Consider the following 461373-nt stretch of genomic DNA (forward strand, 5'->3'; position numbering starts at 1 on the left):
CAGGTCATGGAGGCGGTGCCGCAGGTCATCGCCAGCGGCCTGGGGCCTTACATCCTTGAATACATCGACAATCTGACGATGGCCGCGCTCGTGCACACCCAGCATCTGGAACTCGGTATCCCGGACAAGATCCGCGACAGCTGTCAGGCCTATCTTGTTGTGGGACTTGAGAATCGGACCGCAGACCGCCTCGACGAGGATGTCGAGCGGGCCGGTGAGCTGCTCGCCGAGCTCGGAGCCGTGGATGCCTATGTGTTGGAAGGCGGTTCGGCCCGCAAGCTGATCGAGGCGCGTGAGAACGCGTTCTGGACGCTGAAGGCGATCGGCGCCGACGACTTGATCGACACCGTCGTACCGCGCGGGGCCATGCCGAAGTTCCTCGAGGCCGTGCGCGGCCTGGCGACGGCGGCCGGCGGCGGCGCGGCGGGCTGTGGTCATGCCGGCGACGGCAACGTACACCTGGCGATCTTCTGCAACGACCCCGACACACGCAAGAAGCTGCTAACCGATATCTTCTCTCTCGCAATGGAATTGGGCGGCGCGATCTCTGGCGAGCACGGCCTGGGCCGCGCCAAGGCGCCGTACTGGCGCGAGCTCGAAGACCCGGTCAAGGTCGACCTACTGCACCGGATCAAGGAGTCCTTCGACCCCGCCGGCATCCTCAACCCCGATGTCGTCTTTGCCGCAGAACGCCAGTGACGCCGCATCACCGATTTCGAATTCATTCCCCAATCGCGATCACATGAGTAGTTCTGGTAGGGACGAGAACCCACTGCGTCACGACCCGGAGACGTTTTAACGAAATTGTTAAAAGGGCCACTATAGAGATCACGCGCGCCCGCACCGTGCCTTATCCTGCTTCGGACAACCGCATACGACAGGGCAAGGAGAAATGTTCTCACCGACACGACGCCGAACTGCGCTCGCCCTGTTGGCGACTGTCGGTCTGCTCGTGTATGGCGTGTTGTTGTTCACCAGAAGTGGCCCATCGGATCGAGCGCTCACCGGTCCGGTCGGACTCTGGATTCTGAGCGTGTTTTCGAACGGCTGCGCCGTCGTCGCCGCGCGGATCGGCCGCGGCCGCCAACGGCTCGCGTGGACCGTGCTGAGCATCGGCTTGGCCGCTTGGACAGCCGGCCAGGCAGTGTGGTGGTACGTCGCCCTGGGCGGCATTCCGCCGATGATGGGCATCTCGGCGGCCAACTTGGGGTTCGTCATCTTGCCCCTATGCGCGCTGGCCACCGCCACCACGATTCCCAGCCGCGACGACTCCCGATTCGGAATGGGACTGCTGCTCGACGGCATCCTCGTCGCCGCGTCGTTTCTGATCGTGTTGGCCATTCTGGTGCTGGGCCACTTCGGCCAACCCGAACAAATCGTCACCATGCCCTTGATGTTGTTGGCCGCAGCCACCGCGGTGTACGTCGGGCTTTTCGTCATGTCGACCATCACCGTGGGGAAAGCCGAGCCGGGCCGCAAACTCTCCCCGACATTTATGACCCTGGGCTGGGCGGCCATTGCGACGGCCGGAATCATCCACGTCTGGGACAATCATCCCGACCGAGTGCCAGATGACCTTGTCATCTTTGGCTGGGCGGTCGGAATGTATTTCATCGCCCTATCGGCAATTGCATCTCGGCCCGGGCCCGAGCTCGATCTCGGTTTTTCTCAGCAGCTGCCGAGAACGTCGCTGTGGTTGCCGTATGGGCCGGTGCTGTTGGCAATTGCCGTGGGTGCTGTGCACTTTTGGCCCACAACTCGGGCCGAGGCATTCATTTTCTCGGTCTGCGTGGTGCTATTCCTCACCACCGTCGCCCGCCATTTGTTATTGCTCGACCGCAAACAACATCTGGCCGCCGCACTGTCTGAAGCGGCCCTGCGGGACCCATTGACCGGGTTAGCCAATCAGCAACTATTCAATGATCGGCTCGCGCACGCGGCCCGCCTGCACATTCACCACGGCGTCCCGGTCAGCGTAATGGCGCTCAACGTCAGTGATTTCAAGATGGTGAATGACACGCTCGGTTATGCCGTCGGCGACGAGCTACTGCGCAGCGTCGGCGAGCGGCTCCAGGCCAACGTCCGCCCCGCCGACACAGTCGCCCGGATGAACGGCGACGACTTCGCCATCCTCGTCGAAGACCGCCCCGAGGTCGCGGCACAGGTCGCGAGGAAACTCGTCTACGCCTTCGCCGAGCCTCTCGAACTCGAGAACCACCGGCTGCACATACATCTCAACATTGGCGTCGCCTCGGTCGGAACCGAACCTGGCTCGGCGCTGATGCCGGGCGAGCTTCTCGAGCAGGCCAGCGCGGCTCGGAGGTGGGCTCAACAGGCCAGCTCGACCGATGTGCAGACCTTCACCCCCGGCATGACCGCCCAGCTCGGCAAACAACCGACACACGACGACAGCATGGCCCGTCTGCAACTGCTGGGCGAACTGCGACGGGCCATCGACGATCGCCTGCTGACGCTGCTTTACCAGCCGAAATTCGACATGGCGACCGGATCCGTCTGCGGCGCCGAAGCATTGGTGCGATGGGAGCACCCCGAACTCGGCACGCTGGAGCCCGGCGAATTCTTACCGTTGGTCCGCGACCACGGGCTCATGGACGCTGTGACGGACCTGGTGCTGTCCCGGGCGGTCGCAGACGCGTCAGATTGGTACGCGGCCGGCGCGGCTATCCCCGTCGCGATCAACCTGTGGGCGCCCTCGCTGGACGAAGACGCCCTGCCCGATCGCATCATGTCGGTGCTCGAGGCGCGCCGCATGTCCGCCAGCTCGCTCACGGTCGAGATCACCGAGGACCTGCTGGTGGCCGACCTCGCGAAGGCCCGCGCGGTACTCAATCGCTTGCGCGAGGCCGGTATCCGGGTGGCGATCGACGACTTCGGCAGCGGTTACGCCTCACTCACCTACCTGCGCGAATTGCCCATCGACGACGTCAAACTCGACCGCCTCTTCATCGCGCCGATCCTGCACGACGAACGCGCCGCCACGATCGCCCAGTCGGTGATCGAGTTGACGACGAAATTCGGCATCGCCACGATCGCCGAAGGTGTCGGAGACGCGGAAACAGCCCTGCGGCTTAAGGAATACGGTTGCGACGCGGTGCAGGGCAACTTCTTCTGTCCCCCGGTGCCTGCCTCCGAGATTCCGCATGTTCCTCAGAACGCCACGCTCGCGGCCCAGTAATCACGCCAAGGCATAGGGTTGCGCCGTGCACATTGACGTGATGACGGTTCCGCAACCGTTGACTCAGATCGGCGGCGTGGCCCAGCGCACTCAGGCTGCGGGCTTCTCCGGCATGCTGTTCACCGAGACCGGCCGCACCGCCTACCTCAACGCCGCGGTGGCCTCGCAGGCCGCTCCCGGACTCCAGTTGTCCACCGGTGTCGCGGTGGCCTTCCCGCGCAGCCCGTTCGTCACCGCCGCCGCGGCGTGGGAGCTCCAGGAGGCGACCGGCGGCAACTTCCGGCTTGGTCTGGGCACCCAGGTGCGCACGCATGTCGTGCGCCGTTACGGCGTCCCCTTCGAACGCCCCGGCCCGCGGCTGCGCGACTACGTGCTGGCAGTCAAGGCGTGCTTCTCCGCCTTCCGCACCGGCAAGCTGGATCACCATGGCGAGTTCTACGACCTCGACTTCATCACGCCGCAGTGGAGCGCCGGCCCGATCGACGAGCCCGATCCGAAAGTTGATGTCGCGGCGGTCAATCCGTGGATGCTGCGGATGGCCGGTGAAGTGGCCGACGGGGTGCACGTGCATCCACTCGGCGAGCTCGGTTATCTCAAGCGGCATGTGCTACCCAACATCGCCACCGGCGCGGAGAAGGCCGGGCGCTCACCGTCGGACATCGCGATCATCGTTCCGGCCATGACGATCGTCGGCGACAGCGACGAAGACCGCGCCTCGCAGCGCGAGACCGTGCGTACCAGCATGGCCTTCTACGGCAGCACCCCCAACTACGCGTTCATCTGGGACGAGGCTGGGTTCGAGGGCACCACGGCCCGCATCCGCGAGAAGCAGAAGGCCGGCGATTTCGCGGGCATGGCGGCCCAGATCAGCGACGAGCACATCGCGGCGTTCGCGACCGAGTCGACGTGGGATGGCCTGGCCGACGCGCTGACCCAGAAGTACGGCGGAATCGCCACGCGCGTAGCCCTTTACAATGCCCTGGGCGATCACGAGCGTTTCGAGCGGTATGGAGAGGTCGCCCGCCAGCTGCGTCAATGACCGGACCCCATGAACTGGTCCACGGCATGGTTGGGCCGGATAGTGTGAATCTTTCGATACCTCAATATGTTTGAGTTTCGATACATTGCCGGTAGTGCCCGGCCCCCGGGCTAGTTGTGTGTTGGTGGTGGTTGGGGTTGGAAGGGTTGGTACCACCACCACTGGGCGCGTTCGCCGGTGGGTCCCGGGCAGGGCGCGACCGCGGGTGGGGGTTGGGTTGGTGGGCGCGCCAGCGATCCTGCGCGTAGCCGTCGGCCGGTGTGGTCGGTGACGATCAGGGCGTCTGCGGTTCCGGCGATGGTGATAACGCCTCGATGGTGCAACCGATGGTGATACGGGCACACCAAGACCAGGTTAGTGGCAAGTCGGGAAACTACCCCCTCAGGAGCAGGGCGCGCACCAGTGGACGGGGGCCCACAGATCGGAGCAGTTCGCTGGCTGGGCGGGAGCGTACCCGTAGCGGCCACCAGAACCAGCGCCCCAACAGGGTAGCGGTGGATGGGATCATCAGCGAGCGCACGATCAGCGTGTCGATGAGCAGGCCCAGCCCGATGGTGGTGCCGCCCTGTTTGAGCGTGTACAGCTCGTTGACCGCCAAAGAGGCCATGGTGAAGGCGAACACCAAGCCGGCCGTGGTCACGACTCCGCCGGTGCCGCCTACGGACCGGATGATGCCGGTCTTCAGTCCTGCGCCGATTTCTTCCTTGAACCGCGAGACCAGCAACAGGTTGTAGTCAGATCCCACGGCCAGCAAAATGGTGACTGCGAAAGGCAAGGTGATCCAGTGCAGTTCCAAGCCATAGATGTGTTGCCAAAACAGCACCGACAGGCCGAAGCCGGTCGCTAGCGAGAGCACGACTGTGCCGACGATGACCATCGAGGCGACTAGCGCGCGGGTGATGACCAGCATGACGATGAAGATCAGGATGAGCGCGGCGATGGCCTCGGTCATGACGTCGTATTTGGTGGATTCTTGGATATCTCGGTAAGTAGCCGCCGTGCCACCCAGGTATAACTTCGCACTGGCCAAGGGGGTTTCTTTGACCGCCTCGCGTGCGGCCTTGAGTTCTGCGTCGACGTGGGAGATCGCCTCGGGGCTGGCGGGGTCGATGTTGTGGGTGATGATCATACGGGTGGATTTGCCGTCGGGGGAAACCAGCAGCCTGAGGCCGGTCTTAAAGTCAGGGCTGTCGAACACTTCTGGCGCGATGTAGAAGAGGCCGTCAATTTTTGCTTTGTCGAAGAATTCGCCCATGAGTGTGCTGGTGTCGGTCATGCGGTCCATTTGAGTGATCAGCCCCGAAAAACTGCTGTAGAGCGTGAAGAAGGTAGTCTGCATAGACTTTGCAACGTCGATGATCGGCGGTATCAACGTCACCATCTCTTGTGTTGCGTCAGCGCTTTGTTGGAGGTCCTTGGCCAGCTTGTGGAAATTCTCGGCGAGTTTGTCGAAGCCATCCAACGCGTCGAAGACGGAGCGCAGTGACCAACATATCGGAACGTCGAAGCAGTGCTTTTCCCAGTAGAAGTAACTGCGAAGTGGCCGCCAGAAATCGTCAAAATCTGCGAGATGGTCACGTATTCCATCCGTGATTGCAGCGGTGTCAGTTGTGACGCGAGCGCTGTCGCTAATCGACCCGGATAGTTCCTTTTCCACGGTGTACATGCGCTCTAACGTCGCGATCTGGACGCCGAGGTCATCTCGAGTCAGCCGCAGGATATCGGCCAAGCGGTCCTTCAGATACTGCAGGTTCTCCCGGATCGGGACGGGCTGCATGCCGATCGCGAACGGTATGGTGCCGTGCTCGATGTTGTATCCCAGCGGCCTGGTGATGCTTTGCACCCGCGCGATGCCCGGCACCCGGAAGATACTCGCCGCAATCCTATCCAGGTCGAGCATGTCCACCGGGTTACGCAGGTCGTGGTCGGCTTCGACCAGCAACAGGTCCGGATTCAGCCGGGCATGGGTGAAATGCTGGATGGCGGCACGGTCGCCGACGTTGGACGCTAGGCTCGCGGGAACGTAATAGCGGTCGTCGTAGTTTGTGTGATACCCCGGCAGGGTCAGCCCCCCGACTATTGAGACAACCACAGCGCTGGCAAGGATCGGGGCGGGCCAGCGCACCGTGGCCGTCGCTAGTCGCCGCCACCGGTAAATATTGGTCTTTCGCTTCGCGTCGAGTAAGCCGAACCGCGCGTCGATGGCCAGCAGAGCCGGCATCAACGTCAGCGAGGCCGCGATCACGATGACCAGTGCCACCGCGCACGGAATCGCCAACGTATTGAGGTAGGGCAGCCGGACCAACCGCAGACACAGCATCGCGCCGGCGATCGTTAGCCCGGAACCCAACACGACATGGGCAACTCCACGGTATGTCGTGTAGTAAGCGGTTTCACGGTCTTCGCCGCTTTGACGGGCTTCGTGATAGCGGCCGAGAAAAAAGATCGCGTAGTCCGTGCCGGCCGCGATGGCCAGCGCCATGAGCAGACTGACCGCGAACGTGGTGAAGCCGATCACGTGAAAGTTGCCGATGAATGCCACGATTCCCCGCGCGGTGGCCAGTTCGACAAAAATCACCACCAGCACGATCAGCAAGGTGGCTATCGACCGGTAAGCGATGAGCAACATCAGCGCGGCCACGGCGATCGTGATCGCCGTGCGCTTGGCCAGACCCCGGTCGCCGGCTTCAGTCAAGTCTGTGGTCAGCGGCGCCTGACCGGTCACATATGCTTTGATACCCGGCGGCGGATGAGAGTGCGCCACGATCTGCTCGACTGAGTGCACCGACTCATCCGCCCGCGAGGAGCCTTGGTCGCCGGCGAGGTTGAGCTGCACGTAAGCGGCCTTACTATCGGCGCTCTGCTCGCCGCCCGCCGTGACCAATTCCCCCCAATAGTTCTGCACTTTCTCGACATGCGCGGTGTCGCGCTCGAGCCGGCGCACCAGATCGTCGTAGAAGCGACGCGCCTCGTCGCCCAGCGGTTTGTCGCCCACCAGCACCACCATCGCGACGCTGTCGGAGTCGAACTCGTGAAAAACTTTGCCCATGCGCTTCATCGCGATCAGCGACGGAGCATCCTTAGGCAACAGGCCGACCGAGTTCTGCCGTTCCACCAGATCCAGTCGAGGCACGAAGACGCTGACGACGACGGCGAACACCAGCCAACCCAACACGATCGGCACCGCCAACCGCCGCAACATCCGCGCCGCAAGAGGCCGCTCGGCGTGGCCGCCGCTCATGCGGCTTTATCCAAGCAGAAAACCTGTGCGTCGAAACGGGCTACGGACTGCTGGTCGCGCACCACACCGTTGACCAGAATCCGGCAACCGAGCATGTTGCTGTCCCCTTGTGCCACCACGTTGGCGAACATTCCCGGCATGGTCGTGGTCACGGTGTATGACCACGGCAAGGTGGTGAAACTTGCGCGCTGAGGCTGAGCGTTCTCGTCCAGGTAATTGACCACACCCGCCGTGCCCGGGGGCCCGGTAACCTCGTAAACCACGCGCTTGACGTTGATCGGCACAATCTGCTCGACCGGGCCCACCTCCGCGACTCGGTGCGAGCCGAACACACCCTGCAATCGGTAAGCCACGAAGCCCCCGACGGCCGCAACCGCGACGATCACCAGCGGAATCCACGCCCGCTTGAGAATGCCCAGCAAAGTCGTTGTCCTTCCGGTTCGGGTTGCTGTCACTCCAGGCTGCTACGTTTGGGGCGTTGACCCGAGTACGTCGTCGGTGTGGTCGCGACCAGGCAACGAACCGACCCTTCGCCGTACCGCCGTATCCGCGCTGGGTAGCCCCGCCCATGCTCAGGCCCATCCTCCGCCCGTGTCGATATCAGCAAGCGGCCTAAAACCCTGTTCCCTTCGGCCAAGCGGTCGATTGATGCCACGAGTACATATGGTGGCGAGGAACCGCAGGTCGCGGAAGGGGGAGCTTAACCTAGGAATTTGACACCCAGGACGCCGCGCTGGCTAGCATCGCTTCGTGACCAAGACACTGGGAGAATTTCTTCGGGCGCGCCGCGAGGCGATCACACCCAACCAGCAGCGCCACGGCGATCTTGCGAGACGGCGGCGCACCCCTGGGCTGCGCCGCGAGGAGGTGGCCGTGCGGGCCGGCATCAGTGCCGACTACTACGCGCGGTTGGAACAAGGACGAGAAAACCACCCGTCCGCGCGGATATTGGACGCCTTGGTGATCGCGCTCGGCCTGTCTCCCAGTGAGGCGACCTATCTGTATGACCTCGCGACCCCGCGACACCGCTGGCGGCAGAAGGCCAGTTCGCAGCAAAACCCGGCTGAGTATTTGCTTCTCATCATGCAAGCCTGGACACTCGGTCCGGCCTACATAGTCAACCGCCGGTGCGATGTGCTGGCCGAAAACCCGCAAGCCTCAGAGCTCTTCTCCCAATTCACGATCACAGGGAACGTTTTGCGCTTACTGTTCCTGGATCCCGAGGCGAAAACCCTCTGGGTGAACTGGGAATCATACGTCAAAACCGCCATCGCCACCGTGCACCGCACCGCAGGTATCGATATTGATCAGCCAGATATCACCGATATCGTCCTCGAACTTTCCAAAAAGAGCAGCGACTTCGTCCAGATGTGGAACAGCCACGATGTCAATGTCTCCGACGGCAAGGTCAAGCAGCTCCGACATAGAGACTTCGGTGAGCTTGAGCTTGACTACGAGCTACTTTCAGTTGCGAGCGCGCCAGGACAATTTCTTGTAATCCACAGAAGCATTAAGAACGGCTCTTTCTTCTCGATGGCAGCGTCGCCGAATACGGTGGACAAATAGTCCTAGCGACAAAGGGGCTCATTGATGATGGCGGTCATCATGGTCTTGCCGCGCCGCCGGTCGGGGTGGCTGTAGGCCGCGATGATGCGCTGGTAGACGCCCCAGGTGAGCTGCACGGGGAGGTGGTTGTCGTCGGCGAACACCGCCTCCAGGCGGGTGCGTTGGCGGGCGGTGAGCAGCGGGAATCGGGTGCGCAGGGTGCGGCGCACGCCGTAGAGCGGATCCCTGGTGCGGCCGCGATGTCGCAGGTGGCCTGTTGGACGCGTTGACGGCTCTTCGCAGTTGAGGGTGTAGAGGTGGTCGGCGCGTCGCTGCCGGGATAGGGGTCGAGGTCTTCCGATGATGGGAGTTCTCACACCGCCCATCTGAAAGACCTCGACGTGCCTGACGCTACCTTCGCGTGCCCTGATCTGAGCACATTCTGCCGCCTTGACGAGCTCGGGTTGGAGGTGACCGGACAACGCCTGGAGCCGGACCGGGCGGTGTTGGCTTGCCGGATTATCGACGACGACTCGTGGTGTCGCCGCTGCGGCGAGCAGGGCGCGGTGCGTGACACCGTGACCCGGCAACTGGCTCATGAGCCGTTCGGGTGGCGGCCCACATGCTTGCTGGTCACGATCCGCCGGTATCGGTGCGCCGGCTGCGCTCATGTGTGGCGCCAAGACACCAGCAAGGCCGCCGAGCCGCGGGCCAAGCTGTCCCGCCGGGGCCTGCGGTGGGCACTGGAAGCCCTGGTCTGCCAACATCTGTCGGTGGCCCGAGTCGCCGAAGCGCTCGCGGTGTCGTGGAACACCGCTAACAACGCGGTGTTGGCCGAAGGCCGCCGGGTGCTCATCGCCGATGCGGCCCGCTTCGACGGGGTCGCGGTGATCGGCGTCGACGAGCATGTGTGGCGGCACACCCGTCGCGCCGACAAGTACGTCACCGTCATCATCGACTTGACCCCCGTGCGCGACAAGACCGGTCCGGCGCGGTTGCTCGACATGGTCGAAGGACGCTCCAAACGAGCATTCGCCGACTGGCTGGCCGACCGGCCACAGGACTGGCGCGATGGTGTGGACGTCGTTGCCATGGACGGATTCTCCGGATTCAAGACCGCCACCACCACCGAACTGCCCGAGGCGGCGGTGATGGATCCCTTTTATGACGACGTCTGGGTTCTGCCGACATGGTCGGTGTTGCGCCTGGTGGAGGCGGTGCCCGCAGCCGTGAGGTCGGCATAATCAGAGGGCTTGGAGGAAGGCAAGGAGAGTGTCGTCGGCTGTTTCGTATCGTCCGGCCCGGATTCCGGTGGGTGTCGTCCTCTCGAGCGCGGTCTGCTTGGTCGTCATGTCGGAAAAACGTATCCGCGCTTGACGGCACCAGTGACGACCCAGCATCCAAGCTGTCCCTTCAGAGACTCTTATAACGCATGAGGACGAGCCGACCGTAGTTTGACAGGCCAGTCCTGCAGGCCTTCAGGGGGCGGGGCGCTGCGCCCCGTGCGATGTCGATGAACCAGCCAAAGAAACCAGTCAGGCGTTCGCGCTGCAAAAGGGTCAGCCTGCCTAGGCGCGGCCGCATGTACCGAATCAGGATCGCTGACCAGGAAGCGGATGAGCGGGACGGCGTCGTTGGGGGCGGTGCCGTCCATCACCGTGGTGGCGTCGGGTGAGTTTTTGGCGATCTTCGACGGGGGATGGTCGGCTTCAGCACGGCTGAGCACAACGGGTCACCACCGTAACGGCCGTCCCGCTAGTCCTCGGGTGGGCGGGCAAAGCGCCCCTTCCACGAGTTGGCGCAGCATTGGGGTCATGGCCACCATCTCTGGGTAAGTCCGGACGTAGCCCGCGTATACCCCCACGCCGCAACCCACGACGAGCAGCGGTTCGACCATTGCCGATGCATCAATATCCGCAGCGAGTTCGCCGCGCTCAATCGCATCGTTGACGAAGCGTGTCAATACTTTCCGAATGATCCAAAGGGGATCGTTTTCGGTGCCAACCAATTCGGGATGGCGCTGCGATTCGAGTACGCCAGTGACCAAAAACGCAGACCCGGCGAAATTTTCCGAACCGGCTCTCATCGCGGAGATGAACGCCATCAGGCGAGCCACCAGCGAATTCTCGATGTCCGCATGTTTAACACCGGCTCCGATGACGCATTCGTTGGTCTCAACCAGCACTTCCTGATACAACGCTCGCTTGCTCGAGAAGTAGTGGTTGATCGCCGGCCGGCTCAGGTCGGCGCGCGCGGCGATGTCTTGGAGCGTCGCGCCGTCGTAGCCGCGTGCGCTAAACACCAAACGAGCAGCTCGGATAATTCGCTCGCGCGCGTCGCCGGCGGTCGCGGCAGGCGGGCGGCCCGGTCTGCGATTACCCTTTTGCGGCGCCACTACAGTGTGTCATTCGCTCCGGTGCGACATTTAGCGGTTTTGGCGGCATGATGCCAAGTGCGGGTCGTCGCCTCGATCATTCCATGCGAATGCTCATCGATTCCACGCGAGTGTTCAACAAAGGCCGCAGTGGAATTCCGGCTCGCGAATCGGCTGCGCCCCGCGAAGCCAATCACCACTGGCCGATATTGCTTGCGCCCTGGATGAGCCTGACTGGGATCTGCACCACGTGATGCTGCATCGCCGGGATCTGCTGGATGACCAGATCGGCGTCGGCGCGGGATTGCGTCGAGAGCTGTCCCGGATGCTGACTGGGCTCGCACACGAAAACCCTCCCACCACAAAAGATCATCGCCCACTCTATGCGGCAATGCCCATTTTTATGGGTTGATTGTGTTATCCCCTACCTGGCGGCCCCAGACGTATTCGATCGCATACGGCGATCCGGTGTCCAGGTGGTTGTACGGCGCAAGGCTGTTGCCGGAGTCCATCACCAACTCCGGTGCGGGCCACAAGTCGTGGGTGATCGGCTGCCAGCACCCCGGCGCACCGCCGGGCCCACCGCGGGCGTTCACCCGCGGCAAATTTTCGGGGTAGATGTAGGGGTTGGGCGCCCCACCGACCACCCCGGCGACACCGCCCACCAGCGAAGCGATGACGGGCGCCGCGGACACCGGGTTCGCGATCAGTCCCAGCCCGGAGAGCACCTCGGTGTCCATGTTCAACGAGTAGCCGTTGAATCCGCCCTCCGAGGCACCGGTGATGGGCACGATGTCGTGGTAGTTGCGCAGGGCGCAGAACAGTTCGGGGCTGTAGGTGTCCAGCAGCTGCGCCGAGGGCACCAGATCGGCGGCACCGCGCGCCAAATACGGCCCGCCCTTGTTGAACAACTCCGCACCGGTGTTGCCGAACCCGGCCGCCGCCAGCAACGCCTGATCCAAATCCTTCTGCTGGGCATTGATGGTGCGCGAGGTGATCACCGCGTCGTCCAAGAAATCCAACAAATCCGGCGACGCGTTCGCATAGGTATCCCCCAGCGCCGCCAACCGCGCAATATCCCTGCGCGCCTGCGGCATCTGCGGATTCACATCATCAAGCAACGCGTTGGCGTTGGTCACCGACTGACCGAACTTCTCCCCCAGCCCCGTCAACGACTGCGCCGCCGCGCTCAACGTCAAATTCAGCTTGACCGGATCCACCTTCTCCGCGATCGAGGTGATCGTCTGAAACAGCGTGTTGATCTCGGTGGTCACCGAGCGGGCATCGATCACCGTGTGCGTCGAGATCTTCTGCGGCGACGGATTGGCCGGCGTCGTCAACGCCACATACTTACCACCGAACACCGTCGTCGCCTTGATATCGGCGTTCACGTTCGATGGAATCAACGCCAAATACCGCGGATACACCTCCAAGGTGAACTTCGCGGCGGGCTTGCCGTCGCGAACGGTTTCCGAAATCGACCCCACCCGGCCGATCTGCACCCCGTTATAGGTCACCTTCGAACCCGGATCCATCAGCAGCCCGGCGCGGGCGGCGATCATGGTCAGCTGCGTCTTTTCGGTGAAGGCACCGCGGAATTGCCCGTACACCGAGGCTAAAATCACCGCGAGTACGAGCAGCGTCGCGACTGCAATCCACTTATACGGCGGCGTCCGCGGGGCGTTGGTCTGAGTCCTAACCAACAGCACGTAACGCCCTTGGCGCGCAGGTGGTTTGACGATCCCGATGCACCATCGTCGAAACCTTGTTAGTTTCATGAGCGGCGTAGGCGAAATGCCAGCCGGGAGGTTAGTCTGATCGGCTCCTCGCGCAAGTGGTCATACATTTCGCGGTTCATTAGGTCGTCGTCGAGGTATGAGCAGCAGCGAGGCGGGTAATGACGTGGACGCACGCGGCCTTGCTCGACCGGCGGCGGTCGGTGCACGCCACTGGTAATCGCGCGGCCGGTGCGCTTGAAAGCCCGAACCGCACGCGTCCACACGTGAGGCTTGGTTGGCGCAAGCAGCACACTCATCGCGGACCATCGCTCTTCGTCTGCGCGATTTCGCTCGCACAACTCGGAAAGTTCGTTCGACAGCCAGACGACATGGCATGTAGTGGCAGCATCGAGGAGCTTGTGAACCAGGGATCGTTCGGCCCGTTGCCTGACATGAATCCTCCCCCGGGCGCAAAGACGGATATGCATAAGTGGACTACTAGTAGCGCTACACTACTACTAGTAGCGCTACACCACTACCAGTAGTGTTAATTGCGTTGCGGACGGGTCAATCGCCCGATGCAGGCACGATTCGGTGCGGGCCAGGTACGGGCGGGGCTTACGGTGACTACATGGAGCGCGACGCCCTTGAATTCCCCGTCGACGACGATGACGACGTCGACCCACGCCGGCTACGCTCACGGACCCGGCTATTGGATGCGGCCACCGAACTCCTCAGCGCCGGCGGCATCGAAGCCGTCACCATCGACGCGGTCACCAAAGCCTCCAAAGTCGCGCGCACGACCCTGTATCGCCACTTCAGCAGCTCCACTCAACTGCTGGCCGCCACATTTGAACGGCTGCTGCCGCAAGTCCACCCTCCGCCGGGGACGGGACCGTTGCGCGACCAACTCATCGAACTGTTGAGCCGACAAGCCACGCTGTTCCAGGAGGCACCGCTGCACGTCACCACACTGGCCTGGGTCGCGCTTGGCCCAACACCGAACAGCACCCAGGAAACCTACGATCGGCACGCGCTGCGGACACGAATCGTCGACCAGTATCGCCAGCCGTTCGATCGCCTTTTGCAAAGCCCCAAAGCCCGCGCCGACCTCGATGAATTCGACCCGCAGCTGATCCTGTGTCAACTCGTGGGGCCACTCGCGTTCGCTCGACTCACCGGCCTGCGTGCCATCGATCGTCAAGACTGTGAGCGCATCGTCGATGACTTCCTTGCCGCGCACCGCCGCCATGCCGATGAGCCCGCAACGTAGGCCCCCCTCACCCTCCGCAAACCAGCTTCCCGCAGCAGCCGCTCCGGCTACCCGAGTATGGCCAATTCGCCGACCACGAGATCGGCAACGACAGATAGCCCCGGAGGAGACCTGGACGGGTGGCCGCCACGCACCTGCGTCCCGCCGCTGTGCGGAAACGCGTACTGAACCGCGGGCTGACCGCGAACCAATCCGGTAGCGACTGCCGTTTGCACCAGGCGCGCGGCGGTCGGGAATTGGGGCCATATCGGCGCCGATGCGGCCAGGATCAGCTGTACGCCGAGCCGCCCGACGCCGGCGATCTCGTCGAGACACTCGATCGCCGCAAGCGTCTGTCGGGCAGCCATGGTGTCGTCGACGATGATCTGGCCTGGCCCGCCGCCGGCCGCGCTCGCGTTGGTGTCGCCGCTGTGGCTGCCACGTCGATCAGGACGCTCAGTTGGTCGTCGATACGAGTGGTTAGGGTTCGATCCACGCGCTGAGGGTGTCAATCGGGTGAGCAAGCATCCGGCTCCGCTCCGCGTGGTGGTCATCGAAATCGGCCCGTCAAGCCTCGACCAAGGCGCCGTGTTCGACCCGCACCCGGCGGCGGGCCAGATCAGCGAGTTGTCCGGCGTCGCGCTCGCCAGCGATCAACACCTCAAGCATGTCGCGAACCGAGACGGTGTCTAGCTTCTACGCGCCACCGCCGACACTTTAAATCAACGCGTCCTCGAGCAGCTTCTCGAGCCGCTCCCAGTAGCGGGCGCGTTCGCCGGTCAGTCGACCCGTAGCCGGGTGTCATCGTGCAGCCGCCGCGCCGGTGCCGGCACGAACGATGGCCGCAGCACGCCCTTCTGTGAACGTGACCAGCCACACCGCGTCCACCGTGTCGTTGTTCACGTCGCGGACGTTGACCATTTCACTTCGCTTGTCCTCCCATCACATCGATATTTCATGGGGAGGTTGCTGGGGCCTCGGTCGAGGAACCGAAATTCTGACCGGCTGCTCGAAGCAACAGTGCGTGACCCTCCCAGGTCGGGCCCGGCGCCAGGCTAAACCACGGGCCCACAAACCAGAGTGAAAGTCGGCGTCGGTGGGCAACCCGACCACATTTTCACGCCTGCGAGGCGTCGCCGAAGACAACAGGGGCTAAACCGCCCTACCCGGTGGATCAGGTGAGGCTGGGGATGATGAAGTCAAGGACCAGGGCTTGCACGGTGCGACGGGTGGGGGGTCGGCTAGAGATGATGGACCGGAACATTAGGTAGCCGGGAAGTAGGTCCCAAAGTTCGTCGTCGATGGCGGCGCCCGCGATATCACCTCGGTCAACGGCCTGCTTCAGGATGTGCTGGATCAAGGCTTTCCACTGCTCGAGGAACTGATGCCGTATCGCCTCGTTGAGCGCGGCGTTACGCGACACCTCGACAAGCACCGCGCGGATGGTGCTGGCGTGCTGGCGGGCCTGTTGGCTCACCAACTCCCCAAGTTCCAGCAAATCTCCCCGCAGTGTGCCGGTATCGGGCGGGACCACGACCTGGCGGGTCCCCTCGATGAACGCGGCCAATACCAGTTCGGCTTTCGATGGCCATCGCCGGTACACCGTCGCCTTGCTGGCGCGGGCGGTGGCCGCCACCGCGTCCACCGTCAACCGGTCATACCCGTGTTGCTGCAGCAGCCATAATGTCACCGCAAGCAACTCGGCCTCCCGCGGCGACCACGGCGCGGACTCCGCGGGGTGATCGGCAATCCGAGACACAGCGCCCACGATAGAACCGTCGCCGTAGTACAGTCCAGTACCGTACCGTCTAGCGGCTAAAACGTGGTCAGCTGCAGCCTCGTGTGACCCATTCGATTCTCAATGGGTTTGTCAAGCCGCTGCGGCGGTTGGGATTTGGTAGGTGGTGTGGTCGCGCAGCATGGCCCACAGGACGTTGAGGCGTCGGCGGGCCAGGGCTAGGACGGCTTGTCGGTGGTGTTTGCCCTCAGCGCGTTTGCGTTCGTAGTAGGCGCGAGACGCCGGGTCGGTGCGGGCGGCGCTTTGGGCGGCCAGGTAGCAGGTGCGCAGGAGTCGTCGGTGGTAGCGGCGGGGGCGTTTGAGGTTGCCGCTGATGCGCCCGGAGTCGCGCGGTACCGGCGCCAGCCCGCAGATGCCGGCCAGACGATCGGCGGAGTCGAAAGCGCTCATGTCTCCCCTTGTTGCGGCGAGGAATTCGGCGCCGAGGATGACCCCGAAGCCGGGCATGCTCAGGATGATTTCGGCGTGGCGGTGGCGGCGAAATCGTTCCTCGAGCATCGTCTCGGTGTCGGCGATTTCGGTGTTGAGGGTGATCACCTCCTGGGCTAGCCGGGCCACCATGGCGGCGGCCAGGTCTTGTCCGGGCAGCACAGTGTGCTGAGCGTGGGCAGCTTCGAGTGCGGCGGCGGCGACCGCCTCGGCGGTGCGGGCCTTGCGTTTGCGCAGCCAGGCCACCAGCCGCGCGGCGCCCGCGCGACGCAGTGCCTCGGGGGTTTGGTAACCGGTGAGCAAGATCAGCGCAGCCTTGTGTTGACCGTAGTCAAACGCCCGCTCGAGGGCGGGAAAGTACTCCAGCAGCTGAGCGCGCAGCCGGTTTAGCGCTCGGGTGCGATCGGCGACCAGATCAGCGCGCCGAGCGGTCAGGATGCGCAGCTGCACGGTGATCTGATCACCGGAACGCAGCGGCTGTAGATCACGGCGCATCCGGGCTTGATCGGCGATGATCGCCGCGTCTTTGGCGTCGCTTTTCGCGTCGCCGCGATAGGCGCCCGATGCGTAATAGACACTGCGGCCCGGGATGTAGAGCAGCCGCTGGGAGGCGTCCAGCAGCAGCGTGATCAGCAACGCAGCACCACCACCGGCCAGGTCGATCGCCTAGGTGAGGTCGCCCCCATCAGCGAGCGTGGTGACCGCGTTGATCAACTCGTTTAGTGTCGCCATCGTTGGCTACCCGCCGCGAGAGCACCCTCCTGCCATCAACGTCGACGACGACGCAATGGTGCTCTGACTTGCCGGCATCCACACCCGCCCATAGTTGCTGTGGCACAACCACCTCCGTGTTCGTTGTCGGTCTTTGAACCCACCAGACGACCACGCCGACGTGTGAGCCGTCCCGGTGAGTCCGGAGACTGCATTCGTTGAATCACCCTGCCTTTGGTGGGGTGCGTTTGTGATCGTAGTAGAGCGTCTCGACGGCCTCGGGAGTGAAGTCGTCGAGGTACTCGTGGGGGCGTTCGGTGTTGAACCAGACCACCCATTCAGCGGTCGCCAGCTCGACCTGGTTGACGTCGCGCCACGGGCCTTGCCGGCGGATAAGTTCGTTCTTGAACGAGCCGACGGTGGTCTCGGCCAGCGCATTGTCCAGCGCATCGCCAACCGAGCCGACGGAGGGATCCACGCCCTCATCGATGAGCCGCTGGGTGAAGGCCACCGAGGTGTATTGACTGCCCGCGTCGCTGTGCGCAATCAGCCCGTGCAGACTGGTGGTGCCGTCCTGGGCGCGAGTGAAGAACGCATGCTCGATAGCGTCGAGGACCAGATCGGTGGTCATGGATCTGGCGGCCCGCCAGCCTAGGATCCGGCGGCTGTAGGCGTCGATGACGAATGCGACGTAGACGAATCCCATCCAGGTCGACACATACGTAAAGTCGGCCACCCACAACCGATTTGGCGCCGCGGCATAAAAGCGGCGGTCCACCAGATCCGGGTATCGCCGATGAGTGTCGTCGGCGATGGTGGTCTTGTGCTTGGATCCGTACCGCGCGCCCTCCCAACCGTTCTCGCGCATGATCCGCTCCACCGTGCACCGGGCGACATCGTGACCCTGGCTGCGTAGCCAGATCCACAACTTGCGTGACCCCAGCGTCTGGACGAACTTGCCCTTTTTCTTGTCTTCCCGCGCCGCGGTGATGATCTCGACCAGCTCGGCGTCATGGATCTGCCGTCGTGTCGGGGTCTTGTTGATCCACTCGTAGTAGGTCGACGGGCTGATCGGCACGCCATGCTCAGACAGCACCGCACACATGGGCTCGACACCCCAGCGCAGCCCGGCCCCGCCGTTGGGGCCGGCCACCTGGTGGTCCTTGTGTTCGGCGATGAACCGGATCACCGTCTCCCGGGCCGGTCGAGCTCGGCCCCGAAGAAAATCGCCGCTGCTTTCAAGATCTCGTTGGTTATCTGAGGCCGTGAGGAAGCTGTTCACCATGTAGACGACACGCGTTCGGAGATGCCGGGAAATGCGTTGTGGACCAGTTATCTTCGGTGTCTGTGACGAGTCCTGGGCTGCGGGTGCAGTCGGTGGTGATGCCGTTCGGCGACCGCGAATCGTGGACGCTGGTGGATCAGGATGCGGTGGTGGTGGAGCCGGTCGAGGCGTTCTTGTCGCATCTGCACGCGATCGAGCGCTCACCGAACACGGTCAAGGCCTATGCCCATGATCTGCGGGATTGGTTCGAGTTCCTCGATCGGGGCGGCCTGGTGTGGTCGCGGGTGCGACTGGAGGAGGTGGGCCGGTTCGTGGCGTGGCTGCGACTACCCGCGGCGGGGCGAGTGGGCAATGTGTCAGCGCTGCCGACGGCGGAGAGCATGTGCTCGGAGGCCACGGTGAACCGCAAGCTATCGGCAATCTCGGCGTTTTATGAATTCCATCAGCGCCACGGAGTGGACCTGGGTGATCTGTTGACGACCTGGCAGCGGCATAAGGGACATGGTGGATCGTGGCGACCACTGCTGGCGCACCTGGGATCTCGACCGGAGCGCAGCAGGCGGATCCGGTTACGGGCCCAGCGGCGCATCCCGGACACGCTGGACACGGAACTGGTCGCGGCGATCGTGGCGGCCTGTGATCGGCTGCGGGATCGGTTCCTGTTTTCTCTGCTGGCTGCATCCGGGCTGCGGGTTGGTGAGGCGTTGGGGTTGCGGCACAGCGACATCGATGCGGCTGCTCGGCTGGTGACGGTGGTGCCGAGGGTGAATACGAATCGTGCCCGAGCCAAGGGCGGGGGTCGCCAGGTGCCGGTGCCGGGCGCGGTGATCCGGCTGTATGCGGATTATCTGCATGGCGAGTACGGCGAGCTGGACAGCGATTACGTATTCGTCAACTTGTGGTCCGGTCCTATTGGGTATCCGTTGACGTATGCCAGCGTCTACGATTTGGTCTGCCGATTGCGGGAGCGGACCGGAATCATGTTCGGGCCGCATACTTTTCGCCACTCGTATGCGACAGAGTTGTTGCGCCGCCAGGTGCCGGTCGAGGTGGTGGCCCATCTGTTGGGGCACGCGTCGATCGCGACGACCAGTGACGCGTACGCGCATCTGAAGGTCGAGGACACCCGCCGCGCGTTGGTGGCCGCGGGGTGGCTGGCGGACCGGGATGGGTCGTGGTGAGCGTCGAGGTGCTGGCGCCGCCGATTGAGCCCGGCTGGGTTGCGCGTTTGGGCGCAGCGGTGCGTGCGGAGTTCCGGGTCGAGGTGCTGGTGCCCGCCGTCGCGGATCCGATTCTCGGGTCGCCGGCATGCGCGGTGCCCGGGTGTGTGCGTTCGAGTCGCTACGCCGGGCTCTGCCCGGCCCATCTGGGCCGGTGGAGAAAGGCGGGTCGCCCGGATGACCGACGGGCGTGGGCGGCGACCGCTGATCCAGAGGTGATGGGGTACCGGCCGCTGCAATCGTGCCTGGTGCCCGGTTGCGGCTTCGGGCAGCATCGGTATCGGTTGTGCTACACGCATTCCCACGCCTGGGACAAGGCCGGACGCCCAGTGGTGGATCGGTGGAAGCCGGACGTGGCCGGCACGCCGGCAGCGGTGTGCGCCATCCCGGGGTGCATGTTGTGGGCCGAACTGGACGCCGGGTGGTGTCATTCCCACCACCGGCGGTGGCGGCTGCGTGGTCGCCCGTCGGCGGCGGAGTTCATCGCCTACTGCGCCAGCTACGGCGAGGATCGCTTCGACTTGCGGCCGCTGCGGCCGCAGTTGCGGCTGGAGATCGGCTACGCGCTGCAATGCCGCGTCGACCTGAACCGAACCCGCACCACACCGCGATCGATCAAGCCGCTGCTGGACCACTTGTCGGCAACCGGGGCCGAGTCGCTGCTGGATCGTCCGCTGGCCGACTGGCTGGCCGGGCTGCCGGCCGCGGCGTCGGTCAACACCCCGCGCGCGTTCCTCGGTTACGCGATCGAGTGCGTGCTCGATTTGCGCGACGGGACCGGCTGGGACAGCGAATACCAGCGTGACGTGTGGCGGCTACGGCGGCTCGGTGTTTCCGGCCATGACGGGGCCAAACTGGATTTCACTGCGGTGCACCCAGTCTGGCTTCGAGAGCTGGCCAAACGATGGTGCCGGTGGCGCATGTCGTGCGGAGTCGGGCTGGGGCAGCTACGCAGTGATCGCCTCGCGCTCGTTCGTTTGTCGCAGTTCATGCCCGGACTAGCGAGCTCGTCGGGCCCGGGTGCGCTCGAGCGGGCAGCGCTGGAGGCCTACCTGGCTCGACTGGCCGTTGAGATCCCACAACCGAAGACCCGCAGCGCCGAGATCGGCTGTGTGACCGGGTTTCTGAATGCCGTTCGCCAGCACCGGTGGGCATCGCTGCCGGCCGAGGCGCAGCTGTATCCCAGCGACCAGCCCCGCCGTGACGAGACACCGGCACCGCGGGCGATTCCCGAGTTCGTCATGGGCCAGTTGGAAAGCCCGGCCAACCTCGACCGGATCAGCGACCCGCGGATCCGGCTGCTGGTGGAGGTCCTCATCCGCACCGGCCTGCGCATTGGCGACGCCACCCGGCTGGCGCTGGACTGTCTGGTTCGCGACCCGCAGGGCGCGGTCTATTTGCGCTACCGCAACCATAAGATGCGCCGCGACGCGGTGGTGCCCATCGACGACGAACTCACCGCCATGATCCAGACGCAGCAGGAGCGCACCCGGCAGCGGTTTCCAACCACCGCCGTGTTGCTGCCGCGCAGCAGCGCCAACCCCGACGGACGGCTGCCCATTCCCACCGTGACGTTCCACCTCCAGCTCGGGCAGTGGCTCGAAACATGTGGTGTCACAGATGAACTCGGTCAGCCAGCGCATATCACCGCTCATCAGTTCCGGCACACGGCGGCCACACGATGGATCAACCATGAGGTGCCGCAGGAAGTGGTCCGACGCCTGCTCGACCACACCAGCCACACCATGACCGCCGTGTATGCCCGATTGGCCGACACCACCATACGAGAGCAGTGGGAACGCGCCCAGAAGATCAACATCCACGGTGAGCCGGTCGACATCACCGTCGACGGGCCCCTCGCCGATGGCGAGTGGATGAAGCAGAACCTTGCACGCGCGAAAATAGCGCTGCCCAACGGCTATTGTGGTCTGCCACTACAGAAATCGTGCCCGCACGCCAACGCATGTTTGACTTGTCCGCTGTTCATCACGACCGCCGAATTCCTACCCCAACACCGCAAGCAGCTCGATGACACCCGCACGTTGATCTCGCGTGCTCAAACCGACGGCCACACCCGCCTGGCCGAGATGAACCACACCGTCGAAACCAACCTGCTTACCATCATCGCCACCCTCGAAACCGACCAACGCGACTGCCGGTGCGCTGCAGCGGGCAGCGAAACATGCTGCGGAAAGGAACCATCCGATGCGCCATGACAACAGCCACTACCTCCTCGCCGCTGCCCAACGCCGCCGCGCCGACACCCTCCAACGCGCCCGGCAAGCCCTGCAGGAACTCGGCGAAACCGGCCAGCGGCGCACTATCACACAGATCGCCGCCCTCGCCGGCGTCTCCCGCTCATGGCTGTATGCCCAGCCCGCACTGCGCGACCAACTCCGCCGACTGACCGCCATATCGGAGACGCCCGAGCCGGCACCACCTGCCCCAGTCGAGCGCGGCTCCGACGCCTCCCTGCGCCAACGCCTCACCCTCGCACACGAACGCATCCGCGAACTCGACAACGAAAACCGTCAACTACGAAACCAGATCGCACTCCTGCACGGACAGCTCCGCGCCAACCGCATCGCCGACACCCACATCACGGACACCGTCCACGACACAAACACCCAGATCACGCCCCCAAACAGTCGAGCCCGCCCAAGATAACATTGGCCCGGCGCAGCTCGGCAATCTCCTTGCGCAGCGCCTTGTTCTCCTCGGCCATCGCGGAGGTCACACCCGGCCGCTGGCCGGTATCGACCTCCGAGCGGCGGATCCAGGTCCGCAACGTCTCCGGTGTGCCGATCCCCAACATGCCCGTGACCGCCGTGATCGCCGCCCACTGCGACGGGTACTGCGGGCGCACCTCAGCGACCATGCGCACCGCACGTTCACGAAGCTCGTCGGGGTACTTGCTGACACGTCCCATAACCCAGATCCTCCCAAGATCGGGAGTCTCCGGAAACGCCGGGACGGCTCACAGAGCTTGAAGAATTGGCGTAGTGCGGCCCGACCGCTTCAACTGTCGTGTCAGGTCTCAGGACGTGCTTAACTCCTTTGTCGCAGGACATGGTTTACAGTCTCACGACATCCTTTACATGGGCGGATTTGGGCGCGGAGCGTGAATCTTGGCTTTCCAGCGGCGGATTGGGAGATCGGTGGTGCGCGGGTGGATGGACAGCTGGGCGCCGTCGCAGGTGACGCGAAAGTGGGTGTCCTCGACGTGGATGGTGACGATCTTGCCGGTGTAGGTGCGTCCGACGCGCAGGCGTTGGCGCGCGACCATGACGACGCCGTCTCGAGGGACCTTGCGTTGGACGCTGATCGGGCCGGGTGCGGGGGGCGGCGATTGACTGGCGGCGATCCGGGCGCCGCGGATTTTGGTGTACTGATCGGCCGGGATAGGTGAGGGCAGCGTCTTGGCGAGTAGGTCGTTGTAGACGACGTGGATGAGGTGTCCGTCGAGGCGAAGCGTGACTTTGCGTCGGGCGAGTTCGGCGCCGATTTTCAGGCGATGCTTGGCCAGCTCGGCGTTGCCGTTGATATCGACGAAGCGATCAACTTCGATCACGGTCGCCGCCGGGAGGCTGCCGGCGCGGGTCACCGATGCTGTGGCCGGCGGCGCTCCGGCCGGGCGCGCGCCGCGCATGCTCAGGATGCGGAGGTCTTCGGCGCTCAGGTTGGAGGGCACCGTCTTGACCAGCGCACCGTCGATGAGGACATGGACGGTGTACTCGTCGACCCAAACGTGCGCGCGTTGGCCAGCGCGGTTGGGGCCCAGGCTGATCCGCTGCACCGAGGGGATGACCGCCAGGAGGCCGCTGGCGGCGATGACGGTGTCGAACTCGACCGCACCGGCCGAGGGCAGCAACACCAGCCCGCTGTCGGCGCCTTCGGCGTCGGTCGTGGCGGTTGTCTCGACCGTGTCGGCTGCGTATTGACCGCCCGGGGCGTCTGGCCGTGCGGTGAGCACTAGGGGTTCGGGTTGGGCGTTGGGCCGAAACAGGCTCGCCGGGGTTGCCATGTCCAGCGATTGGTGGGGTCGGGCATGGTTGTAGGTGTGCACCCAGGCGCTGATCGCCGCCTGCGCAGACGGTAGGTCCACGAATGGTCCGGCCGGATCGAGGAGTTCGCGGCGCAGGGTCTGATGCCAGCGCTCGATCTTGCCGGTCGTGGTGGGTGAGTGGGGCTTGGTGAGTCGGGCGGTGATCCCGTTCTCGCGGCAGACCCGCTCGAACAGCACCTCCGCCGGCCTCGGTTTGGTGAACCGGCCGGTGAACTGCTTGCCGTTGTCGGTCAACACTTCTGAGGGCACACCGTAGACGCGCATCGCTTTGAGGAACGCATCAGCCACCGCCCGGCCCGAGGGTACGGCAAGCACGGCGGCGACCACGACGAACCGAGAGTGGTCGTCGATACCGGTGAGCATCTTGCATTCGCGCCCATCGGCCAAGAACAACCCGCCGACCAGATCCAACTGCCACAGGTGCATCGGCGCCTCACGCTGCCAGCGACGGTACTTGCGGCGGTGCTGTTGCGGCTGGGCACGCACCATCCCGTTGCGAACCAGGATCCGGTGCACCGTGGCCCGCGACGGCGGCGCAGGCACACCCGACTGCGCGAGTTCGAAAGTGATCCGCCGTGCGCCCCAGCGTGGATGAGCTCGCCGCATCTCACACACCAGCGCCTCCACCGCGGACTCCACCCGGGTCGGGCTGGTCCTGGGTCGGCGTGACGCCTCGCGCAGCGCCTCGATCCCGCCCGCCAAGTACTTGCCCTTCCAGGCGTGCACACTCTGCCGTGACACCCCGTACCGGACGGCCACCTCGCCGACCGGTGAGCCGTCCAACACCTCGAGCACCGCACGATATCGCTGCTCTACCAACCACTCTCGATCACCAGAGTCACCACCGACAGCCGCCACGGCGAGCAAGCTTCACAATTCGCCGATGCTATGTCAAGTAAGTCCCGAGGACGATGCGTAACTCATCTCCTGAGACTTCACATGACACTTCAACCGGCGGTTTCAGGTGCGTGCTTCCCGCTTCTTCAAGCATGCCAACGTCCCTACGGATGTTGATGCGACGTGCTGCGTAGGTCGCTGCAACGTCGGCTTCCTGTGTGGCCCACCATCGCGACCAGACCGGTGCCGATCGGTCATCCATCGGTGGCGCTCACTTCACCGAAAATAGATCGCCCTGCCGTGCTCAGGGAAGCCAGTGAGCAGATCGGCTCGGATGGCGGCGTCAGGGCCTCACACTCCAGTCCGACGGTGGTGCCCTCGGGTCGGCTGGGAGGTGACGAAAATTATTCGGCGCCTGGTGGCTGGTGGTAGGCATTGAGGTTGGGAACGTGATCCCGACAATTTCGGAACGCGCCAGTTAGGACCAAGGCCACGATCTGGTGCACGCCGGGGGCCCTAATTTGAGGTCAATCCCTACAACGAAAGTCTCTTTGAGCGCAGTTCCCGTGGATAAGAATCGTGCCCTCCGCCCCCCAAGCTAGTCTGCGGGCTCACATGGCAACATAGAGCGAACGGGTTCGACTGAAACACCCCATCAGCATCACCCCGACCACCGGCGGACACAACCGCCCAGCCACACACCTAACCAGTGCACCAGGGCAATTTCCGTTCACTGTCGGCGGAGCGCAGCGCTGCTGAGCAGCTAGCCTCGGTGTTGCATCAAGCGCGGTCTAGGTGCTTAGATTCGCGAAAGTGCCTGTCCGGCAGGGACATAATGGTAATTCTCTAGGTTCCCAAGATCGATATCGTGGACAGTGCTCAATCACTCGGCTACGACACGCCGGCACTCACGATCAGGTCCGGCTCGCACACCACCACTCCGCTGGACGCAACCAGCCCGGCTACCCTCACTCTCAGCAGCGTTACACCCAAGGGAATTACGTGACGGCCACCCCTGGGGGAAATTACGTGACCGCGAACGCCTGGCGCAGACATGCGCTCAGGCCGCAACATCCGAGCGCTCGTCCGATTCTGATGCAGCAGTTGAAACCGGGGCCGAGGCGACGCTGTAGAAAAACGCTCCAAGGTCTGGAATCTCCGGACTCGCTGGGGCGGCTCAGCGTTGTGAGATCCCAAACTCGCTCGGAGAGCGGCCAGTCCATCGCTTGAAGGCGTGTGAGAAGCTGGCGAGGTCATTGTATCCGAGCTTGGTGGCGATCTGGCTCGCCGACATCAATCGGGTGAGTAAAAGCATCATCGCGCTCTCGCGCAAACACGACTGGCGCAACGCGCGAAAGGTGGTCCCCTCTTGGGAGAGCCGCCGTTTAAGTGTGCTTGTGGATAACGAAAGTTCGTCTGCGACCCACTGGCTACTTCGATGTCCGGGATCCTTCTCCAACAGCTGTCTCACCTTCTCCGAAAAGGACGTGGCTCCGCTCCGCTGGTTGAGAGCCGAGTTCAGCTGGGCGACGGCGAGTCGATATGCGAGGGGATCGGAGAACCGGCACACCTCATCGAGCGTGTCGGCGGGAACGCGAAGGTAGGACATCGATGCGTCAAAGAACAGGCGCCCGGCTAGCACCACGTCTTCGTCGAGATCGTTCAGGGTGACGGGCGCTGGCCAACTCAGGTGGAGTGTGGCGCTCGGCGCGTCACCGACGAGCATGTCCAGCAGTCGCAACAACGCCGACCCGGCGTATGTGATGGCCAGGCAGTCCAGTGCCGGATCGCTTGTGTGTCCGCAGAGCACGACGGTGAGGCCGTGGTCATTTAGATGGAACTGTGGATTGACAGCCGTTGTGATCAACGGCAGATAGGTGAGCAACTCCACGACCTCGGCTACCGAGCCTGCGCTGACCAGCGGAACGCTCAACGGGCCGAAGGACGTCAACTGTGCCTGTCCAGCGAACGCGAAGCCGAGGAGGGTTGCCTGTTCGACGGCGAGTTCGGGGTAGACCTCGCGAAGCCATCGTAGCGGGGCTTGGACATCGCGCCGGATCAGCGTCGCCTCGTCGACTCCTTCGCGAGACATGATGTTGCGAAGTAGCACGACTGCGTCTGGGGCGAGTGCCTGGCTCTCGAGCAGTTGCGCGAACGCGAGTGGGGGCACGCCTGCGTTATTGAGGTCCACTGGCCAAGACCCCTTTGAGCTAAATTCACAAGTTCCTGGTCCGGGTAAACATAGCCTAAGCGCTCGTCCTCGACAACGCTGTTAACAACAGCATTCACGTTGAGGACAACGTATTAGGAGTTGGTTATGGCCGTTGTCACCTTCATCTCCCACGACGGCGAGAAGTACGAGGCGCCTCTTGAGGCAGGTCAGTCATTGATGCGGGTCGCGACCAACAACGCGGTGCCCGGCATCGACGGCGACTGCGGAGGCGAAGCCGCGTGCGGCACCTGCCATGTGATCGTCGATCCGCAATGGACCGATCAGGTCGGCCCCTCCGGGGCCGATGAAGAAGAGATGCTCGCGATGAACCCCGAGCGTCAGCCGACCTCCCGGCTGTCCTGCCAGATGCCGGTTTCTGAGGCGTGGGACGGCTTGACCGTCCACCTGCCAGAGTTTCAGATGTAACGACGAGAGGACACGAAGACGTGACGAATATTCTTGACGCAGTCACCGCCAAGGCCCAGGGAGCCATCCCTATGGTCCCACTGATCAAGGGCGCGCACCTCTACGACAAGACTCGGCGCTGGGTCACCGGCACCAATGGTCAGCAGATTTTTACCGAGCGACCGATCCCGCCCGCTGACGAGGTCAAACTGACCGACATCGACCTCAGCAATCCGTTCCTCTACCGGCAGGGGCGTTGGAAGTCCTACTACGAGCGCCTGCGCAACGAGGCTCCTGTGCACTATCAGGCCCACAGCGCATTCGGCCCGTTCTGGTCGGTGACGCGCCATGCCGACATCGTGGCCGTCGACAAGAACCACGAGGTCTTCTCCGCCGAGCCGTTCATCATCATCGGAACCCCGCCGCGTTTCCTCGACTTGGCGATGTTCATCGCGATGGATCCACCACGCCACGACGTGCAACGGCAGGCTGTCCAGGGCGTGGTGGCACCGAAGAACCTGCGTGAGATGGAAAGCGTCATCCGGGAGCGCGTCCGAGACGTGCTCGACGATCTCCCGCTTGGCGAACCGTTCAACTGGGTGCAACACGTCTCGATCGAGTTGACCGCGCGCATGCTGGCGACGCTGCTGGACTTCCCGTTCGAGCAACGGCGCAAGCTCGTCGAATGGTCCGATCTTGCCACCTCGATGGAGCAAGCCAACGGTGGACCCTCGGACAACGACGAGGTGTTTCGTGGCATGGTCGAAATGGCTCGAGGTCTCAGCGCTCACTGGCGGGACAAGGCAGCCCGGACAGCTGCCGGGGAGCAGCCCGGCTTCGATCTGATCACCATGTTGCAGAGCGACGAGAGCACCAAGGATCTGATCGACCGCCCGATGGAGTTCTTGGGCAACCTCGTGTTGCTGATCGTGGGCGGCAACGATACGACCAGAAACTCGATGAGCGGTGGTGTTCTAGCGCTGAATGAGTTCCCTGACCAGTTCGAGAAACTGAAGGCGAACGCCGACCTGATCCCCAACATGGTCTCGGAGATCATCCGGTGGCAAACACCGTTGGCCTATATGCGTCGGATCGCCAAGGCCGACACCGTGCTCAACGGGCAGTTCATCCGCAAGGGCGACAAGGTCGTGATGTGGTACGCCTCGGGCAACCGCGACGAGCGCGTGTTCGAGCGGCCCGATGAGCTGATCATCGATCGGGCCAACGCCCGCAACCACATCTCCTTCGGCTTCGGCGTCCACCGCTGCATGGGCAACCGGCTGGCCGAGATGCAGTTGCGGATCCTGTGGGAGGAGTTGCTTCCGCGGTTCGAGAACATCGAAGTCCTCGGTGAGCCCGAGTACGTGCAGTCCAACTTCGTGAGGGGTATCAGCAAGCTGATGGTCCGCCTCACCCCGAAAGTTGGCGCATGACCTTGCAGCGAGCGGTCATCGTGGGGGCCAGCCACGCGGGCGCCCAGCTCGCGGCCAGTCTTCGCCAAGAAGGGTGGGACGGTGAGATCGTCCTCGTCGGCGAGGAGTCGGCGTTGCCCTACCAGCGGCCCCCGCTGTCGAAGGCATACCTGGCCGGGAAGAGCACACTCGACGATCTCGCGATTCGTAGCTCGGGTTTCTACGCCAAGCAGCGAATACAACTCCTGGATGCGACGGTGGAGGCGATCGACCGCCCGGCTGGTCACGTCGTGCTGAATACCGGCGAAGTACTGCCTTACGACAAGCTCGCACTGTGCACTGGCGCCCGCCCTCGGCGTCTTTGCACACCGGGAGCCGACCTGGCCGGAGTTTTCTACCTACGCACCGCCGCAGACGTCGAGATGATCCGCAAGGGCACCACTGCCGGCGGTCGGGCCGTGATCGTCGGCGGCGGTTACATCGGACTGGAGACCGCCGCCTCGTTGCGTGGACTGGGTATGGAGGTCACCGTGCTCGAGGCGACCGAGCGCGTTCTCGAACGGGTCACCGCCCCCGAGGTATCGGCGTTCTTCGACCGGGTCCACCGGGAGGAGGGCGTCAACATCCGGACGGGCACGCTGGTCGATGCCCTGTCCGGCGACGGCATGGTCCGCGAAGTATTCCTGGCCAGTGGCGAATCAATTCCCGCCGACCTCGTCATTGTCGGCATCGGCGTTGAGCCGAACATCGAGCTTGCTACCGCCGCGGGCCTGGCCGTCGACAACGGCGTCGTGATTGACGACCAGGCCCGGACCAGCGACCCCGACATCGTGGCTGCCGGGGACTGCGCCAGCCACCACATGGCCCGTTACGGGCGTCGCATCCGCCTGGAATCCGTGCCGAGCGCAGGCGAACAGGCCAAAGTAGCTGCGGCGACCATGTGCGCTAAGTCAAAGAAAATCGTGGCGCTCCCATGGTTTTGGTCAGATCAGTACAACCTCAAGCTCCAGATCGCCGGCCTCAACACCGGATACGACGAAGTCGTCCTCAACGGCGACCCGACCCGGGACCGCCACTTCACCTGCTTCTACCTCCGTGCCGGCGGGTTCATTGCCGCCGACTGCATCAACCGCCCCCGCGACTTCATGTTCAGCAAGCGGGCCATTACCCACGAAGTCCCCGTCGACCGGGCCGAACTGGCGCTCGCCGGATCGGCCTGAGGTGACGGGCCCTCGGGGCGATGGGTACGACAACAGCGATTGCGGACCGCAGTTCGCAGAGCAACGTCAGTGGACAACCGTCATCCAGCTCCCGCTGGCAAAAGGGGCGCGAGCGGCTGCCGTCGGTCGTCTCTGGCGCCACTGCCACAGCGGGTCGACTCAACCGTACTGATCAAAATCACAAAGAAAGAAACGATCCTCTGCAGAAGCTGCTAGGTGAACGTCACGGCGAAGACTTCTGCGTTCTTTGGAGTTGAGATGTGCACCAATGCACCCCTGATGACGAGTTCAGCCGAGCGGCGAGCCCCCGGCGCCACGACGAAGCCGATCACCGCGCCTGTGAAGACGTCTTCGCGGGGATGGGTGGACGTGCGCCGGTCAGGCGTCAACGCCACCTACCCCGACTTTCTGTCGCCGTTGTTGGCCATGGGCGCTGGGCTGGGTCTGATCACCGCCCCAGCGACCACAGCCATCGTCGCAGCGACGCCGGTGGAGAAACACGGCGTAGCCGCCGCAGTCAATGACGCCATCTGCGAAATCGGAGCCGCCATCGGAGTAGCCGTCGCCGGCAGCGTTCTGACCGCCGGGTATGTCTATCGCATCCAACCCGTGCTGCCCACAGTTCCATCACCGGCGCACCAGCCCTTGTCGGACTCGTTGGCCGCCGCGCTACAGGTCGCCGAGCAGCCAGGTCCATGCGCTCAGCACCTCGCCGACATCGCACGCGAGGCGATCGCGCACGGCAAAAGCCAAGCCGCTCTGGCGCTCTCACCAATCACTGCCGTCAGCGCAGTCATCCTCGACACCTGGGCACGCGGCCGTCCGTCCACAACCGCTCGGCAACGCCTGGGGGTTGAGACGAACACCAGATCGCACATCGACACCTTTGCAGAATCGACGACGTCATGAGCGAGATAGTGCGCGTTGAGCCGGAGCAGTTACCACCGCACACCCCCACGTGCATGGGGTGCGGCCCCGACAACCCCAACGGCCTGCAGATGAAGGTGTTTCGATCCGGACAGCAGGTGTACACCGACGTGGTCTTCGACGAAAGGCACGCAGGCGCACCGGGCCTCGCGCACGGCGGCGCGATCGCCGCGGCCTGCGACGACCTGTTCGGCTTCACCCTCTGGATCGCCGGCGCACCGGCGGTCACCCGCAATCTGGCGGTCGATTACCTCCAACCAGTGCCGCTACGTCAACCGCACCGCATAACCGCACACGTTCACGCCCGCGAAGGTCGCTCCCTACACGTCAGTGCGACGGGAACCGGCGAGGCCGGCGTCGTGCGCTTCACCGCTACAGCGAGGTTCATCGCAGTGGACGTTGAGCACTTCGCCGCGCACGGTGACCTCGGCGCGTTCGGCGACATGCTCAAACGGTTCGCTGAGGAGGGCGGGGATTAACGCATGACGCGCAGGAGAATGACATGTGGTGGTACCTGTGAAGTTCGCGCACCTTTGATGAGCAGATCGGCGAACTCAGCGGGGGGACTGTCGACGTTTCTGGACTTTCGGCACACGAAACTCACTTCCGGTCGGCTGGTGGCAGAGATGGAAACGCGTGCCGAACCGCTAACACCGTTCGGCAACCTGCGCTACGGATGTCTGTCCGCGAGGGTCGACCATTGTCTCGGGATCGTGTTCTACCCAGTCATTCCGGCGCGATCGTGGGTCGCGACGACCACCGAGTTCAAGCTGAACCTGCAACCCGTGTCCAACCGGGCACCGCAGCGATCCCTAACGATCGCCTCGCACAAGGGCTACGGGCCAAAGGGCTGTCCCATGGGCGGTTCAGTGAAATCGTTCCCGTCGGTGACAACAAGCGTTGCGGGAACAGATGTCCCGCCTGGCAGCGTGGGACCAGCGGCTATTAGATCCACGCTTCACACACCGACCGAAATAGGGCCGCCGTGGTTTGCCGCAAAGACTCCATGGAATATCGGGCACACCCGCGTCATCAGCAGAATTATCCTTGACCCTTCCAGCTGTCGATGCCGGACATCACCCAGGGTGGGTGCCGGAAAAGTTGATGCGTAGTGTTGCGACCTTGGCCGTTGTCGCCGCGTGACCGGCGTGACTACTGTGACGGGTGTGACCAAAGGGTTTGGATGCAGGTTACGAAGCCAACCATCCGAACTCGAGGTCACACCCGCATGCCGATGCAAACCGGACGCGCCACGAACGACTGCGGGAAGCCCTTCAGAGGGTGCCCGACCCACGCGACCGGCGCGGGGTGCGCTACCCGCTGGTCGGAGTGCTCGCGCTGGCGGTCACAGCTACCTTGGCTGGGTGCCGGTCGTTCGCGGCGACGGGTCAGTAGGCCGCCGAGACCGCAATTGACAACCTGGCCTTGTTCGGGCCCCGGACGAATCGACGTTGCGCAAGCTGTTCGCGCGCATTGATGCCGACGCCCTCGACCGGGCGCTGGGCGAGTGGATATGGACGCCAACTTTCACCGGAATCTGCCCCGGCGAGCAGCGCCGCGTGATCGCCATCGACGGCAAGACGATCCGCGGTGCGCGCACTCACCCCGGCGGTAAGGCGCCGCACCTGATCGCCGCATTCGACCACGGTGTCGGAGCCGTGCTGGGACAGGTCGCCGTCAACGCCAAGAGCAACGAAATACGCGCCGCCCGAACACTGTTGGGACACCTCGATCTCGACAATGCGGTGGCGACCCTCGATGCGATACACACCCAGACCGCCACCACCATCAACGGCGCCGGTGGGGACTACGTGTTCACGGTCAAGGCGAACATGCCCACCCTGCACTTACAAGCTCAAGAAGCTGCCCTGCAAGGACATGCCCGCGCACACGACCCGTAACACTGAGCGTGGCCGGCGCATCACCCGAACGATCAAGGTCGCCGACGTTCCCGCCTGGATCGACTTCCCCGACGCAGCCCAAGTCTCCCAACTACGCCGCACCGTCACCGATAACGGAGCCATAACCGTCGAGGTCGACTACCTGATCACCTCAGCAAACCACACGACGGCGCCGCTGAAGCGACCCGCCGCCTGGGTACAAGGCCGCTGGAGCATAGAAAATCGCCTTCACTGGGTCCAAGACGTCACTTTCGCCGAGGACGGATCAGGGATACGTACCGGCCAAGCGCCACGAGTGATGGCCACCTGCCGCAACCTCGTTATCGGCATGCTCCGAACCACCGGATGGGACAACATCGCCGCCGGCCTACGCCACCACACCAGACACCCCGATCACGCCCTCAAATTGGTCCTAACCTCATGAGATGTGACTTTTCCGGGACCCTGGGTCGAGCGGGATGGCCACGTCGGGACTGTCCGAACAACGGTGGATCTGATCTTGGTCTGACACGCCGAGCGGTGCTTGGCGGGAAGGACTGACGATGTCAGAAACACTCGATCCTGTGGCGATGGAACTGGATCAACGGCAGCTGGCTGAGCAGCTGCTGGCGCAGGCGAAGGAACAAGGAGTCGAATTGGTCGGCCCCAACGGGCTGCTCAATCAGTTGACCAAGAACGTGCTTGAGACCGCGCTGGACGCGGAGATGGCCGAGCACCTGGGTTATGACAAGCATGACCCAGCGGGCCGTGGCAGCGGCAATTCCCGAAACGGCACCCGGGCCAAGACGGTGCTCACCGAGATCGGGCCCGTCGAGATCGAGGTGCCCCGTGACACCAACAGCAGCTTCGACCCGCAGATCGTCAAGAAACGACAGCGTCGCCTGACCGGTATTGATGAGATCGTATTGTCGTTGACGGCAAAAGGATTGACGACCGGCGAGGTCGCGGCACACTTCGCCGACGTCTACGGCGCCACCGTCAGCAAAGACACCATCAGCCGGATCACCGACAAGGTGGTCGGCGAGATGGCCGAATGGTGCAACCGGCCGCTGGAAGCGGTATATCCAGTGGTCTTCATCGACGCCATCTTCGTCAAGATCCGCGACGGGCAGGTCACCAACCGGCCCATCTACGTGGCCGTGGGGGTCACCTGCGCAGGCGAGCGCGACATCCTCGGGCTGTGGGCCGGCGAGGGCAGCGAAGGCGCCAAGTTCTGGCTGTCGGTGCTCACCGAGATCAAGAACCGCGGCACCGGCGATGTGTGCATCGTGGTCTGTGACGGATTGAAAGGATTGCCCGAGGCAGTCAACACCGTCTGGGACCGAGCGATCATCCAAACGTGCGTCATTCATCTGTTGCGCAACACCTTTCGCTACGCGTCCCGCAAGTACTGGGATCAGATCGCCCGCGACATTCGGCCGGTCTATACCGCGGCGACCGAGGCCGCGGCCAAGGAACGCTTCGTCGAATTCACCGCGAAATGGGGTCCCCAGTACCCGGCGATCATCCGGCTCTGGGAGAACGCCTGGAACGAGTTCATCCCGTTCCTGGACTACGACGTGGAGATCCGCCGGGTGATCTGCTCGACGGATGAAATCGTCAAGGTGAGCGGTGATTGGTGGCGGGTTTGCGGGGTTGCCAGTGGGCGACGAGGACTTCGTAGGCACGTTCGGCCTGTTCGACGACCGCGTTCTCTTCGTCGCGGCGGTGCTTGCTGTTATAGGCCGCGCCGGGCTGGCGGTAGTTGCCGCGGCGTGACGGCGCCCCGGCGGCCAGTTCGAGCTTTCGGCGCTTGTGGGTGACCAGCCCTGGTCGAGCGAAGGCGTAGTCCTGGTCCTTGGTCACCAAATGCCATGCGAGCACCGTCATCTTGCGGGCGGTGGCCACGATCGCGGTCTGAAATCCGCGTCGGGATTTGATGCGCTGATAGAACGCACGCAAGGGCCCTGGTGCGCGACTGGCCGACCAGGCCGCCTCCACCAGCACACCACGCACATGGGCGCGGCCGGCTTTGCTGATCCGACCGTGCACCGGCGCGGAATTCCCGGACTGGCGCACCTTCGGGTTGAGCCCGATATAGGCCACTAACTTGTCGGGATCGTCGAACCGAGAGAAGTCGCCGACCGCGGCCACAATGGAGATGCCGGCGATCGCATCGACACCAGGGATGGTCATCAACCGGGCCACCATCGGATCGGTGAGCGCTTCTTGGGCCAGCTCTCTATCGACCAAAGCGAGTTCATGGGCGTGAAAGTCCAACTGACGCAACAACGCCTGCACGCTGGCGCGTTCATCGGCAGGTAACGGCTGACGCGAGAGCCAGTGCCGACCGGTCTTGCCAAACAAATCCGACACCGGCGGCGTCGGTGCGAGGTTACGGGCCAGGATCGCGTGCACCTGATTCTTCAGCCGAGTCCGTTGACGCACCACGTGAGCACGACGCATCACCTGCCGGCGCAGACTGCGGGTCCGATCGTCGGGCAGCCACACCGGTGGCAGAAAATCCGCTGCCAGCAACTGCGCCAAGATCCGCGCATCGACCTTGTCGGTTTTCACCTTCGCCTCGGCGATCGCCCGCGTCTTCGACGGGTTCGACACCACCACACGGGCCACCAGCGGTGTGAGCAGAGTAGCGATCGCATCGCTGTTTCCGGTGGCCTCCAACGCCACCTCATCATCCGGGCGTAGTTCAGACGCCCACGCCCGCAATGCTTCTGGCGTCACTCCGATCTTGCCTTCGTCGCGGAGGATCCCGTCCTCGACCACCGCCAGCTGCGCGAACTCGCGGTGCACATCCATGCCGACATATCTGACCACCGCCTGGTTCTCCCTTCCGTGCTGATCACTTGGCCGGGGAACCGCTGGGACGGAACGACACCTACGGATACGCGCTCGCAGCGCAGCCGGACAAGTCGCAGGGGCGGCCAACTACTAACACGGGCTCGCAGCCCATCGAGCAAGAACGGCCTGCCCATACGTGTTCCCCGAAGGCCCCTGTTCCGGACGGTCGCACCGTATGCCTAGTACGTCTGACCAGGCAAGACAGAACCACGTGGGCCTCCACCCCATTTCATACCGGGTACCAACGCCGTGGAGTCGATCAACGCCCGCTACCGGCGCGCGATTCGCGCCCGCGGGCATTTCCCTACCGACCAAGCTGCCCTGAAATGCCTGTATCTCGTTACCCGATCACTAGATCCGACCGGGCGAGGTAGGGCACGATGGGCAATGAGGTGGAAGCCCGCACTCAACGCGTTCGCAATCACCTTCAACGGCCGGATCACCCCGACCGGCAACTAACAAATGCCAAGGTCGGATCCACCGTTAATCAGACAGCCCCGCCACGTCACACTTCGTGGTGTTGATGCGTGCGGGACTGTGGATTTAACGGTGTTTCCGGCCTAACACGCTGAGGGTTCCTCGGCGAGGAAGGTGCCGTGATGACGACACTGGATGATGTGACCAAGAAGAAGCAGGCTGAGCAATCGGCCGAGCAGCAGGCTGCGGCCGAGCTGGTCCGGTTGGCGCAGGAGCAGGGGCTGTCGCTGACCGGACCGGACGGGCTGCTCAAGCAGCTGACCAAGACGGTGATCGAGACCGCACTCAACGAGGAGATGACCGAGCACCTGGGTTATGAGAAACATGACCCGGCCGGAGTGGGCGCGGGCAACATCCGTAACGGCACCCGCGCCAAGACGGTGCTGACCGACACCACCGGCCCCGTTGAGCTCGATGTGCCACGAGATCGGGCCGCGACGTTCGAGCCCCAGATCGTCAAAAAGCGCCAACGACGGCTCTCAGGCGTCGATGAGGTGGTGTTGTCGCTGTACGCCAAAGGCTTGACCACCGGCGAGATTTCAGCGCATTTCGCCGAAATCTATGGCGCTTCGGTATCCAAGGAGACGATCAGCCGGATCACCGACAAAGTCATCGACGAGATGAATGACTGGGCGGTGCGGCCACTGGATGAGACCTACGCGGCGATCTTCATTGACGCGATCGTGGTGAAGGTCCGCGACGGTCAGGTCGCCAACCGACCGTTCTACGCTGCCATTGGCGTCACCCTGGCCGGCGAACGCGACATCCTGGGCCTATGGGCAGGCACTGGTGGTGAGGGCGCGAAGTTCTGGATGAGCGTGCTCACCGATCTGCGCAACCGTGGCATCAAGGACGTGTTCTTCGTCGTCTGCGACGGACTCAAAGGGCTGCCCGAAGTGGTCGGTAACGTCTGGCCGCAGGCGATCGTGCAGACCTGCATTATTCACCTGATACGCAACACGTTTCGGCTCACCTCCCGTAAATACTGGGACGAGATCAAACGTGATATCAAACCGATCTACACCGCGGTCAACGCCACCGCGGCCCGCACAGCCTTCGACGAGCTGGCCGAGAAGTGGGGACAGCGTTACCCAGCGGTGATCCGGCTCTGGGATAACGCCTGGAACGAGTTCATCCCGTTCCTGGACTACGACGTGGAGATCCGCCGGGTGATCTGCTCGACGGATGAAATCGTCAAGGTGAGCGGTGATTGGTGGCGGGTTTGCGGGGTTGCCAGTGGGCGACGAGGACTTCGTAGGCACGTTCGGCCTGTTCGACGACCGCGTTCTCTTCGTCGCGGCGGTGCTTGCTGTTATAGGCCGCGCCGGGCTGGCGGTAGTTGCCGCGGCGTGACGGCGCCCCGGCGGCCAGTTCGAGCTTTCGGCGCTTGTGGGTGACCAGCCCTGGTCGAGCGAAGGCGTAGTCCTGGTCCTTGGTCACCAAATGCCATGCGAGCACCGTCATCTTGCGGGCGGTGGCCACGATCGCGGTCTGAAATCCGCGTCGGGATTTGATGCGCTGATAGAACGCACGCAAGGGCCCTGGTGCGCGACTGGCCGACCAGGCCGCCTCCACCAGCACACCACGCACATGGGCGCGGCCGGCTTTGCTGATCCGACCGTGCACCGGCGCGGAATTCCCGGACTGGCGCACCTTCGGGTTGAGCCCGATATAGGCCACTAACTTGTCGGGATCGTCGAACCGAGAGAAGTCGCCGACCGCGGCCACAATGGAGATGCCGGCGATCGCATCGACACCAGGGATGGTCATCAACCGGGCCACCATCGGATCGGTGAGCGCTTCTTGGGCCAGCTCTCTATCGACCAAAGCGAGTTCATGGGCGTGAAAGTCCAACTGACGCAACAACGCCTGCACGCTGGCGCGTTCATCGGCAGGTAACGGCTGACGCGAGAGCCAGTGCCGACCGGTCTTGCCAAACAAATCCGACACCGGCGGCGTCGGTGCGAGGTTACGGGCCAGGATCGCGTGCACCTGATTCTTCAGCCGAGTCCGTTGACGCACCACGTGAGCACGACGCATCACCTGCCGGCGCAGACTGCGGGTCCGATCGTCGGGCAGCCACACCGGTGGCAGAAAATCCGCTGCCAGCAACTGCGCCAAGATCCGCGCATCGACCTTGTCGGTTTTCACCTTCGCCTCGGCGATCGCCCGCGTCTTCGACGGGTTCGACACCACCACACGGGCCACCAGCGGTGTGAGCAGAGTAGCGATCGCATCGCTGTTTCCGGTGGCCTCCAACGCCACCTCATCATCCGGGCGTAGTTCAGACGCCCACGCCCGCAATGCTTCTGGCGTCACTCCGATCTTGCCTTCGTCGCGGAGGATCCCGTCCTCGACCACCGCCAGCTGCGCGAACTCGCGGTGCACATCCATGCCGACATATCTGACCACCGCCTGGTTCTCCCTTCCGTGCTGATCACTTGGCCGGGGAACCGCTGGGACGGAACGACACCTACGGATACGCGCTCGCAGCGCAGCCGGACAAGTCGCAGGGGCGGCCAACTACTAACACGGGCTCGCAGCCCATCGAGCAAGAACGGCCTGCCCATACGTGTTCCCCGAAGGCCCCTGTTCCGGACGGTCGCACCGTATGCCTAGTACGTCTGACCAGGCAAGACAGAACCACGTGGGCCTCCACCCCATTTCATACCGGGTACCAACGCCATCGAGTCCCTCAACGCCCGCTACCGGCGAGCGATCAAGGCACGAGGGCATTTCCCGTCTGAGCAGGCCGCGTTGAAGTGCCTATATCTCGTGACCCGATCCCTGGACCCGACCGGTGTTGGCAGGGCACGATGGATGATGCGGTGGAAGCCAGCGCTGAATGCGTTTGCAATCACTTTCGGCGACCGATTCCCGGCAGCCGAAACCTACTGATGGAAACCGCCGGAAACACCGTTAGCGAGATAGTCCCGCGTGCTGGGCTGTCGACAGATCGGTGAGCGGCTAGGAAGTCGTCGGCGATGCGTGCGCAGTCGTCGGCGGTGGTGGCGCGCAGGCCGGTTATTCGCGCGAATGCCAGCGGGCCGATGAGTTGGCACAAAGCCAGTTGTGGGTCGAAGTCGTCGAGTTCGGCTCGTGCTGTGGCGTGTTGCAGAACGGCGTCGAAGGGCCAGCGGTACTGCTCGATGACGCGGGCGCGCAGGGCCGTGGAGGCGTGCTGTTCAGCTGGCGCGGCGGGGCCAAGCGCGAGCCAGGCCAGGACGGTGACGTGCAGCGGCGCCTCAGCGAAGACGCCGGCCTGGCGGGTCAGCAGCTCAATGAGTTGTTCGCGCAGCAAGCCTGGGGCGGGTAGCAGTGATTCGACTTGGGGAAGTAGCCGTTCGAAAGTGGCCGCGAGCAGGTGTGACGAGCTGTTGAATTGGCGGTAAAGGGTGGTTTTGGCGACTTTGGAGGCTTTGGTCACCGCGTCGACGGTGACGGCTTCGATGCCGCCGCTGGTGAGCAAGGCTGTTGCGGCGTCGAGAAGCCGGTTGCGGGATCGAGTTCGCCGCGGGTCGACATCGTCGACGCCGGCGCTGTGGGCTTGCGGCAGGCTGCTCATTCTTCCTCGCTTCGCGGTTGACCATGCTCCTGGCTGACGGTTCCATGTGGAGCCCGCTATAGTTCCGGCAGTATCGGAGCGAAACCGATGGTAGCGAAAGGCCGTTAGTTTGTCTGATCGCTTGGTCGACGAGGGTAGCGCGCCCGGCGACTTGCCGGTGTCGGTCCCGCAATTGCTGCCCTACCACACTTCGACATGTTTGGGTTGTGGGCCGCAGAATCCGCATGGCCTGCATTTGGTGGCACATCGCAGTGGCGATTCGGTATACGCCGATGTGACGTTCACCGACCGCCACGTCGGCGCTCCCGGGCTTGCCCACGGTGGTGCTGTTGCTGCGGCGTGCGACGACGTGCTGGGTTTTACGCCGTGGCTCATTGGAGCCCCGGCAGTCACTCGCCGCCTGACTGTCGAGTACTTGCTGCCGGTTCCACTGAACCAGCCTCATCGGATCACGGCCCACATTGAGATGCGACAGGGCCGCGCGTTGCACGTCAGAGCCGCTGGCGTCGGCGGCGATGGGATCATCCGCTTCACCGCCGATGCGGTGTTCGTGCTGGTCGACGCCGAACATTTCGCCGCTCACGGCGACGTGTCCGGTTTTGGCGGCCTGCTGGAGCAATTCGGTCGCGATGGGGTGTCCCGAAACGGCCTGGCTCGATGAGCTCACCGGACTTGCGCGCTCACCCAGCCACGAAGAAATTTGGCGCCAATGCGTCGCCTGCGCGCGGCGTGAGCGCCGCACCGCACCTGGCAGCGGAGCGATGGGAAGCGTTGCTGGATGAGGCGGTGAGATTGGCGTCGGTGGGCGGCTACGACGCCGTGCAAATGCGCGCAGTTGCCAAACATGCCGGCATGGCCGTGGGCACGTTGTATCGCTACGTTCCGTCGAAGAATTACCTGCTGGCGGTCGCGCTGACGCGTCAATTTCACCGTGTGGAGGCAGGCTGGCACTGGACGGCCGGCGCCGCTACGCCCGCGCAGCGACTGGGTGTACCTGGTCATAAGGTTGGTCGCAGTCTGCTGACGGGCGGTAGCCCGCCGAGTGCGCTGTGACGGCGTTCAGTGTTGTAGTGCTTGAGCCAGGGGGCAAGGGCTGCGGCACGCTGGGCGTTGGAGGTGAAGACCTGTCGGTAGGCCCATTCGGTTTGCAGGGTGCGGTTTAGGCGCTCGACCTTGCCATTCTGCCAAGGGCAGTGCGGCTTGATGAAGATCTGACTGGCGCCGATCTCGGCGCAGATCGCGCGCAGCGACCAGCGATAGGCCCAGGCGTTGTCGGTCATGACGCATTCGATGGCGGGGATGCCGTGATCGCGAAAGTACGCGGCTGCCCGCTGCAAAAAGGCGGCGCAAGTTGGGCCTTTCTCGTCGGGAAGAATCTCGCTGTAGGCCAGCCGGGAATAGTCGTCGACTAGAGAGTGGACGTAGTCAAAGCCGATGCCCGCCTTGTGGTCTCGCACCCTATTGGCACGGCCAAGAGCCCGCCAACCCCCGCCTTCGGGGACGCAGCCGAGCTTTTTGACGTCCATGTGGACCAGCTCGCCCGGTCGCAGCCGCTCATAGCGCACGGCCGTGGACTTCGAGGAACGTATCAGCTCGCCCGTCATCGGGTCGCAGTCCCGCAGATACGGCACCCCGCGTCGGCGGAGCACCCGTGACACAGTACGGGCGCTCACACCGAGCTTTTCTGCGATCTCATCCGGGCCGCACCGGTGGCGCTGGCGCGAGGCTACGATCCGGTTCTCCAGGCTTTGCGGGGTTCGTGTGGGCATCGTGTGAGGCCGCGAGGACCGGTCAAATAAACCCGCTTGTCCGTCAGCATCGAACCGGGTGATCCAGGTATGCACGCACTTGCGCGACAAGCCCATCGCCTCGGCGATACGAGCTTTGGCCCAACCCGCTCGATGCCGTTGCACGATCAGCAGCCGGCCGCGAAAGGTGGTACGGGCATTACGGTGAGACATGAGAACCTCCGGACGGTGATGGACCTCGACAAGCCACACCCCACCCGGGGGTTCTCCTCACATCAAGCCGACACGCCTGCTACCAACGTCATGACCGGGTACAACTAGGGCGTGTCTGACAAATGGGATAGCCAGAGGGTGATGGCGCGCAGGACCGCTGCGCCGCGGTAGACGAGGGCGAGTTTGTCGTAGCGAGTGGCCAGCCCGCGCCATTGCTTGACGTCATTGAAGTTTCGTTCAACGACGTTGCGGCCCTTGTAATCCTCGGCGTTAAAGGCTGGGGGCCGGCCGCCACGTGCACCTCGGCGCTTGCGGTGGGCGATCTGATCGGATGGTTCGGGAATGACCGCACCGATGCCGCGGCGGCGTAGCCGTGTTCGTGTTGCTCGGCTGGAGTAGGCCTTATCGCCGCGGAGGCGATCGGGGCGGGTCCGTGGTCGGCCGCCGCGGCGGCGGTCCACTTTCAAGTGTGCGAGCAAATGCTCCAACACCGGTCCGTCGTGGGCGTGGCCGGCGCCCACGAGCACCACCAAGGGTCGTCCGCGGCCGTCGACGAGATGATGAATTTTGCTGGTCAATCCGCCGCGGGAGCGGCCAATGCCGTGGTCAGGCGGCTCGATCGTCAGATTCGTGTAATTCGACCCAGCCCCCCGTGTCGCGGGTGATGTTCGTGGCGTGTTGGTGAGCACGAGCGATCGTGGAATCCACCGCCACAGCCCAGTCGATGATCCCGGCGTCGGCGGCGGCGGTCAGCAACCGGGCCAGCACGACATCCCAGGTGCCTTCGGCACTCATTCTTCGATGCCAGGTCCAGATCGACTGCCATGGCCCGAACACATCGGGCACGTCTCGCCAGGCAATGCCGTGTTGGCGTCGTCTGAAAACTGACCCCGTGTCCCCGCCGTTGACATGCCGCACCGGGTAACGGTAAATGATGCCCTCGACCATCGAGCGGGCATTCTGAAAGGGCCTGCCCCGCTTACCTGTCCGAGCCGGAAGCAGATCTTCGATCAAGGACCACTGAGCATCGGTGAGCAACTGAAACCGCGACATAGCTCAAGCCTCAGGCACAACACCCCAAATCTTTGTCAGACACGCCCTAGACCGGCTCAGCGCCTATCTGCACGACCGCTGGCAGCGCGATCCACTGCTTACCGAAGCCATGGTCAAGGCTTTCCGGGTCACTGACAGCACCGCGGCTGACGTGGTGAACGAGGCCGCCGGGGTCATCGAAGATCTCCTGGCGGCACCCTCGCCGGCGGCACGCCCAGCCTTCTCGATCGACGTGTCGCCGGGGTCATCGCCGACATCTGGCTGGCGAATTTGACCGCTTTCATCGGCCGACGGGCCTCGGCGTCACAGACCCGCGATCGCATCACTCGAGCCACCCGGCGGATATTGGCCAATCTGGCATTGTCATCAACGGCCCGACGACCGTGACCCAAGGCGACGGTATTGGGCATGCGCATCGTTGCGGCATCGCCGAGGGCCTTGTCGGTGGTGGCCGGAGTCTGTGGCAATGCGACAGAAGACTGATGATGTCGCATCCGAAAGCGGGAGGGCCGCCAATTCGCTTTCGTTACGTCGCTGGTCGGTTCGAGTCAGGTGCATCGTGGCGATGACATCATCGCGGCGGGGTCAGGCGCCTGCGGCCACCCGAGCGGTGGCCCCACGGATCGCCTGCTCGACGCCGCCGAAGACTGTTTGCGGGATAGGGGGCAGTCGGGCACCACCATGGAGGACATCGCGGGGCGTGCCGGGGTCTCGCGCGCCACGGTGTACCGCTACTTCTCCAATCGCGAGTCCGTCGTGTCCGGTTTCATCCTGCGGGCAACGGAGCGCTACCTGCGACGCATTGCTCCGCGCATCGCTGAACATGCCGATTTAGGTCCGGCGAGCGTCGATTTCGTCGAGGAGACGGTACGGGCGGCTCACCGCGAGCCGATCATCGGTGTGTTGTTCGGCAGCGCCAACGATTTAGCCGGTGTCGGGTTGGCCGAAGGCACGTCGGTGGCACTATTCGACCTCGTCGCCGAATTCCTACGACCGGTCTTCAAAGAGTGGTGGGGATCAATTAGGGTCGGGGGTGTCAGTTGACGACGCCGCCGAGTGGATTCTGCGCGTCATCCTCAGTCTGATCGCGGTGCGCGGCCCCCGCCAGCGCAGTCCCGACGGCGTGAACACCTTCCTGCGCCGTTTCCTGCTGCCGTCGTTGCTTTCCACCGCCGAGTCTGGCGGCATGCAACAAATCTTAAGTAGTGTCTTAAGTCATGACGATTGACTCCGACGCCGCTCGAGAGCGCTAACCGTGCAGTTTGCGCAGAACGCTTTGGCGGTCGCGGAAGAGGCTATCCGGTTATCTGGGTTTCGCCACACCGAGTTCAGCGCCGGGCGACTGGTGGTGGAGATGGATGCCCGCGCTGACCTGTTTGACTGCGTTCGGCGATCCGCTCGGCGGATGCCCGACCGCGATGGTCGACCACTGCCTGGGTGTGGTGTTCTATCCAGTCATCCCGGCCGGATCATGGGCCGCGATCACGGAGTTCAAGCTGAAACGGCTTGCGCCCGTGTCACACCGCGTGTGCGTCGCCGTGGTCGAGATCATCGCGCTGGAAAAGCGTAGCGGGGTCGGCAGAATCGACATCAGCAACGACGGGAGCGCAGTGCGCGCCGCCCAAGGAACCGTAACCGTGGTGCGCCCAACGACCGGGGTCGACGTGAGCGCGAAAGTCAGCATTCCCCTGACGGCTCTAGCTGCCCGATTCGCACGGCTGCGCCGATGACGCTCACGCACTTCAACGGCAACGACGGTGTTAGGCTTGCCGCGGATTGTTACCGGCATCCCGATTCCCCCGCTGTCGTCCTCCTGCTACACGGCGGAGGTCAAAACCGCCAGGCGTGGGCGGCCACCGCGCACCAGTTACACGAAGCTGGCTACACCGTCATCGCCTATGACGCCCGTGGTCACGGAGACAGCGCCTGGGATCCCACCGGACACTACGATCTCGACGTGCTGGCGTCGGATCTTCTGGCCGTACGTGCGCAAGCGTCAAGCGACCGCCCCGTAGCGGTGGTGGGTGCGTCTCTGGGCGGCATGACCGTTCTCGGGGCGCACCGACTCGCAGCCGCAGACCTGTGGGCCGCAGTAATCCTGGTCGACATCACCCCGCGCATCGAGTTCGACGGAGCACGCCGTGTCGTATCGTTCATGGCCGCCCACCCTGATGGATTCGGCAGCCTCGACGAGGCGGCCGAATCCATCGCCGAATACAACCCACACCGCGCACGGCCGCGCAGTCTGAACGGACTCCGCAAAGTGTTACGGCAGCGCGAGGACAATCGGTGGATCTGGCGATGGGACCCGGCTTTCGTGACCTCCAACTTCCACTTCTTGCGCGGCGATCCCGCGGCCGGTGCCGAGGAGTTCAACGCCATCACCGACCTGCTGGTCGACGGAGCCCGCCGCGTACGGGCGCCGACGCTGCTGGTGCGCGGTGTGCTCTCCGACGTCACATCGCAGCAATCGGTCGATGAATTCCTGCAGGTCGTACCGCATGCCCAGACAGTGGACGTCTCGGGCACAGCCCACATGGTCGCCGGCGACGACAACGACGCCTTCACCGCGGCAGTCGCGGACTTTCTGGACCGCACCATTGCGGCAAAGTCGTGACGCTGCCCGCTGAACCCATCCCTACTGCGAGTCGCCTGCCGCTGCGCCGCCGGCGCGACGGTGAGTGGCTGCCGGCGTGGTCTCACTGGTATTGAGTGACAGCACGTAGGCGCCGAGGCTTCCGAGGAAGCCTGCGCAGTGGGCCACGAGTTCGTCGGTGCGGAAGTCGAGTTCGTCGTCGAGCCAGCGGCGCAGCACCTCGAACAGCCCGCCCACCCCCAGGGTCGACGCCAGATGGGCGACGCTTACTGCGGAGTCTGGAATATCGAGGCGCACTCTAGCCTCGCGCAGCACGAGGTCGGCGAATCCAGCCATGAGTTGGCTGCGCAATTCACGTAGCAGCGGTTCGGTTGCCGATTCGACAAACAAAAGCCGGCCCAGCCGCCGGTCGCTTTCGATCATCGTGATCAGCGCGCGAATCGGAGCGTGTGCCAACACCTCGGGGGTCGCTCCCGCGTCGGGGATCGCTTGGACTATTACCTCCTGGAAGGTGGCGTAGAGCTGCTGGTAGACCGCCCGCAACAGCTCGTCCCGATCGGTGAAGTGTTGATAGAAGTACCGCGAGGTTACCCCCGAGGTTGCACACACCGCCGTCACCGTGGCCGCCGTCACGCCCCGGGTGCCGATCAACTCCACGGCAGCATTGATCAAGCGCTCGCGGCGGCGGCGATGACGCTGCTCGGCCGACATTCCGCTGTACACCCGGACCGAACGCACACGCATAGTCTTGCACCCACATCTGACTAGACGTAAAGTCAGATTTGTCCACTACGAACAAGGGGCAGCGTGATGAGCAACGAGTCGTCGATATCGTCGAGAACACGGGTGCTGCCCAAGGCCCGCCGGGTCCGTTTCGCATTGCCTTCGGGCACCACTCGCCAGCATTTCGTGGGCGGCGAGCTGGTGATGAGTCACTTTATTTCGACCTTGTCGGCAACGTTTCCCGAAGGCGAAGACTTTTTTATTCGGTCAGTGCGCCAGTACCGTGACCAGATCAGCGACCCTGACCTTCAGGAGGCGGTCACGGGATTCATCGCGCAGGAGGCCACCCACCGTTATCAGCATCGGCTGCTCAACGAGCGGTTGCAGGCGATGGGTTATCCGACCGACCGGATCGATCGGCACATCAAAAAATTGGTTGCCCGGTTGGAGCAGCGCTTCTCCCCGGTCCTGCGCCTGGCTGTCACCGCCGCTCTCGAGCACTACACGGCGACACTGGCCGAGATCATCTTGACCAGTGATGAAGCCCAGAAACTGATCGGCGACACCGAGGTCCGGCCGATCCTGCTGTGGCATGCGTTCGAGGAGTCCGAGCACAAGGCCGTTGCTTTTGATGTCTTACGGACGATCGGGGCCACCGAACGCACCCGCGTCTGGGGAATGCGCGTCGCTTCGCTGATCTTGTTCACCGAGTTGATCGCCCAAACGCTCCGGTCTATGGCGACTGACCGTGCTGCATATCATCCGAGACGAATGAGGGCCAGCCTGAGGGCATTTCGTCGTTCCCCCATGTTCAGTCCCGAGGCGGTGCAACGCTTCCGTTCTTACACTTGCCCCGGGTTTCACCCTGACGACTGGGACAGCGCCGACGTCCTGCGCCGCTGGGCAGCCGAGTTGTTCGACGCCGACGGCGCCCAGCGGATCGGGCAGCCGGCCGACGCGCCAAGGGCCTAGTCTCATCCAGAGACAAACACGCCGGTAACCGGATCCCCGACGTCGAAGCTGCCACCGCCGATACAGGGGTACAGTCAATCACGCCGTGCTGCAACCTATTTCGGCATGTTCTGACGTGAGCGACTTTCATTCCCGCTGCCAGGCGGCTGCCGCTTATCGGGCGAAGGTGTCGTGCTCGGTGGGGTGGGTGTGCATGAGCGGGCCGTAGCGCTGTCGGAGTTCGTTGATGATTTCGGTGAAGGGCAGGTCGTGGTACCAGCCGCGGTCGTGAAGGTATTCCATGTGGTGGTGGCCTTCGCTGTCGAAGGCGTGCAGGAGTGCGTCGTGTTCGCCGTCGAAGTCGATTGGGGGCACACCGAATCGGGCGCATAGTTCGGCGTTGAACGCCGGTGTCGCCTTGACCCAGCGGTTGTTGACGAAAAGTTCGCTGTAGCCGTGGTAGACGAACAGGTCGGTACCGCCCATGCGGGCCCGCAGCGTGTCGGTTTGTAGGTGGTTGCGCACATCGGCGAAACCCAGTCGGGCTGGTATACCCGCGGCGCGGGCCGCCGCGGTGAGCAGGACCGCCTTGGGGACGCAGTAGGCGCGGGTAGCGGTGGCGACGTAGCTGGCTCGGTAGTGACCGGGATCGTCATCGACGCTGTAGGGGTCGTACCAAATCGTGTCGCGGACAGCGGTGAAGATGCGTTGGGCTCGTGTCACCGGATCGTGGCTGTCGCCGATCGCCGCCCGGGTGAAGCGCTGAACATTGTCGTGGCGCCAGTCCAGGAACTCCGTCGTTGCCAGAAAACTCGGGTGCTGCCCGGTGGATGTGTCGGTCACTGAGCGCCTTTTGTCCTCGCCTCGATCGCGATATGGCCTGTCAGCGATCGCGCCGCGTGGTCCAAGGCCTCGGCAAGACACCGCTCGGCTTCGGGCAGTCCGGCGGCCAGATGGGCCGCCGCAGCACAGCGGTCCCGCACCGAAAGGCTGTTGTCCATGGCTTTCTCGGCGACAGCGGTCCACAGGTCGGCTGCTCCACGGGCCGCTGCTGCCGCGATGGCGACCGCGTCGTTGTCCAGCAACTCGGCGATGTGCTGGCAGCCGTGAGCTTGCAGGCGGCGGAACAGTCCGCCACCGGTACCGGCCTTTTCGATGAACGCGCCAAGCCCGAACAGTGCTTCTGCGAGCGCATCGTCGTCGAAATAGTCAGGCCAGCAGCGCACGTCGTCGGCGAAAACCCGCACACCAGGTAACCCGACCCCTGCCAGGTCGGCGTCGTTGAAATTTAGAAGCGGCGGCCCGTCGGCCTCGCCGCGCATCGACGCCGCGCTGGCTGCCAGCGCGGGCCCGCTGATCACGGCCAGTTCGGGAACGTGGCGTGGCCAGTCGATCAGATAGGTGGTGTGACGGGTCGGCACCGGGAACCCGGTCGAGCACCGGGCGCGTCGCAGGTTCTCATACGGAACGCTTTGGATGGTGTCCCGGTCGTTGTCGACAACATAGGCCAGTTGATGATCGTCGTCGTAGCCGACGATCACGACATCGTGGCGGCTCATGCTCAACCGCACCCGAAGATAGGGCAGCTCGGCGATGTCGGCCCACACCATCACCGGCCGGCCGGCGTCGATCTCGCCGGTCACCCATGCCCAGCCGACGTCGGCGTCATCAGTCGAGGCCACCCGCAGCCCGGCGCCGATACGGGTCAGGTAGTCCTCTTCCAGCCCGCCTCCACGCCCCACCAGATAGATCTGCGGCCGCAACCGGGCGCAGCGGATGTAGCTGAAGTCCACGGCACCACCGAGAGCGAACACCAGCCCCTCGGTTGGCGGCTCAGATCCCCAGCCGAGTTCGGCCCATTCGGTGAGGTCCCGCAGCGCCGACGACCCGCAGTGCCCACCCATTCGGTGCCGGTAGGCGATCTGTCCTGTGCCCAAAGCCTTTCGCGCCTTTCGCTCGTCAGAATCGGATGAGTCCGCGGATGTTGCGGCCTGATCTCATGTCGTCGTATCCCTCGTTGATCTGCTCGAGGGTGTATTCCCGGGTGATCAGCTCGTCGAGTTTGAGTTGCCCGGCGTTGTAGAGTTCGACCAGCCGCGGGATGTCGTGGACGGCGTTGGACGACCCGTACAGCGCGCCGCGGATCTGCTTCTCGTACAACGTCAATTCCAGCAGCGATCCCGACATCGAGGCGTCGTCGGGGTGCCCGATCGCGGTCACCACCACCCGGCCCCGCTTTCCCACCAATGACAGCGCCTCACCGATGTAGGACGCCTCGGCCACGTCGGTGGTCAACACGCACACGTCGGCGAGTTTGCCTCGGGTCAGATCGCTGACCAATGCCCACGCCTGATCGATCGTGGCAGCAGTGTGCGTCGCGCCGAAGCGGGCGGCCTGCTCGCGTTTGAACGCGACCGGGTCGACCGCGACGATCGTCAACGCTCCGGCGATGCGGGCGCCCTGGATGGCGTTCATGCCGATACCGCCCGCCCCCACCACGACCACGGTGTCCCCGGCGCGCACCTCCCCGGTGCGCACCGCCGACCCGTACCCGGTGGTGACACCGCACCCGATCAAGGCTGCTTTGTCCAGCGGGGTTGCGGCGTCGATTTTGACCAGTGAGGCTTGCGGCACCACGGTGTACTCGGAAAACGTTCCCAACAAACACATCTGACCGATGTCCTGGCCGCGGGCGTGGAAGCGGTAGGTGCCGTCGATCTGGGGTCCCATCATGATCGCCGCACCCATCTCGCACAGGTTGCCCATGCCGCGCGCACAATACGAGCAGCGTCCGCACGCGGGCAGGAACGTCAAAACGACCGAATCGCCCTCTGCGACGTCGTCGACGCCGGGCCCGACCGCGGCCACAGTGCCGGCACCTTCGTGTCCGCCCACCACCGGCAGCGGGATGGGCAGGTCGCCGGTGACCAGGTGTTCATCGGAGTGACACAACCCGGTCGCGGTCAACCGGACCAGCACCTCGTCGGGACCGGGGGGATCGAGCTCAACCTCCTCGACCTCCCATTTCTGGCCCAGATCCCACAGAATCGCTGCGCGTGTCTTCACCGTTTCACTCCTTGCACTGGATGTTCCTATTTATCGACGGGACAAGATCAACCGAGGGTCTCGATGACCAACGCGCCGTCGGCGTGCTGCCGGCGGAGTGTTTTTTTGTCGAACTTGCCGGTCGAAGTCAACGGGACCTCGGCGACGAACGTCCACCGCTCCGGCAGCCACCACTTGGCCACTCGGTCGCGCAGAAAGTCCGCCAGTTGCGCGGCGGTGACTGTGTGCCCGGCGTGTGGCACGATGACCGCCAGCGGCCGTTCCTGCCATTTGGGGTCGGGCACGGAGATGACCGCCGCGGTACGCACCCCGGGGTGCGCGGCCAATTCGTTTTCCAGTTCCACCGAGGAAATCCATTCACCGCCGGACTTGATCACGTCTTTGGCCCGGTCGGTCAACGTGATGAACGCATCCTCAGAGATCGTGCCGACATCACCGGTCGGCAGCCACCCGTCGGCAGTAACCGCTGCGGTGTCCTGGCCGTAGTAGCGTTCGGTGATCCACGGACCGCGCACCTGGATCTCCCCGACCGACTCGCCGTCCCAAGGCTGTTCGACGCCCGTGTCGTCGACGATGCGGGATTGCACGCCGGCCACCACCCGACCCTGCGTCGCCCGCAGTCGCTGCGCGGTATCGGCGGGGTCGGTGTGGCGCGGCAGGGCCACCGAGGCCAGCGGCGAGGTTTCTGTCATACCCCACGCCTGCACGATCCGGATGCCCAACTCGTCAAACGCGCTCATCAACGACCGCGGCACCGCAGATCCCCCGCACGCCACCAACTTCAACGAACTCAAGTCATGGCCGGGATTGTCGCCCAGGTAGTGCAAGATGTCGGTCCAAATCGTCGGCACCGCACCCGACATCGTCGTCCTCGTCGCCTCGATCATCTCCACCAGCGGCGCGGCCTGCAAGAACCGATCCGGCAACACCAGCTGCGCGCCGGCCATCATCGCCGCATAGGGCAGCCCCCAGGCGTTGGCGTGAAACATCGGCACAATGGCCAACACCGTGTCGTCATGACCGATGCCCAACGCGTTCGCCGTGCAGGCGGCCTGCGAATGCAGCCACGTCGAGCGATGGCTGTAAACCACTCCTTTCGGGTGACCGGTGGTGCCGCTCGTATAGCACATCGCCGCGGCGGCGCGCTCGTCAAGATCGGGCCAGTCGAAGGTCTCCGGCTGGCCCGCCACCAGCTCCTCGTAGCGCAGCACGGTTTTCCCGCAACCATCCAACAGCGCCAGATCACCCTCACCGGTGACCAGCACCGTATGAACCGACGCCATCGTCGGCAGCGCCGCCGCCAGCACGCCCAGCACCGTGTCATCGACGATGACCACCCGGTCATCGGCATCGTTGGCGATCCACGCCAACTGCTGCGGCGGCAACCGCAGATTCAACGTGTGCAGCACCGCGCCCATCGACGGCACCGCGGCGTAACTGTCCAGGTGCTCTTGATTGCTCCACTGCAACGTCGCGACCCGCTCATCACCGCGCACACCGACCTGACGCAACGCGTTGGCCAGCCGGGCCGCCCGAACCGCCAACTCCCGGTAAGTCACCCGAGAAATGTCGCCGGGACCGCGCGCGCTGAACACCTCCCGCTCGCCATGCACCGTCGCCGCATGCCCGACGATCCCGGCGACACCCAACTGAACGTCCTGCATCGTCGATTTCACCGCGGCACCACCGCGCTCAGCAAACCAGTCCAGGGCTGCGGCTCACGCATCGATGAGGTCCCGACGCTGCGCGGCCTCCAACATCAGCCGATACTCCGGAAACAAATTCTTGGCCTGCGGTATCAGCTTGATCAACTTGGCCACCGGACCCTTGGCCCGCACCGTGCCCGTGGCCATCGCGACCGTCAAGTTCACCTTCCCCAACCAGAACCTGTTTCCCATGTCCGCCGACATGAACAACTCCACATTGGGCACCGCCGCACTCGACGCACCGGTCTCGACGACCTTATTAGGCATATCCACCGTCACCACCGCATCCGGATCGGTGTAATGAACCCGCAACACCACCCCCGAACCCGCCAGCTTGTCAGCCAACCCCTCCTTATCCAGCCCACGTCGGAAAATCCCACCCAGATAGGCGTAAACCTCATCCTCATCAGCAAAAACAGCCATTTCAACCTCATCTCGTCGGAACAACTAATTGCACGGCCTTGTGAACCGCAGCTTGATTACGACATCCGGCGGACCGATAACACGACACCAGCAACGCCGGCGGCGCGGTGCCCGCTGGGCCGCACCCAGGCAGCAACACGCCGTTTCGTCAACAATCGGCTTGCGAACGTTGCTGACTGAGTGGTGCGGCCGCACGGGATTGCTCAGCCCGGGAGGGTCGCTGTCTAGCCCGACAGCTCAGGCTGAAGCGCCGGCCAGCGCTTTGCGGTCTTCATCGGCGAATTCGTCTTCGAGTTGCACCGGCGTGTAGTCGACGTCGATGTCGGCGACGGGGCGTCCTCGGGCACTCTCGATGGTCCCCAACCTGCGCATCCCTTTATCGGTCGCGTACTTGGCCAACTCGTCGACGGTCAGGCCGAACGGGATGTGCTCGCCGTAGGGGGCCAGGAGGTCTTCGATCATCTGCACGCCCAGCGGGATCAGCTCCTGCATTCGCGTTTCGAACACCGACCAGTTCGTGTCGTCGGCGGCGATGTGACGCCGGCAAGTGAACGTGCCCCACGCCATGTGGCGGCGCTCGTCGTCACCGATACGGCCAATGAACTCCTGCATACCGGGAAGAATGCCGCGGTCTACACAGATTTTATGCCAGGCGTAGTAGCCGGTCAGCGCCAGCATCCCCTCAACGATGTGGTTGTAAGTTGTGGCCGCACGGATTTGGGCAGCGGGTGACGGATCCGCGACCAAGGCGCCGAGTGATTCGGACAGCTCCTCGTTGAAGATCTTCCGGTAAATCGGGGAGTGATAGCCGTGCAGGTCGTCGGTAATCCCCATGGCATCAAGCCATAACCGAAATCCCTGCGTGTGCTTGGCCTCCTCGAACGCGAACTGGGTCAGATACATCTCGTCACCCAGCCGGCCCTCGGCCCGCATCGCAGCCATGAACGGCTGGATGTCCTGTGTGACCGCTTCTTCGCCGGCCAAAAAAGCCGCGCACAGCCGCACCGCCAAGTCCCGTTCGCTGTCTGACAATGTCTCCCAGTCCGCCCGGTCGCGGGAGAAGTCGATGGCCGCCGGGTCCCAAAATTTCGCGTTACCGCCGGCGAAAAGCTTGAGCGGCAGACTATCCCAGTTGAGCCCGCCCTCTGCGAGCGAACCATAATCGGACCTCGTCATGATTGTGACCTCCTTGTCATCGTAGGAAAATTAGTGCGTAGGACTTTTGCGGTACGTGGATTCGGGCCTCCTTCACATCATGTGCACGCTGCTGTCTGCCTGCGGGACAGCTCAGTCATGGCATCGCATGGACCGCTGCGTGGCGAGGATGACGGCGCGAACGCGGCCACCATGACTGACACCAGGCGGCGCACCGCCAGATGCGGCTGCTCCGGTGTGGGCTCATCAAGGCCGAGGACCGGATCCATCCCGCGGACGTGCGGCGCCAGCGCCAGATGCGGAAACAACAGCAGCAGCAAGGACAACAAGACGGCCGTATCAGCATCGGCGTTCAGGTCACCGCGCGTGTGCGCGTCACGCACCAAAGGGCGCAACACTTCGAGGTAGTGGCGGTGAACCACCGTCTGCACGCTGACGCGGGCCTCACTATCGACTTCCAAGCTCGCGGCAGCGTGCAAAGCACGTTCGCGAGGATGCTCGGCGAAATACGTGATCCAATCGTCGAGCAGGTCGGTGAGGAAGTCGAAGAACGGCCGGCTCGAATCGAGTTCGCGGATACGGACCTCCAGATACGACCGCACCCGCTGGCTAGCCACGTCGGCGACGAATGCGTACAAGTCGCGTTTGTCAGCGAAATACTGAAAGAGGCTCCCCTTGGCCACTAGCGCACGGCGTGCGATCACGTTCAGGCTGCCGCCTGAAAACCCATGCGCCGCGAACTCGGCTTCGGCCGCCTCTATCACGGCTGCGCGACGGGCTGGATCGACACGCGCCCACGTAACCGTCGGCATCCCACCTCCTTGTCGCGATCCGTCAAAAATAATGACCACTGGTCATTGTAGCATGATGCAGGTCACAGTCAATGCCGCGGGGGAGGCTTTCCGAGTCGAAATAGACTGTGCAAGAGGCACGTTCAGTTGCGAGCCGTCATCCGATGGGTGAAGTCTGGGCCGGTGTAGGTCAGCGATCATCCGCCCCCAGCGTTGAGGAAATCTCGTGACGTGAGCGCGGGTACCGCCACTGCGGGTCATGACCTTCTCAGCGCGACGCGGTGGTCGCTGAGAGGGTAGTCGGCATGGCGATTTGCGGGGGCGCAAGGTAGCTCAGGCTACAGGGATCGCGCGATGATCTCTTTCATGATTTCGTTAGTTCCGGCGTAGATTTTCTGGACTCTCTGGTCGACCCAGAGACGAGAAATCGGGTAGTCGTTCATGTATCCGTAGCCGCCATGCAGCTGCAAGCAATTATCGATGACGGTCATCGCGTGGTCTGTCGTCCACCACTTCGCCATCGCTACGGTTTGCACATCGAGCTTGCCGTCGAGATGCAAACAGATGCAGTGGTCGAGGAAGACACGCGCGATGCGGGTTTCGGTGGCGGCTTCAGCCAACGTGAACTTGGTATTCTGAAAGCTGAACAGATTGCGGCCGAACGCTTCTCGTTCGTGGGTGTAACGCAAGGTGTGCTGCAACGCCGTTTCCATGGCGGCGACGGCACCGACTGCGACGATCAACCGCTCCTGTGGCAGCTGAGTCATCAGCTGGATGAAACCCTGACCTTCGGTTTCGCCGAGCAGGTGGGACTTGGGCACGCGCACCGCGTCAAAAAACAGTTCGGAGGTGTCTTGGCCGTGCTGGCCGATCTTGTTCAAGACGTGCCCGCGGCGGAACCCGGGCCGGTCGGCCTCCACGACGATCAACGAGATGCCGCTGGCTCCGTGATTTGGATCAGTTTTGGCGACGACGATTACGAGGTCAGCTTGTTGACCGTTGGTGATAAAAGTTTTGGAGCCACTGATCACATAGTCGTCGCCCTCCGCTACTGCTCGCGTGGTGATATTCTGCAGATCGGAGCCGGTGCCGGGCTCGGTCATCGCGATCGCACCGATAAGTTCGCCGGAAGCCATTTTAGGCAGCCAGCGCTGCTTTAATTCTTCTTGGGCATACTGAAGGACGTAGTGCGCGACGATGCCGCTGTGCAGGCCCGCGCCCCACGAGCTGTCAGCGATGCGGGCTTGCTCTTCGAGTAACACTGCTTCGTGGGCGAAAGTTCCGCCGCCACCGCCGTATTCGACCGGTATCGACATACACAGCAGGCCGAGATCTCCGGCGCGCTGCCACAACGCCCGGTCAACGTGGTGCTGTTGGGCGAACCGCTCCCGGTGAGGTGCGAGTTCAGTGGCGCAGAACTTGGCAGCCAGCTCGCGGACTGCGTCGAGTTCTGAAGTGCGCCAGGGCGAGTTGAGGTTCATCAAGAAGCCTTTCTGCTGTCGAGCCTGTCGAGATTCGCTGTCAAAAATCAGTTCGGCGTCAGAATCGCCTGGCGGCTGTGCGGCTACGTTTGCTTGTACCGCAGCGGATTTCGCGCCGACGCCAGCCCGGGCAGAATCGTGTCGAAATGAGCTAGGGACAATATCGGCCCGCCAAGAGACAGTGCGGGCGTGGAACTGTCACCTGCGTGCTCATCGCCTGCGCAAGTCGACGGGAAGGCCGTCGACGGGGATGGGCAGCGAGGTGTTGTCCCACCTGGCGGTGTAGTCGGGCCGCACACTCCAGGTGTAGGTGCGCAGCATCTGGTGCAAGATGGCCTTGACTTCGAGCATGCCGAAATGCATCCCGATGCACTTGTGGGCGCCTCCGCCGAAGGGGATCCAGGCGAAACGGTGCGCGTTGTCCTCGCGCCGCTGTGAGTCGAAGCGCAGGGGATCGAAGCGGTCGGGCTCGGTCCAGACGTCGGTGACGTAGTGGTTGACCGCCGGAGTGATGGCCACCAGGGTGCCGGCCGGGATGTAGTAGCCGGCAATGGCGGTGTCTTCGACGGTTTTTCGCATCACCAGGGGCACCGGGGCGAGAAGGCGCAGCGACTCCTTGATGACGAGGTCGAGGTCGGTCAAGCCCTCCAAATCGTCGATATCGAGAACCTTGTCGCCGAAGACGTCGGATTGGGCGCGCACCCGGTCCTGCCAATCGGGATGTTTGGCCAAAAAGTAGGCGACGGCGGTGGTGGTGATGGTCGAGGTGTCGTGGGCAGCCATCATCAAAAAGATCATGTGGTTGATGACGTCGGCGTCGGTGAACTGTTCGCCGTCTTCTGTGCGGGCCTGACACAGCGCGGTGAACAAGTCGTCGCTGCCTCCGGAGCGAGCCTGCGGCAGGTGACGGGTGAAATAATCTTCCAGAACCCGTCGACCACGGATCCCGGCCCGATACCGGGTGCCGGGCAGCGGCGCGCGGACGATGGCGCTAGCAGCGCGGACGGTCGCGATGAAAGCCCGATTGACCGCATCGCTTTCGTCCTTGCCGCGGCCGCCCATGAACACATCGGTGGCGACGTCGAGTGTCAGGTTCTTCAGCAGGCGATACAGGCGAGTCGATGGCCCGGTCGGCCAGGCCGGAACGGTGGCGCGCACGCACGGGGCGACCTGTTTGACGTATCCGGCCAGCCGGGGCCGGGTGAACGCCTCCTGCATGATGCGCCGGTGCATCCGGTGTTCATCGAAGCTCATCAACATCAGTCCGCGATGAAAAAACGCATCGATGAGGAAGCTCCAGCCGTCTTGCGAGAACGCCTTTGCGTTACTGGTCAGCGCCTGTTGGGTGGCCTCCGGTCCGGCGATAACCACCATCTTGGTGCCGAAAGCTCCCATCCAGGTCACCGGCCCAAGCCGTGCATAGCGTTCGCGGCCGAGTTCGGAACCAAAGCGGATGTAGTCCAAGGTGTGCCCAACGAAAGGCAGCCCAGGGTCACCAGGAACCGGCTTGAGACCGCTGCCAGCCGGTGGAGCCGCCAAATCGCGCACCGGCCACCGCCGGCTCAGCTCTCGCCAGTCGTCCTCGACGCGGCGGGGGGCCGGAACCAAAATCACCGACGACAAGCGCTCGCGGGCCTTATCGACCGGAGCGTGCAACAACCCAGTCATGAGCATTCCTTCGCACTTCTCTGAACACACAGATCGCCATCGACCGCTGGCAGTTCTCGCGTGACTGCGCCTAACCGGCGATACCCCAAATCATTTACAGGGATCAGTTAAATGTCAAGCTTCAGACAGTTCGGCTCAATCTGTCACAGATGGGTGGTCCAGTCGCAGATACCGCAACGCGACCTGCGAAATACGCCCCGCTGTGGCTGCGGCGTCGTCAGTGGGCAATACCAGGTGGCTGACGGTCAGCCGGACCAAGGCGTCGACGACATCCCGTACATCCTGGGCGTCGAGCCCCGGGAAATGGCCGATGAACCACTTGATCATCGTTGCCGAGGACAACTCGAGCAGCGACGCCGATGTCGGCAGCAGCGGCAACACCCCGGTGTCGGGCGACCCGGGCCCGGCGTCGGTCCCCCGGTTGGAGGTCAGTACCGCTTTCAGCAACGGGCTGGACTCCGCCTCGTCCAGGGTGTAGCGGACGGCGGCCATGATGCCTGCACCGGCGTCGCGGGCATGCTCTTCGAGCACCGCGCGAACGCCATCCAAGAATTGCTCGCCTTCGCGGACGATCAGCGCGTCGCCGAGTCCTTTCTTGTCGGTGAACTCCTTGTACAGCGTCGGACGAGAGACACCCACCAGCTCGGCGACTTCACTCACCCGTACTCGCTCCCAGCCCTTCTCGATCGTCAGGGCCCGCGCAGCGTCCAACACTTGTTCGCGCATGTGCCGGCGAAACGACATTCGGAGGGACTCACTGGGCATAGTCGAAAGGATAATCGCGAAGCCTTTTGGCCAGGTACTTCGCCAGAAATACGGACCGATCCCGACGTGCCAGCCGCGCGATGGCCGATCGGTGAGATGAAGCGACACCTGAATCGCCGCGCGACCCCCCGCTGTGGTACTGATAGTAGCGTAGCGAGACTACTAGTCTCGCTTTCGGCTGGAGGTGTATGTGACCGTCGGTTCCACAGAAAGTGCGACTGCACTCCTTTCCCGACCCGCCCCACCGGCCGGTTTCGTGGGATCACGCGAATACAGCCTGCGGTTGGCGAGCCTGGCTGGATTCGCCGTCAGGCACAAGGCGCTGGTGATCGGATCCTGGGTGCTGGTCGCCGTGCTGCTGGCCGTGCTGTTTCCCCAGCTGGAGACGGTGGTGCGCAAGCAGTCGGTGAACCTTCTCCCGCGAGATGTTCCGTCGTTGCAAACAGTGGACCGGATGAGCGCGGCCTTCGGTGAACAGGGTTCCAAGACGGTGGTGTTCGTCGCGATGGAAGACCCCGCCGGGTTGACTGCCTCGGCGCGGCAGCGCTACGACCAGCTGCTGGCGCGGCTGCGCGCCGACACCGGCCATGTCTTGCTGGTGAAAGACTTGCTGGCCGATCCGGTCACCGCGTCCCAGGCAGTCAGCCGCGACGGCAAGGCGTGGTACCTGCCGGTGGGTGTGGCCGGCACGTTGGGCGATCCCACCGCGGCCGCATCGGTGCAGGCGGTGCGCGCCCTCGTCGCAGAGGTGTTCGCCGGCTCGTCGACCACCGCGTACGTGACGGGCCCGCCGACGACGTTCAGTGACATGATCGCCTCTGCCGAACACGATCTACTGCTGATCTCGATCGCAACGGCCGGGCTGATCGCGTTGATCCTGCTGATCGTCTACCGGTCGGTGTTCACCGCGCTGCTGCCGCTGTTGGTGATCGGGACAAGCCTGGCCGTGGGGCGCGGTGTACTGTCCGCGCTCGGCGAAATCGGCATGCCTGTCTCCCAGTTCACTGTGGCGTTTATGACCGCGATCCTGCTCGGCGCGGGCACCGACTACACGGTGTTTTTGATCAGCCGATACCACGAGCAGCGCCGCGCCCAGGTTCCCGCCGATCAAGCCGTCATCCACGCCACCGCCAGCATCGGCCGGGTGATCCTGGCCTCGGCGGCCACCGTGGCGTTCGCCTTCTTGACCATGGTGTTCGCCCGCCTGAGCGTGTTCGCCGCCCTCGGTCCGGCCTGCGCGGTCGCCGTGCTGGTCGGGTTCGCAGCCACCATCACGCTGCTGCCACCGGTGCTGTCACTGGCCGCTAAAAGAGGCATCGGCGAACCCAAATCTGACCGCACCCGGCGCTACTGGAACAGCGTCGCAGTCGCGGTGGTCCGCCGGCCGGTACCGCTGTTGATCACCAGCCTGGTCATCCTGCTGGCCCTGACCGCGGTCGCGGCGACCATGAAGATCAGCTACGACGACCGCAAAGGCCAGCCGGCCGGCACCGCCAGCAACCAGGGCTACCGCCTGCTGGACCGCCACTTCCGCAAAGACAGCATCGTCACCGAATTCCTGGTCGTGGAAAACCCGACCGACATGCGCACCGCAAAGGGGCTGGCCGACCTCGACGAAATGGCCTCCCGCATCGCGCAAATCCCCGGCGTCACCAAAGTATCCGGAGTCACCCGCCCCACCGGAACCCGCCTCGAACAAGCCCAACTCTCATGGCAAAACGCTCAGATCGGCGACAAGATGGCCCGCGCCGTCGCCGACGGCAACACCCGAAAAGACGACCTCACCAAACTCACCAACGGCGCCAGCCAACTCGCGGAGGGCCTGGCCCAACTCGACACCACCCTGCGCACCGCCCTGACTCCGCTAACCGGAATACTCACCCAGGCCCAGTCTGCCGCCACCCAGGCCCAGCAGTTGCGGCCTTTGCTGCAACAGCTTTCGGCCACCGCCCCCGCCGTCGATCAAGCCATCCAATCCGGCCCCGGGCTGCGCCCGTTGGCCGACCAAGCTCAAAACGCCATCGCCGTCCTCGACCCCCTCGCCGGCGCCCTCAACAGCTCCCCGTGGTGTGCCACCACACCGCAGTGCACCCAGATCCGTGACCAAGTCCAGATTCTGGTGAGCCTGCGTGACAATGGGTTCTTCACCGAGGTCGCCGACCTCGGCGACCGCTACAACCCCGCCACCAACGCCACCGTCACCGGCACCCTCACCAACGTCCAGTCCGCCGTCGGCGCACTGGACAAAGCCTTCGGAACCCTCGGGGACCCCGCCGACCTTGCCGGCAACATACGGCGCCTTTCAGACGGCGTCGGCCAGCTTGCCTCGGGCGCCCAAGCACTGGCGACCGGCGTGCACACCCTGGCCGACAGCAACATCGACATGCTCTACGGGATGAGCCAGATCGCCATCCAGCTGCAAAACTCTGCCCGGGCCAGCGCCCGCTCGGATTCCTCCAGCGGCTTCTACCTACCTGGCAACGTCTTCGAAAACCGCCAATTCGCCGACGTGGCAAAGCAATTTGTCTCCCCAGACGGTAAAACCGCGCGCTTTGCCATCGAATCCAATTTCGACCCCTACAGCGCCGAAGCAATCCACCTCGCCCACCAGATCACCGACATCGCCAACGCCGCCCGGCCCAACACCGCGTTAGCCCACGCCACCATGTCAGTGGCCGGATTCCCCGCCGTCAACTCCGACATCCAACGCCTGCTGCGCGCCGACTTCGCCCAACTGGCCATCGCTACCCTGCTCATCGTCGGGCTCATCCTGGTACTGCTGCTGCGCGCTGTGCTGGCCCCGCTCTACCTGCTGGGCACCGTGGTGCTCAACTACCTCGCCGCACTGGGCATCGGCGTGCTTCTATTCCAATGGGAGCTGGGCTATCCCATCGCCTGGCCGGTGCCCCTGGTGGCGTTCATCATCCTGGTCGCGGTCGGCGCCGACTACAACATGCTTCTCGTGTCGCGGCTGCGTGAAGAATCAGGACGCAATATCCGCGTCGGCGTACTACGTACCGTTGCCAACACCGGCTCGGTCATCACCTCAGCGGGACTCATCTTCGCCGCCAGCATGTTTGGCCTGATGGTCGGCTCGGTGGCCATCATGGTCCAAGCCGGATTCATCATCGGCTGCGGACTGCTGCTCGACACTTTCCTCGTGCGCACCCTCACCGTCCCCGCCATCGCCACACTCCTACGCCAAGCCAGCTGGTGGCCCAACACACCGCCCTCGACCACACCCCCGCACCCGCCCGGCCACCGCCCGCGGTGAACTGCATCGCCGCGCCGGGCCCGTCGGGTAACGCCCCCGCCAACAACATCGGCATCTGCCACAGCCGCAAACGGGGGACTGTCCGAACAACGGTGGATCTGATCTTGGTCTGACACGCCGAGCGGTGCTTGGCGGGAAGGACTGACGATGTCAGAAACACTCGATCCTGTGGCGATGGAACTGGATCAACGGCAGCTGGCTGAGCAGCTGCTGGCGCAGGCGAAGGAACAAGGAGTCGAATTGGTCGGCCCCAACGGGCTGCTCAATCAGTTGACCAAGAACGTGCTTGAGACCGCGCTGGACGCGGAGATGGCCGAGCACCTGGGTTATGACAAGCATGACCCAGCGGGCCGTGGCAGCGGCAATTCCCGAAACGGCACCCGGGCCAAGACGGTGCTCACCGAGATCGGGCCCGTCGAGATCGAGGTGCCCCGTGACACCAACAGCAGCTTCGACCCGCAGATCGTCAAGAAACGACAGCGTCGCCTGACCGGTATTGATGAGATCGTATTGTCGTTGACGGCAAAAGGATTGACGACCGGCGAGGTCGCGGCACACTTCGCCGACGTCTACGGCGCCACCGTCAGCAAAGACACCATCAGCCGGATCACCGACAAGGTGGTCGGCGAGATGGCCGAATGGTGCAACCGGCCGCTGGAAGCGGTATATCCAGTGGTCTTCATCGACGCCATCTTCGTCAAGATCCGCGACGGGCAGGTCACCAACCGGCCCATCTACGTGGCCGTGGGGGTCACCTGCGCAGGCGAGCGCGACATCCTCGGGCTGTGGGCCGGCGAGGGCAGCGAAGGCGCCAAGTTCTGGCTGTCGGTGCTCACCGAGATCAAGAACCGCGGCACCGGCGATGTGTGCATCGTGGTCTGTGACGGATTGAAAGGATTGCCCGAGGCAGTCAACACCGTCTGGGACCGAGCGATCATCCAAACGTGCGTCATTCATCTGTTGCGCAACACCTTTCGCTACGCGTCCCGCAAGTACTGGGATCAGATCGCCCGCGACATTCGGCCGGTCTATACCGCGGCGACCGAGGCCGCGGCCAAGGAACGCTTCGTCGAATTCACCGCGAAATGGGGTCCCCAGTACCCGGCGATCATCCGGCTCTGGGAGAACGCCTGGAGCGAGTTCGTGCCCTTCCTGGACTACGACGTCGAGATACGTCGGGTCATCTGCTCCACGGATGAAATCGTCAAGGTGAGCGGTGATTGGTGGCGGGTTTGCGGGGTTGCCAGTGGGCGACGAGGACTTCGTAGGCACGTTCGGCCTGTTCGACGACCGCGTTCTCTTCGTCGCGGCGGTGCTTGCTGTTATAGGCCGCGCCGGGCTGGCGGTAGTTGCCGCGGCGTGACGGCGCCCCGGCGGCCAGTTCGAGCTTTCGGCGCTTGTGGGTGACCAGCCCTGGTCGAGCGAAGGCGTAGTCCTGGTCCTTGGTCACCAAATGCCATGCGAGCACCGTCATCTTGCGGGCGGTGGCCACGATCGCGGTCTGAAATCCGCGTCGGGATTTGATGCGCTGATAGAACGCACGCAAGGGCCCTGGTGCGCGACTGGCCGACCAGGCCGCCTCCACCAGCACACCACGCACATGGGCGCGGCCGGCTTTGCTGATCCGACCGTGCACCGGCGCGGAATTCCCGGACTGGCGCACCTTCGGGTTGAGCCCGATATAGGCCACTAACTTGTCGGGATCGTCGAACCGAGAGAAGTCGCCGACCGCGGCCACAATGGAGATGCCGGCGATCGCATCGACACCAGGGATGGTCATCAACCGGGCCACCATCGGATCGGTGAGCGCTTCTTGGGCCAGCTCTCTATCGACCAAAGCGAGTTCATGGGCGTGAAAGTCCAACTGACGCAACAACGCCTGCACGCTGGCGCGTTCATCGGCAGGTAACGGCTGACGCGAGAGCCAGTGCCGACCGGTCTTGCCAAACAAATCCGACACCGGCGGCGTCGGTGCGAGGTTACGGGCCAGGATCGCGTGCACCTGATTCTTCAGCCGAGTCCGTTGACGCACCACGTGAGCACGACGCATCACCTGCCGGCGCAGACTGCGGGTCCGATCGTCGGGCAGCCACACCGGTGGCAGAAAATCCGCTGCCAGCAACTGCGCCAAGATCCGCGCATCGACCTTGTCGGTTTTCACCTTCGCCTCGGCGATCGCCCGCGTCTTCGACGGGTTCGACACCACCACACGGGCCACCAGCGGTGTGAGCAGAGTAGCGATCGCATCGCTGTTTCCGGTGGCCTCCAACGCCACCTCATCATCCGGGCGTAGTTCAGACGCCCACGCCCGCAATGCTTCTGGCGTCACTCCGATCTTGCCTTCGTCGCGGAGGATCCCGTCCTCGACCACCGCCAGCTGCGCGAACTCGCGGTGCACATCCATGCCGACATATCTGACCACCGCCTGGTTCTCCCTTCCGTGCTGATCACTTGGCCGGGGAACCGCTGGGACGGAACGACACCTACGGATACGCGCTCGCAGCGCAGCCGGACAAGTCGCAGGGGCGGCCAACTACTAACACGGGCTCGCAGCCCATCGAGCAAGAACGGCCTGCCCATACGTGTTCCCCGAAGGCCCCTGTTCCGGACGGTCGCACCGTATGCCTAGTACGTCTGACCAGGCAAGACAGAACCACGTGGGCCTCCACCCCATTTCATACCGGGTACCAACGCCGTGGAGTCGATCAACGCCCGCTACCGGCGCGCGATTCGCGCCCGCGGGCATTTCCCTACCGACCAAGCTGCCCTGAAATGCCTGTATCTCGTTACCCGATCACTAGATCCGACCGGGCGAGGTAGGGCACGATGGGCAATGAGGTGGAAGCCCGCACTCAACGCGTTCGCAATCACCTTCAACGGCCGGATCACCCCGACCGGCAACTAACAAATGCCAAGGTCGGATCCACCGTTAATCAGACAGCCCCGCAAACGGTCGGAGGGGTGCCTGCGGCCACGAAGGACGAGTCGAAAGCCGCCTGTGAAGCTCAGTTTTAGTCGTTGAGCCGGTAGACGGCGTGGGCGATGTAGGTGGTTTTGACGGCGCCGCCGGGGGTTGTTTCGATTTTCATGAGTGCGTGGATGCGGACGCGGTCGCCGACGGCCAGGCCCCGGGAGTTCCGTGAGGGGGCTGTTCGGATCGTGCGGGAGACGGGTAAGTCGATCGCCGCGGTGGCGCGGGACCTTGGGGTCCATGAGGGCACTCTGGGCAATTGGGTTGCCCGGGACCGTGAGGCCCGCGAGGGCCGCGGGGAGTTGACCCGCGACGACGTTGAGGAGCTCAAACGCCTGCGCAGCGAGAACGCTGAGCTGCGGATGGAGCGTGATGTCCTCAAGCGATCAGTGGTCCTGTGGGTGTTATCCCGACATCGGGATAACACCCACTATGCCGAGCACCGGATTATGCCGAGGACGCCGCTGAATCGTCTGCGCGGTAAGGGATCTGTGTCCATGCACTCGGCATAATCAAAGCGCCTCGAGGAACGCGAGCAGGGTGTCGGGGGGTCGGTATCGGCCCGGGGTCGCATGGACGGGGGTGGTGCGAGCGAGGGCGCGTTCTTTCAGGCGGAGATCTGCGTGCAGATAGATCTGGACCGTGTCTGTTTTCTCGTGGCCGAGCCAGAGCGCGATCACTGATGTGTCCACGCCTGCGCGCAATAGGGTCATGGCCGTCGAGTGGCGCAGGACGTGCGGGGTGATCGTTTTGGCATCGATGGAGGGGCAGCGCTGCCGCGCCGTGATCGCGTGGTTGGTGACGAGCAGCGCGACCGCGTCACGACTGAGCGGTCGACCGCGGCTGGTCGGGAACAACGGATCCTCGGGTCGGCCTCGTCGTTCGGCCAGCCAGCCCCGCAGCACCGCGACCGTCTCGGCAGTGAGCGGCGTGCAGCGCTGTTTACGTCCCTTGCCGACACAGCGCACGTGGGCCCCCGCTCCGAGATGGACGTCTCCGCAGCACAGCCCGGTCAACTCGGAGACCCGCAGCCCGGTCTGGACCGCGACCAGCAGCAGCGCGTGGTCGCGACGGCCTATCCACCGGCTGGTGTCCGGAGCGGCGAGTAGCGCGTCGATTTCCTGGTCGTTGAGGAAGGACACGACAGCACGGTTGCAGCGTTTGGGTGGGATGGCCAGCACCCGAGCGATGAGCGCGGCGTGCTCGGGGTGTTGCAGTGCGGCGAATCGGAATAGCGAGTGGATCGCGGCCAGGCGGGTGTTGCGGCTGCGCACGCTGTTGGCGCGCTGGTATTCGAGGTGGTCGAGGAACGCGCCGATCAGCGGGGCGTCGAGGTCCTCGATCTGCATTCGGGCCGGCGGTGTGCCGGTGCGCTCCGCGACGAAACCGAGCAGCAGCCGCAGTGTGTCGCGGTAGGAGGCGACGGTGTGTGGGCTGGCGTTCTTCTGCCGGGCGAGGCGTTCGGTGAAGAAGGCCTGCAGGGTCGGGGCGAGCGCGGTCATGAGGTCGCTCCGGCGTGGCGCTGCATCCGGTCGGCGGCGAGGGCGAGCAGTTCTGGCGCGGCCGAGAGGTACCAGTAGGTGTGCCGTGGGTCGGTGTGGCCGAGGTAGGTAGACAGCAGCGGCAGCCGTGCCTGCACGTCGGCATCATCGCGATACCAGTCGAGCAAAGTGTTTACCGCGAAGGTGTGCCGGGCGTCGTGAATGCGCGGGCGACATGCCGGGCAGTGTTGCCCGATCCCGTTCTCGCGCAACAGCGTTCGGAACGTCTGTGACACCGTGGTGGCCGCCAGTCGGGCACCGGTGGTGGACACCAACAACGCGCCCGTGCGCGGATGCGGACACAGCCGGTCCCGGCGCGCTGCGTAGGCGGTGAGCGCGGCCGTGGTGGAGGGGTGCAACGGCAGTTGTCGGGGCTTGTGGAATTTCGCCTCACGTATCGTCAACACGCCGGTGGCCGGGTCGAAATCGCCGCGGTCCAGACTCAGCGCCTCCCCGCGCCGCAGCCCCGTGGCGAACACCAGCCCGATGAATGTCTGCATCGTCGCGGCGGCCAGCGGTGAGCGCAGCCGCCCGGCCCCGGCCATCAAGGCGGCGACATCGGCGTCGGAATACAGATACGGCGTGGCGCGCCTGGTGCGGGTCGGCAGCACATCGACCGGCGGCACCTCGACGGCCGGATCGAAGGCCTGCACCCAGCGGGCGAAACAGCGCACCACGCTCAGCCGTTGCGCGTGCCAGGTTGAGGAGCTACCCGGCGGCATTGTGGCCCACTGCACCGCCAGCTCTGTCGTGATCGTGTCGGTATCGGCCGCATCGGCGAAGTCGACGAACTGCTCGAGCAGCAGCCCCGCGCCGGCGAGCTTGATAGCAGATGCTCCTATATTCAGGCAACGATTTTTGTTGCCTTTCTTGACGGCTGAATGGCGTGGAAGATTTCGCGGGCGAGGTAGCGCTTGAGACAGCGCATGACCTCGTTTTTGGTTTTGCCTTCGGCGAGGCGGCGCGCCATGTAGTCACGGGTGGGTTGGTGGCGGCGCAGCCGCACGACCAGGATGACATGCAGCGCCCGGTTGGCATCACGGTTGCCGCCGCGGTTGAGTCGGTGTCGGACGGTTTTGCCGCTGGAGGCCTGCAGCGGGCTGACTCCGCAGAGTTTAGCGAAGGCGCCATCGCCGTTGATCCGATCGTGGTTGTCGCCGATCGCTGCCAGCAGCGTGGCGGCGGTGTCGGGGCCAACACCGTAGACGGCGCGCAACTGCGGTGCGGCGGTGGCGGTGATGGTGTCGATGTGGTGTTTGAGCCGGGCGGCTTCGACGTCGAGTTGCTCGCAGCGCGCCGCCAGTGATTTGATCGCCATCGTGATGGCATCGGTTGGACTGCTTGGCGTTTCGGACTCAGACAACTGTTTGCAGGCCTGGATGAGACGCTTTTTGTAGAGGCCGGCCAGCTGTTCACGCAGCGCTGCGGGAGCGGTGACCAAAAGGTCCTGCAGGGCGGTGTAGGCCTTGGCGCGGGCGCGCACCGCACTGGTACGGGCCACCCGCAGCACCCGCACCATTTCGGCAGCACCGTCGGCGGACTTGGGGTCGCCGAGGGCTTCGCCGGCCAACACGATCGCGGCGGCTCCGGCCGCATCAGCATCGTCGGATTTGCCGTAGCGTGCCCGGCGCTGCCGTTTGGGGCGGCCGACCTCGGTGACCGGGATGCCCTCGGCGCGCAGATACCGGGCCAGGCCCGCGCCGTAGTGGCCGGGGCCTTCGATACCGACGATGACAAGCTGGCCCAGCCCGTGAGCCCAGGACACGAATTGGCGGTACCCGGCGGTGCTGGCTGCCATGCGGTGGCTGCCCAGCGGACGGCCCAGCTGATCGGCGGCGTGGGCGACGTGGAACTGCTTGTGCGTGTCGACACCGACGGTGACCTGTGGTTGGGTGGATGCGGCGATGGTGGATTGCATTGCGGCCTTCCTGTGACCGGGATTTCCTGGATGGGGTGAAAGGGCGAAGCCGTCGGGCGGGGACGATACTGCTACGGGATGCTTGGTCGCGCTCCTATCAGGTCATTCCGTCCGGCGGTTCCGCGCCGAACCAGGCACGGTCGACGGATCTGACGATTGCAGGCACGCCACACTGCTCGCGGCCGGTAAAGAAATGAGTCAGACCGCACCGGTTCGGACGCGGACCCTACCGACGCCCCGCTTCGCGAGGCCGCGGAAACGCCGGTAGTTCTTTAATAGCAGTAAAGAAAGTCCTCACGTGCGAGGTCAGGGCATGTGTCCCACGGTGGCCGGCGGTCTGGCCCGGCTCTGGTCGCCGCGCGAGAGGCGCAAACGCCGTTGGCCTGGCGGTGGCAGGCGCGAACACGGCCGGTGTTCTCACTGAGTGGTGGGCGCTGGTCTGGTGCTCGGCGGCGGACGCAGGGCGCAGTGGAGCGACCGGCGCGGACGGGAGCGCCAGCGGACGGAAGCGAAGGGAGCGCAGCGAAGCCCGGAAGGTAGCCGCCGAGCTGTCGCTTGTGCTCAACGTGTGGTGAGGAGTTCGATCAGGGTGTCGGCGTTGCGGCCGAGGTGGTCGAGGGCACTGCTGCCCTTGGCGGCGGTGGCCTGGGATGGTGAGCCGATGACGCCGGTGGGCGTGTAGGCGTGGATGCCGAGGCTGGTGAGGTAGCGGCGGTCGTTGGCTGTGTGGTCGCTGGTCTGCCAGCCGTCGCGCAGGTAGTCGGGATGGGTGGCGAGCAGGATGGAGGTCTCTAGTTCGCCGGCGTGCATGTCGTCGTGGTTGCTGCTGTGGATTCCTGCGGCGGTGCGGGCTTCGGTCCAGTCTTCGCGGCTGGGGTAGAGCCCAACCTTGACGGGGTTGTTGGGGTGGTTGGCTTGTTGGACGACGTTGGTGAGTACGGCGTTGCCGCCGTGGCCGTTGACGACGATCAGCCCGGCGATGTTCTGCTGTGCCAGCGATTCGATGATGTCAGCGACGATCGCGGCCAAGGTGGTGGCGCTGATGCTGATGGTGCCGGGGTAGGCGGCGTGTTCGTGGGAGCAGCTGAACGCGACCGGTGGTAGCTGAAATACGTTGTGGTGCTGATTGATTGCGGATGCGATGGCAGTGGCGATGAGGGTGTCGGTGCCCAGCGGAAGGTAGGGGCCGTGTTGTTCGAATGAGCCGACCGGCAGCACCGCGACCGTGTGGGTGGCCGCGGGGTCGGTGGTGGTGGTGGTGTCGGGGATGATTCGACGGCTCACGGGGTGACTCCTTGGGTGGCGTTTTTGATGCGGCCGGCGAGCTGTTGCAGGATCGGGTCTTTGTTTCGCCGTCGACGGTCTCGCACGATTGTGCCTGCCCTGGCCAGATGAATCCTGGCTCGCTGCGAGGGCGCGGCCAGGTAGCCCGGGATCGCTGCGGCGGTCAGTGCCAGTGCTTGCTGGTATTCGCCGGTGGCGATGTAGGCGTGCAGGAGTCGCATATCGGCCACGGTCTGATCGCGGTGCTGCTGTGATGTCCAGGCGTGATGGTGCCCGGCGAGCAGGGTTAGGGCTTTATCCGGGTCACCGATGCGCAGGTAGCCGGAGGCGATCTCGCTGGCGACGTAGGCGCCGTGGGCATAGATCGCATGATCATGCGGGTGGGGTTGCAGGTCACCGAGTTCGAGGGCTGCGGCGGCGTAGCGATGAAATCCCCGCTCATTGTGATTGGCCAGCTCGGCAAGGGCCTGTTGGCGGGCGATGCTGGCGGCCAGGCGACCCACGTCGTGGCCGTCGATGAGGTCGGCGGCATCGGTGGCCAAGGCGGTGGCCAGGTCGGGGTTGGTGCGGGTGAGAATGTTGGATTGGCGCATCAAGATTATGGCGTTGAATGGCGGGCCGGCCGTACGTAGGTGCAGGGCTGCGGTGTGGGTGAGCTTCTCCGCGGCGGCGTGATCTCCGAGGTCTTGGGCGATCCACCCGGCAACTTCGGCGATAGCCCCAGCGGCGCGCCGCATCTCTGCCTTGACCTGCGAGGGTGCGTGGGCAATCAGGGATTCGATGGTGACCAGATCGGATTCCACCAGGGGGCGGGCGTGTTGGGGGCCGAAGGTGTGCTCAGCTTGGATGTGGGCATGTTGCTGGGCCTCGATGACGGCGAGTACGTCACGGTCGACGGGTAGTTGTATCAGCAGCGGGTGCGGCAGCTCGGTGGCGATCGGCACGCTGAACATTTCGTCGGGTTCGACGCCGAACACCGCGGCCAGGTCTTCACGCCACAGCGGGCCGAGCATTCCGGTCCGCTCGATCTGGGCGATTTTTTGCCGCAGGGATTCCCGCGCGGGCAGGTCGGGGTCGCCGCGTAGCTTGCGCACGTTTTCGACCTCGATCGCCAACTCACGCAAGCTGTAGCCGTAGCGTTTGCGGGCTTGGCTGAGCCGCTGCGCATTGAGTGCCCGGATCGGGTCGACTGCGGCCATGGCTTCGATCATGCCGCATACATCAGCGCAGGTCAGCTACGTGTGCGCGTGTGCGGTCATCACCAGTATCACTGCCTGTCACTTCCGGGCGCATCCGGGATGGCGCTGTCCTTGAGTCGCGGCCGAACAGACCGCGCCAACACCGCAAGGAAGGACAGCAATCCATGAAGTTACGTATCGACACCACCGGGGTGACGTTCCTCTGTACTCGGATTCCCGAGCAGCGCACGAATTTCGACACCGGTGCACCGCGCGTGGACAAGGCCACCGGGCAGGCGTTGTGGCAGGTGCAGCTGATCGCCCTGGACGCCACCGGCGGTGAAGTGCTGGCGGTCACCGTGGTCGGGGAACCGAAAGTCGTTGTCGGCCAGCCGGTGTCTGTGACGGGTCTGGTGGCGTTGCCGTGGTCGCAAGACGGCCGCTCGGGCATCGCGTACCGCGCCGAAGCCATCACCGCCACCGACCTCGCCACCGTCAAGACGGGCCAGCAGGCCCGGTAACCGCAGGCCGGCCCGGCAGCCCCGCGACAGCGTGCGCCTATGGGCTGCCGGGCCGACGCTCCCGCCCCTTCTTTCCCCGTCGTAAGTGAAGGCAGACCGTCATGTCGAATAGTCCAAACCGTAAGAACCACAACAACAATCCATCACCCGATGATGACTGGATCGGCGAGCTGATCGTCGGACTACTCAAAGCCGCCGGGTATCTGCTGTGGTGGGCAATCCTGTTTCCCTCCCTGAGCATTCCCACCGTCGTCGCCATCTGGGTCGGTTTCAGTCACGGCGCCCGAGCCGGCGTTTTGACCGCCGTTGTGGAGGCCGTGGCATACCTCGGCTGGTGGGTGTGCCAGCCGGCCTCATTCACCCGGTGGGTCAGCGCTCCGCTGCGGCAGCGTTTCTGGGCGTGGTGGCGTTATCACCGCAACTGGGAATCGGTCTGCGCCCTGCACGGCCTGACCGCCAAACTGGGTGAACGCACGTTGGTGCCTGCCCTGCAATCGGTGCGGATCGGCCATCACGCCGACGTGCTGATCGTCAAGGTGGTGACCGGCCAGTCGATTGCCGACTGGCAGAAACGCGCCCTCGCACTGGCGGCGACCTGGGACGCGCAGCGGTTGACGATCCGCGCCACCACGCCGGGCCAGCTGCGGATCATCATCGGCCGCGGGGATGTGCTCGGCCAGCCGATCGCGGTGCCCATGCCAACCCCGGGTTCGGCGGTCGATCTGGGCGCGGTGCGGGTCGGGGTCACCGAATCGCGGCGCTGGTGGCACCTACCGGTGTTGGGCCAGCACATCCTGGCCGCCGGTGCCACCGGAGCCGGCAAAGGCTCGGTGTTGTGGTCGCTGATCGCCGGGCTGGCACCCCACGTTAAAACGGGGCGGGTGCGGTTGTGGGTGATCGACCCCAAAGGCGGCATGGAACTCGGTGCTGGCGCGCCGCTGTTCGCCCGGTTCTGCTACCACACCGGTCAGCCCACCGTGGAACTGCTGCGCGAGCTGGTGAAGCTGATGCAGACCCGCGCCACCCGGCTGCGCGGGCACACCCGCCTGCACACCCCCGCCCTCGCTGAGCCGTTGATCGTGCTGATCATTGATGAGATCGCCGCGCTGACCGCCTATGTCACCGACCGCAAACTCCGCGCCGAGACAGAACAACTCCTCGGCCTGCTGTTATCCCAAGGGCGTGCGGTCGGGATATCGGTGGTAGCCGCGGTGCAAGACCCGGCCAAAGACACCCTGCCGGTACGGCAGTTGTTCACCGTGCGGATCGGGCTGCGGATGACCGAGGCTACCCAAACCGCCATGGTCTTGGGCCAAGGAGCCCGCGATGCCGGCGCCGAATGCGACCTGATCGCTGATACCACCCCCGGCATCGGGTACGTGATGATCGATGGCACCGCCGACCCGATACGGGTCCGGGCCTTTCACGTCACCGATCGCGATATCACCTTGTTGGCCCGCACCTTTCGGGCACCGCGTTCAGGCGAACAGGGAAATCGGTGAAGACCGTAACGACGCAGAGCCCGGTGATCGTGCTGCCGGGCCTGCCGGCCACCATCGATGCCGATGCGGTGGTCACCCAGATGTGCCGGCGCGCCTCCTCACCCGGTTTCGGGTCGTGGTGGCGGCGAGTGGAATCGGTCGGTTACTGCGCCCACCCGATCCAGCTGCTCGGTGTCGACACCGCCGGGCGTCAGCACACGGTGTGGACGCGCTGCAACAACCGCCGTCACGCGGTGTGCCCGTCATGCTCAGACCTCTACGCCCGCGACACCTGGCAACTCGTGCACGCCGGAGCCGCCGGCGGCCACCACGACATACCCGTCGAGGTCGCCAACCGTCCGCAAGTGTTCACCACCTTGACCGCCCCCAGCTACGGGGCCGTGCACAACGCCACCGGAACTCCGTGTCACGCCATACCCAACAGGTCGGCGGGCCGCTGCCGGCACGGAAACTGCCTGCGCTGCACCATAATCCACAGTGTCGATGACCCTCTGGTGGGCCAACCATTGTGCGCGGACTGCTACGACTATCTGGGACATATCTTGTTCACCTGGCATCTGCCCGAGCTGTGGCGGCGGTTCACCATCGCACTACGGCGCGCCGTGGCGACGCACCTGAAAACAGTTGGCGTCAAGCCCGGCTCGGTGCGGGTCAGCTTCGTCAAAGTCGTTGAATTGCAAGCCCGCGCCATACCCCACATCCATGCCCTGATCCGCCTCGACCCGCCACCCGCCACCAACGACACCACGAAATCAGGTGACCACGATCGTCACGGCCCCGCCGCCCCGCGGGGTGGCAGGTTGTCTCGTCCGGTAGCCGAGCAGCATCCCGGCTGGTCGTCAGCGATCACCGCCGCCGAGCTGGCCGCCTTGATCCAACACGCTGCCAGTCGCGTCAGTATCGACGTGCCCGCCGGCGACGACGATTACGCCAACCCGGGCGGGGTGCGCACGGTGCGGTTCGGCACCCAAATTGATACCCAACCATTGACACCCGAACCAATAACCGCAAGCGATTCCGAAGTCGACGACACCGCAGTCGCTTCGGCCTCGCGGTTGTCGCCGCGCAGGGTTGCGGCATATCTGGCGAAATACGTCACCAAATCCCTGCACGACTTCGGCATCACCGCGCGCCGGCTGTCCGCAGAAGCGATCGGCGAACTCGACGTTACTGAACATGTGCGGGCCATCCTGTCCACCATCGCCGGACTCGCCGAACACCCAGCGTCCGCGGGTCCGTCGTTGGCGGGGATTGGGCGCTGGCTGCACACCCTGGGCTACCGCGGCCACATCACTACCAAATCGCGGCGCTATTCGACCACCATGGGTGCCCTGCGCGCCGCCCGCGCCACCTGGACCCGTAACCAGATAGCCAAACATTCAGGGCGACAGGACGATACGCAATCCGCCCATTTCGCTGACGACGTGACGGCGAGCACCGGCAGGCAGCAGCAACCGATCGACACCGATGAGATGCTGTGGGAGTTCGACCGCGCCGGACACGCCAGCGCCGGTGACCGCGTCCTGGTCATCTCCGCAGCCCTGCGCCACATCAGCGCCCGCATCACCGGTATCACCGAATCCCGGACTGTCTCCACCCGCATCTCGCCGCCACCACGCGGGGCAGGGTGATGGCCACGACGCCCGCGGGCGGCGCCGCCAACAACCACGATGCCGGCGCGGTCCCGCTGCACGAGCGCCCGGAGTTCATAGCCTGGCTGACCGCCTCATGTGAACGCCAAGCCCTATCCGTCACCGTCACCGACCCCACCACCCTGGCTGCCATCGCAACCCTCCTGCGCTGAGCACGCAAAGGCACCGTACCGTCACCGGCCAACCGGATAGACGACGAAAGTTATTTCAACACAACCCTTCCCGGCGATAAGAGCATTCCTGGTGTCTGGGCTGGTGGGCCGTCCAGGCTCGAAGCTGGCTTCGACCGCGTGCGGCTTTGGCCTTGACGGCCCACCAGCCCAGACACACACTCGGCACTCGCCAGGGAGCATCCGCGACGCCGAAAACCTAGATGCGCCAATGGGGTTGCACGCGGTTAATGTCGAGACTGCGGGAACCGGGGGTGCCCGGTGCGATCACCGCGTGATCCAGGATCGATTTGACGATGCTCCGCTGGCGTTCCACGTCGAGGTCCGGCCATTGGCCGCGCAACGCCCCGCCGGTGCCCGCCAACTCATAAACCTCACTGGTATCGGTGGCCTCAGCGATGTCACGCCTGGCCTGCTGGATGCGGCTGGTGATCGGGTCGCGGGCCGCGATCCACTCCCGCGCGCTGATCGCGCCGTCGGCATACAAACCGGCCAGCTCATCGAGGCGCGTTTGATCGGCCTCCACGGCCGCCGCCAACGCAGCCACATCATGATTAGGGCTGGCTTTGCCGGCCAACACCTTCGCCAGATCCCGAGAATCCAGGCGGGTCAACACCGCATCAGTCAACAAAGCCTCAACCGGTTCGGCGACCACCGTCAGCCGACCACAGCCGCCATGATCGGGTCCTTTCAGACAAACATAGCGGCGCACCCGATGATCGGGATTACTGTGCCGGGCTTGCGAATACAGCCGATTACCGCAACGCCCACACCGCAGCATCCCTGACAACACATATGTGCGCGCCGCCCGCGTCTTGGTCACCGACCGCGCCGCGATACGCGCCAAGATCCGGTCCCGCTCCGCCGGCGTAATGATCGCCGGCCATTTCGCAGGCCCGATCACCTCACCACGATGCTCCCGCAGCCCGGCGATACGGCCCGAGCACAGGATCTGGCGCACCGCCGAGGTCTGCCACGACTTGGCCACCGCCGGGGAAACGCCGGAGTCGTTGAGCCACACCGTCAACGACAACAACGACTGGCCCGCCAAGTAGCGGTCCACCATCTCACGCACCACCGCCGCCTCCGACGTCCGCAGCGTGATCTTGTCGTCCTCGTAGCCGAACGGGCGCACCGAGCCGTGCGGTAGTCCCTGTTCGGCGTTCTGCAACATCTTGCGGCGAATACGTGCGGACTTGCGCCCGGACTCCTTGGCGGCGAACGCGGCGAAAATCCGGGCCATGAACAACCCGTCATCGTTACCCAGGTCAATATCGGCGGTCACGGTAGCCACGTCTCGCACACCCACCGACTCACACAAAGCGACAAACTCTTCCAACTCCACCGGTCGGCGATGCAACCGGTCCAAGTTGTAGACGATCACCGCATCCCGCGCCCCTGATGCCAGATCGGCCAGCATCCGCGCATACTGCCGACGCGGCTTGCCCGAGAACGCCGACACATCGTTATCGACATACTCATCGCCAACCGGCCAACCGCGGTCAGCAGACAGCTTGCGGCAATCCTCCAACTGCCGCGCCACCCCCAACCCGGTGCCCTCCACATCAGCCGAGATACGCGCGTAAATCGCCGCCGACCGCACCCCAGCCCGCTGACCAGCGGATTTCATCTTCGCCATGGGGGTATATTAGCAGCATCTAACCTTGACCAACTCGGTGGGGCCGCCGTCTTCCCAGTGCCGGATGTGATGGGCGTGCAGACCACGCGTGGCGCCACAGCCAGGAACCGCGCACGTGGGATGGCGATACTCGAGCGCACGCCGAAGCCGCCGGTTGACCACCCGCGTCGATCGGCCGGCACCAATGACCTCGCCGTCACGTTCGAACCACACTTCACAGCTGGCATCACAGCTCAGGTAGCGGCGCTCGGCGTCGGACAGCAGCGGACCCAGATGCAGCGCCGCGGCGCGCTGCTCCACATCGACGTGCACCACCACGGTGGTGTGCTGCCCATGCGGGCGGCGGGCGGCCTCGGCGTCCCACCCCGTCTCGACCAGGCGCATCAACGCATCGGCGGTGCCCGGCACCGGCGGCCGCAGATCTGACGCGCCGTCACCCTTGCCGTGCGCAAGCTTCCACTCGGCGATCAGCGCCTCACGATGAGACGCCAAGGCGGCGTCGAACTTTGCGGCGTCGTGGTGTGGCAGTTTGATCCGCCAACACGTGAACTCCTCGTCGGAGGTTTTGGTAATCGAAGGTTGAGGTTGCGGCTGAGGCTCGGGTCGCGGTTCCAGCTTGACCGCGGTGCGCAACTGGCTGACCGTCGCCACCGCAGCCAGCGCCGCATAGTGCTCATCAGACCCCGCCCCGGCCCGCGCCGCGATCACCCCGACCTGATCGGCCGACAAACGCCCCTCCCGCATACCCTGAGCACAGCGCGGAAACTCCGCCAGCCGGCCCGCGATCGTGGCGATCGTGTGAGCATTTGCCGACGAGCAACCGAGCTTCCAGGCCACCAACGCCGCCACCGACCGCGCGCCCGTCACGCCACACAGCTCGTCGCGATCAATCTCGGCCACGATCTCCACGATGCGCCCATCAATCGCATTACGCTGACCCGTCAACTCCGCCAACTCCTCGAACAACACCTCCAGCCGCTCGCCAGAACCCACCACCACAGCGCCGGCGGATGCGGTCGAAGACATGACCTCATCATCGCAGCCACCACCGACAAATCCTGGCCGCTACATCCGCGCTTCTGAACTATTGCGCACACATCCCCGTCGGCTGCGCGCCTGATTCGTCACATACCAAAGTGCGTGCCATGCACGGCCGCAACGGCTTCCGGGGGGCCGCTGACCTCGACCTCCGCCGCGGCCTGGCGCCCGAATACGTAAAGCAGAAGCTCGCCCGGCGCACCGCTGAGCACAACCCTCGGCTCTCCTGCTACCGCCGTCACCCTCTCGCTGGTTCCGGCCCATCGCAACTCGAGCCCAACGCCCTGAAGACGTCTACTCAGATAGCGACCACCGCGGCGTACATTTCGCCACAACGCGGCATCCATTGCGGGCGTGAGGCTGCGAGCGCCTTGCCCATTCGCTCGGCGCAGGTCCTCGTGATGAACGAAGAATTCATTGAGATTCGCCATCGCGCGAACCCATCCGAGGCGGAAGAACCCGACGGGCGGTCCGGACCGAATTCGCGCGACGAGCCACGAGAAGTCCTCGCGGCGAGCCAATCTCGCTCTGCGCCGCTCGGCGAACCGGCCAAAAGGACCGGGTAACACGAGGCACGGCCCGGCAAGGAGGTCACGCTCCCGCAACACAAGATGCGCGGCGAGATCGCGGGCAGTCCAGCCTTCAAGAAGCGTCGGGACCGACGGGCCGAGCTCGTCGAACAGATCGCAGAGCTCTAGGCGCTCTTGCGTGTCCAGCCAAACATCGGCCATCGCGGTATTTCAACCCGAAGATCCACTGGTGAGCCGGTCGACGTCGATGACTTCACCGCGATTGATGCTGACCCAATCGCGACCGTCGAGGTACGGACGCAGACTCTTTCCGATCAGCTCGACGTCGGCGGCCGACTTGGGCCGTTGAAGCTCGTAGACATGCGGCAGCTCGGCCATCCCGGTCACGACATCCCACAGTTTCAGTGCCGCCGGGCCGGTGGGCGGATCCACTAATACCGGACCGAACAGGCACTGTTCGTCGATGAACAGCGTCGGGACACCGTAGCCACCGGCATCCACCACGCGCTGATGCTCGGCGCGAACCTCGTCGTGGGTGGTCGGGTCGTCAAGTGCCACATCGAGATTGACGTCGTCGACGCCGATGTCGTTCAACAACTTTCGCGCCACCGCGGGCTCGTGCGGCTTGCCGCCGAGGGTATGCAATTCGCGGCCGATCGCGGCGTACCACCGGTCCAGCAACGCCATGTCGGATCGGCGCAGCAGCGCGCCGATCCGCATCAGCGACCAGCCGTAGGACCAGTCGCGCTCCCAGGGATGCTTCTTGCCGTCGGCCCGATTGATCTCTTCCAGGCTGAAGAACCGCCAATTGACGGTGATGCCCAGTTGTTCACGCACGTCGCGGATCCACAGCGACGTCTGAAACGCGAAGGGGCACATCGGGTCGAAGTGGAAGTCCACGACGGTGTCCATCTGTTGACCCTACGACTCGGGGCGCACTCCCGCGGCGCGATACACGAATACCGGGTCAACCGGGAACCGCAGTGAGGTGGTCGGCACCCGATCCAGCACCTCGTCGGGCACGTGCCGCTTGTAATGCAGTTTCATCGAGCCGCTGAAGGCGCGATCCACACCGCGCAGGTCGATGTCGATCAGCAGACCCTTCTTGGTGATCGTCGCGGCAGCCGGACCCTTGTTGGTGTCCCACGGACAGTCGATGGACCGCAGATTGGCGTCCCCACGTGTCGGGAAAGTGGCGACGAGCCGCGCGGCACTGAAGGCGAACGCGCCCACATAGCGCGAGACACCCGAGGCCGAAAAGACGCCCGGGACATGCCCGCTGAAATGCCGCACGACGCCGACCCGGCTGGCCAGAAAGATAAGCCCCTCGGCCTCGAGCTCGTCGTGCAGCTCGGCGGGCAGATTGGTCAATTGCGACCACTTGCGAAGTAAGCCAAGCACAGCCAGACGGTAGCTGAGGCTGCGCTCGTCCGCAGTGTTTTACTGCACAGTCACGATCGCGGTGTACTGGCACACCGGCGCGTTGTTCTTGCCCACGAAGCTGGAGTAATAGGTGGAAATCGTCGTCGTCCCCGGCTTGAGCGCCGTGAACATCCAGACCTCGGTACCGGGCGCGCCCATCGCGTCGGTGCTCGGCTGCACGTACTGATGACTGGTTTGCTCGATGACCGAACCGTCGGCGATCTTCGTGTCAGCCTGCCACCGGAACGGAGTGCTGTAATTCGAGCCCAGCTGCAGTTTCAGCGTGTTGCCCACCGCCAACGTGACGTTCTGAGTGATGCTGTTCTGCTTCAGCACCTGATCCATCGGAACCACGAGGGCCTTGGCCGTCGGCGGGTTTCTGCTCTCGAAGTGGCAACCCACCAACATCGACGAGACGAGAATCGCGACGGTCACCAAAAGCCTGATCTTCACGAAAGTCATCGCCTCCATTATGGCGGGGCGCAGAATGTTCCCGTTCAGCGTCCCGGCCGAAGGATTGTGATGATCACCATGTTGGCAGCGCGACTTTCCCTCACCGCAATCTTTGCCGTAGCGGCGTTGGCGAAGCTGGCAGATCGCAGCGGCGCGCGACGAGCGGTCACCGCATTGGGCGTACCGCAGGCGGCTGCGGCCATCGTGGGGACCGCGCTGATCGCGACCGAGTTCGGCATCGCGACGCTCTTGATCGCCGGAACCCGAGCCGGCGCGGTCATGGCGTTCGCGATACTCGCGGGATTCGCGGCGGTGGTGCTGGTGAGTCTCGCGCGGGGCCGACGCCCGGAATGTCACTGCTTTGGACAGCTGTCCTCAGAACCGCTCGGCTGGCCGACGCTGGCCAGAAACGGGTGCTTCGCAGCGCTCGCGGCGTTCGTCGCATTGGACGGGCGATTCGGCTGGCCCTTAACCGCTTTCGGCGTCGTGATGCTCGCCCTATGGCTCGGCGCGGCGGTGCGGCGGCGCTGGACGGCACGCGCGGGTGCTGCCGACGGCCTGGCGCTGCCGGATCGAGCCGGCAACATCTGGACCCTGGACGCGCTACTGCAATCCCGTCGCCCGCTCGTGCTCGTCTTCAGCCAGCCCGGTTGCGGCGCATGCGATCTGTTGCTCCCCGAGGTGGCGCGATGGCAGGACGAACTGAGCGGGCACGTCAGTGTCGCCCTCGTCAACGGCGGCCCCGCGGGCCACCGCGTCCCGATCGAACTCGTCGACGAGTCGAGGGCCGCGTTTGCCGCTTTCGGCATCACCGCCACGCCCAGCGCGGTGCTGATCGACAAAGGCCGCAGGTCCGACATCGCGCGCGGTGCCCGAGCCATCCGGGATCTCGTCGACCGCGCCGTCCGGATCTCCGATCAGGCCGGGCTCAGCCGGCGGCGGTTGCTGCAGCGGGCCAGCGTCCTTCCCGTCGTCGCCGCCACCGCCGCCGCCTGCGATTCGGACACCAAGAGCGACGCCAAAGCCCTCCGGGTCGAAGACGTCTGGATGTGCGACCAAACCTTCGCGCTGTGCACCACCGCGCCGTGTGTGCCCTCGCCGACCGATCCGACCATCTCGGTGTGCGACTGCGTTGTCGTCAACGGCAACTCGATCGGATCCAAGAACTGCACCGACCGGGCTCAATCCGGTAACAAGATCCGCTCGGCCTTCTCGACGGTCAACATCAACGCGAACTTCGCCGTGCTGAGCTGCCCGTCCGGCGCGGCCTGGGCGAACTGCCTCGACGTGGAATGCGAGATCGATGCGGCCAACCCCGCCCGGGCCAAGTGCCAATGCGTGACGGTCAAAACGGGCCCGTCGATCACGTTCGGCGGCGGCTGCGACACCGCCACGTGCACCTCGACGACCTGGTCGGCCGCGACCCCCGAGATGTATCAGGCGGGCATGCGGCAGCTCCGGACCGCGATGGATCGGGTGGGTAAGCCGGTCACCTTCCCCAAGCCCTGCCCCGCGCCAAAGTAAGGCCGGCGTTTTCTGGCGCGCGTTTGCTGTGGGTCGGGTAGCTTCTGTGCATGTTCGGCATCATCCGGCCCTGCCGTCATCGACTCGGCAGTGAGCTCGCAGCGGCCTGGACCGCCCAATTGTGCGGACTGTGTCTGACACTGCGCGACGACTATGGGCAGTCCGCGCGGATCGCCACCAATTACGACGGCCTCGTGGTGTCGCTGCTGGTCGAGGCGCAGTCCCCGGAGCAGCCCACCCGCCGCAAGGCCGGGCCGTGCCCCGGGCGTGGTATGCGGCGGGCCGACGTGGCCACCGGCGACTGCGCACGACTGGCCGCCGTCGTGTCGCTGGCACTGGCCGCGGCGCGGGTCCGCGATCACGTCGACGATCACGACGGCATGGTCGGTGCCGCCGGGGTGCGACCGGCCGCGCGCCGCATCGCCGAGCGCTGGGTGCGCCAGGGCACCGACACCGGTCACACCCTGGGATTCGACACGGCCGTGCTGGTCGCGGCGATGGACCGCCAGGCCGAGCTCGAGGCGGCGGCCGGACCGGGCAGCTCGCTGCTGCTGGTGACCGAGCCCACCGAAACCGCGGTCGCCGAAGCGTTCGCCCACACCGCGGTGCTGGCCGGTCGCCCGGACAACGAGGCACCGCTGCGCGAGATCGGTCAGCTGTTCGGGCGGGTCGCGCACCTGCTCGACGCGGTCGAGGATTACGACGACGACCTCGCCCGTGGTAAGTGGAACCCGTTGGCCGCCACTGAAACTCCGATGGAGCAGGCCCGCGTCCTGTGCGACGACGCGGCGCTCGGCATCGAATTGGCCTTGGCCGAAGTCGAGTTCACCGACGGCCGCCTGGCGCAGCGGTTGCTGACCCGCGAGGTACGACGGGCGATCACGCGCACCTTCAGCCGGTCCGGTCATCCGACCTGCGGCACCCCGCACGGCCAGCAGGAAGGCATCAACTTCGGCAACCAGCCCGCCGGTGCCGGCTATCCGACCGGCGAGAACCCCGAGGGCGAGACGCCTAATCCCGGCAACAAGCGCAAGGGCGGGCGCGGTGACGGCACCTGCATCTGCTGCTGCGATGGCTGCGAGTGCTGCTGCGACTGTGGAGACTGCTGCGACTGCTCGTAAGGCAGCACGTCGAACCCGTTGCGCCATGACGTGTTTGTGACGTGTTTCGGCCCAGGTAACTAGACGCCGTCTAGTACGGCAGGATGGGCACGTGTTTGGGCTCGAAGTCATCGTTGCGCTCGTGTCGGCCGTCATCGTCGGAACGGTGCTGGGCCGCCGCTATCGGGTGGGCCCGCCGGTGTTGCTCATTTTTCTCGGCACGCTGCTGGGTCTGATCCCGGCCTTCGCGCATATTCACATCAACGGCGAGATCGTCCTGCTGCTGTTCTTGCCGGCGATCCTGTACTGGGAGGGCCTGGGCACCAGCATCCGGGAGCTGCGTGCGAACGCCCGGATCATCATTTTGTTAAGCGTCTTGCTGGTGATCGTGACCGCGGTCGGCGTGTCCTGGACGGCACGGGCCCTCGGCATGGAATCCCACGCGGCCGCGGTCCTGGGCGCCGTGCTCTCACCCACCGACGCCGCCGCCGTCGCGGGGCTGGCGAAAAAGTTGCCCCGCCGCACGCTCACCGTGCTGCGCGGCGAAAGCCTCATCAACGACGGAACGGCGCTGGTGCTGTTCTTTGTGACCGTCCACGTCGCGATCGGTGGCGCCGAGATCACCCCGCCCGACCTGGTCCTCCGCTTCGTCGTCTCCTACCTCGGCGGTATCGCGGCCGGGCTGCTGGTCGGCGGGTTGGTGACCCTGGCGCGCAAACGAATCGACGCGCCGCAAGAAGAAGGAGCCATGAGCCTGCTGACGCCGTTCGCGGCGTTCTTACTGGCCCAAGCGCTGGACTGCAGCGGCGTGGTCGCGGTCCTGGTATCCGCCCTGGTGCTCGCCTACTCAGGGCCGGTGGTGATCCGGGCCCGCTCCCGGCTGTTGTCCTACGGATTCTGGGACATGGCGACATTCCTGATCAACGGTTCGCTGTGGGTGTTCGTCGGGGTGCAGATCCCCGGCGCGGTGCGCGGCATCAACGGCGTCGACGGCGGAATCCGCCATGCACTGTTCATCGCGCTCGCCGTCACCGCTGTCGTGATCCTGTCCCGCATCTTCTGGGGCGAACTCACCACGCTGTTACTGCGACTGATCGACCGCCGGCAGGCACAACGGGAACGCCGTGTGCCGTTCCGCCAGCGCTTCGTCACCGCCTGGGCCGGATTCCGCGGCGCCGTGTCGCTTGCGGCTGCGCTCGCCGTCCCGACGGCCACGCTGAGCGGCGCGCCGTTCCCCGACCGCAGCCTGCTGATCTTCATCGTGGTCGTTGTCATCCTCACGACCGTCTTGGTCCAAGGCATCACGTTGCCCGCGATCGTTCGCTGGGCGCGCATGCCCGACGATGTCGAGTACGCCAACGAGCTGCAGCTGGCCCGCTGTCGCGGGACCCAAGCTGCCCTCGAGGCATTACCCGTGGTGGCCGCCGAGCTCGGAGCCAGCCCAAAGCTGTTGGCCCGCTTGCAAAAGGAATACGAAGAGCACGCCGCGCTGATCGCGGAGAACGGCGACGATTCGACCAACACCTTGACGGAGCGCAACGAGCTGGTTCGACGGGTGCGCCTTGGCGTGCTCGAGCACAAGCGCCGGGCCATCACCACGCTGCGCAATCAACGGGTCATCGACGACATCGTGCTGCGCGAATTGCAGTCCGAGATGGATCTCGAAGAGGTGCAACTGCTCGACACCGCCGACAGCTGACAACGCGTCAGAGGGTGACCGTACAGTCGGCGGCATGTTGCAGACGGTCGCGATCCGCGGGTATCGCTCGCTGCGCGAGGTCATCCTGCCGCTGGGGCGGCTGTCGCTCATTACCGGTGCCAACGGCGTCGGAAAGTCGTCGGTCTACCGCGCGCTGCGGCTGTTGGCGGACTGCGGTCGGGGCGAGGTCATCGGCTCACTGGCCCGCGAGGGTGGGTTGCAATCGGTGCTGTGGGCCGGGCCCGAGCAACTCAAGGGCGCGCGACGCTCCCAGAAGACCCAAGGCACCGTCCGCACCCGGCCCGTCTCGCTCGAAATGGGCTTCGCCGCAGATGATTTCGGCTACCTCGTAGATCTGGGCCTCCCCCAGTCGGCGGGCAAGTCCGTCTTTGCCCGCGATCCCGAGATCAAGCGGGAGATAATATTCGCCGGGCCGGTGCTGCGGCCCAGCGCGACGCTGGTAAGCCGATCCCGGGCTTTCGCCGAGGCCGTCAACGCCGACAACGGTTTCGACGAGCTGAGCCGATCGCTGCCCCTATACCGCAGCGTGCTTGCCGAGTACGCCAACCCGCACGCGCTTCCCGAACTCGCGGCGGTGCGGGAGCGACTGCGCGGGTGGCGGTTCTACGACGGGTTCCGCGTCGACGGCGGAGCATCCGCCCGGCATCCGCAGGTGGGCACTCGTACCCCGGTGCTGACTGACGACGGCAGCGACTTGGCCGCGGCGATTCAAACCATCCTCGAATCGGGATCCGACGAGTTAAGTCGGGTAATCGCAGACGCTTTCGACGGCGCCACGATCTCGGTCGCGATTCACGACGGGTTGTTCGACCTTCAGCTGCGCCAGCGCGGCATGCTGCGTCCGCTGCGCGCGGCCGAATTGTCCGATGGCACACTGCGATTCCTGCTGTGGACGGCCGCGCTGTTGAGCCCGGAAGTGCCGTCGCTGATGGTGCTCAACGAGCCGGAGACCTCGCTGCACCCCGACTTGGTACGACCGCTTGCCACGCTGATCCGCGCCGCGGCCGAGCAGGCTCAGGTTGTGGTCGTGACGCACTCGCGGTCGTTGCTGAAGTTTCTGGACGCGGTGCCGGTCGCCCAGAGCGATGGCAGCGAAGCCGTCGAGATCGAGCTCTACAAGGACTGGGGCGAAACCCGGATCACCGGCCAGAACCTGCTCAGCACACCGCGCTGGGACTGGGGAAAACGCTGAACTCACAGCCAATCTCCGTAACGCCGTTGAGCAGGGGAATTCATGGACTGTTAAGGCACACGTTAGTTCTGCATCGTTGAGTGCACACAAGCGCCGCGTGTCCTCTGCATATGCGCGTTGTACAGGTCGCCAACTTCTATGGCCCGCGGTCCGGCGGCCTTCGTACCGCGGTGGATCGGCTGGGCGCGGAATACAGCGCCAACGGCCACGAAGTGTTCTTGGTCGTTCCCGGCCCGCGCGCAGAACGTACCCTGCTTCCGACGGGTGTGGTGCGAATCACCATGCCCGCCTGGCTGATTCCCTTCACCGGCGGTTACCGCGCGGTGATGCCCGGTCCGGTCAAGGCGCTGCTGGAAGCGCTGCAACCCGACGCGTTGGAAGTTTCCGACCGGCTGACACTGAGGTCACTGGGCCGCTGGGGCCGCGAACACGGCGCCACAACCGTGATGATCTCGCATGAGCGGCTGGATCGCCTTGCCGGACAAGTACTTCCGAAGCGACCGGCCCGCAGCCTCGCCGACTTTGCCAATGGCCGCACGGCCGCCGACTACGACACCGTGGTCTGCACTACCGGTTTCGCGCGCGAAGAATTCGACCGGATCGGCGCCAAGAACGTCGTCACCGTGCCGCTGGGTGTGGACCTGAAGACTTTCCACCCGAGTCGGCACTCTCCCGTGGTCCGCCGGCAATGGGCCACCCCACAACAACTCCTGCTTGTGCACTGCGGCCGGCTGTCGGTGGAGAAGCGGGCCGACCGCAGCATCGACGCGCTGGCCGCGCTGTGCGACTTCGGCGTCGATGCCCGACTGGTCGTCATGGGTGAGGGACCGATGCGGGCCAAGCTGCAACGCCAGGCCACCGGGCTGCCGATCGACTTCACCGGGTTCGTCTCCAACCGGGACACCGTCGCCGGGCTGCTGGCCTCCGCAGACGTCACCCTGGCTCCGGGGCCGCACGAAACATTCGGGTTGGCCGCGCTGGAATCGCTGGCCTGCGGCACGCCGGCGGTGGTCTCTCGCACCTCGGCGCTCACCGAGATCATCACCCCGGACAGCGGCGCGTCGGCCGACAACCACCCGGAGGCCATCGCCAGGGCGGTCGGCACGGTCATCAGCCTGCCCGAATACCACCGCCGGACCTGCGCGCGGCGCCGGGCGGAGAACTTCACCTGGCAGCGCGCGGCCGCCGGCATGCTGGCGACGTTGGGGCCCGTCGACGGGCCGGACGACGACGCCGCCTAAAGTCGGACGCGCCCCACGAACCCGGTGGGTAGGGCGGCACGTGGCCGGCAAAAGCGCCGTCGGTGAGAGTGCACAGCGTGTCGGTGATGGTTCCCGCGTTCGCTATCACCGTCGCCGGGCTCCCGGGTGCGAGGCGGGCCACCACGGCTTGCCAGAAGTAGCCCGCGCCGCCGTGCTCGTACCAGAGGAACCAGTCGGCGTCCCGGTTGCCGGCGCGGATCAGGCGCCGAAACGGCAACGAGGGATCGTTGACGGAATCGGTCTTGTTGAACGGCGCGCCGACGTCGGCGATGGGCGGCAAGAGCTTCACGAGTACCGGCGGTAACTGCGACAGGCTGTGCACTTCGGTCACCGGTGTCGCCAGCGTGCACTGGGTATTGGGCATCGCATTGGCCGGAATCGCCGTCACGACAGCCAGCGCGATGGCCGCCGCGAGCGCTGCCCGATAGATGTTGCCCATATCGGCTCCCATCGACGGCCGGTGATGATCGCCGACCCTACGCCGTTGTTTGCTGAGACGGAGACGGTTTCGGTCCGAGGGCTAGTGTCGCTGGAGACGACGAGGAGGTGGACCGTGCAACCGCGCGACCGGGTGTTGATCACCGCCAAGGAGCTGGCCGACCTGATCGAGGCCGACCATCCGCTGACCATATTGGATGTCCGTTGGCGGCTCGACCAACCCGACGGGCGAGCGACCTATCTGGACGGCCACCTGCCGGGCGCGGTCTATGTGTCGCTCGACGACGAACTCAGCGATCACACCGTGTCCGGCCGCGGCCGTCACCCGCTGCCGTCGGGACGAAGCCTGCAGGCCGCCGCACGCCGCTGGGGTGTCCAGCAGGACTCGTTGGTCGTGGTCTATGACGACTGGAATCGCGCGGGTTCTGCGCGAGCATGGTGGGTGTTGACCGCGGCCGGGCTCGCGAACGTCCGCATTCTGGACGGCGGACTGGGCGCATGGCGGGCCGCCGGACTAAGCCTAGAGACGGGCGAGGTCACTCGGGAGGCGGGGAATGTGACTGTGCCCCACGAGGATTTGTACGCCGGAGCGCTGCCCACCCTGACGGCCGAACAAGCCGGCGCGGGCGCGGTGGCGCTGCTCGATGCGCGCGCACCGGATCGCTACCGCGGCGACTCCGAACCCGTCGACGCGGTCGCGGGTCACATCCCGGGGGCACGGAACCTGCCCAGCGGCTCGGTGCTGGCGGCCGACGGCACGTTTCTCGGTGACGATGCGCTCGCCCAGCAGTTGTCCGATCGTGGCATCGACGGCAGCGGCCCGTTGGGCGCCTATTGCGGCTCCGGGGTGACCGCCACCATCGCGGTCGCGGCGCTCGCCGCGACGGGTCGCGAGAGCGCGCTGTATCCGGGGTCGTGGTCCGAATGGTCGTCGGATCCGAGCCGCCCCGTCGCTCGCGGGCCCGAATAGATCAGGCACCCGGCCAGCGCCGCAGAAACGCCGCGGTCACTCGCGCGGCGTTGACCGCGGCGACCCGCTTGTAGACGAAGAACTGAAACGGAAAGCCCGGCAACCGAAGTGGATCGCCCGGTCCGTCCGACATGGCGCGGATCCCCAGGAACGGCACGCCACGCGCGTCCGCGACGGCCTGGGCCGCCGCGGTCTCACTGTCGGTGGCATCGAAGGCCGGATCCGCCGCCGAAACGACCTTCGCGTTGCTGATCAGGCCGTGCCTCAGCCACGGCCACGCGGCCTGAAAGAAATTGCCGGTGTGGAAGAACGAGCGATCTGGTGCCGTCCGCGGTTGGCAGCCGAACACCGTGCCACCGAGCGGGATACCCGGGAATGCCCGCCCATTGTTGTTGTCGTAGCTGCAGCCGTCACCACCGACCAGCAGCTGCGGCTCATGCCGCATCCGTTTTACGCTTTCCAGTGTGACGGACAGGGTCTCGGCAGCAGCCAACATGTCGGCGTCGACAGGACGAAAAGTCTTGCCGTTGTCCAGCGTCCAGCGCGCCGGTACGGCCACATCGGCAATGCCGGTCCGCCCGGCACCGCCCGCCACGCCCGAAAACACCACCGCGCCAACGATGCTGGAGAAGTAGGTCAACGCGGTATCGGTGGCCTCGGTAGCGTTGACCATGCCAATGCCGGTCATCGCCACGATGACCTTCTTGCCGTGGATCGAACCGAGATAGAAATGCCGACGGTCGGCGACCACTACGGGATCGAGGTCCAGTGTGGTGTGGGAGAGCACCTCATCTGCCTCGACAGGAAAGGCCGTCAAGACCAGCGTGCGTTGTTCGGACGAATCCACCGTCACGTGGGGCACTCCTCAGATTCGGCGGCACCCACCATTATCGTCTTTTTCCCTCGTTAAGGATGGCCAGACGCTAGTCTCAGGGCGCGACAAAGGAGTCTGCCCATGCTCGAGGTGATTGAAAAGGGTCCGGGCCGCGATTCTGCGAAACCGCCGGTGCTTTTTGTCCACGGCGCTTGGCATGGCGCTTGGTATTGGGACGAGCACTTCTTGGACTTCTTCGCGGAAAAGGGCTATCGATCGCTTGCGGTAAGCCTTCGCAGTCACGGAAAGAGCGCCGAGCCGAAGCGAAATCTCTTCTGTTCGATCGCCGACTACGTCGACGATGTCGCATCCGTTGCCAACGCCTTGCCTACTCCGCCGATAGTGGTCGGCCACTCGTTGGGCGGGTTCGTAGTCCAGAAGTACCTGGAGTCACACGAAGCGCCAGCCGCCGTGTTGCTCGCCTCCGCACCACCCAGCGGGGTCACCGGATTCATGTTGCGCCTCGGCAGGCGGCATCCGTGGCATACCGCGCGAACCCTGTTGACTACCAAGTCTTTACACGGTGTAGGCGGCACACCCAAATTGGCCCGCGAGCACTTTTATTCTCGATACACCCCAGAGGCCGACGTGGTGCGCTATACCGCACCGCTGGGCGAAGAATATGCGGGCAGATGGTTCCTCGATATGTTGCTCCTCAACCTGCCCAAACCTGATCAGGTCAACACTGCGGTATTGGTTTTGGGCGCCGAAGACGACGGGTGCTTCACCCCGCGGGAAGTGCATCAGACCGCGCGGGCCTATGGCACCACAGCGGAGATCTTTCCCAACATGGGCCACAACATGATGGTCGAGCCGGGATGGGCGTTGGTGGCCGCACGAATTCACGCGTGGCTGGCAGACGTACCCTCATTGCGCACTACACGGCAGACGCTTGATGCCGTGGAAGAACGACGAGCGTAACCGGTCGGGCGGCCCAGTGACCGTCAGGCCCGGCACATTTGGGTACAGCTCTTCGAGCATGACGCGCAATTCCAGGCGGGCGAGCTGAGCGCCGAGGCAGAAGTGCACTCCCCCGCCACCGAACGCGGCATGACCGGCGTCCGGGCGAGTGACGTCGAATTCGCCGGCCCGATCGAACACGTCCTCGTCGCGATTGGCCGACAGGTAATGCAGCAATACCCAATCGCCGGCGGGAATGTGCTGGCCCCGGATTTCGACGTCACGGGTCACGGTACGACGAAAAAGCATGACCGGTGAGGCCCAGCGCAGCAGTTCCTCCACGGCGGGCTTGACAGCCTCGCGGTCACGGGCCAGCAGGGCCTGCTGCTCCGGGTGCTCTGATAGCGCCAACACCCCGTGGCTCAGGGTATTGCGGGTGGTTTCGTTGCCGGCGATCGCCAGCAGCAGGAAGAACTCGTTCAGCTGGTCGCGGTTCAGCTTTTCGCCGTCGACCTCCGCGGCCAGCAGCGCCGACAAGATGTCGTCGGTGAGCCCGTACTTGCGTCGGTGGGCCACCAATTCGCCGCAGTAGGAAAACATTTCGGCAGCGGCCTGCCCAAGGGCTTCCGGAGTCGGGGCGTAGTCGGGGTCTTCGATGCCCAGGCTTCCGATGGCGTTACTCCACCGGAAGACCTCCATCCGGTCTTCGGCGGGCACCCCGAGCACGTCGGCGATCACCTGTAGCGACATCTCCGCGGAAATGTCTGTCACGGCATCGAATTCACCCTTGGCCGTGATGTCGGCGACGATGCCTTGGGCGACCTTACGCATGTGCGGTTCCAGCCGCTGCACATTTCGGACGGTAAAACCCTGGTTGATCAGCTTGCGGTACAGGACGTGCCGTGGCGGGTCGATGCCGGGCAGTAGCGCCGAGTTCGGCGCCGCCTCGACCTCCACGAGGGTGTTGCCCTTGCTGCTGGTGAAGGTATCGGTGTCCCGGCTGACCAGCCGCACATCGGCGTGCTTGGTGAGTAGCCACGCTTTGGGTAGTCCAGGTAACTGCACCGGGTGCACCGGTGAGCCGGCCCGTAACCGGGTCATCGCGTCGAACGGGGCGCCGCCGACGAAGGTGTCGGGATCGAGCACCGCCGCGGCATCGCGATCGTAAGCGGTCTGCTGGTTCTCGACGACCAGGGACCCCAACATATTCGGCTTGGGAATACTCATCGGAGCACCTAGGACGACGACTTGATTCCGGCGACGATCACATCCAGACCGGCGCGAAAGTGGGTGGCCAGCTGGCGTTTAACACGGGGTGTGGCGTCAGCAGAGCGTGTTTCCTCCAGAGCAATCGAGCCCAGCAGGTATGTGTACAAGACCGTATGAGCCGCGGCCGCAGTGGCTTTCGCGAGGCCCGCCTCGGCGAGCAGGCCGCGGCTGTGTCGATCGAGACGGCGGGCGGGCTCGTTCCCGACGCTGGTCTGCAGGATGCTCGCGACACCGGGGACTCCCAGGATTATTTCCCTGGCAGCGCAATAGAGCTCGACCAGTCTGGTGTCCCATCGTCCCGCGTCCGGGACGGGTATCTCGGCGAGTACGGACTCGGCAACGAGTTCCAGAGCGGTCTGCTTACTGGGGACGTGGTAGTACACCGAGGGCACGGCCGCGCCGAGCTCAGTGGCCAGTTCACGCATTGTCACGCGCTGCACACCGACCCGCTTCGCCAACTCACGCAACGCGACCACCACCTCGTCGCGATCGAGGCCGCCGTAGGCACGGCGCGCGCCGGCCGGCGCTGTGACCTGATTTCCGGTTGCCACCACTACGTCATTTCCCATCAGTTTCGAACGTCGTTAAAAAGAAATTCGAGCACCGCTCGAATCTACCCGGTATCGGGCCTCCGTAGCCAACGAATCGGCTATGTAATATTTGCGCAATGACGGGCCGGTTGGCGGGCAAGGTGGCGATCATCACCGGGGCAAGCACCGGCCTGGGACCAGTTCTGGGATCGGTGTTCGTCCGCGAAGGTGCGCGGGTACTGCTCGCCGCCCGGCGCGAGGAGCTGGTCCGCGAGGCCGCGGCGGCGGCAGGGCCTGGCGCGATCGCGATGCGGGCCGACGTCACCGACGAGGAGGACGTCGCGGCCATGGTGGCACGCGCGGTCGGCGAGTTCGGACACGTCGACATCCTCTGCAACAATGCCGCCGCACCCGGAAAAGACCACTGGATCTGGGAGCAGACGCTCGACAACTGGAATGCCACGATCGCCATCGATGTCACCGCGGCGATGCTGTGCACCCGCGAAGTGCTCAACCAGTCGATGCTGCAACGCCGCAGCGGAGTCATCCTGAATTTCTCCTCTACCGCGGGCTATCACGGCATCGTCCGCAAAACCCACTACGTGACCGCGAAGGCATCACTGCGTGCTTTCACCAAGACCGTTGCGCTCGAAGTCGGTCCGCACGGGATCCGCTGCAATTGCATCGTGCCGGGCGCGATCGATACGGACCTATATCGCAATTGGTTGCAGCGCACCGCCGACGAGCAGGGCGTCGAGGTCGAGGCCGTGCGTGCGAAATCTCTCAAAGATGTTGCTCTGCGCGATATTTCGTCGCCCGACGATGTGGCCAACCTCGCGTTGTTCTTGGCCAGTGACGAGAGCCGAACCATCACCGGACAATCGATCCCCGTCGACGCCGGAGGGTATATGCAGGGATGAGCACCTCATCGGTAAAGCTGTCGCTGTCCACACCGGTTGTGATCACGATGCCCGGCGCCAGTGCGGCCTGGGAGCAGGATGCTTCGATCGAGGAGCTGGCCCAGATCGCCGAAACCGCAGACCGGTTGGGCTATCACCACCTGACCTGCAGCGAGCACATCGCGTTGCCTGCGGTGGAAGGTCAACGCCGCGGTATGCGGTACTGGGATCCGCTGGCGACGTTGGGCTACCTGGCCGCGCGCACGCAGCGCATCCGGTTGGCCACCCACGTGTTAGTCCTCGGCTACCACCACCCGCTCGAAATCGCTAAGCGCTATGGCACGTTGGACAAACTCAGCAATGGCCGGCTCATCCTCGGCGTCGGCGTGGGCAGCCTCAAACAGGAATTCGACCTTCTCGGTGCCCCTTACGACGACCGCGGACCGCGCGGCGACGACGCGCTGCGAGCGCTACGCGCATCCCTGTCGGTCTCAGAACCCGCCTACCACGGCGAGTTTTATTCGTTCGACGGCCTGGTCGTCGACCCGTGCGCGGTTCAGGATCATGTTCCCATCTGGATTGGCGGACGCACGCTGCGATCACTGCGCCGCGCCGTCACCCTGGCCGACGGGTGGGCGCCTTTCAATGTGACGTTGCAGCAGACCCGAGAATGGCTGGGCCGCTTCGAAATTCCGGCCGGCTTCGAGGTGGTGTTACCGCCGCCGGCCCCCCTGGACCCGATCAACGATCCCGAACGCACCCGCGAGATACTCGCCGACAGCGGCGCGCACGGCGCGACCACCATTACCACCTGGTTCACCCATACCTCGGTGCAGCACTATCTGGAGAACCTGCACGCCCTGGCCGAACTCCATCCCCCAGGCGGTGCCGCATGAACCGGGTCAAGGCCGGCATTTTCAGCCTCACCGCACCGTCCGACGACGAAAACGGTTACCTGCGTTGGCACCTGCTTGATCACATGCCGGAGCAGTATCAACTCCCAGGCATCGTGCACGGATTGCGCTGGATCGCAGACGGCGATTACCTCAACCATCGCCTCGCGACGGGCGGACCACTGGGCGAGGTCGGCAACGTCGTGCACTATCTGGTCGGCGACCCCGCCGAAGAAACATTCGATGACTTCGTGGCGCTCGGCCGTGAACTGCGGGAGAACGGTCGCTTCCCGGTCGCCCGGCCGTTACTGCAAATCGCGGGACTGCGTCTGCTGCAGTGGCACTCCTCGCCGCAGGCTCTCGTGTCCGCCGAGGTCGTGCCGTTCCGGCCGCACCGCGGAATTCTGTTGATCGTCGAGGAGCCCACCGACGGCCGTTCGAACGAATGGCTGCAATGGCTGCACGCCGAACACTTTCCGGCCTTGCTCGCCACGCCGGGCACCGCGGGCGCCTGGATGTTCGGTTCGAGCACCGGATGGAGCCATTTACCGCGGGGGTGGCGAGCCGACCACCAATACATCACCGTCGTTTACCTCGACGGGGACCCGCTGAGCACAACACGGGCCCTCGCACCGCTCGTCGAGGAACGGTGGCGAACCCACGCGGTGCGCCCCGTATTCGCCGGTCCGCTGCGCACGATGATCCATTGGGAAGCCTGGCCGTAGCCCGATGGGGGCCGGCACGCGCTGAACAGCGCCTTCGCGGCTACGGTAGGCACGGCGCGGTGCGCGCCTTCGGAGAAAGACCTCTAGGAGGACTTGCGATGAAGAATCCGGACACTCGGCGGCGAATCAGCCGCGGTGTTACCGGGCTCGGCGCGGTCGTGTTGGCTGTCGTCCTGGCGGCGTGTTCCAACACCGGCAGCAAGCCCGCGTCGCCGACGAGCTCGAGTGCGCCACCGTCGAACACGATCTTGATGCTGGACCAGCACACCCACACGATCACTTCCAAAGTCAGCTGCACCAGCTCGGCCTCGGCACCGCACGCGACACCTCCGGAATCGGGTGATCTGACGACGCGAATCAGCGTCCACGACGATTCGGCATCGCTGTCCTTCGCGCTGTCGGACGAGAAGCCGCCCAGCGTTGACGGGTTTTCGATTTCGCTGAAAGTCGGAAACGGCGAGTACCAGCTGCCCTATCAACCGACCCAATCCGTGAACCAGGTGATGGTCACCAAAGACGGCCCGAAGTACACGATCACCGGCAACGGCCAGGGAACCATGCCCGGCCAAACCGGGATGCGTCAGATCACATTCGGGATACACCTGACTTGCCCGTGAACGCCTGATCCGCGAAACATCGGTTGTCTAACCACGATCGCCTCTGAGATGCTGGCATCTTGGACATCTTCACGGAGTGGCAAAAGGGCGGGACGGAACTTCGCTGGCGGTCGACTACCGCCGCCAACGACGGGCAGGAAGTGGGGGTGTTCAGCCGCCGCAGCGGCACGGCTGGGGCACCGCCGCTCGTGCTCGTTCATGGCTTTCCGACGTCGAGCATCGATTACTTCGAGTTGGCCCACGAGCTGAGCTCCGACTTCGACATCTACCTGTTGGACTTTCCGGGTTACGGATTGTCGGACAAACCGCCGGAGCCCTACGTCTATTCGTTGTACGACGATGCGCGTCTGCTCGTGCACGCGATCACCGACGTGTGGCGACTGACCGAATTTCGCATGCTCACCCATGATCGCGGCAGCAGCGTCGGCATGATCGCGCTGGGCATGTTGGCGGCGTTGGACCCGCCGGTGGCCCCTCTCGACCTCATCTTGACCAACGCCAACATCTACCTGCCGCTGGCGAATCTGACGCTGTTCCAAACCGCGCTGCTCGATCCCGAAACGGGGCGAGCCACCGCGGCCGCGACCACACCGGAGACGCTGGCGGCCGGCATGGGCGCCAGCACCTTCATGCCGAGAAGGAAATTGACCGACCCTGAAATCGACGCGCTGGCCAAGTGTTTTGCCTACAAGGACGGGATCCGGGTACTGCCGGACACCATCCAATATCTGAACGAGCGCGCCGCAGACGAAACCAGTTGGCTAGAAGCACTTTCCACCAGCCAGGTGAACACCACCGTGGTGTGGGGACTGCACGACAACGTCGCGCCGCTGCGCGTCCCCAACCACGTGTGGCAGACGTACCTCAAGGCCAAGCCCGGCCGAAATCGCTACTGGGTGGTGCCGGGCGCCGATCACTACGTGCAGTGCGACGCTGCCCGGCAATTGGCCCAGATTGTCCTGCTGACGGTCCAGGAAGAGGACATTCCGCTGCACACCCTCGGGAACCAGCCCGACGGCGCGGTGCTGGTGGATCAAAGCATTCTCTAACGTTGAATTCGTCGGTTTTGCCGAACCGTGGTTATCTCGCTGCTATGTCCGCGCAACCTGACGACCTCGGTGCTGCCCACGTTTCTGGCCCGAACGCTGGGGGCCGGCGCCGCAGCCCGGCGCGAGTGTGACGCCAGCCGCACGTTCGCGTTCGAGTGGGCGGTAGTCACCCCACCAAAACAGGCAAGCGCGCCCAGCCGCGCACGCTCGCAGTATGCGCCCGCTGGGCGTTCGGGTAGTCGACTTCCCAGTCGGGCCAGCGCTTGAGAACCTCTTCGAAGGCTACCCGCGCTTCCAACCTGGCCAGCGCGGAGCCCAAGCAGAAATGCAGGCCTTGCCCGAAGCTGAGATGACTGCCGCGGCGGTGGATGTCGTAACGATCCGGATCCGTGAAGTGGTTTTCGTCGCGGTTGGCGGACGCGTTCAGCAGCAGCATGAACGACCCCTCGGGTACCACGCGACCGTAGTGCTCGGCATCGCGTGCGACATAGCGGGCCTGCACCGGAGACGGCGGCTCGTAGCGCAGTGTCTCCTCGATCGCGCCGGGGATCAGTGACGGGTCCGCGACGAGCTCACGGCGTTGATCGGGGTGATCCGACAGCAACTGCCCCATGAAACCGATTAAGCGAGCGGTGGTTTCGTTACCGGCACCAGCGATCATCGCGGTATAAGCCAGCACCTCGGTCCGGGATAGGGGTCGACGCGTCCCGTCCGGTTCGTCGATCTCGGCGCCCAGTAGTTCGGTCATCAGGTCGTCGGAAGGATGACTGGCCCGCCATTCGATGTAGTCGGCGAACAACGCGATGGAATTCGCGAAGACGTTCGCATCGATCGCAGCGGGGTCACTGTCCTTGGACAATTCGATGTTGGCGACGCTGCGGTCGCGGATCTTCTCTTGATCCTCTTCGGGGATGCCCAAGAGATAGCCGATGGTTCGCATCGGCATCATCGCGCCTAGGTCTGCGATGAAATCGAACCCGCTCCCGCCGACCAGGGGGTCCAGCTCACGGATGCAGAATCCACGAACCATCGACTCGACGGCCAACATGCGCCTGGGGGTGAAAACCCGGGACAGCAGTTTGCGGTGCAGATCGTGCAGCGGAGGATCCTCGAACAGCAGAATGCCCGGTGGCACTTCGATATTCGCGAACAAGATATCGGCGGTGGTGCCCCGGCCGGAGCGGTAGGTCTCCCAGTTCGGCAGTTCGCGGACCACGTCGTCGTAGCGGCTCAGCGCGTAGAAGTTGTATTTCTCGTTGTAGTACAGCGGCGCTTCTTCGCGCATCCGCTTCCACACCGGATATGGGTTCGAGTCGATCTCGACGTCGAATGGGTCGTAATACAACTCAACGGCATTGGCGCTTGTCATAATCGGATCCCTAACTCAGACGTTGCGGTGCAAGAAGCCGTGCAAGAGCGCTTGAACGAGTTCCTCAACGATCACCTCCCGCGGCGGTGGCGTGTCCCCGAAGTAGGTCGAACGCAGCGCGGCCATGCCCGCGATCATCGAAACCGTTGAGTGCGCCGGCAAGTCGGGATGGTCCGACCGCAACCCGCGCAATTGCATTCCCTCGACGCTGATTTGGCCGAGCACCGTGACCGCCCGGCGGATCTCGGCGATGCCGGCGTCCGTCTTTTCCTCGTCGCTGAGATTTTCGGCCGCCATCAGTGTCAGCAGCAGGCCCTGGTGTTCGACGAACACGTCGTAGAGCCGCGACACGAAAAGCCGAGTCAGCTCCTCCTCGTCGGTCTCCTCGGGGACCACCGATTGCCAGGTCTTGCCGAATTCGTCGACGAAGCTCACGAAGGGCACCACGAGTGCCTCGCGGAACAGCGCCGCCTTCGAGCCGAAATTGCGGAACAGCAGGTGCTCGGTGACACCGGCGGCCTGAGCGATCTCCCGCGTTGTGGTGCTGCGGTAGTCCTGACCGGCGAAAAGCGCCCGGGCAGCGTCGAGCAGCAGCCTGCGCGGCTCTCCGCGGGGCCGACGCGCCACCGTCGCCGGTGTCGGCGGCTTAGTCGCTCGCTGGGGCACCGATGTCCACTCCTCCCAACCTCACGCCTCGGGGATAGTATCCACTATCTAGATAGGATAGTATCCACTACCTTAACGATGCGCATCATCGAAAGGGTGACACCATGGGCGCTGTCATCATGCTCGGCACGCTGTTCGGCCTGATCATCCTGATCTTCGGGCTGGTAGTCCGGTTCGATCCCGAAGCCCGGCGCACGCCGAGCGAAAAGGACCGCCGGTGAACACCGAAATGACGCCGGTGATGGCCGGGGCTCAGTACTTTTCCTACGTCGCCAGCATCACGTTCCTAGTGGTCGGCATCTATCTGAGCTACCGCCGCCGCCGCATCCATCCGCTGTTGCTACTTGGCGTTTCGGCAATCTCGTTCTCGTGGATCGAATCTCCCTACGACTGGGCGATGTACGCACAGTTTCCGCCGGCGCTGCCCCGCATGCCGTCCTGGTGGCCGCTGAACATGACGTGGGGCGGGTTGCCGTTGGCGGTGCCGATCGGCTACGTCTCCTACTTCATCATTCCCGCCGTCACCGCGTCGGCCCTGGGACGCCGGCTGAGCGCAAAGTTCAACTGGCGCAGGCCGATTACCCTTCTGGTGGTCGGCCTCATCGTCGGGTTCTGCTGGGCACTGTTTTTCAACGCCTTTACCGGAGCCCAGCTCGGCAACTTCTACTACGGCTACGTGATTCCCGGCCTGGCGATCTTCGAGGGGACCAAGCACCAATACCCGCTGTATGACTCGCTCGCGATGGGCATCCAGATGATGATCTTCACCTATCTGCTCGGCCGCACCGATGGACAAGGACGCAATGTCATCGATATGTGGGCCGACAAGAGATCGAAGAGCCGGGGGCAGTCCGCGGTGTTGTCCATCGTGGCGGTCATCGTCGTCGGACACGTGGTGTACGGCGCGGTCTTTGCGCCCCATCTCATTACGAAGCTGGGCGGCTATGTGACCGCGGGACCGACCGAGCAGCTGTATCCAGGCGTACCGAACCAACCCAAGTAAGCGCTCAGCCCAGCGCCGCGGGCAGCACCTCGTCGCCCACCCGTTTGAGATACCGCCACGCGATGTCCGGCGGCAGCCCGCCGCACAGCGGCGACAAATTGAGCATCTGGCCGGCGCGGACCCGCGAAATCGCTTCTGGCACCGAGATAATGATGTGCGACGTTGGCTTGGCGCGCAGTTCGTCGACGGTCTTCACGTGCGAGAAGCCCGCCGTAGTCTCGTCCCCGGGATTCCACGCCGCATAGGTTTGCACGTCGTGCAGCAGATGCTCCCCGATCTCCTTCCACGCCTGGTCCAGATCGTCGGCGACGAACACGACCGACGGCGTGTTGCGGTCAGGAAACATTGTCGGACCGGGCTGATGGCCGTGCTCACGACAGGCCTGCTCGTAGGCCTCTTGCATGCCGGGCTCGTTTGCATTCCCGAGCATGCCCAGCCCGTATCGGCCGGCACGACGGGCCGCGGCCACCGTGCCACCGCCCCACATCAATCCCGGCCCGCCGGCGGTCAGTGGGCGCGGCGTCACCGTGATCCGCCGTCCGTCTTCTTCGACGGTTTCGCCGGCAAGCAGTCGCCGTAACAGCGAAAGCTTCTCGTCGCAGACGCGGCCGCGCTTCTTGATCGGCACGCCGAAGTGCTCGAACTCCTCGGGCCGGTAACCCAGCGCCAGGATGTATGACGCCCGCCCATTGCTGATGATGTCGAGCACCGCCATGTCCTCGGCCAGGCGCACGGTTTCGTAGAACGGCAGGATCAGAATCATGCTCAGCGCCAGCCGCTGCGTTCGCGAGGCCACCGCCGACGCCAGCAAAAACGGGGACGGCAGGTAGCCGTCCTCCGAGCCGTGATGCTCGCAGATAACGGCGGCCAGACCACCGTGATCCTCTGCCCACGCACACATCTCGGGCGCCGCGGCGTACAGATCGGCGGGGGGCGCAGCCCACTCGGGGGCGCGCATGTCGAAGCGCAGTGTGTACACGGCAAACTCCTAGATGGCCTAATCGTTGTGATGCACGTTACACGTCTGATCGAAGGCGTAAAGCGGCAGCGTGGTCGCGGATGTCGAGTGTGAATCCTGCGACGCGACACGCCGCCGCAGCGTCGTCAGATTCACTCTCGTTGCCCGGTTGGTCCTGGCCGCGGCGGCCGCGGCGCGTTCGAGGTACGGCCACGCCACATCGGGTGCGACGCCGCGGGTCTCTGCCCACGCGCACATGTCGATGGCCGCCGCGTACAGATCGGCGGCCGGACCAGCCCATGCCGGGGCGCGCATGTCGAACCTCAGTGTGAACATCAGCGCGCCAGGTGATCCATTTCCCGCCGGTCGACCCTCAACCCGCACCTTAACCTAAGATTTGTTCTTTAGGATAGTACTTACTCTCTTAAACCCTTGACCGTGTTGGCTCGCGGCTGTTAGCTTCCGTTTCGAACGTTGGGTAACTGCCGGCGTAAGGGCAACGGCCGCCTCAGCTTTCATCACGCGTGCAACTGAGGAGGAACGACATGACGGCTCAGCGGGTAGTGGTATGGGCAACGGGCGGAATCGGTTCGATCGCCATCCGCGCGATCGATCGTCGCCCCAATCTGGAATTGGTCGGGGTGTGGGTGCACTCCCCGGAGAAGGACGGCAAGGATGCCGGCGAACTCGCCAGCGGTGAGCCGATCGGCCTGAAGGCCACCACCGACGCCGATGCGCTGATCGCGTGCAAGCCGGATTGCGTGATCTACGCGGCCAGCGGCCCCGAACGCGACGCCCTGGCCATTCCGGACTACGTCCGGCTGCTCGAGGCCGGCATCAACGTGGTCACGACGAGCACGACGCGCCTGGTGAATCCGCACGCCTACGAACCCGCCGAGTGGCGCGACCAGCTGGTGGCCGCGGCCAAGCAGGGCCAGGCGTCGCTCTACGCCTCGGGGATCGAGCCGGGCTTCGCCGCCGACTATCTGCCGTTGGTGTTGTCCACGCAGTCGTCGTCCATCGACCAGATTCACGCGTGGGAGATCGGCCTGTACGACGACTACGGCGTGCCCGACATCATGAGCGACGCGTTGGGCTTCGGCCGGCCGCTCGACTACCAACCGTGGATCGGCTTCCCGGGCGCGATCGCCGGCGAATGGCAGGGGCAGATCCGGTTGATCGCAGAAGCGCTGGGAGTCGAAGTCCAGGAGGTCCGTGAGTATTTCGACCGCGCGGTCACCGACCGGACGCTGGAGGTCGCGATGGGTACCGTCGAGGCGGGAACCTGCGGCGCGCTGCGCATGCGGGCCACCGGCATCGTCGACGGTCGTGAAGCCATCATCATCGAGCACGTCACGCGACTCGCGCACGACGTCGCCCCGGATTGGCCGGAAGGCATCGGGGACCTGTCCTACCGCGTCCAGATCAGTGGTGATCCCGATATCGACTGCACGCTCGCGGCAACGCTGAAGGACCCGCGAAAGGCCGGCGTCGGGGGCATGACGTCCGGGGCGGGCGCCATGGTTGCCACCGCCCTGCGCGTCGTCAATGCCGTGCCCTATGTCGTCGCCGCCGAGCCCGGACTGTTGAGTTCGGTCGACTTGCCGCTGACGATCCCCACGGGTGCGTTTGTGACCGGCTGAGCCGGCACGCGGCACCCGCGGCTTAGTCTGGCGGGAATGACGGTCAATCCCCTCGAGGAACTCACGCTGGGCCAACTGCAACTGCGCACCAGCATGAAGTGGCGCGCGCATCCAGCCGATGTCCTGCCGTTGTGGGTTGCCGAGATGGACGTCAAGCTGCCTCCCACGGTCGCCGACGCCCTGCGCGAGGCGATCGACATCGGCGATACCGGCTACCCGTCGGGCACCGCACTCGCCGAGGCCGTCGGTGAATTCGCCTCGCGGCGTTGGCAATGGGACGACCTCGAGGTCACCCGTACGACGATCGTCCCCGACGTCATGCTCGGAATCGTTGAGACGCTGCGGCTTATCACCGACCCCGGCGATGCGGTCGTCGTCAATTCTCCGGTGTACGCGCCGTTTTACGCTTTCGTGTCACACTCGGGTCGGCGGGTGATCGAGGCGCCGCTCGATCCCGACGGGCGAATTGCGTTGGATGCGTTGGAGGAAGCGTTCACCCGGGCACGGGCGTCGGGCCGAAAGGTCGCGTACTTGCTGTGCAATCCCCACAATCCGACGGGAACGGTACACACCGTCGACGAGTTGCGCGGGGTGGCCGACTGCGCGCGGCGGTCGCGTGTGCGGGTGGTCGCGGACGAGATTCACGCACCAGTGATCCTGGCCGGATCGCAATTCACGCCGTACCTGAGTGTGCCGGGTGCCGAGGACGCGTTCGCCCTGACCTCCGCCTCGAAGGCGTGGAACCTTTCCGGACTCAAGGCGGCCCTGGCCATCGCCGGGCCGGAGGCGGCGGCGGATCTGCAGCGGATGCCGGAAGAAGTCAGCCACGGACCGAGCCACCTGGGCGTCATCGCGCACGCGGAAGCGTTCCGGACCGGCGACGACTGGCTCGACGCGCTACTGCAGGGCCTGGACGCCAACCGGACGTTACTCAGCGACCTGGTCGCCCAACACCTTCCACAAGTGGAATATCAAGGCACACAGGGCACTTACCTGGCCTGGCTTGATTGCCGCCGGCTCGGCTTCACCGAGGATGCCGACGATGGCCTCGCGGTGGTGGCCGACCTGTCCGGGCCGGCTCGCTGGTTTCTCGACCACGCCCGTGTCGCGCTCAGCTCCGGCCATGTGTTCGGCACCGGCGGCGCCGGCCATGTGCGGCTGAATTTCGCTACCTCGCAAGCGATTCTCACCGAGGCGGTATCACGCATGGGCCGTGCACTCGTCGACGCCCAGTAATACTGCGCGACAACGTCTTTCATCTATAGGGAAATTTCCTCGGTGCCGCGGCCCAAATTGCGGAATCCCTCGGCCGGCTTCTCGAAGCCCAGGATGAAGGGCAACGAATTCAGCTCGAATTTCGCCTTGGCGCCGAGGCGTCCGGACAAGCTGCGTTTTGCCAACAGCGGTGGCACCTCGGAGACCGACAGATCGATGTAGTGTGTCGACGTTTCTCCGATCCCCTCGTGGGTCAACGGCCGGCAAAGCTTGCGGACCGAGTCGTCGAGACCTTGGACGACGGCGTCCGTCATCAGCACATGATGTCCGCGATCAGCAGCACGCCGCGCCGGATGGCCATAAATTCGCTAGTTTGGTGGCCTGCCAGGTTCTCCCCCAATGAAATTTCGTACTGGACGAAGCGGCGTAGCGGAGAGAGGCTAGCAGGGGTGCCCGTTCACCGGAGGAGCTGAATATGGATGTGCTGCGAACCCCGGACTCCCGATTCGAAAACTTGGAAGGCTATCCGTTCGTAGCGAACTACATTGAGGTGGCGGCAAGCGATTCCCCGCCGGTGCGCATGCACTTTCTCGACGAGGGGCCGGCCGACGGCCCGCCGATCGTGCTACTGCACGGCGAGCCCACCTGGAGCTATCTGTACCGCACGATGATTCCGCCGCTGGTTGATGCGGGAAACCGCGTGCTCGCGCCCGACCTGATCGGCTTTGGCCGCTCCGACAAGCCCAGCCGGATCGAGGATTACACCTACCTGCGCCATGTCGAGTGGGTGACGGCATGGTTCGAGCGGCTGCGCCTGAAGGAAGTCACGCTGTTCGTCCAGGACTGGGGATCGCTGATCGGTCTGCGCATCGCCGCCGAGCAGGGTGAACGGATCGCGCGCATCGTCGTGGCGAACGGCTTTCTGCCCGCGGTCCAGCGGAAGCCCTCTCCGGGGTTCCTGGCGTGGCGGGCCTTTGCGCGCTACTCCCCCGTGCTGCCCGCGGGTCGCATCGTGGCGGCGGGCACCGTCCGCAGGGTTCCGCCCAAGGTGCGCGCCGGCTATGACGCCCCCTTTCCGGACAAGACGTATCAAGCCGGGGCCCGGGCATTTCCGCAGCTGGTCCCGACTTCACCCGACGACCCGGCCGTTCCGGCCAATCGCGCCGCCTGGGACGCGCTGGGCCGATGGGAGAAACCCTTCCTCGCCATCTTCGGGGCTCGCGACCCGATTCTGGGGCAGGCCGACCGGCCCCTGATCAAGCACGTCCCGGGGGCGGCCGGCCAGCCTCATGCCCGCATCCGGGCTAGTCACTTCATCCAGGAAGACAGCGGGCCCGAACTGGCCGAACGGGTCCTCGCCTGGCAGAAGCCCTTGCTATGAAACGTCACCGGGCGTCGGCTAGTCGCGCGACACCGCGCATGACGACCCCGCTGACCGCGCGGCTGAACTGATCGCTCGTTGTCCCGCCGCCGGACAATTTTTCTGTTGTCGCCGGACCTCGAGTGCAACGATCAGCCAATGGACATGATGACGATGGGCCTGATGGGCACGGTGGTGGGTGCTTCGGCCATGGGCATCGCGGGCATCGCGAAGTCGACCGTCGACCACCTGCTCCCCGGGATGGCGCTAAACGGCAACAACAAGCATCAGATGCGGAGCCAAATACATTCGCAGCGATGCGATGCGATCCAACAATGGCGCAGCGGCCTGGCCGGGGCTCGTGATGCCTACCGGCAGTGGGCCTGCGGACCGCGCGTCGACGATCCGCCCAACGTCGTCGGCGACGAGTGGTTCGAGGGCTTGCGGCCCCACCTACCGACCACCGGCGAAGCGGCCAAGTTTCGCACCGCCCACGAAGTCCACTGCGATAACCCGACTCTGATGCAGCTTTCGCTGGAGATCGGACGGGTGGAAAAGGAGTGGACCGAAGAAGCGAAGGGCCGTCGACGCCGAAGGCGAAACCGCCAATAGCACGAATGGCCAGATTCATTTGACAACACTAGACTCTCTGTATGATCGCTGATCCCCGTGCCGGACTACGTTAGGACGGTCCGCAATGGGTCGAAAAGGTTGGGGCGGAGCGCCACCCGCTGATGATGAGGAAGCGCGCAAGCGCATCATCGATGCGGCCCTGCGCAGCATGGAGCGGCGGGGGCCAAAACACACCAGCCTGTCCGTGATCGCGGACGACCTCGGCGTCACGCGCCCCACCGTCTACCGCTACTTCGCCACTTTGGACGAGTTGGTAACGGCGGCAAGCGACGTCGCCCTGGGAGGCTGGACCGCGCGGATCGCCGATCTCACCGCAGGCAATGGTGAGCCGGTCGAGCTGTTGGTCGAGGCCGTCGCCTACCTCGTGGAGCAATTGCCCAATGAGCCGGTGCTGATGATGCTGCTGGAGACCGACCAGAGCCGGCTGATGAGTCGGCAGATGGTGTTGGGCGAATCCATCCGGCGATCACGCGTGATCCTCGAGCGCACCGAAATCGATTGGGCTGCATTGGGTTATCGTGGCAGAGATTTCGACGATCTGGTCGAGTACCTGCTGCGCATCATCCAGTCGATGGTTCTGGTCCCGTCGGACCCGCCACGGTCGGCGGGACAGTTACGCGCCGTGCTGCGGCATTGGATCGGGCCGGTGGTGAAGACTCCGCCGGCCCGCAAGAAGCGCTAGGACGGCTTGCGCGGCGCCTCGGAGATTGGGACGACCGCCGCGGCCGGTTGTTCGGGCAAGTCGTCGGCGTGGAACCAGCGAAACGACATCAACCCTTCCGGGTGATCCTTGGTCGAGATGGCGTTGGGGTGGTCGAGCTCTTCGCGGCTGATCACGATGGTGATACTGCCGTCCCGGTTAGGTACAGCGGTGCCGGAATTGATTCCGCCACGGCCGTATTCGAGGTCGGGTGCTGCCATGTACTGGTTCCACAGCGTGAGGTTCCAGAACCGGCACTTCGGGTGGTGCGACGTGATCACCAGCGCCTCGCCGGGCTCGAGAGCGTACGCGCCCAGGCTGTAGACCGCGTTTTGCATCGAGTAACCGTGCGTGGCGGCACCGGCCCGGTACGGCGGGGCAAGAACATTGTGCGAGAGGTTTTGCCCGTCGGCGAGTTCGGTCGGCTTGCGCTCTTGCAGCACCAGCGGCACGATCGCGAACATGTCCTGGGTGTAGCGCAGCGCCGAGCGCAACGACTGAGCCACTGCCGCATCGGTTTTCAGTGGCTGGACAGGCAAGTCGCCGTGGTAGATGACCTCGATCGACCAGTCGACGCGTCGGCTGTGAGCGGGGTCTTCGTGGTAGTCCCGGGTGAGCACCCCATGCGCGTCCTCGTCGAGAGCGATGAAGGGCCCGTCGTAGTCCCGCGGACGTTCGGGGCCCAGGATGCAGGAGAAGCGCCGGTCCTCATCTAGCGGCATGTCCTCGTCGTGGAGCACGCCGATGGTGCGGTTGGGCCATGCCCCGGGTTCGGGTTCGTTGTACACAGCGACCGAGTACATCACGCTCTCGTTCGGCGTTCCGCTGATGCGGTAGGTGCGCCGCGGGTCGATGACGACGTAGCTGTAATACGCGTCGGTGTTGTCCCCGCCCCAGCGGCGGTCACGGCGAAACGGCGTCAGCACATCGTGGAACCGAGGCGCCACCGGGTCCGCGAACAACGTCACGTCCAACGACAAGCCCAGCATTGTGGCGAGGAACTCGTAGCCCTCGGCGACGGCCAATTCTCCGCGCACCGCCTTGGGGCCTTCGAGGAACAGATTCTCGAAATCAGCGAAGGCGGTGAGCAGTTCGCGCCATGCGGCTGAGCTTTGTGGATTGGCCATGAGCAGCATCATAAGCGGGCCTCAAAATACAGCACAACGTCCCTTGTAAAATGTGTAACGACGTAGGTATGGTCCGGAGGTGAGCGACGCGATCCACATCACCGATCTCGCCAAGCCGACATTCACGCCCGAAGCCCAGGCAATCATCGACGGCATGGCCGCGATGGCCGACTATTGTCCGCTGAGCACCGATGCCCTGCACGAACAAGCCACGGCCCAGACGGGTTTGACCGACTTCGGCGAACAGGATTATCGGGAGCGGATGGCGGTCCTGCTCGAGGCGTTCCACGAATTGCCGCGGCTGACCCCGTTCGGCCGCACCTACGCGTTCTCGCTGATGCTGACGTTCCTCAAGGGCAGGCTGCGGGTCATCGACCATCTCAAGCGGCACCCCGAGATCTTCGACGTCCGCATCGAAGCGCCCATGGTGATCGCCGGGCTGCCGCGCACCGGCACCACTCATCTGCACAGCCTGTTGGCGGCCGATCCTGCGCTGCGCTCACTTCCGTACTGGGAAGCCCAGGAGCCACTGCCCGCGCCCGGCGAGGAAGGCACCATTGAGCCTCGTCGCCAGCGCACCGGCGACGCCCTCACCATCTCCAACACGCTGATGCCGTACTTCACGCTGATGCACGAGATGACGACCGACCATATCCACGAAGACATCGGGCTGATGGTGCAGGATTTTTCGAGCGGCTTCTTCACCACGCTCACCCATCTGCCGCGCTGGTCGGATTACCTGCGCGAGCACGACCAGACCCCGGCCTACCAGTTTCTGCGCATGATGCTGCAGGTGCTGCAGCATCAAGACGGCTACCAGCGCCGCTGGGTGCTCAAGTCGCCGCAGCATCTCGAGCAGTTCATCCCAATCCTCAACGTATTTCCCGACGCAACGTTCATCGTCACCCACCGCGACCCCGTCGATGTCGCGGTGTCGATGGCCACGATGATGACCTACACCATGCGTATGAGCGTCGACGAGGTTGACGTGCACACCGTGGCCGAATACTGGATCACCCGCATCGACGAGCTGCTCAGCGCGTGCATGCGTGACCATGATCGGCTGCCCGCCGACCGCACCATCGACGTCCGCTTCGACGAGTTCATGGCCGACGACCTGGCGATGGCACAACGGGTCTGGGACACGGCCGGCTACTCACCGTCCGAGGAGTCGAGAAAGGCTGTGGCACAGTACGTGGCCGGCCATGAGCGCGGTCGGCTGGGTCGCGTCGAGTACCATCCCGAAGACCTGGAGCTCGACAAGGACGAGCTGCGTCGGCGGTTCGCCCCGTACGTCGAGCGGTTCGTCAAACCGGCTGCCGCGAGCTCGGCGTAGCCGCCTGGCGCGACGCCGTTGCGGTCCCGGCGAGAACGACCTCCCTAGCTAACCGCGGTGTACCACCGAACGACGTCCCCGCCGTGCTTCCAACGCTCGAACCACTGATCGGCGAATTTCGGCAGCGGCTCGTGTTCCGGTTTGTGATAAGGAGTTTGGCTCATCAGCACACGTCCTGCCGCGACAAGTATCTGCTTGCGCGGCACGCTCGCGAAGGCCGACGGAACCGGTCGACTGCCCGACGCCAGCTTGCTCTTGAGGTTCTCCCAGGCCCCGTAGGCGGGAAGGAGCATTCGCGCGTCGACCTTGCGATCGCTTAGTGGCACGTGCACGTTGACACCGTCGACGATGACAGCCATGACCCGCAGCAGATGCTTGACCACTGCCGGCAAGACACGAATGCGATACCAGTTGTCGCCGACGACGGCGTCGTAAATCACCAGTGCCGAGCTGCGGTGCTCGACCTCTTCGACGAAGTGCCACAAGAACAATGACGCCACTCGGTCGTCGCCCGGACGGAACAGTGTCGCCTCGTTGTCGAGCATCAGCTTGAACGACGGCGTGAAGGTGGCCTCCAGATCGGCGATGTAGGCCAGTCGGAATTTGAGAGATTTCGTCGCGGTGAGCGTGTCGAAGCACGCCATCACATCGTCGAAGGTCTGCTGCAGGCCCGGATAGCGCTTGATCAGTGCGTTGACATGCTTGCGGTGCGAGCTGGAGTGTTGCGCCTCCTGGCGCAAGAACGCGGTCGCCTCCGTTACCACAGCGGCGTCGGTCATCCGTGGTTTGGCCTCCTGCACCGCGGCCACGATCATCTGCTCGAAGCAGATGGCGATGATCGACGTGGCGTTCATGAAGAAGGAAAAGGCGGGGTTCTCCGGATGCCAAGCCCATGGGACGTCGTCGGTGAAGTCGAACTTCGGACGTCGCACCTCGAGATCAGTCACTGGTCCATTCCCGCGAAACATCATTATACAGAGTTACGTCTGGTGTAAGATCTGATTGTTGCGGCCTCATGAGGATGAGTCAAGGCCTCATGAGGCGCATAATCAGCCCCAGGTGGAGATCACCAGGGGCTGAATCCGCGTGGCGGCGTTAGCCGGTGACGGCGAGGACCGCTTTCGCCAGCTCGGGGCGGCAGACCACCACGTCCGGCAACTTCGGATCGGCCTGGTTGTAGCGCAGCGCCGACCCGTCGATGCGGGAGGTGTGCAAGCCGGCCGCACGCGCCACCGCGACGGGAGCGGCCGAGTCCCACTCGAACTGTCCGCCGGCGTGAACGTAGACATCCGACCGACCCTGGATCACAGATGCGACTTTGGCTCCGGCAGAACCCATTTCGACCAGTGTGCCGCCCAACGCGTCGCGGACTTCCAGAGCGATCGCCGGTGGACGAGTTCGTGATACGACGATGCGCGGCTTGGCCGGCGCGGCGGGCGGCGCGGCAACGTCGGGCGTCGCCAACGTGACGCCCTGGGCCGGCAGCGCCACGGCGCCGGCGACTAGCTCACCGGCCTGCCAGAGCGCGACATGCACCGCCCAGTCGTCGCGTCCGAGCTCGGAGAATTCCCGCGTGCCGTCCAGCGGGTCAACGATCCATACCCGCTCCGAGCGCAGCCGCACCGGGTCGTCGGCGCCCTCTTCGGACAGGACGGCATCCTGGGGCCGCTCGGCGCCGAGTGCTTGCATCAGAAAGTCGTGGGATCGCTTGTCCCCCGCTGCTTTCCGTTCGCTCGCGTCGACCTCGGCGAATTCCTCGCGGACCCCGAGCAACAGCTGCCCCGCCTCGGTGGCCAAACGCGCGGCCAGTGCGTGGTCATTCATCGGTTACTCCTAATCCGTCGCGAGAGTGTCAATACTTCCCTATGTTGGTAGCGTTGACCAAATTTACCGTGCCAAGGTGCTTGACGCAGCCGGCACCCCGCCATCGGCATCTGACATAACCTGGAGAACGTGAGCGGCAACGTCTTTGAAACGGGCGGGTTGCGGCACATTCCGCGGGGGCGGCTGACGGCGATCGGCATCGTCGTGGCCCTTCTACTGGTGGGTGTGCTGATCTTCGCCGGCGTGAAACTGACCCAGGGCCAGCAGAGCACGACGGCCCAGTCCATCAGCCAACCACCCGCCCCGCCGGACAGCTACGCCATTCCGGGCTGCTACAACCCGTCGGTCCAGCCGAGCCCGCGTCCGAAGAAGCTCACTGTCCTGGGATGTGCGGGTGTTGCCGTTGCGCTGCAAGACATGTCGTGGAGTTCGTGGGGACCGCAGGGCGCCGACGGCACCGGAACCGCCGTTTTCAAGTTGTGCGATCCGAATTGCGCCACCGGCGCCCAACTCACGGAACCGGTTGTCGTTCATGCGTGGAATGCGCAGAAGCCACGTCCCGATGCTATTTGCGTGGCCGGCCTCAAGATTTTCAGCGACATGATCCTGGCCTTCCCCAAGGACGTCCCGCCCCCCAACGCCCAACAGATCAATACTCAGTACCACGGAATGCCCGCGGTGCACTTCGTCAACTACTCGCCCAGCGATACCCGCCAGACCGAGTTCATCGGCTACACGTTCTGCAACTGAAACGTCTCTGGTACCGCAGACGCGCCGAACGTGCTCGCACTGCGGAAAAATCGGCAAAATCCCGCCGTCAGAGCACGTTCGGCAGAGCGAGAACTCGCTTAGACCTCGACGACGACGGCACCGCCCTGGCCACCGCCCGCGCACATCGCGGCAACACCGATGCCGCCACCGCGGCGAGCCAGCTCGTAGACCAGCGTCGTGACCATGCGCGCGCCCGAGGCGGCGATGGGGTGGCCGAGGCTGCAGCCACTACCGGAGAAGTTGACCTTTTCCTCGTCCAGGCCGTACTCCCGGCAGGCCGCGATCGGCACCGAGGCGAACGCCTCGTTGATCTCCCACAGCGCCACATCCGACGGCGACAAGCCGGCCCGCTGCAGCACCTTGCCGATGACCTTCACCGCGCCCAGACCGCAGTCCCGCGCCGGCACACCCGCGGCAGCCCACGCCTTCACCGTGCCCATCACGTTGAGCTTGTTGGCTTTGGCGTAGTCGCTGTCCACAAGCGCGACGGCCGCAGCGGCGTCGTTGGTGCCGCTGCTGTTGCCCGCGGTGATCGAGAAGCCTTCGATCTCCGGGTGCAGCACCTTCAGGCCGGCGAGCTTCTCGATGGTGGTGTCACGACGCGGGTGCTCGTCCACGGCGAACTCGGTGACCGAGCCGTCGAACTGGGTGATCTTCAGCGGCAAGATCTCGTCGGCGAACTTGCCGGCGTCCTGGGCCGCGATGGCGCGCTGGTGCGAACGGGCCGCCCAGGCGTCCATCTCCTCGCGGGTGATCCCGACGCTCTGCGCGGTGTTCCAACCGACGGTGATCGACATGTCCTTGGCGGGCGCATCCGGCGTCTCGACATGCGTCGGCGGCATCCACCGCTCTTCGAACTTCAGCTCCGGTCCCGGGATGCGCCAGTTCGTCAGCGGCGTCATCGACAGCGACTGCACACCGCCGGCGATCAGCACCCGCTCCATACCCGAGCCGATCTGCGCCGAGGCGTTGCCGATGGCCGTCAGGCTGCCCGCGCAGTGCCGGTTGACCGACTGACCGGGAACGTGCTCGAGACCGGTAGCGGTGGCGGCGTAGCGCGCCAAATCCCCACCACCGTAATGTGATTCGGCGAAGATGATGTCGTCGATGTCGGATGGGTCGACGCCGGACCGGCGGACCGCCTCCGGGAGCACCGCGGTGATCAGGGTCTCCGGCGGTGTGTTGACCAGCGTCCCTTTGAACGAACGGCCAATGGCCGTCCGGACAGCTCCGACGATGACGGGTGTACCCATGTTCTTAACCTCGCTGCGGTGGGCGGTCAGACGACGCGAATCGTATCAAATACTGTATAGGCAATAGTAATGGTCTAAATTCGGTACGCCGGGGTCTGTGACGGCGCTAACAATTAAGCGTTTCGGGTAAAAGACGGAGGCCGACCGTTGAAGACCAAAGGTGCGCTGGTCTGGGAATTGAACCAGCCGTGGTCGATCGACGAGATCGAGATCGGCGATCCCCGCCGCGGTGAGGTGACCGTCCAGCTCGAGACGGCCGGCCTGTGTCACTCCGACCAACATTTGTTGACCGGCGACTTCCCCATCCCGAGCTTTCCGGTCCTGGGCGGTCATGAGGGCGCCGGCATCATCACCGAGATCGGGGAGGGCGTCGAGAATCTGGCCGTCGGCGACCACGTGGTGATGTCGTTCATCCCGTCGTGCGGAACGTGCCAGCCGTGCCAGACGGGGCTGCGCAACCTGTGCGACCTCGGTATGGGCCTGTTGTCCGGCCAATCAGTATCCGACGGGTCCTATCGGGTGACCGCGAAAGGCCAGAACGTCCTGCCTATGTCACTACTGGGGACCTTCTCGCCCTACGTGGTGGTGCATCACACCTCGGTGGTCAAGGTCGATCCGACGATCCCGTTCGAAGTCGCCTGCCTGGTGGGCTGCGGGGTGACTACCGGCTTTGGCTCGGCGGTGCGCAGCGCGGCGGTCAAACCCGGCGAGGACGTCGCGGTCATCGGCATCGGTGGTGTGGGTGTCGCCGCATTGCAAGGCGCCCGAATCGCGGGGGCCCGAAGGATATTCGCGGTCGATCCGTTCGACTGGAAGCGTGAGCAGGCGTTGAAGTTCGGCGCCACAGCGGCTTTCGCCGATGTCGCCAGCGCCTTCGCCCGCATCGCGGAGGCGACGCGCGGCTTCATGTGCCACAAGGTGATCGTCACCGTCGGCCGCACCGAGGGCAGCGAAGTCGAATCCTGGATGGGCCTGACCGCCAAGGGCGGGGTGTGTTGCCTCACCGCGATGGGGGGCGTGATGGACACCGACGTCACGCTGAATCTGGCCGGGCTGTCGCTGCTCCAGAAAAGCTTGCAGGGCAGCATCTTTGGCGGAGGCAACCCACAACACGACATCCCGGCGATTCTCCAGCTTTACCAACTGGGTCAGATCAACCTCGACGACATGGTGACCCGTGAATACCGCCTCGAGCAGGTCAACGATGGGTATCGCGACATGCTCGAGGGCCGCAACATTCGCGGCGTCATCCGTTTCACCGACGCCGACAGGGTTTGATCGCGCCGCTTTGCCGCGAGCGTAACGGCACGGTGAAAAATTCGGCGGAATCCCGACGTGGCGTTACGCTCGCGGGCCTGGCGTGAGCACAATGAGTCCATGACCACCCCCGTAGCCCAGCGTGAGGCCCAGACCGCCGCATACCGAATCGCAGCGATGTTGCTGGGTGTCGGCACCGTGCACTTCCTCGCCCCCAAACCGTTCGACACAATCGTCCCCGTCGAGCTGCCGGGAGATCCGCGCTTCTACACCTACGCATCGGGTGTCGCCGAGATTGCCACCGGCGCCTTGCTGGTGCCGCGACAGACTCGCCGGTTCGCCGCGCTGGCCGCCGTCCTACTGTTCATCGGGGTCTTCCCGGCCAATGTCAACATGTGCCGGTTGTGGTGGAACAAGCCGTGGCCGATGCGCATCGCCGCCTTCGCCCGGCTGCCGCTTCAGATTCCGATGATCACCACGGCGCTGAAAATCATGCGCAACAGCTAACCGGAGCATTCGATGAAAACCACCGGAATCGCGGTGCTACTCGCGTTGGCGGCCGCCTTGATGATCGGCATCGGAGACGTCCTAGAACAGCGATCCGCTAGGCAGGTCACCGATAAACCGGTCAGCACCCCGGCGCTATTCCATCGCCTGCTGCGCGATCGCCGTTGGTGGCTAGGCAGTCTCGTGGCCGCCGCCGGGTTCGGGCTGCAGGCCGCGGCGCTCGGCCTAGGTTCGGTGGTTCTCGTGCAGGCGCTGTCGGTGACTTCGCTGCTGTTCGCGCTGCTCATCAGCAGCACGGCGAATCACCGCAAAATATCACGCTGGCAAGCTATTTGGGCCGTACTGCTCGTTGCTGCCGTCGCAGTGGTGGTGACCGTCGGCAACCCGCAGGCCGGCACTCCCCGCGGGTCGATCAAGACATGGGTGATCGTGGCCTTGATCCTGGGCCCAGCCCTGATCGTGTGTGTGATCGGTGCTCGCTTGTCCTCGGGCTGGCTCAGCGCGTTGCTGCTGGGTCTCATGTCGGGCGCGCTGTGGGGCCTTTTTTCGGTGCTGACGAAGGGCGTGGTGGACCAACTCGGCCGCGGCATTCCGGAGCTGTTGCGAACGCCGGAGTTGTATGTGTGGGCGGTGCTGGGGATCGCCGCGACGGCCTGGGAGCAGTCGGCGTTTCGGGCCGGCCCGCTGACCGCGTCGCTGCCCGCGGTGACGGTCGCCGAGCCGCTCGTCGGCTCGGTGCTCGGCGTCACCGTGCTGGGCGAGACGTTGAGCACCAACCACGTCGGCATGGTTGTGCTCGGTATGTCGGTGGCGGTGATGATCGCCGCGGCAGTGGCGCTGGCGCGCAGCCAGGCCGCCGAAGTCCCGGCCACCGATGCTTCGACCGACGTCCGATCAACTTCTCGGCGAACCGATCCGGTGTAAGGTCCCGTCGGGATCGATGTAGGCGAATTCCCGTAAGCCATAAGGTGTATCGACCGGTTCCACCAGGCGGCCCTCGAGATCCTGCAGCGCCGCCCACTCCCCGTAAAGGGCGTCGGCGTCGCTGACATAGAAGTACACGCTGGATGCCGTGCGCAGCGGATCGTGTTCGGCCCACTCGCTGAGGTGCATCGACACCGAGCCGCGGTCGACGAAGCCGTAGCGCTCCGGACCTTCGTAGCTGTGGGCATCGAAACCGAGTCGCCGGTAACGGTCCAAGGCGATGTCGAGATCTCGAACGGGAATGATCGGGGCCACCGAGGCGAAATCGATTTCGGGCACAACTTGAGTCTGTCAGCTCGGTCGTGCCGATGGCGCCGGCGAACGCTGTCGTATGCTCCACCCGAGTCGACCGCAGCAGGAAGGCACTCAATGACGAGTCAGCTACCAGCCTTCGCCGCAGTCGCCGCCACCGTGATGCTGGCGGCGGCTTGCGACAGCAACGGGGGTGGCACCGGCACCCCCTCCTTATCGTCGCCCCCAACGAGCGCCTCGAAACAAGCGGTCGCGCCGGCGGCACTCGTGGACCTCTTGCTCACTCCCGCCGACGTCGACAGTGTTCTCGGAGTTACCGGCTCGAGGACCGACAAGGTGTCCGACTCGCTGCAAGAAGACCCAACCGCCGGGATGGGCCCGAAGGGCTTCAGGTTCCCGGAGGAATGCTTGTACATCACCGGACCTGCCCTCGCGCCGGTATACGCCAACAGCGGGAGCACATCGGTGCACGGCGAGAGAATCACCGAACCCACGGGCGGATCGGGTGAGTCGAGCCCTGATGCAAACCAGTATGTGGTGATGTTTCCGGCCGCCCAGCAGGCGAGCGCCTTCTTCAGCACCTCCGCCCAGCGCTGGCCCGCGTGTGCCAACCGCCAAGGCACCGTTCCCGACGGCGCGAATTCCCCGGGCTTCCAATGGACGGTGGGTCCGGTTTCCAATCAAAACGGAGTTCTGAGCACGACCGTGTCCGTAAACCTCATCAAGGATGGCGAGCACATCGTCAAGACGTGCCAAAGAGCGCTGACCGTACGCAACAACGTCGCGATCGACGTTGACGGCTGTCGCCAAAACCCCGGCAACGTGGGCGTCGACATCGCCAATCTAATCGCCGGCAAAGTCGACAAACAGTAGGCGCTGCGGCCTCGGCTTGAATTCAGTCCTGCGCCGCTGCCGTATGCTCCATCCGCAAACACCCTCTGAATAGCCACGCGCGTAGTGCGCGCAACGCTCGACCCCAGCCAGGAAGGCACCAACGATGCGTCCATTTGCAGTCGCCGCCGCCGTCGCGACTACCGGAATACTGGTCGCTGCCTGCGGCGGTAGCAACGGCGGTGGCAGCGCTTCGCCGTCGACCACCACCACGACCTCGTCGAAGCCTCCCCTGGCGCAGGCCGCGCTGGCGAGTCTCTTGCTCACTCCCGCCGAAGTCGACAGCGTGCTGGGTGTCACGGGTTCAAAGACCGACAAGACATTCGACACGCTCCAAGAGGACAAAAGCACTGAGGTGTTCCCCAAGGGATACAAGTTCCCCGCCGAGTGCCTCTACATCACCGGCGAGGGTTTGACGCCCGTTTACACCGGCAGCGGCAACACCGCGGTACACGGGGAGCGTGACATTGCGCCGATCCCCGCGGGGTCGAATGATCCCAACCCTGACATCAGCCAATTCGTGGTGCTGTTTCCGTCCGCCGACCAGGCAAATGCCTTCTTCAACACATCCGCCCAGCGTTGGCCCGCCTGCGCCAACCACCAGGAAACCGTCCCCGCCGGCGGGGATCCGGACGCCCCGGACATTCAGTGGAAGGTCGGACCGGTTTCCAACAGCAACGGAATCCTGAGCACCACGGTGAGCGTGAGTCTGAGCAAGGGCAGCGACACAATGGCTCAGAGCTGCCAACGTGCGCTGACGGTACGCAACAACGTCGTGATCGACACCGAAGCGTGCCGTAAGGATCCGGGTGACGCTGGCGTCAGCGTCGCCAAACAGATCGCGGCCAAAGTCGACAAGCAGTAGCCGTCGCGCGTCAGTTCCCCTGGCGTTCAGTCGATTCGAGCAAGCCCGACACGACAGCCGAGACTTTGGTAAGAATGGGTTGCTATGCCGCGCTCATTCGACGTCTCGACCGAATCGCCCGCCAGCGTTGAACAGATCTATTGGGCGTTCAGTCGCGAGGACTACTGGCTGGCCCGGATCGCCCTGGGGGACGCCGCGACCACCACACTGGACTCGCTGGATGTCGACCCCGCCGGCAGGGTGACGGTGCGGGTAACGCAGCACGTGGGACGCCAGCTACTGCCCGGCCCGGTCGCCAAATTCGCACCCGGCGAGCTGAAACTCGTCCATGAGGAGACGTGGAAACCCAACGGCGACGGCCAGGTGCTCGGGCAGGTCAACGTCTCGACTTCGCCCGGGGTAGGCGGGGCCCGCGCGGAAGCTTGGCTGGAGCCCATCGGCGACGGCACACAGTTGCGGTTCGCGGTCAAAGTGCACGTCAAAATCCCATTGGTGGGCGGCAAACTCGAGAAGACTCTCGGCGCAGGTTTGTCTGACAGCATCCCCGCGGTGCAGCGCTTCACCACCACCTGGATCGCCGACCACTCCTAGGGAGCCCGCTGCCCCGGCGCTTCGCCCCTTGCCATGCAAGTGCGTCGAGGTGTTAGCTCTGTACTCGTTAGCAACCAATGCTGTTTGGCTAGTGAGAGGCTTTGCCCGATGCTTCGTCAGATGTTCACCGTGGTAGCAATTGCGCTAGGGATAGCGGTGGCGCCCGCAGCTCACGCGGCCCCGTCCACCACTACAACGTCTCCTGCACCGACGACGGGTTCGAGCGTCTATTACCCGAACTGCAAGGCCGCCTGCGATGCCGGTGCGGCTCCGATTTATCGGGGGCAGCCGGGCTATCGGCCCCCTCTCGACCGTGACAGCGACGGCATTGCCTGCGAGATATGCCATTGACGAGATATGCCATTGAGAGGGCACCCATGTTCCGATTGATCGTGACCGGCGCGATGTGCTGTGTCGCCATAACGGCATGCGGCTCGCACCAGGCGTCCGGCCCGAGCACGTCCGGCTCCAGTTCGCCGAAAACGTTGGCGAGCAGCAGCATTACCGCTGCTCCCCCTGCCACTACGACCGGTGCGCCGGCGCCGACGAGCAGTGCACCGCCCGATTGTGTCGGATTGTCGATCTGCACACCGCCACCGCCGGACGCCGAGGGGAATCCCGCGTGTTACTACTCCGATGGTTGGCAATCGAATTCAGCCGGGGCGGGAATCGAAGTTTGGTACTTCCACGAACCGCAGAACATGTCGAAGCCGGACAAGGTCACGGCAATAGTGCGTAAGAAGGACGGCACCAACGAGTCTCAAGATGCAGCCATCGAGGCCGGCCAACAAACGCATCGCTTCGAATTCCCGACCATTGATAAGTCGACGGTTCAGGAGGTGCTGCTCGCGTCGACCAGTGGCCGCTGTTTCGTGATCGGCAACTAGGGCACGTACCCGGCTCTCCCCCTTGTGTTTTCGCATCCTTGAGAGGGGCCGGCTCCCTTCTGGAATGGTAAACCTTTTGACCGCAGGGTGTTTGGCCGTCGGTCAGTTAGTAGGCTGCGTCGTTAGTGCGGGAGACGGATAGCGGAACACCAGATGACCCGCATACGTTCCATGACGGAGGCAGTGTTGAGCTGCGCAACGCCGAGTTGCTGCGATGGTGTTCCGACCACGGCCCGCGCGTCGTCTACCTGCTGAACATGATGGCGCTGGGCGACTACCAGGAGCCGCGCGGTTCCTTCTTGGCGTCGATCGGCTACTAACGAGCGCTGTCGACCCGTGCCGAGACCGCGGACCAGGGATACTGGCACACCATGGACAACACGCATTGGTGGATACCCTGGCTGCCCCTGCTGGGGTCAATACTCGTCACCGCGACCGCATTCCTCGGCGTCATGATCAACAACAAAAACAGCCGCGCCGCCATCCGATCGGCGCGCATACTTGACCACCAGAAGTGGTTACGAGAAACGCTATTGCAGCTCGGATCGCACGCCGCTGGGCACGCATTCGAGATCGACCGCCTCTACAACGTGCGCTCCTTTGCCACCAACGACGAAGTGTTCACCCAGAACATGCTCACCCTGGCGGGTGAAATCCGGCGGCTGTCAGCCACCGCAGACAGCTTGAGCCTCATCGGATTTCCCGAACTGGCGGCCAGCTGCGCGGAGATCCGTCACGCGGCCGATCGAGTGGTCGAACCCGCCAACACCCACCGCGAAACCATCCGATCCTCAGCACCCGAGCAACACGTTCACCAGAGTCGCCTCGCCGTCGACAACCAACTGGCAGCACTAAGCGAGGCGCGAAAACGGTTCGTGGACCACGCCCAACAGACGTTGAAGGCCCACGCCCTGCTCCAGGTCGACGGCATCTGACGGCTAGCCCGAACGGCTGACCGTCATGCCGGCGGCCACCGAATCGAACACCTGCGGGCGTGAGCACCAGCGCATAGAGTGGGGTGCGTTGGCGTGCGGGGAAATCGTGTCACGACAGCCTATTTCGAAGCGGCGTGCCAGCGAATGCTCACGATGACCTCTTCCTCAGAAGGCAACGCGTGTTGTCGTTCGCCCGTCGAGTTTGATCGAGGCATTCACGACTAAATCGCGTGGTCGCGTTACATTGATTAATCGCCTACTAGGTTCAACGCGGAACGAGGCCATCATGGGATTCATCACGCCGGACCTCCCAGACGTCGACCACGACACCTGGCCCTCGCTGCCAAGGTCCACGCGGATGCAAGTAGTCACGAGGCATTGGGTGGAACACGGCTTCGGCACGCCGTCGGCGATCTATCTGCTGTATGTGCTGAAGATGGCCGCGTACGCGGGCGGGGCCGTGGCGGTCATCGCGTTGACCCCAGGCCTAGGCGGCCTCGATCGCCTCGCGCAGTGGTGGACCCAACCGATCGTGTACCAGAAGGTCGTGGTGTTCACGTTGCTATTCGAGGTCCTCGGCCTGGGCTGCGGATCCGGGCCGCTGACGGCACGGTTCTGGCCGCCCATCGGAGGTTTCTTGTTCTGGTTGCGACCCAACACGATTCGCCTACCACCCTGGCCGCGCGCGATTCCCTTCACCCGCGGAGATAGTCGTTCGATCGTCGACGTGGCGCTCTATGCGATCGTCCTGGCCTCCGGGACCTGGGCGCTACTCTCGCCCGGCCGTGGCGGCCCGGTTACCGCGGCCGGCGATGTCGGCCTGCTCGACCCGATGGTGGTGGTGCCGCTGATCGTCGCCCTGGCGTTACTGGGCCTGCGTGACAAGACGGTGTTTTTAGCGGCGCGCGGCGAGCACTACTGGCTGACACTGTTTGTCTTCTTTTTCCCCTTCACCGATCAGATCGCGGGTTTCAAGATCGTCATGCTCGCGCTGTGGTGGGGAGCGGCGACCTCCAAGCTCAACCACCACTTCCCGTACGTCGTGGCGGCGATGACCAGCAACCACCCGCTGTTGCGCAGCAAAATGTTCAACTGGGTCAAACGCCGGCTCTACCTGGACCCGGTCAATGACATACGTCCCTCCTGGGTACCGAAAATCATGGCCCATGTCGGCGGCACTACGGCCGAATTTCTGGTGCCCCTGGTCCTGGTCTTCTTCGCCGATGGCCATCGCTGGGCGTGGTTCCTGATCGCCTTCATGGTGATCTTCCACCTCAACATCATTTCCAACCTCCCGATGGGAGTTCCGTTGGAGTGGAATGTATTCCTGATCTTCTCGCTGTTCTATCTGTTCGGGCACTACAACGAAATTCACGCTACAGACCTGCAGTCGCCGCTGTTGCTGGCCATCCTCGTCGTCGCGCTGGCCGTTGTCCCAATTCTGGGAAACCTTTTCCCCCAGCAGTTTTCGTTCCTGCCCGCGATGCGCTACTACGCCGGCAACTGGGCGACCAGCGTTTGGTGCTTCCGCGCCGGAGCCGAGGAGAAGATCGAAGAGGGCGTCGTGAAAAGCTCAGCGCTGACTGCCAAGCAACTGGCCAGGCTGTACGACGAGGCGACCGCCGAGATCACCATCGACAAGGCCGGCGCCTTCCGATCCATGCACACCCATGGTCGCGCCCTCAACGGGTTGCTGCCTCGCGCCATCGACAACGAAGCCGACTACCGGATGCGCGAGGGTGAAGTCGTCGCCGGTCCCCTGGTCGGCTGGAACTTCGGCGAAGGCCACCTGCACAACGAGCAACTGCTGGAGGCCCTGCAGCGGCGCTGTCAGTTCGACGAGGGCGACGTGCGGGTGGTCATCCTGGAAGGCCAACCGATCCAGACTCAACGGCAGTGGTATCGCATCGCGGACGCCAAGGCCGGGGTGATCGAGGAAGGCTATGTCAACGTCGAAGACATGCTGGCGCGTCAGCCGTGGCCCGAGCCGGGTGACGAGTTCCCCGTGCACCTGACGCGCACGGAGAAACGGCTATCCACCGCCGACTAGCTGCACCGGGGCGCTGGTATTCGAAGTTTGCGTGGACGACGGCTCACGGGGGCGGTAAACCCGCCGGTGTCGTCGAAAAACGCCCAGGAACCGTTGTCGTCGACCTCCATGCGCCATCCCAGCTCAGACCTGCCGGCGAGGGTGTCCAGAAACCATGCGTGTGCCGCTTCTGCGCTGTCGAAATTCCTCGCTGCGACTATCTCGCCATGTGGGTCGATAGCTCGAAACGTGGGCATGCGATGTGATTATCCCCTTCGGTCAAGTTTCAATCGCACGCAATTTCGACCGACGGGGCGCGCTTTTCCTGCTTACAGCGTGCGAGTCAACTGATTCGCCAGTAACTCGGCGAATCTGGCCGGATCCTCGAGAGCGCCGCCCTCGGCCAATAGCGCGGTTCCGTACAACAATTCGGCGGTCTCGGCGACCGTCGGATCGTCGGCACGCTCTTGGTGAGCCTTGCGCAGCCCGGTGATCAGTGGATGGTCCGGATTGACTTCCAGGATCCGCTTTCCGATCGGGATGTTCTGCCCGGAGGCCTGGTAGATGCGCGCGAGCGCGGGACTTATCCCGAAGGCGTCGGTGATCAGGCACGCCGGCGATTCGGTCAGGCGAGTGGATAGCCTGACCTCCTTGACGTGGTCGGTCAAGGTCTCTTTCAACCAGGTCAGCAGGTCGGCGAATTCTTTCTCCCGCTCCTCACGTTCGGCGTCGCTGGACTCCTCGCCGGAATCCAGGTCCACCTCGCCCTTGGCCACCGACTGCAAGGGTTTGCCGTCGAATTCGGTCACGGTGCCCACCCAGACCTCGTCGACGGGGTCGGTGAGCACCAGGACCTCGTAGCCCTTGGCCTTGAATGCCTCCAGATGCGGAGACTTCAGGATTTGCTGCCGCGTCTCGCCGGTGGCGTAGAAGATCTGCTCCTGGCCATCCTTCATGCGCTCGACGTATTCGGCCAGCGTGGTTGCGTCCTCCTCGCTGTGCGTCGACGCGAACGAGGAGATTTGCAGCAAGGTTTCCTGGTTGTCGGCATCGGATAGCAACCCCTCTTTGAGAACCCGGCCGAACTGGGTCCAGAAGGTGCGATAGTCCTCGGGCCGCTCCGACTGCAGCTCTTTGATCGTGGACAGGACCTTCTTGGTCAGGCGGCGGCGAATCGCGTTGATCTGCCGATCCTGCTGCAGGATTTCGCGAGAAACGTTGAGCGACAAGTCTTGTGCGTCGACCACACCCTTGATGAACCGCAGGTACTCCGGCATGAGCTGGTCGCAGTCGCCCATGATGAACACCCGCTTGACGTACAGCTGCACGCCGATTTGGGCGTCCCGGTTGAACAGGTCGAACGGCGCGTGCGACGGAATGAAAAGCAGGGCCTGGTACTCGAAGGTGCCCTCGGCCTTCATCACGATGACCTCGAGCGGGTCGTCCCAGGCGTGCGCGATGTGCTTGTAGAACTCCTTGTATTCCTCGTCGGACACGTCGTCCTTAGGCCTGGCCCACAGTGCCTTCATGGAATTCAAGGTCTCGGTCTCGATGGTGACGACCTCTTCGCCGCCCTCCTCTTCGGGCGGAGTACGCCGCTCGACCTGCATTCGGATAGGCCACGCGATGAAGTCGGAGTACTGCTTCACGAGGCTCCGCAGCTTCCACTCCGAGGTGTAGTCGTGGAGCTCGTCTTCGGCGTCTTCGGGTTTGAGATGCAGGGTGACGGCAGTGCCCTGCGGGGCATCTGCGACGGATTCGATGGTGTAGGTGCCCTCGCCGGTCGACTCCCACCTGGTGGCGTCGCTTTCGCCGGCCTTGCGCGTCAGCAGCTCGACCTTGTCGGCCACCATGAATGACGAGTAGAAGCCGATACCGAACTGACCGATCAGCTCTTCCGATGCCGCCTCGTTCTTGGCCTCCCTGAGCTGCTGGCGCAGCTCGGCGGTGCCCGATTTGGCGAGGGTGCCGATCAGGCCGATGACCTCTTCGCGCGTCATGCCGATGCCGTTGTCGCGGATAGTCAGGGTGCGCGCGCCCTTGTCCACCTCGATCTCGATGTGGAGGTCAGACGTGTCGACGTCGAGGTCTTTGTTGCGGAACGCCTCCAGCCGAAGCTTGTCCAGCGCGTCCGAGGCGTTCGAGATCAGCTCCCGCAGAAACGAGTCCTTGTTGGAGTAGACCGAATGGACCATCAGGTCGAGAAGTTGGCGCGCCTCGGCCTGGAACTCTAACTGCTCAACACCGGCATTCATGGGTTCAAATTTACCGAGTTGGGAATCGTTAACGTCTAGGGGTCCGGCCTGCCTACCCTGAACAGGTCAGCCCACCCGGTGAAGGGAACTCAGGTGTCTGTTGCTCAACGCGAACGTGCCGCCCTCGTCGACACCATGCGCAGCGTCGGGCCGGATGCGCCCACCCTGTGCGACGGCTGGACCACGCGAGATCTGGCCGCCCACCTTGTGATTCGTGAATATCGTGCGGATGCCGCACCCGGCATCCTGATCCCGCGCTTCGCCGCCCACACCGCCAAAGTGCAAAACGAGGTGGCCGAGCGGACCGAGTGGGATGCGCTGCTGAGCAAAGTCGCGTCCGGTCCCCCGGTCTACTCGCCGCTGAAGCTGCTCGACCCGGTGGCCAACGTTGGCGAGATGTTCATCCACCACGAGGACGTGCGGCGCGCGCAGCCGAACTGGGCGCCGCGCGTCCTGGAACCGAAGCTGGCCAAAAGCCTGCGACGCACGCTGCCGTTGATGGCCCGGATGACGCTGGCGAAAGTTCCGGGCCGGGTCGCCTTGCGCACCCCAGAGGGCAAGACGGTGCTGATCGCGGGCAGTGGCCCGGCCGTCACGGTGACCGGTACGGCCGAAGAGCTGCTGCTGTTCTCCGTCGGGCGCGAAGCTCGCGTCGAGTTCGACGGCGATGCGTCCGCGGTGCAGACCGTCCGCGATGCGCCTAAGGGTTTGTAGGCTCGCGCCATGTTTCGCCGTGCCGCCGCAAGCCCTCGTCGCACAGTCACAGGCGCCACATCAGCACCGCGAAGGTCTGGACCGCATCTTCTACAATCGCGATAGCGTATCCGATATCGCGTGTTAAAACCGTTATAGTCCAATGTTTTTGGTACGGGTGCGTCCGATGTGATCGAGGATCCGATGGACTACGGGCGGCCGAACGCCTCGCGCAGATCCTTCTTGATGACTTTGCCGAACTGGTTGCGCGGCAGTGTGTCAACGATGACGAGGCGCTCGGGATGTTTGTAGCGGGCCAGACCCAGCGAATGACAGTGCTGCACCACGGATTCCAATGACACGCCGTCGGCCGACGCGGGCACCACGACGGCGCACACCCGCTCCCCTGAGCTGTAGTCCGGAACTCCGATGACTGCGACATCGGCAACCGCGGGATGGGTGGCTAGCACGTTTTCAATCTCGAGGGCCGAGATGTTCTCCGCATTGCGGATGATCGCGTCCTTGATTCGGCCGGTAACGCGGACGTTGCCGTCGGCGTCGATCAACCCGAGATCCCCGGTGCGCAACCAGCCGTCGCGGTCGAATGCGCCGGCGTCCAGTGCGGCGTCTGCGTAGCCGAGGAAGCATTGTGGTCCCTTGAGCCGCAGTTCCCCTTCTTGTCCGACGGGCAGCTCACTGTCCCAGTTGTCGACGACGCGCACGCTAACCCCGGGTACCGGTGCGCCGACGGTGTAGTCGAGCACCTCGGGCGCGGCGTCGAGCGGCGGTGACGTCGCCACGGGAAACTCGGTCATCCCCCAGGCATTGGCAATTCCGGCCACTCCGAAGGTCTCACGGACCTGTCGCCCCAGTTCGGCGGTGATGGGCGCACCCCCGGCTATGCAGCCCCGCAGTGCGCCGAAGAGGGGCTTATCGCCATGGGCCCGTTGTGCTTCCAGAAAAGCCACGAAAAACGGTGTGGCGGTGCCCAGGAATGTCGGGTTGTGGGCCGCGATGGCCAGCGGTGTCGCGGCCGGATCGAACACCTCGAAGAGCGCCAGGCGCATACCGGTCATCAGCGCGGCGGCCACCATCGCGGCCCCGCCGATATGGGCGATGGGGAAGGCGATCGGATCCACATCACCGGCGGTGATACCCATCGCGCTCACCATCCCTCGCGAGCCGGCGATCAGGGTGCTGTCGGTGTGACGAATTCCCTTGGGCGCCGCGGTGGTTCCCGACGAGTAGTAGATCCACTGGTTGTCGCCACTGGGCGCCGTCGCGGGTGCATCGGCGCCGCCACGCGGCAGCCGCAGCTCGTTGGCCTCGGGAGGTGTTGCCAGATCGACCGAGATGACCTCGAAGCCCTGAGTCGAGGCCAACGACCGGGCGAGCGCGCCGTGATCGAATCCGCGCCAAACTTCGGACACCACAAGGAATTCGGTCGACAGCTGTCCGGTGATGAAACCGACCTCACGCTCCCGCAGGATCGGGATGATCGGGTTCTGCACCGCGCCGAGCCGAGCCAGCGCCGCCATGACAACCACGGTCTCGAGCGTGGTTGGCAGCTGCCAGGACACCACGGTTCCCGCGCCGATCCCACGTTCGGCGAACGCGGCGGCCGTCGCGCATGCTGCATCGCGAAGCTCGAGTGCGGTCAGGTTCCGGCCATAGTCGTCGGCGAACAGCACCCGATCCGGCTGGCGCTGTGCCGCTTCGGCGATCAACGTCCAGAAGGTGACGTCCGTACCGGTCGCCATCAGACCGACGGCAGGTCCGAGGGTGGTCGAAATCCGGAGTGCGCGATGGACACCGACACCGCGCTGCCGATCGGACCGAGGCGGTCTAGAACAACGGCTGACCCGTTGGCCACGCCGTTGTCGCTGTAATGGGTCAGGGCGGCCAGCCCGATATGAGGTCCATCGGGCAGTCGGCTCAGGGTGAGCGTGTAGTCCACGTTGATGAACTCCAGCGCCTTCGTACCCCAGTTGGCGATCGCGGCGGTGACGTCGGCACACAGCGCCGCCCGAGTAAACGGTGTGAGCGGCTCGTCGTCGATCAACGGACGCGTTTCATGTAGCCACGTGTACTTCGGTCCGGTCATGTCCCACTCGGGATCGGGATTCTGGAGGTCTCCGCCCCAGCCATAGGTCCGTAGAAACAGCGTCGGCTTATCGCCGTCATGCTCGATGGGCAGCCGCGGCATCTGCACGGATTGTGACCACACCTTGCCTTCGGGCTGCGGGCCACGCCGCAGAAACAGCGCGCTCGCTCGCGCAACCGGTTCGCCACGCTGGATCAGAAGCGCCTCGACCAAGCGCAATCGCCGACGTTCGTGCTGGACCTTGGTGTGCACCTCGAACGGCTCCAGCGCAGCCGGCGCGGGCAAGTCGACGGTCAGCCGCGCAGGCTGCAACTCCGGGTCGTCGGCTGTACCCCCGAGGACCGCGGCCAGGATGCCACCGACCACATGCCCGCTCATTGTCGGGCCCCAGCCGCCGCGCGCTACCACCGTTGGCACGTAACGACTCTCGTCGCGCATGAAGTACGGCGTCGAATCGAGGTCATCCGGCCGGATATTCGGTTCGGTCACCACGTAACTCTCCGCACGAACCGGGCTTTCATCAAGTTTCCTCCTCTGAGGTGAGCAACAGTAGATGTTACAGTTCGTCTTCCTGGTCGCGCGATGCGCGTGCGCCTTTTGAGTCAAAATTCAACGCGCACAGCAGTATTGACTATCCGGCGCAAGCCGGTTGGCCGCTGGCCCATCCGCCGGGCGCCGAAGGCCGAGGATCAATTAAAGCCGTCGCAGGGGCAGGCCACAGCCGACTCATAGCCAGGCTATCTAGCGTCGAGTGAGGTGGGGGTCAGCATTCGATATATCCACCAATTAATGAGTGGGGGGAATAAGTATGAAATTCAAACAACTGATTGCGGCGGGCACGCTGGCCGGTGCCGTTAGCGCGGCAGCGCTGGGCGTGGGCGCCGGTTTGGCAAATGCCGCTCCTGGTTCACCACCCTCGGCTCCGGGAGGCCATGGCGCTCCCGGACCCGGCGGCGGCCATGCTCCGAACGGGCCAAACGATCCCGGTGGCCCTGGCGGCCCGGGTGGTCCGGGCCCCGGCGGCCCCGGTGGACCGGGTGGTCCGGGCCCCGGTGGTCCCGGCGGCCCCGGTGGACCGGGTGGTCCAGGCGAGCACGGCCCGGACGGACCCGGCGGTCCAAACGGTCCCGGTGGGCCTGGTGGCCCCGGTGGTCCAAACGGTCCCGGCGGGCCTGGTGGCCCAGGCGGGCCCGGACACCCAGGCGGCCCCGGCTTCAACGGACCGGGCGGGCCTGGTGGCCCCGGCAGCCCGTGGCACGGGGATCCCCATCGGGGTTACTTCAACAACGCGCCGTGGGGCGATGGGCCCGGCCCTTGGGGACCGGGTGAGCCGCCTCGACCAATGTGGGATCGACCGCTCCCGCCGCCCGGGGGTCCGTGGAACTACGGCCCGATCAACTACTGGGGCTACCAGGAAACCCCTGTATGGGATCCCGGCTTCAACGCATGGGGTTTCTGGTTCTTCGGAGTGTGGATTCCGCTGTAAATAGCTGACCAACGACCCATCACGACGCCCGTTTCGCCGATGGCGAGGCGGGCGTCGTGCTATCTGCAGTCTGGATCCCGCGGTGACAAACCGATGTTTGCCGGGCTCGCGCAGCGCGGGCGACCGGAACGCCTTACACTTCTCGCGTGAAAACTGCGGATGATCGCCAACGTCGGCGCGCGCGTGAAATCACGTTGACCATACGAAGTTTCGTTGCCATCGTCGTCGTTGCGATGCTGGCGACGAGCTGGGCGCCGGCGCGGGCCGCCGGTAATCGCACTATCACGTTGACGCTGGTGCGACATGCCCAGTCGGCGGCCAATGCCTCGGGATTAATCGACACCACGGTCCCGGGCCCTGAACTTTCGCCCCGAGGGTTCTGCCAGGCAGACGTGGCAGCTGGGCAATTGGCGCCCAACCATTACGACGGTATCTACGCCTCGACCATGATCCGCACCCAGGAGACGGCCACGCCGACCTCGCAATTGCTGGGCGAACAGATCACCGTGCTGCCCGGGCTGCGCGAGATCGAGGCCGGCAAGTTCGAGGGCACACCCGAGGCCGACATCCAGCAGACCTACTTCGCCGCTCCGGCGCGTTGGCTGCAGGGTGATCGCAGCGCGCGAATCCCCGGCTCGGTGGATGGCAACGAGTTCAACGGGCGGTTCACCGAAGCCGTTCAACGCATCTACGACAGCGGCGAGCAGAATCCGGTCGCGTTCTCACACAGCGCGGCGATCATGTTCTGGGTCCTGATGAACGCGCGCAATGCCGATCCGTCGTTGCTGAAGACCAAGTCGCTGACCAACGTCGGCCACGTGGTCCTTACCGGAAATCCGTCCGACGGCTGGACTATGACCGAATGGGATGCCGATCCCCCGCCGTGCTGATTTCCTGAACCGGCCTCAGCTCTTGAGGCCGACGGTTACCACGTCGGAAACGAACCGCAGCCAGAAGGGCCGCGGGACCCGGTGTTGATCGACGACGGTGAATCCGGCGCCCTCGAAGATCGACCGCACCTCGGGCGGCGAAGCGTTGTGCTGCGGTTTCCACCTATTCGTCGACATATGCAGCACCGTTTGTCGCGTACTCAGCGCGGAGACGACCGCTAGTCCGCCCGGAGCCAGTACGCGATGGAACTCCCGGAGCGCAGCCGGCTGGTCGAAGAAGTGGAAAGCCGACGTCGTCACGACCGCGTCGAGGGCGCCATCGTCAAAAGGCAGCTGCTCGGCTGGGCCGCGCAACCATTGCACCCGATCGGATCTGGCGCGGGCCTGGGCGAGCATGCCGTCCGACATGTCCACCCCGGAGATCGCCTCGGGGTGCAGTTCACGCTCGATACGATCACTGAGAATGCCCGTCCCACAGGCGATGTCAGCGATCCGGCGTGCTTGATGGTCACGCAGTCGCGCGATCACCTCGTCGTGTGGCGGGCGGTATACCCACTGCTGCAAAGTTGGATGGTCGTACGCGGGAGCCAGGAAACTCCACAGCCCGGTGATGGCGCTGTTGAACCCCCGGCGGCGCGGTGCGGTCATACAACATGTCTAGTGGTGACCCGGCGCTCCGGGTCCGCCGGGGCCCCCGGGCCCACCCGGTCCGCCGGGTCCACCAGGTCCGCCCGGGCCAGCCGGTCCGCCGGGACCGCCCGGCCCATTTGCGGCCGGAAGCACGAACACGCATTGGTTCAGTTCGACGCTCCAGGCCCACCCCGGCGCGCAATACGGGTCCGCCCGGCTGGTCCCGGGAGCAGCGATCCAGGCCATCGGCAGCCCGGCCAACACAAGCGCGAACACGCCTACCGCGCAACGCCGTAGCAGTCGCGGGCGGTTGGACGCTGTCAACGTCTTGGTCATATCGTTTCTCCTCCCCGAAAACATCCGGCCAGCGGCCGGAAACAACATTGTGCGCCAGCCGAGGCGTTTGCGGTCCGGATTCGCCGGCTGCATCGTGGCAGGCTTCGCCCGAAGGCGATGGCCGACGATGGCCGCTACGCTGCGGCCCATGGATGCGTCCAAGATCCAGCTCGGGGCAGTGTTCCGATTCCCGCACGATGAGCGGCCCAACCGAGTCCTGCTCCACGACGGCGATGTCGTGATGTACGACGTCTGGTGGCCACACCAGAACGGCTGGGGCCTGGCGGACCTCGCCGCGGTCAAGCGCAAGCGCATCACCTACTACGTCACCACCGTGGCCACCCTGGTAGAGAAGGCGACGCAGCTACGGTCCGATCCGCTCACCGACGACGAGCGGGCATTGCACCGGCCCGACCTCCCTTTCGCCGCACTGCAAGACGCCGCGATCACGTGGTCGTCGGATCCCGCCGGGCCACCGGTCATGGCTCGACCAGCGCTGAGCGTTGCCCATATCGCTTTGGCGCCCTTCGGACCCGGTGGCGGCACCAAACCAGGACGGCGAGTCGACGCCGACAACGGCTCCGCCTTTTCCGCCGACGAACTTTTTCGCAAGGCCCAAGCAGTCCAGGCCCCGCACCTCAGTGACGATTCGCCGGTCGTCGGCGTTGGAATCTACCGCTCGGGCTTGTTACGGGGACTACCCGAGTTCTATCTATGGGGATCCGTCAGTCGATTGCACTAAACGCTTGCAGCACATGGCAATCGCTAAGTTCAGACACAGGTAAGCGGATTAGCGTGGCGGTGTGACTGACCGCCGAGAACGCGCAATGTCCTTCGGATCGATCGCCGAAGACTACGACGGGCTGCGGCCCCAGGCCCCGCAGGAAGCGGTGGACTGGCTGGTGCCGCCCGGTTGCGGGGTTGCCGTCGACGTCGGGGCGGGTACCGGACTATTCAGCCGCACCCTGGTGGACAAGGCGGCAGACGTCATCGCGGTGGAGCCCGACGCGCGAATGCGCAAGGTGCTGACCGAGCGGTCTCCGGAAATCCGTGCGCTCGAGGGGCGCGGCGAATCGATCCCGCTTCCGGACGCCGCCGCGGACGCGGTGTTCGTTTCGTCGGCGTGGCACTGGATGGATCACGGACGGGCCCTGCCCGAGATTGGTCGGGTGCTGCGTGACGGCGGTCGCTTCGGCCTGATCTGGACCAGCCGCGACCGCGAGGTCGACTGGGTGCGTGACCTCGGCCGGCTGCCCGGCCAGGACCTCGAAGAAGTCCGATCGGTCGATCGCTTCCGGCAGCGTCTGCACTTCGAGCTTCCCGAGCCGCAGATCTTTCACAACATCGAGCGCGAAATCTTCCCGTTCGTGCGGACGATGACGCTCGAGGACGCCGTCGCGATGCTGGCGACTTACAGCCGCGCGATCATCGCCTCCCCGGAGGACCGCACCCAGACGCTCGACGCAGCGCGCTCGGCGATGCAGGCACGCTTTCCCGGTGCCGACGCGATCGATATCCCGATGCGCGCATGGTGTTGGCGCGCCGACCGCATTTCGCGCGGTACCGAGCAGTGAAGGTGCACCGCGATTCTTATACGTCACCACCGGGGTGTGGCCGTTCACCAACGCGATATCGCATGCGCTACCAAAACCTGCTCCAGTTTGCTAGCGGAGCACGTTACGCTGAGCCGGCACCACTCCACCGATGCCCCCTGAGGTCGGAATAGGCACCACAACTGAAGATCCGGGATCCGCAATGAAATTTGTGCTCGCAAGTTATGGAACTCGGGGGGATATCGAGCCGTCAGTCGCTGTCGGCCGCGAGCTGCTGCGCCGAGGGCACGACGTGCAGATGGCCGTCTCGCCGGATCTCGTTGACTTCGCCGAGGCCGCCGGGCTTTCCGCGGTCGGCTATGGGCTCGACACCCAGGAATGGCTGGATACCTACCGCGACTTCTGGGCGTCCGCCTTCCACAATGCATGGAAAGTCCCCGCTCTGATCGGGATGTGGCGCGAACTTCGCGATTCCGTCATCCGCAGCTGGGTGCAGATGAGCGAGACGCTGACACCGCTGGCCGACGGGGCCGACGTGCTGTTCACTGGCGAGAGCTTCATGGAAACCGCGGCCAACGTCGCGGAGTACTACGACCTGCCGCTGGCCACTCTGCACTACCTCCCGATCCGGTCCAACGGCCAGCTCGTCCCGATCGTGCCCCCGCCAGTGGCGCGCTCGGCCATGAGCGTGTCCAACTGGGTCACGTGGCGGATGACGAAACACCTCGAGGATGCGCAGCGCCGTGAATTGGGCCTGCCCAAGGCAACTCGTCCCGCCTCGCGACGCATCACCGACCGTGGATCGCTGGAAATCCAGGCCTACGACGACGCTTGTTTTCCGGGCCTGGAAGCCGAATGGGCGAAATGGAAGGGGCAGCGACCCTTCGTCGGCGCGCTGACATTGGAATTGATGACCGATGCCGACGAGGAAGTCGCGTCGTGGATCGCCGCCGGAACGTCGCCGATCTGCTTCGGCTTCGGCAGCATGCGCGTCGAATCTCCGGCCGAGACGGTCGAAATGATCAGCGCGGCATGCGCGGAACTCGGTGAGCGGGCGTTGATGTGCTCCGGGTGGAGCGACTTCGGCGACGTGCCGCATTTCGACAACGTCAAGGTGGTCGGCGAAGTCAACTATGCGGCAATCTTTCCCGCTTGCCGAGCGGTAGTGCACCACGGCGGCACGGGCACCACGGCCGCGGGTCTGCGCGCAGGAGTTCCCACGTTGGTCCTGTCGATGGACCTCGTTCAGACGATCTGGGGAACTCAGATCACCCGCCTGAAGGTCGGTGCCGCCCGGCGGTTTGCGAACACGACCCGCGAATCGTTGGTCGCCGATCTGCGCAAGATCCTCAGCCCGGAGTGCGTGACCCGAGCCCGCGAATTCGCGACTCGGATGAGCAAACCCGATGCGAGCGTTGCCACCGCGGCCGATCTCCTCGAGGGACTTGCCGGCCCGGAGCGGACCGCCGGGCGCGTGGTCAGCCCAGTTCTGCGCTCAGGTAGCTGATGGTGCGCCGAAACTCGGCCAGCAGTTCGTGATCCGGCAGCTCGAATCCGTTTTCGGCGTAAAGGTCTTCGGTGAGGTGCCGGGTGACACTCCAGCCGGTTCCCGCCAGGTGCTCGCCGGCTTGACGGCGCTCACCGACCCACACCAAATCGGCGACGTCGAAATCGAGTCCGTGCTTTTGCCAACCGCTGCGTAACGCCCGCGCACGCTCGTCGGTGAACACGCGCATGTCGGCGATGTTCTCGGTGGCCAGCCGGCTGCCGGGGGCGCTGAGTGCGGTGATGTTGTCCAGCAGCCGGTCCTGGGCATCCGGTGGCAGATAGGGCAGCAGGCCCTCAGCGATCCACGCTGTCGGGGCCGCGGTGTCAAAGAAGTTGTCGCGCAAGGCGCTAGGCCAGTCATCGCGCAGGTCGACGCCCACCGCTCGGCGCTCGGCGGTCGGTTCGGCGCCGATCTGAGCCAACGTGGTGCCCTTGAACAAAATCACCTCCGGCTGGTCCACCTCGAAGACCACCGTGCCCGCCGGCCACGGCAACCGGTAGGCCCGGGCGTCGAGCCCAGCCGCCAAGATGACGGCCTGACGGATCCCACTCGCGGCTGCTGCAAGAAAGAAGTTATCGAAAAACCTTGTGCGCACGGCCATCTGCTCGCAGCGCTGCTGTGCGGTCAGGGGCACGTCCTCGTCGTCCAGCGGAATATCGCCGTCGAGCATGCGGGTGAAGAACGGGTGCCCCACCGCCCGCACCAACGGCTCGGCGAACCGATCGTCGAGCAGCGGATCCGGTCCACGTGATGCCAGCGCGCGAGATGCGGCCACCATCGTCGCCGTCGCTCCCACACTGGACGCGAGATCCCAACTGTCCCCTTCGGTGCGCGCTGCGTGATCCGATGACACCGTTACCCCATCCTGAAACCGGCCCAGAGAGCAGAAGATCGATAGCAGCCACCATAACTCGGGCCGTGTCGCCATGATCCGTTGGTAGCGAACCGACAAGAAACGACAAAGATCGCCACACACGTCGCACGCGACACTAAAGTGCTCTGCGTGAGTAGGAACGTGTTAGCCATCGGCCGGAGCCGCTGGATGGCGATCGCGGCCTCGCTCGTCGTTTCTGCCGGCATGATTTACGCCCAGGGAACGAAGTCCCCGAGCTACGTCGAACCCCCGACCGCAACCCCGACGGTAACCGCCGCCCCGCCCCCGAAAGACCCGGCGACGGGACTCGGCCCGCACGTCGCCACTCCCGCGGAGGCCGAAGCACTGGCGGCCCTGGCCGTGACCGCGCCTACCGGGGCGCAGAGCTTCCAATTCCCGTTACCCGCCGGCGTCGCGTCCGAGGACCGGTTGCAGGTCAAGACAATCTGGGCGGCTCGCGTCATCAGCGTGTTGTTCCCGCAGATCAAGACCATCTACGGGTACCGGCAAGATCCGTTGCCGTGGCACCCCAACGGGTTGGCGATCGACGTGATGATCCCGGACCATGGCAGCCCCGAAGGCATCGAACTCGGCAATCAGATCGCCGGATATGCACTGGCGAATGCGAAGCGCTGGGGCATCAACCACGTGATCTGGCGGCAGAAGATCTACCCGGGCCCCAATTCAGGGGCCTGGACAGCCGACCTTGGTTCCGAAACCGCCAACCATTACGACCACGTCCATATCGCCACTGGCGGGGGCGGATATCCCAAGGGCAACGAGGTCTACTACATCGCGTCCATGACGCCTGCGCCGCAGGAGTAAAGGCATTAGCTAGCGCGCCGGGTTGAGACAGCCGCGAATTGGGTGCGGCACCTTTACTCGATCTTGACCAGGTATTGAATTCGGCCACCGACGATGGCTGACGTGAGTACCCTTTCTTCGGTGGAACTGGGGGTTTTGGGACCTCTCCAGGTCCGGCAGGACGGAACGCCCGTCGCTATTCCGGGCGCCAAGCCGCGCGCCATCCTGACGATGCTCGGACTGCACGACGGATCGGTTGTGCCCGCCGACGCATTGATCAAGTTGCTGTGGGGTGACGATCCACCGCGCACCGCCGCGAAGGCCCTGCAAACCCATATCTCCGCGCTGCGCCGCGCGCTTGGCGACGGCTTCGTGGTCACCGAGGGAGCGGGCTGGCGGCTCGACGGCGCCGACGTGGATGCGTCGCGCTACAAATCGGCGGCCAAGACGGGACGCGATGCCGCTGCCGTCGGCGACACCAGCCAAGCGGTGATGTGCTTGGAGGACGCGCTCGTCCTCTGGCGCGGAATCCCCGAACTGCCCGACGGCCAGCGGGGTGTCTCCGAGAAGACGCGCTGGATCGAAAGCCACGCCGCACTCGTCGAGGATCGGGCGGACGCGCTGCTGGCCGCCGGCCGCGCCGCGGAGGTCATCGGCGACCTCGAGGCGGCCGTCGCCGAGGCGCCACTGCGTGAAAGACGATGGGGCCAGCTGATGCTCGCCCTGTACCGGGCCGGCCGGCAAGGTGACGCCCTCGGGGCCTATCAACGGGTGCGGTCGCTGCTCGCCGACGAACTGGGCGTCGATCCCGGTCCGGAGCTTCGACGCCTCGAAACCGCGATCGTTGGTCAGGATTCGTCGCTGGACGTTGCTGTGACCCAGCATCTTCCGTCGGTGACCCGTGCTGTGACCTTCCTGCTCACCGATATCGAGGGATCGACCGCTGCCTGGGAGGCCGACGCCGACGCCATGGCGATCGCCCTCGCTCGTCACGACGAGCTGGTCGAGCAGGTCGTCACCTCACGCGGTGGTCGGCTGATCAAGACACGTGGCGAGGGCGACGCGACGTTCTCGGTGTTCGAGCGGCCGTCCGCAGCTGCCGCCGCGGCAATTGAGTTGCAAGACGCAATCACGTGCGAACCGTGGGCGTCTCGGGAGCCCATCCGCGTCCGGATGGCGCTACACACCGGTGAGGTCGAGCTTCGCGACGGCGACTACTTCGGCCGGGCGGTCAACCGGGTGGCGCGTTTGCGCTCGCTGGCCGAGGGAGGCCAGATCCTGTGCTCCGGTGCGACCGCCGAACTCGTCATCGACTCGCTGGCCGACGACGTCATGCTCAACGACCTCGGGACGCGTCAGCTGAAGAACCTCGCGCGCCCCGAGCATGTTTTCGAGCTGCGCCTCGAAACCGCCGCGGCCCGGCCCCAACCGCAGACAGCCGAACCGCCGATGGAGCGACCCGGCCTCCCCGCCGTCCTCGTCGGACCCGGGCCGTTCGTCGGACGGGGCCGCGAGCTCGAGCAGCTGCTGTCGGTGTGGCAGACCGCGCTCGCAGGTGGTGTGCCCACAGTGCTGATCGCCGGCGAACCGGGGGTCGGAAAGACACGACTGGCCGGTGAATGGTCGCAGCGGGCTTACGCGCAGGGAGCGATCGTGTTGTACGGCCGGTCTGACGAGGACCTCGGCGCGCCCTACCAGCCGTTCGCCGAAGCGCTGCGTTCGCTCGTGCCTTGCATGGGTGCTGACCGACTGCGGGGACTGCGCGGCGTCGAATCGCTGCTACCGCTGGCCCCCGGGCTGACCGATGTCCTGCCCGATCTGGTTTCCCGGCCTCACCCGGATCCCGACACCGAGCGCTACGCACTTTTCGATGCCGTGGTGGCGCTGCTGGAAATCGCATCCAAGAGTGCGCCGGTCCTGCTGATCCTCGACGACCTGCACTGGGCGGCCAAGCCGACGCTGCTGCTGCTACGGCATCTGCTGCGCTTCGGCGACCACGCGCGCATGCAGATCGTCGGCACCTACCGCAGCACCGACCTCGACCGTTCCCATCCGCTGGCCGCGATGCTTGCCGATCTGCACCGCGGTGCCCCGTCTGGCACCGCAAACCGCTTGAGCCTCAGCGGACTCGACGAGGACGATGTGACCGCATACGTCGTCGAGGCCGGCTACGACGACGAGGACCTCGCTCACGCATTGGCGTCGGTCACGGGCGGTAACCCCTTCTTCCTGATCGAGGCGTTGCGCCACGTCGACGAGAGTGGCGGCGTGTGGGATCAGAGCACCCTGCCGCAGGGCGTACGAGAAGCGATCAGCCGCAGACTTTCTCGGCTCCCGGTCGAGACCAACAAAGCTCTCGCCGCCGCCGCCGTGGTCGGCAGCAGGTTCGCCGTGGAACTGGTCGAGCAGGTCGTCGGAAACGACTTGATCGATGCGTTCGACGAGGCGTGCCAGGCCGGCATCGTCATCGAAGAGCCCGGCGGAAATTACCGGTTCAACCATGCGATCGTGCGCCAGTCGCTGTTGGCCGAATTGGCATCGGTGCGGCGCATGCGACTGCACCAGCGCATCGCCGCGACGCTGGAGACGCGGCCGGGCGCCGACGACGAACCGTTGGCCGAACTGGCTCACCACTACTTCGAATGTGCTTGGGCGGGAAACGCGGCCAAGGCCGTCTTCTACTGCCGGCGTGCCGCGGACCAGGCGATGGCGCGACTTGCCTACGAAGGTGCGGCCGACCTGTATCACCAGGCCCTGCACGCGCTGGAGGAAATTGACGACGAGTTGCCCGACCGCGACACCCAAGCGGCCGAGCTTCTGGTTGCGCGCTGCGAGGCCCTGCTCGCCGCGGGCGATGTGACGTCGGCGGCGGCCGCGGTCGCTCAATTGCAGCAAACGACAGTCGATTCGGCCCGGTTCGCGGCGTGGGCCGCATGCTTCGACGGCCAACTCTCGTTGTTGATTCACCCCGAGCGTTTGGACGAGGCCGAATCCGAGCTGAGCGCGGCCGCCGCCAAACTCGCCCAACTCGACGATGCCGCCGGAGAAGCCAAGGCACACACCGTCCGCGCGGGGTGCCTCGCCCGTCTGGGCCGAATGGCCGACTGCGAAATCGCTCTCGACGACGCGCTGACCGCGGCGCGCCGGGCGCGCGAACACCGCAGTGTGAACGCGGTGTTGGCGGGCGCACCACTCGCGGCGTTGTGGGGACCCAACCCCGTTCCGCGGGCGGGTGGACGGTGTCTCGACGTGGTCCGGCTGCTTCGCATCACGACCGACTCCCCCGCCGTCGAGGCCACCTCGACGCGGTGTCAAGCCGTGTTGGAGGCATTCCGGGGGCGCGCCGCCGCGGCCCGGCGGATGATCGACTCGGCCAGGCGCACCGTCACCGAGCTCGGCTTGCGCCACGCACGGCTCGAAGTTGAGCAGTTCGCCGGGATCGTCGAACTCATCGTCAATGACCCTGCAGCGGCGGAGCCGCATCTACGCAAGGCGTACAACGGCTTTCGTCGCATGGGTCTCGACGCCGACACTGCCGAGACCGCCGCGCTGCTGGGCCGGGCGTGCCTCGCGCTGGATCGTTTTGCAGAAGCTGACGAATTATGCACGGAGAGTGAACGTCTCGCCGGCCATGCGTTGAAGGCGTCGATGGGGTGGCGTACGCTTCGGGCGCACCTGCTGGCCCGCGGCGCCGACCACGTAGCGGCGCGGCGCGTCGCCGAGGCCGCGGTGGCGTTGGCCGAGCGGACCGATGCCCTGGTCGATCACGGTGACGCGTGCCTCACGCTCGCAACCGTTTTGGCCGCCGCCGGCAATACCGCCGGAGCGCGGGCCGCCGCCGAACAAGCGGTCGCCCTCTACGAACGCAAAGGTGCGGTGGCACTGACCGAGCTGGCGCGGGGTCTGCTCGGGGAGCCGGTCGTGCCGATCGCCGCTCCCCCGACCGAAGCACCCACCAGCGAGCTGGACAGCGAATGCGTGCGAGTGGGCGAACGCGTGATGGCCGCTATCCACCGTCAGGACTGGGACGAATTCGAGCGATTGTTCGCGCCGGATGCCGTGGTGGAAAGTCGCCGCAAGATCGTCGGCCTCACACTCCCATCGGCCGCGATACGCCGTGGGATAAGAAGCGAGATGGAGACGGGCGCGGTGCGGATCGACCATGTGATGGTAGCGGCGCGAGGCGATCGATTGGCTCTGTCTAAATTGATGACGACAACCGCCGACGCGAGCCCTGGAGCGCCGCAGGACGAACTTCTTCAGCTGTACGCCATCAACGAAAACGGTCAAGTGGCGCTGCAGATTTGGTTCGACGTCGACGACGTCGACGACGCGATGGCCGAACTCGATGCCACGCAGGCTCGGTTCGATGAAAAGGGCACAGCCAGGCTCGAGAACGCAGCAACGCGAATATTCCAACGGTTCTGGTCCTACTTCGCCGCCCGCGACTGGGATGCGCTGGCTGAAACCATGGGCCGCAACGTTTCCAGCATCGATCATCGGCGGGTCGTGAATGCTGGGGCCCAACACGGTCGAGATGCCGCGATCGACGGTCTGCGGGCGGCTGCCGATCTCGGCTTCACAATATCGATGGTGGACGTCGTGGCGATCCGCGGTGAGCGGCTGGCCCTCGCATGTGTGCGCGCCGCCGGCCGCGACCCTGAGACGATCCAGAACGATGCCCTCAACGTCGTCGAGGTCGACGCGGACGGGCTGATCGCGTCGGTCAATGTCTTCGATGTCGAAGAGTTCGCGACTGCCATTGCCGATCTCGAATCCCGCTACCTGGCAGGTGAAGCGGGTGCTTACGCACGCACGTGGTCGGTCATCGCCGACGCCTTTGCAACGCTCAACCGGCACGAAATCCCCCCGATGACGCGTGATTGGATAACAGTCGACCACCGGCCTGTCATCGCGATCGGTCCAGATGATCTGGAGACATATCTCCGTTCCTCGTGGGGTGCTCTCCCGGGGGTGAGCCTCTATGTGGAGGTGGTGCATGAGCTTTCCGACAGCGGGGCAGTTCTCACCCATGCTGCGCATGGAACCTCGCAAGAGGGCTTTGATGCCGAGTGGCGGATGATCGAACTGCTGACAGTCGAAAATGAAATGCTCAGTCGTGGAGAGATTTTCGACGAGGCGCACTTGGATGCCGCACTCGCGCGGTTCGAACAGCTCACCCGGCAATCGCCACGGCTGGAAAATCCGGCAACGCTCGCCTTCGGGCGCCTCCGGTCACAATTCGCCGCCCGCGACTGGAATGCCATGTCGGAAACCCTGGCTGAGAACGCTTTCCACGACGATCGTCGACTAGTGGTCGGTGTGGGGCTGCGAGAGGGCCGCGATGCCGTGATCGCCGAGATGTCGGCACTCGCCGAAATCGGGGTAAAGCGCCTCGATTCAGACATCATTGCAATCCGAGGCGGCCGTCTCCTCCTCAACCGTTCGCATGCTTCGGGCCACGACCAGAGACCCGATTCATTCCGCACCGATGTCCTCAATATCGTCGAAATCAACGCCGAGGGGCGGATCACGGCCCTCATCACATTCGACCCCGACGACTTCACGACGGCCGTCGCCGAACTCGAATCCCGTTACCTCGCCGGGGAAGGGCGCGTCCATGCACACACGTGGTCGGCTATTCTGTGCGCCTACGCCGCGGTTAATCGACACGAACTCCCATCGACGACGCCAGATTGGGTGAATATCGACCACCGGCAAGGAAGAGCTTTCGCGCCTGGCGAGTTGTTTAGATACACCCATGCGACCTGGGATATCACGCCAAAGTCCGAGATCTATGTCGAAGCCGTGCATCGGTTGTGTGATCGTGGAGTAGTCGTAACCAATGCGATGAATGGCAGCTCACGAGAGGGCTTCGACGCAGAGTGGCGGGAAGTCTTTCTACTAACGATAGAAGGTGAAATTCTGAACCGCTGCGAGCTTTTCGACGAGGCAGACTTGGACGCCGCACTCGCGAGGTTCGAACAACTAACCCGGCCTGCAGCGCGACCTGAAAACGCCGCAAGTCAAGTGGCAGAGCGCTTCCTGGCACGGTTCACCGCGCACGACTGGGACGCATTGGCGGAACTGCTGGCGGACGACTTTTCCACTGAGGATCGCCGTCGGTTGGTTGGCGTTGAAGCCCGACAGGGTCGAGAGGCAGAGATCGCGAGCATGCGCGTCGTCGCCGAACTCGGCGGGACGAACATGACGTCGACGGTCGTTGCGACGCGCGGCACACGGCTCATCCTCACCCGTTTGCGCTATGCGGATTGGGACCATGCTCGCGGCGCTTTCCATACCGATGTTCTTGACGTCATTGAAATCGACGCCGATGACCGGATCGTGAGGCGGATCGTGTTCGACCCTGACGATATCCAGGGCGCGCTCGCAGAGCTCGATGCACGATATGTCGTTGGCGAAGCCAGAGCCTGCGCGCGCGTATGGTCAGTCGTTGCGGCCAGCTACGCGGCACTGAACCGCCGTGAGCTGCCGCCGATGGCCCAAGACTGTGTGAGCATCGACCACCGACGGGAGACGGCTTTCGGCCCGGGCGACGTCGTCGCCTATATCAACGCAGGATGGGATTCCAAGCAAGACATCAACATCCATGTCGAGGAAGTGCATCGGCTGAGCAATATCGGATCGTTAATCACATACTCCGCAGAGGAAACTTCGCGCGACGGCTTCAATGCCGAGTGGCGTGGCATCGCCCTGCTGACGGTCGAGGGTGCAATGGTCAACCGCTGCGAGGTCTTCGACGAGGCAGACATTGACGCCGCGCTCGCGCGGTTTGAGGAACTGCGCCCACCAGCGCGACGGCTGGAAAACGCGGCAACCCGAGTGGACAAGCACTTCGTGGCAAATTTGGGGCAACGCAACTGGCCGGCGGTAGCCCATACCTTGGCCGCCGATACTTTGGTCGAGGATCGTCGGCACGTGGTGAATGCGGGGATTTGGCACGGTCGCGACGAAGTCGTCGAGAAAATGAAAGCCTTGGCGGTAGACGGCGGGGCGAATACGACATTGGCCGTTATCGCGACCCGCGGTGAGCGCCTCGCGCTCACCCGCTTCTACTCTTCCAACCGCGCACTGCGGCACGGCGAATTCGGTGTTGAGCTGCTCAGCATCACGGAGATCGACTCCGGCGAAAGGATATTGGCACGCGTCGCCTTCGACCCTGACGACATGGCTGCCGCCTTTGCCGAACTCGAAGCTCGTTACCTCGTCGGGGAAGCCGCGGCGCATCCACACACCTGGTCGACCATTACGGACGCGTATGGTGCGCTCAATCGGGGTGACATCCCGCCAACGACAGTGGATTTCGCGGATATCGATCACCGCAGTGGTGCGACGATGGCACCCGGCGACCTGATCGACTACCTCCGAGTCGCCTTCGACGAGACGGAGAACAACTCCCTCCGTATTGTCGCCGTTCACCGGCTGACTGACGACGCCGCGGTCGTCACCCATGTGGCGAAAGGGACGACACCAGAGGGTTTGGACGTCGAGTGGCGTGTAACCAACGTCATCACCGTCGACGGCAACTTGCTGAACCGCGTCGAGATGTTCGACGAGTCCGACCTCGACGCCGCCCTCGCCCGATTCGATGAGCTCGCCCGGTAAGCAACCAGGCCGAGCCCGAGTGACGATCGCCCTTGCCAATCAGCTGTGGCTGTTGATTTCGTCGAGACCCCGCGGTTCGCCGCCGGCGGCGTCGAAGACCGCGAACAGGTCGTCCGTACACCCCTGCATTGCGGGACGCTCGTCGATCGCCACCGCATCGGAGCTGCCTGCGCCCAGCAGATCAGTCAGGGTCAGTCGGCCGAACGACCTGGGCGTGGTCACGAACGGCAGGTCGTGCCCTGCGTCACGACGACCTGGTTCGCGAGGTTCACGTCGCCATCTCGCGCGTAGACGGCGGGTTGGCCGCCATGCAAGAGCATGACAGCAAACCACGTCGATCGCCTGATTTGCGTGCCGGATCCCCCATTTGGTCCGCGCAGCCTCGTGAACTGTGGGCTCGCCCAAACCTGTTTCAAAGGGCCCGAGCAACGCGAACAGCGGGCGCCACCAACGACCCGCGCCCCTGTTTGTTCAACGGAATTGCGGTCTGCGTTCACCTGCCGACCGGGGCCGATGAGCGCCGTGAATCGTATTGCCGCCATGCCTGATTCGGCGATAGGGTAAGGGTCATGATCAACAACAGCATCGAGACAATGTTCATCGGCTACGGCGGTGGCGCCGGCGGCGGCCGTGGTGGTGGCGCTGGTGGTGGCCGCGGCGGTGGCGCCGGCGGCGGCCGTGGTGGTGGCGCTGGTGGTGGCCGCGGCGGCGGCGCCGGCGGCGGCCGCTAAATCTCATACTTTTCCTCTGCGCCCCTTCAACTCTCACCCAGTGATCGGGGGGCGCTAGGAGTTGCACGACGTTCGTCCCGCCCAGGCGATTGAGCCGAGGCGGAGACCACCACCTTCGCAAGCACACTGCGACAAACTGTGATACGGCCGTCGGGTCCATGACCCGGCGGCCGTTTCCGCGATCGCAAGTCTTGTGTGCCGATGACGACGCAGCGGAATCTGGACCCGCGATTCGCGGGCAAACCGAGCGGCTGCAAGACTGCTGGCATGCAAGCGATCAGCGGCACTGTGCGTTCGGCTACGCCGCAGGACGCAGCCGCCTGCGTGGCGATCTACCGGCCGTACGTCGAGAACACGCTGATCAGTTGGGAACTCGAGGCACCGAGCCCAGACGAGATGGCGTCGCGTATCGCCAACGCCCAACGGGCGCACGAATGGCTCGTTCTCGAACATGACGATCAGGTCATCGGCTTCGCCTACGGCCACGCGCTGATCAGTCTGCCTTCCTTCAGCTGGTCCGCCGAGACCGGCATCTACATCAGCGGCGACCGTCACCGCGCGGGTTGGGGCCGCAGACTTTATGCCGAAGTGCTGCACCGCCTCGCTGAGCGCGGATACCGGCGAATCTTCGCCGGCATTACCCAACCCAACGAGGCCAGCAACGCATTTCACCGATCCTTCGGATTCGAAGATATCGGCGCCTGGCCGCGTGTCTATTTCAAGAACGACCGCTGGCACGACGTCGCGTGGATGCAACTCGATCTAGGCCCCGGCGAGCCGCTGGGACCGCCGCGGCCAATCGGCTGATTGGCGATTATGTTGCGGCGCAGCCGCATAACCGCTCTCACTTGCGCGTGCGCAACGCGACGTAGTACTCGTGTCGCCGGGTGTTGTCGACGGTGTAACTGACCGCCTTCGTTACGCCGTCATGGTCGACATCTACCCATCGCTCGGTGCGTTGCCGCTCAAATTCGCTCCAGGACGTCACGGTGAACCTCTCGAGGAACGAGTTGGGTTCCTCGACATTGTGATAGAGCCGCCAACTGTGCCCGCCCGTCCGCAGCCGTGACTGCCTGACCTCCCGCATCGCTTCGATGAATTCGTCGAGGTTCTCGGGCGGCACCTGGTAGCGGACGGCTACGAGCACCGGTCCATCCTGTGGGCACGGTTCGAACACGAGCGTCGGCGTCGGCCAGGCGCTGGAAACCTCGACACTCTCTGTCCCGGTGCACGGCCGCAGCGGCAGCACGGCAACACTGAGGGCAGCGACGCCCAGCACCACGGCCGACCACAGCATCGCGACGTCAAGTCCCCACCGGGTGGCAAGGAGACCCCACACATAGGCGCCGAGCGCCTGAGATCCGGTCGAGACCAACAGATACACCGACAGTCCACGGGCCCGAACCCATCGCGGCAGCGACAGTTGCGCTGCGGCGTTCAACGTCGTCAACGTGATCAGCCACGCCGTCCCCGACAGCACCAGAAACGGAATCGCGGCCCCGAATGGCAGCCAGACCACCGCTACCGGCGCGAGGCCGTACGCCGCGGCAGAGATCGCCAGCAGCCGGTTGTCCGATATTCGCGCATGCAACGGTTCGGCAGCTATCACAGCTAGTATCGCGCCCAAACCAATGGCTCCCAGCGCCACACCGTAGCCGCCGGCTCCCAGGCGCCACGTGTGCGCGGCGGCAACCGGCAGAAGTGCGAGTATTGCCGACGCTGGGAACAGGAAAAGGGCTGTGCGCAAGAGGATCCTGCGAAAAATTGGACTATTCTCGACGTATTGCAGCCCGGTCAGAATGGCCTGGCCGACGCGTTCTCGCTCGACCGGCACAATTTGCTTCGGCCGATTCCACGCCCGCAAAGCGAAGATGATCGCCGAGAACGACACCGCGTTGATCGCGAAGACCGCCGCTGGGCCGAGCCAAGCCACGACGATACCGCCGATCGCCGGCCCAATCGCTCGGGTGGAGTTCGCCGAGACGCTGCCCAAAACCGAAACCGCCGGTATCTGCTGGCGCGGAACAACCTCGGGCTGAATCGCCTGCCAGGCTGGCCCGGTCAACGCGGAAGCGAACCCGATGGCCAAGGTAAACATCAACAGGGCGGTCGGGGTGAGGCGACCCAGGTTCGTCAGCAGCGCCAGCGCAAGCGCCACCAGCACAGCATATGTTTGCAGAAATATCAGAAGGCGACGGCGGTCGAATAGATCGGCGAGCACGCCGGCGAATAACCCCAAAAGCAGCGTCGGCCCCAGACTTGCCGTCTGAACCAGCGCCACGATGACGTCCGGACTGTGGCTTTCCACCAGGAACCATTGCGCCGCCACCGCCTGCATCCACGTTCCGATATTGGAGATGAACTGGGCGACGAACAGGCCTCGGTACACGCGGTTGCGCAAGGGCGCCCACGTCGACGGTTTGCGCTCTTGGTCCTGAATCACCACATGATCGATGGTCGACAGCCCCTCTGTCCGGCCAGTGCCCAGCGACGAAGCTGACTGGCGCTATCTAACGTGCGGGCAAGGCGTCCCGCGTTCTATCAAGAATTAGAAGTTTATGACACGTACACCCAACCCTCGCATCATGGAGCCAACCCAGAACATGCCCGGGCACCCGACGGGAAGCCGATCACGGCCCGTATCGCCGAACACGGATCGACCTGCTCCGTATTCCCTGTGAGACAACGATTCTGGTAGTAACCGCACCACTTGGACACGCACATCAGCGTCGCCTGGGAACCGAGCCGCGCGCAGCAGCACTTCGCCGATAGGGTGACTGTCATGTCCGATGCCGATCGGAAACCACTGCAACCGCTGTATCTGCTCGCGGACAGTCAGCTCCTGTTCTGGAAGCACCGTGGCCGCCCGTTGCTCGAGGCGGCACTTGACGGATTGGCTCGCGACACACGCCTTAGCGCGGCGTACATCGGAGCCTCCAACGGCGACCGTCCGGAGTTCTACGACATCTTCGAGGCGGCGATGGATGCGATCGGAATCCCGGACCGCCGCATGATCGATTCGTCGTTCGGTCCAGCCGACCGCACCTTCCTGGAAGGCGCGCAGTTGATCGTCCTCGCGGGCGGTGATGTGCGCCTAGGTTGGATGACGTTCGAGGAAACCGGGATGAGAGACCTGGTGCTGGACCGGTATACCCGTGGTGCGATCCTGGTGGGCATATCAGCCGGCGCGGTCCAGCTCGGACGGTATGGAATAGTCGAGTCGCCGAAATCTGCTGCCACCGAATTGCTCGATGTGTTCAATCTCGTCCCCGCGGTCGTCGACACCCACGACGAGCAGGCTGACTGGGCGCGGCTGTCACGCGCGATCGCCTCGCTCGACGGCGCCGCCACCGGGCTGGGAATCCCGTCCGGGGGCGCAGTCGTCGTGCACACCGACAACACCATCGAGCCGCTGCGGCGCCCTGCACACGAATTCCGTTACGAGGGCGCACACGTCGCCCACTCACTGCTACCGGCCGAGGCTGGCGACTGACGCTGCTTTTCCCCTTGCCGCGGCGTTAGCGCCGTTCGGTCGATCGCGCATGCTGCCGCGAGAGGCTGCGAGCCGGTGCAAGGCGGCCTCGCCTCTCCGCTCGCCCGTCCGGGCCCGCTAGCCCCGGATGAGGAGGCCGTCTACCAGTTCGTCACCCGAGTGGCGAAGGCGTATGCCGACACTACCTAACGGGTATCTCGATCGATATAGCTTGTGCAACTGAGCAATCGAGAGGAACTGGTCCCTAACCGGCGTCGCCTGCCGATGCGGCTTCCAGGGTCGCAACCTTGTCCAGGCCGCTGATCGTGAGGACCCGAACCAGCAAGCGGTGGACGATGACGTGCAGCCCGTCGACCTTGTCGGCGTGGTCGAAAAGCGCGTTGATTCCTGCACTGTCGAGATACTTGACCGTCCTGAGATCGATGGTGATCGGACTTCGGGTCCCCGCGCTAGCGGTGTTGAGTGCCTCGACGAGCTGGGCGACGTTGCTGAGGTCAATCTCCCCCGTCGCGGTCACCCAGGGCGTTCCGTCAGGGCCTTGGTCGGTGTTCAGCGTGAGCTGTGCGGGCATTAGGCGATCCTCGCGTACAAGTGAACTGTGGTGCCGGCCTCGGTGGAGCGAATTGTGATGTCCTCCACCAGACCTCGCATCAGGGTGATGCCGCGGCCCCGGTTGGCTCCAGGGATGGTGCGCGGTGTCTTCCAGGTGCCGCCGTCGGTGACGGTCACGTGCAGTGCGTCGACGACCGCGGTCGCGCGCAACGAGACGGTGCCCTCGCGTTGATCGCGGTAGCCGTGTTCGATGGCGTTGGCGACAGCTTCACCGACGGCGGTGAGCAGGTATGCAATTTGATCGGGCTCTACGCCTGCCTGAATCAGCCAGCTGCGCAATGCATCACGGCTCGGCGCGAGGTGATCGACGTCGGCGGCGAATTTCATCGACAAGGGCGCGGGCTGCCGATAGAGCAACATGGCCACGTCGTCCGAATAGCCGCCGCCAGGTTCGAGCCCGACCATGAGATCGTCTGCCACCTCATCGAGCGACTGGGACCGACCGACCTGAATCAGATCCGTCGCACTGGCGATGCCTTCGTCGATCGAACGGCCGCGGCGTTCGACCAGGCCATCGGTGTAGAGCAACAACGTCGACCGGGGCCGCATTGTCACGCGGACTTCGGGCCGGGCCCAGTCCGGCCGGAGCGCCAGCGGAAGCCCATGTTCGCCATCCAACTGTTCGGTAGTTCCGTTGGCGTGCACCATGATCGGTGGCGGATGGCCGGCATTCGAGTACACCAGCTCACCTGTGTCGAGGGTGAGCACCGCGCAGAATGCGGTGGTACAGCGGGCTCCGGGCAGTCGCGCGGCGAAGCGGTCCAACCCAGCGAGCACTGCACTGGGACCGGCCTGGTCGAGCAGCAGGGCCCGGCACGCGCTGCGGAGCTGACCCATCACCGTCGCCGCGGCAAGGCCGTGACCGACGCAGTCGCCGACGATCAACGCAACCCGCCCGTCGTCGAGATCGACGACGTCATACCAGTCACCGCCGACCTGTAGCGGATGGCTGGCCGGGTGATACCGCACCGCAAAGCCGCCCGGCAGATTCGCCGGGCCGAGCATCGCGTGCTGCAGCGCCAGAGCGGTCTCGCGTTGCTCGTCCAACAGATAGACGCGGTGCAGACCTTGACTGAGCCGTCCACCCAGGACCTTCAGCAAGTTGTGATCCTCCGGGGTGAACGGGCGCTGCTCGGCCAACTCAATCCACACAACGAGGACTCCACGAGGATGCTGCAACGAGATGCCCGCGGTGCCAGGCTCGCCGGCGACCGTGGTCAGCAGATCGGAATCTCGCAGCGACCCGATCAGCAGCCGGTGACCCGGCGGCAGTTCGTCCCAATCACACGGCTCGCCGGCGCACACCAGTGCCGGGGTGTCGTCCTGGGCAGGGTCGCGGGCGAACGTTGCGGCCAGGACGCGGCGCGCATCCCACGTCTGTCGTAGTTCTCCGACCGCGCCGCGCAGCGTGTCATCAAGCGTATCCGCTTGTGCTAGTTGCTGATTCAGTGCAGCCAGGGCAAGCTGACTCTGCACAATGTAGTGCTCGGTCGTGATGTCACGCAGGGTGCCGACCATTATTCGGCGGCCGGTGTCTGGGTCGTCCACGTGGTTGAAGTTGGCCGCGACCCACAGGCGGTGCCCGTCCCGGTGGACCACCGGGGCAGTGAAAGCGCCCTGGGTTTCGTTCAGCAGCTGCTCGAAGACCCCCTCGACGTGACGGAGCGATTCCGGGTCGGTTTCGGCGCCCGGCCACCACGGGTGCGGCGGGGCATAGGGCAGCTGTTCGGGTCCGTAGCCCAAGATCTCGCCGAACGCGGCGTTGATCTCGATGACGGCACCGTTTTCGTCGCAGACGAAGAACCCTTCCTGCAGCGAATCAACCAGGGCGGCGCGCCACCGGTTGTGATGGCCGCGCAACCGCGACAGTTCGACATTGGCGCGCACCCGGGCCAGGAGCTCGGCGGCGGCAAATGGCTTGACGAGATAGTCGTCGGCACCGGCCAGCAAGCCTTCGATCGAGGCTTCTTGCCCGGCGCGAGCCGACAGCAACAGCACGGGTAAAGCCGCGGTGCGCGAGTCACCGCGCAGGGTCGCCAGCAGTTGTAGACCATCCAGCCCGGGCATCATCACGTCGCTGATGACAAGGTCGGGAACCTGCGCACGGATGGCGTCGAGCGCCTGCTGCCCATCGGTGACGGCAGTGACCTGGTAACCCGACGCCCGCAGCAGTCTAATCAGGTATTCACGCATATCGGCGTTGTCGTCGGCGACCAGCACGTGTGTCCGTTCGCCGTCTTTTCCGGCGGGGGCGACGGCGGTCATCATCGCGGTGCTGCTGGCGTCCGACGCTGCGGCGCCGGTGTCGCCGGGCAGCCAGCGCAAGGCTTCCTGTACAAACGGTTCGGCGATCACACCGGAGGTGGGACGTGTTGCCGGTGGCCCCGCGACTTCGTCGGTCGGCAGATGGGCCGAGCCGAATGCCAGCCGGATGGTGAAGGTGGTGCCGACGCCTTCCTGACTTTCGACCGAGATAGTGCCGCCGTGCAGTCCGACGAGTTCTTTGACCAGAGCCAACCCGATTCCGCTGCCCTCTGTGGAGCGCGCGCGTGCGCTTTCGATGCGGTGGAAACGCTCGAAAAGCCGGGGCATTTCGGCGGCGGGCACCCCGACCCCGGTGTCGGACACCGTGACGATGGCATCGGTGTCATCGCGGCTCACCGCGACCCGGATGGTGCCGTCGAAGGTGAACTTCAGCGCGTTCGAGAGCAGGTTGAGGATCACCTTTTCCCACATCTCGTGATCCAGATAGACCGGTTCGTCGAGCGGCGGACAGTCCACCGAGAACGTCACACCGGCCCGGTCGATCGCCGATCGGAACACACTCGCCAAATCGGCTGTGACGGTTGACAAGTCGACGGGCTCGAATCGGGCGCGCATCCGCCCCGCCTCGATGCGGGAAAAGTCCAGCAACGTGTTGACCAGCTTGGACAGCCGTAAACCGTTGCGGTGCACCAGTTCCAGCTCCTGGCGCGCCCGCTCGTCCAACCCGACTGGCCGGCCGCGCAACTCGTCGACCGGTCCGAGAATCAACGCGAGCGGGGTGCGGAATTCGTGGCTCACGTTCGAGAAGAACGCCGTTTTCGCTCGGTCAAGCTCGGCCAGCTCCTCGGCCCGCTGTTGCTGAGCCCGATAGCTGCGGGCGCTGCCAATGCCTGCCGCGACGTAGCCGGCCACCAGTTCGACGAAGCCGCGGTAGCCGTCGTCGAACTGGCGGTACCGATTGAGCCCGGCCACCAGGAAGCCGACGGGCTCCCCGCCCTGTTGCAGGAGCGGGACCACGAGCGCCTGAGTGGGCGGCTCGAGCCAGGCGCCGGTAGGCAGATCCTGTGCGTCGTTGTCGAGGTCGATCAGTTGGGTCATGCCCTGCGCCAACGTGGCGGTGGGCCAGTCGGAAAGGCCCCCGGCGGGAAGTACTTTCGGCGCCGCGGGATGCCCGGGCTCGATTCCGCTGACCCCGGCCAGCAGCGCCTCACCGTGCTCGCCGAACAGATAGATCGTCGTGAAGGGAAGGTCGTAGGGATTGTTCGCGAGTTGCCGGGCCGCGTGGTCCAGCATCTGACGTTCGGTTCGCACGACGCTCGGATCCGAACCCAGGTCGCGCAGCGTTGCCATCCGCCGCTGAGCGATCACCCGATCGGTGTCTTCCCGGACCACGCAGAGCATCCCCACGATGCTGGCGTCCTCGTCGCGCAGCGCGCTGTAGGAGAACGTGTGGTACGACTCCTCGGGGTATCCCGACCTTTCGATGATGAGCATCAAGCCCTCGTCCCAGGTGGGCTCCCCGGTCACCAACACGCTCGCGATCCGCGGACCGATGTCGTCCCAGATCTCGGCCCACACCTCGCTGGCCGGGCGGCCCAGCGCCCAGGGGTACTTGCGGCCCAGCGTGTCCCGGCGATAGGCGGCATTGCAGAAGAAGGTCAGCTCCGGACCCCACGCCATCCACATCGAGAACCGCGACGACAGCAGGATGTTGACGGCAGTGCGCAGGCTTTGCGGCCAATGTTCGACTGGCCCGAGCGGGGTGGCCGCCCAGTCAACGGCGGCCAGATCGAGACCGATCTCCTGGTCTGCCCGGAAAACCACTGACATCCCTTCCGAATGTGCTCAGACCCAGAGATGGTCGGTTACCGCTGCCCGTAGCGGCTCCCTCATAGCGAACCATCGACAAAGGTCTCGTCGCCAGTTTTTCGCTGGATAGTCCACAATTGTGACGTTTACGCGGGCGGGCGGGTTCGGTAAGTTCGACTATCCGGTTTGCACCCGCGACGCTACTGCGCGTGGGCGGCCAGATAGTCGGCGACGGGGATCGGTGACGACGCGGCGTAACCGATTGGCAGCAACACATCGCCGGCGGTCGTGACGTAGTAGACGTCCCAGCGGTAGAACGTTGCAAACGCCGCGGGATCAGCCCCGATCAACGCGGCGTAGTCGTCGACCGCCTGCACATACTGGTGCGCGTGGTTGTAGCTGTAGATGGCGCGATCGCGGTCGTCGGCAAATCCGTTGGCGTTGAGCATCCGGCCCGCCGCCATGATGCTGTCGTGGAGCGAGTTGACGTCGCCGCCCTGTCCGTAGGAGGCGAACGTCGAAGGCAAGAACTGCATGGGACCTTGGGCGCCGGCGGTGCTCACGCCGTTGATGCTGCCGAAACGGGTCTCGACCAGGTTGATCGCGGCCAGGTAGTTCCAGCCGACGCCGGACTCGGCTTCCGCCGCGTGGTAGTAACCCATCAACTCATCGGCCGGAGCCGGCGGGTCGATGCGCCAGGCCGGCACGGTGTCCCGAACTTGTGCCATCGCCTGGAGCTGTCGGCGGGCGTCGACATTGCGGTCGTAGACATCGATTATCGACGCCGGGACGAGCGGTCGGACGGTCGCATCCCATTCCGGGTGCCGCCCGATGGCCCGGTAAGCCGCTTGCTCTCGGTGCGCCGCCGCGGCCAGCGCTGCCTCCGGCGTCGACGGGTCACGCAGCGCGAGTTCGTCGGCGACGAGATCTTTGGCCAGCTGCGCGGGGTCGGATGCCAGCTGCGGCTGCACGCCGAGGCGCACCCCCGGCGCCTCGGCGACCATCGCCGGTGCCGCTGCCGACTGCCCACAGCCGACGGTTGCGACCACGATCATCGCGAAGGCAACCGGCGCGGCGCACACATGTCTACGGTTCATTGCGTCCACCACCAACGATTACGGGTAGTTCTGCGGCTGGTCGGCCCGTACCGAGTCTTTCGCATCCGACCGCGTGACTTCAATGGGCGGCCAAACCAGAGATTGAATGCGCAGGCAGCGCGCCTCCATCGACGTAATCTAAGTCGTCACTCGCGACTGCTGGCTGGGAGGTCGATCTGAGCGTGAAGGGCAGGCCCACCAAGGCCGACGTCGCGCGCATGGCGAACGTGTCGACCGCGACGGTCAGCTACGTGCTGAACAACTCCGTCGGGCGCACCATTTCGGCGCAGACCCGCGCCGCCGTCCACAGTGCCGCCGCGGAATTGGGGTACCGGCCCAACCTTGCCGCCCGCAACCTCGCCCGCGGGAAAAGCGGCGTGATCTTGTACATCGTGCCGCGGCTCGCCGGCGGTGAGATGCCCATGCAGGTGGGCACGTACATGACCACCGAGTTGACCCGCCGTGGCATCATGCAGGTTCAGCTGTTCGAGACCGAGCACGACGACGCGGTCGCCGACGCCATCAATCATCTCCAGCCGATCGCCGTGACGAGCCTTTTTCCGTTGGGCCGCAAGGCATCTGGCGCCGTGAAGGACGCAGCCATCCCTCACATCTGCGTGCATACCCTGTCGGGGCTCGGCGACCCGCAGTACTCGGTCGGACAGATGCGTGTCGACCACCTCGTCTCTCGGGGTCATCGCAACCTCGGATTTGCCTACTCCGGCGATCGTCGATGGCGCGCTGTTGGCGATTACTGGATCGACGGCGTCCGACGCGCGGCGCACCAGCACGGTCTGCCCGACGTCGTCGTGACCGCGTTAACGCCGGACGACAGCGCTACACCGGTCCGCGAATTGCACGACGCGGGCGTCACCGCGGTCTGCGCACAAAGCGACGAGGTGGCCTTCGTGGTGCTCGACGGCATTCGGCGCGCCGGACTTCGTTGCCCGGACGACCTCGCGGTCATCGGTGTCGACGCCACGGCCCTGTCCCCGTTCAGCGTCCCCGCGTTGACGACCGTGGTGTTCGACCGCACGGCAATCGCCGAGGTGGCACTGTCAGCGGTTTTGACCGAGCTGCGCTTACCCGACGAATCCCCTCCGGCCGGCCGGGACATCGCGTCGCTGGTCATCCGCGACTCCACCTGAGCCGTACTAGACACTCACTAGTTACGCGCGTAACCTCTGTCGAGCGACGACCCCACTCCGGCGGCTCGCCGAAAGGATGAAGGACATTGGCTGACGCCATCGCGGTCTACAACCCCTCCAACGAAGAGCTGATCACCGAGGTCCCCGACTCCGACCAAGCGGCCGTCGACGCGGCCGTGGCCCGCGCGCGCGAGACCTTCGAGTCGGGTGTGTGGCGCAAGGCGCCCGCGTCACACCGCGCGAACGTGCTCTTCCGCGCCGCTCGCATTATCGAGGCGCGCACCGACGAACTCGCCGCGCTCGAGGGCCAGGACAACGGCATGAACCTGACCGCCGCGCGTCACATCATCCCGGTGTCGGTCGACATGCTGAAGTACTACGCCGGCTGGGTCGGCAAGATCCACGGCGAGTCGGCGAACCTCGTGTCCGACGGCCTGCTCGGCACCTGGGAGACCTACCACACGTTCACCCAGCTCGAGCCGGTCGGCGTCGTCGGCCTGATCATTCCGTGGAACGGGCCCTTCTTCGTCGCGATGCTCAAGGTCGCGCCCGCCTTGGCGGCGGGTTGCAGCGCGGTCCTCAAGCCCGCCGAGGAGACGCCGCTCACCGCGTTGAAGCTCGAAGAGATCTTCCGCGAGGCAGGCCTGCCCGACGGCGTCCTCAATGTCATCACTGGCTACGGCGAGACCACGGGTGCGGCAATGACCGCGCACCCGGACATCGACAAGATCTCGTTCACGGGATCGACGGAGGTCGGACGGCTGATCGTCAAGGCGGCGGCGGGCAACCTCAAGCGCCTCACGCTCGAGCTCGGCGGCAAGTCGCCGCTGATCATGTTCGACGACGCCAATCTCGACAAGGCGATCATGGGGGCCGGCATGGGCCTGCTGGCCGGTTCGGGGCAGAACTGCTCGTGTACCTCGCGCATCTACGTGCAACGCGGCATCTACGACCAGGTGGTCCAAGGGCTCGCCGGCTTTGCTCAGATGCTGCCGATGGGTGGCAGCGACGATCCCGACTCCGTGCTCGGGCCGCTGATCAGTGACAAGCAGCGCAAGCGCGTGGAGGGCATCGTCAACGACGGCGTCGCCGGCGGCGCGCAGGTGATCACCGGCGGCAAACCAATGGACCGCAAGGGCTACTTCTACGAGGCGACGATCGTCACCAACACCACACCCGACATGCGGCTCATCAAGGAGGAGATCTTCGGTCCGGTCGGCTGCGTGATTCCGTTCGACGACGAGGACGAGGTGATCGCCGCCGCGAACGACACGCACTACGGGCTGGCCGGCTCGATTTGGACCGAGAACCTCAGCCGGGCCCATCGTGTCGTGAATGAGCTTCGCGCAGGCCAGATTTGGGTGAACTCCTCGCTCGCGGCCGACCCGTCGATGCCGATCAGTGGCCACAAGCAATCGGGTTGGGGCGGCGAGCGTGGCCGCAAGGGCATCGAGGCTTACTTCAACACCAAGGCTGTCTACATCGGGCTTTGATCGGGCCGCGAGCGTCGTCACGCCGAGAATCGGGCTGATTTTTCGGCCTGCGGTTACGCCCGCGCCGATCGGCCTAGGCGCCTAAGCGAGGCTCTTGGTGAAGCCGCTGAGATCGCGGATGCTGGCCACGAACACCTCGGGCATCGCGCCCGCGAATATCAGATCGCCCCCGTGACAGGTGCCCGCGACCAACCGGCCCACAGTGGGTACACCCGCGCGCACCAGACGGCGGTAGTAATCCAGTCCCTCGTCGCGCAACGGGTCGAGTTCGTTGACCGAGATCACATGTGGTGGAAGGCCATTCAGATCCTCGTCGGTCGCAACGCCGGCAAAACAGGTGGGGTCGTTCGAGTTCTCATCGTCGGGATCGTAAAGCGAACCCAGTAGCTCCAACTGTTGAAGACTGATGAAGTAGCCGTCGCATTCTCGCAGTGAAGGCAATTCATCGGGGACGTCATGCCATCGATTAGAGATGTACGGACATTGCGCGTAAAACCCCGCGATTTCGTGCAGCCACCCCTCGCGTTTCGCCTTATGCGCCACGGTCAGCGTGAGATTGCCGCCGCCGGACTCGCCTGCGACGACCAGGTGGGTAACGCCGAGTTCTGCACGACGCGATGCCACCCAACGAACAGCGGCCGCGCTGTCGTTCAGTCCGGCGGGAAAGGGGTGCGGGCCGAGTTTTCCGCCGGAATTGCGGAACTCGACGCCGACGACGACAAGTCCGGTGCCCGCGATGTACTCGCGCAGCCGCGTGTACGTTGCGTCGGCGGCGCTTGCGATGGCCATGCCGCCACCGTGCAGGTGCACCACGGCAGGCAATGGCCCATCCACATCGGGGCGGCTGACGTAGAGCGTTACGTCGTTGCCGTCTTCGCCGGTGATCGTCGTCGCCGTGGTGGTCACGCCATCCGCGTCCGGAACACCCGCCGCGAACGCACCGAGCACGGCGCCCATCCCTTCCTCGGCCATCGCGGCATAGGCCAGCAGTTCCTCGAGCGGCGCATCCCGTGTCAGTGCCACCGTCGGCGCATTGCCGTCAAGACCGAATGGTGCGAGAGCTTTGACCATTCGCGGGTCTGCGCGCGGGTCGGTTCGCAGGGAACAATCGGGATCGGCGAGACGACCGTTGGTCATTTTGCGACCTTACTGTCGCGGCCCGCGGCACCGCTAGACCGAAATGATCGGGCCGAGAAAAATACTGGGCTCCAGCACCTTGTGCTGGCATGGTAAGCCCTCATGCGGGTGTGGCTGAGCGGCTAGGCAGCGGCCTGCAAAGCCGTATACACGGGTTCGAGTCCCGTCACTCGCTCCAAGGAGTAAGGCCGCGCGATTCCGGTCAGCGGACGGCCGCCGCCTCAGCCCTGGGCGATGAGGTCGGCCACGATCGATACCGCCGTCTCCCGAGCGCCGGCGGCGTCAGTATGCCACCGGGCGCCCAACGGCGGTGTCCGCCGACTGTTAAATACTCGCTAATTGTGTTGTGGCGGAAGTTATTGCGTGAATGACCAGTGGTCATTCAGGGCGCCCTCGCGCGGCGTCGGACACCGTGGCGCGCCAAATTGCCCGAAACTCTCCCTAGATCGAGCCGGGTATCTAGAGTTGGGCCGCTCAGCGTGCTCAGCCAGAAGCCCCGGGGGGGTCGCATGGATCTCAACACCGTCGTCGACGTTGTCCGCCGACCGTCCGATCGCCCGGGTGCCGCCTGGCGCACCGGTGATGCGTGGCTGGCAGGCGGAACGTGGCTGTTCTCCCAGCCGCAGCCTGCCGTGAACCGACTGGTCGACCTCGCCGGGCTTGGCTGGCCCAGCCTGGTGTCCAACTCCGAAGGACTCGAGATCGCCGCGACGTGCACGGTCAGAGAGCTCTACGAATTTGTGCCGCCCGTCGACTGGCTCGCCGGGGGGCTGCTGCAGACCAGCTGCGAGATGTTCCTCGCGCCGCTCAAGGTGTGGAATGCCGCCACGGTGGGCGGCAACATCTGCATGTCCCTGCCCGCAGGACCAATGATCACCATGGCCGTAGCACTGCAGGCGACCTACCTACTGTGGGCTGCCGACGGGACAGAACGGACGGTTGCGGCAAAGGATTTCGTTATCGGCGACCACCAAAATGTGCTGGGGCCCGGGGAGATCTTGCGCAGCGTTCACGTCCCCGAACACAGCCTTGGCAGGCGCTATACCTATCGGCGCTTCACGCTCACTAAGCTCGGCCGCTCCACCGTATTCCTGGTGGCCACCCAAACGCCGGGCGCCGACGATCTGATGCTCACTATTACAGCGGCGACCACGCATCCGCTGGTGCTGGAATTCGGCACCGTGCCCGACGCCGACACGTTGCAACGACTCGTGGATGCGATCCCAACGGAGTTCTGGTTCGCCGACCCCAACGGGACGCCAGCGCACCGGCGACACCTGACCAAGCACTACGCCGAAGAAATCCGGGCCGAGCTCGGGGGTACGCGATGAGCTACACCGTCAACGGCACGACGTTCTCGCAGGAGCCACAGCCAGGCCAGTGCCTGCGGACCTTCCTGCGTCGCTTGGGCTGGTACGGGGTTAAAAAGGGTTGTGACGCAGGCGATTGCGGCGCATGCACAGTCTGGCTCGACGGCCGCGCGGTGCACAGCTGCATCACACCTGCTTTCCGCGCCGACGGGCATCAGGTGACCACGATCGAGGGGCTGGGTTCACCCGAAAACCTGCACCCGATGCAAAGGCAATTCCGCGACGCCCCCGGATTTCAATGCGGCTTTTGCACTCCCGGCATGATCATGACGGCAGCCGCCTTGACCGATGAACAAAAGAAGGACTTGCCGCATGCGTTGAAAGGCAACCTGTGCCGCTGTACCGGCTATCGGGCGATCGAAGATGCCGTCAACGGCGTGGCCGCGGTCGAAGAGGCAGCGCCCGGTGAGGCGATCGGCACGAGTGTGGGCGCACCCGCAGGCACCGACGTAGTGACCGGACGCGCCGAATACACCATGGACACCGAGATGGACGACATGCTCCATCTCAAGATCCTGCACTCACCGCACGCGCATGCGCGCATCGTCTCCATCGACAAGTCGGCAGCCCTGGCCGTGCCCGGGGTGCACCGCGTGTACACCTGGGAAGACGTGCCCCGCAAGCTATTCAGCACCGCGATCCACACGGATCATCTTGTCGACCCCGACGATACCTACCTACTGGACAACGTGGTGCGCTTCGTGGGCCAGCGGGTGGTCGCGGTGCTGGCCGATACCATCGGCGCCGCCGAAGAGGGCTGCCGCAAGGTCGTGGTCGAGTACGAACTGCTGCCCCCGGTGTTCGATCCCGACGAGGCGATGAAGCTCGGTGCGCCGCAGCTGCACGGTTCCGCCGACCCGTTCATTCAGGACCCCGTACATAACATCCTGGTCGAGCTGCACGGTGAGATCGGTGATGTGGCAAAGGGTTTCGCCGAAGCCGACGTCATTCATGAAGGCACGTACTTCACGCCGCGAGTGCAGCACGCACATTTGGAGACGCACGGGTCAATTGCCTGGACGGAAGATGGCCGGCTGCACGTACGGACCAGCTCGCAGTCCCCGTGGGTCTGCAAGGGCAAGCTGGAGCACCTGTTCAACTTGCGCCCGGATCAAGTCCGGGTCTTCTGCAAGCGCGTCGGTGGCGGTTTCGGCGGAAAGCAGGAAGTGATCAGCGAGGATTTGGTGGCGCTGGCCACGCTGGACACCGGCCGACCGACATCCTGGGAATACACCCGCGAAGAGGAATTCACCACAGCCTCGCCCCGGCACCCGATGAAGATCACCGTGAAGCTCGGTGCGCGCGCCGACGGCACGCTGACCGCCTTCCACTTCCGCAACGTGTCCAACACCGGCGCCTACGGCAATCACGGCGGGGAGACCGCGTTCGCCGGAGCCGCCGCGGTCGCGATCTACCGCTGTCCTAACAAGAAATTCGACGCCTACGCGGTGTACACCAATACCGTGCCCAGTGGCGCGTTGCGCGGTTACGGCATGACTCAACCCGCGTTTGCGGTGGAGTCGGCAATGGACGAGCTAGCCGTCGCGCTGGGCATCGATTCGCTGGAGTTGCGGCGGCGCAACATCGTTCGTCCCGGGGACCCGTTGCTGGCGATCCACGTAGAGGCGGACGACGTGGAGTTCACCGAGGACACACTGTCTACGTGTATCGATCGTGTCGACGCCGCGCTGCGTTCCCAGCCCAACGGGGAGGCGTTAGGTGAGGACTGGCTGATCGGCACCGGCGCAGCCGGTTCGATACACGAAACCGCGCCGCCCACCGAGCACATCTCTGTTGGGCTCGCCACCCTAGGCGAAGACGGGATATACGAGATCGCGATAGGCACTTGCGAATTCGGCGAAGGAACGTCGACCGCCCACGCCCAGATCGCCGCGGCCGCGCTGAGCACCACCGCAGAGCGGATCCGGCTGGTGCAGTCCGACACCGACCGCACCGGGTTCGATACCGGGGCATTCGCCAGCGCCGGACTGTTCGTCGCCGGCAACGCCGTGTTGCGGACGTCGATCGCGCTGCGCGACCGCATCTTGCGCTTCGCGTCCGCGCACACCGGCGTCGACCTGGCGTCGTGCACGATGGACGATGACGCGGTGCGCTGCGGCGAAGCCCGGGTGCTGCTGACGGAACTGGTGGCCGCCGCCGCGGGCCGCGGCGTGCTGTTGACCGAATCGCGCAAGGCATATGGTTCGCCGCGCAGTCTCGCCTGCAATGCGCACGGATTTCGTATCGCGGTGCACCGGATAACCGGGGAGATTCGCGTCCTCTACAGCGTGCACGCCACCGATGCCGGAGTGGTGATCAATCCGCAACAGGTTCGCGGACAGATCGAAGGCGGCGTGACCCAGGGCCTTGGCTTCGTGCTGACCGAGCACCACATGATCGACGAGGACGGCGTGATGATCAATCCGACGCTGCGCAACTACCGCATCCCGACCTATGCCGACGCGCCACGTACGGAGGTAATCCTGGTCGACTCCACCGACTCGGCGGGCCCCCTGAGGTCCAAGGGGATCGCCGAAATGTGCATCAACCCGGTCGCGCCCGCCATGGCCAACGCGGTGTACGACGCGACCGGTGTCCGATACCGTGAGCTGCCGTTAACCCCGGACCGGATCTTTGCGGCCCTGCAGTCACGCCAAATGATCCCGACCGTCTGAGCGCAACGGACATCTAATGACCTCCAAGGAAACTACCGACAACGTCGCCACAGTGATCATCGGCGAAACAGTCCGACCCGGTTGCGAAGAGGCGTTTCTCACCTGGCAGCAGCGGCTCAACATCGCGGCGTCGCACTACCCGGGATTCATTGCCGCGGAAATCAATCCGCCGACGCCATTGCAGCCGCAGTGGTCGCTGATCTACCGCTTTGATTCACTGCCGAATCTGCGGGCATGGATCAACAGCGCCACGCGTCAGGACGGGCTGACTGAAGGGCAGCGCTACCTCGAGTGCCCGTCCACCCAACAGGTCATCACAGGCGGTGCGACACCGCCCGACACTTTGGTCACAACGGTGGTGACCCATCGCGTCACACCCGAGCATGTCGACGAATTCCTGTCCTGGCAGGAGCGACTTCGATTGGCGGAGAGCAAATTTCCGGGCTTCCGTGGTTCTGAGATCTTTCGACCGATCGAGGGCGTGCAAGACGAATGGACAGCGCTCTACCGCTATGACAGCGCTGCTGACCTGGACAGGTGGCTGATGTCGGCGGAGCGTCAACAGCTTCTCGACGAGGGAAAGAAGTTCAGCGACTTTCGGTTACGCACGCTCGACAACTCCTTCGGCAGTTGGTTTACCTTCGACGAACCCGCCGGCCAGGCGCGTGGTCCATCGCAGGCGAAGACGGCGATTTCAGTGTGGGTCGGCTTGTATCCGACAGCGATGCTGCTCACTCTCGCGATGGCGCCGGCAAGGCTGCCACTTTGGCAGGGAATGCTGATCTCAAATCTAATCTCCAGCTGCATCATGACCTTTTTCACGATGCCGTTTTATGTGAACCGGTTGTTGAGACGGTGGCTGTACCCGACCGCCGACACACCGAAGTCGGCGATCAACGTTCGCGCAGCCTTGCTGATCACCACGTTGATAGGGTTTTGGGTAGTGCTGTTCTGGCTGGTGACCACGGTGTTCTGGACGCTGCCGTGAGAACCGCGCGCCGACACGGATCGAAAACAGATGACGTCTTTGCCTGCGGCATAGCCGAGAAAGGGAAGTGACCACCATGACCGAATCCAACGCCAGCACGGTGCCGGACTTCATGCGCCCAGTAGTCGCCGACGAGCCACCGGCGAGCGCGCGCGCCGTGGCCGAGCGCGCGGTCCTCGCCCTGAACGAGTCCATGTTGACCATCTACGACGCATCCCTGGAGATTTTCAAAAAGAACATGCGCGACCAGGTGCCCATCATCCTGGCGCTATTCACCGGGCAGGGCGGACAGATGATCCTGTACCCGCCGGGACAGCCGGCCGAAGTCGCGCCGTCGGTGCCGATCGTGTACCAACTGTTCAAGTCGGTCGGCCACAGCACCATGGCCATCTACGAGATCGTCTCGCCCTACGTGTCAAACGCCTACGAGAATCAGCTGTGGCGGCCCCCGCTAGAGATGTACCGGGCGCAAAACCGGACCGCTCTGGAAAGCCTTGACGCCCTAAATGTTTCCGACGATGAGCGCTCCCTGCTGCGCACGATTCTGCAGAACAACCTGGCCTTCATGGACGAGTGCGTCACCCGAGGGGGCTACAGCTACGACGACGTCGAGAACTACATCCGCGACACCACACCCCATTCGGCGAAGACGATCGGCGTCGCCTCGAGCGCCCAGGTAGGCCACTGGATGAGGGTCATCGAAGGATGGAAGACCAAGCTTGGCGACGACTGGGAGCGCACCTACGGGGTCAGCAACTCGCTCTACGTCGCGCGGCAGAACAACATCCTCTTCAGCGTCCTCGTCCAATTCATGGGCACCGAGACCATGGGTGACCGGCTATTGCTCATCGAGACACCGGAATTCGAGACCACCCCCGAGAAGATGCTCGACGTGCTTGGCCGCATCGTCGCCGACCGCTCACTGGGTCAGGTCTTCTTCCGTGATTACTTCCTCATGGACGTCGAGCTCCTCGGTGGTGGCGGCCGCGCCGCGATCGAACGTGAGATGGCCGACCGGGGCAAGGAGGCGTTACTGCCACCCCTGGTGCCGTTCCGCTCCAACGACTGGCCGTGGAAGACCGACCCGGCTAAAGGAATCGGCCCGTCGCGGCTGGAGGATGCGATAGCGTGCCCAGTACGCCCAAAGCCGCTCGGATGACGTCCGATTCGAGGACTCCCATGGATTTCGCACAGCGCGCCATTGACATCGCCCGCGCCAGTGTCGCCGAGGGTGGGCTGCCGTTCGGGACCGTCATCGTCAAGGACGGGGAAATCCTCGCCGAGGGCCGAAATCTCGTCCCTGAGACCCATGACCCGACCGACCATGCGGAGATTCGCGCCATCCGCGAAGCATGCCGGAAGCTGGGCACCGAATACCTGACCGGGTGTACGGTCTACGCCATCGCCCATCCGTGCCCGATGTGCCTGGGGGCGTTGTATTCCTGCGCGCCGGACGAAGTCGTCTTTACGGCCAGCCGCGAGGATACTGGGCCGTACCTGGCCGGCGGCTACAACAAGTACTTCGAACCCGACAGTTTCTACGGTGAGTACGCCAAGCCGTGGGACCAGCGTCGTCTGCCGATGCGTTATGAGCCCTACGACGACGCGCTCGACGTCTACAAGCTCTTTCACGAACGCACGAGCGGCGGTCAGTAGCCCCGACGGTCGCCGGGACCGGCGTTCGGCGTCACCAGGAACTTCTCGCCGGTCGCACGCTTGACGTATTCGTTGAATGCCTCGGGTTGCAGCATGCCGGCGAGCGACACCTCCCGGGTGTAGTTGCTCGCGAACGTCGTCGTGAGCTCCGCGGCCACCCGTGCGCGCAACCTGCCAAAGGTCTCGGCCCCTGCGCTTTGAATGAACGGCGTCAGCAGCCACCCTCCGACGCCCCACGCCATGCCGAAGTTCCTTTTCAGCACAGTCGGGCTGGGGTCGAGCGCACCGTAGATATACACCTGCTTGTGGACGCTCGATCCGTAGCGTGAGTATTCCGCCGCGGCCGCATTGGCTGCCTTCTCCATCGCGTTGAGGATCTGGCTGGCCAACGTGCCACCACCGGTCGCATCGAAAGCCAGCGTGGCGGAGGTCTCTGTGAGGGCTTCGACGAGGTCGTCCGTGAATGAGGGCGAGGACGAGTTGAGGACATGGGTTGCACCCAGTGCGCGCAGCAGCTCCTCTTGCTCGAGCTTGCGGACGATATTGACCAGTGGTATCCCGTCTTTGCGGCAGAGCTTGACCAGCATTTGTCCGAGGTTCGACGCCGCGGCGGTGTGTACGAGGGCCGAATGTCCTTCGCGGCGCATGGTTTCCGTCATTCCCAGTGCCGTCATGGGATTGACGAACGACGACGCACCGTCGCGCGCCGTGGCCCCGTCGGGCAGGACCAGACAGGCCGACGCGTCGACCGCTCGGTATTGCGAGTACATCGCGCCGCCCACGATCGCCACGGTCTTTCCGACGAGGGCCTGGGCCGCGTCCGACGACCCTGCCGCCACCACGGTGCCCGCGCCTTCATTGCCCACCGGAAGCGACTTGTCGAGTCGCGCCGACAGTGCGCCCAGGGCGGCCTCCCCGAGGGAGGCGGTGACGACGGGGCGTTCGGCGGTGCCCGCGACCGTCGCCTTGGTCATGTCGGCACTGGCGACCAGAAGACCCAGATCCGACGGGTTGATCGGCGACGCCTCCACTCGCACCAGCACCTCGTTGGCTCCGGGCGTTGGGACGGGAACTTCATGCAGCGAAAGTTCGAGCGTGCCATCGGAGGTCACCAGCGAACGCAGCTCCAGTGCTTCGCCAGGTAGATCTGCGGTCATAGTCGGTGCCTCGTTTCTGTCGTCGGTCTGCCTGAGCGTGAACGCCGAACCGGGTCAGGAATCTTCCGCTGCCCGGTCTCCAATGGCGTCGACATAAAACCATCGGCCGGCCCGGCGCTCGAAGCGACTGCGCTCATGCAGGCGCTCGGCGCAGCCCCCGGACTCGAACAAGGCGATGAACTCGACCTCACCGCGGTCGTCGTCGGGACCACCCGCGACGGTGTCGATCACCTCGAGACCCGTCCAGGTGATGCCGGGGTCGACGATCACCTCGGCCGGCCGGGTTCGCGGGTGCCAGGTGCGAAATAGATATGCCGCATCCCGGTAGGAGAATGCCGAATACCTCGAACGCATCAATTCCTCGGCCGATCGAGCCTGCGACTCGCCCGCGTGCAACGGCCCGCAACACGCGCGGTAGCCATCGCCTCTGCCACAAGGACACGGCGGCCCGAGGATTTCGTCCACGTCAACAGCCTGACAGACGCTTACGGTCCTGCGGCGCCCGCCGCGTCCTGCAGTACCTGCTGCAACTTGTCGAGCGGATCGCCGCCGGCCGGGTCGAGCCGACGTGGCGGAATCTCCCGGCCGTCGGGTGTGATGACGGCAAGCGGCGGCGGTGGGGGTGGCGCCGCCGGGGGCGGTGGTGGCGGAGGCGCTGGCGCCCCCGGGGGTGGGGCGGTGAGCTTGGCCGCCAATCGGTTCGCGGTGTCCTGCCGAATGGCCCGCCGCTGCGGGTCCGAGTCGTTGTTGCCCGAGAAGCATTCTGGCGCTGCGGCGTCGACGACGGTCAACGCGCTTCGATAGCGTTCGTCGGCACGGGCCCGGTCCCCCGCCGCCGCGGCCCGATCACCCTGAGATTCGCGGACCAGTTCGAGGTTGACCCGCACCGGGCAGGCATCAGCCGGATCGGTGCGCGCGAGCGCGGCCGAGAAGTGCGAGTCGGCGTCGTCGAGTCGGCCGTCGAAAACGGCGGCGACACCCGCGGCGAACGGAGCCTTCGCCGGTTCCACCACGTTGGCAACGCCGAGAACCTCCGCATCGGCTTGGACCGCACTTGCGTCGCCGCGGGCGAACGATGTCGCGGCCGAATTACCCGCCACCACCACCGAAATCAGCTTGACGATCACCAAAAATGCAACGGCGGTCAGCGGGGCCGAGTAGATCAGCAGCCGCCGACGCAGCCGCAGTCTTGCCGGTGTACGCGTCATGATGCCAAGTCTCGCCCCGCAATGCGGCCGCGCCGGAAATCGCGCACCGAGAGGTAGATCTCGGCGAGCAGCAAACCCGCCGCGACCAGCGCGGGTAACCAGTACAGCTGGATCCGTTCGGCCTCGATGTCAGTGCCGTGCCCGGTGTCGGGAAGCTCTACCCGGAAAGGCTGACCGGGATCCCGGTGTAGGTAGGGCATATTGAGGTGTCGAGCGATTTCCCGCAATTCGGGTTCGTCGATCGCATCAGCACGGCCGTAGGCCAGCACCGCTCCCGCGGCCGGCGGGCTGATGTCGAAATCGCCCTGCGGCGCGCGCGAACCGAAGTACAAGAGCACGTTTCGCGAGCCCGGATATTGCTGAGCGGCCTGCGGCAGTTGGTATCGCAACATGTTGGCCGCTGCCGCCGCATTCACCTCAACACTTTTCCGGTTGGCACTCAGGGCAGCGACGGTCGGCCGCAGACTCCAGCCATCGTCGGACAACGGCCAGTCCAGCGAGGCCTTCGAATCGAAGGCGATCAACGCATACCGCGCCGCCGGATACTGTTTGATCAATGCCGCGATGTCGTCGCGCATCCCGGCAATCCGCGGTTCACCGGTGCCGTAATCGTCGACATCCGAGTCCGCGGACCGATCGACGACGAGGAAGAAGTTCAGATTGGCGCCGGTCGCGGGCGTTGTCCCCCTCTGACTTTCGTCGCGTGCAAGTGCGGGTCTGGTGGTCGCCAAGATGAGCAGCGACACCGCCAAAGTGACCCCACCCCAACGCAGCACCGCGCTTTTGCGTCGTAGTCCCGCCGATACCAGCACCCGCCACAGTGCTACGCCGCGAGCCAGAGCAAGCGCGGTGGCGACAACCGCGAGGATTGGCCAGGGCAACACGGGTTGAAACGTCATCGGCGCAATACCAGTAGAGCTACCGAGAGCACGGCCGCCGACAACAAGGCGATCGCCAGCGGTAGCACCGGCGCATCATGGTGGTCCGCAGTGACGACGGTGCCGTCCGCGAGACGCGCCGCTGGGGTGTGCGCCCGAATCTCGCTGAGCGCCTTGGTGACTGAATTCGTCCCAGCATTGAAGTGCCGGCCACCGGTCTGCTGGGTGAGCGCGACCAACTCAGCGCTCGTCGAGGACGGTGACGTGTCGATCGCATTGACTTGAGCACCAGTGCGTTTGGCCAGTTCTCGCACAGAGTTGTCGCTAAACAGCGAGGCGCGCGACTCCCCGGCCGCGCGAAGCTCCGACGGCCCGAGATAGATCACCGAGCGCCGGTGCTTGTTTCGCTGCTCCGTGGCGGGAAACCCGGAGAGGCACAGCGCCAGTACATCATTCACGCTCGCGGCGTAGTCCGTGTAAGGCACCGGCAGAGCGAACGACGCCACCTGCGTCTCGCGTGCTACGGCGTAGTCGCCGAATCGTGATGCCGCGTATTGATGGTCACGCGTCAGCGGCACCAGACGGCGGTTCGCCGATGTCAGGCCGATGCGTTGGGTCTGCGGCGAGGCGGTGATCTGCCGAGCGAAATAGTCGAGCAGTTCAGCCGTCGACGCATCCGTCGCGGGCTGCGCGACGCACAGCATGATGTCCTCGGCGTGCACGACGTCGAAGTCGTCGCTAGCCTCGATGGGACGGGCCGCCGCCCAGGTGGCAGCGCCGAACATGGTCGTCAGCACCACCAGCGTCACGATCGTCGAAAGTGAACGCAGCCGTGCCACTTTCGCGTACTCGGGCAATCGGGTGAGGCGCGCGACGTTGGCCAACGGCCGCAGCCGCCGGCGGGCGGCGGTCATGGGTAGCAACGCCGCCAGCGCCACGACCGCAGCCAGGCAAGTCAATCCGATGGCCGCAACCGGCCACCACATCAGGTCCACGAGCGGATCAACTCCTGCGCCGAGGCGCTCACATCACCGATGTCGATCTGCGTCTCGGCGTTGAACTGCGCGTCACCCAGGCGAGTCAGCAAGGGCGCGGCCGCGGCGAGATCCCCGTCGGCCACCTCGCCCACGTGCAGGTACTGGGCGCGCTCGCCGGTCGCCTGGTGCAGGAAGCTGCGAAGCGTCCGGCTAATAGCCGCACACGCCTCCGTAGCCGAGGCCCGGCCCGCGTAGTACTCGCCGGCAATGCGCTGCGCACAACGGGCGTACCGGTTGCGGACGATCCGGGCATGCATGCGTCGCACCACGGGGATATGCCGCAACCGGTGCGATGGCAGGGTCCACACGAAAATTACTGAATACCAAGCGATAACGACGAGAACCAACAAGATGGCCCATACCAGCCACCACGCCGAGTATGGCTGCGGGCCGAACACGTGACGCAGCAGGTTATCCGGCACCAACAGACACCTCGGTGAGGCCGACGAGTTCGCGCCGGATGTCGCTGCTAGCACCAATGGTGGCGTGAGGAATCGCATGTCCGGTCAGAAACGCACCGAGACGAGCGCGGCGGGCCTGCTCGGCTCGGCGGTAGGCGGCCACGACTCGCGGGCCGAGGTCGGCTCCGTTCAGGACGAAGCGACCGGTGGCGACGTCGTACCCGTCGGTGTTGTCGGGTCCCACCGCGGGCATGTCCGACACCATTGCCCACATGATGTCGTGGCGGGCGCTCAGCCGGGTGAGCACCGTGCTGAGCCGGTCGTCGATGTCGGGTTCGTCGGACATTACGATGATCAGCATGGTGTGTCGGTAATGCGTTGCCACGTAATCGAGTTGGGCGGTGATATCACTGGAACCGGGGTCGGTCGTGGTGTGCTGGTACCACCGGTGCAGTAGTCCCTCGACGTGCGACTCACCGCGCTGCTGAGTGATGTTCACGCAGCCGCGGCGGTCGCCGTAGACCATGCCGATTTGATCCGAGCGCCGCAGGCCGATCAACCCCACCGCGCCCATGAGGTGCGCGGCTATGTCGCGCTTGCACTCGCCGCTCGGGGCGAGCGCCGACATATTGCGACCGGCGTCGGCGACGAGCAGGATCTTGTGATGCTTTTCGGAGACGAACCGTTTGATGAGCACACTGCCCGACCGCGCAGAAGCCTTCCAGTCGATATCGCGGACGTCGTCACCGGGAACATACGGGCGTAGGTCGTCGAATTCCATACTGCGCGTGTGCAACAACGCGTAACGTCCGCCTTCGAGCAGGCCACGCGTGTCGCCGCCAAAGTGGGCCTTTGCCCGGTTGAGGTGCTTACCCATGACGACTTCAGGGCACCTCAGGGGACCCTGACGGCCCGCAGCGCGGCGTCCACCACGACCTCGGGAGTGATACCGGCACTGGCCGCTTCGAATCCGAGGATGAGCCGGTGCCGCAGCACCCGGTGGGCAAGCTTCGCGATGTCCTCGGGCAGCACATACGCACGTCCGGACAGCACCGCCTGCGCCCGGGCCGCCCTGCAGAACGCGATCGTGGCGCGTGGGCTGGCACCGTACTCGACCAGCCGAGCGATCTGCTTGGGTAACGCCCGCGTGGGGTAGCGAGTCGCGTCGACCAGTTGGCTGGCATAAAGCATCAGCGCACGATCCATGTGGACGTGGCGCACCAGCTTCTGCAGGCCCAGCACGTCTTCGAGGCTGACCACCGGCGCGCTGGGATGCTCCTTGTCGTAGATGCCGGCGTCGATCCGTGCCATCACTTCCACCTCCTCCTCCGGGGAGGGGTAGCGCACGATCTCCTTGAGCAGGAAGCGGTCGGTCTGGGCCTCCGACAGCGGATACGTGCCTTCCTGGTCGACGGGGTTCTGGGTAGCCAGGACGAGGAACGGATCCGCAATCGGGTGTTCCTGTCCGGCGATCGTGGTCTGCCGCTCCTCCATCGCCTCGAGCATCGCGCTCTGGGTCTTGGCACTTGACCGGTTGATCTCGTCGAGCAGCACGATGTTGGCGTGCACCGGCCCCAGCCGAGTAACGAACGCGTTTGTCGCGGAGTCATAGATTTGCGTGCCAATGATGTCGCTGGGCAGCAGGTCGGGGGTGCATTGAATGCGGTGGAAGCGGCCATCGATCGACTCGGCGAGCACCTTGGCGGCGGTGGTCTTGGCCAGGCCAGGCACGCTTTCGAGCAAGATGTGACCGCCCGTCAACAGGCCAATCAGCAGCGACTCCCTGAGGTCGCGCTGGCCGACAATCTTGGCTGTGAATGCCGCCGAGATGGCGTCTACGATTTCCCGTACGCCGTCGAGTTCGCGCTGATCCGGTTGCGTCCGTGCTGTGCTCATACGCACGATGGGGTACCCGGACACCGAATTTCCACACCCCGCCGGGGTGTGCGACGTCCGACGGACCGCGGCGACCCGACCGCAATGCCGCCCTACCGGAGCCCGAGGCGCAGGTATACCGGTCCCCGTCCCGAGTCCCCGCTCAATCGGCGGCGGGCTGGGAAGCAGTGACCGCTCGCCTCGACTCCACCGCACCCTGGCGAAAATAGCTTCGCCTCCAGGGATCAACTCCCGGTCAGGATCCGATACTGGGCTGCCATCTCCTGTTGGACGTTGTCGAGTTGGCGGGCAACGGTTTTGATCGTGTAGCGGCCCGCAGCGGCCAGACACCAGTAGCGGGGCACCAGGCCGTTGGATCCGGCGACGCGGGTGCAGTGACTGTCCGGAAGACCGGGAACTGGTGAAGCCGCCTGTGCAGCAGGAGTTTTAGCGGCGAGATCGCTGTAGGCTTGGGCGAGAGTCTGCGCTGCCGTGGGGTCTTTGGTCTGGTAAACGGTGGTCAGGTTCACCGAAACGAAGTCCACACCCGCGGCGGAAAGCAGCGGCCCGGTTTGCACGGGGTCGTCTTCGAGGTGCAGCGCACCCGCGGGCGGATACGCGGCTCCGGACATCGAAGTGGTCTGGTCGGCTGGCGGCGCCAAGGTGCGAGCGACAAGGCCCGTGGGATCCAGTGCAAGGGTGGGGAACTCGACGGCTTCGGTTGGCACAAAGGTGTCGATGAGCGGAACCTGACGATCCAGTGTGCGCCCAGCGAGCTGGGCTTCACAGTCCGGGCCGGCCGCACACCGCACCACTTGAACGAGTACGTAGGGACCACGTGCGGTAAGCGCCGTCAGTTCCCGAACGGTTTGGGTGCCCTCCTGAAAAGTAAGCACCGTGCCATTGGCGTCGGGATGTCCTGGAATGGGCAGGGGGCTTTCCGGTTCTGTCACGATCGGAGTGGCGGTGGGATCTCGGGGCATATGCCTGGCCGCCGTGGTCATGTTCTGAGCCGCCTGCGAAGCCTCCGCGGGGCTGGCGAATCGCAGCACGGAATTGCGCAGCGCCAGCTGCGGATTGGGGCCCGGGCTTTGTCGCTCAGTCACGAATCCGACCACCAACGACAAGTTGTACGCGCCGCCGCCGATCGGCGCCCACACCGCTCGCGTCAGGCCCTTGGATTCGGCGATGACAGCCGGGCCGGACGAGCTCAGGCCGATCAGCGAGGGCTCAACTTCCCAGGGACCGACGACGTAGGCAGCCATCCGGTGGCCTTCGACGAGCCGCCCCGCGTGGTCGGAGCCGGCATTGCCCAGCGGCGGCTGCGGCATGACGGGATAGTTCCCAGGGTCGAGCGAGGAAGCGTTCACCGGTGCCGTGGCCGATGACCTCGACTCGGGCGCGCGGGTGGCTTCTCCGCCGGTGGTGTGGCTGCAGCCCACCAGCACCAGCGCCAGAAGCACGCTAAGAATCCTTGGGTTTAGTTGTGGCAGTGTAGTTTTCATATCGGCCCGGGGCTTGAGAGACTGGTCACGATGTCTTGCAGATCTTCCACCCGTCTTCGAGTTTCAACGGCAAGCTGACGGTGCGAGTACCCATGGTCTCGTTTTGCCCCTCGAACGTGGCATCGGCGGTGTCACCGGTGATCGCGATGTTGGTGATGTTCTTGATCGTGGTGACGCCGTTTTGGGCGCGGCTCTTCTTAACGTAATTGATTGCGGTGCCGCTGAATTGGCTCCTCATCGCGGTACACATCAATTGCAGGTAGGCGTCCCAATTTTGGGTGTTGTACGCATCCTGAAACGCCATCAGGGTCTCGCGGATCTGATCCTCGGCGGAAGGCGTGGCCGAGGGGGCCGGTGGTGCCGGGCGACCGGACGGGGCCGCGACGGTCGGTGAGGCCGAGACACCCGTCTTCTGGGGCAGCGCCGAGCCCCCGGTCACCGTCGTACACGAGGTCGCCAGCCCAGCGGCTATACCGATGGCCCCCAGCCGGGCAACGACCGGCACGAAAGTATTCATCGATCTCCCCCCTTGTCGCCCTATTGTCGAGGCACTTTGTTGGCGGTGGCGCTGACCAACGCGGCGATGTCGGCCCCTCCCGCCGCACTACATTGGCGAATATCGACTAAGACGTTGCCGCGCACCATCATTCCGTGATCACACGATCCGCCGCCGCGTAGGGTCGCCGCCAGGGTCAGCACGCCAGCGGTGGTCTGCGGCTGGCCGAAGTCCCAGGTTTTGGCGGGAGTGCCCGGTTCGGTCACGGTGATGGATTTTCCACCACACAAGGACCACTGCCCCTCCTGAGAAGTAAGGGCGGACACGGCGTTGTCTCTTTGGAAAGCGATAACCGCTTGGGTGACGCTGTCCTGCCAAGCCTGTTCGTTCATGCCGCGCAACGTTTGTACGGCCACACCCGTATACCCCTTTTGTCCGTCGACGTTCTGCTGCGCGGGTGCCCACGCGCCGAGGCATTGCTGGTTGTCGACCGCCGCGGAATCGTCGAGCAGGCTGGCGCTGTCTTGCTCCAGAACCAGCGGATCCCCATTGGCCGCGACCGGAAGCTGCGCCGCGGACAGCAAAATGGCGCGCAATTGAGCGGGCGCGACGTTGGTGGCCGGCGGCCCCTGAGGTGACGCCGGCGCACCCGGCGATCCAGAGCCCGGGCGGGAGCCAGCGCTTGGTCCCGCGGCGTCGGGCCAGACCAGCATGGCGACCGTGGCGCCCAACAGCACTACACCGGCCAGCGCGGCGGCGATCAGAGCGCGCCGACGCTTAGCCGGACCGGCCGGCGGGAACGGACCGGGTGTCGGGGAGCCCCGCCACGCGGACACCGTCGGCGGCTGCGAGGTATGCGGGTAGGAGCGGACGGCGCCACTGGGTATCGACGGCAGCGGCGCGTAGCGGTTGCGCTCGTGCAGCGCCGAAACCGCGGCGTCGGCGAGGGCGCTCGCCGTCGGGAACCGGGCGGCGGGATCTTTTGCCATCGCGACCGCGATCACGTGGTCGAGGGCGGGAGGAAGCGATGGCACCGCGTCGGTGACTCGCGGCGGCGGCTGGAACAAGTGGGCCATCATCACGGCCGCGGCCCCGTTGGTCGCCGCGAAAGGCGTGTTGCCGGTGAGCAACCGATACAGCGTGCAACCCAGTGAATAGATGTCGACCCGTCCGTCGATGCGTCCATTCGACAGCACCTCGGGTGCGGCGTAACCGATTGTAGCCACCACCGCCCCCGTGGCGGTCAGCCCAACGTCGTCCAGAGCGCGAGCAATCCCGAAGTCGCCCAGCAGAACTCGCTCGTTGGGGCCGACGGGGCCCGACAGCATGAAGTTGCCCGGTTTGACATCGCGGTGAATGACGTGGTTGGCGTGGGCGAAATCGAGCGCCCGAGCGACCTGGGTGATGATGTGTACCGCGCGCTGCGGGGTCATCGTTCCGTCGCACAGCGCGGCCTCGGCATCCGTGCCGTCGACGAACTGCATCGCGATCCACAGCTGGCCTTCGTCGGTTTGTCCGCGGGTGTAGACCGACACGATCTGGGGGTGCGCCAGGGCGGCCGCGGTGTCGGCTTCGCGGATGAAACGTGCTCGAAAATCCCGATCGCGCGACAGCTCGGCCGACAGCACTTTGAGCGCGACGTGGCGAGGCAATGCCGGGTCGGCGGCCAAGTACACAGTTCCCATGCCCCCACTGCCCAGCACCGCCTGGATGCGGTATCCGCAGACCAGGGACCCGTTTGCCAGCACGCATCAACCCTACGGTCCGGCGGCCCGCGCCCGGGTCAGAACCGATCGACAGTCACCGATGCCCTTGCTCATCGAGCAGAGGTGGTGCCGCGGCGTCGTGGGGCGCGGTGGGCGGCAAGCACGTCGGCGTTTGCCAGCGTTTGCGCATGCGCGGCCAGCGTCGATGCCCCGTTGGCATGCGCGATTGCCTCCGCCTCGTTGCTCGCTTCCTTGTCGCGTGCGGCCGCCAAGTGCCGTTTCGCCTCTTCGAATCGGCTCTGGGCCTCGGCTCCGATGCTCTCGCGGTGCTTGGCGACGTACTCGGAGACTTGGCGCAATCGAGCGTCCGCGATGGGCAATGCCTGCCCCAACGACTCGACGCGCTGCCCATCGCGGTGGTCGACCGGGCGCGCGGAGCGCCGGCGTCGGGCGCGATATAGCAGAACGACCACCACGACGATGACCACGACGACGATGCCGCCGATCGCGATCCACAGCCAGATCCGGTTCGACGGGCCGGGCGCATTATTCGGTGCCGGCGGTTTGGCCGCCGGTGCCGACTGGTCCAATCCGGCGGCCGCTGCGACGGCGGCACCGCTGAAGTCTTTAGCGCTCACCGCCGGTTCAATCTTGTTGCTGCGCAGACTGTTCAAGTCGGCAGCCGTGAGACCGGGGACCTTCCCCGGCACCGAGAACGCATACGCCTTGGTATTGGTGGCCACTGCCAGCAGCGCGTCATGATCGTCCATCCCGCTGGCGGTGCGGGTTTTGTCGGCCCAGTTCTCAGGTTTATACCTGGAGAAGTTGTCGACATAGACCACCCACAGTTGAACGTGCTGATCCTGATAGAGCCGGTCGATCGCCGAGCTGATCGTCGCCCGATCGGAATCGGTCAAAACCTGGGTGTTGTCGGTGATGTGATCGGTGAGCTTGGTCGGCGGTTGCGCGCCGGCGGGCGTTGCCGGCAGCAGGGCCGCCAGCAGGATCGTCAGGACTACACCGACCAGGCGAACGATTCGCATACGGGTAATCTAGCCCGCCGCCCACCGATGGCCGAGATCATGCGTCTCCGCGGTGCAGCAGGCGGGAGTGTGTTGCACCGCTACTGTCGGTGAGTTATCCCAATCACAATGGCCACCAACCGTTTACAGCTCATGACTTCCGGCAGCCGACCTTGCCGCCCGACACGCGGATGAGCGTCCCGTTGCAGGTGTTCTCCCGGGCAGGTTCCCCTTCCAGAATGTGCGCACCGACTGGAATGCCGCCCGCGGTCCCCGGCTGGCCGAGACTGCCGCGGTAGTAGTGGTGGCACATATCCATGTCCCAAACCACGTCGTCCCAAACCACGTCCGGCTGCGGCAGAGGACTGCCGGGACACCAAAGTCGGCTGCACATCGCCAGCCGGTTGCAGATGTGCGTTGACGGGTCGGCCTGCGCGCTGCCGGTGCCAAGCCCCAAACTGGTCAATGCCATGGCGCTCGAGAACAATGGTCCGACAATGCTTCGCTGCGTGATGTGTGGTCCTGATCGAAGTGTCACCGGTGTTGGCATCTTGGACATTGTTGGCTTTGTTCGCACTGGCATCCACGAAAAGCCCAGTATTGGGTTCCCGATCGTTTCACGAGTAGTGGACTACTCGACCTCGGCTCAATGGGCTGTGCCGCGCGTCTATACGGGCCTGACAATCGAAACCTCGCGACCGTGATGCAAGATGAGCAAATGCAGCACGATCTCCTGGCCAATATTTGCGCACGCCCGAAGTCGGCTTCACCGTGAACTCCCAGAGCCTGGTCCGGCATCGGCTCGACTACCTGCTGCTGCCAGCCTTCGTGCTCGGCATCATCAACGCCACCTTGTTGAGTCTGCCGGAGGCCCTTGGTGTTCCCGTCGCCTCCGACAGCCCGTGGCCACCTTTGCGTGCCCTACACACCTGGGCTGTCGAGCAAGAACCGCAACACCTCGTCATGCCGCCCGCTTTGCGGGCCTCGCTCCTGTACGACGGTTTCGTTCAACTTCCACTGCTCGTTTTGCTCACCATCGGCGTCTGGAAGCTCAAATCCTGGTCGTGGCTGAGCGCACTGGCAATGGCCTACGCCGTCAGCGCCGTGATGAATATGTACTTCTACTTCATGCAGACATTCCTCGGACCTGACAGCCCCTCACACCTGGGGACCTACCTGCCACTCAACCTCCCCTGGCTCATCGTGCCGATGCTGGTGGCGTACCGCTTCTGGCCGCGCACCGCCTGAGAAGCAAGCGTTACGCGTGATTCGCAAGGTCAAATGGCATGCCGTGAAACGCTTTACGCGATCAGCAAGGCGACACCGCTGTCAGTGACTTCGACACTGACGCAGGAGAGATCGGTGACGACGGCGTCGGCGTCGGCGAGTTCGGCCGCGCCGTGAGTCGTCGTGACGGCTAGCACTTGCGCCCCTGCGGCTCGGCCGGCACCGACGCCCGCGGGCGCATCCTCCACTACCAGACACTCGTGTGCCTCGAAGCCCAGCGCAGCGGCCGCCTTCAGGTAGCTCTCGGGGTCGGGCTTGCCGATTGACACGTCTTCCGCGCCGATCAGCAACATCGGCGCTGGGAGCCGCGCGGCCGCGAGTCGAGCCGCCATCAACGAACGGGGCCCGGAGGTCACCGCCGCCCAGTGACCATGCGGTAGGGCATCGAGCACGCGGTGGGCTCCCGGTAGCGCGACGACACCATCGAGATCCGCCGACGCTTGCAGCGCGAGCAGTCGCGCTGTCGCTGCGGATCGCTGCTGCGGTGCGACGAAGTGCGCGACAGTGTCTTCGGTTCGCCTGCCGTGACAGACCTTGAGAACCTCGTCATAGGCGACGCCGTATTCGTCGGCCCAGGTGCCCCAGGAGCGTTCGACTGTGGCGGTTGAATCAACCAAGGTGCCATCGATGTCGAACAGGACTCTCTTGCCGCGCAGAACCGCCATCGACTGCAACCCTAATGCGGTAGCGCCCGTGCAGCCGTCGGTGTGTCGTACGGAACAGGCGCGGTCAGCGGGTCTTTCACCCGTCGTCGGACCCGGCGACCAGAGGCTCGAGGGCGGATGCGGTCGGCCTGGGTTTGCCATCGACGATGGCGACGGGCGATGTCCAGGCCGGCATCAATCGACCGTTCTGCCCGATACCCGCACGTCAACCCGGTTCTTCGAGACGGCGTCGAGGCGAACGGGAGGCGCCATCCCGCGGGGTTGGTCAACGTTGCTAATACGCGAGTTACTCCCTTTTGTAAAGGTGCGTCAAAGGAAATTCCGCTACTTTTGTCCTAATACGTGCCATTCGCGTTGCCCTGATATCATACGTTCAATCAACCGCTTGGCCCTCTGCCTGCCGCTACCCAACGACGCAGCGTCAGGCATTTTCAGCGTGGGCGACGAAAGGATTTCTTGGTGCCAACAGCCACCAAACAAGCTCAATACGAGTTGATTCACGAGACTTTGCAGCACGGAACAGCAGCACTGGATTTCACCACGTCACTGTTCGAAAAAAGTTACAAATCTCACTTCCCGGACCACGTCAGCGAGGTGAGTGCCCTCCTGGAGAACGCGTGGAAGTATCTGCTGGGAGCAAGCGACGGACATGATTTATACCAGGTATGCGCAGAGGTGCATGAGCAGTTCTTCACACCCCAGGGATCCGGGTCATGGTTCAGCGAGGGCTACTCGAGGTACAAGTCACTACGCAAGCCGATACAGGATTTCAATCATCTCGCGGACGCCATCAAAGGCAGCACCGTGCTCGACTTTGGCTGTGGCCGAGGTCATTTAGCGGCACTGATCGCCCGTGCCGGCTTTGACTGCTACACGACCGACGTCATGGACTACCGCGGCGAGGAGGCTGGTGTCCTACCCTTCCGGCAGATGGCGTCACCTGTTGACGTCCCCTACCCGGACGACTCGTTCGACAGTGCGATTGTCAAAACGGTGCTCCATCACGTTGACGAGCCCGACCTGCTTCCGCTGCTGATGAATTTGCGGCGTGTTGCACGGCGGTTGATCATCGAGGAGGACACTTACGCCGTCCGCCCAGCGCGCCTCGGAGCTTTAAGAAAACAGGCTGAATTGGCTGAATTCAACAAACTGAATGACAGTGATCAATTCCGGGCGCTCATGCTGATTGATTTCTTCGGCAATGCCGTTGCCCAGGGCCTCGTCGATATGAATTTCGGCTTTCAGTTCAAGCGGGTCAGCGAATGGCATTCGATATTTAGTAGCCTTGGCTTCCGGACCGTAGACACCGAAATCGTGGGCTTCCGCCCCGGCAACATTCACAAATGCTGCCAGGTTCGCTTCGTCGTTGATCGCGAGGAAGTGTAAGGAACAGGCTATTTGGCCGGCCGCTCGAGCCCGAGATGATCGCGCAAGGTGGGCCCGGCGTACTCGGTGCGGAATCGGCCGCGCCGCTGCAGGATGGGCACCACATGCTCGACGAACGTGGTGAGCTCGTGCGGCAATGTCGATCCCATAATCGTGAAGCCGTCGACCGCGCCGGCGTCCTGCCACGCAATCACGTGATCGGCCAGCTGCTCGGGCGTGCCGATGAAATGCGTCTGCCCCGCCAGCCCGCCAGTAACCTCCTGGGCGATCTCCCGTAAGGAAGCCTGGGGCCGCGCACGCGAAGCCGCAAAGAGCTGCTCGGCCCGGCTTGATGGCGCCGACCGCTCCGTCCAAAGTTCGGCGGGCAGCGCCGCGTCGGGGTCGAAGCCGTCGGGGTCGAGCCCCGCCGTGTAAAGAGTGTTCTGCCAACGAAACTCAGGGTTCTCCAGGTCTTCGAGGCGCTGTGCCCGGGCCCGGGCTTCAGCCTCGGTGCCGCCGAGCGTGATCATCAACGCGGGCAACACCAGCACCTGATCGGGTTTTCGGCCGATGGCCGCGGCCTGCTCGTGAAGGTTGGCCCGGAAGGCCACTGCCGCCTCGAGCGAGGGAGGTCCGGAGAAAACCACCTCGGCGTATCGCGCGGCAAGCCCGACGCCCGCCACAGACTGTCCGGCTTGGACGAGCACTGGGTGCCCCTGTGGGCTACGCGGAAACGGCTGGACGCCTTCGACGTCGAAGTACTCGCCGTGGAAGCGCGGTGCGTGCAACTTCGCGCGGTCTGCCCACACGCCGCGTTCGCGGTCTCCGATGACCGCATCGTCCTCCCAGCTGTCCCATACCTGGGTGACGGCGTCGACGAATTCGTGGGCCTGCGCGTAGCGGTCGGCGTGCTCGGGGTGGAACCGCTCGCCGAACGCGGCCGCGGCCAGCGGCGTGACCGTGGTGACGATATTCCAGCCGGCGCGGCCGCCGCTGAGGTGATCCAGCGTCGCGAATCGTCGGGCCAGCTCCCACGGCTTGCTGTAGGTCGTCGAGCCCGTCCCGATCAGCCCGATGCGGTCGGTGACCGCCGCCTGCGCCGAGAGCACCGATATCGGGTCGAACTGCGTCTGGGGCAGGTACGTGGCGCGATATTCGGCGATGGCGAGGTTGTCGGCCAAAAAGATCGAGTCCATCAATCCGCGTTCAGCGATCCGCGCGATGTCCGTGTAATAGGACAGGCCCAGGACATTGCGCACATCGCCGTCGACGACGCGCCACGCGGCCTCGTGGTAGCCGTTCGGCCAGATGAAAGCGTTGAAGTGCAAAGGCCGCGTGTTCATAGGTTCGACTCCTCCGTGCGCGTGAATGCCGACGAGGGAGACGTCGTGGCAATGTCAGTTCATCCGGACATGGCGACAGCCCTCGGCATTCTGATGGGGGAACGTGGTCTGAGGTTGAAATAGTCCTTCGTCATCAACTTCCACACATTTCGAAGACGAATTCGTGCCCGCAGATGCAGATGCGATCACCATCGGCCAGCGTCGCGCTGGCGCGAACGCGCTGATCCGCGACGTCGATCCCGTTTGCTGACCGGAGATCGGTGATGACAAAGCTGTTGCCGGTGTCGACGATTACCGCGTGGTAGCGGCTGACGGTGTCATCGTCGATGACGATCTCGTTATCGGGCAGGCGGCCGATCCGGGTGACCGTTCCTCGCAGCGGATGACGATTTCCGCGGGCGTCGCGTAGGTGTGCGACGACCGACCCCTGCTCAACGTCGGTCAGCCGGCGCCGAGTCGCGGCAGCACGTTTGGCCGTTGCGCGCGCTGCCTGTTGAACGTCTAGCGGCTCTTGGCGAAGGATCCGCTGATGAAGGCGTTGCAATGCGGGGCCGGGGTCGATCCCCAAATCGTCGGCGAGCGCGGCCTTCAGCCGACCGTAGGCGCCGAGCGCATCGTATTGGCGTTCCGCCCGGTAGTAGGCGGTCATCAACTGTGCCCACAGCGGTTCTCGGTACGGATGCTCGGCCACCAGAGCTTCGAGTTCTCCGATTACGGAATACGTTCGTCCGCAGGCTATTTCGGATTCCGCCCGGGCGGTCAGTGCCACCAGCTTGTCCTCCGCCAGTGCCGCGGCGAAGGCCTCCACGAATTGAAAGTCGCGCAAATCCTCGAGCACGGGCCCGCGCCACTCGGCCAGGGCTGCCGACAAGTGGACGCTGGCCTGTTCGAACCGGCCGGCGGCCGCGTCCTCGATTCCTGCTTTTTGTTCGATGGCGAAACGTCCGAAATCGCAATCCTTTTCAGATACTTCCAACCGATACCCCGGCTGGGCACTGGTCAGGATCGCGGCGGGATCCACGCCGGCGCTGCCTATCAACCGGCGGATCCTGGAGACGTGTGCATGCAGGCTCGCTCGAGCCTCGGGCGGCGGGTCTTGTTGCCACGCAGCGTCGATCAACGAGTCAATCGCAACGGTGCGGTTTCGGTTGATCAGCAACACGGCCAACACCGCACGCTGTTTTGCCGGGCCCAGCGGCAGATCGGTACCGTCGGCGCCCACCTGCAACGGCCCCAAGAGCCCAAACCGGAGCGCACCGTGGTTCATCAGCACTCACCACAGGTACACACGCGCGCTGCTTCCGCCGATACAGGTGATCCAGCTGTCCCCCGGCTGTTGCTGGCAGTGCATCAGGAAGTTGGAGCCGTTGCACAGCGCGCCGGGGACGGACTTGCAGTCAACGGCACCGGGCGCCGACACGGCCCGTGGTAGCGGGCTGGCGTTGCCGTATTCAGCCCAGTAGGTGGTCAGCACGCTGTTGGCGAAAAGACATGAGGTCTCGGGTGTCCCACGGCCGGCTCGGCTGCCAAAGCCCGTGGCGTTCGGCAAGGAGAAGCCCTGATCGCAGGACTGATGCAGGGTGCTCAGGTCGGGACCGGTCACCAATGGGGGCTGCGCGGCACGTGCGGCCGGCGTGTCCCGCTGCGCGGCCGGCCCTCGCGCGAACAGGCCGATGTCCAAGGCGATGCCCCCGAGCACCAGAGCCGCCGTGGCCGCGATCACGGCGGGCAGCACCCACCGACGCTTGCCTGGATTCGGGTCGCGCGGCCCCACATGCATTGACGGGACGTCCGCGGCAATCGGCCGAGTGTCTTCTACCAATGCGCCGACCGCCGACGCCATGACGTCGGTCAGGTCGTCTCCACTTCCCAACGCGCGCTGCGCCGCCCGGGCCAGAGCGCCCGCCGTCCCGTAGCGGTCTTCGGGGTGTTTGGCCATCCCGCGGGCGATGACGTCGTCCAGCGCGACCGGAACCCGCGGATTCGCCGCGCTCGGCCGTGGCGGTGGCAAAGCAAGGTGGGCCGCCACCAGATGCTCAATGCTGTCACCGGCAAACGGGGCGTCGGCCGTGAGCGCCTCGTACAACACGCATGCCAATGAATAGACGTCGACCGCGGGCGTGGCTATCGCGTCGCGGAACCGTTCGGGCGCCATGTAATTCAAGGTGCCGATCTGCGTCCCGACCGTCGTCAACCGCGGATCGCCCCTGCCCTCGGCGATTCCGAAGTCGACGAGATACACGAAATCGGCGGGGGTGACGATGATGTTCTGCGGCTTGACGTCTCGATGGATCAATCCCTCGGCGTGGGCCGCATCCAGAGCGGCAGCGACCTGACTGATGATGGCCACCGCGCGTAAGGGAGCCAGCGGGCCGTTCGCGATCAAGTCGAGCAGCGTCTGTCCCTGTACCAAGCGCATCTCGATATAGAGACTGCCGTCGATCTCGCCCCAGTCGTGGATCGGAATGACGTGTGGTTCCTGCAGAATCGCCGCTGCCTGCGACTCTCGCTGAAATCGGGTGCGAAATGTGGGATTGGTCGAAAGCTCGTCGGCCAGGATCTTGACCGCGACCGTTCGCTGCTTGCCGGTGTCGAGGGCTTCGTAGACCGCCCCGCCCCCGCCCTTGCCGAGCAGGCGCGTGAGGTTGTATTTGCCGAACGTCATACCGACGCGCGAGTCCACGGCTATCCCCTTGATTCCTTCGGATACCGACGCAGTATCTCGCTCACGGCCCGCCAATGCACCCATTTGCTGCGCAAGCCTGGGCTGCGGGTCGACGCCCCGACACAAGCCCAACGCAAGAAACGCGCAAGGCATCCGGCGCAGCGTCTAGGTGACCGGGCACCGCAGCCCGCTGGCAAATAACCCGCCCACCGGAGCCCAGATCCGGCCACGATTTTAAGGACACCAATATGATCACGACATCGCATCACGCACACCCCGCGCCGCGAAACGGCGCCCCGCGTAACGCCCGTTCGCGCAGCGGGTTTAGGCGACGGATGGAGATGACGACGCTCGCGCTGACGGCAATGACGACGCTCGCGGCGGGGATCGCCCCGTCGCCGACCGCACATGCCGAGCCCGCGCCGGCAATGGCCGCCCACGGCATCGAGGCCCCTCTCGAGACCGTTCCCTGGTCGCAGGTGGGTCCGGGGTGGATGCTCGCGATGTGGAGCCCGGTTCCAGGCTTGCACCCCGGGGAAATGCCACCGCCCGGTTCACCGACCTGGCAGACGGCCAGCACGACGTTGTACCTGGTCGATCCCGCGGGTGGCCGCTACCCGATCACTACCTTCCCGCCGCCGGGTGAGGGTTCGAGCCCGAAGTTGGTCGACTGGTCGGGCGACGGCACCCGCGCCCTGTTCGTCACCGGCGAGAAAAGCCACCGGGCGATCACCGAAGTCGACCTGCGCACCGGCGCCAAGAAGACGTTCACCGTCGAAGGCAACAACGTCGCCGCGAGCTATACGCGCCCCGACGGCAAGGCAATCCTGCTGGACAGGTGGAACGCCTCGGAGCCCGAATCGCTCGAACGCGTCGACCTCGCGGGCAGCCACCAGCTGACATATCCGGTGGACCAACACGTCCAGGGTTTTCTGTCCACCCGGGACGGCACCCAGTTGGTGCTGGGCACGAAGTCCGGTCTCACCCTGATGAGCAACGACGGGACCCCCGGCAACGCTTTGCCGCTCGCCGGCCAGAAGGACTGCACACCGATGCGGTGGTGGGACCCGGACTCGAAGATCGCCCTCACCCGCTGCGGTAGTTCCAAGGGGTCACAGCTGTGGCTGGTCCCCATCGACGGCCAGACACCGACCGCGCTCACCGCGCCCAACGACGGCCACGGCCCTGACTACGGTGACTTGAACGCGTGGCAGCTTCCGGCAGGAACCTTCCTGCAGGCCGCCGGCGCGTGCGGCGTCGTGTACGTCGCCAAGCTCAACGACGACGGCACGACCTCACCGGTGGCGGTGCCTGACGTGAAAAGCGGCAGCGTCGTCGTCGTCGGCGTCAACGGCGGTGACCTCGATCTCCAAGCCCGAGCCGGCTGCGGGAGCGGCCAGTCACTGATCGACTACAACCCCACGGCCGGCACCTCGACGGTGCTGCTCGGGCCGACCGTCAACGGCGGCGGAGTCGTCAGCGCAGTGCCCTACCCGGGCCAGAGGTAGTGGACGGACACCGACATGACGAAAACTGTTCTCCACCAATGGTGGATCGTCTGGATCACCGCGGCGACGATCGCAGCCGTCGCCCTCCTCGCCGCATGCTCGACGAGCACTGCGCCGCAGTCGATTTCGAGTGCACCGACGACCGGTCAGCCCAGCAGTTGCGAGGTCAACCCGTCGTCGGTGCCGATGCCGAGCGCCGAACCCATGCGACCGGTGCCGGCGGTGGGCCGAATTTCCGTCGCACTGACCGGCATCACGTCGGGCATCGTCAAGCCGGGCGGCGTGCCGGCGGAGGTCGACGTGACACTGTGCAATAACTCGGCGGTCGACTACCCGAAGGTCGGCGTCGTGCTGGTGCTCGAGCGCTGCAGCTGCGCGACCAACCCGATGGGGCTCCCCGACGGCACCGTCGAGCGCTTTGACCCTGCGACTGGGGGCTGGATCGAGATGGACTATCCGGTCATCGGAACGGGCATGGATTACCTCGGCACCTTCGCGAATGTCCAGGCTTTACCGAAGGGCAAGGCCGTCACGCTGCGCTACCGCGTTGCCCTCGACCATTCGATGACCGCGGGCAAGGGCGGCGTGGAAGCAACGGTGGTCACGCCGGATCCCCTTGTCCAGATCGGTAAAGCGAGCCTGCCCTTCACCGTCTTGAAGGAGTCGACGACGCCGTCGAGTGCCCCCATACCGGCGGGCAGACAAACACTGCTGCCCTTCCCCGGTGTCACCTATCCGCGCGACATCGCGGTGGACGGGCAGGGCAACGTCTACGTCACCGACTCATGGAACGACCGCGTGCTGAAGTTAGCGGCTGGGGCGAGCGGACCGATGGTGTTGCCGTTCGCCGGTCTTGCGAAACCCGGCGGCGTGGCGGTGGACGGCGCCGGCGATGTGTTCGTCGCCGACGCGGCCAACAACCGGGTGCTGGAGCTGCTGGCCGGATCCAACCAACAGACGGTGCTGCCATTCACGGGGCTGGACAGTCCCGGCGATGTCGCGGTGGACGGCCACGGCAATGTCTACGTCACCGACAACAAGGTGCGAGTCATCAAGCTGGCGAGCGGATCCCACGAGCAGACCGTGCTGCCGTTCACGGGCCTGCGGTGGCCCGGCGGTTTGGCAGTGGACGGCGCGGGCAACGTTTTCGTCTTCGACCCCAGCAACAAGCGGATTCTCACGCTGGCGAGCGGCTCTGACGTCCAGACCGTGTTATCGGTCGGCAGTCATGGCGGCTCCATCGCGGTGGACCCCGCCGGCGCCGTGTACCTCTGCGACAGCGAGAACAAGCGAGTGCTGAAATTCCCGGCCGGCTCCAAGGACGGGACCGAGTTGCCGTTCACCGGTCTCAACGGGCCGACCGCGGTGGCGGTAGATGGTACCGGCAACGTGTACGTCCTCGACCGTAGCGGCTTTGGCCAGGTCGTGAAGTTGGCGGTGGGCTGATGCGTGGCCTTGTCGCCCTGACCATGACGGTCGGAATCGCCGCGGCGGCGTCGACGGTGGGGTGTTCCACCACCGGTCCCGGCGTGGCCGTGGACGCCACGGGCAGCGTGTACCTGAACGACGGCCTGCACTTCCGCATCCTCGAACTGCGATGATGGCGATGTCGTATCGGGGCGCGCTGAACGCGGTTGTGGCCGCGACCGTGATCGCGAGTGCGGCGGGGTGCGACACGTCCCATGGCCCGCAACAGACCACATCGACGGCATCGTCTGCGACGGCGACCACATCGGTTGTAGTGCAAGGGCAATCGGCGTGCTCAGAGTTGCACGGAACCATTGGTGCCGACCGGAGTTGCCATGTTCATGGTGCGACGTCGGACTACACGATCGAGATGAGTTTCCCTATCGACTACCCGGACATATCGCCGGTGACCGACTTCCTGAAGCGTAACCGCGATGAATTCCTCGACTGGGTTGCTAAATTCGGGCCCTCGGATAGGCGTGGCCGGCCGTACGAGTACCGCGTCACCGCCATGACATTCCGTTCCGGGCCGGCGGACTCAGGCACCCAAAGCCTGGTGCTCAAAATCGACAACGACACCGGTTTCGCCCATGAAGGCCACCCCAACACCACATTCCGATCGTTCAACTTCGACGTCGGCAGGCGCGTCCCGATCACCTTCGACACGCTGTTCAAGCCCGGGACGAAACCGCTGGAAGTGCTCAACCCGATCGTGGCGCGCCAATTCAATGCGCCGACAGCCGATCTCGACGACACGACGTACCAAAACTTCGCCATGACGAACGAAGCGGTGATCTTCTTCTTCGGCCAAGACCAAGTGGTGCAGGACAACGCCGGGCCGCACAAAATCACAGTGCCCCGGTCCGAACTGGCGCCGCTACTTGCCTAATCCAACGGGAAAGCAGTGCTTCGTCGGGGTCCGCCGGCTAGCTGGTGATGGTGGCGATCTGGGCGTCAGACAGCTTCACCACGGCTCCCGGCAGCGGCTGAGCGTAAAGGTGTGGCCTGCGCAGGTACCTTGGCGAGCTGCCTGCGGTGACCGCCCAGTGCAGGAAAGCCCGGATCGTCTGCGCGACGGCGGGATCCTTCTGCTTGCTGTAGACCACCGCGTATTCGTAACCGACGATCGGGTATCCGTCCGGAGCGGGTCCGTTGACCAGTGAGATCACCTCGTTGGCCGGTGTCTGCGAGACGAAGCCCGACGCTTCGGTGTCAACGCTCTGGGGGCTGGCCAGCACGAAATTGCCTGAGGCATTGCCCAACTGAGCGTCGCCGAGCCCCTTCTCCATGGCGTCGTCGTAGAACCGGGTGCCGATGTAGGCCACGCAGCCGGGAGACTTTACACAGTTACCCAACATGCCTGATTGGCCCGCGGCGCCTACCGCGTTCGACACCGTGGGAAAGTTGACGGTGGTGCCGAAGCCGGGCGACTTACCCCAGCCGTCGGGGTCTTGCCTAGCCAAGTACTGGGTGAAGAGGAAAGTGTCGCTGCTTTGACCGTCGGAGCGGTGGAGCGGGACTACCGGGATGGCCGGCAGTTTCACCTCGGGGTTGATCGCGGCAATCTGCGGGTCGTTCCAGGATTTGATTGTTCCCTGGTACATGGCTGCCAGTACTTTGCCGTTGAGCTTGAGGTGCTTGGTGACACCGGGCAGGTTGTAGTTCACGTGCACGGAGGAAACCGCCATCGCGATGTTCATCAGGCCCTGGTGCGCGGCGATGTCAGCATCGGACAAATAGGCGTCCGAGGCGCCGATGTTCACCGCGCCGGCAGCGGCTTGGGCGATCCCGACGCCGGATAGGGCGCTGTCGGTATTGATCGTGACGTTGGGGTATTTCGAGTGAAAGACCCCGGCCCACGAGCTCATCAGCGGGTACAGATTGTTGGAACCGGTCTCCGACAAGGTCACTTCGGACGTCGGGGGCGCGGTGCCGAGATTGCTGGAGGTGGCCCCGGTGCTGCCGCCTGTCGAATTCGAACCGCATGCCGCCGGGAGCAGCATCACCGCCGCCGCAATAAGCACACGAAACTTCATCCGGCCTCCCCTTTTGCTTCCCCGGTGTGCAACCGTCGCCGATCGCAACGAGCGTCGGAACACTATCGCGTGGTTCATGCTCGGGTAGCAGGAATGCGACAATTGGTCTCTTGACGTGTGATCTGGCGTGGGTCGGCGGGAGCCAATTTGTATGTGCGTCAACACTTCCACCAATACCGCCGCTGGTGGGGAGTGCGCGGGTGTTGACGCTAGGTGTGTGCCTTCCAGCCAGCCAGTGGGGTCGGTGCCGCCGGGGCGTTGGGATCGTTGAACTCGATATAAAAATCGCCTTGTTTCACGTTGCTGTCGTAGGCGATGAATCCGTGCGCGGTTTGGCCGTTGGCGACGGTGCCCGAGCGCAGCGGCGGCGTCTTGCCAATCGTCTGGTAATCGACCATGGATGAGCCGCCCTGGATATCCCGGTATGGGTCTTGCCGCCACGGAGTGGAGGCGGCTGTTATGGACCTCTCGCTATAGCTAAATGGCGTGTCGGACTTGCCGACGATGGTGAGCTCGATGACGTTGCAGCCGCCCCCACCGCCGCTGATGCAGCCCGACGAGACCCAGGTCGCGTTGTTCAGCGTGACGTCGGCGGTCGCGGTGCTGTACTCCGTGACATGGATGGTCGCGCCGGACTTCCCGGTGGGGAACGGCGACTGCTGGGTCGTCGGGTCGGCGTTGCCGGTGGGCGCTGTCGCGCACGCGGTTATCGCCAGCAATGTCGCAAGCGTTGCGCTTATGGGAGCAGATATGGGCACCTGCAGACGATAACGCGCTTTCGGGAAACGCTGCCGGCACGCTTTTCGAATCGCGAGCAAGCGCTGCGGACCCTACTATTCGGCTAGCGCGGTGCTGCAGATGTAGTCATCGCTGAGACCCGGGGCGGCAGTGCCGTCGTCTTCGACGAAAAGGAATCCAGCATGAAGACGTCACTATTGATGGCCACCCTCGGCGCCGCGTCGGCAGCCTTGACCGCCGGTGTTATGTGGACGGCAGCACCGGCCTCGGCCGGCACCCCGTATTGCGATTCTCTTCCCAAACCCCAGCAAGCCCATGAGTGCAACTGCGGCTTCGACTTCGCGCCGGCTAGTCCTGAGTTTCAGGATTGCATGCGTGGCGTTGCAGCTGCGCCTGCTGCCCCGAAGCCTTAGCCTTCCGGCCCACACCGCGCTGACGCCTTGGCCAGCGTCCAATCCGTTTGCCGCAGCCTCCATTGTTGCCGGTAATCGGCGGTTATGATCTCGCCATCGCGAGACGACAGGAGCCGCCCATGCCCGGGGATGATCATCAGCGTGTGGTCGATCTGCGCGCGCAGCAGGTTGTACCGGACGTCGGGCGAACGTTGTGGCTAGGCACTTTGCTGCAGTTTGGATTGCGCTCGGTGCTGATCGTCTTGGTCGTTGCGACGTTGTTGCTGGAGCCGCCGGACCATTACGAGTGGGTCTGTGTGACCATCCCGCTGGTATATGTGGTCGTCCTCGGATGCTGGACTGCGTGGACGCTGCGGCATCGGGCGCCGACGACGGCATCCACCCGGACGCTGGTACCGCTGCTGATGCTGACCGCCGACGTCACGATGGTTTCTGTCTTGTCGATACTCGCCGGCGTGACGTCCCCGCAGGACTGGACATCGGACGTGATGAGGAATGGCTTCTTCCTGATTCCGTTGATCGCGGCTGCGCAGCTGGATCCCAAGATCAGTGCGGCGGTGGCGATTCCGACTCTGTCCGTATTCGTTTTGACGTGCTGGATCACCAGGTCGGCCAACCAGGAGCCGTGGGCGTCGATCCTGCTGAGCTCGTTCGTCTTGGCCGCGCTGGCCGGCGGGTCGGTGGTCCTGTCGTTCATCCAGCGGTCCAGAGTAGACATGATCGCGGACTTGGCGCGGCAACGGCGCCAGCTGTTGGAAGAATTGCTGGAAGTGGAAAGGCATGAGCGGCAAGCAATTTCAGAACGTCTGCACGATGGCGCCCTGCAATACATCTTGGTTGCGCGCCAAGACATCGAGGATGTGCGAGAAGGCTCGGCCGATGCCGCGGACCGGGTGGCGTCCGCGCTCGCCGAGTGTTCGGGGCTGCTGCGCGACGTGGTCCGTGAACTGCATCCAGACGTGCTGGTGCGGATGGGATTGAAATCAGCGCTGTCCGCCCTCGCCGAAAGTCTTGGTTCCCGGGCCGGGCTCACCGTCGATTTCGACGCGGCCAGTTGGCCCGATGGCCTGCGCACCGACGCGGATGACGTGCCATACAACGCTGCGCGTGAGGCGTCGAACAATGTCATCAAACATGCACGGGCGCACAAGATTTGGATCGATTTACAACACAGCGACGGGTTGGCCTCGCTGCGTGTTGCCGATGACGGAGTGGGCATCTCGGAGGCGGCTATCGCGCGAAAGGCCGACGAGGGTCACATCGGAATGACATCGATGCGCGCGCGGGTGCTCGCCTCCGGCGGACAGTTCGACGTGCGCTCGACATCTCCCGGAACCGAACTCGCCATCTCCATACCGCTACGGCCGGCACGGCATCTCACCGCCGCCTGATCGTCCGATGGTTGATGGACCACGCCCGCTTGATGATTGCGTAGCGGGCAACTCTGCCCTTTGATAGTTCAACTGATGGCCCTGGTGTGCAGATACATTCGATTAACACACACTCAGGCCGTATCTCTTGTCGACGCGGGTGCTATTGCCTCCAGGATTGAGCTTGCACGTTGGTCGACGTACCGCGTAACTGCCTGCTGGGCGGCTCCGAACGCCACGGCGACAGCAGGAGTGCCGGCCATGTCTTCGGTACCACCGAGTGCTGCGTGTCAACACTGAGTATTGCGATGCCGATTACCGCAACGAGTTGGCCGAAAACGATTTTGAGCATTGCCTGCTGGTACGGCAAGTTGAATGCGCTGAAATCCGAGGGAATCTTGGCCATCGCCGGGATTGTCGTGAACAAAGCGCCCACACTGCCAAACATCATGACGGTGATGAGGAACGCCCAGGCCGGGCCGTGCCAGTCGGCAGGCGGGTATAGCAACCGGGCGTCGTCGCCGAGGCGCCACTGGACGACGACGAGTGTGACCGCGAACAACAGGCTGACGACTGAGGCGATTAGGAGCCGGTTCCGGAAGTAACGTGCCTCTTGGTTGGTACGGTCAGACGCGGCCTGCGTTGCGCGCATGACCTCTACGATGGCCGGGCGCAGTTGCTCTGGCTCTGCACCAGCCTGTACGCGCAGAGTCTCAAGATGTTGTAGCCGCTTGTCGCCATCCCGCAGATAGCGGCGTCCGCGTTCTGCGGCGAAGTTCGCACGAGCTAGGACGTCCCGATCGGGGAGGATTTCGATGAGTCGTTGTCCAACCTCATGGAGGTTCCTCCACGCTCGTTCGATCTCCGTGCCGAACCACCACTTCCGAAAATTTACTCTCGCCCTTGATGCGTGGCTGGCGTCTTCGAGGAGCGCGTAAAGAAGCACGCGCTCACGTTTGCGGTCTTCATTGGGTTCGAGGCGCAATAGATCGCCGAGGAGCATGATTCGCGTTCGTTGAACGTCTTGCCGCCAAGGTGCGCTCAGATGTGACCAGTTTTGGTGCAGGTACAGCCTGAACCCAATCCATTTAACAGGAGGGGTTGGCCCCCCAGGCTGGGCCGTAGAAGTGCCACTAAGTCGGTTCCATGCTCGCCGGAAGCAGCAGCTCTTAGCATGCTCATCCCCGTCAGGATCTGCTGGATCTGTTGCGACAGGGTCGAATTCGGTCAACGGTCTGGTTTCTACACCCGCGGACTCCGACTCTTCGGTCGCGACCGTTTCGGTCTGATCAGGATCGCCGTTGTCGGGGTGGCCATTACCTTGAACGCCGTGCTCACTACGCAGCGGATTTTCGGTGTCCGACTCGGCCATAGTCGCCTCCATTGGCGATGCCCCTTCCCGGGACCCTGTTCGAAATATGGATGAAAGTATATTGCGACAGATGCGGAGGTGAAAACATTTTGGTGAATAACGCCCAAAAGGTGAATCTTCAATGTCCGCCGTTCAAGAAGAGTGACCAAGACAGATACAAGGTCGGCCACTCTCCCCTAGCGAATAGCTGTTGCACCGCGAATGAGGCGGCTTCGCCAAACGGCTCGTCTCTTTGAGAGACCTCAGCAAGCCTTTTCGCAACCTTCGGCACGCCACGCGCCTGCCCAAGACTCATCGAACCAGCGGCGGCGTCACTTCATCGAACGGTCACGAGACCAGCTGTGCCCCAATGCAACAACGGCGTCATGGTCGATGCAGGCCCCTACCTCATCCTCCTGACACTCAATCTGGTTGAGGTCGTGGAGCTTACGACGGGATTCGGGCCTCCCTATAAGGGAGACGACTTCAAAGCATAGGACTGAACACGACCGCCACACAGATCGAAGCAGCGGCTAGGGTGGCCACCGAGGCTAAAACCTCGGCCTGGGTCAGCCTGCCCGGCGCGCGCCGCAGCCTTGACCACTGCGATATTGAACGCGAAGCTGGCAACTACCTGGGCGGCCGACATGAAATGTCGCCACCGACCTCGGCGTCAAGCTGCACACCGCCGACCACGCGTATGCGGGACACGACACTCAGTCGGCCGAGAACCTCGACAAGATCCTTCGCGGCTGACCATGTCGGGCCACCGCTTCGGGTCGCTGCGTCGACCCGGTATTGCGTCTAGATGGCTCGCAGCGCGATGGTTGACAACCCAGGGACGGCTACGTTGCCAGCTCTCGGCGCCCGATTACGTTTTCGGACATAGCTTTAGCGCTTTTTGACCAGTCCGCCCGGTGGGGTTTCGTCAACGTCGTTGAGGATCAGCGCGCGCACAACAGGACGCGGTCCGTACGGTCGCAGCATCGTGCTGGCCGGCCGTGGACGCACGTGCTGCGGCCACCAGAACCAGCGCCCGAGCAAGGTGGCCAGCGACGGTGTCATGAACGACCGCACGATCAAGGTGTCGAACAACAGACCCAGCGCGATCGTCGTACCCACCTGGGCCATGACCCGCAGCGGGCTGAAGGCGAACGTGGCCATGGTGGCGGCGAACACCAGACCGGCGGCGGTCACCACCGAGCCCGAACCGGCCATCGCGCGGATGGTCCCCGTCTTGAGCCCGGCGTGAATTTCCTCCTTGAACCGCGATATCAGCAGCAGGTTGTAGTCCGAGCCGACCGCGAGCAGCAAGATGACCGCCATCGCCAGCACCATCCAGTGCAACTTGATCCCCAGGACGTACTGCCATAGCAGCACGGAGAGCCCGAACGAGGCGCCCAGCGACAGCAACACCGTCCCCACGATCACGCAGGCCGCGACGACGCTTCGGGTGATCACCAACATGATGACGAAAATCAGTGTGGCCGCGGCAATTCCGGCGATCAACAGGTCGATGTTGGAGCCGTCGTGCATGTCCTTGTACGTCGCGGCGGTACCGCCGAGGTAGACGTTGGCACCCTCCCAGGGCGTGCCTTTGATCGCCTCGTGCACGGCCTGCTTGATCGGCTCGATGTGGCTGACGCCTTCGGGAGTCGCCGGGTCGCCTTCATGCGAGATGATCAATCGGACAGCATGCCCGTCGGGTGAGATGAACTGTTTGAGACCCCGCGCGAAATCCGGGCTCTTGAACGCCTCCGGCGGAAGGTAGAACGTGTCGTCGTTCTTCGCTTTGTCGAAGGCATCGCCCTGCGCGGTGGCGTTGTCGGCCTGCGCTTTCGCCTGGTCGTTAAGACCCTTGGTGATCGCGTAGTTCGACATGATGGTGTCGAGGTTGTGCTGCTGGCTCTCGATCTGCGGCGGTATCAGTGCCACCAGTTTCGGCTGGATCTGATCCAGCTTGTCGAGATTCGCGCTGAGATTCACGATGTTCTCGGCCACCTGGTCGATGCCGTCGAGCGCGTTGAAGACCGATCGGATCGCCCAGCAGGCCGGGATGTCGTAACAGTGCTTCTCCCAGTAGAAGTAGCTACGGATCGGCCGGAGGAAGTCGTCGAAGTTGGCGATGTCGTCGCGCAACTTCTCGGTGATCTCCACGGTTTGCTTGGTGAGCTTGGTGGTTTCGTGCGTGGTGTTGCTCAGATCCTGGGTGACCTGCATCTGCTCATGCAGCGTTGCCATAGTTTTCTTGAGCTCGTCCGCCTGGTTCAGCAGGTTTCTCGCTTGCTCTTCCTGATAGTGCTGCGTCTGGAGCCGCCCTGCGGCTTGTGCACCCATCTGAAAACCGAGGGTGCTGTGGTCCAGCGGCGTGCCCAACGGCCGGGTGATGGTCTGGACTCGGCCGATACCGGGGATATGGAAGATCGCCTTGGCGACCTTGTCCAAGACGATGAAGTCGGCCGGGTTACGCAGATCGTGATCGGTTTCGATCATCAACAGCTCGGGATTGAGGCGAGCCTGGTTGAAGTGCCGGTCGGCAGCCGCATAACCGACATTGGCCGGGGTGTCTGCCGGCAGGAAGTGGCGGGTGTCGTAGTCCGTCTTGTACCCGGGCAGAGTGAGCAGACCGACGAGTGCGGCGGCGATCGTCACCGCGAGAACCGGTGCGGGCCAGCGGACTACGGCGGTGCCGAGGCGTCGCCAGCCCCGGGTCTGCAGCTTTCGCTTCGGGTCCAGCAGCTTGAAGAACGTTGCCACGGTCAGGATCGCCGGTGCCAGCGTCAAGGCCGCGAGGACCGCAACCAGCATGCCGACGGCGCAGGGTATGCCGAGGGAGGAAAAATAGGGCAACCGGCAGAAGCTCAGGCAGTACATCGCGCCGGCGATGGTCAGCCCCGAACCCAGCACGACATGCGCCGTGCTGTGGAACATCGTGTAAAACGCTTTTACGCGGTCTTCGCCCTGACCGCGGGCCTCGTGGTAGCGGCCGACCACAAAGATCGCGTAGTCCGTTCCGGCCGCGATCGCCATCAGCACGAGCATGTTATTGGCGAACGTGGAAAGCCCCATGATGCCGTAGTTGCCCAGCGTCGCGACGACGCCGCGCGCGGCGGCCAATTCGATGAAGACCATGACCAGCATGATCAGCATGGTGATCACCGACCGATAGACCCACAGCAGCATCACAATGATCACCAGGAAGGTGATCATGGTGACCTTCGCGACGCCCTTCTCACCCGCGTGGGACTGATCGGCAAACAGCGGACCCGCCCCGGTGACATAGGCCTTGATTCCCGGCGGCGCCGGCACCGAGTTGACGATCTTGCGGACGGCTTCGGTGGATTCGCCGGACATGGCGCTCCCCATATTGCCGGCGAGGTAGACCTGGACGTACGCGGCCTTCTGGTCGTGGCTCTGGGAGCCCGCGGCGGTCAGCGGATCACTCCAGAAATCCTGGATGTGCTGAACGTGCTTCTTGTCCTGCTCGAGTCGCTTGACGATCTCGTCGTAGTAGCGGTGCGCCTCGGCCCCCAGCGGCTTGTCGCCCTCCAGCAGGATCATCGCGGAACTGTCGGTACTGAACTCTTTGAACGTCGATCCGACGTGCATCATCGACTGGAACGACACCGCGTCCGTGGGACTCTGCGACACCGATTGGCGCTTGGAGACGACCTCGAGCTGCGGGGAAATGGTGTTGGTGACGAAGACGATGCCCAACCACACCAGGACTATCGGCAGCGCAAGCCGATGAATCATCCGCGGCAGGAACGGCGGGATCAGCGGCTGATCGACGCGCGGCACAGGCTCAGTGGTCTCGCTCATGCGGACTTGTCCAGGCAGAAGACCATGGCATTGACGTTTTCGTTGGCGGGCGATTGATTAGCACCCTTGATCACCGCACCGCGCCCGTCGTGGTTGTCCACGACGAAATGGCAGGCGATCCAACTCCCGTCTCCTTGCGCTACCAGGTTTGCCGGAATGCCGGGCTTCGTTGAACTCAATACTGTGCTCCAGGGCAAGGGGACGTTGAGGGCCTGCTGCGGGTGGGAGTTCTCGTCGAGGTAGTTGATGGTCGCCGTGCTGCCCGGTGAGCCCCAGACCTCGAGTGTGATGGTCTTGGCGTTGAACTGGTCGAGGACTTCGCCCGACGTGCCGCCGCCGAACGAACCACTATGGACACCGAAGATTCCGTGCAGTCGGTAAACCATGAAACCCGATAGTGCGACGACGGCTGCGATGGTGAGGATGAGCCAGAACCGGCTGAACAGGCCCTTTTTCCGGCCGCCGCGCTGGGGCACGGGTTCTTCCTCGCGGGCTGGGGGAACCTGCGGATCTCGCGACTCTGTCCATGGCTTGGTGGTCGTCATGGGCGCTTTCCTAACCAGGGGCGAAGGCTACTCGATGAATTAGCTTAGACGGCAAGCTTAGACGCTCTAACCTACACCGCGATGATCCGGGCTTCACGTTTGTGATCGGAGCCAACCGCGAACTCACAAGCCAGTCGCTGATTTGCGCAACCGGCAGGCCGTGAGCAGGGGCCATCTTCCATACCGCCGCGGACGGCACCACATCTCGTCGCGGCATACTCAATCAGTAAGAACTTCGCGGTGTGGTACGGCACTTCGCAAGCAGCCCGGTTCGGCAGTCGCGGCGCACGCATCGACCTCGACGGGCACCATCGAAACCGGGATGGTGCCCGCGCAACGACAAAGCTCGCTACATCATCGGTGTCAGTATCGCCTGCGACGGCGAAGTTCTCGCAACGATCAAGCCTGAAAGACAAGCTGGCGGCGGCCAGCGCAACTTTAAGAAATTTAACCTTTAAGTAGCGTCGCTTAATCACAAAAGGTAAAAATACCGAGTGACCGCATGACTGAATGACGTGGACACCACCCTTGCCGTAGCCTGCCCCGTGGCCGAACCGATTTCCCTCACCCGTGGCTGCGTTAGCTACCCCTGCCGAGCCTGACAAGGAGCCGACAGTGACGGAAGGCGACGATCCCTCAGCGGGCGAATTGTCTGCCGACGGCACTGCTCTTCGCGCGGGCTGGTTTCGTTTCTACTTCGCCGACGAACGGTGGGAATGGTCCCCCGAAGTCGACCAGATCCATGGATACGAGCCGGGCTCGGTCACGGTGACCACCGACCTGGTAATGGCGCATAAGTACGCCGACGACAAGCCGAAAATGGCCGCACTGCTCGACCAAGTGCGGCAGACGCGCGCGCCGATCAGCTCCCGGCACCGCATCATCGACACCCAGGGCCGCACCCGCGACGTGGTCGTCGTCGGCGAGCAACTCCACGACGACCTCGGCGAAGTCGTCGGCACTCACGGTTACTACCTTGACGTGACGCCAACCTTGCAGGACGCAATCAGCGACGCGATCGCAGAAATCGCCACAAATCGTGGAGTGATCGAGCAAACCAAGGGAATGCTGATGCTGATCTACCGCCTCGACGCCAACAAGGCGTTCGACATCCTTAAATGGCGATCACAGGAAACCAACGTCAAACTTCGCCCTTTCGCCGAACAGCTCGCCGCTGACTTCCTCGAACTGGCCTACGACGAGATCCTGCCCGCCCGCGCCGCCTATGACCACCTGCTCCTCACCGCCCATCAACGGGTCACTGCCGCATAGCAAACCTTGCAATGGTCATTGGTGCCAGTCCGTGAAACAACTTAATAATTGCGGGACATGAGCCAAGCTGTATCTGCCTAGCTATATCTAGGTCTGGTGGGAGGCGGTGTCGCTGTGTTGATTATTCGCCGATTCCCACGGCACGCTGCGCTGGCGTGTGTGCTGTCGCTACTGGCGTGCTTGGGCGTTGTTTTGTGGCGCATTATTTTCGGCTGGGGTGGTGGTGCTGATTTTGGCGTCGACCCTGTCGGTTTTGGCGTGTTGGCGATGTATGCGTGCGTGTGTTCGCTGGTGGCGGTGCGGTCCACCCACGGTCGCGCGCGTACCGCGTGGACCATGATGTCGGTGGCACTGGCAGCGTTGGTGATGGCCGAGCTGATCTGGTCGTTCTATTCCCTTGTCCTGCATAGATTTTCATCGCCGTCACCGGCAGACGCACTATATATGGCCTTCTGCGTTCTTGCCGCCGTGGCGATCGCTCAGTTCCCGACCGAGCTGACGGCACCCGCCCGGATACGCCTGCTCTTGGATTGCCTGGTTAGGGCTGTCGCGCTAGTGCTGCTGTTGTGGGCCGCCCTTCCCGAAAGCGTGTACCGGGCGCATGGCGAGGGCGGGGCCGTGGTGGGGGTCTGTTCGGCGCTCGATCTTTTCGTGCTCATGGTCGCGGCGCGGTTCCTGGCGCGTCCCGGGGTCGGGCAGCGTGGTGTGCTTGGGTTGCTTGCCGCTGCCTTCGCGCTCAGGGAGCTCTGCGATCTCGCGGTCACATATGAGATGACGACCAGCCGCTACAACGTCGGGTCTGCGATCGGTATCGGCTGGGCGACGTCGCTGGTCGTTCTGGGTGCGGCAGCTTTGATGGCTCGGAGGTCGCAACCGATCGATCGGGTCCGCGTCATCGATCCATTGCTCTCGCAGAAATCGCCGTGGCTGCCCAACCTGCCGCTGCTGATCGCCGTCACCATCGGGTCGGCCTTTGTTCTCACCGGTCCGCTGCAGGTCGGGATTCCGACGCTCATCACGCTCGTTTTCATCCGGCAGTCCTTCGCCGCGCGGGAAAACCAGCAGCTGCTGCGCGCGGCAGCCGAGCAAGCATCGCATGATCCGTTGACCGGGCTGGCCAACCGGACTCTGTTTTACGACCAGTTGTCCCGCGTGATGGCACAGCGCCAGCGCGATGATCGTTCGGTAGCGGTGGTGGTGCTCGACATCGATGACTTCAAAATGGTCAACGACACCTTGGGGCATCCGGTGGCCGACAGCGTGCTGGCGGGTGTGGGCCAGCGGCTGGCTGGTTGCATACGACCTGGCGATTTGGTTGCGCGTCTGGGTGGAGACGAGTTCGCTGTTCTACTCGGGGGTGGGGCCGATAGTGGCCATCTGGTCGCCTCGAGGCTTGTCGAGGCGTTCGACGAGCCAATCATTGTCGACGGGCACGAGATATTGCTGTATCCCAGCGTCGGGATGGCGATCGCCTCGTCATCCGAACCGGACCTGAGCCCCGTCGCGCTGGTGCAACGCGCCGATATCGCGATGTATGCCGCCAAACGTTCGCGCAGCTCGCAGGTGCAGACTTTCAGCCCGGAGATGACGTTGATCGATCCCGATCTGGTGGCATTGGCGGACCGCACTGCTCGCCGGCCAACCCACGCTGCCGCGGCGCAGATTGGCCTGTTGCGGCAGTTGCGTTACGCCATCGAGCACGGCGAACTCACCGTGGTCTATCAGCCTGAAATAGAGCTGAGCACCCGCCGCATCGTGCGGGTGGAAGCACTGTTGCGGTGGCCGCATCCGCAGCGCGGTGAATTACGGCCGCAGGCATTCCTGTCGCTGGTGCGCCAGCACGGACTGATGCGGCCGGTGTCGGATCTGGTGCTGGACAAAGCCCTCGACGACGCGGCGCGGTGGGCGGTGCTGGGAGCGCCCACCTCGGTGGCGGTGAACCTTTTCGCGCCTCTGCTGTGCGAGTCCCACCGCCCCGACGCGCTCTTCGGTGCTCTTGACGCCCATCACCTTCCCCCAGAGGTGCTGACCATCGAGATCACCGAAGATGCGGTTCTCGCCGGGATGGGGCAGGTCACGGCGGTGCTGCGCCGGTTGCGTGAACACGGCATCCGCGTGGCCATCGATGACTTCGGCAGCGGCTATTCAGCGCTGAGTTATCTCCACGATCTCCCCAGCGACGACGTGAACTCGACCGCCACTTCATCGCGTCGGTGGCTAGCGACGAGCGGGCCGCCATCGTGGTACGCGCGATCATCGACCTCACCCACGAACTGGGCATCACCGTGGTAGCCGAGGGCATCGAGGACGCGGCAACCACAGCCTGGCTAGGTGAGCACGGTTGCGATATTGGACAGGGTTACTACCTCGGGATGCCTCTCTCCGCCGCAGACACCACGCAACTCCTCCTCACTGCCACCCACACATGACACCCCAATCAGCCACAAACGGATGCGCCACAACCGGAGTCGCAGACCATGACCAAGGCTTGGCGTGCGGCCATTATGCGATGGGATGGCGAACGTGCCAAGGCATGACTCGGTGGACTTGAGTGTGCAGTGCAGCTGCAGGGCCGGCGCACGGTTGCTGATCGCTGACTACGAGGTCGAGCTGCAACGTGGTGACCCCGCGATTCGCGACCGATGACCCCAAAAAAATTGGCGCGTGGCCGTGCCAGGGCCGTAGAGCTCCCAACGATCATCGCTGAACGCCGGCAGTGACGCCTCCCGTCGGTGTCAGGGAGCGGCAGCCTGGTGCGATCGAGCTTTCTTGTAACGTCTTGCGTCATAGGCCCGCACCTTAGAGCTGAACCGCGCCGCGTTGGCCCGGTGAACGTGCTTCGCCGACGTGCACAGCCGCCGTGGATAGTCACATACTGCGCTGCCACGACCGATACACGATCCGACCGACCGTCGCGGGATCGGGTTCAGGTGCAGTCATCGAGGCGTCGAGGCCCGAATGGTCTTCGAAGCCGAGAACTTCGCGGAGATGAAACGCCACGTCGCCCTCGGTGTCGCGATCGGGGTGCTTGAAGTACTGGGTGTGCGCCGCCCCTGGGCGAAGCCGTTCGGGCCGGTTACCGCTGACCGCGATCTCGCGGATGCCCGGTCCGAACAACGGGCGAAGCACGCCGCCGAACCAGTCACCGCGGACGCTACCTCGGCGCACCGGGAACCAGATGTTGGTCCAACGGGTCACCGCGAATGGGGACTGCGCTCCCAGCACACCCGGCGCACCGTAGCTCGCCGGCCCGTCTCCGACGGCATCGACCGGTAACCCTTCCGAACGAGGTGGGCAACTGACCACCACACCCCTGCGGGTCAGCCTGTCGAACAACTCGCGCCGCCGACCGTCGGAGGGGCTCAGACCGCCAAGAATCGGCGGGCGGGCTACGAACAGGTCGGCCAGCGCCATCGGTGTACCAACCGTCACGAAATCTGTTATTCGCCAAGGGTTTCCCTGCGCCCTAACGTCATGCCACAGGCCGAACTGCATTGCCTGGAAATCGTCGAGTGCACCCTGCGAGTCCGCATCGGCCGCCAGCCGGTCGGCAGCTTTCTCGAGGCCGTCCAACGACGTGAGGCCACCGGGACTCTCGGCCGGCGCTGCGCGGAGTTCGTGCATTTCATCCCACAACGTCGTCAGCGCGTCATAGGCGATATAGCCGCCGATGCCGTGTCCCACCAGGACGACGCGTGCGTAACGGCCTTGGTGCAGTGTGTACAACAGGTCGACGAGCCCACCCCGGATCGCCCGCCGGGCCGCATGGGACTCCGGCACGGGATCAAAGTAACGGGCGACGTTGACGAAGCCGGTCGTGAGAAAGCTGCGGGTCAACGCGCGCGGCGCGGCGCGAAGCAAGGCCAGCCCGATGGTCACCACCACCACGCTGGTGGCAAGCCCGATGATCCATCCGGCCACCCCGGTGTGCAGGAAGTAACCACCCACCACAAACAGCCCCACCAGCACGGTTAGCGGGACGAGCAGAGCCAACCAGACCAGGCGCCAGATGCCGAATAATTGGTCGGCCACGTGGCGGGGTCGGCGGAGGAAGACCCGTGCGAGCGCGGCCATGCATCCCGCATATCGGGCACTCGTCATCAGAAACGACCAGTCGTACTCGAAGAGTTCGACTCCGATCGACGGCGCTATATAGCGGCGCGCCTCGTAGGAGTCCGTGATCTCGATGGGCTGGGAGTAGTACTCCCAACCTTCGCCGCACGGGGGCAATACCGTCTTGGCGAAGTCGTCGAAGGTGTCCATGGGCCGGCGCTCGCGCAGACCGTGCACAAAGACCACGGCGGTACGTACGGCGGTGTCCGTGCTCATCGTCCTCCCGGGACCGTGCATCGAGCAGGTTAACAGTTTGCCCACCACTTAGTCGTGGGAGCACATCGGTGAGAACGAGCCGGACAGATATCGGGTGGGGCGGGCGGGGCTCGAACCCGCGACAACGGATTAGCGCGCCGCCGTCCGCGTTGCATGCCAACAAATCCTGTATTCTCCTGTCTACCAAGCGATTACGTTGACCATTAGATACTCATCGTTGCGGTTGATTCCCATACCTTTTCGGCCATAAACGACGAATAGAGGACGAGCTGAGGCGGGGCAAGAGTTTCGCAGGCATCAGCAGCCATGGGATCGCCTGCACTCGACGTGCTGTGATGGGCACGCAGTTGTCCGCTCTAAAGAACTCGCGTCCGAGCCGCGAGTCCGAGCTGAACGGAGCAACCCGCTGCCAGGACTTTGCACACGTCGGGAACTCCTTGCTGAGGCTCAACGACTATATGTCGATGCCACGGGGGGCTTACAGGAGGTAAAGCGCCACAATGTCGGCGACGATCGAGGCAACTGACGAGCACTCGGCTCCCATCCAGCGGATGGAACTCGAGATCACCGGAATGTCCTGCGGGGCTTGCGCCCGGCGAATCGAATCGGTGCTCAACAAGCTGGAGGGCGTGCGGGCGTCGGTAAATTTCGCCACCCGCGTAGCCACCATCGATGCCGGTGCGGATGCCACGGCCGATGGGCTGTGCGAGGCGATCGAGCGCGCCGGGTTTCAAGCCGAGCCGCTTCAAAAGCGAGGCCTCACCGATGCTGATCCCGACGCCGATCACGCGCGCTACCTGTTGGTCCGCTTGGCGGTCGCCGCGGTGCTCTTCGTGCCGTTGGCCGATCTATCGGTGATGTTCGCGGTCGTGCCCAGCACCCGCTTCGCTGCCTGGGCGTGGGTGCTTACCGCATTGGCGATCCCGGTGGTGACGTGGGCGGCGTGGCCGTTCCACCGAGTCGCGATCCGCAATGCGATGCACCACGGAGCGTCCATGGAAACGCTAATCTCGGTCGGGATCACCGCCGCCACCACCTGGTCGCTGTTCACCGTGTTCGGTCAGCACCATTCGTCCGACCGAAAGGGCATATGGCAAGCCCTGCTGGGAAGCGACGCCATCTACTTCGAGGTCGCCGCGGGTGTCACGGTGTTCGTGCTCGCTGGACGGTATTTCGAAGCCCGTGCCAAGTCGAAGGCGGGCAGCGCGCTGCGGGCTCTGGCGGCACTGAGCGCTAAGGATGTCGCAGTCCTGCAGCCCGACGGGTCCGAGATGGTCATTCCCGCCGAAGAACTCAAGGAGCAGCACCGGTTCGTAGTCCGTCCGGGACAGACGATCGCCGCAGACGGACTTGTCATCGAGGGCTCGGCAGCTGTCGACATGAGCGCAATGACCGGCGAGGCCAAACCCCTCCGGGCTACTCCAGGCGCGAGCGTCATCGGAGGCACGGTGGTGCTAGACGGCAGGCTGATCGTGGAGGCCGCGGCCGTCGGTGAGGACACCCAGTTCGCGGGCATGGTTCGCCTTGTCGAACAGGCACAGTCGCAGAAGGCTAGGGCACAGCGACTGGCTGACCGCATCGCCTCGGTGTTCGTTCCGTGTGTGTTCGCGATCGCGGCGCTGACCGCCGTCGGATGGCTGGTGGCGGGCGAGGGACAGGTTCGCGCCTTCTCCTCCGCTCTTGCTGTGCTGGTGATCGCCTGCCCCTGCGCGCTTGGATTGGCGACCCCAACGGCCATGATGGTGGCGTCCGGCCGCGGCGCTCAGCTCGGAATATTCCTCAAAGGCCACAGCTCGCTGGAGGCCACCCGCGCCGTGGACACCATCGTGTTCGACAAGACCGGCACCCTGACGACTGGACGGTTGACCATTAGCGTGGTCGTGGCGGCTCCGGGCTGGGAAACCGACGAGGTACTAAGGCTTGCGGCGTCGGTCGAGGCAGCCTCGGAGCACGCAGTCGCGATCGCGATCACAGCGGCAACCTCCCAAACGGAACCCGTAGCCGACTTTCACGCAAAGCCCGGCCTCGGAGTCAGCGGCACTGTGGCCGGTCGCGCGGTACGGGTTGGTAAGCCGTCGTGGCTTGCGTCGGCGAACAGCCCGACGACGTTGGTCGCAGCTCGTCGTGATGCCGAATCACGCGGTGAGACAGCAGTATTCGTAGAAGCCGATGGTCAACTATGCGGGCTGATCGCAGTCGCTGACGCCGTGAAGGACTCGGCGGAGAGCGCCGTGGCAGCCCTGCACCACGCCGGCTTTCGCACCGTGTTGCTGACCGGAGACAACTCAGCGTCCGCCGCGGCGGTGGGCGCCCGCGTCGGTATCGACGAGGTGATCGCCGACGTCCTGCCGGAAGGCAAGGTCGACATCATCGAGCAGCTGCGAGACCGCGGCCACGTGGTGGCCATGGTCGGTGACGGCATCAACGACGGGCCCGCACTCGTTTGCGCCGATCTGGGTATGGCCATTGGACGTGGCACCGACGTGGCAATCGGTGCCGCCGACATCATTTTGGTCCGAGACAACCTCAATGTCGTACCCCTGGCGCTTGGTCTGGCCAGTGCCACCATGCGCACGATCAGGCTCAACATGGTGTGGGCATTCGGTTACAACATTGCGGCAATCCCGATTGCGGCAGCCGGTTTGCTCAATCCTCTCGTGGCGGGTGCGGCGATGGCGTTCTCGTCGTTTTTCGTCGTATCAAACAGCTTGCGGTTGAGGAACTTTGGTGCGGCACCGGACGGTTCCAGTCGCCGCTCCCCCGTTCCGGATCACGCCGAAGCCGTTTGACCGCAGACAGCCTTGGTCGGACGGCCCACAGAACCCGTCGGGGTGCAAAATCGAGTCCAACCGCCAAAAGGGCGACATCGCTCGCGCGGGCACAGGCGAGCCGCGACGAGGATACGACCATGGGACGCGAGGCCGGAGATCGCTACGCATGCAGCGAGTGTGGGTCCACAATCGTCTACGAGAAGAGCTGTCCCTGCTGCGACGAACGCAACCACACTGAAGTGTGCTGCGACAAGCCGATGGAAAAAGTACCCGCCTGAGTCGTCCGAGAGCGGAAGCGGACGCTCAATCAGGTTGGCACACGGATCTTTTAATTGCGCCGGCGAGCAAAATGCCGGCGCATGTCCGGCTGGGAACGCTCGAGCGGGGTGACGATCACCGCCAGCCATCCCACCGTCAGCGTCACGACGGCTAGATCGGCGAGCACCAACCAGGAGATCCCGATTCGCGTGGGGCCGGTCCGCACCCACCAAAATGCGCCGATTCCGGTCACGGCACCCAGGCCGCAGCAGTAAGCCGCGGCGCAACACCAGCGGTAGCGTCGCAGCCAGAGCGCGAGCGCCGACAAGACGGAAGCGGCTACGAGTAGCGCCACAGGGACCGTAGCCACACCGTCCGCGGCGCCCGACGACTTCACATGCGCGCCATGCCACCAAACCAGCGCCGCAATCGTGGACACAGCGGTCACCGAGACGCCGGCGGCCCGCCAGACCCGGCTAACCCAAACCTGATCGAGCACCCGACTTTCGATCGACCGGAACGTGTGTTCATGGCTGATGAAATACCGCTGGTCGGTCACCCAGCTCCTCTCGCCGCGGCCGTGCGGGGTCGACGCCCTTGTACGTTGGTCGGGTCAACCCCCACCTCAGTTCCATTGGCGCTAGGTCCGCCGATTGCGCGACAGCTCACGCAACATGGCGTTGTAGGCGTCGAGATCGTCGTCGGCATAGCCGGAATCGGCATGCCGATCCGAACGGGACGCGACCCGGCGATCTTCACGCGCCCACTGTGCGACCAGCGCAACAACCACCAACACCACCGGCAATTCACTGGTTCCCCAGGCGATCGCCCCACCGAGATGCTGGTCGCCCTGAAGGCTGGGCAGCCAGGGCAGGCCGACGTAGCGATAGAACTGTCCGCCGATGACCGACGTCATCGTCATGGTCGCGATACCGAAGAACGCGTGGAAAGGCATGACCGCGAACAGCAGCCCAAGCCGGCCCAGGAAGGGCAGTTTTCGCGGGCCCGGGTCGATGCCGATGATGCCCCAGAAGAACAGGTAGCCGACCAGCAGGAAGTGCATGCTCATCAGCTCGTGGCCCCAGTGGTAACGCACCAGCGTGTTGAACAGTGGAGTGAAGTAGACGACGTACACCGAGCCCACGAAGAGGACGAAGGCCGTGACCGGGTGTGCGAGAAAAGCAGTTGCTTTTGAGTGAACAAGCCACAACAGCCACTCCCTTGGGCCCGGTGGCTGATCGTGCCCGGCCGGTATCAACGCACGCAGCGCCAAGGTCACCGGTCCACCCAACACCAGTAACACCGGGATGAACATGTTCATCGTCATGTGATCGGCCATGTGAACGCTGAACATGGCCGACCCATAGGCTTTGACGCCGGAACTGCTGACAAACAACAGCGTCAGGCACCCCGCCACCCACGCCACCAGGCGACCGACGGGCCAACCGTCGCCACGCCGGCGCAAGCGCAGATAGCCGAGTACGTAACCCAGCGCCAACACCAGGGCGCCGACGGCGATGAACCCGTCGAACCTCCATACGGTCAGCATCGTCAGCACGCTCGGTGGATTCGGTAACGCGTAGCCCAGGAAGACGTCCCAGGTGGTGAACCGATGACTCAGTAGCCGCGGCGCAGTCTGCGTTGCCATCGACGCGATCAACGCAACGACCGCGATCATCGCCAACGCAGCCAACACATCGCGGGTCCCAGACTCCGGCATCGCGCGCCGCCGTGCCGACGCCAGCGAAGCGACGTCGACGAGCCACACAACACCGAGCATCAGCGCAGCGGCCGCGCCCGCACGGCCGAATCCGGTACCAGTCAGATCCCCCGGCCCGGTCAATATCCAGAGCAATGAGGCGCCGTAGCCGAGAGCGACTGCTCCACAGACGATTTCAAACGCGAGTACTCGGCGCGCCAGACTAGCGGCTGGTGGGGCTATCACCGCGGCCGCCTTGGCGCCCGTCAGCGCTGCGACCGCCACCGCGACCACGATCGCGGCACTTGTCGCGTAGTCATGATCGGGCCCCTGCCCGGCATTGCCGCTGACCGGCAAGGCAACTACCCCGATCAGCGCGGGCGGCAGCAGTACGACGTGGTTCACCCACCGCACGGACAGACGCACGCAGACTGCCACGACAACAGCACCCAGAGCGACGGCAACCCAGGCGCGCGAGGTCTCGGAAACCTCGATGGCATCGACCATGGCCCCGCTGCCGACTAGTTCGGTTACCGACACACCCGCGGAACTGGCAGCCTGAATCGCCACCATCACAATCGCGGAGGCCGCCCACACCACCGACAAGTACTCGGTCACCAGATGTACGCGGAATGCGCCCTCGTCGATCACGCCGTCAGCGTCGGGACATGCAACGACGATGACGTACAGCAGACCTCCGAAGCAGATGCAACCGGCCAACGTCGCGATGAAGTAGCCGACCGGCTCGGCCACCGCGGTCACGGCGCCCGGATACTGCTCGCCACTGGCGCTGTACACGCGCGTGGCTGAAACAAGCGCATAGCCGACCAGGCCGAGCAATGCCGCTACAGATCCGGCGAGCAACGCCAGAAGCGGCACATTTCGGTCTGCCGGCAGCGACAGACGCATCCGATCCGACTGCACCGTCGCCGCGACCTTTCCAAAGACTATGCACTGTCTACCACTCTACGACCCGACGTCGTAGGTGACCGACAACTGGAACTTTTTGCCAATCAGTGCCGACCATTGCACACAAACCCCTGTCCCGGCCGAAAGCAGCCCAATTTCGTGAGAAGCTGATTCGCGGAGCCCTTCGATCCCGAAGGCGCCGACCGGGACGACGACGTCATCGAGCAGGTGTCGCAATGATCCAGGACATCTTCCTGCGCTGGATCGCCACCGTGCTGTTCGTTCTGAGCGCCGTCGTGTGCGTCCATGCGATCGCGACCGGCCGCCGCTCCTGGACCCAGGTTGCCGGCGTCGCGCTGCAGCTGATCATGTCGATCGCAATGCTAGTTATGGTTTGGCCTTGGGGCGCAACACTTCCCACCGCTGGTCCCCTGGTGTTCTTTCTTCTTGCCGGCTTCTGGTTCCTGGCCGTTGGGTTTTCCGACGCCGACCACCGCGTTATCAACGGCTACCACGCATTGAAGATGTTTGCGATGTCATGGATGTACGCCGTGATGAATGGCGGTTGGCTGGCCGGTCAGGCCGGCACTGCCCAAGGCGCACACCACATGACGTCGCCGCACACGAACATGCCCGACATGGACATGCCGGGCATGGACATGTCGGGCATGGATATGTCATCGCCGAGCAATGGTTACCCCGGGTGGATCGAGGCGGTCAACTGGTTCTGGACAATAGTTTTCGCGATCGCCACCGTGTGGTGGCTATATCGATCCCGCGGCCCCCACAAACATGAGTTGCCCAAACATGAGTTGTCCCAGCCACGGAATGACATCCTCGATGCGTTCCGCCAGGCGATGATGGCCGTGGGTATGGCGATCACATACGGAACAATGTTGTAGCGGCCGACTACGCCGCCGAGTCATCAGTGGGCCACAAATGGCCCCGCCGTCGGCCACGAGATGCATTCTGGGGCAGCACAATATCGGGTTCGGGCGCGATCGCATCCATCTTCGATTGGGCTGCTGAGGTGCTGCGCCACACCAAGATAGCGAGGGCTGCACCGATCACCGCCGCCAATTGAGTCACCATCCGCACCGCCGCAGCCGACACCTCATCGACAGCGACCAATACCGCTGAGACGGCCACGAACACCGTCAGCGCACCCGCGACGCCGACAGCTCCACGCGGCCACACGGCCGCCCCCACCATGGCCACACCGAGCGCGCCCGACCACACCATCGATTCGTTCAGTCCCGCTGCGTGAGCCTGGGTCAGGCCGACCCTTATCGCCAACACGAGCTGCACCACGCCGACACCGAGAAGGGCCCACTGTTGCCAGCCCATGCGCGGACGCCACCGTAGCAGCGCATGTTCGAGCTCGATGGGAATTGCGGGAGTGACAACCGGTCGAGTCTCGACCAGACGACGCAACCCGTCCGCTTGAGTCTTCGTCTGATCAAGCCAAGCGCGGCACGCGACGCACACCTCGAGGTGCTCATCGACACGCGCCGACGGCACGGGCTCCCGCTCGCCGTCGAGGCGGGCCGACAGCGCTTCGCGGGCCACATCGCAATTCACTTCTCTATAGTCCTACAACCGTGAGCAAAAAGAGCGCCCGCACACCGAGTAACTGGATCGACTTCCGCCCGCATCGAGCCCTCGTCGGAAGGCGCGAACCTGCTCGGCGACGCTGAACGCTTGTGAATCAACCGAATTCGACGATCGTGACAGTCGGCCTGAGACGGACGAACCAGGACGAGCCGTACACAAGCGGAACGGCCCAACTCAGCAACCTGCCGCGCCCCGGTGGATACCGCAACTCGCGCACCGCACGGATCCCGGGGACCGCGCGCAGCCCGTTGTACTCGTTGGCAGTGAACCAGAAGGGCATCGGGGGCGCGGTGTATTCCTTACTGAGCTTGAAACCGACCCGCCTCGAATACACGCTCAAGAACCACGGGACGCTGTCGAATACCAGCCGCCCGTTCGGAAACCGCTTGGCGCAAGCCACGATCAAGTCGAACACCACATCGCGCTCGAGGTACTGGAGCAGCCCTTCTGCGGTTATCAGCACTCCTTGCGAGTCGTCGACTCGCTCCATCCAGGAGTAGTTGAGCGCAGACTGCGCGCAATAGTGCAGCCGATTCGATGTCGGCAGCAGCTGCTCGCGCAGGTGCACGATTGGCTCGAGGTCGACTGAAAGCCAGGTCAACTCGCCATTGTCGAGGCGCCAGAAGCTGGTCTGCAAACCCTCTGCGAGGGAGACGACGGTCGCACGTGGTTGCGTCTTTAAATAATCGCGAGAAGCGTTGTCGAACAACAAGGCTCGCAGTGCGGTTAGCTGGTGCGTACGGCCGAAGTGATCGTAGTCATAGTCGATGCTGTCACGCAGTGTGATGGCCATGGGGTCTTTGAGAAGGCCACCGGCCCGCGCCGCCTCGGTCGCCCGGTGATGCAGGGTGAGAAGGGCCGTTTCGGAGATCCCGCTGAGATGGCGGGCATCGACAACTGGCATGGACCCGACTGTACTGCGACCGGCCGTCCCGGGCACGACTTCCATCGTTTGCCACAGCAATCAGCTCTGTTTGCTAGCGCGACATAAAGATTCTTTTGGCGGTGGGGGAACTTTTCGCTTGCGGCAGCCGACTATATCGCAACCCAAGCAGACTCACCTTTGGCTTGCATCGCCAGGAGCGAAGCGGTTGGGCCTGTGAACAACGCGCTCGATGCTCGCACTTAGGAGGTGGCACTTGACGGCCCCAATATGGATGGCCGTGCCTCCCGAAGTGCACTCAACTCTGTTGAGCACTGGGCCAGGTCCGGGATCGATGCTGGCTGCCGCCACCCAGTGGCAGGAGCTCAGCAAACAGTATGGTCAGACCGCGGTCGAGCTTGCCCAGCTGCTGACCGAGGCATATGCCAGCGCCTGGCAGGGGAACACCGCGGCAGATTACGTGCATGCACACGCCCCCTACCTGGCTTGGCTCGAGCAGGCCTCAATCGACAGTGCGATCACCGCCGCACAGCACGAGGCGGCGGCCGCCGCTTTCGCCAGCGCCCTGGCCGCGATGCCCACGCTCGCGGAACTGGCCGCCAATCACGCGACTCATGGCGCGCTGATCGCCACGAATTTCTTCGGGATCAACACAATCCCCATCGCACTCAATGAAGCCGACTACGCCCGTATGTGGATTCAAGCCGCCGACACGATGGCCGCCTATCAGGCCATCACCGAAGCGGTGAGTTCAGCGATACCGACTCCGCAACCAGCGCCGTCCATCCTGGCGTTCGGCGCCCAGGCCCAAAGCGGACAATCCACCGCCGGAAACATATGGGATGCAATTGGTCAGTTCATTCGGGATATTCTGAATTTCTTTGCCGATCCGCTGAAATATTTCCGCCAGTTTTTCGAGCGCCTCGGATTTCACCCCGGCACCGCGATCATTTTGGCATTCATCGCACTGCTGCTTTTTGACATTCTTTGGTATCCGTACTACGCCTCCTATGCTCTCCTACTTCTCCCCTTTTTCGCTCCCGCGTTGAGCGCATTGAGTGCATTGATCTTCCTGTTCTTGGACGACGATCTGTTCGACGAGCCGTTTCCCGAGCCGGCACCGTCGAGCCCCGCCCATCACGACGCCGCATCGAGCGTGATTACCGCAGTCGCGGCGACCCCGCCGACCGTGCCCACCGGCAGCGCCCAAACCGGCAGCCCGGCTTCGACAATTAGCGCGCCCACCTCAGCTCCGGCCAACGCCGCACCGACACCAGCCCTCGACTGGGCGGTACCCGGCCTGGCCCCACCCGGGGTCAGCTTCGGTCCAAGAGCCGACTCCAAGATGACCGATGCCGTGGCCGCCAGCGTCGCTGCCGCCGCACTGGCCAAGAGAGGCGCCCCCGCTCAGGCCCCACACCGGAGGCGAAGCAAGGCCAAAGGCGGGCTGCGCGGATTCCGCGACGAATTTCTTCAGGCGACCGACACCCTTGGCCCCGCGACGAATGGGTCCGCGCCACCGGAACCCATCGCACATACGGCAAGCGGCTCGGGCGCCGACCGCTTCGGCTCTTCCGGCGTCGTGCCCACCGCCGACACCGAGGTTCCGGCCGGAATGGTCCAACTGTCAACCGACAGCAGCACGGCAGTCGTTCCACTACTCCCCTCGACCTGGACAAACGAGGTCGACAAAACATCAGGACACCATTAGGCGAACATTCCACATCCAATTTTTTGTACTGCTTCTGTAGCTGAACTCACAGAAGCCGAAGTGCCGGGGGGCTCACAAAGGAGGTATTAAGCGCCGGGGGGATCTCGCCACGGAGATATCAGTGGATCGCCTCGGCTAAGGATGTCCGACGATATTTTGTGCGCCTTATCCCGGCACCGGCAGTAAATGAACAGTCTGTGAGTTGGCCCAAACAGCTATAGAAGCAGGAGATCCTATGACGCTTAACGTGAAGGGCGAGGGCCTCGGTGCGCAGATCACCGGGCTTGATCCCAGTGACCTGGACAATGTCTCGACCGACGAGATTCGCGATCTCGTTTACGAGCATAAACTCGTCGTTCTGAAAGACGTCCATCCGTCACCGGTGCAATTCATCCAGCTGGGCAAAATCCTCGGCACAATCGTGCCCTATTACGAGCCCATGTATCACCACAAGCAGCATCCGGAGATCTTTGTTTCTTCCACTGTGGAGGGTCAGGGAGTTCCACGGACCGGCGCTTTCTGGCATATCGATTACGGTTTTATGCCGGAACCCATCGCGTTCTCTATGGTGGTACCTCTCGCCGTGCCCGGGGCCGACCGCGGGACGTACTTCATCGATCTCAACAAGGTGTGGGAATCGCTTCCCGCCGCCAAGCAGGATCCCGTCCGCGGAACAGTCAGCACCCACGACCCTCGGCGCTATATCAAGATCCGCCCGAGCGACGTTCACAAGCCCATCGGAGACATTTGGGACGAGATCACCCGGACCACGCCGCCACGACAGTGGCCCACCATCATCAGGCATCCCAAGACCGGCCAGGAGATTCTCTACATCTGTGCTTTGGCCACCAACAAGATCGAGGACAAGGACGGGAATGTGCTTGATCCGGCAATTCTGCAGGAACTCATGAACGCGACGGGGCAGCTTGATCCCGAGTACAAATCGCCATTCATACATACCCAACACTACGAAGTCGGCGACATCGTCCTGTGGGACAACCGGGTTCTCATTCACCGGGCTAAGCACGGCACAGCCGACGGCACCCTGACGACCCACCGGCTCACCATGCTTGACGGCCTCAAGACACCGGGGTACGCGGTATGAGCACCGAATTGAGCCCGGCCGCGCCGGCCCCGACCGCGCCGGACGAAGCGGACCTGCTGGCCACGGTTCCCGTGTCAGAGGAACTCCTCAGTGAGGTCCTGGAACCCTATTCCCACAAAGGGTGCCGCTACCTGCTGGACGCGCAGTACGGCGCCGGCCCCAACCACGTGATGGCATATGGGAATTTCAGCATTGCCGAGTCCGCCTATATTCGAAGCACGGGACACTTCAATGCAGCCGAAATGATGATCTGCTTTAACCAGCTCGCCTATTGCGCCTTCGCGCCGGCCGTCATCAACAAGCAGATCCCCGCCGTTCCGGGTTATTCGATCGAGGATTTCTTCGACAACCAGCTGCCGGCCATGTTGATCAAGAGCGCATCGTCGCGATTCAGAAAACCGATCAACGCCCAGAAGTTCTCCGCACGCCTGATGTGCCAAAACTTCCGGGTTGTCGAACGGGCCTGGCGCTATCTCTTGATCCCGTGCGCCATCGAGTTCTGGGACGAGGACGGCGGAGCTGCGTCCGGCGAGGTCGAACTCGCGGCCCTCAATATCCCCTGACCCGCTGGAGGTAGGCACTTATGGACACGTCTCACTTGCCCGCCACCGTGCTGCAGCGTGTTTTCGAGCAGGCACTCCAACGGCCCGAAGCGATCGCGATCCGCCGGTGCGACGGGACGAGCGCAATGCGATACGCAGAACTCCTGGCAGAAGTGGACAGATACGCCGCGACTCTTCGCACGCAGTCTGTAGAACGCGGGTCCCGCGTGCTCGTCATTTCGGATAACGGACCCGAAACCTACCTCTCGGTGCTAGCGTGCGCAAAGCTCGGAGCTATCGCGGTCATGGCGGACGGCAACCTTCCACCAGCAACCATCGAGCGTTTCAGTCAAATCGCTGACCCACGCGCGGTCCTCATCGCGCCAGGAAGCAGGGTCCGATCTTCGGATCTGCCGGAAACGCTCGCCCCGATAGCGACGATCACCGTCGACATTGCGTCCAACGCCGACAGCGCAGCACAAACCGTCGACCCGGATTGGCTCGCCGGAACGCCAATATTGGGCGCCGATGATCCGCTCGCGATGGTGTTCACCAGCGGCACCACGGGCGAACCCAAAGCCGTTTTGCTCGCCAACCGAACCTTCTTTGCTATACCGGATATCCTAGAAAAAGAGGGTCTGAACTGGATCACGTGGGTCACCGGCGAGACCACCTACTCACCGCTGCCGGCAACCCATGTCGGTGGGCTGTGGTGGATCCTCACCTGTCTCGCGCACGGCATGCTGTGCATCACCGGTGGGGAGAACACGACGTCCCTATTGGAGATTCTGAACGCGAATACGGTCACAACGACCTGCCTGGTGCCGTTTCTGATTTCGAAACTCGTTTCCGAATTGAAGACCGGGAACACACCGGTCCTGTCGCTGCGGGAACTCGGATACGGCGGCTCCCGTGCGATCGCGGCCGATCTGCGCTTCATCGAAGCGGCCGGCATCCACACCGTGCAGGTCTACGGCCTGAGCGAAACGGGTTGTACCGCCCTGTGCCTGCCGACCGATGACGACTCGATCTCGAAGATCGAGGAGGGCGCAGTGGGGCGCCCGTACCCGGGCGTCGACGTTTATCTGGCCGGTCCGGATGGTCGCGGACCGACCTCCCCCGACGCACCGCCCTCGGCCTCGTTCGGCACGCTGTGGATCAAGTCACCCGCAAACATGTTGGGGTACTGGAACAATCCCGAACGCACCCGGGAAGTATTCGTCGACGGATGGGTGAACACCGGCGACCTGCTGGAGCGTCACGAGGACGGGTTCTTCTATATCAAAGGAAGGTCGTCGGAGATGATCATCTCCGGCGGCGTCAACATCGTGCCCGACGAGGTCGATCGGATCGCCGAAGGCATTGTAGGGGTCCGCGAGGCCGCGTGTTACGAGATTCCCGACGACGAGTTCGGCGCACTGGTCGGCCTGGCGGTGGTCCCCACCGCAGACCTGGACCAGTCAGAGGCCCGCAAGCTCAAACAGTCGATCGCGTCCCGCTATCGGGATCAGTCCGAATCGATGGCGCGGCCATCGAACATCGTGATCGTCGCCGACATTCCCCGCACTCAATCCGGCAAGGTGATGCGAACATCGCTGGCCGCCACGATCAGTAGCGACCAGACCGGAGTGGTGGTACGTGGCTGAGACGACGAGAGCACGAGTCTTCGCCGCGCTCTGCGAGGTGTTATATATCGATGAAGCGGATCTCATTGACGGCGACGCGACCGACCTGCGGGAACTTGGTCTGGATTCGGTTCGTTTCGTCCTTTTGCTGAAACGCCTTGGCGTGGAACGAGAGTCCGAGCTGCCATCCCGGCTGGCCGAGAAGCTGTCGCTTGTTGGCTGGGTCGAGGAGCTCGAGAGATTCGAGCTGGAAAAATCGGCGTGACCGTGCCCGACGACGCCCCCGTGGATCGAGTTCCCCTCAGCAGGTCTCAGCAGAACCTCTACAACGGGGTGATCCACGACAACGATCCGGGCCTGTACCTGATTCGCAAGCGCTATCGTTTCCATCCGTTGGAGCTGCCGAAATTCCTGACTGCCCTTGAGACAACGATCCTCGAAAACCCGGTGCAGCTGTGTGTTCTCGAGGCGCCACCGCCGGGGGTGGACTACCCAGATCTCGTGGCAAGGCTGCAACCCAGTGACATCGTGCACGTCGGGCCGGACAATCAGGGCCAGTCAGACCACTGTGTCGACGAACTCATGCGCCTTTGGTCTTCCGGCATCTTCACCAAACCGCTTGTCGCGTATGCCGTGCGGACCGACAGAGCTGGCTGCGTGTCCAGACTCGACGTATGCACCCATCACATCCTGATTGACGGTGGCGGAACGGGCATTATCGAGGCCGATCTGGCTCGAAACCTCACCATTGGTGGTTCTGCTGAAACTCCGTGTGTGGCGCGGGGGCTGGCCAAGATCAAAGACGCGAATCTTTGCGAGACAACCCGGGTCGAGGAATCGTTGCAGCGCCTCTCCGAAGTCGTGCAGCGCGAGCTCACCGACGAGGCGCGGCACGGCGGGCACGGTCTTGTCTCGGACAACACGATCGGGAGCGCCGCCAAGGGGGTGCTCTGTGAGTCCGTGCAGTTATCCGGCGTGGCCTACGATGCGATTCTCGCGCTGTCAGACACGAAGCAGATCCCGCTCAACGTGCTGGTGGCCGCGGCCGCGGTTGCAGTGGACGCGAGCCTTCGACAATGCACCGAAAGTCTACTGGTTCACGCGGTGGACAACCGCTTTGGCGACCCTGATCTGAATGTCGCGACATGTCTGGTTAATTCGGTTGCGCACTCGACCCGTTTTCCGCCATTCGCCTCGGTGGAGGATGTCGTCCGAACGCTCGACCGCGGATACGTCAAAGCGGTCAGACGCCGGTGGTTCCGCGAGGAGCACTACCGCCGAATGTACTTGGCGATCAACCACACCGCCCACGTCGACGCGTTGACGCTCAATTTCATCCGCGAGTCATGCGCGCGCACCCTGCGCCCCTTCTTGGCAGAGGCACCGATTGCCACCGATATCGGCCCGGTCGAAGGCATGACGGTGGCGTCGGTTCTGGACGAAGACGAGCGCACTCTGAACCTGGCGATCTGGAACAGGGCAGACTTGTCGCCGCAGCGGACGCATCCCGGCGTCGCGAAGCGCATTGCGGCGGCGCTGGAATCGATGCCGACGCTGTGGGATCAGCCGATCGCCATCGCCGTCGACGAGTGGTTCGGCATCGGCGCCGACGGCGCGCGCCGCTCGGGCAGCGGAGCAATCGAGGCGCGGAAAGCGGCTCGCGCGTGGTTTCTACCGTCCGCGGGCGGCGTCCAGCGATTCCTCGACGGGCGTCGTTACGTTTATCCGTGGGTTGCCTGGTTGGTCCGGCATGGCAGCGCACCTGGTGACGTCCTGGTGTTCGCCGACGACGATACCGACAAGACCATCGACCTGCTGGTCGCCTGTCACCTTGCCGGATGCGGCTACAGCTCCTGCGATCTTGCCGAAGATGTGCCCTTGCGCGCGAGCGCAATTGCCGAGCACGGAGGTGGAATTTCGGCGCATGTGGTCGACGTCGGCGCCGTCCGACTGGCACCGGTCGACGACGAACTACGCACGATCGTCGACGCGCGCATGGAACAAGTTGCCCGGGATGAAGGTCTGTCCACCAAGACCGCGTACATCATGCCGACCTCAGGGTCGACGGGGCAGCCCAAGCTCGTGCACATCTCCCACGGGTCGCTCGCGCTTTTCTGCGATGCGGCCACACGAACCTACGGATGGGGACCGGACGACACCATCCTGCAATGCGCGCCACTGACTTCGGACATCAGTGTCGAGGAGATCTTCGGCGCAGCAACTGCCGGAGCGGAGCTCATCCGATCCCCGGCCATGCGGGCCGGCGACTTTGCCGCCCTTACAAGCGACCTCCTCACCACCGAAGCAACACTGATCGACCTGCCCACTGCGATCTGGCATCTCCTGTGCGAGGACGACGACGCGCTCGACGCGATGCGCCGTTCGCGCCTGCGCCAGATCGTCATCGGCGGGGAGGCCATTCGGTCCGCCGCGGTCGACAAGTGGGTCGATTCCGATGACCTACAACGGATATCGGTTATGTCGACCTATGGCCCGACGGAGAGCACGGTCGTCGTCGCCTACCTGCCGCTCGTCGGCGACGGGACGGCGGCTGCGCCCGCCGATCGTCTGAGGCTGGGCCGACCGATCGCCCCGGGCACGGTGTTCATTGCTTTCGGTGAACTGGTCATCGTCGGAGATCTGGTATCGGCGGGGTATCTGGGTATCGACGGCCCCGGATTCGGCGCCGTGACCACCAGCGACGGTTCGCGCCAACGCGCGTTCGCCACTGCCGACCGGGTCACCATCGACGACGACGGCTTCCCCGTCTTCGCGGGCCGTAGAGACGCCGTCGTCAAGATCTCCGGCAAGCGGATCGACACCGCCGTGGTGACGAAACGAGTCCTCGAGGATCCCGCGGTGGCCGATGTCGCCGTCGAACTGCACAGCGGTCGGCTCGGGGTGTGGTTCGAATCGCACCGGGCCCGCGAGGCCAAGGAGGATGCGGCAACGGCGACACGTATCAGGCTCATCCTCGTAAGCCTCGGGGTGGCATCGTTTTTCGTCCTCGCGGTGCCGAGCATCCCGCGCAAAATCAACGGGAAAGTCGACAGCGACAGTCTGCGAGCGATGCCGCAGGTGGTGGCCGCGCTGCCCGGCGACGCCGAGACCGGTCAGCGAGCAGCCGACTTGGCCGAGCTCTGGAGCGTGCATCTCGGGCGGGTGGTAGCACCTTCCACATCGCTGCTGAGCGAAGGTATCGGCTCGTTGGATCTCATTCGAATTCTGCCCGACACTCGCAGCTATCTGAATCGCCAGATTTCGGTTCTGGATCTCATCAGCGCCGACAACGCAGTCAACCTGGTCACCGACTTCGGCGACACGGTACCGACAACTGATTCGTGGATGGACGCCACTACCGCTGCCGAGATCGAACGCGATCTCGCCGAGCTGTGCGGGCAACGGCAGCCGGCGCCGGCGAGCGACGCACCGTGCCCGAACCAACACGACGAACGGGCAATCGTGGTGCTGGGCGCGTCCGGAATTCTCGGCACCGGATTCGCCCGCGCGGTCCTCGATCGACGGCTGTCGGGAGTGGCACTTCCGGAAGTGGTTCTGGCGACGAGATCCCCCCTCCCCGATCATGATCCATGGACGACACTGCGAAACGTCGATAGGGTGCGGATCGACCTGCTCCCTGCTGAGTTTGACACAGCAACACTAGAGGCCCTGATACGCGGGACTGACGCCGGAACCGTCATCAACTGCGTCGGCAACACCAACGTGCTGGTGCCCTACCGCGAACTTCGGCCGGCGAATGTGGAAATTGTCTGCGCCCTGGCCGAAGTGTGCGCGCGTCACGGGACTCGACTGGTGCATCTGTCCACCTTCGTGGTCAACGGGCAGGCCGCCGGGCCCGAAGTTGCCGACCCCCGTCAGGCGCCCTACCCGTATGCGGCGTCGAAATCAGTTGCGGAGCTGGCACTGGCCGCGTCGTCGCGAGAACTCAATTTCACGATCGTCCGCTTGCCGCGCGTGCTTGGTGACGGCCATCAATTGCAGGACTCCGCCGACGTCTTGATTTCGGTCGTTGACGGCTGTACAGCGTTACGGGCTTATCCTTCAGTGGCATTGACCGAAGAGGTCACCACCGCCCAAGCCGTAGGAAGTGCCCTCTTGGGCATGCTCACCGAGCGAGGTGGGTCAGCAAGCTTGGGACGCGGCATCACCGTGACGCGCGGCGAAGCTATATCCTACGCAGACTTTCTCGGTGAGTACGGTTTCGACGAACTCGACCCTATCGAGTGGAAACATCGCCTGGATCAAAGCGCTTGGGCAAAGAGAAACTTACGAAGGTGGTCGGTGGTAGATGGGTGGTTCACCTTGGGGATGAGATTGGGTGCGCGTTCCTACGCGGAGTACCTCGCCGATCGGGCGACCATTGCCCTGGGTGTGGATTCGGTCACCGAGCTCGACGCACTCCCCCTTTCGGTACACGCGCTTCTAAGCGCACCTGTGGTCCAAGGCGACAACGACAGTGGCGGGGGCCGACTTCGGTGGACCACCACGCCGAAGCCGGGTTCCGCATGAGTGCAACGCTTTGCGAGTCGACCGACTCCATCCACGCCGAACGGTCCGTGATCGCCAGGACGATTCACGCCCTTGCGGTGCCGATCATCCTGTTCTGGCTGGCAGTCGTCGTCATCCTCACAGTGTTCGTTCCCCCACTGGAGGTCGTCGGACAAGAGCGATCGGTGGCGCTAAGCCCCACGGACGCACCGTCGTTGGTGGCGCTCAAACGCATCGGTCACGTTTTCAACGAGGGAGATACCGACAGTGTGGCGCTGATCTTGCTCGAGGGCGACAAGCCCCTCCGCGACGATGCCCACAAATACTACGACGTCCTGGTTCGCAAACTGCGCGCGGACAAACAACACGTGGTCGGTGTCCAAGACCTGTGGGGAGATCCGTTGTTGGCGGCGGGCTCGCAGAGCAACGACGGCAAGGCCGCATACCTTCAAGTCAACCTCGCCGGGAACCAAGGCGAGCAGCTCGCCAACGATTCCGTTGACGCTGTCCGCGGTACCGTGGATAGCACGCCAGCGCCACCCGGGATCAAGGCCTACGTCACCGGGCCGTCCGCGCTGGCCTCGGATCTGCATCACAGCAGCGACAAATCCATCGCGAAGATCACCCTCGTCTCCGTCGCGGCGATCTTCGCCATGTTGCTCCTGGTCTATCGATCACTTCCCACCGTGATTCTGCTGTTGCTCACGGTTGGCGTTGAATTGTCCACAGCACGAGGAGTTGTCGCGCTCATCGCACACGGCGGATTGGTCGGGCTTTCGGCCTTTGCGGTCAGCTTGCTCACATCGCTGGCGATCGCCGCCGGAACCGACTACGGAATTTTTCTGTTCGGACGCTACCAAGAGGCCCGTCAGGCCGGCGAGGACCGGGAAGCGGCCTTCCATACCATGTACCGAGGGACGGCCCACGTCATCTTGGGCTCAGGAATCACGATCGCCGCCGCGACCTTATGCCTGAGCTTCGCCCGGATGCCGTACTTCCAAACGCTGGGTATTCCCTGCGCGGTGGGGATGCTGGTTGCGGTTCTCGTCGCGCTGACACTCGGACCGGCGGTCCTGGCCGTCGGCAGCCGGTTCGGTCTCTGCGACCCGAAGCGGCGGCTCGAGGTGCGTGGCTGGCGGCGAGTCGGCACGGTGGTCGTGCGCTGGCCGCTACCCGTTCTGGCCGTTACATTCGCGGTCGCCCTCGTCGGCCTCATCAGCCTGCCGGGCTACCGGCCCAGCTACGACGACCGGGCCTACCTACCCAGCTTCATCCCGGCCAATCAAGGCTTAGCGATCGCGGATCGCCACTTTCCCCAAGCGCGGATGAAGCCAGAGATACTCATGCTCGAGACCGATCACGATATGCGTAATCCAACGGACTTTCTGATCTTGGACAAGTTGGCCAGAGGCATCTTTCACGTTCAGGGGATCTCACGCGTGCAGGCCATCACCAGGCCGGACGGGGCGACGATGGACCACACCTCGATACCGTTCCAGCTCAGCATGCAGAACGCGGGGATGGCGCAGGACATGAAGTTTCAGCGTGATCGGATGGACGACATGCTGAAGCAAGCCGACGAGATGACCAAGACGGTCGCCACGATGCAGCGGATGTACGACTTGATGGAGAGGTTTGCGGCCACCACGCATCGGGTGGTCGGCGATACCGAAGAGATGCAACAGATCACGAACGACCTACGCGATCGCATCGCCGACTTCGACGATTTCTGGCGACCCGTCCGGTCGTACTTCTATTGGGAGAAGCACTGTTACGACATTCCGATGTGCTGGTCGGTGCACTCGATGTTCGACGCGGTTGACGGCGTCGACCAGATCGACGACAAACTGAACACCCTGCTGGCTGACGTCAGGGACTTCGATCGGCTCATGCCGGAGATGATTGCCCAACTGCCACCCATGATCGAGACCATGGCGAATATGCGGACCATGATGCTGACGCTGCACAGCACGATGTCCGGCATCTTCAACCAGATGGACGACATGACCAGACATGCCTCGGCGATGGGTCGTGCGTTTGACGGTTCCAAGAACGACGACTCGTTCTACCTTCCGCCGGAAGTATTTGAAAACAAGGACTTTCAGCGGGCGATGAGTAACTTCCTGTCATCGGACGGCCACGCGGCACGCTTCATAATTTTGCACCGGGGTGACCCCGCGTCGGATGAAGGCATTGCGAGTATCGACGCAATACGCACCGCAGCTGAAGAGTCGCTCAAGGGAACTCCGTTGGAGAGCAGCAAGATCTACGTCGCCGGCATTGGCGCCGTCTTCAAAGACATCTCCGAAGGCGCCAAATGGGATCTCGTGATCGCGGGCATTTCTTCGCTGTGCCTGATTTTCATCATCATGCTGATCTTCACCCGTGCGCTGGTGCCGGCCGGCGTGATCGTCGGGACGGTCGCGATGTCGCTCGGCGCCTCATTCGGGTTGTCGGTGCTGGTTTGGCAGTACATCATCGGCACCCCGCTGCACTGGCTGGTGCTCGCCATGTCCGTCATCGTCCTGCTCGCAGTGGGATCGGACTATAACCTGCTACTGGTCTCTCGGTTCAGACAGGAGATACCCGCCGGTCTCAACACCGGCATCATCCGATCCATGGGCGGCACCGGAAAAGTCGTGACGAACGCCGGCTTGGTGTTCGCATTCACGATGGCGTCCATGATCGTCAGCGACGTGAAAATGATTGGTCAGCTCGGCACCACCATCGGCCTGGGCCTGATGTTCGACACCTTGATCGTGCGCGCATTCATGACGCCGTCCATCGCCGCGTTACTGGGTCGCTGGTTCTGGTGGCCGTTGAGAGTACTCACGCGCCCTGATCGGGCTTCGGCTGCGCCAGCCCAAACGCAGCCGCAAGATCGCTCTCTCGTACCCGCCAATTGAGGGATGTGTGTGGGGCGTGCAGGAAGCGATCGAAGCCGAACCCGGTGCTGCCCAAAGCATCTCCGACCTGGCGCGGCGAGCAGCGATGAGCCCGCGACCCTTGACCCGGGTTTTTACCAACGAGGTCGGCGAGGCTCCTGGGGCTTACGTCGAACGATCCGCACCGAGTCCGCTCGCCGTCAGCTCGAGGAGACTGACGATGCCGTCGCCGCCATTGCTTAGCGGTGTGGTTTTGGGACATCGGAGACGATGCGCCGCAACTTCATTCGCCGAATCGGTATTCCGCCCGACCAATACCGCAGAAGCTTTTCGTCAAGGCTTACATGCCCCGACCGCCCGCCCGAGGGGTGATCAGTTGATCTGCCGTTCTAGGCCAGCCCAAAACTGCTCCCTTAATGTCCGGCGCAGGATCTTCCCGCTGGGGTTCCGCGGGATTGCATCGGTGACGTGGAACGTGCCGGGCACCTTGAAGCGAGCGAGCCGCCGAGCGAGAAACCGCTCGAGGTCGTCGAGCTGCAGTACTTCATCCTGTTTGGCAACAACGAATGCGTGAATGGATTCGCCCCGCAAGAAATCCGGTGCGCCCACTACCGCGCTGTCGTGTACCGCCGGGTGAGCGTTGATGGTCTTTTCGACCTCTGCGGGGTAGACGTTTTCGCCGGTGACGATGATGAGATCTTTGACGCGGTCCCGTATCACCAGAAAGCCGTCGTCGTCGAGATATCCCGCGTCGCCCGTGCGAATCCAGCCGTCGACAATGGTTTGCCTGGTAGCGGCCGGGTTGTCGAAATACTCGAGCATTTGCGCCGGGCTGCGGAGATAGACTTCGCCGCAGCGTCCGGGTGGAAGTTCGGTGCCGTCGGGGCCGCGGATGGCGACTCCTACGCCGGGATAGGGTCGGCCTGCGGCGTGCAGACGGGCCCGGCCCGGCAGGTGCTCGCTCGGTGGTAGGCATACCGCGGTGTTTCCCGTTTCGGTCAAACCGTAGATCTGTGCGAAATCGCAGCCGAACGTGTCGAGCGCTTGGGAAAGCAGGTCCGGGCCGATCGGGGAGCCCCCATAGGCGATCTTGCGAATCGTGGCGAAATCCGACTTGGTCAGGCCGGGCTCGGACAACATCATGAGCAGCATCGCCGGAACGAAACAGCTTACAGTGACCCCATTTTCACGGATAGCCGTAACGGCATCGAGCGCCTTGAACCGTGGGATCACGACGCTCGGTATCCCCTTGTTGAGGGCCTGCGTCGCCCACCACATACCGCCGATGTGGAATCCCGGTAGCGCGATCAGACTGACATCGCCGTCCCGCCAATCGATCCAATCCAAGCCGGCATCGTCTAAAAGTTCACGCACCGCGGTGAAGGTACGCTGTCCTAGCACAACACCTTTGGGACGGCCCGTCGTTCCGCTGGTGTACATCTGCACGATCGGGGTATCGCGATCGACAACGATCTCGGGAAGTTCAACGGCGGGTGCTCGGTCACGCCATGCGGCGAAGTTCTCGACGTTGATCACAGTTTCGGCTGTTAAGTCGGTGCGGTCGGTGATCAGGACGCGAGCCCCGGCGTGGTCGACGATGTAGTCGACCTCGTCGGCAGCCAAGCGCCAGTTAACCGGTACCAAAACGGCACCGAGACGTGCACAGCCATAAAGCAACTCGTACAGCGCCGGGGAGTCAGCGGCGACGTGGCCGATCCGGTCGCCGGGACCGACACCGGCACTGGCAAGCGCCCGGGAAACCGACACCGATCGCCGCGCGAGTTCGCCGAAGGACACCCGTGCCGACCCGAAGATCAAGGCAATGCGACCGCCGCCGATGCGGGAGTTCTGCTCCAGACGAGCGATGAGGTCGAAATAGCCTCCCGCCATTATGATTGCGCGGGCAGGTCCACCAACACGATTTCGACCTCGCCGAGGGCGCTCCCGCCGCCGTCGTCGGTGAACTCGATCGTGGTCTGCATTGCCAAGAGCGGTCGAGACCGGTTGCGGAATTCGATGTCGATGATCCTCAGAACACCGCGATAAGACCGGGAATTGATCGGTTGCCGGAATCGGGTGGTCATCTTGCTGATCAGCACTGAAGGCAGTTGACGTTGCCAGTAGTCGTCCATCGTCCAGCCGCTCAGCTCGGGGATGAGTTGGTCGCGAACCGAAGCCGCGAGCGTGAAGTAGATCAGCTGGTTATAGGAAATGACGAACTCGACCGCGTTGAAGTGGCCGGTTTCCTCGATGTAGCAGGAGTGGTCGAATCCCAAATCACCGGAACCGACGATGATCTCGCCGCGGCGCACAACCGTCGCTTGCTTGAGGTAGACGGTGTCCTTGCGGACGTACGGGGTCATGGTGCGATCGAGCAGCACGGTGTCGTCCAGCAGGAATTCGGCGAGGCTGGGTTGCGATGTTTGCGTCATGCGGCGACCTCGGCGCCGAGCGGGTATTCGTCGGTGACGGTCACGCGGTAGGACTCCGTTGGTTCGTTGTTTGGATTGTGCAGAGCGCGGTGGATCAGGGTGCGGTTATCCCACAGCACGAGATCGCCAGGCTCATAGGTCTGTACGAAGATGTTCGGGTGTTCGTAGGACTCGTCGAGTTGTCCTGAAGCGTCAAGGATTTCGTCGAGCAAGGAGGTCGGCAGTGCACCGCCCTGAGAGTCTTCGATCGCGTACGTGAAAGCCTCCGATATGTAGAGAATCCGCTCGCCCGTGACCGGGTGGATGAGCACCGTCGGCCACGTTTGCGGCGGTGTGACCCGCTCGATTTCGGCCCGGATGTCACCGATCGGACGGTAGACATCCGAGGGCCGGATCTTGACGTAGCGCCGAGCGCTGTGCTTGCCGAAAGTGTCCGCGATGGCTTCCTTGAGTCGCGGAGTCAGTCGCTCGTAGGCGCTGGCCATGTTGATGAAGCGGGTACCTCGGGTACCAGTGGGCAACTTCTGCGGATAGAAGAGTGTGAACGCGAACGGCTTCGGCATGAACTGGTAATCGGCATGCCAGAATCCGCCGGTCCTCGGCACGCCGATCTGACCCTCCGGCCGGGTGAGGTTCGAGGAGACGAAGATGAGGCCGTTTTCCGGATGGTGATACATCGGTTCGTAGTACGAAACCGGCGTTCCGAAGTGTTGCCCGAGTTCGACGAACGCAGCTGGCTTCAGGTCTTGGGCTTTGAGGATGACGAGTTTGTCAGTGTAGATGTGGTGTCGAAGCAACTGGATGTCATCGCTGGTTGCCATCGCCGGATCGAAGTGGTGCACCTCGACACACGATTGTTCGTTGGATCTGCTGATGAACTGCACCAAGAGTCTCCTCGTCCACCCCCGGTTGTCGGTCAGCAATCCACCCCCATGGTTTGCCCGTGTGTATTAGTCGTCGAATATCGACGTTGAGTTCCCAGCGAATTCGAAAGCTCTCGCGAGTCTCCCTTCGCGTGGAAAAGCCGCCGTCGATAGGTACATTGAGGGCCGCGCCCAGCCCGCACCGGCTGCCTGTCGTGGCGCCGGATCTGCTTCTACGAAGGGCCACATGAGCACTCCCATCGACAACACGCTGACCTACATGGACCAGAGTTACTTCTTGTTCGTGCGTGCGCTGGGCAGAGGACATGTCATCCAGTACATCTGGATCTACGAGAACGGTGTCAATCTCGAGGGCCTGCGCCGGTTTCAGCGCAACCTTCAGCACACGCTGGTGACTCGCTTGATCGAGCGCTCGCCCCTGCCCTTTGGCAGGCCTCGGTGGGTGTCTTACGACGGGCCGGCCGACCTCGACATCGCCGTCGCGCAGCGGCGCCGTGACGAAGTCTGGGACTGGGTCGACGAGCGGTCCTTCGTCGCGATCGATCCCGAACTGGGGCCGCCCTGGCACTTCGGGGTGCAGCCTCTCATCGGTGGTGGTGCCGCCGTGTCGCTGGCCGTTTCGCACACCACGGCGGACGCCGTGGCCGGGATACTGGCCATCGCGGATGCTGTCAACGGCACCCGTCGCGACTACGGATTTCCGCCACCTGGAGCACGCAGTCGCCGACAATCGCTTCGGCAGGACATCGCGGTTACTGCTCGCTCGGCGTTGGACGTACCGGCGGCCATCGCCGCGGGCGCGCGACTTGCGCGCCAACAGCCCGACTACCCGTCGACGTCGGCCAGCTCGGCAGCAGCGGCGCCGGCCAGCCCGGCAGCGCCGGCGCCATCGGCGCCGGCGCGCGGGGAGCGACTGGTGGTACCAAGGGTTTACGGCTATGTCGACGCTCAAGACTGGGATGAGCGTGCTGGAGCCCTGGGCGGAACACGCAACGTGCTGTTCGCCGGTTTCTCCACTCGGCTCGGCTATCGACTTGGCCGGGCCAACCACGAAGGAAGCGTTGTGCTGTTGGTGCCGGTGAGCGATCACACCGATGGCGACACGCGAGCCAATTCGCACACGGTGATTCCCGTGCGCGCGAACGCAAATGAGGTCACGCAGAACCTCGCCCGACTTCGCGGGGCTCTAAAGCAAGCTTTCGTCGAACTTGCGGAAACCGGCTCTGCGTTAGAGGCGCCAATGGCGTTGATTCCCTTCACCCCCAAGGCGTTTATTCGCCATCGAGAGAGGTCGGCGGTCAATGTGAGTAAACACGTGGGCTGCACCAACATCGGCGAAATGCCGTCCGAGGTGAACCGGCCCGACGGTACCGATGCGGACTTCTTCGGCATCCGCGGGGGTGAAGCCGGAATCACGCCAGCAATCTTGGAGCGGTTGGGCGGGCATCTGCTGGTCTCAGCCGCATCGCTTCGGGGCAAGGTGTGGTTCAGTGTCGCGTCGTGGGAAACCGGCAAGACCAATACGAAAGCGGCACTCGCGGAGGTGGTGGATGCGGCGCTGAACGACTTTGGTCTGCGGGCCGCGATCGAGTATTAAACCGGTGGTTCCGGGTCGTACTGAATGTAGCGGCGGACGTCACGGGCACGCTCAACGCCGGCGAGTCGGCTGACGAGGTGTAGGGCCATATCGATTCCCGCGGATACCCCCGAGGAAGTGACGATGTCACCGTCGTCGACGAAGCGCTCCTCGCGTCGGACATCGATGGTCGGATCCAGCGTGGTCAGCAGGTCCAGTGAGGCCCAGTGGGTAGTGGCGGGGCGGTGGGAGAGCAGTCCGGCGGCGGCGTACACCAGGGAGCCGGTGCACACGCTGGTCATCAGCGGCACGGCGGCGCGTTGACGCCGGACCCAATCCAACCAAGTTTCATCCTGCGCGAGTGGGCGCACGCCCTGTCCACCCGGGTGCAAAAGCACGTCAAGCTGCGGCGCGTCGTCGAAGGAATGGTGAGCTTGCAACACCAAGCCCTTGGCACAGCTCACCAAGCCACCGGAAGGCGACAGACACGACACCGTGTAGCCGTCACCGGGAAAGTGGTGGGCCCACGACGACCAGACTTCCCATGGGCCGACCGCGTCCAGCTCCTCCACGCCGTCGAACAGCACGATTCCGATGTTCTTGGTCATGTTTTAAGATTCTCCCTCGCCGAGGTACCAGGGCGGGCATCACGGCGGTGAGTTTCGAACGGGGAACTAGGAAGGTCACCCCGAGCTTATCGACGTGCCTGGACCCGCGCGGTTGGCGCGCTCCACTACCAGATGCATCAAGGCGAGACGGACGGGTGTTCACAGTCAGCTTGTTGGGCGGCAGCGACTGATATGCCACCGAATTAGCCACTGCGCGAAAGCATCTCATCGAGCATTTATGTATTGATCAGCCATTCCGCCGAGGCCCAGGTGCAGCCATCGCAGTAACTCGTGCCAGGCGGTCGGCATCGGTGCCGTCACGCAACTCGCCGAGTGCGGATCACGGTCAGTCCGTCGCGAATCCTCTCCCACAAGGCGAAGGACCGCGCCAATTGGGCGCGTGCTAGCGGATCGGATTCGGAGAGCTCGCCGGCAAAGCTTCCGATCGGGCATCCACCTGCGCAACCTCGGCCCCGCATCATGTCGACCTGTCCATACGCGAGTACTCGACTCAACTGCTGTTTCGGTACTTCTCAATTCGCTTCTGCCACTCGACAAGCCGGTTAAGTTCGCTTTCGAGGTCGGCCGGCTCGGGTGCCAAGCAGTTGGTTTTCTCCGCCTTATCTTGGCGCTGGACCCACTCCGATGTCGCTTCGTAACGGTCTTGCAGATCCTGATCGTCGACCTCGGTCACCGGGGCGAGCACGCGGAACTTCTCCATCAGCACATCCGCCCCACCTCGATCGAAGAGCTGGTTGAGGATATCGCCGGTGATGCAGTGCTCCCACGCCTCCGATAGCTTGCCCTCCCATGACGCAACGCGCTCCTCGTAGTCGTCCTGGACCAGGCTCGGCCGCTCCTTGGTCAGCTTGGTCAGCTCGGTGCGCAGGTCGTCGATTCGCGAAGCGAAGTCTTTGGCTTTCACGGCAGGAGGTCCAGGCAGACGCGGAGCTCCGACCCTCGGTGTTCGACCGGCCTTCCAACCGGCGGCACGTCTTCGCTGTCGGCCGCCACGCTTAGGTCGCCGACGAAGGGGAGGTCGTGGGGGAATTCGGCGGCCATCGGACACCGGTTATGTAAGGTTTGCAAGACATTCGTCTCCCTTGCGGTTTAGCTAACCAACTTGACTCCGAGTATTACCGACAAAGCGTGCAAGAAGGAGCGAGCACCGCCTCGTCCGCAGTCGTCTCACCGCGGCCGACGCTTTCGATCAGTTCATAGCTGGACGGATGCGGCAACCTGTTGCGCTGCGATCGCGGTAACGCTCCCACCGCGCAACCGCATCGCCTGCAATGCCTCCTCGAGGCACGTCGAACGACGTATCCGCGTAGTCGATCGTTGCGATCCGCGGGCCAACAAGGTATCGACTAGGCCGTCATTTCTGGCGGCCGTCGAGCCGCGCTGTTGGACCGCCCCGTATAACCACGGCCATCACCGCCGCATACCGCTGCTCGGCCACGCTCAACTCCCTCATCTCGGGAGTGTCAAGGATCAACCGAAGTAACTGTCAACCATGAGCCGAAACACTGTCAGGCATTACCCGAAGACAAAATGTCAAGCATCAACCGAGGTCATACAGGCTCTGAAGTGGGGCGGGCGGGGCTCGAACCCGCGACCAACGGATTATGAGTCCGCGGCTCTAACCAACTGAGCTACCGCCCCTTGTACTGACGAGCCGCGGGTATGTTTTCCGGCAATACCTGAACTGGGCTTGCCGAACCATCGGCCACGCCCGCCGGATCGTCACTGCGCAGGGTACCAAGTTCGTAATGGGACCCCGCCTCTGTTAGCCAGTTTGCGGATCCTCGCGGTAACGGTCCGTTCAGCTGCACAAGCCCAAACGGTTGTAGGGTGCGGTACCCATGACGCACGACGCGATAGGAAACCTCGATCGCACCCGGTTGCCGCTTCCTGACACGCCGACGGGCGGCCGGGCGGCACGGACGATTGCCGAGTCGGTGATGCCGGTCATCACGCCCATCCGGCCGCCGCAGGGCGCACCGAATGTCGTGATCGTGCTGCTTGACGACGTGGGATTCGGGGCCACCGCGACATTCGGTGGTCCGGTTCCATCGCCGGCCGGTGACGCGTTGGCGCAGGAAGGTCTGCGGTACAACCGCTTCCATACCACTGCGCTGTGCTCGCCGACGCGGGCGGCGTTGCTCACGGGCCGGAATCATCACGTGGTCAACACCGGCAACATCACCGAGTGGGCCACCGGATACGACGGATACAACAGCATCATCCCGAGATCGGCCGCCACTGTCGCCGAGACGTTGCGGCTCAATGGCTACAGCACCGCAGCATTCGGCAAATGGCACAACACCCCGGTCTGGGAAGTGAGCCCGAGCGGCCCGTTCGACCGGTGGCCGACCAGCATGGGCTTCGAAGAGTTTTACGGCTTCATGGGCGGCGAAGCACACCAATACAATCCCGGGCTCTATCACGGGACGACACCGGTCGAACGTCCCGAAAACGTCGAGAACTACCACCTGACAACCGATCTCGCCGATCGGATGACCGAATGGGTGCATCGGCAGCGGTCCATCTCGCCGGACCGGCCATTTTTCGTGTACTGGGCACCCGGCGCGACCCACGCACCCCACCACGTCGCACCCCACTGGAGCGAGCCCTTCCGAGGTCAGTTTGACCAAGGCTGGGACACACTGCGCGAAGAGACATTTGCCCGCCAGAAACAGCTGGGGGTGATCCCCGCGGACGCTGAATTGACGCCACGCCATCCGTCTATTCCCGCGTGGGACTCGATCTCGCCGGATCGCCAGCGCATCGCGGCACGGCTGATGGAGGTCTACGCGGGGTTCTTGGCCCACACCGACGACGAGATCGGGCGAATGATTTTGGCGCTCAAGGACATGTCCGAGTGGGACAACACGCTGTTCTTCTACATCATCGGAGACAACGGGGCCGCGCCCGCGGGTGGGATCGATGGTGTCTTCAACGAAATGGTGGCGCTGAACGGACTCCAAGAGGATGTCGCGGTCGTGCTGTCGAAGATGGACGAATTCGGCGGTCCGAAGGCCAGCAACGAGTATCCGGTGGGATTCGCGTGGGCGATGAGCACGCCGTTTCAGTTCACCAAGCAGTTCGCCAGCCACTTCGGCGGCACCCGCAACCCGATGATCGTCACCTGGCCCGAGCGCATCACCGACAAGGGCGGGCTGCGTTCCCAGTTCCACCACGTCATCGACATCGCCCCCACCATCCTGGAAGCCGCCGGCATCCCGGCACCGACAGTGGTCAACGGTGTGGACCAAAGACCCTACGACGGCATCAGCGTGGCGTACACCTTCGACAGTGCCGCGGCCCAAGACCGTCGCCGCACCCAATACTTCGAGATCCAGGGCACCCGCGGGATCTATCACGAGGATTGGATCGCGTGCACCTACCACGGCAAGATCCAGTGGAAGAAAAGCCCACTGCCGGCGTTCAGCGACGATCGTTGGGAGCTCTACGACCTGAGCCGCGACTACAGCCAGGCCGTCGACCTAGCCGCCGAGCACCCGGACAAGCTCGCCGAATTACAGGCATTGTTCGAAGCCGAAGCCGAGAACAACGACGTCTTTCCGCTCGATGACCGCGGACCGATCCGCGCGATGGATGCCCGTCCCACCATTCTCGGTGAGCGGACTTCGATCTCGTTCGCAGCCGGCGCTATCCGCATGCCCGAGGACATCATTCGCAGCACGTTCAATCGGTCGTACTCGATCACGGCCGCAATCGACACGCCGGGCGGCGCCACTGTCGAAGGTGTGCTGCTGGCAGCCGGCGGATATTTCGCGGGACTGTCGCTGTATGTGCAGCAGGGACTGCCCAGGTTCACCTACAACTATTTCGGCTCGACCTACACCACCGTGACCGCATCCGAACTCCTGCCTGCCGGTGAAGCCACCGTCTCGATCGAATTCGATTACGACGGTGGCGGTCTGGGCAACGGCGGCGTGGCAAGGCTGCTACTCGACGGTCGCCACGTCGGTGAGTCGCGCATCGAACGCACCGTCCCATTCGGGTTCAGCGCCGACGAGGGAGTCGACATCGGTATGGACGGCGGAACACCAGCTGCCGATACCTACGAAGGCACCTTCCCGTTCAACAGCACCATCAACGAGGTCACGATCCAGCTCCGATGAGAGGGCCCCGTCAACACGGGATCTGTTGAAAAAACGAAATTGGGCGACCCGCCCCTGATCCGCAATTCGCGTAAAAGGCAGAAAGTAAGACGACAGTTACGCGGTGTTCAATCCGCCGGCAGCGTCTCGGGGAATGAGAATTTAGTGCCATTGACGAGATTGTTTGGCCGCCATATCATCCAAGGCGCTCAGCCCCATTGAAAGCAATTCACGGCATCTTGCCCCGGAGTAAATCCGGCTGACGACGGAGATCCACAGGAGACAAGATGGTCGAGCTACCGCGCGCCCCCCAAGAGTTCACCGGCGTCATCAATCCCTCGCTGGCCGATTCCACTCCGGTCGTGCCGTCGATCACCCACCCGCGCCCGGGTGCCCCCAACGTTGTCGTCGTTCTCCTCGATGATGTCGGCTTTGGTGCCGCGTCCACTTTCGGCGGGCCGGTTCCGACACCGGCACTGGAACGCGTCGCCGGTGCGGGCTTGCGCTACAACCAATTTCACACGACCGCGCTGTGCTCGCCGACACGCGCCGCCCTGTTGACCGGACGCAACCACCACAGTGCGCACATGGGCACCATCTGTGAGATCGCCTACGGATTCCCCGGTTACGACAGCGTGATACCGCAGAGCACGGCCACCATCGCACAGGTGCTGCGGATGAATGGTTACAGCACCGCGTTGTTCGGCAAGGCGCACGTCACCCCCACCTGGGAGCTGGGTCCGGCCGGTCCGTTCGATCGCTGGCCGACCGGACTCGGGTTCGAACGCTTCTACGGCTTCCTGGGCGGCGACACGTCGCAGTACGAACCGGCGCTCTACGACCAGACGACACCCATCGAGCCCTACTTGGACCGCGACGACTACCACCTCACCGAGGATCTCGCCGAGAAAGCGATCGACTGGATTCGGTTGCAGAAGACGTCGGCGCCGGACAAGCCGTTCTTCGTGTATTTCGCGCCCGGGGCCACCCACAGCCCCCACCAGGTGTGGCCCGAATGGTCGGACCGGTTCGCCGGGCAGTTCGACGACGGCTGGGATGCGTTGCGGGACACAATATATGGGCGCCAAATCGAGATGGGCATCATTCCTGCTGACGCCCGGTTGACGCCGCGGCCCGAACAGATACCGGCATGGGCGGACTACGACGAGCGCTACCGGCCGGTCGCCCGGCGTCTGATGGAGGTCTACGCGGGCTTCTTGGCCCACACCGACGCTCAGATCGGGCGGGTCATCGACGCCATCGACGAGTTGGGGCAATGGGACAACACGCTGTTCATCTACGTCTGCGGTGACAACGGCGCGTCGGCCGAGGGAACGGTGCACGGCGCGTGGAGCTCGCCGGCGTTTCAAAACGGGCTGCCCGAGGATCCCGAATGGCTGCTGGCCCACATGGCCGACTTCGGCACCGCACGCGCCGAGAACCACTACAACGTCGGCTGGGCCTGGGCGCTCGACGCACCGTTTCAGTGGATGAAGCAGATCGCCTCCCACTTCGGCGGGACCCGCAATGGGCTGGCCATCTCGTGGCCGCAGGGCATCGGCGCAGCAGGCGAGCAGCGCAGTCAGTTCCACCATGTCATCGACATCGCACCGACCATCCTCGACGCCGCCGGCATCGAGATGCCCACGAGCGTCAACGGTATCGAGCAAAGGCCTGTCGAGGGCGTCAGCATGCGGTACTCGTTCGACGACGCTGCCGCCGAAAGCCACCGCACCACACAGTATTTCGAGATTTTCGGCAATCGCGCCGTTTACCACGAGGGTTGGATCGCGTCCTGCTTCCATGGGCGGCTGCCCTGGGTGCGCACCCAAAAGACCAACCCGTTCGGCGCAAGCGAGCGCTGGGAGCTCTACCATCTCGCCGACGACTTCAGCCAGGGCCTCGACCTGGCGGAGCAATACCCGGACAAGCTGACCGAGCTGCAGGCGGTCTTCGACGCCGAAGCACGCAAATACAACGTCTACCCACTCAGCGATGCGACGGTGCTGCGCGCACTGCCCGCCAACCGGCCAAGCCCGCTCGCCGATCGCACCACGGTCACCTACTACGCCGGTCACGTGCGCATCCCCGAAACGGCGACGCTGAGTTACACCAGCACGTCATTCCAGCTGCGGGCACAGGCGCAGATACCGCCGGGAGGCGTACAGGGCGTGATCATCTGCATCGGCGGGTCCATGGCCGGCTGGTCGCTGTACGTCCAAGATGGCATTCCACGCTTTACCTATAACTACCTAGGCCACCAGCTCACCACGGTTGCGGGTGCCGAGCCGCTCCCGGAAGGCCCTGTCCTGGTTGGCCTTTCGTTCGATTACGACGGCGGCGGGCTGGGCAAGGGCGCCTCGGTTTCGGTGCGCGTCAACGAAATCGAGGTGGCCAGCGGCCGCATCGAGCGGACGGTTCCCTTCCGCTTCTCGATGAGCGGAGAAACCTTGGACGTCGGCACCGACAGCGGCTCGCCCGTGGCTCCCTACGGTCACGATTTCCGATTCACGGGGCGTATCGATCGAATCGATGCCACCGTCGAACCTCAGCCCGCTGACTTGGCGGCGGCACTCGCCGAGGCCGAACTGCACGCCGCCATGGGCGCGCAGTAGCTACGAAAACTGGTCAGCAACCGATGCTGGACATGTGGAGCAGCCTCGTCCCACTGGTACTTGGGTCTGCGCTCGAACCGATCGAACTCGTGATCACGATCATGCTGCTAGGCACGCCTTCGCACCTTCGCGCTGCCGGCGCCTGGGTCGGTGGGCATGTCACGATGCGTCTGCTTCAGGGTCTTGTCTTCGGGACGATTCTGCACTGGGGGGCGCGCGGCGCCGACTCTAAGCATGAGCACCACTGGATCGTGTCGACCGTCCTCTTGGTTGTGGCACTGCTGTTTCTGGTCACCGCGGCGCGAGCGGTGCTTACCGACGACGATCCCGATGCCCCGCCGTCGAAATGGATGACCATCCTGATGTCAGCCACACCCACCAACGCCTTCTTAATCGGCACGGGTCTCATGACGGTCTCGGTCAAGGCCTGGGTGTTTACGCTGGCCGCCATCGGCGTGATCGGCAACGCCGACATCGGGCGGGTCGCCCACATCGTCTCCTACATCGGCTTTGTGTTGCTCGCCGCGAGCGGGAATCTGCTCATCATCGGTCTGGCTGCGTTCTTCCCGCAGCGGTCACGTGCCCTGCTGGCCCCGACATTGAGCTGGCTACAAAAGCATGAGCGGCCCATCACGGTCGCCACGGGCCTGGTGTTCGGCATCTGGCTGGGGATCAAAGCCCTGCGCGGCTTCGGGATTCTGTAAAAGTCCCCTTAGCGTCAGCTGCCACTGCCAGACTCGCCGGCCACCGGGCGAAGGCGGAAGATCCGGATCTGCCGGGGCGCACAATTCTTGCGGTAGTTCTCGTATCCGGCGTAGACGTCGTTGGCCATCGCCCAAGCGGCGGCGCGCTCGTCGCCCTCCAGCAGTTCGGCCCGGTATGGCCTCGGCGGGCCGTTGAGCTCGACCGTGCACTCGGGATGCGCCAGCAGGTTTGCGCTCCAGCCGGGATGCTTTTCCTGGCCATAATTCGACCCGATCGCGAGCAGCCCGTCGCCGTCGTTCAGCAACGCCAGCGGCTGCGAGCGGGGCTGACCCGACTTCGCTCCGGTGGTCGTGACGAGTCCGACCTTGTCGATCCCCATCGTGCTGAAGCGTCCGTTGGTCAGCGGGATCACGACCTTGTCGAAGCGCGGCGCCAGATGCTTGCCGAGCGCAGAGCCGACGCGAGTCATGGCCGCGCGTTCAAAGATGGCCTCGTCCCACCGGAGATGCCGACCGCGATAGGGGCTGAACCGTCGGAGCGTCACGGCTAAAGCGTAGTCAGTGTGCGTCGATTGCGGGGCCGGCATGGATGCCGATAGCGAACTCGCCTCTGTTGACGGTTTTGCACGAAGGTTTCTCGCTAGTCGGTGCCGCGGCCGGTCTGTTGTTGCAGCGCATCGATCAGCTCCGAAGCCTGCGCTTTCGTTAGGTCGTCGGGAACCTCGCGATCGGCCTCCTGGGCCAGCGTGTGCAGGTAACTGCGCTGCGGGCCGGTCATCGGCTCGTCACCAGTGGCCCATTCGGACGGGTCTTTTTCGGGGTTCTCCTGCGGCGCGCGCCGCGTGTCATCGGTCATAAGGCAAGGAATATCCATCGCACATGCGTTCGAAACTTCGGTTTGCGTCACCCGTGTTTTTGATGGGGCATGATCACCGACACGATCACTTCTTCTCAGCTGAAGACGGTCTGACCGTCGACATCGAGCAGGTAGGTCTCGGTACCTTCGGAAACCCGGGGCGCGTCCCCGCCCAGCGAGACAGCGATTTTATTGCTGGCATTACGCATCACATCGAGGGTGAGCTCGACGGCCTCGGCCTCGGAAAAACGGGCGCGCACCTCGGCGACGTCATCGGCGGCGAGGTGCGACGGTGTCCAAATTAACCCATCTACATACCGCAGCGCTGCTTTTGCACGAGCATCGATCAGCTCCGACTGCTCGAACTGCGCGATGTCGTCGTACAGCGTCTCCGAACCGCCCGCATCCAGAGCCCTGCTCTCGCGCACCGACTTGCACAGCCGACAGTTGTGCGCAGCGGCCCCCCGCAGCCGAACCAGCTCGGAGGTCACCGGATCAAGCGAGCGCATCCGCCCCACCGACGGCAGGAACTCGTTGAACACCTCCGCGGACGGGTCCGTGGCGTGATCCCACTCGATCGGCTCGCGCGTCCACCCGAGAAAACTGTCGCCGACGCCCAACGCTTCCAGTCCGGCCCGCACCCGCGGCACGAGGTCGGCGATGTACATCGCCACCACGACACCAAAAGTGTTGTCCCCCAAGGCCTTAAACAACCGCGACCGCTGCTCGGCGGTGACCGCGGAAACGTCGGCACTGAACTGCTCGGCGAACTCGGCGACGACGGCCTCGACGTCCGACACCGGGTCGGACGCCGGCTCGGAAACCGACACCTCGACCGGCAGCGGCGGCAACGACATCGTCTGCGCACAGACCCGCCGCACCAGGCCCACCAGACGGCCGTCGGGCAACGCCAGAGAAACCAACCGCGTCAGCTGACCATTTCGAACCGTAGCCGGAACCACCATTCCCGATACGTTACGACTACTGCGCCTGGCTCACCGAAGACATGTGGAAATCCGGGATCCGCAGCGTCGGCATCGCCGACCGGGTCACCCAGTCGCCCCACTCTCGCGGCAGCGTCTTCTCGCTGACGCCGGCCTCGGTCGCGCGTCGCAGCAGATCCAGCGGGCTCTCGTTGAACCGGAAGTTGTTGACCGCCGCGGTGACCTCGCCGTCCTCGATCAGGTACACCCCGTCGCGGGTCAGTCCCGTCAGCAACAGCGTGGTGGGATCGACCTCGCGGATGTACCACAGTGTGGTCAGCAGCAGCCCGCGCTCGGTGCCTGCGATCATGTCGGCAAGATCGTTGGACCCGCCGGTCATCACCAGGTTGTCCGCGGCGACGGCCACCGGAGCGTCGAACTTGGCGGCGGCGGCGCGCGGATAGGCCAGCGCGTTGATCACCCCATTGCGGATCCAGTCGATCTGGCTGAGCTCCATACCGTTGTCGAACACCGATACGGTCTCCGTGGAACTGCTCGTCGCCACAAAGGGCGTGCATGCCAGCCCCGGCGCCATCGGGTCGGAGAACAACGTCAACGGCAGATCGGTGAGCCGCTCCCCCACCCGGGTACCGCCGCCCGGCGCCGAGAACGCGGTGCGCCCCTCCTGCGCGCCTCGGCCGGCCATTGACCAGCCCAGGTAGATCATCATGTCGGCCACCGTCGACGGCGGCATGATCGTCTCGTAGCGCCCGGGCGGCAGCGCAACGGTGCGCTCCGCCCAGCCCAGTCGCAGCGACAGGTCCTCGAGCAGCGAATCCGTCGGCACGTCAACGAAATCGGCTGTCCCGATACCGGCCCAGGCGCTCGCGTCACCGCGTTTGCCATTGATCTCCACCGCCCCGGCGGGCTGGGTGAAACGGCGGCGCAGGCCCGTCGACGACGCCAGGAATGTCGTCGAAACACTATGGTGCGCAAAGCCATACAACCGATCGGTACCGGCGAATCCGCGGCTCAGCGAACCGGCCACGTCGGCGAACACCTCGGCCCCGGTGCCGGGCACCGGCGCATCCCAATCGGCGGGCACCCCGGTATCGGCCAGCAACGGCGCGGCATCGCCGGCCTCCGGGGCGGCAGCGGCCGCCTCTTGCGAGGCCGCTACCAGGCCCGGGATCACCCGCGGGTCCACCTCGGCCGACGTCACCGTGCCCAACGACGCGCTATCGCCCTTGCGCACAATAGAAATGACGGTGATGTCGCGGCTGTGCGAAACCCCATTGGTGGTCATCGAATTGCCGGCCCACCGCAGCGTCGCCTCGACCTTGTCGGTGACCAGCACCATGGTCTCATCGGCGCGGCCCCGTTTCGCTGCCTGCTCCAAGACGAGGTTGACGACATGCTGCGGGGTGATCATCGGCCGCCCTCGGTCCGGGTGTTGAGCACGTTGACGCCGCGGAACAACGCCGACGGGCAACCGTGGCTGACCGCGGCGACCTGGCCGGGCTGCGCCTTGCCGCAGTTGAACGCACCGCCCAGCCGCCAAGTCGAGTGTCCGCCCACGGCTTCCATCGAGTTCCAGAAATCGGTGGTAGTGGCCTGGTAGGCCACGTCGCGCAACTGGCCGTCCAGGCGACCGTCGCGTATGCGGAAGAAACGCTGGCCGGTGAACTGAAAGTTGTACCGCTGCATGTCGATTGACCAGGATTTGTCACCGACGATGTAGATGCCGTCCTGAACCCGGCCGATCAGGTCATCGGTGGAAAGGTCGTCGGGACCGGGCTGCAGCGACACGTTGGCCATCCGCTGGATCGGCACGTGATGCGGCGAGTCGGCATACGAGCAGCCGTTGGAACGCGACTGTCCCAGTCGTGGCGCGAACACCCGATCAAGCTGGTAGCCGAGGAACATCCCGTCGCGCACCAGGTCCCAGCTCTGCGCGGCCACGCCGTCGTCGTCGTAACCGATAGTGGCCAAACCGAATTCGACGGTGCGGTCGGCGGTCACGTTCATCACCGACGAGCCGTAGCGCATGGTGCCGAGTTTGTCCGGAGTGGCGAACGACGTGCCGGCGTAGGCGGCCTCGTAACCGATCGCCCGGTCGTATTCGGTTGCGTGACCGATGGATTCGTGAATGGTCAGCCACAAGTTGGTCGGGTCGATCACCAGGTCGGTGGGCCCCGCCGTCACGCTGGGCGACTTGACCTTCTCGGCCAGCAGAGCCGGCAGCTGCGCGAGCTCGTCGGTCCAGTTCCACACCTCGTCGCCAACCAGCACCTCCCAGCCGCGTCCCATCGGCGGCGCCAGGGTGCGCATCGAGTCGAAACTGCCCGCCGCGGGATCGACGGTCACCGCCTCCAGCGACGGCATCACCCGCACCCGCTGCTGGGTGATCGCCGACCCGAAGGTGTCGGCGTAGAACGTCTGCTCCTTGACGGCAGTCAGGCCGGCGGAGACGTGGTCGACCCCGTCGGCGCTCAGCAGCCGTCCGGAGTACTCCTCGAGCACGCCGATCTTGTCGGCGGCGGGGATGTCGAACGGGTCGATCCGGTAGTTCGACACCCAGGTGGCGTCGGCGTACACCGGCTCGGGTGCCAGCTCGACGCGCTCACGGTTCAGCGCCGCCAACGTGGTGGCCACGTGCACCGCGCGGCGCGCCGTGTCGGCCGCGACCGAGGACGCCAGCTCCGCGTGGGAGGCGAAACCCCAGGTCCCGTCGACGATGACCCGCACCGCCAAACCAACCTCACGGCTGAGGACCGCGGTCTCGAGCTCACCGTCGCGCAGCTGGATGATCTCGGTGTTGATGCGGTGAATGCGCAGGTCCGCGTAGCTGGCCCCGGCCGTCGTGGCCGCCGACAACGCGGCTTCGGCGAGCTCGTGTCGCGGCAGGGCCAGGAAGTCGGCATCGATCCCCCGATTCGGTGTCACGGCTCCCACCGTAACGACTGTGCACTCCAAACCCCGGCGGTGCCCGCTTTAATTAGCTGCATGGCCAGCCGGAGTCAGCCGCGATCCCGCGTGTTGGCCTATGGGCTGCTGGCGCCGAGCCTGTTCGGTGTCGTCACCTTCCTGCTGCTGCCCATCCTCGTGGTGATCTGGCTCAGCCTGTACCGGTGGGATCTGCTGGGTCCGCTGCGGTTCGTGGGCCTGGAGAACTGGCGCTCGGTGCTGACCGACGACGACTTCGGGCACTCGCTGTTCGTCACGGCGATCTTCGTGGTGATCGTGGTCCCGACGCAGACCGTGCTGGGGTTGGCGGCCGCCGCGATGCTGGCCCGGCTGCTTCCGGGCACCGGCTTCTTCCGGACGGTGTTCGTGCTGCCGTGGATCTGCGCGCCGCTGGCCATCGCCGTGTTGTGGCGCTGGATCCTGGCGCCCACCGACGGCGCGATCGCGACGCTGCTGGGCCACAGCATCGAATGGCTTTCCGACCCCACCTTCGCGTTGCCCCTGGTGTCGGCGGTCGTCGTCTGGATGAACGTGGGCTATAACTCGCTGTCCTTCCTGGCCGGACTGCTGGCCATCCCTAACGACATTCATGCCGCCGCGCGCACTGACGGCGCCAACGCGTGGCAGCGGTTCTGGCGCATCACCCTGCCGATGCTGCGCCCGACGATGTTCTTCGTGTTGGTGACCGGGATTGTCAGCACGGCGCAGGTTTTCGACACCGTGTACGCGTTGACCGACGGCGGGCCGGGCGGCAGCACCGACCTGGTGGCGCACCGCATCTACGCCGAGGCGTTCGGTTCGGCGGCCATCGGCCGGGCGTCGGTGATGGCGGTGGTGCTGTTCGTGATCCTGGTCGGCATCACGATCGTTCAGCATCTGTATTTCCGGCGACGGATCACCTATGACCTCGTCTAGTCGCGTCGCGAACGCGCTGATCTACGCCGGCATGACCGTCGGTGCGCTGATCACGTTGCTGCCCTTCGCACTTGGCCTGCTGACCTCGTTCACCTCGGCACACCAGTTCGCGACGGGCACCCCGCTGCAGCTGCCCCACCCACCCACCCTGTCCAACTACGGCGACCTGGCCGGTGCCGGATTCGGCCGCGCCGCGGCGGTGACGGCGTTGATGACGGCGGTGATCCTGGTCGGCCAGCTGACCTTCTCGGTGCTGGCCGGCTACGCGTTTGCGCACCTGGAATTCCCGGGACGTGATGTGTTGTTCTGGGTGTACATCGCGACCTTGATGGTGCCCGGGACGGTCACCGTGGTGCCGCTGTATCTGATGATGGCCGAGGCGGGACTGCGCAACACGTTCTGGGCGTTGGTGCTGCCGTTCATGTTCGGCTCCCCTTACGCGATCTTCTTGCTGCGCGAGCACTTTCGCCTCATCCCCCACGACTTGATCAACGCCGCACGCCTCGACGGCGCCAACACCCTCGACGTCATCACCCACGTCGTCGTTCCGTCCAGTCGCCCGGTGCTGGCGACGCTGACGCTGATCACCGTGGTCTCGCAATGGAACAACTTCATGTGGCCGTTGGTGATCACCAGCGGTCACAAGTGGCGGGTGCTCACCGTGGCGACCGCGGAACTGCAGTCCCGATTCAATGCGCAGTGGACGCTGGTGATGGCCGCGACCACGATCGCGATCGTCCCGCTGGCCCTGCTGTTCATCGCCTCCCAGCGACACATCGTCTCCTCGATCGTCCTGTCGGGGGTTAAGTGAACCGGCCCCGCTCTTCCACCCTGGCCGCCGGTGCGCTCGGACTGGTCGCGGTGCTGCTGGCCGCAGTCGCCTTGCTGCTGAACTATTCCGGCGAACCGCACGGCAACAAGATCGTGGTGCGGGTACGGGTCTGGGGCAGCCCGATCGCCGACGCCTACCGGCAGTCGTTCGCCGAATTCAACCGCACGCATCCCGATATCGAAGTGCGCGTCGACCTGGTGGCCTACGCGACGTACTTCACCACGCTGCGCACCGACGTCGCGGGCGGCAGCGCCGACGACATCTTCTGGCTGTCCAACGCCTATTTCGCCCGCTACGCCGACAACGGCCGCTTACTGAATATCAGCAAAACCGTTAACCCGGAGACGATTTCGGGCTGGGAACCCGCGGTCGTCGACCAGTTCACCCGCAACGGCTCGCTGTGGGGTGTGCCGCAGCTGACGGACGGCGGTATCGCGGTGTACTACAACGCGGACCTGCTCGCCGCCGCGGACATCGATCCCGGTCAGCTGAACAGCCTGCGGTGGGATCCCAACGGCGACGACACCCTGCGCCCTACGGCCGCCCGCCTCACCATCGATGCCGACGGAAAGGCAGCGGGTACACCAGGTTTCGATCCCGGGCGGATTCGACAGTGGGGCTACAACGCGGCCAACGACGCACAGGCGATCTACCTCAACTACATCGGCTCGGCGGGCGGGGTGTTCCAGCGCGGCGACGAGTTCGCGTTCGACAACCCCGAGGCCGTCGCGGCCTTCCGCTACGTGGTCGCTCTGATCAACAACGACCACGTCGCGCCACCGGCGTCGGACACCAACACCAACGGTGACTTCTCCCGTAACCAGTTCCTGGCCGGACGGATGGCGTTGTTCCAATCCGGCACCTACAACCTCGCGGCGATCGCGCGCGACGCCCGATTCCGCTGGGGCATCGCGATGCTGCCGATCGGGCCCGCGGGCCGGATCAGTGTCACCAACGGCATTGCCGCAGCGGGGAATTCGGCCACCAAGCATCCCGATGCCGTGCGTCAGGTGCTGGCCTGGATGGGCAGCAGCGAGGGCAATGCCTATCTGGGCGATCAGGGCGCGGCGATTCCCGCGGTGCGTTCGGCTCAGCAGGGCTACTTCACATACTGGGCGGCGCACGGCGTCGACGTCCAACCCTTCTTCTCCGTCCTGGACGGCCCGCGCATTCCGGCTCCGGGCGGTCCGGGCTTCGCCGCCGGAGACGCCGCGCTGCAAGGCTATTTCGACGAGATGTTCCTGGGCCGCGGCGATGTCGCGACCACACTCGCGCAGGCCCAGGCGGCGGCCAATGCCGCCGCCCAACGTTAGTCGGCTTCGCCGGCCGTCACGCTAACGTGACGCTCGACGGTCACAGCCACGCTGGCGTGACACTCGGCGATCACGACGAGGCACTGTTGAGCGCGCTGTGGTGGCGGCCCCACACGAAGTAGAAGATCAACGCCAGGAAGATCCAGCCACTGAATGCGATCCAGGTGTACCAGTGCAGGCTGGCCAGGATGTATCCGCAGGCCAGCACCGAAAGTACCGGTGTGACAGGGTAGAAGGGCACTTTGAACGCGCGCGGCAGGTCCGGTTCGCGCACCCGCAGGATGATCACGCCGACCGCGACGACGATGAACGCGGTCAGCGTCCCGATGGACACCATGTCCGCCAGCTTGTCCAGCGGGACGAGGCCACCCAGCGTTCCGGCGGCGATGGCGACGATCGTCGTGTTCCACACCGGAGTCAGCGTGCGCCTGTTGATCGACGCGAACCTCGAGGGCAGCAGCCCGTCGCGGCCCATCGCGTACAAGATGCGGGTCTGGCCGTACATCGTGATCAGCGTGACGGTGAAGATCGAGATCACCGCGCCCGCGCACAGAATCGTGCTGGCCCAGCCGTGGTGTGTCACGTTGTCCAGGATGGTGGCCAGTCCGGCGTCCTCTTGCCCGGCGAAGGCCTGCCACGGCTGGGTACCCAGCGCGGCGAGCGCGACGAGGACGTAGACGGCGGTGACGATCGCGAGCGCCGCGATCAGGGCGCGCGGCATGGTCTTCTGCGGGTCCTTTACCTCCTCGCCGGCCGTCGACACCGCGTCCAGGCCGATGTACGAGAAGAAGATCGTGCCCGCCGCCGAGCCGACGCCCGCAGCGCCGAATGGGGCAAAGTCCTTGAGCTGATTGGCGTCGAAAGCCGTGAACGCGATGATCGCGAACATGCCCAGCACACCCAGCTTGATCATCACCATGATCGCGTTGACCCGCGCCGATTCGCTGGCGCCGCGGATCAGCAATACCGCACACATGGCGACCAGGATGATCGCCGGCAGATTCACGTAGCCGGGGTCCGAATCCCAGGGTGCCTCCGACAACGCATGCGGCAGCTCGAAGCCGAACAAGTTGTGCAGCAGCTTGTTGACGTAGCCACTCCAGCCCACCGAGACCGCGGCCGTGGCGACTCCGTATTCGAGCAGCAGGCAGGCCGCGACCGCCATCGCGACGACCTCACCCAGCGTCGCGTACGCGTATGAATACGACGATCCCGAAACCGGTACCGCCGATGCCAATTCGGCGTAGCAGATGGCGGCGAGGCCGGCCGCGATGCCCGCGATGATGAACGAGACGATCACCGACGGTCCGGCTTCCGGGACCGCTTGCGAGAGCACGAAGAAAATGCCGGTGCCGATCGTCGAGCCGACCCCGAACATGGTCAGTTGGAACGCGGTAATGCCGCGTTTGAGGTGTACCGCGGTCCCATGCGCGACGGGCGCGTCGATCACCGGGCGGCGCCGTAGCATCTGTTGGCTCAGACTGATCGAGCTGGCTGGCAAATGCCCCCCTCATGCTGGATCAGCTGATTATGCAGCCTCTCGCAATACCCCAGCGAACTGGTCGACGGCCCAGTCGATCTCCTGCTCGGTAATCACCAGCGGTGGCGCGAACCGCAGCGTCGAACCGTGGGTGTCTTTGACCAACACACCGCGCTCGGCCAGGCGCAGGCTGATCTCCTTGCCGGTTGCCAGGGTGGGCTCGATGTCGACGCCGGCCCATAGGCCGAAGCCACGCACCGCGATCACACCGTCGCCGATCAGGTCCCGCAACCGCCCGTGCAGGTGCGCGCCCAATTCGGCCGAGCGGGCCTGGAATTCGCCCCGTCCCAGCATGGCGACCACCGTGGTGCCGATCGCGGCGGCCAGCGGGTTGCCCCCGAACGTCGAGCCGTGCTCGCCCGGGTGCAGCACGCCGAGGATGTCGCGGTTTGCGACCACCGCCGACAGCGCAACGATGCCGCCGCCCAGCGCCTTGCCGAGCAGGTAGACGTCGGGCACGACGCCCCACCGGTCGCAGGCGAACGTGTAGCCGGTGCGCGCGAGGCCCGACTGGATCTCGTCGGCGATCATCAGCACGTTGCGTTGGGTGCACAGCGCACGAACGGCCGGTAGGTAGTCGTCGGGCGGGACGACGATGCCGGCCTCGCCCTGGATCGGTTCGAGCAGCACCGCAACGGTGTTCTCGTCGACCGCGTCGGCCAACGCCGAGACGTCACCGAAGGGCACCGCACGGAAGCCGGGGGTAAACGGACCGAAGCCACCCCGCGCCGTCGGGTCCGAGGAGAAGCTGACGATGCTGATCGTGCGGCCGTGGAAATTGTTCTCGGCCACCACGATGTTCGCGCGGCCCTCGGGCACGCCCTTGACGTCTTCGCCCCACTTGCGCGCGACCTTGAGGCCACTCTCGACGGCTTCGGCGCCCGAGTTCATCGGCAGCACCATGTCTTTGCCGCACAACCGAGCGAGCCCGGCGCAGAACGGCCCCAGGTTCGCGGCGTGGAATGCGCGGCTGACCAGCGTGACGGTGTCCAGCTGGGCGTGCGCGGTCGCGGTGATCTCCGGGTTGCGGTGGCCGAAGTTGACCGCCGAGTACGCGGCCAGGCAATCCAGGTAACGCCGACCGTCGACATCGGTGATCCAGGCGCCCTCGGCGCTGGCGGCGACCACGGGCAGCGGCGAATAGTTGTGTGCTGCATATTCTTCGACGAGCGATATCGCGTCGTTGCCGGCCAACGAAGTCGGGTGGTCGAGGATCGTCATTCAAACACCTCCAATGTGCAGCACTTGACTGAACCGCCCCCCTTGAGCAGCTCGGAAAGGTCAACGCCGACGGGCTCGAAGCCCGTTTCCCGCAACTGTGCGGCGAAACTCGTTGCGGCGCAAGGAAACACGACATGCAGGCCGTCTGACACCACGTTGAGGCCAAGCACGTAGGCGTCCGCGCTTCCCACCACGATAGCGTCGGGAAACAGCGCGTGCAGTTGCTCCTGTGCCGCTGCGCTGAACGCCGGCGGATAGTAGGCGATCGTGTGATCGTCAAGGACGGCCAGAGCGGTATCGAGGTGATAGAACCGCGGGTCCACCAACTCGAGGGAGACCACCGGCATGCGCAGTGCCGCCGAGATCTCGGCATGGGCGCGCCGGTCGGTGCGAAAGCCGAAGCCCGCCAACACCATTTCCCCGACGAGCAGCAGGTCACCCTGCCCCTCGTTGATGTGGCGGGTCGTGACTGGCTGGTAGCCCATCGATGACATCCACTCGCCATAAGCCACCGCCTCGGCGGCCCGCTCTTCGTAGCGGAATCGGGCGACGACGGCGACGTCACCGGCGACGAACCCGCCATTGGCGGCGTAGACCATATCGGGCAAACCTAATACCGGCTCGACGATGTCCACGCGATGGCCGAGCCCGAGATAGGTCTGCCGAAGGACTTCCCACTGCGCGCGTGCGACGACGACGTCCACGGGCGCACTGGTGTCCATCCACGGGTTGATCGCGTACTCGACCGCGAAGTAGGTCGGCGGCGTCATCGCGTACCGACGAGTCTGAGCCGTTCGCTTGATGGCGGCGTCTTGCCATGCCTCGGGCCGGGCGTGCGGGGCCGGGTCGGCGACGTAGTAATCCGTCATAGATAAAGGGTATTTAGACGCTAGTGCACAATCAAACGCCGATTATTGCGTGTCTATGAACGATTTATTGCGCTAGAGTGGTTGAGACAGCGATTTATTGCGCAGGCTTGAAATGGGGGGCGATGGACCGCCTGGATGACACCGACGAGCGCATCCTCACCGAGCTCACCGAGCATGCGCGGGCTACCTTCGCCGAGATCGGCGAGAAGGTGAATTTGTCCGCGCCGGCGGTGAAACGTCGCGTTGACCGCATGCTCGATAACGGCGTGATCAGGGGCTTCACCACCATCGTCGACCGCAATGCGCTGGGCTGGAACACCGAAGCCTATGTGCAGGTGTACTGCCACGGCACGATCGCGCCCGATCAGCTGCGGGCGGCGTGGGTGGAGATGCCCGAGGTCGTCAGCGCCGCGACGGTGACCGGTACGTCCGACGCGATCCTGCATGTGCTCGCCCGCGATATGCGCCACCTGGAGTCGGCGCTCGAACGCATCCGGGAGAGTGCCGACATCGAACGCAGCGAGAGCATCGTGGTGCTGTCAAACCTGATTGACCGAATGCGAACCTAGCGAGCGCCGGCGCTCGCGCGTGTTGCTCGCGTCTGCGAGTGTTGCACCGGGGCCGCGAGTGTTGCGCCACGCCCGCGAGTGTTGTACCGGGGCGGGATTTCGGCGGATTTTTCGCCCTGACGCAACGCTGGCGGTTTCAGCCGCGGACTCAGCGTGGCGTTAGGCTCGCGGCTTGAACGTCAGCATCCGCCGCCGCGCGGGCCGAGCCGCCGGCCGGCGAGTTGCATAGGGCCAGGGCTGATTTCGTTCCGGCACCGAACTCGCCCGGGCCTGCTTGAGCTGCATCCGCAGATGCTGCCGCAGGTCGTGCAGATCGGGATCCGTCCAGCGGTTGATTGCTTCGATCGGGTCGGCGGTGAGGTCGTAGAGTTCCCACTGATCGTCGAGCGGAGACGTCCGATATGCCTCTCCCCCAATGCCATTGGCCGCCAGATGGCGGACACCCGGCTCGGTCCAGGTTCCCGGGTCGTCGAAGGTGCGAACCAGCTTCCACAGGTGCCCGTCGCCGCCGGCCTCCTCAACCCGGACAACCAGGCCCTCGAAATTCGACGCGGTGTGCGCCGGGACCCGGATACGCAGGGGCGCAGGCGGATTGACCGTCTGCTTCAGCCGCCGCGCCAGACCCGATGCGCCGCTATCCCCTTCGAGCATGTTGTCGCGGGTCATCAGGTAGACGGCCCGGGTGTCGTCGGCGGGTGCGCCGTCGACGACAGGCATCAGATCGCGGCCCGGCAGTTCATGGACCTCGGAGAACGACTCCGCCAGTGTGGCAGCGGCTTCCGCGATATCGACGCCGGCGGCGCCGAGCAGCGTCGGGACCAGGTCGACATGCGATGTGGGCGACGTGACCACCCGGGGCTGCGTCGCGCGCGCACCGATGCGGGCGATGACGAACGGAACTCGGGTGGCCTCGTCGTAGAGGTTGAACCATTTTTGATGCAGCCCGCCGTGGGCGCCGAGCAGATCGCCGTGATCGGCGGTGCGCACCAAAACGGCGTCGTCCGAACCACCTTCGGTGACGGCCCGTCTGACGCGGTCGATCGGGCCGTCCACCTCGGCGTGCAGGCGGTAGTAAAGGTCGCGGTAGCGCTGCGCGCCGCGCTCGTAGGTCCGGTCGATCGCGGGCGCCGGACCGTAGCCGGAGTAGTAGGCCTCGCGGAAGGCGATTTGCGCGGCAGGCTTGGTCGACAGGTCTTCGTCGGCGGTGGGCGCCGCCGCGACCGGTGGCGGGTCCAGCGGCGACGGCTTGACCGGGCTGCGGCGCGACCACAGCGGGAACAGCACGATGTCGTGCGGGTTGACGAAGCTGGCCACCAGCAGGAACGGGCGCAGCGCGGACGGGTCGCCGGCGCGGCGGCGCGCGTAACGGTCGGTGAGCCACGCGACCACGCGATCGGCGATCAGCGGATCGCGGCGAATCCCGGCATTGCCCAGCAGCGCGCCGTGCGGCTCCGGGCCGACCCATCCGGAAAAGCCATACGGCCCAAGCGGATCCGCGTCGAGGTAGCGTTGCACCGCGACCGGGTCGACGACGCCTTCGTCGTCGTTGGTCGCCAGGGAACGGCCGGTGTCCGGGTCTTCGAGATCCGCGTGCGAGATGTGCCACTTGCCGTCGTAGTGGGTGTCGTATCCCGCCGCGCGAAACCAGTTGCCGAGGGTGGGCACCTCGCCCGGGCGAAGCCAGCGCATCCGGGAATCGTCTGCCGTCTTCCCGATGCCGTCGGTCTGGGTGACACCATGCAAGTCCGGGTACTGCCCGGTGAAAATGGTCGGGCGGCTGGGCACGCAGGCAAGCGAGCCAGTGTAGTGGCGGCCGAAACTGACGCCGTGGTCGTCGAACCACTTGCGGCCCGTCAGTATTCGGTCGCGCCACGCCAGCACGCCCGGCGTTTCGTACGGCGGGACCGCACGTTCCTCGTCGGTCATCAGGATGACGATGTCGGGGCGATCAGACACGCACATTCTCCAATCGGTTCGCAAGGCCGGCGAGCATCGAATCGGACTGTCGTGCAAGGACTTGACACACGACACGCTCGGCAAGCTGTTGCGGCGGCCAAGGCCCGATCTCGACCGTGCTGGTCAGCGTCACCACGGTCGAATCGCGCGAGCGCGCCGCGAGCGTCCAGCGGTTGGCCACCCGGCCCAGCAACCGGGGCAGGCCCTCGATGTCGTAGGCCAGCGCGTGCGGCGGGTCGAACTCGGTGATGCGCTCGACCAGGGTGTCGCGTCGGACCTGGACTCGTCTCGTGGTGCCGATCGGTGCTCCGTCGGCCCCCGAAGACAAGATGCACGAGTGGTCGACGTTGTCGGCCCAGGAAACGATGGCGCCGAAGTCCGCCAGGACATTCCAGACTTCTTGCACGCGAGCGGCAATGATACGAGTGCGCTGGATGTCGGCCACGCGCTTACGCTACGCGACGAGCCTCAAATCGGGGTGGTATGCAGCATTGTCTCGATCACCACCGAGGCGGCCCCCGCCGCGAAAAAGAGGGCCAGCGTCACCCAGTCCGCCAGTTTCGGCCGGGCCGGAGATGCCGACAGTTGACCCGCACCGCCGCGAGCGGTGATCGCGTCGCCCATCTCGTCGGCGCGCCGCAACGTCACGACCATCGCCGTCGCGAGCAGGTCGATCAGCTCCCGGCCCTGTTGCTTGCGCCGCGCCCGGCGACTGGGAGGCACCTCCTTCGGACGCAACCGGCGGGCGGCGTAGAGCACCTGGAATTCCTCGATCAGCATCGGGAAGGCGCGCAACGCGAGCGCCAACGCGGCGGCCCATTCGTCGACCGGAATCCGGAATATCTTGAACGGGCGGCCCAAAGTTGCTAGTGCGGGGCCGATTTCGGCGACATTGGTCGTCCAGGAGACGATCGCGCCCAGAGCGATCAGCAAGATCGTCAGCGCGGTCATCCGCATGAAGTGCAGTGATCCGCCCAGGGCGACGTGCAGCCCGCCGACCGAAATCACGGGGCTACCGCCGGCGAGCGCGGCGGTCACAAAGCCGAACCCGATCACCAGCCACAGCCAGCGCGGTACCGAAGGCAGGGCGCCATGTGGGATGTGGGCAAGCCACACCGCAGCCACCGTCAGGGCGCCGAGCAGTCCGATGGTCACCCAACCCGGATAGAAGGTCAGCAGCACTGCGGTGCCGACGACGACGAGCAGTTTGGTGCCGGCCCACAGCCGGTGCATGACGGTATTGCCGGGCACCGGAACCAACAGCACCACCGGACGTGGCTGGCGCTTGGTCTGCCCTTTGGCGGCGGGTGACTCGGTCTCGGTCATGCCACACCGCCCGTCGTGGTCGGCACCGTTTCCAGCACACCGTCGCGCAAATGCAACATGCGCGGGCAAATCCCTTCCATGCCGATGCTGTCGTGCGAAATGACCACCAGCGTCAGGCCCTGCTCGCGGCGCAAGCGCTCCAGGAGCGTCAGCAGGCCGCGTTGACTGGCGACGTCCAATCCCGCCAGCGGCTCGTCGAGAATCAGCGCTCGCGGCGATCGCGCCAAGAGTCCGGCCAGCACCACGCGCCGCATCTGGCCACCGCTGAGCTGGTCGATGCGCCGTTGGGCCAACGCGGGCTGCAACCCGACCAAACCCAATACCGCGGCGACACGGTCTTCGTCTTCGTGTGAAAAGCCGGCCGCCGAAGCCACTTCCAGGTTGACGTGACTGCGCATCAATTGCAGGCGGGCCGACTGGAATGCCAACGCTACCTCGCCGACGTGCTCGTGGGTGGGCTCGCCGTCGATCAGGCAGGAGCCGGTGGTAGGGATGGTCAATCCGGCCATGATCCACCCCAGCGTCGACTTGCCCGAGCCGTTATCGCCGTGGATCAGGACACCGTCACCCTGCTCGGCGACAAAGTTGATGTCGCGCAACGCGGTCTTGGCCCACGGTGTGCCACTGGCATATTCGTGCCCGACGCCGAGCAGCTCGATCGTTCCCGCGTTATGCCGTTGCCGCACATCGTGACTCGACACCGGCGCGTCCGCGCTGCCCACCGCGGCGGTGTTGTCCGAGGATTCAACGAGATTGATCGTGCGGTCGGCGGACGCGGCCTCGTTGTCGAAGTGGGTGATGTGCACCAGGGCAGTCCGGTGCCGTTTGGTGAGGCCCGACATGACGCCCAGCAAGGCGTCGCGGCCCTGCTGATCGATCATCGAGGTGACCTCGTCGGCGATCAGCAGGGCGGGCTCCCGGGCAAGCGCCCCGGCCAGCGCCAGGCGCTGCAGCTGGCCGCCGGACAAACTCGAGGTGTCGCTTTCGGCGAGTTCCTCGAGGCCGACCTCACGCAGCAACCGGCTCACATCGACCTTGGCATCCGGGGGCAAACCCCACACCACATCGTCGGCGACTCTGGAACCCAGCACCTGGCTCTTCGGGTGTTGCAAGACAAGCGCGGTGCCGCCGGGCCGGCCCAAACCCACCGTGCCGGGGCGCTGCACGGTTCCCGATGTCGGTTGCCGGCCGGCCAGGATCAGCATCAGCGTGGTCTTGCCGGAGCCGTTGGCGCCGGTGATCGCGACGTGCTCCCCGCTTCGCACCTCCAGGCTGACTTCGCGCAGTGCGTCTTGAGCGGCGTTGGGGTAACGGAACCGCACTCGGTCCAGCCGTACTGGCACCGGTCCGATCCCGTCATCGTGCGGGTCTTCACCATCGGGTGGATCCAATTTGTGCACATCGGGAATGTCGCCCATCCGTTCCAGCAGACGAGACAACGCCGACCAACCGATCAGCGTCACAATCACGACCACGAAAACCAAATAGGGCAGCACCAACCACGGCCAGTACTGCAGCCCCACGGCGACGTAGCGCTTCATGGTTTCGGCGACATTCGGCAGGTGTATCCAGCGCAGGAATGCGGCGACGCCGTTGACGTTCGCGGTCAGTACGCCAAAGATCAACTGCCGCAACCGAGTTAGCACCGCGAACACGCCGACCCAGGCCGCACCCCAGATCAAGCCCGCGACCAGGGACGAGAAGATCACCGTGGGTACGCCACGGCCCTTGCGTTTGACGATGCCGCAAATCCCGCCGACCCAGGCGGCGTCGACAACCATCGCCGAACTGCCCAATCCGGAGACCAAGAATGCGATCACCGTCGCGGCGACGGCCGAGGCGATCAGCACCCGAGGACGGAAGCGATAGGCGAGCAACCCCATCGGCACCGTACCCAGCACGCCGAGGCCCTGAGCGAACGGGATGACCGCGGCGATGATTGCGGTCACCGAACAGAGCGCCCCCATCACCGCGGCCTGAGCTAATTCGTTCGGCTGCAGCGGTCCACTCGTACTGTGCCGAAGGGGGCGCGCGGTCACTTTCTCGATTGTGCCAGGCCGACACACCGGGCGCCCTCAGTTAGTGGCCCTTTGCTGGCCGGTGACGATTCCTGGGCGCCGGGGCGACAGCGGTTGGTCTCGCATAGCAAAGCTATGCAAGCATGGATGCATGGACAACGTCGTCGACACCGCAAACGTCGCGCCGCAGCAGGGACTGGGCGCAGACTTGCTCGCTGTGGTCGCGCGGCTGAACCGACTGGCAACGCAGCGCATCCAGATGCCGCTGCCCGCGGCGCAGGCCAGACTGCTTGCGACCGTCGAGGTGCACGGAGAAGCGCGCATCGGCGACCTTGCCGCCGTCGACCACTGCTCTCAACCCACGATGACCACCCAGGTGCGTCGACTCGAGGACGCCGGACTGGTTAGCCGAACTGTCGACCCCGGCGATGCTCGTGCGGTCCGGATCCGCATCACCCCCGAAGGCCGACGCACCCTGAACGCGGTTCGCGCCGACCGTGCCGCCGCGATCGAACCGCAGCTGGCGATGCTCGAGCCCGCCGACCGCGAGGTGCTCGCCGAGGCGGTCCAGGTGCTGCGCCGGCTGCTCGACAATGCCGCAGCGACGCCGCGCCGCAACACACTGTGACGGCGCGCACCCCTTGTGGGGCAGCGACCGGCCGCGGGTAGACACTTAGTCAGTGGCTTCCGCCTTCCCAGCCTCACCGCTCACCGTCTTCGTCGGCTCGATGCGGTACGTGTTTGTCCCGGGCCGCGACGTGGTCGTGGCGTACGGGGACTGGTGCGACATCCCGCTGGAGCGCCTGGGCTTCGCCGCCCCGCCACCGCCGATTCCGCAACCCGATCTGGTGCTGCGCTTTGCCGAAACGCGCTGGGTAGCGATCGATAGGAGCCGCAGCGGTGTTTTCGTCGACGGCGTTCGGGTGCCGACGGTCGACATCCGCGACGGCCTGGCGATCGCGCTCGGCGATCCCCAGCGCGGGCCCCGGCTGATGTTCCGGCTCGGCTCGCCGGCCAACCCACCGGGGCCACCGTCCGGTCCCCCGCAACGTGCGCCGCAGCCGCCGCCCGTGCGGCGTCCGCCAATGCCACCGCCGCCACCGCCGCCGCCGCCGCAACAGCAGCCCCAGTCGTCCCAGTCCGTCGCGCCGCCGATGCAGCCACCGCCCGTCCCACCACGGCAGCGGCCACCAACGTCGCCCCCGCCGCAGCCGCCACTGCCGCAGCAGCCCCCGTCCGTCGCGCCGCCGATTCCGACGCAGCGCGAAACCCAGCGCATCCAGATCGGGCCGACGCGACAGCCGACGGTCGAGCAGCGCATCCCTCCGGCACCGCCGGCCCCGGTCGGGCCACCCGCGCCGCCACCACCGGCCGCGCCGCCCGCCCCACTGCCGCCCCCGGTCGGGCCACTCGCGCCACCACCACCCGCGCCGCCACCACCGGCCGCGCCGCCCGCCCCACTGCCGCCCCCGGTCGGGCCGCCTCCGCCACCATTACCGCCGCCAGCCGCGCCGCGAGAGCAGACCGTCGCGCCGGGGGGACAGGCCAGGGGCCGTGGCCTGATCGAGCGGATGACCGACGCGACCCGCAAGCTGCGCGCAAGCCGTCCCGCCGAGGTCACCACGAACATCCGCACCGAGGAGCCCACCACGACCTATCGGCTGCCGCTGGCCACCGGTGCCCGCACGGTCGGCGTCAACGCCTACCGGCTGGGCCTCAGCACCGACGGCCACGAAGTGCTCACTGACGTGTCATTCACGGCATGTCCGGGCACGCTAACCGCCGTCACCGGCCCATCGGCCGCCCGCAATTCGGCACTGCTGGGAATCCTCGCCGGCACCCGAGCGCCCAGCACCGGACAGCTCACCGTCGACAGCCACGACGTGTACGGCGAGCCCGACTCGATGCGCACCCGCATCGGGATCGTTGGGCGCGACGAAACCGTGCACCGCCGGCTGACCGTCGAACGAGCCCTGAGCTACACCGCCGAGCTGCGGCTGCCGCCCGACACCCCAAGTGAGCATCGCGCCCGGGTGGTCGATCAGGTGCTCGAAGAGGTCGAGCTCACGTCGCACCGCACGACCCGGATCGGCAAGCTCTCCCCGGAACTACGCCGGTGCGCATCGGTGGCGATCGAACTGATCACCCGGCCGAGCCTGCTTGTGATCGACGAGCCGGGCGTCGGACTTGATCAGGAGCAAGAAGATCACGTGATGGCGGTGCTGCGGCGTCAGGCCAACCTTGGCTGTGTCGTCGTGGTGACCACCACGACACCGACCCACCTCACCATCTGCGACCAGGTCCTGGTGCTCACGGCCGCCGGGACGATGGCCTTCGCCGGAGCGCCCCCGCAGATCGAGGCCGCGCTGGGTACCGCGGACTGGTCCGAAGCTCTCGCGCGGGTAAGCGCCGATCCCGACGGGGCGCACCGCGCGTTCAGCGCACGGCAACCGACCCAAGGTCCGACGGAACCGCCCGAGGTCGCGGCACCCTGGCCACCGCAGCGGACGCCGACCCTGACGCGGCAGGCCTGGTTGGTCGCACGCCGCCAACTGCGACTGCTGGTCGCTGACCCGCTTTACAGCTTGTTCTTCGTGGCGCTGCCGTTCGCGTTGGCGGGCTTGGCCTTGCTGATTCCCGGCGACTCCGGCCTGGGGCGCCCCGGCCCCACGAGCCGCAACCTGCATGAAGCCGTCGAGCTCCTGGCCGCACTCAACATCGCCGCGGTCATCCTGGGCACCGCGCTGACCATTCGGGAACTGGTTGGTGAGCGGCGCGTCTTCCGGCGCGAGCAAGCCGTTGGGCTTTCGACGTCCGCGTATCTGGCGGCCAAGATCGTCTTCTTCAGCGTGGTCGCGGCCGCGCTGACCGCCATCGTGTTCGCGATCGTCGTCGCCGCCAAGGGCCAGCCGACCCGCGGCTCCGTGTTGCTGCAAAACGCCACTGCCGAGCTGTATGTCAGCGTGGCGCTGACGGCCATCGTCTCGGCGATCGTGGGCCTGGCGCTATCCACGCTGGGCAAGTCGCTGCGCGAGGTTCTGCCACTGGTCGTGCCGGTGATCCTGGCCTCGGCGCTGTTCGCGGGGGGCCTGATCACATTGGTGGGCACCTGGGGCTACGACCAGATTTCCTGGTTCGTCCCGGCGCAGTGGGGCTTCGCGGCATCCGCCTCGACCGTCGACCTGCACCGGGTCGATGCCCAAGCCGCCGACATTTTGGTCTGGACGCACTATGCAGGCTGGTGGATGTTCGACATCATTGTGCTCGGCAGCTTCGGCGCGCTGTGGGCCGGCTTTGCTCGGTACCGGCTTCGGCCGCCGGCCCGCGAAATCGGTCCGCGGCCGCTACATCGCGAACAGCAGGAACTGAGTGATCCCCCTGGGTGAGAAGTTGTTGTCGCTCACAAATACGACCGATTGACGGCCATCGGCCAATTTCGGTCCAAGGGTGATGCCTTCGATGTTGCCCAGCGGCCATAGGCCCGGTGTCGTCGTCATGTCGACGGCCAACGACTTCGTCATCGGCGTCAACATCACGTTCGTCATCGACGGCATGTCCAATACGTTTGTGGCAGAACCGATCCCGGCCCGGTAGACACGGATGGTCTGCGGCATTGAATCGGTCCGCTCGATCACCAGAAACGTCGTATCCGTCAGCGCGACCAGATCCGAGACCCCGTTCTCCTCGGCCGGCGGTGCGGGCGGCTCCATCGGGTAGGCGTACTGGGCGATGGGGTTCCCGGTGGCGACGTCGAATTGCGTGAACCGGGTCAACACCCGGTGCCCGTCGCCGGTCTCGGGGCCGTCGTTGTAGCCCGGGTCCTCCATCGAGGCGAACACCGATCGGCCGTCGGGTGTCAGTGTCACACCCTCGAGCGCCCGGTTGCGCCGCGGCCCGGTCTTCTGGGCGGACATGGCCAGATTGACCGGCAAGGTGAACTGACCCAGATAGGCCCCGTCGAGTCCGGCGGTCCTGACCCAAGGGTCCAGCAGCACCGGGCCCTCGGTCAGCCGCTCGCCTTCCGAACTCCAATACAACTGTTGCCGGACGCGGTCGAACGCGATGCCCTCCGGGTCGGGAGGAACCACCGGCGGCGTGGTGTCCAGCGCCTGCGGCCGAAAAGGCTGGCCCGACTGGTCCAACAGCGGGTGGGTAGCGGTGAAGCTAGCCCCGTCGATTCCCTTGTCCGACAATGACAATTGCACGGCGTAGAACCGAACGGGGTTTTTCTCCGAACGGTCGTCGCTGATCACGTAGTAGAGCCGGCGCTCCGGGTCGTAGCTGAGTGCGGACAAGCCGCCGATCACGGTGTTCGCGAAAGTCGTGCCGAAGGCGACCTGTGCCTGGCCGAGATACGCCAGCACCGGCCGCGGCGGGCCCGGCGGAGCCGAAGGGCGCGCATCGCAGCCGGAGAGCAACCAGGCAAGACATAACCCCAAAACCGCGAGCAACCGGGCCAGCATCAAGCGACTGCCGCCGCACGCAGACCGAGCGGGAGCCCGACGTCTGACGCCGGGTGCTGGGACGAGGTGTCGGGCTGGCACATGAGGTCATCTAATCGCATCCGGCCGGGTCTGCAACGCCGATCGCAGCGCCACACGATCGACACCTGCGGGTGTTCCCGCGCAGCCGGCGGCAGGTTACCGTCGGGTATGGCGCCAGATACGAAGAACACTGCCGAGCACCTGCGCGACGCGTTGGACGGACGTTTCCGGGACGCGAAGAACGAGACCCGCAAATGGCTAAGCCAGGATCAGTTCCGGCCCCATTACACGCCGAACACGGTCCTGGCTCGTGCCAAGGTGTTCGAGCAAATGAAGCTCATCGCCGCCGCAGGCATCCCCGACGAAGGATTCCGCAAGGAGCACGGTGGCACCGGCGACGTCGGCGCGGCGATCACGATGATCGAGATGCTGGCGATGTCGGATCTGTCCCTGATGGTCAAGGCCGGGGTGCAGTGGGGCCTGTTCGGTGGGGCCGTCGAAAACCTGGGCACCGAGCGCCATCACGAGCCGTACGTGAAGAAGGTCATCAGCCTCGAGCTGCGCGGCTGTTTCGCGATGACGGAGACCGGACACGGCAGCGACGTACAGGCGCTAGAGACAACAGCGACCTACGACGCGGAAACCGAAGAGTTCATCATCGACTCCCCCACCCCGACTGCCCGTAAGGACTACATCGGCGGGGCTGCCGAGACCGCAACGGTCGCAGCAGTTTTCGCGCAGCTGATCACTACCGAGGACGGCGAGCCGGTCAACCACGGCGTGCACTGTGTCCTGGTGCCGATCCGCGACGCCGACGGCAACGATCTGCCCGGGGTGACGACGTCGGACTGTCATTACAAGGGCGGCCTGCCCGGTGTGGACAACGGCCGCATCATGTTCGACCATGTCCGCGTCCCGCGGGTGAACCTGTTGAACAAGTATGGCGACGTCGCGGCAGACGGCACCTACAGCTCCCCGATCGACAACGCGAACCGCCGGTTCTTCACGATGATCGGCACGTTGATCCGTGGCCGGGTCACGGTCGGCGGCAGTGCCGGTAACGCCGCTCGCGTCGCGTTGGACATCGCCACGCGATATGCGTTGCAGCGCAGGCAGTTCAGCGCACCCGGCGACGAGGCCGAAGTCGTGATCATGGACTACCTGGTGCACCAGCGGCGACTATTCCCGTTGATAGCCAAGTCGTACGCGCTGCAGTTCGCCCAGAACGAGCTGGTATCCAAGTGTCACGACCTGCAGACGTCGGACTTTCCCGATGCCGAGGAGCAGCGCGAGCTGGAATCGCGTGCCGCCGGCCTGAAGGCGGCCAACACCTGGCATGCCAGCCGCGCCATTCAGGAGGCGCGCGAAGCGTGTGGCGGCGCAGGCTACATGGCCGAGAACCGGCTGATCGCTCTGCGGGCCGACACCGACGTGTTCACCACCTTCGAGGGCGACAACCACGTGCTGACCCAACTGGTGGCCAAGGAACTGCTGACCGCCTACGCCGACGACATCAAGAGTATGAGCCCGGTCGACTGGGTTCGGTTCGCCGCCAACACCGTTGGCGAACGAGTGATGAAACGTACTGCGGCCGAAGCGATTATGCAAACCATCGTCGACGCTCGTCAGGACAGCGAAGAAGAGGGCAGTCTGTTCAACCGCGGCACCCAGGTGAACATGTTCGAAGAGCGCGAGGAATACCTGCTGTCTTCGGTGGCGCGTCGCCTCCAGGGCAAGTCCAAGGAGATGTCGGAGTTCGACGCCTTCAACGCCGTGCAGGATCACGTGCTGCACGCCGCGAGCGCACACATCGACCGGATCGTGTTGGAAGCATTCGTCGCCGGTATCGACGCCTGCGAAAACGACGCGGCCCGTGAGCTATTGGAGATCGTCTGCGACCTGTACGCGCTGTCGGTGATCGAAGAAGACAAGGCCTGGTATATCGAGCATGGCTACCTGTCGACCGGCCGGGCCAAGGCGGTGACCAGGGGCATCAACGATCGGTGCCGGGCCCTGCGACCGCATGCCAAGACGCTGGTTGACGGCTTCGGCATACCGGAGCCGTTGCGCTACGCCGAGATGCTGCACCCGGAAAACCTGCCCGAAACGAACTGAACCCTCGGCTCAACCGCCGTCGACCGCATCGGCTAGGCCGCCGCCTGCGGGAATGCTCAGCGGCCGCACGTATCTGACCCAGGTCAACAGTGCGGCGGCGACGTAAACGGACAGGAAGACCCAGAACGCCGACGTCATCGTGCCGGTGCTGACGTAGGACTGGCGCAACGCCAGGTTGATCCCGACACCACCCAAGGACCCAGCGCCGGCGACGAAACCGATGACGATGCCCGAGATCACGCGGGACCACTGCCGCTGGGCGGCCTCGTCCATATCCAGGTTGCGGCCGCACGTTTCGAAGATGGTCGGAATCATCTTGTAGACCGATCCATTGCCCAACCCGGCCAAGGTGAACAAGGTGATGAAGCAGGTGACGTAGCCGGCCATCGCCGAACGGCTGACCGGCCCGGCGTGCGGATCCTCGATGGTGCCGACCGTGATCAGCAGCCCGGCGGCCACAACCATGCTGACGAACACGAAGAATGTGACACGGCCCCCGCCTAGTCGGTCGGCCAGCCGGCCGCCGTAGATGCGGGATACCGCGGCCAGCAGCGGTCCGATGAAGGCCAGTTCGGCGGCATGCAGCGCGGCCTGGGAGTTGGTTTGCCCGCCGGCCACGAAGCTGGTCTGCAGTACCTGGGCGAAAGCGAACGAGAACCCGATGAACGTCCCGAAGGTGCCGAGATAGAGCAGCGAGAGCAGCCAGGTGTCGCGGGTGGAAAGCACCGCGGACAGGATCGATCGCAACCGGCCGGGTTCCACCCGGTGCTGGGCGACGTTGTTCATGAAGAACGTGGCGCCGATGCCCGCGACCATCAACAGCACCAGGTACAGGCCGCACACCCAGTACGGCTGCCGGTCGCCCGCGGCGGCGATGACCACCAGCCCGACGATCTGGATCATCGGCACGCCGAGATTGCCGATCCCACCGGCGACGCCCAGCGCCGCGCCCTTGAGCCGGTGTGGGTAGAAGGAGTTGGCGTTGCTCGCCGAGGCCGCGAAATTGCCGCCGCCCATACCGGACAAGGCCGCGCAGACCAGGTACGGCCACAACGGCAGCCCCGGATGAGCCAGCAACACCATGGCGCCGATGACCGGGACCACCAGGACGAAGGCCGAGAACATGGCCACGTTGCGGCCACCGAAGATCGCCGTTGCCACGGCGTACGTCGGCCGCAGGCATGCCCCGACCAGGGTGGCGGTGACACCGAGCAGCAGCTTGTCGCCGGCGGAAAAGCCATAGACGTCCCGGGGCATGAACAATGCCATCACCGGCCAGAGCGCCCATATCGCATAACCCAGGTGCACGATCACCGCGGACCAGAACAGGTTGCGTCGGGCGATGGTCTTGCCGCCCGCCTCCCACGCTTCGAGATCTTCTGCGTCCCAATGCGAGAGGTGACGTGACCTAACCACCCGCTTGACCGTTCGAAGCATGTTGACTTGCCCGTTCGGGCACGGTAATCCCTTCGATACCAAGACCTAATGTGGCGGAATGTCGGAACATGATGTGCGGTAGACCTATTGGTGCGGAATCTTGCCGAGTGCTTGCAATGTGCCGTCGGGCCCGATGTGGAACTTAACGGTGCCGATTCCCTTGGGACAACAGGGCTCTTCGTTCCCGGTCTGCCATTGGTACTGAACCGTGACCGCATCGTTGTCGCCGCCGGGCAACACGGTGATGTACGGCTTGGGGTTCGGCGTCGGTGTACCCAGTGGCCTGTCGTGGTCGAAGAACACCAGCTGCTGGGGAGTCGACTCGCTGGCAATGGTCGGGATGATCTGCACCCAGTACAACCGGCAATTCTTGGTGTGCCCACGACCGATCTCGACCCAACTCGAGCCGGCAACCTCGATGGGAACAGCGGCGATTGCCTGACGCACGGTCGCCGCGCTCGGCCCGTCGGACTCCTTGCAGGTGTCCGCTCGCGACGACGCCGGCGGTGCCGCTGGTTTTCCGCCGCAAGACGCGGCCAAGAAAGCCAGAAAAATCACAAAGTGACGACGCACATTGTGAGCTTAGCGAAAACTGTGAATGTGCCATTTGTTTGGTCGGAACCCCTGTTCTGAGGGGAAATTCCGAGGGATCCGTGGGTAATCTGGCCCCCATCGCGGATCAATGCTGACCTGCGACTACGCGCTTGGCGGTGGATTTCCCGGACATCTCACATTTGCGTCCGGCGCCGGTGAGATCAAGCCGTAAAACGGCGGAAACATCGGACGCCCGATGCCGAAACATCCTTGTCGCACGATTTAGCCGATAGGCCCTTGCGCGCCCGGAAGGAGGACGTAGGCGTGGCTGCAGACCGCGGTGAGGACACCGTCAACAGCATGTGCGCCTACTGCGGCGTGGGCTGCGGCATGGTGCTGCAGATCACAACCGATCCGAAGAGCGACCGCCGTCACGTTGCGAAATCTGTTGGCGACAAAAGCCACCCGGCCAACTTCGGCCGCCTGTGCACCAAAGGCAGTACCACCGCGGACATGCTGGCCGCACCGGGCCGGATGGGTTCGGCTTATTGGCGCGCCGACCGTGGCGAATCCCTGGCGCAGATCGACATCGACAACGCGATCACCCAGTCCGCCAAGCAGTTGCGGGCCGTCATCGACGAGCATGGCCCCGACGCGTTTGCCATGTACGTGTCCGGGCAGATGTCGCTGGAGGCGCAGTACCTCGCGAACAAGCTGACCAAGGGGTTCATCGGCACCAACCAGATCGAGTCGAACTCACGACTGTGCATGGCCAGCGCGGGGTCCGGCTACAAGCTGTCGCTGGGCGCGGACGGACCGCCGGGGTCCTATCAGGATTTCGAGAAGGCCGACGTCTTCCTCGTCATCGGCGCCAATATGGCCGACTGCCATCCGATCCTGTTCCTGCGGATGATGGACCGGGTCAAGGCCGGCGCGAAGCTGATCGTCGTCGACCCGCGTCGCACCGCGACCGCGGAAAAGGCCGACCTCTTCCTGCAGATCTCGTCTGGCACAGACCTCGCTCTGCTCAACGGTCTGCTGCACCTGATCGTCCAAAACGGCCACACCGACCCGGATTTCATCGCCGAGTTCACCGAGGGCTGGGAGGAGATGCCGAGTTTCCTCGAGCACTTCACGCCGGAACGGGTCAGCAAGACCACTGACCTACCCGCCGACGACATCCGGACCGCGGCCCGCTGGATCGGCGAAGCCGAGAACTTCGTCACCTGCTGGACGATGGGCCTCAACCAGAGCACCCACGGCACCTGGAGCACCAACGCGATCTGCAACCTGCACTTGGCGACCGGGGCAATCTGCAAGCCGGGCAGTGGCCCGTTCTCGCTGACCGGGCAGCCCAATGCGATGGGCGGGCGCGAAATGGGTTACATGGGGCCGGGTCTGCCGGGCCAGCGCGTGGTGACGTCGGCGGCCGACCGCGAATTCGTCGAGGAACAGTGGGGCATCCCCCGCGGAACGCTGCGTACCGAGGTCGGTACCGGCACCGTCGACATGTTCTCCCGCATGGCCAATGGAGAGATCAAGGCCTGCTGGATCATCTGCACCAATCCCGTTGCCAGCGTTGCCAATCGGAAGACGGTGCTGGCCGGTCTGGAAAACGCCGAGCTGGTGATCGCCCAGGACGCCTTCTTCGAGACCGAGACCAACGGCTACGCCGACGTGTTGCTGCCCGCCGCCCTGTGGACCGAGTCCGAGGGCGTGATGGTCAACTCCGAGCGCAACCTGACCCTGTTCCAGCCGGCCATGCAAGCACCCGGGCAGGCGATGCCGGACTGGCAGATCATCGCCCGAATCGCTTGCGAAATGGGCTTTTCGGATTCCTTCAGCTATGACTGCGCCGAGGACGTGTTCGAGGAGATCAAGCGGTTCTGGAATCCCAAGACGGGCTACGACCTGCGCGGTGCGAGCTATGACCGACTGCGGCAGAATCCGTTGCAGTGGCCGTGCCCGCCCGATGGCGCCGATGACCGCAACCCGATCCGCTACCGCAACGACGGCGTCAGCCAGACGCAGCTGGTCCGCGAGGACGGCACCGTGCCCCGGTTGGCCTTCGCCACGCCGAATGGTCGCGCGATGTTCTTCGCCCGACCGCACCTGTCGCCCGACGAGATGCCGGATGACGACTACCCGTTCCTGCTCAACACCGGTCGTCTGCCGCACCAATGGCACACCATGACCAAAACCGGCAAGGTGGCCAAGCTCAACAAACTCAACTCCGGACCGTTCGTCGAAATCCACCCCGACGACGCCGCACGGCTCGAGATCGCCGATCACGATCGCGTCGAAATCGCTTCGCGCCGTGGGCGAGCCGTGCTTCCCGCGGTGGTCACCGACCGGGTGCGGCCGGGCAACTGTTTTGCGCCCTTCCACTGGAACGACGCGTTCGGCGAATACCTGTCGATCAACGCGGTCACCAATGACGCCGTGGACCCGCTGTCCTTCCAGCCCGAGTTCAAGGCGTGCGCGATCACCGTCACCAAGATCGCCGCCGCCACACCGGACGCAAACACCGAGCCCGAGCCTTCGGTGGCCACCGGCACGGTAGAGCCCGCTACAGCGGAAGTTGCGGAAATCAGCGTGTCACAGGTTGACGCCCTCGCCGAAATCCTCGGTGTCGCAAACGAACCGGCTCCCCAGCTGGGTCCGCTCGGCCGCACCTACCTGGCGGGGGTGCTGGCCGGATTGCGTTCGGAAGCCGGCCGCCGAACGGCCGGGGTGCCCACCCTGCCGCTCAACGCCCCACTCGACGCCAACACCCGGTTGTGGGTGGACGGCCTGTTCGCGGGGATGTTCGCGCGTACCGAGGCGCCGGCGTCGATGCCGGCTTTCACGCCGGCGTCCCCCGCCGCCCAGACACCGGCCGACCCACCCGCGGCCCCGGTAACCGCAGCAGCACCGGAGCAGGCTCCGGTGGTGGTGTTGTGGGCGTCGCAGACGGGCAACGCCGAAGAACTCGCCGCCGAGTGCGTCGCCCAGCTCGAGGTGGCGTCGCTGCAGGTCGTGGTGCACAGCATGGACGACTTCACGGTGGCCGACCTGGCCACCACGCGGGAACTGTTGGTGATCACCAGCACCACCGGCGACGGCGACGCACCCGACAACGGCGCCGCGCTGTGGCGCGCGCTGACCGGCGACGGCGCACCGCGGTTGTCCGGCACCCGCTACGCCGTGCTGGCCCTGGGCGACTCCAATTACGACGACTTCTGCGGTTACGGTCGCAAGCTCGACGAGCGGCTGGCGGAGCTGGGCGCGACCCGGATCGTCAGCCGCGTCGACTGCGAACCCGACTACGAGCAGGCCGCCGCCGGGTGGATGAGCGGGGTGATCCAGGCGCTGCGGCGCACCCCCACCCGCGTCGGCGCTCCGGCGCCGGCGCCCGGCACGTCTGCACCCCGTCCGACAGCCCGCCCCCAGACGCCTGCATACAACAAGAAGCGCCCGCTGGTCACCGACATGATCAGCAACATCACCCTGAGCGGGCCGAACTCGGCAAAAGACGTGCGGCAGATCGTCTTCGACGTTTCCGACGAGGCCGCCAGCTATGAAGCGGGCGACGCGCTCGGGGTGTGGCCGCGCAACAGCGACCAGCTGGTCGACGAATGGCTGTCGGTCACCGGACTGAACGGGCAGACCCCGGTCGAGGTCGGCGAGCACGGCCTGATGTCGCTGCGTTCCGCGCTCACCGAGCGAATCGAGATCGCCCACATCAGCCGGGACCTGGTGCGGTTCGTGCAGGAGCGCACCGGCGACCCGAAGCTCGCGGAACTGCTGAGGCCGGAAAACAAAGCCGCCCTGAACAATTGGACGTGGGGACGCCAGTCCGTCGACCTGCTGGCGCAGCTGCCGGTCTACGCATCGGCCCATGAGTGGCTGCGGGTCCTCAAACGCCTGCAACCGCGGCTGTACTCGATCTCGTCGAGCCCCAAGGAGTGCCCGGGCGAAGCTCATCTGACCGTCTCTCCGGTGCGCTACAACTTCCAGGGCGTTCCCCGGCGCGGGGTGTGTTCGACCTACCTTGCCGACCGCTCCCCCGGCGATCGAGTGGCTGTCTACCTGCAACCGTCGAGCAATTTCCGGCCGCCGACTGAGTCAGAGACGCCGATGATCATGATCGGCCCCGGAACCGGTATCGCACCCTTCCGCGGCTTCCTGCAGGAGCGCCGTGCCCTCGGCCACACCGGGCCCAACTGGCTGTTTTTCGGCGAACAGCACGCCGAGACCGACTACTACTACCGCGACGAGATCGAGAAGATGCACGCCGACGGCCTCCTCACCGAGCTGGACCTGGCGTTCTCTCGGGACCAGCAAGAGAAGGTGTACGTCCAGCACCTGATGCGCAAGCGTGGCGCCCAGCTGTGGAGTTGGCTGCAGGACGGCGCCCAGCTGTATGTCTGCGGGAGTGCCGACCCGATGGCCAAGGACGTCGACCGCGCGCTGTGCGAGATCGCGGCCGAGCACGGCAACCTCGACTTGGACGACGCGAAAGACTACGTCCAGTCGCTCAGCGCCGACAAGCGCTACCACCGCGACGTCTACTAGGACTTCGTAATACGGCGGAAACGCCGGACAAGCGTGGCTGAAACATCGCTGTCGCACCATGTGCTCAACAACAGGTGCGTACTGGATGGAGGGGTGCCCGCATGGCGACTGACGAACACCTCGGTGACCAGGAATTGCCGTCGGGCGAAGTTGCGTGGGCGGGATTGCCGATCAACCTGGATTTTGCGTTCTCCCCCCTACAGCGTGACAAGGTCTACGTGCAGCACCTCACCCGCAAGCGCTGGTGCTCGTTACGCTCGCACGCACATGACTCCGACGTCGACGCGCACTACGATCCACTCGACGCCGAAGCGGGCTAGCCGCTGGCTGTCGGGTGCACACCCACCGAAATCGTTGCCGCTAGCCCGATTTCGCTTCGGTGGCGCCCAAGATGTCTTTGAGGGAACCGGCGGCGTGATTCAACAGCTCAACGAATTGCTCCCCGTCGGCTTCGCTGGCTGCGGTCGCGTCGGCTTGCGCGTTGACTATCGCCTCGTTGATGCGCCGCGCCACCGTTTCGGCGCCCAGCCGAAGGAGACCGTCCTCGATACGCAGGCCGGCAAGCCGCTGGCGTCCATCGAGGGTCACGACGACGGTCTTGGCTTCGTCCGTGCCATTGAATGTTCTGTTGTTGAGCTGGTGCAGGTGCTCGTCCAGGGCGGACCCGATGTGCCGCGTCTGGTGCAACACCTCGTCCAGTAGCGAGTGGATCTCGGTGCTCATTTGCCGTCCTTACTGTCTAGGAACCTGCGGCATGGATCGATGATTGCGTGGCCTGCGCGTCAGCATCGTGGCTGGTGTAGCGGGTGGCGAACGCTTCTGCCTCTGCCTTGACGGCCTGTTCCGGCGGCCTCAAGTCCAGGGAGCGACTGCCGAAGATGTCAGCCAAAGGCCCGTCGCCGCCTAGCCCTTGCGCCTTCATGCTCTCGAGCAGCAAGGTGTGCAAGACGGACGATGCCCGCTGACTGGCCACGTCCGCGACGATGAGGATCTCTTCGGCGAGCTCCGATTCGGTCATGCTCGCCACCGCCGCTGACAGCTCGACCTTTTGGATCTTGCCGTCCATGAGGGCGGTCACCGACACGGTCTGGGGAGGGTTGGTGACCGTGGTCCGCTCCCAGTGAAATTCGTCCTCCTCGGCATCGGTGTCCCGGGTTTCGCCACCGTCCCCGTGCAACGAGTCGGTGGTGCGCAGCCCGGCTGTGGTGTCCGGGAGCTCGGCCTGCTCGTCGGTGTACCGAGCGACCATGGTCGGCTGCTCGCCGGGGTCGCGGCCGGACTTATCGCCGGTACCCGGAACCCCGCCGCTTTCGTAACCGGACTCTTCACCGAAATCAAGGGCGTCGTGCATACCGCGGCCGGTCTCGTCCCCGTAATCCAGAACCGCGCCGCTTTCGTAACCGGACTCTTCACCGAAATCCAGGGCGTTGAGATTATCGCTGTCGTCGTCGCTACGGTGTATGGCATCCACTATGGTGCCGTTCCTTCTTGGCTTTTAGCGGTTTTCGTGGATGGGCGGGACATGATCAGCCGCGAACCACTTGTTGATCGACAGCGCCGCCTGCCGCGTCATCGGTGGCGACATACCTAGCGGCCGCGTTACGCAAGTCTTCGGCTAATGCCTCGGACACCTTTTTCATCGTGTTCCCAGTGTTTTGCCGGACGCGTTCGCAATCTGTCATGGCCTGCGCGGCGTACCCACAAATTGGACCGTGGTCATACCATAGTTTTTCGGCGGTCCCTTCGACCGCCTTTGTGCCGGATCCGATCTCCCCCGCGGCTCGGTCCTGCTGCCTCGCCAAGTCCGTCAGATAAGCTGCATTAACACTCAAGTCCGCCATGGATTTGCCTCCTCGGCGCTCACTTTTCTACTGGCTAAAATTTGACTGGGGCGGGCGCGCCGGGTCGGTCGCACCCGATGCGATATCGATGGGTGCACGTTCGGCTCCCTCGGCGCCGGCGGCCGCCTCATTCTCCGCGACGACGGCTTCCGCGGACGCTGGCGAGTGGGCCGTCGAGTCGCCCGACTGCGCGTCCTGCGTCGAGGCTCGGGATGGCCGGGTCGCCACCTGGCTCATGGTGGGCATCGCGTACGGCGATGGGATCGCAATCTCCGACTCGCTTTCGGGAGCCGATCCGGAAGTAGCGCTCGCGCCGGTGTTTTCGACGCTCCCGCCCCGGGAGCCCGGTACGTCCGGACGCGGGGATACCGACGAGGAAGCGGTAAAGGAGGCGGCGCCGTTGAGGGTGTCGAACTGGCCCACGGTGCTCGGGGCAGCAAAGGCCATCGCATCCTGAGCAATGGTGCCGGGGCGGACCGCTTGGAGCGATGCCGCCGCGCCGTCGCCCAATTCACGGTATCTCTCCATGACCGCTTTTATGTCGGCTGCGTTGTCTTTCGATGCATAGATCATGTCCGAGACGATATCGAGGCTTTTTGCCACGGTGGCGATAACTGCGGCCAATTGGATCAATTGTGACCGCACGGGGTCGGATACAAAAATTAGGGAACAAATGGGGATCATGATAGTAAGGGCCGTCTGTTCCCAGCCGAGGTTCATGTACGACCTTTTGACCTGTTGGGACTCCTTGGCCAAAATCGCAGCAATTTCGGCATCGCATTCGGACATATCCGCCGTGCGGGTAACTTGCAGATTATTTTGCTTGTTGTAGGCGTCGGCGGCGTCGCCCACCCATCCGCCCCACGCCTGCGCAGCGGCGGCCGCGAGTGATTCACCCGCTGCATCAAAGTCGCCCTTGGCGGTGTTGTATTCCTTTCCGCTATCGGTAGCCTTCATGTAAAGCAGCTGAAGGGCCATGATGTAAATGATGCCGGCCCAGAGGATCTTCGTTTCTACTTTAAAAGCCTCTTGGTTTGCTTTACTGCCCTTGTACCGGTAGGCCGCATACGCCAGGAATCCACCCGAGTTTACTAGGCCCTGCACGCCTTTTTCGTAGTCCCCTTGAGTGAAAGCCGGAATAGAACCAACGGCCGCGAAAGGCCCCTTGGCCCAATCTGATATTTCAGGCATGGCCGCGTACTCCTGTGTCGCTGCTCGCGCGCATTGATGGCTGATTAGTAGGCTAGCAGGGTAGCGACCCGTCGCAATGCACGAATTTGGCAATGCGCCAGCGGGTTTGACCGGTGAACGCCCGCACGTAACCGTGCCGCCGCGGCACGCTCAGCTCGTGTTCAACTTCGACCCCTTTCCACTCCTGTTTTATTCGACGTGATTCCCACCGTCTCGGCGGCCTCGCCGTGAAATCCGGCGTTGGCCCTGCGGCGTCGATCCGTCGGATCCGATGTCGGCGTTGATGTTTCGGTTGTTGATCATGTCCTGGGCATGCCATCGCGCGACGATCGAGGGGTAGCACGCGCGGGGCCGGCGCCGTGCCGGGGCAGAAACGACGGATAGCAAACCGCCGCGATTGTCAATCGCACATCCCCACGACGGTGTTCGCAACCGTGCACGTCAAGCGGTCCCGCCGTACCGTCAGGCAACGACGGTAGATGGGGCACAAGCATGGTGGACGTATCGATTGTCGAGACCTCCGGGCTGGGCGATCGCAGCTATCTGGTGAGTGACGGCGAGGTCGCCGTCGTCATCGACCCTCAGCGCGATATCGATCGCGTGCTGGAGCTTGTCGGCGACGCGCGGATCACGCATGTCCTCGAGACACACGTCCACAACGACTACGTGACCGGCGGACTCGCGCTTTCCGCGGCGACCGGAGCCGAATACGTTCTTCCGGCCGGCGAAGACGTCGAATTCTCTTGCCGCGCAGCCAGTGACGGCGACCGCATCGATACCGGCGGAATTCACCTGGAAACCCTGTTCACTCCGGGGCACACACACCATCACGTCAGCTACGTGCTCCGCGACGAATCCGGGGACACCCTCGGCGTATTCAGCGGGGGGTCGATGCTCTTCGGCAGCACCGGAAGAACGGACCTGCTCGGCGACGAGCACACCGAGGAATTGACTCGGCTGCAATACCATTCGGTTCGACGCCTCGCCGATGAGCTGCCCCCATCGACGCCCGTCTACCCCACTCACGGATTCGGCAGCTTCTGCTCGGCCGCACCCACCGACGGCAACGATTCCACCATCGGAGATCAACGTGGCAAGAATCCCGCGCTGACGCAGGATGAGCAGGACTATGTGGACAACCTGCTCGATGGTCTGGCCGACTTCCCGGCTTACTACGCACACATGGGTGTGATCAATCGGAACGGCCCTGCGGCAGCTGATCTTTCGCCGCTCACGCCGGTCGAACCAGGTGGGCTGCGCAGGCGAATCGACGCCGGTGAATGGGTCGTCGACCTACGCAACCGCACCGCGTTCGCGGCTGGACATCTCTCGGGCACATACGGCTTCGAGCTGTCCGGCTCGTTCGTCAACTATCTGGGCTGGCTCTACAGTTGGGGCGCGCCGCTGACCCTGATCGGCGACGACGCCAAGCAGATCGCCGAGGCGCAGCGTGAACTTTCCCGCATCGGCGTCGATCACCTCACCGGCAGCGCCAGCGGCGACATCCGCGAGCTCGCCGGTGCAGCGGACCTGCGGAGCTACCGCGTCGCCGACTTCGGCGAACTTGCCGGCGTGCTCGACCGGGTTCTGGTGCTGGACGTGCGCCAGCGGGGGGAATTCGAGCGCGGTCATGTGCGCGGCGCGCTCAATGTCGCACTGCACCAACTGACCGGACGCATTACCGAAATCCCGCCCGACCGCGAGGTCTGGATCCATTGCGCGAGCGGCTATCGTGCGTCGATCGCCGCCGCGCTGCTGGACCGGCACGATCTGCGCGTCGTGCTGATCGACGACGATTTCAGCAACGCCGAAAAGATCGGGATACCGCGTCCAGCGGGTGAGGCGGGCAAAAACTCATTCTGAAGTAAAACCTGTAGTTCCCGACGGGCCCGGGTAGTGATAACTCATTGCCGCCTAATACAGGAGTTGACAATGAACGCATCGAGCGCCGATGTCATCACGTCGCCAGAGCTTCGGACGTTGCTGGAATCGCCCACGGCCCCACGGGTCATCGATGTCCGGACGCCCGCCGAGTTCGAAACCTCGCACATCGCCGGGTCTTACAACGTCCCGTTCGATGTCGTGGATGAACACGGCCCTGCCGTAGCCCAGCGCTTGGACGACGACGCCGATGTCGTGCAGACGGTGACCGAAACCACCTAGGCCCCGGTCTACGACTGAAACCTTATCGGCCGGGCGGTGTCGGCTGCCCGTACACCGCAACGACGACGGTGCGGTCCAGGCTGTTGTCCGACCACACACCGATGTTGTTGTTGGCGCAGTCGCGAATGATGGCCATGTCCGCGGGGTTGTAGTACCACTGGTTGACCAGCTCGAGGCTGCTGATCGCAATGGCCGGATTGATTGCCACCGTCTCGGCGGCCTTGCCGCGGAAACCGGCGGCGTTGGCCCGGTCTTGCGGTGTCGATCCATCGGATCCGATGTCGTCGTTGATGTTTCGGTTATTGATCATGTCATCGGCGTGCCATTGGGCGGCCAGGGTCAACGCGTTGTTCCGGATGACGTCGTTCGTGCAACCCGCCTGGTGCTGCAGGGTATAGACGGCGGAGACGACAGCACTGTTGAGCCGCTTATTGTCGGCATGCGCGGCCGGGGCCGCCCACGCGCCGATCATCAACAGCAGCGCGATTACCGGCAGCAAGCGTTTCCACACGGTCAGGTGACCTCCTCGAATCACACCGGATCGAAGCGCGAGACCAGCCATCGGCCGTTGACCTTGTCCAACGTCACCTTGATCACGGGCTGGGTATCGGTGGGAGCGCCGTCGCCGATGGTCACCGTCTGGTTGACGAACAGCAGTGCCACCGCATGGTTGTCCGTTACCGACACTGAGGATGCCGCACTCACTTTGGCCACCGATGAGATGTGCTTTTCCTTGGCGCCCGGGATCACCACCTGGCGGATCAGTTCTCCGTAGGCGTCCTTGAACTCGCCGGTCAGCCGCTCGCGTGCCGCGCCGAGATCCTTGTCGGCCGAGTCCGCCTGGTAGGACAGCAAAGCGGCTGCGCCTTCGCTTGCGGCCCGGACGGATTCGGTACGGGCCAGTGCGAGGTCATCGATGGACCCGACCAACCATCGAAAATAGCCGGCCCCCAGTGCGAGTAGCAAAGCGAGCGCTGGTAGCACTCCGTAGGCAAACACCCGCGTCCAGGGAATCCGCCGCGGTCCAGGTGGGGCCGCTGCCTCAGCTGATTCTGTTGCTTCCTGGACGATCTCGTCGTCGGTGGTCGCCGCGTCGATGTCTTCGGTGAGTGTTGTCATGGGACGAACACCACGTTGGAGACCTTGGTGTCGTTGCCGACTGAGCGGACCTCGATGCGCATCCGCCATTCCCTCGGTGCTTCTTCGCCGCCGGCAGTCCGCGACTTCACCGCGACCGCCACCAATACCTGAGCCGAATCTCCCCGCTGCGATTCCAGACCCGCATCGGTCACCGTGCCCTCCGATTTCGACTGCGCCGCCTTGACGACCTCGACGAATGGCTTGGCCCGCTGCTCGAAATCTTCGCGGAAGGCCCCGGTGGCCTGATCGAGAATTCGCTGCACGTCCGCATCGACCTCGGTGTAGTTGATCGTGGTGAGGTTCACCGCGCCCTGGCGGGCGACTTGAATGAATTGCTCACGCTGGGCCTGGGCTTGGTGCTTTTGGTAAGCCGCGTATCCCAGCCAGCCGGTCAGCCCGGTCAGCAATGCCAGGATTGCGGTGCCCGTGACCAGTGCCGCTCCGGTGCGGGAAAGCCGGCGACGGGTGAGCCGCTGCCGGCAGCGGGCGAACCGGCCTTCACTCTTGTCGGCCTCGTCGGCGGGCGCGTCGTCTTCGACCGTGTCGTAGTCCTCGGCGTAGGCACCCGTTGGCTCAGTGACCTTTTCTTCGGTCTCTGGGGTATCTGGCTCATCGGCCATGGTTTCTCCTTCACTTCTAAGCTGGCGGCACCAGTAGTGATTGCCAGTTTTTGGCACGCGGGTGCGCCAAGTCGGATTCGGTGTAATGCCGCCCGTCGGGACCTATGTAGTCGCCCGTGGCCGGGTCATAGGTGCTGACCGCGAGCGGCGGGGCCGGTGGCGCGGTGCCCCGCGGCGGTGGTAGCCGCGGATCCTGTCCCGGCGGGTACATCGGCACGCCCTGGCCGCTGGTGGTGGCGTTGGGATCGCCCTTCCAGTTATAGCCCTCGTTGAGCGGCACATACTCCTCGTCGCTTTCACACAGCTCGATCGTCGGCGCGCGCTTCCATGGTTTGGCCTCACACGGAATATTGCGTACGCCGCGGACATTGAGCTCGGAGTCCTGCGGCAGCCGGCAGAACAGGTCTGCTGCCGGGCGGTCGGGTGCATCGACGCTGGCCGGTGAACGACGCTGCTGTGGGGGCAGATACCCGGTGGTGCACGGCGGCGGCAGGTTGAGGTTGAGGTTGAAGTCCAACTGCGCGCCCCGGTACTCCTGTTTGGTGTTCGAGCTCGGCACGATGATCGCCGCCATGGCGGCGATGCCCTGCGGGAGCAGCACCAGCAGTTGTTCGATGTCGTGGCGATAGACGACGGCGATGTCGCCGAGGCTCACCAGGTTGGCGAACAGCACCGGCAGTGCCGGCGATACCCGGTCGAGCAATGCGCGCCCCTCTTCGACGCCAGAAGTGCCTTGTGTCAGCAGATCTCGCACTGCGGCGTCCTGTGCCTTGAACTGCGCCATCAGGGCCGATGTTCGACTGGCCCAGGTGGCGATCGCATCCGATGTCTGCACCTGTGTGCTCAGCACCGCGGGTGATTGGTCGATCAGCGTGGCGAGCGGGTCGAGCGTCTGACCACCCGCAATGGCCAATGCTGTTGACCCGTCGAGGATCCGAGATAGCTCGGGGCCCAGTCCGCCGACCGCCCGGTTGGTCTCGTCGATCACCGTGTGCAAATTGTCCCGCGGAATCGCTTGCAGCGCGCGGTTCGTCATGTCCAGCAGGTGGCCGATGTCGACGGGTACGTCGACGTGACCGGCCGGGATGACGTCGCCGGCCTGCAGCGGCCGGGATTGCTCACCGTCCTTGCCCTGCTGCGGGGTCAATTCGATATATTGCTCACCGATCGCCGAGCGGCTGTGCACCGAAGCCTGAACATTGGCAGGCACTTTGACCCCGGATCGCATCGCGAGCACCGCGCGCACCCCGGTTGCGGTGACATCGACCGATTTAACCTGACCCACGTCGGTGCCGCGGTAGGTGACGACCGACGTCTGGTACAGACCGCCCGATTGCGGCAGGTCGACAATGACGCTGTACTCGCCGATGCCGAACAGCGTTGCCGGCAGCTTCATGAAGTTGAATGCCATTGCGCCACAAGAAACCACGGTGACCAGGGTTAAAACGGCCAACTGGATCCAGGTACGGCGATTCAGACGCAGCATCTAGTACCCCCCGAAGTGATAGGGGTAGGTCAGCGGGTTGCCACCGGTGACCGGGCTGGGCTGCATGCCGATCGTGCGTCCCCACAGCAGTTCGAGTTGAGTCAGGTTGCCTTCCCATCGCGAGCCGGTGAACAGTCCCTGGTCGATACGGCTCAACGTCAAGTCGACGACCAGGGTCAGGTTGGCGTAGTCGCCGCGGAACCAGTTGCGCACCGTGGACGTCGGCCAGGGGTACGTCGCCAGGCCATCGAGACCCCTGGTGAGCGAGGGCCCCGCGTCGGCAAGCGAGCGCAGTACCGGCGCGATATTGCGCAGATTGTTGACCAGGGACTCCCTGCTCTGGTGAATGGTGTCGGCCGCGATCGCGCTGAACTTGCCCACCTGGTCGATGGTTTCGGCGATCTGGGTGCGTTCGGCCGCCAACACCGCCAGCGCTTTGGGGACCGTCATCAGGGCCTTGTCGACGACCGGGTCGTTGGCGGCAACCTGGCCCGCCAGAGCGTTGAGGTTCTCGGCGGCGGCAATGATGTCGTCGGTCTGATCGTTGGTCTTCGCGATGAACTCATCCAGTTGGTTCAGCAGGCTGCGCATGTCGTTTTCGCGGCCCGCGAACGCCTTGGCGACGGCCTGGTTGATCTCTTGTAACTGCCCAATTCCCCCGCCGTTGAGCAGGATTGACACCGACGCCAACGTCTGCTCGGTAGTCGGGTACAAGCTCGCACGCGACAGCGGGATGACCGATCCGTTTTTGAGTTGGCCCACCGGAGGCTCGTCCTTGGGCGGCGTGAGCTCAATGTGCATCGAACCGAGCAGGCTGGTCTGGCCCAGCTTTGCGGTGGAATTGGCCGGCAAGCGCACATCACCGTTGATGCGCATGGTGACCAGCGCGTGCCAATCCTGCAGCTCGATCTTGGTGACGTTACCGACGTTGACGTCGTCGACCCGAACACGCGTGTTCTGCTGAATGGTCACCACGTCGGGCATTTGCGCCTGGATCGTGTAGGCGCCGGGCCCACCACCGGAGGTACCGGGCAGGGTGAACGAATTCAGTCCTCGCCATCCGCACCCGGAAAGCGCAGCGAGACATACCAAACCGAGCACTGCGGCCATCGCCCGTCTCATGATTCAGGCCCCGTCGGCAGCATCAGGTTCTGCAACACCTGAATCGAGCTCATGCCGGCACTCGGCGGCGGCGGCGCCTCGACCTGCACCGGCGGCGGCCCCGCAGGTGGTGGTGCGTCGGGCGACGATGGCGCCTCGGGTGGTGGCGGGGGCGGGTTCCCGGGCCGCAGCCAGTCCTCGCTGTAGGTGATCTCGCTCGGCCGGGCCTGCGTCCCGACAAACGGATTGATGCCGGCCGGGATGTAGTTGTAGATGCGGTTCTTGATGATCGGGTTGATGTACTGCAGGCACAGCTTCGACACCCTGGCCAGGCGTGCCCGGGATGCCGCTTCGATCGAGCTGCAAATGAACTGCGGAATGTCGGCGAAGTTGTTCAACGCCAAGATGCCGGTCATCGCGCTCTGTGCGGGTTGATAGATGTTCAGGAAGTTCTGGAACACCGTCGGGGCGATGTGCAGGATTTGCTTGATGTCGCCGCGGCTGTCGTTCAGCGCGGTCGTGATCGACCCCAGCCGGTCGAACGTGACGCCCATCGATTCCCGGTTCTCGGCGAGGAAGTCGCGTACATCAACCAGTGCGCCATCCAAAGCCTTGAGCGCATTGCCGATTTCATTGGGGCTGTTCGTCAGTACCGTCGTCACGCTGGCCAGATTCCGGTTGAACGAGGCCAGCAGATCGCTGCTGGAGTACAGGGCCGAGACCAGGAGCTGCAGATTGCGCACCGTGCTGAAGATGTCGTCGGCGTGATCGCCGAGCGCCGAAATGGCTTGGGACAGCTTGATGACGGTGTCGCGCGCAGTGTCCCCCTGGCCGCGTAGGTTATCAGCGGCCGAGTTGACGAACTCGCCGACGGAGTTGACCCCGCCCGGAGTGGTCGGCTGTAACGCCTCGGTCAGCTTCTCCAGCTGTTTGCGAAAGTCGTCCCATTCGACCGGCACCGCGGTGCGGTTCAACGGAATCGACGCGCCAGGACTCAGTTTGGGTCCGCCGGAGTATGCCGGGACGAGTTGAATAGCTCGCGAAGTCACCAGCGACGGGGACAGGATCGCGGCACGGGCATCGGCCGGAACCGGGTACTGCTTGTCGACGGAGAACGTCACCTTGGAGCTGGTGGGCTGCGGCTCAATCTTGTCCACCACGCCGACCGCCACACCGAGGATGCGAATCTCGTCGCCGACGAACAGGCCGTTGGCCTCCGTGAAATACGCAGAGTACGTGTTCTTTTCGACCTCTTTCCACAGATTCCTGGCGACCAGGAACGACGCCGCGGCCAGCGTCAGCACCAGGCTGATCGCGGTGGCCTTCCGTAGGGTGTCTCGACTCATGTTCATGGGCCGTCGAATTCATGCGGTGACGGCGGCGGGATGGTCCGCACCGGCGGCGTCGAGGGCGGCGGTGAAGGCGGCTGCGACCACAGCGGGACCGGTGCGTTCTCCGGCGGCACGGGCGGCGTTCCGGTGGGCGGATCCACCGCTTCCGAGGGCAACTTCTGATCGGGATCCAGGAAACGGTCATACATGTCCGCGTCCAGGACCGGCCCACCGATCTGGCCGGGAAGCAGGTTCGCCACGTAGGCCTTGAAAAATGGCCCAGAACCCAGGCATTCGCCGAACGACATCGCGTATCGCTTGAACTTCGGCAAGGTGCGCTGAATATCTTCCTTGCGGTTGTCCAAGATCTCGAGCACACCGTTGAGCTTGTCCAGGGCCGGCTTGAGTTGGGTTCTGTTGTCGGCGACCAAACCGGAGATTTGATGCGACACCGCGGTGAGGTTGTTCATCAGGGCGTCCAGCGAATCCCGCTCGTCGAGCAACGCGGCCAATAGCGCGTTGGAGTTCGCGACCAGGCCGGCGATCTGCTGACTGCGCTTGCCCAGCACGGTCGACACCTTGTTGGCGTTGCCGAGCAGGTTGCGCAGCTGCGCGTCACGACCGTTGAGAGTGTCGGAGAACCGGGCCACACCTTCCAAGGCGGGCCGTAGGTTCGGCGGTGTCTCCTTGAAGGTATCCGCCAACGTCGTCAGCGCCGAGGACAATTGAGCGGTGTCCAGCCCGCTGATCGTGGTGGTCAGGTCGCCCAGCGCGTCGGGCAGGTCATAAGGCGAGTGTGTGCGGGACAGCGGAATGGGGCCCGACAACCGCCCTTCGCCACGCGGTGTGAGCTCCAGCATCTTGGAGCCCAGGATCGTTTCGGTCTTGATCGCCGCCTCGGTGCGGTCGCCCAGCTCGATGCCCTGGCGAACGGTGAAGCCGATCCGGACCTTGGTGCCCTCCAGCCGGATATCGGAGACGCGGCCGACTCCCAGCCCCGAAACCCGCACTGTATTGCCGGGTTTGATGCCACCAGCCTCGGAGAAGTAGGCGGCGTAGTCATCCGTATTTTTGACGAAAGGCAGCTTGTTGTACTGAAATGCGACGACTGTGATGCAGGCCAGAATTACGGTGCCCATCAGTCCTAGCGCGAACGGGCTCCGGCGGCCAAGCGGCTTGATCTTGGGCAGCTTTGTCATTGGGGCGTGCACCGCCCGCTGGGCTGTCCCAGAAGTTTGACGAAGATCGGGTTGCCCCCCTTGCCGTTGACCTTCAGCAGAACCTCGCAGAAGTAGAAGCCGAAGTAGTCACCGTTGAGTCCCTGGCGGGCCAGCACCTGATAGATATCGGGAAGGTCCTTGAGCAGTTTGTCGACATAGTCGCGGTCGGAAACCACCTGTGCGGATACGCGGTCGGTCTCGTGCACCACGTCCTTGATCGGCTGCCGGGACTGGACAAGCAGATCGGCGACGGAACCGGCGGCCGCGTTGACATAGGCCAGCCCGGTGGAGATGTCGTCCTTGCGCTGTGCCAGGCCCTCCACGAACTGAGCCAGTTTGTCCAGGCCGTCGGAGAACTCGCGGTCGCGCGCGGCGAAAGTGTGCAGCACCGTATTCAGGTTGGTGATCAGCTCGCCGATCAATTGGCTGCGCCCGGCCAGCGTCGAGGTCAGCATCGAGGTCTGCGACAGCACCGACGCCAGCGTGCCGCCCTGTCCCTGGAAGATTCGAAGGAGCTGACCGGACAGTGCGTTGACCTGATCGGGATCCAGCGCCCGGAACAACGGGCGGAAACCACCGATAAGCGCATCGATGTCAAGAGCGGGCGACGTCCGCGCCAGCGGAATCGTCGAGCCCGGCGGCAACCGGCGCGGCGGCCCCGGCGCTTCTTCGAGCGCGAGATAGCGGTCACCGATTAGGTTTTCGTACCGCACGACAGCCTTGGTGCCCTCGGTGAGCCGGATCCCGTTGTCGATCGCGAAGCCGACCGTGACGGTGCCGTCGCGGTGCAAAGTGAGATCGCCGACCTTGCCGACCTCCACCCCGGCGATGCGAACAAAGTTGCCGGACTTCAGACCGGAGATGTTCGTGAAGACCGCAGAAAAGTCGGTGCGGTCCTCAAAGCGCAGCTGTCCGAACACCGCGATCAGCGAAAAGGTGAAGAGCAGGCACACCAGCGTGAAGATTGCGACACGGGCGATGATGCTCGAGAGTTTCCTTCTCATGGTGGCGGTTGCCCCCCGCGCCAGAAGTAGCGTGGCGGTTCGGGAGGGTTCTTCGTGGTCGGGAAGTAGTTTGCCCACCATGGGTTTCCGGCGGCCACGTTGGTGCGGATCTCGTTCGGCGCCGCGCCCCAACCGGTGTCGGTGACCAGCGCGCGCACCGGGAAGTTCGCGCTCGGGTCGGGTAGCGAACCGCAGCTGGGTCTACCGCCCGGCCCGCCGGTGGCGTTGACCTTCGGAAGGTGCTTCGGAAACCGGTACGGGTCGTCGCCGAAGAGCAACGCAGCATCGAGAATCACCGAATACCCGTTGCCGCCCAGCGCATCTCGACCACCGTGGTCGACGTACCACTGCGCCCCCTGAAACAGGCACGTGTAGGTCGGCGAGTACTTGTTGAACAGAGTCAAGGTCGGGTCGAGCAGGCTCATCGACCGCACGATGTTGGGTTCGTTTCTGCCGATCACGTTGATACCGGTCTGGCTGAAGCCGATCGCGGACAGCAGCAGCGAGTCGAGCGACCGCTGGTTTTCGGTCAGGGTGGTGCTGGTGGTCGCCGCGGAGTCTAGGATCGACAGGATGTCTTGCGCGGCATCGGAATAGATGGCAGTGGTCTTGCCGAATAACTGCCAGTCCCGGTGGATGGTGTCCATGCGCGGGTTGACGGTGAGCAGCAGGTTGTTCGAATCGGTGATCGCCTGTCCGAGCCGATCGCCCTTACCGCGTACCGATTGCGCGAAGGCCGACAGGATCGCATTCAGCTTGGCCGGGTCGAGCGCCTGGACCACCGATTGCAGGTTTTCGAAGACCGTATTGACCTCAACGGTGACATTGCGTGAGCGCACCACCGCCCCGGGCTGCAACGGGGTGTGGCTGGCCTGCTCGGGCACGATCAGGTCGACGTACTTGGAGCCGAACGCGGTGGTCGACTTGATCTCGGCCTCGAGGTTGCTGGGTAGATACTTGAACGAGCCGGGATCCATCTTCAGTTGCAGCTGGGCCGCTTTCACGTCGGTGCCGATCGAGGCGACCGTGCCGACCTGCACCCCGCGCAACTTCACCTTGGCGCCCGGTTCCATCACCAGCCCGGCCCGATCCGACACCAACGTGAGCGGGACGAAATCCTGAAACTTTCCGGAGAACGAACCGGCGGTCATCACGATCAGCCCGCCGATCAGGATGAATAACGTCGGCGCCCACCAGATCGGGTCGATCCTGCTGGCGCGGACTCTATTTGGTCTACCGGGTCCGCTTTCCCTGTGGTTGCTCATCTACTACCCGGACAGGTTGAAGTTGCCGGACTGCCCGTAGACGGACAGCGAGATCATCAGGCAGACGAACGCCGTGACGATCATCGACGACCGCACTGAACGACCGACAGCCTCCCCCACTCCGGCGGGGCCACCTGTCGCGGTAAAGCCGTAATACGTGTGCACGACCATCACACCCGTCGCCATCGTCAGCGCCGAAAGGAACGACCACATCAAGTCGTTGGGACGCAAGAAGGTGGAGAAGTAGTGCTCGTACACGCCCCGCGACTGGCCGTAGGCGTAGATCGTGAGGAACTTCGCCGCGACGAACGACATCAGCACCGCGACGGCGTAGAGCGGAATGACGACCAGGACGCCCGCGATGATCCGCGTAGAGGCCAGATAGGTGATCGAGCGGATGCCCATGACTTCCAGCGCATCGATCTCCTCGTTGATGCGCATCGCACCCAGCTGTGCCGTCGCGCCCGCGCCGATCGTGGCCGCCAGTGCCAAGCCGGCCGTGCAGGGCGCGATCATCCGGACGTTCAGAAACGCCGACAGAAACCCGGTCAGCGCTTCGACGCCGATGTTGGACAGCGTGTCGTAGCCCTGCACCGCGACCAGAGCGCCGGTGGTCAGGGTCAAGAATCCGATGATGCCTACGGTGCCGCCGATCACCGCCAGTGCGCCGGTGCCCATGCCCATCTCGGCAATCAGCCGCAGCAGCTCGTTGGGGTAGCGCCGGACCGCGTCAACCGTGGCCGCCAACGACTTGCCATAGAACTCGGTCTGCTCCCCCAGCTTGCGGGTGTAGGCCACCAGCCTTGGGCCGAGGGCTTCCAGCCACGACGGACCGCGTGCGAGATCGGTCATTTGGCAGTCACTTTCACACCGAGCGCGGTGGTCACGATGTTGATGAAGAACAACGCCATAAAGGAGAAGACCACCGTCTCGTTGACCGCGTTCCCGACGCCGGTCGGGCCACCGCCCACCGAAAGTCCCTTGTAGCAGGCGATCAGGCCGGCAGACAGCCCGAACAGGGTCGCCTTGATCAGCGAGATCACCACCTGCGGAAGACCGGTGACCAGCGTCATGCCCGCGATGAACGCGCCGGGCGTGACGTGCTGCACGAACACCACGAAGATGTAGCTGCCCGTCAATCCGGTCACCGCGACCACCGAGTAGAGCAGCACCGCGACGAAGGTGGCGGCAATGATGCGCGGAACCACCAGTGCCTGAACCGGGTTGACGCCGATGACCTTCATCGCGTCGATTTCCTCACGGATGGTGCGAGCACCCAAGTCGGCGCACATGGCGGTCGACCCGGCACCCGAGACCACCATCGCCGTGACAACCGGTCCGACCTGGGTGACCGAGGCCAGGCCCGCGCCTGCACCGGACAAGTCTCCTGCACCAATCTCAACGAGCAGAATGTTGAGGACGAACACGATCAGCACCGTGTACGGAATCGAGAGCATGATCGTCGGGAAGATCGACACCCGCGCGACGAACCAGATCTGCTCGAGAATCTCGCGCCAGGCCCACGGGCGTCGCAGCGCAGTCACCAATGCCTCGGCGCTGAGCATGAAGAATTCACCCAGCGCATTCATGGGCTTGGCGATGGCCGTGCCGTTCATAGGCCCCGCTTAGACCGGCGGCGCTCCGTTCGCCTCATGCGGTCCCCCATTTTCGTCACAATCTTCACTCATCCGTAATTAGCTGGGCGACAACCGCTCAGCGTTGTCTACCTGCGGACCGCGCCGCCTGCGTGCACGCATGGAACATTGCAGAAATTTAGAGGCAAAGCGATCCCCGGCGTTAGGTTTGCAATCACCCAGATGAAATGTGACCGGGCCGCACGACCGCGACATCGGCCCGGACGCGGCCGTGCTTGCAGCCGCTACGTCAGGACGTGGAGGTTTCTACGGCCACGGTGGGGCGCGGCAGCGCTGCCGGAACGGCGAGCACGCAATCACCGCACCGCCGGCTTCGACACCGCCGCGCGAATGTCTTTCCGTCATAGGACCCATTCGAGAGTTCGCGGCCAGGTGTTTGCTGCCGCCGCAGACTGCAACAGTCGGCGACAGGCCTTTCACAAGACAAGGGTTTCATTCAGGGAGAGCGCAAAAGCGGTTCAGACCACGACATTTCGGTGGCTGATCCCCGACGTCTGTGCGGCAAGGGCGGCGACACGCCGCCCTACGCCACCGTGGGCGCACACCGAAATCGCTGAGCGCACAGTCAACGCCGCGCCAATTGCCCTAACCGACGTTTGTGCCGCCCTCGGCAATTCGGCGCACGGCCCGCAGGAAGACGTCGATCTCCTCGAACGTGTTGTAGAAGGCGAACGACGGGCGGACCGTTGCCTCCAGCCCGTACCGACGCAAAATCGGTTGGGCACAGTGGTGTCCGGCACGCACCGCGATTCCTTCGGCGTTGAGCGCCTTACCGACCTCGAGCGGCTCGTGACCCGCCAGCACGAAGGACAACACGCTGGCCTTCTCGTCCGCGGTGCCAACCAGGCGAACGCCGGGGATATCGGCCAGGCGTGGCGTCGCGTAGTCGAGCAACGCGTGCTCGTGCGCGGCGATGCGCTCGATGCCGACCCGCTCCACGTAGCGCAGCGCCTCACCGAGACCGACCGCATCGGCGATGTTGCCGGTGCCCGCCTCGAACTTATTCGGAAGTCCTTGGTAAAGAGAACGTTCCAGCGTGACGTCGGCGATCATGTTGCCGCCACCCTGCCAGGGCGGAGTCTCGGCCAGCGCCTCCTCGGTTCCGTACAGCACCCCGATCCCGGTGGGACCGTAGATCTTGTGGCCGGAGAACACGAAGAAGTCCACGCCGAGCTCCGCGACGTCGACGGGAATGTGCGGGATCGACTGCGCACCGTCGATCAGCACCCGCGCCCCATAACGGTGGCCCAGCTCGACGATCTTCTCGACCGGCGTCACCGTGCCCAGCGCGTTCGAAACTTGAGTCGCCGCAACCAGCTTCGTGCGCGGACCCAGTAGGTGCTCGAACTCGGAGAGCAGCAGATTACCCGCGTCGTCGACCGGTGCGACTTTGAGCACCGCCCCGGTCTGCTGTGAGAGCAGTTGCCACGGAACGATATTGGCGTGGTGTTCGAGGTGGGTGATGACGATCTCGTCGCCGGGACCCAAATGCTTGCCGCCCCAAGCGTACGCGACCAGGTTGATCGCCTCGGTGGTGCCACGCACGAAGATGTTCTGCTCCGCCTTCTCGGCGCCGATGAACCTGCGCACGGTTTCGCGGGCTTCTTCGTAGGCGTCCGTCGCGCGCGCCGCCAATTCGTGTGCCGCGCGGTGGATGTTGGAGTTCTCGTGGGCGTAGAAGTACGAGAGCCGGTCGATCACCACCTGGGGCTTCTGGGTGGTCGCGGCGTTGTCGAACCAGATCAGCGGCTTTCCGTTGACCGTTTCCTTCAGGATCGGGAAGTCCGCCCGTATCGCGTTGACGTCGAAGACCTCGTGGTCGTCCGCTAGCCGAGGGACGGGGCCGGCGTCGGTGAGGAAGTAGTAATTGTGGTCGTCGCCGGTCGGCGGGTTCGGTGCGAGGGAGGCCGTGTCGGACCAGCCCAGGTCGGGAACCGACGGCGCCGCCGGCGACCACCCGACCCCCGGTGCCGAGCCACGCGGGGCCACCGCAACGGTCGGCGTCGTTCCGGCCAGCACACCGGGCACCGTTGCGACGATGCCCTGGCTGGGGACTGCGAAGGCACTGAGGTCACTGAGTCCGGGCGGCAGGTAGGGGTTGGCGATGCTACCCGCGGCCACCGCCGGCGCGGCCGTCGTATCGGGCACGCTGCCGCGCGGAGCGACCGGCGCAGTCTGCGGCAGACCTTCAGGCTCCGGCGACGTCGGCGCCGGCACGTAGATGTCGGTGACACCGATCAGCGGGACGGGCGCCGAATACAGGTCCGACGAGCCTCCGGCGGTGTGAGCGGCCGACGTGGCCGCGGTGGTATCCGGCACGCTGCCCCGCGGTGCAACCGGTGCCGTCTGCGGCGGGCTGTCGGGTCCGGGCCGAATGCTGGCCGCATACAACTGCGTGGCCAGTGCCGCGAGTTCCGTGGCGCTGATGGGCAGCTCGCTTTCGGCGTCTACCGACCGGTACTCACTTGTACTCATGGAACTGGTCCACGGCGACGTCGTCGAGCACGGCGAGCGCGTCGTCGGTGAGGACAGCAAGGGACGTGTAGAGGGTGACCAGGTAGGTCGCGATGGCCGACTGGTTGATGCCGGTAAATCGTACCGACAGCCCTGGAGCCTGCTCGCCGACGAGGCCCGGCTGGAACAGTCCCACCACGCCCTGACGTTCCTCACCGGTGCGCACCAGGATGAACTTGGTCTTGCCGTCCTCGACCGGAACCTTGTCCGACGGGATCAGCGGAATGCCCCGCCAGGTGATGAACTGCGCCCCGAACAGGCTGACCACCGGCGGCGGCACGCCGCGGAAGGTGGCCTCCCGCCCGAACGCGGCGATGCCCAACGGGTGGGTCAGGAAGAAGCTCGGCGTCTTCCAGACCTTGGTGATCAGCGCGTCCAGGTCGTCCGGGGTCGGCGCGCCACCCACCGTCTGAATGGTCTGCTCTGGAGTCGCCTGGGCCAGCAAGCCGTACTCCGGGCTGTTGACCAGCTCGAATTCCTGGCGCTCCTTGATCGTCTCGATGGTCAGCCGCAACTGCTGGGCGACCTGGTCGTGCGGGCTGGAGTACAGGTCGGAAACCCGGGTGTGGATGTCGAGCAGCGTCGAAATCGTGCGCAGCGTGTACTCGCGCGGGCTGGTCTCGTAGTCGACATAGGTCTCGGGCAGCGGCTCTTCGGTGCCGGCCCCCTCTTCGGCCTTGATCGCGACCTGCTCCGGGTTGATCACCCGGTTCACCCGGTAGAGACCGGCCTCGACCGGGACCCAGCTGAGCAGATGCAGCAGCCACCGGGGCGTGATCGTCGAGAGCTGCGGAACAGTTTTGGTCGCGTTGGCAAGCTGGCGGGCGGCGAGATCGCCAAGTGCCTGAGACTCGTTTTGTGCCCCCGAGCTGGCTGCTGTCATCGTGATCCTTCCGTGCCTGGCCGAATACTGCGGCGACGTCGGGTAGACCCATGATCCATCACCAGGTGCCCGGCCGCGCGCTGAGCGTAGGCGCAGGCCGGCGGGATCGGACAGAGTTAGACCGGGCGTGAGCAGAAGTGCCGCAAGTTGCCGATGCCCTATAGTGGGGCTATGCCACAGGCCTTTCAGCTGCGCTTCGTTCCTTCGCGCTGCCTCGCCGTGTGCTGTTGTTGTTGCTGTTGTTGATTTCCTGACGCCTCTGCCGCTGTAGAAATCCTCGCGCTACCCGCAGGCGGGTTGGACCACCAGCCAGCCGGGGTCACAGATATGCGTGCCAGCTACTTTCAGGAAGATCAACCGCTCATGACCGTGTTATCCATGCCCACTCGCGCCCTGGCGCGGGTGGCTACCCGCCGGCGCGTACTCGTGCGCCCGGCCACTCAACTCAGCCATATGACGCGCTACCGCGGGGGCACGTACTCGCACACCATCGACAAGATCGTGTTTGCCGACGGCAGCTGGGCGCGCACCGATCTGATCCGGCTGCACCCCAACCTGCAGGCCTATTCGCTGGATTTCACCGGCATCGCGCCGCATCGCCCGTCGCGCTACCGGCTGGGGACCTGGTCGGCAGTGCCGCACCTGCACACTCGTGGCTACGAAGCCGAGGTGGATTGGATTCTGCGCCACTCGTACCCAGTGCTGCCGATTGCCGAACTCAGCAGGCGCGTACGCGAGGCGGGCTACCCGCTGGGGCGCGCCAACATCAGCGAACATGAGGCCATCGCCGCAACTCAGGCCGCGATCTGGCATTTCACCAACGGCCTCGATCTGCACACCCGCCCGCTGAACGTACCCCTGGCGGTGCAGCGGCAGCCGGGCGGCACGACCACGTTCGAGTTCGACGGCGAGCCGCAACTGGGTGGCTACTCGGTGTGGACCGATGCCGAGGCGCCCACCACTTTGAAGCTGCAAAAGTCTGCTGATGGCGTTGTCTGGCAAGATATTTCGGGTTCGCGGTTGACCGTGGCCACCGGAAGTGGCCGCCACCAACGCACACTCGGCGTGGGCAGCACGGTGTCGGCCAGCAGCCACGGCATCGGGGGACGCGGCTACCGCTATTACCGGCTCGTCGCGGCCACCCACGCTGACAACCCGACCATCGACTATGTCCGCTTCTGGCTCACCGGTAGTCGCCACTACCGCAACGCCGACCGAATCGTGCACCTCTACAATTACCTACTGACCGGCGCGAACAAGGCCGCACCCGATACCGACGACGCCCAACTTGTTGATACGCACGCAACAGCCGACTCCGAACTCGTAGGACCGTTCCAAGTGCCAATCCCATTGACGCTCAACGTCACTGACGGGCACACACTGGTCGACGCCGACGGCCGAACCATCCGAGACATGGTTTCACCCGGCCGGGACTTTTATCTGCGTCCCGCCCCGGGTACCCGCGCCACCACACTGACCGCGACAACACCGCATAACCTCAAGGGACGAGTCCTGACTGGAGTGGCGCTAGAGGAGGCGTCGCAACGATTCACACCGATCGCCCTGACCGTACCCACAGACGTGGCCGTCGAATTCGAAATCACCTGGCCGGCCGATGAGTCTTGTATCGATATCGTGGAGGAAGTTTCATGAGCATCGCCGAGAACATCACGCAGCTCGTCGGACATACACCGCTGGTCCGGCTGAACCGGGTGACGGACGGCGCGGGCGCGGACGTTGTCGCCAAGTTGGAATCGTTCAACCCGGCGGCCAGCGTCAAGGATCGCATCGGGGTGTCCCTGATCGACGCAGCCGAGGAGGCCGGTCTGATCAAGCCGGACACGATCATCCTCGAGCCGACCAGTGGAAACACCGGGATCGCCCTCGCGATGGTGGCCGCGGCGCGCGGCTACAAGCTGGTGCTGACCATGCCCGAGACGATGAGCGTCGAGCGGCGCAAGGTGCTGCGCGCCTACGGCGCCGAAATCATCCTGACCCCGGGTGCCGAGGGAATGCCGGGCGCCATTGCCAAGGCCGAGGAACTGGCCAAAACCGACCAGCGGTATTTCATCCCGCAGCAGTTCGAGAACCCCGCGAATCCAGCGATCCACCGCAAGACCACCGCCGAAGAGGTGTGGCAAGACACCGAAGGCAAGATCGACTTTTTCGTCGCGGGGGTCGGCACCGGCGGCACCATCACCGGAGTCGCGCAGGTCATCAAGGAGCGCAAGCCCTCGGTGCAATTCGTCGCCGTGGAACCGTCCGCGTCGCCGGTGCTGTCCGGCGGCCAGAAGGGCCCGCACCCTATTCAGGGCATCGGCGCCGGGTTCATCCCGCCGGTGCTCGACCTAGATCTGATCGACGAGATCATCACCGTCGGCAATGACGACTCGATCAACCTGGCAAGGCGGCTGGCCCGCGAGGAGGGCCTACTGGTCGGCATCTCGTCCGGTGCGGCCGTCGCCGCCGCTCTGCAAGTGGCCCGCCGGCCGGAAAACGCCGGCAAGCTTGTCGTCGTCATATTGCCGTCCTTCGGCGAGCGCTACCTCAGCACGCCGTTGTTCGCGGACTTGGCCGACTAGCCATGTTCGAGACCATGCGGCGAGACATCCGGGCGGCCAAGGAGCGAGATCCGGCCAGGCCGACGACGCTGCAGGTCATCTTCGCTTACCCGGGCGTGCACGCGATCTGGGGCCATCGGATCAGCCAGCGGCTGTGGAACCGCGGCGCGCGGCTGGCCGCGCGGGTGCTGGCGGAATTCACCCGCATCCTGACCGGGGTCGAGATCCACCCGGGCGCGATTCTCGGCTCCGGCCTGTTCATCGACCACGCCACCGGCATCGTGATCGGGGAAACCGCGGAGGTCGGCGACGACGTCACGATCTATCACGGCGTCACCCTCGGCGGCACCGGCGCGGATATCGGCAAACGCCACCCCACGATCGGTGACCGCGTGATCATCGGCGCCGGCGCCAAGGTCCTGGGCCCGATCAAAATCGGCGACGACAGCCGGATCGGCGCCAATGCCGTCGTCGTCAAAGAGGTACCGACCAGCTCCGTCGTCGTCGGCGTTCCCGGCCAGGTCGTTACCCGCCTGGCCCGCGGCCACGAGGACGACGCAATGATGCCCGATCTGGTCGGGGTCAGCCTGCAGTCCCTGCTCACCCGCGTGGCCAAGCTCGAAGCCCTCAGCGATGACGACACCGTTACCGAAACCGGCCGGGTGATCCGGCCACCCGAAGCCGGGGTATGGCACGGCGAGGACTTCTCCATCTGACTGCGTCGTCAGTTGCTCTTCAAGATACGTTTACCGCGAGCAGCGCTACCGTGACTTGACGTACGACTCGACGACGGAGGCTTCCGATGAGCGACGGCCACGTGCCACGGATTCCGATAGCGATGTCCTCGCCCAGCCTCAACCGTGGTGTCGGCTTCACTCACGAAGAACGACGGCGGCTCGGGCTGACCGGGCGACTTCCATCGGCGGTACTGACACTCGAAGAGCAAGCCGGCCGGGTGTGGCATCAATTACAAAGCATGTCAACAGATCTCGGGCGAAATCTGCTCCTCGAGCAGCTGCACTACCGCCACGAGTTGCTGTACTACAAGGTGCTCGAAGATCACCTGCCCGAGCTGATGCCGGTGGTCTACACACCCACGGTCGGCGAGGCCATCCAACGCTTCTCCGACGAATACCGCGGCCAGCGCGGCCTGTTTCTGAGCATCGACGAACCCGACGAGATCGCCGAGGCCTTCCAAACGTTCGGGTTAGGACCCGACGACGTCGACCTGATCGTGTGCACCGACGCCGAGGCCATCCTCGGCATCGGCGACTGGGGCGTCGGAGGCATTCAAATCGCGGTGGGCAAGTTGGCGCTCTACACCGCCGGCGGCGGTATCGATCCACGCCGCTGCATTCCGGTCTCACTCGATGTCGGCACGAATAACGAACAACTGCTGCAGGATCCGTTCTATCTGGGGAATCGCCACGCGCGGCGCCAGGGCGCCGAATACGACGACTTCATCAAGCGCTACATCGAAACCGCCAATCGGTTGTTTCCCAACGCCATCCTTCATTTCGAGGACTTCGGGCCGATCAACGCGCGAAAGATCCTGCGGACCTACGGCGACGACTACTGCGTGTTCAACGACGACGTGCAGGGCACCGGCGCCGTGGTGGTAGCCGCCGCGCACGGCGCAGCCCATGTCACCGGGGTGCCGCTGCGCGAGCAGAAGACGATCGTGTTCGGCGCCGGAACCGCCGGAGTCGGTGTCGCCGACCAGATCCGCGACGCGATGGTCGACGACGGCGCCAGCGTCGAACAAGCCACGGCTGCGATCTGGGCCATCGACAAGCAGGGCTTGCTGTTCGACGACATGAACGACCTGCGCGACTTCCAGGTGCCCTACGCCAAGAACCGTCAACAGCTGGGCGTACCGGCCGGGGAACGGGTCGGGCTGGTCGAGGCCATCAAATTGGCCTCCCCCACGCTACTGCTGGGCTGCTCAACTGTTTTCGGGGCATTCACCCGCGAGGTCGTGGAGGCGATGGCAGCCGCCTGCGAACGCCCGATGATCTTCCCGCTGTCCAACCCGACCTCACGGATGGAAGCCATGCCGGCCGACGTGTTGGCGTGGTCGAACGGCCGGGCGCTGGTGGCGACCGGAACCCCGGTCGCCCCTACCGAATACAACGGCGTCACGTACAGCATCGGCCAGGCCAACAACGTGCTGGTGTTCCCCGGGCTCGGGCTGGGCATCATCGTGGCCGGGGCACGGCGGCTGACCCGGGCCATGTTGCACGCGGCCGCGAAAGCCATTGCGGGACAGGCTAGTCCCACGAAACTCGGGGACTCACTGCTGCCGGATGTGCAGAACTTGTGCGCCGTCTCGTCGGCGGTCGCCGAGGCGGTCTATCACGCCGCCGTCGCCGACGGGGTGGCCACCCGAACACATGAGGACCCGCGCCAAGCCGCCCTCGACACGATGTGGCGACCGAGATACGACTAGACCCGTCACTACGCGGACTGTTGGGTCAATTCGACGATCGCCGCGAGCCGGCCCTGGACACGTTCGAGATCGGCCGCACACGGCAGTTCGGCCGCGACGCGGGTGATGGCGGCACGGATGTCGGCGGCATTGATGTTCAGGTCGCCGCTGGTCGCCACGTGGGTCGCCACGGCGGCCACCGCGTTGTCGGGCATGCGCCGCCGCAGCAGCGCCAGCAGCGGGACGTAGTCGGAGTACGGCACCCCATGCGGGTAGCCGGCGCGAATGACAGCGTCGAATGTGGTCACCAATCCGCTCAACGGCACCGTGCGACACCCCCCTCCTGCCGTCATGTGCGGGCACACACGAATGCGACGGTCAAACCGTATGCATCGCTACTTAACTGACGGTGACGTAAACGCACCATGCTCTGTACACATGTCAAATTTCGAACCATCGGATGCCGAGCCCCCCGTCGCCGGCGCCCCTGAGCACACTGAGCTGAAGATGCGCGCTAACGATGCGCCGTTGCCTGCTCCCCCGGGTGGACTCGAACCACCAACCCTTCGGTTAACAGCCGAATGCTCTGCCAATTGAGCTACAGGGGATTAACCTGGCCCGCGCGAAATCTGGCGCGGATCGCTGGACGACTCTAGCGTACTGGCATGGCCGCGCCCAAGTTCGCCGGCCGGCCGTGCGCGCCCGGCTCGACCGATCGGGAGCGCACGCACTGCGCCGGGTGAGGCAGGATGGAGCCATCCGCACCGTCGTGGGGAGGGACGCTTTGATTCGATATGTCGTCGTGCTCGGACTGGGCTACGTGCTGGGCTCGAAAGCCGGCCGTCGCCGGTATGAGCAGCTCGTTGGTACCTATCGCGCGCTGACCAGCAGTCCGATGGCCCGGTCGATGATCGAAGGGGGTCGGCGCAAGATCGCGAACACGATCTCGCCCGACGCGGGTTTTGTGACCGTGGCCGAGATCGACGACGAGACGGCCGTCGTGCAGCGCGAGGTCGATCGGCCGGCCGACGAGGCCCTTACGCCGTCAGATCGTCGCCGTTAGCCTGCTCCAGCAGGCTGCGCCGGTATGCCTCCATGGCAACCAGGTCGCCGAACAGCGCGTGGTACTCGTCGCCCTGGTCGATCGGTGACATGCGCTGCAGCTTGGACTTGACCTCGGCGATCTGGCGGCCCATCCAGACTTCCTGCAGACGCGCCAGCACCCCGGCGATGTAGCGGGGCAGTTTCTCGTCGTCGACGGCGACGCTCTCGACGCCGAGCTCGTTGATCAGGCCGGCGGTCAGGGTCGAGGTGGTGTGGTGCCGTACCGCCTCGATCCACTGTGCGCCGGTGATACCGGTCGACGTGCCGCCGGCGGCGTCGATGGCCGCACGCACGGCCGCATACCCGGGATGGGTGAAGCTCTCGACGGTCAGCGTGTCAAATACCGGGCCGGCAAACGCCGGGTACTGCAACGCCGACTTGAGCGCCTCGCGCTGTGGCCACAGCGTCGGGTCGCGCGGGTCGGGGCGTCCGGCGGTGCGGTCGACCGGAGCGGCTTCGGCGGAGACCGCTTTGCCGGTGGCCGCCGCCTGCCCACGCGAACTCGGCTGAGCCGAAGCCGTGGGTTTCTTGGCCTCGGTCCGCACCCGGTCGATGACCTGCGCGACGTCGTCCCAACCCACCCAGCCGGCGAGCTGGCGGGCATATTCGTCGCGCAGCGTGGAGTCCTTGATCTGGCCCACCATCGGCACGCAGCGGCGCAGCGCGGCGACCCTGCCTTCCGCGTTGTCCAGGTCGAACCCGGCGATCGCCGTGCGAATCGCGAACTCGAACAACGGCGTTCGTCGTGCCACCAGGTCTCGCAGCGCGCCATCGCCGGACGCCAGGCGTAGGTCGCAGGGATCCATTCCGTCCGGGGCGACCGCGACGAACGACTGCCCCGCCAGATTCTGCTCACCGCCGAAGGCCTTGAGCGCGGCCGCGCGGCCGGCCTCGTCGCCGTCGAAGACGTAGATCAATTCACCGCGGAAGAAACTGTCGTCCATCATCAGCCGGCGCAGCATGGACAGATGCTCCTCGCCGAACGCGGTGCCGCACGACGCGACCGCCGTGGTGACGCCGGCCAGATGCATCGCCATCACGTCGGTGTAACCCTCGACGACGACGGCCTGGTGGCCCCGGGCGATGTCGCGCTTGGCCAAGTCGAGGCCGAACATCACCGACGACTTCTTGTACAACAGCGTCTCGGGCGTGTTGACGTACTTGGCTTCCATCGGGTCGTCGTCGAACAGCCGCCGGGCCCCGAACCCGATCACCTCACCGGCCGAACTGCGGATGGGCCACAGCAGCCGGCGGTGGAAGCGGTCCATCGGCCCACGGCGTCCCTCCCGGGACAGGCCCGCGGCCTCCAGCTCCTTGAACTCGAAACCCTTGCGCTGCAAATGCTTTGTCAGCTTCTCCCAGCCCGACGGCGCGAATCCGCAGCCGAAGCGACGGGCCGCCTCGGCGTCGAAGTTGCGCTCCTTCAGATACTGACGCGCCGGCGCCGCCTCGTCGGACTCCAGCTCCGCCGCATAGAACTCGGCCGCCGCCGCGTTCGCCGCGATGAGCCTGCTGCGGCTGCCGCGATCGCGTTGCACGTTGGTGGCCGCGGCACCGGTGTAGGAGATCGTGTGGCCGATCCGGTCGGCGAGCAGTTCGACGGCTTCGACGAAGCTGACGTGCTCGATCTTCTGGATGAACGCGTACACGTCGCCGCCTTCGCCGCAGCCGAAGCAGTGGAAGTGGCCGTGGTTGGGGCGGACGTGAAACGACGGGGACTTCTCGTTGTGGAAGGGGCACAAGCCCTTCAGCGAGTCGGCGCCCGCGCGGCGCAGCTGGACGTAGTCGCCGACGACTTCTTCGATGCGGGCGCGTTCACGGATGGCGGCGATATCACGATCGGAGATCCGGCCAGCCATCGGCTCAGTCTAGGACGCCGGCTACGGCTGCGGTGCGGACCAGCTCAGCTGGCCGGACCGATCACGCCGCACGCAACGCGCTCCATCGCCATGTCGCTGTCCTGGACGCCGTGCAGCATCAGGGCGGTCTTACTGCCTGCCAACAGCTCATCCCTGGTGAACGCGTCGGTGGTGGTCACCAGGTAAGCAGAGCCGTCCTGCCGCACATCAAGCGACGACAGGTCGCCGCTCTCGGGCTTTCCGGTGTGACCAGGCGCCTGATAGTGACCCCCTGCCGACAGGAAATTCCCGGGCGCGCCACCGGTCGGGGCAACCGAGTTCGGCTCACACTTGCCAATCTCATGCACGTGCATCCCGTGCAGGCCGGGCGCCAGAATGCCGGGGGTGTCCGTCTTGACGGTGATCGTGAGGTAGCCGTTGGTCACCTCGAAGGTGGCGGTGGCCACTTGCCGGCCGTCGGGTGCTTTGAGTTGAGCCGAAAGGGCTTGGCCGCTCGGCGCCGCACTCGGTGTCGTCGACGAGCCCGGGGACCCGCTGAGCACCGGCGGCGTGGTGCCGGGCTGAGTGCTCGCATGCTGAGGCGAGCTGCACGCGGTGATGGCCACAATCGGCAGCGACAACAGGGCGGCGGCAACGGCGGTGTTTCTACTCATGTCCGCAGCCTAACGGGTGCCACAAGGCCGTCACGGATTCGCCGGGCCGGCATCGATTCGTTCCAGCCGGCCTTCGGTGAAGGAGGCGATTTGATCGACGATCACCCGCAGGCGGGCGCCGTCGTCGGCGGCGGTGGTGAATGCGGAGGCGAAGAATGGGTCAAGCGTGCGGGGCGCTCCGGCGTACAACCACTGCGCCACTTGATGAATGCGGTCGCGCTGCCGGGCCTGAGTCTCCAGATGCCGCGGGTCGGACATGATGAACTGCAGCGCCAGAATCTTCAGCAACGCGACCTCGGCCCGCACCAAGTCGGGCACCTGCAAGTCGGCTTGGAAACGCACCAGCGGCCCCGCGCCCGCCACCGCACGCGTGGTCGCGATCGCGGCCGAGGCGAATCTGCCCACCAATTCACTGGTCAACCGCTTGAGGGCGACCGACGCCGCCAGCGTGGCGTCGTACTTGCCGACCGCGGCGACCACGGGCAGCCCCGACAGCCGGCGCGCGGCCGCCATGAAATCGTCGGCGCTCACCCGGGAGAACTCGCTCTCCCCCAGCTTGGCCAGCGCCGCAGCCTCGTCGTCGTCGGCGAGTACCCGCAAATCGATGCGCTGTGAGACGACACCGTCCTCGACGTCGTGCACCGAATAGGCGACGTCGTCGGCCCAGTCCATCACCTGCGCTTCCAGACACATTCGGTCCTGCGGCGCCCCCGCGCGCATCCAGTCCGCAGCCTCGCGATCCTCTTCGTAGAACCCGAATTTGCGCACGCCCGCACGACGGGTCCACGGATATTTCGTGACCGCATCCAGCGAAGCGCGGGTCAGGTTCAACCCCGCGCTATTGCCGTGCTCGTCAAGCACTTTGGGCTCAAGGCTGTTGAGGATGCGAAAGTTCTGGGCATTGCCTTCGAATCCGCCGTACTCGTCGGCGACCTCGTTGAGTGCGCGCTCGCCGTTGTGCCCGTAGGGCGGGTGACCGATGTCGTGAGCCAGCCCCGCGAGCTCGACGAGGTCGAGATCGCAGCCCAGCCCGATCGCCATGCCGCGGCCGATCTGCGCGACCTCGAGCGAGTGCGTCAGCCGGGTGCGCGGGGTGTCCCCTTCGCGGGGCCCGACGACTTGCGTCTTGTCGGCCAAGCGGCGCAGCGCGGCACTGTGCAACACGCGGGCCCGGTCCCGGGCGAAGTCGGTGCGGTGCTGACCTTCCGTGCCCGGCAGACCCGCCGTCTTCGGCGCTTCGGCCACCCGCCGTTGACGGTCGAAGTCGTCGTATGGGTCATGCACGTTCGTGATCACCTTCTCATTCACCGGAGCACAGTCTGCCAGGGACTGCCAGGGATTTGCCGGTACATGGCCCAGCTCTCCCACGGGGCTAAATTGACCTATGCGCATTGCCCGCTTCATCGGTGTGATCCTGACGATGCTCATCGCCGGGCTGCTGGTGGCATCGACCGCCGACGCACAGCCCCCGTTCCGGCTGCCGGGGTACGTCACCGACAACGCGGGCGCGCTGTCGCCGTCTGGCCGCACCGAAGTGAGCGAGGCCATCGACAAGCTGTACAGCGACCGCCACATCCGGCTGTGGGTGGTGTATGTCGACGACTTCTCCGGCCAGAACTCAGTGACTTGGGCGCAGCGCACAATTCGCGAAAGCGATCTGGGTACTTACGACGCGCTGCTCGCGGTGGCCACCACCGGACGCGCGTGTGCGTTCCTGGTGCCGTCCGGGGTGAAAGGCGTGACCCAAACTCAGGTGGACGAGCTGCGCCGCAACGAAATCGAACCCGCTCTGCGCGAAGGAGACTGGCGCGGTGCCGCAGTCTCCGCGGCGAATGGCCTGAATGCGCAACCGAATTCGTCGAACCGATTATGGCTGTTGGCCGCCCTCGGCCTGATCATCGTCGCGGTGGTGGCCCTGGTGTTCGTCATGCGTTATCGCCGTCGGTTGCGCCGCCGCGCCGATCTTGCTGCCGCACGCCGAGTGGACCCCACCAACGCGACCGCGCTGGCAGCAGTACCACTGACCGCCCTTGACGACCTGTCGCGTTCGATGGTGGTGGAGGTCGACAACGCGGTGCGCACCAGCTCCAACGAGCTCGCCCTGGCCATCGACGAGTTCGGCGCCGAGCGCACCGAACCCTTTACCCGGGCCGTCGACAACGCCAAAGCCGCGCTATCCCAAGCCTTTACGATACGTCAGCAACTTGATGACGCCATGCCCGAGACGCCCGAGCAGCAGCGTTACCTGCTCACCCAGGTAATCGTGTCGGCGGCCAACGCCGACCGCGAACTGGACGCGCAGAAAGCGGCGTTCGAGCAGCTCCGCGATCTGGTGGTCAACGCCGCCACCCGCCTGGATTCGCTGACCCAGCAGGTCGTCGAACTCACCAGCCGCATCGAGCCGGCCGAACGGCGACTGGCCGAGTTGAACAATGAATTCGGCCCTGCGGCACTGACTTCGGTGTCGGGCAATGTCGCCACGGCCAAAGAACGGCTGGCGTTCGCCGATCGCAACATCAGCGCGGCACGTGCGCTGGCCGGCAATGCGGTCAGTGGACAGCAGAGCGGTTTGGTCGATGCGGTGCGTGCCAGCGAGTCGGCCCTCGGGCAAGCTCGCGCGCTGCTCGATGCGGTGGACAACGCGGCCGGGGACATCCGGCGTGCCGTTGAGCGGTTACCGGCGGTGATGACCGACATCCAGGCCGGCATCGAACACGCCACCGCGCAGCTGCAAGGGCAGGACGCGAAAACCGCGCATGCCGGCGAGCTCGCCGCGGCCCGTGCTGCCGCCAATCGAGCCGTCGACGCCGCCGGCGGTGGATCCGCCGATCCGCTGGGCACTTTCGCGCAGCTCGCCAAGGCCGACTCCGACCTCAACCGGCTGCTGGCCATGGTGGCCAAGGAACAGGCGGACGCCGAACGGCTCAACCGGTCACTCGAACAGGCCTTGTTCACCGCCCAGGCGCGGGTGCGCGGAGTCTCGGAGTACATCGACACCCGCCGCGGCAGCGTCGGTCCGGACGCTCGCACCCGGCTCGCCGAGGCCCAACGACATCTCGAGGCCGCGCAGGCCGCAAGATCGACCAACCCGGCCGAGGCGATCACGCACGCCAACGCGGCGTCGACACTGGCGGCCAATGCGCAGTCGCTGGCCAACTCCGATGTGGTCTCGGCTCAGCGTGCCTACACCAGGAGCAGCGGGGGCGACACCGGCGCGATGCTGGGCGGGATCATCATCGGCGACCTGCTCAGCGGAGGAGTGCGGGGCGGATTCGGCGGGTGGAGCTCGACGTCGTTCGGCGGCTCGTCGAACTCGTCGCCGGGCGGCTCCGACGGCGGCTTCATGGGCGGCGGCGGACGTTTCTGAGCCCTAAAAAGTAGTAGGGGCGCACCGATTGCTCGGTCCGCCCCTGCTACTCGAGATCTGTCAGGCCCAGCTGGACCCGACGGCGCTGTCGGTGCTGGCCATGTTGTTGCCCGCGGTCTGCACCTTCTGCCCGTGCTGGTTGGCCTGCTCGTAGATCACCTGGAAGTTGCGACCCAACTGGGTGATGAACTCCTGGCACGCCACCGAACCGGCGCCACCCCAGAAGTCACCGGCAGCCAGCACATCACGCACGATGGCCTGGTGCTCGGCCTCCAACGAAGCGGCCTGCGCGCGGATCAACGCACCGTGCGCGTCCACATCTCCGAACTGGTAATTGATCGACATCGTCTACGTCTCCAAATTTCCTGGTGGCTAGTGGCTGAGGGCCTGCTGCGAGGCCTGCTCTTGCGTCTCGTAGTTGTTGGCGTCACGGATCAGTCCGTCACGCACGCCGTGGAGCATGTTGACAATGTTGTTGAACGCCTGGTTCATCTGACCCATCGTGTCGTACGACGTGGCCTGAGCCTGACCGCTCCAGCCCGCACCGGCGATGTTCATCGACGACGCCCACATCTTGCGAGCCTCATCCGACACCGTCTGCGCGTGCATCTCAAAACGGCCCGCCATCGCACGCATCGCGTGCGGGTCGGTCATAAAACGTGTTGCCATACTGCCTGTTCCTTAGCTAAGCGGACATAAATCCTCTGACCTGCCGACCGGTTGGCCGACCGTCTTTCCGTCTCAACCGGCCCACGGAGAATGCGGTACAACGCGGCCGGTTCGTGGCGCTTCGAAACGAGGTTCGGCGTCGCCTTCCCATTCGTTCCAATGCCCCCATTCCTTCTTTTCACTCATGCCGTCGGCAGCCACCTCTGAATCCGGCCCGTCGGTCGTCTTCTCATTGGCCACGGAGAGCTCTTCGCGCTCCGGTGCCCAATGGTCGTAGTCGTCCGGCGGAACGGCCACGCCCCAACTGAGCGGAACCGTCAAGCGACCGAGCATGCCTGACTCACCTCGAACTGCCGCCACTGAATCTTCCGGCAGAGGTGAACCAAGAGGCAAAAGCATGATGCCCCCTTTCCACACCCGAAACTCTGTTCACACAGACCCCAACGGCGCAAATCACCGCCGAGTATTTTTCATACTAAAGCAAAGCTAAGGACAATTGTTGGAACTTTACGATTTTCGGTCCACGTTAATCACGAAATTCGGCCAGCCCGTAACCCGGCAACGCGATCGGCTCGGCCGGGCCGGTCGCGGCATTGCCGGACGCAACCGTCCGGGGTGGCGCGCATTACCAAGCAGGCCGGGGGACGTGAGCGCGAAAACCGTTGCTCGACAGGGATTCTGCGGGCGGGCGTCAGGTCCGTTCGTGGCAGAGGTTGCCGCATGTCCTCGGCGGCGACCACCACAGTTTCAGACCCGTGAGACTCGAGCACAGTACCGGCACCCGACGATAGGGCTGCCTGCGGGAACGCGTGTTCTGACGAACATTGCGCGCGGCCGGAATCATTCGCCGGCGAAAACCGTACCTAATAGTTTGATTAAGCGGGTAACCGATGAATAGGAGTTGGCTACACGGAGAGAAATCTGCGACACGCTCGATTCATTCGTATGACCACCCCGGCAATTGCCCCCGGGTTCGCCCACGCCCCTTCACGCGCCCTTTCTAGGCACCACCTTGGGCCGCGACGCCACCACGTGGGTCGCACTCGTTCCGGCCCGGCCCACCATTTCGGCCGGTTTGTCATCACCCGCGGCCGCCCGCGCCGGCATCGGCACGCCGCTGGTCGATCCGACCGGCTCCGCCACGGCGCCGGATGCGCCGGCACCCGCCATCGCCGAGCTGACGATCGGGGCCGGCGTCGAGCCCTGCCAGACCGGGGGCACCGATATCGCGCCCACCAACCGCGCCCTACCCAGACTGGCCGAGATGGAGGAGCCCCAACTCCCGTCGCCGCTCATCATTCTCATCGCCGGGGCGGTCGAACTGACGGTCTGGGACGCGCCCGGGGCCGCCATATTCGTCGCACCGGCCAGCGACGTCACCGGCGCGGTCCCTTGGGCCAGCGCCATCATCGGCGGCAACGCGGTCGCCGGATACACCCCGATCTGGGCCACCGACATCAACGACGAAACCGGCGCCGACGTGACTATCGACCCCACCTGGGTCAACGCGGACTGAATCGCGGTCACCGCCGAAGAAAAGCCCGGGCCGAATATCTGACCCCCCACCGACGACAACGCCCCGGTGAATTGCGCCGCCAACGTGCTCAGCGGCGTTGTCAGCAATCCGGCCAGACTCGACGGTGCCGAACTGATCGACGGCAACGCCGCCATGACGGATTGCGCCCCAGCGTGATACCCGAACATCGCCATCACGTCCTGAAGCCACATTTCCATGTATTCGAATTCGGTGGCCGCGATTGCCGCCGTGTTCTGGCCCAGAATGTTCGTCGCGATCAACACCATTAGCTGGATACGGTTCGCTGCGATCGCCGCGGGAGGCACCGTCGCGGCGAATGCCGACTCGTACGACGTCGCCGCCACCCGGGCCTGCACGGCCGACATCGAGGCGTGCGCCGCTGCGGTGTGCAACCACTGCAAATACGGCGCAGCCGCCTGCGTCATCGACTCCGACGACGGGCCTGTCCACTGCCCGTTCGAGGCCAGGCCCGAGACCACGGAATCGAAGGACGACGCCGACGCCCACATGTCGGCGGCCAGGCCGTCCCAGGCAGCGGCCGCAGCCAACAGCGGCCCTGAGCCTGCTCCTCCGTACATCAGGGCCGAGTTGATCTCCGGCGGCAAAAACGCAAAATCCAGAACCATCTACTACCTCGACACGACCAGCCGTTTCAACGGCTTTACAACTGCACCCCGACAGTCACAGCGACTGGACACTGCGTATAACACTAAGGCCGGATCGTAGGGCAGCACTACACCAAAATGGCCCGGTTTGTCGAAATAGTCGGTTAAACGACCGTTAGGCGCCCTTGAGTCGAACCGCCAAGTAGTCGGCGACAGCATCCATGGCCACCCGCTCCTGCGTCATCGCGTCGCGTTCCCGCACGGTGACGGCGTTGTCCTCCAAGGAGTCGAAATCCACCGTCACACAGAACGGCGTGCCGACCTCGTCCTGGCGCCGGTAGCGGCGCCCGATCGCGCCGGCGTCGTCGAAATCGATGTTCCACGACTTCCGCAATTCGGCGGCCAGGTCCCGCGCCTTGGGGCTCAGGTCGGCATGCCGGGACAACGGCAGCACCGCCGCCTTGACCGGGGCCAGCCGGTGGTCCAGGCGAAGCACGGTGCGCTTGTCCACGCCGCCCTTGGCGTTGGGGGCTTCGTCCTCGGCATAGGCATCGATCAAAAACGCCATGAACGACCGGGTCAGTCCGGCCGCGGGTTCAATCACGTACGGCGTGTAGCGGGTGTCGCTGGCCTGATCATAGAAGGACAGGTCGGCGCCGGAATGTTTTGCGTGCGTTGACAAGTCGAAATCGGTCCGGTTGGCGATGCCCTCCAGCTCACCCCACGGGTTGCCCTGGAACCCGAACTTGTACTCGATGTCAACGGTGCGGTCGGAATAGTGCGACAGCTTGTCCTTGGGGTGCTCGTAGAGCCGCAGGTTCTCGGGGGTGATGCCGAGGTCGGTGTACCACTGGTGCCGGGTGTCGATCCAGTACTGGTGCCACTGTTTGGCGGTCGACGGCTCGACGAAGAACTCCATCTCCATCTGCTCGAACTCGCGGGTGCGGAAGATGAAGTTCCCCGGGGTGATCTCGTTGCGAAAGCTCTTACCGATCTGCCCGATGCCGAATGGCGGCTTGCGCCGCGCGGTGGTCACCACGTTGGCGAAGTTGACGAAGATGCCCTGGGCGGTTTCGGGCCGCAGGTAGTGCAGCCCTTCCTCGGTCTCGATCGGGCCGAGGTAGGTCTTGAGCATCATGTTGAATTCGCGCGGCTCGGTCCACTGACCTGGCTCCCCAGTCTCGGGGTCGCGGATATCGGCCAGTCCGTTGGGCGGCGGATGCCCGTGTTTGGCCTCGTAGGCCTCGATCAGGTGGTCGGCGCGATAGCGCTTGTGGGTGATCAGCGATTCCACCAGCGGGTCGTGGAACACCTCGACGTGGCCGGAGGCCACCCAGACCTGCCGCGGCAGGATGATCGACGAGTCGAGTCCTACGACGTCGTCGCGACCGGTGACCACGGCGCGCCACCACTGCCGCTTGATGTTCTCCTTGAGTTCGACACCCAGCGGCCCGTAGTCCCACGCCGACTTGGTGCCGCCGTAGATCTCACCCGAGGGATAGACGAATCCACGCCGTTTGGCCAGGTTAACGACGGTGTCGATGACGGACGCCACGCGGTGGTCCACTCCCTTTCGGATGACTGAAGAAGCGGGCGGCGAATCGTCGCCCGCGAAACATCAGCAATCGTATCGACAGGGCCGTGGTCTTTGACATGCATCATCATGCATGTGACAGTGGAAGTCGTTCCCTATAGTGGGCACTCCACCTACTCGGCACCTTGAGGAGATGACGCTTGCATGGTGATGCCCTCCTCATCGCCGAACGCCGCCACTGGCTCCTCTTCAGATCTGGTTGCCCACCGGCACGGCGAGACGGGCGCCGGCGAGCACGCGCCCTTCGCCGAATATCCCGAGCCGCCGTCGCGAGAAGTCCTGGATGACGCCGGTGAGCTGCTGCGGGCCCTGGCCGCACCGGTACGGATCGCCATCGTGCTGCAACTACGCGAATCCCAGCGCTGCGTGCACGAGCTGGTCGACGCACTGGGCGTGCCACAACCGCTGGTCAGCCAGCATTTGAAGATTCTCAAGGCGGCGGGAGTGGTCGCCGGGGAGCGGTCCGGCCGCGAGGTGCTGTACCGACTGGCCGACCACCACCTGGCACACATCGTCGTCGACGCCGTCGCCCACGCCAGCGAGGGCACGCCATGACGCGCGTCTGCGACGATGCAGAGCGCAGCGATGAGGTGGGGACACCTCCCGCTTGCGGAGGAGAGTGGCGCCAATGACCGGACCGAGCGTCCGTTCCACCCGTCAGCGAGCGGCGATCTCGACACTGCTGGAAACGCTCGACGAATTCCGCTCGGCCCAGGAGCTACACGACGAGCTGCGCCGCCGCGGCGAGAACATCGGGCTGACCACGGTCTACCGGACGCTGCAGTCCATGGCATCGGCGGGCATGGTGGACACGCTGCGCACCGACACCGGCGAGTCCGTCTACCGGCGCTGCTCGGAGCACCATCACCACCATCTGGTGTGCCGCCACTGCGGGTCCACCATCGAGGTGGGTGACCACGAGGTCGAGGAGTGGGCGTCGCAAGTCGCCGCCAAGCATGGCTACTCCGAGGTCAGCCACACCATCGAGATCTTCGGGACCTGCTCGGACTGCGGCCGCTGACCGCACACTGGCCGCCGAACGTGCGGCCGGCCGCACACTCGGCGGGAAGTCAGGCCGTCAGGACACGCCGCATCTGAGCGCCCGAATCGAGCACCAGCAGGATCAGGGTGCGCAGGGCGTCGTCGGCCAGGCCCGCCCCGGGGAAGTTGTAGCGCAGCATCACGTCCGCGGTTTTGGCCGCGCCCTTGCCGGAGTTGCGCTGCGCGGCCTTGTCGCTGACCTTCTCGACGACGGTCACATTGCCGAAGTTGCTGTCGTGGGCCTGTTTGGCCACCTGATCGCTGAGTTTCTTGGTCAGTGGCAGATTCCACGCCACGACCTGGGTGAGCGACACCAGGTCGAGTCCCTCGGCGATGTTCACCACTCGCAGCGACGCGAAGGTGCCGTCGTGGTGCACCGTGAGCCCGCCGTCGGGTTCGTCCTCGACGGTCAGCACGTCGCGCAGAATCGACCCGAGGCGCTCTTGTAGAGATGGCATCAGGCGCTCCCAAACCGTCGGTTGCGGTCCGCGTATTCCGCGCAGGCCGCCCACAGGTCGCGACGGTCGTAGTCGGGCCACAGCTTGTCCTGAAAAATGTATTCGGCATACGCCGCCTGCCACAGCATGAAATTGCTGGAGCGTTGCTCTCCCGAAGTCCGCAGAAACAGATCCACGTCGGGGATGTCGGGCCGCTGCAGGTGATTCGCCACCGTCGCCTCGGTGATGCGCTCGGGGTTCAGCCGGCCGGCAGCCGCCAAACGTGCGATTTCCCTTGCAGATTCCGCGATTTCGGCGCGGCCGCCGTAGTTGACGCAGTAGTTGACGGTGATGACGTCGTTGCCCTTCGTCATCTCCTCGGCGACCGCTAATTCATTGATCACGCTGCGCCACAAGCGAGGCCGCGAGCCCACCCAGCGGATCTTGACCCCGATCGCCTTGAGGTTGACCCGGCGCATGCGCACCACGTCACGGTTGAAGCCCATCAGGAAGCGGACCTCCTCGGGAGACCGCTTCCAGTTTTCGGTCGAGAAGGCGTACAGGCTGAGCCACTTGATCCCGATTTCGATTGCGCCGCAGACAACGTCGATGACGACGGCCTCCCCCGCCTTGTGGCCGTCGGTGCGGGTCAGGCCTTGTTGGGTGGCCCAACGGCCGTTACCGTCCATCACGATCGCCACGTGGTTGGGCAGTCGATCCGCCGGGATCCGCGGTGCGACCGCCTTCGAGATGTGTTGCGGCGGCCGGCTCGGTCCGCCGTCCGCAGACGGCGGCAACTCGGGGAACACCACCGGCCACGTCGACTTGTCGGGAAAAGTCGGATAGTCCGCGGGCGCAGCGGGCAGTTGCGGGAAGGCCGGAGAGTCCCGGGACCTCAAGGTGCGCTCGTGGTTCCTAGCCACAGGCCTCATCCTGCCCGATCAGCACGGCGCGCTGATCGGCGATGGTGGGGGCACTCCCCGGCTCCGCGGCGGCGCCACCCGCGTGCGGGGGACGGTCGACCCGATAATTGCGCTCTACCAGCGGCAACGTCTTGAGCTGGCGTTCCAGATGCCATTGCAGGTGGGCGGCCACCAATCCGCTGACATGGCTGCGGTGGGATTGCGGCGTCGCTTCGGCTGCCGGCCAATCGCCATCGTGCAGCGCGGACATCAGTTCCAGCACGCCCAGCGGCGGTGTCGTGGAGCCCGCGGGACGGCAATGCGGGCAGACGCTGCCCCCGGCGGCGATGTGAAATGCCCGATGTGGGCCGGGCGTGGCACAGCGGGCACACTCGGTCAGCGCCGGCGCCCAGCCGGCGATGCCCATGGCCCGCAGCAGGTAGGCGTCCAGGAGCAGGTCACGAGAGCGCCGTCCGTCGGCCACCGCCCGCAGCGCGCCCACCGTGAGCCGGTACAGCGCCGGGACGGGCGCGCGCTCCTCACCGGCGAGGCGCTCGGCGGTTTCCAGCATCGCGCACCCGCAGGTGTACCGGCCGTAGTCGCTGACGATGTCGGTGGCGAACGCGTCGATGGAAACAACCTGGGTGACGATGTCCAGATTGCGGCCGGGATGCAGCTGCACGTCGATGTGCGCGAACGGCTCCAGCCGCGCCCCGAATTTGCTGCGGGTGCGGCGCACCCCCTTGGCCACCGCACGGACCAATCCGTGATCACGGGTCAGCAGGGTCACGATTCGGTCTGCTTCGCCGAGCTTGTGCTGGCGCAGCACTACCGCTCGGTCTCGATACAGCCGCATATCAATAGTTTTGCACCCCGCCGCGACATCGCGGGGATCCGCGCCGATAGTCTCGTACCCCGTGATTGGCGCTCCTGGACCCGGTTCTGGGTCCGTTTCCGGGTTCCGCGGCACGCGCCTGCCCACACTTACTGACCTGCTGTATCAGCTGAACAGCCGCGCGGTGACATCCGACACATTGGTGCGTCGTTCGCTGCACGCGATCGACACCAGCCAGTCCACGCTGAACGCGTTCCGGGTGGTCCTGACGGAGTCGGCGCTGGCCGACGCGGCCGAGGCCGACCGGCGACGAGCCGCCGGTGAAACGGCGCCGTTGCTGGGCGTCCCGATCGCGGTCAAGGACGACGTCGATGTTGCTGGCGTGCCCACCGCTTTCGGCACCGACGGTCAGGTGCGCCCCGCCACTGCGGACTCCGAGGTGGTGCGCCGCCTCAAGGCCGCCGGAGCGGTGATCGTCGGCAAGACCAACACCTGCGAGCTAGGACAGTGGCCATTCACCAGCGGGCCCGGGTTCGGGCATACCCGCAATCCGTGGTCGCGGCGCCACACCCCGGGCGGCTCGTCGGGCGGTAGCGCCGCCGCGGTGGCCGCCGGTCTGGTCACCGCGGCGATCGGCTCCGACGGCGCCGGCAGCATCCGCATCCCGGCGGCGTGGACGCATCTGGTCGGCATCAAGCCGCAGCGCGGCCGCATCTCGACCTGGCCGCTACCGGAATCGTTCAACGGGATCACGGTCAACGGCGTGCTGGCCCGCACGGTCGCCGACGCGGCACTGGTGCTCGACGCGGCGTCGGGCAATGTCGAGGGTGACCGGCACAAGCCGCCGCCGCTGCGGGCGTCCGACTACGTCAGTATCGCGCCCGGGCCGCTGAACATCGCACTGTCAACCCGATTCCCGTACACCTTCTTTCGGGCCAAGTTGCATCCGGAGATCCTGGCCGCGACCCGAGCAATGGGCGAGCAGCTGCAATTGCTCGGCCACACGGTGGTGAGCGGGAATCCGGACTACGGGGTGCGGCTGGGGTGGGATTTTCTGGCCAGATCGACTGCGGGACTGCGGGATTGGGAGGAGCGGTTGGGCGACGGCGTCGTGTTGGACCCCCGCACCCTGTCCAACCTGCGGATGGGCCATGTGCTGGGCCAGGCGATCCTGCGCAACGCGCGGGCGCACGAAGCCGCGCTACAGCGGCGGGTGGGCTCGATTTTCGACATCGTCGACGTGGTCGTCGCGCCGACCACCGCGCAGCCACCGCCACTGGCCCGATCCTTCGACCGGCTCAGCGGCTTGGGCACCGACCGGGCCATGATCAAGGCATGCCCGGCGACCTGGCCGTGGAATGTATTGGGCTGGCCGTCGATCAACGTGCCGGCCGGGTTCACCGCGGACGGCCTGCCGATCGGTGTGCAATTGATGGGCCCGGCGAACAGCGAGGGCATGCTGATCTCGCTGGCCGCCGAGCTGGAAGCCGTCTGCGGCTGGGCCGCCAAGCAGCCGAAGGTCTGGTGGGAGCACGACCACCTCCGTTCACACGACTCGGGCCAAGCATAAAAAGCTCACGCACCCAACGCATTAGCGACCGATGGGTATCGAAATGAGCCTGCTCAGAAGTGTTTTGACGCCGTCGGGAAGGCTACCCGCGGCCGGCATGCGCAAACGGTCTCTACGGGTACCTGGATAACCGCGTTTGGTGCCCAATGCCCCGGGTACCCGGCTGCGCACACCAGCCGCGCCGACACCCCAGGAGGCAATCAATGTTCACGCATAACAAAGATCTGCAGTTCGAAGTACGAGTCACCGAACCCGACCCACGATTCGCGTCGCTGCTCATGGAGCAATTCGGCGGTGCCAACGGCGAACTCACCGCGGCGCTGCAGTACTTCACCCAAGCATTCGTGCTGCGCCAAAAGAACCCCAAGATGTACGACCTGTTCATGGACATCGCGACCGAGGAGCTCAGCCATCTCGAGATGGTCGGATCGATGATCACCATGTTGCTCGACGGACTCAGCGACAATCTCAAGATCGCGAATCAACGGTGCGACTGGATGCCGGCCGTCGCCAGTACCGACGGGCGCGACAACATCATTCATCAGGTCGCCGTCAACCCAATGTTCCTGGTGCTCAGCGGCGGTGGACCCGACGTCAAGGATTCCGCAGGCAACAACTGGACCGGGGCGTTCATTGATGCCAACGGCGATCCCACCGTTGACCTGCGCAACAACGTCGCCGCCGAGTCCCGAGCCAAAGTCGTCTACGAGTACCTCAAGCAGTTCACCGATGACCCGGGCGTGCAGGAAACCCTGACCTTCTTGATGACGCGTGAGGTGGCGCACTATCAGCAATTCACCGCTGCGCTCAACGAACTTCCGGTCAACTTTCCGCCCGGGCAGTTGGCAGGCGATCCCCGCTTCCAAAATGTGGCGTTCAACATGTCCAACGGCGGCGGCGAGTCGATACGTGGGCCGTGGAACCAGGGGCAGGGTCCGTGGCCGCAGGGCATGGAATGGGACTACGTGGAAAAGCCCGAACAGCAATGGCTGGGCGGCCAGACGCGCCAAAACAAGGGGACCGAACAGAATCCTCAGGGCTCGCCGGCAGTCGAGGCCGAAAAGCCGTTCACGCACGAACAGCACTCGCCCACAACCTAATCGGCTAACAACGAAGACTGGGCATCGGATGCTCCGATGCCCAGTCTTCGTTGGGTAATGGACCGGCCTAATGGACCTGCGGGTCCGGCGGGTTGTCTTGGCTACGGCCGGTGACCGCATCGCGCACGTGGTCCACTATCGCCGCGCCCACTCCCATCGTCTTCTGCACGGCAGAGTTGGACGGAGTGTCGGGGTGCGGCCTGGTGGGCGCGATTTTCTTTGCGGCTTCCAGCTTTTCGCCGATCTTCTCCAGATCCTCGCGGCTGATCACCTGTTCGACCTGCGGCCACACCACCTCCTGCTCGTAGGCGATGTGTTCCCGGCCCGCTTCGACGAATTGCTGCAGGGCTTCGTGATAATCCGGGTCGCCGGGCTTGCCGTCTTCGAGGCGCTGCAGCAATTTCTTGCCGGTCTGCTCCTGTTCGATCGCCTTGTCGGCGAACGCATCACCGAGCGCCTCACGCACCGCGGGCCAGAAGAACTGCTCTTCGATCGCTTCGTGCTGTGACTCGGCGATGATCAGGTTGTTCACCATGGTTTCCAGGCCGCTGACTTCAGCGCCGGAGCCCGACGGTGCGCCATCGAGCGTCTCGAACAATCCGAGCACGCTTTCGTGGTCTTGACGGAGAAACGTTAATGCATCCATGCCTTGCCTTCCGATTGGGGCTGTATCGGTCGGTGAGTGGTACCCGGGCTAAGGACACTAAAACGTCAGCCAAAAAACGTCAGCCAATGGCGCTGTACCGGTGGAGCTCTGGAATATTTGGGGCTCAACCCTTCTCCGCTTCTGGCGAATCGCCAATGAGGCCCTCCGGCGGTAGGAGGGCCTCATCTGCTCAGCGGGCCACGAGTTGCTTGTCGATGTTGCCGGCCGCCTGCTCGTCGGTGCTGGCGTAGGCGGCGGCGGCCGTGCCCAGCTTGACGGCGAGGTCCTGGCAGACACCTTGCATTGCTTCGACCGCACGACGGCGCGCGCCCTCGACACGAGTCAGCGCAATATTGGAGGGCTCGCTGCCCACACCGTGGGTGAGCCAGACTTGGGAGCTGATCCCTTTGGTCACCTCGGCCGCCGATCCGATCTTGGCGGATGTTTGGTTCTCAATTGTGGCCAGCTGGTCGAGGTAGTTCGGCGTGACGACTAAATCGGACATGGTTTTGTTCTCCTTTGTGATTTTCGAGTCGGTATTGGTTATTGCACAACGGTTTTGGCTGTTTCGCCGGCTTTACCCGGCGCGTCGTACGATGGCCTCGGCCGCCGCGAACTCGATCGGTGCGCGCTCGACGCCCTCAGTACCCGGTGCCGCTGCGGCGTCGGCGACGTCGTCGGCAAGCCCCTTGTCCTCGATCAGACCCGCCTGCTGGCCCGTCCGGGACACTGGGTAAATCGGCCGCGGTCCCGCACTCTGACCCAGTTGTGCCGCCTTCCCTGGCATTTGAGCAACCGCAGCCAACGTCGGCGCGCTGGATGACAACGCGGCCGCGGGCGCCGCCTCATCGCGCGCCTCCAACACGCGCCGTCGCTCAGAGGTGTCAGCTGCGCCGGCGGGGTTGCTTTGCTTCGTCGAAGCATCCGGGCGTGCCGGGGCGACCTCGACCGCACTGAACACGTCGGTCGTCTTGCTCGAGACCTCCGCGAAGTCGGGCGTGATGGACCTCGGCGCGGCGGCCACGTGCGACTCGGCCGGCGTGGCACCCGTGGAAACCGGTGCCAGCTTTTGGTACTTGGAAATCATTTCGTTCGCCTTGTCCGCATTGTCTTGCGAGTAGCGGAACAGCGTCAAAACGAAAGAGCTGGCAGCGCCGATCCCCAGGACGGCAACCGTGGTGGCGAATGTCTGGGCCAGGGCGAGGCCGGCCGGCTGAGGCACCGATATCTTCAGGGCCAACTCAATGGCAAATGCCGCCATCAGGAGGTCCTTCAATATCCCGAAGGCCAACCGCATATGGGTAACCCACTCGGCCTGATTCTTGGTGATGTCGGCAAGCTGGCGGTCCAGCTCAGCCATCTCCTGCGCGAGAGTCCGCAGTGCCGTTACCTGTTGGGCATAGGCCTGCGACGCGTCGCCCTGCCAGTCGTCGTCCGGGAGCGCCGACCTCAGTTGGTCGGAGATTTCGATGAGCTGTTGCGAGCCTGCGGCGAAATCGGCTCCGTCGCAAGGCGGCCCGAATCCGGTCATCAGTTCCACGAGGTCGACGACGGTGAGGGTCTTGAGGATGAGACTGGTGCTGTCTTTCATCCCCTTGTTCATCTCTTCCAACTCTTCGGGAGACATATTCTGAGACAGTCGATATTGCTGAACCATCTTGTAGCCGACCAGGCCGCCGGACAGCGCGTCCGCGCTCATACTGGTCACACTCGACGCAATGTATTCACCGCCATAACTCGCGCTGCCTGCGCCGTTGAATTGTGCGCCTATACCGCCCAGATTGGCGATCAGTCTTGCGGCATCTACGAATACGTTCATCTGTGTTTCCTTGCTCTCGATACGCTTGGTGCGGTTCGGCGATGAACCCGGCCGGCGGGCCGTTAAGTAAATTTTCGGCGATTGCCCTTGACAGATTCTTGGAACGAATTCCGCGAATTACGCGGCCTCGGCGAGGGTGTGGTCGAGTCGCCCGGCGAGGTGATTCCAGTACAGCCAATCACCGACGGTGTTGCGCTGGGCGGCCGGATCCACCGTGGCGCGGGCCCGGTTCAGGAGTAACTCCTGGGTGTGCACGGCGTAGGCATGCATGGCCCGCAGATGTGCGGCTTGGCGCCCGGCAAGTTGGCTGGCCAGGGGCTGCATCACGGCGATCCACAACGCGGCACGTCGATCGGCCGGCGGATCGCCGGCCGGTGCCGGACATAGCAATTCGAGCAGGTCCCGATCCGGGGTCGCTGCCAACCGATCAGCCGCTTGCGGGTTCACCACTTCGAGCCGGGTTCGCCCCACCATCGCGCCGCTGTCCGGAATGTCATCAGAGCTCAGGACGATCTTGGCCACCCCGGGATCGCAATTGGCCAATTGCTTCTCGGTCCCGATCACCGCCCGCAGCTGGGTGCCATGATGGCTCGCCCAGGCCTGCACGGCCAGCACCGGATAAGTTGCCCAGCGCGCCCGCTCGGCGACCGGAATCCCCTCGTCGGCGCTGGCCATGTGGACCTTCTCGGGCAACTGCACGCCGTCGGGAAGGTAGGCCAGCCCGTAGCTGTTGGCCACCACGATCTCGCCGTCGACGGTCAGGGCGGTCAGCCAGAAGAAACCCAAATCCGGTGTGCTGCCGGCGACCGGCGCGTTCAAAGCCGCCGCGATCTGACGCGCCAACCGCAGCCGGCCGACGTCACGCGCCGCGTTACCCACGGTGGCATCGGCGATGGCATCACGCGCGGCCCGCGCCGCTGAAATCGAAACAAGCTGCACTGCAACGGTATCCGGTGTGCACTCGACCGGTTCCCGGCGCGAAGCGGTCGCTTGCCGCGGGGCTGCCCTGTTAGTTGCGGCCGGGCGCACCGCGGAGTTGGCCGACCGGGTCTGCCCGATTGCAGGACGCGAACCCGAGCCCTGGTTGCCACCGGCCGCGACCGGCGTCGTCGGCGCGGCCGGTGCCATGGGCATGCCCGACATAACGGCGGCCTCTTCGGCCTGCGTCGCCGACGGGTCGCCCGACGAGGGTCGAACCGACACCTCACCCTTGCTTCGTTCGCCACCATGCGAAATCAGATGTGTCGCCGAGCTTTTCGTGACGGCCGGTCCCCCGCCGGAAGTCCCCGGCATGGTGGGGCGCCCGGCGGCCGCCGGCGTTACCGCCACCGATGCGGGGGCCGAAGACGGCGACACCGTTGTGGTCCCGCCCAACGAAGGCGGCCGAGGAGTGGACCGCGGGCCCACCCCCTGAATCGACGACAGCAGCGTTGCCGGCGCCACGCGCACCGGCGCTAGCGAAGCCGTCCGATCGGGAGCGTCTGCCTGGGAATCGTGGTCGGCGGGCGCTAATGCCTGCTGGCTCAGCAGGATCCGCGGCGCACTGGCCGGCGGCGTTGTCTGCTTGATGGCCCGAATCTGCTCGGCCGTGTCGCTCACCACGCCGACATTGGCCGCCAGCGTCGCACTCACCAGCGTGTCGATCGCGTCGGTTCGCTCGGCCGCCTCGAGGCGGGAGTCGTTCTCCAGTTCGTTGATCTGCCGGTGAGCGAGCTCCACGTTGTCGCCGATTTCCGACTTGGCTCGAACCACCGACCCGGCGATATCCCGTTGCCAGGCAACCACTCTCACCAGATGGCGCTGCAGTGTGGTCAGCTCGTCGATACGTGTGGCAAGCTCGCCGCCGGCGGCGCCGGCCGCCCCGCCCGTCCAGACACCGGTCTCGAAGATCGAAATCTGCTCGTGCTGGCAGGCTTCCAGGACTGCGGTGATCTCCGACATCACCCGCGTGTACTCTCGGGCCCGGTCATAGAAGGTGTCCTCATCGACCTGCGGCCATCCGTTCGGCCCCAGCATCTGCTCGGCATACTGACCCGTCGGCTTCACGATGCTCACGGCTTCTGGCCTTTCTGGTCGGCAGCGCTCTTCGCCGCCGGAAGTCGCCCGATGATGCCCTCGGTCCATGCCCGGTTCTCGGTATAGATCGCGTCGTCGTCTTGCTGCAGGCGCTTGCCCTTGCCGGCACCTCGATCGCCCTGGGCGCCCAGTGGGGCCGCGCCCATGCCGCCACCACCCATCGCACCGCCCGCGCCCCGGCCAGGCACCGCAAGGCCGGGGCCCTCGGGGCCCTTCGCCGCGGCGCCTGGCGACGCCGTGGTGTAGTGCGGGTCCTGCAACGGTGCCGACGGCATTGCGGGCCCGCCGAGGCCGACCGACGCCGGCTTGAGCCCCGGCGCACCCGCTTTGGGCAGGCCCGGGACTTTGGTGTCTTTGCTGCCCGCCAAGGCCGGACCGGGCTGCGCCGGGGTCTTCGGGGAGGCGCCCATCGGCAGACTCGGGATGCTGGGGACGCTAGGTACCCCGGCCGGTGCATCGGCAGCTGAGCCGTCCGGATACAGTGACCCGCCGCCGTCAGGCAGGTTGTCGTCCGACGGTGGCTGGATTGCGGTGGCCGCCGGCGGCGTCGGGGGGTTGATCGGAGCTAACGGCAGGTTCGCCTTCTGCTGGTACTGCGCAACGAGCTCGTCCGACTTCTCCTGAGCCTTCTGGAAAAACTCGATGTAAGACTGCTTGTATGCGGCCTGCGCGGGGTCGTCCCAAATTCGTTCCCAGGTTTCTTCGCAACGCAGAATTTCCGCGTAGTCGAGGACGTAGTCACCGCCGGCGGGGTTGAGATCGGGAAATACGATGTGCGCGCCGCGCATCCAGCGGTGCGCGTCTACGACGGCGTGGGCCTGAGTGACCAGCTGGTTGCACAATTCCGCCATCCCGGTCAACCACGATCGCTGTTGATCGAAGTTCGCCTCAACGGCCGAGCACGCCGGGCCCGACCATTCGGTGAAAGGCCGAAAGCGAACGACGGCTTGCAGCAGCGCCACCCGATGGGCCGCCCATGCATCCGCGAAGGCGAGAAATGCGGCACCCTGGTCGGGTTGCTCCAAGTCGAACGCCCGTTGTTTGACCGCCTGAAATTCGCCCGGCAACGGGTCGGCCGCCAGGCGGGTGTCCTTCAGCGAGGCTCGGTCCACCGCCTGATCGGCGTGCTGCACCGGCCGGTTCGACACGGAGGTTCCGTCACGCAGAGCCTGCGCGGCGCCCTCGTCCGCGTCCTCGTAGGCATCGGCCGCGTTACGCAGCGTCTCCGCCAAATTTGCCCGCTCCTTTTCGCCCACCGCCAAATAGATCCGCATGTTGTTGGCGGACAACACAAGTTGTTCGGCCGCCGCGACGATCGGCGCAAGGTTGCACGGCGCCTGCAGGGCTTGCAATTCGGAGGGCAGACCCGGGATCAGTTGCTCCAGCTCGTTGGCCCGGGCCAGAAGTTCTTGCTTCTCGACATTGACCGTCAACGGTTGCGTCATCGCGCGCGATCCTCCTGCTGGTGTCTGGAACCCGTCGGCCGATATCTCTTCGGCCGCTAGGGGAACCATCGGGGAGAGCCCTCAAAGGATTCTTGGAGCGGATCGGCTCGATTCGTCCAGCGGACCGGCGCAGCTGCTGGGCACCAGCCGCTGCGCCCGTCGGCCGCGAAACCTGATTTCGCTAAAAGCCCAGTCGCCCAAGCTGTTTAGGGTCGCTCTGCCAGTTCTTGGCAACCTTGACGCGCAGGTCGAGATACACCTTGGTGCCCAGCAGTTTCTCGATTTGCCCCCGCGCCGCCGTGCCCACTTCGCGCAGCCGGGCCCCGCCCTTGCCGATGATGATGCCCTTCTGGCTGTCCCGCTCGACATAGAGCAACGCGTGCACGTCGATCAGGTCGTCGCGGTCCTCGCGCGGGTTGACCTCGTCGATCACCACCGCCAGCGAATGCGGAAGTTCGTCGCGAACACCGTCGAGTGCGGCCTCACGGATCAGCTCGGCCATCAAGATCTCTTCGGGCTCGTCGGTCAGCTCGCCGTCGGGGTAATACGCCGGGCCGGGGGGCAGCGCGGCGGCCAGCACGTCGATCAGCACGTCGACCTGGGTGCCGGCCACCGCTGACACCGGAACGATTTCGGCCGCGCCGTCGACGAGTTCACTGACGGCGAGGAGCTGGGCGGCCACCCGGTCCTTGGGCACCTTGTCGATTTTGGTGACGATCACGACGAGGGTGGTCTTCGGGGCGACCGAACGAATCTGGTCGAGGATCCAGCGGTCTCCGGGTCCGATGGCCTCGTCGGCCGGGATGCACAGCCCGATCACGTCGACGCCCGCGTAGGTGTCCCGGACCAATTCGTTGAGCCGCTTGCCGAGCAGGGTGCGCGGCCGGTGCAGGCCCGGGGTGTCGACCAGAATCATCTGAAAGTTCGCCCGGTGCACGATGCCTCGGATGGTGTGACGGGTGGTCTGCGGGCGCTTCGAGGTGATCGCCACCTTGGTGCCGACCAGAGCATTCGTCAGCGTCGACTTGCCGGTATTCGGCCGGCCCACCAAACATACGAAGCCCGAACGGAATTCGCTCATAGCGGGGTGCCGCCGCGATCGGTCAGGATGATCGCCGCGGTGGGGCTGAGCTCGCGCACCGCGGCGATGCCGGGGTCGTCGGCCGACCCCGCCACCAGCACGGCGGCCTCCAGGCCCGTCGCGCCGCTGGATACGGCCGCCGCCACCGCGGCCTGCAGTCCGGTGAGCCGCAGCGCCGACAAGTCCACGGGCGCAGCCCCATACGTGCGGCCGTCGACGTCGCGCACCGAGGCGGCGCTGCGGGCCTGGGCGCGGGCCATCGCGGCCCGGGCCAGCACGACCAGCTTGGTGTCCTCGGAGTCGAGTTGCTCAGCCACGATGCGTGCCCTCGAGTTCGTGGTCCGCCGGCTCGGCCGGGCTCAGCAGCACAGTGCCGATCCGCACCCGCCCGCGATGGTCGGGGCCGCCCTCGGCGCGCAGCCGCAGGCCGTGCGAGACCACCTCGGCACCGGGCAGCGGAACCCGGCCCAACTCCAGTGCCAGCAGGCCGCCCACCGTGTCGACGTCGAGATCGTCGTCGAATTCGACGTCGTAGAGTTCGCCGAGGTCTTCGATCGGCAGCCGCGACGACACTCGAAAGCGCTTGTCGCCCAAGTCTTCTATCGGCGCTACCTCGGCCTCGTCATATTCGTCGGCAATCTCCCCGACGATCTCCTCCAGCACGTCTTCGATGCTGACCAAACCGGCGATCGCGCCGTACTCGTCGACGAGCAGTGCCATGTGGTTGCGGTCGCGCTGCATTTCGCGCAATAGCGCATCCAGCGGCTTGGAGTCGGGTACGAAGACGGCCGGGCGCATCACCTGCGCCACCTTGATGCCGCGACCACCGTCCGCGGCCAACAACGTCTGCTCGACAAGGTCTTTCAGATAGACCACGCCGACGATGTCGTCGACGTTCTCGCCGATCACCGGGATGCGGGAATGTCCGCTGCGCACCGCCAAGTTCATCGCCTGGCTGGCGAATTTGTCACTCTCGATCCAGATCATCTCGGTGCGCGGCACCATCACCTCGCGTGCCGGGGTGTCGCCGAGTTCGAACACCGACTCGATCATCCGGCGCTCGTCGGCGGCGACGACGCCGCGCTGCTGGGCCAGGTCGACGACTTCGCGCAACTCGATCTCGGAGGCGAACGGTCCGTTGCGCAGGCCGCGACCCGGGGTGAGCGCGTTGCCGATGACCACCAGCAGGCGGCTGACCGGCATCAGCAACGACGAAATCACCTGCAGCGGAATGGCCAGCACCAGTGAGATCTGATACGCGTGCTGACGGCCGAGGGTACGCGGGCCCACCCCGATGACGATGAAGCTGGTCAGCACCATGATGGTGGCGGCGCCGAACACCGCCCAGTTCAGGCCGAAGTTGTCGTACAGAAAGACCACCAGCAGTACGGTCGCGGTGACCTCGCACGTGATGCGCAACAGCACCACCAGGTTGATGTAGCGCGGCCGGTCGGCCATCACCTTCGACAGCGATCGCGCGCCGGGCCGCTCGTCGCGCACCAGCTCGGCCACCCGGGCCAGCGACACCGTGCTGATAGCTCCGTCGATCGCCGCGAACACCCCACCCAGAACAATCAACGCGAGCGCACCGAGGAGCTGAGATATCCCGGTCAACGGTGCTAATGCCTTGGCTCGGTCGCGGACTCTTTCTTGGCCTCGTCGCTCTTGGCTCGCCGGTTGAGTAAGCCGGCGATGAGGACAACGACCAGCACCAGCAGCCCATACCGCACCGCCCACGGCCACCAGGCCTGGGCGGGCGGGGCAGGCTGAGCGGGTTGGGTTTGGTCTCCGCGGACGGCCAGCGTCACCAAGAAGTCACCGTTGTCGGTCGGCCCGAAGCCCGGCAGTGACTGGGTTTTGCTGACCCTGATCTGCGCACCGCTGGCGGGATCGGTCACCTGACCCCAGGCCACGGTGGTGTCGTCGAGCAGGAAGCTGTCCTGGCTGCCCACGGGTTGGCTTTCGTCGCGGCCCAGTACCGCCACCTGGCCGACTTGCACCAGCTGGTTGTCGGCGGGGATTTCGGCCAGGACGTTCTGATACAGCGTCGGGGGCGCCGGCGCGGCGTATTCCGGCGGCGGCGGGCCCTGCGAGTTGGGCGGCGGTACGAAGGCCCCGCCGTAGAAGCTGCCGGCGACCAGATAGCTCTCGCCGACCGCGGTGAACGGGACCAGGCCCGCGACGCCGGCATCCAGCACGATCCGGCCACCGGCCGGCAGGTACGCGTCCCGCGACGCGCCGTCATAGGTGTAACGGAAGGTCATCGCCTGGCTCAGCGGGTTGTACAGGGTCGGGCGGTGATCCTCGTCGTAGTCGACGAAGTCCCAGTGCCGGGGGCGGACCAGCACCTTGTTGTCGGCCCTGATCTGATCGATGTTTTCGCTGTGGTTGCTGACGACGTTCTGGACCTGCTGGTTGAAGTCCGTCGAGGTCGGCGGTTTCGGCGGGTCGGCGGGATTGAGCCGCGCCACCGGTGCGGCCTTGGCCTCCGCGATCGCCTGCGGCGGTGCATCCAGCTTCTTCGGCGGAGTCACCACCCCGACGTTTCGTGGCGCGCCCGGGGCCGGCGGATTGATCTTCGGGGTCTGCACCGGCGTCGGCGCCGGGCGCGTGGGACTCGCCGGCAGGGGCAGCGGCGGCGGCTCGGGGATATACACCGGGATACTCGTCGGTGCGGGGGCCGGCCGCGGCGCCGGGGCGTTGCACACGTTCGCGGTGTGATACGCCTCCACATAGAACATGCAGTGCTGGCAGGACACGGGGTTGGCCCCCTCGCCGGCGCACGGAGACGCCGCCGCCACGCCGGGCATGCTGACCAGCACCACTGAGGGTGCAAAGGCTATGGCGGCCGAAACCGCGATCCAGAGTGCTCGCTTTAAAGGGCTCAATTGTCGAAATACCTTGACTTGTCCAGCAACCGGCGGTCTCGCTCGTCCTGCCGGTCGTAGTGGTACGCCTCGACCTGGTCGGCTACCCACTCTTCGAGAAGCCGCCCCTGCAGGGCGAACATCTCCTTCTCCTCGTCGTGCTCGGCGTGGTCGTAGCCGAGCAGGTGCAGCACGCCGTGAATCGTCAACAGCGCCAACTCTTGTCCGAGACTGTGGCCCGCCGCGGCGGCCTGCGCGGCGGCGAATTCCGGGCAGAGCACGATGTCGCCCAGCATCGACGGCCCCGGCTCGGGTGCGTCCGGACGGCCACCGGGCTCGAGCTCGTCCATGGGGAAACTCATCACGTCGGTCGGGCCGGGCAGGTCCATCCAACGCATGTGCAGGTCGGCCATCGCCGCGGTGTCCAGCAGCACCATCGACAGCTCGGCGCCCGGATTGACGTCCATTTTGGCGATGACGAAGCGCGCGACGCTCACCAACTCCGCTTCGGAGATGTCGATGCCGGATTCGTTGGACACCTCGATCGTCATGGCCTGCTCACCGCGTCATCATCGGCGACTTCGGGTTCCGGAGGCCCGCCGAGCAGCCCGATTCATGCCCGAATTGGGTTCCTCAAACCTCGCATAGGCGTCGACGATCTCCGAGACCAGCCGATGGCGCACCACATCCACGCTGGTCAGCTCGGCTATGTAGATGTCGTCGACGTCATCGAGAATGTCGACGGCCGACCGCAAGCCGGACCGGGCGCCGCCCGGCAGGTCGACCTGGGTCATGTCCCCGGTCACGACGATCTTGGACCCGAAGCCAAGTCGGGTGAGGAACATCTTCATCTGTTCGGCGGTCGTGTTCTGTGCCTCGTCGAGAACGATGAATGCGGAGTTGAGCGTCCGTCCCCGCATGTACGCCAGCGGCGCCACCTCGATGACCCCGGCGGACATCAGCTTCGGAATCAGCTCGGGGTCCATCATGTCGTAGAGCGCGTCATACAACGGACGCAGATACGGATCGATCTTCTCGCTCAGCGTGCCTGGCAAAAAGCCGAGTCGCTCACCGGCTTCCACCGCGGGCCGGGTCAGGATGATCCGGCTGACCTGCTTCGACTGCAGCGCGTGGACCGCCTTGGCCATGGCCAGGTAGGTCTTGCCGGTACCGGCCGGGCCGACCCCGAACACGATGGTGTGGGCGTCGATGGCGTCGACGTAACGCTTCTGGTTAAGGGTCTTGGGACGGATGGTCTTGCCGCGCCGGGCCAGGATGTCGAGGGTGAGCACCTCGGCGGGTGACTCGTCGCCGGTGCCGACCAGCATCGCGACGCTGTGGCGCACCACCTCCGGGGTCAGCGGTTGGCCGCTGGCCACGATCGCGATCAGTTCGGAGATCGCGCGCTCGGCCAGCGCGACGTCGGCCGGTTCACCCGAGAGGGTGACCGCGTTGCCGCGAACGTGGAGATCGGCGGCCAGGATGCGTTCGAGGGCGCGCAGGTTCTCGTCCGACGAGCCCAGCAAGCCCACGACGAGATCAGGAGGGATGTCGATGCTGCTGCGAACCTGAGCGTCGGCCTGCAGGGCCCCAGCTGCGTCAGCAGCGTTGGTCTCGCGTGACGTCACGTGGTTTCCGGTGCCTGCCTTCTCGGCTCGTCAGGGTTGATCGGATGCCTCAGTCTACGCCGAGGGCTCCGTCTGGTCAGCTCCGAGCGGTTCCGCCGACTCGACCTCGGCGGTTCGCTCCCATCGCGCGGTGAGCACGCCGAGCGCGCCCAGGGCCACCGCGGCGGCCGTCGAAGTCCGCAGCACCTGCGGGCCCAGCCGGATCGCGACGGCGCCGGCGTCGGTCAGCAACGCGAGCTCATCCGGCGCGATACCTCCCTCGGGACCGACGACCAGGAGCAGCGAGCTCGCCCCCGTCACCGCGATGTCCGCAATCCCTTCGGTCGCCGACTCGTGCAAGACGGTGACCGCCGCGCCGGCGGCCACCTCGTCGCGAATCCGCTGGACCAGTGCCGCCGTCGACAACACGCCGTCAACGGGTGGGAGGTAGGCCCGTCGCGATTGCCGGGCCGCCGACCGGGCCACGGCACGCCAGCGGCGCAGCCCCTTCTCGACGCGGGCGCCCTGCCAGCTGGCCACGCAGCGGGCCGCCTGCCAGGCCAAGAATGCATCCGCGCCGGCCTCGGTGGCCAATTCGATCGCCAACTCCGAGCGCTCGGATTTGGGCAGCGCCTGCACCACCGTCACCGGCGGTGCAGCGGGCTCGGCGGTCCAGCGGTCCAGCACCCGGGCCCGTAAGCCGTCGCGCCCGGATTGCTCGACCACGCAGCGGGCCAGGTTCCCGGCGCCGTCGCCGAGCACCAGCTCCTCCCCGGGCCGGATCCGGCGCACCGTCGCGGCGTGGAACCCCTCGTCGCCGTCGACGACGGCCAGCCCACCGGTGTCGGGCAGTGCTTCGACGTAGAACAGCTGAGAAATTCTAGCCACCATGTGCGGGGCCCCTCAGGTCGTGGCTAGCGCCCGGTGAAGGTCTCACGCAGCCGGCTGAACAGCCCGCCGCCGGCGTGCGTTGAGCGAACCTCGGGCACGTCGCGGCTGCGGCGGTTCTTCAACTCGCGCAACAGTTCGCTGTCGTGGCCGTCCAGCCGGGTGGGAACCACCACCTCGACGTGGACGTGCAGATTGCCCCGCGTCGTCGAGCGCAGCTGGGGCATCCCGTGGCCGCGCAGCGTGATGACCGAACCCGGTTGTGTGCCAGGCGGAATGGTGATCTCGCTGGTGCCGTCGAGGATGGCGTCGACGCTGACGGTGGCGCCCAGTGCGGCGTCGACCATCGGCACCGAAACCGTGCAGTGCAGGTCGTCGCCGTCCCGGACGAAGATGTCGTGGGCCTGCTCGTGCACCTCGACGTAGAGGTCGCCGGCCGGCCCTCCCCCGGGCCCGACCTCACCCTGAGCGGCCAGCCTGACCCGCATGCCGTCGCCGACGCCGGCGGGAATCTTGACGCTGATTTCGCGGCGCGCCCGCACCCGGCCGTCGCCCATGCACTGATGGCACGGGTCGGGGATGACCACGCCGACGCCGCGACAGGTCGGGCACGGCCGCGACGTCACCATCTGACCCAGCAGCGAGCGCTGTACCGATTGCACCTCGCCGCGACCGCCGCAGGTGTCACACGGGATCGGCGCGGAATCGCCGTTGGTGCCCTTGCCCTGGCAGCGGTCACACAGCACGGCGGTGTCGACGGTGACCTGCTTGGTCACGCCGGTCGCGCACTCCTCGAGGTCCAGCCGCATCCGTAGCAGCGAGTCCGAGCCCGGCCGAACGCGGCCGATCGGACCGCGCGACGTCCCGCCCCCGCTGAAGCCGCCGCCGAAGAACGCCTCGAACACGTCACCCAGGCCGCCGAAGCCGCCGAAGCCGCCGCCGGCGGCCGCGTTCTCCAGCGGATCCCCGCCGAGGTCGACGATCCGGCGTTTCTCCGGGTCGCTGAGCACTTCGTAGGCGACGCTGATTTCCTTGAACTTCGCCTGCGCGGCCTCGTCGGGGTTGATGTCGGGATGCAGTTCGCGCGCCAGCTTTCGGTATGCGCGTTTGATCTCCGCGTCGCCGGCGTTTTTGCTCACGCCCAGCAGCCCGTAATAGTCGCGTGCCACGCTTGACCTTTCTTGGCCCTTTTAAGGCCGCGTTACCACGTGTGTCCACAAACCCTGGGATGCGCGATCATCGAGCACCCAGGACTTCGCCAATATAAAGAGCAACCGCGGCCACGCTGGCGATAGTTCCCGGATAGTCCATTCGAGTGGGCCCCAGCACACCCATCCCGCCGTACACGGTGTCCATGGTGCCGTACGCGGTAGACACCATCGACGTCCCCGCCATCTGCTCGACCGCCGTTTCATGCCCGATGCGCACCGTCACCTTGCCGGCCTCCTGCTGAGCCGCCAGCAACCGCAGCACCACCACCTGCTCCTCGAGCGCCTCCAGGATGGAGCGCAGTGAACCGCCAAAGTCCGCGGAGTTGCGGGTCAGGTTCGCGGTGCCGCCCATCAGCAGGCGCTCTTCGGTGTGCTCCACCAGCGACTCCAGCAACACCGTCGCCGACCGGCCGATCGCGTCGCCCAGCCCGCCGTGGCCGCCCAGCTGCGAGGCGAGGTCGGCGACCGCGACCGAGGCCGCGGAGAGCTTCTTGCCTTCCAGCGCCTGGCCCAGGATCTCGCGCAGCTGGGAGAGCTGGTGATCGTCGATGACGTCGCCGAGCTCGACGATGCGCTGATCCACCCGGCCGGATTCGGTGATGACCACCATCAACAGCCGCGCCGGCGTCAGCGCGATCACTTCCAGATGCCGAACCGTCGACGTCGACAGCGTCGGGTACTGCACTACCGCCACCTGACGCGTCAGCTGAGCCAGCAGCCGCACCGCACGGCGCAGGACGTCGTCGAGGTCGACGCCGGATTCCAAGAAGCTGTGGATCGCCCGCCGCTCGGCCGACGACAACGGCTTGACGTCGTCGATCCGGTCGACGAACTCGCGGTAGCCCTTCTCGGTGGGCACCCGCCCGGAGCTGGTGTGGGGCTGGGTGATGTAGCCCTCGGCCTCCAGCACCGCCATGTCGTTGCGGATGGTGGCGCTGGATACGCCGAGGTTGTGCCGCTCGACGAGCGACTTCGAACCGATGGGTTCTTTGGTGGCGACGAAGTCGGCGACGATGGCACGCAGCACCTCGAAGCGACGGTCGTCAGCACTGCCCATTGGTTGCTACCTCCTTGATCGTGTCCATTTTACGGTCTCACACGACGCGCTGACCTCGCTGCGCGAGCGTCCGCCGCGCACTTTCGGCGACTTTGCGGCTAGCCTGTCCAGCAGGTATGTGCACGGGGCTCGACGACGCATCGGAGAAGATCTGCCAATGATTTTCAAGGGCGTACGAGAAGGGAAGCCCTACCCCGAACACGGGCTCTCCTACCGGGACTGGTCCCAGATACCGCCGCAGCAGATCCGGCTCGACGAATTGGTCACCACGACAACCGTGCTGGCCCTGGACCGGCTGCTCTCCGAGGACTCCACCTTCTACGGCGACCTGTTCCCGCACGCCGTGCGGTGGAAAGGCGTCATCTACCTCGAGGACGGCCTGCATCGCGCGGTCCAAGCCGCGCTGCGGAATCGCACCGTGTTCCATGCCCGGGTGTACGACATGGACGTACCGCTGAGCCAGCAGACGCAGGGATCGGGTTCGACGTTCGGGCATTAGCCCGGTCACGTTTGCGCGTCGCCGGGTGTCGACGTAATGAGGGCCAACAAGGTCCGCACGTTGATGATTCAGGACGATTCGGGAGGTCCGCCATGCCCCGGCTTCAGGGAGTCTCCGACCGCGACGCCAGTCTGGGCGCCAAGATCGCCTTCTTCTTCACCAAACGCAAGCTCGCGCAGATGGCCGGGCTGGAAACGGCCGGCATGCTCGAGCCGCTGCGCATGTATGCCCACATCCCCGCATTGCTCAGCGCCATCGGCAAGCTGGAAATGGCCGAATCGAAGCTGGACATCCTGCGCCCGCGCCACCGCGCGCTGGCCGAGCTGAAGGCGGCCACGACGGTGCGCTGCGAGTACTGCGTCGACCTCGGCTCGCAGATCGCGCGCCAGTGGGGCATCACCGACGAGGAACTGCTGGGGATGGCCGACTACCGCAACGCGGCGTGCTTCGACGACGTCGACAAGCTGATCCTCGAGTACGCCACCGCGATGAGCCGGACCCCGCTCGAGGTGACCGACGAGCTGTTCGACGCGCTGCGCGCCCACTTCGACACGGCGCAGCTGGTCGCCCTCACCCACGTCATCAACCTGGGCAACCTGCGGGCCCGGTTCAATGTCGCACTCGGCATCGGCTCGTCCGGCTTCTCCGGCAACCGGGTGTGCGCCCTGCCCGAATCCGGTCGCGCGTGACGGCTGCACTGACGGCACGGTTCGAGGCGGCCCGCCCGCAGCTGGGCGCCCTCGCCTACCGCATGTTGGGCTCGATCGACGACGCGCAGGACGCCGTGCAGGAAGCCTGGCTGCGGCTGGACCGTAGCCCCACCGACGACATCGCCAACCTGGACGCGTGGCTGACCACCGTGGTGGCCCGCATCTGCCTGAACACCTTGCGCGACCGCCACTCCCGGCATCGCGAGGAACCCGTCGCCCAGTTGCCGGATCCGATCGTGGACGCCCACGGCGAATTCGACCCCGAGCACCGCGCGATGCTGGCCGACGCGGTCGGCCTGGCGTTGTTCGTCGTGCTGGACACCTTGGCACCGCCGGAGCGGTTGGCGTTCGTCCTGCACGACGTGTTCGCCGTCCCGTTCGACGAGATCGCACCGATCGTCGAGCGCACCCCGGAGGCGACGCGCAAGCTGGCCAGCCGCGCACGCCGGCGAATCCGGGACGCGGACCCGCTGCCCGACCCCGACATCGCCGCGCAGCGCGAAGCCGTCGACGCCTTCTTTGCGGCGGGGCGCTCCGGCGATTTCGACCGGCTGGTGTCGGTGCTGCATCCCGACGTCGTGTTGCGTGGTGACTTCGGTTCCGGCGCAGGGCTTTTCCACGCCGAGGGTGCGTCGTCGGTAGCCGAGCTGGCCCGCGGCTACGCAGCGCCCGAGCGCGAGGTCCGCGCCGCGATTGTCAACGGCGCGGCCGGCGGGGTCGTCTTCGTCACCGGCCGGCCCACCGCGATCATGGCGTTCGTGGTGCGCGACGGCGTGATCGCCGCCATCGACGTGCTGGCCGACCCGGAGCGCATCGCCCGGCTCGACCTGAAAGCCGTGGCCGGCTAGTTGACCGCGGTCGCCGCCTGCAGCAAAGCGAGCGCGGCGTCGTGTTGGAGCACCCAGTTGCCACCCTGTTGGACGAACACCAGTTGCTTGCTGACCGGCCCGGCGAACTTCGGGCCCGCGATGGCCACCTGGGCGGCGGCCGTATTGGGCCCGGCCGGCACGATGTTCGTCACGGTGAACGTCTCCGGGAAGTTGCCGTTGCGGTAGGCCTTACGCAGGTCGTGGTCGGCAACGTGGCCCTCGTCGGGATTGATGCCGTTTTCGACCAGGCCGACCTTGACGGAGTAGCCCACGCCAGGATCGGTGGCCTGCAGGCACAGGTTGCTCAACTGCTCAGCCGTCGGAAGGCCCGGGCCCACCGGCGCAGGCGCGGGGGGAGGCGGCGGCTCCTGCGGCAGCGGCGCCCCGACCGCGGCCAGTTGCACTGCAGGCACTGGCGTTGCGACGGAAGCGATGCCGACGGCCGCGCCGCCGATGACGGCCAGCGCCGCCGCGCTGATAGCTACGGATTTCACGTTTCCCCCTTTAGCGGCCCGGTTCAGGCCAACCTGACGGATGCTACTCACTGTCCGGCGGCTTGCAGCAGCTCCATCGCCGACGAGCGCGACAACATCCAGCTGCCCTGGTTGACGAAGGTGACGTTCTGCATCACCGGGTTGGTCAGCTTGGGGCCTGAAACCGCGACATCCGCCGTTACCGATCCCGCGGCGGCCGGAGCAATGTCGGTGATGGTGAACGACAACGGCAGGTCGCCGTTCTTCGCCGCCTTCTGCAGCTTCTTGTCCGCGATGTGGGCCACGGTCCCGCTGACGCCGCCTTCGACCAGATTGCCCTTGTTCGTGAACGACACGCTGGGGTCGGCGAGGGTGTTGAGCAGCCCGGTCAGCTGGTCGGCGGTCGGAACGTCGACGGCGGGAGCCGGCACCGACGGTGGGTCCTGCGGCAACGGGGCGCCGACGGCGGCCAGCTGTACCGCGCTAACCGCCGGAATGGACGCGACCGAGGTGACGCCGATGGCCGCGGCGCCGACGGCGCCCAGGGCGGCCACACCCGTGACAACGCTTTTAATGACTTTCAGAGATTTCATGATTCCCCCTTCGAGTGCAACGACGTGACGGAATGTCACCCGTGCCCGCAGTTGGTGTAGATGGTGTGGTTGTGCACCTTGTGACAGATGCTACGCGGGATCACCCCGACTAATCTGTGCGCAACCTATGTAGCAGCCCAGAATCGGGCTTTGCCGCTTAACCAGCCGGACCGGAGACGGATGCACGCAAGCTCTTCGGACGGATGTCGGGCCAGTGTAGTTCGACATAGTCCAGGCATTCGGCGCGGGTCGCTTCGCCGTAGACCACCCGCCAGCCCGCCGGGACGTCGGTGAACACCGGCCACAGGCTGTGCTGTTCTTCCTCGTTGACCAACACGACGAAGGTGCCGTTGTCGTCGTCGAAAGGGTTAGTACTCATCGCTTCTCCACCATCGCCAATCTGGACAGACCACCCGCCGGACCGACCCAGGACCCCAACACCCGGTCCGACAACAGGCCGAGACAGCTCAGGTTCGGAAAACCGGGCCCCTGGGTGAGGCCGGACAGGTTGGGCAGGAACAGTTTGGGGGTGACGTCGCTGACGGACAGGTCGTAGCCGATCCCCTCCTGCAGGCGATCGGACGCCAGTGGTCCGCCCAGACCCAGCTCGAGCAGATCGAGCGCGTCCTGGTTGAACAGTGAGGTGAACCAGAGCGCATCGGCGCCGGAGCCGTCAATGACGAGGTCGAATCCGTGCACCGTCTCCAGGTTCTCGCTGAACCGGTTGGTGGACAGCGTCAGCCGGATCTGCCCGTCGCGGCCGACCGCGTGCGCGACCCGGCCGCGCAGGTGATGGATGCGGTCGTCGGCCAGCAACGCTTCCTGCACGTTCGCCGAGAACACGCCGCGGTCGGTGCGGGCCAGCGCGTCGCGGCGCTCGTCCAGCGTCAGGGCCGTCCAGTCGGTGGGGTCGGAGAACAATGAGTTCTCGAAGAAGCTCTCGCCGCGGGTGAACAACGTCACCTGCGGCGAGATGACCGTGATCGTCGAAACCCGATGCCGGAAAAGCTCATTGAGCATCGAGGCGGCCGTCTCACCGCCGCCGATCACCGCGACCCGCTCGGCGTCGATGCGGTCGTGGCCGGCCGCGCGATCCCAGAACTGCGCAATCGACATCATGCGCGGGTTGCCGGGCAACAACGATTTCTCGGCCTGACCTGGTCCGGTGATCATCAACGCATCCGCGTGCACGGTGGTCTCGCGGGTGTGCAGTGCCCACCGGTCGCCGACGACGCCGAGCCCGTCGACCTCGCCGTGCACCACTTGCATGCCGACCTGGTCGGCGACCCAGCCCAGGTATTGGCTCCATTTGCGATGCGGCGGAGCGGGTCTGCCGCGGTCGATCCACTCGGCGAACGACGCGGTCGCGATCAGGTAGGACTGCCAGCTGTACCGGGTCATCAGCTCGTCGAGCTCGCCGTTGCGGCGCGGCACCAACGCCGACCGGTAGGGAAAGCCGACATCTTTTTCCGGACTGGTTCCGAGCCGGTGCGCCCCGTCGGTCCAGCCGCCGCTCGCCTGCCAGTTCGCCCCGACTCCGGTGCGTTCGACGGCGATCACGTCGGGGACCTCTGGGATATCGGGGCCCATGTCGCGCAATGCCTTGGCCTTGGCCGCCACGGCCACCGCCTTGGCGCCGGCGCCCAGGATCGCCAACGTGCTCATGTCACCACCTCCCGCAGTGAATCCATCCAAAGTTGTTGCAACGCAGAGATGTCCGCGTCATCGAGAATGCCGGGCAGCGCGCGCCACTGCGCGGCCAGAACACGTTGACCGTCGAAGGGCAACACGGTGGCCATGATCGTGAGTTCGTGGCGCACCGCCAGATCAGGTTCCGGCTGCGGCGATACCCCGGCCAGCAATCCGCGCTCCGGCTTCAGCACGGTGCCACCGCCGGTGTGGGCCGCCCCGAGGTAGTTCAGCAGCACCTGCGGACTGGGCAGCGGGGCCAGCCGCTCGGCGGTGTCGGAGCGCAGATAACGCAGCAGGCCGTAATCGAGGCCGTCGCCCGGGATGGCCGCCAACTGCTTCCCGACCTGCCGCGGGTCGGCCGAGGCCACCCGCACCGGATAGATGGAACTGAGCAGTCCGATCGTGTCGCCTGTGTCGGTGGTGTCGTCGACCAAAGTGTCTGCGCGCCCGTGGGTTTCCAGCGCCAGCAGTGGCGGCGGCGTGGCCTGGTTTCGCTGCTGGCGCCAGCACGTGACCATCGCCGCGGTGGCGGCGACCAGCAGATGCGGCAGCGGCAGCCCGGAATTCAGGAGCCGGTGGGTGGTGTCCGCATCGGCGGCGACCATCCGGACGATCAGATCGCCGGCCCGGTCACGGCCCGGATCAACCCGTCGGGCACCGAGATTGGGATCGTCGCCTTCGAGCTGTGCCGCCCAGAACGGCGTGGTGTCCAACTTCTCGGCCCGCTGCGCCAGCGCTTGGGCCCACCGCCGGTAGCTGGTGTGCTCCCGGATCGGCGCGGGCGAGTGGCCGGTGGCCAAAGCCTGCAGCGCCGCGTCCAATTCGCCGAGAAGGACCCGCCACGACGCCGGGTCCATTGCCAACACGTGGGCGGCCAGAAGCAGAACGCTCGGTCCGGTCGGGGGGCGAAGCCAGACCGCGGCCAGCAGCACTGCGCGCTCGGGATCGAGACGTTCGACGGCCGCCGCGACATGCCCGGGGACGACGGCGTGCAGATCACCGGAAACCGTCACCTCGTCGACCAGAGTCGCATTGGCCGGCGTCGGTACCAGGGTCATCGTGGCGCGGTCCAGTCGGGTGCGCAGCACTTCGTGCCCGGCGACGACGCTCGCCAGCGCGGCATCCAGGTGTTCGCGGCTGACGTCGTCGGGCAGCCGGATAGCTTCGGTCTGTGCCAGCCGACGAGGCTCGCCGTATTCGTAGAGCCAGCGGCCGTTGGGCAGTACCGGCATCGGCCCAACGCTGTCTTCGACATTGCTTGCCGCGTAAGCACTTTCGGAGTCGATAGCCTCCGCCAGTTCCCGGACATTGACGCAGTCGAGGATCAGCCTGGCCCGCAACGCCAGACCCCGTGCCCGCGCGGCCTGCACCACCGACAACGCCATGATGCTGTCCAGGCCCAGCTGCAAGAAGTCCGCGGCGACGTCGACCGTGGGCAGGTGGAGCAGCTCCGAAAGCACTTCGGCCAGTAGGGTTTCCGTGGGCGTTTCGGGCTCGGCCCCGGCGGAGCTCGCGGTGTCGGCCGCATCGAATGCGCTCAGCGCGGCCTCGTCGAGTTTGCCGTTGGCGGTCAGCGGGATTTCGTCGACCCTGATGATGCGTTGCGGAATCATATAGCGCGGCAACCGGGTAGCGAGCATGGCACGCAGCTCCACGGTCGGAAGGGGGTGCGCGTCGGGGATCACCACGTAGGCGCTCAGCCGCGCTCCGGTTGGCAGGCGCCGCACCAGGACACCGGCGTGCCGGACGGCGGGGTGCGACTCGAGCGCCGCCGCGATCTCACCCGGCTCGACCCGGTAGCCGCGAATCTTCACCTGCGCGTCGGCGCGCCCCACGTACTGCAGCGAGCCGTCGACACCCCTGCGCACCACGTCGCCGGTGCGGTACATCCGCTCGCCGGCGACAAATGGATCGGCGACGAAGCGCTGGCTCGTCTCCCCCGGGCGGCCCAGATAGCCGCGGGCCAACTGCGCACCGGCCAGGTAGAGCTCGCCGGTCGCCCCGACGGGCACCGGACGCAACCCGGAATCGAGCACGTATCCGCGGGTGTAGTGGGTCGGCCGTCCGATCGCCGGCTCGTCGTAATCCGTGATCGCGGCCACCACCGCCTCGACCGTGGTTTCGGTCGGGCCGTAGCAGTTGTAGGCGCGCAACCGGGTTCGTGCGCACTCGCCGCGGATCAGGGTCCATGCGGACTTCCCCAGCGCTTCCCCGCCCAGTGCCAATACCGTCAGCGGAACCGTCGTGAGCAATCCGCAAGCGGTGAGTTGGGCGAACATCGACGGGGTGGTGTCGATCATGTCGACGCCGTGCTCGGCGATCGCGGCGACCAAGGCCTCGGCGTCGGTCTGGGTCCGCTCGTCGACGACGTGCACGCCGTGGCCGTCGAGCAGCGCGACCAGGGGCTGCCAGGCGGCGTCGAAGGCGAACGACCACGCGTGTGCGATGCGCAGCGGGCGGCCCAGCCGGGCAGCCGCGGGCCGCAACACGCTATCCAGATGATCGTCGGCGTACGCGCCGACGGCTGCGTGAGTTCCGATGACGCCCTTGGGTTCTCCCGTGGTCCCCGATGTGAAGACGACGTATGCGGCCTGCTCCGGCGGCGGCTCGACGGGGTGGAAGTCGGCGCCGTCGTGTTTCGCGGTCCGCAGCAGCTCCTCGTCGACGATGATCGACGCCCCGGTCTGGCGCAGAATCGACTCCGCCCGCTCGGGGGGCAGCCCCGGCTCCATCGGCACGCAGATGCCGCCGGCTTTGAGCACCGCGAGAATCGCAACGATGTACTCCGGGCCGCGGAAAAGCCGGATGGCCACTGGGGTTTCGGACCTCACCCCGCGCTCGGCGAGCCGGGCGGCCAGCCCATTGGCGCGACCGTCGAGCTCGCGGTAGCTCAGCGTGCCGCCGGCCCAGCTGACCGCGACGTTATCGGGCGTTGTCGCCGCGATCGCGGCGAACCGGGTGTGGATGCCGACCGCGGGCGGGGCCGCCGCGCCGGCAGCCGTGCCGGCCTCGTCGTCGAAGAGCACGCTGACCTCACGCAACGGCCGATCCCAGCCCCACAGCAGTCGCTCGGCGGTGGCCATCACCCGCCGGCCCAGCCGCTCGGCGGAGGTGGCACCCAGCGCGCCGTCCAACACCTCGACCAGCACCACCAGTTCGCGGCCCTGCATGTGGGCGGCGATCGCGATCGGGAAGTGTGACAGGCTCTCCAGCGCGGATGGCCGGAATGTCGCACTGCCCGCGGTCAATTCGCCGCCGGCGACCAGCCCGTCCATCGGGAAGTTCTCGTAGACCAGCAAGGTGTCGAACATCTCGCCCACGCCGCCCAGCGCGCGCAGCTGTGCGTGCCCGAGATAGCCGTGTTCGCGCAGCAGCGCGGCATTGCGTTGCACAGTGCGGCATTGGTCGCCCACGCCGGCGGCCGGGTCCAGCTGCACCCGCATCGGCACCGTGTTGATGAACAGACCGATCATTGTCTCGACGCCGGCGAGTTCGGCCGGCCGGCCGGAGACGGTGACTCCGAAGACCACGTCGTGGGTGTCGGTCAGTCGCGACAACACCAGGGCCCACGCCATTTGCATCAGGGTGCTGATGGTGATGCCGCGCGACCGGGCGCCCTCGACGAGCCGCTCGGCGACTTCGGGCGGCAACCGCAGTTCGGTGGTGCGCGGCAGGCCTGCCGGCTGCCCCTCAGCCGAGCCGAGCGCGGCGGCCAGCAGGGTGGGGCCGGCCAGCCCGGCCAGGTGCTGGCGCCAAACCTGTTGGCTGGCCTCCGGATCGCGACTCGCGAGCCACCCGATGTAGTCCCGGTACGGCCGCGGCGCCACCGGAAGCGCCGTGGGGTCTCCGCCGGCGGCGTACAGGATCATCATCTCGTTGACGAACACCGGCAACGACCACCCGTCGATCACGATATGGTGGGCGGTGATCACCAAACGCCATTGTGGGCCCGGCAATTCGATCAGCAGGAATCGAATGGCCGGCCCGCGTTCCAAATCGAACGGTCGCCGCCGTTCGCCGACCTCCAGCGCCGGTACTTCGTCGGGTGAGGCCGTGACCAGTTGCCAGGGCAACTCGACTCGGGAGGGCACGATCTGCACCGGGCGGGCAATGCCCCGGCTGAAGAAGCTGGCCCTCAGGTTCGGGTGTCGGGCCAACATCTTTGTCGCACAATCGCGCAACAGCTCGATGTCCAGTACGCCAGAGATATCCGCGGCCATGCCGATCATGTAGGGATCGTCGGCCGCTTCGCCGTCGACGAATTCGGTGAGCGCGCTCAGCGAATACAAGCCCTCTTGCAAGGGGCTCAACGCCATCACGTCCTCGATGTCAGGTGCGACATCGGTTTTGATAGCGGTCATGACGTCCCGTCCCGCGACGACGACCACAGCTGCGCCACGGCGGCCAGGTCGTCGGCCGACAGTCCGGACGCGGCCATCGGCTCGAAGTGGGTATCGGCCGGCGCCTCGGCCGGCTCGGTGTGGGCGTTGCCTTCGCCCAAAGCGTCCAGGGCGGCGGCCAACTGCGCCACGGTCGGATGCTCGAACACCATGCGCGGGCTGACCGCCAGGCCGGCCGCGCGGGCGCGCGATGACAGTTGCACCGACAGGATGCTGTCGCCGCCGAGGGCAAAGAAGTCGTCGTAGCGGCCGACTTCCGGGGTGCAGAGCAGTTCGGCGAACACCTTGGCGAGCGCCCGTTCGGTGTCGGTGCGCGACGGTTCGAGCTGTCCGCCGGTGCTGACCGCCGGCTTCGGTAGCCCGGGCCGGTTCAGCTTGCCCGAATCGGTCTTGGGCATCGCGTCCAGCACGGTCAGCGACGACGGCATCATGTAGCCGGGCAGCGTCGTCGCGACCGCGGCGCGCACCGCGCTCGCGAAGGCAGCCTTCTCGGAATCGTCGACGATCGGCCGTTGCGGCACAACATATCCGGCCAGCGAGAGACCTCCGTGCATCTCCCAGGTACGGGCGGCGGCCGCGGCGACGCCGTCGGCGGCCGCCAGTGCAATTTCGACCTCGGCCAACTCGACGCGGAAACCGCGCACGTTGACCTGATGGTCGGCCCGGCCGGCGAACTCCAGCTGGCCGTCCTCGGTCCACCGGGCCAGGTCGCCACTGCGGTACATTCGCGAACCAGGTTCGGCCGCATAGGGATTGGCAATGAACCGCGACGCGGTCAGACCGGGCCGCTTCCAGTAGCCACGGGCCAGTTGGTCGCCGGCGTAATACAGTTCGCCGACCACACCGACCGGCACCGGGCGCAGGCCGTCGTCGAGCAGGTAGGCATCGCTACCCGGGACCGGCCTGCCCACAAGCGGATTCGGCAGACCGAGCGGCCCGCGCGACACCGCACCGGAGGTCTCGGTGGAGCCGATGTTGTTCAACAGCTGGATGTCTGTATTGCCCGCACACGCGGTGACCAGGCGCTCCAGCAGCGACGTGCTCACCGGCTCGCCACCGCACACCAGCCGCGACAGGGATCGCACCCCGTCGGGCCGGATGTCCACCAGCGCCGAGACCAGGCTGGGCACCGCGGTGACCTGCGCCACCGCATGCCGGTCCATCAGCGCCGCGAGCGCTTCGGCGTCCCGGTGCTCGGCATCGTCGGCGAGGATCATCGTGGCCCCGGCCGCCAAACCGGCCAGCATCTCCATACCGCCCTCGAGGAAGGTGATCGAGGCCTGGGCGAGTCGAATGTCGTTGGTGCAGGGCGGGTAATGCCGCAACTGCCAATCCAGCCGGGCCGACATCGATCGATGCGTGCCCACCGCGCCCTTCGGCTTGCCGGTCGAGCCGGACGTGAACACCAAATACATCGGGTCGTCAGGATGCGGCACCGGTAGGTCCGGACGAACGGTGCCGTTCTCGACCACCGTGCGTACCTGCGGGTCGCCCAGCGAAATGACCTTTACCCCAGGCACTTCGGGCGTGCTGTCCACGGCCTCGGCCGTCGCCAGTACTACCGGCGGCACCACGTCGTCGAGCATGAACTGCTTGCGCGCCAGCGGATAGCCAGGATCGATCGGGAAGTAACCGCCGCCGGCTTTCATGATGGCCACCAGCGCCACCACCATGTCGATGCCGCGCCGCGTCGAGAGCCCGACCAGCGATCCCGGTGTCACACCGTGTTCGACGAGCAGCCCCGCCAGGTTGTCCGAACGGCGGTGCAGCGCATGGTAATCGAGCTGCTCACTGCCGCAGCGCACCGCGATCCGGTCGGGTCCCCAACTGCGGCTGGGCGCGAGTAACTCCGCAATGGTGCGCGGCCGGTCGGCCGGCGCCGGGGTGCCGCGGCTCCACGCGTCGAGGATCCGGTGCTGCTCGTCGGCATCGATCACCGCAACGTCGCGCAGGGTTTGGTCGACGTTGTCGGCGAACTCGGAGATGATCCGGGCCAGCCAGCCCGCCAGTCGCTCGATCGTCGACCGGCGGTACAGCTCGGTGCGGTAGATGACGTCGCAGTTGTATCCGGCGCCGTCAGCACCGTCGGCGCCCAGAAAGTTGACGCTGAGGTCGGCATGCGCCATATCGAAGATCGGGTCCAGCGAGGTGCACACCGTGTCCTCGCCGGCACCGGCCGCTGGCCCCGAATCGATGACGCGGGTGGCCGGCAACTGATCGCGCACGTGCACCACGACCTGGAACAACGGGTTGCGCGACAGCGAACGCACCGGGCTCACGCTGTCGACCACCCGGTCGAACGGCAGATCCTGATGGGCGTAAGCGGCCAGCGCCGTCTCGCGCGCCCGGGCCAGTGCTTCGCGCAACGTCGGGTTGCCGTCCAGGTCGTTGCGCAGCACCAGGATGTTGACGAAAAAGCCGATCAGCTGATCCAATTCGGCCTCGGTGCGTCCGGCAACCGGGGTGCCTAACGGGATGTCGACGCCACCACCGGCCTTATGCAGCACCACGGCAACGGCCGTTTGCAGCAGCATGAATTCGGTGATACCCAACTCGCGGCATAACTCGGCGAGCTTGGCGCGGGTGGTCGAGTCGATGCGGAAGGCGACGGATTCACCCGCGCCGCTGGGCACCGGCCGGCGAGCGAAGTCCGGCCGCAGTCCGGTGTCTTCAGGCATCGCCGCCAATTGCCGGATCCAGTACTCGCGCTGCTCGGCGGCAATCGCGGACTCCTGGCCGGTGGAGTCCCCCAGGAACGCGCCCTGCCATGCCGCGTAGTCGGCATACTGCACCCGAAGCGGTGCCCACGACGGCACCTCCCCGGCCCGCCGGGCCCGGTACGCGGTGAGTACATCTGAGAACAGCACGCCCGCGGACCAGTGGTCGGAGGCGATGTGATGGACCACGAATGACATCACGTACTCGCCGTCAATGCCGTTGCGCAGCAACGCAATACGGATTGGGCGTTCGGCATCGAGCTCGAAGCAGTGCCGACGCTCTTGGTCAAGCTGCTCTTGCAGCCAGGCTTCGCTGTGCTGGTCGGCACCGTCGAAGGACGCGCGGCGGATCGGCAGATCGCCGGCCGGATTGACCACTTGATACGGCACGCCGTCGATTTCGATGTAGCTGGTGCGCAGGATTTCGTGACGTGCGACGACGTCACCGATGGCCGCGATCAGCGCCTCGATATCCCACGGACCGCTCAGTTTCGCGGCGAACGGAATGTTGTTGACCCAGCTGGGACCGTCGATGCGGTAGGCGAACCAGCTGCGCAGCTGTGACGCCGACAGCGGCTGGGGCTCCTCGTGAGCGGTCGCGATCAACTTGGGCCGAGACTCGACGAGCTCGCCGGACCCGAGCTCGTCGACCCGCTCGGCCAGCCGGCCCACCGTCCCCAGCTCGAAGACATCGCGGATGCCAACCTCCACACCGCAATCCGACCGGATCGCGGTGACCAGTTTGGTGGCCACCAGAGAGTGGCCGCCCAAATCGAAGAACGAGTCGTCGACACCCACCCGGTCGTGGCCGAGCAGGGTGGCAAACAGCGCGGCGATGCGGCGTTCGGTTGGCGTCGTCGGGTCGCGATATTCGGCGCCGGCGGCGATCTCCGGTTGCGGAAGCGCGACGCGGTCGATCTTGCCGTGCGCGGTGATCGGAATCTCGTCGAGCACGACGTAGCCGGCCGGCGTCATATAGTCCGGCAGTGCGGCGGCCACCCGGGCCCGGATCCGCTCGACGTCAACGGATTCGGTGCCGCAGTCCGGCGCCGGGGTCACATAGCCGACCAGGCTCTTACCCAGTCGGGGCAGATCCACCGCCAGCACCACCGCCTGTCCAACGCTGGGGTCGACCGAGATGGCGGCGGCGATTTCACCGAGCTCGATGCGGAAGCCGCGGATTTTTACCTGCTCGTCCGCGCGGCCGACGAATTCGATGTCTCCGTCGGCGTTGCGGCGGGCCAGGTCACCGGAGCGATACATCCGCCCGCCCGCGGTGAACGGGTCGGCGACGAACCGTTCGGCCGTCAGCCCCGGCCTACGGTGATATCCCTGCGCGACATGCGTTCCGGCGATGTATATTTCGCCAATCACGCCGACGGGGACCGGTTGCAGCGCATCGTCGAGCAGATACACCTGCGTGTTGATCTTCGGCCGGCCGATCGGCACGATGCGGGTGCCCTGCGTGCCCTGCACCGGGTAGCTGGTGCAGTTGACGACGGTCTCGGTCGGGCCGTAGAAGTTGTACAGCAGCGCATCGAAGGTGGCGTGGAACTTGTCGGCGATCTCGCCCGGCAGGGCCTCGCCGCCGATCGGGACCCGCCGCAGCGTTCGCCATTGGTTGACGCCGGGCAGCGACAGAAACAGGCCGAGCAGCGACGGCACGAAGTGCATCGAGGTGATGCCTTCGCGGCGGAGCAGGTCCGTCAGGTAGCCGATGTCGCGCAACCCGTCGGGCCTCGGAATGACCAGCCGCGCGCCCATGATCAGGGTGCCGAAAATCTCGCCCATCGACACGTCGAAGCTGGGCGAGGCGACCTGCAGCAACGATTCCGTTGCGTCGACCTGGTATTCGTCGCCGAACCAGACGAAGTACTCGGCGATCGGCGCGTGCGGAACCGGAACACCCTTAGGCAGCCCGGTCGAACCGGAGGTGTAGATCAGGTAGGCGGTGTTGTGCGGGGTCAGTGGCCGAATCAGCTCGGGCGCGGTCACCGGGTAGTTCGACAGGCCGGTAACCGGTTCGCGCAGCACCAGTTTGGCGTCCGCATCACCCAGGATGAACGCGATGCGATCCTGCGGGTAGGTGGGGTCCACCGGCAGGTAGACCCCACCCGCTTTGAGGATGCCCAGCGCCGTGATGACCAGTTCGGGCGACTTGTCCAGCAGTAGCGCGACTCGGTCTTCGGTGCCGATCCCTTGTTCGATGAGCCAGTGCGCCACCCGGTTCGACTCTTCGTCGATCTCCCGGTAGCTATAGTCGCGGCCTTCGTAGCCGACGGCGATGGCATCGGGCGCGGAACTCGCGCGCCGAGTGACCAACTCCGGCAACGTGGCCGCCGCGGTGGTGAACTCTTCGCCCGTCGACACCTGGCGTAGCCATTCGGCGTCTTCGCGGCTCATCAGTGTGCATGCCGACAGCGTCGCGTCGGGGTTGCTCAGCGCGCTGTCCAGCAAGACGACGTAGTGTCGCAGCAGCTGTTCCACCAGCGGGCGATCGAGCACCTCGACGAGGTATTCGGCCTCGACGAGCCCGCCGTTCCCCCCTCGCTGCAGCTCCACCATGAAACTCAGTGGCAGCTGGTTGAAGTGACCGCGCAACTCGGCGCGCGCGCATTGCACACCCGGCGGGCAGAAGCCGGCGCCGTCGGCGTCTCGCTGTCCGAAGCTCACCCGGGTCATCCGGTCCGCGCCGTGGCGGCGATCGGGATTCGATTCGCGCACTAGCCAATCCAGGTCGGCGCGGGAATGCGCGAAGGCGCCGACGGCGCTGTCGCGCGTTTGGGCGAGCAGTTCGCGGAATGTCTGGTGGGAGTGCGGTTGGAGCCGAATCACCACGGTGTTGCCGTAATAACCAATGGCATCCTCGGTCCCGACGCCGCGATTCAGCACCGGCACGGCGACCAGAAAGTCGCTCGACTGGGTGTAGCGCTGGACCAGTGCCGCGAAGGCGGACATCAGCACCATGTACGGGGTGGCGCCGGTCTCCCGGGCCAATGCCGCAACCCGATCGACGACGTCGGCCGACAACCGCGTCGTCGCGCGCTGCGCACGCCAGGTGCTGGGCACCACCGAACCGTTGGGCCCCGGAAGCTCAAGTGGCTCCGGCAGGTTCGTGATCAGTGGCCGCCAGTAGTCCGCGTCCTCGTTATGGCTGGCGGTGTCGGTGAAGGCCGGCTCGACCGCGGGGGCGGGCACCACCGGCGCGGCGGCGAATCCGTCCGGGTCGGTGTAGGCGTGGGTCAGATCGGCGAAAAACGGCGCCCATGACCCGTCGTCCCACGCGATGTGGTGGGCGGTGAACAGCAGCATCAGTTCGTCGGCAGACAAGCGCGCCACGGTGACCCGCAGTGGCGAATCCTTGGCCAGGTCGAAGGGGCGGCAGAAGTCCCGCTGCGCCAGCACGTCCAGCCGCAAGCGCCGCGACTGATCGGACAGATCCGACAGGTCGTGCTGAGCCCATGCCGGCCGAAGATCCGCGCGGACCACCGGATACGGAAGGCCGTCGGCGTCGGTCTCGTAGGTCGTGTGCAGCACTTGATGCCGCGCGGCCACGGCAGTGACGGCGTCCTCCAGCCGCGCTACGTCGACCGTGCCGGTTACCCGATACGAGACGCAGACGTTGAGCAGCGCGGTGTCGGGGTCGACCGACTGCACGAACCACATCCGGTGCTGACCGCCGGACATGCGCGGCTCGTCGAGGGTCGCCACCGACCCTTCGGCTTCGGGCCGGGTCAGGCCGCGTTCAGCGAGCTTGCGGCGCAACAACTCCAGGCGCTTTTCGTCGAGCTGGGCGCTGGCATTGGTTTCTGTCACGCTAGGAGTCCAACCTTTCTAGCATCGCGAGCGTCGAATGTGGCGCCCCGATCGGAGCTGCGGCGGCATCCAGCCGCGATGGGGCTTTCGGGCCGCCGGTTGAGCCGGCGCCCACCGCATCGATCAATTCGTGCACGGTGATGCCGCCGAGCATGCGGGCCACCGGAACCGAGTTCCCCACCGTCCGGCGCAGCCGCTTGCGCAGATCCAGCGCGAGCAACGAGTCCACACCGAGGTCGATCAGCGAGGCACTCGAATCAATCGAGGACGAATCACCCAGGTGCAATGTCGCGGCCAGCTCGGCACGCACCACGTCGGCGACCGGTTTCGCAGCGGAGCCGTTGCCATGCTCGGAGCTCTCGCCGCCGCCGACGCCGCTGAACGGCATTGGCATTCCCTGGCTTTCGAAAAAGACCGAGAGCCGGTCGAAATCCGCGTCGAAGATCAGGGGATCGCCGTCGTAACGGTACAGGCCGGCCTCGATCGCCAATTCGGGGTCCATGGCGATCAGACCCGAACGCTCGGTGCGGGTGATCTCGCTGGCCGCCACCACACCGGCGGCCTGCCATAGTCCCCATCGAATCGCCGTGCAGTCTCGGCCGCTGGCCCGCAACTGGGCGGCTAGCACGTCGAGCATCCGGTTGGATGCCGCGTATGCCGCATGGTGGTAGCCGCCCCACACACCAAACACCGACGAGCAGGCCAGAATCCGGCAGTCGGGCCGCATCGGCCAGACCTCGGCCAGCAGCGCCAGCCCGCGAACTTTCGCGTGGCATACCGCGGCCACATCCGTGCCGGTGAGATCCTCGCGCACAACCGCTTTGGCAATGCCGGCGGTGTGTATCAGCAGTGACGCGCCGGAGCCGGCATATGCGAGCGCGGCGGCGGACAACGCGACGCGGTCGGTGATGTCGCACCGCGGGGCGTGGACCACCGCGTCATGATTTTCGGCCAGCCGTGCCATCGCATCGAGGTCGACGCCGTTGCGGCTCAACAAGGTGACCGTCCGTGCGCCGCGCTCGATGCAGTACCGCGCGTACTGCAGGCCGATCGCTCCGCTGCCGCCGGTGATCACCACGTTGTCCAGTGCGGCGCCATCCAATGGCCGGCTGGTTGCCGAATCGCGGCACTCCCGGAATGTCCGGACATAGCATCGGGGCGATTGGGTCCCCCGCACCGCGATCTCGGCCCCGTCGCCGATCAGCGCTTCGACGACCGCGCGCGCGGTCGCGGCGTCGACATCGCGGCTGGGCAGGTCCAGGTGCCCGAAGATCTGGTCCGGGAATTCGAACCCGACGCTGCGGTGCATCGCGGCCAGGGCGGCCTGTGCCGGCGAGACATTCGGATCCTCTTGCTCGACCTGCTCGGCGCCGGCGGTCAGCAACCAGACGGCCCGGCATCGTGGGCCGATGATCGCGGCGTAGTCGGGTAGCCCCGCGTCGGATCGCGCACCGATCTGCTCGATCGCGGCGAGCGGATCCAGCTGGTCGAGTTCCGGGGCGACCACCACCACTATTTCGGCTTCGCCGAGCGGCACCGCCTGGCAACCGTGGTGCGCGGCGACGGCGTCGATCAGTCGTTGCGTCAACACACCCGCAGCGTCCTCGCCGAAAAAACCGATAGCACAACGAGTTACGCCAGCCGTGGACGTCACCTGCTGCCAGTCCTCAACGGCGGCGGTCAGCGCTGGCACCGCGAGCAAGTCGGTCAGCGGTTCCGGCGTCGCCCACAGGTGCACCGCCCGCATCGGCGCGTTCGGGAACCTCGGCAGCGGCGGCCGGATACCGCCGGGGATGGCCTGGGCCCATGGGCTACCGGGGTCGGCGGTCGCGACGGCGGCGACGTTCGCCGAGAGCGCCTCGGTGATGGGTTTGTCGCGATGTCCCGATCCGACGACCACCGCCGAATCCTCGTCGACGATGTCGGCGAGCGGATAGAGCAGCGACGGGTGTGCGGACAGCTCGACGAACGTGTCGACGCCCAGTTTCTGCGCGTGTCGCACCGCCCGATCGAATCGCACCGTGCCACAAAGGTTCTCGTACCAGTATTCGGAGAAGTCGATGCCGCCATCCACCTCGGTGCCGAAGGTGGAGCCGACGAACCGCGCCTCGCCGGGCCGGAAGGCCGAATCGGGTATCAGCTCGATCAACGGAGTCCGCAACGGCCGTAGTGCGCTGGTGTGGCCCGGATAGTCGACGGACAGTTGATGATTGAAGATGCCGCGGCGCCCCGCCAGTTGCACCGCAGCGGCCACGGCGTCGTGCTCGCCGGACACCACGGTCGACGACGGTCCGTTGACGGCCGACACTTCCAGCCAGCCCGGCGCATCCGCCAGCACCGACTCCGCCTCTTCGAGGCCGACCCCCAGCACCGCCATCGCGTACCGGCCGGTGAGCCGGTCGACGACGGTCGCGCGCGCGCCGACCAACCTGACCGCGTCGGGCAACGTGATCGTGGCGGCCACATACGCCGCCGCCACCTCACCGAGGCTGTGCCCGATGGTGACCTCGGGAACCACCCCGTAGTTTCGCCATGCCGCGGCCAGGCTGACCGCGTGCGTGAACTGGGCGCCCTGAATCTGCGTGCGCGACCAGTTCTGCTCCAGCTCCCCCACCAGGTAAGGCAGCGGCGCGGGCAACCCGGCCGCGACGAACGCCCGTCCGCACTCGTCCGCGGTCTCCCGATAGGCCGGCAGCCGCCGGTAGGCGTCGGATCCCATCGCCTGCCATTGACTGCCCTGGCCCGGAAACACGAAAGCGATGCGCGGCGCCGAGCTCTTCGACGACCAGCTGATCAGGGGGTGCTCGTCGTCGCGGGCCAGCGCCGACAAGCTGTCGACGAGCTCGGCGGAGTCGGCTGCCCGCACCACCGCGCGGTGACGTCGCAGCCGCCGCAGCCCCAGCAGGGTCGACGCGACCGACGCCACGAGATCCGGTGCTCTGTCCCCGTTGCGGTCCAAGTAGTCCAGGATCGCCGCGGCGTCCCGGCGAATCAGCTCTTTGTCGTGCGAGGTGAGCAGCACCGGGACACGGCCGTCCGGCAACATGTGATCGGGCACTATGCGACCTCTGGCATGGAAACGATCAGATGCGCGTTGGTACCCGCGATCCCGAAGGCCGACGCCACGGCCGTCCGTTGTCCGGCAATAGCCGGCCACGCAGTCAGCGTCTGCGCCAGACGTAGACCTTGCCCATCCCAATCGATTTCAGGACTAGCCTCGTCGGCGTGCAGGGTGGGCGGTATCGCGCCGTGTTCGGCCGCGACGAGAACCTTGGCCAACCCGAGCGCACCGGCAGCGGCCAACGAGTGACCCAGGTTGGACTTGACCGAACCCAGCAGCGCCCCGGCACCGGGTTCGGTGTTCCCGTAAGTTCCTGCCAGCGAACGTAATTCGGTGCGATCGCCGAGCCGGGTGCCGGTGCCGTGCCCTTCAATCATGCCCACTTCCTCGGGCTTGATTCCGGCCTGGGTGATCGCGCGGCGGAACAGCCGGACCTGCGCGTCCTCGCTGGGGGCGGACAGACCGGCACTGCGACCGTCCTGGTTGACGGCGGTGGCGCGGACTTCGGCGATGATCTGCCGACCGGCCCGCAGCGCCGCCGATTTACGTTGCAGCACAAACATTGCCGATCCCTCGGCCCAGACCGTTCCGCTGGCCTGCGCGCTGTACGGGCGGCAGTAGCCGTCGTCGGAGAGGGCGTGCTGCTTGGAGAACTCGACGAAGAAACCGGGCGAGCCCAATACGTTGACCCCACCGGCCAGCGCCAGATCGCAATCGCCGTCCCGCAGGGCACGCACCGCAACGTGGAAGGCCACCAGCGCCGACGCGCACGACGAGTCGAGGGTGAGCGCCGGACCGGTCAACCCGAGCGTGTACGCCACCCGGCCCGAGATCACGCTCAGCGCCGTGCCGGCGAGCAGATGGCCACTGTGCCGCGAGAATTCGGCCATCTCGGGCCCGTACCCGGTCATCGATGCGCCGACAAAGCAGCCCACATCGTGGCCGGCCAGGTCGTCGGGGTTGATGCCGCTGTTCTCTAGCGCGCGCCAGGACACCCGCAGCGTCACCCGCTGCTGTGGGTCCATCGCGATCGCTTCGCGAGGCGAGATGCCGAAGAACTCGGGGTCGAATGTGGCTGCCCCGCTGAGGAATCCACCGCGGTCGTGGATCTGTTTGAATCCACTGCGGCGTGACCCGGCGAGCAGTTCGGCGACGGACCAGCCCCGGTCGGTCGGAAACGGGCCTAAGGCCTCGCGGCCGTGCGCCAATAGGTCCCAATAACTGTCGGCGGTGTCGATACCGCCGGGCGCTTCGACGGCCATCCCGACGATCACGACCGGATCGATCGCGACGGCTTCGACCCCGTTGTCAGACATCGGCGTTCACCTGTGTGGCGATCGCATCGACGTGGTCGTAGACGTAGAAGTGGCCGCCGTCGTACAGCGACAGCTCGAAGGACCCGCCGGTATGCCGTTCCCACTGGCGCAGCACGTCGATCGCGATGCGGTGATCGTCACGGCCGCCCAGGACGTGGATGTCGGCACCGATGCGGGTATCGGGACTGGGGTCGTAGCGATTGAAGGCCTGATAGTCGGCGCGCATCGCGGTGGTGATCAGCTCGGAGAATTCCTCGTCGGCGAGCAATTCGGGATCGGTACCGCCGAGGTCGGCGATCTCGGCGAGTACGCCGTCATCGCTGGTCGGCAGCTCGGGCATGTCGGCGACGACACACGGTGGCGGACCCGCGGAAGCCCAGAGCTTCTGCACGGCGACGCCCCGCTCTTCGGCCACCCGAGCAAATTCGAACGCCACCACGGCGCCCATGCTGTGCCCGAACAACCGCAGCGGCGCGACGCTGCGCCACGGCCCGGCCTCAAACAGCCCGAGGGCCAGGTCATGCACGGTCTCGTGGGCAGGTTCGGCGAGCCGGTCGGCGCGCTGCGGGTACTGGACGATGTAGATGTCGCCCCCGGCAGCCAGTGCGGCGGCCAGCAGCCGGTAGCTCGCGGCGGCCGCGCCGGCGTGCGGAAACACCACCGTGGCGCCGTCAGCCGGGCTCTCGCCGCGCCCGGGAACCAGTTTGATCCAAGACGCAAATGTGGAGGGCATGCTGATCAGGTCACGGAATGTCATGGTGCTCACCGGATGCATGGGCGGCGACGCCGTCGGCGCGGGCCAAGTGGGCGGGCGCAGCGTGAGCGCCTGCCGATACCAGCCACGACCGGCCCGCCGGCGCCGTCACCGGGAGCGGGCCCAGGCCCCGACACCGCAGGTTGTCAGCTTGCTGAACTGCGTCGACACCGACGCCGATCAATTCGGCTACCTCCGCACGGATGTTCTCCGAGCACGCGGGGGCACGCTCCACGAAACCTCCCTGAATTAGCACAGGCTGCCCTAATTTTTTTGGTTACCCTATCCCCTCTCCCTGCGGCGTTGCTACCAAGCCCCCGCAAAGGAGCCCGGGTGATCCCGGACACAACGTGGTTTTTGGGTCGTTCCCGCCTGCCGAGCCGCTGATGCGGCATCGAGTGTGAGCCGCCGGCGGGGCGCCCCGGCGTGTCGACGCCCTGAGCGCACCCTCGACGCCACCAGCGCGCTCCCGGTTAAGGGCTGGGTAATCCGTACTGCGCGGCTACCCCGTTGAGCAGCAGAGTGATTCGCTCCTCGAAAGAGGAGTCGCCGAATGGGTCGTAGTGTGACGCGGCGATAGCGCGCAGGGTCGGATAGTCCTCGGGTGCGCTACGGGCGGTCAGGCCGAAGATCCGGGCCAGCCAGGGTTGGCCCCGCTCGGCTTGAATGCGCTCGCGGTGGGATTCGGTGACCGTCCCCATCGCCAGCGCCGTGACGGCCGCCCACACCGACATCGCCTGGTCGGGCTCGAGGCCCTGAGCGCGTAACGCCTCGAGCGCGTGGCCGATGTACTCGAGCTGCCCGTCGTCTTTGACTCCCCCGCTGAGGAACTTCTCCAGCAGGGCGGGTTCCGTGGACAAGGCGGTGCAGACGTAGGCGGCATAGGTGCGCAGCCATTGCGCCCAGTGCTGCCCTGCGTAGCGGGGTGGCGGATTGCCGGCCAACGCGTGCTGGGCTGCGATGCGCAGCAGTTCGTCCTTGTTCTTGACGTGGTGGTAGAGCCCGGGCAGGCTGACACCGAGCCGCTCCGCGACGCGTCGCATGCTGGCGTTCGCGGTACCCAGTTCCAGCACCGCCTCGGCGATGGCCGCACGGTCGATGCTCGGCGGACGACCGCGCCGCGGTGCGTCCTGTCTCATATCGATGCCGCCAGACGTTCGTCGCTGGTCTCGGCACCGGGCTCGGCGGCGCGCACCTGACACGGCACCCCGTTGACGGCGTGAGTGTTGCTCGGAACGTCGATCACGTCGATCGGGTTGAGCAAGTTGTTGTTGACCCCGGGATGAGCGTTGGCCGTCGCGAGTTGGGTGCCGTGCAGGCCGTGGCCCCAACCGTGCGGCAGCGATACCACGCCCGGCATCATCTCGTCGCTGACTTCGGCCGCGACGGTCACCGTGCCCTCCGACGTGCTGACCCGCGCCGGCTGACCGTCGGCCAGGCCGATCCGCGCCGCGTCGTCTGGATGGATCAGCAGCGTGCAGCGATCCCGGCCACGCATCAGCGACGGGACGTTGTGCAGCCACGAGTTGTTCGACCGCAGGTGTCGCCGGGAGACCAGAACCATCGGCGGCTTCGGTCGTTCCAGCCGGGCCGCGAGCCGGGGAACGTCGTCGGCCAGTCGGGCATGGAACAGCTCGACCTTGCCCGACGGGGTGCACACCGACTCGTCGAGGCGACCGCCCTCCAACTCGGCCAAGCGGATCCCGTCCGGGTGTTCGCGCACTTTGGCCAGTGTCAGGCCGTCGGGGTTCTCACCGAACCGGTCGCCCCATGGACCAACGCGAATCCCCAAGTCCGCCAACCGCTTCGGTCCGTGATCGGGTAACGCCCGCAGCAGCGCTTCGGCGTCACATCCGGTCAGCGGATTCCGCGGCAGCACCGACATCGTGGCGATCAAACCGCCGACGTAGAGGTCGTCGAGCGCGGTCACGTCGACCTCGCCGACCGGCGTGCCGAACATCGCACCGCCCAGGCGGATCAATAGCTCCCACTCGCCCGGCCGATCGGGCTCGGGCTCGAAGACGGCGTCCGACCACTTCACGCAGGACGCCACGGAATACATCCAATACAAGTCGTCGATGTGCGAGCGCTCCAGCGGCGACAGGCCGGGCAGGATCACATGGGCGTGCCGGGTGGTCTCGTTGAGCCAGTTGTCGATCGCGATCATCGCGTCGAGTCGGGTCAGCGCCGACGCCAGACGCCCCGCGCCGGGAGCCGATACCGCGGGGTTGCCCGCGACGGTGATCAGTGCCCGCAGCCGGCCCGGCCCGGGGGTGTCGATCTCCTCGGCGAGGCAACCAATCGGATACTGCCCCAGCACTTCCGGTGCACCCCGCACGCGGCTGTGGAAGCGGCCGAACTGCCACCCCTCGCCGTCCTGGTCGGGTGGTTTGGTGAACATCGGTGACCACACCGGGGCCTTGGGAAACACCGCGCCACCGGCGCGGTCCAGTGCGCCTAGGGCGGTGTTGATGACGAACACGAGCCACGTTGCCAGGGTGCCGAATTCCTGTGTGCAGGCGCCGATTCGGCTGTACAGCACCGGATTGTCCGCGCGCGCAAGCTCTTCGGCCAGGCGGCGGATCGTTGCCGGCGCGACGCCGGTGACCGGCCCGACGCGCTCGGGGGTGAACGGCTCGGCCAGCGCAATGACGTCGTCAAGACCCACGACGCGGTCGCGCAGGTGTTCCGGACGGCGGACCCAACCGTTTTCGTGCAGCGTGCGAAGGATCGCGAACAGCAGCAGCGCGTCGGTGCCGGGCTGAATCGGCACCCATTCGCTGGCGCGGCGCGCGGTTTGGGTGCGGCGCGGGTCCACGACCACGACGCGTCCGCGTACCGCGATGTCGGCCAGCAACCCCATGATGTCGGGCGCGGACAACATCGATCCCTGAGATGCCGACGGGTTCGCGCCCAGGATCATCAGGTGATCGGTGCGGGGCAGATCGGGAATCGGCGCGTTCCACATCGTCCCGAAGACCAGCGTTCCCACCACGTTCAGCGGCCACTGGTCGACGGTGCCCGGGGAGTAGTAGGCCTGCATGCCGGCCGCCTGAGCGAAACCGATCAGCGCCCCGATGTGGGTGGCCAGCGCGTGGTTGTGGGCGACCGGGTTGCCGACGTACACCGTCAGGGCCCCGGCGCCGTCGGTGTCGAGCACGGGCCGCAGCACTCGTTCGGCCTCGGCGAAGGCGTCGTCCCAGGAGACCTCCGTGTGGCCGCCGTCGGGCCGACGGACCAGCGGTCGGCGCAATCGATCGGGGTCGGTGTGAATGTGGTTGAGCGAGGCCCCTTTTGGACACAGATGCCCTCGAGACCATACATCGTCGCGGTTGGCGCGGATACCCTCGACGCGGCCTTGGCTGACCTGAACGCGCAGCCCGCACATCGCCTCACACAACGGGCAGGTGACCTTGTGCTCGACCATTGTCGCTCCCGCCAACCGATACGATTTTTGATAATTGTTATGAAAACGCGCCGCGGGTGTCAATGGCGCCGCTCGTCGGCTCTGCATTCATCGTCGGCGGCTTGAGTGTGCGCTGACGGTGGGCTGCGCCGGCGCGTCGGCGCCGCCAGTGCACACTCGACGCCGCCAGTGCGCACTCGACAGAGCGGCTAGTAGTTCAGCCCGGAGAACATGACCCGGCCCGGGTCGAACTTCTGTCGCACGGCCGACAGCCGGGACAGGTTCTGGCCGAAATAGCGCGCCGGCGGCTGGTTAGCCTCGATGTAGTTCACATAGCCGCCAACCGAATACGGCCGAACCGCCTGGTGCGCCGTGCTGAGCCAATTGGTCGCCGCCGCCGGGTCGCCCGTTTCGACGTACCACTGCACTAGCGCGGCCTGCTGGCGCCACGGATATGCGGTCGCCCCCGGCGCCACGCTCGCCAGCGCGCCGTCCAGGGCGTGCATGATCGCCAACATGCGGCCCGCACCACGCGGAAATGCGTTGACCGCGGCGGCAATTCCCTGAGCGGCGGCCGGAGTGAGGCTCTGAAACACATCCGACCCGCCGACGTAGCCGAGCGGCTGCGGGTTCAGGTTGTTGACCGCCAGATACCGGACCAGGTCCATGCGGTTGAACGTGTGGTTCTCGGTCCCGGTCGGCTGCATGCCGACGGCGGCCACGATGGCATTCGCGACGCTCGGACCCGATCCGGCCGGGCAGGTCGCCAGGATGCGGCACGCGGTGCCCATCCCGTCGGTGGTGCTGTCCGCCAGTGCCCAGCTGTTGCGGTCCGCGGTGCGCAGCCAGTTGGCCCAGCCGACCAGCACCTGCGCGAACGACTGCGCCGGGAAGTTGAGGTTCACGGCGTCGACGTCGTGCGTGGGGAAGGTGTTGAAGGTCAGCGAGGTGGTCACCCCGAAGTTGCCACCCCCGCCACCGCGCAGCGCCCAGAACAGGTCGGGGTTGCTGTTGGCGGACGCGGTGACCGCCTGGCCGCCGGGCAGCACCACCTGCGCCGAGGTCAACTGGTCACAGAGCAGGCCGGCGTGCCGGGAGTCCGCACCCATCCCGCCGCCCAGCGCGTGGCCCGCGGCGCCCACCGATGGGCAGGTACCCGTCGGCAAGCCCCGGCCGGCACCGGCCAGCGTCTCGTGCATCGAATACAGACTCGTCGCCGGCGGCACCGTGACCTGCCCGGTGGCGGCGTCGTAGTTGACTCCCCCGGGCAGCTGACGCAGGTCGAACACCATGGCGCCGTTGGCCGTCGAGGCGCCGATATAGGAGTGCCCACCACTGCGCGGCGCGACCTTGAGGTGATTAGCGGCGGCGAAGGCCATCGCCTTTTGCACGTCGCCCGCCGAGGTCGGTGTGACGATCGCCGCCGGGGTCAGACCGTTGTAGTTGGTGTTGAAAACCTGCTTCGCCGAGCCGAATTGCGGGCTGTCCGGGAGCAGCACCTTGCCACCGAGCGCGGACGAAAGTCCTTCCCAGCCAGTGGCATTCGGAGCGGCTTCAGCTGGTGCCGAACCGAACCGGCCCGCGCCGAACACCGCGCCGGCCGCCAGCGCTCCAGCGGCACCGCGCAGAAACGTCTGCCGTGAGATCTCACGCGCCATCGTCGGACTCCCGCGATTGCGTCATGTCCCGCATTGTTAAACCCCGCGATCCGTGGCAGCGCCCGACGTGCGGCGGCATCACCGAAACGAGCCCGAACCGTTACCCGCTCCTGACCGAACGCTGACAGCGAAATTCCCACGACATCGGCGCGGTCCTAAGCTAGTGATCGATAGCGTCCACAACGGGCGAGCGAAGGAGCGGGTTATGGCGCAAGGGCTTTATGGACTGCTGACCGTGGTCGCCCTGGTGCTGGCTCTGGTGTTCGCCACCGGCGCTGCCGTATACGTCAAACGCCTGGGGGACCGAACTCCTACTCCGATCAGCGATGAAATTGGCATCGCCAGAACGGTCACCGTGAAGGTGCGTAAACGCGAACCACTGTCCAAGGATGAGCTGGACTATGCCAAGCAGATCGTCGCGGACCGCAGCTCGGCGATGACGTTCTGCATTCCCGGGGCCTTATTCATGCTCGGATGCTTTTACGTGTTCGGGAGCCTGTACCACCTGCATGGAGCGACACCCTCCGAGCGGACCTTCCTCGGGGTGTTTCCGATGCTCGCCTCCCTGAACTTCACGACCCAGATTCTGCGCAGCGCGAGGTTGAAAAGGCGTCTGCGGAAAATGTCGTGACGCAACGCGCACGGCGTCGTTCATGACTGTTCTGACGTGCCATTTTCTGTCGGCGGCGTGATTGCCAGCAAAAGGCGCGGTCACGCCCATTCGGAATGGCGGCACTTTCGCCGATTCCCGGGGCGGCTCGCCGCTATTGCCGAGGGCCCCGGTGGATGGAAACGTCCGTAGTCATCCTGTACGGTCAGTCCATCTCATTGAGTACATGACCGTCTACTATTCGGGCCAGAGGTGGGGTTGGGATGAGAGCACAGGGTGCGGGGGCGACGCCCGGAAGGGTGATCGAGTGAGCCCTCGTTCAGCCGGCAGGACCGTCTTGGCACGAGCCTGGATGCCTTTGGTTGCGGTCATCGCGCTCGCTGTCGGTGGGGTAGCCATGTGGAAGGTGCACCAATTTTCCGATCCCCCGCCCGTCATCACCGTCAATGAGCCCGCGGCACCGCCGGAGTTCAGTATCAAACGGCTCACGTATGAGTTGTTCGGCTCCGTCGGGCAGGGCGGGATGCTCGTCTGGGTGGACGTCAACGGACATCCGCATCGGGTTGATCTCACGACCCTGCCGTGGTCGCACACGGAGTCGACCACACTCACCGTGGTGTCCGGCAGCATCTCGGCGCAGGTTCAGGGTGGTCAAGTCGGCTGCCGGCTGCGGGTGAATGGCGTTGTCCGCGCTGAACAATCCGATGACCACCAGGACGCGCACGTCTTTTGCCTAGTGAAATCCGCATGAGCGAGCACCGGTCGGAGCGTCCGGCGAAACGACCCTTCGTTCCCAGAATGGTCCGCATCTTCGCGATACCGATCATCGCCTTTTGGGGCCTGCTGGCGGTGTCGACGAACACCTTTATGCCGCAGGTGGAGAGGGTCGCCGAAGAACTCGCCGGGCCGGTAGTCCCGCACTACGCGCCGTCGCAGCGGGCGTTGTTGTCCATCGGTGCGAAGTTCCGCGAGTCCAATTCGACCAGCTTGGCCATGATCGTGCTGGAGGCCAACCGGCCGCTGGGCGACGCGGATCATCTGTATTACGACGATCTGATGCGCCGGTTCAAACAAGACCCCAAGCATGTGCAGTACGCCATGGACTTGTGGGGGAAGCCGATCACCGCGGCGGGGGCGCAGAGCCTCGACGGCAAGTGCGCATACGTGCTGTTGCGTCTCGCCGGCGATATCGGCCAGATGCAAGCGAATGAATCCGTTGCGGCCGTTCGGGATATCGTCGCGAAGGACACACCGCCACCCGGGCTCAAGGTCTACGTCAGCGGCGCCGCACCGCTGGCCTCAGACACGGTGGCCATTGCGAATTCGAGCTTGAACGACATCACGATCGTAACGATCTTTCTGATCATCGCGATGTTGCTGCTGGTGTACCGCTCCATCGTCACCCTGTTCGTGCCGTTGGCCGGAGTTCTGTTCGAGATGTTGGTCGCGAAGGGGGTCATCGCAACCCTCGGTCACCTTGGCTACATCGAACTTTCGTCGTTCGCGGTGAACATCGTCGTCGCGCTGACCCTGGGAGCGGGGACGGACTACGGCATCTTCTTGATGGGCCGCTACCACGAGGCGCGACACGACGGCGAAGGCAGGGAGCAGGCGTTCTACACCGCATACAAGAGCGTCACGCCCGTCATCCTTGGATCGGGTCTGACGATCGCGGGGGCCTGCTACTGCTTGACGTTCGCGCGACTCAACTACTTCCACACCATGGGGCCAGCGGTCGCGATCAGCATGCTGTTCACCATCGCCGCAGCGCTGACGCTCGGTCCGGCGTTCTTGACCGTCGGCAGCCTTTTTGGGCTCTTCGACCCGAAAAGCAAGGCCAAGGCGCACCTGTATCGACGAATCGGGACGAGCGTGGTCCGATGGCCGGTGCCGATCCTGGTGGCCAGTACCGCCGCCGTCATGCTCGGGGCGATCTTCGTGCCGACGTACCGCCAGAACTACGACGACCGTCAGTACCAGCCGCATAATTCCCCCGCCAATCTTGGTTTCCAGGCGGCGGATCGGCACTTCCCGAAGAGCAAGCTATTTTCCGAGATGTTGATGATCGAGTCGGATCACGACCTGCGAAATTCGGCCGACTTCATCTCGTTGGACCGCGCGGCCAAGGCGCTCGAACGGCTGCCCGGTGTTGCGATGGTGCAAAGCATCACCAGGCCCATGGGTCGAGCTTTGGAACATGCCCATATCCCCTACCTGTTCACCACACAGGGCAGCGGTCTCGGCCAACAGCTCCCGTTCACCCAGCGGCAAAACGCCAATACCAGCGAGCAGGCCGAGATCACGCAGCACACGGTCGCGGTCTTGCGCAAGGAGATTGGCTTCTTCCAGACGATGTCGGACGAGATGCACAAGACGGTCCTCACGATGGAGGACATGCAAAAGGTCACCGACGAGTTGAGGTCAAACCTCGCCAACCTCGAAGACTTCTTCCGGCCCATGCGCAGCTATTTCTATTGGGAGAAGCACTGTTTCGACATTCCGGTCTGTTACGCGTTCAGGTCGCTGTTCGAGTCGATCGACGGCCTCGACAAGATGGCCGATGACATCAAGGACGCCGTGGCCTCGCTCGAGGTCATCGACAGAACCTTGCCGCAAATCATCACGCAGCTGAAACTCACCGCCGACGACTCGGAGGCTTTGGCGAGTCTGTTGGTCAGCACCTACGGTCAGTCGTCTCTGCAGACCACCCAGACCGACCAGACATTCGACGACCAGATCAATGTCGGGCTCGACTTCGACCAGTCCCGCAGCGATGACTTCTTCTATATCCCCCACGAGGGGTTCGACAACGACGACGTCAAAACCGGTATGCAGCTGCTGATGTCGCCGGATGGTAAGGCCGCCCGCATCATCGTCACCCACGAGGGAGACGCCAATGGCCCGGAGGGTGTGCAGCACGTCGAACAGTTCCCCAACGCGATAACGGTGGCGCTCAAGGAGACCTCGCTGGCCGGATCGAAGGTTTATATCGGTGGGTCCGGAGCAACCAACAAGGACATCAAGCAATACGCCGCGTCCGATTTGCTGATAGTGGCGATCGCCGCCTTCGTGCTGATCTTCTTGATCATGTTGTTCTTGACGCGAAGTCTGATGGCCGCCTTGGTCATTCCTCTCACGGTGGCCTTCTCGTACGCCGGCGCGTTCGGGCTCTCCATACTCGTCTGGCAGCATCTGATCGGACTGCCGCTGCATTGGCTGATATTGCCGCTGACGTTCATCATCCTGGTGGCGGTGGGTTCGGACTACAACCTGCTGTTGATCCTGCGTGTCAAAGAGGAGCTGCACGCCGGAATCCACACCGGCCTGATCCGCGCGCTCGGCAGTACGGGCGGCGTGGTGACGTCCGCGGGGTTGGTGTTCGCCTTCACGATGCTGGCAATGCTGACAAGCGACCTCAGGACGATCGGTCAGGTGGGTTCCACCGTGTGCATCGGCCTGCTGCTGGACACCTTGATCGTGCGTTCGTTCGTGGTGCCGTGCATCCTGCGAATCCTCGGTCCGTGGTTCTGGTGGCCGACGCTGGTGCGTTCCCGTCCGCTGCCGCAGGCACAAACCATCTAGCGCTTCATTGGGCGGTCCAGCCGCCGTCGATCGAGTAGCTGGCACCGGTGATGGTGGCAGCCGCATCGCCGGCCAGGAAAACTGCAAGTGCGCCAATGTCTTCCGGTCGGGTGAAGCGGGCCATCGGCTGCTTGTCGGCGACGAATTCCTGCTTGGCTTCGTTAAAGGACTTTCCGGCTGACTTGGCGAACTCTTCGATTTGCTGCTCGATCAGCGGGGTCAGCACCCACCCGGGACAGATTGCGTTGCAGGTGATGCCGTGGTCGGCGGTTTCGATCGCCGCCACTTTGGTCAGCCCGACAACGCCGTGCTTGGCCGCGACATAGGCCGACTTCTCGGCGCTCGCGACAAGGCCGTGCGCCGAGGCGATATTGATGATTCGGCCCCAGCCGCGGCGTTTCATCCCGGGCAGTGCGCACCGGGACGTGTGGAAAACGGCCGACAAATTTGTCGCGATCACCGCGTCCCACTTCTCGATCGGAAAGTCCTCCAGCTTCGCCACGAACTGGACGCCGGCATTGTTGACGAGGACATCGACCGATCCGAAGGTCCGTTCGGCGTCGCCGATCATCTCGGCGATCTCGACCGGCTTGGTCACGTCGGCACCCGAATAGGCCGCCGTCACCCCGAAAGTCTCTTCGATACCCGACCGCTGCTGCTCGACAGCCTCCGGGTCACCGAAGCCATTGAGGGTCACGTTCGCGCCCTCGGCGGCGAAGGCCCGTGCGATCGCAAGACCTATACCCGACGTGGAACCCGTTACAACGACCGACTTCCCGTGGATCATCGCCACACTCTCCCCTTGCGGCCGCGTCTCGGCCATCGAGGTGATTATCCGTGAAATTCCGGCCGGCGCTGGCGATAGTGGATGCCCCGTGCCCGCCCTCATCGTCACGAATCTGCACGCGGTGATGTGCTGTGTGCTGTGTGCCGTCACCGGTGCGCAATGCTGGGCTGCGATGTGATGAGGGAATCGGACCCTCTGCACTGCCCTTCGTGCGCCAGGAGAGACCGGACTTTGCCCGCCGATCAAGGCTTGTGCACGCCTTCGCGACAACTACCTGCTCCACTGCGCCCCTCAATCCAGCAGCTCTACCTGCCAGTTGGAGCGTTGGATCCGCACGTCCAGCTCACGAAGCTCTCGCGCCAGCACGTCGGCCTGCGCGCGCAATTCGGCGACGGGTAACGCAGACTGCATTTTCAGCTCGGACCGCAGCTGCCGCGAGTAGCTGGGCTGGTTGGTGCCGGCGGCCGCGTCTGCCGCCGCGGTCACCACATAGTGACGGTGACGCAACGCGTCCCGGCGTGCTAACGCATCGGTCAGGGTGCCATCAGGGTCGATCGCGGTGGCCGCGTTGGTGCGATTGATACGCCGGATCAGAGTTTCGAACTCATCGAGCACCTCGCCGACTTCGGTCAGCAGGCCCGACGCGTCCTCAGCGGGCTCTTCGCCTTCCTGGTATCGAGCGTTGTTCACGATGCGCGTGCGTAGCTGCTCGATCCGCCGCGCCGCGGTCGCGCGAAGCGACAACGCCTCTGCGAGCTTCACGTCCTACTCCTTTATGGTGCCGGCCCGACCGAGTGACCGCGTTGGGCGGCCCGGGCATCTAGCATCATGAACCCGGCTCGGTTAGCTGGCAATTCACTTTTCCAAGCCGGAGCCCGACCGCCCCCGCGTCACGGGCGAATGGTTCTGCGCGCCAAGCTATCTCGGCTACCGTGCTTGACAGCCATCGTTTTCCGGCCCGCGGACGACCCCTGGTCACCGCCCCGCGCGACCACTGCGTACCAAAGCTGCCATTGACGAATGTCACCATTTGCGGTTGACTTCGTGGCATGGCGGACATCGTTCCGGCCCGTGGGTCATTGCGGTCCCGCGGCGCAGCGGCGGTAAGCACGTACACAATGCGACCGTTCAGCGGGCTGGTGCCGCCCGAGCGGGCGTGGGGAATCTGGCTGTCGCGCCAGCTGATCGCGCGCGTCATGGCCACCTTCGGCCCCTCGCTGTCGGGCACCCGCGTTGAACAGGTCGACACGCGACTGCCCGACGGTCGCCGGGTCAAGGGCGAATGGGTGTACGGGCCCCGCACGCCGACGAGCGAGACCACGCGGTCGTCGACAAAAGCTGAGCCGACGGGCGCCGGCTCTTCTCGCGGGCAAGCCCGCTCGTCGACCGTCACCGAAGCGGTCTACTACGTGCACGGCAGCGGTTATGCCGTGTGCTCGCCAAAGACGCACCGGCGCTTGACATCCTGGCTGTCATCGCTAACCGGCTTGCCGGTGTTCAGCGTCGACTACCGGTTGGCGCCGCGCTATCGCTTCCCGACCGCCGCCGACGATGTCCGGGCGGGCTGGGACTGGCTGGTGCAAACGTGTGATGTGACAGCGAAAAACATTGTGATAGCCGGTGATTCGGCGGGTGGTCACCTGACGGTCGACATGCTGTTGCAGCCCGAGGTCGCCGCGAACTCCCCTGCCGCGGTGGTGCTGTTCTCGCCGCTGATCGACATGACCTTCGCGCTCTCGCTCGCTCGCGAGAAGATACGCCGCGACCCCGCTATCCGGGTGCGCGACGCTGCTCGTCTGGTCGCGCTCTATCACCCGGGCATCGATCTCACCCATCCCCGGTTGACACTCGACGTCGCCGGCGGAGCGACGCTGCCGCCGACGCTGGTTCAGGCCGGCGGGGCCGAAATGCTGCAGGACGATGCACGGCAGCTGGCCGCCGACATCAAAGCGGCGGGTGGGCGCTGCGAGCTACAGGTGTGGCCGCACCAAGTTCATGTCTTCCAAGCACTTCCGCGCATGACACCCGAAGCCGCAAAGGCGATGGCCTACGTCGCACGGTTCATCGCCCACGCGTTGCAAGATGCCCGCGTCATGGTTGACGAGGTGGGCTGACATGCTCAGACCACGGGGCAAACTGCTCGGCGCGGCGAAGACCACCAGCCGCAGCGCATTGGCCGTGGTGACCGGGGCCGGCAGCGGCATCGGCGCCGCGTTCGCCGTCGAACTCGGCCGACGCGGCGGCACGGTGGTGTGCAGCGACATCGACGAAGCCGCCGCCCAAGAGACCGCCGATGCGATTGCCGAGCGTGGCGCGAAGGCAATCGCGATCCGCTGCGACGTCTCGCGAATCGACGACGTTCGCGCGCTCGCCGATGAAGCACAGTACTTCTTCGGGGCCGCGCCCACCCTGGTCATCAACAACGCCGGTGTCGGCGCCGGCGGCGCGGCCATCGGCGATGTGCCCCTGGACGATTGGATGTGGACGCTGGGCATCAACCTGTGGGGCCCGATTCACGGCTGCCACGTGTTCACCCCGATCCTGCGTGAGCCCGGTCACGCGCCACGAGGCATCATCAACGTCGCCTCGGCGGCGGCGTTCGGTGCCGCTCCCGGCATGGCCGCCTACAACGTCAGCAAGGCCGGGGTGCTTTCGCTTTCCGAAACGCTGGCCGCCGAATTGTCCGGCACCGGCATCCGGGTCACCGTATTGTGCCCGACGTTCGTCAAGACCAACATCGTGGAATCGGGCCGGATCAGCCAGGAATCCAGTGACCTCGCCACCAAACTGATGCGCTGGACCGGGTTCTCAGCGCAGAAGGTCGCCCGGATCTGCCTGGATGCTCACGATCGCGGTGAGCTTTACTGCATGCCACAAATCGACGCCAAGATCGGCTGGAACATCAAACGTCTTGCGCCCCAGTCCTATACCCGCGCGGTTGGCCTGGTGTCGCGGGCAAACATGCACGGATAACGCAAAGGGAAGGGGGCTGCTGGTGGCCATCGACATGGAAGCCATGCTTGTCAAGATCAAGGATCGCCAGTGGGCGCTCGCCGATATCGATTGGGACGCACCGGGAGCCGACACCATCAAGCCCGAGTTTCGGCCCAAGCTCCGAGCCTTCATGGCCGACCTGTGCTGGATCGAGAACATCGGCGCCCGGGGCTTTGCGGCGCTCGCCAAGAAGGCACCGAACCCCACCATCGCCGAGATCTACCGGTACTTCCACGCCGAGGAACAGCGGCATGCCAACGCCGAACTCGCGCTGATGAAGCGCTGGGGCATGCTCGACGAGGGCGAGGTCCCCGAACCCAACGTCAACATCAAGTTGGCCATCGAGTGGCTGGACACCTTCGCCGACGACATGCCGCTGTCGGTGCTGGGCACCGTGATCCCGATGCTGGAGGTCGCACTCGACGGTGCGCTGTTGAAGTTCCTCCTCGACACCGTGGCGGACCCCGTCTGCCATCAAGTGTTCGAGAAGATCAACAATGACGAATCCCGACACATTGCAGTCGATTTCGAGGTGTTGGAGATGATCGGCAACGCCACTGCTCGGCGGCTCGCCATCGAATTCGTCGGCCGATTCGCCTCTCCCGGCCTGATCCTCGGGATGATCATGTACGTGCCGCTGCTGAACCGTATTCGCAACGAGATGGCCGGGATGGGGATGGATTCGGAGCGATTGTTCAACGCGGTCAACCGTTTCAAGCAACTCGGCGACCGGGGTGAGCGGACCCGGCGGGTGCCTACCTACAAGTTGCTCAAGCGCCACGGCATGTGGGTGGTGAACCCAAGGCACCCCTATCAACTGCTGGCCAATTCCATGGTGTGGCTGTCGGATTTCTATCCCAAGCCGCTACTGAGGCCGGCACCGAGCTGGTCGAAGGAACTCACCCACGACCCGGCGGCGTGACCATGGCAAACGACCACACCTACGCAACGCTGATCATCGGAGCCGGCTTCACCGGACTCGGTACCGCCATTCGGTTGGCCGAGGCAGGAATTACCGACTTCGTCATCCTGGAGCGTGCCGACCGGGTGGGTGGAACCTGGCGCGACACCACCTACCCGGGAGCAAGCTGTGACGTTCCGTCACTGCTGTACTCCTACTCGTTCGTGAAAAACCCGACGTGGTCGCGGACGTACTCACCCGCCGCCGAGATCTGCCGGCACCTCGAATACATGGCGACCAAGTTCGCCATCCGTCCACACATCCGCTTCGGACACGAGGTCGAGGATCTGACTTTCGACGAGGACGCCGGCGTGTGGACGGCGAAGACCAAGAACCGCAGGAAGTTTCGCGCCCGTACCGTCGTGTTGGCCTCCGGCCCCCTCTCGGATGTCAGTTTCCCGAACATCCGCGGTCTCAACACCTACCAGGGACACAAAATCCACAGTGCGCGCTGGGATCACGACTACGACTTCACGGACAAGCGCGTCGCGGTCATCGGCACCGGCGCCAGCGCGATCCAGATCATTCCCGAACTGGTCAAGCAGGCTGGGTTCGTCAAGGTGTTCCAGCGCACGCCGGGCTGGGTGCTGCCCCGCCTCGATATGGCGACCCCTTCGGCCGTGCAAGCCTTGTTCGCCAAAGTGCCTGCCGTCCAACAACTTGCCCGCCAGGCCCTGTTCTGGGGACACGAAGCCAGCGCCACCGCCCTGGTGTGGGATACCCCGCTGACCGCCCTGGTGGCCCGGCTCGGGCAGGCCCATCTGCGTGCCACCGTCAAGGACCCGTGGCTGCGCCGACAACTGACCCCCGATTTCGCTCCCGGCTGCAAGCGGATGCTGGTCTCCAGCGACTACTACCCCGCGCTGCAGCGCGACAACTGCAAGCTGATCTCCTGGCCGATCGCGACGCTTTGCCCCGTCGGCATCCGCACCAGCGACGGCATCGAACACCACCTCGACTGCATCGTGTTCGCCACCGGGTACGACGTCCACCTCACCGGCCCGCCGTTCGCCGTCACCGGCCTCGGCGGACGGTCGCTGGCCGACGAATGGGCCGATGGTGCACAGGCTTACAAGAGCATCAATGCGCACGGTTACCCGAACCTGTTCTTCATGACCGGTCCCAACTCCGGGCCGGGTCACAACTCCCTGCTGGTCTACATCGAGGGCCAACTCGATTACGCGGTGCGCGGCATCCGCACCATCCTTGACGACGACCTGCGCTATCTCGACGTACGCGAAGACGTCCAACTGCGCCACAACGCGAACATTCAGCGCCGGCTCACCAAGACGACTTGGATGTCGGGTTGTCGCAGTTGGTATCTCACCAAGGACGGATTCAACGGCTCGATGTACCCGGGTTTCGCGACCCAGTATCTCCGCCAGATGAGCGATTTCCGCCATGCGGACTACCAGGCGGTGGCGCGCGGGGCAACCGCGTGCGTCACCTCGTCGGCCTAAGCTGACGCATTGAGATGGCACAGAAACCGGAACCCGGCACGATCGCCAGCGTCCTGTACAACGTGCGACGGGCGCCCAAACGCGTTCGGCGCCAATCGCGGGACTTCATCGAGACCGCGGTGTCGCAGCTGTTCGACGCGGCTGCGCGTCACCCGAACGGCGACGCGGGGTCCGGGGAGTACCGGATCGACGACCTGGCCCGACTGGCCGGCACCACCACCCGCAACATCCGGGTCTACCGGGATCGCGGGCTGCTGCCGCCGCCATTGCGGGTGGGGCGCATCGCCTTGTTCAACGACACGCATCTCACCCGGCTGCGGCTGATCACCTCGATGCTCGACCGCGGCTACAACATCGCCCATGTGCGGGAAATGCTGGGCGCCTGGGAAGAAGGCAAAAGCCTCGGCGACGTGCTGGGCCTCGAGACAGCCATCGTGGGCAGCTGGACCACCGAGCAGCCGCAGACCATGCCGGTCGCCGACGCCCAGCGGCTGGTCGACGACCCGGCCGGTTTCGACCGGCTGGTCGCCTTGCAGGTGATCCGCGTCGACGGCCCGCAAGCCACCGTGACCCGGCCCAAACTGATTGAAGCGTTCAACGAGATCCGCGGCTACGGCGTCAAATTGGAGAAGCTCGTCGACCTGCACGAGCAGATCGTGCCCGAGATCGACAAGATCAGCGACCTGTTGGTGCGCGCGGGCGCCGAACATGTCATCGACAAAATCAAACCCGGCCAGGCGCTGCCCGCGGATGCCGAAATCGCCGAGTTGATCACGATGCTGGTCCGGTTCCGCACTCAGGCGGTGGCGACCGTCACCGCAACGCTCGCGTCGTCGATCGAATCGAACATCGAGTCATTGGCCGGCCGCATCCTGACCGACTACCTCGAACGCTCACCGGAAGCCGGAACCGAGGCGCCGCCCGACGAGTTGTCGGCACGCCGCCGCAAAGCCAACTGAGAAAGTTGGAACCTGCCGGGTCGCTCCACCCGGATCGGTCGCGCCTGGAATTAATCCGGCATCGCCTCTTCGGACCAGCCGGGCGATCCGCCGCCCGAGTTCTGCGGCCGCGCCGTTTCCGCAGGCAGGCGCCGCGAAAGCCATGGCATGAGAATCCGTTGAGCGGACCTCCCGGAGCCAGCGTGAGGCCTAAACGTTTGCCCCTGGTTCACCTGCCTAGCGCATAGGAAAGGGCTACCATGGCTGTGTTCCCCGTACCATCACTGGCTCCGACGCGGACTGCATGGGGGCTCGCCAGGCCGACCGGCGCGGAGAAGGGGCCCGGCAGGGGCCAGAAGGGGGTAGTCCGGTGAACCTCTACCTCGAAGGATTCGGACCACCCACGAATTCCGGTGCCGGACCACCCGTGCCGGACGTTTCCTACGGCCGCTGACAGAAAAACGTAACGAAGGTTTAATCCGGCCGGTGCGGACCACCCAGCAAATGCCCGCTCGCGATTAAAACCCATCGACTGAGAGGAACATTATGTTCGTGATCAGGCTCGCGAACGGCGAGGAAGTCCAGGCATCGGACGGCGACGAGCTCGAAATTAACCAGGAAACAGGCGTGCTTACGGTTTCCCGGGTCGATGGATTCGAAGAAATTACGACGCATTACTCGCCGTCCGCATGGCTGTCGGTGACCCACCGCAAACGGGGCGCCGGCGTCCGGCCCTCGCTAATATCCGGTTGAGCGGCGACACGCTAATCCTGACAGTAAATGCACAGCGAACTCACACCAGATTCACGCTAATCCCACCTTACCCGGTCCTACCAGCACCGCTGTGACCACGGGTTTTGGGATCCACGGCCATTTCGGCGCGGCTTGGAACGACATGCACAATTCGGGTCAGATCCGAGTGGCGGTTTGGCAGCGGCAGAGCTAAATTTTCCACGGTCGTCGGGACGTTCGTGGTAGCCCCCGCTTGCGGACGGTGCTTCCCCCGGACCACCGGACGGAAAAAGAGAGGCACCAATGCTGCAAGAGTTCTGGCATAACTTCACGCATAACCTGTTCAAACCGCTTCTGCTTTTCTTCTACTTCGGATTCCTGATTCCGATCTTGAAGGTGCGATTCGAGTTCCCCTATGTGATCTATCAAGGCCTCACCATGTACCTGCTGCTGGCTATCGGCTGGCACGGTGGTGAGGAACTCGCCGAGGTCAATGCCTCCAGCGTTGGGGCGATCGTCGGATTCATGGTGCTGGGCTTCGTACTCAACTTCGCGATCGGCATCGTCGCTTATTACCTGCTCGGTTGGCTGACCAAATTGCGCAGGATCGACCGTGCGACGGTCGCCGGCTACTACGGGTCGGACTCTGCCGGGACGTTCGCCACGTGTGTGGCGGTCCTGGCCGCGGTGAACATCGCCTTCAATGCGTACATGCCGGTGATGCTGGCCGTCATGGAGATTCCCGGCTGCCTGGTGGCGCTCTACTTGGTGGCTCACCTGCGGCACCAAGGAATGGACGCGGCGGGCAACATGGCCGACGAGCCCGGCTACGCGCCGGTCAAGGTCGGCGTCGGGCCCGGCACCGCGGCACGGCCTCCGCAGGGCCAGAGCCTGGAGACCGAGCGTGCGATCGAGGAGGAACTCGAGCTCTCGCTGGAAAAGGGCGAGCGCACAGACGAACTCGACGTCAGCCCGGGCGTGCAGCTCGCCACGAAGAAGCCGTCCATCTTCTCCCGCGAGTTGTTCCGGGAGGTGTTCCTCAACCCCGGGCTGGTGCTGCTGATCGGCGGGATTGTGATCGGCCTGATCAGTGGTCTGCAGGGCCAAAAGGTCGTGCAGGACGACGACAAGTTCTTCGTCCTGGCATTCCAGGGCGTGCTGTGTCTGTTCCTGCTCGAGATGGGCATGACGGCCTCGCGCAAGTTGAAGGACCTGCGAACGGCGGGACCCGGTTTCATCTTCTTCGCGGTGCTGGCCCCGAATGTCTTTGCCACGCTGGGGATCATCGTCGCCTGCTTCTACGCGAGCCTGACCCACACCGACTTCAAGACGGGCACCTATGTGCTGTTCGCGGTCTTGTGCGGCGCGGCGTCCTATATCGCGGTGCCGGCGGTCCAGCGATTGGCAATCCCCGAAGCGAGCCCGACGCTGCCGTTGGCCGCGTCATTGGGTCTGACGTTCTCCTATAACGTCACGATCGGCATCCCGCTCTACATCGAGATCGCCCGCGTCGTCGAAGGGTGGTTCGGCGTTTGACGCCCTCACCCCAGCAGGGTCCGCACGACCGCGTCGGCCAATAGCCGGCCGCGCGGGGTGAGGACCAGCCGGTCGCCGTCGGCCACCAACAAGCCGTCAGCGACCACGGTTTCGGCTCGTTCGCGTTCGGCGGCGTTCAGCCTGTCCAGCGGAAGCCCTTGGCGCATCCGGGTTTTCAATAGCACGTCCTCGGTGTGCGATGCCTCGGCGTCCAATTGCTCGAAGCCCGCCACGGGTAGCGCGGAATCCGCCAGTAGCTGCGCGTATGCGTTGGGGTGCTTGACGTTCCACCAGCGGGTCGCGCCGACGTACCCGTGCGCACCCGGTCCCGCACCCCACCACTGGCCACCATCCCAGTAGCTGACGTTGTGCCGGCACTCGCCGCCCGGCCGAGACCAGTTGGACACCTCGTACCAATCGAATCCGGCCGCGGACAGCCGCTCGTCGAGCAGCTCGTAGCGGTGGGCCAGCACGTCGTCGTCGGGTGCGGCCAGCTCACCGCTGCGTACCCGACGCGCCAGCGCGGTCCCTTTCTCGACGACCAGCGCATACGCGGACACGTGGTCGACGCCGGTCGCGATCGCCGTATCGACCGAGCGCAACAGCTCGTCGTCGGTCTCCCCCGGCGTGCCGTAGATCAGGTCAAGGCTGACGTGCTCGAAGCCGGCCTCCAGCGCCTCGCGGGCCGCGGCCGCCGACCGGTTCGGCGTGTGAATCCGGTCGAGGACGCCCAGCACGAAAGGGGACACCGACTGCATGCCGAGCGACACCCGGGTGTACCCGGCCGCTCGGGCGGCCTCGAAGAAGTCCGGCCAGGCCGACTCCGGGTTGGCCTCCGTGGTGACCTCGGCATCCGGCGCCAGCACGAAGTGCTCGCGGACCATGTCGAGCAGCGCGACGATGCGCGCAGGGCCCAGCAGGGATGGCGTCCCGCCGCCGACGAACACGGTGTTCACCGTCGGTGCATCCAGCCGCGCGGCGGCCAGCGCCAACTCGCTGCGCAGCGCCTGCAGCCAGGCGTCCGGGTTGACGCCGCCCAGCTCGGCGGGCGTGTAGGTGTTGAAATCGCAATACCCGCACCGGGTTATGCAGAACGGGACGTGGAGGTACATCCCAAACGACCGTCCAGGACTCCGCTGTATGCCGGGTAGCTCGACCGGTGCCGCGCGAAGGGCCATGCCAAATGATTGCACGTTCGCCAGGTCCGGCCGGCGGCTCGAGCAACGCGTGGGTGAGCAAATTCACCCGGCGCCCTGGCGCGGCGGCGTCGGCCAGCTCTGCACTACCGCGTGCGGACGCGATCGGCGCTGTTCACCCCGGCCGGAGGCCGATTGACCACGTCAGACGCTGGGTGCATTGGCCTCTCAGGGATTTCTCGGTTTTGTCTATTTGATTACCCAGGATTGCCGGGTAGTTTTGCTCACCGTGAGGGCAAATTTGACCTGGTGGCGCTGGCCGCCGGTATCCATGGCAGAATGGGCGCGTGACCGCCTCCCAGCCCAGCCAGCGCATCGCGCTGGTGGTTCGGCGGCACATCGATCTCAAACGTGTCTGCAGCGGTAGCTGTCCGGCTTGATGTCGTAGACCCGCCCACCTGTACGTCCAGCTGGCGCCGGATCTGCGCCGCCGTCATTGGACCGGTGAGTCGCGCTTCCACGCCTGCACAGCCCGCGAAGGAGATCTTCGAATGACCACAGCCCGTCCCGCCAAGGCGCCTCGCAGTGAGGGCCAGTGGGCACTGGGAGAGCGCGAGCCGCTGAACCCCAACGAGGAGTTCAAGCAGGCCGGCCCCCCGCTCGAAGTGCGCGACCGCATCTTGAACACCTATGCCAAGGACGGCTTCGACAGCATCGAGAAGAACGACCTTCGTGGCCGGATGCGCTGGTGGGGTTTGTACACCCAGCGTGAGCAGGGTTACGACGGCAGTTGGACCGGCGACGAGAACATGGACAAGCTCGAGGCCCGGTACTTCATGATGCGGGTGCGCTGCGACGGCGGCGCCCTGTCGGCCGGCGCATTGCGCACGCTGGGCCAGATTTCCACCAAGTTCGCCCGCGACACCGCCGACATCTCCGACCGGGAGAACGTGCAATACCACTGGATCCAGGTGGAGGACGTCCCCGAGATCTGGCGGCGGCTGGCCGAGGTCGGATTGCAGACCGCCGAGGCGTGCGGCGACTGCCCGCGCGTGATCCTCGGCTCACCGCTGGCCGGTGAGTCCCTCGACGAGGTGCTCGACCCGACCTGGGCGATCGAGGAGATCGTCAAGCGCTACATCGGCCAGCCCGAATTCGCCGACCTACCGCGCAAGTACAAGACCGCGATCTCGGGTTTGCAGGACGTGGTGCACGAGGTCAACGACATCGCGTTCATCGGTGTCAACCACCCGGAGCACGGCCCCGGTCTGGACGTGTGGGTCGGCGGCGGGTTGTCCACCAACCCGATGCTGGGCCAGCGCCTCGGCGCGTGGGTGCCGCTCGACGAGGTGCCGGAGGTCTGGGCCGCGGTCACCTCGGTGTTCCGCGACTACGGGTACCGGCGGTTGCGGGCCAAGGCGCGGCTGAAGTTCCTACTCAAGGACTGGGGCGTAGAAAAATTCCGTGAAGTTCTCGAGCAGGAGTACCTCAAGCGCCCGCTGATCGATGGCCCGGCCCCCGAGCCGGTCACACACCCGATCGACCACGTCGGAGTGCAGCGGCTCAAGAACGGACTCAACGCGGTCGGCGTCGCCGCGATCGCGGGCCGGGTTTCCGGCACCATCCTTTCCGCGGTGGCCGACCTGGCCGAACAGGCGGGTTCGGACCGGATCCGGTTCACCCCCTACCAGAAGCTGGTCATCCTCGACATCCCCGACGACAAACTCGACGAGTTCGTCGCGGGCCTCGAGGCACTTGGGCTGCAAGCGAACCCATCGCACTGGCGCCGGAACCTGATGGCCTGCACCGGGATTGAGTTCTGCAAGTTGTCCTTCGCCGAAACCCGGGTCAAGGCACAGACTCTGGTGCCAGAGCTGGAAAAGCGCCTCGATGACATCAACTCGCGACTCGACGTGCCGATCACCGTCAACATCAACGGCTGCCCCAACTCGTGTGCGCGAATTCAGGTCGCCGACATCGGCTTCAAGGGCCAGATGGTCGACGACGGCGATGGAAACTCGGTCGAGGGCTTCCAGGTACATTTGGGCGGCAGCCTCGGGCTGGACAGCGGATTCGGTCGAAAGCTGCGCCAGCACAAGGTGACCAGCGACGAGCTGGGCGACTACATCGATCGGGTGGTGCGCAACTTCGTCAAGCACCGCAGCGAGGGAGAGCGATTCGCGCAGTGGGCACTTCGCGCCGAGGAGGGCGATCTGCGATGAGCACCGAAACGACCGACCCGGAATACGCCGCACTGCGTGAGCTGGCCGCCCGGGGCGCGGCCGAACTCGAGGGCGCCAGCGCCACCGACCTGTTGCGCTGGACAGATGAGAACTTCGGCGGTATCAACGGCCCGCGCGGCTGGGCGACCTGCAACTACGTCGTCGCCTCCAATATGCAAGACGCCGTGCTGGTGGATCTGGCGTCCAAGGTGCGCCCCGGCGTGCCGGTGCTGTTCCTGGACACCGGCTATCACTTCGTCGAAACCGTCGGCACCCGTGATGCGATCGAATCCGTCTATGACGTGCGGGTTCTCAATGTCACGCCGGAGCACACGGTGGCCGAGCAGGACGAACTGAAGGGTAAGGACCTATTCGCGCGGGACCCCGGCGAGTGCTGCCGGCTGCGCAAGGTCCTCCCCCTGGGCAAAACGTTGCGTGGTTACTCCGCCTGGGTGACCGGGCTGCGCCGGGTCGAGGCACCCACGCGCGCGAACGCGCCACTGATCAGCTTCGACGAGGCATTCAAGCTGGTGAAGATCAACCCGCTGGCGGCCTGGACCGACGAGGACATGCAGAACTACATCGAAGAACACGATGTGCTGGTTAATCCGCTTGTCTACGAAGGCTATCCGTCGATCGGCTGCGCTCCCTGCACGGCCAAGCCCGTCGAGGGCGCCGACCCGCGCAGCGGACGCTGGCAGGGGCAGGCCAAAACCGAATGCGGACTGCACGCGTCGTGACGCGCCGGCGACGATGCAGAGCGTAGCGATGAGGAGGAGTGGCGCCATCAACCCCACGCTCGTGCTGACCGCACACGGGAGCAAGGATCCACGGTCGCGGGCCAATGCCCGGGCCGTCGCCGACCAGCTGGTGCGATTGCGGCCGAAGCTGGATGTGCGACTGGCATTCCTGGAACACAGCTCACCGAGCCTGGCCGACGTACTCACGTCGGCGGATGGACCGGGGGTCGTCACCCCGTTGCTGTTGGCCAGCGCCTACCACGCCCGCGTCGACATCCCCGCCCAGATCGCCAATTGCGGTACGACACAACAAGTGTGTCAGGCATCGGTGCTCGGCGAGGACGACCGGCTGGTGTCAGTGCTGCGCCGGCGCGTCACGGAGTTGGGTGTCTCGCGCCTCGATGACAGCGTCGGTGTCCTCGTGGTGGCGATCGGCACATCGGACCCGGCGGTCAACGCGCGCACCGGCCGGGTGGCACCAAAGCTGTTGGCGGACACGGGTTGGGCGGGGGCAACCACCGCGTTCGCCACCCAACAAGAACGTTCGCTCTCCGAAGCGCTGGGCAGGTTGCGCCGCCAAGGCGCCCAGCGCGTGGTCGTCGCGCCGTGGTTCCTGGCGCCGGGACTGATCCCCGATCGGGTGCAGAGATTCGCAACCAAGACCGGCATCGAGATGGCGGCCCCGCTGGGAGCCCACCGCTTGGTGGCCGAGACGGTGCTGGATCGCTTCGCTGCGGCGACCGCCGCCCAGATCGCGGCCTGACAGTACATCAACGTCACCTGCCGCACTAACATGGCGCAATGGGCGATCGCGGCGCGCACGGCCTTGCCGAGCATCTGGCCGGCCTGCCCCACTTCCACGTCGTCGCCCTGAACCGGAACAACGAGGTCATCTACAGCGACGGCCTGACGTGGCCGGGCGCCGAAGGATTCGCCGCGGACCTGATTTCACCGGCGCCGGGCGCCCCGGTCCCCGAGGTGGAACTCGAAGCGGTGTGGATCATCGAAACCGATCCGCGAAGGTGCCCCTTTGCCCATGGCGACGACACCGCCGAATCCGACGAGCTGACGGTCACCGAATACATCGAGCGGGTGACCCAGCAACCGCCCTACTGGGCGGCGGGGCCGTAGTCAGGCCGAGGTCAGTGTGCTCTGATCTTCGCCCGCCGGAACGGCATCCGCGATGACGGGCGGCACGCGGGTGGCGCGCACATAGACGGTGTCCCCGTCCTTGAGGGCCAGCGCCTCGGCGTCACCCCGGGTGATTTGCGCGGTGAAACTGCCGCCGGTGGCCGCGCTGGTCAACTCGACGCGCACCTCGAATCCCAGTGCCACGACGCGGTCGACGGTAGCGCGGACGACTCCGATGGATTCGGCGGTGCCGTCACCGCCGGCGATCGCCATCTCGGGATTGCGACCGACCCGAATGTCATGCGGGCGAACCAAACTGCCGTTCAGGGTCGAGACCGCACCAAGGAACGACATGACGAACGCGTTCGCCGGGGCGTCGTAAACCTCGGTCGGGGACCCGACCTGCTCAATACGGCCCTTGTTGAGCACCGCGATCCGATCGGCGACGTCGAGCGCCTCGGCCTGGTCGTGAGTGACCAACACCGTGGTGACGTGGACCTCGTCATGCAGCCGGCGCAGCCAGGCCCGCAGATCCTCGCGAACCTTGGCGTCCAGCGCCCCGAACGGTTCGTCGAGCAGCAGCACCTGCGGGTCGACGGCCAACGCGCGTGCGAGCGCCATCCGCTGTCGCTGACCGCCGGAGAGCTGGTTGGGGTAACGACCCTGAAATCCGCTGAGCCCCACGACTTCCAGCAGGTTGTCGACCTTCTCCTTGATTTCGGCTTTGGGCCGCTTGCGAATCTTCAATCCGTACGCGACGTTGTCGCGCACCGTCATGTGCTTGAACGCGGCGTAATGCTGGAACACGAATCCGATGCCGCGCCGCTGCGGTGGCACCCGGGTGACATCACGGCCGTTGATCGTGATCGTGCCGGTGTCGGGCTGGTCGAGACCGGCGATGGTGCGCAGCAGGGTCGACTTGCCGGAACCGCTGGGGCCGAGCAGGGCCGTCAGCGAGCCGGTGGGGACCACGAAGTCCACATGCTGCAATGCGACGAAATCGCCATAGCGCTTATTGACGTCGCGCACGGTGATCGCGAGGTCGCCGGTTTTGGCGTCGGTCATGTCCGAATCTCCTTGTCAGGCCTAGCTCGCCGCTCGTGCCCGGCGGGCATCGAGAATCACCTGGACGATGAGCACGGCCACGGCAACGCCCATCAACAACGTCGACAACGCATAGGCGCCGTATTCGGCCCCGCGGTTGTAGCGATCCGAGACCAGCAGCGTCAGTGTCTGCGACTTGCCCGGGAGATTGGACGACACGATGGTCACCGCACCGTATTCGCCCAGAGTGCGAGCGATGGTCAGCACGATGCCGTAGGTCAGGCCCCACCGGATGGACGGCAGCGTGATCCGCCAAAACGTTTGCCACCAGCCAGAACCCAGGGTGGCCGCGGCTTCCTCCTGGTCGGTTCCCAGCTCATGCAGCACCGGCTCGACCTCGCGCACCACGAACGGCAGCGTGACGAAGATGCTGGCAAGTACGATGCCGGGCAGGCCGAAGATGATTTTGAAACCCAGGTCTCGTTCCACGAAGCCAAGCGCACCGGCCGAACCCCACAGCACGATCAACGCGACACCCACCACGACGGGCGAGACGGCGAACGGCAGGTCGATAACCGCCTGCAGCACACCCTTACCGCGGAATCTGTTGCGCGCCAACACAAGTGCGGTGGGAATTCCGAAGAACACGTTTAGTGGCACCACGATGGCCACCACCAGCAGCGACAAGTCCAGCGCCGATATCGCGGCCGGGGTGCTGATCCAGTCGACGAACTGACCGAACCCGGGGGCAAACGTCCGCCACAAGATCACCGACACCGGGATGATCAGCAGCACCGCGACGTAGGCCAACGCGACATACCGAGTGAGGTAACGAACCCAGCCAGACGATGTCACTGCGCCCGCTCCTCGTGCCGGGCCGCCCGCGCACCGACCAGGCGTAGGGCGAACAGCACCACAAACGAAAGCAGAAGCAACACAATCGATATCGCTGCCGCTCCGGTGCGGTCGTCGTTCTCGATCAACGTGCGGATCCACTGCGACGACACTTCGGTCTTGCCCGGCACCGCGCCGCCGATCAGTACCACCGAACCGAATTCGCCGATGGCCCGTGAAAAAGCCAGGCCGGCACCGGACAACAATGACGGCAGCAGCGACGGCAACACGACCGACGTGAAGACCTTCGGGCCGCTGGCGCCCAGCGAGGCGGCGGCCTCCTCGGTTTCCCGGTCGATTTCCAGTAGCACCGGTTGAACGGCGCGCACCACGAAGGGCAGCGTGACGAACGCCAGCGCCACCGCCACACCCCACGCGGTGTGCTGAAGATGCAGGCCGACCGGGCTGTTTTTCCCGTAGAGAGCCAGCATGACCAGGCTGGCCACGATGGTCGGCAACGCGAACGGCAGGTCGATGACCGCGTCGACGAGACGCTTTCCGGGGAAGTCGTCACGCACCAACACCCAGGCGATCAGCAGGCCGAATAACAGATTGACCACCGTGACGGCGACGGAGATGGTGAGCGTCACCCGAAACGAGTCGATCGCGGCATGCGACGTCACGGCCTCCGCGAACGCCCGCCAGCCGCCACCGGCAGCCTGCCACACAATGGCAGCCAGCGGCAGCAGCACGATCACCGAGAGCCACAGCGTCGCCACCCCGACGCGCAGCGACGAGGTGCCGCGGCGCCCGAAAGACCGCGCGACCAGTAGATCGCCGGGTTCGTCGGGCTCGGGCCGAACCGCTTCTGGGTCCGGGGTTGTCGTCACGGTCATCCGGTGGCCTTCGTATAGATCTTGGTAATGCTGCCGTTGCTCTTGTCGAAAAGCTGCGGATCGACCGTGGCCCAGCCGCCCAGGTCAGCGATCGTCCAAAGCTTCGGCGGCAACGGGAACTGGTCGGCGAATTCGGCGGCGACCGACGGGTCGACGGGCCGAAAACCGGCCTGCGCCCACAACTTCTGCGCCGCGGCCGTGTATTGAAAGTTGCGGAACGCGGTGGCCACGTCTTGGTGCGGGCTCGTAATCACCAGCGCCAGCGGGTTTTCGATCTTGAAGGTCTGCGGTGGGGTGATGTGCTCGACCGGCTTGCCTTGTCGCTCAGTGGCGATGGCCTCGTTCTCGTAACTGATCAACACGTCGCCGCTGCCCTGGACGAAAACGTCGGTGGCTTCTCGTCCCGACCCGGGCCGCAATTTCACGTGGTCTCGCACCAAGTTGCTGATGAAGTCGATTCCCGCTTGGCCATTGCGGCCGCCCTCACTCTTAGCGGCATATGGGGCGAGCAGATTCCATTTGGCCGAGCCGGAACTCAACGGGCTGGGCGTGATGACCTCGACGCCGGGCCGCAGCAGGTCATCCCAATCTTTGATGTTCTTCGGATTGCCCTTGCGCACTACGAAAGTCACCACCGAGCCGAACGGGATGCCCTTGGTTGCGTCGGTGTTCCAGTCTTTGGAAACCTTGCCCGCCTTGACCAATCGGGTCACATCCGGCTCCACCGAGAAGTTCACCAGGTCGGCCGGCTTGCCTTCGGCAACTCCACGGGACTGGTCACCGGAGGCGCCGTACGAGGTGATCACCTGCACACTCTTGCCCTCTTCGGAGTTGTTGAATGCGGGAATCACCTTGCTCCAGCCGGGTTCTGGAGCGGAGTAGGCGACCAGGGTGATCGTGGTATGCGCGCCCGAGGGCCCGCTGCCGCCGACTACATCGCTGGGGCCGCCGCCACAGGCCGCAACGACACCGACGATCAGTGCGAGCGCGACGAAAGACCGCCAACGCGGTGCGCCGGCGTTGTCGATAAGCATTGACGGCCTTTCGGTGCGGGCTTACGGATATCGGTCCGTTGCTGCGGAAAGGCAATCAAAACGTCAGGGGAATTCGCGAACTCCCTACCAAACCGCGCACGGGTGGTAGTCAGCGACAACAGTGCACGAGGACATCACATTCCGGGGCTTCGGATGTCAGGTGCATGGCGCGAAGCCTAACAGGAATTCGCCGACCCGCCACCGGACCGGGTGGCATGGCAAGTCGGCGCGCCCGCCTCAGTGCGTCACCCACCACGCGACGATCACCAGTACTACGAGCGTGACGAGAACCAACGTCACGTGAGAACGAGGCATCGCCGGTTACCTGGGCGTCCCGTCGGTCTGACGCGCGCGCTGCATCAGTTCGATGCCTTTGCTGAGCACGGCGTCCAGCGCCACCGCCGCGATGTAGGCGACCGCCAGCACGACGGGCATCACCACCATGGCCTGCAGCACGAAGGGAAGTCCGGAAATCCACAGCTCATTTCCGTCCCACCAGTTGAGAAACCCGTTCACCCGGCTCACACTAGGCGTCCGAGCTGTGGAAACACCAATGTGGCAAGATCGGCGGGTGCCGGTCGCATCCGAGAAAACCACTTGTGTCATCGCCGGCGGCGGTCCGGCCGGAATGGTGCTCGGCCTGCTGTTAGCGCGGGCCGGTGTACGAGTCACGGTGATGGAAAAACACGCCGACTTCTTGCGCGACTTCCGAGGCGACACCGTGCACGCAAGCACGCTACGCCTGCTCGACGAACTCGGTTTGGGTTCGCGCTTCACCCAGCTTCCGCATCGCCTGATCGACACCATCCACTTGCAGATGCAGGACCAACCGCTGAACCTCGACTTGTCCCGGCTTCCGGGTGCGCACCAGCACATCGCGCTGGTGCCGCAGTGGGACTTCCTGGAGATGTTGGCCACCGCGGCCGAGGCGGAACCCACTTTCCGGTTGCTGCGCAGCACCGAAGTGACCGGGGTGGTGCGCGACGGCAACCGCGTCACCGGCGTCACCTATCGCGACTCCAACGGCGACAGCAAGCAAATGCGCGCCGTGCTGACGGTGGCCTGCGACGGGCGCGGGTCCACGGTCCGCTCCGCGCTCGGATTCCAACCGCGGCGGTTCGGCGCCCCGATGGACGTGTGGTGGTTCCGGTTGCCCCGTCATGCCGACGACCGCAGCGGGCTTGCCGGCACGTTCGTGGCCGGGCACGGGATCATCATGATCGACCGCGGCGACTACTACCAGATCGCCTACATCATTCCCAAGGGCGCCGACGCCGACCTACGACGCCAGGGCATCGAAGCGTTACACCGGGTGCTGGTGGATCTGGTGCCCTGGCTGGCCGACCGAGTCGGCACGCTGACGTCGTTCGATGACGTGAAACTGCTTGACGTGCAACTCAATCGGCTCCGCCGGTGGTACACCGACGGCGCCCTGTGCATCGGCGACGCCGCACATGCGATGTCACCGGTCGGCGGCGTCGGGATCAACCTCGCCGTCGCCGACGCCGTCGCCACCGCGCGCCTGCTGGCCGATCCGCTGCGAGCCGGCCGGGTTTCCACCCTGGAGCTGTTACGGGTGCAGGTGCGCCGCTGGGTACCTACGGCGATCATCCAGGCGGTGCAACGGACGATCCACGCCCAAGTGGTCGCCGACGTGGTGGCCGGCAGCACTGCCGAAGCCCCCCGGGGCGTGCGACTGGCCGGCCGGCTGCCGTCGTTGCGGCGATTCGTTGCCTACCTCGTGGCGATCGGTCCACTGCCCGAGCACGCACCGAAATTTGCCCGGCCGAACGGGTAATCCGCCGACCGTGGCTGCACCGCGGCCGCCGGACAAAAAATGGACGGCAAGCGGTTCGACAGATGATGATGTCGAGATGGTCATGCACGCCGAACCCGCCGACCAGCCCGCCAACGGGGAGCCCGAGCAGGCGTTGGGGTCCGCGCGCCAATCAGCGCTGGCCTCGCCGCTCGACTTCAGCGCCTCGGCCCCGTTCACCTCCAGCAGCGCGCTGCGCAACCCATTTCCGCCGATCGCCGACTACGCCTTCTTGTCCGACTGGGAAACGACGTGCCTGATCTCCCCCGCCGGTTCGGTCGAGTGGCTGTGCGTGCCCCGGCCGGACTCGCCGAGCGTGTTCGGCGCGATCCTGGACCGCAGCGCCGGCCATTTCCGGCTCGGCCCGTACGGCGTCTCGGTGCCCTCGGCCCGCCGGTACCTGCCCGGCAGCCTGATCATGGAGACCACGTGGCAGACCCATACCGGCTGGCTGATCGTGCGCGACGCGCTGGTGATGGGTCCCTGGCACGACATCGAGCGCCGGTCGAAGACCCACCGCCGTACGCCGATGGACTGGGATGCCGAGCACATCCTGCTGCGCACGGTGCGCTGCGTCAGCGGCACCGTCGAGTTAGTGATGAGCTGCGAACCGGCGTTCGACTACCACCGCATCGGCCCCGCGTGGGAGTACTCCGCCCACGCCTACGGCGAGGCGCTCGCTCGCGCCAGCAAGCAACCCGACGACCATCCGCAGCTGCGCCTGACCAGCAACCTGAACATCGGGCTGGAGGGCCGCGAAGCGCGGGCACGCACCCGAATGAAGGAGGGTGACGACGTGTTCGTCGCCCTCAGCTGGACCAAGCACCCGGCGCCGCAGACATTCGAAGAAGCCGCCGACAAAATGTGGCAGACCACCGAGTGCTGGCGGCAGTGGATCAACATCGGCAACTTCCCCGACCATCCGTGGCGGGCCTATCTGCAGCGCAGCGCGCTCACTCTGAAGGGCTTGACCTACTCCCCCACCGGCGCGCTGCTGGCCGCCAGCACCACTTCGCTGCCGGAGACCCCGCAGGGTGAGCGCAACTGGGACTACCGCTACGCGTGGATCCGCGACTCGACCTTCGCGTTGTGGGGCCTGTACACGCTGGGCCTGGATCGTGAGGCCGACGACTTCTTCGCGTTCATCGCCGACGTGTCCGGCGCCAACAACAACGAGCGTCATCCGCTGCAGGTGATGTACGGAGTCGGTGGCGAGCGCAGCCTGGTCGAAGAGGAACTGAACCATCTTTCGGGTTACGACCACGCGCGGCCGGTGCGGATCGGCAACGGCGCCTATGACCAGATCCAGCACGACATTTGGGGCTCGATACTGGATTCGTTCTATCTGCACGCCAAGTCACGCGAACAGGTTCCCGAGACGTTGTGGCCGGTGCTCAAGAAGCAGGTGGAAGAGGCGATCGCGCACTGGCGCGAGCCCGATCGCGGCATCTGGGAAGTGCGCGGGGAGCCGCAGCACTTCACGTCGTCGAAGGTCATGTGCTGGGTGGCACTCGACCGCGGATCCAAACTGGCCGAGCGGCAGGGCGAGAAGAGCTATGCCCAGCAGTGGCGGGTCATCGCCGAGGAGATCAAGGCCGACATTCTCAAGAACGGCGTGGACTCCCGCGGTGTGTTCACCCAGCGCTACGGCAGTGACGCGCTGGATGCCTCGCTGCTGCTGGTGGTGCTGACGCGATTCCTGCCGCCCGATGACCCGCGGGTACGCAACACGGTGCTGGCCATCGCCAACGAACTCACCGAGGAAGGCCTGGTGCTGCGCTACCGGGTCGAGCAGACCGACGACGGGCTGTCCGGAGAGGAAGGCACGTTCACGATTTGCTCGTTCTGGCTGGTGTCCGCACTGGTCGAGATCGGCGAGGTGGCCAGGGCCAAGCGGTTGTGCGAGCGGCTGCTGTCCTACGCCAGTTCGCTGCATCTCTACGCCGAGGAGATCGAACCGCGCACCGGCCGGCACCTGGGCAACTTCCCACAAGCGTTCACCCATCTGGCGCTGATCAACGCGGTCGTACACGTGATTCGCGCCGAGGAGGAGTCCGACGGCTCCGGGATGTTCCAGCCCGCCAACGCGCCCATGTAGCGAAAGTCATTACTCAGCAAGGTAATACACTCGACACGATGGGCGGGCGATGAGCGCGGCGATAAAGACGGTGGCCCTGGCGTGCGCGACGATCGCGTGGCTGACCGGGTGTGGCGCTGATAGTGGCGACTCGACCGCGACGTCCAGCTCGGCGACAACCAGCAAGCCGCACTCCAACTGGACGCGTCCGGCCGCACCGCCCGACCCGCAGACGTTACTGCACGCGGGATCGGTTGCGGTGGCGGCGGTTCCGAATGGCACGCTGACGTTGATCAGATCCCAAGAGACCGGATCGTGGCGGGTCTTGGTGGCCACGAACGACGGAACGAACCAATCGATGGATGTGTCCGACGACGGCGTCACCCTGATGGTCGGTCCGACGCCGGCGAACCAGAGCGACTCCGACAAAGCCCAAACCCGCGCTCGGGTGCAGGCCGCGAAGATGGATTACCGTGCCGCGGCGGAAAAAATTCTGGCAACCATCGCGGGCGCCTCGATCAGCGAGCTGAGCCTGGGCGACAGCAACGGCACCACCGCGTGGCAAGCCGTGGCCTGGGACAGCTACATCGTCGAGCACCGGGTCACGATCGACGCGGTGTCCGGCGTCGTGATCGCCAATAAACAGGTGTAGAACGGCCTCGAGGGCTTGCGTTCTCGGTGAGCACTCGAAACAGTTGCCACGACAACGAGATCCGCGTCAGGTTAACCGGCTTCTGACATGGAAGAGGGCGAGGTCGACGCCCTGCTTCTTCGCAAGATCACCCTCGAGTTGGAGTCTGGACGAGACCTGTTCCAGCTCGTCGAGTAATCCTTCGACTTTGCCGCGTTGAGTGCGTTCGGTGCGGGTGGTGCCTCCGAGGAGTGTGGTGAGGGAACGCCAGCCCCGCTCCGTGGTGACCACTGTCACAATGTAGGCGGCGATCCCGATCAGAATCCCGTACCTCATCGTTGCGCTTCCCGAGCTTCTTGCGCTTCTCGTTTGAGCCGCAGATAGCGGTGCAGCAGAGTATGCGATGCGTCGAGGCTTTTCCACGCCTCGTAAAGATGCTCACTTTCAGGGTGCCTTCCGGCCAGGTCTCGAGCTTGCTTGGCGGCCGGTGTCACCTTGTCCAGCAGGCAACGAACCTCAACCTCAACCTCAACATCAGTCATGCTGTCCCCCAGGATGTGGTCGATACTTCCTCAACTCGCACCCATATACCCAAGAGGCGGCAGGAAAACTCCCGGCCAGCCGGGAGTTCACCGATCTCGAACGACATGTGGTCGCCACAGCGAACCCCTTGAGCAAATCCCCGGCCGTCGGCGACCTTCTCGAACGCCGATGACGCGGGGCGCGTAGAGCGGGAACGGCCCGCCTGAGCGACGGTCTAGATACTCGGTGAGCGTCAGCTGGCGACGACGGATGACGCCCGTGACATCTCGGTGTCGATCACCTTAATTTCTGCTGGGCGTTGACATGGCTGATCGCCGAAGTACACCCGGTGGTCAGCAAGACAGCTGTCAGCGGCGCCACGATGCACCACCGGCTGCTCATTTCTTGGCTTTGTCCCCCGCGGCGTCGGTGGACAGCGCCGCCACAAACGCCTCCTGCGGGACATCCACGCGCCCAATGGTTTTCATCCGCTTCTTGCCTTCCTTCTGCTTTTCCAGAAGTTTGCGCTTGCGGGTGATGTCTCCCCCATAGCACTTGGAGAGCACGTCTTTGCGAATCGCGCGGATGTTCTCGCGCGCAATGATTTTCGATCCGATGGCGGCCTGCACCGGCACCTCGAACTGCTGGCGCGGAATCAGCTCTTTGAGCTTGGTGGTCATCTTGTTTCCATAAGCGAACGCCGAATCCTTGTGCACGATCGCGGAAAACGCGTCTACCGCCTCGCCTTGCAGCAAGATGTCGACCTTGACCAACGACGCCTCCTGCTCACCGGCCTCTTCGTAATCCAGGCTGGCGTAGCCGCGGGTGCGCGACTTTAGCGAGTCGAAGAAGTCGAAGATGATCTCGCCCAACGGCATCGTGTAACGCAGTTCGACGCGCTCCGGTGACAGGTAGTCCATGCCGCCCAGCTCCCCGCGGCGCGACTGGCAGAGCTCCATGATGGTGCCGATGAACTCGCTGGGCGCGATGACGGTGGTCTTGACCACCGGCTCGTACACCTCGCGGACCTTTCCTTCGGGCCAGTCCGACGGGTTGGTCACCACGATCTCGCTGTCATCCTCTTTGATCACCCGGTACACGACGTTGGGCGACGTCGAGATGAGATCCAAATCGAACTCGCGCTCCAAGCGTTCGCGGGTGATCTCCATGTGCAGCAAACCCAAAAAGCCACAACGGAATCCGAAGCCCAGTGCCACCGACGTCTCCGGTTCGTAGGTCAGGGCGGCGTCGTTGAGTTGCAGCTTCTCCAGGGCATCGCGCAGATCCGGGTAATCCGACCCGTCCACCGGGTACAGCCCCGAGTAGACCATTGGCTTGGGTTCGCGATACCCGGTGAGCGCTTCTTTGGCGCCGTGGCGGGCCGTCGTCACGGTGTCACCGACCTTCGACTGGCGAACGTCCTTGACGCCGGTGATCAGGTAGCCCACCTCCCCGACCCCCAGGCCCGCGCTGGGCTTGGGTTCGGGCGAGACGATGCCGACCTCGAGCAGCTCGTGGGTGGCACCGGTGGACATCATCGCGATGCGCTCGCGGGGCGTGATCTTGCCGTCCACCACGCGGACGTAGGTGACCACGCCGCGGTAAATGTCGTAGACGGAGTCGAAGATCATCGCGCGCAGCGGCGCGTCGGCGTCACCCTGCGGCGGCGGCACCTCGCGCACCAGGTGGTCGAGCAAGTCGGCCACGCCCTCGCCGGTCTTGCCGGAGACCCGCAGTACGTCGCCGGGTTCGCAGCCGATGATGTGTGCGATCTCGCCGGCATAGCGGTCCGGGTCGGCGGCCGGGAGGTCGATCTTGTTGAGCACCGGGATGATGTGCAGGTCGCGGTCCAGCGCCAGGTAGAGGTTTGCCAGGGTCTGGGCCTCGATGCCCTGTGCCGCGTCGACCAACAGCACCGCGCCCTCGCACGCCTCCAGCGCGCGGGACACCTCGTAGGTGAAGTCGACGTGGCCCGGGGTGTCGATCAGGTGCAGGACGTAGTCGGTGCCGTCGAGCTTCCAGGGCAGCCGGACGTTCTGCGCCTTGATGGTGATGCCGCGTTCCCGCTCGATGTCCATCCGGTCCAGGTACTGCGCACGCATGGACCGCTCGTCGACGACGCCGGTGAGCTGAAGCATCCGGTCGGCCAGGGTGGACTTGCCATGGTCGATGTGAGCGATGATGCAGAAGTTCCTGATCTGCGCCGGCGCGGTGAAGGTCTGGTCGGCGAAACTGCTGATGGGGATCTCCTGGCGGGTGCTGTTGATGCTGGTTGACCGGCGGTTCGCGGGTACGTCCAGGGTATCTATGCGAGCTGGTCGGGACACACTCGGACACAGTCGCACCCGTCCCCGACGACTATGCTGCGACTATGGCGTCCAGCCGGAAATCGCAGTGGAAGACCTTCCAGCGGTTTGCCCAGAACGTCGTCGTCTACGGGGTTCCGCGATTCATCCAGCAGGTTCAGACCGCGCACGCGGTCTACCGCGAGATAGAGCAAGTCGTCAAAACCACCGCGAACGCGCGGGCCTCCAGCGGCGACTCGCAGGCGACGTCGATCACCGCGGGCCGGCCGGTGACCAGCGACAGCTTTCCGACCGCGCAACGGGCCCGCAAAGTGGTGTACGCCCCGGACCTGGACGGGCGAGCCGATCCCGGGGAGATCGTCTGGACGTGGGTGGCCTACGAGGACGACCCCACCCAAGGCAAGGACCGCCCGGTCCTCGTCGTCGGCCGCGACCGCAGCGTCCTGCTCGGACTCATGCTGTCCAGCCAGGCGCGCTGTGCCTCCGACCCGGATTGGGTCGGGATCGGCGCCGGCGACTGGGATTACGAGGGCAGGGAGAGCTGGGTGCGGCTGGATCGGGTGCTCGACGTGCCCGAAGAGGGCATTCGCCGTGAGGGCGCGATCCTGAAACGCGAGGTCTTCGACGTGGTGGCCGCGCGCCTGCGTACCGACTACGCCTGGCGCTGATCAGTCCGGTCCGCCCAGCGTGCAACCACCGCCAAGAATCGGCGGAACTTTCGCACTGAGAGCACGCTCGGCGAGACGCGCGCTCAGCCCTGGGTGATGTAGGACTGCAGCTGCTGCTGTTCGGCCTGGAGCTCTTCCATGCGCGTCTTGACGACGTCCCCGATGCTGACGATGCCGATCAGCTTCTTGCCGTCGAGCACGGGCACGTGACGCACCCGGTTCTTGGTCATCAGCACGCTGACCTCGTCGACCGTGTCGGACTTGGTGCACGTCGCAACGGTCGCGGTCATGATCTTGGAGATCGGGCGGGTGAGCATGCTGGGGCCATGCGCGTGCAGTTGGCGCACGACGTCGCGCTCGGACACGATGCCGACCACTCCCTCATCGCCGACCACCACCATGGCGCCGATGTTTTGCTCGGCGAGGCCGGCGAGCAATTCCCGAACCGTCGCGTCGGGATTGATCGTGGTGACCGCCGCGCCCTTGTTCCGCAAAACGTCCGCTATCCGCATCAAGCCTCCAGCTGGTTGTGATCTGCTTCACATAGGCTACGGCTATCTCGCGCGGCGGGAAAGCCAACGCGAAAACCGGCCGCCGATCAGCGATCGAACCCGCGGATCCGCGGGCAAACGCGTGTCTGACAACGGCCGATCCCATTGTTCAACTGAATGGGCCACAATCCGCCGACGCGTCTTGAAGGATGAGGGCCATGATCGAGATCACCCTGTTGGGCACCGGCAGTCCTATACCCGACCCGAACCGTGCGGGACCGGCGACGCTGGTGCGGGCCGGTGGACAGGTGTTCCTGGTGGATTGCGGGCGCGGCGTCCTACAGCGCGCGGCGGCCGTCGGCGTGGGCGCCGCGGGGTTGTCGGCCCTGCTGCTCACCCACCTGCACAGCGACCACATCGGCGATCTCGGCGACCTGCTGATCACGCGGTGGATCACCACGTTCACGCCCGACCCGGCGCCGTTCCCGATCATCGGGCCGCCCGGCACCGCGGAGACGGTCGAGGCGACGCTGAAGGCGTTCGGCCACGACATCGGTTACCGGATCGCCCATCACGACGACCTGAACACGCCGCCGGCGATCGAGGTACACGAGTACACCGAGGGCCCGGTGTGGGACCGCGATGGCGTCTCGATTCGAGTGGCTCCCACCGACCACCGGCCGGTCGCGCCGACCATCGGGTTCCGGGTCGACGCCGATGGCGCCTCGGTGGTGCTGGCCGGGGACACGGTGCCGTGTGCGAGTCTGGACGAGCTGGCGGCCGGGGCAGGCGCGTTGGTGCACACCGTGATCCGTAAGGACATCGTCACCCAGATCCCGCAGCAGCGGCTGCAGGACATCTGCGACTACCACTCGTCGGTCGAAGAGGCCGCGGCCACCGCAGCCCGCGCGGGGGTCGGCACGCTGGTCATGACGCACTATGTGCCGGCGCTGCTGCCGGGACAAGAAGAACAGTGGCGGACGCTGGCCGCCCAGGAATTCGGCGGGCGCATCGAGCTCGGCGACGACTTGCACCGGGTCGAAGTCGCGCCGCGCCCGTAGCCATGGGTGGTGGCCCGAGCGCACGTGCGCCTCACGACGACGAGCATTGGGCAGACGTCGAACCCGGCACGCTGGCCCATCTGCTGCGGGCACGCAGGCCCGCGTTGTATTTCACCGCCAACATCGGCGACTCGGTCATGACGCTGCCGACCGTGCGCGCATTGAGCGCAATGTTCGACGCCCCGCTGACGGTGCTCTCTCCCAAGGTCTCCTTCGACCTCTGTTTTGGCGAGGTGTGCCCCCGCCTCGTCGACGTCACCGGCGTACCGGAGACGGGGCCGACCGCGCTTCCCGTTCGATCCCCCGACTCTGCGGCCTTGGCCGCACGGCTCGGCCCCGTCGACGTGCTCATCAACGCCGTCAGCACCAACCTGCCCATGGACACGTTTCGGGATCTGCAACGCCGCGTTGCCCCCACCACCACGATCGGCTTCGCCGGTGACTACGCCGAATACGACATCACGATTCCCAAACAGGCGTGGCACGCCTGCGACCTGCTGTTCAAGTTGGCGCGGCTGTTCGACCCGTCGCTGCGGATCGAGGACTACGCCCAGCCGGTGGCCATCGCGCCGTCGGTAACCGAGACTGCCCGGTCGATGCGTGCCGCGGTACCGGCCGAGACCAAGGTGTTGGCCGTGCACGCCGATACCGATTGGAAGGAAAAACGTTGGCCCGTTACACGATTCATCGATCTGCTGAACCGGTTCTTGTCGCGGCGGCCCGACTTCGTGGCTTGGGTCGTCGGGATGGGACACGAGGACCTCAACGCCGGGCGCGAACGCGACCGCATCATCTCCCATCTCGGGCTTCCGCTCGATCTGAGCATGAGCATGGTGGCCCACGCGGATCTCTTCCTGGGTATTGACTCCTGCATGCTGCATGCCGCCGATCTGGCGCAGGTTCCGGGCGTTGGACTGTTCGGGCCGACGCGATCGGCGACATGGGGATTCAGATTCGGGCCACACCGGCACCTCGATCAGCGACGGATGGCCGACATCGGCGTCGACGAGGTGCTCGCTGCATTGGAAGACATCGCCGACGAACAGGTCTAAACCATGGCCGTTGCTCATCTCCCGTTAACCGAAATCCGGCTCGCGACGATGAGTCCGCTGGCGCATTTTGGCGGAATTACCTTGCCCTCGCCTCGATTAAGCTTATTGACCAAGCGCGCCAAGCCCGCGACCGTTAAGTTGCTGGCCGCCGGCCCCGATGCGGGGGTTCGGCATCGGGAGAGGACCTAGGGTATGGGCATCGTCAGGCCGACGGGCGGGTTTGCCGAAGGCATGCTCGACGGCGGCGGATGGCCCGATGTCGCAGAAGACGCGTTTTACGACCGAGCCCGGCAGTACATGCAGGTGTTGCGGCAAGTAACCGACGTCCTGGACACCTTCCGACAGCAGCAGGGCGAGATCTTCGCCAGTGGCCTCTGGTCGGGCGGCGCCGCCGCAGCCGCCAACGGCCAGGTCGAATCCAACATCGACGAATTGGTAACGCTGCAAAACGATTTGGCCACCGCGATCACCTGGCAGCGCAAAGTCGCCGGATCGATCGAGCAGGCGAAATTGGACATCGGCGACAACGTGGAGGCTGCGCACCGGCAGATCAAGCTGATCGAGCAGGATTCCAAACTGGAACCCGCCGAACGAACCGCCGCCATCAATTCGGTCGTCGCCGCGACGCGTACCGCCAACGTCAGCGTGGTCCAGGGCACTGCGGAGCAGATTCTGGAGAGCAAGGACTGGAAGCCGCCCGAGCGCGCGCTGCAGGATCTGCTCGACCAGAAAGCACCGCCGGACTCCTCGCCTCGCGACCCACTGCTGGGTGATCGCGACCGGGACGGCCGTTCCTGGGGACAGGGTTCACCGGATGGCGCCGCGCAGCCGTCGACTGCGGCTCCCCCGCCAACCACCGCCCCACCGCCGGCAACGGTCATGGCCCCGGCCCCGGTTGCGCCGCCAGCGCCGGCAGCCAGCACTGGCGGGACCGCCCCGGCAGTGCCGCCGAGCGCACCGAAACCGTTGAGCCCGGCGGAGTCCGCGCCACCTGTCGGCGCGGGCGGCCGCAACACCGGCATGCCTGCCGCGCCGGCGGCGCCGGCTGCGCAGTTCGCGGGGCCGCGGGACACCGGTCCCGCGATGGCGCCCGCGTCGGCGACCGGCATGCCGGCGGCACCGGCCGGACCGCGCGGTGCCGCCGCGGGATCGAGCGCGGGAGCGGGATCGAATGCGCCGGTCGGGCAGAACCCTTCCGGTGCGTCGCCCAGTACCCGGCCGGCGTCGGCCCATTCGTCACCGCGCAGCGCGGCCGCCGCGCGCCCGAAGCCGGCTGCGGCTCAGCACACCGACTCGGATGCTGGTGCGGCAGTTCCGGTTTCGGCAGCACGCGCCGAACGCGACGCCGCCGCCGACGCGACGCGCCGCGGCGAAGCCGATCCGCTAGTGCTGGCGCGGCGCATCGCGGCCGCGCTCAATGCGCCGGATAGCGGCGGCGCAAACCATTTGAAGTTCTTCTGGGTAACGGCGGTGACCACCGAGGGCGTCATCGTGGTGGCCAACAATTACGGACTGGCTTACATCCCCGACGGGGTGCGGTTGCCCGAACAGGTACGCATGGCCAGCGCCGAGCAGGCGATCCCGGCCACCGAGCGGGCGCGCTGGGCCACCTACCCGACGATCGCGGTGCAAGGTTGGGCCGAACACCGAAATACCAAGCTGCGAGCGGTGATTGCGACCGACGAGCAGTTCGCCGATTCGGACCCCGGGGTGGCCAAAGTCGTGCTGAAACCCGAGGACATCCCACAAAGCGGCGCGATGGCCGGCCGGTCCCGGCTGGAGGTCGTTGATCCTGCGGCGGCAGAGCGCCTGGCGGAAACTCCCGATTCGCGGTTGGCCAGCCTGTTGCCCGCGCCGCCGGCCACCGCGCCCACCGACGGGCGCTCGAAGTTGTGGCTCGAGGTGATCAGACCGTTGGCTAGCCGGGCGACGGGGCGATCCGCAGCACACTTGCGGGCATTCCGCGGCTACGCCGCCCACGCGCAAGAGGTGATCCTCGGCGAGGCGAGGTCGGCGGCCGACCCGGTTGCCCAACGTTTGGCCGTCGCAGACTGGCTGTACTGGAAGCACGTCACCGAATTACTCGACGTCGCTGTCGCCCCGTCAGCACCGAAGGTGCCGGTCAAACCCTGACCGCTGCGGCACACCAAAAGCGTTGCGGCTACTCGGGTTTGGCTTGAATCGCGCTCGTCGCTGCGGTGATCGAGTCGGCCAGCTGCCCCAGCGACTCGAGCAATCTTTCATTTTCGGCCTCGACCACTACCGCCGCCGTGGCTTGCGCGTTTTGTATCGCCTCGTTGACCCGCAGCGCCACCGTCTCGATGCCCAGTCGCAGCAGCCCGTCCTCGATGTGCAAGCTGGTAAGCCATTGGTGCCCGTCGACCGTCACCTGAACGGTCCCGGACTCATCGGAGCCCCTGAAGGATTCGGCGTTCAGATTGTCCGCCTGCGCGTCCCCCATCGACTGAACCTGCTGCGCCATACGCAGCATTTCAGCCACTACCGGGTGCATCTCGGTGTTCATGTGGCGTCCCTACTACTCGTTGCCGTATCGCGTGGCGAACACGTCTGCCTGCGCGCGAATAGCCTGATCCGGCGACCGCAGTTGCGCCATACCGGTCTCCAGTCCTTCGCTGATGAGCTCTTGCTCCTCGTGATCGGTAACCCCCAAGTGCCGAAAAGCGTCGAGCACGAATGAGTGCTGAATCGACAAGGCGCGTTGCCGGGCGAGGTCCGCGATGACAAGGATCTCCTCGGCAAGCTGGGATTCGGTCATCTTGCCCGCGTCCGCTGACAGCTCGACCAGCGAGATTCTGCCGTCCATGGTCGCCGTCACCGAAACGGACTCGGGGGGGTTCGTCACCTTGGCCGTCGGCATCGCGTCATCGTCGTCCCCGGCGTCGGCGGCCTCGAGGTCGCCGTCGTTCTCGGCCAGCGCATCGATCAATTCGCCTTCGGAATCGGCGAGCGGGGCCGGCTCGCCGACGGCCAATGAGTCGATAAGCGACGGCTCGGCGCTATCGCGGCCGACCCCGTCGCCGAAATCCAGGAACGAGCCGCTCTCCTGGCCAAAACCATCACCGAAGTCCTGGTGCGCACCGCCTTCGGGTCCGGGGTTATCGCCGAAATCCCAGGCAGCGCTATTCCCGTCATCGCCGTGCCCGTGCTGCGTGGTGTCCACTCTGCTGGCTCTCCTTCCGAACTTTCAGCGGTAAGCGTCGATCAGCCGGGCATCATCTGTTGGCTGAGATCCTCGCTCGACTGGGTGTCGGTGCCGGTATAGGCGGTCCTGGCGGCACGCAAATTGGCGGCCATTTCGTTGGACACGGCGACCATGTTGGTGCAGGCGGCTTCGCGTTCTTTTTCCGTAATGAACATGGCCCCCCAGAACACCGCTGAGATGAAGCCATGGTCCCAAATCAATTTGTAGGCTAACCCATCGGTTTCCGCCATGGCACTGTTGATTTCGGCGGCGGCTTCTTCCTGTTCGACCGCCAATTGTTCGAGGTATGCGGAGGTTACTTGTAAACTATTGTCTGGCATGGTATTTCCTCTTCTACGCTAATGGCTTGGGTACGGCCGCGGCATGCGCCTCAGCGGACGCCTTCGCGCTCTCGTTTAGCACCGTCGGCTGCGGTGTCGACCGGCGCGCTTTCTCCGGCTTCGGCGCCGGCGGCCGCCCCTTGGACATCCCTCGCGGTAAAGTCTTCCTTGTCGACTTCCTTATCGACGCCCGCGTCTCGCGCGTCAGCCCCCTTCGCCCCGCTCACGGCCGACGACACCGACGAGGCTCGTGAGCCTGGCGGCTGGCTGGGCACCTGGCCCAGCCCGGCTGCCGCGTAGGCCGGTGCGCCGGTGGTCTGCGGCACCGCACTTCCTGACGGTGCCCCCGGCGACTCGTCCTTGGGAATTCCACCGGCGTAGCTCGTGTCCCCCGTAGACCGACTGGGGGCACCGGTGGGCAGGGAAGCAAGTTCGTCGAAACCACCCGAAACCGCTGCTGACGACCCGGCGCCGCTGAGTTGGTCGAACTCGCTCACCATGGACTTCGACGCAGGCGCTTGTTTGGGCGCCGCGTATTCCGCACCCGTTACAGTCGCGCTCGCGGCAGCGGCCGTGTAGCCCTCGGTGATGGCCGTGAGTGAAGCCCCGTTCTCCGCCGCTTGGCTGAAAGCGACAACGCAAGCAGAGAGGGCAATTGGCAAACCTATAAGCAACACCGCCCACTGGAACGTGATCGACATCGCCACTCCCGCCGGGCCGTACCACCATCTGATCGCGGACGCTATGGGAACACACACGGTGTACAAGGCCCTGACCCCTGTCAGGGTCACCTTGCAAATCCCGAGCGTGTCGGAATTCTGCTGGAGGAGAGCAGCGACCTGCAGATCGAGGTCCGCTAGGATAGTCGCTAATTCTATCTGCTGGGCGTTTCGTGCGTTATAGGCGTCGGCAGCCGTGCCCGACCAGGAATCGTCGGCGACGGTCGCGTCTTTCAGGTTTTCCCAGGCTAATTTGAAGTAACTCGATGCCGCCTCATACGTTTGACCCTGTTCCTTGCCGCTTCCGAGCAATAGCGTCAGAGCGGTGACGATTTGTATTCCGCGCTCCAGGATCTGGGCCTCGACTCCGAACGCCTTGGCCAACGACTCGCCATCGTCCTTACGAGGACCGAACTTGCCTTCGGGGATATAGTTTTTGCCGACCGCGTACCCAGCCTGGCCCAACGCCAACCCAAGGTTGAACACACCGTCAACGTAATTACCCGCCGCGATAGCTTTGATCCCTGCGACCGTGCTGAAGCCGGGCTTCCAGCTGTCTGAGGTTTTCGGCATGGCTACTTTTCTCCCAATTTCCCTGGGGCCACTTGGCTATTCGATTGAAGTCTAACAGCGTACCGGTCGTCGTGCATCCAATCCTGCTGTGCACCAGGCACTTTCATTGCTCGACACCGATTCGCCGCTGTCGGGTTCCCTGTCGTTCATCTTTGCTGGCATACCAGCACCTGAGCAACGCGATCACTCGGGTGCGTCGTTGCGACGGCGGACACCGATGACCGACGAGGTCCACGGCCGCTCTTCGGTGTAGATATCCTCTTCCTCGCCGTAGCGCTTGGCCTTCGAGTCCTTACCCTGGCCCTGCCCGGCGCCGGCGCCCATCGGCATCCCGCCGCCCATGGCGCCGCGGCCGGCCGTTGCGCCGCCCGCGCCCGGGCCCGCACCAACCCCGCTGGCCGCGGGTCGTGTCGAACCACCCGAGCCCGCTCCCGCGTCCGTCGCAGACTGCAACGGCATCGACGGCATGCCGCCGCCCCCGAACGACGCCGGCTTGACCCCGCCCGCCTTCGGCAGCCCGGGCATTCCCGTCGGCAGTGGTGTCGACGGCGTGGTGGCGAACGGGTCACTGGCCGTGTCGCTTTGGCTGGACGCCATGTTGCTGAGGCTGCTCACCGTGTCCGCGACATTGGCGTTGCCCAGCTGCGACGCAAGGGCCCCGGGGCTGGTACCCCCGGTCCCCGCGTCGACGACACCACCGATGGCGCCACGGATGATTTCGCCGGCGTTGTCCGGTATCTGCAGCGGCGCCTTGATGGCGACCGCGGCCGGCGGATTGGAGGGATACACCAGCGATAGCGGCACCGCGGCGCGCTGGTTGTAATCGGCCAGCACCGTCTCCGACCTTTCCTGCATGTCCACGTACCACGCAAGAACTTCACTCTGTCTGGTGATGTCTCCCCTCCTCCCGTACTCGTCGTACCAGTAGTCGGTGACGTATAGGTCGTAGGACGTGGGGTGGACCGTGACGGCCCATTTGTGGGCGTCCACCACGCCTCTGGCCTGACTGGCGATCTGGAAGCACGAGCTATTGCCCAGCTGGATCAACCACTTCTTCTGCGATTCGAAGTTCGCTTCGACCGCCGCCGCGGACTCGCCCTCCCAATACTCGAAGGGACGGAACCGCCGCATCACGACGTCGGCTTGCAACGCCAACACATAGCTGTTCCAGTCGGCCTCGAACTTGGTGTACGCGGGGCCCTGATCGGGAGCCTCGATATCCTCGATCGCCTTCCTGAGGTCGTAATAGCCGTCATATCCAGGCGTCTCCGGTGGCGCCGCGAAACTCTCGCCTCCTCCGGTTTTCTGCGCAGGAGGCGTGCTCGCGGACTCGGGCGTGGCGGACGACCCCTCGGTGAGGGCGTCCGCGGCCGCCTGATCGGCTTCCTCGTAGGCCAGCGCCGCGTTTCGCAGCGACTCCGCCAACACCAGATATTCCGCTTCGGCTCGCTTGATGCTTTCGCGAATCGCGCTGGCGGAGTAATCCAGCTGCGTGCCGGAATCGACGACAAAAGAAATGGCGCAGGGGGGCCGCGCGCTCCCCGGCGGCGGGGCAGGCAACGGGACCTCGAGTTCGGCGGCCCTGGCCATCAGCTCGTCGTACTCGACCTTCAGCATCTCAGCCATGGACGACTCTCCTTCGGCGCCGAAGCCGTTTACACGAGAAGCAAGGTAAAAGACGCTCGCCGACGGCCGGGCCGCGTGAGCGAGGCTCATCGTAATGCAGCAAGGCCCCTGACGCAGCGCGATCGGCGCGAAGCGCTACCGCCCGGATCGGCGGCCGCTAGGCCAGTCGGGTGACCTCGACGACCACGTCGAGGTCGGTTGCGCCCCGCCCCGAGAAGATGCCCTTCAACGGGGACACATCGGTGTAGTCACGGCCGACGCCGACGCTGACGTATTGCTCGGTGATCTCGGTGTCGTTGGTGGGGTCGTAGTTCCACCAGCCACCGGTCCAGGCCTGAATCCAGGCGTGGCTTCTCCCGTCCACCGTGTCTCCGACGACGGCGTTCCGTTTGGGGTGCAAATAACCCGACACGTAGCGGGCCGGAATTCCCATCTCGCGCAACAGCATTAGCGACAGGTGAACGAAGTCCTGGCAGACACCCTTGCCCGCCTTGAGCGCGTCGATCCCGGGCGTGTGCACCCCGGTGGTCCCCGGAAGGTATTCCAGCTCGCCGTGCACCCAGTTGGCCGCGGCGATCACGGCTTCTTGCGGCTCATGGCTTTTGATGATCTTTTTGCCGACCGAGCTAAGCCGCTTGCTCGCCGGCGTGTAGTCGGTGGGCTGCAGAAATTCGTCGAACCGATCGATCACCGCGGCGGACTGCAGGTCCTTCCAGCTGACATCCTTCGCGGCCGGCTCCGGCTGTTCGGTCTCGACGACCGATGACGACGTCACCGTCAGATCGGTGTGCGGGGCGTGCAGGTCGAACGCGGTGACGGCGGTGCCCCAGTAGTCGATGTACCGGTAGGACCGGGTTGCCGGAATGGTTTCGACTCGGTTGAGGATGACGTTTTGCCGGGTGTCTGAACTCGGGGTCAGCCTGGCCTCGTTATAGGAGGCGGTCACCGCCGATTGGTACGCGAACCCGGTCGTGTGCACCACGCGCAGCCGCCACATCAGGTATCCCCGTTCCGGGCGACCAGGCTGGCACTATTCCCCGCATCCGACCATGCCACCCATGGCGTGACATGGAAGTACTGCTGCGACAACGCATCTCCGACATCTCGGCAGGTTGTCTGCAGACCGGCCAAACGAGTCTCGAGCGTGTCGAGCAGCACCCCCGGCGGCAGGAATTCCAGTTCGCTTCGGGCCTGTCCGAGCAGTCGCTGCGCCTCAGCGGTGGCCCCGACCCGGCTCATCGGATTACGCACCAACTCTTCGATGCTTTCTTCGGCGAGCTTGAGCGAGTAGAACACCGACCGCGGGAACAATCGGTCGAGCATCATGAACTCGACCACCCGGCCGGCGTCCAGCACCCCACGATAGGTACGCAGATAGGTGTCGTGAGCGCCCGCCGAGCGCAGCAGGGTTACCCAGGCCGGCGAGGACGCGCTGTCCCCCACCCGAGACAGCAAGAGCCGCACCGTCATGTCGACGCGCTCAATTGCGCGGCCCAACAACATGAATCGGTATCCGTCGTCACGCGAAAGAGTCGAGTCCGCCAGGCCGGCGAACATCGCGGCCCTGCCCTCGATGAACGACAGAAACTCGTGTGGCCCAAGGCGTTTGGCGGCGCGTTCGCGTTCGGGTAGGGCGTGGTAGGTGGTGTTGAGGCATTCCCAGATTTCGCTGGATGTCACCTCGCGCGCGGACTTCGCGTTTTCGCGCGCCGCGGTGATTGCGTCGACGATCGAGGAACCGCCCTTGTTGTCGGTGCTGTAGGCCACCATGTCGGTCAGCGACCAGACGTCCAAATCCTGCTCCGGCGCCTCGATGCCGAGCACCCGCAACAGCAGCCGGGACGCCTGGTCGGGGTCGACGCTGGAGTCCTCCAGCAACTGGTGCAGCGCCACATCCAGAATGCGCGCGGTGTCATCGGCCCGCTCGACATAACGGCCAATCCAGTAGAGCGCCTCGGCATTTCGGGCCAACATCAGCGGACCGACCTCTGCTGTTGTTGCTGCTGCTGTTGTTTCTGCTTTTGCTTTTTCGGCGGCTTCTCGTCCTGCGGTTGCTCGCTGTGCAGCGGCTGCCGACGCGACGAGCCCGGCGAGTCGTCGGTCTCGGGATCCGACATGGACTTAGGCAACGACCGCACGACTTCGGCGGCACCCAGCTCGCGATCGGCGCCCGACGTGCGCGGTGCCAGCACCCAGGTGTCTTTCGAGCCGCCGCCCTGGCTGGAGTTGACCACCCGCGAGCCCTCGACCAAGGCCACTCGGCTCAACCCGCCCGGCAGCACCCACACGTCGTCGCCGTCGTTGACCGCGAACGGTCGCAGGTCGACGTAGCGCGGCGCCAGCGCGTTGCCGATCCGCGTCGGCACAGTGGACAGCTCCATCATCGGCTGCGCGATCCAACTCCGGGGATCATCGCGAATCTTCTTGCTGACCGCCGCCAATTCTTTGTCGGAAGCGTCCGGGCCGAAGACGATGCCGTACCCGCCGGATCCCTCGACCGGCTTGATGACCAGCTCGCCGACCCGGTCGAGCACCTCCTCGCGTTCGTCGTCGAGCCAGCACCGGTAGGTGTCCACGTTGGCCAGCAGCGGCTTCTCGCCGAGGTAGTACTCGATCATGGTCGGCACATAGGTGTAGACCAGCTTGTCGTCGCCGACGCCGTTGCCGATCGCGCTGGAGATCACCACGTTGCCGGCGCGGGCGGCGTTGACCAGACCGGCCACCCCGAGCACCGAGTCGGCGCGGAACTGCAGCGGGTCGAGGAAGATGTCGTCGATGCGCCGATAGATGACGTCGACCTGGCGCTCCCCCTCGGTGGTGCGCATGTACACCTGGTTGTCGCGGCAGAACAGGTCGCGGCCCTCGACCAGCTCGACACCCATCTGCCGGGCGAGCAGCGAATGCTCGAAGTAGGCGGAGTTGTAGACGCCGGGTGTCAGCACTACCACGGTCGGGTCGGCCTCGTTGGTCGCCGCGGAATTGCGCAGCGCCCGCAGCAGGTGCGAGGCATAGTCGTCGACGGCACGCACCCGGTGGGTGGCGAACAGGTTGGGGAAGACCCGCGCCATCGTGCGCCGGTTCTCCATGACGTACGACACGCCCGAGGGCGAGCGCAGGTTGTCCTCGAGGACCCGCCAGGTGCCCTTCTCGTCGCGGATCAGGTCGATGCCGGCAACATGGATGCGCACCCCGTTGGGCGGGACGATGCCGACGGCCTGGCGGTGAAAGTGCTCGCAGGAGGTGACCAGGCGGCGCGGAATCACCCCGTCATTCAGGATCTCCTGATCGCCGTAGATGTCGTCGAGATACATCTCCAGGGCTTTGACCCGTTGGACGATGCCGCGCTCGAGCCGGTTCCATTCAGCGGCGGAGATCACCCGCGGCACCAGGTCCAGCGGAAAGGGCCGTTCCTGGCCCGACAACGAGAACGTGATGCCCTGGTCGATGAACGCGCGGGCCAGGGCGTCAGCGCGGGCCCGCAGGTCCGAGGCGTCCGACGGTGCCAGCTCGGCGTAGATGCCCTTGTACGGGCCACGCACGTTGCCTTGCGCGTCGAACATTTCGTCGAAGGCCATCTGGTAGGCGTCCGACGAGTTGTACCCGCGGAAGATGCGCTCGGAGCGCGCCAGCGCCGGTGCAGCGCCGCGCGAACCCCGCCTGGCCGTTTCAACCTGGTTCGGAAGACTCACTTTTAGGATGCTGCCTCAAATCGACGTTATGGCTGGCCACGAGTTCCCGTTTTGGGAGAAAACGTAACCGACTGCTAACCTGAGCAGTCGCAATCGGGTGCGGGTCGCCCCCCGAGACGAACACTTGCAAACACCAAAAACGACGAAGGAAAGTTCCGCGTGGCCAACATCAAGTCGCAGCAGAAGCGCATCAAGACCAACGAGCGCGCCCGACTGCGCAACAAGTCGGTGAAGTCGTCGCTGCGCACCGCCGTGCGCGCGTTCCGTGAGGCCGCCGAGGCCGGCGACAAGGACAAGGCCGCGGAGTTGCTGGTGTCGACCAACCGCAAGCTGGACAAGGCGGCCACCAAGGGCGTCATCCACAAGAACCAGGCCGCCAACAAGAAGTCGGCGCTGGCGCGGTCCCTCAACAAGATCTGAGCCCCGCGGCCTATCGGCCCCGGTCGGCGACCAGCTCGGCCACCTTTCTGACCGCTGACTCCAGCGCGTAGTCGGCGTCCGCGGCGGCTCCCTTGACGTCGGCGTTGAGGTCGGCGACCACTTTCATCGCGGTTGCCACACTGTCGCGCGACCAGCGCCGGGCCTGCTTCTGAGCCTTCTGCACCCGCCAGGGCGGCATCCCCAGCTGCCCGGCCAGTCGGTAGGGGTCGCCGGAGAGCGGACCGACCCGCCCGATAGTGTGGATGGCTTCGGCCAGTGCATCGGCCAGCACCACCAGCGGCTCGCCGCGCATCATCGCCCACCGCAGCGCCTCGGCCGCGCCCGCGACATCGCCGGCCACGGCCTTGTCCGCGATATCGAATCCCTTCACCTCGGCTTTACCGCTGTGATAGCGGCGCACCGCGGCCTCGTCGACCTGTCCGCCGGTGTCGGCGACCAGCTGCGAACAGGCCGACGCGAGCTCGCGCACGTCGGAGCCGACGGCGTCCAACAGGGCGGTGACGGTGTCCTCGTCCACCTTGACCCGCAGCGCGCGGAACTCCTTGCGGATGAAGTCGATGCGTTCACTCAACTTGGTGATCCGCGCACAGGGATGAACCTCGGCGCCCAGCGACTTCAGCTGGTCGGCCAGTGCCTTGGCGCGCCCGCCGCCCGAGTGCACCACCACCAGCATCGTGGCCGGCGGCAGGTCGGCGGCCGCCGCGGCGATCATCGCGACCGCGTCCTTGCCCGCTTCGGCCGCGGCCTCCAGCACGACGATGCGTTCGTCGGCGAACAGCGACGGACTCAGCAGCTCGGCAAGCTCAAACGTACTGACGTCGCCGGCCCGCATCCGGTTGACCGGGATGTCGTCGGTGCCGGCACGCTTGCGCGCCGCCCGCAGCACGTCCGCGACGGCCCGTTCGACCAGCAGTTCCTCGTCGCCGAGGACCAAGTGCAACGGCGATGCCTCACTCACCCCACGATGGTGTCACGAAGGGCCGACCAATCCGCTCGGGGATCCAGCAGCTCGGACGCCGACCAGGCCAGCGCACATACCACCGCGACCAGCCCGGCCACCCGGGTCGACGCGCGAAACCATGGCCGTCGCCAGAGCCGCACCGCGAGCGCGAGTAGCAGCGCGGTGGCACAGCAAATCAGCAGCACGCCGGCCAGGCCGTCGGGTACCGGCACGGTGGCCGCGGGCGCGCCGGCCGCGAGGTGCGCCACCTTCGACACCCACCACACCTCCGGGCCGGTGAAGCGCATCAGCAGCTGCGCCCCTGGCAGCCAGAGCACGCACATGACGGCCGCCGCGCTGCCCAGCACGGTGATGGGTGCGATGACCGGCGCGGCGGCCAGATTCGCGGCGACGGCCACCACGCTGAACCGACCCGAGATGCCGGCCACCAGGGGCGCGGTGACCAGCTGCGCCACCACCGCGACCGCGAGCGCATCCGCGAGCGGCTTGGGGCAACCCTTGGCCGCCAGTCGACGCGACCAGACCGGCGCGATGACCACCAGCGCGCCCGTCGCCAGCACCGACAGCGCGAAACCGGCGTCGACAGCGAGCTGGGGAGCGATGGCAAGCAATAGCAACACCGTGGCCGACAGCGCCGGCATCGCTTGCCGCCGGCGTGCAGTCAGCATCCCGGCCAGCGCGATGGCGCCCATCACCGCCGCCCGCAACACGCTGGGCGTCGGTTGGACGACGATCACGAACGCCACCAATGCCAGAGCGGCGAGCAGCACGGCCGCGCGCGGACCGATGAGCCGGGCAGAGAACAGCACCGCGGCGCACACGATCGTGACGTTGGCTCCCGAGACGGCCGTCAGGTGCGTCATGCCGGCCGCCCGGAATTCGCGGCCGGTATCGGCGGTGAGCGCCGAGGTATCGCCCAGGACCAGCGCCGGCAGCATCGCCGCCTGCGCGGCGGGCAGCACTTCGTGCGCGGCGGCGGCAAAGCGGCCGCGCACCGCGTGCGCGGCCCGCTGCACCGCCCCCGCCCGGCCCGTAACGGGCCGGCCCGCCGCGTTGAGCACCGCAACGGTCAGGTCGTGGCGAGTGGGGCGGCTGATCCGCGCCGAGAACCGCACCGGTTGGCCGACCATCACGTCGAAGTCCGACGCCCGCGCGAAAACGATGACCCGGCCGGATATCTCGTCGTCGCGCAGCCGTAGCAAGGTGGCACGAAACATCAGCCGGCCCGCGCCCAACGACTGCGCGCTCTCGCTGGGCGTCACCGTCACCGCGGCGACCGTCCCGAATGCCGCGGTGATCGGATGCCGAGCCACCGCGTCGGCGCGCAGCGCGATCGCGAAGCCGAATCCCGCGCCGACCACGCCGATCGCCACCAGACCGGCCCCCACGGCCCGCAGCCGCCGGGGCCGGACCGCCCGTCGCTGCGCATGCCAGGCCAGCATGGCGGCCGCGGCGACCAACGCGACACAGCACCAGGCCAGCGCCCGGCCAACCGGCCACACGATGCCCGAGGCGGTGACGATCCAGCCGGTGAGTGCGGCGGGGAGCAACCGCACATCGAGGCGGGCGAGCTGCGACCGCGCCTGCGCCGGCACGTCAGACACGAACCAGGGCGCGCAGCTTGTCCAGCCGCGACGGTCCGATGCCGTCGACATCGGCGAGCTGATCGACGCTGGTGAACCTGCCGTTGGCCTGCCGCCAACTCACGATCGCGGCGGCGGTGACCGGCCCAACCCCGGGCAGGTCGTCCAGCTGCTGCACGGTCGCGGTATTGAGGTCGAGCGCCTCGCCCGCCTTCGGCCGCCCGGGTGCCTTGACCGACCCCGTCGGCGTTGGCGTCTTGGCGGACGGCGGCGAGCCGGGCGTCACGGAGCTGCCCAGCGCGGTCGGCTGCCCGGACAGCGGTGTCAGCCCGACCACGATCTGCTCACCATCACCGAGCGGGCGGGCCATGTTCAAGCCGATGGTGTCGGCGCCGTCCATCGCACCGCCGGCGGCCTGCAACGCATCGGCGATGCGCGCGCCCGGCGTCAACGTCACCAGACCCGGCTTGTGCACCAGGCCGACAACGCTGACCACCACCGGCCGGTCGGGACCCGGAGTCGCCGAGGACTTGGGGCTTGCCGTGGACGCCTTCTCGACCGGGGGCAGCTTCGCGGACATCACCGGCGCGGGGTGGTCGCGGACCAGCGTGAATATCGTGATCAGCACGGCCAGGGCAGCGATCACAGCCAACGCGATCGCGCCGGCGCGGCCCGGATCCGCACGCAGCCGGGCCCGCCAGTTCCCTCCGTCTGCCGCGTCGGGAAGCCAACGCGGCAGCAACGAGTTCTGGTCCTCGTCCGGTACGTCCTGGCCCGGCTGCTCGGTGCCCGAATCGCCATCCGGGTCGGCGCAGAGGCGTCGCTGTAGCCGCTCGGCGGGAAGTTCTGTTCGCATGCGCCGACGGTAGGCGCGCCGACCGCCACCACGGCTGCGCCCGACGCCGTCTCGACCGCTCGCTGTGGATTAATCGGAGGCTGTGGACAAGCACAGCCAGGGATGGGTCAAGATGGAACTCGGAGCACACGACCGGACGGGGGCGCCCATCCGTCGGAATACCGGTCGCCACGCTCAACCCAGGCAAAGGAGTCTGCATGCAACTGGCGCTGACGCCGGAGGAAGCCGCGTTCCGCGACGAGCTCCGCACCATTTTCACGACCAAGATCCCCCAAGACGCGCGTGACCGGGTACGCCAGGGCTCGGCCGAGGTGGTGCACGACGACGTGGTCACCAGCCACAAGATCCTGCACGAGCACGGTCTGGCCGTGCCGAGCTGGCCGGTCGAGTGGGGCGGCAAGGACTGGACGCCGACCCAGCACCAGATCTGGGCCGACGAAATGCAGCTGGCGTGTGTCCCGGAACCATTGAACTTCAACACCAAGATGGTGGGCCCGGTGATCGCCGAATTCGGATCTCAGGAGATCAAGGAGCGCTTCCTGCCGCCGACGGCCAGCCTCGACATCTGGTGGTGCCAGGGCTTTTCCGAACCCGAAGCCGGCTCCGACCTCGCGTCGCTGCGCACCACGGCGGTGCGCGACGGCGACAGCTACGTCGTCAACGGGCAGAAGACCTGGACCACGCTCGGCCAGTACGCCGACTGGATCTTCTGCCTGGTACGCACCGACCCGCAGGCGCCCAAGCGCCAGGCCGGCATCTCGTTCCTGCTCTTCGACATGAAGACGCCGGGCATCACCGTACGGCCCATCAAGACGATCGACGGCGGCCACGAGGTCAACGAGTTGTTCTTCGAAGACGTCCGGGTTCCCGCCAATCAGCTTGTCGGAGAAGAGAATAAGGGCTGGACCTACGCGAAGTTCCTGCTGGGCAACGAGCGCACCGGCATCGCCGGCGTCGGGCGGACAAAAGTGCGCCTCGCCGAGGTGAAGAAGTTAGCCACCGAAACCGGCATCATCGCCGATCCGCTGTTCGCCGCCCGGCTGGCCGAGGCCGAAAACGAGCTGCTGGCACTGGAACTCACGCAGTCGCGAGTGGTGACGGATTCCGCGGACGGCCAGCCTAACCCGGCGTCGTCGGTGCTCAAGCTGCGCGGCAGTCAGTTGCAGCAGACCGCCACCGAGCTCCTGGTCGAGGTCGCCGGCCCGGACGCGCTGCCCGCCGACGGGGACGGCATCGCGTCTCCGGACTGGGCGCAACACAGTGCGCCGCGCTACCTCAACTACCGCAAGACGACGATCTACGGCGGCAGTAGCGAGGTACAGCGCAACATCATCGCGTCCACCATTCTGGGATTGTGAGGCAGCCATGGACTTTCAGTTGACCGACGAGCAGGGCCTGCTGCGCGACACCACCCGCGATCTGCTGTCTCGTACCTACGACCCGGAGAGCCGCATCAAGGTCATCGGGTCTGATCTCGGTTGGAGCCGCGAGGTATGGAGTCAGCTTGCCGACACCGGGATCCTGGGCCTGGGCTTCGACCCGGAAGAGGCCGGCCAGATCGAGATCATGGTCGTGCTCGCCGAGGCCGGGCGCCGGTTGGCCCCCGAACCGATTTTGCACGCCGCGCTGGCGCCGGGTGCGCTGATCGCCGAGCAGGGCACCGACGCGCAGAAAGAACAACTCGACGACGTCGCGGCGGGCCAACGGCTGCTGGCCTTCGCCCACCTGGAGCCCGGGCATCGCAAGCCAACCACAGCGGTCACGACTCGGGCTGTGCGGCAAGGTGATTCGTGGACGTTGACCGGCCGCAAGAATCCGGTTCTCGCCGGTGACTGCGCCGATGCATTGGTGGTCAGCGCCGCATTGCCGGACGGCGGCACCGGCCTGTTCCTGGTCGACGGCGGCTCCGAAAACACCTCAATCGCCCGTCATCGGTTCCGGACCTTCGACGGTCAGCGCGGCGCGCAGGTCGATTTGGACGGCGCGGCGGCCGAGCCGTTGGGCGACGCGGTCGACGCGTCGGGCGCCATCAGCGGTGCCCTCGTTCGCATCCAGTCGGCGCTGTGCGCCGAAGCGGTCGGGGCGATGGAGGAAGCGCTGCGGCTGACCACCGATTACCTCAAGTCCCGCAAGCAGTTCGGCGTCACTCTCAACAAGTTCCAGGCGCTTACGCAGCGAGCCGCCGACATGTACGTCTCGCTCGAGATGGCACGCAGCATGAGCCTGTACGCAGCGATGTCGATCGCCGACGGCAACCTCGACCCGCTGATCGCGTCGCGGGCCAAGGTGCAGATCGGCCGCTCGGGCCGGCACATCGCGCAGGAGTCGATCCAGATGCACGGTGGAATCGGTGTGACCGCCGAATATCCGGTGAGCCACTACGCCGCTCGGCTCACCGCCGTCGAGCACACCCTGGGCACCTCGGGCGATCACGTGCACAACCTGATCGACCACCTCGGTGAGTACGACTTGGCCCGGCTCTAGCGACGGTTGAGCCGTCCGAGCGGGTCGTCGAGTTCCTGTCGGTGTTTTTCGGGGCTGCCCGCACCGTGGATTGCTGGGGTATCTCGCCGCCGACGACAGGCCGCTGGTGGCCCCGGTGTGGTTCGTCGTCGACAACGGCCTGACTCAACTCGCCTCTGGCACCACGACCGATTCCGCGTCGGGTAGCTGAGCCACCAGATATTCGGCGAGCCCTCCGATGGTCGGATAGTCGAAGACCGCGGTGGCGTTGATCGTGAACTTGCCGCCGAACTGACTGTGCAATCGGTTGCGCAGTTCTATCGCCATCAGCGAATCCGTGCCCAGGTCCAGGAACCGACTGCTCGCCGCCGGCGGCTGCGCGAGCCGCAGGAAGTGCTGCACCTCGCGTTGCAGGAACTCGGTCACGAAGGCCGCGCGTTGCGGCACGGGTATCTCCATCAGCTGCTTGAGCAGCTCGCTGTCACCGGTGACTTCCCCGACGGCACTGGGCAATACGAGGTCGAGAATCGGTGGACGCGAACTGCCCAGCACCTTCGCGGCACGCTGCCAGTTGGCTTTGAGGACGGTGGCCTGGCCGGTCCCGTTCGCGACGACCTCCGCGAGCGCGCTCAGCGCTGCCGAGGGTTCCAGCGGAATCAGGCCCTGCGCGGTGATATTCGCGATTGCGGCCTCCGATGAGGCCATGCCGCCCTGGGCCCAGGGGCCGAAGTTGACACCCGTGGCGGGCAGGCCTTGCGCCCTTCGTTGCGCGACCAGACCGTCGAGCAACGCGTTGGCAGTCGCGTAGTTGGACTGACCGGGTGACCCGAACAAACTGGACACCGAGGAGGACACGATGAAGAAGTCCAGCTCGTCGTCCTTCGTCAGCCTGTCCAAGTGGCAAGCACCGAACGCCTTGGGCGCCAATGTCGTTCGGAATCGCTGCGGGGTCTGCGCAGACAGCAGCGCGTCGTCGAGCACCCCGGCCAGATGCACCACACCCGCAAGCGGCGGCAGTTCGGCGCGGATCCGTTCCAGCAGCTTGTCAACCTCGGACTCGTCGCTGACATCGGCCGCGAAGACGTGGACGCGGCATTTGAAGCGCTCGGCGATCTCCTCGATTTCGCGTTGTGCGTCCGCATCGGGTTCGCGCCGGCTGGTCAACACGATGTCGCCGGCACCCAGTTGGGCCAGATACGACGCCGTGTGCAGACCGATCGCACCGAGTCCGCCGGTGATCAAGTAGCTCCGATCTGGGCGTGGCTGAAGCGGATTCGGCATCTGCACCACGATCTTTCCGATGTGCCGGGCCTGCTGCATGCGCCGGAACGCGGCCCTCGCCTCGGTCAGCGGGTAGATCTCGGCGGGCAGTGGCGCCCATTCGCCCTTGCCCAGACCCTCGGATACCTCGGTCAACAAGCCGCGAATACGCTCGGGCTCCTGGAAGGTCACCGTGTCCAGCGCCACGATCTCGTAGGCGATGTCGGGGCGGACGTCCGCCATCTGCTCAGGTGTCCAGATGTCGCGTTTGGCGATCTCGGCGAACCGACCATTCTGCGCGGTTGCCCGCACGGTCGCCTCGAGGAATCCTTCGTTCGTCAGGCTGTTGAGCACCACGTCGACACCGGCACCGTCGGTGTCCGCGAGGATCTGGTCGGCGAAATCCGTAGTGCGCGAGTCGTACACGTACTGCACACCCAGCTTGCGCAGCGTCGCACGTTTGTAGGTGCTGGCCGTGGCGAAGACCGTGGCACCGCACTGCTGTGCCAGCTGGATCGCTGCCAGGCCGACACCACCACTGGCGGCGTGGATGAGCACCCGATCCCCGGGCTGCACCTGCGCCCAGTCGAACGCGAGCCGGACCGTCAACGCCGCGGCGGGGATGGTCGCCGCAGCGACCGCCCCCACTCCGTCGGGAATCGGCGCCAGCAGCTGGGCCGGCACGTTGAACCGGCTGGCGAACGCGCCCTGCATGAAGCCGTAGACACGCTGGCCCACCTCGAGTCCGGTGACGCCACTACCCAATTGGGTGACGGTTCCGGCGAAGTCACCGCCGATCGGTCCCGGATCACCGGGGTAGAGGCCAAGGACGTTGAGCACATCCCGGAAGTTGAGGCCGGCGGCCTCCACCCGAACCTGCACATAACCCTCGTCCGGCGCCGGTACCTCCGCCTCGGTCAGCCGCAGGTTGTCGATTGCGCCGCGTTCGGTGGGCGCCAGGACGTAGTCGGACGAGCGAGGCACCGTCAGATGACCGCTGCGCGACCATGGCAACAACCGGGAGACCAGCAGCTTCCCTTGTCGCAAAGCGAGCTCATGCTCCTCGAGGGACGAGTCCGGTGTGGCCAACAGAGCGGCCAACGCTTGCACGGCTTGCTCGGACCCGTCACAGTCGACGAGCTTGCAGCGCAAAGCCGGTTCCTCGTTGATCGCGGTACGCCCGAAGCCCCACAGCGCCGCCTGGACCGGATCAACCGGCTCGCCGGATTCGGTGGCCACGCCCCGTTCGGTCGTGATCCACAGTCCGCCAGGCAGTTTCACGCTGCCGTTTTGTGAGCCGTGTTGCACCGTGTGCACGGCACTGAGCAAGTGGGCGATCTCGGTCTCGACCCGCGCGGCGCCGTCGGTGCTCGACTCGGTTCCGCTCGGCGCGGCGCTGCGCCAGACGACGCCGGCGAACGGCAGACCACGCTCGTGGGCCTGTGCCAACAGTTCACCCAACAGCTCCGGATCAGTGTTCCGGTCGAAGGAAATGCAGCCCGCAACGTTGGCGGCCAGTTCTTCGAATCCGGCGATCAGCCAGGTGCCGCTGACGCGGCTGGCATCGTCGCTCGATGCCGGCAGCGGTACCTCGTGCCAGCCGAGGGTGTAGAGCAGCCGGGTGGCGTCGCCGCCCAGGCCGCGCAACAAGGCCTCCCGCGGTGCCCGTTTGACCGTGAACTCGCGAATCCCACCCAAGTGCCGGCCATCTCGGTCGAGGTACTCGAGATCGAATACCTGGGTTTCGCTGTCCAGCGCGCTGGCGTGCCACTTCGCCCGGCAGTAGAACCGTCGCGGCATCTTCTCCCGCAGTGTCACCTGCCCATACCGCAGCGGCAGGAACAGATCGTTGACGCCTTGTTCGGCCGCGAGGAGTGCCGGGAACGCCGGGAAAGCGACGCCGGTGCACAGGTCCATCAGCACCGGGTGCATCGGCTCGGCGCCGAGTTGCTCGGAGAGCTCTTCGCCGACGACGATGTCGCCGATCGCCTCGCCCGCACCGAGCCACAGCGACTTCAGCGAACCGGACCAGGTCGGGCCCCAGACCAACTCCAGGTCGGCGAAGGTCTCGAACAACTCTTGCGGCCGCATCCGGTTCAGCCGCTCGAGCGCTTCGTCGACCGGATCATCGTCGGATTCCGGCTCGCCGTCGGCGCCGGCAATCACCGAGCCTTCGGCGTTCAGCGACCATTCGGCGCCGCGTTCACCGTAGGGTCGGCTGTGTACCTGGAATTTCCACCCGTCGCCGCCCTCCTGCGGGTGCAGCGTCAGTTGCACCTCACGAGAACTCTTCTCGGGCAAGATGATCGGCTCGTAGAAGAAGACGTCCTTGGCCCGCGCCGGGGTACCGACCGCGGCCAAGGCCATCGCGGCATACGTCGCTCCGGGGACGACGACGGTGCCGTAGATGACGTGGTCGGAAAGCCACGGCTGAGATTTGACCGACAACCTGCTGGTGTAGACGGAGTCACCGGAGGCGAGATCTTTTGCGCTGCCCAGGATTCCGGACACCGCCGGTCCGTCGATGGCGATTCCGGACGACTTGGGCCAGAACCGGCGGCGCTGGAACGGATAGGTGGGCAGCTCGAGTCGGCGACCGGTTTGACGGTGCAACGCAGCGAAATCGGGTAGGTGCCCGCCGATGTACGCCGCGGCCTGCGCGTCAGCGATCTGGCGCCGGTCGCCGACGCCTTTGCGCAGCGACACGATCGCGCGCGGCGCCGCCAGGTGCTCCGGCCAGACCTGCACCGCAGCCGCGGTCAACACCGGTTGCGGCCCGATCTCCATCACCACCGAGCAGCCGAGCGCCGCCACGGTGCGCACACTTTCGGCGAACTGCACCGGCTGGCGGGAATGCCGGCGCCAATACTGGGCATCGAGCGGGGTCTGCGCCGTGAGCACAGCGCCGGTGCGGTTGCAGACCAACGGCAACGTCGGCGTAGCGAACTCGAATTGCGCTGCATACGACTCGAATTCGTCGAGCACGGGATCCAGCAGTTCGGAGTGGAAGGCGTGGCTGGTCTCCAGCCAGGTGCAGCGGACCCCTTCGTCGCTGAACGTGGCGACGATCTGTTCGAGATCGTCGCCCGGACCCGAGAGCACCGTGTTGGGTCCGTTGTAGGCGCCGACCGACACGTGCGGGAACTCACCGGCGATCTGCTCTACCTGCTTGGCGTCGGTGAACACCGCCACCATTCGCCCGCCTTCGGGCAGGCTGCCGAACATCCGGCCGCGCTCGGCCATCAGCCGGGCTCCGTCCTCGAGGCTGAATACACCGGCCACACAGGCCGCCGCGTACTGGCCCACGCTATGCCCCAGCACCACGTCGGGCTCGATGCCCCACGACTGCCAGAGCCTCGCCAGGCCCATCTCGATGGCGAACAGCGCCGGCTGGGCAAACGACGTGTGCCGCAGTGTTTCTTGGGCGTCCTCCGGCGCTCTACGGTCGGTGGCGAACAGCACATCCAGTAGCGGCCGCGGCAGCATGTCCTTGACCGCGTCCGCACACCGCGTCACGGTGTCGGCGAAAACCGGTTCGGTGTCGAATAATTCACGTGCCATGCCGGGATACTGGCTGCCTTGCCCGGTGAACAACCACGCCGTCGTCGGGTGGTGGGTGTGCTCGCCACGGACCACGCCGGGCCGCAGCCGGTTCTCGGCTAGTTCGGCCAGGCCCGCCCGCGCGGCCTCGACCGAATCGACGACCAGCGCGGCGCGGTGCTCGAAATGCGAACGGCCCATGCCGGCGGTGCGGCACACGTCGGCGAGGTCCACATCCGGATGTGCGCTCAGCCAGGCCTCATAGCGTTGCGCCAATGCCAGCAACGCTTCCGGTGATCGGGCCGACAGCGCGAGCACATTGACCTCGCCGGTGTCGACGGCCGCGGCATCGGGTGCCGGATCTTCGGCGGGCGATCCCGTACGGGTCGGCGCCTCCTCGATCAGCACGTGTGCGTTGGTGCCGGTGAACCCGAAGGAGCTCACGCCGGCGCGCCGTGGTCTGCCGTTGGCCTGCCACGGCGTCGACTCGCGCACCACCCGCACCGGCAACGAGTCCCAGGGGATATGCGGCGACGGCGTGTCGAAATGCAGGCTCTGCGGCAGCAATTCGTGCTGAAGCGACAACACGACCTTGATCAGACCCGCCGCGCCCGATGCCGACTCGGTGTGTCCGATGTTGGTCTTCACCGATCCCATCAGCAATGGTCGGTCCGCGGTACGCGAACCTCCGTACGCGGCCGCGGCGGCCTGCACCTCGATCGGATCGCCAAGCGGAGTGCCGGTCCCGTGCGCCTCGAGGTAGTCGACGTCCCCGCCGGCCAGACCGGCGCGGCTCAACGCTGCCCCGATGAGTCGTTGCTGCGCACCGCCATTGGGTACCGTCAGACCACTCGAAGCACCATCCTGATTGACCGCGCTGCCGGCAATGACGGCGAGGACCCGATCACCGTCGCGTTCCGCGTCGTTCAGCCTCTTGAGCACTAGAATTCCGCAGCCCTCACTGCGCACGTAGCCGTCGGCGGAGGCGTCGAAGGTCTTGCATCGGCCAACCGGCGAGAGCATCCGGGCGCGCGAGGCCGCAATAACGGTCACCGGAGACAGCAGAACATTCACGCCGCCGGCCAACGCGAGGTCACAATCGCCGGAATGCAAGGCCTGGCACGCCTGATGGACGGCCACCAGGGCCGAACTGCATGCGGTATCGATCGCCACCGCCGGCCCTTCGACTCCGAGCGCGAAGGCGACCCGACCGGAAATGGCATTGAGCGCATTGCCGGTGATGAAGTACGGCTCGATCTTGTCGATCGGCTCCGCGGACAGCAGGTGCGCATACTCGTTGGCGGCCACCCCTGCGAAGATGCCGGTTCGGCTGCCGCGCAGCGCACCCGGCGAGTACCCGGCGCGTTCCAGCCCCTCCCATACCGTTTCGAGCATCAGCCGCTGCTGCGGCTCGATCCACACCGCCTCGCGCGGCGAGATGCCGAAGAATTCCGGATCGAATCCGTCGATCTCGTCCAGGAATCCGCCGAAGCGCGTGTAGGTCTTGCCCGGTGTCTCGGGGTCCGGGTCATAGAACTCGTCGATGTCGAAGCGGTCCTCCGGGACTTCCCGGATCGCATCGACACCGCCGGACAGCAACTCCCAGAAAGCATCCGGGTCGGGTGCTCCGGGGAACCGGCACGAGACCGCGACGATCGCGATCGGTTCGTCGGTGCGCGCCGTGACCGTCGCGGCCGGCTGAGACGCCGCCGCCTGCGCGCTGAGCTCGAGGACATCGCCGAGCAGGTAGTCGGCCACATCGGACAGCCGCGGGTGATCCATCACCAGGGTGATGGGGATCTCCCGGCCCACTGTGTTCTCAATGCGGCGCCGCAATTCGACGGCCATCAGGGAGTCCATGCCGAGGTCGAAGAAACCTGCGTCCTCGCGGATCTCCGCGACATCGACCCGCGTCACCTCGGCGACCGCGTCACGCAGGTAATCGGTGAGCAGCCGCTTACGTTGCTGCAGTGGGGCATTGGTGAGTTGCTCGACGAGTTGGGTCGTGCCCGACGGCGTCACGGGCGGCACCGCATCGGGTACCTCGCGCTCCAATTCCGTCAGGAATGCCCGTCGGCCGGCCTGTTCGTAGAGCGGCAGGAAGCGGGCCCAGTCGATCCGGGCCACCACGCCCTGCGCCGACGACGACGCCGCGGCATCGGCCAACCCCGCCAGCGCATCGGCGGGTGACAGCGTACGGATGCCGCGCTGATCCAGTCGCGCACGGGACTGCGCGTCGGCCATACCCGCCGACCAGGGTCCGAAGTTGACGCTTGTCCCACGGACGCCTCGTTCGCGCAGGCGCCAGGCCAGCCCGTCGAGGAACGCGTTGGCCGCGCCGTAGGCGCTCTGACCGTATCCACCCCACACCGACGCGATCGAGGACGTGCTGAGGAAGAAGTCCAGCCCCAGGTCAGCCGCGGCCTCGCTCAAATGCCAAGCACCCCAGACCTTCCCGGCGAAGACACGATCGACTTCGGCGTCATCGAGGTTGCTCAGCGGGGTGGTGCCGATCTCGCCGGCGGCGTGGACGATGCCGGCCAACGGCGGCTGCACGCCGGCCAATAGCCGGGTGACGTCGTGGGCGTCGGCGACATCGGCGGCGATCGCTTGGATCTCGCAGCCATGCTGCGCGGCCAGTGCGTCGATGCGCTTTTGCACGTCCTCGCCGGGGGAACGGCGGCTGGTCAAGACTAGATGCTTGGCGCCGTGGGTGGCCAGGTAGCCGGCGATCTCCAGTCCGATCGAACCCAGCCCGCCTGTCACCAAATACGTTGCCTCGGGGCGTATTTCCAGCGGAGTTCCGCTCGGCTGCCCCTCCCGTCGAACGAGCCGCGGCACGTAGACGGCTTGATCACGCAGCGCCACTTGGTCTTCGCGCGACGCCGAATCGTGCGACACCGCGTCGTGCGACACCGAGACCCAGCCGATGAAGCGAGCCCACTCGTCGGCGGTGCCCTCCGCCAGATCCGCCAGTCCGCCCCAAAGCTGCGGATGTTCCAGCGACACGGCACGTCCGAAACCCCACAGCGAGCTCTGCTCCGGCGCCACGGTGTCCCCGTCGGTGACCCGCTGCGCGCCACGAGTGACCAGCCAGACGGGGGTCCGCAAGTCGGCGGCGGCCGCGGCGCGGAAAAGCCGCCGCGTTCCGCCCAGAATCCGGTGTTGCATGCGCAACAGCGACTGCATCGACGGCGCGGTCTTGAATCCGAGATCCGCGTCGACCGCCGCGACGCTCACGATGCGAAGCGGCAAATCCTGGGCCGCCGCAGCGCGCAACGTGTCGGCGAGCTGTTCCTCGTCGGCGTCGGATGTCGGCAATCCGAGGAACCGATGCTGCTGTCCGCGTTGGATGAGTTCGTTGACCAACGGCGCAAGCGCCGGGCAATCCTCGCCGATCAGAAGCCAGCTGGCTCCCTCGCCGGCTCCCACACCGGAAGGCGCGGCAGCGGCTTTCTTCCACCGGATCTCGTAACGGTCGTCGGCGATGGACCGGGTGGTGCGTTCTTGGTTATGTTGTGCCGCAAGCTTGGCCAGTACACGCACGGTTTGAGGATCGTCGCAGTCGGCGTCGAGCAGGGCCACCAGCTCCTCGATCCGGCCCTCCTCGAGCAGGCGGACGGCTTCGGTACGCGGGCCGCCGGGCTGCTGTCGTGGGTCGGGACGGTCCCGGTCGTCGCGGAACCAGTATTGGCGATGCTCGAACGGATAGGTGGGCAGGTCCAATTTGCCCGTGTGCGCCCGCCGGAAGGCGGCGAATTCGGGCAGGTGGCCCACCACATACGCTTCGGCAACGGCTTCGGTGATCTGTCGATGGTCGGCGGTGTTGCGCCGCAACGATGCGATCGCCCGCGGCACGGTGGCCGGGTCGGGCCAGCAGCTCAGCGCGGCCGCGGTAAGCACCGGTCGCGGGCCGACCTCGAGCAACACTTTGCAATTGAGCCCGGCCAGGGTGTGCACGCTCTTGGCGAATTGCACTGGTTGACGTGCGTGCCGGCGCCAGTAGGCACCGTCGAGCCGCACGCTGCGGCCGAGCGCGGCGCCGGTTCGGTTGTCAATCAAAACCCGTTGTGGTGCAGCGTAATTGAACCGATCCGCAAACGACTCGAAGTCGTCCAGAATCGGGTCCAGCAGGGCCGAGTGGAACGCGTGGCTGGTGTCTAGCCAGTCGCACCGCACACCGTCGGCCGCCAGTCCAGCGACCGCCCGCTCCAGATCCCCTGCGGGCCCAGATAACACGGTGTTCGCGCCGTTGTAGGCGGCGACCGACAGTCTCGGGAAATCATTGGTCAGGTTCTCGACACGGCCGGCGGCGGTGAACACCGCGACCATCCGGCCGCCGGCGGGCAAGCTTGCGAAGAGACGACCGCGTTCGGCCATCAGCACCGCGCCATCCTCGAGACCGACCACGCCCGCGACGCAGGCCGCCGAATACTGGCCGACGCTGTGCCCCAGCACGATGTCCGGCTCGAAGCCCCACGACTGCCAAAGGCGGGCCAGGCCCATCTCCACCGCGAACAAGGCGGGCTGTGCGTAACGAGTCTGCCGCAGCATCGCTTCGCTATCGGGGCCGTCGATATCGAAAACAACTTCCAGCAATGGCTTTTCGAGAATCGAAGCGACCGCGGCCGCGCAGCGATTCAGCGTCTCGGCGAACACCGGCTCGGTGTCGAACAACTCCCTTGCCATGCCGGGGTATTGGCTGCCTTGGCCGGTGAACAGCCACGCCGTCTTCGGTGTGTCATGGGATTCGCCGCGGAACAAACCGGGCGCCGGGCGATCGTCGGCGAGTGCGCCGAGCAGCTCCATCGCGGATTCTCGCGAATTGACCACCAGCGCGGCGCGGTGCTCCAAGTGGGCCCGCCCCGTGCCCGCGGTGAAGCAGACGTCGGCCAGGGTGGCCTCCGGGTGCGCGCTCAACCAGTCGCGGTATTCGCCGGCGAGCCGCACCAACGCGGCGGGCGTTCGGGCCGAGAGCGGAAGAAGGCTGAACCGTCGGTCCCCGGGCTGCTCAACCGGAACCGGCGCGGCGAGGGGCGCTGCCGCAGGCACGGGGGCCTCGGAGAGGATGACGTGAGCGTTTGTCCCCGCGAAGCCAAATGAGCTGATCCCGGCAATGCGCGGCCGACCGTTGCGTTCCCAGGCAGTGGCCTCGTCGACCACCTGCACCGCAAGCCGGTCCCAGGGAATATGCGGCGACGGGTTCTCAAAGTGCAGGTGCCGCGGCAGTAACTCGTTCTCGAGCGCGAGAATAACTTTGATCACACCCGCGATACCCGCGGCCGCTTCCAGGTGACCGATGTTGGTCTTCACCGAACCCATCAGCAGCGGTTGGCTGGCTTCACGGCCGGCGCCGAGCGCCGCACCGGCGGCCTGGGCCTCGATGGGGTCGCCCAGCGATGTCCCGGTGCCATGCGCTTCCAAGTACCCGACGTCGCGGGGTTCGAGGTCGGCGCGCTTCAGCGCCTCCGCGATGACCCGTTGCTGGGCAACGCCGTTCGGCACCGTCAATCCACCCGATGCGCCGTCCTGGTTGATCGCGCTGCCGCGGATCACGGCCCGAATCCGGTCGCCGTCGCGAATCGCGTCGTGCAGGCGCTTGATCACGATGACGCCGCATCCCTCGCCACGCACATAACCGTCGGCGGCCGCGTCGAAGGTCTTGCACCGGCCGTCCGGCGCGAGCATGTGAGCGCTGGAGAACGTGATCATGGTTGCCGGGGTGAGCAGGACGTTCGCACCCCCGGCCAGCGCGAGGTCGCATTCTTTGAGGCGGAGCGCTTGGCACGCCTGATGGATTGCCACCAGCGACGAGCTGCACGCCGTGTCGACGGCGACCGCGGGACCCTGCAGCCCCAGCCGATAGCTGATGCGGCCCGCCGCAGCGGCATTTGACGTACCGATGGCCATGTAGGCCTCGATCTCGGGGTAAGTCAGTTCGTCGGACGCCATTCCGAGGTAGTCGTGGGTGGCCAGACCGACGAACACACCAGTGTTGCTGTTAGCCAGGGCCGTTGGCGCGGTGCCCGAATGCTCCACCGCACGCCATGCCGTCTCCAGCAAGATCCGGTGCTGCGGGTCCATCAATCTGACCTCGCGCGTCGACATATTGAAAAACGGCGCGTCGAAGCCCGCCACATCATCGACGAATCCCGCCCGACGCGTCACGACCTTGCCCGGTGCGCCGGGTTCTGGGTCGAAGAATTCGTCGACGTCCCAGCGGTCCTGCGGCACCTCGGATATCGCGTCCCGGCCGTGCCGCAACACATCCCAGAACTCATCCGCGTCCGCGGCACCCGGAAAACGAGCGGCGTAGCCGACGATCGCAAAACCCGAAGCCGGCTCGTCTTCGACGGATGCCATTTCCTTGACCTCCCCTGCGTTGGCGAATGAAGACTGGGTCCCCACGGGCGGCCCGGTTGCGCTTCAGAGTCAATTTCCGAAGGCCAGCACTGCAATTGCAGCACCCGCACCGCGCAACGGCGGCCACTGTGTCCGCCGCTCTGCGCCTCCCGCCCGGCCGTTCGATCGCCACCATCGCACGCCGGACCCGTGAGTGAGTGTAGGCCGTGGCCCGCGCGTGTCCGCGGAGGCAATCGCCCGGCGGGTTATCTTGGTGGCTCCGCCAGTGGCCGGACCGGGACCGTTTACACCGAGGGGGATGTAGTTTTGCGCATCGGGAAAATCACGATCGGCGCGCTCGATGATTGGACGCTGACTCCGGGCTCGGTCACTTCGTGGCACCCGACGGATGCGGCAAAAGACAAGGTCCGACAAGCGCCGGTCAGCTCGGTGCCGGTCAGTTACATGCAGGGCCAGCATCTTCGGAACTACTGTGAGCGGACAGCCGCGGGGCTGAACTTCTCCCGGCAGATCATCGCGACCTGTGAGTTACCTGGGACTTGTGATGTCGCGGCGATGAACCATGCGGTCAACGCCTATCTGCGGCGACACGACACGTTCCGCAGTTGGTTCGAGCACACCGGCACCGGTGAGTTCGTCCGGCATACGCTGCGCGATCCGGCTGATATTGAGTTCGCGCCAATCAACCACGGCCAGATGACAGTTGACGAGATACACGCTCATGTCGTGGCCATACCGAACCCGCTGCAGTGGGGCTGTTTCACCTTCGGGATCATCCAAAACGAGAGCCATTTCACATTTTTTGCCGCGATGGATCACGTGCACGGGGACGCGACGCTGATCGGCACAACGATGATGGAAGCCAACGGAATGTATTCGGCGTTGAGCAGCGGCGGTGAGGCGCTGGCTCTTCCCGATGCCGGTAGCTTCGACGATTTCTGCACCCGCGAACGCGAGTACACGTCGACGCTGACCCTTGATTCGCCCGAGGTACGCGCGTGGATTGACTTCGCCGACAACAACAATGGCGGTTTCCCAGAATTCCCGCTCCCACTGGGCAACCCGTTGGAGTCCAGTCGCAGTCAGATGACCTCCGAACTTCTGATGGACGTGGCCCAGACGGAGCGATTCGAATCCGCCTGCACCGCCGCCGGGGCACGCTTCGTCGGTGGCCTGTTCGCCTGCTTCGCCCTGCTGGAGCATGAGTTCACCGGCGCTCTGACGTATTACGGTCTCACCCCTAGAGATTCGCGGACGGCCGCGGACAATTTCATGACACAGGGCTGGTTTACCGGCTTGATTCCAATCACCGTGCCCATCGCCGCCACCTCTTTCGGTGATGCGGCATGGGCAGCGCAGGCCTCTTTTGATTCCGGTCTGGACATGGCGAAGGTGCCGTACTACCGCGTACTGGAATTAGCGCCGTGGTTGCGCTGGCCGCGGCCAAACTTTCCGGTGTCGAACTTCTTTCATGGCGGCGCTGCTCCGCTCAATGCGATTCTTGCCGCGGCCGACCTGGGCCTCGCGGAAAATATCGGGATCTATCCCGACGGCCGGTATTCCTATCAGCTGACCATTTATGTATTCCGGTACGGCGAGGGCACCGTCATGGCGATCATGCATCCCGACAATCCGGTCGCCCTGAAATCCGTACGCCGCTACATGGCGGCGATGAAGTCCGTGTGCGGCCGGGTCGCTGGCAGCGGGCACTGGGGGCGCGTCGCGTAGCGTGAGTCCATCCGAAGCTAGAGCTTTTCTGCAGTGCGCGAACTCCGGTCGGGCACGGTACGAACGAGCGCGGCGTGACAGAGCGTCGGCGAGCGGCGCCGGCGGGCGCACCCGACTGCGCCGACCAGGGGCGAGGACGATATGCGACGGCTGACCGATTTCGTGGTGCGGTGGCCCTGGGTAGTGATCGGGCTCTGGGTCGCGGTGGCGGTCGCTCTTCCCCTGACTTTGCCCTCGCTGGGCGAGATGGCCCAGAGGCATCCGCTCGCGTTACTGCCCAACGACGCGCCGTCGAGCATCAGCGCGCGCGAGATGACCAAGGCGTTTCACGAATCAGGTTCAGAGGACCTGTTGTTGGTGGTGCTGACGGACGACAAGGGGCTCGGCCCGGCCGACGAAGCCGTCTACCGCAAACTGGTGGACACGCTGCGCCAAGACACCCGAGATGTCTTGATGGTGCAGGATTTCATCAGCACGCCGCCGCTGCGCTCGGTCGTGACCAGCAAGGATCACAAAGCGTGGGTGCTACCGGTCGGCGTCGCCGGCGAGCTGGGCACACCACAGTCCTACGCCGCGTTCAACCGGATCAGCGACATCGTCACACACTGCGTCGCGGGAACGCCCCTGACGGTCAACGTCACCGGCCCCGCAGCGACCGTCGCCGACCTCACGGTCGCCGGCGACAAGGACCGGCTTCCGATCGAGCTGGCGATCGCCGTTCTGGTGCTGATCGTCCTGCTGGTGATTTATCGCAGTGCGGTCACGATGCTGCTGCCGTTGCTGACGATCGGGATATCGCTGGTCATCGCGCAGGCGGCGGTGGCGGCTTACTCCCTGTTTACCGGAGCCGGCGTCTCGAACCAGTCCATCGTATTTCTGAGCGCCATAATGGCGGGCGCCGGAACGGATTACGCGGTCTTCCTGATCAGTCGTTATCACGACTATTTGCGCTCGGGGGCGGATTCCGATCAGGCGATCAAACGCGCGATGATTTCGATCGGCAAAGTCATCGGCGCATCCGCCGCCACCGTCGGCATCACTTTTCTCCTGATCAGCTTTGCCCGAATGGGAGTGTTCAAGACGGTCGGCGCGTCGTCGGCGATCGGGATCGGCGTCGCCTTCCTCGCCGCGCTGACACTGCTGCCGGCGATTCTGGTAATCGCGGGGCCGCGCGGCTGGGTCAAGCCACGTCGCGAACTGACCGCCCGGTTCTGGCGGCGTTCGGGGATCCGCATCGTGCGACGGCCCAGGGCCAATCTGGTCGCCAGTGTGCTGGTGCTGATCATCCTGGCCAGCTGCGCGGGGCTGGTGCGCTACAACTACGACGACCGCAAGGCCCTGCCGGCGTCCGCTGCTAGCTCCGTCGGCTATGCCGCGCTGGATCGGCATTTCCCGGTGAATCAATCCATTCCGCAGTACATCCTCATCCAATCGCCGCATGACCTTCGCACGCCGAAAGCCCTGGCGGACTTGGAGCAGATGGCGGACCGAGTCAGCCAACTGCCGAATATCGCTGCGGTCAGCGGCATTACGCGTCCTACCGGAAACGTGCCCGAACAATTCCGGGCCACCTATCAGGCGGGTGCCATCGGCACCCTGCTGGCCGGCGGGTCCACCATGATCAACGACCACACCGGTGATCTCAACCGGCTGGTCGCGGGGAGCGGCACGCTGGCCAACAGCCTCGGCGAGGTCCGCGGGCAGGTCAGCCAGCTCGCGGCCAGCTTGGAGGAACTGCAAAGTGCCTTCTCGTCGGCGAAGAGCCAGTACAGCGGCGACGCGCTGGTCAAACAGGTCGACATCGCGGCCCAGCTCGTCGATCACGTCAACTCGCTCAGCAACGCCATGGGCTGGAATTTCTCGGCAGCCAGGAACGTGTTCGCCTGGATAGGCCCGGTGCTGGCAGCGCTGCAGGGCAACCCGATCTGCGATGCCGATCAATCGTGTAGCGCGACTCGCGGGACGTTCGAGCAGCTGGTCGGTTCCCGCGATCAGGCGGACCTCGACGCGATCAACGATTTGGCCCACCAACTTCAGGATTACCAGGACAAAAGGGCACTGAAGTCGTCGACGGACCGGGTGCGCGCCGCGCTGGGGAAGCTCACCAAGGTGATGCATTCGATGGGCATGGACAAACCCGGTGGCCTGCAAGCGAATTTGAATAGCGTGCAAGACGGCGCGAACCGGCTCGCCGGCGGCAGCCGGCAAATAGCCGACGCCGTGGCTGCGCTCGTCGACCAAGTCAAACAGCTCGGTTCCGGGCTCGGTGAATCCGCGGCATTCCTGTTGTCACTCAAACGCGATGCGGCACAACCGGCCATGGCGGGATTCAATATCCCGCCCCAGCTGCTGCACTTAGAGGAGTTCCAGAAGGCGGCCAAGGTATTCATTTCGCCGGACGGCCACTCGGTGCGGTATTTGGTTCAAACCAAACTGAATCCGTTCAGCACCGAAGCGATGGATCAGGTCAACGCGATCACTGCGGCCGCGCGCGGAGCACAACCGAATACCGCGCTGTCCGACGCCACGATTTCGATGGCGGGGTACACCGTTGGTCTGAAGGACACCCGCGACTATTACCAGCACGACATCCGGTTCATCATCGCGGTAACCCTGCTCGTCGTACTGGTGACCTTGATCGCACTGCTTCGTGCGATCGTTGCGCCGCTGTATCTGGTTGCTTCCGTAGTCATTTCCTATTTATCGGCGGTAGGTATCGGCGTACTGGTATTTCAATACCTACTGGGCCAGCAATTGCATTGGAGCGTGCCACCGCTGGCGTTCGTGGTGCTGGTCGCGGTCGGGGCCGACTACAACATGCTGCTCGTTTCGCGAATGCGTGAGGAGTCTGGACACAGCATGCGCTACAGCATCATTCGTACGCTCAGTTCGACAGGCGGCGTGATCACCGCCGCTGGCCTGATCTTCGCTGCGTCGATGTGCGGTCTGTTGTTCTCCGGCATCGGCACCGTGGTCCAGGGCGGTTTCGTGATCGGGGTGGGGATTTTGCTGGACACCTTCTTGGTGCGCACCGTCACGGTTCCCGCCATCGCCGCGCTGGTCGGGCGGGCGAACTGGTGGCCATCGCGAGTGGTCGTGCGCCGACGCGCCGAGCCGCAACCGGTTAGGGGGTACGCATGATCTATGTGAGACTACGAGACGAATCCGAGCGGTCAGGATCAGGAATGAAGAAGCTACTTGCAGGAGTTTCGGCGTTGGTAACTGTCGGCGCCACAGGGTATTTCGGCGTCGGAACCGCGTCGGCTGACGACACGCCGATCGGCGGACCGCCGACCCCCGGCGCGCCGGGTGACCAGACCGCATTCGCACTCGGCGGCGCTCACGTGCTGGGCATCCCCTACGACGAGTACATCCGCCAAGAGGGCGCGCAGTGGTTCCCCGGCCAGCAGCGCGAAATCGTCCGCTACCCGGCGGGCCAGGTCCAGGGCCACGTGCTGGAACGGCTCTTTCCGGGCATCGGCCGCTTCGATGAACTCTTCCCGGGCCTGGGTCTGGACGGCCCCAGCGTCGGCGAGTCGGTCGACGTCGGAGTAAACAACCTCGATGCGGCGATCCGCGCCGGTCGCCCCGGAACCGCGATCGGTTTGTCCGAGGGCGGGTTCGTGGTCGACGGCGAGCAGGCGCGGCTCGCCAATGACCCGACCGCTCCCCCACCGGACCGGCTGAATTTCGCCACCTTCGGCGACCCGATCGGGCGCCACGCCTTCGGTCAGAGCTTCCTGAGCGCCATGTTCCCGGTCGGCAGCACCGTCCCCGCTCTGGACTACACCATGCCGCCGCCGTACGAAAGTCAGTACGACACAAACAGGTTCGTGGCCGCGTACGACTCGATCGCGGACTTCCCCGACCGGCCCGACAACCTGTTCGCGCTCGCCAATACGCTGCTGGGCCTGGCCACCGGTCACACCGCGGTCGCCTTTACGAATCCGAGCATGGTGCCGCCGCAGAACATCAGGACGACGATCAACTCCAGGGGCGCCAGGGACACGACGATCATGGTCCCCGAAAAGCACCTTCCGCTTGTCATGCCGCTGAAATACGTCGGGATCGACGAAGACACGCTCAACAAGCTCGACGCGATCCTGATCCCCCGGGTGAACGCGGGCTACTCGCGAAACGACGACCCGGCGACCGCTCCGGTTCAGGTCGACCCGGTGCACGGGTTTGACCCAGCCGAAGTCACGGCACCGGCCAACCAGGCGACGTTCGGCGGCGGCGCAGATCCGCTGTCACAGATTGTCGCCGGTGCCACGTCCGTGTTGTCCCACGGCACCGGCTGACAACGCGCGTATGTCCGGATCATCGATTCTCGCCATGTTGCATGGGCGCGCCAGCCTGCGGCCGGATGACGTGGCGTACACGTTCACCGACTACGAGGGTAACTGGGAGGGCGTTCGCGAGAGCCTCTCGTGGTCGCAGGTATCTCGCCGAACACTCAATGTGGCAAGCGATCTCGGTCCGCACGGGTCGGTCGGAGACAGGGCGGTCATCCTGGCCCCCCAGGGTCTTGACTACATCGCGGCGTTCCTGGGATCCATGCAGGCGGGGCTGATCGCCGTTCCACTTCCGCTGCCGCATCGCGGCTCGAGTCACGAGCGGGTAAGCGCTGTGCTGACCGACACGTCGCCATCGGTGGTGCTCACCACATCCGCCTTCGCTGAAGACGTCGCCGAATTCGTCGACCAAGCACATATGGACGATGTGCCGAAGATCGTCGAAATCGATTCGCTGAATCTAGACGCCGACGTCGAAACAAGCGCTCGGACAGCCGATTTGCCGAGCATCGCGTACTTGCAGTACAGCTCGGGTTCGACCCGAACGCCGACCGGCGTGCGGATCTCGCACCGAAACCTCGAAGTGAATTTCGAGCAGCTGATGCACAGCTTCTTCGCGGCCTCGCGAACCACAATCCCGTCGGACCTCACCCTCGTGTCGTGGTTGCCCTTCTACCACGACATGGGTCTGGTGCTGGGAGTCTGCGCTCCGATCCTGAGCGGCCATCGTGCCGAGTTGACCAGTCCGGTCGGATTCTTGGAGCGACCGGCCAGGTGGGTACGAGCGCTGGCCGAAAATCCGCACACCTGGTCGTCGGCGCCCAACTTCGCCTTCGACTTGGCCGCTCGCAAGACCACCGACAAAGACCTGGCCGGGCTCGACCTCGGCGGGGTGCTGGGCATCATCAGCGGCGCCGAGCGTGTCGAGCCGGCCACCTTGCGGCGCTTCGTAGATCGGTTCGCGCACTTCAACTTTCAAGACCACATGATGCGTCCTTCCTACGGCATGGCCGAGGCCACCGTGTTCGTCACGGCCGGCATCTGGAGTGAATCGTCGCCAGCGGCGCACTTCGATGCCGAAGCGCTCGGCGCGGGCCGGGTTGAGCCGTGCCCAGCCAGGAAGGGCACGGCGCTGGTCAAATACCGGGTACCGCAATCCCCTACGCTGCGCATCGTCGACGGTGAGACCAATCGGGAATGCCGAACGGACTCGATCGGCGAGATCTGGGTGCATGGCGAGAATGTCGCCGACGGCTATTGGCGCAAGCCACCTTCCGAGCAGCGCTGCTTTGGCGCAACGCTCGTCGACCCGTCGCCCGGCACACCGGATGGTCCGTGGTTGCGGACCGGGGACCTGGGTTTCATCTACTCCGGTGAGCTGTTCATCGTCGGGCGCATCAAGGATCTGTTGATCATCCGCGGGCGCAATCACTATCCCGAGGACATCGAGACCACGATCCAACAGATCACGCGTGGCCGGGTCGCGGCGATTGCGGTCCCGGTGGATGGTACCGAGCAACTGGTTACCGTCGTCGAGCTCAAGAAGCGAGCCGACTTCGACGAGGACGCTAAGCGATGGCTCAGCGGTGTCAAACGCGAGGTCACCTCGGCGATATCCAATGCGCACGGTCTCAATGTCGGGGACGTCGTGCTGGTAGCCGCCGGGTCGATCCCCACCACGACGAGCGGCAAGATCCGCCGCGCCGCCTGCGTCGAGCAGTATCGCCGGGACCAATTCATTCGGCTGGACGCCTAAGACCCCGACCAGTACGCGCGTTGCACCCTTCGCATAATGGTTCCACCCCCGCAGCGGCAAAGGAGCCACGATGAGCACAGCCAGCCCAGACCGTCCGTTACGTGTCATTCAGTGGACGACCGGCAACATTGGGCGGCGCTCGCTGCACGCCATCATCGGCAGGCCCGACATGGAACTGGTCGGGGTGTACGCGCACGGGGCGAACAAGGTCGGTGTCGATGCCGCCGAACTCTCCGGCTGGCCGGAGCCGACCGGGGTGCAAGCCACCAACGACATCGACGCGCTGATCGCGCTGGGCGCCGACGCGTGTTGCTATAACCCGTTGTGGCCCAACATCGACGAATTGGTACGACTACTGGAGTCGGGCGTCAACGTGTGCTCCAGCGCGGCCTGGATCACCGGCGGCAAGCAGACCCCGGAGGATCGCAAACGCATCGAAGATGCGTGCCAGAAGGGCAATTCGACGATTTTCGGCAGCGGCGCGCATCCCGGCATGACGAACATGGTCGGAATGGTGCTGTCCGCCTCCTGCGAGCGTGTGGACGAAATCCGGATCACCGAATCGGTGGACTGCTCGACCTACGAATCCGCGGAAACCCAGACGGCGATGGGGTTCTCACAAGACCCCGACACGCCTGGATTGGCGGAGAACGTCCGTCGGGAAAGCGAGGTCTTCGCCGAATCGGCGGCGATGATGGCCGACGCGATCGGCGCCAAGCTGGACAAGATGACCTTCGATGTCACGTTCACCGCGGCCACCGGTGACTCCGATCTGGGCTTCATGAAGATCCCCGCGGGTACGGTCGGCGGTGTGTACGGCTTCCACCGCGGCTGGGAAGGCGACCGCAACGTCGTCAGCGTCGGATTCAACTGGACCATGGGTAACCACGTCGTCCCACCTAAGCCACTAGAACACGGCCACGTCATTCAGGTCTTCGGAATGCCCAACATGCGCACCGTCCTGCATTGCCTGCCGCCGAAGGATTGGACCGAGCCCGGGTTCATGGGCCTCGGCATGATCTATACCGCGATGCCGGTCACCAACGCCGTCCCCGCGGTGGTGGCCGCCAAGCCGGGGATCATGACGCTTGCCGACTTGCCACCGGTCACGGGCCGCGTGGCTCGCTGACCATATGACATTGGCCATAAACAGGGCACCCCGGAGGAACGGTTGCGTCCTCTAAGGTTTAGAGTACTTAGCCGAGCAAAGGTTCCGCCGACAATTAAGGTTGTCGACACGGTGGTGAGCTTTCCAAGGCAGGACGGCGGGCCGCGCGGCGGTGAGCGGAAGGGCGGTCAAGGTGAGCGGTTCGCCGAACTCGGATGCCATATCCCAGGTGCTCAAACGGGCGTGGATTCCGCTACTGCTGATTGTGGTACTGGCAGTCTCGGCGTTGGTCGTGTCGCGGCTGCACAAGATGTTTGGCTCGCAGGACCTCAACGCGAATGCCGGCAAGGGGATCGAGATCGTGCAGTTCAATCCGAAGGTGGTCGTCTACGAGATCTCCGGCCCGCCGGGTGCCACCGCGAATATCAACTACTGGGACGCGGACGCCAACACTCACCAGGTCAACAATGCGCCGCTGCCCTGGACGACCACGATCTCGACCACGCTGCCGTCCGTCAGCGCCAACATCATGGCGCAAAGTGACGGAAGCCGAATCGTCTGCAAGATCACCGTGGACGGCGTCGTCCGCGACACGCAAAACTCCGATGGCCACAACGCCCAAACCTTCTGCTTGGTGAAATCCGCATGAGCGATCTCAATAGCAAAAGCCACCTGGATGTCGACGACGCCGCCGCCACCGGGCCGATCAGCACACCGAGTTCGGGTAAGCCCGAACGCGGGCACCGCCCCTATCTCCCGCACACCATCCGCATCTTCGCGGTGCCGATCATCCTGGTCTGGGTCGCCGTGACGGTGTTGGTGAACGTCATCGTTCCCACCCTGGAAGTCGTCGGCGAGGCCCACTCAGCGCCGATGACGCCGCTGGACGCGCCGTCGATGAAGGCGATGATGCGGATGGGCCACAACTTCCACGAATTCGATTCCAACAGCACGGTGATGATCGTGCTGGAGGGCCAACAGCCGCTGGGACCCGAAGCACACCAGTACTACGACAGGCTGATTCGGCAACTGCGCCAGGATCCCAAGCACGTCCAGCACATTCAGGACTTCTGGGGGGACCGACTGACGGCGGCGGGCGCCCAGAGTGCCGACGCCAAGGGCGCGTACGTACAGATCAATCTCGCCGGTAACCAAGGCACCACGCTGGCCAACGAGTCCGTCGACGCCGTCCGCAAGGTGATCGACGAGAACAAGGCGCCGCCCGGGGTGAAGGCCTACGTCACCGGTCCCGCGGCGCTGTCCGACGACATGCACCTGATCGGTAACGCCAGCCTGGCGACCATCACGCTGTTCACCCTGGGCGCCATCGCAATCATGTTGCTGCTGGTCTACCGGTCCATCGTCACCACGCTGGTCCAGCTGTTCATGACCCTTGTCGCGCTGGCCTGTTCACGTGGAGTGGTCGCGGTTCTGGCCTATCACAACGCATTCGGGCTCACGACGTTTGCCGCCAACATCCTCACCATGCTGGCGATCGCGGCGGGCACGGACTACGGGATCTTTCTCGTCGGCCGCTATCAAGAAGCCTTGCGTGCGGGCGAGGATCGAGAATCCGCGTACTACACCACATTTAAGGGAGTCGCGCCGGTCGTCTTGGGCTCGGGCCTGACGATTGCCGGGGCGACCTACTGCCTGAGTTTCTCGCGGCTGCCCTGGTTCAACACCATGGGCGCACCAGTGGCGATCGGCATGCTGGTCGTGGTCTTGGCCGGGCTTACCCTGGGTCCCGCCGTCATCTTCGTCGGCAGTCGCTTTCACCTGTTCGAAACCAAACGGGCGGCCAAGCAAGGGCGCCTGTGGCGCCGCGTGGGCACCGCCGTAGTGCGTTGGCCCGCACCCATTTTGGCCGTCAGCGCCGCGGTCGTGCTGGTCGGCATGATCGCCCTGCCGAGCTATGTGACGAGCTACAACGACCGTTACTACCTACCGCTCTCGGCACCCTCCAACCAAGGACAAGAGGCCGCGAACCGGCACTTCTCCGAGGCCCGGATGAACCCCGACCTGTTGATGGTCGAATCCGACCACGACATGCGCAACACGGCCGACATGCTGGTGTTGGACCGGGTGGCCAAAAACGAGATGCGCACGCTCGGCATCGCCATGGTCCAGGACATCACCAGGCCGCTGGGCATTCCGATTCAGCACAGCTCGATTCCGTTCCAGAACAGCATTCAAAGCCAGACCACGATGCAGAACATGGGCTTCCTCAAGGAGCGCATGAACGACATCCTCAAGATGGCCGACGACCTGCAGACCCAGATCGACACCACGCAGCGCCAGTACGAGGTGTCTCTTGACCTGGCTCATGCCGCCGACGACAGCGCCAACACCACGGCGGTGACCTCGGAGATCACTGACAACCTGCGCAACCACATCGCGGATTTCGACGACACCTTCCGGCCGGTGCGGACGTACTTCTATTGGGAGAAGCACTGTTTCGATATTCCACTGTGCTTCGGGCTGCGGTCGCTGTTTGACACGTTGGACGGCTTCGACCAGCTCGCCGAGCAGTTCCACTACCTGACGGCCGACATCAAGCACACCGCCCAGGCCACCCACGACCTGAATGCGCTGTTTCCCACGCTAATCACCACCCTGAAAACGACCAGGGGCATCACGCTGACGCTCTACCAGACGTTCAAGGCGATGATCAACCAGATGGAGGCGATGAGCAACACCGCCATCGTGATGGGGCAGAGCTTCGACCAGTCGAAGAACGACGACTTCTTCTATCTGCCACCTGAGGCGTTCGACAACCCGGACTTCCAGACGGGTCTGCGGATGTTCTTGTCGCCGGACGGTAAGTCGGCGCGTTTCTTCATCACCCATCAGGGCGATCCGATGACGCCGGAAGGGATTTCGCGGGTCGACGCCGAACGCACCGCCGCGCAGGAAGGCCTGAAGCAATCCTCGCTGTCCGACGCCAGGGTGTATCTCGGTGGAACCGCCGCGACCTTCAGGGACATGGCCGACGGCGAGAAGTACGACCTGATGATCGCGGTGGTATCCGCGCTGACGCTGATCTTCATGATCATGTTGCTGCTCACCCGCAGTGTGGTGGCCGCGCTGGTCATCGTCGGCACCGCGGCCAGTTCCATCGCCGCCTCATTCGGTCTGTCCGTGCTGATTTGGCAGGATCTGTTCGGCATCAAGATCCACTGGATCGTCGCCGCGCTCTCGGTGATCATCCTGTTGGCCGTCGGCTCTGACTACAACCTGCTGCTGGTCTCCCGCTTCCGAGAAGAGATTCACAACGGACTCAAGACCGGCATCATCCGGTCGATGGCCGGCACCGGTGGAGTGGTGACGGCCGCGGGTCTGGTGTTCGCGTTCACGATGGCGTCAATGCTGGGCAGTGACCTGCGGGTGCTGGGCCAATTCGGTTCCACCGTCTGCATCGGTCTGCTGCTCGACACGCTGATCGTGCGCACGTTGTTGATGCCGTCCATCGCCACGCTGCTCGGACGCTGGTTCTGGTGGCCGCAAGTCGTGCATCCGCGCGGCGATTACGGTCTGCCGCCGGTTTCGGCGGCGCCGGCCGCGTCAGCTGCCAGGAGCTAGGTCCAGGCACACCGCGACGGCGCCGGGACCGACATGCACGCCCAGCACCGGCCCCAGCGAGGTGACGATCGCGGGCTCGCAGGCCGGTAGCCGCTGGGCCAACGCGGCCGCCACTTCGTTCGCGCCGTCCGGGTTGACGACGTGGTGCACCGCAACGGCCGCGGAATTGTCGCCGACGATCTCGCAGACCCGGTCGAGCATCGCCGTCGTCGCCTTGCTGACCGTCCGTACCCGTTGGGCCAGAACGAGTTTGCCATCGTCAATGCGCAGCAGCGGCTTCAGCGACAACGCGGTGCCCAGCCACGCCTTGGCGCCACCGATCCGGCCGCTGCGCCGTAGATTGTCCAAACCGTGCACCACGATGAACGCGTGACTGCGGTGTACCGCCGAGTTCGCGGCGGCCACCACGGTTTCGAGGTTCGCACCGCTGGCCGCGGACCGCGCCGCCGCCAGTGCGACGAACCCGGTGCCCATCGCGGCCGACCGCGAGTCGATGACGCGCACGCCCGGGCCGATTTCAGCTGCGGCCCGTTCACCCACGCCACAGGTGCCCGATAGCGCCGCCGAGATATGCACTGCCACCACGCCATCGCCGCCGGAGTCGGCCAGCGCCTTGCGGTAGGCGGCGCCGAGTTCGGCAGGGGTGGCCGCCGCGGTCGTGGCGTGGTGCGCGTAGACGTCGTCGGGCATCTCGTCCACACCGTCGCGCAGGTCGACGCCGTCGAGCAGGACATGCAGCGGGACAACGCGTATCGCCCACTTTTCGAGCAGATCGGCTGGCAGGCGCGACGAGGCATCGGTCACCACCACGACGGCCATCCGTTAACCGCGCGACTTCTCGTCGGATACCGGGGGCTGATTGCGCGGCTCTCCCCCGCAAGCGGGAGGTGCCCCCACCTCATCGCGCGGCGCGTCCCCCGCAAGCGGGAGGTGCCCCCACTGCATCGTCGCCACGCCGGCCTCGGCGAGCGCCTTGAGCATCAGTTCCGCGACGGCTTGGTGGGCTTCGAAATTCCAGTGGATGCCGTCGGGATTGCCGCGTCCACTCATCACCTGTTCGGCCACGGCGGCTTTGAGATCGACCAGTGGAATGTCGTGCTGTTGCGCCCATTGCGTGATCGCCGCTACGGTGCCGGCACGGCCGTGGTGGGCCTTGCCGTAGGTCTCGGCGATGTGCACCGACGGCAGCGACGCGACGATCGGAATGCCCGGCCGGTTGAAATCGATTGCGGCCCGGGTCTGTTCGAGATAGTCGGCGGTCAAATGCGGTGGCAACGCGGGCCGGGCCACCGGCGACAGCCTGGGCTGCACCCAGCCGTAGCCGTCGCGGACCCAGCGCCGCAGCCACGGCGGGCGGACGTAGCGGATCAGCTCGCGCAACGCCGTCGGCAGCACCGACGGCAGCGAATCCATCCCGCAGGTCGCGAAGATCACCGCACCCGCCCTGGGCAACGCCGCCCATGACCGTGGGTCCTGCGTGGCGGCCCACCACACGTCACGGCAAGTCCAGCCAATGCGGCCGATCAACTCCATATCCCAACCCAGTTGCGAGGCAACGATATTGGGCCAGATGCGGGGATCGTCGGCGGGCAGTCCCCCGGTGGGGCCGTAGTAGGAAAGCGAGTCGGCGAAGACCAGCAGCGTCGGTCGGACGTCAGAGGACATCGTTGGAGACCTGCGCCGAGGCGTTCCACACGTCCAGGCGCCAGCGGATGCTGTCGAAGTCGCCGTCGGAGTGGTGGGAGTGGCCGGAGAGCTGCACCCAGCTAGCATTGCCCATCCCGCCCAGGATCGGCCAATTGGCGACCGGAAGTTTCAGCAGCGCAGCCGATAACGCGGCGATCAGGCCGCCGTGGGCCACCAGCACCACCGGCCGGCCCGGCTCGTCCGCGTCTCCCCATTCCGGTTCGCCGGCCACCAGCTCGGCGACCAGCGGCACGCTGCGGGCGGCGACGTCGACCCTGCTTTCCCCGCCGTGCGGTGCCCAGGTGGCGTCGTCGCGCCAGCTGAGCCGGGCACCCGGGGCCTGCCCGTCAACCTCGGTGTGGGTCAGGCCCTGCCAGTCGCCCAAATGCGTCTCGCGCAGCCGCTCGTCCACCCGGACCGGCAACCCGGTCCGCTCCCCCAGCATGACCGCGGTGTCGTAGGCGCGATGCAGATCCGACGACACGATCAGCAACGGCTGCAACTTGCCGAGCACCTCGGCCGCGGCGGTCGCCTGCGCCCGGCCCAGTTCGGTGAGCGCGGAGTCCAACTGCCCCTGCATCCGGCTGCCGGCATTGAAGTCGGTTTGCCCATGCCGCAACATCAACAGACGACGGATACTCACTGCGCGCTCGCCGAATCGTGCGAACCGCCCGACAAATCCACCGGAATGACCGGGCAGTCACCCCACAACCGGTCGAGGGCGTAGAAGTTGCGATCGTCCTGGTGCTGAATGTGCACGACGATGTCGCGGTAATCCAGCAGCGTCCAGCGTCCCTCCCGAGCACCCTCGCGGCGTGCGGGCTTGTAGCCAGCCTGCTGCATTTTCTCCTCGACCTCGTCGACGATCGCATTGACCTGCCGCTCGTTGGACGCCGAAGCGATGACGAAGCAGTCGGTGATGACCAATTGCCCCGAAACATCGATCACCACAACGTCGTTGGCGAGCTTGGCGGCCGCCGCGTTCGCCGCGATCGTCGCCATGTCAACGGCTTCCTGCGTGGCGCTCATGGGTTGTTCCCCGCCGGAAGGCGCGACGGCGTGGGGCCGAGCGTCGCTTTGGCCTCTCCCTCAACGGGGGCGCGGTAGAGCCGGCGTTTGGAGACGTATTGCACGACGCCGTCGGGCATCAGGTACCACAGCGGACGGCGCTGAGCGGCACGCTCGCGACAGTCGGTCGACGAGATCGCCAGCGCCGGAACCTCAACCAAAGTCAGCGCATCCTTGGCCAGCTCGCCGAGCACTTCGGTGATGTGCTCGTGGCGCAGCTCGTAGCCGGGGCGGCTGACACCGATGAATCGCGCCAACTGGAACACCACTTCCCAGCCCTGCCAGGACAGGATGGATGACAGGGCGTCGGCTCCGGTGATGAAGAACAGCTCGGAGTCCGGGTTGAGGGCGTGCAGGTCCTGCAAGGTGTCCTTGGTGTAGGTGGGGCCGGCGCGGTCGATGTCGACCCGGCTGACCGAAAACCGGGGATTGGACGCGGTGGCGATCACCGTCATCAGGTACCGGTCCTCGGCGGCGGAGACATTGCGGGCCTTCTGCCACGGCTGACCGCTGGGTACGAACACCACTTCGTCGAGGTCGAACAGGTCGGCCACCTCACTGGCGGCGACCAGGTGCCCGTAATGGATGGGGTCGAATGTCCCACCCATCACTCCCAGCCTGCGGCGGCGCTTTTGCACGATTTGCCAGCTTACCGGGCCGCTCGACCCGGGCCGTCGCCGCGCTGTGGTCACATACGCCACATCAGCCTCCGCGTTGGCTAAGGCGTCGGCGCCGTCGCGCGGTGGCTGACCCGCCCCGGGCCGTCGCGGTCGGCAAGCAACCGGACTCCTATCGCGAGATGAGCGCGATCGAATGCGCTGGGCCGTCTATCAGAAGTTCACTTCTTTCCGGGGGCACGCCGCGACAACGAGCCGTCCGTCATGTAGAAGAAGCGGTGTGGAGGAGTTGCTGCTCGTCTCCGCCGATCAGAAGCAAGAGATACGGCACGCCCTGAACCGGCGGTTCTATACCCAGTCGGTGGTCAAGGGTCAGATCACGCTGCCGGCAGTTCCCGGGCTGATCGACGAGTACGTGTCGATGTGCGCCGCCATCGTCACTGCCGTCGGGCGGACGTTCGAGGACGACGAGCTCGCCCACCTGCGGCGCATATTAGAGACCCAGTTAGCGGAGGCCTACTCGAAGTCCACGCGGTCGAACATTGTCATCTCCTACGAAGGTCCGGCCGGGTCCCTGATGCGTTACCACGTCAGAGCCACCTGGCTGACGGTGGAGAGCGCCTACGAAAACTGGCTCAACGACCGGGAGCCGCCGTTGTTCGGCACCGAACCCGACGCCCGGGTATGGGACCTCGCCAACGACGCTGCCGAGCCCCGGGCGTTCCGCGTGCTCGAGATCGGAGGGGGAACCGGACGTAACGCCCTGCCGCTCGCCCGCCGTGGCCATCCCATCGACGTGGTGGAGATGACCCCGAAGTTCGCCGACCTGATCCGCACCAAGGCGCAGCGCGAGTCCCTCGATGTGCGCGTCATCGTGCGCGACGTGTTTGCTGCCACGGATGACCTGCGGCGCGACTATCAGCTGATCGCGCTCTCCGAGGTGGTCTCCGACTTCCGGTCGACACAGCAGTTACACGGCCTCTTCGAGCTCGCCGCCCAACGCCTGGCCCCTGGCGGGCGCCTGGTGTTCAACGTATTCCTGCCGTGTGGTGACTACACACCCGACAACGCCGCGCGTGAGTTCGGACACCAGGTGTACACAACGATCTTCACCCGGGACGAGATAGCAAGTGCCGCAGCGAGACTGCCCCTTGAGCTCATCGCCGACGACTCGGTGTACGACTACGAGAAGGAGCACCTGCCCGACGGCGTCTGGCCGCAAACCAGTTGGTACGCCGACTGGGTCAGCGGCCTTGACGTGTTCACCATCGACCGCGACGCACGCCCGATCGAGATGCGCTGGCTCGTCTATCAGAAGACGACGTGATCAGACGGGCAGCAGTTGGTCGATCACCGTGGCGAGCTGCTTGGCGGACCGGCATTCGTGCATGGTGATCACTTCTTCGTAGCGTGGCACCGCCGAATCTCCGCTGCCCCAAAGGTGTCTGGGCTCGGGGTTGAGCCAGTGCGCGTGCCGGGCGGCGTTGACCATGTCGGACAGCACGTCGATGGCGGGGTCGCGATAGTTGGTGCGCCCGTCGCCGAGCACCAGCAGCGAGCTGCGTGGCGACAACACATTCGGATTGGCCTGAAGGAACGAGACGAACGCATTGCCGTAGTCGGAGTGGCCGTCGCGGCTGTAGACGCCGGCTTCGCGGGTGATCCGCTGGATCGCCACGGCCAGATCGCATTCCGGCCCGAACATGTGGGTCACCTCGTCGGTGGTGTCGATGAAGGCAAACACCCGAACCCGCGAGAACTGTTGGCGCAACGCATGAACCAGCAGCAGGGTGAAGTGACTGAACCCGGCCACCGAGCCGGACACATCGCACAGCACGACCAATTCCGGACGGGCCGGACGGGGTTTGGCCAGTACCACGTCGATCGGCACACCGCCGGTGGACATCGATTTGCGCAGCGTCTTGCGCAGGTCGATCGTCCCCGCGCGACTGCGGCGCCGCCGGGCCGCCAGTCGGGTCGCGAGGGTACGGGCCAGTGGTGCCACGACTCGCTGCATCTGGCGCAGCTGGTCGCCGGAGGCCCGTAGGAACTCGACGTTCTCGGCAAGCTGTGGAATGCCGTACATCTGGACGTGATCACGGCCGAGCTGCTCGGCGGTACGCCGCTTGGTCTCGGCGTCAACCAGCTTGCGCAGCTGGGTGATCCGCTGCGCCGCAAGCGCTTTGGCGATCTGCTCTTGCGTGGGACTCGGTTCGTCGCCGTAAGGGGCGAGAAGCCCGGCGAGCAGCTTGCCCTCCAGCTCGTCCAGCGCCATCGCCTTGAGCGCCTGATACGACGAGAACGACGGGCCGCGGCTGGAACTGTACTTGCCGTAGGCCTCCACGATTCGCGCGATCATCGCAACGAGTCGTTCGTCCATGTCGGCCAGATCTTCGTTCTGGGTCAGCAGATCGAGCAGCATCTGCCGCATCGCGTCGACGTCGTCGGCGGGCAGGGCGTCGTTGTCTTGGCCGGCCCCACCCTCGTCTTCGACGACCACCGCCCGCGCACCCATCGCCGCAGGGAACCACAGGTCGAACATCGCATCGTAGGTGTCGCGGTGATCGGGCTGGCGCAGCACCGCACACGCGATGCCTTCCCGGAGCACGTCGCGATCGCTCAGGCCGAGCGTGGCCATCACCCGGCCGGCGTCCACCGTCTCCGACGGGCCCACCGAAATCCCGCTTCCGCGAAGCGCTTCCACGAAGCCCACCAAGTGGCCCGGCAACCCGTGCGGGGCGAGTGGCCGTTTGGGGCGGATGCGGCGCGGGGCCATCAGTTGAGCCTCATCATTAATTGAGCCTCAGTTCCCCGGCCGCGCGTTGCTGGTCGGATTGGTGTTTGAGGACCACGCCGAGCGTCTGGGCTACCACCGCGTCGTCAATGGTGTCCAGCCCCAGCGCCAGCAGCGTGCGGCCCCAGTCGATGGTCTCGGCGATGGACGGCACCTTCTTGAGCTGCATGCCGCGCAGGACGCCGATGATGCGCACCAACTCCTCGGCGAGATGCGCGGGCAACTCGGGAACCCGGGACAACAGGATGCGCCGTTCCAGGTCGGGCGTGGGGAAGTCGATGTGCAGGAACAGGCAGCGACGCTTGAGCGCCTCGGACAGCTCGCGGGTGGCGTTGGACGTCAGCACCACCAGCGGCGTTCGCTCGGCGGTGATCGTGCCCAGCTCCGGGACGGTCACCGCGAAATCGGAGAGCACCTCGAGCAGCAGACCCTCGATTTCGATGTCGGCCTTGTCGGTTTCGTCGATCAGCAGCACCGTCGGCTCGGTGCGCCGGATCGCCGTCAGCAGCGGACGCTGCAGCAAGAACTCCTCGCTGAACACGTCGTCCTTGGTCTGGTCCCAGTCGCCCGAGCCGGCCTGAATACGGAGGATCTGCTTGGCGTGGTTCCACTCGTAGAGTGCGCGAGCCTCGTCGACGCCCTCGTAGCACTGCAGCCGAACCAGACCCGAGCCGGTGGCCTGCGCGATGGCGCGCGCCAGCTCGGTCTTGCCCACGCCGGCGGGACCCTCGACCAGCAGCGGCTTGCCCAGCCGATCGGCGAGGAACACGGCGGTCGCGGTGGCCGTGTCGGGCAGATAACCAGTCTCGGCCAACCGTCGCGAGACGTCGCTGATGTCCGCGAACAGCGGGGTGGGCCGGGCGGGCACGCTCACAATCTCAGTTCTCCTAAAACTAGATCGGGGTCAGGCCGGACGAATCTGGCCGTCACCCCATGCGATCCATTTTGTCGATGTCAGTTCGGGCAGGCCCATCGGACCGCGGGCATGCAGCTTCTGCGTCGAGATGCCGATCTCGGCACCGAAGCCGAATTGCTCGCCGTCGGTGAAGGACGTCGATGCGTTGACCATCACGGCGGCCGCATCGACACCGTCGGAAAATCGTTGGGCCGCAGCCATATTGGTGGTCACGATGGCCTCAGTGTGCCCAGTGCCGTATTCGTTGATGTGGGCGATCGCGGCGTCGACGCCGTCGACCACCGCCACCGCGATGTCCATCGACAGGTACTCGCGACGCAGGTCGTCCTCGCCCGCGTCGAGATGAACCGTTACCCCGGCATCTTGCAGGACGCCCACCAGCCGGGGCACCGCGGTTCCGGCGATCGCGGCGTCCACCAACAGGGTCTCGGCGGCGTTGCAGACGCTGGGCCGGCGGGTCTTGGAGTTCAGCAGAACCCGTTCTGCCACATCCAGGTCAGCGCCACCGTCCACGTAGACGTGACAGTTGCCCACACCGGTCTCAATAGTGGGCACCTGGGCGTCGCGGACTACCGCGTCGATCAGGCTCGCTCCCCCGCGCGGGATCACCACGTCGACCAGGCCACGCGCCTGGATCAGGTGCGTGACCGTGCACCGGTCGTCGGCCGAGAGCAACTGGACCGTGTCGGCGGGCAAGTCTTCGCTGACCAGTGACGCCCGCAACGCCTCGACCAGCGCCTGGTTGGATCGCGCCGCCGACGAACTGCCGCGCAGCAGCACCGCATTGCCGGACTTGAGCGCCAGCCCGAAGGCGTCAACGGTGACATTGGGCCGGCCCTCGTAGATCATGCCGATCACGCCGAGCGGAACCCGCTGCTGGCGCAGTTGCAACCCATTGGGCAGCGTGTAGCCGCGCAGTACCTCGCCGACCGGGTCGGGCAGGCCCGCGACCTGGTGCAGGCCAGCGGCGATTCCGTCCACGCGCTTGGCGTCCAGCGCCAACCTGTCGAGCATCGCGTTCGGCGTCCCGGCGGACCGGGCGACCTTCAGATCCTCGGCGTTGGCCGCCAGGATCTGGCGGGTGCTGGCGATGATCGCATCGGCCGCGGACTGCAGCGCTTGGTCCTTGGCAACCGTCGGCAACAACGCCAGCGCGCGGGACGCCGCGCGGGCGCGACGCGCGGCGTTGTGGACCTCCTGACGCAAGTCAGGGCGCGATGGTGCTTGCAGACTCATCGATCCAGGGTATCGGGCTTGAGCTGGCCAAGTAAGGCGGCCTGGGTGGCGATCGGGCTCAACCGACGCGCTCACCACGTTCGGCTTGGCGCACCTTGCTCTGCCGCTCTTCGAGGATGTTGCCAAAGTCCTGCAGCAGCAAGGGTTCACGCATGACCAGGTGCTCGAGGTGGTCGCGATCGATGATCAACGCCGTGACCTCTTCCAGGGCATACGCGCTGGCGAGGTTGGGTTGCCGGGTGAGCGCGGTCAGACCCAGGAAGGAGCCCGCCTCCAGCGTGCTGATCGGCACGACCGACCCGTCCTCGGCCGTGGCCATCATCTGCACCCGCCCGGCGATCACGAACGTCATCCCCGCTGGCACCTGCCCCGCGTACTCGACAATTTCGTCCGCGCCGTACAGGACGATTCGCGCCGAGGAATGCAGCGCCTGCTGATCGGCGACGCTGAGCCGCAACGCCGGCGCCACTACGGTTCGCAACGCGTCTTCGACCCGTTCCTTGGTCGAGTAGTCGTCGTCGGCGTCGTCGAGGTGCAGTTCTTCGCGCCGGGCGGCGTACCAGATCCAGCGCAGGAAGGTCGATCGCGCGGCGCCATCCTCGGCGGGCGAATTCAGCCCAAGACTGGTCGCGTACTCGCCGTTGCCGACGGGAACCGACCGGGGCACGCTGCCGGTCTTGAGCTGCGGCAGCTCGCTGGCGACACGCGTCAGCATGGCGCAGACCCGATCCGGCGGATCCGCGGCCGCAAAATTCGTCTTGATCGACAGCTTGTGGGTGCCGGGCGGACGGCTGAGATTAGTGAACGAGGTACTGGCCAGCATCGAGTTCGGCACGACCCGGATCCCGCTGCCGGTTTGGATGTGCACGGCCCGCCAGTTGACCTCGACGACGCGTCCGCGCTCGTTGGACGCATCGAGCCAATCGTCGATGCGGAAGGGCTGCTCAAACAACATGAACAGGCCGGACACGATCTGGCCGACGGAGTTTTGCAGCATCAAACCGAGGACGACCGACGTCACACCCAACGCGGTGAACAGACCACCGACCCGGACACCCCAGATGGCGGACAAGATGACGGCCAGCCCCACACCGATCAGCGCGAACCGGGCCACGTCGAGGAAAATCGTGGGCAGTCGTTTGCGCCAGCTGCCTTGGGGCGCGCCCTCGAATACGGTTGCGTTGAGCCCGGACAGCAACATGACCAGCACCAGGAAGCCGAACAGCGTCGACAGGATGCGTACCAGGCCATCTGCGGCGGAGACCTGTGCGGCGTTGACCAGCAGCACCAACAGTGCGCCCAGCGGCAGTAAAAAGTTGCGGAGCAGGCTGACTTGGCGGGCCAGGCGATTGCTTCGGCGAAGCAGTGCGTGGTGCAGCTCGGTCAGCAGGATCAACGCGACGGGGAATCCGATCGCGACGCCGATGGCCCAGTAGAACCACGATGAATGGAAGGTGTTCATTACCGCTCCGAAAGCCGATAGATCGCCTGATCTTGTCCACCGACCGAGATCGTGCCCGCCGGCGTGAACTGCCGGACATCCCGCATCGCCTCGTACACACTGGAGGTGACGTAGATGCCGGGTTGCGGTGCACCACTGTGCATTTGGTAGGCCAGGCTTACCGCGCCGCCCCACATGTCGTAGACGAGACTTGATCGTCCCACCAGTCCGCTGGTCACGTTGCCAGTGTTGATGCCGACCCGCAGCTTCAGTTCGTGTGAGGTCTGGCTGTTGAATCGATCGATGATCTGCCGCATCTCCAAGGCGAAGTCAAGGCTTCGATAAATGCTGTCCAGTCGCGGCGTCACGACCCCGCAGCTGGCGAGGTAGCCGTTGTGGAAGGTGCGAATCCGTTCGACGCCGAGGGCTTCGGCCGCAGAATCGAACTGGCGGAATAGTTCGTCGACGATGCCCACCAGTTCGTCGCCGGATAGATCGATCGAAATCTCGTCCAGGCCAACGATATCGGCGAAGATGATGGCGACGTCCTGGTGCTTCTGGGCGATGGTCTCCTGACCTTCGCGATAGCGTTGCGCCACCGACTCGGGCATCAGTGCCAGCAGAAGGCGATTGTTCTCTTTGCGTTGCTCGTTGAGCAGCTCGTCCTTGATCGCCAGGTTCCGGCTCATCTCGTTGAAAGCCTGGGTGAGGTCGCCGATTTCGTCGCGCGATGTGACCGGGATGCTGACCTCGTAGTCTCCGGAGCTGATCTTCTGGGTACCGGCCTGTAGCCGCCGCACGGGTCGCAGCATGATCTGGGCAAGCAGCATCGAGGCGACACACACGACGAAGATCATTGATGCGACGCCTACGACCAGCGTTTGGCTGAATTTGCCGAGCCGCGCAAAGGCATCCGAGTCGTCGCGCGTCACCAAAATCGACCAGTGCAGATCGGAATTCGGCAAGTTCAATGGGGTATAGGCTTCCATCTCGTTATTGCCCGTGTAGTCGGTGCCGGTGACGGTTCCGGTCTGCCCGCGTTGGGACGCCCGAAAGCCTGACGTTTCGGCCGGCTGCACCAGAATCGTCGTCCCCAACTGAATCGCCCTGTTCACCACGTCGGGCGGAGTTCCGGCCGCGATGGCTTCCTTGCGATATTCCTCCGGATCCTCGAGGAATAGTCGGGAATCGGAGCGCATCAGGCCGTCGGAACCCACCAAGTAAGATTCGGTCGACGGCCCCATGCCGGCGGCTTCCCATTGTTTGTCCGCAGTCATGATCCGGTTGATCTTCGGAGTTGGCAGCGGCCAAGCCATTACGCCGTCGATCTTGCCGTTCATGCCGATCGGCGACACCACCCAACCGGTGGGAGCATCCAGCGCCGGTTGATACGTCTGGAAGTCGGTGATCCAGACGAAATCGACATCGTTGGACCGCAAGGCTTTTTGGTAGGCATCGCGCAAGTTGGATTCGCGATAGGGGCCGGTGAAGATGTTGGTACCCAGGTCGGGACCCTTGGCCACGGAGTAGACGACATTGCCGCCGTTGTCGAGCAACAGCACGTCTCGATAGTCGAAGCGGGTGACGATGCCGCGCATGTAGAAGTCGAATCGGGCGTTAGCCGCCGACCAGGCGCTGCCGTCGCCCGCGTCCGTGACGGGCAACCCGTCAGCACCGGTCCTGGGCGGCGCGGTGTAGTTCGCCTGAAGGTATTTCTGCGCATTGGAACTCGGCATCACGGCATTGATGTCGATCGTGTCGCCGGTAATGCGTTTGATCGGTTTGATCATCTGGTTGTCGTAGTAGTTGACGAGCGACTGTTGCTGCGCGGGGGTGATTGTCGCGTTGCCCAACTGGTTGAAGCCGGCGGTGAAAGCTTCCAGGGCCTGGACAACGCTGAAACCGCCGCTGTAGACGATGAGCGAGTTCGTCATCTGCTTGAACAGCGAATCCAGTTGCCGCTTCTGGGACTCGCGCAACTCGGTCAGCCGTTCCGACTCGACTTGCCGTAGCGCGCTGCGGCCGGTGAGGGCCCCGATCAGGCCGACGACCGCCACCGAAAAGATGCTGCAAATCAACAGCGTCATCAACAGCTTGGACTGGATGCCAACCCGCAAGAAACGCCGGCGCCGAAACCTGCGACTCGTGTGAGACGCACCCTCCTGGGTCACTGCCTCGTTGGCCGGGATGGATTCGGTGGCCGATTCGGCGTCGGTCAGCTCACTCGATGTCACTGGCTTCCCTTCCCAACGAGGCGCTGTTCACGCAGCACACTAGCGCGCGGACATCACAAAATCGGCGTTTGAGGCCTGCGATCGCCGTGGAAAAGGCCGGCAACCCGTGACTAACGTTGAACAGATGGCTCGGGTCTGTGTGGTGGGCAGCGTGAACATTGACATCACCTGCGACGTCGCCGCGCTTCCCCGCCCGGGCGAGACGGTGCTCGCGTCATCGCTCAGTTACGCACCCGGCGGCAAAGGCGGCAACCAGGCCGTGGCCGCGGCACGCGCGGGCGCGCACGTGCAATTCGTCGGGGCGCTCGGCGACGACGCCGCGGCCGCAGGCTTGCGGGGGCATCTGGTGGCCAACGGCGTTGGGCTGGACGCGACGGTGGCCGTCCCCGGTCCCAGTGGCACGGCGATCATCGTGGTGGATACCAGCGCCGAGAACACCATCGTGGTGGCGCCGGGTGCCAACGGACAGCTCACCCTGAGCACGACGGCCACCCGGGTGATCACCGACAGCGATGTGTTGTTGACCCAGTTGGAGATCCCGATCGCCACCGCGGTGGCCGCGGCGCGCGAAGCCAAGGCGGCGGGAGCGGTCGTCATCGTCAACGCGTCGCCGTGCCAACAGGTGCGAACCGCACTCGCCGAACTGGGGGATCTCGCGGACGTGGTGATCGCCAACGAAAGCGAAACCGAGGAGTTACCTTGGCGGCCACATCATTTGGTGACAACCCTCGGTGCCCGCGGCGCCCACTATGTCAGCCCCGACGACGAGCTCTGGGTACCCGCGCCCACGGTCCACCCGGTGGACACCACCGGTGCCGGTGACGTGTTTGCCGGAGTGCTGGCAGCGAGCTGGCCGCGCGACCCGGGTCGGCGGGCCGAGCGATTGGCTGCGTTGGAGCGGGCCTGTACCGCGGCCGCGCTGTCGACAACTGTGCCGGGGGCCGGTGACTGCGCGCCGGATGCCAACGCCATTGACGCGGCAATGCCCGGGCCCACGTGATGAACGGCGTCGCCGTCGTCGCCCTGGCACTCTTTGCCGTTTTCGGGGTTTTCGGATTCGGTTGGCGCAGTTGGTTACAGCATCGCCGCACGGGATCTACCGGCTTTCGCCGCATCCGCGGCGGGGTGACGGAATGGGTCGCGGGCGCGGGCTTTGCCGTCGCACTGGCGGTAGCGGCGAGCGCGCCGATCCTGCAGCTTTGCCACGTGGTTGCGCCGTTGCGTGCACTGACCGCCGGATGGATCCAGTACGTCGGGATCGTGGTCGCGATCCTGGGCATCGCCGCGACCGTATACGCGCAACTCGAGATGGGTGATTCCTGGCGGATCGGGGTGGACGAACGCGAAACCACGACCTTGGTACACACCGGTGTGTTCAGGCAGGTGCGCAACCCGATCTACACCGCCATGTTCACGTTCGGCTTCGGGGTCACGCTGGCGACGCCGAATGTCGTTGCTTTTGCCGGCTTTATCCTGCTCGTCGCAACCGTCGAGCTACAGGTCCGCCGTGTGGAGGAGCCGCACTTGCTGCGCGCCCACCGTGACGCGTACCGGGCCTATGCGGCCACCGTCGGCCGCTTCGTCCCGGGCGTCGGCCTGATTCGTTAGGGCGCGTCTCGCCGCACGTCGTGCGCGATCGCCGGGCCGTCGCCCGTTTCCAACTCGACGGCCGACTGACTCGCCGACACCCAACTGGCGGCTCGGCGACAACAGAATCGGCAGGTAGTGAGGTGGCCGCTCCGCTACGAACGCGAGCCGGTTGACGCGTAGCAGCGCGGTACCGAACGCGAGGCGTCAGCGGCCGCCGAACACCGGCTGACCTGCGGTTGGCAGCAACTGGCAGCGCCTGGCGTCGATCTGGCAGTGCTTTGCGAGCAACGTCAACAGCATCGGTAACCGAATCAGAAAGGAACCTCATGTCCGCCACCACTATTGACGGCACCGCGACTCGCGACGGATTTCTGCGCCTCGCGATGCGCGCCGACGCCGCCATCAGCGGCCTGGTCGGCCTGGCCGGCGTCCCGCTGGCCGGGTACCTGGCCCAGGCCTCCGGCATCACCAAGGCGTTCGAGTACGGCATGGCCGGCTTCTTGATCAGTTACGGCGTGCTGGTGCTCTGGCTGGCCTCACTGCCATCGGTGCGCCGCGTCGGCATGGCCGTCGTGCTCGGCAACCTGCTCTACACGGTGGCCGCCGTCGCGCTGGTGCTCGCCGATGTCTTCCCGTTGACCGCCACCGGCGTGATTCTCACCTTGGGATCCGGCATCTACACGCTGCTCTTCGCGGAGCTGCAATATCAGGGCTGGCGCCGCGCTAGGACCTAGCTCCAATCGCTCAGCCCGCTCGGTACCCGGGCGGGCTTCGAGCGGCGCTAGTCCTCGGGCACCTCTCGGTCGATTTCCTCGAGCCAGATGCGCCCGGACATGTCCGACGGGGCGCGCCAGTCTCCGCGCGGCGACAGCGCGCCGCCGTGGGACACCTTGGGGCCGTTGGGCAATGCCGAGCGTTTGAACTGACTGAATGAGTAGAACCGCTGCACGAAAACCTGCAGCCAGTGCCGGATCTCCTTGAGCTGATAGGACGGTCGCTTGTCTTCGGGGAATCCGGGCGGCCAGTTGCCCCGCTCGGGGTCGGTCCAGGCGTGCCAGGCCAGGAACGCGATCTTCGACGGCCGGAACCCGTAGCGTAGTACGTGGAACAGCGAAAAGTCTTGCAGCGCATAGGGTCCGATCTTGGCCTCGCTGCTCTGCAGTTCTTCTTCCTCGCCGGTGGGGACGAGTTCAGGAGTTATCTCGGTGTCGAGCACCGACTGCAGCACCTCGTCGACCTCGGACTCGAACTCCCCCGACCTGATGACCCAGCGGATCAGATGCTGGATCAGTGTTTTGGGCACGCCCGCGTTGACGTTGTAGTGCGACATCTGGTCGCCGACGCCATAGGTCGACCAGCCCAGGCCGAGCTCGGAGAGATCTCCGGTGCCCAGCACGATCCCGCCACGCTGATTGGCTAGCCGGAACAGGTAGTCGGTGCGCAATCCGGCCTGGACGTTTTCGAATGTGACGTCGTAGACTTTCTCGCCGCGGGAGAACGGATGATCCATCTCCTTGAGCATCAGTGCCGCGGTATCGCGGATGTCGATCTCGGCGAAAGTCACGCCGAGCGCGCGGCACAGCTCGATCGCGTTGCGTTTGGTGCGCTCACCCGTCGCAAACCCCGGCAGGGTGAACGCCAGAATATCGCCGCGCGGCCGGTTTTCGCGGTCCATCGCCCGCGCGGCGACAATCAGCGCGTGCGTCGAATCCAGCCCACCGGAAATCCCGATGACGACCTTGGGATAGTTCAGCGCGCGCAGCCGCTGTTCGAGGCCCGAGACCTGGATGTTGTAGGCCTCGTAGCAATCCTGTTGCAGCCGTTGCGGATCGGCGGGAACGAATGGGAAACGCTCGATCGTTCGCCTCAGCCCGATGTCGCCCACGGGCGGGTCCAGCTGAAACTCGATGAGCCGGAACGAGTCCGACAACGGCCGGTGATGGCGCCGGTTGTCGTCGAAAGTGCCTATGCGCAGCCGCTCCGAGCGCAGCAGCCCGGTGTCGACGTCCGCCACCGACCGCCGCTCCCCCTTGGGGAACCGCTCGGATTCGGCCAGCAGCACCCCGTTTTCGAAGATCATCGTCTGCCCGTCCCAGGCCAGGTCGGTCGTCGATTCGCCCTCGCCCGCGGCAGCGTAAACGTAGGCGGCCAGGCATCGCGACGACGCCGAGCGAGCCAGCAGCCGACGGTCCTCGGCCCGCCCGATCGTGATCGGGCTGCCGGACAGGTTGGCCAGCACCGTCGCTCCAGCCAGCGCCGCTTGCGCGCTGGGCGGAATCGGCACGAACATGTCCTCGCAGATTTCGACGTGCAGGACGAAATCGGGATAGTCGGAGGCCGCGAAGAGCAGATCGGGCCCAAACGGCGCCTCGATGTCGCCGATCCGGATGATGCCGTGCTCGTCGTCGCCGGGCGCGATCTGGCGGTGCTCGTAGAACTCGCGGTAGGTGGGCAGGTAGGACTTGGGCGCCACCCCGAGCACCACGCCGCGGTGGATGACGACGGCGGTGTTGTAGATGCGCTGCCGATAGCGCAGCGGAGCGCCGACCACCAAGATCGGCAGCAGGTCGCTGGATGCGGCGACGATGTCGGCCAGCGCTGTTTCGACATCGTCAAGCAATAGGTCCTGTAGGACGATGTCCTCGATGGAGTACCCGGACAGCGTCAGTTCCGGGAAGACGGCCAGCGCGACACCCTCGTCGTGACACTGGGCTGCCAGCCGCAGCACCGAGGCCGCGTTGGCCGCCGGGTCGCCGATCGTCGTGTGGTGCGTGCACGCGGCAACCCGGACAAATCCGTGGCGGTAGCTGTTGTAAAAGTCCATCGCCCTTCCATTGTCGCCTGATCGGTGTCAACAAGCATGCGCCGGGTATCACCTCGGCATGAGTGATACCGCAGTCTTGGTGGTCGACATGATGAACAGCTATCAGCATCCCGACGCTGAACTACTGATACCCAACGTCGACAAGATCATCGACCCGCTGACCGATTTGGTGCGCCGCGCGCGTGAATCCGACGACGTAGCCTTGATCTACGTCAACGACAACTACGGCGACTTCACCGCCGAGTTCGCCGACATCGTCGACTCCGCATGCCACGGGGCACGGCCCGACCTGGTGGAGCCGATCGTGCCGGCCAAGGGTAGCCGGCTAATGACCAAGGTCCGCCACAGCGCGTTCTATTCGACGTCACTGGCGTACCTACTCAATCGCCTCGGCACCGAGCGGTTGGTTCTGACCGGACAGGTCACCGAGCAGTGCATCCTCTACAGCGCACTGGATGCCTATGTGCGCCATTTTCAGGTAGTCATTCCCACGGACGCCGTCGCCCACATCGACGAAGAACTCGGCGCGGCAGCATGCAAGATGATGGAACGCAACATGTCTGCGGACCTGACGACCGCGGCAAACTGCCTCAAGTAAGAGTCGAATCAGACTGGGCTTTCCATCCAAATAGGTTGGGGCGCAATGCAAGTAGCCAAACTCCCCACCGCGAACTTGGCGCACCACGTGATCCGTAGCTAAGTGACTCGACTATTCCCACGCGAGCTCTAGACTCAACGAGGTGGCGGATGTGCTCCGGGTCAGAGATCAAGGGCTGCAGGTACTGGCAGCACATTGCGGCGCGGTGGCGGCGAGTTTGATAGCAGCGACCCCGCCGGCCAGCGTCGGACTACCAGTGCAAGCGACTTCTGGCGCCGTCGGATCCGCATGTGCGGCAATCGATGGGGTGATCACCACCCTGGCGCGGCGCGCCCAGACAAGTGCAACCAAAGCCGCTCTATCGAACGGTGAGTTTATTGCCACTGATGGCGCCGGCGCACACGCCGTGGCGTCGATCACGCAGGTGTGACCGTTGGTCGGGGTCGTTGGTGTAGGCGCGCCCAGCTTGTCGGAGATACAAGCCTGGGATGTCGCTCACCTCGAAAATGCCGCCAAAGACTGGACCACTACCGCCCAACACTGGGAAACATCATTTACCTCGATTCATCGGGCATCGGTGTCTCCAGGCGGGACCGTGTGGGAAGGTACCGCGGCCGAGGCCGCCCAGGCAAGGGCCTTCGCCGATCTCGTGAAAGTCCGCGGACTAGCCGATGCCCTCCACGAATCCGCTGCGATAGCGCACCGCGGAGCCGAGATCATCTATTCGGCGAAACAAAGTGCGCTGGATTCGGTCAAGGACGCCAGTGCCGCCGGCTATGTAGTGGGAGAAGACCTCTCGGTAACGCCGACGCGCGGTGGCGCAGCTGCTCAGGCCCAAGCGCAGATGTACGCCGCCCGTATCCAAGAGCGCGCTGTCCAATTGGCCGCCCACGACCAAGAGATCGCCGCCAAAATAACCGCGGCCGCCGCGCCGCTTAACGCGGTGGCCTTCGACGAGCCACCATCCGCGCCGGGCGACAACAATCCGAAAATTCAGGCAGTTGATCTGCATACGTTCAAAGATGCTCCGAATCCGGAACCCGAACCTCCGCCGGGTGGGTGGAGCGAAGACCCGCTGATGCGGGCTGCGCAAAAAATCGCCTATGGACATGCAAGTGGGCCCGACGGGCACCTGGCTGAGTTCTCCGGGATGACTAAGGATCAGCTTGCCGACCTCATACGCAACATGTTCACGCGCGATCCCAAGGATCTGATAGTTGGGCGAGCCCGAGACGGTGCCCCCGTGCTGTATGACCCGAAAAATAATGTGATTGTCATTCGTGATCCGGGCGGCCCCGACTGCGGAACCGTCTTTAAGCCGCACGACGGTATCGGGTATGTGTTAGGCGACGAGAACAATCGGCCAAAAATTGTCGCCCGCGAACCATCCATTCCGCCTGGCCAACTATCAGACGGCCCTCTTCCGGCGCCACGACCTGCCCCAACTGAGTCGGCGCCACCTGCCGCCCCGCGTCCACCAGTTCCAGCTCAACCGGCCCCCAAGCCGGCAGCGCCCCCGATTAAGGAAGGACCAATGCTTCCCGGTGGCCCAGGCGCACCCTTTGGGCCCACGTTGGCACCACCCCCGCATTGGCACGGTCCACACGTGCTTGGCGACGCCGCCGAAGAACCGTGGGAAGACGACCACCATTGATGCCCCACCACCTAGTTAGGCTGATTCCATGACCACGACGGAGCTCATCGACATAGAGCTGACCGACGATGAGCGCGACCTACTTTCCCACGGCCTCAACGAATATGGTGGGCCGATCCGCAATCAAGAGGTCATGGTCCGGGCTCTAGGTCTGCCCGACAGCGCAAGCTTCGACACCCTTGTCGCCCGACTCAGAAAGGCTATATCTCGGAGCGAGCCCCTCTCGAAAGTTGACTGGGCTCGCGCGGTATTTCTCACCGAGGTTTCCTGGGCGAGCAACTTAGTTGGCTCCGGCCTAGATTTCAGATCCAACTTTCACGACGACGAGGCGGCACCGCTAATGCGCTCCATACAGTCGAAGATCGGCCGTTACGGTGTTGGAGGAAGCCTGCTGGTTCCCGAGCACGTTGACGAGCAGGGGTAGCTGCACCAGCCGCCGCTAGGTGTACTCGTTGAGCGAAATCACCAGTGTCCTGCGGGTGTGAACATATCGACGTAATAGTGACCCCTGCCAGGGTGCTGACTCATGTCCGTCAACAGCTCGATAATTTCTTGCGCCTTGGCGTCGCTGAGGTGCCACACCCGCTCTGCCGTCATCATCATGGAACTCAATGTCGGACGCAGTGCCCTCGATGAGGAACTCGTGAATCGTTCCGTCGACGTCTAGCCGCGACGACCCCTTTTCCTGTGCGTGAATCAGCGCTACAAGGAAGGCATTCAACCCCTCGACATCCAAGGCCAACAACACAGCGTCCTCGCCAAAGTAGAACCCTTCGGCCAGGCCCGCACGGACCACGGACATGCCTTGATGATTCCTGAGTAGCGAACGGGATCGCAATTAGTGATCCGGCCGCTCCGCCTTCGATGAGGCGCGAGGAGTCCGGCACCTCGCACCCGATTTTCTATGACCCAGGAATGAGAATGGCCTTAAACACCGAGGTTCGGGAATTGCATTTCCTGGGTACGAGGCCGTCGCCCGATTTATCGTGTTCTCGACCGTGCGCTGCCGGGAGGCTGAAATGGATGGGACCCCGTTCGGGCGATATCGCTTGGTGGAGTTGTTGGGTCGCGGCGGCATGGGCGAGGTGTGGCGCGCTCACGACACCGGCACCGATCGCATTGTCGCGATCAAACTCTTGCCCGCGTTCTTGTCTGACGATGAGGAGTTCCAACAGCGTTTCCGCCGGGAAGCCCACGCCGCGGCCCGACTGAACAACCCACACGTCATCCCGATTCATAACTACGGCGAAATCGACGGCCAGCTCTATGTCGATATGCGGCTCATCGAGGGTCGCGATCTGCAGAGCGTCCTGGCCGACGGGCCGTTGGATCCGGTACGCGCGGTACGCATCATCGAGCAGGTCGCCAATGCCCTGCAGGCGGCCCACCGGGTTGGGCTGCTGCACCGCGACATCAAGCCCTCCAATATCCTGCTGGACCACGATGATTTCGCCTACCTGATCGACTTCGGTATCGCCCGCGCGATCGAAGAAACACGAATGACCAAGTCCGGCGACACAATTGGCACCTTCCAATACATTGCACCCGAGCGTCTGGACGCCACCGCGCACGAAGACTCCCGCGCCGACATCTACTCGTTGGCGTGTGTGCTCTATGAATCTCTCACCGGGCAGCCGCCTTTTCCCGGTAGTTCAGCGGCGCACCTGATTACCGCACATCTGCACACCCCGCCGCCTCGACCCTCAACCACCCAACCCGACGTGCCCGCAGAGGTCGACGAGGTGATCGCGACCGGCATGGCCAAAGATCCTGAGCAGCGCTATGCGACCACGGTGGAGTTGGCCAACGCCGCTCGCGACGCGGTCACCGACCGCATCGGGACGCCGACGGCCGCGGCGCAGCCGGCAACGATGCGGGCACCAGATCCCCGCCTGCCGGCGACCGCTTACGCGTCTTCGACGGCGCCCACCCAGTTCGGTCCACAGACCGACGCCACCTCGCCTCCGGCGCCACCCGCTGCGGACGGACGAAGCCTGAAACGCCGCCGGATCGCGCTGGCGGGCGGCGTGGCGGCGGCCGCGGCGGTCGTCGTCGTACTTGTCATGGCGTTCACCAACGTCGGATCCTCCGACAAGCCACGCGATGCCCCAAAGCCCGCCGCAGCTCCTAACACCGGGCCGTTCACGGGCGTGTATCGCGCCGACTTCGGCCCCTCGGCCACCAACGGGAAGCCGGATGACGGAGGGACGCCCTCAACCGGGCAGTGGTCTGTTCGTTCGGCATGCGGTTCAGCGGGCTGCGTGGCAACGGCGACGGCCACGGGCGGGGCCACCCTGCAGTCGTCGTTTGTCTTCGATGACGTTGGCGGGCAGTGGCGTGCGGTCGGCGCATACCCGGTAGCCTCGCCGCCGCCGGGCGTGTCGGGCTTCACCGGGTGCCAGTTCCCCGCCGAATACTGGACGGTCATCACGCTTCAACAGCGTCCCGACGGAACAATCGGCGGCCAGTACCGTGCAACGGGGCCCCCTGAGTGCGAGACCGAGCGCACCGTCACCTTTACCCGGATCGGCGACGTCGATGTCAACACGCTTCCGGACCCGGCCAGCCAACCGGCACCTGTCGGGTCCGCGGCCACCGCATTCCACGGCCGCTACCACGCGACGCAGACGCCGCTCGACACTCACAAAACGGGCACCTGGGAACCCCTTGTTTCGACAGACTGCCTGCGCACCGGCGAACGCTGCATCAGCAGGGTTGGCTACGACATCTACCACTTTTCGAACGGTAAATGGGTATTCGACCTTGACACCAAGCGGACGTGCGAAAAATCGGAAACAAGGGATACGACGACCTTCCATTGGGAATTTCCCTTGCCCCAACCACCGCAAGACCCGATCGCGCTGTTGACCGGACACGGCCACAAGCAGGTAACCGGCACCGATGGCTGTGCGGGCTCGTATGACGAAACCGTGAAATTCGAACGCACCGGCGACTGACCGCTCGAAGCCGAGACCGTGAAACGAATTCTGATCTCGCCGCGATAACAGGAAGGTAACGGGTTGATGGGCCGGCGAGAGGACGCGCATGAAGCGCAGCGCAATTATGGCCGCAGTCGCCGTGAGTAGCGCACTTTCGCTGGGGGCGTCAATGGCTCCGGCGCCGGCCAGCGGAGATCCGGCGGCAAGCGTAGGCCGCACGATCGACCACAACCCCTTTAGCGGCGACTACGAGGGGTACTGCACGTGGGGCGCCCAAGAACAGATTCACGCCCATACCGGCTACTACATCAAAGCGCTCACCGGAAACGCCGAAGAATGGGCTAACCAAGCCCGAGTGGCAGGCTGGACGGTCGGCAACGATGCGCAGCCCCACTCGATCGTGGTCTTCAGCAGCGCACTCGTCGGCGGCGTCGGACACGTCGCCTGGGTCGACGCCGTCGACGGCAACCACCTCACGATCACCGAAATGAACATGGGTTACGGGGCCACCGCGACCAACGGATTCCGAACCACGGGCTTCCACCAGTTCGACACGCGCAGCGTCGCACAGGCACCGGGAATGAGCTACATCCTCATCCCCTGAACGGGACCACGAAATATTCGACGTGCCAACATATTCGGCCGCTCTCACCGGTACATTTTGGCGCGGGTTACGCGCTGCTCATTAATCGGCCCGCACCGGATGTCGAATCGCTCCCGCACCGTATTGAGAACACGGCGCTGCCGCTCGCGTTCGCGGCGGTGCGTCAGCACGAACCGTGTCAGGCCCGGCAGGCGGCGCGGCAGCGGGTACCACTTATCGAAATCGAGACCGTTCTCCCTGAACACAGCTCTTGGGACGTTCTCATAAATCAGGCTGAGGTTGTGCTGGACATGCGCGAAAAGCACATACGGAAATGCGATCGGCGCCGTGTCCCTGAGTCCCTGCCAGTCGAGTTCGTAAAGCGGTATCTCCCTGAGCTTGTCCAAGAACAGCAGATGACCCAGGAAGTACCCCATGAATGCGGGCAGATGCAGGACAGCCGAGCGCACATTGATCGAAACGATTGCGCCACTGGGCGAAACGTAGGGCTCGTACGGGTATTCATCGGCGGCGTTGAGGTATCCCGTGCAGTTGACCACCCAGCTGCCCGGCTCGATCGCCTTCGTCGATCCGCTTCGGAGTAGCAGCTCGGTCGTGCCGTTGCAATCGACGACGTCTTCGAGATAATCCATGACGACGTCGTTGAGGCCGGCAGAGATCGTGTCGTTCTCCGCCTCCGATAACACCCCCAACACAAAGTTGTCCGATTGCGGCGTCAAGAACGTGCCGTAGGTTGCGCGGTACCAATCCTGGACCTCCGATTCGTTCGTGCCGTCGAACCGGCGACTCAGCTGTGCGGCAACAGTGCTCGGCACGGTGCCCGTCCACCACCTCCGGGAGCCACTCGGCAAGAGCCGGTCGCGGCTGGAGAAGAATGTTCCTCGGCCGGCGACCAGATTTACCTCGCGACCCGGGTAGGCCGTAATCAGTGCGTGAGCGGTGTCCATCGCGGTTTTTCCGCCACCGATGATCCACACCGGCGCACGGCTTTCCCTGATGTCGCCCGCCCGGATGTCGCAATAATCGGGCGACACCGAATGGACCCGTCTGCTGGAGATGTCCAGAGGTTGGTTGGGCGTGACTGCCAGACCGAATGCCTTGATCAATCGCTTGGCCTCAACGACGAGCATCCGGCCGTCAGCAGCCCGACAGGTGGCCCGCACGACTCCGTTCGCTTCCTCCTGAGACTCGAATTCCCAGCCGAAGTACTCGTCGACCGGCACGCGTTCGGCGATCACGTCGACGCAGTACCGAAGGTGGTCGAGCACCTCCCTTTTGGTCGCCAAAGGAGCGCGGTCCCGATCGAGGGTCCACTCGATGTTGCCCGCGGTGAACATCGGATGCGGTTGATGCAGGCGCACATACGAATACACGTCGACCCACATGCCGCCCGGGCGCGGCCGACGATCGATCAGGATCACCTTTTGGTACCGCGACAGGTACCGGCTCGCCGCGAACAGAGCGTTCAGCCCGGCGATGCCGGCTCCGATGATGCAAAGGTCGCAGGCTTCCACCCGCGGGGACTGGGAATCGGACATGATCCCGCCTTTCGGTGCAGAGGCGTCAAGTATGGGTACGCAGCCCTACTACCGGGATGAGTAATCGACTACTCCACTGGCGTCGGCATCGCTGCTTGATGGACCCGTACTCTCGAATACGTGCCTCGCCAACCCGAATCTCCGGAGCTGGTCGCGCTGTTGACTGGACGCCGGATCGCGGTGCTGACCGGCGCGGGGATTTCCACCGACTCGGGCATTCCCGATTACCGGGGACCGGATTCGCCACCGAGCAACCCGATGACGATTCGTCAGTTCACCTCGGATCCGGCGTTCCGCCAGCGGTACTGGGCCCGCAATCACGTGGGCTGGCGGCACATGGACGCGACGCAGCCGAATGCGGGGCATCGGGCGCTGGCCGCGCTAGAGCTTGCCGGGGTGGTCACCGGCGTGGTCACCCAGAACGTCGATCTGCTGCACACCAAGGCCGGCAGTGACAACGTGATCAATCTGCACGGCACCTACGCGCAGGTGATCTGCCTGAGCTGCGGCCACACCATGAGTCGCGCCGCGTTGGCCGACGAACTCGAGGTACTGAACCCGGGATTCATCGAACGCGCCGAGGCCATCGGTGGCCTGGCGGTGGCACCCGACGCCGACGCCGTCGTCGCCGATACCACGTCATTCCACTATCTGGACTGTCCGCGCTGCGCCGGCATGCTCAAGCCCGATATCGTATACTTCGGCGAAAGCGTTCCTAAAGACACTGTGACACAAGCTTTTTCGATGATCGATGAGTCCGATGCACTGTTGGTCGCGGGCTCGTCGCTGACCGTATTCTCCGGCTACCGATTCGTGCGGCACGCTGCCGCACGCGGCATCCCGGTCGCCATCGTCAACCGCGGACCCACCCGCGGTGACGAACTGGCCACCGTCAAACTCGACGGCGGGTGCTCGGAACTGCTGGTGCTGCTTGCCTCGGAACTAGGAGACGAGCTGGCGCCGCTGGCCCTGCACTAAAACGTGCAGGGCAGGCGGCGCACCGCGTGCACGAAGTTACCCGCCACGTACGTCGCCTCGCTCGCCTGAATGTCGGGCAGCTGACGCAGCAGCTCACCGAAGAAGGCGCGCAGTTGCGCGCGCGCCACGTGGGCACCGAGGCAGAAATGCAGTCCGCCGCCGCCGAATCCGACATGGGGATTGGGGCTGCGGCCCAGGTCGAAGTGATCCGGATGCTGGAAGGCATCGGTGTCCCAGTTGCCCGACGAATAGAACATCACCACCTTCTCGCCCGCCGCGATCCGCTGGCCACCGAGTTCGAAATCGGTTGCCGCCGTGCGGCGGAAGGTCATGACCGGTGTCGCCCAACGCACGAACTCCTCGACCGCCACTCCGATCCTGTCCTCGTAATCGTCCAGCAACCAAGCTCGTTGGGCCGGGAAGTCGGTGAGCGCTTTCATGGTGTGACTCATGGTCTGACGCGTGGTGTCATTGCCCGCCACCGAAAGCAACACGAAGAACGCGGCCACCTCCGCGTCGGTCAACCGGTCGCCGTCCACCTCGGCGTGCACCAGGCTGCTGATCAGGTCTTCGCCCGGGTTCTCGCGGCGCTGCGCGGCGAGCGTGCCGACGACCTGGTGCAGGTACATCTGCTGTTCGAAGATGACCTGCAGTGCGGGGCGCCCATTGAGAAAGTCGGGGTCGGCCCACGACACCAGCGCGTCGGTGGCATGTGCCATGCGCTCGCGCTCGGACTCTGGAATGCCCACCATGTCCGACAGCGTGCGGATGGGCAACTCCTTGGCGCAGAGGTCGACGAAATCCGCACCGCTGCCGGCGTCGCGGAGCTCCGCCACGATCGTCTTCGCGTTCGCCTGGATCGATTCCTCGATGCGGCGGACCTGCCGCGGCGTGAAGGCGGCGTGGGCGAGCTTGCGCAGCTTGGTGTGCCGCGGCGGGTCCATCGCCAGGAACGACTGGGACGCCTCGAGCAGCTCCATCGGAATGCTCTCGAACATCACCCCCTTGCCGGACAGGAAGACGTCGCTGTCGCGACTGACCGTGACGATGTCCGCGCGGCGGGTGACCGCCCAATAGCCGGGGTCGTCGGGGTCTGGCATCAGGGCGTCTTCGACGGGGGGATGCCAGCTCACCGGCCGCTCGGCCCGCAACTCCGCAAACGAGCGTTCCCGGTCGGCGGCCGTCGTCGACCAGAACTCGCGCGAGGACAGATCAATCGCGTCGTAGGCGCGTGGACGGCCGGACCGCCCGGTCAGTACTGCCATCGTTTGCCCTCCATCACGTCGTCAACTGCGACGAACATTATGCCTAGACACTATGTCTAGTCAATATGTTGAAATGTCGGTTATGCTCGGCAAATGCCCTCGGTCACCCGCAGGCCGCAGCCCAAGCGCGAGCAGTCGCGCCAGCAGCGGCGTGAGGAGATGGAGCGCCGCCTGCTCGACGCCACCGAGCGGTTGATGCTCGGCGGGGCCAGTTTCACCGAGCTCAGCGTGGACCGGCTGTCGACGGCGGCCGGCATCTCGCGGGCGAGCTTCTACATCTACTTCGAGGACAAGGGCCACCTGCTGCGCCGGCTCGCCGGACAGGTGTTCGCCGATCTGGCTGAAAGCGCGAATCGGTGGTGGAGCGTAGCGGGACGCCACGATCCGGCGGATGTGCGCGCGGCGATGACGAGCCTGGTGGCCAGCTATCGCCGCCATCAGCCGGTGCTCGTCGCGCTGAACGAAATGTCGGGCTACGACCCGGTAGTCGGCGCGACGTACCGCAATCTGTTGACCGCGATCACCGGGCGATTGACCCGCGTGATCGAAGAGGGCCAGGCCGACGGTTCGATCCGCCCGGAGCTATCCGCAGCCACCACGGCCAGCGCTTTGACTTGGATGGCCGAGCGGGCGTGCCAGCAGAATCTTCCGGGCGCGCCGAACTCCTATGATGCCGAACTGGCGACGACGTTGTCCGAAATCATCTGGGCCACTTTGTATCTCAAGCCGCTGTCGGCAGGCTGATAGGTCAGACTGCGACCAGGTCGTCGGCATGCACCGCGGGCCGGCGCAACTCGTCGGGCAGCTCGGAGGTCGACCGGCCCATCATGGTCGCCAGCTCGGCCGCGTCGTAGGCGACCACGCCGCGGGCCACCATCGTCGCGTCCGGTCCGTGCAATTCGACGACGTCGCCCCCGTAGAACCGGCCCGTCACCGCGGTGATGCCGGCGGCCAGCAGCGAGCGGCGGTGCTGCACCACCGCACGCACCGCGCCCGCGTCGAGGCTGAGCGAACCGGTGGACTCGGCGGCATATCGCACCCAGAACCGGCGGGCCGACATCCGCGCGGGCCGGGCGGCGAACACCGTGCCCGACGAGGCGTCGGTGAGAGCCGTCGCGGCATCCGACGCCCCGGCCAGCAGCACCGGCACCCCGGCGTCGGCGGCCAGCAGCGCCGAGGACATCTTCGACGCCATGCCGCCGGTGCCCAACGGGCTGCCCGGACCGGCCACCACACCGACCAGGTCCGACGCCGCGGCTACTTCGGGAATGAAGCGGGCCCCCTTGGCCTTTCGCGGATCGGTGTCGTAGAGGCCGTCGATGTCGGAGAGCAGCACCAGCGCCTCGGCGCCTACCAGGTGGGCCACCAGTGCCGACAGGCGGTCGTTGTCGCCGAACCGGATCTCGTTGGTGGCCACCGTGTCGTTTTCGTTGACGATCGCGACCGCGTGCAGCGCGCGCAACCGGTCCAGGGTGCGCTGGGCGTTGGTGTGCTGTGCCCGCATCGAAATGTCGTGCGCGGTCAGCAGTACCTGCCCGACCGTACGACCGTAGCGAGCGAACGCGGCACTCCACGCGTTCACCAGCGCGACCTGGCCCACGCTGGCGGCGGCCTGCTTGGTCGCCAAGTCCTTTGGGCGACGGGATAATCCGAGCGGCTCAATGCCCGCGGCGATCGCACCCGAGGACACGATGACGACGTCGGTACCCGCTTTCATGCGCGCCTCGATTGCATCGGCCAGACCGGCCAGTCGGCCGGCGTCGAACACCCCGGACGGTGCGGTCAGCGCGTTGGTGCCAATCTTGACGACCAGACTACGAGCGGTGCGGATGGCTTCGCGGTGGGCACTCACAGCTCGTCACCGCGTTCACGCCGCCGACGGCGGGCCGCCTTGCGCTCGTCGGCGCCGATGCGCTCGGTGCGTTCAAGCCGTGCGTCGGTGCCGCGGCCCGTCAGCGGAACCTGTTGGCCCGCCGGCGTTTGCGGCTCCCAATCAAATGTCATTTCGCCGATGGTCACCGCGCAGCCGGGCTGTGCGCCCAGCCGCAACAGCTCCTCCTCGACGCCGAGGCGGGCGAGGCGGTCGGCCAGGTAGCCCACCGCTTCGTCGTTGTCGAAATTGGTCTGGCCGATCCAGCGTTCGGGCCGGGCCCCGGTGACCACGAAACCGCCCTCCCCGTCGGACTCGACGGTGAAACCGCTGTCGTCCACGGGCACCGGGCGGATCACCGGGCGTCGCGCCACCGGCGCCGGGCGCGAGGCGTTGTACTCCGAGATCATCTTCGATAGCCCAAAGATCAACGGCTGCAACCCTTCCCGGGTTACTGTCGATACCAGGAACACCGGCCAGCCGCGCTCGGCGATCTCGTCGCGGACGAACTCGGCAAGCTCACGCGCCTCGGGTACGTCAATCTTGTTCAGTACCACCGCCCGCGGCCGCTCGGCCAGGTCGACCAGCGCCGCATCGCCTTGCAGGGTCGGCGTGTAAGCGGCGAGTTCGGCTTCCAGCGCGTCGATGTCGGAGATCGGGTCGCGGCCGGGCTCGGCAGTGGCGCAGTCGACAACATGCACCAGCACCGCGCATCGTTCGATGTGGCGCAGGAAATCCAGCCCAAGGCCGCGGCCTTGCGACGCGCCCGGGATCAAGCCGGGCACGTCGGCGACGGTGAACGACTGCTCGCCGGCCGAGACGACGCCGAGATTGGGAACCAGTGTGGTGAACGGATAGTCGGCGACCTTGGGTTTGGCCGCCGAGATGACCGATACCAGCGACGACTTGCCCGCCGACGGAAAGCCGACCAGCCCGACGTCCGCGACAGTCTTGAGCTCAAGGGTGAGATCGCGGGCCTGGCCGGGCTCACCCAGCAGCGCGAAGCCGGGTGCCTTGCGCGCCCGGGACGCGAGCGCCGCGTTGCCCAGCCCGCCGCGGCCGCCCGCGGCGGCTTCGAAGCGGGTGCCCACACCGACCAAATCGGCCAGCAGGCGGCCGTTTTCGTCCAGCACGACGGTGCCGTCGGGGACCTTGACTTCCAGATCCGCACCCGCCGCGCCGTCGCGGTTGCTGCCCGCCCCCTGCTTGCCGTTGGGAGCGGTGACGTGCGGCCGGAAATGGTAATCCAGCAGCGTGTGTACGGCGGGATCGACAACAAAGACGATGCTGCCGCCACGGCCGCCATTCCCGCCGTCGGGGCCGCCGAGCGGCTTGAACTTCTCGCGATGAACCGAGGCGCAGCCGTTACCGCCGGAGCCCGCTCGGGCGTGGATGACGACTCGATCGACAAACCGAGGCATCGGGGGTCCTCTCAGCTACCCGCATGCACGGGCGCAGCGACCTTAGTCGGTGGTCTGCCCGGCCGCGACGATGCTGACGGTCTTACGGCCGCGCTTGAGGCCGAACTGGACGGCGCCGGCTTCCTTGGCGAACAACGTGTCGTCGCCGCCACGCCCGACATTGACGCCGGGGTGGAAGTGGGTGCCACGCTGGCGGACGATGATTTCGCCGGCCTTCACGATCTGGCCGCCGAATCGCTTGACGCCCAGCCGCTGAGCGGCGGAGTCGCGACCGTTGCGCGAGCTGGAAGCGCCCTTCTTGTGTGCCATGTCTATGAGCCTCCGCTCAGTGCTGTCGGTTCTGTCTGTTCTTCGCCGGACGGGCCGGTCACGCGATTCCGGTGACCTTCAGGACCGTCAACTGCTGACGGTGGCCCTGACGCTTGTGGTAGCCGGTCTTGTTCTTGAACTTGTGGATACGGATCTTCGGGCCCTTGGTGTGCTCGAGCACTTCGCCGGTCACGGCTACCTTGGCCAGCGCGGCAGCGTCGGAAGTGACGGTCGCACCGTCAACCACCAGCGCCACCGGCAACGACACCTGGGCGCCGGGCTCGGATTCGAGCTTCTCGACCTTGACCACGTCACCGACGGCAACCTTGTACTGCTTGCCACCGGCCTTGACGATTGCGTAGGTCGCCATCGTTGCTCCTGCCTCTTCCTTACGTCTTCCGCGCGCGTGCAAACCGCGATGCGCGTGGTGGGTCTGGGGAGCGGGAGAATCTTCCCGCCTGTCGTCCGCCGAAGTCAGCCGCCCGGCTTGACGACAACTGTCCAAGGGTACGTGACCAGCGGCTACAGGGTCAAACCGGCACCCGGGCGAGCCGCGGCAGGCTCCAGGCCTGGTCAGCACCCCCCGAGGCGGGGCCCGGCAACGTTAAGAACCGCTCTTTCCAGGTATTTATTGCCTGTTAGCTAACCTCTGACGGTAGGCCGTCCAGGTAGCAGCTGTCGATTTCGCGGTCGCCGCGGGTTAGTCAGCGTGGATGGGCGGACCTGCCGGCCTGCCCGCCGCGCGCCGGCGACGTGGACGTCCGAAGCCCGAGTCGGCGTCGGCCCCGTTCGACGAACCGTGTTCGTCGTCTGAATCCTCGTCGTCGTCTGAATCCTCGTCGTCGTCCAGATCCTCGTCCTCATCATCGAGGTCGAGATCCTCATCGTCGTCGAGGTCTTCGTCGTCATCGTCGAGATCCTCGTCGTCGAGATCCTCGTCGACCGAGTCCTCCTCGTCGACCTCGTCGGTGTCCTGATCCGTGTCGTCGTCCTCGAAGGCCTCGGAGTCGGCGTCCTCCAGGTCGGCCGGACCCTCCTGAGTCTGCTCGTCGATCTCGGCGACGACGTCCTCGCCGGCCTCGTCGGCATCACCGTTGTCGCGGGTGGCCATCGCCTTGAACATCGGATGCTCACCCGGCGCATGCACGGGCACCTTGGCGACGGCCGGCTGATCGGCGGGCTCTTCGGATCGGTTCTTCTTCGACCGCTTGCCGCGACGGCCGCCGCCCGACTCGGACTTGCGCCCGATCGTCGGGGCCGAGTCGACCGGGTCGGCGTGCAGCAGGATCCCGCGGCCGCCACAGTTCGGGCACGACGTCGAAAACGCCTCGATCAGACCGGTTCCCAAGCGCTTGCGGGTCAATTGCACCAGGCCTAACGATGTCACCTCGGACACCTGGTGGCGGGTGCGGTCCCGGGCCAGCGCCTCGGTGAGCCGGCGCAGCACCAGGTCGCGGTTGGATTCGAGCACCATGTCGATGAAGTCGATGACCACGATGCCGCCGATGTCGCGCAGCCGCAGCTGACGCACGATCTCCTCGGCCGCCTCCAGGTTGTTCTTGGTGACCGTCTGCTCGAGGTTGCCGCCGGATCCGGTGAACTTGCCGGTGTTGACGTCGACCACGGTCATTGCCTCGGTGCGGTCGATGACCAGCGTGCCGCCCGAAGGCAGCCACACCTTGCGCTCCATCGCCTTGGTCAGCTGCTCGTCGATGCGGTGCACCGCGAACACGTCCGGGCCGGGCTGCCCTTCCGCTCCGGCCGGGGGCTCGTATTTCGTCAGCTTCGAAACTAGATCGGGCGCAACGGAATTCACGTAGTCGTTGATGGTGTTCCACGCCTCGTCACCGGAGACGATGAGACCGGCGAAGTCCTCGTTGAACAGGTCGCGGATGACCTTGACCAACACATCGGGCTCTTCGTACAGCGCGACCGCCGCGCCCGCGGCCTTCTGTTTGGTCTCGCCCGCCTTGGCCTCGATCTGCTCCCATCGCTCCTGCAGGCGGGTGACATCGTGGCGGATGTCTTCCTCTTTGACACCCTCGGACGCGGTCCGGATGATCACTCCGGCGTTCGACGGCACCACCTCACGCAGGATCTCCTTGAGACGCTGGCGTTCGGTGTCGGGCAGCTTGCGGCTGATCCCGGTCGACGACGCGCCCGGCACATAAACCAGGTAGCGGCCGGCCAGTGAGACCTGGGTGGTCAACCGTGCGCCCTTGTGTCCGACCGGGTCCTTGCTGACCTGGACGACGACGTAATCGCCTGGCTTAAGCGCCTTTTCGATCTTGCGCTCGGCACCGCCCAGCCCCGCCGCCTCCCAGTTGACCTCGCCGGCGTATAGCACGCCGTTGCGGCCCCGACCGATGTCGACGAACGCCGCCTCCATCGAGGGCAGCACGTTCTGCACGATGCCGAGGTAGATGTTGCCGACCAGTGACGCCGACGCAGCCGACGTCACGAAATGCTCGACGACGATGCCGTCCTCGAGCACGGCGATCTGCGTGTAGCGCGCACCGGGGTGCGGCGGGTCGGTGCGGACCCGGTCGCGCACCACCATGACCCGTTCGACGGCCTCGCGGCGCGCCAGGAATTCGGCCTCGGTCAGCACCGGCGGGCGGCGCCGTCCGGCGTCCCGCCCGTCGCGGCGGCGCTGCCGCTTGGCCTCCAGCCGCGTTGAGCCGTCGATGCCCTTGATCTCGGCATTGCTCGAGCCGTTATTGCCTCTGCCGCCGTCGTCGGAAGATCCCCCCTTGCCGCGCGGTGCCCGCTCGTGCACGACGGTGTTCGGCGGATCGTCCGGCGAGGCGTCGTCGTTGTCGTCACCCGAACCCGACTTGCGACGACGACGCCTGCGACGGCGCCGGGTGGCGGCGTCCGGCGAACCGTCGTCGGCGCCGTTGTCGTCGTCGGAGTCATCCGAGTCCTGGTCGTCGGGGTCGTCGGCGTCGTCGTCCGAGTCAGCGGATTTCTGGCCGCGCTGCTCGCCGTCACCGTCGTCGTCCTGGTCGGGCCCGCCCTGGTCGCCACGGCCGCGGCCGCGGCCCCGCCGGCCCCGGCGGCGGCGCCGGTTAGCCGGCCGATCGGCCTGTTCCTCGTCGTCGTCACCGTCATCGGAATCGTCGTCGGCGTCGGTGTCGGTGCTGTCGTCAGCGCGGGCTTGAACGTCGGTCGCGACGGGCTGTGGCGCCACGAACAGCGGCATGTACGCGGGGCGGTCGATCACGTTCTCGACCGCTACCCGGGACTCAGATGCCCCGGGTGAGGCGACCTCGGCGCTGCTGAAGGCCACGAAGTTCTCCGGGGGCCGGGGCGACAGCAGATCACGCACCCGAATCGCGTCCTCGTAGTCCACACCGGAATGCGCGCTGCGGATGCGTCCGTCCAACGCGCTGAGCGCGTCGACCACCCGCTTGCTGGTGGTTCCCAGCGCTCGTGCCAGGGAGTGGACTCTCAAACGATCCGGCAGGTCTTCCTGAGCCGGCGTAGGTGAAGGACCTGAAGTTTGGTCACCGTCTATCACGTATTCTCCTCAAGCCCCCGGGCGCGTCATGTCGACGCGGCCACGCGAGGGCTTCGCTATGTGCCCGGGTCACTTCTCCCGGACTTGTGATGGTCTTGCCCCGAGCGACTCGGCTTGAACCCACTCGGCGCCGTGCTGAATGTCGGCCTGACATGCCGCGCAACATCGCGAGCTGGCAATGGTCGCGCTTGTCTAAGTCTTCATTCGAGTGTCTGACGCCGGTCCGGCGACGTTCACCCGCAGTCAGTATCCCACATCACGCCGCGGGCCCAAACGAGCCTGACCTGGAACCCCGGCACCGGGGTGAAGGTCTACGGGCCTAAGCGCCGGGAAACCATAGCGCGATTTCGCGCTTGGCTGAATCGATTGAATCGGATCCGTGCACCAGATTCAGCTGCGTTTCCAGCCCGAAATCGCCACGAATACTGCCCGTTGTAGCCTTCTCCACCGGGTCGGTACCGCCCGCGAGCTGCCGAAACGCCGCAATGGCGCGCGGCCCCTCGACGATCGCCGCTACGACCGGTCCCGACGTGATGAAGTCGAGTAGCGACTCGAAGAACGGCTTACCGTCGTGCTCGGCGTAGTGCTGCGTAGCCAACTCTTTGGTTACGCTGCGCAACTCGAGCGCCACAATCGCGAGGCCCTTGCGCTCGATGCGGCTGATGATCTCACCGATTAGCCGCCGTTCGACGCCGTCGGGCTTGATCAGAACCAGGGTCCGTTCCGTCACGGCGGTCAGCGTACCGAAAGAATCGCGACTCAGCCCGGCGGTGGTTGCCTCTGACGCCGTCGGACCTCGGCGCGGAAGTACGCGATCAGCAGCCACAAGCCGGTGAACAGCACCCCGATGAATCCGACGCCCGGGTACACCGCGAAGCCGACGAGTAGGAGCAGCTGAGCGGCCAGGTTCACCCAGATCGCCCAGGGTTTGCGCTGCACCCCGCACAGCACGATGAGCAGCCCGGCCACGCTGACCAGGTAGCCCAGGGACACCGAGGTCAGTCCGCCGCCGACCGCGCCGACCACGGGGATCGCCAGCAATACGACGATGGCTTCCAAGAGCAGCGTGGCGGCCATCACGGCGCCGAAGCTCTTCCAGGGGTCAGCCGGCGGCGAGTTCTGCTCGCTATCGGTCATTGGGGGTCACGACCAAACAAGGTACGCGCGGCCCCGGCGGTGAACACCGAGCCGGTGATCACCATTCCGGTGCCGGCAAACTCTTCCGCTTCGCCCTCGGCGGCGGCGTCGTCGACCAGCGCGGTCGCGACGTCGATCGCGTCACGCAGGTTTTCGGCGGTCAGCACCCGATCGGGTCCGAATCGCTGCTGGGCCGCCAGCGACAGCGCCTCGACATCCAGTGCCCGCGGCGATCCGTTGTGCGTCACGACGACGGAATCGAACGCCGGCTCCAGCGCAGCCAGGATGCCGTCGACGTCCTTGTCGGCCATTACGCTGAGGACCCCGACCAGGTAGCGAAAGTCGAATTCGCTGTCCAGGGTCTGCGCTAGCGCCGCAGCTCCGGCGGGATTGTGCGCGGCATCGATGAAAACCGTTGGCGCGCTGCGCATTCGCTCCAGCCGGCCCGGACTCGTGACGGCAGCGAAACCGGCCCGCACTGCCTCGACGTCGAGCTGACGCTGCGCGCCAGCGCCGAAGAAGGCCTCGACCGCCGCCAGAGCCACTACCGCGTTGTGCGCCTGGTGCTCACCGTGCAGCGGCAGGTACATGTCGGAGTACACCCCGCCGAGGCCCTGCAGCTGCAGCACCTGCCCGCCGATCGCGACCTGCCGGCCCAGCACCGCGAACTCCGAGTCCTCACGCGCTACAGCGGCGTCGGCCGGAACAGACTGCGCCAGAATCACTTCCATCGCCTCGGGCGCTTGGCGCGCGATGACCGCGACGGTGTCGGGCGCGCCTTCCGGGGCTCTGGTGATGATGCCCGCCTTCTCGCCGGCGATCGCGGCGATGTCCTCACCGAGGTATTCGACGTGGTCGATGCCGATCGGGGTGATGACCGCGACGGGCGCGTTAATCACGTTGGTGGCATCCCAGCGACCGCCCATGCCGACCTCGACGACCGCGACCTCGACCGGCGCATCGGCGAAGGCCGCGAAGGCCATCGCGGTCAGCACCTCGAACTTGCTCACACGGGGGCCCTGCCCCCCGAAAACACCAGCCTGTGACTGCGCGTCGATCATCTGCACGAACGGCTCGATCTCCCGGTAGGTCGCCACGTATTGCGCTGGGCTGATTGGCTTTCCGTCGATCGCGATGCGTTCGATCGCCGACTGCAGGTGCGGGCTGGTAGTGCGGCCGGTGCGCCGGTGCAGCGCGGTCAGCAGCGCGTCGATGATACGCACCACCGAGGTTTTTCCGTTGGTACCCGCGACGTGGATCGACGGATAGCCGAGCTGCGGCGAGCCGAGCAGATCCATCAGGGCGCTGATACGGGTCAGGCTCGGTTCGATTTTCGTCTCGGGCCAACGCTGGTCCAGCAGATGCTCGACCTGCAACAGGGACGCGATCTCGTCCGGCGTCGGAGCCTCGTCCGGCGCCGGAGCAGAGCTGGTGGCCCCGGATTCGTCGAGCCAGTCGGGCTCGTCGGTCATTGCAGCCCGGCCAGCCTGGCGTTGATCCGCTCGGTTTCCTCTTGGGCCAGGCGCTGACGATCGCGGATCTTGGTGACGACCTGTTCCGGCGCCTTGGCCAGGAAGTCCTGGTTATCCAATTTTGCTGCGGTGGAGGCTAATTCCTTCTGCGCTGCAGCCAAGTCCTTTTCCAGGCGGCGGCGCTCGGCGGCGACGTCGATGGTGCCCGACGTGTCGAGCTCGACGACGACGGTGCCACCACTCAACCGAACTTCCACGGATGCCGACGGGTTGAACTCGGGGCCCGGCGCGGTGAGCCACGCCAGCGACGTCACCGCGGACGCCTGGGTGCTCAGATCGCTGTCCTCGACACCGGCCAGCCGCGCCGGGACTTTCTGCCGGTCCGCCAGACCCTGGTCGCTGCGGAACCGGCGAACCTCGGTGACCAGCCGCTGCATATCGCTGACACGCTGCACCGCACCAGGATCCAGGCTGATGCCGGACGGCTTCGGCCACTCGGCGATGACCAGGGACTCCTCCCCCGTCAACGCCTGCCATAGCTCCTCGGTAACAAACGGGATGACCGGCTGCAACAACCGCAGTAGCGTGTCGAGGCCCGCGGCCAGCACCGCGGTGGTATGGGTGAGCCCGTCGGCAATCTGCACCTTGGCCACTTCGAGATACCAGTCACAGAATTCGTCCCACGCGAAGTGATAGAGCGCCTCGCAGGCGCGGCTGAACTCGAAGCTGTCGAACGCCGAATCCACTTCGGCGCGAACCTCTTCCAACCGTCCCAGGATCCACCGGTCGGCGTCGGTCAGCTCGGCGACCGACGGCAGGGGTGCCAGTTGCGCGCCGTTGAGTAACGCGAAGCGAGTGGCATTGAACAGCTTGGTGACGAAGTTGCGTGACGCTCGGACGGCATCCTCGCCGACGGACAGGTCGCCACCGGGACTGGCGCCACGAGCGAGGGTGAACCGCAGCGCGTCGGCCCCGAACATCTCCAGCCAGTCCAGGGGGTCGATCACGTTGCCCTTGGACTTACTCATCTTGCGGCCGAACTCGTCGCGGATCAGCCCGTGCAGGAAGACGTCGGTGAACGGCACCTGCGGGCCGCGGGCACCGCCGAGCGTGATCGCGTCGTCGCCGCCGACGAAGGTACCAAACATCATCATCCGCGCCACCCAGAAGAACAGGATGTCGTATCCGGTCACCAAAACACTTGTCGGATAAAACTTTTCAAGATCGGGAGTCTGCGACGGCCAGCCCAGGGTGGAGAACGGCCACAGCGCCGACGAAAACCAGGTGTCCAACACGTCGGGGTCTTGCTCCCAGCCCTCCGGCGGGATCTCGTCCGGTCCGACGCACACCTTTTTGCCGTCGGGCCCATACCAGATCGGGATGCGGTGACCCCACCACAGCTGTCGCGAGATGCACCAATCGTGCATGTCGTCGACCCAGGCGAACCAGCGCGGCTCCAGGCTGGCCGGGTGAATCACGGTGTCCCCGTTGCGCACCGCGTCGCCGGCGGCCTTGGCCAGCGATTCCACCCTGACCCACCACTGCAGCGACAGCCGGGGCTCGATCGGTTCGCCACTGCGCTCCGAGTGCCCCACGCTGTGCAGGTAGGGCCGCTTCTCCGCGACTACCCGGCCCTGCGCCGCCAGCGCCTCACGGACGGCGACACGAGCTTCGAAGCGGTCCATGCCGTCGAATTGTGTTCCGGTGTCGACGATCCGGCCCTTGGTGTCGAGGATCGAGATCATCGGCAACTCGTGGCGCAGCCCGATCTCGAAGTCGTTCGGGTCGTGCGCGGGCGTGACTTTGACTGCGCCGGTACCGAATTCGGGGTCCACGTGCTCGTCGGCGACGATGATCAGCTGCCGATCGATGAATGGATGCGGCAGCGTGGTGCCGACCAGGTGGCGGTAGCGCTCGTCATCGGGATGCACCGCGACCGCCGTGTCACCGAGCATCGTCTCGACGCGGGTGGTGGCGACCACGATGTGCGGTTGCGAGTCGTCGAGCGAGCCGTACCGGAACGACACAAGTTCGCCCTCGACGTCGAGGTAATTGACCTCGAGATCCGAGATCGCCGTTTCGAGCACCGGCGACCAGTTGACGAGTCGCTCGGCCTGATAGATCAGCCCCGCGTCGTAGAGCCGCTTGAAGATCGTCCGCACCGCGCGGGACAGGCCCTCGTCCATCGTGAACCGGTCGCGGTCCCAATCCACCCCGTCGCCGAGGCGCCGCATTTGGCCGCCGATGGCGCCGCCGGACTCATGCTTCCAGTCCCAGACCTTGTCGACGAAGAGCTCGCGACCGAAGTCCTCTTTGGTTTTGCCGTCGACCGCGAGCTGCTTTTCCACCACGCTCTGCGTCGCGATGCCGGCGTGATCCGTCCCGGGCTGCCACAGCACCTCGTATCCCTGCATGCGCTTGCGGCGGGTCAGGGCGTCCATCATCGTGTGTTCCAGCGCGTGGCCCATGTGCAGGCTGCCCGTGACGTTCGGCGGCGGCAGCACAATCGAGTACCCGGGCTTGGAGCTAGTCGGGTCCGCCTTGAAGTAACCGGCATCCACCCACCTCTGGTAGATCGCCGTCTCCTGCGCACCGGGATCCCACGACTTGGGCAGGTCGGCGGCGGAGCGGGGGCTGGCGGTCACCGGTCAATTCTAGGAACCGCGACGGGCACGCGTGTAAGCGCCCGAACACGCGTGTGCTCGGTCACTCTCGGTGCCGCCGCCCGATCAGGGAATCGTGAGTACCTGGCCGGGGTGGAGCAGGTCGGGATCGGCGACACCGCTGGCGTCCGCGATCACCTGATACTTGCTTCCGTCGCCGTAATACCGCTCCGCGATGGCCCACATCGTGTCGCCGGACACGACGGTGTAGGTGCGCGGTGCGGGCTCGGGAGCGGCGTGCGGCGCGGGATCCGGGGTGCCGCCGACGGGCCCGGACATCGGATCGGGCGCGGGCTCGGCGACGGGCTGTGCCGGGTCGGGCAGCACATCCGCGGGCTCGGCGGCCGGCGCCGGAGGGGGCGGACCGTCGGTCTGGGTGTGGCTGGACCACGCCGGTCCGTCCGCGGCGTAGAGCACGAGGTTGCCGTCGTCCTGAAGCACGAGCCGCACGTCCTTCTTGCCCTTGGTGTCGGTATGCCAAACCGGCTTGTCCGACGTGTACAGCACGAAATTGCCGTCGCGCTGCACCTCGGCACGCTGCACGTCTTGGCCGTTGGTCGCCGTCGCCCACAGCGCTTCGCCGCGCGCGGCCAGCACCAGGTTGCCGTCGTCTTGCAGCGTCAGGGTGTAGGCCCCGTTAGTGGAGGCGAGCGATTGCCCCCGCTGCAACTGTTGTCCTTCAGTAAGCGTGTCTGACATGCCTTTTCCCTCGCGTCATCTCGTCCGGCGTGCTGACCCCGGACGCGTCTGCCGGTGCCCGGTGAGTGGGCGCCCACTGAAAATCGGTCGGAGCTGGCATACCTCCCTCGGCGCGATCGAAACCATCAGGAGTCGAGGACGAACCTCCACACGTAATGCGTCATCGGGATCTCACATTGATGGCACGGATGTTCAGGCAAGTCGACTACAAGATCAGTCCGATACGGCGCCGATCGAAAGCCGTTGTGGCACAGGCTTAATCCAGCCGCTCGGTCCGCAGCGACACGCCGGCAGCGGGCAGCCGGGTCAGCAAAACGTCACCCATCGCGACCGCCGGAGTGAGCACACCGCGCAGGTCGGTGAGCTTGTCCCGGTCCAGCGCGAGGGCCAGGCCGCACTCCCCCAGCAACACCGCCGTCGCCTTGTAGCCGGGGTCTCCCCGCTGCTGCATCCTCGCCACATAGCGCGCACCGCTGGTTGTGGTGGTGTATGTCTCGAGCCGGTAATAGCCGCGATCGCGCGCCTTGGCACTCGGACCGGTGCCGGGTTTGGGTGTGATGCGGTCCACCAGCGCGCCCGGCAACAGCCGCATATAGCGACTGCCCAGTTCAAACGACGCGTTGCCGATCCCGGCCATGACGGCCGACGCCACCGGCGCCAGCGGCGACGAGCCCAGGCTCATGTGTTCGGTGTAGCGGAAGCGCCGACCGTATGCCCAATCCAGTAATGCGTTGCTGCGACGCACGATTCGGGTGTTGATCGACGACATCAGAAATCCGGCTGTCCAGACTCCGGTCAGCTCCGGCGCGATGTCGCGACCGCGCCGCCACGGCAGATCGGGCTGCCGACCTAGTTCGGGTTCGGCGCCGCGATCGGTGCTCAGCGTGTACGGGTCGGCAAGCAACCTGCGGACACCCGGGTCACTGGACGCGGCTCGTAGCACGCCCATGAGCGACGCGACCGTCCCGCCGGAGAACCCGCCCATCAACGCGCGCATCACGAAGTTGGTATCGCCGAGCTCACCGGTGCCCTCGTCCTGTGCCGTCCGGTACAGCGCGTACACCGTCAGATCCGAGGGGACGGAATCGAACCCGCAGCTATGCACGATGCGAGCGCCGTTGTCGGCGGCTTGCTTGTGATACAGGTCGATGGCCTCGCGGATGAACATCGCCTCCCCGGTCAGATCCGCGTAGTCGGTGCCCGCCGCGGCGCAGGCGGCCACCAACGGCATTCCATAGCGGGCGTAGGGCCCGACCGTGGTGACGACGACCCGGGTGCGGGCGGCCATCTCGTCCAGGGTGGCGGGCGACGCCGCGTCGGCGTTCAGCACCGGCCAGGACTGCGCGGCCTCGCCGAGGCTGTCGCGAACGGCGTGCAAGCGATCTGCCGACCTGCCGGCCAGGGCGATCCGGGCACCGGCTCCGGCGCGTGCCAGGTATTCGGCAGTGAGCTTGCCGACGAAGCCGGTCGCCCCGTACAGCACGATGTCGAATTCACGCCCCGATGCGGTCATCGTCGCGACGGTACCGGATCGACATCGGCTGCTCCGTGGCCGCGCGTACCCGCAGCCTGCTCAACAGAAAATGCCGGGCACAAAGGCCCGGCATTTTCTGTGGTGTTTGAGATCAGCCGCGACGGCCGCAGACCGGCCACGCGCCGATCCCCTGCGAGTGCAGCACGTTCTCGGCCACCCGGATCTGCTCCTCGCGGCTCGCGCCGGCCGGGGAACCCGACCCGCCGTTGGCACGCCAGGTGCTCGGGGTGAACTGCAGGCCACCGGCGAAGCCGTTACCGGTGCTGATCCCCCAGTTGCCACCCGACTCGCACTGTGCGATGGCATCCCAGTTCACGCTGTACGCCTTGATCGGCGCCGGAGCGTCCGGTGCGGGGGGCGGCGGGGCGTCAAAGCCCACCGGGGCGGGCGGCGGGGCGTCCGGTGCCGGAGGCGGCGGGACGTTCGGGTCAAAGCCCACTGGGGCAGGCGGCGGGGCGTCCGGTGCCGGGGCCGGCGGAACGTCGAAGCCCGCAGGCGCGGCGGGCGCCGGGGCGTCAGGAGCCGGCGGCGGGGGCACATCCGCGCTCGCGGTGCCGGACGGAAGCGTCACCAGCGAACCTGTGATAGCAGCGAGGATGAGCGTTTTGCGGACGTTGTTCAAAGCGTTCCTTTCGCGAGCGCGCGCGCCAAAGCAAACCCACGGATGGGTTTAGGTGGTTCATGTGGTGGAAATAGGTGCCTTGGACCGTGCCGTCTCGGTTCGGCACGACAGCGAGGACATGATCTGCCCAGCAGGCACAAAGCTGCTGGCTGCCGGGCGGCGATAGCCGTCCGGCAGCCCCGCTCACACACGGGTACGTGGATTAAATTTGGTTTAACCCCTTCGGGCTAAAAGGCACCGTATGGGACCGCGACGCATTCGTCATATCCGACACGCCGATATCTCGGAACAATAACGAGCAGATCACGACATGATGCGGAAATTGTTTTTGCAGGTCAGCCACGCCTTTTCTTTGCAAACTCCCAGGTCAAGATCATGGCGTAATCGTGACTCGAATCACGCTCATTTTGTGAGCTGGGCCACGCATTTGCCAGCCGATCGATCCCTGGCCCGGTTCGCTCGCCAGAAGACCCGGTCGCGAGCGATCCGCCGAGCCAAGAGCAATGATCTTGATCGGTTCAGTTCGAGCGGGAAAGTCTCGAAATATGCGTCTCTATCAGCCCAAACATGCTCTTCCACAACGTCGTTCGTCGATGCCGGAAAAGGACACCCGAGCGACGGGCGTTAGCATCGCGTAAACGCGTCTCGACAACCGTTTCAGACGAGTTACGCAGTGGTTCAAGGCGTTTAGCGAGACCCACGAGTGGAGGAGCCGCGGCGCCCGCGCGATGCGACGCGCCTTCACACCAGTGATGAGACCGCGCTGCGCATACTGCCCACATTTGCACAAACCAATTTGCTGGGGAATTTCACCCGACTTACTTCGACGGCCCACATCACCGCGGCGGCGGCGACCCGCCCCGCCGGCGGGCCAAACGTTATTCGAAAACTACTGTGCCGCAACGTGATCCGTTGCACCCGGAACTGCCTCGATCCGGACAATGCGGCAATAACTCCACAAACCAGCGGGATATTCGTTTCATTCGCAATGCCAATCACGATCAACAAACGGTTAACTGGCCTAGCATTTAAGCGATGCGTTTATCTCGATGAATTGAGATAATCCGAACAATTAATCTGAAGAATGGCGAAGCTCGCCGAGCCGATCAGGCGCCGGGGAGCACCAGGGCGCGGAACTCGGCGTCGGTGTTGACGTTGGTCAACGCACGCGAATCCGGCAGCACGATCTGCTGGGCGTCCGACGCGTCGATCAGGGCGCTCATTCTGCGCTCACCGGCGGCCACCAGTGCATCGATACGGTCGGCCAACGCGGTGCGGTACACGGCAGCCAGGAAATGGCTGCGACCATCCCACGGCACGATCACTTCGGCGTCGGTCTTGGTGGCCAACGCCATCAGGTCGTCGATCAATTCCGGTGTCAGCAGCGGCATGTCGACCGCGCAGACGAAGGCGAATTGGGCGCCCGCCTGCGCGGCGGCGCGCAGGCCTCGCCCGGTCGCCGCCAGCGGCCCAAGTCCCTGAATCTCGTCACGGATGACATGCGCCGCTAGCTTGGGCAGCGGTTGGCCGGGGGCGGCGACGACGAATACGGGCTCGCAGCGCTGCGCCACGACACCGACGACAAACTCGGCCATCGTGGCGGCTCCGCCAGGACCCGGCAGGGTGGCCTTGTCGCGGCCCATCCGCCGCGATTCGCCACCGGCGAGTACTACTGCGGCCAATGACACTGCATCGGACACGAGCGCAGCCCC

General features: G+C 65.1%; 381 protein-coding genes, 3 tRNA genes and 22 pseudogenes (1 of these 406 only partly in view). 179 read left to right on the top strand and 227 right to left on the bottom strand.

Translation table 11 applies throughout. The features are described 5' to 3' along the window. The 3 genes from MJO58_RS17070 to MJO58_RS17080 all read left to right on the top strand — a co-directional run. Positions 1 to 699: the 3' portion of an FAD-binding oxidoreductase gene (locus MJO58_RS17070; RefSeq protein WP_239720141.1), read on the top strand. It extends 687 nt beyond the left edge of the window; 699 of the gene's 1386 nt are visible here — the last part of the coding sequence; its start codon lies beyond the left edge, outside the window; its stop codon occupies positions 697 to 699. Positions 700 to 931: 232 nt separating this feature from the next. Continuing rightward, positions 932 to 3196, top strand: a complete 2265-nt coding sequence (locus MJO58_RS17075; RefSeq protein ID WP_139043287.1) for a putative bifunctional diguanylate cyclase/phosphodiesterase — start codon at positions 932 to 934, stop codon at positions 3194 to 3196. A gap of 25 nt (positions 3197 to 3221) precedes the next feature. Continuing rightward, entirely contained in the window at positions 3222 to 4235 is a 1014-nt protein-coding gene (locus MJO58_RS17080) for a TIGR03617 family F420-dependent LLM class oxidoreductase (RefSeq protein WP_239720142.1), read from the top strand. A 110-nt stretch (positions 4236 to 4345) separates the two neighbouring features. Here the strand turns inward: MJO58_RS17080 and MJO58_RS17085 are convergent. The 3 genes and pseudogenes from MJO58_RS17085 to MJO58_RS17095 all read right to left on the bottom strand — a co-directional run. Then, a pseudogene (locus tag MJO58_RS17085) lies at positions 4346 to 4591 on the bottom strand (hypothetical protein); the annotation flags it as partial. 17 nt (positions 4592 to 4608) lie between these two features. After that, positions 4609 to 7476 (bottom strand): MMPL/RND family transporter, encoded by a 2868-nt coding sequence (locus MJO58_RS17090; RefSeq protein ID WP_085240908.1) that lies wholly within the window; start codon positions 7474 to 7476, stop codon positions 4609 to 4611. Next, positions 7473 to 7898, bottom strand: coding sequence for an MmpS family transport accessory protein (locus MJO58_RS17095; protein ID WP_042909771.1), 426 nt, complete (start codon positions 7896 to 7898; stop codon positions 7473 to 7475). Before MJO58_RS17095 ends, MJO58_RS17090 begins: the two co-directional genes overlap by 4 nt. A 328-nt stretch (positions 7899 to 8226) precedes the next feature. Here MJO58_RS17095 and MJO58_RS17100 point away from each other — a divergent pair, with 328 nt between their 5' ends. Continuing rightward, the gene (locus MJO58_RS17100) at positions 8227 to 9042 is read left to right on the top strand and encodes a helix-turn-helix transcriptional regulator (protein WP_051472940.1); all 816 of its coding nucleotides are present in this window, start codon (positions 8227 to 8229) and stop codon (positions 9040 to 9042) included. Between the two features lie 2 nt (positions 9043 to 9044). Here the strand turns inward: MJO58_RS17100 and MJO58_RS28945 are convergent, their stop codons facing one another. Further along, positions 9045 to 9398, bottom strand: coding sequence for a hypothetical protein (locus MJO58_RS28945; RefSeq protein WP_423790900.1), 354 nt, complete (start codon positions 9396 to 9398; stop codon positions 9045 to 9047). A gap of 24 nt (positions 9399 to 9422) precedes the next feature. Here MJO58_RS28945 and MJO58_RS17110 point away from each other — a divergent pair. After that, positions 9423 to 10187 (top strand): annotated as a pseudogene (locus MJO58_RS17110) (ISL3 family transposase); the annotation flags it as partial. Between the two features lie 566 nt (positions 10188 to 10753). Here the strand turns inward: MJO58_RS17110 and MJO58_RS17115 are convergent. The 3 genes from MJO58_RS17115 to MJO58_RS17125 all read right to left on the bottom strand — a co-directional run bounded on the left by MJO58_RS17115 (position 10754) and on the right by MJO58_RS17125 (position 13101). Next, positions 10754 to 11416, bottom strand: a complete 663-nt coding sequence (locus MJO58_RS17115) for a TetR/AcrR family transcriptional regulator (protein WP_042792008.1) — start codon at positions 11414 to 11416, stop codon at positions 10754 to 10756. Positions 11417 to 11588: 172 nt separating this feature from the next. Then, positions 11589 to 11741, bottom strand: a complete 153-nt coding sequence (locus MJO58_RS17120) for a hypothetical protein (protein WP_158089969.1) — start codon at positions 11739 to 11741, stop codon at positions 11589 to 11591. A gap of 55 nt (positions 11742 to 11796) precedes the next feature. Then, entirely contained in the window at positions 11797 to 13101 is a 1305-nt protein-coding gene (locus tag MJO58_RS17125; protein ID WP_042792071.1) for an MCE family protein, read from the bottom strand. 643 nt (positions 13102 to 13744) lie between these two features. On the opposite strand from MJO58_RS17125, the gene MJO58_RS17130 reads away from it, so the two are divergent. Next, positions 13745 to 14386, top strand: coding sequence for a TetR/AcrR family transcriptional regulator (locus MJO58_RS17130; RefSeq protein WP_038534967.1), 642 nt, complete (start codon positions 13745 to 13747; stop codon positions 14384 to 14386). Between the two features lie 47 nt (positions 14387 to 14433). Here MJO58_RS17130 and MJO58_RS17135 read toward each other — a convergent pair whose 3' ends face one another. Next, on the bottom strand, positions 14434 to 14733 hold the full coding sequence (locus MJO58_RS17135) for a hypothetical protein (RefSeq protein ID WP_042792006.1): 300 nt from the start codon (positions 14731 to 14733) through the stop codon (positions 14434 to 14436). 148 nt (positions 14734 to 14881) lie between these two features. On the opposite strand from MJO58_RS17135, the gene MJO58_RS17140 reads away from it, so the two are divergent. Beyond that, the gene (locus tag MJO58_RS17140) at positions 14882 to 15058 is read left to right on the top strand and encodes a hypothetical protein (RefSeq protein WP_158089970.1); all 177 of its coding nucleotides are present in this window, start codon (positions 14882 to 14884) and stop codon (positions 15056 to 15058) included. Positions 15059 to 15539: 481 nt separating this feature from the next. On the opposite strand, the gene MJO58_RS17145 is transcribed toward MJO58_RS17140, so the two are convergent. From MJO58_RS17145 to MJO58_RS17155, 3 genes and pseudogenes are all read right to left on the bottom strand, one after another. Then, the gene (locus MJO58_RS17145) at positions 15540 to 16136 is read right to left on the bottom strand and encodes a TetR/AcrR family transcriptional regulator (protein ID WP_096288364.1); all 597 of its coding nucleotides are present in this window, start codon (positions 16134 to 16136) and stop codon (positions 15540 to 15542) included. Between the two features lie 99 nt (positions 16137 to 16235). Then, positions 16236 to 17436 (bottom strand): annotated as a pseudogene (locus tag MJO58_RS17150) (IS110 family RNA-guided transposase). Between the two features lie 90 nt (positions 17437 to 17526). Beyond that, positions 17527 to 18554, bottom strand: a pseudogene (locus MJO58_RS17155) (IS3 family transposase); the annotation flags it as partial. A 132-nt stretch (positions 18555 to 18686) separates the two neighbouring features. Between MJO58_RS17155 and MJO58_RS17160 the strand changes: the two are divergent. The 3 genes from MJO58_RS17160 to MJO58_RS17170 are packed head-to-tail and all read left to right on the top strand — an operon-like array spanning position 18687 to position 22475. Continuing rightward, positions 18687 to 19769, top strand: coding sequence for a tyrosine-type recombinase/integrase (locus MJO58_RS17160; protein ID WP_033717226.1), 1083 nt, complete (start codon positions 18687 to 18689; stop codon positions 19767 to 19769). Then, positions 19739 to 22024, top strand: a complete 2286-nt coding sequence (locus tag MJO58_RS17165) for a tyrosine-type recombinase/integrase (RefSeq protein ID WP_225325992.1) — start codon at positions 19739 to 19741, stop codon at positions 22022 to 22024. The genes MJO58_RS17160 and MJO58_RS17165 overlap by 31 nt, the downstream gene beginning before the upstream one ends. Beyond that, the gene (locus MJO58_RS17170) at positions 22014 to 22475 is read left to right on the top strand and encodes a DUF6262 family protein (RefSeq protein ID WP_007172469.1); all 462 of its coding nucleotides are present in this window, start codon (positions 22014 to 22016) and stop codon (positions 22473 to 22475) included. The genes MJO58_RS17165 and MJO58_RS17170 overlap by 11 nt, the downstream gene beginning before the upstream one ends. On the opposite strand, the pseudogene MJO58_RS17175 reads toward MJO58_RS17170, so the two are convergent. From MJO58_RS17175 to MJO58_RS17185, 3 genes and pseudogenes are all read right to left on the bottom strand, one after another. Then, positions 22468 to 22737 (bottom strand): annotated as a pseudogene (locus tag MJO58_RS17175) (transposase); the annotation flags it as partial. The gene MJO58_RS17170 and the pseudogene MJO58_RS17175 sit on opposite strands and share 8 nt — an antisense overlap. Positions 22738 to 22902: 165 nt before the next feature. After that, entirely contained in the window at positions 22903 to 24732 is a 1830-nt protein-coding gene (locus MJO58_RS17180) for an IS481 family transposase (protein WP_051472938.1), read from the bottom strand. Between the two features lie 1156 nt (positions 24733 to 25888). Further along, positions 25889 to 26902 (bottom strand): helix-turn-helix domain-containing protein, encoded by a 1014-nt coding sequence (locus MJO58_RS17185; RefSeq protein WP_042792003.1) that lies wholly within the window; start codon positions 26900 to 26902, stop codon positions 25889 to 25891. A 126-nt stretch (positions 26903 to 27028) separates the two neighbouring features. Here MJO58_RS17185 and MJO58_RS17190 point away from each other — a divergent pair, with 126 nt between their 5' ends. The 10 genes and pseudogenes from MJO58_RS17190 to MJO58_RS17230 form a co-directional block, all read left to right on the top strand. Next, positions 27029 to 27349 (top strand): 2Fe-2S iron-sulfur cluster-binding protein, encoded by a 321-nt coding sequence (locus MJO58_RS17190; RefSeq protein WP_042792002.1) that lies wholly within the window; start codon positions 27029 to 27031, stop codon positions 27347 to 27349. 71 nt (positions 27350 to 27420) lie between these two features. Beyond that, positions 27421 to 28761: a cytochrome P450 gene (locus MJO58_RS17195; protein ID WP_051472937.1), complete on the top strand. Its 1341-nt coding sequence runs from the start codon at positions 27421 to 27423 to the stop codon at positions 28759 to 28761. Beyond that, positions 28758 to 29960 (top strand): NAD(P)/FAD-dependent oxidoreductase, encoded by a 1203-nt coding sequence (locus tag MJO58_RS17200; RefSeq protein ID WP_042792000.1) that lies wholly within the window; start codon positions 28758 to 28760, stop codon positions 29958 to 29960. Before MJO58_RS17195 ends, MJO58_RS17200 begins: the two co-directional genes overlap by 4 nt. Positions 29961 to 30239: 279 nt before the next feature. Then, positions 30240 to 30869, top strand: a complete 630-nt coding sequence (locus MJO58_RS17205) for an MFS transporter (RefSeq protein ID WP_350355896.1) — start codon at positions 30240 to 30242, stop codon at positions 30867 to 30869. Further along, positions 30866 to 31366 (top strand): PaaI family thioesterase, encoded by a 501-nt coding sequence (locus MJO58_RS17210; RefSeq protein WP_042791998.1) that lies wholly within the window; start codon positions 30866 to 30868, stop codon positions 31364 to 31366. The genes MJO58_RS17205 and MJO58_RS17210 overlap by 4 nt, the downstream gene beginning before the upstream one ends. Positions 31367 to 31384: 18 nt before the next feature. Further along, a pseudogene (locus MJO58_RS17215) lies at positions 31385 to 31681 on the top strand (phenylacetic acid degradation protein); the annotation flags it as partial. A gap of 385 nt (positions 31682 to 32066) precedes the next feature. After that, positions 32067 to 32282 (top strand): transposase family protein, encoded by a 216-nt coding sequence (locus MJO58_RS28825; protein WP_082278415.1) that lies wholly within the window; start codon positions 32067 to 32069, stop codon positions 32280 to 32282. 53 nt (positions 32283 to 32335) lie between these two features. Continuing rightward, a pseudogene (locus MJO58_RS17220) lies at positions 32336 to 32788 on the top strand (ISAs1 family transposase); the annotation flags it as partial. Next, a complete protein-coding gene (locus MJO58_RS17225; RefSeq protein WP_142278382.1) occupies positions 32766 to 33212 on the top strand; it encodes an ISAs1 family transposase in 447 nt (148 codons plus the stop codon). The pseudogene MJO58_RS17220 and the gene MJO58_RS17225, both read left to right, overlap by 23 nt. Before the next feature lie 118 nt (positions 33213 to 33330). Next, a pseudogene (locus MJO58_RS17230) lies at positions 33331 to 34413 on the top strand (IS256 family transposase); the annotation flags it as partial. On the opposite strand, the gene MJO58_RS17235 reads toward MJO58_RS17230, so the two are convergent. Then, positions 34388 to 35587, bottom strand: coding sequence for an IS110 family RNA-guided transposase (locus tag MJO58_RS17235; RefSeq protein ID WP_082278410.1), 1200 nt, complete (start codon positions 35585 to 35587; stop codon positions 34388 to 34390). The pseudogene MJO58_RS17230 and the gene MJO58_RS17235 sit on opposite strands and share 26 nt — an antisense overlap. A 273-nt stretch (positions 35588 to 35860) precedes the next feature. Here MJO58_RS17235 and MJO58_RS17240 point away from each other — a divergent pair. Together MJO58_RS17240 and MJO58_RS17245 are read left to right on the top strand one after the other, a co-directional pair. Beyond that, positions 35861 to 36088 (top strand): annotated as a pseudogene (locus MJO58_RS17240) (transposase); the annotation flags it as partial. A gap of 140 nt (positions 36089 to 36228) precedes the next feature. Beyond that, positions 36229 to 37326, top strand: a pseudogene (locus MJO58_RS17245) (IS256 family transposase); the annotation flags it as partial. Here the strand turns inward: MJO58_RS17245 and MJO58_RS17250 are convergent. Continuing rightward, positions 37301 to 38500 carry an IS110 family RNA-guided transposase gene (locus MJO58_RS17250; RefSeq protein WP_082278410.1) on the bottom strand — a complete coding sequence of 400 codons (1200 nt, stop codon included), beginning with the start codon at positions 38498 to 38500 and terminating at the stop codon, positions 37301 to 37303. The pseudogene MJO58_RS17245 and the gene MJO58_RS17250 overlap by 26 nt on opposite strands. Positions 38501 to 38773: 273 nt before the next feature. Here MJO58_RS17250 and MJO58_RS17255 point away from each other — a divergent pair. Further along, positions 38774 to 39004: pseudogene (locus tag MJO58_RS17255) on the top strand (transposase); the annotation flags it as partial. Here MJO58_RS17255 and MJO58_RS17260 read toward each other — a convergent pair. Next, positions 38964 to 39671 carry a TetR/AcrR family transcriptional regulator gene (locus MJO58_RS17260; protein WP_051472936.1) on the bottom strand — a complete coding sequence of 236 codons (708 nt, stop codon included), beginning with the start codon at positions 39669 to 39671 and terminating at the stop codon, positions 38964 to 38966. The pseudogene MJO58_RS17255 and the gene MJO58_RS17260 sit on opposite strands and share 41 nt — an antisense overlap. A gap of 151 nt (positions 39672 to 39822) precedes the next feature. Here MJO58_RS17260 and MJO58_RS17265 point away from each other — a divergent pair, with 151 nt between their 5' ends. Beyond that, positions 39823 to 40332, top strand: coding sequence for a PaaI family thioesterase (locus MJO58_RS17265; RefSeq protein ID WP_042792068.1), 510 nt, complete (start codon positions 39823 to 39825; stop codon positions 40330 to 40332). Between the two features lie 68 nt (positions 40333 to 40400). Further along, a complete protein-coding gene (locus MJO58_RS17270) occupies positions 40401 to 40724 on the top strand; it encodes a TetR family transcriptional regulator (protein WP_239720143.1) in 324 nt (107 codons plus the stop codon). Here the strand turns inward: MJO58_RS17270 and MJO58_RS17275 are convergent. The 3 genes from MJO58_RS17275 to MJO58_RS28955 form a co-directional block, all read right to left on the bottom strand. Further along, positions 40670 to 41632 (bottom strand): IS481 family transposase, encoded by a 963-nt coding sequence (locus MJO58_RS17275; protein ID WP_042792067.1) that lies wholly within the window; start codon positions 41630 to 41632, stop codon positions 40670 to 40672. The genes MJO58_RS17270 and MJO58_RS17275 overlap by 55 nt on opposite strands. A gap of 104 nt (positions 41633 to 41736) precedes the next feature. Next, the gene (locus MJO58_RS28950; RefSeq protein WP_408632635.1) at positions 41737 to 42321 is read right to left on the bottom strand and encodes an IS5 family transposase; all 585 of its coding nucleotides are present in this window, start codon (positions 42319 to 42321) and stop codon (positions 41737 to 41739) included. Then, complete coding sequence (locus MJO58_RS28955; RefSeq protein WP_042791995.1) at positions 42239 to 42685, bottom strand: IS5/IS1182 family transposase; 447 nt, start codon at positions 42683 to 42685, stop codon at positions 42239 to 42241. Before MJO58_RS28955 ends, MJO58_RS28950 begins: the two co-directional genes overlap by 83 nt. A gap of 28 nt (positions 42686 to 42713) precedes the next feature. Between MJO58_RS28955 and MJO58_RS17285 the strand changes: the two are divergent. The 5 genes and pseudogenes from MJO58_RS17285 to MJO58_RS17300 all read left to right on the top strand — a co-directional run bounded on the left by MJO58_RS17285 (position 42714) and on the right by MJO58_RS17300 (position 45302). Next, a pseudogene (locus MJO58_RS17285) lies at positions 42714 to 43072 on the top strand (hypothetical protein). Between the two features lie 165 nt (positions 43073 to 43237). Then, entirely contained in the window at positions 43238 to 43729 is a 492-nt protein-coding gene (locus MJO58_RS17290) for a TetR/AcrR family transcriptional regulator (RefSeq protein ID WP_420845654.1), read from the top strand. Then, positions 43719 to 43913, top strand: a complete 195-nt coding sequence (locus MJO58_RS28960) for a hypothetical protein (RefSeq protein ID WP_408632637.1) — start codon at positions 43719 to 43721, stop codon at positions 43911 to 43913. Before MJO58_RS17290 ends, MJO58_RS28960 begins: the two co-directional genes overlap by 11 nt. Positions 43914 to 43940: 27 nt before the next feature. Further along, positions 43941 to 44340, top strand: a pseudogene (locus tag MJO58_RS17295) (PaaI family thioesterase); the annotation flags it as partial. Between the two features lie 71 nt (positions 44341 to 44411). Next, positions 44412 to 45302: an alpha/beta fold hydrolase gene (locus tag MJO58_RS17300; protein WP_042791994.1), complete on the top strand. Its 891-nt coding sequence runs from the start codon at positions 44412 to 44414 to the stop codon at positions 45300 to 45302. 21 nt (positions 45303 to 45323) lie between these two features. Here the strand turns inward: MJO58_RS17300 and MJO58_RS17305 are convergent, their stop codons facing one another. After that, entirely contained in the window at positions 45324 to 46025 is a 702-nt protein-coding gene (locus MJO58_RS17305) for a TetR/AcrR family transcriptional regulator (RefSeq protein ID WP_473143630.1), read from the bottom strand. Between the two features lie 66 nt (positions 46026 to 46091). Between MJO58_RS17305 and MJO58_RS17310 the strand changes: the two genes are divergently transcribed. Further along, entirely contained in the window at positions 46092 to 46976 is an 885-nt protein-coding gene (locus MJO58_RS17310; protein ID WP_042792065.1) for a metal-dependent hydrolase, read from the top strand. A 153-nt stretch (positions 46977 to 47129) separates the two neighbouring features. Here MJO58_RS17310 and MJO58_RS17315 read toward each other — a convergent pair whose 3' ends face one another. The 10 genes from MJO58_RS17315 to MJO58_RS17360 all read right to left on the bottom strand — a co-directional run bounded on the left by MJO58_RS17315 (position 47130) and on the right by MJO58_RS17360 (position 57971). Beyond that, positions 47130 to 47798: a transglutaminase-like domain-containing protein gene (locus tag MJO58_RS17315; protein WP_042791992.1), complete on the bottom strand. Its 669-nt coding sequence runs from the start codon at positions 47796 to 47798 to the stop codon at positions 47130 to 47132. Further along, positions 47795 to 48859, bottom strand: a complete 1065-nt coding sequence (locus tag MJO58_RS17320; protein ID WP_051472934.1) for a BtrH N-terminal domain-containing protein — start codon at positions 48857 to 48859, stop codon at positions 47795 to 47797. The genes MJO58_RS17315 and MJO58_RS17320 overlap by 4 nt, the downstream gene beginning before the upstream one ends. A 55-nt stretch (positions 48860 to 48914) precedes the next feature. Continuing rightward, positions 48915 to 50021 (bottom strand): NDMA-dependent alcohol dehydrogenase, encoded by a 1107-nt coding sequence (locus MJO58_RS17325; RefSeq protein WP_042791991.1) that lies wholly within the window; start codon positions 50019 to 50021, stop codon positions 48915 to 48917. A 47-nt stretch (positions 50022 to 50068) separates the two neighbouring features. Next, entirely contained in the window at positions 50069 to 51685 is a 1617-nt protein-coding gene (locus tag MJO58_RS17330) for a long-chain fatty acid--CoA ligase (protein ID WP_042909773.1), read from the bottom strand. Positions 51686 to 51739: 54 nt separating this feature from the next. Continuing rightward, positions 51740 to 52150: an SCP2 sterol-binding domain-containing protein gene (locus tag MJO58_RS17335; protein WP_042791990.1), complete on the bottom strand. Its 411-nt coding sequence runs from the start codon at positions 52148 to 52150 to the stop codon at positions 51740 to 51742. Between the two features lie 237 nt (positions 52151 to 52387). Beyond that, on the bottom strand, positions 52388 to 53326 hold the full coding sequence (locus MJO58_RS17340; protein ID WP_042791989.1) for a R2-like ligand-binding oxidase: 939 nt from the start codon (positions 53324 to 53326) through the stop codon (positions 52388 to 52390). 77 nt (positions 53327 to 53403) lie between these two features. Continuing rightward, positions 53404 to 54117, bottom strand: a complete 714-nt coding sequence (locus tag MJO58_RS17345) for a TetR/AcrR family transcriptional regulator (protein WP_051472933.1) — start codon at positions 54115 to 54117, stop codon at positions 53404 to 53406. A gap of 317 nt (positions 54118 to 54434) precedes the next feature. Next, entirely contained in the window at positions 54435 to 55577 is a 1143-nt protein-coding gene (locus MJO58_RS17350; protein WP_180150374.1) for an acyl-CoA dehydrogenase family protein, read from the bottom strand. A gap of 210 nt (positions 55578 to 55787) precedes the next feature. Further along, entirely contained in the window at positions 55788 to 57245 is a 1458-nt protein-coding gene (locus MJO58_RS17355) for a cytochrome P450 (protein WP_042792062.1), read from the bottom strand. 135 nt (positions 57246 to 57380) lie between these two features. Next, positions 57381 to 57971 carry a TetR/AcrR family transcriptional regulator gene (locus tag MJO58_RS17360; protein WP_042792061.1) on the bottom strand — a complete coding sequence of 197 codons (591 nt, stop codon included), beginning with the start codon at positions 57969 to 57971 and terminating at the stop codon, positions 57381 to 57383. A gap of 229 nt (positions 57972 to 58200) precedes the next feature. On the opposite strand from MJO58_RS17360, the gene MJO58_RS17365 reads away from it, so the two are divergent. After that, a complete protein-coding gene (locus MJO58_RS17365) occupies positions 58201 to 61284 on the top strand; it encodes an MMPL/RND family transporter (protein ID WP_408632638.1) in 3084 nt (1027 codons plus the stop codon). A gap of 147 nt (positions 61285 to 61431) precedes the next feature. Next, a pseudogene (locus tag MJO58_RS17370) lies at positions 61432 to 62514 on the top strand (IS256 family transposase); the annotation flags it as partial. Here the strand turns inward: MJO58_RS17370 and MJO58_RS17375 are convergent. After that, on the bottom strand, positions 62489 to 63688 hold the full coding sequence (locus MJO58_RS17375) for an IS110 family RNA-guided transposase (RefSeq protein WP_082278410.1): 1200 nt from the start codon (positions 63686 to 63688) through the stop codon (positions 62489 to 62491). The pseudogene MJO58_RS17370 and the gene MJO58_RS17375 overlap by 26 nt on opposite strands. A 273-nt stretch (positions 63689 to 63961) precedes the next feature. Between MJO58_RS17375 and MJO58_RS17380 the strand changes: the two are divergent. Together MJO58_RS17380 and MJO58_RS17385 are read left to right on the top strand one after the other, a co-directional pair. Further along, a pseudogene (locus MJO58_RS17380) lies at positions 63962 to 64189 on the top strand (transposase); the annotation flags it as partial. A gap of 254 nt (positions 64190 to 64443) precedes the next feature. Further along, positions 64444 to 64767: a transposase gene (locus MJO58_RS17385; protein ID WP_197746634.1), complete on the top strand. Its 324-nt coding sequence runs from the start codon at positions 64444 to 64446 to the stop codon at positions 64765 to 64767. On the opposite strand, the gene MJO58_RS17390 is transcribed toward MJO58_RS17385, so the two are convergent. The 5 genes from MJO58_RS17390 to MJO58_RS17410 form a co-directional block, all read right to left on the bottom strand. Next, positions 64768 to 65757 (bottom strand): tyrosine-type recombinase/integrase, encoded by a 990-nt coding sequence (locus MJO58_RS17390; RefSeq protein WP_042909774.1) that lies wholly within the window; start codon positions 65755 to 65757, stop codon positions 64768 to 64770. After that, positions 65754 to 66533 carry a tyrosine-type recombinase/integrase gene (locus MJO58_RS17395; protein ID WP_197746635.1) on the bottom strand — a complete coding sequence of 260 codons (780 nt, stop codon included), beginning with the start codon at positions 66531 to 66533 and terminating at the stop codon, positions 65754 to 65756. Before MJO58_RS17395 ends, MJO58_RS17390 begins: the two co-directional genes overlap by 4 nt. A 107-nt stretch (positions 66534 to 66640) precedes the next feature. Next, positions 66641 to 67714, bottom strand: coding sequence for an IS110 family RNA-guided transposase (locus MJO58_RS17400; RefSeq protein WP_033711099.1), 1074 nt, complete (start codon positions 67712 to 67714; stop codon positions 66641 to 66643). A gap of 561 nt (positions 67715 to 68275) precedes the next feature. Next, a complete protein-coding gene (locus MJO58_RS17405) occupies positions 68276 to 68998 on the bottom strand; it encodes a creatininase family protein (RefSeq protein ID WP_042791982.1) in 723 nt (240 codons plus the stop codon). Then, complete coding sequence (locus MJO58_RS17410; RefSeq protein WP_096291189.1) at positions 68995 to 70197, bottom strand: hypothetical protein; 1203 nt, start codon at positions 70195 to 70197, stop codon at positions 68995 to 68997. Before MJO58_RS17410 ends, MJO58_RS17405 begins: the two co-directional genes overlap by 4 nt. A 164-nt stretch (positions 70198 to 70361) precedes the next feature. On the opposite strand from MJO58_RS17410, the gene MJO58_RS17415 reads away from it, so the two are divergent. The 4 genes from MJO58_RS17415 to MJO58_RS17430 all read left to right on the top strand — a co-directional run bounded on the left by MJO58_RS17415 (position 70362) and on the right by MJO58_RS17430 (position 74003). Next, complete coding sequence (locus MJO58_RS17415; RefSeq protein ID WP_024637274.1) at positions 70362 to 70697, top strand: SCO3933 family regulatory protein; 336 nt, start codon at positions 70362 to 70364, stop codon at positions 70695 to 70697. Between the two features lie 101 nt (positions 70698 to 70798). Next, on the top strand, positions 70799 to 72199 hold the full coding sequence (locus MJO58_RS17420) for an FtsK/SpoIIIE domain-containing protein (RefSeq protein ID WP_042909775.1): 1401 nt from the start codon (positions 70799 to 70801) through the stop codon (positions 72197 to 72199). An 80-nt stretch (positions 72200 to 72279) separates the two neighbouring features. Beyond that, on the top strand, positions 72280 to 73830 hold the full coding sequence (locus MJO58_RS17425; RefSeq protein ID WP_232069101.1) for a replication initiator: 1551 nt from the start codon (positions 72280 to 72282) through the stop codon (positions 73828 to 73830). Then, positions 73827 to 74003, top strand: a complete 177-nt coding sequence (locus MJO58_RS17430; RefSeq protein ID WP_163645069.1) for a hypothetical protein — start codon at positions 73827 to 73829, stop codon at positions 74001 to 74003. The genes MJO58_RS17425 and MJO58_RS17430 overlap by 4 nt, the downstream gene beginning before the upstream one ends. A gap of 217 nt (positions 74004 to 74220) precedes the next feature. Here MJO58_RS17430 and MJO58_RS17435 read toward each other — a convergent pair whose 3' ends face one another. The 6 genes and pseudogenes from MJO58_RS17435 to MJO58_RS17460 form a co-directional block, all read right to left on the bottom strand. Continuing rightward, complete coding sequence (locus tag MJO58_RS17435; protein ID WP_024637089.1) at positions 74221 to 75660, bottom strand: recombinase family protein; 1440 nt, start codon at positions 75658 to 75660, stop codon at positions 74221 to 74223. A gap of 21 nt (positions 75661 to 75681) precedes the next feature. Continuing rightward, positions 75682 to 76686: pseudogene (locus MJO58_RS17440) on the bottom strand (HNH endonuclease signature motif containing protein); the annotation flags it as partial. 98 nt (positions 76687 to 76784) lie between these two features. Further along, entirely contained in the window at positions 76785 to 77429 is a 645-nt protein-coding gene (locus tag MJO58_RS17445) for a TIGR03085 family metal-binding protein (RefSeq protein ID WP_239720149.1), read from the bottom strand. A 9-nt stretch (positions 77430 to 77438) separates the two neighbouring features. Further along, positions 77439 to 78140, bottom strand: coding sequence for a mycothiol-dependent nitroreductase Rv2466c family protein (locus tag MJO58_RS17450; RefSeq protein ID WP_239720151.1), 702 nt, complete (start codon positions 78138 to 78140; stop codon positions 77439 to 77441). A gap of 9 nt (positions 78141 to 78149) precedes the next feature. Continuing rightward, entirely contained in the window at positions 78150 to 78629 is a 480-nt protein-coding gene (locus tag MJO58_RS17455) for a hypothetical protein (protein WP_139043288.1), read from the bottom strand. Between the two features lie 39 nt (positions 78630 to 78668). Beyond that, positions 78669 to 79103, bottom strand: a complete 435-nt coding sequence (locus tag MJO58_RS17460; protein WP_090609241.1) for a protease inhibitor I42 family protein — start codon at positions 79101 to 79103, stop codon at positions 78669 to 78671. 69 nt (positions 79104 to 79172) lie between these two features. On the opposite strand from MJO58_RS17460, the gene MJO58_RS17465 reads away from it, so the two are divergent. The 5 genes from MJO58_RS17465 to MJO58_RS17485 all read left to right on the top strand — a co-directional run bounded on the left by MJO58_RS17465 (position 79173) and on the right by MJO58_RS17485 (position 85880). Next, positions 79173 to 80627: a MauE/DoxX family redox-associated membrane protein gene (locus MJO58_RS17465; RefSeq protein ID WP_239720153.1), complete on the top strand. Its 1455-nt coding sequence runs from the start codon at positions 79173 to 79175 to the stop codon at positions 80625 to 80627. A 50-nt stretch (positions 80628 to 80677) separates the two neighbouring features. Then, entirely contained in the window at positions 80678 to 81748 is a 1071-nt protein-coding gene (locus tag MJO58_RS17470) for a DUF5685 family protein (RefSeq protein WP_239720155.1), read from the top strand. A gap of 91 nt (positions 81749 to 81839) precedes the next feature. Continuing rightward, positions 81840 to 83426, top strand: coding sequence for a Na+/H+ antiporter (locus MJO58_RS17475; protein WP_090603619.1), 1587 nt, complete (start codon positions 81840 to 81842; stop codon positions 83424 to 83426). A 34-nt stretch (positions 83427 to 83460) separates the two neighbouring features. Beyond that, positions 83461 to 84639, top strand: coding sequence for an AAA family ATPase (locus tag MJO58_RS17480; protein WP_239720156.1), 1179 nt, complete (start codon positions 83461 to 83463; stop codon positions 84637 to 84639). Between the two features lie 110 nt (positions 84640 to 84749). Next, positions 84750 to 85880: a glycosyltransferase gene (locus MJO58_RS17485; protein ID WP_239720159.1), complete on the top strand. Its 1131-nt coding sequence runs from the start codon at positions 84750 to 84752 to the stop codon at positions 85878 to 85880. On the opposite strand, the gene MJO58_RS17490 is transcribed toward MJO58_RS17485, so the two are convergent. Further along, a complete protein-coding gene (locus MJO58_RS17490) occupies positions 85804 to 86340 on the bottom strand; it encodes a hypothetical protein (protein ID WP_239720160.1) in 537 nt (178 codons plus the stop codon). The genes MJO58_RS17485 and MJO58_RS17490 overlap by 77 nt on opposite strands. A 114-nt stretch (positions 86341 to 86454) precedes the next feature. Between MJO58_RS17490 and MJO58_RS17495 the strand changes: the two genes are divergently transcribed. Continuing rightward, positions 86455 to 87309: a sulfurtransferase gene (locus MJO58_RS17495; protein WP_239720162.1), complete on the top strand. Its 855-nt coding sequence runs from the start codon at positions 86455 to 86457 to the stop codon at positions 87307 to 87309. Position 87310: 1 nt separating this feature from the next. Here MJO58_RS17495 and MJO58_RS17500 read toward each other — a convergent pair whose 3' ends face one another. Further along, positions 87311 to 88162 (bottom strand): 5'-methylthioadenosine/S-adenosylhomocysteine nucleosidase family protein, encoded by an 852-nt coding sequence (locus MJO58_RS17500; RefSeq protein WP_239720164.1) that lies wholly within the window; start codon positions 88160 to 88162, stop codon positions 87311 to 87313. Between the two features lie 102 nt (positions 88163 to 88264). Here MJO58_RS17500 and MJO58_RS17505 point away from each other — a divergent pair, with 102 nt between their 5' ends. Next, positions 88265 to 89104 (top strand): alpha/beta hydrolase, encoded by an 840-nt coding sequence (locus MJO58_RS17505; RefSeq protein ID WP_239720166.1) that lies wholly within the window; start codon positions 88265 to 88267, stop codon positions 89102 to 89104. On the opposite strand, the gene MJO58_RS17510 is transcribed toward MJO58_RS17505, so the two are convergent. Together MJO58_RS17510 and MJO58_RS17515 are read right to left on the bottom strand one after the other, a co-directional pair. After that, complete coding sequence (locus MJO58_RS17510; protein WP_239720170.1) at positions 89051 to 90310, bottom strand: cytochrome P450; 1260 nt, start codon at positions 90308 to 90310, stop codon at positions 89051 to 89053. The two genes, MJO58_RS17505 and MJO58_RS17510, sit on opposite strands and share 54 nt — an antisense overlap. A gap of 8 nt (positions 90311 to 90318) precedes the next feature. Further along, positions 90319 to 90921, bottom strand: a complete 603-nt coding sequence (locus MJO58_RS17515; RefSeq protein WP_239720173.1) for a TetR/AcrR family transcriptional regulator C-terminal domain-containing protein — start codon at positions 90919 to 90921, stop codon at positions 90319 to 90321. Positions 90922 to 91019: 98 nt separating this feature from the next. Here MJO58_RS17515 and MJO58_RS17520 point away from each other — a divergent pair, with 98 nt between their 5' ends. The 5 genes from MJO58_RS17520 to MJO58_RS17540 all read left to right on the top strand — a co-directional run bounded on the left by MJO58_RS17520 (position 91020) and on the right by MJO58_RS17540 (position 95065). Next, a complete protein-coding gene (locus MJO58_RS17520) occupies positions 91020 to 91802 on the top strand; it encodes an SDR family NAD(P)-dependent oxidoreductase (protein ID WP_090603633.1) in 783 nt (260 codons plus the stop codon). Next, positions 91799 to 92677 carry an LLM class F420-dependent oxidoreductase gene (locus MJO58_RS17525; RefSeq protein ID WP_239720175.1) on the top strand — a complete coding sequence of 293 codons (879 nt, stop codon included), beginning with the start codon at positions 91799 to 91801 and terminating at the stop codon, positions 92675 to 92677. The genes MJO58_RS17520 and MJO58_RS17525 overlap by 4 nt, the downstream gene beginning before the upstream one ends. Beyond that, complete coding sequence (locus MJO58_RS17530) at positions 92674 to 93399, top strand: hypothetical protein (protein WP_239720178.1); 726 nt, start codon at positions 92674 to 92676, stop codon at positions 93397 to 93399. Before MJO58_RS17525 ends, MJO58_RS17530 begins: the two co-directional genes overlap by 4 nt. A 98-nt stretch (positions 93400 to 93497) precedes the next feature. Further along, positions 93498 to 94016: a lipoprotein LpqH gene (locus MJO58_RS17535; protein WP_239720181.1), complete on the top strand. Its 519-nt coding sequence runs from the start codon at positions 93498 to 93500 to the stop codon at positions 94014 to 94016. Between the two features lie 59 nt (positions 94017 to 94075). Beyond that, positions 94076 to 95065 (top strand): alpha/beta fold hydrolase, encoded by a 990-nt coding sequence (locus MJO58_RS17540; protein WP_239720184.1) that lies wholly within the window; start codon positions 94076 to 94078, stop codon positions 95063 to 95065. A gap of 166 nt (positions 95066 to 95231) precedes the next feature. Here the strand turns inward: MJO58_RS17540 and MJO58_RS17545 are convergent, their stop codons facing one another. Both MJO58_RS17545 and MJO58_RS17550 read right to left on the bottom strand, forming a co-directional pair. Continuing rightward, positions 95232 to 96434: a cytochrome P450 gene (locus MJO58_RS17545; protein WP_239720186.1), complete on the bottom strand. Its 1203-nt coding sequence runs from the start codon at positions 96432 to 96434 to the stop codon at positions 95232 to 95234. A gap of 15 nt (positions 96435 to 96449) precedes the next feature. After that, positions 96450 to 97100, bottom strand: coding sequence for a TetR/AcrR family transcriptional regulator (locus tag MJO58_RS17550; RefSeq protein WP_239720189.1), 651 nt, complete (start codon positions 97098 to 97100; stop codon positions 96450 to 96452). A gap of 217 nt (positions 97101 to 97317) precedes the next feature. Here MJO58_RS17550 and MJO58_RS17555 point away from each other — a divergent pair, with 217 nt between their 5' ends. Beyond that, entirely contained in the window at positions 97318 to 98103 is a 786-nt protein-coding gene (locus MJO58_RS17555; RefSeq protein WP_239720191.1) for a spirocyclase AveC family protein, read from the top strand. A 4-nt stretch (positions 98104 to 98107) separates the two neighbouring features. Here the strand turns inward: MJO58_RS17555 and MJO58_RS17560 are convergent, their stop codons facing one another. Together MJO58_RS17560 and MJO58_RS17565 are read right to left on the bottom strand one after the other, a co-directional pair. After that, positions 98108 to 99082, bottom strand: coding sequence for an LLM class flavin-dependent oxidoreductase (locus MJO58_RS17560; RefSeq protein ID WP_239720193.1), 975 nt, complete (start codon positions 99080 to 99082; stop codon positions 98108 to 98110). 144 nt (positions 99083 to 99226) lie between these two features. Then, a pseudogene (locus MJO58_RS17565) lies at positions 99227 to 99397 on the bottom strand (LLM class flavin-dependent oxidoreductase); the annotation flags it as partial. A gap of 209 nt (positions 99398 to 99606) precedes the next feature. On the opposite strand from MJO58_RS17565, the gene MJO58_RS17570 reads away from it, so the two are divergent. Next, entirely contained in the window at positions 99607 to 100704 is a 1098-nt protein-coding gene (locus MJO58_RS17570; protein ID WP_239720195.1) for an NAD(P)H-dependent amine dehydrogenase family protein, read from the top strand. A gap of 36 nt (positions 100705 to 100740) precedes the next feature. Then, positions 100741 to 101940 carry a MalY/PatB family protein gene (locus MJO58_RS17575; protein ID WP_239720196.1) on the top strand — a complete coding sequence of 400 codons (1200 nt, stop codon included), beginning with the start codon at positions 100741 to 100743 and terminating at the stop codon, positions 101938 to 101940. Between the two features lie 23 nt (positions 101941 to 101963). Here the strand turns inward: MJO58_RS17575 and MJO58_RS17580 are convergent. Continuing rightward, a pseudogene (locus MJO58_RS17580) lies at positions 101964 to 102242 on the bottom strand (DUF2652 domain-containing protein); the annotation flags it as partial. Between the two features lie 152 nt (positions 102243 to 102394). Here MJO58_RS17580 and MJO58_RS17585 point away from each other — a divergent pair. The 3 genes from MJO58_RS17585 to MJO58_RS17595 all read left to right on the top strand — a co-directional run bounded on the left by MJO58_RS17585 (position 102395) and on the right by MJO58_RS17595 (position 104594). Beyond that, positions 102395 to 103300: a haloalkane dehalogenase gene (locus MJO58_RS17585; protein WP_239720198.1), complete on the top strand. Its 906-nt coding sequence runs from the start codon at positions 102395 to 102397 to the stop codon at positions 103298 to 103300. Positions 103301 to 103438: 138 nt separating this feature from the next. After that, positions 103439 to 103891, top strand: a complete 453-nt coding sequence (locus MJO58_RS17590; protein WP_239720200.1) for a hypothetical protein — start codon at positions 103439 to 103441, stop codon at positions 103889 to 103891. 85 nt (positions 103892 to 103976) lie between these two features. Then, the gene (locus tag MJO58_RS17595) at positions 103977 to 104594 is read left to right on the top strand and encodes a TetR/AcrR family transcriptional regulator (RefSeq protein WP_090603662.1); all 618 of its coding nucleotides are present in this window, start codon (positions 103977 to 103979) and stop codon (positions 104592 to 104594) included. Here MJO58_RS17595 and MJO58_RS17600 read toward each other — a convergent pair. Then, positions 104591 to 105739 (bottom strand): DUF1214 domain-containing protein, encoded by a 1149-nt coding sequence (locus MJO58_RS17600; RefSeq protein WP_239720202.1) that lies wholly within the window; start codon positions 105737 to 105739, stop codon positions 104591 to 104593. The genes MJO58_RS17595 and MJO58_RS17600 overlap by 4 nt on opposite strands. Positions 105740 to 105818: 79 nt before the next feature. Between MJO58_RS17600 and MJO58_RS17605 the strand changes: the two genes are divergently transcribed. Next, a complete protein-coding gene (locus tag MJO58_RS17605) occupies positions 105819 to 107075 on the top strand; it encodes a sulfotransferase family protein (protein ID WP_239720203.1) in 1257 nt (418 codons plus the stop codon). 44 nt (positions 107076 to 107119) lie between these two features. Here MJO58_RS17605 and MJO58_RS17610 read toward each other — a convergent pair whose 3' ends face one another. Together MJO58_RS17610 and MJO58_RS17615 are read right to left on the bottom strand one after the other, a co-directional pair. Further along, positions 107120 to 108022 carry a metal-dependent hydrolase gene (locus tag MJO58_RS17610; protein ID WP_239720204.1) on the bottom strand — a complete coding sequence of 301 codons (903 nt, stop codon included), beginning with the start codon at positions 108020 to 108022 and terminating at the stop codon, positions 107120 to 107122. A 148-nt stretch (positions 108023 to 108170) separates the two neighbouring features. After that, complete coding sequence (locus tag MJO58_RS17615) at positions 108171 to 108899, bottom strand: 3'(2'),5'-bisphosphate nucleotidase CysQ (protein WP_239720205.1); 729 nt, start codon at positions 108897 to 108899, stop codon at positions 108171 to 108173. A 159-nt stretch (positions 108900 to 109058) separates the two neighbouring features. Here MJO58_RS17615 and MJO58_RS17620 point away from each other — a divergent pair, with 159 nt between their 5' ends. Continuing rightward, positions 109059 to 109649, top strand: a complete 591-nt coding sequence (locus MJO58_RS17620) for a hypothetical protein (protein WP_175364650.1) — start codon at positions 109059 to 109061, stop codon at positions 109647 to 109649. 98 nt (positions 109650 to 109747) lie between these two features. Here MJO58_RS17620 and MJO58_RS17625 read toward each other — a convergent pair whose 3' ends face one another. After that, positions 109748 to 110923: a thiolase family protein gene (locus tag MJO58_RS17625; RefSeq protein ID WP_239720207.1), complete on the bottom strand. Its 1176-nt coding sequence runs from the start codon at positions 110921 to 110923 to the stop codon at positions 109748 to 109750. Positions 110924 to 111070: 147 nt separating this feature from the next. Here MJO58_RS17625 and MJO58_RS17630 point away from each other — a divergent pair, with 147 nt between their 5' ends. The 3 genes from MJO58_RS17630 to MJO58_RS17640 all read left to right on the top strand — a co-directional run bounded on the left by MJO58_RS17630 (position 111071) and on the right by MJO58_RS17640 (position 113611). Further along, positions 111071 to 112201 (top strand): NDMA-dependent alcohol dehydrogenase, encoded by a 1131-nt coding sequence (locus tag MJO58_RS17630; RefSeq protein ID WP_239720210.1) that lies wholly within the window; start codon positions 111071 to 111073, stop codon positions 112199 to 112201. 99 nt (positions 112202 to 112300) lie between these two features. Then, positions 112301 to 112687, top strand: coding sequence for a DoxX family protein (locus MJO58_RS17635; protein ID WP_090603674.1), 387 nt, complete (start codon positions 112301 to 112303; stop codon positions 112685 to 112687). 12 nt (positions 112688 to 112699) lie between these two features. Beyond that, positions 112700 to 113611, top strand: coding sequence for a DMT family transporter (locus MJO58_RS17640; RefSeq protein WP_239720212.1), 912 nt, complete (start codon positions 112700 to 112702; stop codon positions 113609 to 113611). Here the strand turns inward: MJO58_RS17640 and MJO58_RS17645 are convergent. Then, on the bottom strand, positions 113582 to 113941 hold the full coding sequence (locus tag MJO58_RS17645; protein ID WP_090609254.1) for a bleomycin resistance protein: 360 nt from the start codon (positions 113939 to 113941) through the stop codon (positions 113582 to 113584). The two genes, MJO58_RS17640 and MJO58_RS17645, sit on opposite strands and share 30 nt — an antisense overlap. Positions 113942 to 114040: 99 nt before the next feature. On the opposite strand from MJO58_RS17645, the gene MJO58_RS17650 reads away from it, so the two are divergent. The 8 genes from MJO58_RS17650 (at position 114041) to MJO58_RS17685 (ending at position 120142) form a co-directional block, all read left to right on the top strand. Next, a complete protein-coding gene (locus MJO58_RS17650; RefSeq protein WP_090603678.1) occupies positions 114041 to 114796 on the top strand; it encodes a sensor domain-containing protein in 756 nt (251 codons plus the stop codon). Between the two features lie 124 nt (positions 114797 to 114920). Next, a complete protein-coding gene (locus tag MJO58_RS17655; protein ID WP_239720215.1) occupies positions 114921 to 115679 on the top strand; it encodes a sensor domain-containing protein in 759 nt (252 codons plus the stop codon). 84 nt (positions 115680 to 115763) lie between these two features. Next, positions 115764 to 116270, top strand: a complete 507-nt coding sequence (locus MJO58_RS17660) for a DUF2505 domain-containing protein (protein ID WP_090603682.1) — start codon at positions 115764 to 115766, stop codon at positions 116268 to 116270. A 120-nt stretch (positions 116271 to 116390) separates the two neighbouring features. Next, positions 116391 to 116621, top strand: a complete 231-nt coding sequence (locus MJO58_RS28830; RefSeq protein WP_350355897.1) for an excalibur calcium-binding domain-containing protein — start codon at positions 116391 to 116393, stop codon at positions 116619 to 116621. Positions 116622 to 116971: 350 nt separating this feature from the next. After that, on the top strand, positions 116972 to 117157 hold the full coding sequence (locus MJO58_RS17670) for a hypothetical protein (RefSeq protein WP_239720218.1): 186 nt from the start codon (positions 116972 to 116974) through the stop codon (positions 117155 to 117157). Positions 117158 to 117282: 125 nt separating this feature from the next. Continuing rightward, a complete protein-coding gene (locus tag MJO58_RS17675) occupies positions 117283 to 117477 on the top strand; it encodes a hypothetical protein (RefSeq protein WP_239720220.1) in 195 nt (64 codons plus the stop codon). A gap of 51 nt (positions 117478 to 117528) precedes the next feature. Further along, on the top strand, positions 117529 to 118092 hold the full coding sequence (locus MJO58_RS17680) for a hypothetical protein (RefSeq protein WP_239720223.1): 564 nt from the start codon (positions 117529 to 117531) through the stop codon (positions 118090 to 118092). A gap of 286 nt (positions 118093 to 118378) precedes the next feature. Continuing rightward, positions 118379 to 120142: a DUF3556 domain-containing protein gene (locus MJO58_RS17685; protein WP_239720225.1), complete on the top strand. Its 1764-nt coding sequence runs from the start codon at positions 118379 to 118381 to the stop codon at positions 120140 to 120142. Here MJO58_RS17685 and MJO58_RS17690 read toward each other — a convergent pair. Beyond that, on the bottom strand, positions 120139 to 120378 hold the full coding sequence (locus tag MJO58_RS17690) for a hypothetical protein (RefSeq protein WP_239720226.1): 240 nt from the start codon (positions 120376 to 120378) through the stop codon (positions 120139 to 120141). The genes MJO58_RS17685 and MJO58_RS17690 overlap by 4 nt on opposite strands. 72 nt (positions 120379 to 120450) lie before the next feature. Beyond that, entirely contained in the window at positions 120451 to 122376 is a 1926-nt protein-coding gene (gene htpG, locus MJO58_RS17695) for a molecular chaperone HtpG (protein WP_239720228.1), read from the bottom strand. A gap of 93 nt (positions 122377 to 122469) precedes the next feature. On the opposite strand from htpG, the gene MJO58_RS17700 reads away from it, so the two are divergent. After that, the gene (locus MJO58_RS17700; protein WP_090609257.1) at positions 122470 to 123090 is read left to right on the top strand and encodes a TIGR03085 family metal-binding protein; all 621 of its coding nucleotides are present in this window, start codon (positions 122470 to 122472) and stop codon (positions 123088 to 123090) included. A 188-nt stretch (positions 123091 to 123278) separates the two neighbouring features. Here the strand turns inward: MJO58_RS17700 and MJO58_RS17705 are convergent, their stop codons facing one another. Then, positions 123279 to 124829, bottom strand: a complete 1551-nt coding sequence (locus tag MJO58_RS17705; protein WP_239720230.1) for a class I adenylate-forming enzyme family protein — start codon at positions 124827 to 124829, stop codon at positions 123279 to 123281. Then, positions 124829 to 125611, bottom strand: a complete 783-nt coding sequence (locus MJO58_RS17710; protein WP_239723325.1) for an acyl-CoA thioesterase domain-containing protein — start codon at positions 125609 to 125611, stop codon at positions 124829 to 124831. Before MJO58_RS17710 ends, MJO58_RS17705 begins: the two co-directional genes overlap by 1 nt. 370 nt (positions 125612 to 125981) lie before the next feature. On the opposite strand from MJO58_RS17710, the gene MJO58_RS17715 reads away from it, so the two are divergent. Both MJO58_RS17715 and MJO58_RS17720 read left to right on the top strand, forming a co-directional pair. Further along, positions 125982 to 126659, top strand: a complete 678-nt coding sequence (locus MJO58_RS17715; RefSeq protein WP_239720231.1) for a chitin-binding protein — start codon at positions 125982 to 125984, stop codon at positions 126657 to 126659. A gap of 233 nt (positions 126660 to 126892) precedes the next feature. After that, the gene (locus MJO58_RS17720; RefSeq protein WP_090609262.1) at positions 126893 to 127549 is read left to right on the top strand and encodes a histidine phosphatase family protein; all 657 of its coding nucleotides are present in this window, start codon (positions 126893 to 126895) and stop codon (positions 127547 to 127549) included. A gap of 15 nt (positions 127550 to 127564) precedes the next feature. Here the strand turns inward: MJO58_RS17720 and MJO58_RS17725 are convergent, their stop codons facing one another. Together MJO58_RS17725 and MJO58_RS17730 are read right to left on the bottom strand one after the other, a co-directional pair. Beyond that, on the bottom strand, positions 127565 to 128197 hold the full coding sequence (locus MJO58_RS17725) for a class I SAM-dependent methyltransferase (RefSeq protein WP_239720233.1): 633 nt from the start codon (positions 128195 to 128197) through the stop codon (positions 127565 to 127567). A 9-nt stretch (positions 128198 to 128206) separates the two neighbouring features. Beyond that, positions 128207 to 128515 carry a hypothetical protein gene (locus tag MJO58_RS17730; protein ID WP_239720234.1) on the bottom strand — a complete coding sequence of 103 codons (309 nt, stop codon included), beginning with the start codon at positions 128513 to 128515 and terminating at the stop codon, positions 128207 to 128209. Positions 128516 to 128663: 148 nt separating this feature from the next. Between MJO58_RS17730 and MJO58_RS17735 the strand changes: the two genes are divergently transcribed. The 3 genes from MJO58_RS17735 to MJO58_RS17745 all read left to right on the top strand — a co-directional run bounded on the left by MJO58_RS17735 (position 128664) and on the right by MJO58_RS17745 (position 131575). Further along, positions 128664 to 129257 carry a hypothetical protein gene (locus MJO58_RS17735; RefSeq protein ID WP_239720236.1) on the top strand — a complete coding sequence of 198 codons (594 nt, stop codon included), beginning with the start codon at positions 128664 to 128666 and terminating at the stop codon, positions 129255 to 129257. A 61-nt stretch (positions 129258 to 129318) separates the two neighbouring features. Next, positions 129319 to 130089 (top strand): class I SAM-dependent methyltransferase, encoded by a 771-nt coding sequence (locus MJO58_RS17740; RefSeq protein ID WP_239720238.1) that lies wholly within the window; start codon positions 129319 to 129321, stop codon positions 130087 to 130089. A 181-nt stretch (positions 130090 to 130270) separates the two neighbouring features. After that, complete coding sequence (locus MJO58_RS17745; protein WP_239720240.1) at positions 130271 to 131575, top strand: glycosyltransferase; 1305 nt, start codon at positions 130271 to 130273, stop codon at positions 131573 to 131575. Here MJO58_RS17745 and MJO58_RS17750 read toward each other — a convergent pair. After that, entirely contained in the window at positions 131547 to 132470 is a 924-nt protein-coding gene (locus MJO58_RS17750) for a class I SAM-dependent methyltransferase (RefSeq protein WP_090609265.1), read from the bottom strand. The genes MJO58_RS17745 and MJO58_RS17750 overlap by 29 nt on opposite strands. A 189-nt stretch (positions 132471 to 132659) precedes the next feature. Here MJO58_RS17750 and MJO58_RS17755 point away from each other — a divergent pair, with 189 nt between their 5' ends. Both MJO58_RS17755 and MJO58_RS17760 read left to right on the top strand, forming a co-directional pair. Continuing rightward, the gene (locus tag MJO58_RS17755; RefSeq protein ID WP_090603708.1) at positions 132660 to 133316 is read left to right on the top strand and encodes a VldE C-terminal domain-containing protein; all 657 of its coding nucleotides are present in this window, start codon (positions 132660 to 132662) and stop codon (positions 133314 to 133316) included. Positions 133317 to 133436: 120 nt separating this feature from the next. After that, on the top strand, positions 133437 to 140921 hold the full coding sequence (locus tag MJO58_RS17760) for a BTAD domain-containing putative transcriptional regulator (protein ID WP_259608768.1): 7485 nt from the start codon (positions 133437 to 133439) through the stop codon (positions 140919 to 140921). A gap of 39 nt (positions 140922 to 140960) precedes the next feature. Here MJO58_RS17760 and MJO58_RS17765 read toward each other — a convergent pair whose 3' ends face one another. Beyond that, on the bottom strand, positions 140961 to 141143 hold the full coding sequence (locus tag MJO58_RS17765) for a hypothetical protein (protein ID WP_239720243.1): 183 nt from the start codon (positions 141141 to 141143) through the stop codon (positions 140961 to 140963). A 347-nt stretch (positions 141144 to 141490) separates the two neighbouring features. Between MJO58_RS17765 and MJO58_RS17770 the strand changes: the two genes are divergently transcribed. Then, on the top strand, positions 141491 to 141652 hold the full coding sequence (locus MJO58_RS17770) for a hypothetical protein (RefSeq protein WP_175364454.1): 162 nt from the start codon (positions 141491 to 141493) through the stop codon (positions 141650 to 141652). Between the two features lie 201 nt (positions 141653 to 141853). After that, a complete protein-coding gene (locus tag MJO58_RS17775) occupies positions 141854 to 142459 on the top strand; it encodes a GNAT family N-acetyltransferase (protein WP_239720245.1) in 606 nt (201 codons plus the stop codon). 37 nt (positions 142460 to 142496) lie between these two features. Here MJO58_RS17775 and MJO58_RS17780 read toward each other — a convergent pair whose 3' ends face one another. Then, positions 142497 to 144098, bottom strand: a complete 1602-nt coding sequence (locus MJO58_RS17780; protein ID WP_239720247.1) for an MFS transporter — start codon at positions 144096 to 144098, stop codon at positions 142497 to 142499. Positions 144099 to 144434: 336 nt separating this feature from the next. Here MJO58_RS17780 and MJO58_RS17785 point away from each other — a divergent pair, with 336 nt between their 5' ends. Continuing rightward, positions 144435 to 145145, top strand: coding sequence for a Type 1 glutamine amidotransferase-like domain-containing protein (locus tag MJO58_RS17785; protein ID WP_239720248.1), 711 nt, complete (start codon positions 144435 to 144437; stop codon positions 145143 to 145145). A 244-nt stretch (positions 145146 to 145389) separates the two neighbouring features. Here MJO58_RS17785 and MJO58_RS17790 read toward each other — a convergent pair whose 3' ends face one another. The 3 genes from MJO58_RS17790 to MJO58_RS17800 form a co-directional block, all read right to left on the bottom strand. Next, on the bottom strand, positions 145390 to 145716 hold the full coding sequence (locus MJO58_RS17790) for an STAS domain-containing protein (protein ID WP_239720249.1): 327 nt from the start codon (positions 145714 to 145716) through the stop codon (positions 145390 to 145392). Beyond that, on the bottom strand, positions 145716 to 149852 hold the full coding sequence (locus MJO58_RS17795; protein ID WP_239720250.1) for a SpoIIE family protein phosphatase: 4137 nt from the start codon (positions 149850 to 149852) through the stop codon (positions 145716 to 145718). The genes MJO58_RS17790 and MJO58_RS17795 overlap by 1 nt, the downstream gene beginning before the upstream one ends. 179 nt (positions 149853 to 150031) lie before the next feature. Next, a complete protein-coding gene (locus tag MJO58_RS17800; RefSeq protein WP_239720251.1) occupies positions 150032 to 150928 on the bottom strand; it encodes a lytic transglycosylase domain-containing protein in 897 nt (298 codons plus the stop codon). A gap of 218 nt (positions 150929 to 151146) precedes the next feature. Between MJO58_RS17800 and MJO58_RS17805 the strand changes: the two genes are divergently transcribed. After that, the gene (locus tag MJO58_RS17805; protein ID WP_239723327.1) at positions 151147 to 152076 is read left to right on the top strand and encodes a LacI family DNA-binding transcriptional regulator; all 930 of its coding nucleotides are present in this window, start codon (positions 151147 to 151149) and stop codon (positions 152074 to 152076) included. 86 nt (positions 152077 to 152162) lie between these two features. Further along, positions 152163 to 153569 (top strand): aldehyde dehydrogenase family protein, encoded by a 1407-nt coding sequence (locus MJO58_RS17810; RefSeq protein WP_239720253.1) that lies wholly within the window; start codon positions 152163 to 152165, stop codon positions 153567 to 153569. A gap of 81 nt (positions 153570 to 153650) precedes the next feature. Here MJO58_RS17810 and MJO58_RS17815 read toward each other — a convergent pair whose 3' ends face one another. Then, positions 153651 to 154706: an alpha/beta hydrolase fold domain-containing protein gene (locus tag MJO58_RS17815; protein ID WP_239720255.1), complete on the bottom strand. Its 1056-nt coding sequence runs from the start codon at positions 154704 to 154706 to the stop codon at positions 153651 to 153653. A gap of 104 nt (positions 154707 to 154810) precedes the next feature. Here MJO58_RS17815 and MJO58_RS17820 point away from each other — a divergent pair. The 6 genes from MJO58_RS17820 to MJO58_RS17845 all read left to right on the top strand — a co-directional run bounded on the left by MJO58_RS17820 (position 154811) and on the right by MJO58_RS17845 (position 161395). Further along, positions 154811 to 154884 (top strand) — tRNA-Cys (locus tag MJO58_RS17820). Between the two features lie 331 nt (positions 154885 to 155215). Next, the gene (locus MJO58_RS17825) at positions 155216 to 156037 is read left to right on the top strand and encodes an FAD binding domain-containing protein (protein WP_239720257.1); all 822 of its coding nucleotides are present in this window, start codon (positions 155216 to 155218) and stop codon (positions 156035 to 156037) included. Further along, complete coding sequence (locus tag MJO58_RS17830) at positions 156034 to 158751, top strand: molybdopterin-dependent oxidoreductase (protein ID WP_239720260.1); 2718 nt, start codon at positions 156034 to 156036, stop codon at positions 158749 to 158751. The genes MJO58_RS17825 and MJO58_RS17830 overlap by 4 nt, the downstream gene beginning before the upstream one ends. Positions 158752 to 158767: 16 nt before the next feature. After that, positions 158768 to 159739 carry an antibiotic biosynthesis monooxygenase gene (locus tag MJO58_RS17835; RefSeq protein ID WP_239720261.1) on the top strand — a complete coding sequence of 324 codons (972 nt, stop codon included), beginning with the start codon at positions 158768 to 158770 and terminating at the stop codon, positions 159737 to 159739. A 76-nt stretch (positions 159740 to 159815) separates the two neighbouring features. Continuing rightward, on the top strand, positions 159816 to 160898 hold the full coding sequence (locus MJO58_RS17840) for a hypothetical protein (protein ID WP_239720263.1): 1083 nt from the start codon (positions 159816 to 159818) through the stop codon (positions 160896 to 160898). A gap of 20 nt (positions 160899 to 160918) precedes the next feature. After that, the gene (locus MJO58_RS17845; RefSeq protein ID WP_090603734.1) at positions 160919 to 161395 is read left to right on the top strand and encodes a nucleoside deaminase; all 477 of its coding nucleotides are present in this window, start codon (positions 160919 to 160921) and stop codon (positions 161393 to 161395) included. Here the strand turns inward: MJO58_RS17845 and MJO58_RS17850 are convergent. The 13 genes from MJO58_RS17850 to MJO58_RS17910 form a co-directional block, all read right to left on the bottom strand. Further along, positions 161389 to 162552: a zinc-binding dehydrogenase gene (locus tag MJO58_RS17850; RefSeq protein ID WP_239720264.1), complete on the bottom strand. Its 1164-nt coding sequence runs from the start codon at positions 162550 to 162552 to the stop codon at positions 161389 to 161391. The genes MJO58_RS17845 and MJO58_RS17850 overlap by 7 nt on opposite strands. Before the next feature lie 54 nt (positions 162553 to 162606). After that, positions 162607 to 163008 carry a YchJ family protein gene (locus MJO58_RS17855; RefSeq protein WP_259608769.1) on the bottom strand — a complete coding sequence of 134 codons (402 nt, stop codon included), beginning with the start codon at positions 163006 to 163008 and terminating at the stop codon, positions 162607 to 162609. Positions 163009 to 163037: 29 nt separating this feature from the next. Further along, entirely contained in the window at positions 163038 to 163760 is a 723-nt protein-coding gene (locus MJO58_RS17860) for a hypothetical protein (RefSeq protein ID WP_239720267.1), read from the bottom strand. Further along, positions 163757 to 164659, bottom strand: a complete 903-nt coding sequence (locus MJO58_RS17865; RefSeq protein ID WP_239720269.1) for a vWA domain-containing protein — start codon at positions 164657 to 164659, stop codon at positions 163757 to 163759. Before MJO58_RS17865 ends, MJO58_RS17860 begins: the two co-directional genes overlap by 4 nt. After that, positions 164656 to 165624 (bottom strand): hypothetical protein, encoded by a 969-nt coding sequence (locus MJO58_RS17870; protein ID WP_239723328.1) that lies wholly within the window; start codon positions 165622 to 165624, stop codon positions 164656 to 164658. The genes MJO58_RS17865 and MJO58_RS17870 overlap by 4 nt, the downstream gene beginning before the upstream one ends. Continuing rightward, on the bottom strand, positions 165624 to 166097 hold the full coding sequence (locus MJO58_RS17875) for a hypothetical protein (protein WP_239720271.1): 474 nt from the start codon (positions 166095 to 166097) through the stop codon (positions 165624 to 165626). The genes MJO58_RS17870 and MJO58_RS17875 overlap by 1 nt, the downstream gene beginning before the upstream one ends. Then, positions 166087 to 166953, bottom strand: coding sequence for a DUF58 domain-containing protein (locus tag MJO58_RS17880; RefSeq protein ID WP_239720272.1), 867 nt, complete (start codon positions 166951 to 166953; stop codon positions 166087 to 166089). The genes MJO58_RS17875 and MJO58_RS17880 overlap by 11 nt, the downstream gene beginning before the upstream one ends. A 17-nt stretch (positions 166954 to 166970) precedes the next feature. Then, a complete protein-coding gene (locus tag MJO58_RS17885) occupies positions 166971 to 167972 on the bottom strand; it encodes an AAA family ATPase (protein ID WP_090603748.1) in 1002 nt (333 codons plus the stop codon). A gap of 224 nt (positions 167973 to 168196) precedes the next feature. Beyond that, positions 168197 to 169414, bottom strand: a complete 1218-nt coding sequence (locus MJO58_RS17890; RefSeq protein WP_090603749.1) for a DUF7373 family lipoprotein — start codon at positions 169412 to 169414, stop codon at positions 168197 to 168199. Positions 169415 to 169481: 67 nt separating this feature from the next. Further along, on the bottom strand, positions 169482 to 169973 hold the full coding sequence (locus MJO58_RS17895; protein WP_239720273.1) for an Rv0361 family membrane protein: 492 nt from the start codon (positions 169971 to 169973) through the stop codon (positions 169482 to 169484). 20 nt (positions 169974 to 169993) lie between these two features. After that, a complete protein-coding gene (locus MJO58_RS17900; protein ID WP_239720274.1) occupies positions 169994 to 171700 on the bottom strand; it encodes a serine/threonine-protein kinase PknH/PknJ in 1707 nt (568 codons plus the stop codon). A 68-nt stretch (positions 171701 to 171768) separates the two neighbouring features. After that, positions 171769 to 172701 carry a TPM domain-containing protein gene (locus MJO58_RS17905; protein ID WP_239720276.1) on the bottom strand — a complete coding sequence of 311 codons (933 nt, stop codon included), beginning with the start codon at positions 172699 to 172701 and terminating at the stop codon, positions 171769 to 171771. Between the two features lie 130 nt (positions 172702 to 172831). Then, positions 172832 to 173152: a hypothetical protein gene (locus MJO58_RS17910; protein ID WP_239720279.1), complete on the bottom strand. Its 321-nt coding sequence runs from the start codon at positions 173150 to 173152 to the stop codon at positions 172832 to 172834. Positions 173153 to 173451: 299 nt separating this feature from the next. Here MJO58_RS17910 and MJO58_RS17915 point away from each other — a divergent pair, with 299 nt between their 5' ends. Next, entirely contained in the window at positions 173452 to 173928 is a 477-nt protein-coding gene (locus MJO58_RS17915; protein ID WP_239720282.1) for an emopamil-binding family protein, read from the top strand. Positions 173929 to 173981: 53 nt separating this feature from the next. On the opposite strand, the gene MJO58_RS17920 is transcribed toward MJO58_RS17915, so the two are convergent. Continuing rightward, a complete protein-coding gene (locus tag MJO58_RS17920; protein ID WP_239720284.1) occupies positions 173982 to 174632 on the bottom strand; it encodes an HAD-IA family hydrolase in 651 nt (216 codons plus the stop codon). Positions 174633 to 175091: 459 nt separating this feature from the next. On the opposite strand from MJO58_RS17920, the gene MJO58_RS17925 reads away from it, so the two are divergent. Then, entirely contained in the window at positions 175092 to 176018 is a 927-nt protein-coding gene (locus tag MJO58_RS17925) for a class I SAM-dependent methyltransferase (RefSeq protein WP_175364458.1), read from the top strand. An 8-nt stretch (positions 176019 to 176026) separates the two neighbouring features. Here the strand turns inward: MJO58_RS17925 and MJO58_RS17930 are convergent, their stop codons facing one another. The 3 genes from MJO58_RS17930 to MJO58_RS17940 form a co-directional block, all read right to left on the bottom strand. After that, on the bottom strand, positions 176027 to 177340 hold the full coding sequence (locus tag MJO58_RS17930) for an NtaA/DmoA family FMN-dependent monooxygenase (RefSeq protein WP_239720288.1): 1314 nt from the start codon (positions 177338 to 177340) through the stop codon (positions 176027 to 176029). A gap of 133 nt (positions 177341 to 177473) precedes the next feature. After that, the gene (locus MJO58_RS17935) at positions 177474 to 178607 is read right to left on the bottom strand and encodes a BTAD domain-containing putative transcriptional regulator (RefSeq protein ID WP_239720291.1); all 1134 of its coding nucleotides are present in this window, start codon (positions 178605 to 178607) and stop codon (positions 177474 to 177476) included. Positions 178608 to 178613: 6 nt separating this feature from the next. After that, on the bottom strand, positions 178614 to 180023 hold the full coding sequence (locus MJO58_RS17940) for a serine/threonine-protein kinase (RefSeq protein WP_239720292.1): 1410 nt from the start codon (positions 180021 to 180023) through the stop codon (positions 178614 to 178616). 230 nt (positions 180024 to 180253) lie between these two features. Here MJO58_RS17940 and MJO58_RS17945 point away from each other — a divergent pair, with 230 nt between their 5' ends. The 4 genes from MJO58_RS17945 (at position 180254) to MJO58_RS17960 (ending at position 183869) form a co-directional block, all read left to right on the top strand. Further along, entirely contained in the window at positions 180254 to 181513 is a 1260-nt protein-coding gene (locus MJO58_RS17945; RefSeq protein WP_239720295.1) for a TolB-like translocation protein, read from the top strand. A 564-nt stretch (positions 181514 to 182077) separates the two neighbouring features. Beyond that, complete coding sequence (locus MJO58_RS28965; protein WP_434086379.1) at positions 182078 to 182959, top strand: NHL repeat-containing protein; 882 nt, start codon at positions 182078 to 182080, stop codon at positions 182957 to 182959. After that, positions 182959 to 183114 carry a hypothetical protein gene (locus MJO58_RS17955; protein WP_239720300.1) on the top strand — a complete coding sequence of 52 codons (156 nt, stop codon included), beginning with the start codon at positions 182959 to 182961 and terminating at the stop codon, positions 183112 to 183114. Before MJO58_RS28965 ends, MJO58_RS17955 begins: the two co-directional genes overlap by 1 nt. A 5-nt stretch (positions 183115 to 183119) precedes the next feature. Then, on the top strand, positions 183120 to 183869 hold the full coding sequence (locus MJO58_RS17960; protein ID WP_350355898.1) for an esterase: 750 nt from the start codon (positions 183120 to 183122) through the stop codon (positions 183867 to 183869). A gap of 37 nt (positions 183870 to 183906) precedes the next feature. On the opposite strand, the gene pstS is transcribed toward MJO58_RS17960, so the two are convergent. Continuing rightward, positions 183907 to 185016: a phosphate ABC transporter substrate-binding protein PstS gene (pstS, locus tag MJO58_RS17965; RefSeq protein WP_090603781.1), complete on the bottom strand. Its 1110-nt coding sequence runs from the start codon at positions 185014 to 185016 to the stop codon at positions 183907 to 183909. Between the two features lie 209 nt (positions 185017 to 185225). Further along, entirely contained in the window at positions 185226 to 185756 is a 531-nt protein-coding gene (locus MJO58_RS17970) for a hypothetical protein (RefSeq protein WP_350355924.1), read from the bottom strand. Between the two features lie 530 nt (positions 185757 to 186286). On the opposite strand from MJO58_RS17970, the gene MJO58_RS17975 reads away from it, so the two are divergent. Continuing rightward, positions 186287 to 187558: a sensor histidine kinase gene (locus MJO58_RS17975; protein WP_239720306.1), complete on the top strand. Its 1272-nt coding sequence runs from the start codon at positions 186287 to 186289 to the stop codon at positions 187556 to 187558. A gap of 142 nt (positions 187559 to 187700) precedes the next feature. Here MJO58_RS17975 and MJO58_RS17980 read toward each other — a convergent pair whose 3' ends face one another. The 3 genes from MJO58_RS17980 to MJO58_RS17990 form a co-directional block, all read right to left on the bottom strand. Continuing rightward, on the bottom strand, positions 187701 to 188540 hold the full coding sequence (locus MJO58_RS17980) for a hypothetical protein (protein ID WP_239720307.1): 840 nt from the start codon (positions 188538 to 188540) through the stop codon (positions 187701 to 187703). Positions 188541 to 189779: 1239 nt separating this feature from the next. Beyond that, the gene (locus MJO58_RS17985; protein ID WP_239720308.1) at positions 189780 to 192710 is read right to left on the bottom strand and encodes an MMPL/RND family transporter; all 2931 of its coding nucleotides are present in this window, start codon (positions 192708 to 192710) and stop codon (positions 189780 to 189782) included. Continuing rightward, complete coding sequence (locus MJO58_RS17990; RefSeq protein WP_239720309.1) at positions 192707 to 193255, bottom strand: MmpS family transport accessory protein; 549 nt, start codon at positions 193253 to 193255, stop codon at positions 192707 to 192709. The genes MJO58_RS17985 and MJO58_RS17990 overlap by 4 nt, the downstream gene beginning before the upstream one ends. A gap of 615 nt (positions 193256 to 193870) precedes the next feature. On the opposite strand from MJO58_RS17990, the gene MJO58_RS17995 reads away from it, so the two are divergent. From MJO58_RS17995 to MJO58_RS18005, 3 genes are all read left to right on the top strand, one after another. Further along, positions 193871 to 194527, top strand: a complete 657-nt coding sequence (locus MJO58_RS17995) for a PAS and ANTAR domain-containing protein (RefSeq protein ID WP_434086243.1) — start codon at positions 193871 to 193873, stop codon at positions 194525 to 194527. A 267-nt stretch (positions 194528 to 194794) separates the two neighbouring features. Next, the gene (locus tag MJO58_RS18000; protein WP_259608708.1) at positions 194795 to 196819 is read left to right on the top strand and encodes a putative bifunctional diguanylate cyclase/phosphodiesterase; all 2025 of its coding nucleotides are present in this window, start codon (positions 194795 to 194797) and stop codon (positions 196817 to 196819) included. Beyond that, positions 196768 to 196956 (top strand): EAL domain-containing protein, encoded by a 189-nt coding sequence (locus MJO58_RS18005; RefSeq protein ID WP_259608770.1) that lies wholly within the window; start codon positions 196768 to 196770, stop codon positions 196954 to 196956. Before MJO58_RS18000 ends, MJO58_RS18005 begins: the two co-directional genes overlap by 52 nt. 439 nt (positions 196957 to 197395) lie before the next feature. Here MJO58_RS18005 and MJO58_RS18010 read toward each other — a convergent pair whose 3' ends face one another. Next, the gene (locus MJO58_RS18010) at positions 197396 to 198856 is read right to left on the bottom strand and encodes a hypothetical protein (RefSeq protein ID WP_239720311.1); all 1461 of its coding nucleotides are present in this window, start codon (positions 198854 to 198856) and stop codon (positions 197396 to 197398) included. 500 nt (positions 198857 to 199356) lie between these two features. On the opposite strand from MJO58_RS18010, the gene MJO58_RS18015 reads away from it, so the two are divergent. Then, positions 199357 to 201645, top strand: coding sequence for a heavy metal translocating P-type ATPase (locus MJO58_RS18015; RefSeq protein ID WP_239720313.1), 2289 nt, complete (start codon positions 199357 to 199359; stop codon positions 201643 to 201645). Between the two features lie 310 nt (positions 201646 to 201955). On the opposite strand, the gene MJO58_RS18020 is transcribed toward MJO58_RS18015, so the two are convergent. Further along, positions 201956 to 202444, bottom strand: coding sequence for a hypothetical protein (locus MJO58_RS18020; protein WP_239720315.1), 489 nt, complete (start codon positions 202442 to 202444; stop codon positions 201956 to 201958). Between the two features lie 81 nt (positions 202445 to 202525). Continuing rightward, positions 202526 to 204508, bottom strand: a complete 1983-nt coding sequence (locus tag MJO58_RS18025) for a cytochrome c oxidase assembly protein (RefSeq protein ID WP_434086244.1) — start codon at positions 204506 to 204508, stop codon at positions 202526 to 202528. Between the two features lie 221 nt (positions 204509 to 204729). On the opposite strand from MJO58_RS18025, the gene MJO58_RS18030 reads away from it, so the two are divergent. Beyond that, a complete protein-coding gene (locus MJO58_RS18030; protein WP_239720319.1) occupies positions 204730 to 205395 on the top strand; it encodes a DUF5134 domain-containing protein in 666 nt (221 codons plus the stop codon). 7 nt (positions 205396 to 205402) lie between these two features. Here the strand turns inward: MJO58_RS18030 and MJO58_RS18035 are convergent, their stop codons facing one another. Together MJO58_RS18035 and MJO58_RS18040 are read right to left on the bottom strand one after the other, a co-directional pair. Then, entirely contained in the window at positions 205403 to 206074 is a 672-nt protein-coding gene (locus tag MJO58_RS18035) for a zf-HC2 domain-containing protein (protein WP_239720321.1), read from the bottom strand. A 127-nt stretch (positions 206075 to 206201) separates the two neighbouring features. Beyond that, the gene (locus MJO58_RS18040; protein WP_239720324.1) at positions 206202 to 207011 is read right to left on the bottom strand and encodes a class I SAM-dependent methyltransferase; all 810 of its coding nucleotides are present in this window, start codon (positions 207009 to 207011) and stop codon (positions 206202 to 206204) included. Positions 207012 to 207264: 253 nt separating this feature from the next. On the opposite strand from MJO58_RS18040, the gene MJO58_RS18045 reads away from it, so the two are divergent. From MJO58_RS18045 to MJO58_RS18080, 8 genes and pseudogenes are all read left to right on the top strand, one after another. Continuing rightward, positions 207265 to 208701, top strand: a complete 1437-nt coding sequence (locus MJO58_RS18045; RefSeq protein WP_239723330.1) for a PPE family protein — start codon at positions 207265 to 207267, stop codon at positions 208699 to 208701. A gap of 235 nt (positions 208702 to 208936) precedes the next feature. Beyond that, on the top strand, positions 208937 to 209806 hold the full coding sequence (scoE, locus tag MJO58_RS18050) for a (3R)-3-[(carboxymethyl)amino]fatty acid oxygenase/decarboxylase (protein WP_239720327.1): 870 nt from the start codon (positions 208937 to 208939) through the stop codon (positions 209804 to 209806). Continuing rightward, a complete protein-coding gene (locus MJO58_RS18055; protein WP_239720329.1) occupies positions 209803 to 210369 on the top strand; it encodes an FcoT family thioesterase in 567 nt (188 codons plus the stop codon). Before scoE (MJO58_RS18050) ends, MJO58_RS18055 begins: the two co-directional genes overlap by 4 nt. Before the next feature lie 20 nt (positions 210370 to 210389). Next, entirely contained in the window at positions 210390 to 211994 is a 1605-nt protein-coding gene (fadD10, locus tag MJO58_RS18060) for a fatty acid--CoA ligase FadD10 (protein WP_239720330.1), read from the top strand. Then, positions 211987 to 212238, top strand: coding sequence for an acyl carrier protein MmaB (mmaB, locus tag MJO58_RS18065; protein ID WP_239720331.1), 252 nt, complete (start codon positions 211987 to 211989; stop codon positions 212236 to 212238). The genes fadD10 and mmaB overlap by 8 nt, the downstream gene beginning before the upstream one ends. After that, entirely contained in the window at positions 212235 to 216503 is a 4269-nt protein-coding gene (locus MJO58_RS18070) for an AMP-binding protein (RefSeq protein ID WP_239720333.1), read from the top strand. Before mmaB ends, MJO58_RS18070 begins: the two co-directional genes overlap by 4 nt. Then, positions 216500 to 219388, top strand: coding sequence for an MMPL/RND family transporter (locus MJO58_RS18075; protein ID WP_239720335.1), 2889 nt, complete (start codon positions 216500 to 216502; stop codon positions 219386 to 219388). The genes MJO58_RS18070 and MJO58_RS18075 overlap by 4 nt, the downstream gene beginning before the upstream one ends. 16 nt (positions 219389 to 219404) lie before the next feature. Continuing rightward, a pseudogene (locus MJO58_RS18080) lies at positions 219405 to 219739 on the top strand (helix-turn-helix domain-containing protein); the annotation flags it as partial. Here the strand turns inward: MJO58_RS18080 and MJO58_RS18085 are convergent. From MJO58_RS18085 to scoE (MJO58_RS18095), 3 genes are read right to left on the bottom strand one after another with little or no spacing between them, the layout of a single operon-like run. Beyond that, positions 219740 to 221257: an AMP-binding protein gene (locus tag MJO58_RS18085; protein WP_239720336.1), complete on the bottom strand. Its 1518-nt coding sequence runs from the start codon at positions 221255 to 221257 to the stop codon at positions 219740 to 219742. Further along, positions 221257 to 221799 (bottom strand): FcoT family thioesterase, encoded by a 543-nt coding sequence (locus MJO58_RS18090; RefSeq protein ID WP_239720338.1) that lies wholly within the window; start codon positions 221797 to 221799, stop codon positions 221257 to 221259. Before MJO58_RS18090 ends, MJO58_RS18085 begins: the two co-directional genes overlap by 1 nt. Then, entirely contained in the window at positions 221796 to 222683 is an 888-nt protein-coding gene (gene scoE / locus MJO58_RS18095) for a (3R)-3-[(carboxymethyl)amino]fatty acid oxygenase/decarboxylase (protein ID WP_239720341.1), read from the bottom strand. The genes MJO58_RS18090 and scoE (MJO58_RS18095) overlap by 4 nt, the downstream gene beginning before the upstream one ends. Positions 222684 to 222909: 226 nt before the next feature. Between scoE (MJO58_RS18095) and MJO58_RS18100 the strand changes: the two genes are divergently transcribed. Continuing rightward, positions 222910 to 224280, top strand: coding sequence for a hypothetical protein (locus MJO58_RS18100; RefSeq protein WP_239720343.1), 1371 nt, complete (start codon positions 222910 to 222912; stop codon positions 224278 to 224280). Here MJO58_RS18100 and MJO58_RS18105 read toward each other — a convergent pair. The 3 genes from MJO58_RS18105 to MJO58_RS18115 all read right to left on the bottom strand — a co-directional run bounded on the left by MJO58_RS18105 (position 224277) and on the right by MJO58_RS18115 (position 226529). Continuing rightward, positions 224277 to 224867 carry a DJ-1/PfpI family protein gene (locus MJO58_RS18105; RefSeq protein WP_239720344.1) on the bottom strand — a complete coding sequence of 197 codons (591 nt, stop codon included), beginning with the start codon at positions 224865 to 224867 and terminating at the stop codon, positions 224277 to 224279. The genes MJO58_RS18100 and MJO58_RS18105 overlap by 4 nt on opposite strands. A gap of 511 nt (positions 224868 to 225378) precedes the next feature. Continuing rightward, positions 225379 to 225792 (bottom strand): hypothetical protein, encoded by a 414-nt coding sequence (locus MJO58_RS18110; protein ID WP_239720346.1) that lies wholly within the window; start codon positions 225790 to 225792, stop codon positions 225379 to 225381. 663 nt (positions 225793 to 226455) lie between these two features. Then, positions 226456 to 226529: transfer RNA gene (locus MJO58_RS18115), tRNA-Ile, on the bottom strand. Positions 226530 to 226729: 200 nt separating this feature from the next. Between MJO58_RS18115 and MJO58_RS18120 the strand changes: the two genes are divergently transcribed. The 3 genes from MJO58_RS18120 (at position 226730) to MJO58_RS18130 (ending at position 232313) form a co-directional block, all read left to right on the top strand. Further along, the gene (locus MJO58_RS18120; protein ID WP_239720347.1) at positions 226730 to 229015 is read left to right on the top strand and encodes an arylsulfatase; all 2286 of its coding nucleotides are present in this window, start codon (positions 226730 to 226732) and stop codon (positions 229013 to 229015) included. 266 nt (positions 229016 to 229281) lie between these two features. Then, positions 229282 to 231609 carry an arylsulfatase gene (locus MJO58_RS18125; protein ID WP_239720348.1) on the top strand — a complete coding sequence of 776 codons (2328 nt, stop codon included), beginning with the start codon at positions 229282 to 229284 and terminating at the stop codon, positions 231607 to 231609. A gap of 32 nt (positions 231610 to 231641) precedes the next feature. Beyond that, positions 231642 to 232313: a GAP family protein gene (locus MJO58_RS18130; RefSeq protein ID WP_244890113.1), complete on the top strand. Its 672-nt coding sequence runs from the start codon at positions 231642 to 231644 to the stop codon at positions 232311 to 232313. A gap of 14 nt (positions 232314 to 232327) precedes the next feature. Here MJO58_RS18130 and MJO58_RS18135 read toward each other — a convergent pair whose 3' ends face one another. The 5 genes from MJO58_RS18135 to MJO58_RS18155 form a co-directional block, all read right to left on the bottom strand. Then, a complete protein-coding gene (locus tag MJO58_RS18135) occupies positions 232328 to 232858 on the bottom strand; it encodes a nitroreductase family deazaflavin-dependent oxidoreductase (RefSeq protein WP_239720351.1) in 531 nt (176 codons plus the stop codon). Between the two features lie 95 nt (positions 232859 to 232953). Beyond that, on the bottom strand, positions 232954 to 233169 hold the full coding sequence (locus MJO58_RS18140) for a DUF3072 domain-containing protein (protein WP_090603806.1): 216 nt from the start codon (positions 233167 to 233169) through the stop codon (positions 232954 to 232956). 95 nt (positions 233170 to 233264) lie between these two features. Beyond that, entirely contained in the window at positions 233265 to 234134 is an 870-nt protein-coding gene (locus tag MJO58_RS18145) for a carboxymuconolactone decarboxylase family protein (RefSeq protein ID WP_239720353.1), read from the bottom strand. 16 nt (positions 234135 to 234150) lie between these two features. Then, positions 234151 to 235524 carry a TldD/PmbA family protein gene (locus MJO58_RS18150; protein ID WP_239720355.1) on the bottom strand — a complete coding sequence of 458 codons (1374 nt, stop codon included), beginning with the start codon at positions 235522 to 235524 and terminating at the stop codon, positions 234151 to 234153. Beyond that, positions 235521 to 237038 carry a TldD/PmbA family protein gene (locus MJO58_RS18155; protein ID WP_239720357.1) on the bottom strand — a complete coding sequence of 506 codons (1518 nt, stop codon included), beginning with the start codon at positions 237036 to 237038 and terminating at the stop codon, positions 235521 to 235523. Before MJO58_RS18155 ends, MJO58_RS18150 begins: the two co-directional genes overlap by 4 nt. Before the next feature lie 60 nt (positions 237039 to 237098). Here MJO58_RS18155 and MJO58_RS18160 point away from each other — a divergent pair, with 60 nt between their 5' ends. The 3 genes from MJO58_RS18160 to MJO58_RS18170 are packed head-to-tail and all read left to right on the top strand — an operon-like array spanning position 237099 to position 240119. Next, a complete protein-coding gene (locus tag MJO58_RS18160; protein WP_239720358.1) occupies positions 237099 to 237974 on the top strand; it encodes a carbohydrate ABC transporter permease in 876 nt (291 codons plus the stop codon). Beyond that, on the top strand, positions 237961 to 238785 hold the full coding sequence (locus tag MJO58_RS18165) for a carbohydrate ABC transporter permease (RefSeq protein WP_239720360.1): 825 nt from the start codon (positions 237961 to 237963) through the stop codon (positions 238783 to 238785). Before MJO58_RS18160 ends, MJO58_RS18165 begins: the two co-directional genes overlap by 14 nt. After that, positions 238782 to 240119: an ABC transporter substrate-binding protein gene (locus MJO58_RS18170; protein WP_239720363.1), complete on the top strand. Its 1338-nt coding sequence runs from the start codon at positions 238782 to 238784 to the stop codon at positions 240117 to 240119. Before MJO58_RS18165 ends, MJO58_RS18170 begins: the two co-directional genes overlap by 4 nt. 70 nt (positions 240120 to 240189) lie before the next feature. Here the strand turns inward: MJO58_RS18170 and MJO58_RS18175 are convergent, their stop codons facing one another. From MJO58_RS18175 to ddaH, 3 genes are read right to left on the bottom strand one after another with little or no spacing between them, the layout of a single operon-like run. Next, positions 240190 to 241620 carry an APC family permease gene (locus tag MJO58_RS18175; RefSeq protein WP_090603817.1) on the bottom strand — a complete coding sequence of 477 codons (1431 nt, stop codon included), beginning with the start codon at positions 241618 to 241620 and terminating at the stop codon, positions 240190 to 240192. 27 nt (positions 241621 to 241647) lie between these two features. Next, the gene (gene rocD, locus MJO58_RS18180) at positions 241648 to 242880 is read right to left on the bottom strand and encodes an ornithine--oxo-acid transaminase (protein WP_239720365.1); all 1233 of its coding nucleotides are present in this window, start codon (positions 242878 to 242880) and stop codon (positions 241648 to 241650) included. Continuing rightward, the gene (gene ddaH, locus MJO58_RS18185) at positions 242877 to 243749 is read right to left on the bottom strand and encodes a dimethylargininase (protein WP_090603821.1); all 873 of its coding nucleotides are present in this window, start codon (positions 243747 to 243749) and stop codon (positions 242877 to 242879) included. The genes rocD and ddaH overlap by 4 nt, the downstream gene beginning before the upstream one ends. Before the next feature lie 122 nt (positions 243750 to 243871). On the opposite strand from ddaH, the gene MJO58_RS18190 reads away from it, so the two are divergent. After that, positions 243872 to 244318, top strand: coding sequence for an Rv2324 family transcriptional regulator (locus MJO58_RS18190; protein WP_090603823.1), 447 nt, complete (start codon positions 243872 to 243874; stop codon positions 244316 to 244318). 159 nt (positions 244319 to 244477) lie between these two features. Here the strand turns inward: MJO58_RS18190 and MJO58_RS18195 are convergent, their stop codons facing one another. The 4 genes from MJO58_RS18195 to MJO58_RS18210 are packed head-to-tail and all read right to left on the bottom strand — an operon-like array spanning position 244478 to position 249567. Then, positions 244478 to 246274 carry a sulfatase-like hydrolase/transferase gene (locus MJO58_RS18195; RefSeq protein WP_239720366.1) on the bottom strand — a complete coding sequence of 599 codons (1797 nt, stop codon included), beginning with the start codon at positions 246272 to 246274 and terminating at the stop codon, positions 244478 to 244480. Next, positions 246267 to 246719 carry an SRPBCC family protein gene (locus tag MJO58_RS18200; RefSeq protein WP_239720368.1) on the bottom strand — a complete coding sequence of 151 codons (453 nt, stop codon included), beginning with the start codon at positions 246717 to 246719 and terminating at the stop codon, positions 246267 to 246269. Before MJO58_RS18200 ends, MJO58_RS18195 begins: the two co-directional genes overlap by 8 nt. Positions 246720 to 246742: 23 nt before the next feature. Beyond that, positions 246743 to 247600, bottom strand: coding sequence for a CbiQ family ECF transporter T component (locus MJO58_RS18205; protein ID WP_239720370.1), 858 nt, complete (start codon positions 247598 to 247600; stop codon positions 246743 to 246745). Next, positions 247597 to 249567: an ABC transporter ATP-binding protein gene (locus tag MJO58_RS18210; RefSeq protein ID WP_090603829.1), complete on the bottom strand. Its 1971-nt coding sequence runs from the start codon at positions 249565 to 249567 to the stop codon at positions 247597 to 247599. The genes MJO58_RS18205 and MJO58_RS18210 overlap by 4 nt, the downstream gene beginning before the upstream one ends. A 202-nt stretch (positions 249568 to 249769) precedes the next feature. Here MJO58_RS18210 and MJO58_RS18215 point away from each other — a divergent pair, with 202 nt between their 5' ends. Together MJO58_RS18215 and MJO58_RS18220 are read left to right on the top strand one after the other, a co-directional pair. Then, positions 249770 to 250246, top strand: coding sequence for a MarR family winged helix-turn-helix transcriptional regulator (locus MJO58_RS18215; RefSeq protein WP_090603831.1), 477 nt, complete (start codon positions 249770 to 249772; stop codon positions 250244 to 250246). Positions 250247 to 250346: 100 nt separating this feature from the next. Further along, positions 250347 to 253004 (top strand): ATP-binding cassette domain-containing protein, encoded by a 2658-nt coding sequence (locus MJO58_RS18220; RefSeq protein ID WP_239723332.1) that lies wholly within the window; start codon positions 250347 to 250349, stop codon positions 253002 to 253004. On the opposite strand, the gene MJO58_RS18225 is transcribed toward MJO58_RS18220, so the two are convergent. After that, positions 252963 to 254081: an esterase-like activity of phytase family protein gene (locus MJO58_RS18225; RefSeq protein ID WP_239720371.1), complete on the bottom strand. Its 1119-nt coding sequence runs from the start codon at positions 254079 to 254081 to the stop codon at positions 252963 to 252965. The genes MJO58_RS18220 and MJO58_RS18225 overlap by 42 nt on opposite strands. A gap of 189 nt (positions 254082 to 254270) precedes the next feature. On the opposite strand from MJO58_RS18225, the gene MJO58_RS18230 reads away from it, so the two are divergent. Next, positions 254271 to 256217: an acyl-CoA dehydrogenase family protein gene (locus tag MJO58_RS18230; RefSeq protein ID WP_239720373.1), complete on the top strand. Its 1947-nt coding sequence runs from the start codon at positions 254271 to 254273 to the stop codon at positions 256215 to 256217. A gap of 9 nt (positions 256218 to 256226) precedes the next feature. On the opposite strand, the gene MJO58_RS18235 is transcribed toward MJO58_RS18230, so the two are convergent. Together MJO58_RS18235 and MJO58_RS18240 are read right to left on the bottom strand one after the other, a co-directional pair. After that, positions 256227 to 257633, bottom strand: a complete 1407-nt coding sequence (locus MJO58_RS18235; protein WP_420845363.1) for a nitrate/nitrite transporter — start codon at positions 257631 to 257633, stop codon at positions 256227 to 256229. Between the two features lie 105 nt (positions 257634 to 257738). Beyond that, positions 257739 to 258227 (bottom strand): LppP/LprE family lipoprotein, encoded by a 489-nt coding sequence (locus MJO58_RS18240; RefSeq protein ID WP_434086245.1) that lies wholly within the window; start codon positions 258225 to 258227, stop codon positions 257739 to 257741. Positions 258228 to 258548: 321 nt separating this feature from the next. Here MJO58_RS18240 and MJO58_RS18245 point away from each other — a divergent pair, with 321 nt between their 5' ends. Continuing rightward, positions 258549 to 262745: a bifunctional nitrate reductase/sulfite reductase flavoprotein subunit alpha gene (locus tag MJO58_RS18245; RefSeq protein ID WP_239723334.1), complete on the top strand. Its 4197-nt coding sequence runs from the start codon at positions 258549 to 258551 to the stop codon at positions 262743 to 262745. 101 nt (positions 262746 to 262846) lie between these two features. Next, positions 262847 to 263065, top strand: a complete 219-nt coding sequence (locus MJO58_RS18250) for a hypothetical protein (protein WP_239720374.1) — start codon at positions 262847 to 262849, stop codon at positions 263063 to 263065. A gap of 40 nt (positions 263066 to 263105) precedes the next feature. On the opposite strand, the gene MJO58_RS18255 is transcribed toward MJO58_RS18250, so the two are convergent. From MJO58_RS18255 to MJO58_RS18275, 5 genes and pseudogenes are all read right to left on the bottom strand, one after another. Then, the gene (locus MJO58_RS18255; protein WP_090603843.1) at positions 263106 to 263468 is read right to left on the bottom strand and encodes a YbaB/EbfC family nucleoid-associated protein; all 363 of its coding nucleotides are present in this window, start codon (positions 263466 to 263468) and stop codon (positions 263106 to 263108) included. A gap of 16 nt (positions 263469 to 263484) precedes the next feature. Continuing rightward, positions 263485 to 264216, bottom strand: a complete 732-nt coding sequence (locus MJO58_RS18260) for a hypothetical protein (protein WP_090603845.1) — start codon at positions 264214 to 264216, stop codon at positions 263485 to 263487. Between the two features lie 55 nt (positions 264217 to 264271). Continuing rightward, positions 264272 to 264586: an ESX-1 secretion-associated protein gene (locus MJO58_RS18265; RefSeq protein WP_239720375.1), complete on the bottom strand. Its 315-nt coding sequence runs from the start codon at positions 264584 to 264586 to the stop codon at positions 264272 to 264274. A 27-nt stretch (positions 264587 to 264613) separates the two neighbouring features. Further along, positions 264614 to 265777, bottom strand: coding sequence for an EspA/EspE family type VII secretion system effector (locus MJO58_RS18270; protein WP_239720377.1), 1164 nt, complete (start codon positions 265775 to 265777; stop codon positions 264614 to 264616). Between the two features lie 200 nt (positions 265778 to 265977). Further along, a pseudogene (locus MJO58_RS18275) lies at positions 265978 to 266110 on the bottom strand (CAP domain-containing protein); the annotation flags it as partial. A gap of 162 nt (positions 266111 to 266272) precedes the next feature. On the opposite strand from MJO58_RS18275, the gene MJO58_RS18280 reads away from it, so the two are divergent. Together MJO58_RS18280 and MJO58_RS18285 are read left to right on the top strand one after the other, a co-directional pair. Further along, positions 266273 to 267640, top strand: coding sequence for an MBL fold metallo-hydrolase (locus MJO58_RS18280; protein WP_239723335.1), 1368 nt, complete (start codon positions 266273 to 266275; stop codon positions 267638 to 267640). A gap of 69 nt (positions 267641 to 267709) precedes the next feature. Next, entirely contained in the window at positions 267710 to 267940 is a 231-nt protein-coding gene (locus tag MJO58_RS18285) for a rhodanese-like domain-containing protein (RefSeq protein WP_239720379.1), read from the top strand. Between the two features lie 22 nt (positions 267941 to 267962). On the opposite strand, the gene MJO58_RS18290 is transcribed toward MJO58_RS18285, so the two are convergent. The 13 genes from MJO58_RS18290 to MJO58_RS18350 form a co-directional block, all read right to left on the bottom strand. Further along, positions 267963 to 268412, bottom strand: coding sequence for a CAP domain-containing protein (locus MJO58_RS18290; protein ID WP_434086380.1), 450 nt, complete (start codon positions 268410 to 268412; stop codon positions 267963 to 267965). Between the two features lie 59 nt (positions 268413 to 268471). Beyond that, positions 268472 to 269059, bottom strand: a complete 588-nt coding sequence (locus tag MJO58_RS18295; protein ID WP_239720382.1) for a hypothetical protein — start codon at positions 269057 to 269059, stop codon at positions 268472 to 268474. Beyond that, the gene (locus MJO58_RS18300; protein ID WP_239720385.1) at positions 269056 to 269700 is read right to left on the bottom strand and encodes an Rv1363c family protein; all 645 of its coding nucleotides are present in this window, start codon (positions 269698 to 269700) and stop codon (positions 269056 to 269058) included. Before MJO58_RS18300 ends, MJO58_RS18295 begins: the two co-directional genes overlap by 4 nt. A gap of 16 nt (positions 269701 to 269716) precedes the next feature. Beyond that, positions 269717 to 271186 (bottom strand): MCE family protein, encoded by a 1470-nt coding sequence (locus MJO58_RS18305; RefSeq protein WP_239720386.1) that lies wholly within the window; start codon positions 271184 to 271186, stop codon positions 269717 to 269719. Continuing rightward, positions 271187 to 272308 (bottom strand): MCE family protein, encoded by a 1122-nt coding sequence (locus tag MJO58_RS18310; RefSeq protein ID WP_276553174.1) that lies wholly within the window; start codon positions 272306 to 272308, stop codon positions 271187 to 271189. Then, a complete protein-coding gene (locus tag MJO58_RS18315; protein WP_239720388.1) occupies positions 272305 to 273639 on the bottom strand; it encodes a virulence factor Mce family protein in 1335 nt (444 codons plus the stop codon). The genes MJO58_RS18310 and MJO58_RS18315 overlap by 4 nt, the downstream gene beginning before the upstream one ends. After that, complete coding sequence (locus MJO58_RS18320; protein ID WP_239720389.1) at positions 273636 to 274817, bottom strand: MCE family protein; 1182 nt, start codon at positions 274815 to 274817, stop codon at positions 273636 to 273638. Before MJO58_RS18320 ends, MJO58_RS18315 begins: the two co-directional genes overlap by 4 nt. Further along, positions 274814 to 275842, bottom strand: a complete 1029-nt coding sequence (locus MJO58_RS18325; RefSeq protein WP_090603866.1) for an MCE family protein — start codon at positions 275840 to 275842, stop codon at positions 274814 to 274816. The genes MJO58_RS18320 and MJO58_RS18325 overlap by 4 nt, the downstream gene beginning before the upstream one ends. Beyond that, positions 275839 to 277107 carry an MCE family protein gene (locus tag MJO58_RS18330; protein ID WP_090603868.1) on the bottom strand — a complete coding sequence of 423 codons (1269 nt, stop codon included), beginning with the start codon at positions 277105 to 277107 and terminating at the stop codon, positions 275839 to 275841. Before MJO58_RS18330 ends, MJO58_RS18325 begins: the two co-directional genes overlap by 4 nt. Positions 277108 to 277110: 3 nt before the next feature. Further along, positions 277111 to 277959 (bottom strand): ABC transporter permease, encoded by an 849-nt coding sequence (locus MJO58_RS18335; protein WP_239720390.1) that lies wholly within the window; start codon positions 277957 to 277959, stop codon positions 277111 to 277113. Then, positions 277956 to 278723 carry an MlaE family ABC transporter permease gene (locus tag MJO58_RS18340; RefSeq protein ID WP_090603872.1) on the bottom strand — a complete coding sequence of 256 codons (768 nt, stop codon included), beginning with the start codon at positions 278721 to 278723 and terminating at the stop codon, positions 277956 to 277958. The genes MJO58_RS18335 and MJO58_RS18340 overlap by 4 nt, the downstream gene beginning before the upstream one ends. Before the next feature lie 624 nt (positions 278724 to 279347). After that, entirely contained in the window at positions 279348 to 281237 is a 1890-nt protein-coding gene (locus tag MJO58_RS18345; protein WP_239720391.1) for a family 2A encapsulin nanocompartment cargo protein cysteine desulfurase, read from the bottom strand. Further along, positions 281224 to 282159: a family 2A encapsulin nanocompartment shell protein gene (locus tag MJO58_RS18350; RefSeq protein ID WP_239720393.1), complete on the bottom strand. Its 936-nt coding sequence runs from the start codon at positions 282157 to 282159 to the stop codon at positions 281224 to 281226. The genes MJO58_RS18345 and MJO58_RS18350 overlap by 14 nt, the downstream gene beginning before the upstream one ends. A gap of 363 nt (positions 282160 to 282522) precedes the next feature. Between MJO58_RS18350 and MJO58_RS18355 the strand changes: the two genes are divergently transcribed. The 4 genes from MJO58_RS18355 (at position 282523) to MJO58_RS18370 (ending at position 287169) form a co-directional block, all read left to right on the top strand. Continuing rightward, the gene (locus tag MJO58_RS18355) at positions 282523 to 283812 is read left to right on the top strand and encodes a thioester domain-containing protein (protein ID WP_239720394.1); all 1290 of its coding nucleotides are present in this window, start codon (positions 282523 to 282525) and stop codon (positions 283810 to 283812) included. Next, entirely contained in the window at positions 283809 to 284741 is a 933-nt protein-coding gene (gene cysK, locus MJO58_RS18360) for a cysteine synthase A (protein WP_239720395.1), read from the top strand. The genes MJO58_RS18355 and cysK overlap by 4 nt, the downstream gene beginning before the upstream one ends. 2 nt (positions 284742 to 284743) lie before the next feature. Further along, the gene (gene cysE, locus MJO58_RS18365) at positions 284744 to 285436 is read left to right on the top strand and encodes a serine O-acetyltransferase (RefSeq protein ID WP_239720397.1); all 693 of its coding nucleotides are present in this window, start codon (positions 284744 to 284746) and stop codon (positions 285434 to 285436) included. An 86-nt stretch (positions 285437 to 285522) separates the two neighbouring features. Continuing rightward, entirely contained in the window at positions 285523 to 287169 is a 1647-nt protein-coding gene (locus MJO58_RS18370; RefSeq protein WP_239720399.1) for an NAD-dependent malic enzyme, read from the top strand. An 8-nt stretch (positions 287170 to 287177) separates the two neighbouring features. Here the strand turns inward: MJO58_RS18370 and MJO58_RS18375 are convergent, their stop codons facing one another. Further along, positions 287178 to 287456, bottom strand: coding sequence for a DUF3349 domain-containing protein (locus tag MJO58_RS18375; RefSeq protein WP_239720400.1), 279 nt, complete (start codon positions 287454 to 287456; stop codon positions 287178 to 287180). Positions 287457 to 287683: 227 nt separating this feature from the next. Then, positions 287684 to 287756: transfer RNA gene (locus MJO58_RS18380), tRNA-Asn, on the bottom strand. A 176-nt stretch (positions 287757 to 287932) separates the two neighbouring features. Between MJO58_RS18380 and MJO58_RS18385 the strand changes: the two genes are divergently transcribed. Continuing rightward, on the top strand, positions 287933 to 288211 hold the full coding sequence (locus tag MJO58_RS18385; protein WP_090609312.1) for a hypothetical protein: 279 nt from the start codon (positions 287933 to 287935) through the stop codon (positions 288209 to 288211). Here MJO58_RS18385 and dnaG read toward each other — a convergent pair. From dnaG to MJO58_RS18400, 3 genes are read right to left on the bottom strand one after another with little or no spacing between them, the layout of a single operon-like run. Further along, entirely contained in the window at positions 288186 to 290111 is a 1926-nt protein-coding gene (gene dnaG, locus MJO58_RS18390; RefSeq protein WP_090603883.1) for a DNA primase, read from the bottom strand. The two genes, MJO58_RS18385 and dnaG, sit on opposite strands and share 26 nt — an antisense overlap. Positions 290112 to 290155: 44 nt before the next feature. Continuing rightward, entirely contained in the window at positions 290156 to 290764 is a 609-nt protein-coding gene (sodC, locus tag MJO58_RS18395) for a superoxide dismutase[Cu-Zn] (RefSeq protein WP_090603885.1), read from the bottom strand. A 30-nt stretch (positions 290765 to 290794) separates the two neighbouring features. After that, positions 290795 to 292060, bottom strand: coding sequence for a deoxyguanosinetriphosphate triphosphohydrolase (locus tag MJO58_RS18400; RefSeq protein ID WP_090609315.1), 1266 nt, complete (start codon positions 292058 to 292060; stop codon positions 290795 to 290797). 88 nt (positions 292061 to 292148) lie between these two features. On the opposite strand from MJO58_RS18400, the gene MJO58_RS18405 reads away from it, so the two are divergent. Further along, on the top strand, positions 292149 to 294131 hold the full coding sequence (locus MJO58_RS18405; RefSeq protein ID WP_239720402.1) for a TPM domain-containing protein: 1983 nt from the start codon (positions 292149 to 292151) through the stop codon (positions 294129 to 294131). Positions 294132 to 294191: 60 nt separating this feature from the next. Here MJO58_RS18405 and MJO58_RS18410 read toward each other — a convergent pair whose 3' ends face one another. The 5 genes from MJO58_RS18410 to MJO58_RS18430 form a co-directional block, all read right to left on the bottom strand. Further along, a complete protein-coding gene (locus tag MJO58_RS18410) occupies positions 294192 to 294476 on the bottom strand; it encodes a WXG100 family type VII secretion target (RefSeq protein ID WP_036469090.1) in 285 nt (94 codons plus the stop codon). Positions 294477 to 294503: 27 nt separating this feature from the next. Beyond that, the gene (locus MJO58_RS18415; protein WP_025735564.1) at positions 294504 to 294800 is read right to left on the bottom strand and encodes a WXG100 family type VII secretion target; all 297 of its coding nucleotides are present in this window, start codon (positions 294798 to 294800) and stop codon (positions 294504 to 294506) included. Positions 294801 to 294872: 72 nt separating this feature from the next. After that, the gene (locus MJO58_RS18420) at positions 294873 to 295133 is read right to left on the bottom strand and encodes a hypothetical protein (protein ID WP_239720404.1); all 261 of its coding nucleotides are present in this window, start codon (positions 295131 to 295133) and stop codon (positions 294873 to 294875) included. Between the two features lie 654 nt (positions 295134 to 295787). Beyond that, positions 295788 to 296963 (bottom strand): PPE family protein, encoded by a 1176-nt coding sequence (locus MJO58_RS18425; RefSeq protein WP_090603891.1) that lies wholly within the window; start codon positions 296961 to 296963, stop codon positions 295788 to 295790. Positions 296964 to 297117: 154 nt separating this feature from the next. After that, positions 297118 to 298509 carry a glycine--tRNA ligase gene (locus MJO58_RS18430; RefSeq protein WP_239720405.1) on the bottom strand — a complete coding sequence of 464 codons (1392 nt, stop codon included), beginning with the start codon at positions 298507 to 298509 and terminating at the stop codon, positions 297118 to 297120. Between the two features lie 177 nt (positions 298510 to 298686). Here MJO58_RS18430 and MJO58_RS18435 point away from each other — a divergent pair, with 177 nt between their 5' ends. Together MJO58_RS18435 and MJO58_RS18440 are read left to right on the top strand one after the other, a co-directional pair. Continuing rightward, positions 298687 to 299091 carry an ArsR/SmtB family transcription factor gene (locus MJO58_RS18435; RefSeq protein WP_239723337.1) on the top strand — a complete coding sequence of 135 codons (405 nt, stop codon included), beginning with the start codon at positions 298687 to 298689 and terminating at the stop codon, positions 299089 to 299091. Between the two features lie 73 nt (positions 299092 to 299164). After that, positions 299165 to 299557 (top strand): Fur family transcriptional regulator, encoded by a 393-nt coding sequence (locus MJO58_RS18440; RefSeq protein ID WP_090603893.1) that lies wholly within the window; start codon positions 299165 to 299167, stop codon positions 299555 to 299557. Positions 299558 to 299606: 49 nt separating this feature from the next. Here MJO58_RS18440 and MJO58_RS18445 read toward each other — a convergent pair whose 3' ends face one another. Genes MJO58_RS18445 through recO form a run of 3 tightly spaced genes read right to left on the bottom strand, consistent with a single transcriptional unit; the run spans position 299607 to position 301772 of the window. Continuing rightward, a complete protein-coding gene (locus MJO58_RS18445) occupies positions 299607 to 300035 on the bottom strand; it encodes a hypothetical protein (protein ID WP_090603895.1) in 429 nt (142 codons plus the stop codon). Beyond that, positions 300035 to 300937: a decaprenyl diphosphate synthase gene (locus MJO58_RS18450; RefSeq protein WP_420845365.1), complete on the bottom strand. Its 903-nt coding sequence runs from the start codon at positions 300935 to 300937 to the stop codon at positions 300035 to 300037. Before MJO58_RS18450 ends, MJO58_RS18445 begins: the two co-directional genes overlap by 1 nt. Further along, on the bottom strand, positions 300930 to 301772 hold the full coding sequence (gene recO / locus MJO58_RS18455) for a DNA repair protein RecO (RefSeq protein WP_239720407.1): 843 nt from the start codon (positions 301770 to 301772) through the stop codon (positions 300930 to 300932). Before recO ends, MJO58_RS18450 begins: the two co-directional genes overlap by 8 nt. Positions 301773 to 301833: 61 nt before the next feature. Here recO and MJO58_RS18460 point away from each other — a divergent pair, with 61 nt between their 5' ends. Together MJO58_RS18460 and MJO58_RS18465 are read left to right on the top strand one after the other, a co-directional pair. Next, entirely contained in the window at positions 301834 to 303321 is a 1488-nt protein-coding gene (locus MJO58_RS18460) for an amidase (RefSeq protein WP_239720409.1), read from the top strand. A gap of 203 nt (positions 303322 to 303524) precedes the next feature. Then, positions 303525 to 304421, top strand: coding sequence for a manganese catalase family protein (locus MJO58_RS18465; protein ID WP_090603902.1), 897 nt, complete (start codon positions 303525 to 303527; stop codon positions 304419 to 304421). A gap of 67 nt (positions 304422 to 304488) precedes the next feature. Here MJO58_RS18465 and MJO58_RS18470 read toward each other — a convergent pair whose 3' ends face one another. The 14 genes from MJO58_RS18470 to hrcA all read right to left on the bottom strand — a co-directional run bounded on the left by MJO58_RS18470 (position 304489) and on the right by hrcA (position 319118). Next, a complete protein-coding gene (locus tag MJO58_RS18470; protein WP_090603904.1) occupies positions 304489 to 305067 on the bottom strand; it encodes a hemerythrin domain-containing protein in 579 nt (192 codons plus the stop codon). 190 nt (positions 305068 to 305257) lie between these two features. Beyond that, on the bottom strand, positions 305258 to 305572 hold the full coding sequence (locus tag MJO58_RS18475) for an ESX-1 secretion-associated protein (RefSeq protein WP_239720411.1): 315 nt from the start codon (positions 305570 to 305572) through the stop codon (positions 305258 to 305260). A 72-nt stretch (positions 305573 to 305644) separates the two neighbouring features. Then, on the bottom strand, positions 305645 to 306766 hold the full coding sequence (locus tag MJO58_RS18480) for an EspA/EspE family type VII secretion system effector (protein WP_239720412.1): 1122 nt from the start codon (positions 306764 to 306766) through the stop codon (positions 305645 to 305647). 237 nt (positions 306767 to 307003) lie between these two features. Further along, positions 307004 to 308941, bottom strand: coding sequence for an EspK C-terminal domain-containing protein (locus MJO58_RS18485; protein WP_239720413.1), 1938 nt, complete (start codon positions 308939 to 308941; stop codon positions 307004 to 307006). After that, positions 308938 to 310407, bottom strand: coding sequence for an EspB family ESX-1 secretion system-associated protein (gene espB / locus MJO58_RS18490; RefSeq protein WP_090603910.1), 1470 nt, complete (start codon positions 310405 to 310407; stop codon positions 308938 to 308940). Before espB (MJO58_RS18490) ends, MJO58_RS18485 begins: the two co-directional genes overlap by 4 nt. A gap of 181 nt (positions 310408 to 310588) precedes the next feature. Further along, on the bottom strand, positions 310589 to 311488 hold the full coding sequence (gene era / locus MJO58_RS18495) for a GTPase Era (protein ID WP_090603912.1): 900 nt from the start codon (positions 311486 to 311488) through the stop codon (positions 310589 to 310591). Beyond that, on the bottom strand, positions 311485 to 311748 hold the full coding sequence (locus MJO58_RS18500) for a cytidine deaminase (protein WP_239723339.1): 264 nt from the start codon (positions 311746 to 311748) through the stop codon (positions 311485 to 311487). Before MJO58_RS18500 ends, era begins: the two co-directional genes overlap by 4 nt. 49 nt (positions 311749 to 311797) lie before the next feature. Beyond that, positions 311798 to 313102: a hemolysin family protein gene (locus MJO58_RS18505; protein WP_090603916.1), complete on the bottom strand. Its 1305-nt coding sequence runs from the start codon at positions 313100 to 313102 to the stop codon at positions 311798 to 311800. A 5-nt stretch (positions 313103 to 313107) separates the two neighbouring features. After that, positions 313108 to 314298: a hypothetical protein gene (locus tag MJO58_RS18510; protein ID WP_239723340.1), complete on the bottom strand. Its 1191-nt coding sequence runs from the start codon at positions 314296 to 314298 to the stop codon at positions 313108 to 313110. Positions 314299 to 314372: 74 nt separating this feature from the next. Then, on the bottom strand, positions 314373 to 314906 hold the full coding sequence (ybeY, locus tag MJO58_RS18515; protein WP_090603920.1) for an rRNA maturation RNase YbeY: 534 nt from the start codon (positions 314904 to 314906) through the stop codon (positions 314373 to 314375). 18 nt (positions 314907 to 314924) lie between these two features. Beyond that, a complete protein-coding gene (locus MJO58_RS18520; protein WP_090603922.1) occupies positions 314925 to 315983 on the bottom strand; it encodes a PhoH family protein in 1059 nt (352 codons plus the stop codon). Positions 315984 to 316037: 54 nt separating this feature from the next. Next, positions 316038 to 316853: a 16S rRNA (uracil(1498)-N(3))-methyltransferase gene (locus MJO58_RS18525; protein ID WP_090603924.1), complete on the bottom strand. Its 816-nt coding sequence runs from the start codon at positions 316851 to 316853 to the stop codon at positions 316038 to 316040. 23 nt (positions 316854 to 316876) lie between these two features. Continuing rightward, complete coding sequence (gene dnaJ / locus MJO58_RS18530) at positions 316877 to 318019, bottom strand: molecular chaperone DnaJ (RefSeq protein ID WP_090603926.1); 1143 nt, start codon at positions 318017 to 318019, stop codon at positions 316877 to 316879. Positions 318020 to 318086: 67 nt separating this feature from the next. Beyond that, positions 318087 to 319118 carry a heat-inducible transcriptional repressor HrcA gene (hrcA, locus tag MJO58_RS18535; RefSeq protein WP_090603928.1) on the bottom strand — a complete coding sequence of 344 codons (1032 nt, stop codon included), beginning with the start codon at positions 319116 to 319118 and terminating at the stop codon, positions 318087 to 318089. Between the two features lie 157 nt (positions 319119 to 319275). Here hrcA and MJO58_RS18540 point away from each other — a divergent pair, with 157 nt between their 5' ends. The 3 genes from MJO58_RS18540 to MJO58_RS18550 all read left to right on the top strand — a co-directional run bounded on the left by MJO58_RS18540 (position 319276) and on the right by MJO58_RS18550 (position 321175). Continuing rightward, on the top strand, positions 319276 to 319617 hold the full coding sequence (locus tag MJO58_RS18540; RefSeq protein ID WP_090603930.1) for a type II toxin-antitoxin system VapB family antitoxin: 342 nt from the start codon (positions 319276 to 319278) through the stop codon (positions 319615 to 319617). 92 nt (positions 319618 to 319709) lie between these two features. Beyond that, complete coding sequence (locus MJO58_RS18545; RefSeq protein ID WP_090603932.1) at positions 319710 to 320306, top strand: carboxymuconolactone decarboxylase family protein; 597 nt, start codon at positions 319710 to 319712, stop codon at positions 320304 to 320306. Continuing rightward, entirely contained in the window at positions 320303 to 321175 is an 873-nt protein-coding gene (locus tag MJO58_RS18550; protein WP_239720415.1) for a sigma-70 family RNA polymerase sigma factor, read from the top strand. Before MJO58_RS18545 ends, MJO58_RS18550 begins: the two co-directional genes overlap by 4 nt. Here the strand turns inward: MJO58_RS18550 and MJO58_RS18555 are convergent. From MJO58_RS18555 to MJO58_RS18615, 13 genes are all read right to left on the bottom strand, one after another. Next, on the bottom strand, positions 321172 to 321690 hold the full coding sequence (locus MJO58_RS18555; RefSeq protein ID WP_090603934.1) for an MTB12 family secreted protein: 519 nt from the start codon (positions 321688 to 321690) through the stop codon (positions 321172 to 321174). The two genes, MJO58_RS18550 and MJO58_RS18555, sit on opposite strands and share 4 nt — an antisense overlap. 47 nt (positions 321691 to 321737) lie before the next feature. Next, the gene (locus MJO58_RS18560) at positions 321738 to 322262 is read right to left on the bottom strand and encodes an MTB12 family secreted protein (RefSeq protein WP_434086247.1); all 525 of its coding nucleotides are present in this window, start codon (positions 322260 to 322262) and stop codon (positions 321738 to 321740) included. A gap of 157 nt (positions 322263 to 322419) precedes the next feature. Beyond that, on the bottom strand, positions 322420 to 322641 hold the full coding sequence (locus tag MJO58_RS18565) for an MbtH family protein (protein WP_090603936.1): 222 nt from the start codon (positions 322639 to 322641) through the stop codon (positions 322420 to 322422). Then, entirely contained in the window at positions 322638 to 323927 is a 1290-nt protein-coding gene (gene mbtG / locus MJO58_RS18570) for an NADPH-dependent L-lysine N(6)-monooxygenase MbtG (protein ID WP_239720418.1), read from the bottom strand. Before mbtG ends, MJO58_RS18565 begins: the two co-directional genes overlap by 4 nt. Further along, positions 323924 to 328315, bottom strand: coding sequence for an amino acid adenylation domain-containing protein (locus tag MJO58_RS18575; protein ID WP_239720419.1), 4392 nt, complete (start codon positions 328313 to 328315; stop codon positions 323924 to 323926). The genes mbtG and MJO58_RS18575 overlap by 4 nt, the downstream gene beginning before the upstream one ends. Beyond that, positions 328312 to 334887 (bottom strand): non-ribosomal peptide synthetase, encoded by a 6576-nt coding sequence (locus tag MJO58_RS18580; RefSeq protein WP_239720422.1) that lies wholly within the window; start codon positions 334885 to 334887, stop codon positions 328312 to 328314. Before MJO58_RS18580 ends, MJO58_RS18575 begins: the two co-directional genes overlap by 4 nt. A 1-nt stretch (position 334888) precedes the next feature. Next, complete coding sequence (gene mbtD, locus MJO58_RS18585) at positions 334889 to 337945, bottom strand: mycobactin polyketide synthase MbtD (RefSeq protein WP_239720424.1); 3057 nt, start codon at positions 337943 to 337945, stop codon at positions 334889 to 334891. After that, the gene (locus tag MJO58_RS18590) at positions 337945 to 339264 is read right to left on the bottom strand and encodes a beta-ketoacyl [acyl carrier protein] synthase domain-containing protein (RefSeq protein WP_239720427.1); all 1320 of its coding nucleotides are present in this window, start codon (positions 339262 to 339264) and stop codon (positions 337945 to 337947) included. Before MJO58_RS18590 ends, mbtD begins: the two co-directional genes overlap by 1 nt. Then, positions 339257 to 340021, bottom strand: coding sequence for a thioesterase II family protein (locus MJO58_RS18595; protein ID WP_239720430.1), 765 nt, complete (start codon positions 340019 to 340021; stop codon positions 339257 to 339259). The genes MJO58_RS18590 and MJO58_RS18595 overlap by 8 nt, the downstream gene beginning before the upstream one ends. After that, positions 340008 to 340253 carry a hypothetical protein gene (locus MJO58_RS18600; RefSeq protein ID WP_239720432.1) on the bottom strand — a complete coding sequence of 82 codons (246 nt, stop codon included), beginning with the start codon at positions 340251 to 340253 and terminating at the stop codon, positions 340008 to 340010. Before MJO58_RS18600 ends, MJO58_RS18595 begins: the two co-directional genes overlap by 14 nt. A gap of 238 nt (positions 340254 to 340491) precedes the next feature. Beyond that, entirely contained in the window at positions 340492 to 341157 is a 666-nt protein-coding gene (locus MJO58_RS18605) for a TetR/AcrR family transcriptional regulator (RefSeq protein WP_239720433.1), read from the bottom strand. Continuing rightward, positions 341154 to 343445, bottom strand: coding sequence for a molybdopterin-dependent oxidoreductase (locus MJO58_RS18610; RefSeq protein WP_239720436.1), 2292 nt, complete (start codon positions 343443 to 343445; stop codon positions 341154 to 341156). The genes MJO58_RS18605 and MJO58_RS18610 overlap by 4 nt, the downstream gene beginning before the upstream one ends. A gap of 188 nt (positions 343446 to 343633) precedes the next feature. Continuing rightward, complete coding sequence (locus MJO58_RS18615; protein ID WP_239720438.1) at positions 343634 to 345082, bottom strand: FAD-binding oxidoreductase; 1449 nt, start codon at positions 345080 to 345082, stop codon at positions 343634 to 343636. Positions 345083 to 345287: 205 nt separating this feature from the next. On the opposite strand from MJO58_RS18615, the gene MJO58_RS18620 reads away from it, so the two are divergent. The 3 genes from MJO58_RS18620 (at position 345288) to MJO58_RS18630 (ending at position 349274) form a co-directional block, all read left to right on the top strand. Continuing rightward, positions 345288 to 345713, top strand: a complete 426-nt coding sequence (locus MJO58_RS18620; RefSeq protein WP_090603955.1) for a hypothetical protein — start codon at positions 345288 to 345290, stop codon at positions 345711 to 345713. A 331-nt stretch (positions 345714 to 346044) separates the two neighbouring features. Then, positions 346045 to 346443, top strand: a complete 399-nt coding sequence (locus MJO58_RS18625) for an MmpS family transport accessory protein (protein ID WP_175364463.1) — start codon at positions 346045 to 346047, stop codon at positions 346441 to 346443. Next, complete coding sequence (locus tag MJO58_RS18630; RefSeq protein ID WP_239720439.1) at positions 346440 to 349274, top strand: MMPL/RND family transporter; 2835 nt, start codon at positions 346440 to 346442, stop codon at positions 349272 to 349274. The genes MJO58_RS18625 and MJO58_RS18630 overlap by 4 nt, the downstream gene beginning before the upstream one ends. A 4-nt stretch (positions 349275 to 349278) precedes the next feature. Here the strand turns inward: MJO58_RS18630 and MJO58_RS18635 are convergent, their stop codons facing one another. Further along, positions 349279 to 350097 carry a 3-hydroxybutyrate dehydrogenase gene (locus MJO58_RS18635; protein ID WP_276553175.1) on the bottom strand — a complete coding sequence of 273 codons (819 nt, stop codon included), beginning with the start codon at positions 350095 to 350097 and terminating at the stop codon, positions 349279 to 349281. A gap of 255 nt (positions 350098 to 350352) precedes the next feature. Further along, positions 350353 to 350823, bottom strand: a complete 471-nt coding sequence (locus MJO58_RS18640; protein WP_239720441.1) for a DIP1984 family protein — start codon at positions 350821 to 350823, stop codon at positions 350353 to 350355. Positions 350824 to 351110: 287 nt separating this feature from the next. Between MJO58_RS18640 and MJO58_RS18645 the strand changes: the two genes are divergently transcribed. The 7 genes from MJO58_RS18645 to MJO58_RS18675 all read left to right on the top strand — a co-directional run bounded on the left by MJO58_RS18645 (position 351111) and on the right by MJO58_RS18675 (position 358682). After that, entirely contained in the window at positions 351111 to 352175 is a 1065-nt protein-coding gene (locus MJO58_RS18645) for an alpha/beta hydrolase (protein WP_239720442.1), read from the top strand. A gap of 1 nt (position 352176) precedes the next feature. Next, positions 352177 to 353034: an SDR family NAD(P)-dependent oxidoreductase gene (locus MJO58_RS18650; RefSeq protein WP_239720443.1), complete on the top strand. Its 858-nt coding sequence runs from the start codon at positions 352177 to 352179 to the stop codon at positions 353032 to 353034. 22 nt (positions 353035 to 353056) lie between these two features. Then, entirely contained in the window at positions 353057 to 353977 is a 921-nt protein-coding gene (locus MJO58_RS18655) for a ferritin-like domain-containing protein (RefSeq protein WP_239720444.1), read from the top strand. Beyond that, positions 353974 to 355476, top strand: a complete 1503-nt coding sequence (locus tag MJO58_RS18660; RefSeq protein ID WP_239720446.1) for a flavin-containing monooxygenase — start codon at positions 353974 to 353976, stop codon at positions 355474 to 355476. Before MJO58_RS18655 ends, MJO58_RS18660 begins: the two co-directional genes overlap by 4 nt. Before the next feature lie 14 nt (positions 355477 to 355490). Beyond that, complete coding sequence (locus MJO58_RS18665; RefSeq protein ID WP_090603964.1) at positions 355491 to 356435, top strand: MerR family transcriptional regulator; 945 nt, start codon at positions 355491 to 355493, stop codon at positions 356433 to 356435. A 525-nt stretch (positions 356436 to 356960) separates the two neighbouring features. Then, entirely contained in the window at positions 356961 to 357167 is a 207-nt protein-coding gene (locus MJO58_RS18670; RefSeq protein ID WP_036470305.1) for a hypothetical protein, read from the top strand. A gap of 282 nt (positions 357168 to 357449) precedes the next feature. After that, the gene (locus MJO58_RS18675) at positions 357450 to 358682 is read left to right on the top strand and encodes a sodium-dependent bicarbonate transport family permease (RefSeq protein ID WP_090603965.1); all 1233 of its coding nucleotides are present in this window, start codon (positions 357450 to 357452) and stop codon (positions 358680 to 358682) included. A 5-nt stretch (positions 358683 to 358687) separates the two neighbouring features. Here MJO58_RS18675 and hemW read toward each other — a convergent pair whose 3' ends face one another. Beyond that, a complete protein-coding gene (hemW, locus tag MJO58_RS18680; protein ID WP_090603966.1) occupies positions 358688 to 359860 on the bottom strand; it encodes a radical SAM family heme chaperone HemW in 1173 nt (390 codons plus the stop codon). A gap of 509 nt (positions 359861 to 360369) precedes the next feature. On the opposite strand from hemW, the gene MJO58_RS18685 reads away from it, so the two are divergent. The 4 genes from MJO58_RS18685 to MJO58_RS18700 are packed head-to-tail and all read left to right on the top strand — an operon-like array spanning position 360370 to position 363911. After that, positions 360370 to 362040 carry a nitrite/sulfite reductase gene (locus MJO58_RS18685; protein ID WP_239720448.1) on the top strand — a complete coding sequence of 557 codons (1671 nt, stop codon included), beginning with the start codon at positions 360370 to 360372 and terminating at the stop codon, positions 362038 to 362040. Continuing rightward, entirely contained in the window at positions 362037 to 362780 is a 744-nt protein-coding gene (locus MJO58_RS18690; RefSeq protein WP_090603968.1) for a phosphoadenylyl-sulfate reductase, read from the top strand. Before MJO58_RS18685 ends, MJO58_RS18690 begins: the two co-directional genes overlap by 4 nt. A 13-nt stretch (positions 362781 to 362793) precedes the next feature. Next, entirely contained in the window at positions 362794 to 363543 is a 750-nt protein-coding gene (locus tag MJO58_RS18695; RefSeq protein ID WP_434086248.1) for a sirohydrochlorin chelatase, read from the top strand. Positions 363544 to 363581: 38 nt separating this feature from the next. Beyond that, complete coding sequence (locus MJO58_RS18700; RefSeq protein WP_090603970.1) at positions 363582 to 363911, top strand: hypothetical protein; 330 nt, start codon at positions 363582 to 363584, stop codon at positions 363909 to 363911. On the opposite strand, the gene MJO58_RS18705 is transcribed toward MJO58_RS18700, so the two are convergent. The 5 genes from MJO58_RS18705 to MJO58_RS18725 form a co-directional block, all read right to left on the bottom strand. Next, complete coding sequence (locus MJO58_RS18705; RefSeq protein ID WP_090603978.1) at positions 363912 to 364976, bottom strand: sulfate/molybdate ABC transporter ATP-binding protein; 1065 nt, start codon at positions 364974 to 364976, stop codon at positions 363912 to 363914. Positions 364977 to 364997: 21 nt separating this feature from the next. Continuing rightward, on the bottom strand, positions 364998 to 365810 hold the full coding sequence (cysW, locus tag MJO58_RS18710) for a sulfate ABC transporter permease subunit CysW (RefSeq protein ID WP_090603980.1): 813 nt from the start codon (positions 365808 to 365810) through the stop codon (positions 364998 to 365000). Then, complete coding sequence (cysT, locus tag MJO58_RS18715; RefSeq protein ID WP_239720452.1) at positions 365807 to 366685, bottom strand: sulfate ABC transporter permease subunit CysT; 879 nt, start codon at positions 366683 to 366685, stop codon at positions 365807 to 365809. Before cysT ends, cysW begins: the two co-directional genes overlap by 4 nt. Beyond that, on the bottom strand, positions 366682 to 367719 hold the full coding sequence (locus MJO58_RS18720; protein ID WP_239720454.1) for a sulfate ABC transporter substrate-binding protein: 1038 nt from the start codon (positions 367717 to 367719) through the stop codon (positions 366682 to 366684). The genes cysT and MJO58_RS18720 overlap by 4 nt, the downstream gene beginning before the upstream one ends. Positions 367720 to 368040: 321 nt before the next feature. Next, positions 368041 to 368235, bottom strand: coding sequence for a hypothetical protein (locus MJO58_RS18725; RefSeq protein ID WP_090603986.1), 195 nt, complete (start codon positions 368233 to 368235; stop codon positions 368041 to 368043). Between the two features lie 37 nt (positions 368236 to 368272). Here MJO58_RS18725 and MJO58_RS18730 point away from each other — a divergent pair, with 37 nt between their 5' ends. From MJO58_RS18730 to MJO58_RS18740, 3 genes and pseudogenes are all read left to right on the top strand, one after another. Beyond that, entirely contained in the window at positions 368273 to 369517 is a 1245-nt protein-coding gene (locus tag MJO58_RS18730) for an FAD-dependent oxidoreductase (protein WP_434086250.1), read from the top strand. Positions 369518 to 369722: 205 nt separating this feature from the next. Beyond that, a pseudogene (locus tag MJO58_RS18735) lies at positions 369723 to 371633 on the top strand (glycoside hydrolase family 15 protein); the annotation flags it as partial. Positions 371634 to 371682: 49 nt separating this feature from the next. Beyond that, complete coding sequence (locus MJO58_RS18740) at positions 371683 to 372264, top strand: hypothetical protein (RefSeq protein WP_239720458.1); 582 nt, start codon at positions 371683 to 371685, stop codon at positions 372262 to 372264. Positions 372265 to 372330: 66 nt separating this feature from the next. Here MJO58_RS18740 and MJO58_RS18745 read toward each other — a convergent pair whose 3' ends face one another. The 3 genes from MJO58_RS18745 to lepA form a co-directional block, all read right to left on the bottom strand. Then, a complete protein-coding gene (locus MJO58_RS18745; RefSeq protein ID WP_090603997.1) occupies positions 372331 to 372579 on the bottom strand; it encodes a hypothetical protein in 249 nt (82 codons plus the stop codon). Next, positions 372576 to 372785, bottom strand: a complete 210-nt coding sequence (locus MJO58_RS18750) for a hypothetical protein (protein ID WP_239720461.1) — start codon at positions 372783 to 372785, stop codon at positions 372576 to 372578. Before MJO58_RS18750 ends, MJO58_RS18745 begins: the two co-directional genes overlap by 4 nt. Positions 372786 to 373163: 378 nt before the next feature. Continuing rightward, positions 373164 to 375074: a translation elongation factor 4 gene (lepA, locus tag MJO58_RS18755; protein ID WP_239723344.1), complete on the bottom strand. Its 1911-nt coding sequence runs from the start codon at positions 375072 to 375074 to the stop codon at positions 373164 to 373166. 62 nt (positions 375075 to 375136) lie between these two features. Here lepA and MJO58_RS18760 point away from each other — a divergent pair, with 62 nt between their 5' ends. Then, positions 375137 to 375739 carry a type II toxin-antitoxin system PemK/MazF family toxin gene (locus MJO58_RS18760; protein ID WP_090603999.1) on the top strand — a complete coding sequence of 201 codons (603 nt, stop codon included), beginning with the start codon at positions 375137 to 375139 and terminating at the stop codon, positions 375737 to 375739. An 83-nt stretch (positions 375740 to 375822) separates the two neighbouring features. On the opposite strand, the gene MJO58_RS18765 is transcribed toward MJO58_RS18760, so the two are convergent. Continuing rightward, positions 375823 to 376251, bottom strand: coding sequence for a CBS domain-containing protein (locus MJO58_RS18765; RefSeq protein ID WP_239720463.1), 429 nt, complete (start codon positions 376249 to 376251; stop codon positions 375823 to 375825). Positions 376252 to 376448: 197 nt separating this feature from the next. Between MJO58_RS18765 and MJO58_RS18770 the strand changes: the two genes are divergently transcribed. The 3 genes from MJO58_RS18770 (at position 376449) to MJO58_RS18780 (ending at position 380476) form a co-directional block, all read left to right on the top strand. Beyond that, the gene (locus MJO58_RS18770) at positions 376449 to 377291 is read left to right on the top strand and encodes a ribonuclease Z (RefSeq protein WP_090604006.1); all 843 of its coding nucleotides are present in this window, start codon (positions 376449 to 376451) and stop codon (positions 377289 to 377291) included. Between the two features lie 2 nt (positions 377292 to 377293). Continuing rightward, the gene (locus MJO58_RS18775; protein ID WP_239720466.1) at positions 377294 to 378343 is read left to right on the top strand and encodes a glycosyltransferase family 9 protein; all 1050 of its coding nucleotides are present in this window, start codon (positions 377294 to 377296) and stop codon (positions 378341 to 378343) included. A 192-nt stretch (positions 378344 to 378535) separates the two neighbouring features. Next, positions 378536 to 380476 carry an EspK C-terminal domain-containing protein gene (locus MJO58_RS18780; protein WP_239720468.1) on the top strand — a complete coding sequence of 647 codons (1941 nt, stop codon included), beginning with the start codon at positions 378536 to 378538 and terminating at the stop codon, positions 380474 to 380476. A gap of 28 nt (positions 380477 to 380504) precedes the next feature. On the opposite strand, the gene MJO58_RS18785 is transcribed toward MJO58_RS18780, so the two are convergent. The 8 genes from MJO58_RS18785 to MJO58_RS18825 all read right to left on the bottom strand — a co-directional run bounded on the left by MJO58_RS18785 (position 380505) and on the right by MJO58_RS18825 (position 388502). Next, on the bottom strand, positions 380505 to 380867 hold the full coding sequence (locus MJO58_RS18785; protein ID WP_239720470.1) for a YbaB/EbfC family nucleoid-associated protein: 363 nt from the start codon (positions 380865 to 380867) through the stop codon (positions 380505 to 380507). 12 nt (positions 380868 to 380879) lie between these two features. Then, positions 380880 to 381524, bottom strand: a complete 645-nt coding sequence (locus MJO58_RS18790) for a hypothetical protein (protein ID WP_239720472.1) — start codon at positions 381522 to 381524, stop codon at positions 380880 to 380882. A gap of 41 nt (positions 381525 to 381565) precedes the next feature. After that, the gene (locus MJO58_RS18795) at positions 381566 to 381886 is read right to left on the bottom strand and encodes a type VII secretion target (protein ID WP_239720475.1); all 321 of its coding nucleotides are present in this window, start codon (positions 381884 to 381886) and stop codon (positions 381566 to 381568) included. A 50-nt stretch (positions 381887 to 381936) separates the two neighbouring features. Continuing rightward, positions 381937 to 383178 carry an EspA/EspE family type VII secretion system effector gene (locus tag MJO58_RS18800; RefSeq protein WP_239720477.1) on the bottom strand — a complete coding sequence of 414 codons (1242 nt, stop codon included), beginning with the start codon at positions 383176 to 383178 and terminating at the stop codon, positions 381937 to 381939. A 183-nt stretch (positions 383179 to 383361) separates the two neighbouring features. Next, positions 383362 to 384804, bottom strand: coding sequence for an EspB family ESX-1 secretion system-associated protein (espB, locus tag MJO58_RS28755; protein ID WP_276553176.1), 1443 nt, complete (start codon positions 384802 to 384804; stop codon positions 383362 to 383364). Positions 384805 to 384961: 157 nt separating this feature from the next. After that, complete coding sequence (locus MJO58_RS18815; protein ID WP_090604023.1) at positions 384962 to 385801, bottom strand: transglutaminase family protein; 840 nt, start codon at positions 385799 to 385801, stop codon at positions 384962 to 384964. Beyond that, complete coding sequence (locus MJO58_RS18820) at positions 385801 to 386778, bottom strand: alpha-E domain-containing protein (RefSeq protein WP_090604025.1); 978 nt, start codon at positions 386776 to 386778, stop codon at positions 385801 to 385803. The genes MJO58_RS18815 and MJO58_RS18820 overlap by 1 nt, the downstream gene beginning before the upstream one ends. After that, the gene (locus tag MJO58_RS18825; protein ID WP_090604027.1) at positions 386778 to 388502 is read right to left on the bottom strand and encodes a circularly permuted type 2 ATP-grasp protein; all 1725 of its coding nucleotides are present in this window, start codon (positions 388500 to 388502) and stop codon (positions 386778 to 386780) included. Before MJO58_RS18825 ends, MJO58_RS18820 begins: the two co-directional genes overlap by 1 nt. A gap of 150 nt (positions 388503 to 388652) precedes the next feature. Between MJO58_RS18825 and rpsT the strand changes: the two genes are divergently transcribed. Next, a complete protein-coding gene (gene rpsT, locus MJO58_RS18830; protein ID WP_025736070.1) occupies positions 388653 to 388913 on the top strand; it encodes a 30S ribosomal protein S20 in 261 nt (86 codons plus the stop codon). Between the two features lie 10 nt (positions 388914 to 388923). Here the strand turns inward: rpsT and holA are convergent, their stop codons facing one another. Genes holA through MJO58_RS18845 form a run of 3 tightly spaced genes read right to left on the bottom strand, consistent with a single transcriptional unit; the run spans position 388924 to position 392334 of the window. Beyond that, positions 388924 to 389874 carry a DNA polymerase III subunit delta gene (gene holA, locus MJO58_RS18835; RefSeq protein ID WP_239723345.1) on the bottom strand — a complete coding sequence of 317 codons (951 nt, stop codon included), beginning with the start codon at positions 389872 to 389874 and terminating at the stop codon, positions 388924 to 388926. 14 nt (positions 389875 to 389888) lie between these two features. Then, a complete protein-coding gene (locus tag MJO58_RS18840) occupies positions 389889 to 391490 on the bottom strand; it encodes a ComEC/Rec2 family competence protein (protein ID WP_434086381.1) in 1602 nt (533 codons plus the stop codon). 1 nt (position 391491) lies between these two features. After that, a complete protein-coding gene (locus MJO58_RS18845; protein WP_239720479.1) occupies positions 391492 to 392334 on the bottom strand; it encodes a ComEA family DNA-binding protein in 843 nt (280 codons plus the stop codon). Positions 392335 to 392531: 197 nt separating this feature from the next. Between MJO58_RS18845 and MJO58_RS18850 the strand changes: the two genes are divergently transcribed. Next, positions 392532 to 393692, top strand: coding sequence for an acyl-CoA dehydrogenase family protein (locus tag MJO58_RS18850; RefSeq protein WP_239720482.1), 1161 nt, complete (start codon positions 392532 to 392534; stop codon positions 393690 to 393692). 7 nt (positions 393693 to 393699) lie between these two features. Beyond that, entirely contained in the window at positions 393700 to 394818 is a 1119-nt protein-coding gene (locus MJO58_RS18855; RefSeq protein WP_239720483.1) for an acyl-CoA dehydrogenase family protein, read from the top strand. 144 nt (positions 394819 to 394962) lie between these two features. Here the strand turns inward: MJO58_RS18855 and MJO58_RS18860 are convergent, their stop codons facing one another. Continuing rightward, positions 394963 to 405960 carry a type I polyketide synthase gene (locus tag MJO58_RS18860; RefSeq protein ID WP_239720485.1) on the bottom strand — a complete coding sequence of 3666 codons (10998 nt, stop codon included), beginning with the start codon at positions 405958 to 405960 and terminating at the stop codon, positions 394963 to 394965. 306 nt (positions 405961 to 406266) lie between these two features. Between MJO58_RS18860 and MJO58_RS18865 the strand changes: the two genes are divergently transcribed. The 7 genes from MJO58_RS18865 to MJO58_RS18895 all read left to right on the top strand — a co-directional run bounded on the left by MJO58_RS18865 (position 406267) and on the right by MJO58_RS18895 (position 418429). Continuing rightward, complete coding sequence (locus MJO58_RS18865; protein ID WP_090604036.1) at positions 406267 to 407688, top strand: condensation domain-containing protein; 1422 nt, start codon at positions 406267 to 406269, stop codon at positions 407686 to 407688. Positions 407689 to 407829: 141 nt separating this feature from the next. Next, positions 407830 to 410829, top strand: coding sequence for an MMPL/RND family transporter (locus MJO58_RS18870; protein WP_239720487.1), 3000 nt, complete (start codon positions 407830 to 407832; stop codon positions 410827 to 410829). Positions 410830 to 410873: 44 nt separating this feature from the next. Then, on the top strand, positions 410874 to 411989 hold the full coding sequence (gene pe, locus MJO58_RS18875) for an acyltransferase PE (protein ID WP_090604038.1): 1116 nt from the start codon (positions 410874 to 410876) through the stop codon (positions 411987 to 411989). A gap of 10 nt (positions 411990 to 411999) precedes the next feature. Then, a complete protein-coding gene (locus MJO58_RS18880; RefSeq protein WP_239720489.1) occupies positions 412000 to 413739 on the top strand; it encodes an AMP-binding protein in 1740 nt (579 codons plus the stop codon). A gap of 70 nt (positions 413740 to 413809) precedes the next feature. Continuing rightward, the gene (locus tag MJO58_RS18885; protein WP_090604043.1) at positions 413810 to 414868 is read left to right on the top strand and encodes an NAD(P)H-dependent amine dehydrogenase family protein; all 1059 of its coding nucleotides are present in this window, start codon (positions 413810 to 413812) and stop codon (positions 414866 to 414868) included. Between the two features lie 199 nt (positions 414869 to 415067). Continuing rightward, the gene (locus tag MJO58_RS18890) at positions 415068 to 415496 is read left to right on the top strand and encodes an MmpS family transport accessory protein (protein WP_239723347.1); all 429 of its coding nucleotides are present in this window, start codon (positions 415068 to 415070) and stop codon (positions 415494 to 415496) included. Further along, positions 415493 to 418429: an MMPL/RND family transporter gene (locus tag MJO58_RS18895; protein ID WP_239720490.1), complete on the top strand. Its 2937-nt coding sequence runs from the start codon at positions 415493 to 415495 to the stop codon at positions 418427 to 418429. The genes MJO58_RS18890 and MJO58_RS18895 overlap by 4 nt, the downstream gene beginning before the upstream one ends. On the opposite strand, the gene MJO58_RS18900 is transcribed toward MJO58_RS18895, so the two are convergent. Genes MJO58_RS18900 through nadD form a run of 5 tightly spaced genes read right to left on the bottom strand, consistent with a single transcriptional unit; the run spans position 418412 to position 421821 of the window. Then, complete coding sequence (locus MJO58_RS18900; protein ID WP_239720492.1) at positions 418412 to 419248, bottom strand: DegV family protein; 837 nt, start codon at positions 419246 to 419248, stop codon at positions 418412 to 418414. The genes MJO58_RS18895 and MJO58_RS18900 overlap by 18 nt on opposite strands. Positions 419249 to 419251: 3 nt before the next feature. Next, entirely contained in the window at positions 419252 to 420094 is an 843-nt protein-coding gene (gene octT / locus MJO58_RS18905) for a diglucosylglycerate octanoyltransferase (RefSeq protein WP_090604049.1), read from the bottom strand. Further along, positions 420084 to 420758 carry a glucosyl-3-phosphoglycerate phosphatase gene (gene gpgP / locus MJO58_RS18910; protein WP_090604051.1) on the bottom strand — a complete coding sequence of 225 codons (675 nt, stop codon included), beginning with the start codon at positions 420756 to 420758 and terminating at the stop codon, positions 420084 to 420086. The genes octT and gpgP overlap by 11 nt, the downstream gene beginning before the upstream one ends. Next, positions 420755 to 421144: a ribosome silencing factor gene (gene rsfS / locus MJO58_RS18915; RefSeq protein ID WP_090604053.1), complete on the bottom strand. Its 390-nt coding sequence runs from the start codon at positions 421142 to 421144 to the stop codon at positions 420755 to 420757. Before rsfS ends, gpgP begins: the two co-directional genes overlap by 4 nt. Next, complete coding sequence (gene nadD, locus MJO58_RS18920; protein ID WP_090604055.1) at positions 421141 to 421821, bottom strand: nicotinate-nucleotide adenylyltransferase; 681 nt, start codon at positions 421819 to 421821, stop codon at positions 421141 to 421143. The genes rsfS and nadD overlap by 4 nt, the downstream gene beginning before the upstream one ends. A 259-nt stretch (positions 421822 to 422080) precedes the next feature. Between nadD and MJO58_RS18925 the strand changes: the two genes are divergently transcribed. Continuing rightward, complete coding sequence (locus MJO58_RS18925; protein ID WP_239720495.1) at positions 422081 to 423127, top strand: class I SAM-dependent methyltransferase; 1047 nt, start codon at positions 422081 to 422083, stop codon at positions 423125 to 423127. Here MJO58_RS18925 and MJO58_RS18930 read toward each other — a convergent pair whose 3' ends face one another. From MJO58_RS18930 to MJO58_RS18950, 5 genes are read right to left on the bottom strand one after another with little or no spacing between them, the layout of a single operon-like run. After that, a complete protein-coding gene (locus tag MJO58_RS18930; RefSeq protein ID WP_239720496.1) occupies positions 423128 to 424576 on the bottom strand; it encodes a vWA domain-containing protein in 1449 nt (482 codons plus the stop codon). It lies immediately after the preceding gene. A 16-nt stretch (positions 424577 to 424592) separates the two neighbouring features. Then, the gene (locus MJO58_RS18935) at positions 424593 to 425468 is read right to left on the bottom strand and encodes an AAA family ATPase (protein ID WP_239720499.1); all 876 of its coding nucleotides are present in this window, start codon (positions 425466 to 425468) and stop codon (positions 424593 to 424595) included. A 30-nt stretch (positions 425469 to 425498) separates the two neighbouring features. Continuing rightward, positions 425499 to 426746, bottom strand: a complete 1248-nt coding sequence (locus tag MJO58_RS18940) for a glutamate-5-semialdehyde dehydrogenase (protein ID WP_239720501.1) — start codon at positions 426744 to 426746, stop codon at positions 425499 to 425501. Between the two features lie 58 nt (positions 426747 to 426804). Next, on the bottom strand, positions 426805 to 428208 hold the full coding sequence (locus MJO58_RS18945) for a mechanosensitive ion channel domain-containing protein (protein WP_239720503.1): 1404 nt from the start codon (positions 428206 to 428208) through the stop codon (positions 426805 to 426807). After that, on the bottom strand, positions 428208 to 430421 hold the full coding sequence (locus tag MJO58_RS18950; protein WP_239720505.1) for an adenylate/guanylate cyclase domain-containing protein: 2214 nt from the start codon (positions 430419 to 430421) through the stop codon (positions 428208 to 428210). The genes MJO58_RS18945 and MJO58_RS18950 overlap by 1 nt, the downstream gene beginning before the upstream one ends. Before the next feature lie 124 nt (positions 430422 to 430545). On the opposite strand from MJO58_RS18950, the gene MJO58_RS18955 reads away from it, so the two are divergent. The 3 genes from MJO58_RS18955 to MJO58_RS18965 all read left to right on the top strand — a co-directional run bounded on the left by MJO58_RS18955 (position 430546) and on the right by MJO58_RS18965 (position 432745). Further along, positions 430546 to 431421, top strand: coding sequence for a PfkB family carbohydrate kinase (locus MJO58_RS18955; RefSeq protein WP_239720506.1), 876 nt, complete (start codon positions 430546 to 430548; stop codon positions 431419 to 431421). Next, positions 431421 to 432029, top strand: a complete 609-nt coding sequence (locus MJO58_RS18960; protein WP_239720507.1) for a methyltransferase family protein — start codon at positions 431421 to 431423, stop codon at positions 432027 to 432029. Before MJO58_RS18955 ends, MJO58_RS18960 begins: the two co-directional genes overlap by 1 nt. A 308-nt stretch (positions 432030 to 432337) precedes the next feature. Beyond that, complete coding sequence (locus MJO58_RS18965; RefSeq protein ID WP_239720509.1) at positions 432338 to 432745, top strand: hypothetical protein; 408 nt, start codon at positions 432338 to 432340, stop codon at positions 432743 to 432745. Positions 432746 to 432792: 47 nt separating this feature from the next. On the opposite strand, the gene MJO58_RS18970 is transcribed toward MJO58_RS18965, so the two are convergent. Continuing rightward, a complete protein-coding gene (locus tag MJO58_RS18970) occupies positions 432793 to 434835 on the bottom strand; it encodes an NAD(+) synthase (protein WP_239720511.1) in 2043 nt (680 codons plus the stop codon). Between the two features lie 58 nt (positions 434836 to 434893). On the opposite strand from MJO58_RS18970, the gene MJO58_RS18975 reads away from it, so the two are divergent. The 3 genes from MJO58_RS18975 (at position 434894) to MJO58_RS18985 (ending at position 437511) form a co-directional block, all read left to right on the top strand. After that, the gene (locus tag MJO58_RS18975; RefSeq protein ID WP_239720512.1) at positions 434894 to 435433 is read left to right on the top strand and encodes a cysteine hydrolase family protein; all 540 of its coding nucleotides are present in this window, start codon (positions 434894 to 434896) and stop codon (positions 435431 to 435433) included. A gap of 466 nt (positions 435434 to 435899) precedes the next feature. Continuing rightward, positions 435900 to 437087 carry a hypothetical protein gene (locus MJO58_RS18980; RefSeq protein WP_239720513.1) on the top strand — a complete coding sequence of 396 codons (1188 nt, stop codon included), beginning with the start codon at positions 435900 to 435902 and terminating at the stop codon, positions 437085 to 437087. Positions 437088 to 437115: 28 nt separating this feature from the next. Next, positions 437116 to 437511, top strand: coding sequence for a hypothetical protein (locus MJO58_RS18985; protein ID WP_239720515.1), 396 nt, complete (start codon positions 437116 to 437118; stop codon positions 437509 to 437511). A 15-nt stretch (positions 437512 to 437526) separates the two neighbouring features. On the opposite strand, the gene MJO58_RS18990 is transcribed toward MJO58_RS18985, so the two are convergent. Next, the gene (locus tag MJO58_RS18990; protein WP_239720516.1) at positions 437527 to 437889 is read right to left on the bottom strand and encodes a hypothetical protein; all 363 of its coding nucleotides are present in this window, start codon (positions 437887 to 437889) and stop codon (positions 437527 to 437529) included. 217 nt (positions 437890 to 438106) lie between these two features. Between MJO58_RS18990 and MJO58_RS18995 the strand changes: the two genes are divergently transcribed. Together MJO58_RS18995 and MJO58_RS19000 are read left to right on the top strand one after the other, a co-directional pair. After that, positions 438107 to 440044 (top strand): serine/threonine-protein kinase, encoded by a 1938-nt coding sequence (locus MJO58_RS18995; RefSeq protein ID WP_239720517.1) that lies wholly within the window; start codon positions 438107 to 438109, stop codon positions 440042 to 440044. A gap of 121 nt (positions 440045 to 440165) precedes the next feature. Beyond that, positions 440166 to 440630, top strand: a complete 465-nt coding sequence (locus MJO58_RS19000) for a CHAP domain-containing protein (protein WP_259608711.1) — start codon at positions 440166 to 440168, stop codon at positions 440628 to 440630. A gap of 44 nt (positions 440631 to 440674) precedes the next feature. On the opposite strand, the gene MJO58_RS19005 is transcribed toward MJO58_RS19000, so the two are convergent. Beyond that, the gene (locus tag MJO58_RS19005) at positions 440675 to 442168 is read right to left on the bottom strand and encodes an FAD-dependent oxidoreductase (RefSeq protein WP_239720520.1); all 1494 of its coding nucleotides are present in this window, start codon (positions 442166 to 442168) and stop codon (positions 440675 to 440677) included. Between the two features lie 120 nt (positions 442169 to 442288). On the opposite strand from MJO58_RS19005, the gene MJO58_RS19010 reads away from it, so the two are divergent. After that, complete coding sequence (locus MJO58_RS19010; protein ID WP_239720522.1) at positions 442289 to 443146, top strand: SIR2 family NAD-dependent protein deacylase; 858 nt, start codon at positions 442289 to 442291, stop codon at positions 443144 to 443146. Here the strand turns inward: MJO58_RS19010 and MJO58_RS19015 are convergent. Continuing rightward, entirely contained in the window at positions 443143 to 444411 is a 1269-nt protein-coding gene (locus MJO58_RS19015) for a cytochrome P450 (RefSeq protein ID WP_239720523.1), read from the bottom strand. The genes MJO58_RS19010 and MJO58_RS19015 overlap by 4 nt on opposite strands. Positions 444412 to 444504: 93 nt before the next feature. On the opposite strand from MJO58_RS19015, the gene MJO58_RS19020 reads away from it, so the two are divergent. Further along, on the top strand, positions 444505 to 445155 hold the full coding sequence (locus tag MJO58_RS19020) for a TetR/AcrR family transcriptional regulator (RefSeq protein ID WP_090604607.1): 651 nt from the start codon (positions 444505 to 444507) through the stop codon (positions 445153 to 445155). A gap of 4 nt (positions 445156 to 445159) precedes the next feature. On the opposite strand, the gene proB is transcribed toward MJO58_RS19020, so the two are convergent. The 13 genes and pseudogenes from proB to mobA all read right to left on the bottom strand — a co-directional run bounded on the left by proB (position 445160) and on the right by mobA (position 461361). After that, positions 445160 to 446263: a glutamate 5-kinase gene (gene proB / locus MJO58_RS19025; RefSeq protein WP_239720525.1), complete on the bottom strand. Its 1104-nt coding sequence runs from the start codon at positions 446261 to 446263 to the stop codon at positions 445160 to 445162. Further along, positions 446260 to 447702: a GTPase ObgE gene (obgE, locus tag MJO58_RS19030; protein WP_239720526.1), complete on the bottom strand. Its 1443-nt coding sequence runs from the start codon at positions 447700 to 447702 to the stop codon at positions 446260 to 446262. Before obgE ends, proB begins: the two co-directional genes overlap by 4 nt. Positions 447703 to 447744: 42 nt before the next feature. Then, positions 447745 to 448011, bottom strand: coding sequence for a 50S ribosomal protein L27 (gene rpmA, locus MJO58_RS19035; protein WP_090604615.1), 267 nt, complete (start codon positions 448009 to 448011; stop codon positions 447745 to 447747). A 58-nt stretch (positions 448012 to 448069) separates the two neighbouring features. Beyond that, the gene (gene rplU / locus MJO58_RS19040) at positions 448070 to 448381 is read right to left on the bottom strand and encodes a 50S ribosomal protein L21 (RefSeq protein WP_090604617.1); all 312 of its coding nucleotides are present in this window, start codon (positions 448379 to 448381) and stop codon (positions 448070 to 448072) included. 330 nt (positions 448382 to 448711) lie between these two features. Continuing rightward, on the bottom strand, positions 448712 to 451534 hold the full coding sequence (gene rne, locus MJO58_RS19045; protein WP_239720528.1) for a ribonuclease E: 2823 nt from the start codon (positions 451532 to 451534) through the stop codon (positions 448712 to 448714). 319 nt (positions 451535 to 451853) lie between these two features. Next, positions 451854 to 452264: a nucleoside-diphosphate kinase gene (ndk, locus tag MJO58_RS19050; RefSeq protein WP_239720530.1), complete on the bottom strand. Its 411-nt coding sequence runs from the start codon at positions 452262 to 452264 to the stop codon at positions 451854 to 451856. Positions 452265 to 452293: 29 nt separating this feature from the next. Then, on the bottom strand, positions 452294 to 452671 hold the full coding sequence (locus MJO58_RS19055; RefSeq protein WP_239720531.1) for a DUF4233 domain-containing protein: 378 nt from the start codon (positions 452669 to 452671) through the stop codon (positions 452294 to 452296). Next, positions 452668 to 454121, bottom strand: a pseudogene (gene folC, locus MJO58_RS19060) (bifunctional tetrahydrofolate synthase/dihydrofolate synthase); the annotation flags it as partial. The gene MJO58_RS19055 and the pseudogene folC, both read right to left, overlap by 4 nt. Positions 454122 to 454139: 18 nt before the next feature. Next, a complete protein-coding gene (locus MJO58_RS19065) occupies positions 454140 to 456788 on the bottom strand; it encodes a valine--tRNA ligase (RefSeq protein WP_239720534.1) in 2649 nt (882 codons plus the stop codon). Between the two features lie 84 nt (positions 456789 to 456872). Continuing rightward, the gene (locus MJO58_RS19070; protein ID WP_239720536.1) at positions 456873 to 457505 is read right to left on the bottom strand and encodes a LysM peptidoglycan-binding domain-containing protein; all 633 of its coding nucleotides are present in this window, start codon (positions 457503 to 457505) and stop codon (positions 456873 to 456875) included. A gap of 256 nt (positions 457506 to 457761) precedes the next feature. Beyond that, entirely contained in the window at positions 457762 to 459018 is a 1257-nt protein-coding gene (locus MJO58_RS19075) for a saccharopine dehydrogenase family protein (protein WP_239720538.1), read from the bottom strand. A 112-nt stretch (positions 459019 to 459130) separates the two neighbouring features. Then, entirely contained in the window at positions 459131 to 459661 is a 531-nt protein-coding gene (locus MJO58_RS19080) for a transglycosylase family protein (protein WP_239720540.1), read from the bottom strand. Between the two features lie 1106 nt (positions 459662 to 460767). Then, positions 460768 to 461361, bottom strand: coding sequence for a molybdenum cofactor guanylyltransferase (mobA, locus tag MJO58_RS19085; RefSeq protein WP_090604637.1), 594 nt, complete (start codon positions 461359 to 461361; stop codon positions 460768 to 460770). Between the last annotated feature and the right edge of the window lie 12 nt (positions 461362 to 461373).

Origin of the sequence: Mycobacterium lentiflavum (assembly GCF_022374895.2) — a bacterium.
In the GTDB taxonomy this organism is placed as follows: domain Bacteria; phylum Actinomycetota; class Actinomycetes; order Mycobacteriales; family Mycobacteriaceae; genus Mycobacterium; species Mycobacterium lentiflavum.

Excerpts from the sequence above, each read along its gene's own strand:
- MJO58_RS17525 (WP_239720175.1), top strand. The coding sequence starts at position 91,799 with ATGAGCACCTCATCGGTAAAGCTGTCGCTGTCCACACCGGTTGTGATC.
- MJO58_RS17235 (WP_082278410.1), bottom strand. The coding sequence starts at position 35,587 with ATGGATGTGCACCGCGAGTTCGCGCAGCTGGCGGTGGTCGAGGACGGG.
- MJO58_RS18290 (WP_434086380.1), bottom strand. The coding sequence starts at position 268,412 with ATGATCGGCGCGTGGGCGGCCCCGGCCGCGCATGCCGACAATAAGCGG.
- MJO58_RS17465 (WP_239720153.1), top strand. The coding sequence starts at position 79,173 with ATGATCACCATGTTGGCAGCGCGACTTTCCCTCACCGCAATCTTTGCC.
- MJO58_RS17300 (WP_042791994.1), top strand. The coding sequence starts at position 44,412 with ATGACGCTCACGCACTTCAACGGCAACGACGGTGTTAGGCTTGCCGCG.
- MJO58_RS18740 (WP_239720458.1), top strand. The coding sequence starts at position 371,683 with ATGAGCGCGGCGATAAAGACGGTGGCCCTGGCGTGCGCGACGATCGCG.
- scoE (WP_239720327.1), top strand. The coding sequence starts at position 208,937 with ATGACGCTTAACGTGAAGGGCGAGGGCCTCGGTGCGCAGATCACCGGG.
- MJO58_RS17985 (WP_239720308.1), bottom strand. The coding sequence starts at position 192,710 with ATGAGCGAGACCACTGAGCCTGTGCCGCGCGTCGATCAGCCGCTGATC.
- MJO58_RS18465 (WP_090603902.1), top strand. The coding sequence starts at position 303,525 with ATGTTCACGCATAACAAAGATCTGCAGTTCGAAGTACGAGTCACCGAA.
- MJO58_RS18220 (WP_239723332.1), top strand. The coding sequence starts at position 250,347 with ATGCGGTACGTGTTTGTCCCGGGCCGCGACGTGGTCGTGGCGTACGGG.
- MJO58_RS18350 (WP_239720393.1), bottom strand. The coding sequence starts at position 282,159 with ATGACAGCAGCCAGCTCGGGGGCACAAAACGAGTCTCAGGCACTTGGC.
- MJO58_RS18945 (WP_239720503.1), bottom strand. The coding sequence starts at position 428,208 with ATGAACACCTTCCATTCATCGTGGTTCTACTGGGCCATCGGCGTCGCG.
- MJO58_RS18900 (WP_239720492.1), bottom strand. The coding sequence starts at position 419,248 with ATGGCCGTCGTGGTGGTGACCGATGCCTCGTCGCGCCTGCCAGCCGAT.
- MJO58_RS18315 (WP_239720388.1), bottom strand. The coding sequence starts at position 273,639 with ATGAACATGAGTCGAGACACCCTACGGAAGGCCACCGCGATCAGCCTG.
- MJO58_RS18165 (WP_239720360.1), top strand. The coding sequence starts at position 237,961 with ATGACCTCGTCTAGTCGCGTCGCGAACGCGCTGATCTACGCCGGCATG.
- MJO58_RS17640 (WP_239720212.1), top strand. The coding sequence starts at position 112,700 with ATGAAAACCACCGGAATCGCGGTGCTACTCGCGTTGGCGGCCGCCTTG.
- MJO58_RS18625 (WP_175364463.1), top strand. The coding sequence starts at position 346,045 with ATGCCTTTGGTTGCGGTCATCGCGCTCGCTGTCGGTGGGGTAGCCATG.
- MJO58_RS18845 (WP_239720479.1), bottom strand. The coding sequence starts at position 392,334 with ATGCGAACAGAACTTCCCGCCGAGCGGCTACAGCGACGCCTCTGCGCC.
- MJO58_RS17535 (WP_239720181.1), top strand. The coding sequence starts at position 93,498 with ATGAAGAATCCGGACACTCGGCGGCGAATCAGCCGCGGTGTTACCGGG.
- MJO58_RS18405 (WP_239720402.1), top strand. The coding sequence starts at position 292,149 with ATGCGCATTGCCCGCTTCATCGGTGTGATCCTGACGATGCTCATCGCC.
- MJO58_RS18565 (WP_090603936.1), bottom strand. The coding sequence starts at position 322,641 with ATGAGTACTAACCCTTTCGACGACGACAACGGCACCTTCGTCGTGTTG.
- MJO58_RS18760 (WP_090603999.1), top strand. The coding sequence starts at position 375,137 with ATGGCGTCCAGCCGGAAATCGCAGTGGAAGACCTTCCAGCGGTTTGCC.
- MJO58_RS17335 (WP_042791990.1), bottom strand. The coding sequence starts at position 52,150 with ATGGCTGTTTTTGCTGATGAGGATGAGGTTTACGCCTATCTGGGTGGG.
- MJO58_RS18955 (WP_239720506.1), top strand. The coding sequence starts at position 430,546 with ATGGCTCGGGTCTGTGTGGTGGGCAGCGTGAACATTGACATCACCTGC.
- MJO58_RS18370 (WP_239720399.1), top strand. The coding sequence starts at position 285,523 with ATGAGCGACGGCCACGTGCCACGGATTCCGATAGCGATGTCCTCGCCC.
- rsfS (WP_090604053.1), bottom strand. The coding sequence starts at position 421,144 with ATGAGCGCCACGCAGGAAGCCGTTGACATGGCGACGATCGCGGCGAAC.
- MJO58_RS18470 (WP_090603904.1), bottom strand. The coding sequence starts at position 305,067 with ATGGATGCATTAACGTTTCTCCGTCAAGACCACGAAAGCGTGCTCGGA.
- MJO58_RS17330 (WP_042909773.1), bottom strand. The coding sequence starts at position 51,685 with ATGCAGGACGTTCAGTTGGGTGTCGCCGGGATCGTCGGGCATGCGGCG.
- MJO58_RS18145 (WP_239720353.1), bottom strand. The coding sequence starts at position 234,134 with ATGGTGGTTCCGGCTACGGTTCGAAATGGTCAGCTGACGCGGTTGGTT.
- MJO58_RS17355 (WP_042792062.1), bottom strand. The coding sequence starts at position 57,245 with ATGACTGGGTTGTTGCACGCTCCGGTCGATAAGGCCCGCGAGCGCTTG.
- MJO58_RS18150 (WP_239720355.1), bottom strand. The coding sequence starts at position 235,524 with ATGATCACCCCGCAGCATGTCGTCAACCTCGTCTTGGAGCAGGCAGCG.
- MJO58_RS18105 (WP_239720344.1), bottom strand. The coding sequence starts at position 224,867 with ATGACCAAGAACATCGGAATCGTGCTGTTCGACGGCGTGGAGGAGCTG.
- MJO58_RS17885 (WP_090603748.1), bottom strand. The coding sequence starts at position 167,972 with ATGAGCACAGCACGGACGCAACCGGATCAGCGCGAACTCGACGGCGTA.
- MJO58_RS18015 (WP_239720313.1), top strand. The coding sequence starts at position 199,357 with ATGTCGGCGACGATCGAGGCAACTGACGAGCACTCGGCTCCCATCCAG.
- MJO58_RS18795 (WP_239720475.1), bottom strand. The coding sequence starts at position 381,886 with ATGCCAGACAATAGTTTACAAGTAACCTCCGCATACCTCGAACAATTG.
- MJO58_RS18130 (WP_244890113.1), top strand. The coding sequence starts at position 231,642 with ATGTGGAGCAGCCTCGTCCCACTGGTACTTGGGTCTGCGCTCGAACCG.
- MJO58_RS17400 (WP_033711099.1), bottom strand. The coding sequence starts at position 67,714 with ATGCAATCCACCATCGCCGCATCCACCCAACCACAGGTCACCGTCGGT.
- rplU (WP_090604617.1), bottom strand. The coding sequence starts at position 448,381 with ATGGCGACCTACGCAATCGTCAAGGCCGGTGGCAAGCAGTACAAGGTT.
- obgE (WP_239720526.1), bottom strand. The coding sequence starts at position 447,702 with ATGCCTCGGTTTGTCGATCGAGTCGTCATCCACGCCCGAGCGGGCTCC.
- ybeY (WP_090603920.1), bottom strand. The coding sequence starts at position 314,906 with ATGACGATCGAGGTGTCCAACGAATCCGGCATCGACATCTCCGAAGCG.
- MJO58_RS18675 (WP_090603965.1), top strand. The coding sequence starts at position 357,450 with ATGCTGCAAGAGTTCTGGCATAACTTCACGCATAACCTGTTCAAACCG.
- MJO58_RS17910 (WP_239720279.1), bottom strand. The coding sequence starts at position 173,152 with ATGGCATTGACCAGTTTGGGGCTTGGCACCGGCAGCGCGCAGGCCGAC.
- MJO58_RS18310 (WP_276553174.1), bottom strand. The coding sequence starts at position 272,308 with ATGAGACGGGCGATGGCCGCAGTGCTCGGTTTGGTATGTCTCGCTGCG.
- MJO58_RS17615 (WP_239720205.1), bottom strand. The coding sequence starts at position 108,899 with ATGAATGACCACGCACTGGCCGCGCGTTTGGCCACCGAGGCGGGGCAG.
- MJO58_RS17815 (WP_239720255.1), bottom strand. The coding sequence starts at position 154,706 with ATGACCAACGGTCGTCTCGCCGATCCCGATTGTTCCCTGCGAACCGAC.
- MJO58_RS18270 (WP_239720377.1), bottom strand. The coding sequence starts at position 265,777 with ATGCCTGAAATATCAGATTGGGCCAAGGGGCCTTTCGCGGCCGTTGGT.
- MJO58_RS18000 (WP_259608708.1), top strand. The coding sequence starts at position 194,795 with ATGTATGCGTGCGTGTGTTCGCTGGTGGCGGTGCGGTCCACCCACGGT.
- MJO58_RS17170 (WP_007172469.1), top strand. The coding sequence starts at position 22,014 with ATGCGCCATGACAACAGCCACTACCTCCTCGCCGCTGCCCAACGCCGC.
- MJO58_RS18500 (WP_239723339.1), bottom strand. The coding sequence starts at position 311,748 with ATGGCCCGCGCCCAGGCCCGCAGCGCCGCCTCGGTGCGCGACGTCGAC.
- MJO58_RS18090 (WP_239720338.1), bottom strand. The coding sequence starts at position 221,799 with ATGACGCAAACATCGCAACCCAGCCTCGCCGAATTCCTGCTGGACGAC.
- MJO58_RS18440 (WP_090603893.1), top strand. The coding sequence starts at position 299,165 with ATGACCGGACCGAGCGTCCGTTCCACCCGTCAGCGAGCGGCGATCTCG.
- MJO58_RS18475 (WP_239720411.1), bottom strand. The coding sequence starts at position 305,572 with ATGTCCGATTTAGTCGTCACGCCGAACTACCTCGACCAGCTGGCCACA.
- ddaH (WP_090603821.1), bottom strand. The coding sequence starts at position 243,749 with ATGACGGATTACTACGTCGCCGACCCGGCCCCGCACGCCCGGCCCGAG.
- MJO58_RS18030 (WP_239720319.1), top strand. The coding sequence starts at position 204,730 with ATGATCCAGGACATCTTCCTGCGCTGGATCGCCACCGTGCTGTTCGTT.
- MJO58_RS17745 (WP_239720240.1), top strand. The coding sequence starts at position 130,271 with ATGAAATTTGTGCTCGCAAGTTATGGAACTCGGGGGGATATCGAGCCG.
- MJO58_RS18940 (WP_239720501.1), bottom strand. The coding sequence starts at position 426,746 with ATGAGTCTGCAAGCACCATCGCGCCCTGACTTGCGTCAGGAGGTCCAC.
- MJO58_RS18930 (WP_239720496.1), bottom strand. The coding sequence starts at position 424,576 with ATGGCCCCGCGCCGCATCCGCCCCAAACGGCCACTCGCCCCGCACGGG.
- MJO58_RS17420 (WP_042909775.1), top strand. The coding sequence starts at position 70,799 with ATGTCGAATAGTCCAAACCGTAAGAACCACAACAACAATCCATCACCC.
- pstS (WP_090603781.1), bottom strand. The coding sequence starts at position 185,016 with ATGAAGTTTCGTGTGCTTATTGCGGCGGCGGTGATGCTGCTCCCGGCG.
- MJO58_RS17600 (WP_239720202.1), bottom strand. The coding sequence starts at position 105,739 with ATGGCCAATCCACAAAGCTCAGCCGCATGGCGCGAACTGCTCACCGCC.
- MJO58_RS18885 (WP_090604043.1), top strand. The coding sequence starts at position 413,810 with ATGAGCACAGCCAGCCCAGACCGTCCGTTACGTGTCATTCAGTGGACG.
- MJO58_RS19015 (WP_239720523.1), bottom strand. The coding sequence starts at position 444,411 with ATGGCAGTACTGACCGGGCGGTCCGGCCGTCCACGCGCCTACGACGCG.
- MJO58_RS17480 (WP_239720156.1), top strand. The coding sequence starts at position 83,461 with ATGTTGCAGACGGTCGCGATCCGCGGGTATCGCTCGCTGCGCGAGGTC.
- MJO58_RS18995 (WP_239720517.1), top strand. The coding sequence starts at position 438,107 with ATGGATGGGACCCCGTTCGGGCGATATCGCTTGGTGGAGTTGTTGGGT.
- MJO58_RS18750 (WP_239720461.1), bottom strand. The coding sequence starts at position 372,785 with ATGACTGATGTTGAGGTTGAGGTTGAGGTTCGTTGCCTGCTGGACAAG.
- sodC (WP_090603885.1), bottom strand. The coding sequence starts at position 290,764 with ATGAGTAGAAACACCGCCGTTGCCGCCGCCCTGTTGTCGCTGCCGATT.
- MJO58_RS18355 (WP_239720394.1), top strand. The coding sequence starts at position 282,523 with ATGACCGTGTTATCCATGCCCACTCGCGCCCTGGCGCGGGTGGCTACC.
- MJO58_RS18685 (WP_239720448.1), top strand. The coding sequence starts at position 360,370 with ATGACCACAGCCCGTCCCGCCAAGGCGCCTCGCAGTGAGGGCCAGTGG.
- MJO58_RS17960 (WP_350355898.1), top strand. The coding sequence starts at position 183,120 with ATGTCGTATCGGGGCGCGCTGAACGCGGTTGTGGCCGCGACCGTGATC.
- MJO58_RS19020 (WP_090604607.1), top strand. The coding sequence starts at position 444,505 with ATGCCCTCGGTCACCCGCAGGCCGCAGCCCAAGCGCGAGCAGTCGCGC.
- MJO58_RS17425 (WP_232069101.1), top strand. The coding sequence starts at position 72,280 with ATGTGCCGGCGCGCCTCCTCACCCGGTTTCGGGTCGTGGTGGCGGCGA.
- MJO58_RS18720 (WP_239720454.1), bottom strand. The coding sequence starts at position 367,719 with ATGCTTATCGACAACGCCGGCGCACCGCGTTGGCGGTCTTTCGTCGCG.
- MJO58_RS18010 (WP_239720311.1), bottom strand. The coding sequence starts at position 198,856 with ATGAGCACGGACACCGCCGTACGTACCGCCGTGGTCTTTGTGCACGGT.
- MJO58_RS17660 (WP_090603682.1), top strand. The coding sequence starts at position 115,764 with ATGCCGCGCTCATTCGACGTCTCGACCGAATCGCCCGCCAGCGTTGAA.
- MJO58_RS19055 (WP_239720531.1), bottom strand. The coding sequence starts at position 452,671 with ATGACCGATAGCGAGCAGAACTCGCCGCCGGCTGACCCCTGGAAGAGC.
- recO (WP_239720407.1), bottom strand. The coding sequence starts at position 301,772 with ATGCGGCTGTATCGAGACCGAGCGGTAGTGCTGCGCCAGCACAAGCTC.
- MJO58_RS18255 (WP_090603843.1), bottom strand. The coding sequence starts at position 263,468 with ATGAGCACCGAGATCCACTCGCTACTGGACGAGGTGTTGCACCAGACG.
- MJO58_RS18695 (WP_434086248.1), top strand. The coding sequence starts at position 362,794 with ATGCAGAGCGTAGCGATGAGGAGGAGTGGCGCCATCAACCCCACGCTC.
- MJO58_RS17920 (WP_239720284.1), bottom strand. The coding sequence starts at position 174,632 with ATGGCGGTTCTGCGCGGCAAGAGAGTCCTGTTCGACATCGATGGCACC.
- MJO58_RS17350 (WP_180150374.1), bottom strand. The coding sequence starts at position 55,577 with ATGAACCTCAACTCGCCCTGGCGCACTTCAGAACTCGACGCAGTCCGC.
- pe (WP_090604038.1), top strand. The coding sequence starts at position 410,874 with ATGAAGAAGCTACTTGCAGGAGTTTCGGCGTTGGTAACTGTCGGCGCC.
- MJO58_RS17570 (WP_239720195.1), top strand. The coding sequence starts at position 99,607 with ATGACGGCTCAGCGGGTAGTGGTATGGGCAACGGGCGGAATCGGTTCG.
- MJO58_RS18780 (WP_239720468.1), top strand. The coding sequence starts at position 378,536 with ATGGGCATCGTCAGGCCGACGGGCGGGTTTGCCGAAGGCATGCTCGAC.
- MJO58_RS18860 (WP_239720485.1), bottom strand. The coding sequence starts at position 405,960 with ATGGCATCCGTCGAAGACGAGCCGGCTTCGGGTTTTGCGATCGTCGGC.
- MJO58_RS18560 (WP_434086247.1), bottom strand. The coding sequence starts at position 322,262 with ATGAAATCTCTGAAAGTCATTAAAAGCGTTGTCACGGGTGTGGCCGCC.
- MJO58_RS17410 (WP_096291189.1), bottom strand. The coding sequence starts at position 70,197 with ATGGCCGCAGTCGACCCGATCCGGGCACTCAATGCGCAGCGGCTCAGC.
- MJO58_RS17805 (WP_239723327.1), top strand. The coding sequence starts at position 151,147 with ATGGCGAACGTGTCGACCGCGACGGTCAGCTACGTGCTGAACAACTCC.
- MJO58_RS17195 (WP_051472937.1), top strand. The coding sequence starts at position 27,421 with ATGGTCCCACTGATCAAGGGCGCGCACCTCTACGACAAGACTCGGCGC.
- MJO58_RS18415 (WP_025735564.1), bottom strand. The coding sequence starts at position 294,800 with ATGGCAACACGTTTTATGACCGACCCGCACGCGATGCGTGCGATGGCG.
- MJO58_RS18630 (WP_239720439.1), top strand. The coding sequence starts at position 346,440 with ATGAGCGAGCACCGGTCGGAGCGTCCGGCGAAACGACCCTTCGTTCCC.
- dnaG (WP_090603883.1), bottom strand. The coding sequence starts at position 290,111 with ATGGCTGGCCGGATCTCCGATCGTGATATCGCCGCCATCCGTGAACGC.
- espB (WP_276553176.1), bottom strand. The coding sequence starts at position 384,804 with ATGGCTGAGATGCTGAAGGTCGAGTACGACGAGCTGATGGCCAGGGCC.
- MJO58_RS17340 (WP_042791989.1), bottom strand. The coding sequence starts at position 53,326 with ATGACGAGGTCCGATTATGGTTCGCTCGCAGAGGGCGGGCTCAACTGG.
- MJO58_RS17135 (WP_042792006.1), bottom strand. The coding sequence starts at position 14,733 with ATGGCTGCCCGACAGACGCTTGCGGCGATCGAGTGTCTCGACGAGATC.
- MJO58_RS18285 (WP_239720379.1), top strand. The coding sequence starts at position 267,710 with ATGAACGCATCGAGCGCCGATGTCATCACGTCGCCAGAGCTTCGGACG.
- MJO58_RS18230 (WP_239720373.1), top strand. The coding sequence starts at position 254,271 with ATGGCGCCAGATACGAAGAACACTGCCGAGCACCTGCGCGACGCGTTG.
- MJO58_RS17530 (WP_239720178.1), top strand. The coding sequence starts at position 92,674 with ATGAACCGGGTCAAGGCCGGCATTTTCAGCCTCACCGCACCGTCCGAC.
- MJO58_RS17650 (WP_090603678.1), top strand. The coding sequence starts at position 114,041 with ATGACGAGTCAGCTACCAGCCTTCGCCGCAGTCGCCGCCACCGTGATG.
- cysE (WP_239720397.1), top strand. The coding sequence starts at position 284,744 with ATGTTCGAGACCATGCGGCGAGACATCCGGGCGGCCAAGGAGCGAGAT.
- MJO58_RS17865 (WP_239720269.1), bottom strand. The coding sequence starts at position 164,659 with ATGACGTTTCAACCCGTGTTGCCCTGGCCAATCCTCGCGGTTGTCGCC.
- MJO58_RS17715 (WP_239720231.1), top strand. The coding sequence starts at position 125,982 with ATGAAATTCAAACAACTGATTGCGGCGGGCACGCTGGCCGGTGCCGTT.
- MJO58_RS18645 (WP_239720442.1), top strand. The coding sequence starts at position 351,111 with ATGGCGGACATCGTTCCGGCCCGTGGGTCATTGCGGTCCCGCGGCGCA.
- MJO58_RS17825 (WP_239720257.1), top strand. The coding sequence starts at position 155,216 with ATGGATCTCAACACCGTCGTCGACGTTGTCCGCCGACCGTCCGATCGC.
- MJO58_RS19070 (WP_239720536.1), bottom strand. The coding sequence starts at position 457,505 with ATGTCAGACACGCTTACTGAAGGACAACAGTTGCAGCGGGGGCAATCG.
- MJO58_RS17435 (WP_024637089.1), bottom strand. The coding sequence starts at position 75,660 with ATGGCGAAGATGAAATCCGCTGGTCAGCGGGCTGGGGTGCGGTCGGCG.
- MJO58_RS17930 (WP_239720288.1), bottom strand. The coding sequence starts at position 177,340 with ATGAACACGCGGCCTTTGCACTTCAACGCTTTCATCTGGCCGAACGGC.
- MJO58_RS18040 (WP_239720324.1), bottom strand. The coding sequence starts at position 207,011 with ATGCCAGTTGTCGATGCCCGCCATCTCAGCGGGATCTCCGAAACGGCC.
- MJO58_RS17775 (WP_239720245.1), top strand. The coding sequence starts at position 141,854 with ATGACGACGCAGCGGAATCTGGACCCGCGATTCGCGGGCAAACCGAGC.
- MJO58_RS17635 (WP_090603674.1), top strand. The coding sequence starts at position 112,301 with ATGACCACCCCCGTAGCCCAGCGTGAGGCCCAGACCGCCGCATACCGA.
- MJO58_RS18745 (WP_090603997.1), bottom strand. The coding sequence starts at position 372,579 with ATGAGGTACGGGATTCTGATCGGGATCGCCGCCTACATTGTGACAGTG.
- MJO58_RS17275 (WP_042792067.1), bottom strand. The coding sequence starts at position 41,632 with ATGTCTCACCGTAATGCCCGTACCACCTTTCGCGGCCGGCTGCTGATC.
- MJO58_RS17770 (WP_175364454.1), top strand. The coding sequence starts at position 141,491 with ATGATCAACAACAGCATCGAGACAATGTTCATCGGCTACGGCGGTGGC.
- MJO58_RS18850 (WP_239720482.1), top strand. The coding sequence starts at position 392,532 with ATGCAACTGGCGCTGACGCCGGAGGAAGCCGCGTTCCGCGACGAGCTC.
- MJO58_RS18855 (WP_239720483.1), top strand. The coding sequence starts at position 393,700 with ATGGACTTTCAGTTGACCGACGAGCAGGGCCTGCTGCGCGACACCACC.
- MJO58_RS17450 (WP_239720151.1), bottom strand. The coding sequence starts at position 78,140 with ATGGACACCGTCGTGGACTTCCACTTCGACCCGATGTGCCCCTTCGCG.
- MJO58_RS18670 (WP_036470305.1), top strand. The coding sequence starts at position 356,961 with ATGTTCGTGATCAGGCTCGCGAACGGCGAGGAAGTCCAGGCATCGGAC.
- MJO58_RS17210 (WP_042791998.1), top strand. The coding sequence starts at position 30,866 with ATGAGCGAGATAGTGCGCGTTGAGCCGGAGCAGTTACCACCGCACACC.
- MJO58_RS19075 (WP_239720538.1), bottom strand. The coding sequence starts at position 459,018 with ATGACCGCATCGGGGCGTGAATTCGACATCGTGCTGTACGGGGCGACC.
- MJO58_RS17880 (WP_239720272.1), bottom strand. The coding sequence starts at position 166,953 with ATGGGTAAGCACCTCAACCGGGCAAAGGCCCACTTTGGCGGCGACACG.
- MJO58_RS18215 (WP_090603831.1), top strand. The coding sequence starts at position 249,770 with ATGGACAACGTCGTCGACACCGCAAACGTCGCGCCGCAGCAGGGACTG.
- MJO58_RS17590 (WP_239720200.1), top strand. The coding sequence starts at position 103,439 with ATGGACATGATGACGATGGGCCTGATGGGCACGGTGGTGGGTGCTTCG.
- MJO58_RS17685 (WP_239720225.1), top strand. The coding sequence starts at position 118,379 with ATGGGATTCATCACGCCGGACCTCCCAGACGTCGACCACGACACCTGG.
- MJO58_RS17730 (WP_239720234.1), bottom strand. The coding sequence starts at position 128,515 with ATGACCAAGACGTTGACAGCGTCCAACCGCCCGCGACTGCTACGGCGT.
- MJO58_RS18345 (WP_239720391.1), bottom strand. The coding sequence starts at position 281,237 with ATGAGTACAAGTGAGTACCGGTCGGTAGACGCCGAAAGCGAGCTGCCC.
- MJO58_RS17470 (WP_239720155.1), top strand. The coding sequence starts at position 80,678 with ATGTTCGGCATCATCCGGCCCTGCCGTCATCGACTCGGCAGTGAGCTC.
- MJO58_RS18055 (WP_239720329.1), top strand. The coding sequence starts at position 209,803 with ATGAGCACCGAATTGAGCCCGGCCGCGCCGGCCCCGACCGCGCCGGAC.
- MJO58_RS18575 (WP_239720419.1), bottom strand. The coding sequence starts at position 328,315 with ATGACCGCTATCAAAACCGATGTCGCACCTGACATCGAGGACGTGATG.
- MJO58_RS28830 (WP_350355897.1), top strand. The coding sequence starts at position 116,391 with ATGTTCACCGTGGTAGCAATTGCGCTAGGGATAGCGGTGGCGCCCGCA.
- rocD (WP_239720365.1), bottom strand. The coding sequence starts at position 242,880 with ATGACGATCCTCGACCACCCGACTTCGTTGGCCGGCAACGACGCGATA.
- MJO58_RS17585 (WP_239720198.1), top strand. The coding sequence starts at position 102,395 with ATGGATGTGCTGCGAACCCCGGACTCCCGATTCGAAAACTTGGAAGGC.
- MJO58_RS17945 (WP_239720295.1), top strand. The coding sequence starts at position 180,254 with ATGATCACGACATCGCATCACGCACACCCCGCGCCGCGAAACGGCGCC.
- MJO58_RS18420 (WP_239720404.1), bottom strand. The coding sequence starts at position 295,133 with ATGCTCGGTCGCTTGACGGTTCCGCTCAGTTGGGGCGTGGCCGTTCCG.
- MJO58_RS17575 (WP_239720196.1), top strand. The coding sequence starts at position 100,741 with ATGACGGTCAATCCCCTCGAGGAACTCACGCTGGGCCAACTGCAACTG.
- MJO58_RS17990 (WP_239720309.1), bottom strand. The coding sequence starts at position 193,255 with ATGACGACCACCAAGCCATGGACAGAGTCGCGAGATCCGCAGGTTCCC.
- MJO58_RS18125 (WP_239720348.1), top strand. The coding sequence starts at position 229,282 with ATGGTCGAGCTACCGCGCGCCCCCCAAGAGTTCACCGGCGTCATCAAT.
- MJO58_RS17375 (WP_082278410.1), bottom strand. The coding sequence starts at position 63,688 with ATGGATGTGCACCGCGAGTTCGCGCAGCTGGCGGTGGTCGAGGACGGG.
- MJO58_RS17895 (WP_239720273.1), bottom strand. The coding sequence starts at position 169,973 with ATGAATACTTTCGTGCCGGTCGTTGCCCGGCTGGGGGCCATCGGTATA.
- MJO58_RS17670 (WP_239720218.1), top strand. The coding sequence starts at position 116,972 with ATGTCGAAGCCGGACAAGGTCACGGCAATAGTGCGTAAGAAGGACGGC.
- MJO58_RS18340 (WP_090603872.1), bottom strand. The coding sequence starts at position 278,723 with ATGAACGGCACGGCCATCGCCAAGCCCATGAATGCGCTGGGTGAATTC.
- MJO58_RS18540 (WP_090603930.1), top strand. The coding sequence starts at position 319,276 with ATGATTTTCAAGGGCGTACGAGAAGGGAAGCCCTACCCCGAACACGGG.
- MJO58_RS17625 (WP_239720207.1), bottom strand. The coding sequence starts at position 110,923 with ATGGGTACACCCGTCATCGTCGGAGCTGTCCGGACGGCCATTGGCCGT.
- MJO58_RS18590 (WP_239720427.1), bottom strand. The coding sequence starts at position 339,264 with ATGTCTGACAACGGGGTCGAAGCCGTCGCGATCGATCCGGTCGTGATC.
- MJO58_RS17320 (WP_051472934.1), bottom strand. The coding sequence starts at position 48,859 with ATGGGTGGGCACTGCGGGTCGTCGGCGCTGCGGGACCTCACCGAATGG.
- MJO58_RS17845 (WP_090603734.1), top strand. The coding sequence starts at position 160,919 with ATGGATTTCGCACAGCGCGCCATTGACATCGCCCGCGCCAGTGTCGCC.
- MJO58_RS17520 (WP_090603633.1), top strand. The coding sequence starts at position 91,020 with ATGACGGGCCGGTTGGCGGGCAAGGTGGCGATCATCACCGGGGCAAGC.
- MJO58_RS18785 (WP_239720470.1), bottom strand. The coding sequence starts at position 380,867 with ATGAACACCGAGATGCACCCGGTAGTGGCTGAAATGCTGCGTATGGCG.
- MJO58_RS17725 (WP_239720233.1), bottom strand. The coding sequence starts at position 128,197 with ATGACCGCACCGCGCCGCCGGGGGTTCAACAGCGCCATCACCGGGCTG.
- MJO58_RS18045 (WP_239723330.1), top strand. The coding sequence starts at position 207,265 with ATGGCCGTGCCTCCCGAAGTGCACTCAACTCTGTTGAGCACTGGGCCA.
- MJO58_RS17795 (WP_239720250.1), bottom strand. The coding sequence starts at position 149,852 with ATGTCAGTGGTTTTCCGGGCAGACCAGGAGATCGGTCTCGATCTGGCC.
- MJO58_RS17980 (WP_239720307.1), bottom strand. The coding sequence starts at position 188,540 with ATGCTCCTCGGCGATCTATTGCGCCTCGAACCCAATGAAGACCGCAAA.
- fadD10 (WP_239720330.1), top strand. The coding sequence starts at position 210,390 with ATGGACACGTCTCACTTGCCCGCCACCGTGCTGCAGCGTGTTTTCGAG.
- MJO58_RS18700 (WP_090603970.1), top strand. The coding sequence starts at position 363,582 with ATGGGCGATCGCGGCGCGCACGGCCTTGCCGAGCATCTGGCCGGCCTG.
- rpmA (WP_090604615.1), bottom strand. The coding sequence starts at position 448,011 with ATGGCACACAAGAAGGGCGCTTCCAGCTCGCGCAACGGTCGCGACTCC.
- MJO58_RS17935 (WP_239720291.1), bottom strand. The coding sequence starts at position 178,607 with ATGAACCACGGTGCGCTCCGGTTTGGGCTCTTGGGGCCGTTGCAGGTG.
- MJO58_RS18410 (WP_036469090.1), bottom strand. The coding sequence starts at position 294,476 with ATGTCGATCAATTACCAGTTCGGAGATGTGGACGCGCACGGTGCGTTG.
- MJO58_RS17860 (WP_239720267.1), bottom strand. The coding sequence starts at position 163,760 with ATGACGCGTACACCGGCAAGACTGCGGCTGCGTCGGCGGCTGCTGATC.
- MJO58_RS18435 (WP_239723337.1), top strand. The coding sequence starts at position 298,687 with ATGCCCTCCTCATCGCCGAACGCCGCCACTGGCTCCTCTTCAGATCTG.
- MJO58_RS18615 (WP_239720438.1), bottom strand. The coding sequence starts at position 345,082 with ATGGCGCGTGAGATCTCACGGCAGACGTTTCTGCGCGGTGCCGCTGGA.
- MJO58_RS28965 (WP_434086379.1), top strand. The coding sequence starts at position 182,078 with ATGACCGCGGGCAAGGGCGGCGTGGAAGCAACGGTGGTCACGCCGGAT.
- MJO58_RS18295 (WP_239720382.1), bottom strand. The coding sequence starts at position 269,059 with ATGACAACACTCACCGAAGACATCGACGCGGCGACCACCGACGACGAG.
- MJO58_RS17870 (WP_239723328.1), bottom strand. The coding sequence starts at position 165,624 with ATGTGGTGGCCGGTTGCGGCCATCGGATTGACTTGCCTGGCTGCGGTC.
- MJO58_RS17840 (WP_239720263.1), top strand. The coding sequence starts at position 159,816 with ATGACCGAATCCAACGCCAGCACGGTGCCGGACTTCATGCGCCCAGTA.
- MJO58_RS18325 (WP_090603866.1), bottom strand. The coding sequence starts at position 275,842 with ATGAGAAGGAAACTCTCGAGCATCATCGCCCGTGTCGCAATCTTCACG.
- MJO58_RS18635 (WP_276553175.1), bottom strand. The coding sequence starts at position 350,097 with ATGGCCGAGACGCGGCCGCAAGGGGAGAGTGTGGCGATGATCCACGGG.
- mbtG (WP_239720418.1), bottom strand. The coding sequence starts at position 323,927 with ATGAGCACGTTGGCGATCCTGGGCGCCGGCGCCAAGGCGGTGGCCGTG.
- MJO58_RS17705 (WP_239720230.1), bottom strand. The coding sequence starts at position 124,829 with ATGGCGACCGGTACGGACGTCACCTTCTGGACGTTGATCGCCGAAGCG.
- MJO58_RS17680 (WP_239720223.1), top strand. The coding sequence starts at position 117,529 with ATGGACAACACGCATTGGTGGATACCCTGGCTGCCCCTGCTGGGGTCA.
- MJO58_RS18985 (WP_239720515.1), top strand. The coding sequence starts at position 437,116 with ATGACCACGACGGAGCTCATCGACATAGAGCTGACCGACGATGAGCGC.
- MJO58_RS18595 (WP_239720430.1), bottom strand. The coding sequence starts at position 340,021 with ATGACATTCCGTGACCTGATCAGCATGCCCTCCACATTTGCGTCTTGG.
- MJO58_RS18205 (WP_239720370.1), bottom strand. The coding sequence starts at position 247,600 with ATGACCGAGACCGAGTCACCCGCCGCCAAAGGGCAGACCAAGCGCCAG.
- MJO58_RS18650 (WP_239720443.1), top strand. The coding sequence starts at position 352,177 with ATGCTCAGACCACGGGGCAAACTGCTCGGCGCGGCGAAGACCACCAGC.
- MJO58_RS17545 (WP_239720186.1), bottom strand. The coding sequence starts at position 96,434 with ATGACAAGCGCCAATGCCGTTGAGTTGTATTACGACCCATTCGACGTC.
- MJO58_RS18120 (WP_239720347.1), top strand. The coding sequence starts at position 226,730 with ATGACGCACGACGCGATAGGAAACCTCGATCGCACCCGGTTGCCGCTT.
- MJO58_RS18210 (WP_090603829.1), bottom strand. The coding sequence starts at position 249,567 with ATGGGGGCGCTCTGTTCGGTGACCGCAATCATCGCCGCGGTCATCCCG.
- MJO58_RS17160 (WP_033717226.1), top strand. The coding sequence starts at position 18,687 with ATGCCGTTCGGCGACCGCGAATCGTGGACGCTGGTGGATCAGGATGCG.
- MJO58_RS17835 (WP_239720261.1), top strand. The coding sequence starts at position 158,768 with ATGACCTCCAAGGAAACTACCGACAACGTCGCCACAGTGATCATCGGC.
- MJO58_RS18250 (WP_239720374.1), top strand. The coding sequence starts at position 262,847 with ATGGCGACTGACGAACACCTCGGTGACCAGGAATTGCCGTCGGGCGAA.
- MJO58_RS17390 (WP_042909774.1), bottom strand. The coding sequence starts at position 65,757 with ATGACCGCGCTCGCCCCGACCCTGCAGGCCTTCTTCACCGAACGCCTC.
- era (WP_090603912.1), bottom strand. The coding sequence starts at position 311,488 with ATGAGCGAATTCCGTTCGGGCTTCGTATGTTTGGTGGGCCGGCCGAAT.
- MJO58_RS17490 (WP_239720160.1), bottom strand. The coding sequence starts at position 86,340 with ATGGGCAACATCTATCGGGCAGCGCTCGCGGCGGCCATCGCGCTGGCT.
- MJO58_RS17445 (WP_239720149.1), bottom strand. The coding sequence starts at position 77,429 with ATGGCCGATGTTTGGCTGGACACGCAAGAGCGCCTAGAGCTCTGCGAT.
- MJO58_RS18775 (WP_239720466.1), top strand. The coding sequence starts at position 377,294 with ATGGGTGGTGGCCCGAGCGCACGTGCGCCTCACGACGACGAGCATTGG.
- MJO58_RS17735 (WP_239720236.1), top strand. The coding sequence starts at position 128,664 with ATGGATGCGTCCAAGATCCAGCTCGGGGCAGTGTTCCGATTCCCGCAC.
- MJO58_RS18800 (WP_239720477.1), bottom strand. The coding sequence starts at position 383,178 with ATGCCGAAAACCTCAGACAGCTGGAAGCCCGGCTTCAGCACGGTCGCA.
- MJO58_RS17225 (WP_142278382.1), top strand. The coding sequence starts at position 32,766 with ATGCCCGCGCACACGACCCGTAACACTGAGCGTGGCCGGCGCATCACC.
- MJO58_RS18665 (WP_090603964.1), top strand. The coding sequence starts at position 355,491 with ATGGCACAGAAACCGGAACCCGGCACGATCGCCAGCGTCCTGTACAAC.
- MJO58_RS18480 (WP_239720412.1), bottom strand. The coding sequence starts at position 306,766 with ATGAGCGCGGACGCGCTGTCCGGCGGCCTGGTCGGCTACAAGATGGTT.
- MJO58_RS17345 (WP_051472933.1), bottom strand. The coding sequence starts at position 54,117 with ATGCCGACGGTTACGTGGGCGCGTGTCGATCCAGCCCGTCGCGCAGCC.
- MJO58_RS18880 (WP_239720489.1), top strand. The coding sequence starts at position 412,000 with ATGTCCGGATCATCGATTCTCGCCATGTTGCATGGGCGCGCCAGCCTG.
- MJO58_RS18445 (WP_090603895.1), bottom strand. The coding sequence starts at position 300,035 with ATGCCATCTCTACAAGAGCGCCTCGGGTCGATTCTGCGCGACGTGCTG.
- MJO58_RS17190 (WP_042792002.1), top strand. The coding sequence starts at position 27,029 with ATGGCCGTTGTCACCTTCATCTCCCACGACGGCGAGAAGTACGAGGCG.
- MJO58_RS18225 (WP_239720371.1), bottom strand. The coding sequence starts at position 254,081 with ATGCTGGCCCGGTTGCTCGCGGTTTTGGGGTTATGTCTTGCCTGGTTG.
- MJO58_RS18770 (WP_090604006.1), top strand. The coding sequence starts at position 376,449 with ATGATCGAGATCACCCTGTTGGGCACCGGCAGTCCTATACCCGACCCG.
- MJO58_RS18245 (WP_239723334.1), top strand. The coding sequence starts at position 258,549 with ATGTGCGCCTACTGCGGCGTGGGCTGCGGCATGGTGCTGCAGATCACA.
- MJO58_RS17200 (WP_042792000.1), top strand. The coding sequence starts at position 28,758 with ATGACCTTGCAGCGAGCGGTCATCGTGGGGGCCAGCCACGCGGGCGCC.
- MJO58_RS18335 (WP_239720390.1), bottom strand. The coding sequence starts at position 277,959 with ATGACCGATCTCGCACGCGGTCCGTCGTGGCTGGAAGCCCTCGGCCCA.
- cysT (WP_239720452.1), bottom strand. The coding sequence starts at position 366,685 with ATGACCGTGACGACAACCCCGGACCCAGAAGCGGTTCGGCCCGAGCCC.
- MJO58_RS18265 (WP_239720375.1), bottom strand. The coding sequence starts at position 264,586 with ATGGCGGACTTGAGTGTTAATGCAGCTTATCTGACGGACTTGGCGAGG.
- MJO58_RS19005 (WP_239720520.1), bottom strand. The coding sequence starts at position 442,168 with ATGTCCGATTCCCAGTCCCCGCGGGTGGAAGCCTGCGACCTTTGCATC.
- MJO58_RS18990 (WP_239720516.1), bottom strand. The coding sequence starts at position 437,889 with ATGTCCGTGGTCCGTGCGGGCCTGGCCGAAGGGTTCTACTTTGGCGAG.
- MJO58_RS17755 (WP_090603708.1), top strand. The coding sequence starts at position 132,660 with ATGGCGATCGCGGCCTCGCTCGTCGTTTCTGCCGGCATGATTTACGCC.
- MJO58_RS18425 (WP_090603891.1), bottom strand. The coding sequence starts at position 296,963 with ATGGTTCTGGATTTTGCGTTTTTGCCGCCGGAGATCAACTCGGCCCTG.
- MJO58_RS28955 (WP_042791995.1), bottom strand. The coding sequence starts at position 42,685 with ATGTCGCGGTTTCAGTTGCTCACCGATGCTCAGTGGTCCTTGATCGAA.
- MJO58_RS18730 (WP_434086250.1), top strand. The coding sequence starts at position 368,273 with ATGTGGCAAGATCGGCGGGTGCCGGTCGCATCCGAGAAAACCACTTGT.
- MJO58_RS17260 (WP_051472936.1), bottom strand. The coding sequence starts at position 39,671 with ATGAGCAGCCTGCCGCAAGCCCACAGCGCCGGCGTCGACGATGTCGAC.
- MJO58_RS18975 (WP_239720512.1), top strand. The coding sequence starts at position 434,894 with ATGAGTGATACCGCAGTCTTGGTGGTCGACATGATGAACAGCTATCAG.
- MJO58_RS18075 (WP_239720335.1), top strand. The coding sequence starts at position 216,500 with ATGAGTGCAACGCTTTGCGAGTCGACCGACTCCATCCACGCCGAACGG.
- MJO58_RS18320 (WP_239720389.1), bottom strand. The coding sequence starts at position 274,817 with ATGACAAAGCTGCCCAAGATCAAGCCGCTTGGCCGCCGGAGCCCGTTC.
- MJO58_RS18960 (WP_239720507.1), top strand. The coding sequence starts at position 431,421 with ATGAACGGCGTCGCCGTCGTCGCCCTGGCACTCTTTGCCGTTTTCGGG.
- MJO58_RS17905 (WP_239720276.1), bottom strand. The coding sequence starts at position 172,701 with ATGCGAATCGTTCGCCTGGTCGGTGTAGTCCTGACGATCCTGCTGGCG.
- MJO58_RS18895 (WP_239720490.1), top strand. The coding sequence starts at position 415,493 with ATGAGCGATCTCAATAGCAAAAGCCACCTGGATGTCGACGACGCCGCC.
- MJO58_RS18300 (WP_239720385.1), bottom strand. The coding sequence starts at position 269,700 with ATGGCCGATGAGCCAGATACCCCAGAGACCGAAGAAAAGGTCACTGAG.
- MJO58_RS17360 (WP_042792061.1), bottom strand. The coding sequence starts at position 57,971 with ATGCGCGAACAAGTGTTGGACGCTGCGCGGGCCCTGACGATCGAGAAG.
- MJO58_RS18190 (WP_090603823.1), top strand. The coding sequence starts at position 243,872 with ATGGACCGCCTGGATGACACCGACGAGCGCATCCTCACCGAGCTCACC.
- MJO58_RS18305 (WP_239720386.1), bottom strand. The coding sequence starts at position 271,186 with ATGCTGCGTCTGAATCGCCGTACCTGGATCCAGTTGGCCGTTTTAACC.
- MJO58_RS17710 (WP_239723325.1), bottom strand. The coding sequence starts at position 125,611 with ATGCGCGACGAGAGTCGTTACGTGCCAACGGTGGTAGCGCGCGGCGGC.
- cysK (WP_239720395.1), top strand. The coding sequence starts at position 283,809 with ATGAGCATCGCCGAGAACATCACGCAGCTCGTCGGACATACACCGCTG.
- octT (WP_090604049.1), bottom strand. The coding sequence starts at position 420,094 with ATGTCCTCTGACGTCCGACCGACGCTGCTGGTCTTCGCCGACTCGCTT.
- MJO58_RS17595 (WP_090603662.1), top strand. The coding sequence starts at position 103,977 with ATGGGTCGAAAAGGTTGGGGCGGAGCGCCACCCGCTGATGATGAGGAA.
- MJO58_RS17975 (WP_239720306.1), top strand. The coding sequence starts at position 186,287 with ATGCCCGGGGATGATCATCAGCGTGTGGTCGATCTGCGCGCGCAGCAG.
- MJO58_RS17510 (WP_239720170.1), bottom strand. The coding sequence starts at position 90,310 with ATGAGTATTCCCAAGCCGAATATGTTGGGGTCCCTGGTCGTCGAGAAC.
- MJO58_RS17830 (WP_239720260.1), top strand. The coding sequence starts at position 156,034 with ATGAGCTACACCGTCAACGGCACGACGTTCTCGCAGGAGCCACAGCCA.
- MJO58_RS18160 (WP_239720358.1), top strand. The coding sequence starts at position 237,099 with ATGGCCAGCCGGAGTCAGCCGCGATCCCGCGTGTTGGCCTATGGGCTG.
- MJO58_RS17250 (WP_082278410.1), bottom strand. The coding sequence starts at position 38,500 with ATGGATGTGCACCGCGAGTTCGCGCAGCTGGCGGTGGTCGAGGACGGG.
- MJO58_RS17955 (WP_239720300.1), top strand. The coding sequence starts at position 182,959 with ATGCGTGGCCTTGTCGCCCTGACCATGACGGTCGGAATCGCCGCGGCG.
- MJO58_RS18690 (WP_090603968.1), top strand. The coding sequence starts at position 362,037 with ATGAGCACCGAAACGACCGACCCGGAATACGCCGCACTGCGTGAGCTG.
- MJO58_RS18820 (WP_090604025.1), bottom strand. The coding sequence starts at position 386,778 with ATGTTGGCCCGAAATGCCGAGGCGCTCTACTGGATTGGCCGTTATGTC.
- MJO58_RS17790 (WP_239720249.1), bottom strand. The coding sequence starts at position 145,716 with ATGCCCGCACAGCTCACGCTGAACACCGACCAAGGCCCTGACGGAACG.
- MJO58_RS17720 (WP_090609262.1), top strand. The coding sequence starts at position 126,893 with ATGCTGGCGACGAGCTGGGCGCCGGCGCGGGCCGCCGGTAATCGCACT.
- MJO58_RS18140 (WP_090603806.1), bottom strand. The coding sequence starts at position 233,169 with ATGACCGATGACACGCGGCGCGCGCCGCAGGAGAACCCCGAAAAAGAC.
- MJO58_RS18605 (WP_239720433.1), bottom strand. The coding sequence starts at position 341,157 with ATGAGACAGGACGCACCGCGGCGCGGTCGTCCGCCGAGCATCGACCGT.
- htpG (WP_239720228.1), bottom strand. The coding sequence starts at position 122,376 with ATGAATGCCGGTGTTGAGCAGTTAGAGTTCCAGGCCGAGGCGCGCCAA.
- MJO58_RS17485 (WP_239720159.1), top strand. The coding sequence starts at position 84,750 with ATGCGCGTTGTACAGGTCGCCAACTTCTATGGCCCGCGGTCCGGCGGC.
- MJO58_RS17690 (WP_239720226.1), bottom strand. The coding sequence starts at position 120,378 with ATGCCCACGTTTCGAGCTATCGACCCACATGGCGAGATAGTCGCAGCG.
- MJO58_RS18545 (WP_090603932.1), top strand. The coding sequence starts at position 319,710 with ATGCCCCGGCTTCAGGGAGTCTCCGACCGCGACGCCAGTCTGGGCGCC.
- MJO58_RS18965 (WP_239720509.1), top strand. The coding sequence starts at position 432,338 with ATGTCCGCCACCACTATTGACGGCACCGCGACTCGCGACGGATTTCTG.
- MJO58_RS18815 (WP_090604023.1), bottom strand. The coding sequence starts at position 385,801 with ATGTGGCGGCTGCGCGTGGTGCACACGACCGGGTTCGCGTACCAATCG.
- MJO58_RS17205 (WP_350355896.1), top strand. The coding sequence starts at position 30,240 with ATGACGAGTTCAGCCGAGCGGCGAGCCCCCGGCGCCACGACGAAGCCG.
- MJO58_RS18970 (WP_239720511.1), bottom strand. The coding sequence starts at position 434,835 with ATGGACTTTTACAACAGCTACCGCCACGGATTTGTCCGGGTTGCCGCG.
- MJO58_RS17415 (WP_024637274.1), top strand. The coding sequence starts at position 70,362 with ATGAAGTTACGTATCGACACCACCGGGGTGACGTTCCTCTGTACTCGG.
- MJO58_RS17850 (WP_239720264.1), bottom strand. The coding sequence starts at position 162,552 with ATGACCGCAGATCTACCTGGCGAAGCACTGGAGCTGCGTTCGCTGGTG.
- MJO58_RS17800 (WP_239720251.1), bottom strand. The coding sequence starts at position 150,928 with ATGAACCGTAGACATGTGTGCGCCGCGCCGGTTGCCTTCGCGATGATC.
- MJO58_RS17655 (WP_239720215.1), top strand. The coding sequence starts at position 114,921 with ATGCGTCCATTTGCAGTCGCCGCCGCCGTCGCGACTACCGGAATACTG.
- MJO58_RS17505 (WP_239720166.1), top strand. The coding sequence starts at position 88,265 with ATGCTCGAGGTGATTGAAAAGGGTCCGGGCCGCGATTCTGCGAAACCG.
- espB (WP_090603910.1), bottom strand. The coding sequence starts at position 310,407 with ATGACGCAACCGTTGACGGTCAATGTCGAGAAGCAAGAACTTCTGGCC.
- MJO58_RS18870 (WP_239720487.1), top strand. The coding sequence starts at position 407,830 with ATGCGACGGCTGACCGATTTCGTGGTGCGGTGGCCCTGGGTAGTGATC.
- MJO58_RS18085 (WP_239720336.1), bottom strand. The coding sequence starts at position 221,257 with ATGGCGGGAGGCTATTTCGACCTCATCGCTCGTCTGGAGCAGAACTCC.
- MJO58_RS18765 (WP_239720463.1), bottom strand. The coding sequence starts at position 376,251 with ATGCGGATAGCGGACGTTTTGCGGAACAAGGGCGCGGCGGTCACCACG.
- MJO58_RS17310 (WP_042792065.1), top strand. The coding sequence starts at position 46,092 with ATGAGCAACGAGTCGTCGATATCGTCGAGAACACGGGTGCTGCCCAAG.
- MJO58_RS18330 (WP_090603868.1), bottom strand. The coding sequence starts at position 277,107 with ATGAGCAACCACAGGGAAAGCGGACCCGGTAGACCAAATAGAGTCCGC.
- MJO58_RS17785 (WP_239720248.1), top strand. The coding sequence starts at position 144,435 with ATGTCCGATGCCGATCGGAAACCACTGCAACCGCTGTATCTGCTCGCG.
- MJO58_RS17130 (WP_038534967.1), top strand. The coding sequence starts at position 13,745 with ATGGAGCGCGACGCCCTTGAATTCCCCGTCGACGACGATGACGACGTC.
- MJO58_RS18510 (WP_239723340.1), bottom strand. The coding sequence starts at position 314,298 with ATGCCCGGCGTGGCGGCGGCGTCTCCGTGCGCCGGCGAGGGGGCCAAC.
- MJO58_RS18620 (WP_090603955.1), top strand. The coding sequence starts at position 345,288 with ATGGCGCAAGGGCTTTATGGACTGCTGACCGTGGTCGCCCTGGTGCTG.
- MJO58_RS18525 (WP_090603924.1), bottom strand. The coding sequence starts at position 316,853 with ATGGTGGCTAGAATTTCTCAGCTGTTCTACGTCGAAGCACTGCCCGAC.
- MJO58_RS17515 (WP_239720173.1), bottom strand. The coding sequence starts at position 90,921 with ATGGGAAATGACGTAGTGGTGGCAACCGGAAATCAGGTCACAGCGCCG.
- MJO58_RS17090 (WP_085240908.1), bottom strand. The coding sequence starts at position 7,476 with ATGAGCGGCGGCCACGCCGAGCGGCCTCTTGCGGCGCGGATGTTGCGG.
- MJO58_RS17305 (WP_473143630.1), bottom strand. The coding sequence starts at position 46,025 with ATGCGTGTGCGTTCGGTCCGGGTGTACAGCGGAATGTCGGCCGAGCAG.
- MJO58_RS18100 (WP_239720343.1), top strand. The coding sequence starts at position 222,910 with ATGAGCACTCCCATCGACAACACGCTGACCTACATGGACCAGAGTTAC.
- hrcA (WP_090603928.1), bottom strand. The coding sequence starts at position 319,118 with ATGGGCAGTGCTGACGACCGTCGCTTCGAGGTGCTGCGTGCCATCGTC.
- MJO58_RS18705 (WP_090603978.1), bottom strand. The coding sequence starts at position 364,976 with ATGACCGACGCCAAAACCGGCGACCTCGCGATCACCGTGCGCGACGTC.
- MJO58_RS18610 (WP_239720436.1), bottom strand. The coding sequence starts at position 343,445 with ATGGTCGAGCACAAGGTCACCTGCCCGTTGTGTGAGGCGATGTGCGGG.
- hemW (WP_090603966.1), bottom strand. The coding sequence starts at position 359,860 with ATGGCCCTTCGCGCGGCACCGGTCGAGCTACCCGGCATACAGCGGAGT.